The 454155-nt window shown below is 62.8% G+C and carries 409 protein-coding genes, 5 tRNA genes, 8 pseudogenes and 2 riboswitches (2 of these 424 cut by a window edge); of the genes and pseudogenes, 206 read left to right on the top strand and 216 right to left on the bottom strand.

What is annotated here, in order from left to right:
- Both FPB55_RS10540 and FPB55_RS10535 read left to right on the top strand, forming a co-directional pair.
- On the top strand, positions 1–64 hold the 3' portion of the coding sequence (locus tag FPB55_RS10540; protein WP_125854700.1) for a hypothetical protein. It extends 251 nt beyond the left edge of the window; only the last 64 of its 315 coding nucleotides appear in the window; its start codon lies off the left edge, out of view; the stop codon is at positions 62–64.
- Positions 65–126: 62 nt separating this feature from the next.
- Complete coding sequence (locus FPB55_RS10535) at positions 127–378, top strand: hypothetical protein (RefSeq protein WP_009686624.1); 252 nt, start codon at positions 127–129, stop codon at positions 376–378.
- On the opposite strand, the gene FPB55_RS10530 is transcribed toward FPB55_RS10535, so the two are convergent.
- From FPB55_RS10530 to FPB55_RS10515, 4 genes are all read right to left on the bottom strand, one after another.
- Entirely contained in the window at positions 365–673 is a 309-nt protein-coding gene (locus FPB55_RS10530) for a hypothetical protein (RefSeq protein ID WP_115294001.1), read from the bottom strand. The genes FPB55_RS10535 and FPB55_RS10530 overlap by 14 nt on opposite strands.
- Before the next feature lie 168 nt (positions 674–841).
- Positions 842–1210: a hypothetical protein gene (locus tag FPB55_RS10525; protein WP_009686622.1), complete on the bottom strand. Its 369-nt coding sequence runs from the start codon at positions 1208–1210 to the stop codon at positions 842–844.
- 126 nt (positions 1211–1336) lie between these two features.
- On the bottom strand, positions 1337–2500 hold the full coding sequence (locus tag FPB55_RS10520) for a PAS domain-containing sensor histidine kinase (protein WP_144189617.1): 1164 nt from the start codon (positions 2498–2500) through the stop codon (positions 1337–1339).
- Between the two features lie 10 nt (positions 2501–2510).
- Positions 2511–3323: an alpha/beta hydrolase gene (locus FPB55_RS10515; RefSeq protein ID WP_110678376.1), complete on the bottom strand. Its 813-nt coding sequence runs from the start codon at positions 3321–3323 to the stop codon at positions 2511–2513.
- A gap of 591 nt (positions 3324–3914) precedes the next feature.
- Here FPB55_RS10515 and FPB55_RS26235 point away from each other — a divergent pair.
- Positions 3915–4583: a DsbA family protein gene (locus tag FPB55_RS26235; RefSeq protein WP_178097486.1), complete on the top strand. Its 669-nt coding sequence runs from the start codon at positions 3915–3917 to the stop codon at positions 4581–4583.
- Positions 4584–4658: 75 nt separating this feature from the next.
- Here the strand turns inward: FPB55_RS26235 and FPB55_RS10510 are convergent.
- A pseudogene (locus FPB55_RS10510) lies at positions 4659–4970 on the bottom strand (AMP-binding protein); the annotation flags it as partial.
- A 78-nt stretch (positions 4971–5048) separates the two neighbouring features.
- Here FPB55_RS10510 and FPB55_RS10505 point away from each other — a divergent pair.
- Together FPB55_RS10505 and FPB55_RS10500 are read left to right on the top strand one after the other, a co-directional pair.
- Positions 5049–5429, top strand: coding sequence for a GNAT family N-acetyltransferase (locus tag FPB55_RS10505; RefSeq protein WP_238706639.1), 381 nt, complete (start codon positions 5049–5051; stop codon positions 5427–5429).
- Between the two features lie 303 nt (positions 5430–5732).
- Positions 5733–6245, top strand: a complete 513-nt coding sequence (locus tag FPB55_RS10500) for a GrpB family protein (RefSeq protein WP_125855629.1) — start codon at positions 5733–5735, stop codon at positions 6243–6245.
- A gap of 437 nt (positions 6246–6682) precedes the next feature.
- Here the strand turns inward: FPB55_RS10500 and FPB55_RS26225 are convergent.
- The 3 genes and pseudogenes from FPB55_RS26225 to FPB55_RS10480 all read right to left on the bottom strand — a co-directional run.
- A pseudogene (locus tag FPB55_RS26225) lies at positions 6683–7210 on the bottom strand (transposase); the annotation flags it as partial.
- Between the two features lie 115 nt (positions 7211–7325).
- On the bottom strand, positions 7326–7532 hold the full coding sequence (trbK, locus tag FPB55_RS10485; RefSeq protein ID WP_223809672.1) for an entry exclusion lipoprotein TrbK: 207 nt from the start codon (positions 7530–7532) through the stop codon (positions 7326–7328).
- Positions 7533–7888: 356 nt separating this feature from the next.
- Positions 7889–8347 (bottom strand): VOC family protein, encoded by a 459-nt coding sequence (locus FPB55_RS10480; RefSeq protein WP_125855630.1) that lies wholly within the window; start codon positions 8345–8347, stop codon positions 7889–7891.
- Positions 8348–8375: 28 nt separating this feature from the next.
- On the opposite strand from FPB55_RS10480, the pseudogene FPB55_RS26555 reads away from it, so the two are divergent.
- The 3 genes and pseudogenes from FPB55_RS26555 to FPB55_RS10465 all read left to right on the top strand — a co-directional run.
- A pseudogene (locus FPB55_RS26555) lies at positions 8376–8641 on the top strand (site-specific integrase); the annotation flags it as partial.
- Between the two features lie 20 nt (positions 8642–8661).
- Positions 8662–10248, top strand: coding sequence for an ABC-F family ATPase (locus FPB55_RS10470; protein ID WP_029885780.1), 1587 nt, complete (start codon positions 8662–8664; stop codon positions 10246–10248).
- Between the two features lie 149 nt (positions 10249–10397).
- Positions 10398–11591 (top strand): MFS transporter, encoded by a 1194-nt coding sequence (locus tag FPB55_RS10465; RefSeq protein ID WP_125854395.1) that lies wholly within the window; start codon positions 10398–10400, stop codon positions 11589–11591.
- On the opposite strand, the gene FPB55_RS10460 is transcribed toward FPB55_RS10465, so the two are convergent.
- Positions 11562–12599 carry a dienelactone hydrolase gene (locus tag FPB55_RS10460; protein WP_115293959.1) on the bottom strand — a complete coding sequence of 346 codons (1038 nt, stop codon included), beginning with the start codon at positions 12597–12599 and terminating at the stop codon, positions 11562–11564. The genes FPB55_RS10465 and FPB55_RS10460 overlap by 30 nt on opposite strands.
- Positions 12600–12800: 201 nt before the next feature.
- Between FPB55_RS10460 and yghU the strand changes: the two genes are divergently transcribed.
- The 6 genes from yghU to FPB55_RS10430 all read left to right on the top strand — a co-directional run bounded on the left by yghU (position 12801) and on the right by FPB55_RS10430 (position 19761).
- On the top strand, positions 12801–13643 hold the full coding sequence (gene yghU, locus FPB55_RS10455; protein WP_125854396.1) for a glutathione-dependent disulfide-bond oxidoreductase: 843 nt from the start codon (positions 12801–12803) through the stop codon (positions 13641–13643).
- Between the two features lie 185 nt (positions 13644–13828).
- Entirely contained in the window at positions 13829–15532 is a 1704-nt protein-coding gene (locus FPB55_RS10450) for an amidase (protein WP_125854397.1), read from the top strand.
- Positions 15533–15619: 87 nt separating this feature from the next.
- Positions 15620–16294 (top strand): PAS domain-containing protein, encoded by a 675-nt coding sequence (locus tag FPB55_RS10445; protein ID WP_125854398.1) that lies wholly within the window; start codon positions 15620–15622, stop codon positions 16292–16294.
- On the top strand, positions 16291–17208 hold the full coding sequence (locus FPB55_RS10440; protein WP_125854399.1) for a pyridoxal-phosphate dependent enzyme: 918 nt from the start codon (positions 16291–16293) through the stop codon (positions 17206–17208). Before FPB55_RS10445 ends, FPB55_RS10440 begins: the two co-directional genes overlap by 4 nt.
- A 177-nt stretch (positions 17209–17385) precedes the next feature.
- Positions 17386–18483: a carboxynorspermidine decarboxylase gene (locus tag FPB55_RS10435; protein ID WP_115293955.1), complete on the top strand. Its 1098-nt coding sequence runs from the start codon at positions 17386–17388 to the stop codon at positions 18481–18483.
- A gap of 33 nt (positions 18484–18516) precedes the next feature.
- On the top strand, positions 18517–19761 hold the full coding sequence (locus FPB55_RS10430; protein WP_125854400.1) for a saccharopine dehydrogenase family protein: 1245 nt from the start codon (positions 18517–18519) through the stop codon (positions 19759–19761).
- A 61-nt stretch (positions 19762–19822) separates the two neighbouring features.
- On the opposite strand, the gene FPB55_RS10425 is transcribed toward FPB55_RS10430, so the two are convergent.
- Positions 19823–20686 (bottom strand): type 1 glutamine amidotransferase domain-containing protein, encoded by an 864-nt coding sequence (locus FPB55_RS10425; RefSeq protein ID WP_125854401.1) that lies wholly within the window; start codon positions 20684–20686, stop codon positions 19823–19825.
- Between the two features lie 152 nt (positions 20687–20838).
- On the opposite strand from FPB55_RS10425, the gene FPB55_RS10420 reads away from it, so the two are divergent.
- The 3 genes from FPB55_RS10420 to FPB55_RS10410 all read left to right on the top strand — a co-directional run bounded on the left by FPB55_RS10420 (position 20839) and on the right by FPB55_RS10410 (position 23901).
- Positions 20839–21747 (top strand): LysR family transcriptional regulator, encoded by a 909-nt coding sequence (locus FPB55_RS10420; RefSeq protein ID WP_125854402.1) that lies wholly within the window; start codon positions 20839–20841, stop codon positions 21745–21747.
- A 100-nt stretch (positions 21748–21847) separates the two neighbouring features.
- Complete coding sequence (locus tag FPB55_RS10415) at positions 21848–23068, top strand: putative DNA modification/repair radical SAM protein (protein WP_009686599.1); 1221 nt, start codon at positions 21848–21850, stop codon at positions 23066–23068.
- Entirely contained in the window at positions 23059–23901 is an 843-nt protein-coding gene (locus FPB55_RS10410) for a TIGR03915 family putative DNA repair protein (protein WP_125854403.1), read from the top strand. The genes FPB55_RS10415 and FPB55_RS10410 overlap by 10 nt, the downstream gene beginning before the upstream one ends.
- 33 nt (positions 23902–23934) lie before the next feature.
- Here FPB55_RS10410 and FPB55_RS10405 read toward each other — a convergent pair whose 3' ends face one another.
- The 7 genes and pseudogenes from FPB55_RS10405 to FPB55_RS10375 all read right to left on the bottom strand — a co-directional run bounded on the left by FPB55_RS10405 (position 23935) and on the right by FPB55_RS10375 (position 31378).
- Complete coding sequence (locus FPB55_RS10405) at positions 23935–24192, bottom strand: PAAR domain-containing protein (RefSeq protein WP_009686597.1); 258 nt, start codon at positions 24190–24192, stop codon at positions 23935–23937.
- Complete coding sequence (locus FPB55_RS10400; protein ID WP_336848073.1) at positions 24189–25001, bottom strand: DUF6708 domain-containing protein; 813 nt, start codon at positions 24999–25001, stop codon at positions 24189–24191. The genes FPB55_RS10405 and FPB55_RS10400 overlap by 4 nt, the downstream gene beginning before the upstream one ends.
- 296 nt (positions 25002–25297) lie before the next feature.
- Positions 25298–25540: pseudogene (locus FPB55_RS10395) on the bottom strand (PAAR domain-containing protein); the annotation flags it as partial.
- Positions 25537–26352 carry a DUF6708 domain-containing protein gene (locus FPB55_RS26550; RefSeq protein ID WP_238706629.1) on the bottom strand — a complete coding sequence of 272 codons (816 nt, stop codon included), beginning with the start codon at positions 26350–26352 and terminating at the stop codon, positions 25537–25539. The pseudogene FPB55_RS10395 and the gene FPB55_RS26550, both read right to left, overlap by 4 nt.
- Positions 26353–26505: 153 nt before the next feature.
- Positions 26506–27357, bottom strand: coding sequence for a hypothetical protein (locus FPB55_RS26220; RefSeq protein ID WP_177433783.1), 852 nt, complete (start codon positions 27355–27357; stop codon positions 26506–26508).
- The gene (tssI, locus tag FPB55_RS10380) at positions 27357–29429 is read right to left on the bottom strand and encodes a type VI secretion system tip protein TssI/VgrG (RefSeq protein ID WP_125854404.1); all 2073 of its coding nucleotides are present in this window, start codon (positions 29427–29429) and stop codon (positions 27357–27359) included. The genes FPB55_RS26220 and tssI overlap by 1 nt, the downstream gene beginning before the upstream one ends.
- Before the next feature lie 323 nt (positions 29430–29752).
- Positions 29753–31378 carry a methyl-accepting chemotaxis protein gene (locus tag FPB55_RS10375; protein WP_125854405.1) on the bottom strand — a complete coding sequence of 542 codons (1626 nt, stop codon included), beginning with the start codon at positions 31376–31378 and terminating at the stop codon, positions 29753–29755.
- A 359-nt stretch (positions 31379–31737) separates the two neighbouring features.
- On the opposite strand from FPB55_RS10375, the gene FPB55_RS10370 reads away from it, so the two are divergent.
- Complete coding sequence (locus FPB55_RS10370) at positions 31738–32982, top strand: DUF1835 domain-containing protein (protein WP_125854406.1); 1245 nt, start codon at positions 31738–31740, stop codon at positions 32980–32982.
- Positions 32983–33017: 35 nt separating this feature from the next.
- On the opposite strand, the gene FPB55_RS10365 is transcribed toward FPB55_RS10370, so the two are convergent.
- Positions 33018–34151 carry an aminotransferase class V-fold PLP-dependent enzyme gene (locus FPB55_RS10365; RefSeq protein ID WP_009686588.1) on the bottom strand — a complete coding sequence of 378 codons (1134 nt, stop codon included), beginning with the start codon at positions 34149–34151 and terminating at the stop codon, positions 33018–33020.
- A gap of 154 nt (positions 34152–34305) precedes the next feature.
- Between FPB55_RS10365 and FPB55_RS10360 the strand changes: the two genes are divergently transcribed.
- Genes FPB55_RS10360 through arsH form a run of 4 tightly spaced genes read left to right on the top strand, consistent with a single transcriptional unit; the run spans position 34306 to position 37171 of the window.
- Complete coding sequence (locus FPB55_RS10360) at positions 34306–34653, top strand: metalloregulator ArsR/SmtB family transcription factor (protein ID WP_009686587.1); 348 nt, start codon at positions 34306–34308, stop codon at positions 34651–34653.
- 21 nt (positions 34654–34674) lie between these two features.
- Positions 34675–35958, top strand: coding sequence for an arsenic transporter (locus tag FPB55_RS10355; RefSeq protein ID WP_125854407.1), 1284 nt, complete (start codon positions 34675–34677; stop codon positions 35956–35958).
- 28 nt (positions 35959–35986) lie between these two features.
- A complete protein-coding gene (locus FPB55_RS10350; RefSeq protein ID WP_125854408.1) occupies positions 35987–36457 on the top strand; it encodes an arsenate reductase ArsC in 471 nt (156 codons plus the stop codon).
- Positions 36458–36469: 12 nt separating this feature from the next.
- Positions 36470–37171, top strand: coding sequence for an arsenical resistance protein ArsH (gene arsH / locus FPB55_RS10345; RefSeq protein ID WP_125854409.1), 702 nt, complete (start codon positions 36470–36472; stop codon positions 37169–37171).
- 36 nt (positions 37172–37207) lie between these two features.
- Here the strand turns inward: arsH and FPB55_RS10340 are convergent, their stop codons facing one another.
- Genes FPB55_RS10340 through FPB55_RS10330 form a run of 3 tightly spaced genes read right to left on the bottom strand, consistent with a single transcriptional unit; the run spans position 37208 to position 38842 of the window.
- Positions 37208–37657: a carboxymuconolactone decarboxylase family protein gene (locus tag FPB55_RS10340; RefSeq protein ID WP_125854410.1), complete on the bottom strand. Its 450-nt coding sequence runs from the start codon at positions 37655–37657 to the stop codon at positions 37208–37210.
- On the bottom strand, positions 37654–38328 hold the full coding sequence (locus FPB55_RS10335; protein ID WP_125854411.1) for an NAD(P)H-dependent oxidoreductase: 675 nt from the start codon (positions 38326–38328) through the stop codon (positions 37654–37656). Before FPB55_RS10335 ends, FPB55_RS10340 begins: the two co-directional genes overlap by 4 nt.
- 31 nt (positions 38329–38359) lie before the next feature.
- Positions 38360–38842, bottom strand: a complete 483-nt coding sequence (locus FPB55_RS10330; protein WP_125854412.1) for a GNAT family N-acetyltransferase — start codon at positions 38840–38842, stop codon at positions 38360–38362.
- Between the two features lie 94 nt (positions 38843–38936).
- Between FPB55_RS10330 and FPB55_RS10325 the strand changes: the two genes are divergently transcribed.
- On the top strand, positions 38937–40424 hold the full coding sequence (locus FPB55_RS10325) for a PLP-dependent aminotransferase family protein (RefSeq protein WP_177433785.1): 1488 nt from the start codon (positions 38937–38939) through the stop codon (positions 40422–40424).
- Between the two features lie 55 nt (positions 40425–40479).
- Here the strand turns inward: FPB55_RS10325 and FPB55_RS10320 are convergent, their stop codons facing one another.
- The 3 genes from FPB55_RS10320 to FPB55_RS10310 are packed head-to-tail and all read right to left on the bottom strand — an operon-like array spanning position 40480 to position 43029.
- Positions 40480–40956, bottom strand: coding sequence for a nuclear transport factor 2 family protein (locus tag FPB55_RS10320; RefSeq protein WP_029885754.1), 477 nt, complete (start codon positions 40954–40956; stop codon positions 40480–40482).
- Between the two features lie 59 nt (positions 40957–41015).
- Positions 41016–41585 (bottom strand): TetR family transcriptional regulator, encoded by a 570-nt coding sequence (locus tag FPB55_RS10315; protein WP_125854414.1) that lies wholly within the window; start codon positions 41583–41585, stop codon positions 41016–41018.
- 46 nt (positions 41586–41631) lie between these two features.
- Positions 41632–43029 (bottom strand): PLP-dependent aminotransferase family protein, encoded by a 1398-nt coding sequence (locus tag FPB55_RS10310; RefSeq protein WP_144188125.1) that lies wholly within the window; start codon positions 43027–43029, stop codon positions 41632–41634.
- Positions 43030–43151: 122 nt separating this feature from the next.
- On the opposite strand from FPB55_RS10310, the gene FPB55_RS10305 reads away from it, so the two are divergent.
- Entirely contained in the window at positions 43152–44021 is an 870-nt protein-coding gene (locus tag FPB55_RS10305; RefSeq protein ID WP_115295270.1) for a DMT family transporter, read from the top strand.
- Positions 44022–44031: 10 nt separating this feature from the next.
- Here the strand turns inward: FPB55_RS10305 and FPB55_RS10300 are convergent, their stop codons facing one another.
- A complete protein-coding gene (locus FPB55_RS10300) occupies positions 44032–44925 on the bottom strand; it encodes a LysR substrate-binding domain-containing protein (protein WP_054903957.1) in 894 nt (297 codons plus the stop codon).
- Between the two features lie 130 nt (positions 44926–45055).
- Positions 45056–45922 carry a 4-hydroxy-tetrahydrodipicolinate synthase gene (gene dapA, locus FPB55_RS10295; protein WP_144188123.1) on the bottom strand — a complete coding sequence of 289 codons (867 nt, stop codon included), beginning with the start codon at positions 45920–45922 and terminating at the stop codon, positions 45056–45058.
- A 392-nt stretch (positions 45923–46314) separates the two neighbouring features.
- Between dapA and FPB55_RS10290 the strand changes: the two genes are divergently transcribed.
- Positions 46315–48165 (top strand): ABC transporter ATP-binding protein, encoded by a 1851-nt coding sequence (locus tag FPB55_RS10290; protein ID WP_054903955.1) that lies wholly within the window; start codon positions 46315–46317, stop codon positions 48163–48165.
- A 24-nt stretch (positions 48166–48189) separates the two neighbouring features.
- Here FPB55_RS10290 and FPB55_RS10285 read toward each other — a convergent pair whose 3' ends face one another.
- Entirely contained in the window at positions 48190–48960 is a 771-nt protein-coding gene (locus FPB55_RS10285; RefSeq protein WP_144188121.1) for an IclR family transcriptional regulator C-terminal domain-containing protein, read from the bottom strand.
- Positions 48961–49113: 153 nt separating this feature from the next.
- Between FPB55_RS10285 and FPB55_RS10280 the strand changes: the two genes are divergently transcribed.
- From FPB55_RS10280 to FPB55_RS10265, 4 genes are read left to right on the top strand one after another with little or no spacing between them, the layout of a single operon-like run.
- A complete protein-coding gene (locus FPB55_RS10280) occupies positions 49114–49923 on the top strand; it encodes a shikimate dehydrogenase (protein WP_115293933.1) in 810 nt (269 codons plus the stop codon).
- A 4-nt stretch (positions 49924–49927) separates the two neighbouring features.
- The gene (locus FPB55_RS10275) at positions 49928–51661 is read left to right on the top strand and encodes an FAD-dependent oxidoreductase (RefSeq protein WP_144188119.1); all 1734 of its coding nucleotides are present in this window, start codon (positions 49928–49930) and stop codon (positions 51659–51661) included.
- Positions 51646–51966: an NIPSNAP family protein gene (locus FPB55_RS10270; protein ID WP_029887308.1), complete on the top strand. Its 321-nt coding sequence runs from the start codon at positions 51646–51648 to the stop codon at positions 51964–51966. The genes FPB55_RS10275 and FPB55_RS10270 overlap by 16 nt, the downstream gene beginning before the upstream one ends.
- A 41-nt stretch (positions 51967–52007) precedes the next feature.
- Positions 52008–53735, top strand: a complete 1728-nt coding sequence (locus FPB55_RS10265; RefSeq protein ID WP_144188117.1) for an FAD-dependent oxidoreductase — start codon at positions 52008–52010, stop codon at positions 53733–53735.
- Between the two features lie 8 nt (positions 53736–53743).
- On the opposite strand, the gene FPB55_RS10260 is transcribed toward FPB55_RS10265, so the two are convergent.
- Positions 53744–55930 carry an OsmC domain/YcaO domain-containing protein gene (locus tag FPB55_RS10260; protein WP_144188115.1) on the bottom strand — a complete coding sequence of 729 codons (2187 nt, stop codon included), beginning with the start codon at positions 55928–55930 and terminating at the stop codon, positions 53744–53746.
- 244 nt (positions 55931–56174) lie between these two features.
- On the opposite strand from FPB55_RS10260, the gene FPB55_RS10255 reads away from it, so the two are divergent.
- The 4 genes from FPB55_RS10255 to FPB55_RS10240 are packed head-to-tail and all read left to right on the top strand — an operon-like array spanning position 56175 to position 61310.
- Complete coding sequence (locus tag FPB55_RS10255) at positions 56175–56630, top strand: (2Fe-2S)-binding protein (protein ID WP_009686563.1); 456 nt, start codon at positions 56175–56177, stop codon at positions 56628–56630.
- Positions 56630–58879: a molybdopterin cofactor-binding domain-containing protein gene (locus FPB55_RS10250; RefSeq protein ID WP_144188113.1), complete on the top strand. Its 2250-nt coding sequence runs from the start codon at positions 56630–56632 to the stop codon at positions 58877–58879. Before FPB55_RS10255 ends, FPB55_RS10250 begins: the two co-directional genes overlap by 1 nt.
- Positions 58880–58896: 17 nt before the next feature.
- Positions 58897–60240, top strand: a complete 1344-nt coding sequence (locus tag FPB55_RS10245; protein WP_144188111.1) for a cytochrome c — start codon at positions 58897–58899, stop codon at positions 60238–60240.
- A gap of 50 nt (positions 60241–60290) precedes the next feature.
- A complete protein-coding gene (locus tag FPB55_RS10240) occupies positions 60291–61310 on the top strand; it encodes an XdhC family protein (protein WP_047149645.1) in 1020 nt (339 codons plus the stop codon).
- Positions 61311–61331: 21 nt separating this feature from the next.
- Here the strand turns inward: FPB55_RS10240 and FPB55_RS10235 are convergent, their stop codons facing one another.
- From FPB55_RS10235 to FPB55_RS10225, 3 genes are all read right to left on the bottom strand, one after another.
- On the bottom strand, positions 61332–62120 hold the full coding sequence (locus FPB55_RS10235) for a transporter substrate-binding domain-containing protein (protein ID WP_054903951.1): 789 nt from the start codon (positions 62118–62120) through the stop codon (positions 61332–61334).
- 242 nt (positions 62121–62362) lie between these two features.
- Entirely contained in the window at positions 62363–62560 is a 198-nt protein-coding gene (locus tag FPB55_RS10230; protein WP_029887314.1) for a DUF1289 domain-containing protein, read from the bottom strand.
- Between the two features lie 7 nt (positions 62561–62567).
- The gene (locus FPB55_RS10225; RefSeq protein ID WP_009686556.1) at positions 62568–62885 is read right to left on the bottom strand and encodes a hypothetical protein; all 318 of its coding nucleotides are present in this window, start codon (positions 62883–62885) and stop codon (positions 62568–62570) included.
- A gap of 314 nt (positions 62886–63199) precedes the next feature.
- On the opposite strand from FPB55_RS10225, the gene FPB55_RS10220 reads away from it, so the two are divergent.
- Positions 63200–64948, top strand: coding sequence for a BCCT family transporter (locus FPB55_RS10220; protein ID WP_047149647.1), 1749 nt, complete (start codon positions 63200–63202; stop codon positions 64946–64948).
- Between the two features lie 245 nt (positions 64949–65193).
- Here the strand turns inward: FPB55_RS10220 and FPB55_RS10215 are convergent, their stop codons facing one another.
- Positions 65194–66537, bottom strand: coding sequence for an OprD family porin (locus FPB55_RS10215; protein ID WP_054881132.1), 1344 nt, complete (start codon positions 66535–66537; stop codon positions 65194–65196).
- A gap of 268 nt (positions 66538–66805) precedes the next feature.
- Here FPB55_RS10215 and FPB55_RS10210 point away from each other — a divergent pair, with 268 nt between their 5' ends.
- Entirely contained in the window at positions 66806–67456 is a 651-nt protein-coding gene (locus FPB55_RS10210; protein WP_054881133.1) for a TIGR04211 family SH3 domain-containing protein, read from the top strand.
- A 6-nt stretch (positions 67457–67462) separates the two neighbouring features.
- Here FPB55_RS10210 and FPB55_RS10205 read toward each other — a convergent pair whose 3' ends face one another.
- Positions 67463–68395 (bottom strand): LysR family transcriptional regulator, encoded by a 933-nt coding sequence (locus FPB55_RS10205; protein ID WP_009686550.1) that lies wholly within the window; start codon positions 68393–68395, stop codon positions 67463–67465.
- Between the two features lie 208 nt (positions 68396–68603).
- Here FPB55_RS10205 and FPB55_RS10200 point away from each other — a divergent pair, with 208 nt between their 5' ends.
- On the top strand, positions 68604–68990 hold the full coding sequence (locus tag FPB55_RS10200) for a VOC family protein (RefSeq protein ID WP_110679633.1): 387 nt from the start codon (positions 68604–68606) through the stop codon (positions 68988–68990).
- 41 nt (positions 68991–69031) lie between these two features.
- The gene (locus FPB55_RS10195) at positions 69032–69601 is read left to right on the top strand and encodes a hypothetical protein (RefSeq protein WP_144188109.1); all 570 of its coding nucleotides are present in this window, start codon (positions 69032–69034) and stop codon (positions 69599–69601) included.
- 34 nt (positions 69602–69635) lie between these two features.
- Here the strand turns inward: FPB55_RS10195 and FPB55_RS10190 are convergent, their stop codons facing one another.
- The 3 genes from FPB55_RS10190 to FPB55_RS10180 form a co-directional block, all read right to left on the bottom strand.
- Complete coding sequence (locus tag FPB55_RS10190) at positions 69636–70076, bottom strand: VOC family protein (RefSeq protein ID WP_144188107.1); 441 nt, start codon at positions 70074–70076, stop codon at positions 69636–69638.
- A 67-nt stretch (positions 70077–70143) separates the two neighbouring features.
- Positions 70144–71070: an alpha/beta fold hydrolase gene (locus tag FPB55_RS10185; protein WP_009686546.1), complete on the bottom strand. Its 927-nt coding sequence runs from the start codon at positions 71068–71070 to the stop codon at positions 70144–70146.
- A gap of 152 nt (positions 71071–71222) precedes the next feature.
- Positions 71223–73727: a UvrD-helicase domain-containing protein gene (locus FPB55_RS10180; protein ID WP_144188105.1), complete on the bottom strand. Its 2505-nt coding sequence runs from the start codon at positions 73725–73727 to the stop codon at positions 71223–71225.
- A 184-nt stretch (positions 73728–73911) separates the two neighbouring features.
- Between FPB55_RS10180 and FPB55_RS10175 the strand changes: the two genes are divergently transcribed.
- The 4 genes from FPB55_RS10175 to FPB55_RS10160 all read left to right on the top strand — a co-directional run bounded on the left by FPB55_RS10175 (position 73912) and on the right by FPB55_RS10160 (position 77379).
- Positions 73912–74610: a pirin family protein gene (locus FPB55_RS10175; protein WP_029887325.1), complete on the top strand. Its 699-nt coding sequence runs from the start codon at positions 73912–73914 to the stop codon at positions 74608–74610.
- A 124-nt stretch (positions 74611–74734) separates the two neighbouring features.
- Positions 74735–75652 carry an AEC family transporter gene (locus FPB55_RS10170; protein ID WP_054903942.1) on the top strand — a complete coding sequence of 306 codons (918 nt, stop codon included), beginning with the start codon at positions 74735–74737 and terminating at the stop codon, positions 75650–75652.
- A 32-nt stretch (positions 75653–75684) separates the two neighbouring features.
- Entirely contained in the window at positions 75685–76296 is a 612-nt protein-coding gene (locus FPB55_RS10165) for a cell wall hydrolase (RefSeq protein ID WP_054914184.1), read from the top strand.
- Between the two features lie 231 nt (positions 76297–76527).
- Positions 76528–77379, top strand: a complete 852-nt coding sequence (locus FPB55_RS10160; protein WP_144188103.1) for a CAP domain-containing protein — start codon at positions 76528–76530, stop codon at positions 77377–77379.
- Positions 77380–77413: 34 nt separating this feature from the next.
- Here the strand turns inward: FPB55_RS10160 and FPB55_RS10155 are convergent, their stop codons facing one another.
- The gene (locus tag FPB55_RS10155; protein ID WP_144189615.1) at positions 77414–78388 is read right to left on the bottom strand and encodes a helix-turn-helix domain-containing protein; all 975 of its coding nucleotides are present in this window, start codon (positions 78386–78388) and stop codon (positions 77414–77416) included.
- Positions 78389–78493: 105 nt separating this feature from the next.
- Between FPB55_RS10155 and FPB55_RS10150 the strand changes: the two genes are divergently transcribed.
- Positions 78494–79105, top strand: a complete 612-nt coding sequence (locus FPB55_RS10150) for a LysE family transporter (RefSeq protein ID WP_144188101.1) — start codon at positions 78494–78496, stop codon at positions 79103–79105.
- A gap of 41 nt (positions 79106–79146) precedes the next feature.
- Here FPB55_RS10150 and FPB55_RS10145 read toward each other — a convergent pair whose 3' ends face one another.
- Both FPB55_RS10145 and FPB55_RS10140 read right to left on the bottom strand, forming a co-directional pair.
- Positions 79147–80349, bottom strand: a complete 1203-nt coding sequence (locus tag FPB55_RS10145; protein WP_144188099.1) for an MFS transporter — start codon at positions 80347–80349, stop codon at positions 79147–79149.
- A gap of 104 nt (positions 80350–80453) precedes the next feature.
- On the bottom strand, positions 80454–81359 hold the full coding sequence (locus FPB55_RS10140; protein WP_125854423.1) for a LysR family transcriptional regulator: 906 nt from the start codon (positions 81357–81359) through the stop codon (positions 80454–80456).
- Positions 81360–81676: 317 nt separating this feature from the next.
- Between FPB55_RS10140 and FPB55_RS10135 the strand changes: the two genes are divergently transcribed.
- Complete coding sequence (locus FPB55_RS10135) at positions 81677–84094, top strand: glucose/quinate/shikimate family membrane-bound PQQ-dependent dehydrogenase (RefSeq protein WP_144188097.1); 2418 nt, start codon at positions 81677–81679, stop codon at positions 84092–84094.
- A 128-nt stretch (positions 84095–84222) separates the two neighbouring features.
- A complete protein-coding gene (locus tag FPB55_RS10130; protein WP_009686532.1) occupies positions 84223–85491 on the top strand; it encodes a carbohydrate porin in 1269 nt (422 codons plus the stop codon).
- Between the two features lie 70 nt (positions 85492–85561).
- On the opposite strand, the gene argE is transcribed toward FPB55_RS10130, so the two are convergent.
- Both argE and FPB55_RS10120 read right to left on the bottom strand, forming a co-directional pair.
- Positions 85562–86722, bottom strand: a complete 1161-nt coding sequence (argE, locus tag FPB55_RS10125) for an acetylornithine deacetylase (RefSeq protein WP_144188095.1) — start codon at positions 86720–86722, stop codon at positions 85562–85564.
- Positions 86715–87392 (bottom strand): DUF1028 domain-containing protein, encoded by a 678-nt coding sequence (locus tag FPB55_RS10120; RefSeq protein WP_115293919.1) that lies wholly within the window; start codon positions 87390–87392, stop codon positions 86715–86717. Before FPB55_RS10120 ends, argE begins: the two co-directional genes overlap by 8 nt.
- Before the next feature lie 308 nt (positions 87393–87700).
- Here FPB55_RS10120 and FPB55_RS10115 point away from each other — a divergent pair, with 308 nt between their 5' ends.
- Positions 87701–89020 (top strand): NAD(P)/FAD-dependent oxidoreductase, encoded by a 1320-nt coding sequence (locus FPB55_RS10115; protein WP_009686529.1) that lies wholly within the window; start codon positions 87701–87703, stop codon positions 89018–89020.
- Positions 89020–89436 carry a RidA family protein gene (locus tag FPB55_RS10110; RefSeq protein ID WP_029887064.1) on the top strand — a complete coding sequence of 139 codons (417 nt, stop codon included), beginning with the start codon at positions 89020–89022 and terminating at the stop codon, positions 89434–89436. The genes FPB55_RS10115 and FPB55_RS10110 overlap by 1 nt, the downstream gene beginning before the upstream one ends.
- A gap of 170 nt (positions 89437–89606) precedes the next feature.
- Here FPB55_RS10110 and FPB55_RS10105 read toward each other — a convergent pair whose 3' ends face one another.
- The 4 genes from FPB55_RS10105 to pgm form a co-directional block, all read right to left on the bottom strand.
- Positions 89607–92012 carry a TonB-dependent receptor gene (locus tag FPB55_RS10105; protein WP_144188093.1) on the bottom strand — a complete coding sequence of 802 codons (2406 nt, stop codon included), beginning with the start codon at positions 92010–92012 and terminating at the stop codon, positions 89607–89609.
- Between the two features lie 66 nt (positions 92013–92078).
- Positions 92079–93023, bottom strand: a complete 945-nt coding sequence (locus FPB55_RS10100; RefSeq protein ID WP_144188091.1) for a FecR domain-containing protein — start codon at positions 93021–93023, stop codon at positions 92079–92081.
- The gene (locus tag FPB55_RS10095; protein ID WP_009686523.1) at positions 93020–93532 is read right to left on the bottom strand and encodes a sigma-70 family RNA polymerase sigma factor; all 513 of its coding nucleotides are present in this window, start codon (positions 93530–93532) and stop codon (positions 93020–93022) included. Before FPB55_RS10095 ends, FPB55_RS10100 begins: the two co-directional genes overlap by 4 nt.
- Positions 93533–93609: 77 nt before the next feature.
- Entirely contained in the window at positions 93610–95247 is a 1638-nt protein-coding gene (gene pgm, locus FPB55_RS10090) for a phosphoglucomutase (alpha-D-glucose-1,6-bisphosphate-dependent) (protein ID WP_009686522.1), read from the bottom strand.
- Between the two features lie 204 nt (positions 95248–95451).
- On the opposite strand from pgm, the gene FPB55_RS10085 reads away from it, so the two are divergent.
- A complete protein-coding gene (locus FPB55_RS10085; RefSeq protein ID WP_144188089.1) occupies positions 95452–96099 on the top strand; it encodes a DUF1345 domain-containing protein in 648 nt (215 codons plus the stop codon).
- A gap of 274 nt (positions 96100–96373) precedes the next feature.
- Positions 96374–96634 carry a DUF1652 domain-containing protein gene (locus FPB55_RS10080; RefSeq protein WP_009686520.1) on the top strand — a complete coding sequence of 87 codons (261 nt, stop codon included), beginning with the start codon at positions 96374–96376 and terminating at the stop codon, positions 96632–96634.
- Here the strand turns inward: FPB55_RS10080 and FPB55_RS10075 are convergent.
- The 4 genes from FPB55_RS10075 to FPB55_RS10060 all read right to left on the bottom strand — a co-directional run bounded on the left by FPB55_RS10075 (position 96631) and on the right by FPB55_RS10060 (position 101373).
- Positions 96631–98721: an EAL domain-containing protein gene (locus FPB55_RS10075; protein WP_047149652.1), complete on the bottom strand. Its 2091-nt coding sequence runs from the start codon at positions 98719–98721 to the stop codon at positions 96631–96633. The genes FPB55_RS10080 and FPB55_RS10075 overlap by 4 nt on opposite strands.
- 173 nt (positions 98722–98894) lie before the next feature.
- On the bottom strand, positions 98895–99827 hold the full coding sequence (catA, locus tag FPB55_RS10070; protein WP_144188087.1) for a catechol 1,2-dioxygenase: 933 nt from the start codon (positions 99825–99827) through the stop codon (positions 98895–98897).
- 35 nt (positions 99828–99862) lie between these two features.
- On the bottom strand, positions 99863–100153 hold the full coding sequence (catC, locus tag FPB55_RS10065) for a muconolactone Delta-isomerase (protein ID WP_115293915.1): 291 nt from the start codon (positions 100151–100153) through the stop codon (positions 99863–99865).
- 98 nt (positions 100154–100251) lie between these two features.
- Complete coding sequence (locus FPB55_RS10060) at positions 100252–101373, bottom strand: muconate cycloisomerase family protein (RefSeq protein WP_009686515.1); 1122 nt, start codon at positions 101371–101373, stop codon at positions 100252–100254.
- 135 nt (positions 101374–101508) lie between these two features.
- Here FPB55_RS10060 and FPB55_RS10055 point away from each other — a divergent pair, with 135 nt between their 5' ends.
- The 3 genes from FPB55_RS10055 to FPB55_RS10045 all read left to right on the top strand — a co-directional run bounded on the left by FPB55_RS10055 (position 101509) and on the right by FPB55_RS10045 (position 104584).
- On the top strand, positions 101509–102381 hold the full coding sequence (locus FPB55_RS10055; protein WP_144188085.1) for a LysR family transcriptional regulator: 873 nt from the start codon (positions 101509–101511) through the stop codon (positions 102379–102381).
- A 135-nt stretch (positions 102382–102516) separates the two neighbouring features.
- The gene (locus FPB55_RS10050) at positions 102517–103284 is read left to right on the top strand and encodes an SDR family NAD(P)-dependent oxidoreductase (protein WP_144188083.1); all 768 of its coding nucleotides are present in this window, start codon (positions 102517–102519) and stop codon (positions 103282–103284) included.
- A gap of 28 nt (positions 103285–103312) precedes the next feature.
- The gene (locus FPB55_RS10045) at positions 103313–104584 is read left to right on the top strand and encodes a D-arabinono-1,4-lactone oxidase (protein WP_144188081.1); all 1272 of its coding nucleotides are present in this window, start codon (positions 103313–103315) and stop codon (positions 104582–104584) included.
- Between the two features lie 92 nt (positions 104585–104676).
- On the opposite strand, the gene FPB55_RS10040 is transcribed toward FPB55_RS10045, so the two are convergent.
- From FPB55_RS10040 to FPB55_RS10020, 5 genes are all read right to left on the bottom strand, one after another.
- Complete coding sequence (locus FPB55_RS10040; RefSeq protein ID WP_009686510.1) at positions 104677–105474, bottom strand: helix-turn-helix transcriptional regulator; 798 nt, start codon at positions 105472–105474, stop codon at positions 104677–104679.
- 114 nt (positions 105475–105588) lie between these two features.
- Complete coding sequence (gene eutH / locus FPB55_RS10035) at positions 105589–106821, bottom strand: ethanolamine utilization protein EutH (protein ID WP_029887056.1); 1233 nt, start codon at positions 106819–106821, stop codon at positions 105589–105591.
- Between the two features lie 184 nt (positions 106822–107005).
- The gene (locus FPB55_RS10030; RefSeq protein WP_009686508.1) at positions 107006–108061 is read right to left on the bottom strand and encodes a lipocalin-like domain-containing protein; all 1056 of its coding nucleotides are present in this window, start codon (positions 108059–108061) and stop codon (positions 107006–107008) included.
- Positions 108051–110513, bottom strand: coding sequence for an FtsX-like permease family protein (locus FPB55_RS10025; protein ID WP_144188079.1), 2463 nt, complete (start codon positions 110511–110513; stop codon positions 108051–108053). Before FPB55_RS10025 ends, FPB55_RS10030 begins: the two co-directional genes overlap by 11 nt.
- Positions 110510–111178 carry an ABC transporter ATP-binding protein gene (locus FPB55_RS10020; protein WP_144188077.1) on the bottom strand — a complete coding sequence of 223 codons (669 nt, stop codon included), beginning with the start codon at positions 111176–111178 and terminating at the stop codon, positions 110510–110512. Before FPB55_RS10020 ends, FPB55_RS10025 begins: the two co-directional genes overlap by 4 nt.
- A gap of 201 nt (positions 111179–111379) precedes the next feature.
- On the opposite strand from FPB55_RS10020, the gene FPB55_RS10015 reads away from it, so the two are divergent.
- Both FPB55_RS10015 and FPB55_RS10010 read left to right on the top strand, forming a co-directional pair.
- Positions 111380–112447 carry an aromatic ring-hydroxylating dioxygenase subunit alpha gene (locus FPB55_RS10015; protein ID WP_054905548.1) on the top strand — a complete coding sequence of 356 codons (1068 nt, stop codon included), beginning with the start codon at positions 111380–111382 and terminating at the stop codon, positions 112445–112447.
- Positions 112448–112459: 12 nt separating this feature from the next.
- Positions 112460–113410, top strand: a complete 951-nt coding sequence (locus tag FPB55_RS10010) for a PDR/VanB family oxidoreductase (protein WP_144188075.1) — start codon at positions 112460–112462, stop codon at positions 113408–113410.
- Here the strand turns inward: FPB55_RS10010 and FPB55_RS10005 are convergent.
- Both FPB55_RS10005 and FPB55_RS10000 read right to left on the bottom strand, forming a co-directional pair.
- Positions 113390–114130, bottom strand: coding sequence for a GntR family transcriptional regulator (locus tag FPB55_RS10005; RefSeq protein ID WP_009686503.1), 741 nt, complete (start codon positions 114128–114130; stop codon positions 113390–113392). The genes FPB55_RS10010 and FPB55_RS10005 overlap by 21 nt on opposite strands.
- A 56-nt stretch (positions 114131–114186) precedes the next feature.
- Positions 114187–115524, bottom strand: a complete 1338-nt coding sequence (locus FPB55_RS10000; RefSeq protein WP_009686502.1) for an MFS transporter — start codon at positions 115522–115524, stop codon at positions 114187–114189.
- 562 nt (positions 115525–116086) lie between these two features.
- Between FPB55_RS10000 and mrdA the strand changes: the two genes are divergently transcribed.
- Complete coding sequence (mrdA, locus tag FPB55_RS09995; protein WP_144188073.1) at positions 116087–117982, top strand: penicillin-binding protein 2; 1896 nt, start codon at positions 116087–116089, stop codon at positions 117980–117982.
- A 61-nt stretch (positions 117983–118043) separates the two neighbouring features.
- Here mrdA and FPB55_RS09990 read toward each other — a convergent pair whose 3' ends face one another.
- Positions 118044–118676, bottom strand: a complete 633-nt coding sequence (locus FPB55_RS09990; RefSeq protein WP_009686498.1) for a glutathione S-transferase — start codon at positions 118674–118676, stop codon at positions 118044–118046.
- Between the two features lie 189 nt (positions 118677–118865).
- On the opposite strand from FPB55_RS09990, the gene FPB55_RS09985 reads away from it, so the two are divergent.
- A complete protein-coding gene (locus FPB55_RS09985; RefSeq protein ID WP_009686497.1) occupies positions 118866–119183 on the top strand; it encodes a DUF2388 domain-containing protein in 318 nt (105 codons plus the stop codon).
- 60 nt (positions 119184–119243) lie between these two features.
- On the opposite strand, the gene glcC is transcribed toward FPB55_RS09985, so the two are convergent.
- Positions 119244–120008 (bottom strand): transcriptional regulator GlcC, encoded by a 765-nt coding sequence (gene glcC, locus FPB55_RS09980; protein ID WP_144188071.1) that lies wholly within the window; start codon positions 120006–120008, stop codon positions 119244–119246.
- A 195-nt stretch (positions 120009–120203) separates the two neighbouring features.
- Between glcC and glcD the strand changes: the two genes are divergently transcribed.
- From glcD to FPB55_RS09950, 6 genes are all read left to right on the top strand, one after another.
- Complete coding sequence (gene glcD, locus FPB55_RS09975; RefSeq protein WP_047149655.1) at positions 120204–121703, top strand: glycolate oxidase subunit GlcD; 1500 nt, start codon at positions 120204–120206, stop codon at positions 121701–121703.
- A complete protein-coding gene (gene glcE / locus FPB55_RS09970) occupies positions 121703–122755 on the top strand; it encodes a glycolate oxidase subunit GlcE (RefSeq protein WP_115293906.1) in 1053 nt (350 codons plus the stop codon). Before glcD ends, glcE begins: the two co-directional genes overlap by 1 nt.
- 9 nt (positions 122756–122764) lie before the next feature.
- Complete coding sequence (glcF, locus tag FPB55_RS09965; RefSeq protein ID WP_009686491.1) at positions 122765–124000, top strand: glycolate oxidase subunit GlcF; 1236 nt, start codon at positions 122765–122767, stop codon at positions 123998–124000.
- Positions 123993–124391 carry a heme-binding protein gene (locus tag FPB55_RS09960; protein WP_054911741.1) on the top strand — a complete coding sequence of 133 codons (399 nt, stop codon included), beginning with the start codon at positions 123993–123995 and terminating at the stop codon, positions 124389–124391. Before glcF ends, FPB55_RS09960 begins: the two co-directional genes overlap by 8 nt.
- Positions 124392–124522: 131 nt before the next feature.
- Entirely contained in the window at positions 124523–124861 is a 339-nt protein-coding gene (locus FPB55_RS09955; protein WP_033691133.1) for a hypothetical protein, read from the top strand.
- An 84-nt stretch (positions 124862–124945) separates the two neighbouring features.
- Positions 124946–126379: a PLP-dependent aminotransferase family protein gene (locus FPB55_RS09950; protein ID WP_144188069.1), complete on the top strand. Its 1434-nt coding sequence runs from the start codon at positions 124946–124948 to the stop codon at positions 126377–126379.
- Here FPB55_RS09950 and FPB55_RS09945 read toward each other — a convergent pair.
- The gene (locus FPB55_RS09945) at positions 126372–127565 is read right to left on the bottom strand and encodes a CynX/NimT family MFS transporter (RefSeq protein ID WP_115293904.1); all 1194 of its coding nucleotides are present in this window, start codon (positions 127563–127565) and stop codon (positions 126372–126374) included. The genes FPB55_RS09950 and FPB55_RS09945 overlap by 8 nt on opposite strands.
- Positions 127566–127765: 200 nt before the next feature.
- Here FPB55_RS09945 and FPB55_RS09940 point away from each other — a divergent pair, with 200 nt between their 5' ends.
- Positions 127766–128206 (top strand): carboxymuconolactone decarboxylase family protein, encoded by a 441-nt coding sequence (locus tag FPB55_RS09940; RefSeq protein ID WP_029887041.1) that lies wholly within the window; start codon positions 127766–127768, stop codon positions 128204–128206.
- Positions 128207–128251: 45 nt separating this feature from the next.
- Here FPB55_RS09940 and FPB55_RS09935 read toward each other — a convergent pair whose 3' ends face one another.
- Positions 128252–129262: an AraC family transcriptional regulator gene (locus tag FPB55_RS09935; RefSeq protein ID WP_009686485.1), complete on the bottom strand. Its 1011-nt coding sequence runs from the start codon at positions 129260–129262 to the stop codon at positions 128252–128254.
- A gap of 170 nt (positions 129263–129432) precedes the next feature.
- Here FPB55_RS09935 and FPB55_RS09930 point away from each other — a divergent pair, with 170 nt between their 5' ends.
- From FPB55_RS09930 to FPB55_RS09920, 3 genes are read left to right on the top strand one after another with little or no spacing between them, the layout of a single operon-like run.
- Positions 129433–130617 (top strand): acetyl-CoA C-acyltransferase family protein, encoded by a 1185-nt coding sequence (locus FPB55_RS09930; RefSeq protein ID WP_144188067.1) that lies wholly within the window; start codon positions 129433–129435, stop codon positions 130615–130617.
- Positions 130618–130629: 12 nt separating this feature from the next.
- Positions 130630–131478: a 3-hydroxybutyryl-CoA dehydrogenase gene (locus FPB55_RS09925; protein WP_115293903.1), complete on the top strand. Its 849-nt coding sequence runs from the start codon at positions 130630–130632 to the stop codon at positions 131476–131478.
- 12 nt (positions 131479–131490) lie between these two features.
- Positions 131491–132072, top strand: coding sequence for a TetR/AcrR family transcriptional regulator (locus FPB55_RS09920; RefSeq protein ID WP_009686482.1), 582 nt, complete (start codon positions 131491–131493; stop codon positions 132070–132072).
- Positions 132073–132120: 48 nt separating this feature from the next.
- On the opposite strand, the gene FPB55_RS09915 is transcribed toward FPB55_RS09920, so the two are convergent.
- Genes FPB55_RS09915 through FPB55_RS09895 form a run of 5 tightly spaced genes read right to left on the bottom strand, consistent with a single transcriptional unit; the run spans position 132121 to position 138621 of the window.
- The gene (locus tag FPB55_RS09915) at positions 132121–132498 is read right to left on the bottom strand and encodes a response regulator (protein ID WP_009686481.1); all 378 of its coding nucleotides are present in this window, start codon (positions 132496–132498) and stop codon (positions 132121–132123) included.
- 45 nt (positions 132499–132543) lie between these two features.
- On the bottom strand, positions 132544–133770 hold the full coding sequence (locus FPB55_RS09910) for a hybrid sensor histidine kinase/response regulator (protein ID WP_009686480.1): 1227 nt from the start codon (positions 133768–133770) through the stop codon (positions 132544–132546).
- Entirely contained in the window at positions 133764–134339 is a 576-nt protein-coding gene (locus FPB55_RS09905; protein ID WP_029887038.1) for a chemotaxis protein CheB, read from the bottom strand. Before FPB55_RS09905 ends, FPB55_RS09910 begins: the two co-directional genes overlap by 7 nt.
- On the bottom strand, positions 134336–135157 hold the full coding sequence (locus FPB55_RS09900; RefSeq protein WP_009686478.1) for a protein-glutamate O-methyltransferase CheR: 822 nt from the start codon (positions 135155–135157) through the stop codon (positions 134336–134338). The genes FPB55_RS09905 and FPB55_RS09900 overlap by 4 nt, the downstream gene beginning before the upstream one ends.
- The gene (locus tag FPB55_RS09895) at positions 135154–138621 is read right to left on the bottom strand and encodes a response regulator (protein ID WP_144188065.1); all 3468 of its coding nucleotides are present in this window, start codon (positions 138619–138621) and stop codon (positions 135154–135156) included. The genes FPB55_RS09900 and FPB55_RS09895 overlap by 4 nt, the downstream gene beginning before the upstream one ends.
- Here FPB55_RS09895 and FPB55_RS26215 point away from each other — a divergent pair.
- Entirely contained in the window at positions 138620–138787 is a 168-nt protein-coding gene (locus FPB55_RS26215; protein WP_155273753.1) for a hypothetical protein, read from the top strand. The two genes, FPB55_RS09895 and FPB55_RS26215, sit on opposite strands and share 2 nt — an antisense overlap.
- An 82-nt stretch (positions 138788–138869) precedes the next feature.
- Positions 138870–139220, top strand: a complete 351-nt coding sequence (locus FPB55_RS09890) for a response regulator (RefSeq protein ID WP_009686475.1) — start codon at positions 138870–138872, stop codon at positions 139218–139220.
- Positions 139221–139280: 60 nt separating this feature from the next.
- On the opposite strand, the gene cobF is transcribed toward FPB55_RS09890, so the two are convergent.
- Entirely contained in the window at positions 139281–140030 is a 750-nt protein-coding gene (cobF, locus tag FPB55_RS09885; RefSeq protein WP_009686474.1) for a precorrin-6A synthase (deacetylating), read from the bottom strand.
- Between the two features lie 68 nt (positions 140031–140098).
- Positions 140099–141388, bottom strand: coding sequence for an OprD family porin (locus tag FPB55_RS09880; protein ID WP_144188063.1), 1290 nt, complete (start codon positions 141386–141388; stop codon positions 140099–140101).
- 360 nt (positions 141389–141748) lie between these two features.
- Between FPB55_RS09880 and FPB55_RS09875 the strand changes: the two genes are divergently transcribed.
- The 3 genes from FPB55_RS09875 (at position 141749) to FPB55_RS09865 (ending at position 143189) form a co-directional block, all read left to right on the top strand.
- The gene (locus FPB55_RS09875) at positions 141749–142108 is read left to right on the top strand and encodes a histone-like nucleoid-structuring protein, MvaT/MvaU family (RefSeq protein WP_144188061.1); all 360 of its coding nucleotides are present in this window, start codon (positions 141749–141751) and stop codon (positions 142106–142108) included.
- 226 nt (positions 142109–142334) lie between these two features.
- Complete coding sequence (gene gloA / locus FPB55_RS09870) at positions 142335–142862, top strand: lactoylglutathione lyase (RefSeq protein ID WP_009686470.1); 528 nt, start codon at positions 142335–142337, stop codon at positions 142860–142862.
- Between the two features lie 84 nt (positions 142863–142946).
- On the top strand, positions 142947–143189 hold the full coding sequence (locus tag FPB55_RS09865) for a hypothetical protein (RefSeq protein WP_009686469.1): 243 nt from the start codon (positions 142947–142949) through the stop codon (positions 143187–143189).
- Between the two features lie 73 nt (positions 143190–143262).
- Here FPB55_RS09865 and FPB55_RS09860 read toward each other — a convergent pair whose 3' ends face one another.
- Positions 143263–144084: a shikimate 5-dehydrogenase gene (locus tag FPB55_RS09860; RefSeq protein WP_009686468.1), complete on the bottom strand. Its 822-nt coding sequence runs from the start codon at positions 144082–144084 to the stop codon at positions 143263–143265.
- A gap of 159 nt (positions 144085–144243) precedes the next feature.
- On the opposite strand from FPB55_RS09860, the gene FPB55_RS09855 reads away from it, so the two are divergent.
- Both FPB55_RS09855 and FPB55_RS09850 read left to right on the top strand, forming a co-directional pair.
- The gene (locus tag FPB55_RS09855; protein ID WP_009686467.1) at positions 144244–144591 is read left to right on the top strand and encodes a hypothetical protein; all 348 of its coding nucleotides are present in this window, start codon (positions 144244–144246) and stop codon (positions 144589–144591) included.
- 94 nt (positions 144592–144685) lie between these two features.
- On the top strand, positions 144686–144868 hold the full coding sequence (locus FPB55_RS09850; protein WP_054905061.1) for a hypothetical protein: 183 nt from the start codon (positions 144686–144688) through the stop codon (positions 144866–144868).
- Between the two features lie 96 nt (positions 144869–144964).
- Here the strand turns inward: FPB55_RS09850 and FPB55_RS09845 are convergent, their stop codons facing one another.
- On the bottom strand, positions 144965–145276 hold the full coding sequence (locus FPB55_RS09845; RefSeq protein ID WP_009686465.1) for a hypothetical protein: 312 nt from the start codon (positions 145274–145276) through the stop codon (positions 144965–144967).
- 159 nt (positions 145277–145435) lie between these two features.
- Here FPB55_RS09845 and FPB55_RS09840 point away from each other — a divergent pair, with 159 nt between their 5' ends.
- Positions 145436–146260, top strand: a complete 825-nt coding sequence (locus FPB55_RS09840; RefSeq protein ID WP_115293900.1) for a S24 family peptidase — start codon at positions 145436–145438, stop codon at positions 146258–146260.
- Between the two features lie 38 nt (positions 146261–146298).
- Here the strand turns inward: FPB55_RS09840 and FPB55_RS09835 are convergent, their stop codons facing one another.
- Positions 146299–146619: a DUF1654 domain-containing protein gene (locus FPB55_RS09835; protein ID WP_029887030.1), complete on the bottom strand. Its 321-nt coding sequence runs from the start codon at positions 146617–146619 to the stop codon at positions 146299–146301.
- Between the two features lie 226 nt (positions 146620–146845).
- Between FPB55_RS09835 and FPB55_RS09830 the strand changes: the two genes are divergently transcribed.
- Both FPB55_RS09830 and pbpG read left to right on the top strand, forming a co-directional pair.
- Positions 146846–147520: a polysaccharide lyase family 7 protein gene (locus FPB55_RS09830; RefSeq protein WP_115293899.1), complete on the top strand. Its 675-nt coding sequence runs from the start codon at positions 146846–146848 to the stop codon at positions 147518–147520.
- A gap of 281 nt (positions 147521–147801) precedes the next feature.
- Positions 147802–148728, top strand: coding sequence for a D-alanyl-D-alanine endopeptidase (pbpG, locus tag FPB55_RS09825; protein WP_029887028.1), 927 nt, complete (start codon positions 147802–147804; stop codon positions 148726–148728).
- A gap of 30 nt (positions 148729–148758) precedes the next feature.
- Here the strand turns inward: pbpG and FPB55_RS09820 are convergent, their stop codons facing one another.
- Positions 148759–149205 carry a hypothetical protein gene (locus FPB55_RS09820; RefSeq protein ID WP_009686459.1) on the bottom strand — a complete coding sequence of 149 codons (447 nt, stop codon included), beginning with the start codon at positions 149203–149205 and terminating at the stop codon, positions 148759–148761.
- A 173-nt stretch (positions 149206–149378) separates the two neighbouring features.
- On the opposite strand from FPB55_RS09820, the gene FPB55_RS09815 reads away from it, so the two are divergent.
- From FPB55_RS09815 to FPB55_RS09775, 9 genes are all read left to right on the top strand, one after another.
- Positions 149379–150713: a SidA/IucD/PvdA family monooxygenase gene (locus FPB55_RS09815; RefSeq protein WP_144188059.1), complete on the top strand. Its 1335-nt coding sequence runs from the start codon at positions 149379–149381 to the stop codon at positions 150711–150713.
- A 176-nt stretch (positions 150714–150889) separates the two neighbouring features.
- A complete protein-coding gene (locus FPB55_RS09810; protein ID WP_054881754.1) occupies positions 150890–152083 on the top strand; it encodes a PepSY domain-containing protein in 1194 nt (397 codons plus the stop codon).
- Positions 152080–152619, top strand: a complete 540-nt coding sequence (locus FPB55_RS09805; RefSeq protein ID WP_115293898.1) for a thiamine pyrophosphate-binding protein — start codon at positions 152080–152082, stop codon at positions 152617–152619. Before FPB55_RS09810 ends, FPB55_RS09805 begins: the two co-directional genes overlap by 4 nt.
- Entirely contained in the window at positions 152616–152936 is a 321-nt protein-coding gene (locus tag FPB55_RS09800; protein ID WP_009686454.1) for a hypothetical protein, read from the top strand. Before FPB55_RS09805 ends, FPB55_RS09800 begins: the two co-directional genes overlap by 4 nt.
- Positions 152933–153502, top strand: a complete 570-nt coding sequence (locus FPB55_RS09795; protein ID WP_115293897.1) for a DUF6162 family protein — start codon at positions 152933–152935, stop codon at positions 153500–153502. Before FPB55_RS09800 ends, FPB55_RS09795 begins: the two co-directional genes overlap by 4 nt.
- A gap of 16 nt (positions 153503–153518) precedes the next feature.
- Positions 153519–154421, top strand: coding sequence for a metal ABC transporter substrate-binding protein (locus FPB55_RS09790; protein ID WP_115293896.1), 903 nt, complete (start codon positions 153519–153521; stop codon positions 154419–154421).
- The gene (locus tag FPB55_RS09785) at positions 154418–155164 is read left to right on the top strand and encodes a metal ABC transporter ATP-binding protein (protein WP_009686451.1); all 747 of its coding nucleotides are present in this window, start codon (positions 154418–154420) and stop codon (positions 155162–155164) included. Before FPB55_RS09790 ends, FPB55_RS09785 begins: the two co-directional genes overlap by 4 nt.
- A complete protein-coding gene (locus tag FPB55_RS09780; protein WP_115293895.1) occupies positions 155164–156063 on the top strand; it encodes a metal ABC transporter permease in 900 nt (299 codons plus the stop codon). The genes FPB55_RS09785 and FPB55_RS09780 overlap by 1 nt, the downstream gene beginning before the upstream one ends.
- Complete coding sequence (locus tag FPB55_RS09775; protein ID WP_047149662.1) at positions 156060–156923, top strand: zinc ABC transporter substrate-binding protein; 864 nt, start codon at positions 156060–156062, stop codon at positions 156921–156923. The genes FPB55_RS09780 and FPB55_RS09775 overlap by 4 nt, the downstream gene beginning before the upstream one ends.
- Positions 156924–157023: 100 nt before the next feature.
- Here the strand turns inward: FPB55_RS09775 and FPB55_RS09770 are convergent, their stop codons facing one another.
- From FPB55_RS09770 to FPB55_RS09745, 6 genes are all read right to left on the bottom strand, one after another.
- On the bottom strand, positions 157024–158079 hold the full coding sequence (locus FPB55_RS09770) for a DUF1615 domain-containing protein (RefSeq protein ID WP_309543885.1): 1056 nt from the start codon (positions 158077–158079) through the stop codon (positions 157024–157026).
- Between the two features lie 23 nt (positions 158080–158102).
- Entirely contained in the window at positions 158103–158654 is a 552-nt protein-coding gene (locus FPB55_RS09765; RefSeq protein ID WP_115293894.1) for a hydrolase, read from the bottom strand.
- Between the two features lie 57 nt (positions 158655–158711).
- Positions 158712–159431 carry an alpha/beta fold hydrolase gene (locus tag FPB55_RS09760; RefSeq protein WP_115293893.1) on the bottom strand — a complete coding sequence of 240 codons (720 nt, stop codon included), beginning with the start codon at positions 159429–159431 and terminating at the stop codon, positions 158712–158714.
- The gene (locus FPB55_RS09755) at positions 159428–159649 is read right to left on the bottom strand and encodes an MbtH family protein (protein ID WP_115293892.1); all 222 of its coding nucleotides are present in this window, start codon (positions 159647–159649) and stop codon (positions 159428–159430) included. The genes FPB55_RS09760 and FPB55_RS09755 overlap by 4 nt, the downstream gene beginning before the upstream one ends.
- A gap of 92 nt (positions 159650–159741) precedes the next feature.
- A complete protein-coding gene (locus FPB55_RS09750; protein ID WP_033691107.1) occupies positions 159742–160143 on the bottom strand; it encodes a hypothetical protein in 402 nt (133 codons plus the stop codon).
- A gap of 67 nt (positions 160144–160210) precedes the next feature.
- A complete protein-coding gene (locus tag FPB55_RS09745) occupies positions 160211–161095 on the bottom strand; it encodes a LysR family transcriptional regulator (RefSeq protein ID WP_144188057.1) in 885 nt (294 codons plus the stop codon).
- Between the two features lie 146 nt (positions 161096–161241).
- Here FPB55_RS09745 and FPB55_RS09740 point away from each other — a divergent pair, with 146 nt between their 5' ends.
- Positions 161242–162261: an alpha/beta hydrolase gene (locus FPB55_RS09740; RefSeq protein ID WP_115293891.1), complete on the top strand. Its 1020-nt coding sequence runs from the start codon at positions 161242–161244 to the stop codon at positions 162259–162261.
- Positions 162262–162444: 183 nt separating this feature from the next.
- On the top strand, positions 162445–163818 hold the full coding sequence (locus tag FPB55_RS09735) for a hypothetical protein (protein WP_115293890.1): 1374 nt from the start codon (positions 162445–162447) through the stop codon (positions 163816–163818).
- 64 nt (positions 163819–163882) lie between these two features.
- Here FPB55_RS09735 and FPB55_RS09730 read toward each other — a convergent pair whose 3' ends face one another.
- Complete coding sequence (locus FPB55_RS09730; RefSeq protein ID WP_115293889.1) at positions 163883–164176, bottom strand: DUF1330 domain-containing protein; 294 nt, start codon at positions 164174–164176, stop codon at positions 163883–163885.
- A 77-nt stretch (positions 164177–164253) separates the two neighbouring features.
- Between FPB55_RS09730 and ribBA the strand changes: the two genes are divergently transcribed.
- The 8 genes and pseudogenes from ribBA to FPB55_RS09695 all read left to right on the top strand — a co-directional run bounded on the left by ribBA (position 164254) and on the right by FPB55_RS09695 (position 171798).
- The gene (ribBA, locus tag FPB55_RS09725; protein ID WP_029887298.1) at positions 164254–165375 is read left to right on the top strand and encodes a bifunctional 3,4-dihydroxy-2-butanone-4-phosphate synthase/GTP cyclohydrolase II; all 1122 of its coding nucleotides are present in this window, start codon (positions 164254–164256) and stop codon (positions 165373–165375) included.
- A gap of 265 nt (positions 165376–165640) precedes the next feature.
- Positions 165641–165796, top strand: a complete 156-nt coding sequence (locus FPB55_RS26545; protein WP_238706646.1) for a hypothetical protein — start codon at positions 165641–165643, stop codon at positions 165794–165796.
- Positions 165772–166092: pseudogene (locus FPB55_RS09720) on the top strand (extracellular solute-binding protein); the annotation flags it as partial. The gene FPB55_RS26545 and the pseudogene FPB55_RS09720, both read left to right, overlap by 25 nt.
- Positions 166089–167006: an ABC transporter permease gene (locus FPB55_RS09715; protein WP_009686435.1), complete on the top strand. Its 918-nt coding sequence runs from the start codon at positions 166089–166091 to the stop codon at positions 167004–167006. The pseudogene FPB55_RS09720 and the gene FPB55_RS09715, both read left to right, overlap by 4 nt.
- Positions 167007–167012: 6 nt before the next feature.
- Complete coding sequence (locus tag FPB55_RS09710; RefSeq protein ID WP_009686434.1) at positions 167013–167819, top strand: ABC transporter permease; 807 nt, start codon at positions 167013–167015, stop codon at positions 167817–167819.
- Positions 167820–167836: 17 nt separating this feature from the next.
- Positions 167837–168985 (top strand): ABC transporter ATP-binding protein, encoded by a 1149-nt coding sequence (locus tag FPB55_RS09705; protein WP_009686433.1) that lies wholly within the window; start codon positions 167837–167839, stop codon positions 168983–168985.
- A gap of 286 nt (positions 168986–169271) precedes the next feature.
- The gene (locus tag FPB55_RS09700) at positions 169272–170579 is read left to right on the top strand and encodes a substrate-binding domain-containing protein (protein WP_115293888.1); all 1308 of its coding nucleotides are present in this window, start codon (positions 169272–169274) and stop codon (positions 170577–170579) included.
- A 178-nt stretch (positions 170580–170757) separates the two neighbouring features.
- Positions 170758–171798: a TerC family protein gene (locus tag FPB55_RS09695; RefSeq protein WP_009686431.1), complete on the top strand. Its 1041-nt coding sequence runs from the start codon at positions 170758–170760 to the stop codon at positions 171796–171798.
- A 22-nt stretch (positions 171799–171820) separates the two neighbouring features.
- Here FPB55_RS09695 and FPB55_RS09690 read toward each other — a convergent pair whose 3' ends face one another.
- Complete coding sequence (locus FPB55_RS09690) at positions 171821–173050, bottom strand: acyl-CoA dehydrogenase (RefSeq protein WP_029887303.1); 1230 nt, start codon at positions 173048–173050, stop codon at positions 171821–171823.
- 139 nt (positions 173051–173189) lie between these two features.
- Between FPB55_RS09690 and FPB55_RS09685 the strand changes: the two genes are divergently transcribed.
- Entirely contained in the window at positions 173190–174116 is a 927-nt protein-coding gene (locus FPB55_RS09685) for a LysR family transcriptional regulator (protein ID WP_115293887.1), read from the top strand.
- Positions 174117–174326: 210 nt separating this feature from the next.
- Complete coding sequence (locus FPB55_RS09680; RefSeq protein WP_009686427.1) at positions 174327–175481, top strand: aminotransferase class V-fold PLP-dependent enzyme; 1155 nt, start codon at positions 174327–174329, stop codon at positions 175479–175481.
- A gap of 817 nt (positions 175482–176298) precedes the next feature.
- On the opposite strand, the gene FPB55_RS09675 is transcribed toward FPB55_RS09680, so the two are convergent.
- The 3 genes from FPB55_RS09675 to nfsB form a co-directional block, all read right to left on the bottom strand.
- Positions 176299–177111, bottom strand: a complete 813-nt coding sequence (locus FPB55_RS09675; RefSeq protein WP_232555061.1) for an IS3 family transposase — start codon at positions 177109–177111, stop codon at positions 176299–176301.
- Between the two features lie 29 nt (positions 177112–177140).
- Positions 177141–177500 (bottom strand): transposase, encoded by a 360-nt coding sequence (locus tag FPB55_RS26540; RefSeq protein ID WP_009685034.1) that lies wholly within the window; start codon positions 177498–177500, stop codon positions 177141–177143.
- A gap of 341 nt (positions 177501–177841) precedes the next feature.
- On the bottom strand, positions 177842–178495 hold the full coding sequence (gene nfsB / locus FPB55_RS09670) for an oxygen-insensitive NAD(P)H nitroreductase (RefSeq protein ID WP_144188055.1): 654 nt from the start codon (positions 178493–178495) through the stop codon (positions 177842–177844).
- Positions 178496–178599: 104 nt separating this feature from the next.
- Between nfsB and FPB55_RS09665 the strand changes: the two genes are divergently transcribed.
- From FPB55_RS09665 to FPB55_RS09655, 3 genes are read left to right on the top strand one after another with little or no spacing between them, the layout of a single operon-like run.
- Complete coding sequence (locus FPB55_RS09665; RefSeq protein ID WP_009683964.1) at positions 178600–179523, top strand: LysR family transcriptional regulator; 924 nt, start codon at positions 178600–178602, stop codon at positions 179521–179523.
- 48 nt (positions 179524–179571) lie between these two features.
- Complete coding sequence (locus FPB55_RS09660; protein ID WP_009683965.1) at positions 179572–180402, top strand: AraC family transcriptional regulator; 831 nt, start codon at positions 179572–179574, stop codon at positions 180400–180402.
- A 49-nt stretch (positions 180403–180451) separates the two neighbouring features.
- The gene (locus FPB55_RS09655) at positions 180452–181036 is read left to right on the top strand and encodes a LysE family transporter (protein WP_115293885.1); all 585 of its coding nucleotides are present in this window, start codon (positions 180452–180454) and stop codon (positions 181034–181036) included.
- Between the two features lie 52 nt (positions 181037–181088).
- Here FPB55_RS09655 and FPB55_RS09650 read toward each other — a convergent pair whose 3' ends face one another.
- On the bottom strand, positions 181089–182288 hold the full coding sequence (locus FPB55_RS09650) for a sugar transporter (RefSeq protein WP_110679503.1): 1200 nt from the start codon (positions 182286–182288) through the stop codon (positions 181089–181091).
- 202 nt (positions 182289–182490) lie between these two features.
- On the opposite strand from FPB55_RS09650, the gene FPB55_RS09645 reads away from it, so the two are divergent.
- Positions 182491–183807 carry a hypothetical protein gene (locus tag FPB55_RS09645; RefSeq protein ID WP_115293884.1) on the top strand — a complete coding sequence of 439 codons (1317 nt, stop codon included), beginning with the start codon at positions 182491–182493 and terminating at the stop codon, positions 183805–183807.
- A gap of 70 nt (positions 183808–183877) precedes the next feature.
- Here the strand turns inward: FPB55_RS09645 and calA are convergent, their stop codons facing one another.
- The gene (gene calA / locus FPB55_RS09640; RefSeq protein WP_009683969.1) at positions 183878–184930 is read right to left on the bottom strand and encodes a vanillin reductase; all 1053 of its coding nucleotides are present in this window, start codon (positions 184928–184930) and stop codon (positions 183878–183880) included.
- A gap of 180 nt (positions 184931–185110) precedes the next feature.
- Between calA and FPB55_RS09635 the strand changes: the two genes are divergently transcribed.
- Positions 185111–186016: an AraC family transcriptional regulator gene (locus FPB55_RS09635; RefSeq protein ID WP_029884985.1), complete on the top strand. Its 906-nt coding sequence runs from the start codon at positions 185111–185113 to the stop codon at positions 186014–186016.
- 25 nt (positions 186017–186041) lie between these two features.
- On the opposite strand, the gene thpR is transcribed toward FPB55_RS09635, so the two are convergent.
- Positions 186042–186608 (bottom strand): RNA 2',3'-cyclic phosphodiesterase, encoded by a 567-nt coding sequence (gene thpR, locus FPB55_RS09630; protein WP_115293883.1) that lies wholly within the window; start codon positions 186606–186608, stop codon positions 186042–186044.
- Positions 186609–186767: 159 nt separating this feature from the next.
- Here thpR and lpxO point away from each other — a divergent pair, with 159 nt between their 5' ends.
- The 8 genes from lpxO (at position 186768) to FPB55_RS09590 (ending at position 195737) form a co-directional block, all read left to right on the top strand.
- Complete coding sequence (gene lpxO / locus FPB55_RS09625; protein ID WP_029884983.1) at positions 186768–187667, top strand: lipid A hydroxylase LpxO; 900 nt, start codon at positions 186768–186770, stop codon at positions 187665–187667.
- 137 nt (positions 187668–187804) lie between these two features.
- The gene (locus FPB55_RS09620; RefSeq protein WP_029884982.1) at positions 187805–188149 is read left to right on the top strand and encodes a carboxymuconolactone decarboxylase family protein; all 345 of its coding nucleotides are present in this window, start codon (positions 187805–187807) and stop codon (positions 188147–188149) included.
- 75 nt (positions 188150–188224) lie between these two features.
- Positions 188225–188794, top strand: coding sequence for a GNAT family N-acetyltransferase (locus FPB55_RS09615; protein WP_054905217.1), 570 nt, complete (start codon positions 188225–188227; stop codon positions 188792–188794).
- Positions 188795–188838: 44 nt separating this feature from the next.
- Positions 188839–189047: riboswitch (cobalamin riboswitch) on the top strand.
- 110 nt (positions 189048–189157) lie between these two features.
- Positions 189158–191284, top strand: coding sequence for a TonB-dependent receptor (locus FPB55_RS09610; RefSeq protein WP_115295264.1), 2127 nt, complete (start codon positions 189158–189160; stop codon positions 191282–191284).
- 138 nt (positions 191285–191422) lie between these two features.
- Positions 191423–192589 (top strand): DUF1624 domain-containing protein, encoded by a 1167-nt coding sequence (locus FPB55_RS09605; RefSeq protein WP_009683978.1) that lies wholly within the window; start codon positions 191423–191425, stop codon positions 192587–192589.
- A gap of 28 nt (positions 192590–192617) precedes the next feature.
- A riboswitch (cobalamin riboswitch) is annotated at positions 192618–192816 on the top strand.
- A 109-nt stretch (positions 192817–192925) separates the two neighbouring features.
- The gene (locus tag FPB55_RS09600) at positions 192926–193936 is read left to right on the top strand and encodes an ABC transporter substrate-binding protein (RefSeq protein WP_009683979.1); all 1011 of its coding nucleotides are present in this window, start codon (positions 192926–192928) and stop codon (positions 193934–193936) included.
- Positions 193936–194952: an iron ABC transporter permease gene (locus FPB55_RS09595; protein WP_033690610.1), complete on the top strand. Its 1017-nt coding sequence runs from the start codon at positions 193936–193938 to the stop codon at positions 194950–194952. The genes FPB55_RS09600 and FPB55_RS09595 overlap by 1 nt, the downstream gene beginning before the upstream one ends.
- On the top strand, positions 194949–195737 hold the full coding sequence (locus FPB55_RS09590; protein WP_047149873.1) for an ABC transporter ATP-binding protein: 789 nt from the start codon (positions 194949–194951) through the stop codon (positions 195735–195737). The genes FPB55_RS09595 and FPB55_RS09590 overlap by 4 nt, the downstream gene beginning before the upstream one ends.
- Positions 195738–195778: 41 nt before the next feature.
- Here FPB55_RS09590 and FPB55_RS09585 read toward each other — a convergent pair whose 3' ends face one another.
- Positions 195779–196276, bottom strand: a complete 498-nt coding sequence (locus tag FPB55_RS09585) for a GNAT family N-acetyltransferase (RefSeq protein WP_144188053.1) — start codon at positions 196274–196276, stop codon at positions 195779–195781.
- Between the two features lie 130 nt (positions 196277–196406).
- Between FPB55_RS09585 and FPB55_RS09580 the strand changes: the two genes are divergently transcribed.
- The 3 genes from FPB55_RS09580 (at position 196407) to FPB55_RS09570 (ending at position 200040) form a co-directional block, all read left to right on the top strand.
- On the top strand, positions 196407–196886 hold the full coding sequence (locus FPB55_RS09580; protein ID WP_047149872.1) for a hypothetical protein: 480 nt from the start codon (positions 196407–196409) through the stop codon (positions 196884–196886).
- A gap of 58 nt (positions 196887–196944) precedes the next feature.
- Positions 196945–198516 carry a sensor domain-containing diguanylate cyclase gene (locus tag FPB55_RS09575; RefSeq protein ID WP_047149871.1) on the top strand — a complete coding sequence of 524 codons (1572 nt, stop codon included), beginning with the start codon at positions 196945–196947 and terminating at the stop codon, positions 198514–198516.
- A gap of 186 nt (positions 198517–198702) precedes the next feature.
- On the top strand, positions 198703–200040 hold the full coding sequence (locus tag FPB55_RS09570; RefSeq protein ID WP_054882023.1) for an MFS transporter: 1338 nt from the start codon (positions 198703–198705) through the stop codon (positions 200038–200040).
- Positions 200041–200276: 236 nt separating this feature from the next.
- On the opposite strand, the gene FPB55_RS09565 is transcribed toward FPB55_RS09570, so the two are convergent.
- Genes FPB55_RS09565 through FPB55_RS09555 form a run of 3 tightly spaced genes read right to left on the bottom strand, consistent with a single transcriptional unit; the run spans position 200277 to position 205885 of the window.
- Positions 200277–203423 carry a CusA/CzcA family heavy metal efflux RND transporter gene (locus FPB55_RS09565; RefSeq protein WP_144188051.1) on the bottom strand — a complete coding sequence of 1049 codons (3147 nt, stop codon included), beginning with the start codon at positions 203421–203423 and terminating at the stop codon, positions 200277–200279.
- Positions 203424–203439: 16 nt separating this feature from the next.
- A complete protein-coding gene (locus FPB55_RS09560; RefSeq protein ID WP_115293880.1) occupies positions 203440–204639 on the bottom strand; it encodes an efflux RND transporter periplasmic adaptor subunit in 1200 nt (399 codons plus the stop codon).
- On the bottom strand, positions 204632–205885 hold the full coding sequence (locus FPB55_RS09555; protein WP_009682789.1) for a TolC family protein: 1254 nt from the start codon (positions 205883–205885) through the stop codon (positions 204632–204634). The genes FPB55_RS09560 and FPB55_RS09555 overlap by 8 nt, the downstream gene beginning before the upstream one ends.
- Positions 205886–206122: 237 nt before the next feature.
- Here FPB55_RS09555 and aroQ point away from each other — a divergent pair, with 237 nt between their 5' ends.
- Together aroQ and FPB55_RS09545 are read left to right on the top strand one after the other, a co-directional pair.
- Positions 206123–206572 (top strand): type II 3-dehydroquinate dehydratase, encoded by a 450-nt coding sequence (gene aroQ, locus FPB55_RS09550; RefSeq protein ID WP_009682787.1) that lies wholly within the window; start codon positions 206123–206125, stop codon positions 206570–206572.
- Complete coding sequence (locus tag FPB55_RS09545) at positions 206569–207417, top strand: shikimate dehydrogenase (RefSeq protein ID WP_009682786.1); 849 nt, start codon at positions 206569–206571, stop codon at positions 207415–207417. Before aroQ ends, FPB55_RS09545 begins: the two co-directional genes overlap by 4 nt.
- 54 nt (positions 207418–207471) lie before the next feature.
- Here FPB55_RS09545 and FPB55_RS09540 read toward each other — a convergent pair whose 3' ends face one another.
- From FPB55_RS09540 to FPB55_RS09525, 4 genes are all read right to left on the bottom strand, one after another.
- The gene (locus FPB55_RS09540; RefSeq protein WP_009682785.1) at positions 207472–208023 is read right to left on the bottom strand and encodes a DUF4174 domain-containing protein; all 552 of its coding nucleotides are present in this window, start codon (positions 208021–208023) and stop codon (positions 207472–207474) included.
- Between the two features lie 206 nt (positions 208024–208229).
- Positions 208230–212657 (bottom strand): NEL-type E3 ubiquitin ligase domain-containing protein, encoded by a 4428-nt coding sequence (locus tag FPB55_RS09535; protein ID WP_144188049.1) that lies wholly within the window; start codon positions 212655–212657, stop codon positions 208230–208232.
- 78 nt (positions 212658–212735) lie between these two features.
- A complete protein-coding gene (locus tag FPB55_RS09530; RefSeq protein ID WP_125855155.1) occupies positions 212736–215096 on the bottom strand; it encodes a DNA polymerase II in 2361 nt (786 codons plus the stop codon).
- Between the two features lie 107 nt (positions 215097–215203).
- On the bottom strand, positions 215204–217312 hold the full coding sequence (locus FPB55_RS09525; RefSeq protein ID WP_125855156.1) for a TonB-dependent receptor: 2109 nt from the start codon (positions 217310–217312) through the stop codon (positions 215204–215206).
- A gap of 152 nt (positions 217313–217464) precedes the next feature.
- Between FPB55_RS09525 and FPB55_RS09520 the strand changes: the two genes are divergently transcribed.
- Positions 217465–217707 carry a DUF1654 domain-containing protein gene (locus FPB55_RS09520; RefSeq protein WP_009682781.1) on the top strand — a complete coding sequence of 81 codons (243 nt, stop codon included), beginning with the start codon at positions 217465–217467 and terminating at the stop codon, positions 217705–217707.
- A 79-nt stretch (positions 217708–217786) separates the two neighbouring features.
- Here FPB55_RS09520 and FPB55_RS09515 read toward each other — a convergent pair whose 3' ends face one another.
- The 5 genes from FPB55_RS09515 to FPB55_RS09495 all read right to left on the bottom strand — a co-directional run bounded on the left by FPB55_RS09515 (position 217787) and on the right by FPB55_RS09495 (position 220190).
- The gene (locus FPB55_RS09515; RefSeq protein ID WP_009682780.1) at positions 217787–218569 is read right to left on the bottom strand and encodes an EAL domain-containing protein; all 783 of its coding nucleotides are present in this window, start codon (positions 218567–218569) and stop codon (positions 217787–217789) included.
- A gap of 87 nt (positions 218570–218656) precedes the next feature.
- Entirely contained in the window at positions 218657–219082 is a 426-nt protein-coding gene (locus FPB55_RS09510) for an HD domain-containing protein (RefSeq protein ID WP_125855157.1), read from the bottom strand.
- 97 nt (positions 219083–219179) lie between these two features.
- The gene (locus FPB55_RS09505; RefSeq protein WP_029884966.1) at positions 219180–219749 is read right to left on the bottom strand and encodes an SPOR domain-containing protein; all 570 of its coding nucleotides are present in this window, start codon (positions 219747–219749) and stop codon (positions 219180–219182) included.
- Positions 219750–219881: 132 nt separating this feature from the next.
- Positions 219882–219958, bottom strand: a tRNA-Val gene (locus FPB55_RS09500).
- A gap of 155 nt (positions 219959–220113) precedes the next feature.
- A tRNA-Val gene (locus FPB55_RS09495) sits at positions 220114–220190 on the bottom strand.
- Positions 220191–220391: 201 nt separating this feature from the next.
- On the opposite strand from FPB55_RS09495, the gene FPB55_RS09490 reads away from it, so the two are divergent.
- Positions 220392–221675: an FAD-binding oxidoreductase gene (locus tag FPB55_RS09490; protein WP_009682777.1), complete on the top strand. Its 1284-nt coding sequence runs from the start codon at positions 220392–220394 to the stop codon at positions 221673–221675.
- A 108-nt stretch (positions 221676–221783) separates the two neighbouring features.
- Here FPB55_RS09490 and FPB55_RS09485 read toward each other — a convergent pair whose 3' ends face one another.
- A complete protein-coding gene (locus tag FPB55_RS09485) occupies positions 221784–222515 on the bottom strand; it encodes a peptidase C39 family protein (RefSeq protein WP_125855158.1) in 732 nt (243 codons plus the stop codon).
- 166 nt (positions 222516–222681) lie between these two features.
- On the opposite strand from FPB55_RS09485, the gene FPB55_RS09480 reads away from it, so the two are divergent.
- Complete coding sequence (locus FPB55_RS09480; protein ID WP_009682774.1) at positions 222682–222861, top strand: hypothetical protein; 180 nt, start codon at positions 222682–222684, stop codon at positions 222859–222861.
- A gap of 52 nt (positions 222862–222913) precedes the next feature.
- Here FPB55_RS09480 and FPB55_RS09475 read toward each other — a convergent pair whose 3' ends face one another.
- Together FPB55_RS09475 and FPB55_RS09470 are read right to left on the bottom strand one after the other, a co-directional pair.
- Entirely contained in the window at positions 222914–223666 is a 753-nt protein-coding gene (locus FPB55_RS09475) for a TerC family protein (RefSeq protein ID WP_009682773.1), read from the bottom strand.
- Positions 223667–223694: 28 nt separating this feature from the next.
- The gene (locus tag FPB55_RS09470; protein WP_009682772.1) at positions 223695–223934 is read right to left on the bottom strand and encodes a hypothetical protein; all 240 of its coding nucleotides are present in this window, start codon (positions 223932–223934) and stop codon (positions 223695–223697) included.
- Positions 223935–224067: 133 nt separating this feature from the next.
- Here FPB55_RS09470 and nhaR point away from each other — a divergent pair, with 133 nt between their 5' ends.
- The 3 genes from nhaR (at position 224068) to FPB55_RS09455 (ending at position 227570) form a co-directional block, all read left to right on the top strand.
- On the top strand, positions 224068–224961 hold the full coding sequence (nhaR, locus tag FPB55_RS09465; RefSeq protein WP_009682771.1) for a transcriptional activator NhaR: 894 nt from the start codon (positions 224068–224070) through the stop codon (positions 224959–224961).
- 129 nt (positions 224962–225090) lie between these two features.
- Positions 225091–226302, top strand: a complete 1212-nt coding sequence (sstT, locus tag FPB55_RS09460) for a serine/threonine transporter SstT (RefSeq protein ID WP_009682770.1) — start codon at positions 225091–225093, stop codon at positions 226300–226302.
- A 620-nt stretch (positions 226303–226922) separates the two neighbouring features.
- Positions 226923–227570 carry a DUF480 domain-containing protein gene (locus FPB55_RS09455; RefSeq protein WP_029886311.1) on the top strand — a complete coding sequence of 216 codons (648 nt, stop codon included), beginning with the start codon at positions 226923–226925 and terminating at the stop codon, positions 227568–227570.
- Between the two features lie 4 nt (positions 227571–227574).
- Here FPB55_RS09455 and FPB55_RS09450 read toward each other — a convergent pair whose 3' ends face one another.
- From FPB55_RS09450 to FPB55_RS09415, 8 genes are all read right to left on the bottom strand, one after another.
- The gene (locus FPB55_RS09450; protein WP_029886312.1) at positions 227575–227763 is read right to left on the bottom strand and encodes a hypothetical protein; all 189 of its coding nucleotides are present in this window, start codon (positions 227761–227763) and stop codon (positions 227575–227577) included.
- Positions 227764–228050: 287 nt separating this feature from the next.
- The gene (ahpF, locus tag FPB55_RS09445; protein ID WP_009683180.1) at positions 228051–229628 is read right to left on the bottom strand and encodes an alkyl hydroperoxide reductase subunit F; all 1578 of its coding nucleotides are present in this window, start codon (positions 229626–229628) and stop codon (positions 228051–228053) included.
- Positions 229629–229755: 127 nt separating this feature from the next.
- Positions 229756–230319: an alkyl hydroperoxide reductase subunit C gene (gene ahpC, locus FPB55_RS09440; RefSeq protein ID WP_004375926.1), complete on the bottom strand. Its 564-nt coding sequence runs from the start codon at positions 230317–230319 to the stop codon at positions 229756–229758.
- Between the two features lie 180 nt (positions 230320–230499).
- Positions 230500–231855, bottom strand: a complete 1356-nt coding sequence (gene gorA, locus FPB55_RS09435) for a glutathione-disulfide reductase (protein WP_009683181.1) — start codon at positions 231853–231855, stop codon at positions 230500–230502.
- Positions 231856–232042: 187 nt separating this feature from the next.
- Positions 232043–232882 (bottom strand): UTP--glucose-1-phosphate uridylyltransferase GalU, encoded by an 840-nt coding sequence (gene galU, locus FPB55_RS09430; protein WP_009683182.1) that lies wholly within the window; start codon positions 232880–232882, stop codon positions 232043–232045.
- A gap of 272 nt (positions 232883–233154) precedes the next feature.
- Positions 233155–234069, bottom strand: coding sequence for a c-type cytochrome (locus tag FPB55_RS09425; RefSeq protein ID WP_054881495.1), 915 nt, complete (start codon positions 234067–234069; stop codon positions 233155–233157).
- Positions 234066–234716 (bottom strand): c-type cytochrome, encoded by a 651-nt coding sequence (locus FPB55_RS09420; RefSeq protein ID WP_054913447.1) that lies wholly within the window; start codon positions 234714–234716, stop codon positions 234066–234068. The genes FPB55_RS09425 and FPB55_RS09420 overlap by 4 nt, the downstream gene beginning before the upstream one ends.
- A 145-nt stretch (positions 234717–234861) precedes the next feature.
- On the bottom strand, positions 234862–235221 hold the full coding sequence (locus tag FPB55_RS09415) for a hypothetical protein (protein ID WP_054913448.1): 360 nt from the start codon (positions 235219–235221) through the stop codon (positions 234862–234864).
- A 159-nt stretch (positions 235222–235380) separates the two neighbouring features.
- Between FPB55_RS09415 and FPB55_RS09410 the strand changes: the two genes are divergently transcribed.
- From FPB55_RS09410 to csrA, 8 genes are all read left to right on the top strand, one after another.
- Positions 235381–235683 carry a DUF1883 domain-containing protein gene (locus FPB55_RS09410; protein ID WP_003250918.1) on the top strand — a complete coding sequence of 101 codons (303 nt, stop codon included), beginning with the start codon at positions 235381–235383 and terminating at the stop codon, positions 235681–235683.
- Positions 235684–235690: 7 nt separating this feature from the next.
- Positions 235691–235861: a hypothetical protein gene (locus FPB55_RS26210; RefSeq protein ID WP_165944137.1), complete on the top strand. Its 171-nt coding sequence runs from the start codon at positions 235691–235693 to the stop codon at positions 235859–235861.
- A 39-nt stretch (positions 235862–235900) separates the two neighbouring features.
- Complete coding sequence (locus tag FPB55_RS09405; RefSeq protein WP_144188047.1) at positions 235901–236977, top strand: nitronate monooxygenase; 1077 nt, start codon at positions 235901–235903, stop codon at positions 236975–236977.
- 176 nt (positions 236978–237153) lie between these two features.
- Positions 237154–237876 (top strand): molybdate ABC transporter substrate-binding protein, encoded by a 723-nt coding sequence (gene modA / locus FPB55_RS09400; protein WP_238706637.1) that lies wholly within the window; start codon positions 237154–237156, stop codon positions 237874–237876.
- The gene (modB, locus tag FPB55_RS09395; RefSeq protein ID WP_009683192.1) at positions 237876–238556 is read left to right on the top strand and encodes a molybdate ABC transporter permease subunit; all 681 of its coding nucleotides are present in this window, start codon (positions 237876–237878) and stop codon (positions 238554–238556) included. The genes modA and modB overlap by 1 nt, the downstream gene beginning before the upstream one ends.
- A gap of 1 nt (position 238557) precedes the next feature.
- A complete protein-coding gene (gene modC / locus FPB55_RS09390; RefSeq protein ID WP_009683193.1) occupies positions 238558–239649 on the top strand; it encodes a molybdenum ABC transporter ATP-binding protein in 1092 nt (363 codons plus the stop codon).
- Positions 239650–239705: 56 nt separating this feature from the next.
- A complete protein-coding gene (locus FPB55_RS09385; protein ID WP_144188045.1) occupies positions 239706–240728 on the top strand; it encodes a DNA topoisomerase IB in 1023 nt (340 codons plus the stop codon).
- A gap of 253 nt (positions 240729–240981) precedes the next feature.
- The gene (csrA, locus tag FPB55_RS09380) at positions 240982–241179 is read left to right on the top strand and encodes a carbon storage regulator CsrA (RefSeq protein ID WP_009683195.1); all 198 of its coding nucleotides are present in this window, start codon (positions 240982–240984) and stop codon (positions 241177–241179) included.
- A 42-nt stretch (positions 241180–241221) separates the two neighbouring features.
- On the opposite strand, the gene FPB55_RS09375 is transcribed toward csrA, so the two are convergent.
- The 4 genes from FPB55_RS09375 to FPB55_RS09360 all read right to left on the bottom strand — a co-directional run bounded on the left by FPB55_RS09375 (position 241222) and on the right by FPB55_RS09360 (position 245100).
- The gene (locus FPB55_RS09375; protein ID WP_009683196.1) at positions 241222–241575 is read right to left on the bottom strand and encodes a response regulator; all 354 of its coding nucleotides are present in this window, start codon (positions 241573–241575) and stop codon (positions 241222–241224) included.
- Positions 241576–241586: 11 nt separating this feature from the next.
- Complete coding sequence (locus tag FPB55_RS09370; protein WP_125855065.1) at positions 241587–243032, bottom strand: ATPase domain-containing protein; 1446 nt, start codon at positions 243030–243032, stop codon at positions 241587–241589.
- A 5-nt stretch (positions 243033–243037) separates the two neighbouring features.
- Complete coding sequence (locus FPB55_RS09365; RefSeq protein WP_144188043.1) at positions 243038–244198, bottom strand: PAS domain-containing sensor histidine kinase; 1161 nt, start codon at positions 244196–244198, stop codon at positions 243038–243040.
- A 686-nt stretch (positions 244199–244884) separates the two neighbouring features.
- The gene (locus FPB55_RS09360) at positions 244885–245100 is read right to left on the bottom strand and encodes a helix-turn-helix domain-containing protein (protein WP_080671134.1); all 216 of its coding nucleotides are present in this window, start codon (positions 245098–245100) and stop codon (positions 244885–244887) included.
- Positions 245101–246441: 1341 nt separating this feature from the next.
- On the opposite strand from FPB55_RS09360, the pseudogene FPB55_RS09355 reads away from it, so the two are divergent.
- Positions 246442–246534, top strand: a pseudogene (locus FPB55_RS09355) (amino acid synthesis family protein); the annotation flags it as partial.
- Positions 246535–246784: 250 nt separating this feature from the next.
- Here the strand turns inward: FPB55_RS09355 and FPB55_RS09350 are convergent.
- A complete protein-coding gene (locus tag FPB55_RS09350; RefSeq protein ID WP_033690481.1) occupies positions 246785–247651 on the bottom strand; it encodes a helix-turn-helix domain-containing protein in 867 nt (288 codons plus the stop codon).
- 144 nt (positions 247652–247795) lie between these two features.
- On the opposite strand from FPB55_RS09350, the gene pobA reads away from it, so the two are divergent.
- On the top strand, positions 247796–248980 hold the full coding sequence (gene pobA / locus FPB55_RS09345) for a 4-hydroxybenzoate 3-monooxygenase (protein WP_144188041.1): 1185 nt from the start codon (positions 247796–247798) through the stop codon (positions 248978–248980).
- A 286-nt stretch (positions 248981–249266) separates the two neighbouring features.
- On the opposite strand, the gene FPB55_RS09340 is transcribed toward pobA, so the two are convergent.
- A complete protein-coding gene (locus FPB55_RS09340; protein ID WP_225624692.1) occupies positions 249267–250274 on the bottom strand; it encodes a 2-dehydropantoate 2-reductase in 1008 nt (335 codons plus the stop codon).
- Between the two features lie 135 nt (positions 250275–250409).
- Here FPB55_RS09340 and FPB55_RS09335 point away from each other — a divergent pair, with 135 nt between their 5' ends.
- Together FPB55_RS09335 and FPB55_RS09330 are read left to right on the top strand one after the other, a co-directional pair.
- On the top strand, positions 250410–251426 hold the full coding sequence (locus FPB55_RS09335; RefSeq protein WP_009681591.1) for a carbon-nitrogen hydrolase family protein: 1017 nt from the start codon (positions 250410–250412) through the stop codon (positions 251424–251426).
- A gap of 178 nt (positions 251427–251604) precedes the next feature.
- Entirely contained in the window at positions 251605–252828 is a 1224-nt protein-coding gene (locus FPB55_RS09330; RefSeq protein WP_144188039.1) for an MFS transporter, read from the top strand.
- Here FPB55_RS09330 and FPB55_RS09325 read toward each other — a convergent pair.
- The 5 genes from FPB55_RS09325 to mdlC all read right to left on the bottom strand — a co-directional run bounded on the left by FPB55_RS09325 (position 252797) and on the right by mdlC (position 259822).
- Positions 252797–253822 (bottom strand): helix-turn-helix domain-containing protein, encoded by a 1026-nt coding sequence (locus tag FPB55_RS09325; RefSeq protein ID WP_009681593.1) that lies wholly within the window; start codon positions 253820–253822, stop codon positions 252797–252799. The two genes, FPB55_RS09330 and FPB55_RS09325, sit on opposite strands and share 32 nt — an antisense overlap.
- A 164-nt stretch (positions 253823–253986) precedes the next feature.
- Positions 253987–255261, bottom strand: coding sequence for an OprD family porin (locus FPB55_RS09320; protein WP_144188037.1), 1275 nt, complete (start codon positions 255259–255261; stop codon positions 253987–253989).
- 95 nt (positions 255262–255356) lie between these two features.
- Positions 255357–256835 carry an aldehyde dehydrogenase family protein gene (locus tag FPB55_RS09315; RefSeq protein WP_144188035.1) on the bottom strand — a complete coding sequence of 493 codons (1479 nt, stop codon included), beginning with the start codon at positions 256833–256835 and terminating at the stop codon, positions 255357–255359.
- A gap of 21 nt (positions 256836–256856) precedes the next feature.
- Positions 256857–258191: an aromatic acid/H+ symport family MFS transporter gene (locus FPB55_RS09310; protein ID WP_144188033.1), complete on the bottom strand. Its 1335-nt coding sequence runs from the start codon at positions 258189–258191 to the stop codon at positions 256857–256859.
- 41 nt (positions 258192–258232) lie between these two features.
- Positions 258233–259822 (bottom strand): benzoylformate decarboxylase, encoded by a 1590-nt coding sequence (gene mdlC, locus FPB55_RS09305; protein WP_033690010.1) that lies wholly within the window; start codon positions 259820–259822, stop codon positions 258233–258235.
- 111 nt (positions 259823–259933) lie between these two features.
- On the opposite strand from mdlC, the gene FPB55_RS09300 reads away from it, so the two are divergent.
- Positions 259934–260842, top strand: coding sequence for a LysR family transcriptional regulator (locus FPB55_RS09300; RefSeq protein WP_009681223.1), 909 nt, complete (start codon positions 259934–259936; stop codon positions 260840–260842).
- A gap of 47 nt (positions 260843–260889) precedes the next feature.
- On the opposite strand, the gene FPB55_RS09295 is transcribed toward FPB55_RS09300, so the two are convergent.
- The 5 genes from FPB55_RS09295 to FPB55_RS26535 form a co-directional block, all read right to left on the bottom strand.
- Complete coding sequence (locus FPB55_RS09295) at positions 260890–262191, bottom strand: carbohydrate porin (protein WP_144188031.1); 1302 nt, start codon at positions 262189–262191, stop codon at positions 260890–260892.
- A gap of 40 nt (positions 262192–262231) precedes the next feature.
- Complete coding sequence (gene iaaH, locus FPB55_RS09290) at positions 262232–263743, bottom strand: indoleacetamide hydrolase (protein ID WP_144188029.1); 1512 nt, start codon at positions 263741–263743, stop codon at positions 262232–262234.
- Positions 263744–263840: 97 nt separating this feature from the next.
- Entirely contained in the window at positions 263841–264566 is a 726-nt protein-coding gene (locus tag FPB55_RS09285) for a LuxR C-terminal-related transcriptional regulator (RefSeq protein ID WP_054881500.1), read from the bottom strand.
- A 532-nt stretch (positions 264567–265098) separates the two neighbouring features.
- The gene (locus tag FPB55_RS09280; RefSeq protein ID WP_009681228.1) at positions 265099–266154 is read right to left on the bottom strand and encodes a recombinase; all 1056 of its coding nucleotides are present in this window, start codon (positions 266152–266154) and stop codon (positions 265099–265101) included.
- 35 nt (positions 266155–266189) lie between these two features.
- Positions 266190–266456, bottom strand: a complete 267-nt coding sequence (locus tag FPB55_RS26535; protein WP_009681229.1) for a hypothetical protein — start codon at positions 266454–266456, stop codon at positions 266190–266192.
- A 73-nt stretch (positions 266457–266529) separates the two neighbouring features.
- Here FPB55_RS26535 and FPB55_RS09275 point away from each other — a divergent pair.
- Together FPB55_RS09275 and FPB55_RS09270 are read left to right on the top strand one after the other, a co-directional pair.
- Positions 266530–266614 (top strand) — tRNA-Leu (locus tag FPB55_RS09275).
- A gap of 499 nt (positions 266615–267113) precedes the next feature.
- Positions 267114–267527 carry a DoxX family protein gene (locus tag FPB55_RS09270; RefSeq protein ID WP_009681230.1) on the top strand — a complete coding sequence of 138 codons (414 nt, stop codon included), beginning with the start codon at positions 267114–267116 and terminating at the stop codon, positions 267525–267527.
- 1 nt (position 267528) lies between these two features.
- Here FPB55_RS09270 and FPB55_RS09265 read toward each other — a convergent pair whose 3' ends face one another.
- Positions 267529–267732 carry a hypothetical protein gene (locus tag FPB55_RS09265; RefSeq protein WP_029886325.1) on the bottom strand — a complete coding sequence of 68 codons (204 nt, stop codon included), beginning with the start codon at positions 267730–267732 and terminating at the stop codon, positions 267529–267531.
- A 401-nt stretch (positions 267733–268133) separates the two neighbouring features.
- On the opposite strand from FPB55_RS09265, the gene adhP reads away from it, so the two are divergent.
- The 3 genes from adhP to FPB55_RS09250 all read left to right on the top strand — a co-directional run bounded on the left by adhP (position 268134) and on the right by FPB55_RS09250 (position 270340).
- Positions 268134–269144, top strand: a complete 1011-nt coding sequence (adhP, locus tag FPB55_RS09260) for an alcohol dehydrogenase AdhP (protein WP_115293841.1) — start codon at positions 268134–268136, stop codon at positions 269142–269144.
- A gap of 510 nt (positions 269145–269654) precedes the next feature.
- Complete coding sequence (locus FPB55_RS09255) at positions 269655–269891, top strand: hypothetical protein (RefSeq protein ID WP_033690011.1); 237 nt, start codon at positions 269655–269657, stop codon at positions 269889–269891.
- A 107-nt stretch (positions 269892–269998) separates the two neighbouring features.
- A complete protein-coding gene (locus FPB55_RS09250; RefSeq protein ID WP_009681233.1) occupies positions 269999–270340 on the top strand; it encodes a hypothetical protein in 342 nt (113 codons plus the stop codon).
- 60 nt (positions 270341–270400) lie between these two features.
- Here FPB55_RS09250 and FPB55_RS09245 read toward each other — a convergent pair whose 3' ends face one another.
- Both FPB55_RS09245 and FPB55_RS09240 read right to left on the bottom strand, forming a co-directional pair.
- The gene (locus FPB55_RS09245; protein WP_110676986.1) at positions 270401–271675 is read right to left on the bottom strand and encodes a Y-family DNA polymerase; all 1275 of its coding nucleotides are present in this window, start codon (positions 271673–271675) and stop codon (positions 270401–270403) included.
- On the bottom strand, positions 271665–272093 hold the full coding sequence (locus FPB55_RS09240) for a S24 family peptidase (RefSeq protein ID WP_009682126.1): 429 nt from the start codon (positions 272091–272093) through the stop codon (positions 271665–271667). Before FPB55_RS09240 ends, FPB55_RS09245 begins: the two co-directional genes overlap by 11 nt.
- A gap of 102 nt (positions 272094–272195) precedes the next feature.
- On the opposite strand from FPB55_RS09240, the gene FPB55_RS09235 reads away from it, so the two are divergent.
- Positions 272196–272915, top strand: a complete 720-nt coding sequence (locus tag FPB55_RS09235) for an SOS response-associated peptidase family protein (protein WP_009682125.1) — start codon at positions 272196–272198, stop codon at positions 272913–272915.
- 36 nt (positions 272916–272951) lie between these two features.
- Here the strand turns inward: FPB55_RS09235 and FPB55_RS09230 are convergent, their stop codons facing one another.
- From FPB55_RS09230 to FPB55_RS09195, 8 genes are all read right to left on the bottom strand, one after another.
- The gene (locus tag FPB55_RS09230) at positions 272952–273452 is read right to left on the bottom strand and encodes a GNAT family N-acetyltransferase (RefSeq protein WP_144188027.1); all 501 of its coding nucleotides are present in this window, start codon (positions 273450–273452) and stop codon (positions 272952–272954) included.
- 405 nt (positions 273453–273857) lie between these two features.
- Positions 273858–273931 (bottom strand) — tRNA-Cys (locus FPB55_RS09225).
- 153 nt (positions 273932–274084) lie between these two features.
- Entirely contained in the window at positions 274085–275110 is a 1026-nt protein-coding gene (gene sohB, locus FPB55_RS09220) for a protease SohB (protein WP_009682123.1), read from the bottom strand.
- Between the two features lie 1069 nt (positions 275111–276179).
- A complete protein-coding gene (locus FPB55_RS09215) occupies positions 276180–277472 on the bottom strand; it encodes an Ig-like domain-containing protein (RefSeq protein ID WP_060517190.1) in 1293 nt (430 codons plus the stop codon).
- Between the two features lie 46 nt (positions 277473–277518).
- Positions 277519–277917 (bottom strand): hypothetical protein, encoded by a 399-nt coding sequence (locus FPB55_RS09210; protein WP_144188025.1) that lies wholly within the window; start codon positions 277915–277917, stop codon positions 277519–277521.
- A 661-nt stretch (positions 277918–278578) separates the two neighbouring features.
- Positions 278579–279256, bottom strand: a complete 678-nt coding sequence (locus FPB55_RS09205; RefSeq protein WP_060517184.1) for an HNH endonuclease — start codon at positions 279254–279256, stop codon at positions 278579–278581.
- Positions 279257–279597: 341 nt separating this feature from the next.
- Entirely contained in the window at positions 279598–280008 is a 411-nt protein-coding gene (locus tag FPB55_RS09200) for a hypothetical protein (protein WP_060517182.1), read from the bottom strand.
- Positions 280009–280089: 81 nt separating this feature from the next.
- On the bottom strand, positions 280090–281364 hold the full coding sequence (locus FPB55_RS09195; protein ID WP_060517180.1) for a tyrosine-type recombinase/integrase: 1275 nt from the start codon (positions 281362–281364) through the stop codon (positions 280090–280092).
- Between the two features lie 433 nt (positions 281365–281797).
- On the opposite strand from FPB55_RS09195, the gene FPB55_RS09190 reads away from it, so the two are divergent.
- The 4 genes from FPB55_RS09190 to FPB55_RS09175 all read left to right on the top strand — a co-directional run bounded on the left by FPB55_RS09190 (position 281798) and on the right by FPB55_RS09175 (position 284953).
- Positions 281798–282508, top strand: coding sequence for a histidine phosphatase family protein (locus tag FPB55_RS09190; protein ID WP_009682122.1), 711 nt, complete (start codon positions 281798–281800; stop codon positions 282506–282508).
- A gap of 56 nt (positions 282509–282564) precedes the next feature.
- Positions 282565–282882, top strand: coding sequence for an SCP2 sterol-binding domain-containing protein (locus FPB55_RS09185; RefSeq protein ID WP_009682121.1), 318 nt, complete (start codon positions 282565–282567; stop codon positions 282880–282882).
- A gap of 202 nt (positions 282883–283084) precedes the next feature.
- On the top strand, positions 283085–284152 hold the full coding sequence (locus tag FPB55_RS09180; RefSeq protein WP_009682120.1) for a phosphotransferase family protein: 1068 nt from the start codon (positions 283085–283087) through the stop codon (positions 284150–284152).
- 33 nt (positions 284153–284185) lie between these two features.
- A complete protein-coding gene (locus FPB55_RS09175; protein ID WP_047149840.1) occupies positions 284186–284953 on the top strand; it encodes an SDR family oxidoreductase in 768 nt (255 codons plus the stop codon).
- On the opposite strand, the gene FPB55_RS09170 is transcribed toward FPB55_RS09175, so the two are convergent.
- Positions 284954–285775, bottom strand: a complete 822-nt coding sequence (locus tag FPB55_RS09170; protein ID WP_009682117.1) for a class I SAM-dependent methyltransferase — start codon at positions 285773–285775, stop codon at positions 284954–284956.
- A gap of 119 nt (positions 285776–285894) precedes the next feature.
- Entirely contained in the window at positions 285895–286245 is a 351-nt protein-coding gene (locus FPB55_RS09165) for a hypothetical protein (RefSeq protein WP_009682116.1), read from the bottom strand.
- A gap of 116 nt (positions 286246–286361) precedes the next feature.
- Between FPB55_RS09165 and FPB55_RS09160 the strand changes: the two genes are divergently transcribed.
- Positions 286362–286652, top strand: coding sequence for an RcnB family protein (locus tag FPB55_RS09160; protein ID WP_144188023.1), 291 nt, complete (start codon positions 286362–286364; stop codon positions 286650–286652).
- A 1-nt stretch (position 286653) separates the two neighbouring features.
- Here FPB55_RS09160 and FPB55_RS09155 read toward each other — a convergent pair whose 3' ends face one another.
- Positions 286654–287814 (bottom strand): diguanylate cyclase, encoded by a 1161-nt coding sequence (locus tag FPB55_RS09155; RefSeq protein WP_144189613.1) that lies wholly within the window; start codon positions 287812–287814, stop codon positions 286654–286656.
- A 221-nt stretch (positions 287815–288035) separates the two neighbouring features.
- On the opposite strand from FPB55_RS09155, the gene FPB55_RS26205 reads away from it, so the two are divergent.
- From FPB55_RS26205 to FPB55_RS09140, 4 genes are all read left to right on the top strand, one after another.
- Positions 288036–288209, top strand: coding sequence for a hypothetical protein (locus FPB55_RS26205; protein WP_165944143.1), 174 nt, complete (start codon positions 288036–288038; stop codon positions 288207–288209).
- 77 nt (positions 288210–288286) lie between these two features.
- Positions 288287–288679, top strand: a complete 393-nt coding sequence (locus FPB55_RS09150; RefSeq protein WP_009682112.1) for a glycine zipper domain-containing protein — start codon at positions 288287–288289, stop codon at positions 288677–288679.
- A gap of 144 nt (positions 288680–288823) precedes the next feature.
- Entirely contained in the window at positions 288824–290656 is a 1833-nt protein-coding gene (locus FPB55_RS09145; RefSeq protein ID WP_029884999.1) for an SLC13 family permease, read from the top strand.
- Positions 290657–290790: 134 nt separating this feature from the next.
- The gene (locus FPB55_RS09140; protein WP_144188021.1) at positions 290791–292212 is read left to right on the top strand and encodes a GGDEF domain-containing protein; all 1422 of its coding nucleotides are present in this window, start codon (positions 290791–290793) and stop codon (positions 292210–292212) included.
- 1 nt (position 292213) lies between these two features.
- Here FPB55_RS09140 and FPB55_RS09135 read toward each other — a convergent pair whose 3' ends face one another.
- The gene (locus FPB55_RS09135) at positions 292214–292975 is read right to left on the bottom strand and encodes a TSUP family transporter (protein ID WP_009682109.1); all 762 of its coding nucleotides are present in this window, start codon (positions 292973–292975) and stop codon (positions 292214–292216) included.
- Positions 292976–293073: 98 nt separating this feature from the next.
- Here FPB55_RS09135 and FPB55_RS09130 point away from each other — a divergent pair, with 98 nt between their 5' ends.
- On the top strand, positions 293074–293979 hold the full coding sequence (locus tag FPB55_RS09130) for a LysR family transcriptional regulator (RefSeq protein ID WP_144188019.1): 906 nt from the start codon (positions 293074–293076) through the stop codon (positions 293977–293979).
- A gap of 130 nt (positions 293980–294109) precedes the next feature.
- Here the strand turns inward: FPB55_RS09130 and FPB55_RS09125 are convergent, their stop codons facing one another.
- Both FPB55_RS09125 and FPB55_RS09115 read right to left on the bottom strand, forming a co-directional pair.
- On the bottom strand, positions 294110–294304 hold the full coding sequence (locus FPB55_RS09125; RefSeq protein ID WP_029885002.1) for a hypothetical protein: 195 nt from the start codon (positions 294302–294304) through the stop codon (positions 294110–294112).
- A gap of 410 nt (positions 294305–294714) precedes the next feature.
- A complete protein-coding gene (locus tag FPB55_RS09115; RefSeq protein WP_009682106.1) occupies positions 294715–295068 on the bottom strand; it encodes an SH3 domain-containing protein in 354 nt (117 codons plus the stop codon).
- 495 nt (positions 295069–295563) lie between these two features.
- Here FPB55_RS09115 and FPB55_RS26530 point away from each other — a divergent pair, with 495 nt between their 5' ends.
- Positions 295564–295749: a hypothetical protein gene (locus tag FPB55_RS26530; RefSeq protein ID WP_009682105.1), complete on the top strand. Its 186-nt coding sequence runs from the start codon at positions 295564–295566 to the stop codon at positions 295747–295749.
- A gap of 206 nt (positions 295750–295955) precedes the next feature.
- A complete protein-coding gene (locus tag FPB55_RS09105) occupies positions 295956–297173 on the top strand; it encodes an amidohydrolase family protein (RefSeq protein WP_115293715.1) in 1218 nt (405 codons plus the stop codon).
- Positions 297174–297198: 25 nt separating this feature from the next.
- Here the strand turns inward: FPB55_RS09105 and FPB55_RS09100 are convergent, their stop codons facing one another.
- Positions 297199–299364 (bottom strand): methyl-accepting chemotaxis protein, encoded by a 2166-nt coding sequence (locus FPB55_RS09100; RefSeq protein WP_144188017.1) that lies wholly within the window; start codon positions 299362–299364, stop codon positions 297199–297201.
- On the opposite strand from FPB55_RS09100, the gene FPB55_RS26195 reads away from it, so the two are divergent.
- From FPB55_RS26195 to nhaA, 4 genes are all read left to right on the top strand, one after another.
- Positions 299342–299539 (top strand): hypothetical protein, encoded by a 198-nt coding sequence (locus FPB55_RS26195; protein ID WP_177433802.1) that lies wholly within the window; start codon positions 299342–299344, stop codon positions 299537–299539. The two genes, FPB55_RS09100 and FPB55_RS26195, sit on opposite strands and share 23 nt — an antisense overlap.
- Before the next feature lie 213 nt (positions 299540–299752).
- Positions 299753–300448 carry a 3-oxoacid CoA-transferase subunit A gene (locus FPB55_RS09095; protein WP_009682100.1) on the top strand — a complete coding sequence of 232 codons (696 nt, stop codon included), beginning with the start codon at positions 299753–299755 and terminating at the stop codon, positions 300446–300448.
- An 8-nt stretch (positions 300449–300456) separates the two neighbouring features.
- Entirely contained in the window at positions 300457–301098 is a 642-nt protein-coding gene (locus tag FPB55_RS09090) for a 3-oxoacid CoA-transferase subunit B (protein WP_009682099.1), read from the top strand.
- A gap of 176 nt (positions 301099–301274) precedes the next feature.
- Positions 301275–302636 (top strand): Na+/H+ antiporter NhaA, encoded by a 1362-nt coding sequence (gene nhaA, locus FPB55_RS09085; RefSeq protein ID WP_009682098.1) that lies wholly within the window; start codon positions 301275–301277, stop codon positions 302634–302636.
- Between the two features lie 183 nt (positions 302637–302819).
- Here nhaA and FPB55_RS09080 read toward each other — a convergent pair.
- Positions 302820–302907: transfer RNA gene (locus tag FPB55_RS09080), tRNA-Ser, on the bottom strand.
- 132 nt (positions 302908–303039) lie between these two features.
- On the opposite strand from FPB55_RS09080, the gene FPB55_RS09075 reads away from it, so the two are divergent.
- The 8 genes from FPB55_RS09075 to FPB55_RS09035 all read left to right on the top strand — a co-directional run bounded on the left by FPB55_RS09075 (position 303040) and on the right by FPB55_RS09035 (position 309016).
- The gene (locus FPB55_RS09075; RefSeq protein WP_003251184.1) at positions 303040–303711 is read left to right on the top strand and encodes a Bax inhibitor-1/YccA family protein; all 672 of its coding nucleotides are present in this window, start codon (positions 303040–303042) and stop codon (positions 303709–303711) included.
- Positions 303712–303958: 247 nt separating this feature from the next.
- A complete protein-coding gene (locus tag FPB55_RS09065; RefSeq protein ID WP_054881911.1) occupies positions 303959–305338 on the top strand; it encodes a uracil-xanthine permease family protein in 1380 nt (459 codons plus the stop codon).
- Positions 305339–305568: 230 nt separating this feature from the next.
- Complete coding sequence (gene tusD, locus FPB55_RS09060) at positions 305569–305961, top strand: sulfurtransferase complex subunit TusD (RefSeq protein ID WP_054881910.1); 393 nt, start codon at positions 305569–305571, stop codon at positions 305959–305961.
- A gap of 1 nt (position 305962) precedes the next feature.
- A complete protein-coding gene (gene tusC / locus FPB55_RS09055) occupies positions 305963–306322 on the top strand; it encodes a sulfurtransferase complex subunit TusC (protein WP_009682095.1) in 360 nt (119 codons plus the stop codon).
- Positions 306322–306618 carry a sulfurtransferase complex subunit TusB gene (gene tusB / locus FPB55_RS09050; protein ID WP_009682094.1) on the top strand — a complete coding sequence of 99 codons (297 nt, stop codon included), beginning with the start codon at positions 306322–306324 and terminating at the stop codon, positions 306616–306618. The genes tusC and tusB overlap by 1 nt, the downstream gene beginning before the upstream one ends.
- Positions 306615–306950, top strand: a complete 336-nt coding sequence (locus tag FPB55_RS09045) for a TusE/DsrC/DsvC family sulfur relay protein (protein WP_144188013.1) — start codon at positions 306615–306617, stop codon at positions 306948–306950. Before tusB ends, FPB55_RS09045 begins: the two co-directional genes overlap by 4 nt.
- 11 nt (positions 306951–306961) lie before the next feature.
- Positions 306962–307963: a glycosyl transferase family protein gene (locus FPB55_RS09040; RefSeq protein WP_009682092.1), complete on the top strand. Its 1002-nt coding sequence runs from the start codon at positions 306962–306964 to the stop codon at positions 307961–307963.
- Positions 307964–308056: 93 nt separating this feature from the next.
- Positions 308057–309016: a glutathione S-transferase family protein gene (locus tag FPB55_RS09035; protein ID WP_009682091.1), complete on the top strand. Its 960-nt coding sequence runs from the start codon at positions 308057–308059 to the stop codon at positions 309014–309016.
- 85 nt (positions 309017–309101) lie between these two features.
- On the opposite strand, the gene FPB55_RS09030 is transcribed toward FPB55_RS09035, so the two are convergent.
- From FPB55_RS09030 to FPB55_RS09000, 8 genes and pseudogenes are all read right to left on the bottom strand, one after another.
- Positions 309102–310190 (bottom strand): IS3 family transposase, encoded by a 1089-nt coding sequence (locus FPB55_RS09030; protein WP_237144650.1) that lies wholly within the window; start codon positions 310188–310190, stop codon positions 309102–309104.
- Positions 310187–310474 (bottom strand): annotated as a pseudogene (locus tag FPB55_RS26900) (transposase); the annotation flags it as partial. The gene FPB55_RS09030 and the pseudogene FPB55_RS26900, both read right to left, overlap by 4 nt.
- 115 nt (positions 310475–310589) lie before the next feature.
- A complete protein-coding gene (cysG, locus tag FPB55_RS09025; protein WP_009683104.1) occupies positions 310590–311981 on the bottom strand; it encodes a siroheme synthase CysG in 1392 nt (463 codons plus the stop codon).
- Positions 311982–313262, bottom strand: coding sequence for a serine--tRNA ligase (gene serS / locus FPB55_RS09020; RefSeq protein ID WP_009683105.1), 1281 nt, complete (start codon positions 313260–313262; stop codon positions 311982–311984).
- A gap of 30 nt (positions 313263–313292) precedes the next feature.
- Positions 313293–313667: a fluoride efflux transporter CrcB gene (gene crcB / locus FPB55_RS09015; RefSeq protein ID WP_009683106.1), complete on the bottom strand. Its 375-nt coding sequence runs from the start codon at positions 313665–313667 to the stop codon at positions 313293–313295.
- A complete protein-coding gene (locus FPB55_RS09010; protein WP_009683107.1) occupies positions 313664–314989 on the bottom strand; it encodes a replication-associated recombination protein A in 1326 nt (441 codons plus the stop codon). The genes crcB and FPB55_RS09010 overlap by 4 nt, the downstream gene beginning before the upstream one ends.
- 12 nt (positions 314990–315001) lie before the next feature.
- Positions 315002–315625 carry an outer membrane lipoprotein chaperone LolA gene (lolA, locus tag FPB55_RS09005; RefSeq protein WP_009683108.1) on the bottom strand — a complete coding sequence of 208 codons (624 nt, stop codon included), beginning with the start codon at positions 315623–315625 and terminating at the stop codon, positions 315002–315004.
- A gap of 62 nt (positions 315626–315687) precedes the next feature.
- Positions 315688–318198 (bottom strand): DNA translocase FtsK, encoded by a 2511-nt coding sequence (locus tag FPB55_RS09000; protein WP_178097500.1) that lies wholly within the window; start codon positions 318196–318198, stop codon positions 315688–315690.
- 374 nt (positions 318199–318572) lie between these two features.
- On the opposite strand from FPB55_RS09000, the gene aat reads away from it, so the two are divergent.
- The 3 genes from aat (at position 318573) to infA (ending at position 320340) form a co-directional block, all read left to right on the top strand.
- The gene (aat, locus tag FPB55_RS08995) at positions 318573–319256 is read left to right on the top strand and encodes a leucyl/phenylalanyl-tRNA--protein transferase (protein ID WP_144188009.1); all 684 of its coding nucleotides are present in this window, start codon (positions 318573–318575) and stop codon (positions 319254–319256) included.
- A gap of 55 nt (positions 319257–319311) precedes the next feature.
- Positions 319312–320019 (top strand): arginyltransferase, encoded by a 708-nt coding sequence (locus tag FPB55_RS08990; RefSeq protein WP_009683113.1) that lies wholly within the window; start codon positions 319312–319314, stop codon positions 320017–320019.
- A gap of 102 nt (positions 320020–320121) precedes the next feature.
- Positions 320122–320340, top strand: coding sequence for a translation initiation factor IF-1 (gene infA / locus FPB55_RS08985; protein ID WP_002553999.1), 219 nt, complete (start codon positions 320122–320124; stop codon positions 320338–320340).
- Between the two features lie 84 nt (positions 320341–320424).
- Here infA and clpA read toward each other — a convergent pair whose 3' ends face one another.
- Complete coding sequence (gene clpA / locus FPB55_RS08980; RefSeq protein ID WP_029887829.1) at positions 320425–322695, bottom strand: ATP-dependent Clp protease ATP-binding subunit ClpA; 2271 nt, start codon at positions 322693–322695, stop codon at positions 320425–320427.
- A gap of 30 nt (positions 322696–322725) precedes the next feature.
- Positions 322726–323088: an ATP-dependent Clp protease adapter ClpS gene (clpS, locus tag FPB55_RS08975; RefSeq protein ID WP_144188006.1), complete on the bottom strand. Its 363-nt coding sequence runs from the start codon at positions 323086–323088 to the stop codon at positions 322726–322728.
- A 230-nt stretch (positions 323089–323318) separates the two neighbouring features.
- Between clpS and cspD the strand changes: the two genes are divergently transcribed.
- Complete coding sequence (gene cspD, locus FPB55_RS08970) at positions 323319–323579, top strand: cold shock domain-containing protein CspD (protein WP_009683117.1); 261 nt, start codon at positions 323319–323321, stop codon at positions 323577–323579.
- Between the two features lie 72 nt (positions 323580–323651).
- Here cspD and icd read toward each other — a convergent pair whose 3' ends face one another.
- Positions 323652–324908, bottom strand: coding sequence for an NADP-dependent isocitrate dehydrogenase (icd, locus tag FPB55_RS08965; protein WP_009683118.1), 1257 nt, complete (start codon positions 324906–324908; stop codon positions 323652–323654).
- Positions 324909–325395: 487 nt separating this feature from the next.
- On the opposite strand from icd, the gene FPB55_RS08960 reads away from it, so the two are divergent.
- From FPB55_RS08960 to FPB55_RS08925, 8 genes are all read left to right on the top strand, one after another.
- Positions 325396–327621, top strand: coding sequence for an NADP-dependent isocitrate dehydrogenase (locus tag FPB55_RS08960; protein WP_144188004.1), 2226 nt, complete (start codon positions 325396–325398; stop codon positions 327619–327621).
- 174 nt (positions 327622–327795) lie between these two features.
- A complete protein-coding gene (locus FPB55_RS08955) occupies positions 327796–328236 on the top strand; it encodes an NUDIX hydrolase (protein WP_144188002.1) in 441 nt (146 codons plus the stop codon).
- Positions 328237–328295: 59 nt separating this feature from the next.
- Positions 328296–329420 carry a tRNA 2-thiouridine(34) synthase MnmA gene (mnmA, locus tag FPB55_RS08950; RefSeq protein ID WP_009683121.1) on the top strand — a complete coding sequence of 375 codons (1125 nt, stop codon included), beginning with the start codon at positions 328296–328298 and terminating at the stop codon, positions 329418–329420.
- On the top strand, positions 329417–330043 hold the full coding sequence (gene hflD, locus FPB55_RS08945; RefSeq protein WP_144188000.1) for a high frequency lysogenization protein HflD: 627 nt from the start codon (positions 329417–329419) through the stop codon (positions 330041–330043). The genes mnmA and hflD overlap by 4 nt, the downstream gene beginning before the upstream one ends.
- Before the next feature lie 215 nt (positions 330044–330258).
- On the top strand, positions 330259–331629 hold the full coding sequence (gene purB, locus FPB55_RS08940) for an adenylosuccinate lyase (protein ID WP_125854620.1): 1371 nt from the start codon (positions 330259–330261) through the stop codon (positions 331627–331629).
- 81 nt (positions 331630–331710) lie between these two features.
- Positions 331711–332877: a cupin domain-containing protein gene (locus FPB55_RS08935; RefSeq protein ID WP_144187998.1), complete on the top strand. Its 1167-nt coding sequence runs from the start codon at positions 331711–331713 to the stop codon at positions 332875–332877.
- Positions 332870–333298, top strand: coding sequence for a GNAT family N-acetyltransferase (locus tag FPB55_RS08930; protein WP_009683126.1), 429 nt, complete (start codon positions 332870–332872; stop codon positions 333296–333298). The genes FPB55_RS08935 and FPB55_RS08930 overlap by 8 nt, the downstream gene beginning before the upstream one ends.
- Positions 333299–333465: 167 nt before the next feature.
- Positions 333466–335427, top strand: coding sequence for a DNA topoisomerase III (locus FPB55_RS08925; RefSeq protein WP_144187996.1), 1962 nt, complete (start codon positions 333466–333468; stop codon positions 335425–335427).
- 44 nt (positions 335428–335471) lie between these two features.
- Here the strand turns inward: FPB55_RS08925 and FPB55_RS08920 are convergent, their stop codons facing one another.
- The 3 genes from FPB55_RS08920 to FPB55_RS08910 all read right to left on the bottom strand — a co-directional run bounded on the left by FPB55_RS08920 (position 335472) and on the right by FPB55_RS08910 (position 338659).
- Positions 335472–336569 carry an extracellular solute-binding protein gene (locus tag FPB55_RS08920; RefSeq protein WP_144187994.1) on the bottom strand — a complete coding sequence of 366 codons (1098 nt, stop codon included), beginning with the start codon at positions 336567–336569 and terminating at the stop codon, positions 335472–335474.
- Positions 336569–337678 (bottom strand): agmatine deiminase, encoded by a 1110-nt coding sequence (gene aguA, locus FPB55_RS08915; protein WP_144187992.1) that lies wholly within the window; start codon positions 337676–337678, stop codon positions 336569–336571. Before aguA ends, FPB55_RS08920 begins: the two co-directional genes overlap by 1 nt.
- A 93-nt stretch (positions 337679–337771) precedes the next feature.
- Positions 337772–338659: a LysR substrate-binding domain-containing protein gene (locus FPB55_RS08910; protein ID WP_144187990.1), complete on the bottom strand. Its 888-nt coding sequence runs from the start codon at positions 338657–338659 to the stop codon at positions 337772–337774.
- A 157-nt stretch (positions 338660–338816) separates the two neighbouring features.
- Here FPB55_RS08910 and FPB55_RS08905 point away from each other — a divergent pair, with 157 nt between their 5' ends.
- Positions 338817–340106 (top strand): FAD-binding oxidoreductase, encoded by a 1290-nt coding sequence (locus FPB55_RS08905; RefSeq protein ID WP_144187988.1) that lies wholly within the window; start codon positions 338817–338819, stop codon positions 340104–340106.
- 105 nt (positions 340107–340211) lie between these two features.
- Positions 340212–340991, top strand: a complete 780-nt coding sequence (locus tag FPB55_RS08900; RefSeq protein WP_009683133.1) for a TSUP family transporter — start codon at positions 340212–340214, stop codon at positions 340989–340991.
- Here FPB55_RS08900 and nudC read toward each other — a convergent pair.
- Both nudC and FPB55_RS08890 read right to left on the bottom strand, forming a co-directional pair.
- A complete protein-coding gene (gene nudC, locus FPB55_RS08895) occupies positions 340959–341789 on the bottom strand; it encodes an NAD(+) diphosphatase (RefSeq protein ID WP_144187987.1) in 831 nt (276 codons plus the stop codon). The two genes, FPB55_RS08900 and nudC, sit on opposite strands and share 33 nt — an antisense overlap.
- A 35-nt stretch (positions 341790–341824) precedes the next feature.
- Positions 341825–342637 (bottom strand): crotonase/enoyl-CoA hydratase family protein, encoded by an 813-nt coding sequence (locus FPB55_RS08890; protein ID WP_047149924.1) that lies wholly within the window; start codon positions 342635–342637, stop codon positions 341825–341827.
- A gap of 141 nt (positions 342638–342778) precedes the next feature.
- On the opposite strand from FPB55_RS08890, the gene FPB55_RS08885 reads away from it, so the two are divergent.
- Complete coding sequence (locus FPB55_RS08885) at positions 342779–343324, top strand: lipocalin family protein (protein ID WP_125854613.1); 546 nt, start codon at positions 342779–342781, stop codon at positions 343322–343324.
- 119 nt (positions 343325–343443) lie between these two features.
- Positions 343444–344403 (top strand): ribonuclease Z, encoded by a 960-nt coding sequence (locus FPB55_RS08880; RefSeq protein ID WP_144187985.1) that lies wholly within the window; start codon positions 343444–343446, stop codon positions 344401–344403.
- Positions 344404–344624: 221 nt separating this feature from the next.
- Here the strand turns inward: FPB55_RS08880 and FPB55_RS08875 are convergent, their stop codons facing one another.
- Positions 344625–345908: a Zn-dependent hydrolase gene (locus FPB55_RS08875; RefSeq protein ID WP_009683139.1), complete on the bottom strand. Its 1284-nt coding sequence runs from the start codon at positions 345906–345908 to the stop codon at positions 344625–344627.
- A gap of 76 nt (positions 345909–345984) precedes the next feature.
- Positions 345985–347475 carry an NCS1 family nucleobase:cation symporter-1 gene (locus FPB55_RS08870; RefSeq protein ID WP_009683140.1) on the bottom strand — a complete coding sequence of 497 codons (1491 nt, stop codon included), beginning with the start codon at positions 347473–347475 and terminating at the stop codon, positions 345985–345987.
- A gap of 338 nt (positions 347476–347813) precedes the next feature.
- Here FPB55_RS08870 and hydA point away from each other — a divergent pair, with 338 nt between their 5' ends.
- From hydA to preA, 3 genes are all read left to right on the top strand, one after another.
- Complete coding sequence (gene hydA, locus FPB55_RS08865) at positions 347814–349253, top strand: dihydropyrimidinase (protein ID WP_009683141.1); 1440 nt, start codon at positions 347814–347816, stop codon at positions 349251–349253.
- 164 nt (positions 349254–349417) lie between these two features.
- Positions 349418–350785, top strand: a complete 1368-nt coding sequence (locus tag FPB55_RS08860) for an NAD(P)-dependent oxidoreductase (protein WP_144187983.1) — start codon at positions 349418–349420, stop codon at positions 350783–350785.
- On the top strand, positions 350785–352059 hold the full coding sequence (gene preA / locus FPB55_RS08855; protein WP_054911519.1) for an NAD-dependent dihydropyrimidine dehydrogenase subunit PreA: 1275 nt from the start codon (positions 350785–350787) through the stop codon (positions 352057–352059). Before FPB55_RS08860 ends, preA begins: the two co-directional genes overlap by 1 nt.
- A 76-nt stretch (positions 352060–352135) precedes the next feature.
- Here the strand turns inward: preA and FPB55_RS08850 are convergent, their stop codons facing one another.
- The 5 genes from FPB55_RS08850 to gnd all read right to left on the bottom strand — a co-directional run bounded on the left by FPB55_RS08850 (position 352136) and on the right by gnd (position 357615).
- Positions 352136–352756, bottom strand: coding sequence for a TetR/AcrR family transcriptional regulator (locus FPB55_RS08850; protein WP_009683144.1), 621 nt, complete (start codon positions 352754–352756; stop codon positions 352136–352138).
- Positions 352756–353112, bottom strand: coding sequence for a VOC family protein (locus tag FPB55_RS08845; protein ID WP_009683145.1), 357 nt, complete (start codon positions 353110–353112; stop codon positions 352756–352758). Before FPB55_RS08845 ends, FPB55_RS08850 begins: the two co-directional genes overlap by 1 nt.
- A gap of 80 nt (positions 353113–353192) precedes the next feature.
- Positions 353193–354989: a glycoside hydrolase family 15 protein gene (locus FPB55_RS08840; protein ID WP_009683146.1), complete on the bottom strand. Its 1797-nt coding sequence runs from the start codon at positions 354987–354989 to the stop codon at positions 353193–353195.
- Between the two features lie 140 nt (positions 354990–355129).
- Positions 355130–356635: a glucose-6-phosphate dehydrogenase gene (zwf, locus tag FPB55_RS08835; protein ID WP_009683147.1), complete on the bottom strand. Its 1506-nt coding sequence runs from the start codon at positions 356633–356635 to the stop codon at positions 355130–355132.
- Complete coding sequence (gnd, locus tag FPB55_RS08830; protein ID WP_029887475.1) at positions 356632–357615, bottom strand: phosphogluconate dehydrogenase (NAD(+)-dependent, decarboxylating); 984 nt, start codon at positions 357613–357615, stop codon at positions 356632–356634. Before gnd ends, zwf begins: the two co-directional genes overlap by 4 nt.
- A 201-nt stretch (positions 357616–357816) precedes the next feature.
- Between gnd and FPB55_RS26190 the strand changes: the two genes are divergently transcribed.
- The 6 genes from FPB55_RS26190 to FPB55_RS26515 all read left to right on the top strand — a co-directional run bounded on the left by FPB55_RS26190 (position 357817) and on the right by FPB55_RS26515 (position 365051).
- Entirely contained in the window at positions 357817–357984 is a 168-nt protein-coding gene (locus FPB55_RS26190; protein WP_009683150.1) for a DUF6026 family protein, read from the top strand.
- Between the two features lie 185 nt (positions 357985–358169).
- Entirely contained in the window at positions 358170–359075 is a 906-nt protein-coding gene (locus FPB55_RS08825; protein ID WP_047149926.1) for a LysR family transcriptional regulator, read from the top strand.
- A gap of 164 nt (positions 359076–359239) precedes the next feature.
- Positions 359240–360199 carry a hypothetical protein gene (locus FPB55_RS08820; RefSeq protein ID WP_144187981.1) on the top strand — a complete coding sequence of 320 codons (960 nt, stop codon included), beginning with the start codon at positions 359240–359242 and terminating at the stop codon, positions 360197–360199.
- A complete protein-coding gene (locus FPB55_RS08815; RefSeq protein ID WP_047149928.1) occupies positions 360196–363366 on the top strand; it encodes a T6SS effector BTH_I2691 family protein in 3171 nt (1056 codons plus the stop codon). Before FPB55_RS08820 ends, FPB55_RS08815 begins: the two co-directional genes overlap by 4 nt.
- Positions 363366–364145 (top strand): DUF6708 domain-containing protein, encoded by a 780-nt coding sequence (locus FPB55_RS26520; RefSeq protein WP_232961698.1) that lies wholly within the window; start codon positions 363366–363368, stop codon positions 364143–364145. The genes FPB55_RS08815 and FPB55_RS26520 overlap by 1 nt, the downstream gene beginning before the upstream one ends.
- Before the next feature lie 135 nt (positions 364146–364280).
- On the top strand, positions 364281–365051 hold the full coding sequence (locus FPB55_RS26515; protein WP_232961700.1) for a DUF6708 domain-containing protein: 771 nt from the start codon (positions 364281–364283) through the stop codon (positions 365049–365051).
- Positions 365052–365151: 100 nt separating this feature from the next.
- Here the strand turns inward: FPB55_RS26515 and FPB55_RS08800 are convergent, their stop codons facing one another.
- The 14 genes and pseudogenes from FPB55_RS08800 to FPB55_RS08735 all read right to left on the bottom strand — a co-directional run bounded on the left by FPB55_RS08800 (position 365152) and on the right by FPB55_RS08735 (position 379166).
- Positions 365152–365847 carry a response regulator gene (locus tag FPB55_RS08800; RefSeq protein WP_009683157.1) on the bottom strand — a complete coding sequence of 232 codons (696 nt, stop codon included), beginning with the start codon at positions 365845–365847 and terminating at the stop codon, positions 365152–365154.
- Entirely contained in the window at positions 365844–368498 is a 2655-nt protein-coding gene (locus FPB55_RS08795) for a sensor histidine kinase KdpD (protein ID WP_047149929.1), read from the bottom strand. The genes FPB55_RS08800 and FPB55_RS08795 overlap by 4 nt, the downstream gene beginning before the upstream one ends.
- Positions 368499–368501: 3 nt before the next feature.
- Positions 368502–369065: a potassium-transporting ATPase subunit KdpC gene (gene kdpC / locus FPB55_RS08790; RefSeq protein ID WP_047149930.1), complete on the bottom strand. Its 564-nt coding sequence runs from the start codon at positions 369063–369065 to the stop codon at positions 368502–368504.
- A gap of 10 nt (positions 369066–369075) precedes the next feature.
- Positions 369076–371130: a potassium-transporting ATPase subunit KdpB gene (gene kdpB, locus FPB55_RS08785; RefSeq protein ID WP_144187979.1), complete on the bottom strand. Its 2055-nt coding sequence runs from the start codon at positions 371128–371130 to the stop codon at positions 369076–369078.
- 9 nt (positions 371131–371139) lie between these two features.
- Positions 371140–372834: a potassium-transporting ATPase subunit KdpA gene (gene kdpA, locus FPB55_RS08780; protein ID WP_144187977.1), complete on the bottom strand. Its 1695-nt coding sequence runs from the start codon at positions 372832–372834 to the stop codon at positions 371140–371142.
- 9 nt (positions 372835–372843) lie between these two features.
- Positions 372844–372933 (bottom strand): K(+)-transporting ATPase subunit F, encoded by a 90-nt coding sequence (gene kdpF, locus FPB55_RS08775; protein ID WP_033690477.1) that lies wholly within the window; start codon positions 372931–372933, stop codon positions 372844–372846.
- Positions 372934–373108: 175 nt separating this feature from the next.
- Complete coding sequence (locus FPB55_RS08770; RefSeq protein ID WP_047149931.1) at positions 373109–374161, bottom strand: AI-2E family transporter; 1053 nt, start codon at positions 374159–374161, stop codon at positions 373109–373111.
- Positions 374162–374173: 12 nt separating this feature from the next.
- Entirely contained in the window at positions 374174–374968 is a 795-nt protein-coding gene (locus tag FPB55_RS08765; RefSeq protein ID WP_047149932.1) for a DUF4892 domain-containing protein, read from the bottom strand.
- Between the two features lie 108 nt (positions 374969–375076).
- Positions 375077–375931, bottom strand: a complete 855-nt coding sequence (locus FPB55_RS08760) for an alpha/beta hydrolase (protein WP_009683168.1) — start codon at positions 375929–375931, stop codon at positions 375077–375079.
- A pseudogene (locus tag FPB55_RS08755) lies at positions 375928–376717 on the bottom strand (alpha/beta hydrolase). Before FPB55_RS08755 ends, FPB55_RS08760 begins: the two are co-directional and overlap by 4 nt.
- A 71-nt stretch (positions 376718–376788) precedes the next feature.
- The gene (locus tag FPB55_RS08750) at positions 376789–377184 is read right to left on the bottom strand and encodes a hypothetical protein (protein ID WP_033690479.1); all 396 of its coding nucleotides are present in this window, start codon (positions 377182–377184) and stop codon (positions 376789–376791) included.
- A 129-nt stretch (positions 377185–377313) separates the two neighbouring features.
- Positions 377314–377772, bottom strand: a complete 459-nt coding sequence (gene sixA / locus FPB55_RS08745) for a phosphohistidine phosphatase SixA (protein WP_009683171.1) — start codon at positions 377770–377772, stop codon at positions 377314–377316.
- Entirely contained in the window at positions 377769–378116 is a 348-nt protein-coding gene (locus FPB55_RS08740; protein WP_029887739.1) for a DUF4389 domain-containing protein, read from the bottom strand. The genes sixA and FPB55_RS08740 overlap by 4 nt, the downstream gene beginning before the upstream one ends.
- Before the next feature lie 24 nt (positions 378117–378140).
- Positions 378141–379166, bottom strand: a complete 1026-nt coding sequence (locus FPB55_RS08735; protein WP_009683173.1) for an NAD(P)H-dependent glycerol-3-phosphate dehydrogenase — start codon at positions 379164–379166, stop codon at positions 378141–378143.
- A gap of 157 nt (positions 379167–379323) precedes the next feature.
- On the opposite strand from FPB55_RS08735, the gene FPB55_RS08730 reads away from it, so the two are divergent.
- The 6 genes from FPB55_RS08730 (at position 379324) to fabB (ending at position 386249) form a co-directional block, all read left to right on the top strand.
- Complete coding sequence (locus FPB55_RS08730) at positions 379324–381471, top strand: TonB-dependent receptor (RefSeq protein ID WP_178097499.1); 2148 nt, start codon at positions 379324–379326, stop codon at positions 381469–381471.
- Positions 381471–382361, top strand: a complete 891-nt coding sequence (locus tag FPB55_RS08725) for an ABC transporter substrate-binding protein (RefSeq protein WP_009683175.1) — start codon at positions 381471–381473, stop codon at positions 382359–382361. Before FPB55_RS08730 ends, FPB55_RS08725 begins: the two co-directional genes overlap by 1 nt.
- Positions 382358–383788, top strand: coding sequence for a histidine kinase dimerization/phospho-acceptor domain-containing protein (locus FPB55_RS08720; RefSeq protein WP_342782923.1), 1431 nt, complete (start codon positions 382358–382360; stop codon positions 383786–383788). Before FPB55_RS08725 ends, FPB55_RS08720 begins: the two co-directional genes overlap by 4 nt.
- Entirely contained in the window at positions 383736–384293 is a 558-nt protein-coding gene (locus FPB55_RS26895; RefSeq protein WP_342782922.1) for a response regulator, read from the top strand. The genes FPB55_RS08720 and FPB55_RS26895 overlap by 53 nt, the downstream gene beginning before the upstream one ends.
- A gap of 208 nt (positions 384294–384501) precedes the next feature.
- Complete coding sequence (fabA, locus tag FPB55_RS08715; RefSeq protein WP_008089108.1) at positions 384502–385017, top strand: 3-hydroxyacyl-[acyl-carrier-protein] dehydratase FabA; 516 nt, start codon at positions 384502–384504, stop codon at positions 385015–385017.
- 11 nt (positions 385018–385028) lie between these two features.
- Positions 385029–386249 carry a beta-ketoacyl-ACP synthase I gene (gene fabB, locus FPB55_RS08710; RefSeq protein WP_009683177.1) on the top strand — a complete coding sequence of 407 codons (1221 nt, stop codon included), beginning with the start codon at positions 385029–385031 and terminating at the stop codon, positions 386247–386249.
- 504 nt (positions 386250–386753) lie between these two features.
- On the opposite strand, the gene FPB55_RS08705 is transcribed toward fabB, so the two are convergent.
- A complete protein-coding gene (locus FPB55_RS08705) occupies positions 386754–387758 on the bottom strand; it encodes an amidohydrolase family protein (protein WP_047149581.1) in 1005 nt (334 codons plus the stop codon).
- A gap of 117 nt (positions 387759–387875) precedes the next feature.
- Between FPB55_RS08705 and FPB55_RS08700 the strand changes: the two genes are divergently transcribed.
- Positions 387876–388739, top strand: coding sequence for a pirin family protein (locus FPB55_RS08700; protein WP_144187975.1), 864 nt, complete (start codon positions 387876–387878; stop codon positions 388737–388739).
- A gap of 103 nt (positions 388740–388842) precedes the next feature.
- Here FPB55_RS08700 and FPB55_RS08695 read toward each other — a convergent pair whose 3' ends face one another.
- The 4 genes from FPB55_RS08695 to FPB55_RS08680 form a co-directional block, all read right to left on the bottom strand.
- Positions 388843–389568 (bottom strand): dienelactone hydrolase family protein, encoded by a 726-nt coding sequence (locus FPB55_RS08695; protein WP_009684696.1) that lies wholly within the window; start codon positions 389566–389568, stop codon positions 388843–388845.
- Between the two features lie 63 nt (positions 389569–389631).
- Positions 389632–391536, bottom strand: coding sequence for a molecular chaperone HtpG (htpG, locus tag FPB55_RS08690; RefSeq protein ID WP_029887686.1), 1905 nt, complete (start codon positions 391534–391536; stop codon positions 389632–389634).
- Positions 391537–391605: 69 nt separating this feature from the next.
- Entirely contained in the window at positions 391606–392088 is a 483-nt protein-coding gene (locus FPB55_RS08685; protein ID WP_054911497.1) for a PaaI family thioesterase, read from the bottom strand.
- On the bottom strand, positions 392085–392561 hold the full coding sequence (locus FPB55_RS08680) for a PaaI family thioesterase (protein ID WP_029887684.1): 477 nt from the start codon (positions 392559–392561) through the stop codon (positions 392085–392087). Before FPB55_RS08680 ends, FPB55_RS08685 begins: the two co-directional genes overlap by 4 nt.
- 152 nt (positions 392562–392713) lie before the next feature.
- Here FPB55_RS08680 and FPB55_RS08675 point away from each other — a divergent pair, with 152 nt between their 5' ends.
- Positions 392714–392977 (top strand): hypothetical protein, encoded by a 264-nt coding sequence (locus FPB55_RS08675; protein WP_009684700.1) that lies wholly within the window; start codon positions 392714–392716, stop codon positions 392975–392977.
- Between the two features lie 65 nt (positions 392978–393042).
- On the opposite strand, the gene FPB55_RS08670 is transcribed toward FPB55_RS08675, so the two are convergent.
- The 11 genes from FPB55_RS08670 to sdhC form a co-directional block, all read right to left on the bottom strand.
- Positions 393043–393792, bottom strand: a complete 750-nt coding sequence (locus FPB55_RS08670; protein ID WP_009684701.1) for a DUF599 family protein — start codon at positions 393790–393792, stop codon at positions 393043–393045.
- Between the two features lie 217 nt (positions 393793–394009).
- Positions 394010–395323: a branched-chain amino acid transport system II carrier protein gene (gene brnQ / locus FPB55_RS08665; protein WP_054911494.1), complete on the bottom strand. Its 1314-nt coding sequence runs from the start codon at positions 395321–395323 to the stop codon at positions 394010–394012.
- 482 nt (positions 395324–395805) lie between these two features.
- Positions 395806–396690: a succinate--CoA ligase subunit alpha gene (gene sucD / locus FPB55_RS08655; protein ID WP_003254203.1), complete on the bottom strand. Its 885-nt coding sequence runs from the start codon at positions 396688–396690 to the stop codon at positions 395806–395808.
- Positions 396690–397856, bottom strand: a complete 1167-nt coding sequence (sucC, locus tag FPB55_RS08650) for an ADP-forming succinate--CoA ligase subunit beta (protein ID WP_003254205.1) — start codon at positions 397854–397856, stop codon at positions 396690–396692. The genes sucD and sucC overlap by 1 nt, the downstream gene beginning before the upstream one ends.
- 172 nt (positions 397857–398028) lie before the next feature.
- Positions 398029–399465 carry a dihydrolipoyl dehydrogenase gene (gene lpdA, locus FPB55_RS08645; RefSeq protein ID WP_009684703.1) on the bottom strand — a complete coding sequence of 479 codons (1437 nt, stop codon included), beginning with the start codon at positions 399463–399465 and terminating at the stop codon, positions 398029–398031.
- A gap of 96 nt (positions 399466–399561) precedes the next feature.
- Entirely contained in the window at positions 399562–400785 is a 1224-nt protein-coding gene (gene odhB / locus FPB55_RS08640; protein WP_054881175.1) for a 2-oxoglutarate dehydrogenase complex dihydrolipoyllysine-residue succinyltransferase, read from the bottom strand.
- Between the two features lie 42 nt (positions 400786–400827).
- On the bottom strand, positions 400828–403659 hold the full coding sequence (locus tag FPB55_RS08635) for a 2-oxoglutarate dehydrogenase E1 component (protein ID WP_029886713.1): 2832 nt from the start codon (positions 403657–403659) through the stop codon (positions 400828–400830).
- A 246-nt stretch (positions 403660–403905) separates the two neighbouring features.
- Positions 403906–404610 carry a succinate dehydrogenase iron-sulfur subunit gene (locus FPB55_RS08630; protein ID WP_009684708.1) on the bottom strand — a complete coding sequence of 235 codons (705 nt, stop codon included), beginning with the start codon at positions 404608–404610 and terminating at the stop codon, positions 403906–403908.
- An 11-nt stretch (positions 404611–404621) separates the two neighbouring features.
- Positions 404622–406394, bottom strand: coding sequence for a succinate dehydrogenase flavoprotein subunit (sdhA, locus tag FPB55_RS08625; RefSeq protein WP_009684709.1), 1773 nt, complete (start codon positions 406392–406394; stop codon positions 404622–404624).
- Positions 406395–406397: 3 nt separating this feature from the next.
- Positions 406398–406766, bottom strand: a complete 369-nt coding sequence (gene sdhD, locus FPB55_RS08620; protein WP_008091903.1) for a succinate dehydrogenase, hydrophobic membrane anchor protein — start codon at positions 406764–406766, stop codon at positions 406398–406400.
- Positions 406760–407146, bottom strand: a complete 387-nt coding sequence (sdhC, locus tag FPB55_RS08615; RefSeq protein ID WP_008091902.1) for a succinate dehydrogenase, cytochrome b556 subunit — start codon at positions 407144–407146, stop codon at positions 406760–406762. The genes sdhD and sdhC overlap by 7 nt, the downstream gene beginning before the upstream one ends.
- Before the next feature lie 352 nt (positions 407147–407498).
- Between sdhC and gltA the strand changes: the two genes are divergently transcribed.
- Complete coding sequence (gene gltA / locus FPB55_RS08610; protein ID WP_029886714.1) at positions 407499–408788, top strand: citrate synthase; 1290 nt, start codon at positions 407499–407501, stop codon at positions 408786–408788.
- Positions 408789–408912: 124 nt separating this feature from the next.
- On the opposite strand, the gene FPB55_RS08605 is transcribed toward gltA, so the two are convergent.
- The 13 genes from FPB55_RS08605 to FPB55_RS08545 all read right to left on the bottom strand — a co-directional run bounded on the left by FPB55_RS08605 (position 408913) and on the right by FPB55_RS08545 (position 422233).
- Positions 408913–410373, bottom strand: coding sequence for an efflux transporter outer membrane subunit (locus tag FPB55_RS08605; protein WP_144187973.1), 1461 nt, complete (start codon positions 410371–410373; stop codon positions 408913–408915).
- Positions 410374–410384: 11 nt separating this feature from the next.
- Positions 410385–412517 carry a glycosyltransferase family 2 protein gene (locus FPB55_RS08600; RefSeq protein WP_144187971.1) on the bottom strand — a complete coding sequence of 711 codons (2133 nt, stop codon included), beginning with the start codon at positions 412515–412517 and terminating at the stop codon, positions 410385–410387.
- A gap of 1 nt (position 412518) precedes the next feature.
- Positions 412519–413760, bottom strand: a complete 1242-nt coding sequence (locus FPB55_RS08595; protein ID WP_009684715.1) for a hypothetical protein — start codon at positions 413758–413760, stop codon at positions 412519–412521.
- Entirely contained in the window at positions 413757–414950 is a 1194-nt protein-coding gene (locus tag FPB55_RS08590; RefSeq protein ID WP_225785725.1) for an HlyD family efflux transporter periplasmic adaptor subunit, read from the bottom strand. The genes FPB55_RS08595 and FPB55_RS08590 overlap by 4 nt, the downstream gene beginning before the upstream one ends.
- A 329-nt stretch (positions 414951–415279) precedes the next feature.
- Positions 415280–415885, bottom strand: a complete 606-nt coding sequence (locus tag FPB55_RS08585; RefSeq protein ID WP_009684717.1) for an START domain-containing protein — start codon at positions 415883–415885, stop codon at positions 415280–415282.
- A gap of 33 nt (positions 415886–415918) precedes the next feature.
- On the bottom strand, positions 415919–416173 hold the full coding sequence (locus tag FPB55_RS08580; RefSeq protein WP_009684718.1) for a YkgJ family cysteine cluster protein: 255 nt from the start codon (positions 416171–416173) through the stop codon (positions 415919–415921).
- A gap of 132 nt (positions 416174–416305) precedes the next feature.
- Entirely contained in the window at positions 416306–416761 is a 456-nt protein-coding gene (locus tag FPB55_RS08575; protein ID WP_009684719.1) for a hypothetical protein, read from the bottom strand.
- Positions 416762–416825: 64 nt separating this feature from the next.
- On the bottom strand, positions 416826–418268 hold the full coding sequence (locus FPB55_RS08570) for a PLP-dependent aminotransferase family protein (RefSeq protein WP_009684720.1): 1443 nt from the start codon (positions 418266–418268) through the stop codon (positions 416826–416828).
- 196 nt (positions 418269–418464) lie between these two features.
- Positions 418465–419277 carry an OmpA family protein gene (locus tag FPB55_RS08565; RefSeq protein WP_125854492.1) on the bottom strand — a complete coding sequence of 271 codons (813 nt, stop codon included), beginning with the start codon at positions 419275–419277 and terminating at the stop codon, positions 418465–418467.
- Positions 419274–419627, bottom strand: a complete 354-nt coding sequence (locus FPB55_RS08560) for a DUF4398 domain-containing protein (protein WP_029886528.1) — start codon at positions 419625–419627, stop codon at positions 419274–419276. Before FPB55_RS08560 ends, FPB55_RS08565 begins: the two co-directional genes overlap by 4 nt.
- Before the next feature lie 9 nt (positions 419628–419636).
- The gene (locus FPB55_RS08555) at positions 419637–420458 is read right to left on the bottom strand and encodes a transporter substrate-binding domain-containing protein (RefSeq protein WP_029886527.1); all 822 of its coding nucleotides are present in this window, start codon (positions 420456–420458) and stop codon (positions 419637–419639) included.
- 95 nt (positions 420459–420553) lie between these two features.
- The gene (locus tag FPB55_RS08550; protein ID WP_009684724.1) at positions 420554–421483 is read right to left on the bottom strand and encodes an FAD-binding protein; all 930 of its coding nucleotides are present in this window, start codon (positions 421481–421483) and stop codon (positions 420554–420556) included.
- Positions 421484–422233, bottom strand: a complete 750-nt coding sequence (locus tag FPB55_RS08545) for an electron transfer flavoprotein subunit beta/FixA family protein (RefSeq protein WP_029886526.1) — start codon at positions 422231–422233, stop codon at positions 421484–421486.
- Positions 422234–422765: 532 nt separating this feature from the next.
- Here FPB55_RS08545 and FPB55_RS08540 point away from each other — a divergent pair.
- On the top strand, positions 422766–424448 hold the full coding sequence (locus FPB55_RS08540; protein ID WP_080709229.1) for an electron transfer flavoprotein-ubiquinone oxidoreductase: 1683 nt from the start codon (positions 422766–422768) through the stop codon (positions 424446–424448).
- A 58-nt stretch (positions 424449–424506) separates the two neighbouring features.
- Here the strand turns inward: FPB55_RS08540 and FPB55_RS08535 are convergent, their stop codons facing one another.
- Positions 424507–425832 carry an MFS transporter gene (locus tag FPB55_RS08535; RefSeq protein WP_009684727.1) on the bottom strand — a complete coding sequence of 442 codons (1326 nt, stop codon included), beginning with the start codon at positions 425830–425832 and terminating at the stop codon, positions 424507–424509.
- A 58-nt stretch (positions 425833–425890) separates the two neighbouring features.
- Positions 425891–426370, bottom strand: coding sequence for a response regulator (locus FPB55_RS08530; RefSeq protein ID WP_009684728.1), 480 nt, complete (start codon positions 426368–426370; stop codon positions 425891–425893).
- Between the two features lie 296 nt (positions 426371–426666).
- On the opposite strand from FPB55_RS08530, the gene azu reads away from it, so the two are divergent.
- From azu to FPB55_RS08510, 4 genes are all read left to right on the top strand, one after another.
- Positions 426667–427116 (top strand): azurin, encoded by a 450-nt coding sequence (gene azu / locus FPB55_RS08525; RefSeq protein WP_125854491.1) that lies wholly within the window; start codon positions 426667–426669, stop codon positions 427114–427116.
- 135 nt (positions 427117–427251) lie between these two features.
- Entirely contained in the window at positions 427252–428454 is a 1203-nt protein-coding gene (locus FPB55_RS08520) for an efflux RND transporter periplasmic adaptor subunit (RefSeq protein WP_115293689.1), read from the top strand.
- 2 nt (positions 428455–428456) lie between these two features.
- Positions 428457–430424 (top strand): MacB family efflux pump subunit, encoded by a 1968-nt coding sequence (locus FPB55_RS08515; protein WP_009684732.1) that lies wholly within the window; start codon positions 428457–428459, stop codon positions 430422–430424.
- Positions 430425–430428: 4 nt separating this feature from the next.
- Positions 430429–431832, top strand: coding sequence for an efflux transporter outer membrane subunit (locus FPB55_RS08510; RefSeq protein ID WP_047150162.1), 1404 nt, complete (start codon positions 430429–430431; stop codon positions 431830–431832).
- A 29-nt stretch (positions 431833–431861) separates the two neighbouring features.
- Here FPB55_RS08510 and FPB55_RS08505 read toward each other — a convergent pair whose 3' ends face one another.
- Complete coding sequence (locus FPB55_RS08505; RefSeq protein WP_029886520.1) at positions 431862–433469, bottom strand: hypothetical protein; 1608 nt, start codon at positions 433467–433469, stop codon at positions 431862–431864.
- 147 nt (positions 433470–433616) lie between these two features.
- Here FPB55_RS08505 and FPB55_RS08500 point away from each other — a divergent pair, with 147 nt between their 5' ends.
- The 4 genes from FPB55_RS08500 to FPB55_RS08485 are packed head-to-tail and all read left to right on the top strand — an operon-like array spanning position 433617 to position 438703.
- Entirely contained in the window at positions 433617–434993 is a 1377-nt protein-coding gene (locus FPB55_RS08500; RefSeq protein ID WP_175442614.1) for a dipeptidase, read from the top strand.
- A complete protein-coding gene (locus FPB55_RS08495; protein WP_009684738.1) occupies positions 434990–435868 on the top strand; it encodes a formylglycine-generating enzyme family protein in 879 nt (292 codons plus the stop codon). The genes FPB55_RS08500 and FPB55_RS08495 overlap by 4 nt, the downstream gene beginning before the upstream one ends.
- Positions 435869–435884: 16 nt before the next feature.
- Positions 435885–436994 carry a pyridoxal phosphate-dependent aminotransferase gene (locus tag FPB55_RS08490; RefSeq protein ID WP_047150163.1) on the top strand — a complete coding sequence of 370 codons (1110 nt, stop codon included), beginning with the start codon at positions 435885–435887 and terminating at the stop codon, positions 436992–436994.
- A 59-nt stretch (positions 436995–437053) separates the two neighbouring features.
- Entirely contained in the window at positions 437054–438703 is a 1650-nt protein-coding gene (locus FPB55_RS08485) for a cyclic peptide export ABC transporter (protein WP_029886517.1), read from the top strand.
- A 47-nt stretch (positions 438704–438750) separates the two neighbouring features.
- Here the strand turns inward: FPB55_RS08485 and FPB55_RS08480 are convergent, their stop codons facing one another.
- From FPB55_RS08480 to FPB55_RS08470, 3 genes are all read right to left on the bottom strand, one after another.
- On the bottom strand, positions 438751–439710 hold the full coding sequence (locus FPB55_RS08480; RefSeq protein WP_029886516.1) for an alpha/beta hydrolase: 960 nt from the start codon (positions 439708–439710) through the stop codon (positions 438751–438753).
- Positions 439711–439850: 140 nt separating this feature from the next.
- Positions 439851–451667, bottom strand: a complete 11817-nt coding sequence (locus tag FPB55_RS08475) for a non-ribosomal peptide synthetase (protein ID WP_144187969.1) — start codon at positions 451665–451667, stop codon at positions 439851–439853.
- Between the two features lie 190 nt (positions 451668–451857).
- Positions 451858–454155, bottom strand: the 3' portion of a protein-coding gene (locus FPB55_RS08470; RefSeq protein WP_047150165.1) for a TonB-dependent receptor. The gene runs 198 nt beyond the window's last position; only the last 2298 of its 2496 coding nucleotides appear in the window; the start codon falls outside the window, past its right edge; it ends in the stop codon at positions 451858–451860.

The raw sequence follows: 454155 nt of genomic DNA, 5'->3' as shown, positions 1-454155 counted from the left end.
AATCACCGCGGTGCTGCTGGCCTCGTTCTTCTTCGATCCGGAACTGTTGCTGGATGAGGCCTGATCACTCAGGCCTGCCTTTGCTGACCCCAGGCGCAACAGCATCAGACAATCAGGCCCCGCATTATGGAAACGCTTCGCACCATCAAGTCAGATCTGGTCAGAACAGCAGATCATCTGGACCAGCTTAGCCAGACCATGAGTGGCCATGTGCGCTTCATGCTGGCTCGCGGCAGTTCGCCAGGCGACATCGATGTCACCGCGCACGTGCGCGCTATTGATGGGGTTGCGGAGCAACTGCGCGCCGTGGCTGCGAGAATGGACGGCGGCGAGGGCGCAGGTGAAAGCTGGCCGCAGCGCCGGCCTAGCGAAACTTGAGCTTCACGACTTTACTGAGTGCCCAGCCGCTGAAAACGTAGAATGCGTCCAGATAAAAACGGCCTGCATAATTGGGCAACGGCGCGTTGTTGAGCAGCACATCAGGATCAGGCGTTGGCGGAAACAGCGCATAAATACCATTGGGCAGCACTGCCAGTGCCAGCAACAACAGGTAAGTCGATACTTGCAACAGGGTGGCCCGGCTGCCGAACCTGACCGACCATTTCAAACCGTGATAGGCTACCAGGCCGGCCACCGGCAATACCCAGAAATGCGTCGGGATTCCAATGAACATTTCGGCGACAACGCTTCTTGCTTCCACCCGCTGCTCTCCATTCAAACTGCTTTAATAGTGCGTAATGCTGTATCACCCGTTAAGGGGCTGCTGGGCAGCCCATCGCAGGTAAGCCAGCTCCCGCAGGTACCGCAGGCGCTGGTTCGTTGTTTCAAAGCGCGTGGGCAATCAAGCTTTCGAGCACAGCAGAGCGGCATCAAGCAGCCTTCCGTGGTCGTACCAGGCGTCACGCTGGTAGGCCGCGTATTGGCGCTTGGGCCCTGCCCCCTTCAACTCGACAAGGCCATCGGCCTTGTCAGGATCGGTGCTTTCAACGAACAGCCTGACCGAGTCGCTACTCTGGATCTCATAGGTTTTCACCTGGGCTGGAAGTTCGCTTCTGACGCAACCCAGGTACGTGGGTGGGCTTTTCGCGGTGGTCCCGTAAGTGTTGTCATGACTGTCGCGCACATCACCATCATGGGCACAGCCAGCCAACAACAGGGTACTCACCCCAACCATCAACACAGCGCCTGCCAGCGATTGGAATTTCATCATGCGACACGCTCCTGTTACCCCCACGAGAAACCGAGAACGTACTACCAGGTAAGCCGCCTTTTTAATTGTCCTTGCGCCATCATACTACCGAGTCTCACTCGGAAAAACTGACAGGTTCAGACGTGACTACGCCTCGGTGGCCGGGCGCTCCTTGTACAACTGAACCATGAAGGTGGTGCCGTACACGGCATTGGAGGTCATGGAGATGTGCCCGCCGTGGGCGTGGGCAACTTCCTTGACAATGAACAGACCAAGGCCGATGGACCGCAGCCCTTCCTGGCGGTCGCTGCCGCGCGTCATTGGCTCGTACAAGGTGGGTATCACTGCTTCGGCGATGGCGGGGCCGTGGTTGTGCACGCTGATCAGCACGCTGTCCGCGAAACAGTCAGTGGTCACCGTAATCGGCTGGCGCAAGTCACCGTAGGCAACGCTATTGGCGACCAGGTTGCCGATCATTTGCTGCAGCCTGTCCTGATCCACTTCGAACATGGCCTGCCCGCGGGAAAGATGGCGAATACTGGCGTGGCAGAAGGTGATCCTCAGCTCGCTGACACATTGATCCACCACCCGCAACAGGTCGACTCGCTGACGCTTGATGCTGATGCCCTGGCCTAGCCTGACCGAGGCGAAATCCAGCAGGTCGACGATCATGCGCTGCGCGCGCTCGGCCGATGTGTTGATGCTGCCCAACAGGCGCCGGGCCCGCTCGCCCTGGGCATCACGCCCCAGCAGTTCGGTGGCCATCCGGATAGCGGTCATGGGGTTTTTCAAATCATGGCTGGCAACCGCTACTATCTGCTCGGCCAGTAGCGCACGCCGCTGGGCCTCGGCGTAGGCCAGGGCCAGGTCGTCCTGTGCGCGCTGCAGGGCATGCTCGGCGCTGATTTTTTGCGCCAGCAGTTCCTCGGCCCGTTGCATGGCCTGAAACACCGTGTGCTCGTTGCGATCACGCTCGCTGGTACTGAACAAGGCCAGCTGAAAGCGAACCCCTTCAGCGGTTTCACGGCGCACGGCATTGAGCAGCATGGCCACCACGTGACCATCGCGGTGACGCAGGCCGACCTTCACCTCGGAAATCGAGCCCTGCAAGTTCAGCAAAGGCCCCCAGTGGGTAAGCTGGAAGGTACGGCCCACGGTGGTCAGCAACTGATCGAAACTGCGCTGTTTCAACTGCGCTACGTCATACCCCAGCCAGTTGCCAAAGGTGGCGTTGCAGCGCAGCAGTGTGCCGTCCGCCTCCATGACGACCAGGCCGCAAGGCGCATGCTCGAAGTAAGACGCGTCGAACATCACGGTCGGATCATTCACGGCCCAGCCCCAGGCGGGCGAAAAACCCGTCCATGGCCGCGGCGCAGGCGCTGGAGGCGCTGAGCTGCGGGTAATGGCCCATGTTGTCCACCAGTACAAGCTGGCTGCTGGGCATCACCCTTTCCAGGTACTCGCCCACGGCCACCGGAACTACCGGGTCCACTCTGCTCTGCAGGATCAGCGTCGGCACATTCAAGCCTTTCACATCCTCGCGGTGGTCGGACAAGAAGATCACGCGGGCGAAATGCCGGGCGATCTCCGCGTTGGTGCGACGGAAGCTGCTGACCAACTCTTCCTGCATCGCGGGCTCACCCGACGCACCCATCAGCACAGGCGCCATGGTGCTGGACCAGCCCAGGTAATTCTCATCGATCATCGACAGCAGCCCCAGCACATCCTCCTGGCTAAAGCCGCCGTTGTAACCGTCCGAGTCGATGTAACAAGGCGACCCCCCGATCAACACCAGCCCCGCGATTCTGCCTGGCTGCCGTAGCTCGGCCAGCACACCGATCATGGCACTGACCGAATGCCCCGCAATAATGACCGGGCCCTGGCCGAAATCATCGATGATTGCGTTCAGGTCATCGGCATAGCCCAACAGGGTCGAGTATTTCGCTCTGTCGTAGGCAGCGAGATCGGACTGCCCAGCACCGACCAAGTCGTAGGTGATGACACGCATGTGTGGAATGAAATGCGGCGACAACGCCTTCCACATCGACTGGTCGCAGCCAAAACCGTGAGACAGAATCAGGGTAGCCGGGCCGTCACCCTCGATATGTACATTATTACGCTGCTGTACAGTCATACATATCCCGATTTCGGTCGACATTGCGCTGATAAAACCAACCAGTCCATGCTGCCTGAGAGCATAGTGGACTGCAGATCAAGCTGCCTGTAGTGCTTGCTGAATGACATTGAGCGCGAAGCCAACCCACTTTCGAAGCCTTAAACCGGCACCATACAGGATGCAGATGGATAGTTCCGAAAAAACCATCGATCACGGAGCTTTTGTATGACCTAGCGCTCGGTCAGGTGAACGCCGATAGCAAAAGCCGCCACGACCAGCACCACCTCGACCACGACATAAGCAACCAGGAATTCATCGGAAAACATGACAGGGTCTCTGAGACGCCGCAGCGCACAATGCGCTGTGGGAATGGCTCAGAGCCATCAACGCCGGCAAAAGTTCAGCCACGGTGCGGCGCTGCCCAGCAGGGGGCTGGGGCGGCCGAAGCCGTGCACCGTTTCCGGGAAAAGGCTCGGCTGCGACAGGCAGGTTTTCGAACCGCATTTGCCCGGTTTTCGCAATAATCTGTGCGCTGTAATCGCCTATTTCCGCGCATACCAATCGAATAGTCTGGCGCCATCACATTCAAGGAGCCTGATGATAGCCGCTATGAAATTGCACTTTCTGTTCGACCCGCTCTGTGGTTGGTGCTATGCCAGCGCCGACACGCTGAGGCACCTGGCAGAGCGCTTCGCCGATGAGCTGGAGATGCACCCGACAGGGCTTTTCGCAGGGCCAGGTGCACGGCAGATAAACGCTGAGTTTGCCCACTTCGCCCGGGCCAACGACTTGCGAATCGCTTCACTCACCGGCCAGCCTTTCAGCGAGTTGTATTTCAAGCAGATTCTCGGTGGCCGCTCGCTGCGGTTCGACTCAATGCCGGTCAGCCGTGCGCTTACCCTGGCCCAAGGGTACGGCAAGGCGCTGGAGCCAAAGCTGTACGCGGCCCTGCAAACAGCGCGCTACGTGGATGGCCTTGATACCTCGTCGCCCGAGGTAGTGACGGCCTGCACTGCCAACTTCCTGGGCCAGGAGGGTTTCACGGCCGATACGCAGGCACTGCTCGCGGCGCTTACCCAGCAAGCGCGACTGGCCAGCCAAACCTCGGCCCGCTTCACCGAAGCGCAGGCACTGATGCGCAAAGCGGGCGCAAATGGTGTGCCGCTGTTGCTGGTCGAGCTCGACCAGCGCATGCATGCCTTCAGCGGGCCAGACCTCTACAACCAGCCAGACCGCCTGATCGCTACGATCGAGCAGTTCAGGCAGGCTGCAGTCTGAAGCCGCCAAGCACGGTGTTTGCCGCCAGGCTGCACTAGAAGTTGGCGCCCACGCTGAACGGCAAAGTGCGCATCGGGTGATCAGTGCGACAGTGCAGGAGCCTTCCAGTACCCGCACCACTTCATCCACCGACAGCCGCGCATTGATCGGCACCTTGACCATCGCCGCCTTGTACAGCGCCACTTCCGCTTCGACCAGTTCCACGCGGTTGGCGGCAAGAATCGCCACATGCTTGCCAACGCCCACGCCAAGCGTACCCAGCGCGGACGCCAGGCGGTTGCTGCGCCGTTCCAACTGCGCGTAGGTCAGGCGCGTCTGGCTGTCCGCCACGGCGATGTGGTCCGCCCAGTAGCGGGCACTTCGGGTAATGATCGATCCAAGGTTCACGTTATTGTTCTCGTCGACAGAAAGAAATCGACAAGGCTAACCAGCTGTGCGCGCGCAGATGAAATGCCAGATTCAGATGTGGCCCATACCTTTATTGGCTGGCGTACCGCGAGTGGCCGCCGACAGCTCGTTAGCTTTTCCCCTGAAGCCATCTCCAGGGAGCTTACGAAGCGTAAGGTTTTTGTAGCTTTGTTCGGCGACGACATTGTTGGCACTGCCGGTCTTGACGGCGAGGTGGTCAGGAGTGTTTTCGTTGACCCGGCCCGCCAGAAACGCGGTATCGGGCGGCATTTGATGGATGTCATTCATACAGCTGCTGTCAGTGCAGGCGTTGAGGCTGTACGTGTGCCATCGTCAATTACGGCTGAAGAGTTTTATACCGCGTTGGGGTATGAAAAAATCCGCGATGTGTTTCATGGGGCAGAACGCACCACCGTTATGGAGAAGCGGCTGGGCTGAGGGCGTTTCTCGCCATGGTTGCGCCGAATTGAAGGCATTCCTGAACGACCCAGGCCTTGAGCGGTTTTGGCCAAGAGCTCCGAGCGTCATCAACCAGGCGCTATCGACCCATTGCAGCCCTTCGCATGGGGCGGCAGTCGGCCAGAAGTACACGCTAGACAGGACGGCTACCCAACCTCGGTCAGATTCGAATTGGATCTACTAAATTGCCGAATGGCCGGGGTATCGTTATCAGTGGCTGGCGAATTCACAAGTATTGAGGGAACATTCGGAGTATCAGGTACTAGCCTCCAAGGAACGGAAATGGCACTGACCAGCAAGATCATCCCCTATGACCCCACTTGGCCCACCCGCTTTCTGGCAGACAAGCCACTCATCGCTTCGGCCTTTGGCGATGAACTGATTGCCATACAGCATATTGGAAGTACCTCCGTTCCAGGGCTCGCGGCGAAGCCTGAGATCGATGTGCTCATCGAGGTTCACGATCATAGCAACGCCTCGGCGCGGGATGAGGTGTTGATGGGCTTGGGATATGTGCGAGGAAGCGACTTATCGGAAGGGCATCATTTCTACCGACGTAATGTGAATGGGATTCGCACGCACAAGCTCCACGCTTGTGTCAGTGGACACCTTGCGATCACCCAGATGGTGGGGTTCAGAGATTTGCTTAGATGCGATGCCTCGATGCGCCAGCAGTATGAAGCACTGAAGCTCCAACTTGAGTCGAGCAATACAGGTGGGATGGCTGAGTATCTGGAGAAAAAGTCTCCGTTTATTATCGCGGCACTAGTGCATGCCGGCATCGTACCTGGATGACCGATGGGTTGCTAAGCGCCGCCGGTATCAAGTGTCTGCATTGGATCGCTAGCCGACATCGGCCAACGGCTGCAATGGGGTAGGTTAGCGACGGTCTGCCCTCGCACCGTCGCTTTAGATGCTCAGACCTCCGTCTGCTCTGCCATCTCCAAGGCATCGTCGACCTCAATTCCCAGATATCTGACGGTGCTTTCAAGCTTCGAATGGCCAAGCAAGAGTTGGACTGCCCTCAGACTCTTGGTTCTACGAAAGACTAATCAGGCCTTCGTTCGCCGCAGCGTGTGGGTGCCGTCCAGCGCTGGATCAAGGCCAATGGCTGTCACCCAGGCTTTCACTATTCGAGCGTATTGCCTGGTGGAGAGTTGATCTGAACCGAGTAGCCGACTCGGAAACAGACAGTCCTCGCTACGTAGGTGAGCCTGATGCATCCAGGCTTCCAAAGCCATACGGGTTTGCTCGGTGATCTCAAATTGCACTGGATGTTGAGTTTTCTGCTGCATCAGATTAAGTAGCGACTGAAAGTACTCGCTGCATTGAATCACCCAGCGTGCCAGGATTTGGCGCGGGATATCGATACCGCGACGCCCCAGCACTTTTTCGAAGCGGTGAAGCGGCAAGCCGTCTACGTATTTGGTGGTCAGCAGCATGGCCAGCACACACGGGCTGGCCATGCTTTTCTCGATCATCTGGGCGGGCTTGTCCGCCGTTACGGGCGCTGACTCGCAGCCACGGCAGCCATACACCTTGCGAACATGTTTGATGACGCGAATCTGCATCGGGACGATTTCAAGCTGTTCGCTGACTTGTTCACCGATGGCATGTTTACGGCAGCCACAAGCGCAGGTCAGTTCATGCTCGGGCAGTTCGTGAACAACTTCGATATGCGGCAAATCAGCTGGCAGCGGCTTGCGCTTGCCACGGCGTTTGGTTGGCGCAACGACTTCTTCGTCGTCAGCCTCATCCGAGGGCTCGGCCACGTTCGGGGAAGGCACATTGCGCCGCGCTAAGCTGTAATACTTCAAAGGAGGTGTCAGCGCTGATGAAGAGCTTTTTTCAGCAAGCACTGAATCACATCAGCGGTCAGAAATCGTCCGGTGGGCTCTTCTCGAACTTCCACTCTGTGTGTTTTCGAGCTTGGTTAAAACTCTTGCAGTTGAAAACGAATTCATTGCGATCAGAGTCTTTCGAAAGACTGGCGAGGATCTGATCGTACGTGCTACCCGAACAATTCTTCTCGTTTGGGGCAGGTACTTTCTCATCCGCCTGTGCTGACAGGCTACACGCCATAACGATGGCTGCGGAAATTCCCACTATGTGTTTCATAACGTCCTCATTCATGACTCAGGGTAATCCGGTACCCTGACCTACCTAGGCACGAGTGACAGGAGGTCCTGAATCGCCCGCGCATTGCACAGTTTGCATGGGTTGCTGACCCCGGCAGCATCATAGCGGGTGGGGCGCCTACACTCCACCCCACTTCTCTGAGTGTCTTGGCAGGGGCAGCTTCAGGTCGGGAGCAGCCGATCACCATTGCCTTCCTCGGCCCAATGCGCACGCTTATGCCCGATGGCGGCATTACCGTTGGCTAGGTTGCCCATCATCACGATCAATGGCCTGAGATACGGGAGGCTGTTCGCAGCCCGCTACTCAGCCGCCTGCATCAGCTCCAGCGTAATGTTATCTGGCCCGGTCACATACACCACCAGCGTACCCTTGCGTGGGCCTGCGGGGATCGGTTGAGGCGTACCCCTGGCCTGCCAGCCCGCTTGCTCGATGCGACCGAGTACGGCGTGCATGTCTTGCACGCCCAATGCCAGATGCGCTGAGCCAATCGCAGATGCCGTAGGCGGAGTGACACCGTGGCGGGCACCCTGCGAATATTCCAGCAACTCCACTCGGCTGCCATCCGGCCCTTTCACTATCGCCGTTCGCACCTTCGGGTCGGCGGTGCCGGTTACATCGAGAATGAATGGTCCTCCCATTTCCGACTGGCGTTCGAGCGTGAAACCAAGCCCGATTGTCCAGAAGCGAATGGCTTCTTCCAGTGAGCTGACGGCGAAGCCAATATGATCGACGGCATAGACACTGTGGTTGGAATTCATCAAGTCATCCTTCAAGGGGGGGGCGGTCACGTCGGACCGGCATCAACCATGGCGGCCGATCCTCGCAGGTTTGGGGATCAGGTACCGCCCCCGTATAACTGCCGCCATACCTATGCGACAATACGCTCAATGTCTGGTCTCAACCCCACATTTATCGCCCAACAGCTCGGGCATGGCGTGCAGATGCTCTTATCGACTTATGCGCGCTGGATTGACTCGTCCAACCACTGGTCAGAACTGGAAAAGCGCCAGACTGGCCCCAAATTGGTCCGCAGCTGCGAAGAAGCCACGTAAGTTATTGATAGGTAAGCTCCTTGATCTCCACCGCCAACATCACCATGCAGTTCGGCTCCAAGCCGCTGTTCGAAAACGTTTCTGTCAAATTCAACAACGGCAACCGCTACGGCCTGATCGGCGCCAACGGCTGCGGCAAGTCGACTTTCATGAAGATCCTCGGCGGTGACCTGGAGCCTTCGGGTGGCCAGGTCATGCTCGAACCCAACACCCGCCTGGGCAAGCTGCGCCAGGACCAGTTCGCCTACGAGGAATTCACCGTCATCGACACGGTGATCATGGGCCACGGCCAGCTGTGGAAGGTCAAGGCTGAGCGCGACCGTATCTACTCGCTGCCGGAAATGTCCGAGGAAGACGGCATGGCCGTCGCCGAACTGGAAACCGAATTCGCCGAAATGGACGGCTACACCGCCGAGTCGCGCGCCGGCGAACTGCTGCTGGGCCTGGGTATTCCGCTTGAGCAGCACTTCGGCCCGATGAGCGAAGTGGCCCCTGGCTGGAAGCTGCGTGTGCTGCTGGCCCAGGCGCTGTTCTCGGACCCGGACGTGCTGCTGCTCGACGAACCGACCAACCACCTGGACATCAACACCATCCGCTGGCTCGAAACGGTCCTCACGGCGCGTAACAGCACCATGATCATCATTTCCCACGACCGCCACTTCCTCAACAGCGTGTGCACCCACATGGCTGACCTGGACTACGGCGAGCTGCGCCTGTTCCCGGGCAACTACGACGAGTACATGACGGCGGCCACCCAGTCGCGCGAGCAATTGCTGGCGGACAACGCCAAGAAAAAAGCCCAGATCGCCGAACTGCAGACCTTCGTCAGCCGCTTCTCGGCCAACGCTTCGAAAGCCAAGCAGGCCACTTCGCGCGCCAAGCAGATCGACAAGATCCAGCTGGCCGAGGTGAAACCGTCCAGCCGCGTCAGCCCGTTCATTCGCTTCGAGCAGACCAAAAAGCTGCACCGCCAGGCCGTGGTCGTCGAGAAAATGGCCAAAGCCTTCGATGACAAGGTGCTGTTCAAGAACTTCGACCTTACCGTGGAAGCGGGTGAGCGCGTGGCGATCATCGGCCCCAACGGTATCGGCAAGACCACCCTGCTGCGCACCTTGGTCGGCGAAATGACCCCGGATGCCGGTTCGGTGAAGTGGACCGACAGCGCCGAAGTCGGCTACTACGCGCAAGACCACGCCCACGACTTCGAAGACGACATGACCCTGTTCGACTGGATGGGCCAGTGGACATCCGGGGAGCAGGTGATCCGCGGCACCCTGGGGCGCATGCTGTTCTCCAACGACGAGATCCTCAAGTCGGTGAAGGTGATTTCCGGTGGTGAACAAGGCCGCATGCTGTTCGGCAAGCTGATCCTGCAAAAGCCCAACGTGCTGGTGATGGACGAACCGACCAACCACCTGGACATGGAGTCGATCGAAGCACTCAACCTGGCGCTGGAAAACTACCCAGGCACCCTGCTGTTCGTCAGCCACGACCGCGAATTCGTTTCGTCGCTGGCTACCCGCATCATCGAGCTCTCGGCCGATGGCGTGGTGGACTTCAGCGGTACCTACGACGACTACCTGCGTAGCCAGGGTGTGTTGGTCTGATTGAGCCGCAAGGCCTGGCTGCCTTGGGCGGCTGGGCCTTGCGCCACAGCGCGAGGCCTCTCGACGAAAAATTCGTTAGCCTGCTTTCATTTCCTTCGCGCAACGGCCATGATGGGTTCACGCCCAACCGCCCGCCCGCGAACGAGCCCATGACCGCGCAACAACCTGCTCCCCCCAGCGATAGCTTGCACATAACCCTGCAAATCCTGTCGATCGTCTTCTACACGTTCATTGCCTTCCTCTGCATCGGCCTGCCGATCGCTGTACTGCCCAGCCATGTGCACGATCAGCTGGGCTTCGGCGCCGTGATCGCGGGCGTGACCATCGCCTTGCAATACCTGGCCACCCTGCTCAGCCGGCCATTAGCCGGCAAGGTGGCCGATACCTTGGGCGGCAAGCGGGCAATACGCTATGGCCTGCTGGGTATCGCCGGCTGCGGTGTGCTGACCCTGCTGTCCGCCTGGGTGCTGAACCTGCCAACCCTCAGTCTGGGCCTACTGCTTGCCGGGCGCCTGCTGCTGGGCATAGCCCAGGGGTTGATCGGCGTGGCGACCCTGAGCTGGGGAATCAGCCAGGTCGGCCCTGAACACACCGCCCGGGTCATTTCATGGAACGGCATCGCCTCTTACGGTGCCATCGCCATCGGCGCGCCGGTGGGGGTGCTGGCCGTCGACGGGCTGGGCTTCAGCGTGCTGGGCCCGGCGCTGCTGGGGTTGGCAGCCATTGCCCTGCTGGTGCTGCGCAAACGCCCCGACGTGGCGGTGACGCGCGGCGAGCGCCTGCCCTTCTGGTCGGCGTTCGGCCGGGTGGCGCCGTGTGGTGTTGGCCTGACCCTGGCTTCCATCGGGTACGGCACCCTGACCACCTTTGTCACCCTGTATTATCTTGAGCGTGGCTGGGCCGGCGCAGCCTGGTGCCTGAGCGCGTTTGGCGTGTGCTTCATCATCTCCCGGCTGCTGTTCGTCAACGCCGTCAACCGCTTTGGTGGCTACAACGTCGCGGTCGCCTGCATGGCCACCGAAGTGCTCGGCCTTGGCCTGCTGTGGCTGGCGCCCTCACCACCGTGGGCGTTGCTGGGTGCCGGGCTGACCGGCTTTGGGCTGTCGCTGGTGTACCCGGCACTGGGCGTCGAAGCCATCAGGCAGGTACCCAGCAGCAGCCGGGGTGCCGGGCTGAGCGCCTACGCGGTGTTCTTCGACATGGCCCTGGCCCTCGCCGGGCCGGTAATGGGGGCGGTTGCCGCGCACCTGGGCTATGCCTCGATCTTCTGCGTGGCCGCCCTGCTGGCACTGGCCGGCGTTGGGCTGACGCAGCTACTGGCGCGGCGTGGCCGTGGCCGCTGAGCGCTCGGCCAATTGCGGCGCCCCCAGCGCCTCGCTGAAGAACGCTGCGGTTTCACGTTGCAGTGAGTGGTGGATATGCCGACGGTCAACGCCTTCGGCATCCTTGCACAGCACCGGCATGCGCTGGTATTGCTCGGCATCGCAACGGGCCATGAACACGAAATGCCCGGCACCGGCCAACAGCCGGTAATCCGGTGTGACTGGCAGCTTGCGGGCCAGCGCTGCGGCGTTGCGGTCCACGGCCACCAACTGGTCGCTGTCGCCGCTGTAGATCAGTGCCGGCACCTGCACCCCGGCCAGGGCATGCCGCCCGAACAGCAGGCTGAGCGGCGCCATCAACATCACCGCGCCGACACGCGGGTCGGCCTTGGGGCCAAGCTCACTGCGGTCGGCTATCAATATGCCGTGGGTCTTGCAGGCGTCGGCGTCGTTCGGGCGTTCCAGGCAGTACTGGCGCAAACGCTCCAGGTCCGGGTGCGCGCCAGACAAGATCAACGCCGTTTCACCACCCGCCGAGTAGCCGATCACACCCACCTTGCCGTCCGTCAGGTACGGGCCCACCACGCTGTCTGCGCGGGCCGCGGTGATCGCGGCGCTGAGCTGCAACGGCCGGCCATACAGATTGCTCAGGGTGCCCAGGCGGCTGTGGTCGCGGGTGTTGTCCCCGGGGTGGACCACCGCCACCACCACGAACCCTGCGCGCGCCAACGCCGTAGCCAGGTAATGCAACGCCAGCGGGCTACCGGTATTGCCGTGCGACAGCACCAACAGCGGGAAGCGCCCCATGGCGATTGGGGCCTCTTCGGCCACGTCGAGCGGGTAGCCATCGATGCGGCTACTGCGGGCCTGGCCCAGCGCTGGGTAGAACGCCAGCGCCTGCATGGGCCGGTTATCGACCGGGTCGGTCAAGGTCATGTGATGCAGGCCTGCTGCCCATTGCGCAGCCTCGGCATGGGCCAGCAGGCAGGCGCACAGCGCCAGCGTCAACACGCAACGGGGGAGAGTCATCGGCCAGCGGCTCCTTGCGTGGCAATGCGATAACCCAGCATAGGCCTGGCCCCGCAGGCGCCGCATGAAAACTGGATGAAACCGGCGTTATGCCAGGCCTGCACGCGCACCCTGCATTTGCACCTGGCGGCGAACCCGTGTCATAGATGACGGTCAACGGTTTTATCTGACCGCTTCAGCGCCCTTGAAGGAGTTTCATGCATGAGCAAATCTGCCTACGTGCCACCCAAGGTCTGGCGCCCTGACGCTGCATCCGGGGGCCAGTTCGCCAGCATCAACCGCCCCGTCGCCGGCCCTACCCATGACAAGGACCTGCCCAAGAGCAAGCAACCGCTGCAGCTGTATTCCCTGGCCACACCCAACGGCGTGAAGGTCACCATTGCCCTGGAAGAGCTGCTTGAACTCGGCCACGCTGGCGCGGAGTACGATGCCTGGCTGATCCGCATCGGCGAAGGCGACCAGTTTTCCAGCGGCTTCGTCAAGGTCAACCCCAACTCCAAGATCCCCGCGCTGCTCGACTGCAGCCAGGAACCACCGGTGCGTGTATTCGAGTCCGGCTCGATCCTGTTGTACCTGGCAGAAAAGTTCGGTGCCCTGCTGCCGACAGCGCCTGCTGCCCGCACCGAGTGCCTGAACTGGCTGTTCTGGCAGATGGGGGCGGCGCCGTACCTGGGTGGCGGCTTTGGTCATTTCTATGTGTACGCGCCGGAGAAGTTCGAGTACGCCATCAACCGCTTCACCATGGAAGCCAAGCGTCAGCTGGATGTGCTTGACCGGCGCCTGGCCGAAAGCCGCTACCTGGGCGGTGAGGCATACAGCATCGCCGATATTGCCGTATGGCCCTGGTACGGCCAGTTGGTACTGGGCAACCTGTACGGCGCAGCAGAGTTCCTGGCGGTGGACGAGTACCCGCATGTGCAGCGCTGGGCGCAGGAGATTGCCGCGCGCAAGGCAGTGCAACGCGGCACCCGGGTGAACCGCACCTGGGGCGACGAAGCCAGCCAGGTGCCTGAACGGCACTCGGCTGTAGATCTGGACAACTGATACAACGCACGCCGAAGGTGGCCCTGTGGCGACACAGGGCCGCCCCTGCCAATGCCTGCCGCGTGTTCGGGCATGACAATGCCCACCTGCACAAAACCGTTTGCCCCTGCGCAAACCTGCGTCCGCGTAGCCCTTCTTGTACACTCCCCGCAATAGCCCCCACCTGTACATTGTTTGGTGAACGCATGATCGAGGTAACCGAGGTTTCCATTGCCGAGCTGCGCGACGCGCTCGAATCGGGCCGCACGACGGCGGTCGAGCTGGTCAAGGCCTACCTGGCCCGCATTGATGCCTACGACGGCGCCGACACGGCCACCGCCCTGAACGCCGTAGTGGTGCGCAACCCGCAGGCGCTGCAGGAAGCCGAGGCCTCCGATGCCCGCCGCGCCAAAGGCCAGCTTCTGAGCCCGCTGGACGGCATTCCCTACACCGCCAAGGACAGCTACCTGGTCAAAGGCCTGACTGCGGCATCGGGCAGCCCGGCCTTCAAAGACCTGGTGGCCCAGCGCGACGCTTTCACCATCGAGCGCCTGCGCGCCGCCGGGGCCATATGCCTGGGCAAGACCAACATGCCGCCCATGGCCAACGGGGGCATGCAGCGCGGTGTGTATGGCCGCGCCGAAAGCCCGTACAACGCCCATTACCTGACCGCGCCGTTCGCCTCGGGCTCTTCCAACGGCGCCGGCACGGCTACCGCCGCCAGTTTCAGCGCCTTCGGCCTGGCCGAAGAAACCTGGTCCAGTGGCCGCGGCCCCGCCTCGAACAATGGCCTGTGCGCCTACACGCCCTCGCGTGGGGTGATTTCGGTGCGCGGCAACTGGCCGCTGACCCCGACCATGGATGTGGTGGTGCCCTATGCGCGCACCATGGCCGACCTGCTGGAGGTACTCGACGTGGTGGTCGCCGATGACCCCGACAAGCGTGGCGACCTGTGGCGCCTGCAGCCCTGGGTGCCCATCCCTGCGGCCTCGGCGGTGCGCCCGGCGTCGTACCTGGACCTGGCCGCCGATGCCGGCGCCCTCAAGGGCAAGCGCTTCGGCGTGCCGCGCATGTACATCAATGCCGACGACGCAGCCGGCACTTCGCAAAAGCCCGGTATCGGGGGCCCTACCGGCCAGCGCATCCACACCCGCGCGAGCGTTATCGCCCTGTGGCAACAGGCCCGTCAGGCCCTGGAAGCGGCCGGCGCGCAAGTGGTGGAAGTCGATTTCCCGCTGGTGTCCAACTGCGAAGGGGACCGCCCCGGCGCACCCACGGTGTACAACCGCGGCATCGTCAGCAAGGAATTCCTGCACGACGAGCTGTGGGAGCTGTCGGGCTGGGGCTTCGATGATTTCCTGCGCGCCAATGGCGACCCCAAGCTCAACCGCCTGGCGGATGTCGATGGGCATCAGATTTTCCCGCACGACCCGGGCACCCTGCCCAACCGCGAAGACGACCTTGCAGCCGGCATGGACGAATACGTCAACATGGCCAAGCGTGGCCTGAAGACCTGGGACCAGATCGAGACCCTGCCCGATGGGCTGCGCGGCCTGGAGCGGACCCGCAAGCTGGACCTGGAAGACTGGATGGACGCCCAAGGCCTGGACGCCGTGCTGTTCCCCACCGTGGCCGATGTCGGCCCGGCCGATGCCGACGTCAACCCGGTATCGGCGGACATCGCCTGGAGCAACGGCGTATGGGTGGCCAATGGCAACCTGGCGATCCGCCACCTTGGCGTACCGACCGTGACCGTACCGATGGGCGTCATGGCCGACATCGGTATGCCGGTGGGCCTGACCTTCGCCGGGCGGGCCTACAGCGACAATGCCCTGCTGACCTTTGCGGCCGCCTTTGAAGCGACCGGTTCGCGCCGCATTGTGCCGCCGCGCACCCCCGCCCTGGGTTAACCTCCCCACGGCAACGCCCTTCAGACAACCGTCGCCAAAATCAACGATTCGTGTAAATATACACAAATCGTTGATTTTTGCGACTCGTTGCCCATGACACCCACTGCCGAGCGCCAGCTCACCCTCACCGTGCTCAAGGCCGCCATCCAGGCCTTGGGCAGCGTTGCCGCGCGCAACATGGAAATCCTCCTGCACGACCTCGACCACCCCGAGCACTCGGTGGTGGCTATCGTCAATGGCCACCTTTCCGGTCGCAGCATCGGCAGCCCGATCCTTGCCGCCCCGGAACAGGACCAGGGTTTCAAGGCCCTGATGCAGGCCTCGGCCGACCAGCAGGGTTGTGAGCCGGTGGTGCTGCCCGACTACCCCACTACCCTCAAGGGCCGCACGCTGCGCAGCGCCACCGCGATATTCCGCGACAGCAGCGGGCACCCGTTTGCCAGCCTGTGTGTGAACAAAGATGTTACCGGCCTGGACGCGGCCATGCAGTTCCTCCAGCACTTCCAGCCCCTGGGCGCTACGCCGACCGCCACCGAGCCTGCCGACATGGCGCTGCTGATGAGCGAAATCATCCAGGGCGCACTGCAGCGCAACGGCCAAGGGCGAATGAACAAGCAGGCCAAGCTCGAAGCTGTGCGCGTGATGCAGGAGCGTGGCCTGTTCATCGTCAAGGGCGGCGTCGAGAAGGCCGCCAGCGCACTCGGCGTGACCCGCTACACCATCTACAACTACCTCGAACAACTGCGCGGAGCCAGCCTATGACCTTGCACATCCCTACGCCCCTGATCGAATCACGCCCGCTGTCGCTGGCTGCCGGGCGCAACATCTGGCTCAAGCTTGACGCCCTGCAGCCTTGTGGCTCGTTCAAGCTGCGCGGGGTGGGCCACGCCTGCGAGGTTCACTACGCGCGGGGTGCCAGGCACCTGGTGTCGTCCTCGGGGGGCAATGCCGGCCTGGCGGTGGCCTACGCCGGGCGCAAACTGGGGGTGCCGGTGACCGTGGTGGTGCCCGAGACCACCACCGAACGGGCCAAGGAACTGCTGCGCCTGGAAAATGCCAAGGTACTGGTACACGGCAGCTCGTGGCAGGAAGCCAACGAACTGGCACTGACCCTGGTAGGCGCTGGCGATGCCTTCATTCACCCCTTCGACGACCCGCTGCTGTGGGCCGGGCATGCCAGCCTGGTCGACGAAGTGGTTGCGACCGGCTTCAAGCCCGATGCGGTGGTGCTGTCGGTGGGGGGTGGCGGGCTGCTCAGCGGCGTGGTCGAGGGGCTGCAACGCAATGGCTGGGCGGACGTGCCGGTGCTGGCCGTGGAGACGACCGGCGCTGCCTCGCTGCACGCGGCCATGCAAGCCGGGCACACCGTGGCGTTGCCGCGCATTGCCTCGATCGCCGGCTCGCTGGGTGCCAAGCGGGTGGCCGAACAGGCGCTGGCCTGTACGCGTCGGCAACCGGTACACAGCCACCTGGTCAGCGACCGTGCCGCGCTGCAGGCTTGCGAACGCTTTCTGCAAGACCATCGGCTACTGGTGGAGCCCGCCTGTGGCGCCGCGTTGGCGCTGGCCTACGACGCCAGCGCCATGGCGCGTTACCCGAACGTGCTGGTGGTGGTATGCGGGGGTGCTACCGCCACTTTGGAACAGATACAGGCGTGGCTGCGACAGGTCGACTGATACGGGCTGTCATATGTCTGTTTCCTTTGCCGTGTATCACTGAACCCGACACTGCCGGCGACTCTGCCCGGCAGTGGCAGCCACGCAAAGGAAAAATGCCCTGCGCCCTTTCGATCTGCGGCAAGGGAAGGCACAATGCGTGTCCTTTTTTTGGCCGGCCTGGCCGGGGGCCTTTAAATGATCAAGACGCCGTACTACCTCATCGATAAAACCAAGCTGCTCAGCAACATGGAGAAGATCGCCTACGTGCGCGAACACTCCGGTGCCAAGGCACTGCTCGCCCTCAAGTGCTTTGCCACCTGGTCGGTATTCGACCTGATGCAGCAGTACATGGACGGCACCACCTCGTCTTCCCTGTTCGAGCTCAAGCTCGGCCGCCAGAAGTTTGCCGGCGAGACCCACGCCTACAGCGTGGCCTGGGCCGACGACGAGGTCGAGGAAATGCTCGAGAACTGCGACAAGATCATCTTCAACTCGATCGGCCAGCTGCAACGCTTTGCCGACCAGTCCGAAGGCAAGGTGCGTGGCCTGCGCGTCAACCCGCAGGTCAGCAGCTCCGACTACCTGCTGGCCGACCCGGCCCGGCCGTTCAGCCGCCTGGGCGAATGGGACCCGGCCAAGATCGAGCAGGTGATCGGCCAGATCTCTGGCTTCATGTTCCACAACAACTGCGAGAACGGTGACTTCGGCCTGTTCGACAAGATGCTCACGCACATCGAAGAGCGCTTCGGCCACCTGCTGCACCAGGTCGAGTGGGTCAGCCTGGGTGGCGGCATCCACTTCACCGGTGAAGACTACGCAGTAGACGCTTTCTGCGCGCGCCTCAAGGCCTTCGCGCAAACCTACGGGGTGCAGGTGTACCTGGAGCCTGGCGAAGCCGCCATCACCAACAGCGCCTCGCTGGAGGTGACCGTGCTCGACACCTTGTACAACGGCAAGCACCTGGCCGTGGTCGACAGCTCGATCGAAGCGCACCTGCTCGACCTGCTGATCTACCGCCTGAACGCCAAGATGGCCCCCAACAACGGCGAGCACACCTACATGGTCTGCGGCAAATCGTGCCTGGCCGGTGACATCTTCGGTGAGTACCAGTTCGACCGCCCATTGGCCATTGGCGATCGCCTGTCGTTCGTAGACACGGCCGGTTACACCATGGTCAAGAAAAACTGGTTCAACGGTTTGAAAATGCCGTCCATCGCGGTCAAGCAACTCGACGGCAGCGTCGAGGTCGTCCGTGAGTTCGGTTTTGAAGACTACGTTTCCAGCCTGTCGTAAGGCAGGCTTCCCAAGTAAGGAGCAACAGGTAAATTGAAGAAGAACGTTCTTATCATTGGTGCAGGAGGTGTCGCCAAGGTGGTGGCCCACAAGTGCGCGCAGCATAACGACGAACTGGGTCGTATCGCTATCGCGTCACGGAACATCTCCAAATGCCAGGCCATCATCGACAGCGTCAAGGCCAAGGGTAGCCTCAAGGTTCCCGCCGACATCCAGGCCTTCTCGCTCAATGCCCTCGATGTCGAGGCCACCAAGGCGCTGATCCGCGAGACCGAGTCGCAGATCGTGATCAACGTCGGTTCCGCCTTCCTCAACATGTCGGTGCTGCGTGCCTGCATCGATACCGGTGTCGCCTACCTGGACACCGCCATCCACGAAGAGCCGGGCAAGATCTGCGAGACCCCGCCGTGGTACGGCAACTACGAGTGGAAACACCTCGAAGAGTGCCAACAAAAGAACATTACCGCCATTCTCGGGGTCGGCTTTGACCCGGGTGTGGTCAACAGCTACGCAAAACTTGCGCAGCAACAGTATTTCGACAGCATTGATTCGATCGACATTCTCGACGTCAATGCCGGCTCGCATGGCAAGTACTTCGCCACCAACTTCGACCCGGAAATCAACTTCCGCGAGTTCACCGGGCAAGTGTGGAGCTGGCAGAACAGCCAGTGGACCAGCAACACCATGTTCGAAGTCAAGCGTACCGACGACCTGCCGGTGGTTGGCTCGCAAAACCTGTACCTCACGGGCCATGACGAAGTTCACTCGATTTCGAAGAACCTCAACGTGCCGAACGTGCGCTTCTGGATGAGCTTCGGCGAGCACTACATCAATGTGTTCACGGTGCTGAAAAACCTTGGGCTGCTCAGCGAGCAACCGGTGAAAACGGCCGAAGGCCTGGAAGTGGTGCCGCTGAAAGTGGTCAAGGCCGTGCTGCCAGACCCGGCCTCGCTGGCCCCGGGCTACACCGGCAAGACCTGCATCGGCGACCTGGTCAAAGGCACCAAGAACGGTCAACCGCGCGAAGTGTTCATCTACAACGTGGCCGACCACGAAGAGGCCTATGCCGAAACCGACAGCCAGGGCATCTCCTACACCGCAGGCGTACCGCCAGTGGCTGCGGCCCTGCTGGTTGCCCGTGGCGAGTGGGATGCCAAACGCATGGTCAACGTCGAGGAGCTGCCAGCCGAGCCGTTCCTCAAGGCGCTGGACGTGATGGGCCTGCCGACCCGCGTCAAGGATGAAAAAGGTGATCGTCCTTGGGACCCTGAAGCCTAAGCAGTAAACAAGAAGGGGCGCCACTGTGGCGCCCCTTCTGCTTGGGCTGGCCGCTTGCGCTTCAGTTGGCCTCGGCCGTGAGCTTCGCGCGCTCACCGAGTTTTTTCAGCAATGCCTTGGCCAGGGCCTTGTCCGAGAACGGGTTCTGCCCGGTAATCAACTCGCGATCCACCACCACATTCGGTTGCCAGGGCTTGGCATAACCCATGTCGCCGCCGGCCATCGCCATCGCGTTCGCCGGGTAGAACAACAAGCGCTGGTCGTTGAGCGAACGCTCGAACACCTGCTCCTCCGGGTCAGAGAAGATGGTCATCTTGTAGCCCTGGTACACCCAGTCTTTGGCTGCCGCCGGCTCCCCACGCGCCAGCGCGGCCTGGTAACCGACCGGGTCCTGCTGCGCCGACAGCAAAGCGATCGGGCCGTGGCAGATAGCCGCTGTGGGTTTGCCTGCCTGGTGGAAATGCCGCAACAAGGTGCCGACATCCGGGTTATTGGCCAAGTCGATCAAAGGCGCGTGGCCGCCGGGGATGAACAGCCCGGCATAGCGGTCGAGGTCGCCAGCCAGCACTTCTTTCACCGACAGGGTATCGTCGATGTCTGGCAGGCCCTGCACCACCTTTTCAATCCGGCGCATCTCTGTGGCATCACCGGCGAAATACTGTGGGTCGACGGAGCGCGGATCCACGCGCGGGGCATTACCCTTGGGTGTCACCAGCACCAGGCGGTAGCCAGCCTTGAGCAATTGGTCGGCGGGCACACCGAACTCATTGAGATAATAGCCGGTGGCGTAGTGTTCGCCGTTCTGCAACGGCAGCTGGTGTTCGCTGGACAGCAGCACCAGTACTTCGCCTTTGGGCGCCGATTGGGCACCACCGGCAAGCAACGCGCCGGTGACTGCCAGCGCCAGTGTGGTCAGCTTCTTCATGCGTCAACTCCTGATCAGGCAAGCGCCTGCAATACCAAAGTGGCGGAGCGCAAGGTGTAATTGGCAGCTCCGGGTCAGTCATCACTGGGGGAATCCTACCGCTACGGCTATGATTCGATAATTCTAAAGTGATCATGGCTGCCATTCGGAATATGAATATCGCCAATAAGGACTTGAACCTGCTCTATCTGTTCCATGTGCTTTACCAGGAGCGCAGCGCCACGCTCGCCGCCCAACGTATGGCGCTCAGCCAGCCCGCACTCAGCCACAAGCTCGGCAAATTGCGAGACCAGCTTGGCGACCCCCTGTTCGTGCGTGCGCCCAGAGGGCTTACCCCCACACCGCGGGCGCATGAGCTGGCGCCTGAGGTAGAACGCCTGGTAGCGGGCCTGGAAGGCTTCTATGAACGCTGCGAGGGGCAAGACTTTCTCGCCCGCCCTGCCCGCGTACACCTGTACAGCACCGATTATGTGGAGCAGACACTGCTGCCCAGGCTGTTACCGGTACTGCGCAGCCAAGCGCCCAACCTGACGCTGGTTACACACAACACCCGGGGCGCGTTACCCCGAGAAGCGCTGGAAAAAGGCACCTGTGACCTGGCTGTCGCCGGCTTCTACACCGACCTGCCCGACTCCTTCCACCAGCAGCGGCTGCTCAGGGAGCAGTTCGTAGTGCTTGCCTCGCGCAGCCATCCAGGCCTGGATAGCGGCCTGGACCTGGACACCTTTCTGGCCAGTGACCATCTGCTCACCACCCTGACCGGTGACCTTGATGGGCTGGTTGATCGCGCCCTGCACAGCCAGGGCAAGCAACGCCGGGTGGTGGCTGGCCTGTCCAGCTTCATCGCACCCATGCGCTTGCTGCGGGGTACCGACCTGCTTTTGACCTGCCTGCGCTCGCTGGCCCTCGAAGCTACCGACCGTGACGAGGACCTGCGCATGTTCCCGCTACCGCTGGAGCTGCCGCCGGTGGAGGTGATGCAGATCTGGCATGCGCGTACCCATGCCGACCCCTTGCGGCGCTGGCTTCGCCAGCAGCTGTGGGCCGTGGCCCAGCAATAGGGATGTTTCTGACGAATGTAGTCGGGTATGGCGCACAACCTCTTGCAATCCGTAAGATCTCAAAATACTGTATGAATATTCAGTACAGCGAGACGCCCTCATGCAACTCATCGCCAAACTCGGTATTCTGGCCGACGCTGCCAAGTACGACGCTTCCTGCGCCAGCAGCGGCGCGCCCAAGCGCAATTCGCGCGGTGGCGATGGCCTGGGTGCTACCAATGGCATGGGTATTTGTCACAGCTATACGCCCGACGGCCGCTGCGTGTCGCTGCTGAAGGTGCTGCTGACCAATTTTTGCCTGTACGACTGCCAGTACTGTGTCAACCGCCGCTCCAGCAACGTGCCTCGGGCACGTTTCAGCCCGGAAGAGGTGGTGCGCCTGACCTTGGATTTCTATCGGCGCAACTGCATCAGCGGCCTGTTCCTCAGCTCTGGCATCATCCGTTCGGCGGACTACACCATGGAGCAGCTGATTCGCGTGGCCCGGCTGTTGCGCGAGGAACACAACTTCCGCGGCTACATCCACCTGAAGACCATCCCCGACGCCGACCCGCTGCTGATCGAAGAAGCCGGGCGCCTGGCTGACCGGCTCAGCGTCAACATCGAACTGCCGACCGACGACAGCCTCAAGCGCCTGGCGCCTGAAAAGCAGGCACACACCATTCGCCAGGCCATGGGCGTCATTCACCAGGGGCAGCAAGCCGTAGCCAATGAACCCAGGGCACCGCGCTTTACCCCGGCGGGGCAAAGTACCCAGGTCATCGTCGGTGCCGACAGCACCGATGACAGCACCTTGTTGCGCAATGCCGAATCGCTTTACCAGGGTTACGGCCTCAAGCGGGTGTACTACTCCGCGTTCAGCCCGATCCCCGACAGCCCAGGCAGCGTGCCATTGGCCGCCCCCCCACTGTTGCGCGAGCACCGCTTGTACCAGGCTGACTTCCTGCTCCGGGGCTACGGCTACAAGGCGGGTGAGCTGCTGGGTCAGCACGGTAACCTGGCACTGGACATCGACCCCAAGCTGGCCTGGGCGCTGGCCAACCGCGAGGTATTCCCCTTGGACGTGAACCGCGCCGAGCCGGCACTGCTGGCACGCATCCCCGGCATAGGCCTGCGCAGCGTGCAGCGCCTGGTGGCCTTGCGCCGGGAACGGCGTATCCGCTATGACGACCTGATTCAGCTGCGCTGCGTGCTGGACAAGGCGCGCCCGTTCATCGTCACCAGCGATTACCGCCCGGCACAGGCCGAACTGCGTAGCGGCTTGCTGCGTGCACGCCTGCGCGAACCGCAGGCACCGGTGCAAATGGGGTTGTGGGGGTGATTGCGCTCGACTGCGACGACCTGTTCGCCACATGGCGTGAACAGGCGCGGGTGTTACTGGGGCATGGCATCGACCCTTCGGAAATCACCTGGAACCAGGGTCCCATGGCGGATTTGCTGGCTGTACCCTCAGCGCTGCCTGCCGGCCCTGGCCCCTTCCGGGCCAAAGTCCCGGCCCAGTTGTTGGGGCAGTTGGAACTGGCCTCTCGCTACCGTGGCGAGCAACGCTGGAACCTGCTGTACGAAGTGCTGTGGCGTGTCGCCCACGGCGACCGCACCGCAATGCTGGCGGGGGACCGCCTGGGCAGTGAATTGCAACGGCGTATCAAGCAGGTAACGCGCGAAGCCCATCATTTGCATGCTTTTGTACGCTTCGTGCCGCTGCCCGAAGCGGTGGCTGGGCAGTTGCAACTGGACCTGGTGGCGTATCACGAGCCGGCACATGATGTTCTGCAGAGCGCCAGTGCACACTTCGCCGACCGCCTGGGCAAGTTGCGCTGGCTGATCGCTACGCCTCAGGATGGCATTCGCTTCGACGGTGCCGGGTTCAACTATCAACGGCGCTGCCCGGCGCAATGGCGGCAGTGGGCGCGCAGTGCCGAGGACCCGGGGGCCGATCTATGGCGTACCTATTACCGCCATACGTTCAACCCTGCCCGCCTCAACCCTGATGCCCTGCGCCTGCACATGCCGGGGCGGTTCTGGCGGCACTTGCCGGAAGGCATGCTGATACCCCAGCTCGAGGGCCTGGCACGCCAAGGCAAGCAGCGGGACGGCCAGGCGCTGGAAGTGGCTGCGCAGGCCGGCAAAAAGATCAGCAAGGCTGGGCGGTGATGCACGCCAGCCATGCCGTGCGCGCAAATCGCCTCACTCCAGCAACCAGCCTGCATCGCCTTCATCCAGCACGCCGCCATGATCAGTCCTGTCCCCCTTGCGCGCGACAGCAGCCCCCTCGATCAGGAAGTGCTCGGCCCCGCTTTCGATTACCGCACCGCAGGTAGTCCGGTCCCCCACCCTGGCCACTGCGCTGCCGTTGAATGTATACCCAGCACTCCCGCTCTCGACCTGGTTAGCGCCATGCAATGGGCAGAGATGTCGATGACCGACAAGCACAACAGGTTTCATCGCGCTTCGCCTGCGTGCGGTGCGGTACGTGATTCGCGATCAATCGCCACTGGCCAGTAAACCTTCGGCGCCAGGCAGTGCATGTGGCTCAGACCATCATCATCATTCCAGTCGCGCGCGGGGTGTACGAACTTCGGGAGGGCCTCGGGGCCTTGCTGCATGAACAGTCTGGCGATGGCCCAGTAGGCTTCGCCGTGGTAGAGGTCGTGGCTGAAAAACACGCGGTCAATGACTTCGTTGGTTTCGGGGTTACGGACCGATAGCATGACGTTTTCGATCAGACCGCCATGGCCGGGGGCGTAGATTCGGTAAACCTCGGCGGTAACGTCATCCCAGTTGTAGGCAACAGGTTTCACGCCCCAATGCTTTCGGCTGAAAACAAAGAATCGATTGAACCTGTATTGGTAAAGATAAATTCTTCGACGCAGCCTATTGAAACGAATGGGCTCGTCTCTTGGAAGCACAAAATCAAGCTTGATGTAGGGCGATAGCACCCACGCCACGAGTAGCGGCGCAAGCAAGATAACAATATTCGTTATCCAGTCCCCCTGCCAATTATCGAAAACCAGCCAATACGTGAACAACGTCATCCCACCACCCGCAATAAGAGCGGCAGAGCCTATCAGCGCACCTAGCCCCCGCGGACGAATAGTAGCCCTTGGCAACTCTAAATAAACATCATCATAACAATTAGGCGGGGGGTTAATTTTTTGTGGCTCATGTTTGAACGTTGGCCTTTCTTCGATACCGGGTAAATCATGACTCCAACCCAATTGTCGATATGCTAATGGTCTGTGCTTGACGCTCATGCATTCTCCACCTGCACCCGACTTTCGAGGCGTGCGCTTGAAATATTTTTATCGGGCCAATACGCAACCGTCAGTGTGGCCGATTTAATGGTGTGCGCACCAGCGGTCGGCATTAGCGCTATCACACCAGTCAATTCTAATGACGGCGCGCTCTCTGGATGCGTATGCACACTTTTCATCAATGAAACATCGGGGCGATAGTCAGGAAAGCGTGGAGCGGCGAAATTTGAAAACTTGTTTGTTTGGGTGAGAAACCCCGGACAATCAGAATTATGGCTGCCGGATGCCAGAAACCGGCCTGCATCGCCTTCATCCAGCACGCCGCCATGATCAGCCCTATCCCCCTTGCACGCGACAGCAGCCCCCTCGATCAGGAAGTGCTCGGCCCCACTTTCGATTACCGCACCGCAGGTAGTCCGGTCCCCCACCCTGGCCACTGCGCTGCCGTTGAATGTATACCCAGCACTCCCGCTCTCGACCTGGTTAGCGCCATGCAATGGGCAGAGATGTCGATGACCGACAACCAAAATACATTTCATCGCGCTTCGCCTCCGTGCGGTGCGGTACGTGATTCGCGATCAATCGCCACTGGCCAGTAAACCTTCGGCGCCAGGCAGTGCATGTGGCTCAGGCCATCATCATCATTCCAGTCGCGCGCGGGATGTACGAACTTCGGGAGGGCCTCGGGGCCTTGCTGCATGAACAGTCTGGCGATGGCCCAGTAGGCTTCGCCGTGGTAGAGGTCGTGGCTGAAAAACACGCGGTCAATGACTTCGTTGGTTTCCGGGTTACGGACCGACAGCATGACGTTTTCGATCAGACCGCCATGGCCGGGGGCGTAGATTCGGTAAACCTCGGCGGTAACGTCATCCCAGTTGTAGGCAACGGGTTTCACGCCCCAATGTCTGGGGCTGAATAAATACATGTAATGAAATCTGAATTGATAGAGGTAGATTTTTCGGCGTAACCGATTGAAGCGAATGGGCTCGTCTCTTGGAACAGCCAGATCCAACTTGATAAAGCAAAGGATCACCCACAGCGGTAGCACAGGAAATATCACAGTCAAGACATTGGTGACCCAATCATGGGTAAACCCTTCAACCAGCAACCCCCAATACAACCATAGCGCCACGCCTAAGCAGAGCAGCATCGATGGCACACCCAATAATGCTACAACGCCTCGCAAGCTGACTGACTGCCTTGGCAACTCCAGATAGATCGCATCGTAATAGTTGGGTGGAGGTTTGATCCTGTCCAGACACCCACTGACCTTGGGCTCTTCTCCAACATGAGGGAGATCATACCTCCAACCCAATTGCCGATATGCTAATGGTCTATGCTTGACGCTCATGCATTCTCCGCCTGCACCCGACTTTCGAGGCGTGCGCTTGAAATATTTTTATCTGGCCAATACGCAACCGTCAGTGTGGCCGATTTAAGGGTGTACGCACCAGCGGTCGGCATTAGCGCTATCACACCAGTCAATTCTAATGACGGCGAGCATTTAGGATGCATATGCACATTTTTCATCAATGAAATGTCGGGGGCGATAGTCCGGAAAACGTGGAGCGGCGAAATTTGAAAACTTGTTTGCTCGGGTGAGAAGCTCCGGAAAATAAGAATTATAGCTGCCGGATGCTACAAATTCTCCACTGTGGCAGTCAGGAAATTCACCATCACCTGCGCGACACACTAGTAACGCCCAATCATAACCTGAATTGACTTCGTCATACCTGGGCAACCTAATTTGAAACTTGATTTTTTGCTCAACAATCAAGCCGGCCAACCCACCGACTTTGCGCATTGCGATATCGCTGACCAAAACCGAGTCAAAATTCAGTCCAATTTGAAGCCCAAGAGTTTCAGCATTAAGCTCCGCTATGGCTATATCTGCCCACTCGACCGAATCCCAACGAACGTTAGGAACTTCGCTACCCTCGCCAAACAAGCTTCGACTGACCCATACCTCAAGAGGGTTATCGTGTAACCGGCACAAGCAACTGAGGTGAGCTGCGATGTCGGCCGCTGGCTGTTCACTGAACACCCAGCCGCATACGTAGCGCCTTGGCTGAAACAACCCACGCACGGCTGCCCGGGCGGTCAATTCCAATATTGCGCGGCTGGGCAGCGCACCGGGCACAGCCAGGCATACCAGTACAGGATGCAGGTGCGGCACATGCGCCAGGTCGGGCCTGGGTACATGCATCAAAGCGCTCGCCCCCAATGCCTCGCGAAGCTGGGCGAGCAAGGCTGGATCGACTTTGTCCTCGGGCGCGAGGGGGTCGACCAACACATAGCTGTACAGGGTGGGCGCATGCTGCTGTTCGATCACGTGGGCCAGTTCATCAGCCGTCATCAGAGCTTTCCCTCACAGGTGCTGGCAGCGTTCGGCGTCAATGTCAGCGACGTAGCGCTGCCTGCCCCCTGCGCAGTCGCCTGGGTTTGCCCCATCAGGTTCAGTATCTGGCCATTGAGGGTGATACCGCGCCGGTCCAGCACGATGCAGCCACCTGGGGTTTTCAACTCTATGCGCTCACTGGCATGCAGCTGATACACCGTAGTGCGCTGCTGCATGCCGTTGCCGACTTCGACCCGTTGAGCACCTTTGACCACCAAGGCGCTGTCCTTGCCGACGAGAACCTGCTGACAGCCCAGGGTCGCTTCACTGCGGTTGTTACCGACCTGGTGCGTCAGGTCATGCTTGATCTCGATCTGGCAGTTCTGCCCGATGAACTGGTTGTGGTTGCCCCCGGTTTCCTGGCGATAGTGGTTACCGATGCTAAGTTGCTGATCATTGCCCACCTGCTCCAGCCGATTGCGCCCGACACGCGTGGTTTCGTCGTTGCCGACCACCTTGTTGTAGTCGCGCTGGGCATGAATGAACACCTCCTCCCTGCCCAGTTCATCCTCGAAGCGCAGCTCATTGAAGCCATTGCCCTTGTGGGTCTGGCTCTTGATGGTCATGCGGGTTTTGTGCTCCGGCAGGTCATACGGCGGAAGCTGATCACCGCAGTAGGTACGCCCGATGATCAGCGGCTGGTCGGGGTCGGCATTGACGTACTGGATGATCACGTCCTGGCCAATACGCGGGATGGCCATCGAGCCCCAACTGCCGCCTGCCCAGCTTTGCGAAACCCGGACCCAGCAAGAGCTGAATTCATTGCCCTTGCTCTCCCGATCCCAGGGAAAACTGACCTTGACCCGGCCCCACTCGTCACAGTAGATCTCTTCGCCGGGCGGGCCGACCACGGTGGCCATGTGCGGGCCATCGATACGGGGTTTGGCCAGGGGTGCCGGGCGCCATTCGCGAGTGCCCGGCACCAGCATGGCACGCTGCACGTAGCGGGTGCCCTGGTCGGCGCTGCCTGCCTCTTCCTGCAGGCTGGTGAACTGCACGCCTTCATGGTGCACGCGGATCGGCCGCCAATGCACGTTCAGGTCTGCGCGCGGGTGCCCGACAAGCGTGAAACTCAGCCCTGGTTGCAGGCGCACATCATCGCCCTGCACCTCGGCAACGCGCGCGTCGTGGCGCAGCGCCGCGAGGCGCGTGGCCGTGAACGGTACGCCGACCGCGTCCCGCTTGTAGCGCCCAGGGTAGTCGAAACGCTCGTAGGCCAGCGTTTGATGGGGGATGCTGCTGTCAGCGGCCCGATGCTCCTGGCGGTAGCGCGGGTGGGTGAAGGTGTAGTCCCGCTGCACCTGCCGGGTGCTGCGGACCTGCTCGCTGTAACGCAGGCGCCGCAGGCACGGCACGGCCTGATCACCACCGCTGTTGGCGTGATACAGCACGTGGTCGGGGTCGATATCACCCTCATCTACCGCTTGCGGGTCATCGGCCCGGACCGCGCCGCGGCTGATAGTGCCAAACGCCAGCAGCCGATCGGTAATGACCAGGCGGTGCTGTTGTGGCGTGTGCTCGAAGCGGTAGACAAAGCCTTCTTCGGCTGCCAGCCGGGCGATGAAGTCGAGGTCGGTTTCACCGGCCTGAACGCAGAATTCGCGGACCTGATGCTCGCCGAGGCTCTTGATTTCGAAGCGGTTGATGCCCTGGCGCTGCAACATCAGTTCAATAATCTGCGGCACAGTCTTGTGCTGGAAGATGCGCCAGTTCGAACGCAGCCTGGCGCGGGCCAGTTGCGGCTCGACCAACGCGTGGTAGTAGGTACGAAACCTGCCGGTCTCGCCTTGGCTGAAACTGCTGACCAGGCCGTGCACATGGCGCAGCGGCTGCTCGCCACGCCAGACCGTGAACAGCCCGGGCTTGTCGAGCAGCAGGCCGAAGTCGACATCCGCGTCGAAACTGATCAGTTCCAGGTGCAGTTGGAACGGCGCGCTGATGGCCTCTTCGAGTTCGAATGAAACCACTTCGAACTCAACCCGGCCGGCCAAGGCCTCGAAGCTGAACCGCAGATCGGACTGGCTAGGCATGCGGACTCCCGACTACCACCTTGAGACAAGGCTGTCGAGCGACTGCAGCACTCCGGCGCTGCTCAGCGGCCAGGCGAAATCGGTAGCAACAGAAGGCCCCGCGGCCTTGAGGTGGGTGGTGCATGAAGAGGTCCTTGTCTTCCGGCAAACTGAAGACATGAACGCTAGCGGGGAACCGATTCTGCGAGAAGTCCAGCACTTCCCGGCGTAACGTAGGAAATGTCGGCTGAGTTTTCGATGACAGGCGCGCGCCGAGAGACCGAGCGCTGCGCGAGGGCCGCTCGATCTCTGCGAGGCTCGTAAATGTTCTGGGCCGAAGGCGTTCAAAGCTTGAACTGCCCGACCAAGGTCGTCATCTCCCCCACCAGGCCCGACAGCGCCTTGCTCGCAGCGCTGGTCTGCTGCGCCCCGGCCGCCGAATGGTTGGACAGTTCACGGATGTTCAGCAGGTTGCGGTCCACTTCGCGCGCAACTTGCGCCTGCTCTTCGGCGGCGCTGGCGATGACCAGGTTGCGTTCGTTGATTTCGCCAATCGCACTGTAGATACCCTCCAGCACCTGCCCCGAGGCCAGGGTGACGTCCAGGGTCGACTGCGCACGGTGGGTGCTGGCCTGCATCGACGCCACTGCCGCTTCGGTGCCGGCCTGCACGCGGCCGATCATCTGCTCGATTTCCTGGGTCGACTGTTGCGTGCGGTAGGCCAGCGTACGCACTTCATCGGCCACCACGGCAAAGCCGCGGCCCGCCTCCCCGGCACGCGCCGCTTCGATGGCGGCGTTCAGCGCCAGCAGGTTGGTTTGCTCGGAGACCGAGCGGATCACTTCCAGCACCTTGCCGATATCGCGCACCTGCCCCACCAACTGCTCCAGGTGGGTACTGCTGGTCTGGATCTCGCGGGTCATGGCCTCGGTGCCGTCGATATTGTCGCTGACCTGGCGGCGGCTTTGCGTGGCTAGCTGGTTGGACTCGCTGGTGGTCTGCGAGGTGCTGATCGCATTGCGTGCAACCTCCTCCACGGCGGTGGTCATTTCGGTCACGGCAGTGGCTGCCTGTTCCAGCTCCAGCCCCTGTTGGCGCAGGTTGTTGGCGCTTTGCTCGGTTACCGCGTCCAGCGCAGTGGCGGCTTCGTCCAGTTGCCGGGCACAGCGCCCGATCTGGCCCAGGGTGTCGCGCTGGCTTTGCTGCATGCGCTGCAACTCGTGGAACAGCTGGCCGATCTCGTTACTGCCTTGTGCCTGCACTGGCACGCTCAGGTCGCCCCCGGCAATACGCTGGAAGTGCTGGCCGGCCTCACGCAGGGGGTGCAGCACTCGCTGGGCGATGAAGCCCCAGCACAGGGCTGCCAGGGCCAAGGTCAGCGCCAGCAGGCCGAGGCTGAGCAACTGCGCACGGGCCAGGCGGCGATCGGATTCGAGCATGATCTGCTGGCCACGCTGGCCCAATTCGCCAACCAGTTGCTGGCGTAGCGCCTGCAACCGGCCCATGGCGTTACCGGCGTCGACGTTGACCTTGAAGTATTGCTCCAGCGAGCGCTGGCGGGTGGCCTCACGCTGCCCGGCCACCGCGGCGGCGTATTCGGCGAAGGTCGCCTGCAACTCGGTCGCCAAAGTGCGCAGGGCCGGCTCGCGGCTGTTTTCGACGAATTCGTTGACCAGCTTCTGGCTTTTTTCGTTCAACTCGAGCGACAGTGCCATGCGCTTGGCAGCACTGTCGTCGTGGCCGCCGAGTTGCTCGATGAAGCCCGACGACACGTTGGCGCTGGAACGGATGGCCATCAGCAAGGCATTGTTCAAGCGGTCCGACTGATGCGCAGTCTGGTCCAGTTCGGTGATCTGCTGGTCACTGCCAACCGCCGCTCGCCAGGCACTGAGGGTGGAAAACAGCAGGGTCAGGCTGAACAGCGACAATACCCAGAACATTCCGGTGCGGATCTTCAAGTTGGCAAGCATGCGGGCAGTACTCCTGGTTGGCACCACTTCTGATCGATGATTCGACGGTGGGTGTGCTGCTATCGGAGCGGCGCGGCGCCGGCTTGAGGGGCTCAGGCATGCTTGTGGGCGGTAACCGAACAGATGTTGCCTGCAATCGGGGCCTCGCCCAGCAACCCGCGCGGTACCTGGCAGCGCATGCGTTGGCGGGCTCGGCAGGGAAAGCCTGGGTTTGCCAGCCAAGCCGCGATGCGGGTAAAGTCGGGCCCTGGCGCTGGCTGCGCCTGCGGTCCGCGCAAAGGGGTTACCCGAGCCATGCGATAACCTGTTTCCGTACCAGCTCCAGGCTTGTCGGCGGACCGAGCCTCAAAGGAGTTGGCATGCCCACCATCCATGCATCCCGCCACCATGGCCTGCTCGATCTTGCCGCTTTGCGCAAACGCGCCAAGCGTTTGCTCAACGCCCTGAAGCACCACCAGGCCGACGACGCCCGGGAACAGTTGCGCACCCTTGGCCTGCCTGGCCCCCATTATCGCCTTGCCGATACCCAATGGCTGGTGGCCCGCGAAGCCGGCTTCGCCAGCTGGCCCAAGCTCAAGGCGCATGCCGATGCCGTGGCGTTCGCCGCACGCCAGCCTGGCTTCGCTGCCGATGACGAAGCCGCCGTGCAGCATTGGCGCTGCGGTAACGATATTGCCCACAGCTTGCGGGTTGCGGGGTTTGCCGGCGCTTTCCAGATGTTCGACGACCCCATGGTGATGGGGCCGGTGCCGGCCCTGCCAGAAGATCGGTACTGGCCGGTGCGCAGCGCGTACATACAGCAAGCGTTCAACCTCAGCGCCGAGGCTGTCGCCCCGCGCCAGGCTGCCCAACAGGCCGCATTGGCCGGTTTGAACGGCGACAGTCAGCTGGTGCTGTGGTGCGAAGCCGACGCTTACGACCAGTTGTTCCTGATCCGCGTGCTCGCCAGCCTGCCCTGTTTGCCGCGACGCCTGGAGCTGATCGAAATCGACAAGGTCCCTGGCGTAGAGCGCTTCATCGGTATCGGCCAACTGGCCCCGGATCTGCTGGCCTGGCTATGGCCACAACGTCGCGCACTGGGTGAGGATGCACTGACCTTGGCGCGCCAGGCTTGGGCTGCCTACACCGCCGCTGAACCCCAAGCCTGGGCCGCCCTTGCTGGCCGCCAGCACCGGCCTTTGCCGCTGTTGGGCCGGGCACTGGCGCGCCAGCTGCAAGAGCTGCCGGGCGCCAGCGACGGCTTGAGCCTGAGCGAACGCCTGCTGCTGCGCGTTCTGGCATCGCATGGGGAGCTGCCAGCCGGACGCGTGTTTAGCCAACTGATGCAGCAGGATGAGCCGCTCCCTTACCTGGGCGACATGATGTTCCATGCCCTGCTGCAGCCGTTGCTCCATACACCCTACCCGCTGCTGTGCGAAGGCCCGGGCGACGCCTGGGCCCATCGGCCATTACGGCTGACCGCACTCGCCGAACAGGTGCTGGTCGGTCAGCGCCACTGGCTCGACCAGCACCCTGCTCAGCGTTGGGTAGGCGGGGTGTGCATCGACGCGGCTGACAAGCCTTGGGTGGTTAGCGAGCAAGGCGAGGTCTGGCGACGACAATAGCGAAGCGGCTTGGCTGCAAGGGTGGGCGGGAACCCTTATTCCGCCAGCACCTCCTCCAGCGCCTGCTCCAGCGTGCTGACGGTGCGCTCGATATGCTGCAGTTTTTCCAGCCCGAACAGGCCAATGCGGAAAGTCTGGAAATCTGCCGGCTCATCGCACTGCAGCGGCACCCCAGCGGCGATCTGCAGCCCGTGGTCGGCAAATTTGCTGCCGTTCTTGATGGCATCATCATCGGTGTAGCTCACCACTACACCCGGGGCCTGGAAACCGCTGGCGGCCACGCTCTTGATGCCTTTGCCGGTCAACAGGGCGCGCACCCGCTTGCCGAGGGCCTGTTGCTCGGCGCGCAGTGTGTCGAAGCCGTAGGCGCGCATCTCGTTCATCACGCCGTTGAACCTTGCCAGTGCATCGCTAGGCATGGTCGCGTGGTAGGCATGCCCGCCCTGCTCATAAGCCTGCATGATCTGCAGCCACTTTTTCAGGTCGCAGGCAAAACTGCTGCTCTGTGTCTGCTCGATGCGTTGCAGGGCCAGGGCACTGAACATCACCAGGGCGCAGCATGGGGAAGCACTCCAGCCCTTCTGCGGCGCGCTGAGCAGCAGGTCGACGGCGCACGTGTGCATATCGACCCACACCGCGCCGGAGGCGATGCAGTCCAGCACGAACAAGCCGCCCACTGCGTGCACGGCCTCACCCACGGCGCGCAGGTAATCGTCGGGCAGCATGATCCCGGATGACGTTTCGACATGCGGGGCAAAGACCACCTGCGGTTTGTGCGCCGCAATCGCCGCCAGCACTTCATCCAGCGGCGGTGGCGCATAGGCCGCCTGGCGCCCGGTTTCCACCGGCCTGGCTTTCAGCACCGTGGTAGCCGCCGGAATGTTGCCCATCTCGAGAATCTGGCTCCAGCGATAACTGAACCAGCCGTTGCGGATCACCAGGCACTGCTGGCCAGTGGCGAACTGCCGCGCCACCGCTTCCATGCCAAACGTGCCACTGCCCGGCACCACGGCCACGCCCTGGGCGTTGTACACCTGTTTCAAGGTGCCGGAGATGTTCTTCATCACGCCCTGAAATGCCTGTGACATATGGTTGAGGGAGCGGTCGGTGTACACCACCGAGTACTCGATCAAACCCTCGGGGTCGACACTGGGATAAAGCTTTGACATGGGCTGGCTCCTTTGGCAGGGACGTCATTGCCCTCGACCCTGCCTCAAGCCCCGGCAAATGACAAGGTGCGGCCGCGGCGGCAGATCACAAATCCGCTTGGACACTACATATGGAAATACGTATATTCGTATTTCCATATGTAAAGACACTGCCATGATTACCCCACCTGAAGTGTTCAAATGCCTGGCCGACGAAACCCGTGCCCGCGCCACCCTGCTGATCGCCAACCTGGGTGAACTTTGCGTCTGCGAGTTGATGTGCGCGCTGAACGACAGCCAGCCGAAGATAAGCCGCCACCTGGCCCAGCTACGCAGCAGTGGCCTGTTGCTGGACCGACGCCAGGGGCAATGGGTGTATTACCGCCTCAACCCGGACCTGCCCACTTGGGTCAACGCGGTTCTGCAGGCGACGCTACAGGCCAACGAGCAATGGTTGGCACACAACACCCAACGCCTGCAGAACATGGATGGCCGCCCTGTCCGGGGCTCTGCCTGCTGCTGATCAACAACGAGAAAGAACCCTATGCTGGTCGCCATTGCAGTCTTCGTTTTCACCCTTACCCTGGTCATCTGGCAGCCCAAAGGGCTTGGCGTTGGCTGGAGCGCCGCGCTCGGCGCGGTCATCGCCCTTGCCACAGGTGCCGTTTCGCTGCACGACATCCCGGCGGTCTGGGGCATCGTCTGGAACGCCACGTTCACGTTCATCGCCGTCATCATCATCAGCCTGCTGCTGGATGAAGCCGGGTTTTTCGAATGGGCAGCCCTGCATGTGGCGCGCTGGGCGAATGGCAGCGGCTACCGCCTGTTCGCCTTCTGCATACTCCTCGGTGCTGCCGTGTCGGCCCTGTTCGCCAACGACGGTGCGGCGCTGATCCTCACCCCCATCGTCATGTCGATGCTGCTGGCACTGCGTTTCTCGCCGGCTGCGACGCTGGCTTTCGTCATGGCCGCCGGCTTTATCGCCGATACCGCCAGCCTGCCGCTGGTTGTCTCCAACCTGGTGAACATCGTTTCGGCCGATTACTTCGGGTTGGGCTTCGCCGAGTACGCTTCGGTGATGGTGCCGGTGAACCTGGCCAGCGTCGCCGCGACGCTGGTGGTACTGTCGCTGTACTTTCGCCGTGACATACCGCAGCACTACACCGTTGCAGCCCTGAAAACGCCCGGCGAAGCGATCCACGACCGTGCCACCTTCACGGTCGGGGGTTGGGTGTTGCTGGCGTTGCTGGTGGGCCTGTTCGCCCTTGAACCACTGGGCATTCCGATCAGTGCAGTGGCAGCCGTGTGTGCCGCCCTACTGTTCGCGGTCGCCGCGCGCGGGCAGCGCATTGCGACCCGCCGCGTGCTGCGCGAGGCCCCCTGGCAGGTGGTGATTTTCTCGCTCGGCATGTACCTGGTGGTCTACGGGCTGAAAAATGCCGGCCTGACCGACATGCTCACCCAACTGCTCGACCGCCTGGCGGAACAAGGGCTGTGGAGTGCCACCCTGGGCACCGGCGTGATCGCAGCGTTGCTGTCTTCGGTCATGAACAACATGCCCAGCGTGCTGGTCGGCGCGTTGTCGATCCAGGCCAGCGAAACGCAAGGCCTGGTGCGCGAGGCGATGATCTACGCCAATGTGATTGGCTGCGACCTGGGCCCGAAAATCACCCCTATCGGCAGCCTGGCAACACTGCTCTGGCTGCATGTGCTGGCGCGCAAAGGCGTGCGGATAACCTGGGGTTATTACTTCAAGGTCGGCATTTTACTGACCCTGCCCGTGCTGTTGATCACCCTTTCGGCTTTGGCACTGCGCCTTAGCCTCTGATAGTCCGCCAGCAAGCGGAGGAGCCCCTATGCGAGTTCTGTTCATGTGCACGGCCAACAGCTGCCGCAGCATCCTTTCCGAGGCCGTGTTCAATCACCTGGCGCCTGACGGCTTTGAAGCCGTCAGTTCCGGCAGTTTTCCCAAGGGCCAGGTGTTGCCTCGCAGCCTGACCACCCTGCAGCAGGCCGGCATTTCGACCCAGGGCCTGAGCAGCAAGGGTAACGAGGCATTCGAGGGGTGCCCGCCAGACATCGTGGTCACCGTGTGCGACAAAGCCGCCGGTGAAGCCTGCCCGGTGTACTTCGGCCCGGCACTGAAGGCGCACTGGGGGCTGGAGGATCCGTCCGATGTAGAGGGCGATGAAGCGGCCGTCGACGCGGCTTTCAACGCCACGCTGGCGCGGATAACTGCCCGTTGCCAGGCATTCTTCGCCCTGCCCTTCGACACGCTGCAACGCGAACAACTCCAGCAAGCGCTGGATCGAATTGGTGCGCTTTAAGCGGGAGGCTACATGAACGAGCAACTACCTAATCTTGACCTTTCGCTGTTCGATACGCCCCCAGCAGCCAAGCCGGCCAGCCAGCATGCGCCGCGTATCCTGCTGCTGTACGGGTCGACCCGCGAGCGCTCTTTCAGCCGCTTGCTGGTGGAGGAAGCCGCACGGCTGCTTGAGCACTTCGGTGCCGAAACCCGCACGTTCGACCCATCAGGCTTGCCGCTGCCAGACGATGCCCCCGTCGAGCACCCCAAGGTTCAGGAACTGCGGAACCTGGTGCAGTGGTCGGAAGGTCAGGTCTGGTGCTCACCAGAGCGTCATGGCGCGATGTCTGCGGTGTTCAAGGCACAGATCGACTGGATACCCCTGGCGCTCGGCGCCCTGCGTCCCAGCCAAGGCAAGACGTTGGCCGTGATGCAAGTGTGTGGCGGTTCGCAATCGTTCAACGTGGTCAACCAACTGCGCGTGCTGGGCCGCTGGATGAGGATGTTCACCATACCCAACCAATCGTCCGTGCCCAAGGCGTACCTGGAGTTCGACGACACTGGGCGCATGAAGCCTTCGCCCTATTACGACCGGTTGGTGGACGTGATGGAGGAGCTGGTGAAGTTCACGGTGCTGCTGCGCGATCACCAGGAATTCCTGGTGGACCGCTATTCGCAGCGCAAGGAAAGCGCGGAACAACTCGCTGCCCGGGTGAACCAGCGCGCGCTTTGAGCGCCTTGCCGATACTACTATCCCTGCCACCAACCCTCATGCTTTTGCGGCCGGTCGCAAGCGGAAGCTGACCCCCATGCGGTTGAACGCGTTCATCGCGGCAATGGCCGCGGTGAGCTCGACCAAATCTTTTTCTGTGAACGCGGCCGACGCGGCGGCGTAGGCCTCATCCGATACATGCGTCTCACTGACCCGGGTCACTTCCTCTGCCCAGGCCAGGGCCGAGCGCTCCTGCGCCGAGAACAGGTAGTGCGCTTCATGCCAGACCGGCACCAACAGCAGTTTATCCACCGACATGCCCGTCTTGAGCAGATCACGCGAATGCAGGTCAATACAGTGCGCACAACCGTTGAGTTGAGACACCCGCAGAAAAACCAGATAAATCAAGGGTGCCGGTAGATCGGTCTGCGTTGCCACGAACTGATGCAACCCAGTGAGGGCCTTGGCGGCCCCAGGCGATGCGGTAAACCAGTTCAGGCGACTCATGCGTGTTGCCCCTGCGGTAGCGGCTTGGAAGACGCGGCGAAGAACCCTTGCACTTCAGCCTGTGCAGCAGCCCTGGCCGCTTGTAGAAACTCCGCCCCTCTGGCGGTGCCCTCGAGGGTGAAGTAATTGACCTGCTTTAGGCCAATCGTGGCAAGTACGGCCGACAGGTATGGCCGGAGAAAGTCGGGTTGGCGGGCATTCGGCCCGCTGATGTAGCCCCCGGAGGCTACGGCCACATACACTGGCCGATCCACCACCGTGCCCACCTTGCCTGCCGCGGTGCTCAGGAACGTGATGCCGACCCGTACCACGTGATCGATCCAGACCTTGAGCGGTGCTGGCACACTGTAGTTATGCATTGGCGTGGCAATCAGCAGCAGGTCGCAGGCCTGCAACTGGCCAATCAATTCGTCGGAACGGTTCAATGTGCCGTCTTGCGCTGCGGCTACAGACCCTCCCAGGTTGGCCAGGGCCTGAGCATACCCGGCGTCGACCGGCGCCAGGTCATTGAGGTCGAAATCGGTGACCTGTATACCACGCCTGCCAGCCTGCACGGTCAAGCCGAGCAGTATGTGCTGGGACAGTTTGAAGCTTTCTGATGCCTGACCGTTCGGGCTGGCGATCAGGCGAAGAATGCGCAAAGGCGCCCTGGGCTGCTCTGACGACGTCATGAAGTTACCTCGATGAGAGACGTGCTGCCGCTCAAGGCGCAGCGAACTGTTTTTGGAAGCGCGTGGCACTGTTGTGCAGGCCTTCACGGGAATAGAAGTGTTGCGCGCGGGTGTTGGCCAACCCGGTATCGAGCACCAGGCGCGCACAGCCCGTGGCCTGGGCCAACCGCTGCAAGGCAGCCAGCAATCGTGCGCCCCACTGCTGGCCACGCTGCGTTTCGGCGGTGACCAGGTCGTCCACATACAGGAACCGCCCGTAGACCAGGTTTTCCTGAAGGCGGTAACCTGCCAGCGCCACAAGCTGGTCTGAGCCGAAGCCCCCGAGCAGCCGATAGCCTTCAGCGCGCATACGCTGGACGCGGCCGATGAAGTCGGCCTCGCCAGCCAGGTGCGGGCGCAGTTGCTGCATGACCGGGAACGCGAGATGCAGGTCATTCTCGCCGTCCAGATGGCGCAAGTCCGAATCAGCCAGGTCAAGCTCGCGCGGTACTGAGGGGGTCGGGGTGAACGTCATGGTGGCAAAGCTCGTTCGATGGGTGACGGGGCTATGATGAACCACGTTCAACCCATTTGAATGAGCCAAGAAAGGGTATATGAACTAGGCCATGATGACGTTTTCTTCCCGATCCTTCGCACCGCTCGATGAGCGCTCCGCCGCGCCGCTCTACCGGCAACTCTACAACCGTGTGCTCGCCGCGATAGCAGCAGGCACCTTGGCGCCGGGTGACCGCTTGCCGTCTGCGCGGGCCATGGCCAAGGAGCTGGGGGTGGCCCGTGGCACCGTCGAGCTTGCCTATTCGTTGCTCACCAGTGAGGGCTACCTGCTGGCCCTGAAGCAGAAAGGCACCGTGGTCAACCCTGAGCTGCGCCCGCCCGCAGCCGCGGCGACAGCGCAGCCCCCGGCCAGTGATGGTCCCGAGGACCCGGACGCCCTGCGGCGCCCGCCACAGCTTTTGCCATTTCAACTGGGCTTGCCGGCGATGGATGCTTTCCCGCGCAAGATCTGGGCGCGCCTGGGTGCTCGCTACCTGCGCGGGATGCAGCCGGGTGACCTGGACTACCCGCCGCCCCTCGGGCTGCCAGCACTGCGCAGCGCGATTGCCTCGTACCTACAGATGTCGCGCGGCATCGCTTGCACGACCCAGCAGGTGTTCATCACCAGCGGTTGGCGCAGCAGCCTGTCGCTGGTGGCGCAGACGTTGTTGCGCAACGGCGAGCGCGCCTGGGTTGAAGACCCGGGTTATCCCGTCACGCGCCAGGTACTGCGCCAATTCGGGCTTGAACTGGAGGGGGTGGCAGTGGATGCCGAGGGCATGAACGTCGAACAGGCTATCGCCAACGCCAGCGCGGCGCAGGTCGCCATGGTCACACCGGGCCATCAGAGCCCCCTGTCCATGGCCTTGTCGCTGCCGCGACGGCAACTGCTGCTGGACTGGGCCGCCAGCACCGGGGCCTGGATCGTGGAGGACGACTACGACAGCGAGTACCGCTATGTCGGCCGCCCGCTCCCGCCGCTTGCCAGCCTTGATCGCCATGGGCGGGTGCTGTATGCGGGCACCTTCAGCAAAATGCTGTTCCCCGGTATCCGCCTGGCCTACCTGGTGGTGCCCCTGGCTCAGGTTGCAGCGTTCGAGCGGGTCGCCCACGCACTGTTTTCCGGCGGTTCACCCTCGATGACCCAGGCCCTGGTGGCGCAGTTCATTGCCGAGGGCCATTTCACCCGTCATATCCAACGTATGCGCCGGCTCTACAACGAACGCCGGGCCTTGACCGTCGGCGCACTGGAGCGGAGCTTGCCCAAAGGTTGGCATGTCGAGCGGTCTCCAGGCGGCATGCATTTGCTGCTGCGCCTGCCGCAGGGGGTAAGTGACACCCTCCTGGCGGAGCAATTGCTGGCCAAGGGGATCGCGGTACAGGCCCTGTCGCGCTGGCATCTGGCGCTTCCCCGCCGTTCAGGGCTGCTGCTGAGCTTCACCAATTGTGCCAGCGCTGCCCAGGCTGAGCAGCTCGGCGCATTGATCAGCGAGAAGCTAAGCCTCTCGCCGCGGCCCCTCGCACCGGCTGCAAATCTTCTGGCAAACAACCGTGAGCCCTGATGCGTTCTGTGGGCAGGGCTAGCTCGCCGACGAAGACGCTCAGGCGGAAGATCACTTACAGCCCGAGCTCGCTCAGCCCAGGGTGGTCATCCGGGCGGCGGCCCAATGGCCAGTGGAACTTGCGCTCGCTTTCCTTGATAGGCATATCGTTAACGCAGGCGAAGCGACGGTGCATCAGGCCATCCGCTTCGAATTCCCAGTTCTCGTTACCGTAGGAGCGGAACCAGTTACCGGAATCATCATGCCACTCGTAGGCGTAACGCACGGCGATGCGGTTATCGGTAAACGCCCAGAGCTCTTTGATCAGGCGATAATCCAGCTCTTTTTTCCACTTGCGGGCCAGGAAACCTTTCGCTTCTTCGCGGTTGGTGGCGAACTCAACGCGGTTACGCCATTGGGTATCCAGCGTATAGGCGTGCGAGACTTTCTCCGCGTCGCGGCTGTTCCAGCCATCTTCAGCGAGTCGAACTTTCTCGATGGCTGTTTCACGGGTAAAAGGTGGAAGTGGCGGCCGAGTTTGAGCATTGGACATGATCATGACTCCAGTCGAGTTGGGCAGCAAAGTGTGATTACAACTTCAGGCATCAAACGTCAGGGCGCAAACTCTTTCAGCAAAAGTTGCGCAACTTCCATGGCATCATCAGCAGCGTGATAATCTCCCATGACACGCGCCGTGGTGATCGCGCCCTCGATCAGGACAAACAACTGCCTGGCCAAGACCGGCGGTTGCCGAACATTCAATTGCTCAGCCAGTTCAAGCGTGTAGTCCAGGAGTTTCTGCTTGTGCAACTTGGCGATCTGGCGGATGGGGTCTTCAGGGTCCCCGACCTCGCCTGCCGTGTTGATGAATGCACAACCGCGAAAACCATCCGACTCGAACCAGCCTTTCAAAACAGTGAACATGTTCAGGATGCGAGCGTATGGCGTGGCTGCTTTATCGCATTCAGTCCTGAACCACTGCATCCAGCGTACGTCGCGGGCACCCAAGGCCGCAGCGGCAATATCATCTTTGGTAGCGAAGTGGTTGTAGATGCCCTTTCTCGACACGCCTGAAGTTTTCACCAGTAAATCCATGCCCGTGGCATGAATCCCGTTTTCGTAGATGAGTTTCTCGGCGGTGGCCAGGATCTGGTTTCTGTGATCTATCGTTGGTCTGCTCATGGGCTCAATGTAGAACGACCGTTCTCCCTGATCAAGCACCTTACGGTCATTTATTCAGGGGAGCGAGCAGTAGCGCCCGCGCCAACACGTCCCAGATTCTTTCATCTGCACATTGGGCCACGTTGAAACGCAGGAAATCACCGGCAGTACCGGCTTGGCTGAATGCATTGCCAGGGGCCAGCACCACGCCTTCGCTCAAGCAGGCCTTGGCCAGCGTGGCGGCATCTTTACCGTGGGGCAACTGGCACCACACGTACATGCCTGCCTGGGGCGTTATCCAAGGCTCGATGCCCAGGGCGCGCAGCCTGGCGACCGTTGTGGTCATTGCCTGGGCCAGGCGCTGGCGAACACCCTCCATGTGTTTGCGGTAGCCACTGTCGGTAATGGCCTGGTAAATGATGTCTGCACCAAGGCGGCCACCGCCGAAGGTGGTGGCAATCTTCAGATCGACCAGGCTCTCGATCCATTCACCACGCGCAGCAATGTAGCCGCAGCGAATGGAGGCGGAGATGGTCTTGGAAAAGCTGCCGATCTGGATGACCCGCGAAAGCCCGTCGAAGGCCGCCAGGCGAGGCGCCGGTGTGGCCTCGAAATCCGCGAAAATCTCGTCTTCCACGATCACCAGGCTGGAGCTGTCGGCCAACTTCAGCAGCCGGTGTGCCGTGACCGGCGACAGGCTGGCGCCGGTCGGGTTGTGAATCCCGGCATTGGTGATGTACAACCGTGGCGCATGCTCACGCAAGGCAGCACCGAACGCCTCGATGTCCGGGCCTGCCGGCGTGTAGGGCACACTGACGATGTTCACCCTGTGTGCCTTGAGCAGGGCGTGGAAATTGAAATAGCACGGGTCGTCGACCAGCACCGTGTCACCCGGCTGCAGCAGAAAGCGGCAAATCAGGTCAATGGCATGGGTGCCGGACTCGGTGAGCATGATGTGGTCTGCCGGGGCTTCGATCCCGGTCCCCGCCAAACGCCGCGACAAGAACTGCCTGAGCGGCGGATGCCCAAGCGGTGAGGCGTAGTCGGTCAGCTTCACGGTGTCGGAACGCGCCAGGGTGCGCAACGCTTTGCGCATGCCCGCCTCGTACATCCAGGCGGCAGGCAGCCAGCCACACCCCGGTTTCATCGCGTCGCTGGCAGTTTCCAAGGACTGGCGCGAGATCCACAACGGGTCCACTTCCCGGTCCAGCCTGGGCGCCAGTTCGGTCAGCACCAATGGCGCGACCGGCCCGGCGACGTAAAAGCCAGAGCCCGGGCGGGAATTGAGCAGCCCCTCGGCCATCAAGCGTTCATAGGCTTCCAGCACGGTAGACACCGACACCTGCAGGGCCCGCGCCATGGCCCGCACCGAAGGGATTCTGGCACCAGGGGTATAGGTTCGCGAGGCTATCCGCGATTTGATTTCGCCCATCACCGCATCAATCCGCGTTCCGTTCCGGCTCATCACACCCTCGACTGTACTGGTTTCATAGGCATAACAGTTCGGTTCAACTGTACTGGATTGTACATGGCCTTCCTCGTGTTGTCGGTGCTGTACTGGGGCCTGAATGAACGAAGGGTATGGCCATGGAAAAAACAACAAGCGGGTGGATCAACGGGTTTATCGGCGTCGCCATCTTTGCTGGCTCGTTACCGGCAACGCGGGTGGCTGTGGCAGCTTTCGAGCCCACCTTCCTGACCTGCGCCAGGGCGTCCATCGCCGGCCTGCTGGGTGCGCTTGTACTGATCTTGCTGAGGCAGCCTCGCCCGCAACGTGCTGACTTGCTGCCGTTGGCCGTGACCGCACTGGGCGTGGTGATCGGGTTCCCGCTACTGACGGCATTGGCCCTGCAGCACATCAGTTCTGCCCACTCCATCGTGTTCGTGGGGCTTTTACCCCTGTGCACCGCCGGGTTTGCCGTACTGCGTGGCGGGGAGCGGCCGCGGCCGTTGTTCTGGCTGTTCTCGTTTGCAGGTGCCGGGCTGGTCGCAGGCTACGCATTGCTCAATGGCGCCGAAGCGTCGGCAAGCGGTGACCTGCTGATGTTGGCGGCGGTGCTGGTTTGCGGGTTGGGTTATGCCGAGGGCGCGCGCCTTTCCAGAAAACTGGGGGGCTGGCAGGTGATCAGCTGGGCCTTGATCGTGGCGCTGCCGCTGATGCTGCTGCTGACCATCGCCAACCTGCCAACCGCGGATGTGTTGGCCAGGGCAGGCGCCCCTGCATGGTTCAGCTTTGGCTACGTGTCCCTGTTCAGCATGCTGATCGGCTTCGTTTTCTGGTACCGGGGGCTGGTGCAGGGTGGCATTGCGGCCGTGGGCCAACTGCAACTGCTGCAACCCTTCATGGGGCTTGGCCTGGCAGCCTTGTTGCTGCACGAACACGTCAGCTGGATGATGCTGGTGGTCACGCTGGGGGCGGTGATGTGTGTGGCCGGGGCAAGGAAGTACGCACACTAGCCGAACCGGCTCAGCGAGGGCCGGCCTGGTCCTTGAGCCATTGCAGCACGGTACCAAGCGCCTTGGGTTGCTGCAGCTTGCGTGGCCATACCAGGTAGAACGACTTGTCGAGCCGCAATTCATGGTCGAACACCTGCCTCAGCCTGCCAGCGGCGATGTCCTCGTTGACAAAGGCCAGGCTGGCCAAGGCAATGCCCTGCCCGCTGAGGGCGGCGTCGATAGCCAGCGAGGTCTGGTTGAAGCGCAGATTCCGGGCGCTGGGTTGACCGTGCTGGGGGAACAACTCGGCCAGGAACCTGGGCCAGAAATCGTGGGCGTCGTGCAGCATGACGAACGCTTGCAATTGCGCGAAGCTAGTGGGCGCGTGGGCCCCCTTGAACAGGGCCGGGCTGGCTACCGCGACAATCCGCTGCTCCATCAACCGTTCACTGTTCAGCCCCGCGCCGACGTCCGGGTTGCCATAGCGCACGGCAACATCCACGCTGTCAGTGCCGAAGTGCGACAACCGATCGGTCGCCAACACCCGCAAATCGATGTCTGGGTGGAGCTGGGCAAACGCGCCGAGCCGGGGTATCAGCCATTTCGAGGCAAAGGTCGGGGTCACGCTGACCGTCAGGTGGGCAGCCTGTGGCCGGAGCAGGCGCGTGGCCTCATCGATCATGGCCAGAGCGTTGCGGATGCTGGCACTGTAGCCCAGGCCCGCATCGGTCAGCGCCAGGCCGCGGGGCAGGCGCTCGAACAGGCGCAGGCCAAGGCTCGCCTCCAGCCCGCGTACCTGTTGCGCAACAGCGGCCTGGGTCACGCCCAGCTCCTCGGCCGCCAGCCGAAAGTTCAGGTGGCGGGCGACCACTTCAAAAACACGTAGCGCGTTAAGCGAGGGCAACGCTGGAAAACCGTCTGGCATGGCTGTGGCAAGGCTACCGGGTCGAGGGGGCGTGATGCCTTCTGACACAGCCCCCAGGTCGAAAACCTGGACGCTGTGAAGGCGCATGGGGCCGATGCTACTCCCCGTGCCCCCGTGAAGATACCCTGGCTCAGGCGCCGAATGCGGCCAGCACCTCTTGCAGCTTGCCCCGGGTCGCCGCCGTGCACGCCTGCATAGGGGCGCGCACCTCATCGTCAATCAGGTTCTGCAACATCAATGCCGCCTTGACCACAGCCGGGTTGGGCTCGGCAAAGGCCATTTTCAGCCATGGCAGCAGTTGGTAGAAAGTGCCGCGCGCGGCCGCCCAGTCACCTGCGTCCACCTGGCGCAGCATGCGCACGTAAAGGTCCGCACGTACATGCGCCGAAGCCGAAATGGCCCCCGCGCCCCCCAGGCACAGGTTGTTGAAGATCTGCAGGTCTTCACCGGCCAGCACCTGCGCGTTACCGTCCTGGATCAGCGCCAGGGTGGTTTCCAGGTCGCCACTGCAGTCCTTGACCGCAGCAATGCGCGGGTGGCGCACGATACGCCGCAGGGTTTCCTGCTCGATGCGTACGCCGGTACGGTAAGGTATGTCGTAGACGATCACCGGCACGCGGGCGGCATCGGCGACGGTGCGGAAGAAGGCTTCGATACCCGCTTGCGAAGGGCGGATATAGCACGGTGCGGGAACCAGCAGCCCGCCCAGCGGCCGCTGCTGGACCTGCGCCTGGAAGGCCAGCAGTTCATCCAGGTTGTAACCCGACAACCCCATCACCACCCTGCCCGGCTCCACCCAGCCCAGCACGGCATCCAGCACCGCCAGTTGCTCGGCCTTGGACAGCGCCGCAGCCTCACCCGTAGTACCGCACACCACAAAACCGGCCACGCCCTCTTCGAGCAAATGCTTCACCAGCTTTTCCAGCCCGGCGAAGTCGATTTCATTCGCGCGCATGGGCGTGACGAGGGCGATCCAGATACCACGGAAATTCGACATGCAAAAACTCCTGATGTTGACCGAAAGTCAGCGTCAGCAGGGCGAAGAGTGGAGGGAGTCGGGGCGGGGTTGCCTGGCGCCTTCTGTCTCGTCAGCCCACCTGACGAGACAGCGCGCCTCGGTCAGATGAGCGGCTGTTTCTTGGATTTCTTGGCAACGGCAACGCACGCACCAGCCTGGGCATTGAAGCCCGAAGCGAAGATGGCGTGGTTGGTCATGGACATGCTGGCAAGCCCGTTGCATGGAGATGGCTGGATAATGGTAGGGGAAGCAGACACCTGTCAAGCCCGCCGGCTTGATCGAATGTGCGCCGCAGGTGTCTATTGGCAGGCGGATTGCGCCCAGTGCTGTATGGTTATCGGTTACGCCAAAGCAGATGCCCGGAGACAAGCATGCTTCGTATTTTTGAGCGCAGGCTCGACCCCTTCCCGCCCGACGAGGTGCCGCCGCCGCCCATGGGGCTGTTGCGCTTCATGTGGGCCTGTACGCGCGGCGCCCGTGGTTACATCCTGGTGCTGGCATTGCTCAGTGCCGGGGTATCGGTCTATGAGGCCTGGCTGTTCGCCTTCCTAGGCCAGGTAGTGGACCTGCTGGCCGCCTGGCAGGCGGGCAGCACGGTCAGCCCCGAGGAAAGCCGCGTGCTGTGGGGCATCGGTATCGTGCTGGTGGTCAGCGTCGGGCTGGTGGCCTTGCGCACCATGGTTCAGCACCAGGTGCTGGCAATCAATTTGCCGCTACGGTTGCGCTGGGACTTCCATCGGCTGATGCTGCGCCAGAGCTTGTCGTTCTTCTCCGACGAATTTTCTGGCCGGGTCACCACCAAGGTGATGCAGACAGCACTGGCAGTACGCGACGTGTTGTTCACCCTTATCGAGATCCTGCCCGGGATCGGCGTGTACTTCATCGCGATCATCGCCCTGGCCGGTGGTTTTGCCCTGAAACTGATGCTGCCCTTCATTGCCTGGGTGCTGTTGTTCGGCCTGGCCATGCTGTATTTCGTCCCCCGCCTGGGCAAGGTCGGGCAGGAACAGGCCAATGCCCGCTCGTCGATGACTGGGCGGGTTTCCGACGCCTATACCAACATCACCACTGTGAAACTGTTCTCCCATTCAAACCGTGAAGCGCATTTCGCGCGTGCCGCCATGGAGGATTTCAAGCAGACCGGCTTTCGCCAGATGCGCCTGGTCAGCCTGTTCGAAATCGTCAACCAGGCGCTGGTCGTGGCGTTGATCATGGGCGCCGGCGGTTATGCACTGTGGCTGTGGCACCAGGGCCAGGTCGGCGCCGGTGCGGTAGCCGCGATCACCGCCATGGCCCTGCGGATCAACGGCATGTCGCACTGGATCATGTGGGAGATCACTTCGCTGTTCGAGAACATCGGTACCGTACAGGACGGCATGGGGACCCTGACCCGCGGCCCCAAGGTGCAGGATGCAGCGGATGCGACCACGCTGGTGAGCAAAGGTGGCGCAGTCAGTTTTGACCAGGTCAGTTTCAACTACAACGGCGAGCGCCAGGTGCTCAACGACTTGACCCTGCACATACGCCCCGGCGAGAAAGTCGGCCTGGTGGGGCGCTCGGGTGCCGGTAAGTCCACCTTGATCAACCTGTTGCTGCGCTTCTATGACGTGGACCAAGGTGAAATCCGCATCGACGGGCAGAACATTGCCAAGGTCACCCAGGACAGCCTGCGCAGTGCGATCGGCATGGTCACCCAGGACACCTCACTGCTACACCGCTCGATTCGCGACAACATTGCCTATGGCCGCCCGGATGCGACCGACGCGCAGATCCGCGCCGCCGCCGCCAATGCCCAGGCCGACGGGTTCATCGACCAGCTCAGCGACCGCCAGGGCAACAGTGGTTACGACACGCTGGTGGGCGAGCGCGGCATCAAGCTGTCTGGTGGTCAGCGCCAGCGCATTGCCATTGCCCGGGTGATGTTGAAGAACGCACCGATCCTGCTGCTGGACGAAGCCACCAGTGCGCTTGACTCGGAAGTGGAAGTGGCGATTCAGGAGAGCCTGGATGAAATGATGCAAGGCAAGACGGTCATCGCCATTGCCCACCGCTTGTCGACGATCGCGGCCATGGACCGGCTGATCGTGATGGACGAGGGGCGCATCATCGAGCAAGGCACTCACGCCGAACTGCTGGCCAAACAAGGGACTTACGCCCGGCTGTGGCAGCACCAGAGTGGCGGCTTTCTGGGCGAAGACCAAGTTATGGCCGACGCACTGTAGACCCGGCGGCCTGCGGTGCTGGGCTCAACCCAGCACCGGCCGCAACAATGCCTGGGCCTCGTACAGGGCCGGTAGATAGCGCAAGCGGATTTCATCCATGCTCAAGCGTGAGGCGTGGGTGGTAATGGTCAGCGTCGCCTGCAACTGGCCGGCGCGGTCCAGCAACGGCACACCCAGCACGCGCATGCCGATTTCATATTCCTGGTCGACAATGCAGAACCCTTGCGCCTTCACCCGCTGCAGCTCGGCCTGCAGCAGCACAGGGTCAGTCTGCGTATACGGCGTCAACGCCTGCAACGCGTTGCGCGCAAAGTATTCAGCCTGCGCGCCCTCCCCCAGCCAGGCCAGCCACACCCGCCCCCCGGCCGTGCAATACATCGGCACCCGCGAACCTGGCCGGATCGATAACGACGCCACATGGCTGTAGCGGCTGCGCACCAGGTGGATGATTTCGTCCCCATCGCGGGTGCCTACCGACACATGCTCCTGGGTCTGCCGCGCCACCTGCTCGATGATCGGCCGCAGCATACGCGGCAATTGCGCCGAGTCCACATAGGCCTGCCCAAGGCGCAAGGCCTTGGACGTAAGCCAGTACTCACGGGTGTCGGTCTGGGCGAAACCCTCATGCACCAAGGTCAGCAGAAAACGCCGCGCAGCGCTGGGGGTGAGGCCTGACAGGCGGGCGGCTTGCGGCACACTGAGGCGCGGCTGCTCGGCACTGAACACCTGCATCAGGGCCAGGCCCTTTTGCAGGCCGGCGATAAGGTCGCGAGGATGAATGACGGGGGTGGGCATGCCTTACCTCAGTGCTGGAAGCTAATCGGGCCGATCAATGCGATAACCGGAGCATGGCTGCGATTATCGCATCAACTCGCCGCCAAGCGCATTGCTGTCTGCGTTTGACTACCTCAACCTTGGCGCCACAACAACGCCAATAATGAGGTCAGCATGATTCGTGGTTCCACTGAACTGGTCGCTATCGTCGGTGCCCCCATCGCCCAGGTGAAGTCCCCGGAAAACTTCAACACCTGGTTCGCCAACCACCACCGCGATGTCGCCATGCTGCCCATCGACTTGCACGAGGCAGCGCTGGACAGCTTTGTCGGTGCCCTGCGCGGTTGGCAAAACCTGCGCGGTTGCGTGGTCACCGTGCCGTACAAGCAGGCCCTGGCCAAGCGCCTGGATGCCCTGAGCGAACGCGCTGCGGCCCTGGGCTCGGTCAATGTGGTGCGCCGCGAGCGTGACGGCCGTTTGCTGGGTGACAACGTTGACGGCGCCGGCTTTCTCGGGGCTGCGCGCAAGCACGGCTTCCTGCCTGCGGGCAAGCGTGCATTGGTGATTGGCTGTGGTGGTGTCGGCAGCGCCATCGCCTATGCCTTGGGCGAGGCCGGCATCGCCAGTATTACCCTCAGCGACCCCAGCAGCGAGCGCCTGGGCGCACTGTGCGAACTGCTTGGCACTGCCTTCCCCGGGCTCACGGTCCACACCGCGTTCAATGGGCTCGAAGGCTTCGACCTGCTGGCCAATGCCTCTCCGGTAGGCATGGGCAGCCGTGCCGAGTTGCCATTGTCCGCCGCCTTGCTGGCCACCTTGCTGCCCGAAACCCTGGTAGCCGACGTGGTCACTGCGCCCGAGATCACCCCGCTGCTCAACCGCGCCCGGCAGGTTGGCTGCAAGATCCAGACAGGGCCGGAAATGGCCTTTGCCCAACTCGGCCATTTGGGCGCCTTCATGGGCGTGACGCCGCTGGAGATCTGAAGCCATGGCGACTCATGAAGCAGCATCACATAGCTACGACCTGGTTGTGCTGGGCAGTGGCGCCGGCGGCTTTGCCACCGCCGCTACGGCTGCCTGCCGTGGGCTGAAAGTGCTGGTGGTGGAGAAGGCCGGGCACTTCGGTGGCACTTCGGCCAGTTCTGGGGGCGCCGTGTGGCTGTACGGCACCGACCAGGGGCGCGCGGCGGGGGCCGAAGACTCCCCCGAGGCCATGCGCACCTACCTCAAACACGTAATTGGTAACGGCTACGACGCAGCCTTGGCCGACGCCTTCATCGAGCAAGGTCACCAGGCGCTGCGCTGGCTGGAGCAACACACCGAATTGCGCTATTCCGTGCGCCCGCACTCGCCGGATTACTACCCGCACGCCCCCGGCGCCACCGAGTTTGGCCGCGCGCTGGAAATGGTCGAATACGACGGCAGGCGACTCGGTGCACATTTCAAAGCGCTGCAGATGCCACCGCCGGGCATGCTGCTGTTCGGCGGCATGATGGTCAACCGCGTGGACATCCAGCACTTTCTCAGCATGCGCCGCTCGCCCCGGTCACTGTGGCACTGCCTGAAGCTGTTGGCCCGCTATGGGCGGGACAGGCTGCAGCACCCGCGCGGCACGCGGCTGACGACCGGCAACGCACTGGTCGCCCGGCTCGCCACTAGCGCCTTCGCCCATGGCACGCAACTGTGGTTGAACAGCGCCGCCGTGGAGCTGATCACCGAGTGCGGCAGGGTCACCGGCGTGGTGATACAGCGTGACGGGCGCCGCGAACGGGTAATGGCCCGTGGCGGCGTGGTGTGCGCCATGGGTGGGTTCGCCGCTGGCGCGCTGGCCGCCAGCTACCGCCCAGCGCAAGCGGGCGCGCACCTGAGCATGTCACCGCCGAGCAACGACGGTGCCGCACTGCGCCTTGGCCAGGCAGTGGCCGCCGCAGTTGGCGACGGCCTGGCGGCGAACTTCTTCTGGGCACCGGTTTCCGAACTGCGCCATGCCGACGGTCGCCGCGAACGTTTCCCGCACCTGGTGACCGACCGCGCCAAACCGGGCGTGATTGCGGTAGACGCCAGCGGCCGGCGCTTCGTCAACGAATCCGACTCGTACCACCATTTCGTGCAGACCATGTTCGCCAAAGGCATCAGCAGTTGCTGGCTGGTCTGTGATGGCCAGGCGATGCACCGCTATGGCCTGGGCCTGGCGCGGCCCAGCCCCGTGAACAACCAGGCGCTGGTCGATGCCGGCTACCTGTACCGGGCGACCACAGCGCAAGCCCTGGCCCAGGCCATCGGCGTGGACCCGGAGGGGCTTGCCCGCACCCTCGAGCAGTTCAACCGTGATGCCGCCACGGGCACCGACCGTGCGTTCGGAAAAGGCGGCAACAGCTACAACCGCTACATGGGCGACCCGCAGCACCAACCCAACCCCTGCCTGGCGCCGCTCACCCGCGCGCCGTTCTATGCCATCCGCCTCCACACCGGCGACCTCGGTTCGGCCTGCGGCCTGGTCACCAACACCGATGCCAATGTACTGAACCGCAACGGTCAGCCCATCGCCGGGTTGTACGCGGTTGGCAACGACATGAACTCACTGATGAAAGGCACCTACCCCGGGCCCGGCATCACCCTGGGCCCTGCCCTGACGTTCGGCTGGCTCGCTGCCAACCACATCGCTGCGCGCCTGCAGGCGCCCACCACCCCCACGGAGACCCCAGCATGTACTACGAACTGAGAACCTACACCCTCGACCCCCTGAAAATGGCCGACTGGCTCGCGCTGTACCAGAGCCACGCGCTGGAGGTGCAAAGCGAACATTTGGGCAACCTGGTGGGCTTTTTCACCAGCGAGTTCGGCGACGTCAACCAGGTGGTGCACATCTGGGGCTATAGCAGCCTGGACGAGCGCATGGCGCGCCGGGCGGCCATGGCGGCGGACCCACGCTGGGCGGAATTTTCGCGGCGCAACCGGGAGCTGGGGGCAGTCGTGCGCCTGCACTCACGGCTGATGCGGCCGACCGGTTTTTCGCCCTTGCAGTAAACCCTGCACACCCCTTCTCACCGCCCTTACGGAACAACGCCATGCAACCTCTGCAATGCGACGTACTGGTCATTGGCGCTGGTGCCGCGGGCCTGGCGGCCGCCGTGACTGCTGCACACCATGGCCAGCAGGTAATCATCGCCGAAAAGGCCACCCACCTGGGTGGCACCAGCGCCTGGTCGGGCGGCTGGCTGTGGATACCCCGCAACCCGCTGGCCGTTGCCGAGGGCATCGTCGAGGCAGGCGACGCCCCGGAGCGCTACCTGCGCGCGCAAACCCATGTCAGTGAACTGGATGCGCGCCAACGGGCGTTTCTGCACCACGGCCCGGAAATGGCGGCGTTTTTCCAGCGGCACACTGCCGTGCAGTTTCAAAGCGGCAGCCGCATGCCCGACATGCACGCAGGTGACGGCAGTGCGCACGGCGGCCGCTCGCTGTGCGCACTGCCCTACGACGGGCGCCGGCTGGGGCCTTGGCTGCGCAAGCTGCGCCCGCCGCTGGACATTGTCAGCCTGGCCGGCATGGGCATTGCCGGGGGCGCCGACATGACCGCCTTCTTCAACGCCACCCGCTCGCCCAAGGCGGCCATGCATGTCGGCAGGCGGCTGCTGCGCCATGGCCGCGATCTGCTGCTGCACCGTCGCGGCCAGCAGCTGGTCAATGGCAACGCGCTGGTGGCACGCCTGCTGCGCAGTGCGCTCGATCTGGGCGTGACCGTGCTGACCGGCAAAGCAGCCACGCGCCTGCTGGGCTCAGGCCGGGTCGGCGGCGCACAGTTTGCCGACGGCCAGGTGATTCATGCGCGCCGTGGCGTGGTGCTGGCTTGCGGGGGCTTCCCGCATGATCGTCAGCGTATTGCGCAACTGGTGCCGCATGCGCCGCAGGGTCACCAGCATTACTCTGCCGCGCCCCGGGAAAACACCGGGGACGGCCTGCGCCTGGGCGAACAGGCCGGTGGCCAGGTACATAGCTGCGGTGCCCATGCCGGGGCTTGGGCACCGGTGTCGCAGGTGCCACGCCGCGATGGCAGTCATGGCCACTTTCCACACCTGGTCGACCGCGCCAAACCCGGTTTCATTGCGGTACGCAGCGATGGCCGGCGCTTCGCCAACGAGGCCGATTGCTACCACGACTTCATGAATGCATTGTTCGCCGCCACGCCGCAGGGCGAGCCGGCGCAGGCCTGGCTGATCTGCGACCATGCCGCGCAACGGCGCTATGGCATTGGCTGGGCCAAACCCTTTCCGTTCCCCACCGGCATCTACCAACGCTGTGGCTACTTGCACAAGGGCGACAGCCTGGCCCAACTGGCACAGCGCTGTGGCATCGATGCGGCGCAGTTGCAGTGCACGGTGGCGGCGTTCAACCAGCATGCGGCCCAGGGCCTGGACCCCGTTTACGGCCGCGGCGTGTCAGCCTATAACCGCGCCCAAGGGGAACCCTTGCACGGGCCCAACCCCTCGCTACGGCCCCTGCTGAACGGGCCGTTCTACGCGGTCAAGCTGTTGCCCGGCAGCCTTGGCACGTTTGCCGGCCTGGCAACAGACGCGGCGGCCCGGGTGCTGAACGAGCAGGCGCAGCCTATTCCCGGGCTGTATGCGGTGGGCAACGATATGCACAGCGTGATGGGCGGGCACTACCCGAGCGGCGGTATTACCCTGGGGCCGGGCATGACCTTTGGCTATATCGCTGGCAAGGCGTTGAGCAGTTCCGGGGCGGGTTTGCCCGACCTGCTGCATCCCTTGCCAGCGCCATTCAACGCTGTCTAAAGCCGCTATCAGGCGAAGCGGGCCCGCGCCGCATGCAGCTTCTTGTAGCTCTCGATCAACCGCAGGTGCCGGTCGAGGCCTTCGAGCTTCATGCTGGTCGGGGTCAGGCCATGGAAGCGGACGCTGCCGTCAACCGAGCCCAGCACCGCGTCCATGCGCGCATCGCCGAACATGCGGCGGAAGTTGGCCTCGTAGTCGCCCAGCTCCAGTTCGTCATCGAGTTGCACCTCCAGCACCACATTCAGCGCCTGGTAGAACAGGCCACGTTCGACGGTGTTGTCGTTGAACTGCAAGAACGCCTCGACCAGCTCCTTGGCATCTTCGAAGCGCTGTACGGCCAGGCAGATCAGCAGCTTGAGTTCAAGAATGGTCAGCTGGCCCCAGGCAGTGTTCTCGTCGAACTCCACGCCGATCAGCGTGGTGATGGTGGTGTAGTCATCGACATCGCAGTTGTCCAGGCGCTTGAGCAGCAGTTTCAGCGAGCGGCTGTCGAGGCTGTGCAGGTTGAGGATGTCGGCACGGAACGCCAGGGCGCGGTTGGTGTTGTCCCAGATCAGGTCTTCGACCGGGTAGATCTCGGAATAACCCGGCACCAGGATACGGCAGGCTGTGGCGCCCAGGTTGTCGTACACCGCCATGTACACTTCCTTGCCCATGTCTTGCAGAATGCCGAACAGCGTGGCGGCCTCCTGCTGGTTGGAGTCTGCGCCGTGGCCAGAGAAGTCCCACTCGACGAACTCGAAGTCGGCCTTGGCGCTGAAGAAACGCCACGACACCACCCCGCTGGAATCGATGAAGTGTTCGACGAAGTTGTTCGGTTCGGTCAGCGCATGGCTTTCGAAGGTCGGTTGCGGCAGGTCGTTCAGGCCCTCGAAGCTGCGCCCCTGCAGCAGTTCGGTAAGGCTGCGTTCCAGCGCCACTTCCAGGCTTGGGTGGGCACCGAACGAAGCGAAAACGCCACCGGTGCGCGGGTTCATCAGGGTCACGCACATGACCGGGAACTCCCCCCCCAGCGAGGCATCCTTGACCAGTACCGGGAAGCCCTGCGCTTCCAGGCCCTGGATACCCGCGAGGATGGCCGGGTACTTGGCCAGGACCTCGTGCGGCACATCCGGCAGGCACAATTCGCCTTCGAGGATTTCACGCTTCACCGCCCGCTCGAAGATTTCCGACAGGCACTGCACCTGCGCCTCGGCCAGGGTGTTGCCAGCGCTCATGCCGTTGCTGAGGAACAGGTTTTCGATCAGGTTGGACGGGAAGTACACCACTTGCTGGTCAGACTGGCGCACGAACGGCAGCGAGCAGATCCCGCGCGCCGTGTTGCCGGAGTTGGTGTCGTACAGGTGAGAGCCGCGCAGCTCGCCGTCGGGGTTGTAGATTTCCAGGCAATGCGCATCGAGAATCTCGGCCGGCAGCGCGTCGCGCGGGCCGGGCTTGAACCACTGCTCGTCGGGGTAATGCACGAACGCGGCATTGGCCAGGTCTTCGCCCCAGAACTGGTCGTTGTAGAAGAAATTGCAGTTCAGGCGTTCGATGAACTCGCCCAGCGCCGAGGCCAGTGCGGCCTCCTTGGTAGCCCCCTTGCCGTTGGTGAAGCACATGGGCGACTGCGCGTCGCGAACATGCAGCGACCACACATTGGGGACGATATTGCGCCATGAGGCGATCTCGATCTTCATCCCCAGCCCGGCGAGAATGCCCGACATGTTGGCGATGGTCTTCTCCAGCGGCAGGTCCTTGCCAGGGATGCAGGTGCTGGTATCGGACACCGGCATCAGCAAGCCCTGCGCATCGGCGTCGAGGTTGTCGACCACCTCGATGACGAACTCCGGGCCGGTCTGCACCACTTTCTTCACCGTGCAGCGGTCGATGGAACGCAGGATACCCTGGCGGTCCTTTTCGGAAATGTCCTCGGGCAGTTCCACCTGGATCTTGAAGATCTGGTTGTAGCGGTTTTCCGGGTCGACAATGTTGTTCTGCGACAGGCGGATGTTTTCTGTCGGTATGTCACGGGTCTGGCAGTAAAGCTTGACGAAGTAAGCCGCACACAAGGCCGAAGACGCCAGGAAGTAGTCGAACGGGCCCGGGGCCGAACCATCGCCTTTGTAGCGGATCGGCTGGTCGGCGATCACCGTGAAGTCGTCGAACTTCGCTTCGAGGCGCAGATTGTCGAGAAAGTTAACCTTGATTTCCATGCGGGATTACCGTGATTTAAGCGTGCAAGACGAAATTGGCCGGCATTATCCGGGTTTTTACCGCGCACGTCCTGCCTGGCTGCCCAGTTGCGCATTCCAACGGATTACTTGCCTGATTCTCTGAACCTGCCACCCGGTTCAAACCGGGGGCCGCTGGCCTGTGCTAGCGTTTCCCCACCGGGGAACAATGTATTCCCCACCCGACATGACCCCGCGACAACAACCGATGACTGGCAGGTGAACCATGGAACTACGCATCAACCAGAAGACCTACCAGGTCGAGGCGGACGCCGACACGCCCCTCTTGTGGGTGATCCGCGATGACCTGGGGCTGACCGGCACCAAGTATGGCTGCGGCCTGGCCCAGTGCGGCGCGTGTTCGGTACTGGTCGACGGCAACGTGGTCCGTGCCTGCGTCACCCCGGTGGCCGGCGTGGTCGGCCGCGAGGTCACCACCATCGAAGCGATCGAAGCCGACCCGGTCGGCCAACGGGTGGTCACGGCGTGGGTCGACCACCAGGTGGCTCAGTGCGGCTACTGCCAGTCCGGCCAGGTGATGGCGGCCACCGCGCTGCTCAAGCACACGCCCAAACCCAGCGCCGAGCAGATCGACGCAGCCATGGTCAACCTGTGTCGCTGCGGCACCTACAACGCCATCCATGCCGCCATGCACGACTTGGCCCAAGGGGAGCAGGCCTGATGAACACACCCGTCGATACCCCTGCCGAACTGCTCGGCCTGCAGCGCGGCGAAACGGTCAACCTGTCACGCCGTCGCTTCCTCGCCGGCACTGCCGTGGGCGCACTGGTGCTGGGCTTCGGCCTGCCGGTGGGCGTGCCGCGGGTGCAAGCCGCCGCCGTGGCCACAGCAGAACGCGGCACCCAAGTGCCAGCGTTTCTGGAAATTCGCCCAGACGGTACGGTGCGCCTGCTCAGCCCGTTCATGGAAGGCGGCCAGGGCCCGTTCACCGCCATGGCCCAGATCGTCGGTGAAGAGCTGGACGTGGACCCCGCGCACTTCGTGGTCGAAAGCGCGCCACCCGGCGAAGCCTATGTGGTGATGGAAAACGGCATGCGGATTACCGGCGGCAGCATGTCGGTACGCATGAGCTACCCCACCATGCGCCGCCTGGGCGCCCTCGCCCGGGCCATGTTGCTGCAGGCTGGCGCCGAAAAACTGGGCGTGCCGGTGGCCGAACTGTCGAGCACCCCGGGTAACGTGGTACATACCACGAGCGGCCGCTCGGTGCCTTACGGCGAACTGGCCGGGCGGGCCATGGACCTGCCGGTACCCGACCCGGCCAGCGTCGAGCTGCGCGACCCTGGCCAGTTCCGCTGGATCGGCAAGCCGGTTCGGCGCCTGGATGCCTACGACAAATCCACCGGCAAAGCCCAATACTGCATCGACATCAAGGTGGACGGCATGCTCCACGCCGCGGTGCAGCATGCGCCGCGCCTGGGCATGACCGTTGGCAGCCTGCGTAACGAAGGCCAGGTCAAGGCCATGAACGGCGTGCACTCGGTGCATCAGTTGCCAGGGGCGGTAGCGGTGGTCGCTGAACGCTGGTGGCACGCCAAGCGCGCCGTCGAAGCCCTTCAAGTCGATTGGCAAGAGCCCTCCGCCGACAGCACCCTGCGGGCGATGCCGGCTGATTTTTCCAGCGACGGCTGGCGCGAGCACCTGGCCACGGTCGATGGCCCGGCGCGCGATGAAGAAAACGAAGGCGATGTAGCGGGTGCCTTGGCCAATGCCAAGACCCGGGTCGAGGCCAGCTACCACAACCAGTACCTGAACCATGCCCAGCTGGAGCCACCGTCGGCCCTTGCCCGCTTCAATGCCGATGGCACGCTGGATGTCTGGCTGCCCAACCAGGCCCCGGACATGTTCCGTGACGACATCGCCCAACGCACCGGCCTGCAAACCAGCCAGATCAACCTGCACTCGCCACTGTTGGGCGGCTTCTTCGGCCGCCATTTCCTGTACGAATCGGCCAACCCCTACCCGCAGGCCATTGCCCTGGCCAAGGCGGTGGGCCGGCCAGTCAAACTGATCTGGAGCCGCGAAGAAGAGTTTCTGCGTGATGTACTGCGCCCGGTCGCCGTGGTGAAGTTCCGCGCTGGGCTCGATGCCGACGGCCTGCCGGTGGCCATCGAAGCGGTCAGCGCCACCGAAGGCCCGACCGAGGCCCTGGCGGGCAAGCAGGGCGACAAGGTCGACCCCACCGCGCTTGAGGGGCTGTCGGGCAAGGCCTATGCCATCGCCAACAAACGCATTGCCCAGGTCTATGTCAAAGGCCCGGCCATGCTCGGCTACTGGCGCTCGGTGGGCAACTCGCTGAACGACTTCTTCTATGAGTCGTTTCTAGACGAACTGGCCGACAAAGGTGGCAAGGACCCGTTCGAACTGCGCCTGCACCTGCTGCGCGACAACCCCCGGCTGACCACCCTGCTGAACGCGGTCGCCGACTTGTCCGGGGGCTGGAAGCGCGGGCCGTTCACCGCCGAAGATGGCAGCAAGCGGGCCCGTGGCTTGGCCATGGCCTCGCCCTTCGGCTCGCACGCTGCCGTCATCGCCGAAGTGTCGATGGAGAACGGCCAGGTCAAGGTGCACGATATCTGGCAGGCCATCGACCCCGGCAGTATCGTCAACCCGGCCATCATCGAGCACCAGGTCAATGGGGCGGTGGCGTTGGGCCTGTCGCAGACGCTGGTGGAAGAAGCGGTGTACGTGGATGGCAAGCCGCGCGCGCGCAATTACGACCTGTACCCGATCCTGCCGCCTTCGCGCATGGCACGGGTACATGTGCGCATTGTCGAAAGCGGGGCGAAAATGGGCGGCATTGGCGAACCGCCACTGCCCGCAGTCGCGCCGGCAGTGGCCAACGCGGTGGCGCAACTAACCGGCCAGCGCGTACGCAGCCTGCCAATGAGCCGCCACACCTTCAGCTGACGCACGAGGATTGCCCCATGACCCATCGCTTCGCAAGAACCGCTGGTTGGCTGGCGCTGCCGTGCCTGATCGCGGCGGGCCTGCTGGCCTGGTATGTCACCCGCGAGCCCGCTTCGCCGTTCACCGACGCGCAGGCGGACACCGCCGCCGCAGCGCTGGTCAGCCGTGGCGAATACGTGGCCCGGCTCAGCGACTGCGTCGCCTGCCACAGCCTGCCAGAGGGCCAACCGTTCGCCGGCGGGCTACAAATGGCCACCCCGCTGGGGGCCATTCATGCCACCAACATCACCCCCGATCGCGACACTGGCATCGGCGCCTACAGCCTGGCGGACTTCGACCGCGCCGTGCGCCACGGCGTGGCACCCGGTGGCCGGCGCCTGTACCCGGCCATGCCCTACCCCTCGTACGCCAAACTCAGCGATGACGACGTAAAGGCGCTGTATGCGTTTTTCATGCACGGCGTGCAGCCGGCCAAGCAAGCCAACCTGCCCAGCGATATCCCGTGGCCGCTGAACCTGCGCTGGCCCATTGCGCTGTGGAACGGCCTGTTTGCCCCGACCGCGCCGTACACCGCCCAGGCGGGGCAGGACGCGCAGTGGAACCGAGGTGCCTACATCGTCCAGGGCCCTGGCCACTGCGGCAGTTGCCACACGCCGCGTGGCCTGGCGTTCAACGAAAAGGCCCTGGACGACAGCGGCACAGCGTACCTGGCCGGGGCATTGCTCGATGGCTGGTATGCACCGAGCCTGCGTGCGGACCACAACACCGGGCTGGGGCGCTGGAGCGAAGCTGAAATCGCCCAGTTCCTCAAGACCGGCCGCAACCGCCATGCCGTGGTATTCGGTTCGATGACCGAGGCATTCAACAACTCCACCCAGTTCATGACTGACGACGACCTGGCCGCCATCGCCCATTACCTGAAGTCGCTGCCCGGTGACCCTCAGCGCGATGGCGCGCCCTGGCAGTACCAGGCGGTGTCGGCTGCCGAGCGGCTGGACGCCCCCGGGGCGCACACCTACGTGACCCGCTGCGCGTCGTGCCATGGCCTGGACGGCAAGGGCCAGGCGCCATCGATGCCACCACTGGCCGGGGCTACATCGGCTTTGGCCAAAGAAGACGCGTCGGCGATCAATATCACCTTGAACGGTTCACAGCGGGTAGTGTCTGCTGGAGTGCCTGATGCTTACCGTATGCCGGCCTTTCGCGAGCAACTGGGGGACAAGGAGATCGCCGAAGTGCTGACGTTCGTGCGCTCGGCCTGGGGCAACCAGGGCGGCGCGGTGGACGCGCAGGCGGTAAGCAAGTTGCGCGGGCACACCGACCCGGCCAGCAGTAGCCCCATCATCTTGCATATGCGCTGAAGGGGGCATGCCTGAGCCAACCTTCTCGACAGTGTTGTAACGGAGTTTCCATGGAAAGCATCGACCTGCTGGTGCTGCGCACCACCCGCGACTGGCTTGCCGGCGGCCACCGCGCCCTGCTTGCCACGGTCGCCCGTACGTGGGGCTCTTCACCGCGCCCGGTCGGCTCGATGATGGCGCTGCGCAGCGATGGCCGGGTGGTTGGCAGCGTATCCGGTGGCTGTATTGAGGACGACCTGATCCACCGCTACACCAGCGCCTATGGCGGCCCCGGCATGCCCAGCGGCCAGCCGCAGGTGGTGCGCTACGGCGTCAGCGCCGACGAAGCCCACCGTTTCGGCCTGCCCTGCGGCGGCACCCTTGAACTGGTGCTGGAGTTCGCGCCCGCGTTGTCGCACCTGGAACAACTGCTGGCCAGCCTGGACAGCGGCAACCTGATGTGTCGCGAACTCGACTTGCACACGGGTGCTGCCAGCCTGGTTGCCACCGCTACCCCACAACTGTTCAGGTTTGATGGCCAGCGCCTGTGCAGCACCCTTGGGCCTGGTTACCGCCTGCTGCTGATCGGTGCTGGCGCCCTGGCCGAGTACCTCGCAACCATGGCCCTGTTCAACGGTTTCAGTGTCTCGTTGTGCGACCCGCGCCCGGAATACACGGCAGGCTGGAGCATCCCCGGCGTTACCCTGCTGCCAGGCATGCCAGACGATGTGGTCCGTGCCTTCAAGGCGGATGTGCGCAGCGCCATCGTTGCCGTCAGCCATGACCCGAAGCTGGACGACCTGGCCTTGCTCGAAGCCTTGCACAGCCCGGCCTTCTACATTGGCGCCATCGGCTCGCGACGTAACAGCCAACTGCGCCGTGAGCGGCTAATCGAGCATTTCGGCGAAAGCGAAGCGTCGCTGCAGCGTTTGCATGGGCCGATAGGCATCTATATCGGCAGCAAGACCCCGGCGGAAATCGCCGTCAGCGTGATGGCCGAGCTGCTGGCGGCAAAAAATGATGTGCATTTGCCTGGCGCGGTCAACGTCAGCAACGCCAAGGAAGCCGAGCAGCTGGCCCACGCGCTGTAGCAACGGCCTGCGCACGGCCTGTCATTGCCATTGCTCCATGTTCTGCTTCAACAACTGCTGCGGCAGGGCTCCGCCCACGATCCTGGCCATTTCCCGGGCCAGTGCTGCGCGCAGCTGTGGTTGGTTGCAGGGTGAATTATGCGAAATGGCCAGGTACAACCCTTCACTGGAGACCGGTGGCTGCAGTACCTGCACGGCACCGCCAATACCCAGTGTGCGCGCCAGGGCCATGCCTGGGTACTGTTCGTAAACCACGTAGGCACTGCGCTTGTGCACCAGTTTTTCGAACGCCTGGCGAGCAGTGGGTACCGCTTCGAGCGTGAGATGAGCCTGCGCGTACTCATCGAACTGCTGGCCATGGCTGTTGTTCACCAACGTACCGCCCTTGCGGCCCTTCAGGTCCGCCCATTGCCGGTAGGCAAAGGCGTCACCCTGGCGCACCCAGACCACGCTGGGGGTGGCCAGGAACGGTGGCTCGATGAAGTCCATGTGCTGTTGCCGCGCCTCGGTGCGAAAGTACCCGGCCAGAAGGTCGATCCGACCAGTGCGCACTTCTTCCTGCGCGCGTGACCACGGCCCCGCGTAAACCACGTCGATCTCCAGCCCGAGCTGCTTGCCCAGGTGCTTGAGCAAATCGGCATTGGCACCCATCAACTGCTGCGGGTTGCGCGGATCGCGCCACAGGTAAGGCGGGTATTCCGGGTTACCGGTGGCGGTCAGCCGCCGGCATGTGTCATCGGCTACCGCCGCCAGGGGCAGCAGCATCAGGCACAACAAGGGCAAGGCGTGGCGCAGGCAACGCTTGATCATCAACGACCCTCGGCAGTTGTAACTTCGCCGCCCCGCTGGGTGACCAATGGCTTGAGCAATGCTGGTCGGCTGCATCAGGTGTGGGGCTGCATACAGTCTGGACCATCAGAGGCCGACTAGCGGACCTTTTATGGGCAAAAAAAGGAGTGCGGCCCATCGCCGGCAAGCCGGGCTCCCACAGGAAGCAGTGCAGACCTCAAGCTTTGCGCCCCCTGTGGGGGCTGATGGGCTGCCAGCAGGGCCTAACTGACCTGCCGCTTGGCCGCCTTCTTGGCGATGGCCTTCATGCGCGTGGCCGCCCGCTGCACGGTCGCCATCTTCTCGGGGCGCTTCATGCCCCGCCATTTGCGGATTTCCTCGCGGGTACGACCGCAGCTCACGCACAGCTCACTGTTGAGCTGGCACAGCGAAACGCAGGGGTTGTCGATGTCTTTGGCCATATGCCGTTCAGCCGGGCAATTCAGCCCGCGCGCGCGCGCCAGCATCCTTGAACACTTTGCTCACTTCATCGGCCTTGACCTTGTTGACCGAGTAGGCGGCCACCAGCTCGTCGACAACGCGTAGGCCTTGCTCCAAGGCCGTCTGCAATTGGTCGGCGTCGCAAGCGTCAGCGATATCCCCAAGGTAAGGCGCGATGAGGTAAACGTAACGGTCTTGCAGCTTGAGCGCTTCCAGCGCATCGAGAGCATGCTGGAACCGCTCGGCTGCGGCAGGGCTCATGCTCAGTTTATCGAAATGAATCAGGCTCACACGGTCAGTGGCCATTATTACGAATCTCCGTTTCCTGGTACGGCCGGGCCCGCACGCGACAGCGCTTCTACGGTGCTTGATGTGCGGCCCCGGGTAATGCTCACCAGCGTACCAGAAGCCGAGACAGAAAGGGCCAATGCCCCCAGAACTAAAAGTATTTGCCAAGTCGCGCAAGGGCAGCCCCAGGACGCTATCGGGACAGGTGCCGGCGCCGACCGCGCAGGATAATCCCGCCAGCACTCCACCCGGCCGAGGCGCCAACGCCCTCGGTAGCTCACACAACTACAAGCCTGCACGAACAGGCAAGCCACACAGGGGCCTCAGCATTCATGGTAAAGGAACACATCAACGAAACACTTGACCTTGGCGTTACCGACCCCTCGAAAACCGCAGAAGCCCGCCAGGACCGGCGCTTCGAGGGCAAGCTGGACTGGGTGGTCTTCGGTTTCACCAGCATCCTGGCCATCGCTTTCGTGCTTTGGGGCTTCATCAACCAGGCCAGCCTGGCGCGCAGTGCCTCCACCGCTCAATCGTGGGTCATTCTCAACTTTGGCTGGTTCTTCGTACTGACCTCCACCCTGTTCGTGGTGTTCGTGCTGTGGCTGGCCGCCAGCCGTTACGGGCGGGTACCGCTTGGCCGTGATGGCGAACAGCCAGAGTTTCGCACGGTGTCCTGGGTGGCGATGATGTTCAGTGCCGGCATGGGTATCGGCCTGATGTTCTTCGGCGTGGCCGAGCCGCTGTCGCACTACGTGTCACCGCCGCCCGGCTCGGCCAGCGGGCAGACCAGCGAAGCGATGCAGGTCGCCATGGCGACCACCCTCTTCCACTGGACCTTGCACCCTTGGGCCATGTACGCCATCGTCGGCCTGGTCATCGCCTACGGGACCTTCCGCCGGGGCCGCTCACAGTTGATTTCCGCGGCCTTCCGGCCGTTGATCGGCAAGCACGCCAACGGCCCGCTTGGCCGGCTGATCGACATGATGGCAATCTTCGCCACGCTGTTCGGCTCGGCGGCCTCGCTGGGCCTGGGCGCCCTGCAGATCGCCGGCGGGTTGGAATACAACGGCTGGATCGAGAGCCCCGGCAAGCTGTTCTACATCTCCATCATCACCCTGCTGACCATCGCCTTCGTCTCGTCGGCGGTATCGGGCATCGGCAAGGGCATCCAGTGGTTGTCCAACATCAACATGGTGCTGGCCCTGGTGCTGGCGCTGTTCGTGTTCATGGTCGGGCCGACCCTGCTCATGCTGAACCTGCTGCCGACCTCGCTCGGCATCTACATCAAGATGCTGCCGGAAATGATGGCCCGTACCAACGCCAGCGGTGGCGAGCAGATGAACAGCTGGCTGGCCGGCTGGACAGTGTTCTATTGGGCCTGGTGGATTTCCTGGACGCCGTTCGTGGGCATGTTCATTGCCCGCATCAGCCGTGGCCGCACCATCCGCCAGTTCGTTACCGGCGTGCTGCTGGTGCCGAGCCTGGTCAGCCTGGTGTGGTTCACCATCTTCGGCGGCGCGGCCGTCGATGCCCTGCGCGAAGGTGCTTTCCAGCTGGCCAACGGGGCAGTCAACAGCAACCATGCGTTGTACCAGTTGCTGGACAGCTACCCACTGGCCTCTGCGACGTCAGTGCTGGTGATGGTGCTGGTGGGCATCTTCTTTGTCTCGGGCGCCGACGCAGCGTCGCTGGTGATGGGCACGCTGTCGGAGCACGGCACCACCGCACCTTCGCGGCGCACGGTGATCTTCTGGGGCGCGCTGACCGGGACGGTCGCGGCCATCATGTTGGCGATCGGCGACCCACGGGACCCTGGCGAAGCGCTGACCGGGCTTCAGAACCTGACGATCGTGGTGGCCCTGCCGTTTGTGGTGGTGATGGTGCTGCTTTGCCTGGCGCTGTACCGCGACCTGCGCAAGGACCCGATGATGCTGCGCCAGCTGCGCGGCAACGAGCTGATCGAAAAAGCCGTGCTGTATGGGGCGGTGAAGCATGGCGAAGAGTTCTATATCGTGGTGCAGGAGAAAAAGGCGTCGGTCAAGACGGCGCAGGCTGCGAGCGAAACCGCAGACACCTGAACCCGCGCAGCGGTAACGGCTACTGCCCAAAAAAAAGCGCCCCACAGGGTAATGCCTGTCAGTTGACCGTTACTGGGGCTGCTTTGCAGCCCTTCGCGGGCACGCCCGCTCCCACAGGTTTGGCGCTGAACTCAAGAACTGCGCGATCCCCTGGACTGCCCCAAATTACTTAACTGACTTGCATTGCCCAAGGGGCGCAAAACATTCACCCAAACCAAAGGAGCTGGAAAGCTACCAAGGTGAATTCACAGGATCGACAGTGGGTACTCGACGATCAGCCGCACTTCGTCCAGGTCCGACTCGAACGCCGTGGCGCGGGTGGTGGCCTGGCGTACGCGCAGCGCCAAGTCCTTGGCCGCACCGCTCTGCACCACGTACTTGACCTCGATATCGCGCTCCCAGCGTTTCTGATCGGTCAGCGGGTTGCCATCGGCACCCCGGCGCATATATACGGCGTTGGCGTTGCTGTAGTCCGCGTCGCTACCTTTGCCGTAGCGGGTCATGAACGACAACCCAGGCACGCCATAGGCCGCCATGTTCAGGTCATAGCGCAGCATCCACGAACGCTCCTTGGGCGAGTTGAAGTCGCTGTACTGGATGGAGTTGTCGAGGAAGATCGAGTCGGCCTGGCGCAAGTAATCGAAGTCGTCGTCGCCATTGTTGCGCTGGTGGGTGAGCGCAAGGGTGTGGGCACCGAAACGCACGCCCAGCTTGGCACTCCAGATATCGTTGTCGAAAGCACCCAGGCGCTGGCGCCCCTCGTCCACGGCCTTGTAGTAATTGAAACCGCCAATCAGCGCCAGTTGCTCGCCAAGCGGCCAACTCAGGCTGGTGCCGGCGTAGTACTGGTTCCAGACATCCTTGAGCCGGCTGCTGAACAGGCTGACACTGGCATATTCGTTGAGGGTGTAGTCGCCGCCGCCGTAGGCGATCCAGGGCGAGTCCACCGGGCCGCCGTAGAATGTGGCGAAGTTTTCCCGCATGCCGCTGGACATGGGCTGGCTCATGGCATGCAGGCGCCCCGCCTGCAAAGTCAGGTCCTTGATGCTGGTGTTCTCCAGGGTCACGCCCCGAAAGCTCTCGGGCAACAGCCGTGAGTCGCCTGCGGCGACCACCGGGTTAACCGGAAACACATCGCCCACCTTCAATACCGTATCGAAGAGGCGCACCTTGGCCGCGCCGCCAACCTTGGTGTATTCATCGCGCGCCTGGCCGTCATGGTCTACCGGCAATACATCGAACGAACTGCGCCCGCCGTTACGGCCGCCGCCGGTATCGAGCTTGAGGCCGAGCATGGCAAACGCGTCCACGCCGATACCGACCGTGCCTTCGCTAAAGCCCGACTCGAAGCGGGCGATCACGGCGTGAGCCCAGGCCTCGGAGTAGCCATTGTCAGCCGCTTTGCGCGGGTTGTGCGTGGGCGCTGCAGCGTCGCGGTTGTCACGGTTGAAGTAGAAGTTGCGGTTGAGCACATCGAGGGTGCTACCTTCGATGAAGCCGTCCGTGTTCTTTTCGGCGGCCAGTGCCTGGCCACCGACGCTGGCCAAGGCCAGGCATGCAGCCAGTTTAAGGGGGTATCTGCAAGTCATCGGATGCTCCTTGAACGTCGCATTTGTTTTTATGTCGGCGTTGCGAGATTGCCCCTCGGCAGATAACGCCAGGATGATCCCCGCATTACAATTGCGTCATCGGCGGCGCCCCGGCACGGCTTGGGCGCTGCAACATCCTGCAGACATTTCCGACGCCAGGCAGTGAACCTGCTGACAAAAAAAAGGTCATTCGCTGACGGTCAACTCACCGACCGGTTCATCGGCCCAGTCACCGGCCTACTTTTTCTCCGTTGCAGCGAAGACCAACATGCCCGATTCCCGCCCAACCGCCTCCGCCCTCCCTGCCCTGCGCGGCAGCCTGATCGCCGCCCTGCTGGCGCTTGCCGCACCCGTGCATGCCGAACAGCCCGCCAGCGACGCACGCTGGGTCAGCGACAGCCTGAGCACCTATGTGCGTAGCGGGCCGACCGACGGCCATCGCATTGTCGGCACCCTCAAGTCCGGGCAAAAGCTGACCCTGCTTGGCAGCCAGGGCAAGTACAGCCAGGTGCGCGGCCAGAATGGCGACGTGGTGTGGATCCTCAGCGATGACCTGCAGGCGGTTCCCGGCCAGAACGAACGGCTGCCGCTGCTGGATGCGCAGGTGACAGAGCTCACCGGCCAACTGAAGACCATCGACGACAGCTGGAAAAACCGCGTGCAGGGCATGCAGGAAACCCTGGACTCCCGCAAGAAGCTGATCGATGAGCTGGAGGCACGCAACAAGGCGCTCAACGAGCAATACGACCAGAGCCAGTCGGAGCTGCGCGACACCCAGGCGCGCCTGGGCGATGAGAACAAACAGGTGATGATGCGCTACATGGTCTACGGTGGCAGCATCGCCGGCGCGGGCCTGCTGGCGGGGCTGATCCTGCCGGCGCTGACCCGCGGGCGCAAGAAGAATGACCGCTGGTTCTGAACGGCGTCAGGCACCGCGCTGCGACTGCAGATCTTGGAACTTCGCCAGCTCTTCGCGGCAGAACGCCACGAACAACTGCGCCGGCTTGGTCAGCTGTACACGCTTCAACCAAGCCGCGGCCAGCCCCGACAGCGCCACCGGCTCGGTGATGTCCAGCATGACCAGGCGCTGGCCGTCGTAGGTGTAGGGCGAATGCGGCCGGGTGACCAACAGCGAAAACCCGAACCCCTGCCCGACCATGCCGCGCACCATCTCGATCGAGGGCGAACTGAAGACGATGTTCGGCGTGAGGCCCAGTTCGTTGAACAGGCTGACGAAGTAAGTACGGCTGGGCGCCACGTCCAGCAAGATCATCGGCTCCGGGCACAGGTCGCGCAGCGAGACCTGGCCCTGGCTGGCAAAACGGTGGTTCTCCGGCAGCAATACGTACGGTTTTTGCGGCGGCATCAGCGGCTCGGCCTCGATGGTGCCATCGAGGTCGTGATCATAGAGAAACGCCAGGTCGAAGCTCCCTGCGGTCAGGCCCTGGATCAGGTCCTGCTGCTCGCCGTCGCGCAGGCGGATATCCACGCCAGGGTAGCGCTGGCGGAAACCGGCAATCAGCCGTGGCAGGTACAACGGCGCCACGGTTTCGAAGCAACCGATATCGATTTGCCCGGCCACGGTGTCATTGTCGGCCAGGGCGTTTTGTTCGAACTCATGGGCCATTTGCAGCAGCGACTTGGCCTTGGCGTAAAAGCGCTTGCCGCTGGGCGTCAACGACACACCCTGAGCATGGTGGCGGATGAACAACTGCACCCCGAAGCTTTCCTCCAGGCCTTTGATGGCCGTGGAAATCGACGGCTGGGCGATGTAAAGCTGGCGCGAAGCCTCCGCCACGCTACCGGCTTCTACCGTGGTGACGAAGTACTTGAGTTGTCGCAGGGTATAGGCAGCCACGCTTACCTCTCTGGCGCCGGCCTGGGCGCACGGGAATCGGGATCATGGCTGACACTTTACCCCCGCAGGCGCCCGGGCGGTGGCTGGCGGATCAAGCATTTGCCTATGGCTTGAGCAGGTTTTCCCTGGGTAGGCTCAAGCGCACTGGTCAAATGGCCCTCAGCGTCTTTACTAATGCTTATCGACCCTAGGCATACGGTGTGCACTCATGAAGATCGTCGTCACCAGCATCCTCGTCGACAATCAAGCCAAAGCCCTTGCTTTCTACCATTACGTACTCGGTTTCGAGCCCAAGCAGGACATCCCCATGGGCGACCACCGCTGGCTGACCCTCACCTCGCCCAACGACCCCAACGGCGTTGAGTTGCTGCTGGAGGCGTACGACAGCGAACAGGCCCAGGCCAACCATGCGAGACTCAAGAAAGCCGGTACCCCTGCCACCTCCTTCGCCGTGCGTGACATTCAGGCAGAGTATGCCCGGCTCTGCGCCGCCGGCGTCCAGTTCACCCAGCACCCTACCAACAAGGGGGCGGTAACCGTCGCGGTGTTCGATGACACCTGCGGCAACCTGATCCAGATCGCACAGAAGCACTAACCCCATGCCGCTATGGCACTGCGCAACAATAAGGAAAACAGATGCGCCACGAATTCAGCGAAGTGCTCAATGACGGTGTCGACTACTTTCTGCTTGGCGATATCCAGTTGCTCGAACGGTTCAAGCAGGACCAGCAACTGCCCGATGACCTGGCCTACGCCTTCACCCATGACGACAGCGGCGACCAAGCCGTGAGTGAAGGTGTGGTGCTGCCACTGGCCGGGGTCGATAACCTGCCGTACCGCATTCTGTTCACCCTGGACAACCACACACCAGCGCTGCGCGAAGCTGGCAGCCGCCTGAAGCACCAGCGCAACGGCTATGTACTGCGCGTCGAGCACGGGGCGCTGATGCTGTATACCTGGCGGATCCTTCAGCACTTCACGCCCAAGACGCTGGGTGACTTCTTGGCGCGCTACCAGGTACCGGGGCGGCCGATCATCGAGCTGGACAATGGCTGGTATGACGTGGAGGTGCTGGCCGGCGCAGTGGTGCGCGACGCCTTGTACGAGCCAGCGTTCGAGTTCGTGTTGAAAAAGCGCTGGAACCGGGGCCGGCCGGCCACCGTGGACACTGGCTACGCGTTCGGGCTGCGCGGCTATCACGACTGATGGTTGCCTGCCCCGGTGTGCGGCGCCGCCAGGGTTAAGCCCCGAGGGGGTGCACCGCTGCCACTGGCGCTATCGGCCCCTTAAGCTCGACCTGGTTGCCATCCGGGTCGTAGCAGTACAGCGACGGCCCTTCGCCTTCGGCACCGTAGCGTTTCTCGGCAGGTTCCACCTGCACCCCCGCCGCTTGCAGGTAGGCCAGCAAGGCGGGCTCATCGAATGGCTCGATACGCAGGCAGAAATGATGCAGGTTGCGCCCCTCGGCGCCCGGCGCCGCACCACCGGTTCGCCCCAGCGGCCCGTCCAGCGTAACCAGGTCGATCATCGCCGTGCCCGTGGCCAGGTGCACCATGCCCAGGTCATCACGCACGCGGCTGACCGAACAGCCAAGCAGGTCGGTATAGAACGCCACGCTGCGCGGCAGGTCCCTGACCCGCAGTACCAGGTGGTCGATGTGCTGGATGGCGAAGGGTCGCATGGCGGGCTCCTGCTGGCCTGGGGGTGTACCACCATAGCGCAGGACACCAGGCCATCACCAGCACTCGCTACTCATTCACCAGGCGTTGCAGCATGCCCCCTTCGTGCCGCGCGATGATGCGCAGCAGTTGGTCGGCCAGCGCCCGGTCCGGCGCATCCAGGTGGAAATGATGACCGCCCGGGTGCCAGGACACCTTCGCATGGTCGGGCAAAGCTGCCTGGCGCTGGCTGAACGCATCGCCGGAAAATGCCCCCTGGCGGCCGAACATCAGGTACAACGGGCAGCGGATCTGGCTGAGCAGGTCGCACGCTTCGCGCTCGGTCAGCGGCATGGGTTCGGGCAGCACCAGCCGCGGGTCGTGGCGCCAGCAATAGCCCTCGCCCAGTTGCAACAGGTCGCGCATGGCCAACAAGCGGGCGGCGCCTTCGGACAGCTCGGTGTCCAGCCGCTCGCGGCGTTGCGCCAAGGCGGTGTCGAGGTCATCGAAGCGGGCGGCGCCCGGCTCGCCGAAGCCCGCTAGCTGGCTGCGCTGCACCATGCGCTTGAGCCGATAGGCCCGCGCCAGGTGCTGCACGCGGTCATCCTCGGCGACGGTGAACGGTGCCCCCATACCGTCGAGGAACGTCATGCTGGCGATGCCGCTGGTCATGGCCGCAAGCAGCGACGCCACCCCCGTGCCCATGCCGTGGGCCAGTACATGGAATTGGCTCAGGCCGAGGCTGTCGGCAACCGCCAGCATGTCCTCGGCGTGCTCCCACAGGTAATAGCCACTGTCGTGCCGGCGATGGTCGGAACGCCCATGGCCGACCAGGTCGGGGGCCACGACGAAACAGTGTTCGAGCAGCGGTGCCAAGCGGTCGAACGAGGCTGCATTGTCCAGCCAGCCATGCAAGGCCAAGACCGGCATGCCGTCCTCCCGGCCCCAGCAGCGCACCGCGATTTCGATGCCATTGTTGTCCAGCAAGTAATCCTTGGGTGTCGACGATGAACGCATGGGTAGCTTCCTGACTAAGGCCTGGCAAGGCCGCGACACCCCTACCTTGGCGCGATGCCGGCAGCCGCGTTGGTGCCGGGCCGACACTTGCATAGGCCAGACCGACACCCCTCAGCTGAACGGCGCCCCTTGCTCGCCGGCCACAGCGCCCTTCACTGCCCGCGCAGGTCCTCGAAGAATGCCTGCCGGCCATCGACCCGTGCAGACGCCCTTGGCGCCACTGCCGCTTCGCCGCTGGCGGCCTCGACGTGCCAATAGCAGTGCTGCACGGCTCGGGTCACTGCCACGTAGGCCAGGCGCTGCACTTCTTCCTTCTGCGCGGTATCGAACGGCTGGGCGTCTGCGGCCTTGCCCAACCCGGCCTGGCGGTAGACCTGGTTCTTGTAGGGGGAGCTGGTCAGGTACTGGCAGTCGCCGAGCATGAACACCGCGTCGGCCTGCAGCCCCTTGGCACTGTGGTAGGTCAGCTGGCGCAGCCGGCGTTGCTCGGCCGGCAGCGCGGCCTCGGCTTGCACCACGCTTTGCAGGTGCTCGCTCATCAGTGCCCGGTCGCTGCCCTTGCGGTACAGCATCATCACCGTCTCGCCGCGCTGGTAGTGCTCCATCAGTGTCTGGCCCAAGGCTGCCTCATCCCGGTCGAAGACCTTGACCGGCGAGCCCGGCAATTGCGCGGCGGGGCCGCTGGCGCGGGCCTTCTTGCCGGCAATTGCCGGGGTGCCCTTGACCAGGTGCTCGGCGGCATCGATCACCTGTTGCTGGCAACGGTAGTTATCGACCAGCATCACGCGGGTGTTGGCCGGTGCAGCAAAGGCCTTGGTGAATTCCATGAAGTACTTGGGTGAACTGCCGCGCCAGCCATAGATCGACTGCCAGTCGTCGCCCACGCACAGCAGTGACGAATGCTGGGCATGCCGCCCGGTGTGCATGGCCGGGCCGCGTCGGCGTATTTCGCGCAAACTCGCACGCAGCCAGCTGACGATCTGTGGCGACACGTCCTGGAACTCGTCGATCATCAGGTGCGCCAATGGCCGCAACAGCGGGTCGGGTAGCAGGCGCAGGTTTTCCGGGTTGTTTTCGCCGAACAGGGCGAACATGCGGTTGTAGCTCATCACCGGTGGCGACAGGCCCAGCAGGTGCGCTTCCAGGGCTTTCCAGTACAAGGCCAGGGCCTCGAAGAACAGGGCGTCGCTGTCACCGCTGGGGAAACTCATCGACGCCACGGCCGTGTTCACCTCAAGGCCAAGGTTCTCGATGAAATTGGCAGCCCCCACGAACGCATCCAGCAGTGGCGCCGCCGCCAGCTCGCCCTTGACCTTGTACTCGAAGCCAGGGCCCGCCACGGCATCACCGGCCAGCGACGCTGCCAGGCGCCGAGCCATGGCGTAGTTGTCGAGCCAGATCAGCGGCCGGTCGCAGAACGCCTGCAACAAAGTGCGTTTGACCGCCCACTCACCGCGTACCGCCAGCTTGGCGCCAGGGCGCTGGTACTGCGCGCTTTCCGTCGGGTCGAAGCCGAGCACCAACAACGGCCCGCCCCCCGCCAGGCGCCCATGCACATGAAACCGGCTGCCACGGATCTCGACGGTATCGCGGCACGGTTCGATACCTGTGATCGGCCAGGCGCCGGCAGCGAACCAGAGGTCCTCGATCACATCACACAGCTCTTCGTCGCGCTGCGCAGCCAATTGCGTAACCTGGGCGCGTTTTTGCACCTCGGGGTTGTTCGGGTCCAGGGGTTTGAGCTGCAAGGCTTCGCTTCGCAGCAAGCCGACCAGCTCGGCAAAGCGTGGGCTTTCATGCAGCACGCGGCTGTAGCACTGGTTCAGTTGCTGGCGTTGGGCGTCATTCAAGCGCAGGTCGAACGGGTTGCTGTCGGCCTCGGCTTCGCGCCCGGCTGGCATGTCGCTGCCCAGCGTTTCGAAAGCACGCAGCTGATCAAAACCCGGCAGGCTGCGCACCAGCGGCAGAATGCGTGAATGGAAGGTCCGCACCAGCTCGCGCGCCTGCGCCGGTTGCAGGTTGATCTGCCACATGGCGAACACCTGCACCAGGCGCTTGATGAAGTCTTTGCGCGACTCGCGGGTAAAGGTGACCACGGTCATCGCGTCCAGCTCGTAGCCCAGGTAATGGCGCAACAGCAGGATGCGCAGTACCAGCGACGTCGATTTGCCCGCGCCCGCGCCGGCCACCACGCAGGTAGACGGGGTGTCGCTGAAAATCAGTTTCCATTGCGCAGCGCTGGGTTGCGCTTCGGCGGGCAGGCGCAGGGCCACATCGGCCTTGAAGCGTTTTTTCAGTTCAGCCGTCAGCGGCAGGCGCCAGTCGTCGAAGAGGTTGTCGTCGCAGCCAGGCACGGCAGCATCCTCGGGGCGGCTGTCGCGGATCACCAGCACCTGGCGCCCGGCCTCGTAGCCGGCTTCCCGGCCACGCTCGAAACCATCGCGCACACCCTCGGCATGACCCCTGCGTTGCCCGCTGGCATGGCCCTGGAACCATGAGTCCCGGTGCTGCGCCTGCAGGCGGGTCAGGCAGTGCCCCAGCAGGCGCGCCGCCACACGGCGAAACCAGGGCAACTGGGCGGGCGGGGTAAGGTCGGCTGGGGCATGGGGTAGCTCTTGGGCCACGGTCACTCCTTGCTGAACAGAAACAATGGGCATGTTCGCCGCATCGACCCAAAATGGCCAGCGAATGCTTGCAGATCAGGGGATTAGGCGATGAAGCGGACAAGTGCTTGCAGGTTATAGAACCACTAATTCGATTGTTTTAAGCCAATATTTACGCTTATTTTCGATGTTTCTTTGGCGCATCATGGCCTCATCCACTGATTCAAGGAGCGCGACCATGCTGCAACTTCGTTCGTTCGATAGCCTCGGCCATGCCAACCACGGCTGGCTCGACGCCCACCACCATTTTTCCTTTGCCGAGTACTACGACCCAGCGCGCATGCACTGGGGCAACCTGCGGGTCTGGAACGATGACCTGATCGCGGCCGGCAGCGGCTTCCCACCGCACCCACACCGCGACATGGAAATCATCACCTATGTGCGCGAAGGCGCGATCACCCACCAGGACAGCCTTGGCAACAAAGGCCGGACCGAGGCCGGTGATGTCCAGGTGATGAGTGCCGGTACCGGCATCGTGCACAGCGAGTACAACCTGGAAGACGTCGATACCCGTATCTTCCAGATCTGGATCGTGCCGGAACGCACCGGTGAAGCACCGCAATGGGGTAGCCGACCATTCCCCAAAGGTGAACGTGGCGAAGGCTTCGTGACCCTGGCCAGCGGCCGCGCCGGCGATGAAGACAGCCTGCAGATCCGCACCGATGCACGCCTGGTGGCTGCCACCCTGAAAGCGGGTGAGACCGCCGAATACCGTTTCGATGCCGATCGCCGGGGGTACCTGGTACCCGCCAAGGGCCAGGTGGAAGTCAACGGCCTGCGGGTCGAGGCGCGTGATGGTGTGGCCATCGAGCAGGAGCAGCTTCTGCGCGTGACCGCCATCGAAGACAGCGAGATCGTGCTGGTGGACGTGGCCTGACCTTCACCCGGCAGGCTTGGTGGTCAGCCGGGCTGTCGTTTTCAGCAGCGAGTGCAGTCAATACCGTTTCACAAATCGTTGCGTAGCCGTAGTCTTTGCCGGTACCCGACCACGGAACGTTGATATGCTGCAGTTGCTGCTGACCACCCTGCTCCCGATCATTCTGCTGATTGCCCTGGGTACTTTCCTGCGCCTGCGGGGGTTTCTGGCCGAAACCTTCTGGCCTGGCGCTGAACGCCTGAGCTACTACGTACTGCTGCCAGCGCTGTTCCTGCATGGCCTGGCCACCGCCAACCTGGAGGGTGTGCCGGTGCTGGGCATGGTCGGCGCGCTGATGCTTTCCACCTTGGCGGGCGCGGTGATGCTGGTGCTCTACCAAGGCATGGCAGACCACGAGGGTGCCGATTTCACCTCGGTGTTCCAGGGCGGTATCCGCTTCAACAACTACATTGGTGCCACCCTGGCTGCCGGCCTCTACGGCAGCGCCGGCATAGCCCTGGCCGCGGTTGCCAACGCGGCCATCGTGCCCCTGGTCAACCTGCTCTGCGTGCTGGTGTTCGCCCGCTTCAGCGCCCGCCACAGTTCGCCAGCAACCGTGCTGAAGGCGATCTTCGCCAACCCGCTGATTGTCGGCTGCGCGGGTGGCCTGCTGCTGCGCTTGACCGGGCTGGGCCTGCCGCCGGGCATCGAGCCCACGGTCAAGGCCCTGGGCCAGGCTGCCCTGCCGCTGGGGCTGCTGTGCGTGGGGGCAGCGCTGGGCGGCGCCCGCCTCGGCCAGCAGGCGCGGCCATTACTGGCGGCTTCGGCGTTCAAGTTCCTGGTCATGCCCGTGACCACCTGGGGCCTGTGCCGGCTGCTGGGCCTGGGCGGCCAGGCCGCCGTGGTGGCGGTGCTGTTCCAGGCACTGCCGACAGCCTCGTCCTCCTACGTAATGGCGCGGCAAATGGGCGGCAATGCCCCGTTGATGGCCACCATCATCGCCCTGCAAACCGTGGCCGCCGCCGCCACCCTGCCTTTGGTATTAATGCTTACGCTTGGCTAGACTGGCATCAGCCCACCGTTCGGAGTTCGACCATGCGCTTTTCGTGGATGCTGATCGGCCTGACCACCGCCCTGCTTGCCGCCCCCTTGCACGCTGCCGACCCCGCCAAAGCCGCCGTGGCCGAGGGCAAGGCCGAGGCCCTTGAAGAAAAAGTGGTCGAGGCAGCGCCCCCGCCCAAGCCCGCCGAAAAGTTGACCCCGAGCGAAGCGCAGGCCGTGGACCCGGCTGGCAAGGCACCGCTGGATGACAGCCTTACCTGCCTGGCGCGCACCCTTTACTGGGAAGCCAAAGGGGCCGATGCCAAAGACATGGCCGCCGTGGCCAGCGTGGTGCTGAACCGCCTGGGCCAGGATGGCTTTCCGGATACCATCTGTGGTGTGGTCAAGCAGGGCGTTGAAAGCAAAGCCTGCCAGTTTTCCTGGTGGTGCGACGGGCGCCCCGACCAGGTCGAGGAGCCGCAGCGCTACGACGTTGCCAAGGAAATTGCGCGCAAAGCCCTCAACCAGCAGTTGCAGGACTCCACTGGCGGCGCGCTCTACTTCCATGACCGCAGCGTGCATCCAGCCTGGGCCAAGGCTTATCGCCGAACGGCCAAGACCACGCACTTTTTGTTCTACAAACCCAACCAGGCGTTGGCCCGCTGACAAGGCACGTGTTAGCGCGCACTGCCCTGTCACCCGACTTGTCGCCGGCTTTTAGGTTTGTTTGCCCAAGCTTCGCACTTTTGCGGCGGGCAATGGTCTACCTCCCTTCGTGTACCGCCGGCACTGTTTGCCGGCGTTTTATTTGCCTTGCACCCGCCTGGGCCAAAAGCCCCGAGCTTGTGTAGGATGAGCAGCGCCTACCACGCCGCTGCCAGTCATAGGGAGATACACATGCGCGTGCTGTCATCCGTTGCCGCCTTGTCGCTTGGCCTGTTGATTTCGACCGGGGCATTGGCCGTTACCGGCGAAGAAGCGCAACTGATCGCGTCGATCAATGCCTACCGCAGCCAGGCCCAACCTTGCGATGGCGAGGCATCGCTGGAACTGCCACCGCTGAACAGCGATACCCGCCTGGCGCTGTCGCCGGAGGGCACCCGCGATCTGCAGCAGGCCATGACCCGGGCGGCCTACCCTATGGTCAATGTGCAGGCCATCAGCCTGTCGGGGCCGCGCGATGCGCCTGCGGCCATGCATGCCATCGAGGAAAGTTTCTGCCAGGTGGTGCTGGACCCGCAGTTCGTCGACATTGGCGTCAGCCAGGAAGGCCGCGATTGGCGTATCGTGCTGGCCCGGCCACTGCTCAGTGGCCGCCTCGGTGACTGGCAAGCCGAAGGGCAGAAAGTGGTGGAGGAAATCAACGCGGCCCGCAAGGTGGCCCGGCAGTGTGGCGGGCAACCCTTCGCTGCCGCCCCGCCGTTAAGCTGGAACACGGTGCTGGCGGGGGCTGCCGCGAACCACACGCGGGCCATGGCCAACCAGAATTTCTTCGACCACATCGACAAGGATGGCCGCACCCCCGGCGACCGGGCGGAGCTGGCCGGCTACCTGTATCAGCAGATCGGCGAGAACATTGCCGCTGGGCGTGACACTGCGCACAAGGTGGTCGAAGGCTGGCTGGACAGCCCCGGGCACTGTGCCACGTTGATGAACCCCGAGTTCCGCGACCTGGGGGCTGCCTACGCAGTGGACCCGAAGAGCGATGCGGGCATCTACTGGACCGCACTGTTCGGCACACCACAGTGAATTCGAGCCCCCTTGCAACCCTGTCAGGCGCGCTTCAGCCCTGGTGTGTAGCTGCACGCAGCTCGAGCGCGGTACAGCCAAACCGCGCCCGCAGGCATTTGCCCAGGTAACTGGCATCGCCCAGGCCGACTTCATCGGCAATCTGCGCCAGGCTGTGGGTGGAGTTGAGCAAGCGCCAGCGTGCTTGCTGCAGGCGCATTTCGCGCCACCAGGCCTTGGCACTCAGGCCATGACTGGCGTGAAACTGCCGGTCCAGCTGGCGCCGGCTGATGCCCAACGCTGCCGCCAGTTGCTCCACTGCCAGCGGCGCCCCCAGGTGATGGCGCATCAGTGCCTGCGCTTTCTGCACCTGGCGCCCCGGCCCGCTGCCCGGCTCCAGAGAGCGCAAGGCATGGCGGCTGTCGCGGGTTTCATCCACCAGCATGTCGGCCAAGCCCTTGAGTGCCCGCGTGCGACCGCAGGCACGTGACAGCAGCGCGACAGCCAGGTCGATGGCCGCCGTGCCACCGGCGCAGGTAATACGGTTGCCATCGATGCAGTACAGTTGCTCAGGCAGTAGCTGCACATGCGGGAACGCCGCCCGGAATTCGGCTTCGTGGCGCCAGTGCACCACCACCTTGTGCCCGCGCAACAAGCCGCACGCCGCCAGCAGGAAAACACCATTGTCGACCCCGACCAATTTGACGCCCGCCTTGCTGGCGCGCTTGAGCAAAGCCTGGTAGCGCGGTGCAAGTGCGGCGGTGGCCATGGCATTGCGCCCGCCGAACAGCACCAGGTAGTCGAAACTGGCCAGCTCGAGGTCGCCGGCCACGGCCTCGACCTGCAGCACTGCACCGCTGCTGGAAGGCACCGGTTCACCACCCAGCCCCGCCACCGTCCAGCTGCAATAACGCTGCTGGCTGTAGTCCTCGTCATCGGCGCTGAAGCGCAACTTGTCGAGGAAGGCGCCAAACGGCAGCAAGGCAAAATCCGGTAGCGGCAAGATCAGCAAGCGAATATCGGGATGCACGGTATTCACGTCCAGAAAGTACCATCGAATGTCCGAATATTACCCTGCCAGCGCCACCATTGCGCCCTAGACTGGCGCCCTGTTCATCACATGGCGTTACCCGGCATGAACCTCGACACATGGCTCATCTACCTGCTGGCGAGCATCGGTTTGTCGCTCACCCCAGGCCCTAACAGCCTGCTGGCCTTGACCCACGGCGCCCTGTATGGGGCCCGGCGAACCCTGTTCACCATTGTCGGCGGCGTGTTCGGCTTCAGCGCGCTCATCGCCCTGGCGATGTTCGGGCTTGGTGCATTGCTCCAGGCCTCGGCGTCGGTGCTTGGCGTACTGAAATGGCTAGGGGGTGCCTATCTGGTCTGGCTAGGTGTGCAGCTGTGGCGCAGCCCAGGCCTGCAGTTGGAACTCAATGCGGGCAACGCTGGGCTGAACAACGCAGGGTTGTTTCGCCAAGGGCTGCTGTCGGCCATGGCCAACCCCAAGGTGCTGCTGTTCTACGGCGCGTTCCTGCCACAGTTCATCGACCCACAGCGCGGGCTGCTGTTGCAGTTCGTGGTCATGGCGACCACCTTCGCCAGCGTCGAGTTTCTGGTCGAATACCTGCTGGCGCGGCTGGCGTACCGCGTTCGGCCCTGGCTGAGCAAAGCAGGCAAAGGCTTCAATCGCTGCTGCGGGGGCTTGTTCGCCCTGATTGGCGTGGCCTTGCCCTTGAGCCGCTAGCCCCTGGCACAGGCAGGCCACTGCCACTGGCGTTGCAGCGCCTATCGAGCCTGGCGTGCCTGGAAAACGAAGACCAGCAGCGCCAGCCCCGGCAAGGCGGCGCCCACCAATGCCACCCCTGCCCAACCAAACTGGCTGAACAGCGCACTGGCCACTGCCGAACCCAGCGCTCCGCCAAGGAAGATGCTGGTCATGTACACCGCATTCAAACGCCCACGGCTGGCCGGGTCCAGTGCATACACTTCACGCTGGCCGATCACCATGTTCATCTGCACCGCAAAATCCAGCAGCACACCCGTCAGGCCCAGGCCGATCACGCTGTAGCCGGGCACCGTCAAACCCAGCAGCAAGGCGGCCGGCGCCAGTAACAGCGCCAGCAACGACCCCGCCCGGGCATGCCCGGCATCGGCCAGGCGGCCGGCAATGGGTGCCGCAACCGCACCCACTGCGCCGACCAACGCGAACAAGGCAATCTGGCTTTGCGACAGGCCATGCCCTGCAGACAGGGCCAGTGGCACCGCCGTCCAGTAAAGGCTGAATGCGGCGAACATCAAGGCCTGGTACAGCGAGCGCTGGCGCAGCAGTGGGTAACGGCGCAGCAAGGTGAGCAGCGACAGCATCAGCCCTGCGTAACTGGCCTTGTGCTCGGGCCGACGCTGCGGCAGGGTCGACGCCAGCAGCAGGATGATCGCCAACATCACCCCGGCAGCGCCGATGAACACCGCACGCCAGCCGAAGTGGTCGGCCACCAGGCTGGACAACGGCCGGGCCAGCAGGATGCCCAGCAGCAACCCACCCATGATGTTGCCCACTACCCGACCGCGCTGGTGCTCGGGCGCCAGGTGCGCCGCCAGCGGAATCAGCATCTGCACTGCCACTGAACTGAAGCCGATCAGCAGGGCGTAACCCAGGAACAACTGCCCCTGGCCACTGCCACTGGTACCTGCCAACAGCAGGCTGATGCAGGCCAGAACGGCGGTGGCCACCATCAGACGACGGTTTTCCAGCAAGTCGGCCAACGGTACCAGCAACAACAGGCCCAAGGCATAGCCGAGCTGGGTGAGGGAAACGATCAGGCTGGCATGTTCGGTAGACAGCCCCAGGTCCGGGGCGATCAGCCCCACGATGGGTTGGGCGTAGTAGATGTTGGCGACGATAGCGCCGCAGCAGAACGCCAGGAGTACCACCAGGGCCCGGCTCAGGCCGGCAGTGGCCGGTTGCGCTGACGCGACGGAAGGGTTCATGCGAGGTTCCTCGACAAGGTATGGGGATGACGGCCACCTTACCTGCGGGCAGCGGCGCCGAGAATTGGGCAGCTACGCAACGCGCCTTTGCGTATAGCGCAACGCTAGCGGCCAGTTTTCAGCACATTTTCGCAAAAACCGATGAAAGCGCTGACCCGTCGCGAACCCCGGTGGTTGGGCAGGTACAGGGCGTTGATACAGTCGTTGGCGGTGCCAGGGTTGGCTTGCCATTCAGGGAAGAGGCGCTGCAGCCGACCGCCTTCAACGTCTTCGCGTACCAGCCAGTCGGCCAGCAATGCAATACCGCTGCCCGCCAGCGCCGTTTCGCGCAACATGTCGGCGTTGGCACTGCGCAGCGGCCCGCTTACGTCCAGCTCCAGGCTTTCCTGGCCACAGGTCAGCCGCCAGGGCCGTGCTTTTTGCCCGTAGCGAAAACGCAGGCAGGGGTGTTCAAGCAACTGCCGGGGATGCAGGAGCGGCCCGCGCTCGGCCAGGTAGCCCGGGCTGGCGACCAGCCAGCGTTGGAAGCGGCCGAGTGGGCGGCACACCATTTCATCGCTGGGCGCTGGGTCACCCAGGCGGATCGACAGGTCATAACGCCCGTCGAGCAGGTCGTCGATGCGGTCGCTAAGGTCGATGTCCAGCTCCAGCGCCGGGTGGCGCGCCAGAAACGGCCCCAGGTGCGGGGCGATGACCCGCCTGCCGAACTCCACCGGCAAGCACAGGCGCAGCACACCGACCGGTTCCTCACCGCGGTCCGAGATGCTGGCATCGGCCTCGTCCAGCGCCTCGAAGATGCCTCGGGCGCGCTGGTAGTAGCGCGCGCCTGCCTCGGTCAGACTGACCTGGCGCGTCGAACGATTGAGCAAGGTGGCACCCAGCGCCGACTCAAGGGCATCGACCAGGCGCGTCACCGATGAGGTCGCCACCCCCAGCCGGCGTGCAGCCGCTGAAAAACCCTGGGCATCGACGGTGGCCACGAACATTTTCATCGCCAAAAGTTTGTCCATGTCAGGCCGTCCTCGAAAAATCGCAAAGGTCTAATAAACCGCCAGCCCGGTCAAGAAGCATGGCGCCAAGCAAACAGGGCCATGGCGGGCGCACGCCCAACCGGCGTTAAGCCTACAAATGAACGTAGCCGCGATAAAAAACCTTGCCCGCCATACCCGGGGTTTTCATGCATTTTTCCAGACACGATCTAGGATTTTAGACACACCGCGTTAAGTTCAGCCCTGCGACAATCAGCCTCACAAAATTATGTACCAACTTGTTAATTAGCAAGCTAAGGGCTTAAACTGCGCGCATTCCACCTGCTGAGATCCCTGGCATGAACGAAACACCGCGCGCCTCTGGCGCCTCTAAAATCATCCTGATTGGCCTGGGCGTGATCATCGCCCTGCTTGGCCTGCTCCTGGCTGCCGGCGGCGTCAAACTCGCCGGCCTGGGCGGTTCCTGGTACTTCCTGATCGGCGGCCTGGCCATGGCCATCGCCGGTGTGCTCATTGCCCGCCGTAAAAAAGCGGGCGCCTGGCTGTACGCGCTGTTCTTGGTTGGCACTGCCCTCTGGGCGCTGGTCGACGCCGGCCTGGTGTTCTGGCCGCTGTTCTCGCGCCTGTTCATGTTCGGTGTCATCGGCATGGTGGTAGCGCTGGTGTACCCACTGCTGGCCCGCGCCAATGGCGCCAGCGCCGGGCGCGGTGCCTACGGCGTTGCCGCGGTGATGGCCGTGGTGCTGGCGGTTGCCGCCGGCAACATGTTCGTCGCCCACCCAAGTGTGGCCCCTACTGGCAAAGGCCCGGGCATGACCCCGGTCGAGGCCGGCAAGGAACAGAAGGACTGGGCCCACTACGGTAATACCGAAGGTGGCAGCCGCTTCGCCGCGCTGGACCAGATAAACCGTGACAACGTGAACAAGCTGAAGGTGGCCTGGGCCTACCACACCGGCGACGTCGCCATCAGCGACGGCAACGGTGCCGAAGACCAGCTGACACCCCTGCAGATCGGCAACAAGGTGTTCATCTGCACCCCGCACAACAACCTGATCGCGCTGGATGCCGACACCGGCAAAGAGCTGTGGAAGAACGCCATCAATGCCCAGTCCAAGGTCTGGCAGCGTTGCCGTGGCCTGGCCTATTTCGATGCCACTGCGGCCGTCGCCCAGCCGACCCAGCCCAACAGCTCGCCGGTCACCGGCGGTAGCGTGCCGGCCGGCGCCAACTGCCAGCGTCGCCTGCTGACCAACACCATCGATGGCCGCCTGATTGCCGTCGATGCCGACACCGGCGAGTTCTGCCAGGGCTTCGGCAACAACGGCCAGGTCAACCTGATGGCCGGCCTGGGCGATGTGCCAGACTCTTACTACCAGCTGTCCTCGGCACCGCTGATGGCCGGCACCACCGTGGTGGTCGGCGGCCGCGTTGCCGACAACGTCCAGACCGACATGCCAGGCGGCGTGATCCGTGGCTTCGACGTGATCACCGGGGAAATGCGCTGGGCCTTCGACCCGGGCAACCCGGAAGACCGCCAGGCCCCGCAGGGCGACAACACCTACGTGCGCAGCACCCCGAACAGCTGGGCACCGATGTCCTACGACCCGGCGATGAACACCGTATTCCTGCCGATGGGCTCGTCGTCCACCGACATCTACGGTGTTGAACGCAGCAAGCTGGACCACACCTACGGCGCTTCGGTGCTGGCCCTGGACGCCACCACCGGCAACCAGAAGTGGGTGTACCAGACCGTGCACAACGACCTCTGGGACTTCGACCTGCCGATGCAGCCGAGCCTGATCGACTTCACCAAGGACGACGGCCAGACCGTACCTGCGGTAGTGATCGGCACCAAAGCCGGGCAGATCTATGTGCTCGACCGCGCCACCGGCAAACCGCTGACCCAGGTCGACGAAGTTCCGGTCAAGCCAAGTAACATTCCAAACGAGCCGTACTCGCCAACCCAGCCCAAGTCGGTGGGCATGCCGCAGATCGGCGCGCAGACCCTGACCGAGTCGGACATGTGGGGTGCTACCCCGTATGACCAGCTGCTGTGCCGCATCGACTTCAAGAAGATGCGCTATGACGGCTTGTACACAGCACCCGGCACCGACCTGTCGCTGAGCTTCCTGGGTTCGCTGGGCGGCATGAACTGGGGCAGCCTTTCCACCGACCCGGTGCACGGTTTCATCTTCGTCAACGACATGCGCCTGGGCCTGTGGATCCAGATGATTCCGTCGCAGAACAAAGGCAATGCAGCGTCCGGCGGCGAAGCCCTGAACACCGGCATGGGTGCAGTACCGCTCAAGGGCACCCCGTATGCGGTGAACAAGAACCGCTTCCTGTCGGTAGCCGGTATTCCATGCCAGGCGCCGCCGTTCGGCACCCTCACCGCGATCGACATGAAGACCCGTCAGGTGGCCTGGCAGGTACCGGTGGGCACCGTTGAAGACACCGGCCCGCTGGGTATCCGCATGCACCTGCCGATCAAGATCGGCCTGCCCACCCTGGGCGGCACCCTGTCGACCCAAGGCGGCCTGGTGTTCATTGCCGGCACCCAGGACTTCTACCTGCGCGCCTACAACAGCGGCAACGGTGACGAAATCTGGAAGGCGCGCCTGCCAGTGGGCAGCCAGGGCGGCCCTATGACCTACGTTTCGCCGAAAACCGGCAAGCAGTACGTGGTCGTGACAGCGGGCGGTGCGCGCCAGTCGACCGACCGTGGCGACTACGTGATCGCTTACGCCTTGCCGTAACACAGCGTCGCCCCGTTCGCGGGTGAACCCGCCGTCACAGGAGGATCACTGCCCCGGCAAATGGTGCAGCCCCTGTGGCAGCGGGTTCGCCCGCGAAGAGGCTCGAACAGACAACCCGAGACACAGCAATGCCATCCGTAATTCGCTTCACCCCCACCCTGCTGCTGGCGTTGGCCAGCAGCACTGCACTCGCCAACGACGACCTCCTCACCCGCAGCACCCTCACCGGTGACTGGGGCGGCCTGCGCCACCAGCTGGAACAGGACGGGGTGAAAATCACCGGCGACTACAGCGGTGAAACCGCCTACAACGCGCATGGCGGCCTGCACCGCTCGGCGCGTTACTCGCAGAACGTCAAGCTGGGCGTGCAGTTCGACCTGTCGAAGCTGTATGGCCTGGACAACGGCGGCAAAGTCCAGCTGACCATCAACGACCGTCGCGGCAACAGCGCGTCGGACGATCTGGTCGGCAACCGCCTGCCGATCCAGGAAAACTACGGCGGTCTGTACACCCGCCTGACAGAGCTGAGCTACGAACGCACCCTGTTCACCCCTGCGCTCAACGTCAAGCTGGGCTACATGGCCATGGGCAACGACGTCGGCGGCCTGGACAGCGGCATCCTGTGCAATTTCATGAACGCCGGCTTCTGTGGCCACCCGCTGAACATGTCGGGGGGCAGCGGCTGGACCAACTACCCCAACGCCCACCTCGGCGTGCGCGTGAAGTACGACCTGTCGCCCGCCTGGCAACTGCGTGTGGCAGCGTTCAATGTGGACCCCGAGAGCAACGGCAATTCCAGCCGTGCCTGGCACCTGGGGCCCAAGCACACCACTGGCACCGTGGTCCCGGTGGAGCTGGTGTACAAGCTGCAGGGCGAGCTGCCGGGCGAGTACAAGCTGGGGTACTACTACGACAGCTCCGACGTGAAGCGCATCGGCAGCGACGACGAAGTGTCGGGGCGCGGCGGGCACTACCTGCTGGTCGACCAGGCGCTGTGGAACGATCAGGCCTCGCCAGGCCGCAGCCTGCACGCTTTCGGCCAGTATTCGGCGTCGAGCAAGGCCGCTTCGCCGTTTACCAAGTGGTATGGCGCCGGGGTGGTGCTGTACAAGCCGTTCGAAGGCCGCCCGAGAGATACCGTGGCACTGGGTTATGGCCGCGCCGTACCCAACCCGCGTAGCCGCGATGTGCTGGAAGATGCTGCATTCAACGCCGGCCAGCCGTTCCCCGATATCGACAGCGCCGAGCAGTTGATCGAGCTGAGCTACGGCTACCAGGCCACGCCATGGCTGAACCTGCGCCCGGATGTGCAGTACATCATCGAGCCAGGGGCGTTCACTGGCAAAGACATCGACAACGCGCTGGTGGTGGGCCTGCAGGTAAAGGCAACCTTCTGAGTCGCCGGGGGCCGCACTGCGGCCCATTCGCGGGTTAACCTGCGCCCACAAAGCCCTGACAGTTAAACCGTCAAGCCTGCCTGAGGTGATCCACCAGCCTGAGCAGCATGGCATCGCAGCCCTGCAGCTGTTCGACACTGACGAATTCATCCGGCTTGTGCCCCTGCTCCATGCTCCCGGGCCCGCACACCACGGTGGGGATGCCCGCCTGGTCGAACAGCCCGCCTTCAGTACCAAACGCCACGGTGCCGAACTTATCCGAACCACTGAGCAGCGCCACCAGCTGCGCAGCTTCGCTGTTCTGCGGTGTAGCCAACCCCGGATAGGCACTCAGCGGCTGCAGGCGAATGGCGCTGTCGGCGTGGACCTTGCGCATGCGCGGCAGCAACTCGGTCTCGGCATAGGCCTGTAGTTGGTCCGCCACCGCCTGTGCCTCGAACCCCGGCAAGGCACGCACCTCGAAATCGAATTCGCACTCGGCCGGCACGATGTTCAGCGCCCTGCCCCCTTTGATCACCCCGGTCTGCACCGTGGAGAACGGTGGGTCAAAACGCTCGTCGTGATGCTGCGGCAAGGCCAGCGCGTCGCCGATATCACCCAGCTTGCCGATAAGCCTGGCGGCATACTCGATGGCATTCACGCCATACGGTGCATACGCTGAATGGCAAGCAGCGCCATGCACCTGGCAGCGCATCGCCAGTTTGCCCTTGTGCCCCAACACGGGTTTGAGTTCAGTGGGCTCACCGATCAGGCACAGCCGCGGTTTGTGCCGGCGTTGTTCGAGCGCTGCGAGCATCGAGCGTACACCCAGGCAGCCGACCTCTTCGTCATATGAAAATGCCAGGTGCACCGGCATGCGCAGCGGCTGGGCGAGAAATGCGGGTACCGCTGCCAGCACTGACGCGATGAAGCCTTTCATGTCGGCTGTGCCACGGCCATACAAGCGGCCATCGTGTTCGCTGAGGGCGAACGGTTCGACCGACCAGGCCTGGCCGTCTACCGGCACCACGTCGGTGTGCCCGGACAGCACCACGCCGCCAAGATCCTTGGGGCCGATGGTGGCAAACAGGTTAGCCTTGGTTCTCTCCGGGTTGTGGAACAGCTCGCATTCCACGCCCAACCCGGCCAGGTAATCGCGAATGAAGCCGATCAGCGCCAGGTTGGAATCACGGCTGACCGTGGCAAAGCCGACCAGCCTGGCCAGCAGCGTGCGGCTGGCAAACTCACTCATCGCCCGGCACCCCGTAGCTTGGCGCAGAGGTCGGGTTGAGGGCGCGGGTAACGTAGTCCTGCATTTGTGGGCGGTAGGCTTGCCACAGGCCATCGAGCGCTCCGATCGGGTCGTTGTCGGCCCAGTCGACGCGCAGGTCCACCAGTGGCCAGGTCAGCTCACCCGCAATTTTCAGCGCCGCCGAGTGTACCGGCCCTGCCTCACCGCCCGCAGCCATCGCCGCGTGCATGGCCGCCAGCAGGCGGTCGGCCAGGTGCCCACCGGCCTGTTCGAAGGCCAGCACCATCGCTTCGATCACCTGGGTGGAGGACAGCAGGTTGCCCGCCGCCGCGCATTGCTCGCCGGCCACGGCATGGTGTGTGCCAAGCGCCTCGCGCCCCGTGAACAAAGCCACCTGGCCGGTGCTGTCGATGACCGTCACCTGGCGGTACTCGCTCCAGCCATTGGCGCTCAACACCCGGTCCAGCGCTGCGGCGGGTGGCAACTGGCCCTGCTCCATGGCGTCGAGAATCTGCGGGCCCAGCGCCGGCAGGGTGATGTTCTGGGTAGCGACCGCGCCCACGCCGGCACGCACCCACGGGCAACGGGCCCCTACGGCGATGCTCGACGAGCTGATGGCGATACCGATCTGGCCGGTTTCCTGGCAGCGACCAATGATGGAGAAGGTCATGGCATGGTTCCTGTGTGCTGTGCAATGCAGGCCATTCTGGGTGGAACCTTCGGGCAGGCGAAACCACCTTTTTCCGAGGGGCTAGGCAGGAAAAAACTAGGGTCTGAGGCCCGCTCCCACAGCGAGTGCGCGAGCTTTCAACGTTCCAACACGACAGTTGCGTTCACAAGATCCGGGCCTTCGCCGTTTTATCGGCAAGCCCCAGCTAAATACTATTTTCGCCATTTGCGCAGCATCCCTAGTCTGGCCCCAGGCAACGGCGGTCCCCGAACCGACCTGACAAAAACCGCCTGAACAAGGGCTCGGACATGACACTGAACAACTTCGAAATCGACACCCTCGTGGTCGGCGCCGGCCAGGCTGGCGTGGCCATGAGCGAACACCTGAGCAAGCTGGGCGTGCCGCACCTGGTGCTGGAGCGCAACCGCATTGCCGAGGCCTGGCGCAGCGGCCGCTGGGATTCGCTGGTGGCCAATGGGCCGGCCTGGCACGACCGCTTCCCAGGGCTGGAATTCAACCTCGATGCCGACGCCTTCGCCGGCAAGGACCAGGTGGCCGACTACTTCGAGCAGTACGTACGCAAGTTCAACCTGCCGGTGCGCACCGGCATCGAAGTGAAGAAAGTACAGCGCAACAGCGACCGCCCTGGCTTCACCATCGAAACCAATGAAGGCGTGATCCGCGCCAACCGCGTGGTGGCGGCGACCGGCCCGTTCCAGAAGCCGGTGATACCGGCGATCGCGCCAAAAGACGCCAACCTGCACCAGATCCACTCGGCCGCCTACTTCAACCCCGAACAACTGCCCGAAGGTGCAGTGCTGGTGGTGGGTGCAGGCTCGTCCGGCGTGCAGATCGCCGAAGAGCTGATGCGTGCCGGCCGCCAGGTGTACCTGTCGGTCGGCGCTCATGATCGCCCGCCACGGGCTTACCGCAACCGCGACTTCTGCTGGTGGCTTGGCGTATTGGGTGAATGGGACGCAGAGATTGCCAAGCCTGGCCGCGAGCACGTGACCATTGCCGTGAGCGGCGCCCGTGGGGGCCATACGGTCGACTTCCGTGCCCTCGCCCACCAGGGCATGACCCTGGTTGGCCTGACCCGGTCGTTCGAAAACGGCGTGGCGCACTTCCAGGACAACCTGGTCGAGAACATCACGCGGGGCGATGAGAACTACCTGGCCTTGCTGGACGCCGCCGATGCCTATGTGGAGCGCAACGGCCTCGACCTGCCGCAAGAGCCTGAAGCGCGCCGGCGCCTGGCCGACCCGGCCTGCATGCTCGACCCACTGCAGCAGCTGGACCTGGCCAAGGCCGGTGTCCGCAGCATCATCTGGGCCACCGGCTACGGCGTGGACTTCAGCTGGCTGCAGGTGGACACCTTCGACGCCAACGGCAAGCCCCAGCATCAGCGCGGTGTCGCTCGCGAACCAGGTGTGTATTTCCTTGGCCTGCCGTGGCTGTCGCGCCGTGGCTCGTCGTTCATCTGGGGCGTATGGCACGACGCCAAACACGTCGCCGGCCACATTGCCACGCAACGCACCTACAGCGCCTACCGCGACCGCGACCAGCGCGCGGCCGACCGGCAGCAACCTGCCGCATTCAGCAACGTCAGCACCCTCGGAGCCCACTGATGCCTACCCATACCCGCATCCGCATGTTCAACACCAAGGCCACCTACCCCAACCAGACCCTGGACAACGACCTGTGCCAGGCGGTGCGGGCCGGTAACACCATTTATGTGCGTGGCCAGGTCGGCACCGACTTCGAAGGCAGGCTGGTGGGCCTGGGTGACCCGCGGGCGCAGGCCGAACAGGCGATGAAGAACGTCAAGCAACTGCTCGAAGAAGCCGGCTCGGACCTGTCGCATATCGTCAAGACCACCACCTACATCACCGACCCACGTTTCCGCGAGCCGGTGTACAAGGAAGTGGGCAAATGGCTCAAGGGCGTGTTCCCGATTTCCACCGGCCTGGTAGTGGCCGGCCTGGCCCAGGCCGAATGGCTGATGGAGATCGACGTGATCGCCGTGGTGCCGGACCAGGCGTGACCGGCAATTGCCAGGCGCTTGCCCTGTAGGAGCGGCCTTGTGTCGCGATGGGGCGCGAAGCGGCCCCGTTTTTTTGCGACGAAGCTGAAGTTGCGGCGAAGCTGAAAATTTAGGGCCGCTTCGCGCCCCATCGCGACACAAGGCCGCTCCTACAGGGGACGGTGCAAGGCTTAGAAGCCGACCGTGGCAGACAGCAGATAGGTGCGTGGGGTCGACAGGGTCAGGCCCGGCTCGCTGTCATCCGGGGCCCCTGTCGAGCTCCAGTAGCGGTCATCCAGCACGTTCTCGACGCTGGCACGCAATGTGACCTCGGTCTCATCCACCTTGAACGCGTAGCGCGCCCCCAGGTCATAGCGCTCCCAGCCATCGATCTTCTTGCTGTTGTTCTGGTCCAGGTACTGCGAGCTGGAGTGGATACCGCGTGCTGTCAGGGTCAAGCCTTTGACCCCCGGCACGTCCCACTCGCCCCCCAGGTTCACGTTGTACTTCGGCGTGGCCGGGGCGCGGTTGCCGTCGTAGGCGCCATCGACCGTGTCGGTCAGCTCGCTGTCGATGTACATCACCCCACCCAGTACCCGCACACCCTGCACAGGCTCACCGAACACACTCAGCTCGATGCCGCGGTTATCACGCTTGCCATTGGGGCCGAACACCCGCGAAGCCGGGTTGGTTTCGTAGGCCGGCTGGCGAATGCGGAACGCGCTGGCGGTGAAGGCCACCTGGCCAAAGTCATACTTGGCCCCGACCTCGACCTGGCGGCTGGTGAATGGCGGAAATATCTGGTCTTCGTTGACCGAGGTCGACGGGGCGATCTTGCCTTGGCTCAGGCCTTCCATGTAATTGGCGTACAGCGACAACTGCTCGGTGACCTTGAGCAGCACCCCGCCAGAGGGCGAGACCTTTTCTTCGTCATAGGCGGTGTCGCCTTTGACGCCATCACTCCAGTCATCCACTTGCACCCGCTGCCAGCGCGCGCCCAGGGTCAGCAGAAGGCGGTCGTCGAAAAAGCCCAGGGTGTCGGCCAGGGCCACGCCGGAGAAGCGGTTTTCCGTGTAGACCTTCGAATCGAAGCGGGTGGGTGTGCCCGGCGTGGGTGTGGCCACCGGGTGGTAGAGGTTGCTGGGTGCGGCGGCATAACGGGCGCCGCCGTTGGTGAAGTCCATGTAGTAATAGCTGGCGGCCAGGTTCAGTTCGTGGCTGACCGGCCCGGTCTGCAGCCACTTGCGCAGGCCAGCCATGGCAGTACGCACAGATTCATCGCGGGTAAAGTCGCGGGGCTGCACACTGAAATTGCCGGCGTCATTGATGACCGACACGTTGTGGCGCAGGAAGTCATGGTTGCTCTTGCGCGCGCCGACCGCACCATAGGCCAGCAGCGAATCACTGATATCGTATTCGGCATTCAGTGCGCCAAAGGTGTCATTGGTGCGCGCCTTGCTCCAGGCCTGGGCATAGTTGTGGCGCACGTCATCGGCATCCGGCACCTTGGCGTTGGCGCCGATCAGCACACGCTCCTGCGGCGCATCGGTATCGCGCTCGGTGTGGCCCAGGTCGGCCGAGAGGCGCAGGCGCTCGCCGCGGAAATCCAGGCCCAGCACCGCCATCTGGCGATCGACAGACTGGTGGTCCCAGGCAGTATCGCCGGCTTGCTTGACGCCGTTGAAGCGCACACCGAACTGGTCACCTTCGCCGAAGCGCCGGCCGATATCCACGGCACCCCCCACCTGGCTGTCGGAGGCATAGCTGCCGGTGAACGTGGTAATCGGCTTGTCGCCAGCGCGCTTGGGTTGCACGTTGATGCCACCGCCTACGCTGCCCCGGGGCGATATGCCGTTGAGCAACTGGTTGGGGCCTTTGATGATATCGACCCGCTCGGCCATTTCCATGTCGATCGAATAGGTCGGCAAGATCCCGTACAAGCCATTGTAGGCGACATCACTGTTGAACAGGCTGAAGCCGCGAATGGTGAATTGTTCGAAGCGCCCGCCGGCGGGGTTGGTGGCGCGTACCGAGGGGTCGCTGGCAATCAGCTCGCCCAGGGTGCGGGCCTGCTGGTTCTTGACCACCTCGCTGGTGTAACTGGTGATGCTGAAGGGGGTGTCCATGAAGTCCCGCGAGCCGAGCAGGCCTTGTGCGCCCTGGCGTGCCACCTGGCCGCCAGCGTAGGGCTGCGATTGGCCAGGGGCGACCAGCCCGCCGACGATACTGGTAGGGGCGATTTCCAGGGCGCTACCGGCCTGGGGGGCCGGCACCAGGGTGAAGGCCCCTTCACCCACCGGGAGCCATTGCAGGCCGCTGCCACGCAGCAATTGGGCAAACCCTTCGTCAACACTGTAGGCGCCAGACAGGCCAGCGCTCTGCCGGCCTTGCACCAGTGCCGGGTCCAGCGAAAGGCTGACGCCCGCCTGGTCGGCGAAGCGGGTCAACGCGGCCCCCAGGCTGGCGGGCGCTACCTGGTAAGTGCGGCGCACGGGCTCATCGGCCCAGGCCGGTGAACACAGCAACAGGCTCATGGCGAACAACGGATGCGCGGCGCGCGCCAGTGGGCGCAAGCGGCAAGACTTTACTGCAGGCATTGAACAAGGCTCCCCTTTATTTTCTCCTACCGGTAATGACCGGCGAGTGAAAAAAAGGGGACAGCCTCATGCACGATTTTCTCGCGCAGACAAACTGACCCAGTAACGGGTGCGTGACTGCACCTGCAACGGCAGGCTTGCAGCCAGCAAGGCCAGCACCCGGTCGGTGTCGTCAAGGCGGAACGTGCCGGTGACGCGCAGCCGCTCCAGCGCGGGCGCCCAGCGCAGCACCCCGGGGCGGTAGCGACGCAGCTCGTGCAACAGTTCGCCCAGCGGCCGGTCGTCCAGCCGCAGCACCCCTTCGCGCCAGCCCAGCCGCCAAAGGTCCAGCCCGCTGACCGCGCCGACGCCAGTTGCCTGCAAGCTGGCCTGCTGCCCTGCCAGCAGCGTGCGTGCCGGGCCGCGGGCCGGCTGAAGCTGGGCCCTGCCGTTGAGCACCGACACCCGGCAGGCGTCGCCCAACAGGCGCAAGCACACCTCTGCATCGCCCAGCAGCACCTGGCCCTCGGGCACGTGCAAGGTCAGTTGCAGATGCGCGGGCACCTTTATCGCAACCTCCCCGCGCAGCAAGGTCAGGCGCCGTGCACCGAGGTCGAGATCGACCGCGCTGTCGGTATTCAACTGCAGGAAGGTCCCGTCGCTCAACAGCACCTGGCGCTGCTCTCCCACCGCGGTACGCAGGTCGGCAGCCCAGGTTTCCAGGGGCAGCTCACGGCTTGCCAGCCACGCCGCCGGCAGCACCGCCGCCACGCCCAGGGCGCGCTTGAGCAGCGCCCGTCGGCCGGCATCCGGGCGGTCCAGCGTGGCCATTGCCAACGCCCCTGGCAGCCCGGAGAAGCGCGCGCGCAACAAGGCTGCCTTGTGCCACGCCTGCTCATGCAGGCTGCTGCTGGCGCGCCATTGCGCGAGCCGCCGCAGGTCCTTGTCGCTGGCGGCGCCGGAATCCAGCAGTGCCAGCCAACGGGCAGCGGCACGCACGGCCTTGCGGGTTTCGGCGCTAGGTTGGGTCATTGCAGATCGGCCAACAGGCAATGCTCGTAAGCCTGCGCCATGTAACGTTTGACCGAGCGCTCGCACACACCCAGCCGCTTGCCGATTTCGGCATAGCCCAGGCCTTCCAGCTGGCTCCAGAGAAACGCCCTGCGCACCGGCGGCTTCAGGCCGTCGAGCAGTTCATCCAGTGCTTGCAGGGTTTCCAGCACGATCCAGCGCTGCTCGGGCGACGGTACATGCTGCTCAGGCAACTGCGCCAAGGCATCCATGTAGGCCTGCTCCAGGCTGCGGCGCTGGTGGAAGTTGCTGAGCAGGCGCTTGCCCACGGTAAGCAGGTAGGCGCGTGGCTCGCGGATGTCTGCCAGCGGCTGAGCACTGGCCAGCACCCGCAGGAACGTATCCTGGCTGAGGTCGGCGGCATCCCAGGCATTGCCCATGCGCCGGCGCAGCCAGCTTTCCAGCCAGCTGCGATGCTCCCGATACAGGGCAGGCAGGCTAGGCTCTTGTGGCGGCGCGGCGTCGATCATGGGAAGGCCCTGCGGCGGCGTAAATAGGATTAATTCTAATTTACATCGCGCCGCAGTTCCAAGTGCTTTGTTGCCGGTCAGGCGATGGCAGCGTCCACCAGCACCTGCGCTTCCTGCACCAGGCGCTGCAGGTGGGCTTCGTCGATGAAGCTTTCGGCGTAGATCTTGTAGATGTCTTCGGTGCCTGACGGGCGTGCGGCGAACCAACCGTTGGCAGTCATCACCTTCAGCCCGCCAATCGCCTGGCCATTACCCGGGGCGTGGCTGAGGATCTGCACGATCGGCTCACCGGCCAGCTCGGTGGATTTCACCTGCTCCGGTGCCAGCTTGCTCAGCAGCGCCTTCTGCCGCGCATCGGCCTTGGCCTCGACGCGGGTGGCATAGGGTTTGCCCAGTGCCTCGGTCAGGTCGGCATAGGCCTGGCTAGGGTTGCGCCCGGTGCGGGCGGTCATCTCGGCAGCCAGCAGCGCGGGGATCAGGCCGTCCTTGTCGGTGGCCCACACCGAGCCATCGCGGCGCAGGAACGATGCCCCTGCACTTTCTTCGCCACCAAAACCGAGTGTGCCGTCGAACAGGCCTTGGGCAAAGAACTTGAAGCCCACCGGCACTTCATACAGCTCGCGGCCCAGGCGCTGGGTAACCCGATCGATCAGGCCGCTGGACACCACGGTCTTGCCAACCGCGGCATCGCTGCGCCATTGCGGGCGATGGCGGTACAGGTAATCGATGGCCACGGCCAGGTAGTTGTTCGGCTGCAGCAGGCCATCGGCCGTGACGATGCCATGGCGATCGTGGTCCGGGTCGCAGGCGAACGCCACGTCGAAGCGGTCGCGCAGGCCGATCAGGCCCTGCATCGCATACGGCGAGGATGGGTCCATGCGGATCTGGCCATCCCAGTCGACGGTCATGAAGCGGAAGGTCGGGTCGACCTCGGTATTCACCACTTCCAGGTCGAGTTGGTAATGCTTGGCGATCGCCGACCAGTAACGCACCCCTGCCCCACCCAGGGGGTCTACGCCCAGGCGCAGCTTGGCAGCACGGATGACGTCGAAGTCGATGACGTTTTCCAGGTCGGCCACATAGTGGCTGACGTAGTCATGGCGCTGGGTGGTGGCCGCCTGCAGGGCCTGGGCATGGTCCATGCGCTTGACGCCGGCCAGGTTGGCCGCCAGTAGGTCGTTGGCCTTGGCTTCGATCCACTTGGTCACGTCGCTGTCGGCCGGGCCGCCATTGGGCGGGTTGTACTTGAAGCCACCGCTTTGCGGCGGGTTGTGCGACGGGGTGATGACGATGCCGTCGGCCAGGCCCTGGGTACGGCCACGGTTATGGCAGAGGATGGCGTGCGATACGGCCGGGGTTGGCGTGTATTCGTCATCCTTGGACAGCATGACCTGCACGCCGTTGGCGGCCAGCACTTCCAGGGCGCTGGCGGCGGCAGGGGCCGACAGGGCGTGAGTGTCGGCGCCGATGAACAGCGGGCCATCGATGCCCTTTTCCTTGCGGTACAGGCAGATCGCCTGGGTGATGGCCAGGACGTGGTACTCGTTGAAACTCAATTCAAGCGAAGTGCCGCGGTGCCCCGAGGTGCCGAAGGCCACCCGCTGGGCCGCCACGGCGGCGTCTGGGCGGCCGGTGTAGTAGGCGGTGAGCAGCCGGGGAATATCGACCAGCACGCTGGCTGGTGCCGGCTTGCCTGCCAAAGGACTGAGCTTCATGCAAAAACCTCGAGTTCAACAGATGTTGGTGTTGGAACGTGCAGTGTACTGAGAGTTGCAAGGGTGTGCGATGGGCGCCAGCAAACAACACCGGCGTTGCCGCCGGCCACCCTGCCGCTGCCGGCCTGAAGCGCCAGGTGACCTGCCACCGGGTTGGCCACGACAGGCTAGAGTGATAGCCATATCGACCGAGAAATTGGCCCCATGGCTTTCCACCGCCTGACCCGTACACATCCCCGCCTGAGCATCGCCGCCGTGGTCGGCCTGCTCGGCGGCTGGCTGATACCCGCTGGCGACAGCGTGCAGCATATCCTCGCTGGCTGGAACCTGGGGGTCTGGCTGTATCTGCTGCTCGTGCTGTACCTGAGCTGCAGCGCCAACCCGGAGAAAGTCCGCCAGGTGGCCCGCATCGAAGATGAAAATGCCGGCCTGGTGCTGCTGACGGTGTGCATTGCCGCCATCGCCAGCCTGGCCGCAGTGACGCTGCAACTGGTGTCCAGCCGCGGCCTGCAGGGCAGCGCCCAGGCCCTGCACTACCTGTACACCGGCCTGACGGTGGCGGGGTCCTGGTTGATGATCGGTTGCATCTTCAGCCTGCACTATGCGCGGTTGTTCTACACCGGGCGGCAGCATGACCCCCCCCTGCGATTTGCCGATGGTGAACGCAACCCCGACTACTGGGACTTCCACTACTTCTCGTTCACCATCAGCGTGGCCGTGCAGACCTCCGACGTGGGGGTGGCCGGGCGTGGCTTGCGCCGGGTAGTGCTGGCGCATTCCCTGGTGGGGTTCGTGTTCAACACGGCAATCCTGGGGTTCACCATCAACATCGCGGCCGGTTTGCTGGGTTGAGCACGCCGTTCGTCTGAAAGCGAGGGGCCAGGGCCGACAGTGCAACCCGCAGAAAACCTGCGCCGGGGCGCACATCCAACAGGCGAAAACGTTTGCCCCGAGGGCTTTGGCACTGCGCCGGCGGGGCCGCAGATGTGACCGTTGTCATGCATCAATACATTTGTCATGTTCGCCGCTGAGAATCGCGCATTGCAGGTGCTATGTTTACTTACCCGGCGGCCGCATCGATGTGGCCACCCGCCCACTACGTCCAGGCACGGACCAGGAGGCTGGCATGAACAAGATGACGTTCCCCAACGCCTGCCAGGTGATGCGCTGGCATTTCCACCCGCTGGGCTTCGAGGCCAGCATGGATGCGCCACGCAGCATGGTCGCGCGGTTGTTCGACCGGGCCACCGGAGAAACCGTGCTGGCGATTGCCGGCATCCCGTGTGCGGCAATCATGGCCGCTGCCGATGTCGAACGCATCATCGAGGCCGTCGAGGCCGAGATGGATGCCTTCGCCCCCGCCTTTACCTTGCGCGACGCCGGTTAACCGGCAGACTTGGCCCCCGGGCCCATCGCTTGCAGCTTGCTCAGAAATTGCTCGGCCGGTACGGGTTGCCCCAACAGGTAGCCCTGCAGCGAGTCACAGCCCAGGCGGGTCAGAAACGCCTGCTGCCGGTCAGTTTCTACCCCTTCGGCGACGATTCGCAGCCCCAGTGCCTGGCCTAGCGCGACAATCGCCGACACGATCGCGGCGTCATCGCTGTCCTGTTCCAGTTCGCGCACGAAGCCGCGGTCGATCTTCAGTTCGTTGGCGGGCAGGCGCTTGAGGTACATCAGGCTGGAATAACCGGTACCGAAATCATCAATGGACAGGTCCACGCCCATATCGGACAAGCGCTGCAGCACTGTGAGGCTGGCATCGGCGTCATGCATGGCGGTGGTTTCGGTAATTTCCAGGGTCAGGCAGTTGGCTGGCAGGCCATTGTGCTGCAAGGCCTGGGCCACGCTGTCGACCAGCCCGCAATGGCTGAACTGGATAGCCGACAGGTTGACCGCCATGCGCCACTGATGATGGCCTTGGTCCAGCCAGAGACGCATCTGCCGGCAGGCTTCGTTGAGCACCCATTCGCCAATCGGGATGATCAGGCCGGTTTTTTCTGCCAGCGCGATGAAGCGGTCAGGCATCAGCAACCCCTGCTGCGGGTGCTCCCAGCGCAACAAGGCTTCGGCACCGATGGGCTGGCAAGCCTGGGCGTCGAACTTGGGCTGGTAGTGCAAGCGGAACTGGCGCTGCGCCACGGCCTGGCGCAAGTCCTGCAGCAGCTGCAACTGCTGGCGGGCGTTGCTGTTCATCGACACGTCGAAGAACCTGTAGCCATTCTTGCCGGCGCTCTTGGCGTGGTACATGGCCGCGTCGGCATTGCGCAGCAGCTCGTGCTGGTCCTGGCCATTGCCCGGGTAAAGGACGATACCCAGGCTGGCCGACAACTGCAGGTCGTGCTCGGCCACCCGGAATGGCCGTGACACCAGGTTGACCTGCTTGACCGCCACGTCCATGGCATCGTCGGGTTCCTGCAACTGCACCAGGAGCACGAACTCATCGCCACCGATCCGTGCCAGGGTGTCCTGGCTGTGCAGGTGGCCGCGCAGGCGGGCGGCCACGGCCTTGAGCAGCAGGTCGCCAATGTGGTGGCCAAACGCATCGTTGACCGGTTTGAAACCGTCCAGGTCGATGAACATCAGGGCAAAACAGCCGCCCTGCTCCGCCACCCTGGCAATCGCCTGCTCGATGCGGTCAGCCAGCAAGGTGCGGTTGGGCAGGCCTGTCAGGGTGTCGTGCAGGGCCAGCTGGGTCAGTTCCTGGTTGGCCAAGGTCAGCGAACGGGCCAGCTCTGCGGTGCGCACCTCCAGGCGCGCGTCCAGCACCGAGGTCAACAAGGCTACCGCCAACACTGACAAGGTGGTGATGAGCACCAGGTAGACCAGGCCATCGCCTTGCAGGCCACCGCCCGCCAGCGCCCCGCAGAAGCTGCCATCCGGGAAGTTCGCCGCTGCCATGCCGGTGTAGTGCATGCCCACGATGGCCAAGCCCATTACCACTGCTGCCAGGCCGCGAATCTGCCGCACATAGGGTGTGTGCGCACGCAGGCGGAAGGCGATCCACAATGCCGCCGCCGAGGCACCGACAGCGATCAGCAGCGAGGCGCCGAACAGTGTCGGGTCATAATCGATGCCTGGCAGCATGCGCATCGCCGCCATGCCGGTGTAGTGCATGCAGGCAATGCCTGCACCCATGATCAGCGCGCCAAACGCCAATTGCAGACTTGGCAGGCTTGGCTGGCTGACCAGCCACAAGGCAAAGCCCGATGAAAGCACGGCGATCAACAGCGAGAACGCGGTCAGGCCCAGGTCATACCCCAGGTCGATGGGCAGGCTGAAGGCGAGCATGCCCACGAAGTGCATGGACCAGACGCCCATCCCCATGGCCAGTGCGCCACCGAACATCCACAAGTGGGCAGCCCGGCCCTTGGCCGTGGCGATGCGGCCGGCCAGGTCAAGGGCGGTATAGGACGCCAGGATCGCCACGCACAGCGAAATCAACACCAGCGAAGAGGAGTAGCTACCGGTCAGCATGGGGGTTTCCAGCACTGGGACGGGAGTCCCGGAAAAAGCTGACGATTGTACTCAAGCTTAGGCGAAACGCACGGGGTTTTTGCGAATGGGAATGGATCCAAAAAAGCCTGTGGCGGGTTTGCCAACGGAGCCGGTGCCGCGGCGGATCGCACCGGCTTTGCGGGTGTGTGCGGCTAACCTTGCAAGGCCCGCGGGCGGCGGCTGCGTTCCTCGGCTTGCGGCGCCGTGGCCGCCTGCAGATGGAAGTCGAAGGCCAGCTCGGCAAAGCGCCCACCCTGCACGCCACGGTCATGCGCTGCCGCGGCATCCTCGACAAAGCGCAGCTCGCCGATCAACCCGTCGCGGGTGGCATAGGCGAAGTCATCCCACAGGTACCGGTCGCCGGCAAAATTGATCTGGGTGGTCAGGTGCCGGTGCCCAGGTGCCGAAATGAAGAAGTGCACGTGCGCCGGGCGCTGGCCGTGACGACCGAGCTGGTCCAGGCACTCCTGGGTAGGCCCCTGTGGGTCGCAGCCGTAGCCCGACGGCACGATCGAGCGCGCCCGGTAGCGGCCCTCGGCATCGGTGACGATGCGGCGGCGCAGGTTGTACGCGGACTGGCTCGAATCGAAGTACGAGTACGTGCCTTGGGTGTTGGCGTGCCACAGGTCGACGGTCGCGCCCGCCAACGGCCGGCCGTCGGCAGCAAAGACCTGGCCGTACAGGAACATCACCACCCCGGGGTCGGTGCCGTCATCCATGCGCGCCTCCCCTTCTGCCAGCGGGGCACCGGCAACGTACAGCGGCCCTTCGATGGTGCGCGGGGTGCCCCCGCCCAGGCCGGCCTCGGCATCCTTGGCATCCTGCAGCAAGTCGAGGAAGTGCTCGATGCCCAGGCCGGCGGCCAACAGCCCTGCCTCGTTACGGCCGCCCAGGCGGTTGAGGTAGTCGATGGCGTGCCAGAACTCATCCTCGCTGACCTCCAGGTCTTCGATCAGGCGTGCAGTGTCCTGCAGCACGCGGCGGATGATCTTCTTGAAACGCGGGTTGCCTTCGGCATGGTCCAGCCCGGCGACCTTGTCGAAGAACGCCTGGATGTCAGCAGTGTGGGAAATGTTCACGGTCATCGTACTCACCTCGTATTGTTCTTGTTCAGCAGCAATCAGCGGTCGTCGCTGTGGACCGACGAGGGGTGCCGGCACAAGCCGTCAATCTCGATGTCCATGTACGGGAACAGCGGCAACTGCATCAGGGTGTCGTGCAGGGCCTCGACGCTAGGCACATCGAACACGCTGTAGTTGGCGTAGTGCCCGGCAATGCGCCACAAGTGGCGCCAGGTGCCTTCGCGCTGCAGCCGCTGGGCCAACGCCTTTTCATCGGCCTTGAGCTGGGCAGCGGTGGCCGGGTTCATGTCGACCGGCAGTTTCACCGTCATCTTCACGTGGAACAGCATGCAGGTTTCTCCTTTCTTGCGTCAGCTTCAAAAGCTGGCAGGGCTTTGCCCAAGTGGGCTCCCCGCCGTGGTGTGCGCGTGCGCCTGCAGCCTGCAGTTCAGCGCCTGGCGAAGCGCGCCAGGCGCGTTTCGTCCAGGGTCAGCCCCAGCCCGGGGGTGCGCGCAATGTGCAAGTGGAAATCGCGATACTGCGGCGGCTCGTTGACGATTTCCTCGGTCAGCAGCAATGGCCCGAACAATTCCGTACCCCAGGTCAGCTGGCGCAGGGTGAGGAAGGCATGGGCCGAGGCCAGCGTGCCTATCGAGCCTTCCAGCATGGTGCCGCCGTACAGGGCGATACCGGCAGCCTCGGCGATCTGCGCGGTGCGCAGCACAGCGCGGGGGCCACCGTTCTTGGCGATTTTCAAGGCGAAGATGCTGGCGGCGCCGTCGGCAGCCAGGCTGAAGGCGTCTTCGACGCTTTCGATCGACTCATCGGCCATGATCGGGGCCGGGCTGCGCTGGTTCAGGCGCACCTGGCCAGCGCGGTTGATGCGCGAAATCGGCTGCTCGATCAGGTCGATGCCGTTGTCGCCCAGCACCTGGCATGCCCGCAGCGCCTGGGACTCGTCCCAGTACTGGTTGACGTCGACCCGCACGCTGGCGCTGTCGCCCAGTTCGCGCTTGATCGCCACCACATGCCTGAGGTCCTGGTCCACCGGGTTGGCACCGATCTTCAGCTTGAACACCCGGTGGCGGCGTATTTCCAGCATGTGCTGGGCTTCGGCGATATCACGCGCGGTGTCGCCGCTGGCCAGGGTCCAGGCCACCTCCAGGCTGTCGCGTACACGGCCACCCAGCAGTTCGCTGACCGGCAGGCCCAGGCGCTTGCCCTGGGCGTCGAGCAACGCGCTTTCGAGCCCGGACTTGGCAAAGGTGTTGCCTTTGGCCAATTTGTCCAGCTTGAGCATGGCCGCGTTGATGTTGTCTGCCGGCAGGCCGAGCAGCGCCGGGGCCAGGTACGCGTCGATGTTGGCCTTGATACCCTCGGGGCTTTCGTAGCCATAGGCCAGGCCGCCAATGGTGGTGGCCTCGCCCAGGCCTTCCACGCCATCGCTGCAGCGCACGCGCAATACCACCAGGGTCTGCTGCTGCAGGGTGTGCATTGCCAGCTTGTGCGGGCGAATGGTGGGCAGGTCGACGATGACTGCCTCGATACGTTCAATCAGCGCGCTTGTCATTGTTGCCAGGTCTCGTCAGGTCGGGCGGGCGAAGGCCAGCCCGAATGGTGCATGTGCTTGCTTGTGCGAAGATTGCGCGAGACCCTGCGCAGCGTCCAATATCATATGAATCTCTCACCATACCCTGGAGGTCTGATGGAGCTACGCCACCTGCGCTACTTCAAGGTCCTGGCAGAAACCTTGAACTTCACCCGCGCCGCTGAGCTGCTGCACATTGCCCAGCCACCGCTGAGCCGGCAGATCAGCCAGCTCGAAGACGAGCTCGGCACCCTGTTGGTCGCGCGCGAACGCCCGCTGCGGCTGACCGATGCAGGCCGTTATTTCTATGAGCAAACCTGCACCGTGCTGCAGCAGTTGCAGAGCATCAACGACAACACCCGGCGTATCGGCCAGGGCCAGCGCCAGTGGCTGGGCATCGGTTTTGCCCCCTCCACCCTGTACACCGTGCTGCCCGACTTGATCCGCGAGCTGCGCCAGGACAGCGACCTGGAGCTGGGCCTGAGCGAAATGACCACGCTGCAGCAGGTGCAAGCCCTGAAAAGCGGGCGTATCGACATTGCCTTTGGCCGCATCCGCATCGACGACCCGGCCATTGAGCAGCAGGTACTGTGCGAGGACCCGCTGGTAGCGGTGCTACCCAAGGGCCACCCGCTGTCTGCCAGCCCATTGAGCCTGGCGCAACTGGCGGCGGAGGCGTTCATCCTTTACCCGGCCAACCCCCGGCCCAGTTATGCCGACCATGTGCTGGCGCTGTTTGCCCAGCACGGTATGAGCATCCGGGTCAGCCAGTGGGCCAATGAGTTGCAGACAGCGATCGGCCTGGTGGCAGTAGGTGTCGGTATCACCCTGGTGCCGGCATCGGTGCAGCAGCAGCACCGCACCGACATTGAATACGTGGGCCTGCTGGACAGCAGCGCGGTCAGCCCGATCATTCTGAGCCACCGCCAGGGGGATATCAGCCCGATGGTGCAGCGTTGCCTGGCCTTGCTGGCACGGCAGGCTGGCTGAGCCCACTGCGTGCAGCCCGCCCCCGTATACCCATCGGTATATGGATGTTCCCGTTGATCTGTTTCATGCTCGGCCACGCGAATCGCGAAACGCCCGGGCAACAAACACTTCAACAAAGATCTTCGGGAGTCGAACATGGCGGGACGTCTAAACGGCAAGGTAGCGCTGATCACGGGTGGCGCGGGTGGCTGCGGGCTGGCCGCCTCGCAACTGTTCGCGGCAGAGGGGGCGCAGGTCGGCATTGTCGACCTGCCCGGCAGCGACGGCGCAGCGGTTGCGCGACAACTGCGCGAAGCCGGCCACCAAGCGGTTTTCGCCGCAGCCGATGTGTCGGACGCACAGCAGGTCAAGGCCGCTGTCGCCACCGTGGAGGCAGCCTTCGGCCACATCACCGTATTGATGAACCACGCCGGCATCCTTTCGGCTGTCCCCTTCCTCGACACCAGCGAAGAAGAATGGGACCGGATCATGGCCGTGAACGTGAAAAGCATGTTCCTGATCACCCGTGCGGTGCTGCCGGGCATGCTCGCAGCCGGCGGCGGCAGCATCGTGTGTACCTCCTCCATATCGGCCGTGGTGGGCACGCCAATGGAAGTCCTGTATTGCACCAGCAAGGGCGCCACCCATATGTTCGCCCGGGCCATTGCCGTGGAGTTCCGTGACCGCGGTATCCGCGCCAATGCCATTTGCCCGGGTTTCATTGCCACAGCCCACGGCCTGCGGGAAATCGACATGCTGCGCAAGCACGGTGTGGACGTCAGCGAACAGGCCATCGCGACCGCCCAGGGGCGCCTGTGCCAACCCGCCGAGGTAGCCAGCGCCGCCTTGTTCCTGGCCAGTGACGACGCCAGTTTCGTCAACGGCGCGCACCTGTTCGCGGATAACGGCTACACCGCGGTCTGACCTCAAGCACGCCAAGCAGGAGAATGACGTGAGCACTTCCTCCAACAACATGCACATCAACGAATTCGGCCTGGACCACGCGCACTGGCGCAACTGGGCCGGTAACCAGTCCTGCATTCGCGCGGCACGCGGGGCGCCGGCCAGCGAAGACGAACTGTGCACGCTGGTCAACCAGGCCAGCCGCAACGGCATGAACGTTCGGGTGGCCGGGTCCGGGCATTCGTTCACCCCGGTAGCGCTGACCAATGGCCTGCACCTGACGCTGGCCAACATGAGCGGCATACGCCATGTCGACCACGCCAGAAAGCGCGTCACCGCCGCAGCCGGCACCACCATCAATGCCTTCGGCAAGGCCCTGCGGGCGGCTGGCCTGTCGATGGTCAACCAGGGCGACATCGACAGCCAGTCGATTGCCGGGGCACTCACCACCGGTACTCACGGCACAGGCCTTACCCTGGGCAACCTGGCCTCGTCGATAGTGGGCATGAAGCTGGTGCAACCCAACGGCGACATTCTCGTCGTCGATGAAAGCACCCCTGACCTGCTGCAGGCGGGCCGCGTTTCCCTGGGTGTGCTGGGCATCGTCAGCGAACTGACCTTGCAGGTGACCGACAGCTTCAACCTGCACGAGCGCATTTGGCGCGAAGACTTCGAGAGCGTGATGGACAGACACGACGAACTGGCGCGCAAGCATCGCCATTTCAGTTTCTTCTGGTGCCCCACCGAGCAGAGCCGGCACTGCTATTGCCTGCCCGACACCGCGGCCACCAGTAGCAGCGGGCGCACCACCGACGTGTGCGAAGTCAAGGTCATGGACATTACGGATCGCCCCGCCTGGGAAAGCGCATTCGAGAAGGTCGCGTACAGCTCGGATGTGTACCCGATCGAGTACCTGCCCAATTTCCATGAACTGGAGTACGCCGTGCCGCTGCGCCACAGCAAGGAAGCCCTGCGGGCAGTGCGCAAGCTGATGCTGGAAGACTTCCCGCAAGCCATCTACCCCATCGAGTACCGGTTCACGGCAGGTGACGGCGCCTGGATGAGCCCGTTCTTCGAACAGGACAGCGTGACCATTTCGGTATCCGGCGAGCCGGGCACCGATTACTGGGACTACTTGCGCGCGGTGGACCAGATCCTGCGGTCGTATGGCGCCCGGCCGCATTGGGGCAAGTTGCACTTCCTGAAGGGCGAGGATGTAAGCGCCATCTACCCGCGTGCCGAGGACTTCCGCAAGCTGCGCCGGCAGCTGGACCCGCAGGGCACCTACCTGAGCGAACATCTCAGCCCGCTGTTCAAATAAGCACCCCGCTCCTGGCGCACCTGGCAACGTGCCGGGGCGGGCTTGCAACGCGTACGGGCCGCGCAGCGGCCCACTGCCGGCAACGCGCGGTGCTATGCCTTGGCCAGATAATCGATGAACAGGCGAAACAGTTCGGCGTTGGTGGAAATGTCCAGCCGCTGGTAGATGTTGTGCTTGTGCACCTTCACCGTCCCCTCCGAGATATTCAACTGCCGGGCAATCGAGGCGTTGCTGTGCCCTTGCAGCAACAGCTTGGCGATCAAACGCTGGGTCTCGGTCAACTGCCCCTGCAGGATTTCCACGAAGGCATCCTCCAGCACGGCGCCTTCCGGCGAAGCCCGCAGGCACTCGGCAAAACGCAGCCGACAGTGCTGGCCGAACAGCGCGGCCAGCAATGGCGCCAGGTCCGCCAGCAGCGCCATTTCCGCCGCGCTGAAGTCCCCACTGCGCTGATGGCGCATCAGCGAATAGACCATGGCCACCTGGGGCTGCAGCGGCATGATGAACCCCACCTCTTCCACTGCCGTGCCGTAGCCGGAGGCCACGCAAGGGTGGATATCACGGGAGATGGCGAAACCTGAAGAGAAGAAGCAGTCGGGCGCCAGTTCACTCATGCGCCACAGCCCGGCTGGGTGCTCGTTGACGCAGGCCACATAAAACGGGTCCAGCAAGTAACCGCCGCGCACATAGGCGTTCAGGGTGCGCTCGCTGACGCTGTGGTTGTAGCCGTTATGCACCAGCACGGCCGGCTGGTTGAACTGGAACAGGTACGCGCAGCTCATGTCGAACGCCAGCTTGTCGCCTATCACCTTGTCCAGCGCCGGCCCGAAGTGTTCGCTGCCGATCGCTTCGATCAGCGCCGCCAGCCCGTTCGCTTCGTCTTTTGTCATTGTTCACCACGCTCTCATGCACCAAAGCCTCATGACCTTACCGCCTTGGCCAGCCAAAAGCACAAAATCCGGGGCGCCCTGGGCGCTCCGGATCAAATGCACGACGCTTTGCGCTCAGGACGGCTCGGGCGCCACCGCGAAGGCGCCTGCGGCGTCGTCCTGGCGCCCCATTTCCTGCGCCTTGGGCACGGCCAGCCAACTGGCCAGCAGCATGGCAATCAGGCCGCCACTGAGCTTGCCAATCATCAGCGGCAGGATCAGCGAGGGCTGGAAGTTTGCCGAGAAGGCCATGTGGTCGCCGAAGGTGAAGGCCGCGCACACCGAAAAGGCTATCACCAACACCTTGTCCTTGGGCGGCATCTCGCTGACCAGGCGGAACATGGCGAGGATATTGGCCGAAGCCGCCAGCACACCCGCAGCCCCGACCCCAGACATGCCGAAGCGCGATGCCACGCGCTCGATCGGCCGCGCCAGAAAGCGCTTGAGCAAATGCACCATGGGGAATGCCCCGCACAGCATCAGGCCGACGTAGCCGGCAATCTCCAGGGCGCGGAACTGGTCATCGGCATCGGCGATGATCGGCGCGAAGCCCCAACTGCCGAATACATGGCTGAACAGCCCGGTGAAGTACTGCACGATCGACGCCACCAGTACCAGCACCACGGCGATGTACATGAACTGCCCGAGCTTGAGGAACAGGTACACCATCAGTGCCGGGCAGTAACGCAGCGCCGCCGCCAGGGCAATGCAGAACAGGATCAAGGGCATCAGGTTGCGCAGCAGCATCGCCCAGGAAAAATGCAAGGCCTGGGTGGCGGCACCGGTGGTTGCGATATCCGGGCGCACCCCCAGGTCCAGTCCCTGCATGGCCATGGCGATGATCATGATGCTCAAGGGAATGGCCAGCAGCCCAGCCATGATGCCCAGTGCCATGTACTTGTGATCGACCTTGCGCAGCATGGCCAACCCGACCGGGATGACGAAAATGATCGTCGAACCACTCTGGAACCCGGTGATCAGGCCGAGGATCCAGCCTTCCGGGCTTTGCGCCAAAGCCTTGGCCAACTGGTAGCCGCCCATGTCCGAGGCGATGAAGATAGGCCCCGCGGTGCCAGGGTCGGCGCCCATCAACTGGAACAGCGGCGCGATCACCTGGCTGATGCCGGCTGAAATGTACGGGATCGCGGCCATGATGCCAGCGACCGGGATGAAGATCGGGCCGATGCTGTGCAGCCCGGCGATGAACTCCTGGCCCAGCTCGCCTTCGGGGTTATAGATGGATGCCAATGCACCCAGTACCGCACACACCATGATCACGTAGATGACATAGGTACCGATGCTTTCCATTTGCCGCCTCATTTTTAGAGTTGTGGGGTTGGCAGGTCTGAAAGGTCACAGGGGCATCGTTGTTTTTATGCTGAGCAAGGCGTGCCCCGTTGAGCATTCAAGCTAAGCGGCGGGGGGTGGGCTGTCCATATACCGGGAGGTATATGCCCCTGCAAAAGAGAGTGCCGTGCCCGGTTCGAAATGCTTAATACCCGGTCATTTCCAGGTACCCACGGCCACCGGCACTGCCGCTCAAACGCACCGGCCCTTCCCAATACGGGAAGCGCGTCTGCATCCACGCCTGCGGCTGAACAGCATCGACCTGCACATCCACCCCGTGCTCAGGCACCTGCACCCGCCAGCGGGTCGGCAGCTGCTTGCCATTGCCCTGTCGGGCCCAGGCCAGCGGCTGCAAGCGGATCTGTGCCGGCAACAGCGCTACCCCCTGGCCCTGCGGGTCGATCCAGGTGCCGGCGCGATACGCCTCCCCGTGCGCTTCGCGCACCTGAAACAGCATCAGCTTGGCGCCGCTGTCCAGGTGCAGCGAGAACCAGTCCCAGCCCGTTTGCCCGGCATCCAGCGGCTGGCTGCTCCATTCCCGGTCCAGCCAGGCCTGGCCAGCCACCGCGATGCACAGGCCGTCGCGCTCGACCTCGCCGCGCACCCGGTAGAACGGCTGGCTGTAGTAGTAAGAAGCCTGGCCCTTGCCCGACTTTTCGCTGTAGCCCTGCTGGCCGTGCAGCACCAGAGGCCGCTCGCTGCGCAACTGCAGGTCGTAGCGAAAACCTTTGCCAGCGGCCGTCATGCGCAGGTTGTCGATACCGCCCGGCCCCTGCAGCGACCAATCGTCGATCCACGCCCGAAACGGCTGGGCCTGCACACCCGCCTGGCCAATCCCGCCACGGGCCAGGGTTTCAGCTGACCGATGGCCGCCGGGGCCGGTCAACGCGGCGTGGCCCATCCACAGGTTCGGGCTCTGCCAATCGCCGGTCTCCGGGCCGGGGCGCAGGGCTGAGCGGAACAGCGTCCACTGCGCGCCCCAGTCACGCCCTTGGGTGTCTTTGAGGTTGGCGGTGACGTACCACCACTCGATGCGGAAACCATCGTGGGCCGCATGGTCCCGTGGGAATTCCAGGCGATGGCCGCGGGTGACCTGGCTGAACCCGCCTGCCGGCTGGCCGAGGCCGGCATAGCTTTGCGGTGCCGGCTGATCACAACCGCACAACAGGCTGCAGAGCAACAGCCAGGCTTTACGTTTCATCGGCAAACGGCCTCAACAGTTCGCGCGGCTGACGCCGGGCCAGTTGCCAGAGTGGCCAGGCGCTGGCCAACAGGCTGGTGAGCAGGCCCAGCAGGGCCAGTTGCAGCAACTGGGCGGGAAATACATGCAGCGGCAAACGCCAACCGAATGCCTGAACATTCACCACCGCGACCAGGCACCAGGCCAGCAACAGGCCCAACGGCAGCGCCAACAGCACGGTCAGGCTGCTGAGCAGCAGTGCCTGGCCAAGGCTCAGCCACACCAGCTGGGTACGCCGTACCCCCAGGGCCCATAGCGGCGCCAGCTGGCGCAGACGGGACTGGCCCAAGGTCAGCAGGTTGATGAACAGCGCCACGCCGGCCACGCCCAGGGTCAGGCTGTTGAGCGCGGCGGTGGCGGCGAAGGTGCGGTTGAATACCTCGGTCGACCACCGCTTCAACTGCGCCTGCTGCACGACCCGGCTGTCGTCGAGGTGAAAGCGCTGTTGCAACGCGGCTTTCAAGGCGGCCCCCTGGGGGTCGAGCAGGTCGACGCTCAAGCCTGTCAACGCAGCATCCGGCCAATGCGCGCGCAGCGATTGGGCATTCACCAGCATTTGGCCCTTGGGGTTGCCATAGTCGGCGTACAGGCCAACGACGAGCAAGCCGCGAGACGGGTCCGTGGGCAGCTTCAGGTGGTCCCCCAAGTGCAAACGCAACCGCCGCGCCAGCTGCTCACTGAGCATCACGGCCTGCCCCTCGGCCAATAGCTGCCAGGCCTGCGGCTGCTGTTCCAGCAACGGCCACCGGCTGTGATAAACGGGATGGTCGACAATGCCCTGCACCTGGACCGGCCAGCCTTGCACCTGCGTTTCGACGCGCCAGCCAGGCAGAACCACCCGCACGGCAGGTTGCTGCCCCAGCCACTGGGCTATCTGCAGGCCTTGCGCGGTATCGCTTGGGCTCACGTACAGGTCGGCGGACAAGCGCTGGTCCAGCCAGCCGACAAAGGTCTTGCGAAAACCCTCGGTCATGCTGCCCACACCTACGCTGGCAGCCAGCGCCAGCAGCAAGGCCATCAGCGCCAGGCTCAAGGCAGGCAACTGCTGGCGGCTGTCGGCAACGAACCACTGGGCCAACGGCCGCTGACAACGGCGCGCCAACCAGGCCAGCACCCTGTCGAGCCAGGCTGGCAACGCCAATGCCGCCCCCAGCAACAGCGCCGCCAGCATACCGAAGGCGCCGGGCAGGCTGTCACCGAACACCCCGCAAGCTGACGCCAGCACCAGCAACAGGCCCGCTACCCAAGCCTGACGGCTCAGCCACGGCCCCTGTGCCAGGCGCCATGCTTGCGGCTGCGCCAACGCCAGCAAGGGCAAGCGTGCGGCGCGCAGGATGCTGCCCAGCCCGGCCAGCAGTGCACCGAGTACGCTCACCATCACGCCCCACAACCACCACTGCGCAGGCAGGTTCAGCGTGCCTGCGACCTGCGCGCCATACAGCCCGCGCAGACTGGCGGCGACATCGGGCAGCAACCAGGCCGCCACCGCGTAGCCACTGGCTACCCCGGCCAGCCCGCCAAGCACTGCGAACAGCCCCAGCTCCAGACCCAGGGCACACAGCAGGGTAGCCAGGCTGACACCACAGGCGCGCAGGTTGCGAATCAGCCCGCGCCGCTGTTCCAATGCCAGGCCAATCGCGGCATGGGCGATGAACAGGCCGACGACGAAGGCCAACAGGCCTAGCGCAGTGAGGTTGAGGTGGAAGCTGTCGGTCAGGCGCTGCAAACCGCCATCATCCTGCCGGGGTTGCACGACAAGGTCAGCCGCAATGTCGGCAGGCAAAGGCCCCGGGCTTGCCGCTACCAGCAGGCGTGACAACTGCCGCGGTGCCTGCAGCAAGGCCTGCGCATGGCCGATATCGACCACGATCACCCCGGGGGCCAGCTCGGCTTGCACCAGCAACGGCGGCAGCGGTTGCCCATCGCGGTCGTGGGCCACCTGCCCTGCGGTCATGTTCAACAGGCGCAAGGTGTCTGGCCCGACCCAGGCCTGCCCGGGCACGCCGATGAACGCCTGCAGGTCGAACGCCTGGGGCTGCACCCCGGCGATACTGCTGGCCGCCGGCAGGCTCAATGGCTCGATGCCGATCAGGCGCACACTGCGCCCGGGCTCGCCTGGCAGGCGCAGGCGCCCCTCCAGCACCGGCGACACCGCCCAACCCAGCCTGCGCAGTTGCACGTACAGCGCCTGGTCAAAGCGTTCGCCGTGGCGTGGCAGCAGTTGCGTCTGCAGCGGCCCGGCCAGTACCGCACTGGCCCTGGCGTAGTCGCTGCGTGCCTGGCTGTTCAAGGCCTGCACCCCGGTCCATAGCGCCGTGGCCAGCCACAGCCCGGTGAAGATGCTGAAAAACTGCACGCGGTGGCGCCGCCAGTGGCTGAGCAAAGCCAACAGGGCCAGCGACAGCAGCCTCATGCGCCCTGCCCGCTGCGCACACGGCCACCCTGCAGGTAGCAACGTTGCTGCAGCCGCGCCGCCAGCCGGGGGCTGTGGGTGACCATCAGCAGGCCGCTGCCAGCCTCGCTGACCAGTTGCAGCAACAGGCTCAGCACTTCGTCGCTGGTGGCTTCGTCAAGGCTGCCGGTGGGTTCGTCAGCCAATAACCAGGCCGGGCGCCCAGCCAATGCGCGGCCGATGGCCACGCGTTGCTGCTGGCCGCCCGACAGTTGTTCAGGGTAACGCCCGAGCAGGTCAGCCAGGCCCAGGCGTTGAGCCAGGTGGGCGCCCCATTCGGGGTCGTGCCGGTTGGCCAGCCGGGCCTGGAATGCCAGGTTGCTGCCCACGTCCAGGCTGCTGATCAGGTTGTACTGCTGGAACACCAGGCCAATCCCCTGTCGCCGCCACAGTGCCAGGGACGTCTCCGAGCGGCTGTCCAGGGCACTGCCGTCAATCAGGATGCGCCCGCTGTCGGCACGGTCCAGGCCGGCCACCAGGTGCAGCAAGGTGCTCTTGCCACTGCCAGACTCGCCCATCAAGGCCAGGCTGCTGCCGCGCGCCAGGCACAGGTCGACGCCCTGCAACACCGGCAACGGCCCTTGGGGGGTGGCAAATGATTTGTGCAGGTTTTCGATGGCCAGCATCGGGGGGGCCTTGGGGTCTCGGGTGACTATCCAGTAATAGCAGGTCACGGACACATAGGAGAGACGCGCCCATCAATGGATCCACAGACGATTCGATAATCGCACAAATAGCGCTATTCATTGCGTAAATGCAGATTGACCACGCACGCGCATATGGCTCTAATGGATCCATTAAACAAAAACAAAACTTGGAGAGCCTTCATGTACCCGAAAAACACCTGGTACGTTGCCTGCACCCCTGACGAAATTGCCGACAAGCCCTTGGGCCGACAGATCTGCGGCGAAAAAATCGTCTTTTACCGTGGCCAGCAGAACCGTGTAGCCGCTGTCGAGGACTTCTGCCCGCACCGAGGCGCGCCGTTATCCCTGGGCTACGTGGAAGACGGCAACCTGGTCTGCGGCTATCACGGCCTGGTCATGGGCTGCGACGGCAAGACGGTGTCGATGCCTGGCCAGCGGGTTCGCGGCTTTCCGTGCAACAAGGCGTTTGCCGTCGTGGAGCGCCATGGCTTCATCTGGGTCTGGCCTGGCGACCAGGCGCAGGCCGACCCAGCGCTTATCCCGCATTTGGAATGGGCAGACAATGAAGAGTGGGCGTACGGCGGAGGGCTGTTCCACATTGGCTGCGACTATCGCCTGATGATTGACAACCTCATGGACCTGACCCACGAAACCTACGTGCATGCCTCCAGCATCGGCCAGAAGGAAATCGACGAAGCCCCGCCCGTCACCACCGTCACCGGCGACGAAGTGGTCACCGCCCGGCACATGGAAAACATCATGGCCCCGCCCTTCTGGCGCATGGCCCTGCGCGGCAACGGCCTGGCCGACGATGTGCCGGTGGACCGCTGGCAGATCTGCCGCTTCACCCCACCCAGCCACGTCCTGATCGAAGTGGGTGTGGCACATGCCGGCAAGGGTGGCTACCACGCTGCAGCGCAGCACAAGGCCGCGAGCATCGTGGTCGACTTCATCACCCCGGAAAGCGACACCTCGATCTGGTACTTCTGGGGCATGGCGCGCAATTTTGCCGCGCACGACCAGAACCTGACCGCCGACATCCGCGAGGGCCAGGGCAAGATTTTCAGCGAAGACCTGGAAATGCTCGAGCGCCAGCAACAGAACCTGCTGGCCAACCCTGGGCGCAACCTGCTGAAGCTGAACATCGATGCCGGTGGCGTGCAATCGCGCAAGGTGCTGGAGCGGGTCATCGCCAAAGAGCGTGCAGCACAGCCGCAACTGATCGCCACCAGCGCCACCCCTGCCTGAGGAGCCACCGACATGATCGATGCCATCGTGGTATCCCGTAACGATGAAGCGCAGGGTATCTGCAGTTTCGAACTGGCCTCGGCAGATGGCAGCCTGCTGCCGGCATTCAGCGCCGGGGCCCACATTGACGTGCACCTGCCCGATGGCCTGGTGCGCCAGTATTCGCTGTGCAACCACCCGCAAGAGCGCCACCGCTACCTGATCGGCGTACTCCATGACCCGGCTTCGCGGGGCGGCTCACGCAGCCTGCACGAGCAGGTGCAGGTCGGCGCGCGGCTGCAGATCAGTGCGCCGCGCAACCTGTTCCCGCTGGCCGATGGGGCGCGGCACAGCCTGCTGTTTGCCGGCGGCATCGGCATTACCCCGATCCTGTGCATGGCCGAGCAGTTGGCCCACAGTGGCCACGATTTCGAGCTGCACTACTGCGCCCGCTCCAGTGAGCGTGCCGCATTCGTCGAGCGTATCCGCAACGCGCCCTTTGCCGACCGCTTGTTCGTGCATTTTGACCAGCAGCCGGAAACGGCGCTGGACGCTCGCCAGGTGCTGGGCAACCCGCAAGCTGACGTGCACCTGTATGTGTGCGGGCCGGGCGGGTTCATGCAGCATGTGCTGGGCAGCGCCAGGGAGCTGGGCTGGCAGGAGGCCAACCTGCACCGCGAGTATTTCGCGGCCGCACCCGTGGACGCCAGCAACGACGGCAGCTTCTCGGTACAGGTCAACAGCACCGGCCAAGTGTTCGAGGTGCCAGCCGACCAGACCGTGGTACAGGTACTGGAGCAAAACGGCATCGAGATCGCCATGTCGTGCGAGCAAGGTATTTGCGGCACGTGCCTGACCCGCGTACTGCAGGGCACGCCAGACCACCGCGACCTGTTCCTGACCGAAGAGGAACAAGCCCTCAACGATCAGTTCACGCCTTGCTGCTCGCGCGCGAAAACACCGTTACTGGTGCTGGATATCTGAAGCGGCCAGCGCGCTAGGGAGGATCACCTGCATGCCGGTGCCCGAGGCGTTTGCGCCGAAGGTTTCGGCATAGCGCAAGGTTGCATTGGCATGCTCGCGCATGATCGCTTCGGCGCGGGCACCCTGGCGGTTGACCAGGGCATCGAACACGGCATGGTGCTGCATGTGGGCGAAGTTGAAGCGCCGGTATTCACGGGCCAGGTCGTGGCGGTCTACCGCCAGCGCCGTGACCGAGGCGAATGGCAGGTGGTCGTTGCGCGCCAGCGCCACGGTAATGGCCGGGTTGTGGCTGGCTTCGATGATCACTTGGTGAAAGCGCATGTTCAGATCGTGGTAGGCCTGCAGGTCTTCTTCGGTCACGAAGCCCTTGTCGAACAGCTGGTCGCCCTCTATCAGGCACTGCTGCAGTGCCGCACGGGCTGGCGCGGCCAAGCCGCGCTCGGCAGCCTGGCGGGCGGCCAGGCCTTCGAGCACACCGCGCACCTCGACTGCACCGGCAATGTCATCGGCACTCACCGAACGCACTTGAAAGCCCCGGCCGCCGAAGCGGACCAGCAGGCCTTCCTGTTCGAGCGTGCGAAAGGCCATGCGCACCGGCATGCGTGAAACGCCGAACAGTTCGGCAGTGGGAACTTCCATCAGGCGCTCGCCGGCCGCCAGCTCGCCTGAGGCGATCATCTTGCGCAACGCGACCAGCACCATTTGACCGGGCTTGCTCATCCAGGCAACTTCCAGGGAAACGAGCCGGCATCTTAGCGCAAGCCGGGCTCGAGTAGTCAGTGGCTCAGCGCATCGCTGACCGCCACTGGGGCCGGCCTGGGTGAGCGCAGCAGTAGCAGGCACCCCGCCGCCAGCATGAACACACTGGCAAACACCCCATACAAGTGCAGCGGCTGCCAGCCGCCATCGAGCAGCACACCCGCCACGGTGGGCGACACAATGGCGCCCATACGCCCGATGCCGATGCCCCACCCCACGCCGGTGGCGCGCACCGATGCGTCGTAGACCACCGGCGACAAGGCATACAAGCCGGCCACGCAGCCGTTGGCGAACAGCCCGATCAACAGGCCCAGGGCCAATGCCGCGCTAGCCGAGCCCCCGTTGGCCACGAACAGCACCAGCAGCGCCGCAGTGGTCAGCATGAACAGCGCCAGCACGCGGGTAAGCGGCCAGCGCGAGGCCAGCCCGCCGATCAGCGCCGCACCGAGGATGCCGCCCACGCTCAACAGAACACCGCCCGTAATGCCTTGCTGCGCGGACAGCCCGGCAGCCACCAGCAGCTTCGGGGTCCAGCTCATGACGAAGTAGAAACCGAACATGACCAGGAAGAACAGCAGCCAGATCACCAGCGTGGTCCGGCGCATGGCCGGCACCAACAGTTGCCGGAAACCGCTGGCACTGCCCGGCACCCTGGCCGCAAGCGCTGGCAGCTGCGCCAGTGCCGGGTGGCCTAGCCTTACCGCCAAGCGATTGACCCGCACCAGGGCGTTGGCTGGCCGGCGTGCCAGCAGAAAGTCCAGCGACTCCGGCAACCACAACCAGACCAGCGGTAACACGCAGACGGTGACGATACCGCCGAACAGAAACACCGACCGCCAACCCCACTGCCCCAGCAGCCACACCGCCAGCAAACCGCCCAGGGTTGCCCCCAAGGCATAGCCGGTGGACTGCAGGCTGACCGCCAGGCCGCGCCAGCGTTTGCTGGCATATTCGCTGGCAATGACGTTGCTGCTGGCCAGGATGCCGCCAATGCCCAGGCCCGTCAGCCCACGCAACAGGGCCAGTTGCATCGGGCTCTGGCTCAACGCCGAGAGCAGCATGCCGACCCCCGACAGCACCAGGCATAGCAGGATCAGCGGGCGCCGCCCGAAACGGTCAGCCCAGGGTGCGATGAACAGCGAGCCCGCCGCCATGCCGAACAGGCCGGCACTGAGCAGCAAGCCCACCTGCGCCCCGTTGAGGTTCCACTCGGCAGACACCGAGGCAGCGGTAAAGGCCATGACCAGCACGTCGAAGCCGTCGATCATGTTGAGCAGGATGCATATGCCGATGGCCAGGCACTGAAAGCGCCCCATCGGGTCGTTGTCCAGGCGCTGCTTGAGGTCGTTATTCATAGCGCCACCTGCCGCTTTGCAGGTGGCACAACGGCAACGCACGCGCAGGCAAAGCGCAAGGAACCCTGACGGTTCCATACCCTGGAAAAGCCATTCATGACTGAACCCTTCTTGTAGTTGTCGGCGCATCAGGCTGGAGGGCTCCAGCCGATGTCAGGCGCTAATCAAACAAATAATGGATCCACAAACAATCCATGGGGCTAAAGCAAGCACGGCTCAGGCCGGTGATGACATTCTGATCAGCCCAAAAACCAAAAATTTAAATCTTAATTATCAGTACTTTACATATTCATGATTACCGTTAATTCGCGTTCGTTTATCGAACAGATTCATTGCATGGATCCATATCGATCACGGCATTACCGCATAGGCCTGTCATCGCACCCGGCGCCATGAACAAATCTTCATATAGCGCCCCAGCGCCCTGACCATGCGGCGCACAGCGCAAGCCAGGCTACCGCCAGCCACCACCCGGCTTGAGGCTGCCGGGTGGGTTGCGTAGCATCCCCCGCCCGTTCGCGCGCCTGCACATCGGCGCGAAACCCGCACAAAAGAGCCCAGAATGCCGCAACCTATCCCCCTCAAGGACCACGAAAAGGAAAAGCAACTGGTCAACCGCCGGCTTCTGGCCTGCGCCGCCCTGGTCTTCAGCCTGTGTGCCGTGCTGGTGGGTCGGCTCTATGTGCTGCAGGTGCTGCAGCACGACCAGCAGAGCGCCGTGTCGGAAAACAACCGCGTGCATGTGCTGCCCATCGCCCCTGAGCGCGGGCTTATCTACGACCGCAACGGCGTGGTGCTGGCCGACAACAAGCCCAGCTTCGACCTGACCATTACCCGCGAGCGGACCGGCGGCAATTCGGCCAAGGTGCTCGATACCCTGACCCAGGTACTGGGGCTGAACGAGGACGACCGCAAGCAGTTCGACAAGGACCTGCGCCGGGGCCGCAAGCCGTTCGAGCCGGTCACCCTGATAGTGGGGCTGAGCGAAGAGCAGATCGCCCTGGTGGCGGTCAACCAGTTCCGCCTGCCGGGCCTGGAGGTCGAACCACAGTTCATCCGCGAGTACCCGCTGGGCGCGCATTTCGCCCATTCGGTTGGCTACGTGGGGCGCATCAACGAGAAGGAGGCCAAAGTACTCGACAGCACCGAATACCGGGGCACCCAGTCGATTGGCAAGACCGGCATCGAGCGCTTCTACGAAAGCCAGCTGCATGGCCATGTGGGCTATGAGGAAGTCGAGACCAACGCCCAGGGCCGGGTGATGCGCGTGCTCAACCACAAGGCCCCGACACCCGGGCAGGACATCGTGCTGACACTGGACGCCCGCCTGCAAGTCGCTGCCGAAAAGGCCCTGGGCGACCGCCGTGGCTCGGTGGTGGTGCTGGACCCGGCCAATGGTGACGTGCTGGCCATGGTCAGCAACCCCAGCTTCGACCCCAACCTGTTCGTCAAGGGCATCAGCTTCAAGCAGTACGCACAATTGCGCGATTCGATCGACCGCCCACTGTTCAACCGCGTGCTGCGCGGCCTGTACGCGCCCGGCTCGACGGTGAAGCCGGAAGTGGCCATCGCCGGCCTCGACAGCGGCGTGATCACCCCCGGCAGCCGGGTGTTCGACCCGGGCTACTACGAGCTGCCCAACTACGCCCACAAATACCGCAACTGGAACCGCAGCGGTGACGGCTGGGTAGACATGTACACAGCCATCATGCGCTCCAACGACACTTACTTCTACGACCTGGCGCACAAACTGGGCATCGATCGCCTGCACGACTACATGGCGGAGTTCGGCCTGGGCCAGAAGGTGTCGCTGGACATGTTCGAAGAGGCCGCCGGCCTGATGCCTTCGGCCCAATGGAAACGGGCCACCCGGCGCCAGGCCTGGTTCCCTGGCGAAACACTGATCCTTGGCATCGGCCAGGGCTACATGCAGGTCACCCCATTGCAGCTGGCCCAGGCCACCAGCCTGCTGGCCAGCAAGGGCGTGTGGCACCGCCCGCACCTGGCCATGACCGTAGGCGGCGATGCACCGGTCGACCCCCACCCGATGCCCGACATCGTGCTGCATGACAAGCACGCCTGGGACCAGGTCAGCCAGGGCATGCAGATGGTCATGCACGACCCGCGGGGTATCGCCCGTGCGGCCGCGGCCGGCGCGCAGTACCGGATTGCCGGCAAAAGCGGCACCGCACAGGTGGTGGCGATCAAGCAGGGTGAACGCTACAACCGTGACAAGACACTGGAACGGCACCGCGACAATGCCCTGTTCGTCGGCTTTGCCCCGGCTGACCACCCGGCCGTGGTGGTGGCGGTGATGATCGAGAACGGCGAAGCCGGTGGCCGGGTGGCGGGGCCTGTGGTGCGTGAAGTGATGGACGCCTACCTGCTGGACGAACAGGGGCACCTGAAGCCCGAGTATGCGGGTGCCGTGCCACCGCGCACTACGCCGCATACCTGATGCTGCGCGGGCCTGCTGGCTGAGCGGGCCCGTGCTTCAAGCCCAGAGCAGCCCCGTGCCCTCAGTGCTGCCCACCGGTACGAGGCATCAGCTCGTAGGGGTGCTTCCACCCTGGCATGGCTTGGATGCGTGCCTTCCATGCCTCGATGTGGGTGAACTCGGCCAACGCCATACCGGTGTCCTCCGGCATGAACACATACCCCGCCAGCGACAGGTCGGCGATGGTCAACCGCCCGCCCACCATGAACGGGGCCTTCGCCAGATGGGCATCGACAATGCGGTACGCGGCGGTGGCACGCTCGCGCAAGAACTGCGTCACGTCGGTTTCGCCCGTGTTCTTCAGGCAGAACAGGAAACGCAGCGCCGCGTAATAGCTGGTGAACTTATGGTTGTCGAACAGCATCCAGCGCCAGATTTCGCGCTTTTCGTCCGCGTCGCGGGGGCCGAATTGCCCGGTCTGCTGCGCAAGGTACTCCAGAATCAGCGCAGACTGGGTCAAGGACTTGCCAGCGTGCTCCAGCACCGGCACCTCACCCTGTTCATTGACCTCATCGCGCCAGGCTTGCTCGCGGGTCTGGCCGTTGAAGAAATCGACGAACACCGGCTGCCAGTTCTGGCCAGTCAATTGCAGCATCAGCGCGGCCTTGTAGGCGTTGCCGGATTCGGCGAAGCAATGCAGCTTGTAGTCAGGCATGGGCGAACCTTGCGGTGGCTGTGATGAGCGAATGGCAGAGCAGACCACGCGCACCGCGAGGCGGTCAATGCCCGGTACCACCTGCGGGCATGCATTCTGCCAACGAACAACGGAACTACTTTCACACTGATGCTTTCTTAACCTCTGAGTGGTTTATTCCTTGGGCTTCACCCTTCTGGAGAACACGACATGCGCCACCTACTCATCGCCCCTGCGCTGCTGCTCCTGCTGCCTGCCGGTGCCGCACTGGCCCGCGTCGATGCGGGCGACGTCGCCACCTCGGCCGGTGTTTCCGCTTCGCTGTATTCCACCTTCAAGGATGACAAACGGATCATTCCTGCCCGCGACGAGCTTTCGGCGTTCGTTGCCAGTGGTGGTGCAATCCGCGGCGCTTATGTCGAAGCCGCACTGGAACAGGCCCGCAAGGACCACCCAGGGCTCCAGGCCGACGACGAAGAGCTGGCCAGGGCCATTCTGTCGCAGGATGACCGCATCGCTGATCGTTGAATCAGACTTGCACCCGCCTCTGCGTGAATCTACCCACGCAGTGGTCGGTGCAGGTTCGGCTCACCCCCAACCATCCATACGCATGGTCGCCCTGACCAGGCGCTGGTCCTCCTGTTCGATCTCCCGCAAACTGTCGCGAATGCCATTGATGTGCTCGCGGGCAGCGCGGCGGGCCTGTTCCGGCAACTGCTCCATCACCGCGTGATACAAGCGTGCATGCTGGCGATCGATCTGGCGTTTCTGCGCCGGCCGGCAGTACAGGTTGTTGACCGACGCAAACACTGTGTTCAGGGTCAGATCGCTCAGCGATTGCAGGGTATGTACCAGCACGGGGTTGTGCGAGGCCTCGCTGATCGCCCGATGGAACGCATGATCGCGGTGGGCGTGCTCACGGGCATCAATGGCCTCGACGGCCTGATGCGCGGCCAGCATCTCCTCATAGCGGCGGCGGATCAGCAAGCGGTCCACGTCGGTGGCGCGCAACGCTGCCAGCCGGGCAGATTCGGCCTCGAGCAAGGCGCGCACTTCCAGCAAGTCAAACAATGTGCGCGGCTGTGAGCTGAACAGATGCATCAACGGCGTGTAGCCCGCGTGCCCGGTGAGGTCGGCGACAAAGGAGCCGCGGCCGTGCTCGGTGTCGATGATGCCGCGCCCGCGCAGCACCCGCAGCCCCTCACGCAGTGCAGAGCGCGAACACCCCAGCTTCTCGACCAGCCGCCGCTCCGAAGGTAATGCCTCGCCCACCTTGAGCACGCCTTCGACAATCAGCCGCTCGACCCGCCCGGCCACCTGGTCGGCCACCTTCGCCCTGCCCTCGTTCGCCATAGCGCACCCTCCTGCTGGTAGGACCACTTGCACACCCGCCTGCAATCTAGCCAAGCCAGGCCACCAACGGCCAGTACCCAGCGGAAAAACTGGTAGGACCAGTGGCGAGCCCACTCGACCCAGACTAGCACCGCGCGCAGGCTGCAAGCGTGACCGCTTTGCCAACAACAATAAAAACCGTTGCCGAGTGAGCCAATGACCATTCTCTACGACGAACGCGTCGATGGTGCGCTGCCCAGCAGTGACCGCGAGGCGCTGTTGCGGGCATTGCAGGCTGCCCTGCCCGACCTGCACGTTTTGCACCGCGAAGAAGACCTCAAGCCCTACGAGTGCGACGGCCTGTCGGCCTACCGCACCGTACCGTTGCTGGTCGTGCTGCCCGAACGCCTGGAGCAGGTGCAGACGCTGCTCAAGCTGTGCCATCAACGCGGCGTACCGGTAGTGGCGCGTGGCGCCGGTACCGGCCTGTCCGGTGGCGCCCTGCCACTGGCCAAGGGCATTCTGCTGGTCATGGCGCGCTTCAACCGCATCCTGGAGGTCAACCCGCAGGGTCGCTTCGCCCGGGTGCAGCCCGGGGTACGCAACCTGGCCATTTCCCAGGCCGCAGCCCCCCATGGCCTGTACTACGCACCTGACCCCTCTTCGCAAATAGCCTGCTCCATCGGCGGCAACGTGGCTGAAAACGCCGGCGGCGTGCACTGTTTGAAGTACGGCCTGACCGTGCACAACCTGCTCAAGGTCGAAATACTCACCGTCGAGGGTGAACGCCTGACCCTCGGCAGCGATGCCCTCGACTGCCCTGGCTTCGACCTGCTGGCGTTGTTCACCGGCTCCGAAGGCATGCTCGGCATCGTCACCGAAGTGACCGTCAAGCTGCTGCCCAAGCCGCAAGTCGCACGGGTACTGCTGGCGAGCTTCGACAGTGTCGAGGACGCCGGCCGCGCCGTGGCCCAGATCATTGCTGCCGGGATCATCCCCGGCGGCCTGGAGATGATGGACAACCTGGCAATCCGCGCCGCCGAGGACTTCATCCACGCGGGCTACCCGGTGGAGGCGGCGGCCATCCTGCTGTGCGAGCTGGACGGTGTCGAGGCCGATGTGCACGCTGACTGCGAACGGGTCGCGGCCGTGCTGGCGCAAGCCGGCGCCCGCGACGTGCGGCTGGCCTGCGACGAGGCCGAGCGGGTGCGTTTCTGGGCCGGGCGCAAGAATGCCTTCCCGGCCGTGGGGCGCATTTCACCCGACTACTACTGCATGGACGGCACCATCCCACGCCGCGAGCTGCCGCGCGTGCTGAAAGGCATCAGCGACTTGTCCAGCGAATACGGCCTGCGCGTGGCCAATGTGTTCCATGCCGGCGACGGCAACATGCACCCGCTGATCCTGTTCGATGCCAACCTGCCGGGTGAACTGGAGCGCGCCGAGGCCATCGGCGGCAAGATTCTCGAACTGTGCGTGGCCGTGGGCGGCAGCATCACGGGTGAACACGGGGTCGGCCGGGAAAAGATCAACCAGATGTGCGCACAGTTCAACAGCGACGAAATCACCTTGTTCCATGCGGTGAAGGCTGCGTTCGACCCACAAGGCCTGCTCAACCCCGGCAAGAACATCCCCACCTTGCACCGCTGCGCCGAATTCGGCGCGTTGCACGTGCACCACGGGCAACTGCCTTTTCCCGAGCTGGAGCGTTTCTAATGAGCATGGACCACGACGACAGCCAGGCCCTGCTCGAACAGGTGAACCAGGCGCTGAACCAAGGGACGGCACTGCGCATTCAGGGTAGCGGCAGCAAGGCCATGCTCGGCAACCCGGTGGTGGCTGAAGTGCTGGACACCCGCCGCCACCGGGGCATCGTCAGCTATGACCCGACCGAACTGGTGCTGACCGCCCGCGCTGGCACACCGCTGCGCGAAATCGAGGCAGCGCTGCACCAGGCCGGCCAGATGCTGCCGTGCGAACCGCCCCACCTGGGGCCTGATGCGACGTTGGGCGGCATGGTCGCGGCCGGGTTGTCCGGCCCCAGGCGGCCCTGGGCGGGGTCGGTGCGCGATTACCTACTGGGTACACGCGTGATTACCGGCCACGGCAAGCTGCTGCGCTTTGGCGGCGAGGTCATGAAGAATGTCGCTGGCTACGATGTGTCGCGCCTGATGGCGGGCAGCTTCGGTTGCCTGGGCTTGTTGACCGAGGTGTCGCTGAAGGTGCTGCCACGCCCGCGCCAGTGCCTGAGCCTGCGGCTGCCGATGGGCCGCCACGAGGCGTTGGCCGAACTGGCCGAATGGGGCCAGCAGCCGCTGCCGATCAGCGCCGCCTGCCACCACGGCGATGCCCTGTACCTGCGCCTGGAAGGCGGCGAGGGTTCGGTGCAATCAGCGCGCCTGCGGCTGGGCGGTGAGGCGCTGGACAGCCGGTTCTGGAACGACCTGCGCGAACAGCGCATGGCCTTTTTCAACGGCCCCGCCCCGCTGTGGCGGCTATCCGTACCCATTGCCTGCGGCGAGCTGGCATTGCCCGGCGAGCAATTGATCGACTGGGGCGGGGCCCAGCGCTGGCTCAAGTCTGACGCAGAGGCGCACAGCATTCGCGAGGCGGTTGCCAGGGTGGGCGGCCACGCGACCGCCTACACCCCCGGTGCGGCCAGCAGCCCGCCACTGCCCGCTGCGCTGATGCGCTACCACCAGGCGCTCAAGCAACAGCTCGACCCCCAGGGGGTATTCAACCCCGGCCGCCTGTACCCGGACCTGTGAGGCCAGACCATGCAAACCAACCTCAGCGAAAGCGCCCGCCGCCTGCCCCGCGCCGACGAAGCCGAAAGCATCCTGCGCGCCTGTGTGCACTGTGGTTTCTGCACCGCCACCTGCCCCACCTACCAGTTGCTGGGTGACGAACTGGATGGGCCGCGCGGCCGCATTTACCTGATCAAGCAGATGCTCGAAGGCGAGCCGGTCAGCGCCAGCACCCAACTGCACCTGGACCGTTGCCTGAGCTGCCGTAACTGCGAGTCAACCTGCCCGTCCGGGGTGCGCTACCACGACCTGCTGGACATTGGCCGCGCCGTGGCCGAGCAGCAGGTGCCGCGACCACTCGGCCAGCGCCTGCTGCGCCAGGGCCTGCGCGCGGTGGTCCCGCGCCCGGCACTGTTCAAGGCGCTGACCCGCAGCGGCCAGGCCCTCCGAGCGCTGCTACCGGCCACGCTCAAGGGCAAAGTGCCGGCATCAGTGACACCGCCCGGCGTGCGCCCGTCGCCGCGCCATGCCCGCCGGTTGCTGATGCTCGAAGGCTGCGTGCAGGCGGCGTTCTCGCCCAATACCAACGCCGCTGCCACGCGGCTGCTCGACCGGCTGGGGATCAGTGTGCAGCCGATCCGCCAGGCCGGCTGCTGTGGCGCCGTGGACTACCACCTCAACGCCCAGGCGCAGGGCCTGCAGCGTGCAAGGCGCAACATCGACGCCTGGTGGCCCGCCATCGAGGCGGGTGCCGAGGCCATCGTGCAAACGGCCAGTGGCTGCGGCGCGTTCGTGCGCGACTACGGCCACCTGCTGGCACAAGACCGCCAGTACGCAGCCAAGGCGGCGCGCGTCAGCGCGCTGGCCCGCGACCTGGTGGAGGTGCTGGCTGCCGAGCCCGTCGAGCAGTTAGGCCTGTGCGCTGAACAGCGCCTGGCCTTTCACTGCCCATGCACCCTGCAACATGCCCTGAAACTGGGCGGGGCGGTGGAGGCATTGCTGACCCGCCTGGGCTTCACCCTGACCGCCGTGCCCGATGGCCACCTGTGTTGCGGGTCGGCGGGCACCTATTCGCTGACCCAGCCGGACCTGGCCCTGCAACTGCGCGACAACCGCCTGAACGCGCTGGAAAGCGGCAAGCCGCACATCATCGCTACGGCCAACATCGGCTGCCAGACCCACCTCGCCGGTGCAGGGCGCACCCCCGTCAGGCACTGGGTGGAAATCGTCGAAGCCGCCTTGCGGCCGGAGAACGCCCATGCATAGCAAACCCGTGATCGGCCTGGCCGAGGTTACCCGTGTACTTGAGGCTGCGCGCCAGCATGCGTTGGCCGAACAGTGGCCTGTGACCATCGTGGTGGTCGACGACGGCGGGCACCCTCTGGCCCTGCAGCGTCTGGATGGGTGTGCGCCAGCCGGTGCCTACATTGCCATGGAAAAGGCCCGCACCTCGGCGCTGGGGCGCAAGGAAACCCGGGACTACGAAGACATGGTCAATCGCGGGCGCACCGCGTTCGTCACCGCACCGCTGCTGACCTGCCTGGAGGGCGGTGTACCGCTGCAGGTGCAGGGCCAGGTGGTGGGTGCCATTGGCGTGTCGGGGGTCAAGCCCGACCAGGACGCACAAGTGGCCAAGGCGGGCGCAGCAGCCTTGTGAAGGCTGCACAGAGGGTTGCCACTCGGGCAGACTCAGAATTCCCCTACAAAATGTTCGGACGCGTCTTACTTGCCGCCTCAGCGTTGAGAAAACAAGATCGGCGCAGCATGACCAGCCAGGGGAAACGCCGCATGCACCCGTACGCACGCTCCATTGCCGAACTGCGCAGCAGCCTGCGCGAAATGCTCGCCCATGACATCAGCAACCCTGATGACGACCCGCACCTGTCAGGGGTGATGTTCTTCTGCGCTACAGACGAACAGACCCGTTTGCTGATCGAGCGCATCGAGCTGCTGGCCAGCGAGGTGCTTTTCGACCCGAACGGGCGCGCCATTGCCGAGCACATGCGCGCGGCGGCAATCGACGGCGTATGCATCAAACGCAACCGCAAGGCAGCCACAGACGAAACCCAGATACGCATTGCGCTGGCGGGCAAAGGCTACATCACCATCAGCACCGCCCGGCTCTGACAGCCGTAGCGCAAGGCTCGCGGCCCGGCGCACACGGCGCAGCCAATCCGCTATCCTGTGGGCACCCCCGCTCCGGACCGTTCCATGGAACTGCACATTCGCCTGGATGGCCGCAAAGGCCTCACCGACCAGCTTTACCAGCAATTGCGCGCTGGCATCGACAGTGGCCACCTGGCAGCTGGTACCCAGCTGCCACCCACCCGTCTGCTGGCCGAACAACTGGGTGTGTCGCGCAAGACGGTAGCCGAAGCCTACTCACGCCTGACCTATGACAACCTGCTCAGCGGTGTGGTGGGCCGTGGCACATTCGTCACACCGCGCCAGCCGCTGCGCAGCAGCGAACCTGGCGCCATCACCCTGGCCGCCAGTGCATCGCTCGAACGCTGGCAAGCGCGCGCCACGGTGCTCAGCCAACGCCAGGCGCAGGCCCCTTCACGCTACGATTTCATCGGCGGCGTATCGAGCAAGGCCCAATTCCCCTTCGACCAGTGGCGCAGTTGCCTGAACTACGCCCTGCGGCGCAGCCAGCGCCACCCCGACCGGCATTTTACGGCCCAGGGTTTGCCTGAACTACGCCAGGCCATCGCCCACCACATCGCCTACACCCGTGGCGTGCACTGCAGCGCAGCCGACCTGCTCGTGTGCAACGGCGCCCAGCAGGCCCTGGACCTGATCGCCCGCGTGCTGGTCGAGCCAGGTTGCCAGGTGGCCATGGAAGACCCCGGTTACCCACCGGCACGGCAGCTGTTCCTGGCCCTGGGCGCGCATCTGCAGTCGGTACCGGTCGACGACCAGGGCCTGTGCGTCGAGCACATCGCCGACGGCACCCGGCTGATCTACGTCACGCCATCGCACCAGTTCCCGCTGGGCATGCCGATGAGCGAGGCGCGCCGGCACGCGCTGCTGGCGCGGGCTGCGCAGCTGGGGGCGCTGATCATCGAAGACGACTACGACTGTGAATTCCGCTACCAGGGGCCCGCTGCGGATGCCTTGCAGCGCCTGGACCGACAGGGGCTGGTGGCCTACGTGGGCACGTTTTCCAAGACCCTTTTGCCTGAGCTGCGCCTGGGCTACGCCGTGCTGCCGCCTGCCGTACTGCAGGCTGCCTGCGTGGCCAAGCACCTCAGTGACTGGCACAGCCCGAGCTTGCTGCAGTGGGCCTTGGCGCGTTTCCTTGCCGAGGGCCACCTGCACAAGCACATTCGCCGTTGCCATGAGGTCTACAGCGCGCGCCGCGAACGCATTCTGGCGCGCCTGCAGGGCGACCTGGCCCCTTGGTTCAGCGCGGTTCCGGCCAGCGCCGGCTTTCATCTGAGCGCGTTGGCCAGACCAGGGGTCGACGTGGAATTGCTGGCCAACCTGGCGCGCAAGGTCGAGGTCGGCCTGTACCCACTGGCGCCATTCTTCAGCGAAGCGCCTGCGCGGCAGGGCTTGCTGATGGGTTTCGGTGCCATTGAACTGCTGGATATCGACCCCGCACTGGATCGCGTGCGCGACACCCTGCAGCACCTCAACTGACCGGTGCCGCCTTGCCGGTTGCCGGGCGGGCGATGGCGGCCGAGTAACCGCGCGGGTTGAAAAACGCGGTGACCCACAGCATGGCCAGCACGGTGACCGTCAACAGTGTCCACGACGCCTGGAAGTCACCACTGACATCCCGCAGCCAACCGGTGATGTAGGGCACGATCCCGGTAATGATGAAGCCGATGCCCTGCACAAATGCCGCCAGGCTGCCCGCCTCGGCTGGCGTTTGCAAATGCTCCAGGGTCAGCGTAAGGCACTGGCTGAAGCAAGCGCCCAGGCCGAAACCGATCAGCGCCACCCACAGCCCCGGGGCCACGGTGGGGGCCAGTAACAGGCCGAGAAAGCCGACCAGCTGGATTGCCAGCGCCAGCCACAAACCGGGGCGCCGGTCAGCATAGCGCCGCAGCAACAGCGGCAAACCGAGCGCGCCGGCCACCTGGAAAAAGGTCATCAGGCCCACCAGGTCGGCGCCACCCTGGGCGCTGCCGCCGTGCTCGGTGTGGTAGGCCGGCAACCACGCCACCATGCTGGTGTAACCGCCATTGATCAAGCCGAAGTACAGGGCCAGCAACCAGGCCCGGCGCGTGCCGAACCAGTGTCCACCGGATGCCCCTGCCAGCTTCGCTGTGCCATGGCGTGGCCGCAGCACGGCCCAGGCCAGCAACGCCAGCACGGCCGGCACCGCCCACAGGCCCAGGCCGGCCTGCCAGTGGCCGAAGTGCGCACTGATGTGCGGGCCCAGCACTGCCGCCAGGCCACCGCCACTCATCAGCGCCGCCGAATACAGGCCCATGGCCGCCGCCAGGCGGCGGGGGAACCAGCGGTTCACCAGCCCCGGCATCATGCCCTGTACCACCGCTACGCCCAGGCCAGCGACCACCGCACTGGCGATCAATGCCCAGGCACTGTCCAGTTGCAGGCGCCACAGGCAAGCCATGGCAATCGCCGCCAGGCCGCCCAGCATACCGCCGTGCTCGCTGAGCCAGCGCCGCAGCCACGGCTGCAGCAACGGCACCAGGCCCATGCAGAGCACCGGCAAAGCGGTCAGCAGGGCGGCCTGCTGGTAGCCCAGCCCGGTAGTGGCGCGCATGGGCTCGAGCAAGGGGCCGATACTGGTCAGGATCGGCCGCAGGTTCAGGGCCAACAAAATCACCAGCAACAGGTTCAGCGCAGGTCTCATGGTCGTTCGTTTCTCTTCGTGCAAGATCGACCATTATCCCGGCTTGGCTGGCTGCGCAGAAATGAAGAGATTGGATGCCTGTCAGTGGCCAGCTGAATGGACATTGGCCTCCTGCGCAAGCGTGCAATTGGCTATCGGGGTGGCCAATCAACGGCGCTACAGTAGCGCCATCACCCCCCACATCCGCATTGGAGACAGCCATGCACAACCGTATCGAATGGGCCAAGCACGCGCCCGAAGCCTACAAAGCCATGGTCGGCCTGGAACAGGCGCTGGCCAGGTGCGGCCTGGAAAACTCGCTGCTGGAACTGGTGCGCCTGCGCGCCTCGCAGATCAACGGCTGCGCCTATTGCGTCAACCTGCATGCCAACGATGCGCGCAAGGCCGGTGAGACCGAGGCACGCCTGCAAACACTGTGCGTGTGGCAGGAAACCGCGTACTTCACCCCGCGTGAACGGGCAGCACTGGCCTGGCTCGAGAGCCTTACCCGCCTGCCTGAACGGGGTGCGCCGCAGGGCGAATACGAAGCCCTGCTGCAGCACTTCGAGCCGGCCGAAGTGGTCAACCTGACCTTGGCGATCGCCACCATCAATGCCTGGAACCGCTTCGGGGTGGGCTTCGCCATGGTGCCGGCGGGCTGAGTGTTGGCGCGGTGGCACCCGCGCAAGGGTCGGCACTGGCCAAGATCAGCGCCCGGCCAACCGTGCGCGGTAGCTACCGGGGCTCTGCCCGGTCCATTTCTTGAACGCCCGGTGGAACGCGCTGGGCTCCTGAAAGCCGGCCTGCTCGGCGATCTCGGCAATGCTCAGCACGCCTTCGCGCAAGCGCTCGAAAGCCATCGCCCGGCGTACCTCGTCCTTGATCTGCTGGTAGGAGCGCCCCTCGCGCTCCAACTGCCGGCGGAAGGTGCTGGCACTGATACCCTGCTGCTGTGCCAGCGACGCCAACGTGGGCCACTGCCCATAGCCACGCGCCCGTAAATGCCGGTACACCTCGGCCACCAGGCCGTTCTGGTTGCGAAAGCGAATGACCAGCCCCTGCGGCGCGCTGCGCAGGAAGGTTTTCAGCGCCGCCACGTCCTGGACCACCGGCCGGCGCAGGCAGGCACTGTCGAACTCCACCTCGGTACGCCCGCTGCCCAGGCGCAGGTCCGGCCCCCACAACAGCAGGTCATCCTCCTGGGCTGGGCGGGCCACTGCCAGTTCGGTCCGGTCAATCGCCACCCTGCGCCCGCCCAGCCAACACAGCAGGCCGACCATCAGCACCAGGTAGGTTTCCTCGGCGTATACCCGGGTCAACGGGTCGGCGATGCTCGACTGCACGCTGATCAGCGCCCGGCTACCGCGCACGGTCAGGCTGCCGCGCAGATCGTGCAGGAACAGACCAAAGCCTGCCAGGCACTGGCGTAGAGCCTTTTCCAGGTTGGGTTCCAGGATCAGGCCCCGACAGATCAGGGCGAAACTGCCCAACGGCATGCCATGGCTGTCGAGGCGGAAGAACTCATCGTCCAGGCGCCGGATCATTGCCAGCCACAGCTCGGCGAAGGCCCGGGCCGGCACCCGCGCCTGCGGCTGGTCGAGCAGGTGCGGGTCGATGCCCACCGCACGCAAATGCGCGTCACGCTCGGCGGGGCAATCGCGCAGGGCATGCAGCATGGCGTTGAGGAAGTACACGGCGACCGAATCGCTATCGCGCATGGCGGTGTTCGCTGTCTATGCTGAGTGGCAAAAAGTGCCAGGTTGTTTGAACAGTTCCGGCATAGGCTGCGACAGAGCCTTTGCCTAGACTCGGACCCACTTCGGGACCTCGCCGGCCATTCTCGCAGAGCCTGGCCCAGTCCCGCCATGCCTATGCAATCGGAGCCTCTATGAGCAGCGCAGAAATCTACGTCGTCAGTGCCGTCCGTTCAGCCATCGGTGGCTTTGGCGGCTCCCTCAAGGACCTGCCGCTGGCCGACCTGGCCAGCGCCATCACCCGCGCCGCCATCGAGCGCTCGGGGCTGGCCGCCGAACAGATCGGCCATGTGGTAATGGGCACGGTGATCCCTACCGAACCCCGTGATGCCTACCTGGCGCGGGTTGCGGCCATGAACGCCGGCATCCCCAAGGAAACGCCGGCGTTCAATGTCAACCGCCTGTGTGGCTCGGGCCTGCAGGCCATTGTTTCGGCCGCCCAAGGGCTGCTGCTGGGCGACACCGACGTGGCCATTGCCGCTGGCGCCGAGTCCATGAGCCGCGGCCCTTACCTGCTGCCACAGGCACGCTGGGGCGCGCGCATGGGTGACCTGCAAGGCATCGACTACACCGTCGGGGTACTGCACGACCCCTTCCAGCACTTCCACATGGGCATCACCGCCGAGAACGTCTCGGCCAGCCAGGGCATTACCCGCGAAATGCAGGACGAGCTGGCCCTGACCAGCCAGCGCCGGGCCGCTCGCGCCATTGCCGAGGGCCGCTTCACCAGCCAGATCGTGCCGCTGGAACTCAAAACCCGCAGAGGCAGCGTGCAGTTCAGTGTCGATGAACATGTGCGCGGTGAGGTCACCGCCGAGCAACTGGCCGGCATGAAGCCGGTGTTCAAGAAAGACGGCACCGTGACTGCCGGTAACGCCAGTGGCATCAACGACGGCGCCGCTGGCCTGGTGCTGGCCAGCGGTGACGCGGTGCGGCGCCTGGGCCTCAAGCCACTGGCCCGGCTGGTGAGCTACGCACATGCCGGGGTGGAACCCGAGTTGATGGGCCTGGGGCCGATCCCCGCCACCCGCAAGGTGCTGGAGAAGACCGGCCTGAAGGTGCAGGACCTGGATGTGATCGAGTCCAACGAAGCCTTCGCCGCCCAGGCTTGCGCGGTGGCCCGCGAACTGGGCTTCGACCCGGAAAAGGTCAACCCCAACGGTTCGGGCATTTCCCTGGGCCACCCGGTGGGTGCCACCGGCGCGATCATCGCCACCAAGGCCATCCATGAATTGCAGCGCATTCAGGGGCGCTACGCCCTGGCCACCATGTGCATCGGTGGCGGCCAAGGCATCGCCGTGGTCTTCGAGCGGGTTTGAGGAAACTGAAAGATGAACATTGAACAGATCGCCGTGATCGGCGCCGGCACCATGGGCAACGGCATCGCCCAAGTGTGCGCGGTGGCAGGCTACCAGGTGCTGCTGGTGGACGTGGCCGACGCCGCCCTGGAGCGCGGGCTGGCAACGCTGGGCAAGAACCTCGAACGCCAGGTCAGCAAAGGGACCCTCGCCGCCGAGCAGGCAGCGGCAGCCAAAACCCGGATCCGCACCAGCACCGACTACGGCCAGCTGGCCACGATGCAGATGGTGATCGAAGCGGCCACCGAGAACCTGCAGCTCAAGCAACGCATCCTGCAGCAGGTGGCAGGCAACGTCGCCGCCGATTGCCTGATCGCGACCAATACCTCGTCGCTGTCGGTGACCCAGTTGGCCGCCAGCATCGACCACCCCGAGCGCTTCATTGGCGTGCACTTTTTCAACCCGGTGCCGATGATGGCGCTGGTCGAGATCATTCGTGGCCTGCAGACCAGCGACGGTACCTACGCCCAGGCATTGCTGGTGACAGAGAAGCTGGGCAAGACCCCGATCGCTGCTGGCAACCGGCCGGGCTTCGTGGTCAATCGCATCCTGGTGCCGATGATCAACGAAGCGATATTCGTACGCCAGGAAGGCCTGGCCAGCGCCGAGGACATCGACACCGGCATGCGCCTTGGCTGCAACCAGCCGATCGGCCCACTGGCGCTGGCCGACCTGATCGGCCTGGACACCTTGCTGGCGATCATGGAGGCCTTCCATGAGGGCTTCAACGACAGCAAGTACCGCCCTGCCCCGCTGCTCAAGGAGATGGTGGCGGCCGGCTGGCTGGGGCGCAAGAGCGGCCGCGGCTTCTTCATCTACTGAGGCCCAGGCGCCATGCCCCCGATCAATGCCGCGATGCGTTGTGCCAATTTCGAAGAGCGACGTGAACAGGCCATGGCGCTGTTTGCCGAAAAAGGCTTTGGCCAGGTCAGCATGCGCGAATTGGCCGCACATGTCGGGCTGACGGCCGGCTCGCTGTACCACCACTTTCCCAGCAAGCAGGACCTGCTGTTCGACTTGATCGAGGAACTGTACGAGGAGTTGCAGGCCCTGCTGGACCAGGGGCGGCGGGCCATGGCCCGCGGCGCTTCAGCCTTGAATTGCCTGATCGCGGCGCATTGGCAGTTGCATGCCGAGCGGCCGCTGCAGTTTCGTTTGGCTGAGCGTGATTTCTGTTGCCTGAGCGAGGCCCAGCAGGCACGCCTGACGCAGTTGCGCGGGCGTTATGAGGCCGGGCTGTTGCGGCTGATCGCACCGCAGGCGAAGCTGCAGGGGCCAGCTTTGGTGGCCACCGCCCAGGTGGTTGCAACGCTGCTGAACCGATTGCCCGGCGCGCTGCAGGCATTGCCTGAAGCGCAAGCGCTGGTGTTGATGGAGAGCATGTTGCTGGGTGGGCTGGAGCGGACCTTGCGTTGATCAGCACCGGCCCGTCAGCGCGCGCCGGTGACAGGGCCTTGACGGGTATCAGCGCAGCAGTGCCTGAATCTGCTCGTGCAAGGTGTCCAGGTCGAACGGCTTGGCCAGGATCGGCGCCTTGCGGGTGATCGGGCTTCCGGACTCGAGGATCTCGGCGGGGTAGCCGCTGATGAAGATCACTTTCAGGTCGGGCCGCAACTTCACCGCCGGCTCGGCGATTTCTACCCCGGAGATCCCGCCCGGCAGGCGGAAGTCGGTCACCATCAGGTCCAGGTGCGGCTTGCTGGCCAGAATGGCGAACGCCTGTTCACCGTCCTCGGCGACCAGCACGTGGTAGCCCTCGCCCGCCAGGTAGTCCCGCAGAATCATGCGTATCGCTGGTTCGTCCTCGACCACCAGCACTACGTCTTGTGCATCTTCACTCATGTTAACGCCTTGAAAATTCTTCCAGTTGGCCATCAGACCCCAGGCTTATGCAGAGGTTGCCCACGCCTGGTCGTTTAGTTGTTCCACTGCAGCCAGGGGCAGTTGCAGGGTGAAGGTCGCACCTTTGCCCACCTCGCTTTGCACCACAATCCGCCCGCCATGCGCTTGCACGATCTGGTCGGAAATATACAGGCCCAAGCCCAGGCCACCCGTAGCTTGCTGAGTTGCGACGCGCTCGAACTGCTGAAAGATACGTTGCTGGTTAGCCATGTCGATACCAATGCCTTGGTCCTGCACCTGCACGCACGCCAGGCCGTCCTGCTCGTACAGCCTTACCTGCACCGGTTTGCGTTCACCATAACGCAAGGCATTGGACAACAGGTTGGCCAGTACTTGTTCAATCCGAAATTCGTCCCACTCACCCTGCAGTGGCTGGCAATGCTGCAACTCGATGAACGTATCCAGTGCCGTGGCCTGGGCGGTGAAATTTTCCACCAACCGCTGCACCAGCTCGCTCAGGTCGAACGCTTTGGGCCGCAGCGACAGCTTGCCGGTACGAATGCGCGAAACATCGAGCATGTCTTCGATCAGGCGGATCAGGCTGTTGATCTGGCGCTCGTCGCGCTCGACCATGGCCTGCAGCTTGTCGGCGCTGAACGCCGCCAGGTTGCCCCGCGCCAGGTGCAGCTTGCGCAGTTGGGTTTCCAGGATCAGCCCGTTGAGCGGTGTACGCACCTCGTGGGACACGATCGACATGAAGTCATCGCGCATGCGCACCGCATGCTCCAGCTCACCGCGCGCCGCCTGCAGCTGGCCCAGCAGCACTTCCTGCTCCTGGCGGCTGCGCTCCAGCGCCTGCAACTGGCGGTCAAGCACCTTGCGCTGGCGGTAAAGGTCGACGAACACCGACACCTTGCTCTTCACCGCCGCGGTATCCAGCGGTTTGTGCAGGAAGTCCACGGCGCCACTTTCGTAGCCCTTGAAGGCGTAATTCATTTCACGCCCGGCTGCGGTGACGAAAACGATAGGGATGTGGCGGGTTTTTTCCGTACCGCGCATCAGTTCGGCCAGTTCGAAGCCGTTCATGCCCGGCATCTGCACATCGAGAATGGCCAGCGCGAACTCGTGTTCGAGCAACAGCGACAAGGCGGCTTCGGCAGACTGGGCCTGGTGCACCTCACGGTCCTCGCCCTGTATCAGGGCATCGAGGGCCAACAGGTTCTCTGGCAGGTCGTCGACGATCAGCAGTTTGGCGATAGTGTTGCTTAGCATGCGCTGGGTTCCAGGGCGGCGAGCAACTGCTCGATCCCACTCAAGGTAAGAATATGGTCGGGCTGATGGAGGGCCAGGGCGGCCTCGGGCATCAGCGCCACCTGTGCGTCGCGAGGGTCCTGGACGATGGTCCGGCCGCCGCTGTTCTTGATGTAAGCCAACCCCTGGGCACCGTCTTCATTGGCACCGGTGAGCAGCACGCCAAGCAGGCCGGCACCGTAGGCATCGGCCGCGGAAATGAACAGGTAGTCGATGGCCGGCCGGGAAAAATGCACCGGTGGTTCCTGGCTCAACGACAGGGTGAAGTCGCGTTCTACCGATAAATGATAGCCCGGCCCGGCCACGTAGATCTGACCAGGGCGCAGCGGTTGCTTGTCACGTGCCTCACACACGGGACGAAGCAGGCGGCGTTGCAGCACCTCGGCCAGTTGGCTGTGGCGGTCATCCGGCAGGTGCAACACACAGACTACCGGAATGGCGAACCCCGACGGCAACCCGCCCAGCACGGTGAACAGCGCGGACACCCCGCCGGCCGAGGCGCCGATCACCACCGCTTGTACGCCTTTCATGATTTGCGATAGATCCGTTCAGGCTTGACCAGCGGCTCGAAACCGTCGCTGTAAGCGGAAAAGTCGACCGACTCCTTGCTGCCCAGCACCAGAAAACCGCGATGGCACAGCGATTCATGGAACAGGCCCAGGGCGCGGTCCTGCAGCTCCTTGTTGAAGTAGATCAGCACATTGCGGCAAGACACCAACTGCGTCTCGGAGAACACGCTGTCGGTGGCCAGGCTATGGTCGGCGAAGGTCACGTTTTCACGCAGGGTGCTGTCCATGATCGCGTTGCCATAGGCTGCCGTGTAGTACTCGGCGAAATCCCGGCGGCCACCGGCGATGCGGTAGTTCTCGGCGTAGTCGAGCATGTTCTGCATCGAGTAGATGCCCTGCTTGGCTTTGTCCAGCGAGTGCGGGTTGATGTCGGTGGCGTAGATGATGGTGCGCTCGAGCAGGCCTTCTTCGCGCAGCAGGATGGCCATCGAATACACCTCCTCGCCCGTGCTGCAGCCGGCGATCCACACCTTGATCGATGGCCAGGTACGCAACAGCGGCACCACCTCGGTCCGCAGCGCCAGGAAATGGCCCGGGTCGCGGAACATCGCGCTGACCGGAATCGTCAGGTACTGCAGCAACTGCATGAACATGCCAGGGTCGTGCAGCACGCGCTCCTGCAAGGCCGATACCGTCTGGCAACCGAACTGGCGCAGCGCGTGCAGGATCCGGCGCTTGATCGAAGCGCCGGAATAATTGCGGAAATCATAGCTGTACTTGAGGTAGATGGCCTCGATCAGCAAGCGGATCTCGATATCGGTGTTACGTTCGCTAGTCAAATTCGCTCCAGTTGCGGCAGCCATACGCGGATCAGCGAGAACAGGCGGTCCAGGTCGATCGGTTTGGCCAGGTAATCGTTGGCGCCGGCCTGCAGGCAACGGTGCTGGTCATCTTTCATGGCCTTGGCAGTCACCGCAATGATCGGCAGCTTGCGCCAGCGCGGTTGCTGGCGGATCAGCCGGGTGGCTTCGAAGCCGTCCATTTCCGGCATCATCACATCCATCAGCACCAGGTCGATGTCGTCATGCTGCTCCAGGCGCTCGATGGCCTCGCGGCCGTTACGGCCGATTTCGACGATCGCGCCCTTGTGCTCCAGTGCACTGGTCAGGGCGAAGATATTACGCACATCGTCATCTACCAGCAGCACCTTGCGCCCCTCGAACACTTTGTCGCGGCTGCGCGCCGTCTTCAGCATACGCTGGCGTTCGTTGGACAACTGCGATTCGACCTTGTGCAGGAACAGCGTCACTTCGTCGAGCAGCCGCTCGGGTGAGCGGGCGCCCTTGATGATGATCGAGCGCGAGTACTTGAGCAGGTCGGCTTCTTCTTCGCGGGTCAGGTTGCGGCCGGTATACACGATCACCGGCGGGAAGGCGCGGATATCTTCGGCAGTCATGCGCTTGAGCAGTTCGTTACCGAGCATGTCTGGCAGCTTGAGGTCGATGATCATGCAGTCGTAGATGTTTTCCCGCAGCAGTGCCAAGGCCTCCTGCGCCATGCCTACGGCGGTGATCTCGACGTCGTCGTCACCGATCAGGCGGGCGATGCTTTCGCGCTGCAGGTCGTCATCTTCCACCAGCAGAATGTGCTTTAGCTTCTGCGTCAGCTTGGCCTCCAGGCGCGCGAAAACTTCCTTGAGCTCTTCGCGGCTGGTGGGTTTAACGGCGTAGCCCACTGCCCCCATGTGCATGGCGGCCTCGACACGGTCCTCGACGGAAATGATATGCACCGGAATGTGCCGGGTATCGGCCTGTTCCTTCAGGCGTTGCAGCACGGTCAGGCCGGAATGGTCAGGCAGGCGCATGTCCAGCAGGATCGCATCGGGTATGAACCGGGCGGCCAGCTCGAAACCTTCGTCGGCCGCATGCGCCACCAGGCAGCTGTAACCCAGCTCGTGGGCCAGGTCGAAGAGAATGCGGGCGAAGTTCGGCTCGTCTTCGATCACCAGGATGCAGCGGTTACTGAAAGGCGCCCGGTCACGGTCGTCGGTGAAGGCCAGTTGCGGCAGCTTCGGCGCCTGGGCAGTGGCGAGTTGCGGTACTGGCGGCAGGGTATCGACAGCCGGGCGCAGGCTGAGGGGCTCGACCTCCTGCTCCAGGTTCTCGTAGCGTTCGGGTAATACCAGGCTGAACACACTGCCCTGCCCGGGGCTGCTCTCGACACTGATCTGCCCGCCAAGCAGATGGGCAAGGTCGCGGGAAATCGACAGCCCCAGCCCAGTCCCGCCATACCGGCGGTTGCTGGTGCCATCGACCTGGTGGAACGCACCGAAGATTGCCTGCTGCTGGTCGGCAGCAATGCCGATGCCGCTATCGCGCACGGAAAACACGATGCCGCTGTCTGGCTGGTAGCCGATGTTCAGGCTGACCTGGCCGCGTTCGGTGAACTTGATGGCGTTGGACAGCAGGTTCTTGAGGATCTGCTCCAGTCGCTGGCGGTCGGTGAACAGGGTGGCAGGCACCTGAGCCTGGGCGGTGACCTCGAAGGCCAGCCCCTTTTGCCCGGCCAACGGCTCGAACATGTCGCGCAGGCCTTCGACCAGGCGGTCCAGGTGGGTGGTTTCAGGTCGCACTTCAAGCTTGCCGGCCTCGACCTTGGCGATGTCGAGGATATCGTTGATCAGGTTGAGCAGGTCGTTGCCGGCCGAGTAGATCGACTCGGCGAACTTGACCTGCTCACCGCTGAGGTTGCCTTCAACGTTCTCGGCCAGCAGCTTGGCCAGAATCAGCGAACTGTTCAGCGGCGTGCGCAATTCGTGGGACATGTTGGCGAGGAACTCGGACTTGTACTTGCTCGAACGCAGCAGCTCATCGGCGCGCGCCTGCAGCTCTTCCTGGGCCTGGGTCAGCTCCTCGTTCTTGCGGTCCAGCGCTTCGGTGCGGTCGGACAACTGCTCGTTGGTCTGCTCCAGTTCCGCTTGCTGGGTTTCCAGGTGGGCCTGGGACTCCTTGAGCACGCGGGACTGTTCCTCCAGCTCTTCGTTGGCCGTTTTCAGCTCTTCCTGCTGCACCTGCAATTCTTCGTTCAATTGCTGGGTTTCGGCCAGGACTTCCTGCAAGCGCTGGCGGTAACGGGCGCTTTCGATGGACATACCCAGGTTGCCCTCCACGCGCTGCAACAGTTCGTCGTCACGCGCCTGCAGCGGCCGCAGGAAGCCCAGTTCGAGCACGCCGTTGATCTGCCCGCCGTCGCTGGCCGGCATCAGCAGTGCACTGCGCGGCAAGCCCTTGCCCAGGCCGGAGCTGAGCTGGAAGAAGTCTCGCGGCAGGTCGTCCAGGCGCAGCAGCCGCCCTTCACGCACGGCCTGGGCCAGCAGACCCTCACCATCACCCAGCACCTGCTCGCGCGCCTGCTCTTCGGCATCCAGCCCATAGCAGGCAACGCGTACCAGGCGGCCATGCTCGTCGCGCACGTACAACGCCCCGACCACACTGCCCAGGTAAGAGGCAAAGAACCGCAGAATGTTGTCGCCGAGCATGTTCAGGGTCAGCTGCCCAAGCACTTGTTGAGCCAGCTGGGTCTGGCCGTTGCGCAGCCAGGCCTGGTGCTCCAGGCGCTCGGCAGAACGTTGCTGGGCCTTGAGGTTGTCGTCGTAACTGCTGGACAACGCCAACAGATCGCGGCGCCCCAGGTACGCCAGCAAGGCGCTGAGGCCAACGATCAGCAGCACGAACGCCGAAATGGAGGTTACGGTGACGGTGCTGACCTTCTCGTTGCGTGCCATGCGCAACTGCTGCTCGGTGGCAATGAGGTCGGCGAATTCCTTGCGAATCTCGTCTGTCAGGCGCTTGCCGCGGCCGTTACCGATCAGCTCCCGGTAGGGGCCATCATTGCGGCGCAGGGTGATCATGCCGCTGCCGAAGTCATTCCAGGCTTGCTGCAAGGCGATCAGCCGGTCGATACGGTCAACTTGCTGCGGGTTGTCCTCGACCATGCCTTTCAGGCCCTGCAAGCTGCTGAGAATGCGCGGCTTGGCCACCTCATAGGGGTCGAGGAAGCGCTCGTCACCCGTCAGCAGAAAGCCGCGCATGCCGGTTTCCATGTCGATCGACAGCTTCACCGCTTCGTTGGCATTGCCAATGACCCGGTCGGTGTGTTCGACCCATTGCATGGCCGACAGCAGGTAGTTGATCACCGCGACGAAGGCCACGGCACCTAGCAGGCCCACACCCAGAGGAAGGCCGATGTTGCGGCTCAACAACTTGCGGAAGCTGCGCTGGTCCATCGAGGCTGCTTGAATCATGAGAAAACGCCCGAGCAAGAAAATCCATGGAAAAGAATGGCGGAACAATCGTTATGGTTATGTGCCGCTGCGCCGTGCCGACAAGCGAAGTCTAACCAGCTTTGACGGCTCTGGCAGGGCATTTAGCCAGTATTTGAAAGTGCTGTGTGCCAATCGTTCCATCTGATTGCAAGTATCGGTATCCTCGGGAACTTCTGCTGTCGCCTTGTGCACAGATCATAGACATTCACTTGCACAGGACCCGAACCATGCACCTTTTGGTAGTCGAAGACGACGACATCGTACGTATGCTGATGGTCGAAGTGCTCGATGAGTTGGGCTACTCGGTGATCGAGGCGGAAGATGCCAGCGCGGCGCTCAAGGTGTTGGAAGACCCGAACCAGCCGTTGGCGCTGATGATGACGGATGTGGGCCTGCCGGACATGCGCGGTGAGGCGCTGGCAGCCAAGGCACGCAAGCTGCGGCCACTGTTGCCGGTACTGTTCGCCAGTGGCTACGCCGAAAACATTACTGTGCCGGAGGGCATGCACATGATCGGCAAGCCGTTCAGCATCGACCAGCTGCGCGACAAGGTGCAGGCGATTCTCGGCACCGCCTGAATTCGGCGGCACCCGCTTACTAAGCGCGCAGGGAGCGCAGGGGCCAAGGAACGGTGCCTGCTACACCTCCCTGCGCAACAGGTAGGTGTCCATGATCCACCCTTTGCGCGCCCTTTCCCGCGCACGCACTTCAAGAATCTGCGCCTTCACCGCCTGCAGCGGCCCGGCGATCAGCCGTTCGTCAGCCGTGCCCAGGTAAGCGCCCCAGTAAATCGTCAAGGCCGGGTCATCGATAGCTGCGAACGCGCACTGCCCATCGAGCATCACCACCACATTGTCGATACTCCCCTGCCCGGCCAGACGCCGACCAGGCAGCACGGTCAGCGGTTCGCCAATGCGGTTGAGCGCAACACGGTGGCGCGCCGCCAGTGCCTGCACGCTGCTGATGCCCGGAATGACCTGCAGGTGCAGCGCGCCAACTCGCTCGCAGACCAGGTCGAGGATGCGCAAGGTGCTGTCATAGAGCGTGGGCTCGCCCCACAGCAGAAAGGCGCCGGTTTCGCCGTCGCCGAGTTCCTGTTCGATCAGTTGCGCATACAGCGCTGCACGTTGGACGTGCCAGTCCTGTACCGCCTGCACATACGCGTCGGCCTGCCCATCGCGCAGCGGGTCGGCGACCTCAACCAGCCGATAGCCGCCCTCGGGCCGGTACCGCTGCAGGATGGCCTTGCGCAGCTGCACCAGCTCGTTCTTGACGCTGCCTTTGTCGAGCACGAAGAACACGTGGGCCTGGCGCAACCCGTCGACGGCTTCGTACGTGACCTGGCGTGGGTCACCCGGGCCGATGCCGATCAACAACAGCTGTTTCATTGTGCTGCCCTCCGGTGCTGTTCAGCAGCCATTGTCGGGCGCCACCAGGCCGCTGGCAAAGCACCCGTTCAGAGCAGCGAGAAGTTGTAGCTGACGATCACCCGCGTTTCGTCCATATCCCGCGCCCACCGCTCATAGTTGCTGCGGTAGGTGGAATTACGCAAACGCACGCTGACGTCCTTGAACGTGCCACTTTGCACTTGATACTTGAGCTCGCTGTCGCGCTCCCACTCCTTGCCTTCGGCATGGCTGCCTGGCACCTGGATATGGTCACCGTTGATGTACCGGGTGAAGAACGTAAGGCCAGGCACACCCAACGCCTTGAAGTCATAGTCATAGCGCACTTGCCAGGAGCGCTCCTGGGCGGCGGCAAAATCATTGACCTGTGCATAGTTGACCAGGTACGGGTTGCTGCCATCCAGGTAGGGCATGGCGCTGTCGCCATACATGCGCTGCCAGCCAGCACTGAGCTTGTGATCACCCAGGCTGTAGCCGAGCATGCCGCTGACGGCGCGGTGGTCGATAGCGCCAGCGCGGGCGTTGCCGATGTCGTCGCTTTTGATCAGCCGCAGGTCGGCAGCAAGGCTACCCACCGGCAGCGGTTGGCTGGCCACCAGGCCGAAATACTGCTGGCGATAGATGTTCTCCAGCCTGGCCACTTGATACTGGGCACCGAAACGCTCGTTGACCCGGTAATCGACCCCGGCGAGGTCGAAGTGGTCGGCTTCGATGTCGCAGGCGTAACGCTTGTTCTTGCAATGCACGCGAATGTTTTGGCGGTCGGTTGAATCCCTTGCGGTGTACCGATCCAGGCGTGCCAGGGTGAACTTCAGATCGCGGCGTTCCTCGGAGGTCAGCATGGCGCCCTGGAACATCGTCGGCAGCAGGCGGCCATCGTTGTACTTGAGCACGGGCACATCCGGCATCATCGAACCGTATTTGAGCACCGTGTTGGAAACTTTGACCTTGGCCGCCAGGCCCATCTTTGCATACTGGTCGGCGGAGTGCCGAGGGTTGTGCCCGGAAGACGGCAGCAAGCCGCTGTTACTGTCGGCGGGGCTGGAGTCCAACTTCACACCGAACATGCCCAGCGCATCCACACCGAACCCTACCAAGCCTTCGGTGTAACCCGACTGTACATTGAGGATAAAGCCCTGGGCCCACTCTTCTCGCTTGGACGCCCCTTGGCCGGAACTGCTGTGGCCGTCACGGAAATCCCGGTTGAAGTAGACAGTGCGTGCTTCAACCTTGGCACTGCTGTCTTCAAGAAAACCGCCAGCCTGGGCGTTGGCACCGGCACATAACAGGAACAGGCTGGCGACACGACGCCCGGGGGCGAGAGGATAGGGGGAAAACATGCAGGGAAACATCCAGATTCAAAGCGGGTTAACAACCGGTGGCAACGACTTGCCACGGTAATGGGACATGACCGCGCAACAGCCAGCCATACTTTGAAATGATCGCGTAACGGCTCTGGCGCGGGCCATTGGACCATGGTCTAAGCGCCCTGCCAGGCCGCTTCGGCGAGTCGCCTGTATCGCGCGTGGGCAACTAGGAAAGTTCCCCGCTTATTTGCAATAAGTTAGCAGTTTACCCCGCCCCAATGTGTGACTACACTCGCTATCAACGAACAGTAAAACCCACCTGCGTGGCCGGCGTATTCATGCGTTCCAATGTTCGTCACGCCCCGCCACAGCCGACGTACAGGAGTGATTACAGTGTCCAGACTTGCAGAGTTTCGTGCTGCGGAAAAAGCGCTCCAAGAACAGATGGCCCAACTGGAAGCGTTGAAAAAAGATGCCGGGTTAAAGCGCGAAATCGAGTTCGAGCAGAAACTCGTCAACCTGATGAAAAGCTACGACAAAAGCCTGCGCGATGTCATAGCCATACTTGACCCCAAAGCCGGGGGGCGCACCACCGGCCCTGTCCTCAAACAGCACCGTCGCCCGCGGGTGGTGAAGGTTTACACACACCCCGAGACCGGCGAGCGGATCGAGACCAAAGGCGGCAACCACCGCGGCCTCAAAGCCTGGAAAGAGCAGTATGGCGCCGCCGAGGTGGAAAGCTGGGCTCGCTGATGAAACATCAACACGTGCTTCACACTTTTTTCACAAGGGCTGGCTCAGTATCGAGGCAGCTAAAGGACTAGCGACCCCATCACGCGCCCGCACATGCGGGCCTCTAATTCCAGCGCCCTGCACTCGTGCAGGGCGCTTTCATTTGCGCAATCGGCGCACTGACGTATCATGGCCAGCCTGTCTGTTTTGCCGGCGCCCCGTGCCCGGCCCTGCCTCAGGAGTTCCCATGAGCCTGCACGATCTGCAAACCTTGCCTGGTGTCACCGCACAACCTGACGCCGCCACCGCCCAATTCGTCTTCAACCACACCATGCTGCGGGTCAAGGACATCGAAAAGTCCCTGGACTTCTACACCCGTGTGCTGGGCTTTCGCGTGGTAGATAAGCGTGATTTCCCCGAAGCCGCTTTCAGCCTGTACTTCCTGGCCCTGGTCGACCCGGCGCAGATCCCCGCCGATGATGCCGCCCGTCACCAGTGGATGAAATCGATCCCTGGCGTGCTGGAGCTCACCCACAACCACGGCACCGAAAACGATGCCGATTTCGCCTATCACGATGGCAATACCGACCCACGCGGCTTCGGTCACATCTGCGTGTCGGTACCCGATGTACGCGTCGCCTGTGCGCGCTTCGAAGCGCTAGGTGTACCGTTCCAGAAGCGCCTGCAGGACGGGCGCATGAACCACCTGGCGTTCATCAAGGACCCGGATGGCTATTGGGTCGAAGTGATTCAGCCGGCCGACCTCGCAGGCTAAGCGTTCGTCGGGGGCGGGAACCACCGCCCCCTTGCTGTGGTATATGAAGGTAATTGCTTCCCATGCCACAGCGAGGTAAGAATCATGCAATCCCTTCACTGTGAATACCGCAAGCACACCATCACCGCCAGCGTGATGCCCCATCCTGACTCGCCCCTGCCCTACGCCGCCGGTTGCCTGATCACCGCTCCTGATGGCCATACCAGCAGGCGCCTGTCGATGCCGATGAAGTTCTTCTCCGACCTGGAACGTGCCCAGCATGTGTCACTGGCCCACGGTCGAGCGCTGGTCGACCAGCAACTGGACGCCGGCACCAAGGTATTCTGATTGCCCCCTTGGCCTGTAGCGGCCTCTTCGCCAGCACCGCTGCCATACCGCGAAGGGGCCGCTGCTGGTGCAATCAGATATCGCGAGCGTACGCCACGGCGGCATCGACTTGCGCCGGCGTCGGCCTCACACCTGTGTACAGCACGAACTGCTCCAGCGCCTGCAGCGCAATCACCTCAAGCCCGGTAATCACGGGCTTGCCCAGCGCTTGGGCGCGGCGAATCAACGGTGTTTGCGCGGGCATGGCCACCACATCGAATACCCGCTCTGCAGCAGCGATGGCGATGTCCGAAAACGCCAGCTCTTCAGCTTCTGCGCCCCCCGCCATGCCGATCGGCGTCACATTCACCAGCATCGGCGGGCAGATATCGCCGAGTTCTGGCAGCCAGCGGTAGCCGCACATATCCGCCAGCTGCTGCCCCGCCTGGGCATTACGCGCGACGATGGTGCCTTCGGCAAAGCCGGCATCGCGCAAGGCGCTGGCAACGGCCTTGGCCATACCGCCGCTGCCGCGCAGGGCGAAAGCGGTTGCCGGGTCGACCTGGTGCCGGGTCAACAACTGGCGTACGGCCAGATAGTCGGTGTTGTAGGCTGTGAGGCGACCGTTGGTGTTCACCAAAGTGTTGACCGACTCGATGGCCGCTGCCGACGGGTCGATCTCGTCTACCAGCGCCATGCACGCTTCCTTGTATGGCATCGATACCCCACACCCGCGTATGCCCAAGGCTCGAATTCCCGCTACCGCGGCCGGGAGGTCGTCGGTGCGCATGGCCTTGTAGTAAAAGTCCAGGCCCAACTGTTGGTACAGGTGGTTGTGAAAGCGCACGCCGAATGTACCGGGGCGGCCTGCCAGGGAAATGCACAGCACGGTATCCCTGCCGGGAGTTGTCGACATAGCCTGCTCCTGAGTCATGACTGAAACGTTTGTGCAGCGTACCAGAGGCAACCGCTGGTCGTCCCTTACACAACCTTTACCATTGCCCTGCGCGCAATTGACAAATACCGGAGTCATATTAGTGACACCCCACTTTGGGGGTTTACTCGCGAGGTTGATATGAACCGTCTCATTCCCGGAATCGCCTTGCTGGTCGGCGCTTTGGCCATCAGCGGGCCTGCAGCTGCCCACGGTGGTTACGGCCATGGCGGCGGTTGGTATGGGCCGGGCCCGCTATTGGGCGCTGCCGTGGTTGGCGCGGTGGTTGGCGCTACGGTTTCTGGCGGGCACGACCGTACGGTGTACGTGGAACGCCAGCCGGTGTACTACCCGCCGCAACCGGTGTACGTGCAGCCGCCGCCGCAGCCCGTCTATTACCAGCCCTATTATGCGCCGGCCCCGCCACCGCCGGGCTACCGGGCCTACTACGGCCCGCCACGGGTGTATTACGGCCCGCCACGCTGGTAAGGGTTGATAGAAGTAATGACCACTATCGACAACGTTGATTTCAAACCCTGGTAGCGGCTACGTATGGTAGGCCCATGTTTCACAGGAGGTCCCCATGGCCACTATCCAGATCATGTCCGTTGTCGGCAGCGCTGTTCCGGTTTCACTGCGTGAACAAGGCCTGTTGGCCTGCTGGTACCTGGTGCGCAACGGCGAGGCTGTGAGTGGGCCGGTGCCGACCCTCGCCCAAGCCCGCGCATTGGCTGAACTGTTGCAACCAGGCACTTTGGCAGCCTGACCCGAATTTGTTGTGCGTTGCTCCCTACGCCCTTGTGCCCGCCGAAATGGCGGGCTTTTTTTGTCTGGCCATGGTGGGTGCGGGTCGTCGGTCGTTTCACGCCTTGGCCCGGGCCAGTTGACTGGTCAGGGCCACGACCCTGCCTTGCAAGCGGCCGACGGTGACCACCAGTTCATTGCGCTCCTTGGCGAACTGGTCAGCCTTGGCCTCCGCCTCACGGCGGGCATCGCGCTCGCTATCCAGCAGCTCGGTCAGGCGGCGAATCACGGCAATGTCTGCATTGTCCAGCGCGCGGTCTGCCGCATCTCTGGACAGCCATTTGCGCAGCCATAGAAAGGCCCCGAACAACACGGTGCCTGTACCACCCAGCCACGTAAGGGTGCCTGGGCCGAGGTCGGTGGGATCCATGTAAACCTCTTTACTGACGAGATGGGCAATCCACGGCATTGCATCGCCGTGGCTTTTATTATTTGGAGGTTTAATTTAGCCTAGGGGTAAATTTACCTCAAGGGAAATTTAGCCATGCGCACATTTAGCAGAGAGCTAAACACTGGCATGCTTCGCCTTATGGACATCTATGAAATCCGCAAGCAGAACCTGGTAAATCTGATAGCCGACCAGAAAAAGGGGGCCTGCGCCGAGCGCTGGGGCATGGCGCCTGCGCACCTGAGCCAGATTCTCTCCAACAGGACCGCCAAGAACCTGGGCGACGACGTGGCGCGGCGGATCGAGGGTATCGAAGGCTTGCCACGCGGCTGGTTCGACGCGCTGGCGCCCGGCGATCACCCGCAGGCCTCGGGCGGGCCTGCCGACGGCGCGGTGTGCGCCGCCGACCTGGTCAAGCAGATGCTGGCAAAAAGTGGCAAAGGCATCCCCGAAGAAACCCGCCAGAGGCTGCTGGCCGCGGCTGCCGAGCCCGCGGAAAGCGTATTGCTGCAGGCCGACCACGGCCGGCCCGGCCTGGTGGGCGATGAGGTATGGATTGCCCACTATGATGTGCGCGCGGCCATGGGCGGCGGCCAGATCCCCCATGACTACCCGGAAATGTTCAAGGATGTGCGGGTCAGCCCCAGCCACCTGCGGGAACTGGGTGTGGAATTCAGCGAGCACCACCACCTGAAGATGGTCACTGGCTGGGGCCAATCGATGGAGCCCACCATCAGGCACCGTGACCCACTGATCGTCGATGTCAGCATTCGCGAGTTCGTGGGCGACGGGATCTACTTTTTCGCGTGGGGTGACCATATCTACATCAAGCGCCTGCAGATTGCCGATGACGATCATTTCGAGATGATTTCCGACAACTCACGGCACAAGGACCGCCTGATTCGCCGCGAAGAAACCTATATCCAGGCCAGGGTCCTGCTGGTGTGGAATGCCCACCTCGTGTAAGGCGCCACCTGCCCCGGCAGCGGCCTGGCGCCGGTATTTCAGAACGGCGCAGCAGGCATCAGTGACCCACAGCCCTGCTCGACGCTCACTTCGTCAAACTGCTGGCCGGCGTGGCGCTGCCAGCGCACCAGCACGCTGCCATCAGGGTTGAAGGTCAGGTCCAACTCGGGTGTTTCCAGCAGCAGCCCCATCACCTCTTCCCATTCCGCGTCGCCATCGCTGTGCAGGCGATGCACCAGTACCCAGCGCTGGGTCTGGGCCACAGGGTGGTTGATCATCGACGATACCCGCAGGCTCAGGCGCTCTACACCCGACATTCCCGGGGGCTGAAGGGTGGTCGACGCTGTTTGCATAGGCATATTGTCATCCTGATATATGTATATTTGTACAGTACCCGGCGAAAGCTTATCGCACAGCCAAATCCAGCGTAAAGGCCTTGCCCTGAAAATTTTCGCCAACAGGTAATTTCACCCACAGCGCAATTTTTAGCTTTAAGCTATTGACATTTAATTTAGCCATTGGCTAACTCTCAACCAGGCAGCATTCAGTCTGCGCTTCAAACCTGGCTGTTCATGAGGAGTTACCATGGCCGTAGACATCAGCAACCTGTTGATCGCCACCCCGGTGGCAGTATCCGCAACCAACCCCGTTGCCCTGGAACTTGACGGTGACGAAGCCATTGCCCGCCTCCCAGAGGTGGTCACGTTACTCAGTGACGGCTCGATCCAGTTTTCTGCGCCAACCAAAGGGGCGTCGAGCAAGAGTACCCACCGCACCCGCTGTGAATGGACCGAGACCCGTTCCTGGACGCTGGCCAGTGCCGCGGATCATTGGAGCCGTCAAAGCATGACGTTGACCAAGGTCAACGCCGCGCAGAAGGTGGTCATTGCCCAGATGCACGTGCGCGGCGACGACGGCCCGCCCGTCAAGGTGTTCTGGAAGAAAGGTGATATCACCTTGGGCTTTCGCCAAACCTATGACCAGGCTGACCCAGTGAATTCGACGGTGCTCAAGGGCGTACCGCTGGGCGCGCAGTTCGGCATCAGCCTGCACGTCACGGCACAGGGCCTGGTCACGGTCACCGCAACCTGCAAGGGAGCAACCGGTACTTCAGGTGGTTTGCAACTCGACGGCAGTTGGGCTTCGCGCCTGTTCGAATTCCACGGCGGCGTTTACAACCAGGTCGACTACAACGACCAAACGCCGGTCGACGATGGCTCGATCTGCATTATCAGCGACCTGACGTTGATACATGGCTGAGGCGACAACGCCCTTTGCGTGCCGGCCCTCCTGTTCACGGGACGGTACCGGACCTGATCAGAACTGAGCGCTCAGTTTGCCCCCGCCCCTATCACCGTTCGGCGCACTTCATGAACAGCACATGAAGGGTACACAATGGGTACGGGATTAAATTTCGTTCACGTTGCGCCCTTTAGATATAAGGCATTCGACAGCCGTTCAGCCATACTCCAGAATGCAGCGGTTTTTGGGGGAAAACCCTTGCACAGCCAACGACATACCAACCTTTAGTGAGCCTCAACGTGAAAACATCCCTGTCCATTCTCAGCCTGCTGCTGTTGCTCACAGGTACCGCGACGCTGCCGTCGACCGCTGCTGCACAACCCCCGGCCAAGGTGCAACGCGACCCCTCCAAACTGCACCTGGCTTCGGGCAGCGCGCTGCTGATCGACCTCAATACCAACCAGGAGCTGTACTCGAACCACGCCGACCGCGTGGTGCCGATCGCTTCGGTGACCAAACTGATGACCGCGATGGTGGTGCTGGACGCCAAGCTGCCCATGGATGAGATGCTCACCATGACCATCGCCAACAACCCGGAGATGAAGGGCGTGTATTCACGGGTACGCCCCGGCAGCCAGCTCAATCGCCGCGAGACCCTGCTGATTACCTTGATGTCTTCGGAAAACCGTGCAGCCAATAGCTTGGCCAATGCCTACCCCGGTGGCTACCCGGCATTCATCAAAGCGATGAACGCCAAAGCCCGTAGCCTGGGCATGGCCCATACCCGCTACGTTGAGCCTACCGGGCTTTCGACGCAGAACGTATCGACTGCCCGCGACCTGTCCAAGCTGCTGATGGCCTCGCGCAAGTACCCGATGCTGAGCGAGCTGTCGACCACCCGCGAGAAGACCGTGGCCTTCCGCAAGCCCAATTACACCCTGGGGTTCCGTAACACCGACCACCTGGTGAACAAGAGCAACTGGGACATCAAGCTGACCAAGACCGGTTTTACCAACGAAGCCGGGCATTGCCTGGTGCTGTTGACCCGAATGGATAACCGCCCTGTGGCGATGGTCATCCTGGATGCCTTCGGCAAGTACACCCATTTCGCCGATGCCAGCCGCTTGCGCCAATGGCTGGAAACCGGTGCAGCCAAGCCAGCGCCGGCCGTGGCCATGCAGTACAAGGCGGATCGCCAAGGCAAAGGGCGGGTGGCGGCCGAGTAAGCAGGCCCGAAGCAACAGGCCATGGCGCCGTCAGGCCGTGGCGCTGACCATCCCGCCGGAGCTGCTGCCACCCTCTTGCTGCAGCAGCTCCAGCAACTGCGCGGTGGCGGCCATGATCTGACCGTTGAGGGTAGCGATGCTTGCCTGCTTGGCACCGACCGCAGCCGCCTTGGACGTCTCATCCATCTTGCTGTTCTGCAACGCGGCAAGCTGCTTCTGCTCCTCGGCCAGTTGCTTCTGCAAGTCCTTGATCAACTGCCGCAGCTCGCTTACCGCCTCCGACTCACCGCTGTCCGCTGTATCCGCTGACTGTGCCTGGCTACCCGCGGACACCTTAAGGCTGTCGCTGCTGATTTGCAGCGGGCCCACCGCTTCGCCGGCCTGCTTGGCCTGGTCGCGTTCAGCGGCGGCATTAGCGCTGAGCGCCTGCGCCGATACGCCATTGATCATGAGGTTGCCAGCTGTGATGACGGCCATGTCGGTCCCTGTATGAAAGATCGGGCTTTGCGTTAACCACCCTATCGGCCAATTCGCGCCGCGCTTTAGCCCAATTAAATTCCCGGTCGGCTGGCTCGTTCCACCTCATGTACTGGCACAGCGGCCGAAGCCCCGGCGGCCGTGCCTATTCGAGCATTCAGGGAATCACCATCATGAGCCAGCCCATACAGCAGGACACCATCAAAGATCTGATCGGCGTGGGCTTCGGCCCTTCCAACCTGGCCTTGGCCATTGCCCTGGAGGAACTGGCAGAGTCACAAGGCCATGCCCTGGACGCGCTGTTCATCGACAAGCAACAGGACTACCGCTGGCACGGTGAAACCCTGGCGACACAGAGCGAGCTGCAGATCTCGTTCCTCAAAGACCTGGTGTCGCTGCGCAACCCCACCAGCCCCTACAGCTTCGTCAATTACCTGCACCAGAAACAACGCCTGGCGGACTTCATCAACCTGGGCACTTTCTACCCCTGCCGCCTGGAGTACAACGACTACCTGCGCTGGGCCGCCGAACACTTCGCCGGCCAGGCCGTCTATGGCCAGCAGGTGCTGCGGATCGAGCCGCAGGTACAGGGCGGCCGGGTGGAGCACCTGCGCCTGGTGTCGCGTGATGCGCAAGGCCGCGAATACAGCCGCCGCACCCGCTCGGTAGTGGTCGGCAGCGGCGGCACACCGAAAATTCCGGCGAAGTTCGGTGCTTTCAAGGATGACCCGCGGGTGTTCCACCATTCTCAGTACCTGAGCAGCCTGAACAAACTGCCGTGCACGCAGGGCGCCCCGATGCGCATCGCCGTGATCGGCTCGGGGCAGAGCGCCGCCGAGGCGTTCATCGACCTCAACGACAGCTACCCTTCGGTCAAAGTCGACATGATCCTGCGCGGCTCGGCCCTCAAGCCCGCCGACGACAGCCCGTTCGTCAACGAGATCTTCTCGCCGGACTACACAGACCTGGTCTTCAACGAGCCAGCCGAGCAGCGCAGCAAGCTGCTGGGCGAGTACCACAACACCAACTACTCGGTGGTCGACCTCAACCTGATCGAGCGCATATACGGCATCCTCTACCGGCAAAAAGTCGCCCACCAGTATCGCCACAACGTCTTGTGCCGCCGCCAGGTCGATGCCGTGGTCGCCACCCGCGAGGGCCTGGAGCTGACCCTGCGTGACCTTGCCACCGACCAGCAGCAAACGCACCGCTACGATGCCGTGATTCTCGCCACCGGCTACGAACGCCGCTCGCACCGCGACCTGCTGGCACCCCTGGCCGGGTACCTGGGCGACTTCAGCGTCGACCGCAACTACCGCGTGCTGGCCAGCCCCGACCTGCAAGCCTCGGTCTACCTGCAGGGCTTCTGCGAAAACAGCCACGGGCTTAGCGACACCCTGCTCTCGGTGCTGCCGACACGTGCCGCGGAGATAGCCAGGGCCCTATACCAGGACCTCGCACAGCTGCACGGCAAACCTTCTGCGGCAGTGGCACTGACCAGCGCCTGACCGCCAGAACACGAGCCGCCCTGGCCGACCTGACGCCCCCTGCGCAGGTCGGCTTTGTCGTTTGAAACATTTGCTTTCATTTTAATCGGCAGGATTTCGATTCTCATTCGTCCTTATCAGTACAGCCCTCTTTGGTTGGGCGCACGCTCGACCACCCATAGCAGAAGACCCGTCTGATGGCCAAATCGTTGAAAAAATCCAAATCCAGGCTGTGGTTCCTGGTGCACAGCTGGCTCGCCTTGCCGATCTGGTTCTTTGTATTGATCGTCTGCTTCACGGGCATGCTCGCGGTGGTCAGCCAGGAAATCGTCTGGCTGGCCAACCCCGATGTACGTGCCAGCAAGCCGGACACCGACGCCGAACGCCTGAGCTTCCAACAGGTGCTGAACGCCCTGCATGAAGCAGAGCCGGATATGGTCGTGCGCTCCATCATTCAGCCTGAGGGCTCACACTTCGCCCTCACGGCCAATGTGACCTTCCCGGACGGCACCACCCCGACCTTGTACGTCAATCCTTACACCGGTGCGATTCAGGGCAAATCCCCCGACTTCAACTTCCAAGCCTTCACCCGCGCCCTGCACGGCTGGTGGCTGGTGCCCTTCACCAACGGTTTCAGCTGGGGCTGGTACCTGGTGTCGATCCTCGGCCTGCCCATGTTCGCTTCGCTGGTAACCGGGCTGGTGGTGTACAAAAAGTTCTGGAAAGGCTTCTTCAAGCCGGTACGCACAGGGCACGGTTCGCGCATCTTCTGGGGCGACCTGCACCGCCTGGCCGGTGTCTGGTCGATCTGGTTCATCGCGGTCATTTCCATCACCGGTACCTGGTTCCTGATCCAGGCGATTCTGTTCGACAACCACATCAGCATTTCCAGCGAGCCGATCGTGCCGGTCATCGCTCGCGAAGAAGTGCCCCAGACCGCCGATGGCAGCCCAGCCCCACGGATCGACCTCGATGAAGCGGCACGCATCGCTGGCCTGGCGATTCCAGGGCTGGAAATCAACTTCATTGCGTTGCCTGCCACCGCTTACAGCCATATTTCCATGGGCGGGCGGAGCTGGTATCCGCTGATGGCCCAAAGCGCCGAGGTCAACCCCTACACGCGCAAGGTGGACAGCCAGTTCCTGCTGGGCGACCGCTCCGCCCTGGAGTTCGTCACCGAGTCCATGCGCCCCTTGCACACCGGTGACTTTGGCGGCCTGCCGATCAAGCTGATCTGGTTCTTCTTCGGCCTGGTGCTCACCCTGATGGTGTTCAGCGGCTTGCTGATCTGGACCAAACGTACGGCGCAAGCCACCGCTGCCGCGCTGAAGCGTAGCGAACGCGCACCCCATACTGCGCCCACTCGGACCTCGCTGGAGATGCAACGATGAGCCACACCCAGGCCGTGCCCGTCAGCCCGCTGAAACAGTGGTGGTTGAAGTGGCGTTTCCACTTGAACATCCTGCTGATCCTGATCCCGCTGGGTTTCATGCCCAAGTATTTCAGCGACGCAAAGCTGTTCCGCGGCGAGGCAGGGCTGGGGGCGAATGTGATCACCGGCATCCAGGCCGGCCCCTACACCCTGGACGTGGCGGAACTGCGTGACGAAGCCCCCCGCAGAGACGGCCCGGCAGGCGACTTCAAGGTATTCAGGGCAGCGCTGTGCAAGGCGTGCGTCAACGACGTGAAGGCCGTTTACCTGCGCATCGGCAAACCGCGCAGCCTGCGGGCGGCTGGCACGATCTTCTTCGGCGCGCCCTACGCTATGGCCACCAATCTGCCGATCCCCCCACGCACCAAACCCGACGCCCAGATCTGGATCACCGTGGAAGGCTGGGACGGCAGCATGCACCAAGCGTCTGTCCCGCTGGCCAAGGCATCGCCAGCCACCGTGGCCTGGCTCGAGAAAAAAGGAGGCATGAAATGAAATACCTGCTGCGCACCCTCGCCCTGCCCTTGCTGGCACTGGCCGCAAGCCCGGCACTGGCCCACAACCCCATGTGCGAATGCGAAGAACTGGCCAGCGGCCAAGTCAAGTGCACCGGTGGTTTCTCGGACGGCAGTGGCGCCCCCGGGGTAACCCTAGATGTGATCGGCTATGACGAGCAAGTGCTGGTCGGCGGCAAGCTTGGCGACGATTCGACCCTGACCTTCAAGCGCCCAGACGGCGAATTCTACGTGCTGTTCGACGCCGGCCCCGGGCACGTGGTGGAAGTCGACTACGCCGACATCGCCCAGCCATGAGCCGCGCTCACGTGATTCGCCCGGCCGGGGCCGGGCACGAAACCCTGTACGTGCTGTTGGCCAGCTTGCTGATAGTGGCGTTGGCGGCTGGCGTGGTGTGGCTGCGCGGCGAGCGCGAGGACGAACAGGCCATCGCCGCCCACCAGATCGACGCCCGCCGCGACCTCACTGCGGCCGAGCAAGGCCTCTACACCGACCTGCGGGTGGCATTCGACGAGATCCAGTTGCTGCGTGAAGAAAACGCTGCTGCACCTGGGGTACAGGCCCTGGCCGATGAAGGCCTGCCACCATTCGTGGTCGACGCCGGCAGCCAGAGCCGGGGCAGTCACCAGTGGACCTGGCTGGTGCCCGGCGCCTACCTGGGCCGCAGCCAGGCACCCGAAATTGCCGGCAGCCTGCTGCTGATCCTGCCACCCGACAGCACCGGCCAGGCTGATATCTGGTTGCGCCGCGACAGCGCCGCAATCATCCCGGATGACCTCGGCCAGGCGGCACTGATCGCCGCTGGCTGGCAACAGGTGGTCAGCCACTACGACGCCGGGGTTACCCGCGAACACCGCCACTGAACCGAAGGACTCGCCCATGTTTCGCTCCGCCCTCGCCCTGCTCCTGGCCCTGGCCCTGCCGGCAATGGCCCTGGCCGATAACGACAAGCCGCTGCGTATCGGCATCACCTTGCACCCCTACTACAGCTACGTGAGCAACATCGTTGGCGACAAGGCCGAGGTGGTGCCGCTGATTCCGGCGGGCTTCAACCCGCACGCCTACGAGCCCCGGGCCGAAGACATCAAGCGCATCGGCACCCTGGACGTGGTGGTGCTCAATGGCGTTGGCCATGACGACTTTGCCGACCGCATGATCGCTGCCAGTGAGAAACCTGATATCGCCACGATCGAGGCCAACCAGAACGTACCGCTGCTGGCAGCTACCGGCATTGCCGCACGCGGTGCCGGCAAGGTGGTCAACCCGCACACTTTCCTGTCGATCAGCACGACCATTGCCCAGGTCAACAACATTGCCCGCGAGCTGGGCAGGCTCGACCCGGACAATGCCCGGTTCTACACGCAGAACGCCCGGGCCTACGCCAAACGCCTGCGTGGCTTGCGTGCCCAGGCACTGGCCAAGGTCACCGAGGCCCCCAGCGCTACCTTCCGCGTGGCCACCATCCACGCTGCCTACGACTACCTGGTCCGCGACTTCGGCCTGGAAGTGACCGCCGTGGTCGAACCCGCCCATGGTATCGAGCCGAGCCCGGCGCAGCTGAAGAAGACCATCGACCAGCTCAAGGCACTGGACGTGAGGGTGATCTTCTCGGAAATGGACTTCCCCTCAGCCTATGTCGAAACCATCCAGCGTGAGTCTGGTGTGCGCCTTTACCCCCTCACCCACATTTCCTATGGCGAATACACCAAGGACAAGTACGAAGTGGAAATGAAGCGCAACCTCGACACCGTGGTCCGCGCCATTCAGGAGAACCGCGCATGACCGCCGCTGCCAACCTGGCAACCGCCTGCGGGCCGCGCATCACCTTTGCCGGTATCGACCTGACCCTGGGCCGCACCCGTATCCTCGAACAGGTCAGCTTCACCGTCGCCCCGGGCAGCGTGCACGCCATCGTCGGCCCCAACGGCGGCGGCAAGAGTTCGCTGATCAAGACCCTGCTCGGGCAAATGCCCCACCATGGTGAACTGACCCTGCACTGGCCAGGGCAAGGCGAGGTGATCGGCTACGTCCCGCAGGCCCTGGAGTTCGACCGCGGGCTGCCAATGACCGTGGATGATTTCATGGCTGCCATGTGCCAGCGGCGCCCGGCCTTCCTGGGTTTGTCGCGCAGGGTGCAGCCTGCCATCGATGCTGCGTTGGCGCGGGTTGGCATGCTGGAAAAGCGCAAGCGGCGCATGGGGGCCTTGTCGGGCGGTGAGCGCCAGCGGGTGCTGCTGGCCCAGGGGCTCATCCCCGAACCACAACTGCTGGTGCTGGACGAGCCGATGTCGGCGCTCGATGAAGCCGGCATTCAGGTGTTCGAACAACTGCTGCTGGCCTGGCGCCAGGCGGGAACCACTGTGTTGTGGATCGAACACGACCTGGAAGCGGTGCTGCGCCTGGCCGACCGGGTTACCGGGCTGAGCCGCCAGGTACTGTTCGACGCCCCGCCAGCCCAGGCCCTGACGCCGGAGCGCCTGTTGGGCCTGTTTTCCGTCCACCCGCGTAGCGAGAGCATTGCCTGATGAGTTTCGAAACCTTTCGCCAAACGATCCAGGACTGGGCCATTGCCGGCTACCTGCCCGAGGCGCTGGCCTATGGCTTCGTGGTCAATGCCTTGCTCGCCGGCCTGATGATTGGCCCGGTGCTGGGTGGCCTGGGCACCCTGGTGGTGGTCAAGCGCTTTGCGTTCTTTTCCGAAGCGGTCGGCCATGCCGCACTGACCGGCGTGGCTATCGGCATCCTGCTGGGCGAGCCCTATACCGGGCCTTATGGCAGCCTGTTCGGTTACTGCCTGCTGTTCGGCATCCTGCTGAACTTCCTGCGTAACCGCACCGGGTTGTCACCGGACACACTGATTGGCGTATTCCTCTCGGTGTCGCTGGCGCTGGGCGCCAGCCTGCTGCTGATGCTGGCGGGCAAGATCAATGTGCACATCCTCGAGAACGTGCTGTTCGGTTCGGTGCTGACCGTGAGCGGGCAGGACCTGGTGGTACTGGGTATTGTCGCCATACTGGTGCTGGCCTTGGCGCTGCCGCTGTACAACCGCATCATGCTGGCCAGCTTCAACCCGCAGTTGGCTGCTGTACGCGGCGTGGCGGTGAAAACCCTGGACTACCTGTTCGTGGTGCTGGTGACCCTGGTCACCGTGGCTGCAGTGAAGGTGATCGGGGCCATTCTGGTCGGTGCGTTGCTGGTGATCCCGGCTGCCGCCGCGCGCCTGGTCAGCCAGTCACTGAAGGGCTTTTTCTTCCTCTCGGTGCTCATCGCCACCATCAGCACGTTGTTCGGCATCCTGCTACCGATCGTGTTCGACCTGCCGGTGCCGTCGGGTGCCGCGATCATCCTGGTTGCCGGTCTCTGCTTCGCCCTCGCTGCGCTCGCCCGCGCCCTCGTTCCCCGCCTGCAAGGAAACCCGGCATGAACCTGAAACACCTGACCCTGGCACTGGCCCTGGCCAGCCTGCCGTCGCTGTCTTTCGCCACGCAGGTGCTGACCACCTTGCCGATCACCCACAGCCTGGCCAGCGCCCTGCTCGAGGGGACCGGCGTACAACTCAAGCGCGCAGCCCCGGCCAACCTGCCGGCCAGTCGCCAGCCGTCGTACTTCAGCGGCCGTGGTGGCGCCAGCCTGGACAAGGCTGCGCAACAGGCCGATGCGGTGATCGGCGTACGTTCGATCTGGCGCGACGACCCGTTATACCCGATGGCCCGGCGCAGCAATATCCGCATTGTCGAGATCGATGCCGCACGACCGGTGGACGGCGCCTTGCCAGGTATTGCGGTGAGTGGCGACGATGCCTACAACGCCTACCCGTGGCTGAACCCGACCAATCTGGGGCGCATGGCCGACGTCGTGGCCAACGACCTGGAACGCCTGGCGCCGAGCGAAAAAACGAAAATCCAGGGCAACCTGGCCGCGCTCAAGCGCCAGCTGTTGGAACTTGCCGCCAGCAGCCAGACGCAGTTGGCCAAGGTCGACAACCTCACAGTGGTCAGCCTGTCGCCGCGGTTGGGTTACCTGGCCAGCGGCCTGAACCTGGATGTGGTGCAGCAGCCGCTGCCAACGGCGTGGGATGCTGCCGCGCTGAAGGCGCTGGAGGCCAACCTGAAGGCACAGGATGTAGCGTTGGTGCTGGACCATCGCCAACCGGAGCCGGCGCTGGCCGCAGCGATCCAGGCGGCCGGCGCGAAGCTGGTGGTGGTGGACAGCGACCCGGATGATGCGTTTGCCGGGTTGAAGGCCAGTGTCGAACAAGTCGTCGGGGCACTTGGCGAAAGCTGATCAACAGTCCGTCGCAAATCCTGGGGCCGCTTTGCGGCCCTTTCGCGCTGCAAGACCGCGCCCGCCTCGGCAGTGGCGACATTGACAGTGCACCTGGGCGCTAGCGCTTCATGCACCGTTGGTAACGCTCGTCCACCCGCCCTGCAAACCACGCCGTGGTCAGCTTGCGGGTAATCTTCGGGCTCTTCAGTTCGATCCCCGGCAGCACCGCTCGCGGGAGCGGCTTGCCAGCGGCCGCGTCGGCCAGGGCAAATACCCCGGCGTACAGCTTGCTGTCCTCGAACGCCAGGCTGTCGCCGTCCTCCAGTTGGCGGCGAATCTGCGGGTTGCGCAGCCCCAGCTTCCCGCCCACTTTGCGCGCCGCCGTTTCGGTCGCGCCCGGCATGATCGCCCCCGGTGCGATCAGGTCGCCGTCCAGCGCCAGGCGCACACCCGTGACCTTGCTCAGCGCCGCTTGAAACGCCGCATTGCGGCTGGCGTACCAGCCCGCATTGAAATCGGCGAAACGATAGAGCGGGCGTTCGTAGCTGGCTGGGTAACCCAACAAGTGGGCGATACCGAAGTACATGCCACCGCGCCGGGTGAACACCTCCTGGCGAATGCTGCCGTCATGGCTGTAGGGGTACCCCTGTGCATGCTGTTCGGCAAAGTCGATGCTGACCTGCATCGGCCCGCCGGTGTGCACCGGGTTCAGCCCGCCAAGCAAGGTCCTGCCCAACGGGAGCCGGGCAATGACCTCGTCGTACAATTCGCTCAACTGTTTCTCGCTGCGCACTGCCTGTAGCCGCTGCTGGTAGCTTTGGCCGTTGCCAGACGGCGTTTTCAACGCACCATCGATCAGCAGCCTGGGGATGTGCAGGCGCGCGGCGCGGCGGTCGATTTCTTCACGGGCGATACGCCCCAGGTTGGGCACCTGTGGATCGGCGGTGAAGGTCGACTCCTGCTCGGTGACCGCCAACACGGCACACAGGTTGCTCTTGCTGGGGGGGATGCGCTGGGCCTCGAAGGCCACCTGGATGTCCTTGGCCCAGCCCTCGCGGTCGCGGGCTTGCGTGGGCAGCAACCGCAGCAGTTGGGCGCGAACCTCGGCCGGGTCCGCTGCGGGCACTTCTTCGCGGCGCCCGGCGCAACCTTGCAGCAGTGCAAGGGCCATCATGCCTGCCGCCCATAACCGGCCGTTCAGGGCTGTTCACCGACCAGGTAGGTCTTGCTGATGTGGCGGAACAACGGATGCGCCGCACTCCCCATCAGCTCGAACAGCACCATTTCCCGGGTCACTACCTGCGCACCGGCTTCGCGCATGCGCGCCAGGCCCGCCGCCTTGCTGGCCGCCGTGCGGCTGTCACAGGCATCTTCGACCACGAACACCTGCTTGCCTAGCGCCAGCAGGCCGAGCACGGTCTGCAGCACGCAGACATGGGTTTCCATGCCACACACGATCACCTGTTCACGGGCCATCAGGCTGTCGGGCAAGCATTGGGCGGCAACGCAGGAAAAATGGCTTTTCTCCACCACCTGGGCGGCCGGTGCCGCCGCCAGCAACTCGGCCAGGGTGTGGCCCAGACCCTTGGGGTACTGTTCGGAAATCACCACCGGCAGCTCCAGCTCGGCGGTCGCCGCCAGCAGCCAGCGGGCCCGCGCCCGGGTGCCTTCGGCGTCGCTCATGGCGCCGATGAGCTTTTCCTGGATGTCGACGACCAGCAGCGTGGCCTTGTGCGGTTCGATCAGCATGCTCTGCCCCTTGCCTGGGAAAAGGCCTAGCCTCCCCCAGGCAAGCGGTGACGTCAATCAGGCGGACAGGCGCAACGGTTGCAGCGAGGCAGTGAGGGCGTCGAGCACACGGTCTTCATGCTCGTGGATGAAGAAGTGCCCGCCGGGGAACATCTGCAGCGAAAACTCGCCGTGGGTTTCTTTGCCCCAGGCCCGCAGTTGCTCGTCATTGGCCCGGTCATCAGTGCCGGCCAGCACATGCAGCGGGCAGCTCAGGGCCGGCCGCTGACGGTAGGCGTAGGTGCCGCACAGCAGGAAATCGGCGCGCAGTGTCGGCAAGGTCAGGCTCATCAACTCGGCATTGGCCAGCACTTCCTCGGGCGTGCCTTGCAGCTCACGCAGCTCGCTGATCAGCTCGGCGTCGGTTTTGGGCTCGCGCCAGCGCCTGCCATCGTAATCTTCGCGCCGGGTCGGGGCCGCCGTGCCGCAGGCAAACAACGCCAGCGGCGCCGGGCAGCCCAGCGCTTGCAGCTCATGCGCCAGCTCGAAGGCCAGCAAGGCACCCAGGCTGTGGCCCAGCAACGCATAGGGTGCATTGGCGGCCAGGCGCTGCTCGCTGGCCAGTTGCCGGGCCAGCGCCTGCATGTCGGTGTGCAGCGGCTCGGCCATGCGTGCGCCGCGCCCGGGCAGCTCCACCGGGCGTACCTGCACCCACGACGGCAGCTTGCGCCGCCAGCGGCTGTAGACCATGGCGCTGGCGCCCGAGTAAGGCAGGCACAGCAAGTTCAGTGCGGTCACTGGGCGGCGGCTTCGGCCATTTTCTGGCGCAGGCTGAGGGGGCGCATGTCGGTCCACACCTCGTCGATGTACGCCAGGCATTCCTTTTTCAGGCCGCTTTTGCCCACTGCACGCCAGCCGTTGGGGATGGCTTTGTAGTCGGGCCAGATCGAGTATTGCTCTTCGTGGTTGACCACTACCTGGAACTGGATATCTTCGCGGTCGAATACAGAAGTCATTGCCTGTCTCCTTGAATGATGAGTACCGCTGCGCGCTTGGCGCAGGAGGCTTTCAAGTAGACGTAGCAAGCCGGCGGAAAATTAACTTCATCTCATGCATCGCGCAGCAGGTCGTGGGTATCGAGCAGGCGGAACGCAACCTCGGGATTGCGTTCCAGCCCGCGGCGGATCGCCGCCGGGATCGCCTGCCGGGTCTTGCGGCACAGCCCGGGCTGGTTATCCAGTTCGATGACGATGCCGCGCATGGTCCGCACTTCATTGAAGCCCGGGGCGATGTGCACGCGAATGCCAAGATTGTCGAACAGGCGCTGCTGCAGGCGCTGCAGGTCTTCAAGGTCTTTCAGGTTTTCCAGGCGCTCGAGCAGGCGCTTTTCTTCCTGGCGGGTCAGCAGGAGTATGCGCTGGGCGGTCTGCGGGTGGTCGGCCAGTTGTTCGCGGCCACAAATGCAGGCGCCAGGGGGGCAAGGCTGGCGCAACGGTGGAGAGCTGGTCATGGGCCAAGCATAGCCAGTTTTTGCGGGTGCTTGTAGAAGCGGTCTTTATATCGCCCGTGCCCTGGCTTTACAACTGCAGCAAGCGCTCGCGCAGGAAGTTCACGAACCCTTGCACCGGCCGCGCCACCTGCCGGTGCTGCGGGTACACTGCCGACAGCTGCAAAGCTGGCGGCCGCCAGTCATCCAGCACCGTGACCAGGCGCCCATCGGCCAGCGCTTGCCCTACGATGAAGGTCGGCAGGTAAGTCACCCCCATGCCGGCAATCGCCGCGTCCCTCAGGATTTCACCATTGTTCGCGCGCATGCGCCCGGCCACCTGAATCGCCTGGACCTTGCCAGCCTGCCGAAACTGCCACTGCACCTGCCGCGAATGCCCATACGGCAGGCAGTCATGCCCGGCCAGGTCCTCCGGCCTGGCCGGCACACCGCGCGCCGCCAGGTAGGCCGGGCTCGCGCAGTACACCCGCTGCACATCGGCGATGCGCCGGGCGATCAGGCTGGAGTCCTCCAGCGCGCCAATCCGCAACGCCAGGTCATAGCCTTCGCCGATCAGGTCCACCGCCCGGTCACTGAGGTCCACCTCCACATCCACCTGCGCATGCAACTGCAGGAACTCGGTCAGCAAACAGCCCAGGTGCGCCATGGCGAACGACAATGGCGCGCTCAGGCGCAAGGTGCCGCGCAAGGCCTGGGCCTGGCCGCTGATGTCGTGCTCCACCTGCTGCACTTCACCCAGCAGGCGCATGGCCGACTGGTAGTACTGCTGGCCCAGCGGCGTGGCGTCCAGGCGCCGGGTGGAGCGGTTGAGCAGGCGCACGCCCAGGCGCGCTTCGAGTTGCATCAGGCGCCGGCTCACCGATTGCTTGGACATCCCCAGGCGGTCGGCGGCGGCAGTGAAACTGCCGGCCTCCATCACCTGGGCAAAGATTCGCATGTCTTCGTAGGGGTTCATTGTCTCGCTCTTGGTGACAGTAAAACGCTTTATAGCGGCTTTTTCCCACGAGCGCACCTGCCTAATCTACGCACAGGTCGCAGCGATGGCCCAGCAGGCCAGGCAAGACGCCCACCCCCGACACTTGCACAGAAAAGGATTCGCCCATGAACATTGTCCACAAAACACTCACCGCCTCGCTTCTGGCGCTGTCCGTTTCCAGCGCGTTCGCAGCGGGAAGCCCAGGGGTGGAGCAACGCACCCAGGCCTTCCTCGAAGCCCTGGAGCAAGGCGGCGGCAAGCCACTGGAGCAACTCAGCCCGAAAGATGCGCGCGCGGTGCTGACCGGCGCCCAGGCCTCGGTCAAGGTTGACCTCTCCGGGATCGAGGTGAAGGAACGCACCATCGAGGCCGACGGCCAGTCGATCAAGCTGCAGGTGGTTCGCCCGGCCAATGTCAAAGGGGCGTTGCCGGTATTCATGTTCTTCCATGGCGGTGGCTGGGTGCTCGGCGACTTCCCGACCCACCAGCGGCTGATCCGTGACCTGGTGGTGGGCTCTGGGGCAGTGGCGGTGTATGTCGACTACACCCCGTCGCCGGAGGCGCACTACCCGACCGCGATCAACCAGGCCTATGCCGCGACCCGCTGGGTGGCCGAGCACGGCGAGCAGATCGGCGTGGATGGCAAGCGCCTGGGCGTGGCTGGCAACAGCGTCGGTGGCAACATGGCGGCGGTCGTGGCGCTGAAGGCCAAAGAAGCTGGCACCCCGGCCCTGCGCTTCCAGCTGTTGCTGTGGCCGGTGACGGACGCCAGCTTCGAAACCGCTTCGTACAAACAGTTTGCCGAAGGGCACTTCCTGACCACCGGCATGATGAAGTGGTTCTGGGACAACTACACCACGGATGCCAAGGCGCGGGAACAGATCTACGCTGCGCCGCTGCGGGCCACCACCGAACAGTTGCAAGGCTTGCCGCCAGCGCTGGTGCAAACCGCCGAGTTCGACGTGCTGCGTGATGAAGGTGAGGCCTATGCCCGCAAGCTGAATGCCGCCGGCGTGCCGGTGACCTCGGTGCGCTACAACGGCATGATCCATGACTATGGGCTGCTCAACCCGCTGAGCCAGGTACCGGCGGTCAAGGCGGCAATGCGCCAGGCTGGCGCCGAACTCAAAGCGCACCTGAACTGAGCCCATGACCGGAAGACCTGCCCAGGCCCAATCGAGATGTTGGCGCTCGGTCACCTGGGCTTGGACCGAATGCTGATAGAACTGCCAGTAGCCGCCACTTTTTTCCTGTGCGCAAATTGCACCAAAGCCCACGATAGCTATGCGTGCGGCTGTGCTACTCCACTCAGAAAAAGGTGCTCGCCAATGTGGACACGAATAGCCCTGTCGCTTCTAACCCTGGCAAGTTTGATCGGTTGCGTGTCGCACACGTCCCCTGTGCTGCCTGCCCGTCCGCCCGCGCAGACTCAGGCACTCACAAGCGCAACAGCCAAGTCACAGCAGTTGATCGAATTGAACAAGCGGGGTGAACAGGCGGTTACGCAACTGAAAGTCTGGTACGACTCGGTCACCGAAGACTGCGGTGGGCCTGACAAACCCAGCTACCTGTGCAGCGGTTTTGAAATGCGTGCCACCGGTTTCAGCCCAGAATCGCTACCTTGGGACCCGAGCCGCAAGCACTTGGATAAAGGCGCCATAGCGTTTTCCTGGGTGCGCCGTGACACCAACTTCGGCAGGGCGGCGGAACGCTTCAATGGTTATTTGTTCCCGCCGCTGCAGGCCATCCCGCACGGCAAGCTGCGCGAGCTCGAAGTACTGTGCACCTTCCCCATCGATGGTGGCACGGACAACCGCGAAACCGCGCAGGGGTGCGGCCCGCATGATGGGTTTGAGAGCACCACGGATGCGTGCCAGAAGGTCGGCGTGAAGGATGCCGAAGCGTGGTTGGCAACGTACAGCGAAGATGACATCAGAAAATCAAGAGTCTGCGGATGGGACCTTCGCGAAGCACCCGCGAACATGAAGGCCCGGTGGTTCGAGATGCCGTTAAAAGTCAGGGCAGGTTTGAGCGCCGATGCGTGGATGGGCTACAACGAGATTTTGCTCCCAGCCTGGCAAGTCGGCGTGGGCGCCGACTTGCCTGTTTTCGCATTTTTCTATGTCGAGGGTCAGACGCAGGCTGGCTTGCTGGCGCAGTTCGACCAGTTCCGGTATCACGCAGCGTATGGCCAGGCGGTGCCTGTAATCCGAATCAAGCTGCCCACGGCGAAGGATCAGGTTATGCAGCTAACCTACGATGAGCAAGACCAAGCGGTAGGTCGCCCCATCGTGACTTCGGAGGTCGATTTCGAGTCCGAGCAGGTCGGTGACCGCAAGGAATTCAAGGTTGACCAGACGACATTCAAACTACATGGCACGGGTGGGATCAGCGACGATTCGCACAGCGGCGATGGAAGCGCCATAAAGGCAAAACATCTTACGTTCGACGGTTCAACCGAAATTCTGCTGCCTGGCACAGGTACCCGCCGCGTAAGTTACGACTGGGGGTGCAGTGATCTATGTACCAGAGATCTCACCTTTACGGACAACCACAAACGGCTGAGTGACCGTGAAGGTATGCATTATGGGTCCGATGAGCTAACGGTGAACGGCCCTGAAATCCTGCACCTTCACATGGTTGAAGACGGCGAAAACCCGCGCATGGTCATCGACAACGTGCACGTTACGCAAGCGCCTTGAGCTTCTGTTTTGCCAGTAGTGGCCCTATCGCCGGCTCGCCGGCGTCAGGGGCATCAACCAACACTCACGGCCCCACCCCTTCAACGATGATCACGTCGGCCTTCGCTACCCCTTGGCGATGGCTGCACGCCTCCTGGTACAGCTCAGACCGGTAACACGCCACCGCCTGCGCGTAGGAATCGAATTCGATTACCACGCTACGCTGAGGTGTGGGCCGCCCTTCCAGCGCCTCGCTGCGCCCGCCACGGGCCAGAAAGCGGCCACCGAATGCCTGGAAGGCAGCCGGGGCGCGTTGGGTGTATTGCAGGTACTGCTCGGGGTTGGTCACGTCCACATGGGCGATCCAATAGGCCTTCATGCACTTTCTCCTGATTCGTCGATTTTTGTGTATGATGGTATACCATAAAAATGACACCACCACAGCGAGCGTGCAACATGGCTTTCAACACCATCGAGGAACTTCTCGAGGACTACCGGCAAGGCAAGATGGTCCTGCTTGTGGATGACGAGGATCGCGAAAACGAAGGCGACCTGCTGATCGCCGCCGAGCGTTGCGACGCCCAGGCCATCAACTTCATGGCCCGCGAAGCGCGGGGCCTGATCTGCCTGACCCTGACCGACGACCACTGCCAACGCCTGGGGCTGGAGCAGATGGTACCGGCCAACGGCAGTGTGTTCAGCACCGCGTTCACCGTGTCGATCGAAGCTGCCACGGGCGTCACTACGGGCATCTCTGCCGCCGACCGGGCACGTACCGTGGCCGCCGCCATGGCCCCCACGGCCCGCCCCGAAGACCTGGTCCAACCCGGCCATATATTTCCCCTGCGTGCCCGCGAAGGCGGCGTACTGACCCGCGCCGGCCACACCGAAGCGGGTTGCGACCTTGCGCGCCTGGCCGGCTTCAGCCCGGCCTCGGTGATCGTCGAAGTGCTCAACGACGACGGCACCATGGCGCGTCGCCCGGACCTTGAGGTGTTCGCTGCACGGCATGGCATCAAGATCGGCACCATCGCCGACCTGATCCACTACCGCCTGAGCACCGAGCAGACCATCAAGCGCATCGGCGAACGTGAACTGCCGACCGTGCATGGCACCTTCCGCCTGGTCACCTATGAAGACCGCATCGAAGGTGGCGTGCACATGGCCATGGTAATGGGCGACATCCGCCGCGAGCAGCCAACCCTGGTCAGGGTGCATGTGATCGACCCCCTGCGCGACCTGGTTGGTGCCGAGTACGCCGGCCCCGCCAACTGGACCCTGTGGGCGGCACTGCAGAAGGTGGCCGAGGAAGGCAGCGGCGTGGTGGTGGTCCTGGCCAACCATGAATCCTCGCAGGCATTGCTGGAGCGGGTACCACAGCTGACCCAACCGGTGCGGCCTTACCAGCGCGGGCAGTCCAAGGTGTACTCGGAAGTGGGCACCGGAGCACAGATTCTGCAGGACCTGGGGGTGGGCAAGCTGCGCCACCTGGGGCCGCCGCTGAAATATGCGGGGCTGGCGGGTTATGAGCTGGAGGTGGTGCAGAGCATTCCCTTTGAGCCAGGCCTGGTGGGCTGACGCAGTGCCTTTTAGGCGCGGCCTTGCGTCGCGCCTACAGAGGTTCGCGCAAGCATGCAGAGGACAGAGTGATGGCCGGTCGCCTCATACCTCTTGCCAAAAGTTTGGAATACCATAATATGATATCCCGTAGACCTTAAATCTGCTGGCCGGCATCCACAACGCCAGATGGCCATCGACACTTTGTTTTAGCTGCTCCCCGAACACTATTGGCGGGCGCACCACAAGCCCAGCCTCGAATAACAAAAGCAACGAGGGCGTAACCATGCTGTTGAGCAAACGTGTAACCGCAGTGCTGTCTGCCAGCCTGCTGACCCTGGCATGTCAGGCCGCCCAAGCCGCCGACAGCCTCAACTTCGTCAGCTGGGGCGGGACCACCCAGGACGCCCAGAAAGGCAAGACGGTGCCCCGGTGGGTGTGAGCTGGAAGCAGAACCTGGTCATGGCCGATTTCCTGGTCATCCCCAAGGGCGCCAAGAACAAGGACGCGGCCATGAAGTTCCTGGCCAACGCCAGCAGCGCCGAAGGCCAGGCCGAGTTCGCCAACAAGACCGCCTACGCGCCGGTCAACGTCGACAGCGTGGCCAAGCTGGACAAGGACCTTGCACCCAACCTGCCTACCGCCCATGCCCAGGACCAGGTCACCCTCGACTTCGCCTACTGGGCCAAGAACGGCCAGGCCATCGCCGCGCGCTGGAATGAGTGGTTGGTCAAATGAAAGTCGCCATCAACGCCCTGCATAACGCGCAAGGTGCCCCCACGGGGGCCGGCGCTCCGGGCACCGTACCGCGGCGCGTGGGCCTGAGCCAGCGCTGGAAAGGCAGCCGCAACCTGCTGCCGGCCTTGCTGTTCCTGGGTCTGTTCTTCTTCGCCCCGCTGATCGGCCTGTTGCTGCGCGGGGTACTGGAGCCAACGCCCGGGCTGGGCAACTACGAGCAGCTGTTCGCCAACTCGGCTTACGCACGGGTGCTGTTCAACACCTTCTCGGTGGCCGGTGTGGTCACCCTGATCAGCGTGCTGCTGGGCTTCCCGCTGGCGTGGGCCATCACCCTGGTGCCCAAAGGCTGGGGCCGCTGGCTGCTGAACATCGTGCTGCTGTCGATGTGGACCAGCCTGCTGGCACGCACCTACTCGTGGCTGGTGCTGCTGCAGAGTTCGGGGGTAATCAACAAGGCGTTGATGGCCATGGGCATCATCGATGCCCCGCTGGAGATGGTGCATAACCTGACCGGTGTAGTGATCGGCATGAGCTACATCATGATCCCGTTCATCGTGCTGCCGCTGCAGGCGACCATGCACGCCATCGACCCGATGGTGCTGCAGGCAGGCTCGATCTGTGGCGCCAGCCCGTGGACCAACTTCTGGAAGGTGTTCCTGCCACTGTGCCGCTCGGGGCTGTTTTCCGGGGCGCTGATGGTGTTCGTGATGTCGCTCGGTTACTACGTCACTCCGGCACTGCTGGGCGGGGCGCAGAACATGATGCTGCCGGAATTCATCATCCAGCAGGTGCAGTCGTTCCTCAACTGGGGCCTGGCCAGCGCCGCCGCCGCACTGCTGGTGTTGATCACCCTGGTGCTCTTCTACCTGTACCTGAAGCTGCAGCCGGAGTCCCCGGTTGGCAACCCGAGGTAAACCGCCATGCTCCTTTCACCCAATGCCATGGGCCGCCCGCTGCGCACAGGCCTGTACCTGACCACCGGGGTGATCGCAGCCTTCCTGCTGCTGCCGGTAGTGTTCATCGTGTTGCTGTCGTTCGGGTCGTCGCAGTGGCTGGTCTTCCCGCCGCCCGGCTGGACCCTCAAGTGGTACGGCCAGTTCTTTTCCAACCCCGAGTGGATGGAGGCTGCACTGGCCAGCTTCAAGGTGGCCGTGCTGACCACCGTTGCGGCGGTGCTGCTGGGGTTACCCAGCGCGTTCGCCCTGGTGCGTGGCCGCTTCCCGGGCCGTGAACTGCTGTACGGGCTGTTCACCATGCCAATGATCGTGCCGCTGGTGATCATTGCGGTGGCGGTGTACGCGCTGTTCCTCAAGCTGGGCTATACCGGCACGCTGTTCGCGTTCGTGGTCAGCCATGTGATCGTCGCCCTGCCCTTCACCATCATTTCGATCATCAACTCGCTGAAGCTGTTCGACCAGTCGATCGAGGATGCCGCCGTGATCTGCGGCGCGTCGCGCCTGCAGGCAATCTTCAAGGTCACCTTCCCGGCCATTCGCCCGGGGATGATTGCCGGGGGCCTGTTCGCCTTCCTGGTGTCCTGGGATGAAGTGGTACTGAGCGTGATGATGGCCAGCCCCGACCTGCAGACCTTGCCAGTGAAGATGTGGACCACCCTGCGCCAGGACCTGAGCCCGGTGATCGCCGTGGCCTCGACCTTGCTGATCGGCCTTTCGCTGCTGGTCATGTTCATTGCCGCCGCCTTGCGCCGGCGCACCGAAAACGCCTGAGCGCGGAGATAACAACAATGAGTGCAGTGATCAAAGACAACGCGCACGGCAAGACCCTGGTCAGCCTGCGTGGCCTGAACAAGCACTACGGCGACTTCACCGCCGTGGACAACCTCGACCTGGAGATCCAGGACGGCGAGTTTCTGACCTTTCTCGGCTCCAGCGGCTCGGGCAAGTCCACCACCCTGTCGATGCTGGCCGGTTTCGAAACGCCGAGCAGCGGCGAGATCCTGGTCGACGGCCAGTCGCTGGTCAACGTGCCGCCGCACAAGCGTGATATCGGCATGGTGTTCCAGCGTTACTCGTTGTTCCCGCACCTGAACGTGCGCGACAACATCGCCTTTCCGCTGGCCATTCGCAAACTCAATGCGGGCGAAACCAGCAAGCGCGTCGATGCCATGCTCAAGCTGGTGCAACTGGAACAGTTCGCCCACCGCAAGCCGTCGCAGATGTCCGGCGGCCAGCAGCAACGTGTGGCGATTGCCCGCGCGTTGGTGTACGAGCCACGCATTCTGCTGATGGACGAGCCGCTCGGGGCCTTGGACAAGAAGCTGCGTGAAGACCTGCAGGACGAGCTGCGTCAGCTGCACCGCCGCCTCGGCATCACCATTGTCTACGTGACCCACGACCAGGAAGAGGCCATGCGCCTGTCGCAGCGCATTGCCATTTTCAGCCACGGCAAGATCGTTGGCCTGGGCACCGGCTACGACCTGTACCAGAACCCGCCGAATGCGTTTGTGGCATCGTTCCTGGGCAACTCCAACTTCCTGCGGATCAAGGCCAGCAGTAACGGCGCAGCCAGCTTCGAAGGCCAGCCGGTGGCCATCCGCCTGACCCCGGGGCTGGCAGCCTCGCAGGATGCGCTGATCATGGTCCGCCCGGAAAAAGCCCTGGCCCTGACTGCCGAGCAAGCCGCGCGCCAGCCGCTGCCGGCAGGCTGGAACGAGGTCAGCGCCAAGGTTGGCGAGGTACTGTTCCTGGGGGAAAGCCAAACCTGCCATGTGGTCACTGCTGGTGGTACCGAACTGACGGTCAAGGCACTGTCTGCAGCGGGTATGCCGATGCAGCCAGGGGACAGCGTGAAGGTGCGCTGGGCAGTGGCAGATGCCTGCATCTACACCGAATGGGCCGAGAGCGACCTGAGCAAATCGGCCGGCGCGCATTGAGACCGCCAGGGCCGGCTTGCGGCCCATCGCCGGCAAGCCGGCTCCCACAGGGATCGCATCAGGGCTGACAGGCGCTGAAGATGCTGCGGCCACCTTTGCCAGAAACCATAGAATCTCCCACAACGTACAGCACAGGTCTTGAGAACATTGCTATCGGTGTGGGAGCCGGCTTGCCGGCGATGGGCTGCACAGCAGCCTCGACAGCCTCAAGCCCATTGACTGTCACATTATCATCACGCCCCTGTCGTAATCTGCCGGCCAACTCTATGCCACAGGGCCACCCGGCATGCCACGCCTGCTTGTGCTACTGCTCACCGTGCTACCGCTGGCCACCGTGGCCGAACCGGTTCATTTGCGTGTGCAAGGCTCCAATACCATCGGCGCAGCCCTGCTGCCGGCGCTGGTGGAGGGCCAGCTCCGTGCGCAGCAAGCCAGCGCGATCCAACGGCAAGCCGGCAAGCTGCCCAACGAAACCGTGATCACGGCCCGCGACACGCAGGGCCAACCGGTACGCATCGACATCGCTGCCCACGGTTCCAGCACCGGCTTCACCGCCCTGGTTGAGGGCGAGGCCGACCTGGCCGCCGCCTCACGGCCGATCAACGACAACGAAGTACTCCAGTTGCGAGCGTTGGGCGACCTCCGTGCTGCCGCTTCCGAGCAAGTCATTGCCCTGGATGGCGTGGCGGTCATTGTCCACCCCGACAACCCGCTGCCGCAGCTCAGCACAGGGCAACTGGCGCAAGTTTTCTCTGGTCAGATCCAGCGTTGGGAAGAATTGGGCATTTCCGGCGGGGCCATTCACCTGTACGCCCGTGACGACCGCTCCGGCACCTTTGAAACCTTCAAGGCACTGGTACTGGCGCCACAGCACGCGGCACTGTCAGCCCAGGCCCGGCGCTTCGAATCCAGTGACGAACTGGCCGCAGGGGTGAGCACCGACCGCCAGGCCATTGGCTTCAGTAGCCTGGCCGCCATTCACGGGGCCAAGGTGCTGGCGGTGGCTGAAGGGGACGCCCCGGCCATGCTGCCAGCGCGCGCCCTGGTGGCCAGCGAGGACTACCCCCTGTCACGGCGCTTGTACTTCTATCTGCCGGCCAACCCCAAACCACCCGCCAAAGCCCTCGCGGACTTCGCCCAAAGCCCGGCAGGCCAGGCCATCGTCGCCCAGCAAGGGTTCGTTTCGCAGCAGATACAGGCCCTGCCAGTGCCACCACAGGCAGGCATGCCGCCGCGCTACCGCAACCTGGCCAAGCAGGCACAACGGCTGAGCGTGAACTTTCGCTTTCAGGCAGGCAGCGCCAACCTCGACAACAAGGCCCTGCGTGATGTGCGAAGGGTCGCCGATTACCTGCACCAGGCCGGCAAGCTACAAGGCAAGACAGTGCTGGTTGGCTTCGGCGACCCCAAGCTGACCCCAGGCCGCGCTGCGCTGCTGTCGCGCTTGCGGGCGCAGGCGGTGCGCCGACAGTTGGCACGTAACGGCGTCGCAGTGCTGCAGGTGACCGGCATGGGCGCTGAATTGCCTGTGGCCGGCAACGAACGTGAACAAGGGCGGCTGCACAACCAGCGTGTGGAGGTGTGGGTGTACTGAGCAACAGGGTGATGCTGTTCACGGCCGTCTGGCAAACAAATGTAACAGCTCCGGATTCGGCAGCGCAGGCAAACAGGTCTAGCCTTAACCCTATGTGATACCGGGCCCCTCTGACGGCTGCCACGCCGTGATGTCGGATCACTGTTGCCACGCAACGTCGACATTCAAGGAGGGGCTCATGACAGCTCTACAGGCGTTTCTCACCACCCCGTTCCTCGGTACCAGCACCTGGTTGTGGCTGGTGTTCATGGCCATCGTCATCGGCCTGCTGGTACTCGACCTCGGCATACTGCACCGTCACGAACGTGAAATCGGCATGCGCGAAAGCCTGCTGTTGTACTCCGGCTACTTCAGCATCGGCGTGCTGTTCGGCGGTTGGGTCTGGTTCCAGCTAGGCGCGCAATCGGCGCTGGAGTTCTACACCGGCTTCCTGGTCGAGCAATCGCTGTCGATGGACAACGTGTTCGTCATGGCCATGATTTTCAGCTATTTCGCCATCCCCCGCCGTTACCAGCACCGCGTGCTGTTCTGGGGCATCCTCGGGGTGGTGATCCTGCGCGCGATCATGATCGGGGTGGGCGCAGCACTGGTGCAGAACTTCGCCTGGGTGCTGTACCTCTTCGGGGCCTTCCTGCTGTTCACCGGGGTGAAGATGGCGCTGGCCAAAGAAGACAGCCATCCAGACCTGGCCAACAACCCAATCCTCAAGTTCGTGCGCCGGCACCTGCGGGTGACCGACGAGATCCATGGCTCGCACTTCTTTGTCCGCCAGACACCCCCGGGGCAGAACAAGGCCCTGCGCCATGCAACGCCGCTGTTCCTGGCACTGGTGCTGATCGAGCTGGCCGACCTGGTGTTCGCAGTGGACAGCGTACCCGCGATCTTCGCCATCACCCAGGACCCGTTCATTGTCTACACCTCGAACATCTTTGCCATTCTTGGCCTGCGCTCGCTGTACTTTGCGTTGTCGGCGCTGATGCACCGGTTCGTATACCTCAAGTACGCACTGGCGCTGGTGTTGATCTTCATCGGCTGCAAGATCTTCTACCATGGCATGGTCGGCAAGGTGCCGGCGTTGCTGTCGTTGGGTGTGACGTTCGGGCTGTTGCTGGGTGGGGTGGTGATTTCGCTGCTCAAGACGCGGGGGCAGCAGCCGGCTGTGGTGGATCAGCCGCCGGCACATGGTACCCCCCAAGCCAATGCCGGCCACAAAGAGTAGGCCTGACGAGAATCAGCCTGCCTCACCGCCCGCTGCGCAACATCTCTGCCGGCACATACTTGCCAATCTCATACTTGCCGATCGCCGCCCGGTGCACTTCATCGGGCCCGTCGGCCAGGCGCAGGGTGCGTTGCATGGCGTACATGTACGCCAGCGGGAAATCGCCGCTCACCCCTGCCCCGCCATGCAGCTGGATCGCCCGGTCGATCACCTTCAGCGCCACGTTCGGCGCCACCACCTTGATCTGCGCGATCTCGCTGCGCGCGACCTTGTTGCCGACCGTGTCCATCATGTACGCCGCTTTGAGCGTGAGTAGCCGGGCCATGTCGATTTCCATGCGCGAATCGGCAATCTTGTCGACGTTGCCCCCCAGGCGTGCCAGAGGCTTGCCGAAGGCGGTGCGCGCAACCGAGCGCTTGCACATCAGCTCCAGCGCCCGTTCGGCCATGCCGACAGAACGCATGCAGTGGTGGATACGCCCAGGGCCCAGGCGCCCCTGGGCGATCTCGAAGCCGCGGCCCTCGCCGAGGATCACGTTTTCGTAAGGCACCCTTACGTTCTCGAACAGCACCTCGGCGTGGCCATGCGGGGCATCGTCGTAGCCGAATACCGGCAGCGGGCGAACAATCTTCACACCAGGCGTATCGGTTGGCACCAATACCATCGAGTGCTGCTGGTGACGCGGGCTTTCCGGATTGGAGAGGCCCATGAAGATCATCACCTTGCAGCGCGGGTCGCACGCACCAGACGTCCACCATTTGCGCCCATTGATCACCCACTCGTCACCGTCACGCACCGCGGTCGCGACCATGTTGGTCGCGTCCGAGGAAGCCACATCCGGTTCGGTCATGGCGAAGGAGGAACGAATCTCGCCCCGCAGTAGCGGCTCCAGCCACTGGCGTTTTTGCGCCTGGCTGCCGTAGCGCACCAGCACCTCCATGTTGCCGGTATCCGGGGCCGAACAGTTGAACGGCTCCGGGCCGAGCAGTGAGCGGCCCATGATTTCGGCCAGCGGCGCGTACTCCAGGTTGCTCAGGCCAGCGCCGTACTCCGACTCGGGCAGGAACAGGTTCCATAGCCCCTCGGCGCGGGCCTTGGCCTTGAGCTCTTCCATGATCGCGGTGGGCTGCCAGCGGTCACCCTCGGCGACCTGGCGGTCAAACACCGCCTCGGCGGGGTAGACATAAGCATCCATGAACGCGGTGACACGTTCGCGCAGTGCCTGGACCTTGGGCGAATAGGCGAAATCCATCGGGGTTACCTTCACGGTTCGAAGAACATGGCCAGAGCCTAGAGCAGCGCAACCCGATCCACCTAGTCTATTTTCCGCGTGTATGAACATTCATAACCGATATATGATCGGCAGATAACTCCAACAAAGAGCGGCGCCCATGAACCTCAGCAAGGTCGACCTCAACCTGTTCATCGTGTTCGATGCGATCTACACCGAAGCCAACCTCACCCGCGCCGGGCAGATCGTCGGCATCACCCAGCCGGCAGTGTCCAACGCCCTGTCGCGCCTGCGCGAAACCTTCAACGACCCGCTGTTCGTGCGCACTGCGCAAGGCATGGTGCCCACGCCCATGGCGCAGAACATCATCGGCCCGGTGCGCAACGCCCTGGCGCTGCTGCGCACGTCAGTACAGGAAAGCCGCATTTTCAACCCGCAACAGGCCAACAAAACCTTCCGTATCAGCATGACCGACCTGACCGAAGCGGTCATTCTGCCGCCCCTGTTCCAGCGGCTGCGCCGCCTGGCGCCTACGGTGCTGATCGAGAGTTTCCTGTGCAAGCGCCGTGAAACCACCAAGGAGCTGGCCGCCGGCCGCCTGGATTTTGCCATCGACGCACCGTTGAACACCGACCCCCAGGTCCGCCACGTGAAGCTGATGCAAGACCGCTATGTCTGTGCCCTGCGCCAGGGCCACCCGCTGTCGGACAGCAAACTGACCCTCGACAGCTACCTGGGCATGACCCATATCCACATTTCCAGCCGCCGCAACGGCCTGGGGTATGTCGACCTGGCCTTGGGCAAGATGGGCGTGCAACGCAAGGTCGCCCTGCGCTCGCAGCACTACCTGATGGCCTCGCAAGTGTTGCAGCAGACCGACATGGCAATGACCGTCCCGGAGCGTTTCGCTCGCCGTCATCAGCTGCGCTACCACCCGTTGCCGGTGGAGGTCCCGGCCCTGGAAACCCACCTGTACTGGCACGAAAGCACCGACCAGGACCCGGCCAACCGTTGGATGCGCGAGCAGATCACCGAGCTGTGCCAACGTGTGGTAGCCGACGAAGAAAAAGCGCTTGAACCTGCCTAAAATACGCGCTGAAACCGGTCGATGCGTATCACGGTGTGCTGTGCGAAAGAATGAATTGAGAAAAATATTCTCCAAAAAGGCAATCAAATAGAACAAGCATGCAAATACGCCACAAATAGCCCAGCGGGAAGCGAAAAGCATCTTTCGACCGCACGATAGGCTGATGCCAACGATCGCCGACCCCACGGCGACAGACATGGACATGCCCCGATGCCTAACGCCCCGCTGTACTTCGATTACGCCGCCACTACCCCGGTCGATGACCGGGTGGTCGAAACCATGCTCGCCTGCCTTGGCCGCCAGGCCAACTTCGGCAACCCGGCCTCCAGTGGCCATGCCTACGGCCAGGCCGCCCGCAGTGCGGTGGACCAGGCCCGCCAGCAAGTGGCCGAGCGCATTGGCGCCCCGGCGGAAGCGCTGGTATGGACCTCTGGTGCCACCGAGTCGAACAACCTTGCGCTCAAAGGCGTTGCCAACGGCATCGACCACCCCGGGCACCTGGTCACCAGCCTGCTGGAACACAAAGCCGTACTCGACACCGTGGCCGAACTGGAGCGCCAAGGCTGGGCGGTCACGCGCCTGGCACCTGATGCCCGTGGCCTGATCCAGCCCGCGGCGGTACAAGCCGCGTTGCGCGCCGATACCCGCCTGGTATCGCTGATGGCCGTCAACAATGAACTGGGCACGGTCACCGACGTTGCCGCCATTGGCGAGTGCGTTCGCGCGCATGGCGCCCTGTTGCACGTGGACGCCGCACAGGCAGTGGGCAAACTGGCGATCGACCTGCGCGCGATGGCTGTCGACCTGATGTCGTTCTCGGCGCACAAGGTCTATGGGCCCAAAGGCATCGGCGCCCTGTACGTCGGGCCTCGCGCGCGCCCGGTACTGCGCGCACAGATCCACGGCGGTGGCCATGAACAGGGCCTGCGTTCCGGGACCTTGGCCACCCACCAGATTGCCGGCATGGGCAGTGCGTTCGCCCTGGCCGGGCAGCCTGGCGACAGCGAGTACCTGCGCCTTGCGCAGCTGGCCACGCGGCTGCAGGAAGGCTTGCTGAAGTTGCCCGGGGTCAGCCTCAATGGCTGCGCCACGCAACGCATCCCGCACACCCTGAACCTGTGCATCGACAGCCCGGGCTTCAACAGTGCGGCGCTGGCCAGCGAACTGGCGTTGTCCACCACCTCGGCGTGCAACTCGGGCAGCAACATGGCGTCCCACGTGCTGCTGGCGCTGGGGCTGAATGAGCACCAGGCGCGCAACAGCGTGCGCCTTAGCATCGGCCGTTTCAGCACCGACGCCGAAGTCGACAAGGCGCTGGAGGTGTTTGCCAGGGTACTGGCTGCGGCGTCGGCAGCCTTGTGGTAACCCGCCTCTTGCGCGGGCCCTGTGGGAAATTCTATGGTTTCTGGCAAGGGTAGCCGCTGCATCTTCAGTGCCTGTGAGATCGAGCGCCGCCCGCGCGGCGCATCGCGAGCTACGCTCGCTCCTACGTTTGTTTCGGGCCAGTAACCCCTGTGCCAGATGCGCGCGGCCGCCTTGTTCGTACGACGCGATTTTGAGGCATGCGCCAAGGCGTTCGCGCGCAAATCCCACAGGAATAATTGGCCCGAAACAAACGTAGGAGCGAGCGCAGCTCGCGATGCGCCGCGCGGGCGGCGCTCGATCTCACAGGCGCTGCATATCTTGTGACAACCACCTAGCAGCCCTGATGCGACCCCTGTGGGAGATTCTATGGTTCCTGGCAAGGGTAGCCGCTGCATCTTCAGTGCCTGTGAGATCGAGCGCCGCCCGCGCGGCGCATCGCGAGCTACGCTCGCTCCTACGTTTGTTTCGGGCCAGTAACCCCTGTGCCAGATGCGCGCGGCCGCCTTGTTCGTACGACGCGATTTTGAGGCATGCGCCAAGGCGTTCGCGCGCAAATCCCACAGGAATAATTGGCCCGAAACAAACGTAGGAGCGAGCGCAGCTCGCGATGCGCCGCGCGGGCGGCGCTCGATCTCACAAGCGCTGCATATCTTGTGACAAACACCTATCAGCCCTGATGCGACCCCTGTGGGAGATTCTATGGTTCCTGGCAAGGGTAGCCGCTGCATCTTCAGTGCCTGTGAGATCGAGCGCCGCCCGCGCGGCGCATCGCGAGCTACGCTGAACTGGTCAAGTAATTTTGGACACCGGTTAAGGTTCATACCGCTATCTTGAGCTTTTCCTCCATGGCTACCGGCGTTTCATAGCCGTTGTAGCTGTGGAGACGCTTGAGGTTGTAGCGCATCAGATAAGCCTGGATATCTACTCGTGCCTGCGCTTCGGTCTCGTAGCCCCCTGCGGGCATCCACTCTGACTTCAACGCTCCGAAGAACCGCTCCATGGCAGCGTTATCCCAGCATTGGCCTCGATGGCTCATGCTCTGGTTCAAGTTGTACTCATCGAGCGTGGCTCTGAATTTATGGCTGGCGTACTGACAGCCCTGGTCTGAATGAAACATTACACCCGCTGGCCTACCTCGCGACTCAGCTGCCATGCGCAAGGCGTTACAAGCCAAATTGGCATCTGCAATCATCGAGAACGCCCAACCCACTACTCGGCGGGCATAAAGATCAATCACGGCGGCCAGGTACAACCAGCGCCTGCCAACCTGAATGTAAGTCACATCGCCACACCAAACCTCATTGATTGTCGAAACTTTGAAATTACGCTTCAGCTGATTCTCCGCGATCAGTGCTTCCGCGCCCGATGACCGATACCGGTGCGGCCTGCGCTGCTTGCATTTCAGGCCAGCTTCTCGCATCAACGCGCGCACCTTGAATCGCCCGACTTCATGGCCCTCACGCCGCAATTCCTGCACCAGCGTTCGCGAGCCAGAGGCACTTCGTGACGCGTTGAAGTGCTTAACCGCAAGCAGACGCAGAGCATCCCTGGCCGGGTTTTCACGCCCTTGGCGTTTGCGCCACGCGTAGAAGCTGCTGCGCTTGACCCCAAGCACGCGGCAGCAGTCGATAACAGGGTATTGCTCACTCAGCTCGTTGATCAGCGAGAACGATCTTTGGAGTCCCGAAGCAGAAGAGCACTGGCCTTTTTTAGGATTTCGATATCCCGATCTTTTTGCCGAACCAGCGCTTCGAGTTCTTCAATTCGTTGCTGCTCGGGAGTGATCGCTTTGGCTCCAGCTGGAACCTTGCCGGCTCGCTCTTCACGCACCTGCTCAACCCAACGACGCAACGCCGTAGGCCCAAGCCCAAGGGCCGCGCAGACTTCGGGGACTGACTGGCCACCGTCCAGCACCATTTCGGCAGCTTGGACTTTGTATTCTCTTGAGTAAGATTTACGCACTGATTTTGCCTCCAATTGGGCGCCATCATAGCGCCCGATGAAGATGTCCAAAATCATTAGGCCAGTTCACGCTCGCTCCTACGTTTGTTTCGGGCCAGTAACCCCTGTGCCAGATGCGCGCGGCCGCCTTGTTCGTACGACGCGATTTTGAGGCATGCGCCAAGGCGTTCGCGCGCAAATCCCACAGGAATAATTGGCCCGAAACAAACGTAGGAGCGAGCGCAGCTCGCGATGCGCCGCGCGGGCGGCGCTCGATCTCACAGGCGCTGCATATCTTGTGACAAACACCTATCAGCCCTGATGCGCCCCCTGTGGGCTGGCTTGCCGGCGATGAGCTGCAAAGCAGCCCAATGGCTGCCACCAGGGCTTGACTGCCTGGCATTACCCGGCTGCCACGCTTACAGGAAGGTGAATACCTGCGCTGCCGGCAAGCGCGACTTGCCCAGGCCGGCATTGAAGTCGGCCTCACTGCGATAGCCCAGGCAGAGCATCACCACGCTGGTGAACCCCTGCTCGCGCAAGCCCAGTTCGGCATCCAGCAGCTTGCTGTCGAAACCTTCAATGGGCGTGGCATCCAGCCCCAGCGCCGCAGCACCCAGCAACGCCGTGCCCAGGGCCAGGTAGGTCTGTTTCTCCATCCAGTGCTGCACGTCCTTCAGATCGAAGCGGTGCAGGTCAACGTAGTGACGGCGGCTCTGGTTTTGCGCCGCGCGCGCCTGGTCGTCCCGGAAGCGCCCGTCGGCGGCCTCCTGGTCCAGCACGCTGTCCAGGTGCGCTTCCGTCATTTCGGTACGGGTGCAGAACACGATCACGTGCGAAGCATCGAGCAGCTTCGGCGTGTTGTAGGCGTAGCCCTGCGAGGTGCTCTTGGCCAGGCGGGCCTTGCCTTCGGCGCTGTCGGCGACGATGAAGTGCCAGGGCTGGGAATTGACCGAGGACGGGCTGTGGCGCAGTTGCTCGAGCAAGGCATCGACCGTGGCCTGGGAAATACGGCGTGAGGCATCGTAGGCTTTGGTGGTGTAACGGCGCTTGGCCAGCGAGACGGTATCCATGCAACGACTCCAAGTATGAGCAGTGAATTTGCCGCTCATCTTATCTTTCCTGCAGAAAAGAAAAACCGGCACAATGCAGCAACACTTTCGGCCCTGGAGTGAAAATGCTGCGCATCGCAGACCTTGAGCTGTTCGCCCGTAGCAGCGTGCTGGGCAGCTTCACCGCCGCTGCCCACGAAGCGGGCTTGCTGCCTGGCCAGGTGGCTGCGGCCATCAAGCGCCTGGAGCGCGACCTGGACGTGCGTCTGTTCGCCCGCACTACCCGCAGCCTGCGCCTGACCGCAGAGGGCGAGCGCTACCTGCCGACCGCACTGAATGTGCTGGAGAGCCTGCGCCAGGGCCACGAGGACCTGCATGGCAACCCTGACACCCTGCGCGGTACGCTGCAGGTGTCGGCGCCCTCCGACATGGGCCGCAACATGCTGTTGCCATGGCTCAGCGCCTTCCGCCGCGAGCACCCGGCGTTGCAGGTGCGCTTCTTTCTCTCAGACCAGATCGCCGACCTCAACCGTGACCCGGTAGACGTGGCCATCCGCTATGGCCACAACCAGGACGCCAACTACATCGCCCTGCCGCTGGCTGCCTGGAACCGCCGGGTGCTGGTCGCCTCGCCCGACTACCTGGCCCGCCACGGCCGCCCACTCACCCCCGATGCGCTGCAGCAGCATGCATGCCTGTTGTACATGCAGCACAACCGGGTGTACGACAAATGGCAACTGGGCAACCGCACCGTGCAGGTGCGCGGGCCGCTGGTCAGCGACGACGCCGATGTCATCCGCCGTTTGGCCGTACAGGGTGAAGGCATCGTGTACAAGTCGTGGCTGGACGTCAGCGCCAACATAGCCACCGGCGAACTGGAGGTCGTTCTCCCCGGACTGCTCGGCGAATCGACCCCGGTCACGCTGGTTTGCCCGCATCGCAAACAGCTCACCCCAGCGGTAACCCAACTGCACCTGTGGCTACGCGAGCGCTTCGAGGCGCTGCGTGAACCGGCACTGGCCAGCGGCTGCACAATTGTTCCAGACTGAACTCAACCGTTACGCTAGGTTGGCGTTTTGAATCGGCGGCATGCCCCCATGAGCAACTGGATAGACTTCAAGCAGGACGCCGACACCGGCATCGAGTCGGTGCGGGCGCATTTTGTCGGGCATGCCTACGACCCGCACTGGCACGACAGCTTTCTGGTGGGCGTCACCGAACAGGGGGTGCAGCAGTTCAATTGCCGCCGGGTGCGCCACCGCAGCACACCCGGGCAGGTGTTCTTGCTCGAGCCTGGCGATATTCACGATGGCCTGGCCCCTACCGAGGAAGGCTTCACCTACTCCACGTTGTACCTCGACCCGCTCTGGCTCGACCAGCAATTGCGGTCGCTGTTCGAACACGCGCCGGGCGGCAGCCTGCCGAGCTTTGCCGACACCCTTTGCCATGACCAACGTTTGGCAAGCGCCACCGCCCTCGCCTTCCGCGCGGTTCACGACCAGGACTTGCGCATCGTCCGGCAAACCGCCACCGACGAACTGCTTGCCCGCCTGACCTGCCACCTGCACTGGCGCCGGCGCATCAACCCCGACCCGCGCCTGCCGCTGAGCGCGCAGCGCGCGCGGGACTACCTGCATGCCAACCTGGAACGTGACATTGGCCTCGACGACCTGGCCCAGGCCTGCGGCATCGACCGTTTTCGCCTCACCCGGGCGTTCAAGGCCGCCTTCGGCATTGCCCCGCATGCCTACCTCATCCAACTGCGCCTGACCCGGGCGCGGCGGCTGCTCGCCCAAGGCCAGAGCTCGGCGCAAGTGGCCGTGGCCTTGGGCTTTGCCGACCAGAGCCACCTGGGCCGCTGGTTTCGCCGCGCCTACCAGCTGACACCGGCCGACTACCGCAGGCGCTGCTCAAATCTTCCAGACTGAACCGCTTGGCAACAGCGAGCATGGGGCTTTGATGCTCTGGAGCGTTCCCATGTCTCAGTCGATGCTGCCCTTCATCCTGTTTGCTTTGGTCGCCAGCCTCAGCCCGGGGCCAACAAACCTGTTGATCCTGGCGCACGGCGCCCGCCTGGGCGTACGGGCCAGCCTGTTGCCGGTCCTGGCGGCCTGCTGCACGGCAGCGACGATTGTGCTGCTGGTGGGCCTGGGGCTGGGCGAGCTGTTGCTGCGCCACCCACTGGCACAACAACTGATGAGCTGGGCCGGAGCGCTGTGGTTGAGCGGGCTGGCGTGGAAAATGCTGCGCAGTGCCGGGGCACCGCTGCACGCGGGTACGGCGCAAGGCTTCAGCGCCCTCAGCGCCGCCTTGCTGCAGGCGGTCAACCCCAAAGTGTGGTTGATGGCCGTGGCGGTTGTGGGGGTGTTTGCCGCCCCCAGGTTACCGGTATGGCAGCTGGCGTTGGTGTTCTGCCTGGTTGCCCTGCCGTGCATGGGGGCATGGGCGGTACTGGGGGCAGGCAGCGCCCGCTGGTTGCAGGCGCCGCAGCGGTTACGGGTGTTCAACCAACTGTTGGCGGGGCTTTTGCTGATTTCAGCATGGGCGGCTGTGCTGGCCTGACGCCCTCCCGCCGGTTTGGGCTGCCGCGCAGCCCATTGCAGGGCCTGACCGGTCAGTGCGGTAATGCCTCTCGCAAGCGCCGGGCGCTGGCCACGGCCAGCAACAACCCGACCACCGCCACACTGCCACCCACCAGGCCAATGTACGCCACATCCAGCCGGCTGCTCACAATGCTGCCCAGCAGGGCCCCACCCCCGATGCCGATGTTGTAGATACCCGAGAACAGCGCCATGGCCACGTCGGTCGCATCAGACGCCAGCTTCAAGGTCCTGGACTGCAACGCCAGGCTGAAGCTGAGGATCGCTACCCCCCACAACATGCTCAGCACCGCGAACACATAAAAGTTGCCTGACAGTGGCAACAGCAACAGCAGGCACGCCGCCAACACCCCCATCGAGCCCAGCAGGAAACCCTGCGGGAAGCGCTCGCTGTAGCGGCTGAACAACACTGAACCCAGTACCCCTGCGCCACCGAACAGCAACAGCAACAGCGTGGTGCGCTCGCCGCCGATCTGCGCCACGTGCAGAGCGAATGGCTCGATATAGCTGTACGCGGTGAATTGCGCAGTAATCACCAGGGTCACCAGCAGATAGGTGATGACCAGCGCCGGGCGCCTGAACAGGACCGGCAGGCTGCGTAGCGACCCGGAGTTCTGGCTGGGCAGCAGCGGCAACGACTTCATCAGGCACACCATGGTCGCCAGCGCTACCACGGCAATGCTCAGGAAGGTGATGCGCCAGCCCAGTGCCTCGCCCACCACACGCCCGAGCGGGATGCCAAGCACCATGGCCAGGGTGGTGCCGGTGGCCAGCAGGCCCAACGCCTTGGCCTGCTGCCCGGGCGGCGCCACGCGCACCGCCAGCGAAGCGGTAATGGCCCAGAACACTGCATGCGCCAGGGCAATGCCGATGCGACTGACCAACAGCATGGCGAAGCTTTGCGACAGCCAGGACAACAAGTGGCTGACGATGAACACCATGAACACCAACAACAGCAAGCGCCGCCGTTCGATGTTGCGGGTCAGCAGCATCATCGGCAGAGACGCCAGCGCCACCACCCAGGCATAGATGGTCAGCATCAGGCCGACCTGGGCAGTGCTCATGTCGAAGCTGCCGCCAATGTCACTGAGCAGCGCCACTGGAACGAATTCGGTGGTATTGAAAATGAAGGCCGCCAGGGCCAAGGCGATGACGCTAAGCCAACTGCCGCTGCCCGTGCCGGGTGGCAGGTGGCTGGGTACAGGTCCGTTCATTGTAGAAAGAGAGTCTCCGTGAAAAAGCAACAGGTCGCGCGCCAGGGCCCCCGTCTACGGGGTTGCCGACGTACGCATTGTCATGAATAGGAATGCCGGCATGGTACGCGTCACACCCGGGGCCAACAACCGCAAGTCGGGCATAAGGAGTACCATGCCCACTTGAAGTGAAACACGTTGCAGCAAGGAGCCCGATCCACTCATGGACAAGCAGTACCCCCAGCAGCAATGGCAGCAGGCGGTCATCGCCTATGCCCAGGCCGTCAACGACTACGTCGCACAAGGCCGCGCCCAAGGCTGGGACAATCTTCAAGAGCCACAAGTGCCCGCCACCGACCACCTGCTCGACGCCTGGCTGGCAGCCTTGCAGGCAGCCAACCGCCCGGGCTGCAGTGAGCAGCAACGCCAAGCCTTCCGCCAAGCCTGGCCGCCTGCCCACCAACCGCTGGTACCGTTGCTCGATGAGCATGGCCAGGGCATCAGCAATGTCCTGCTGCTGGGCGACGGTAGCCTGCTGGCGCGCATCGGCATGCCGCACGAAAAAGGCCAGGTGCTGCGTATCGATCGCCATGGGGTCACCCCGGTGATCGGCGTCGAGTGCTTCGGCCGCTGCCCGGCCCGTCGCTACTTTGCCCTGGGCAATGCCGAAGGCGTCCGGGTAACCGCTGGCTGGGGCGGCCCGCAGGTACAGCGCCTGGCCTGGCCGACCGGCCTGGAAGGGTTGCCGGCCGGCTACCCGTTCGAGCCGTTCGACCTGCCACCCGCGCCCACCGCATTGATCCCTTTCCCGGACGGCCAACGCGTGCTGCTGGTCAGTGCCGATGGCACCTTCGTGTTGGCCAGCGACGGCGCAACCCGCCTGCTGCCGCACCAGGCGCGGGTACTCGACGCCCTGGCCGAAGGCACCGAGCCGGAGGACATCAGCCTCGGGCTGAGCATGGAGCACGGCGCGGTGTCGGCGGATGGCCGCTGGGTCGTGGTGGGTGAGCAAGGCAGCCGGCACCTGGTGCTGGACGACCGGCTCAGGTTGGTGGCCGAGATTGGTCCCGGCAGCGAATACCCGCATTTCGCGCTGTTCAACCAGCGGGGTGACCAGTTGCTCCTCAACGCCTGCCACTTCTACAGCGGTGCCACGCTGGCGGTACGGGTAGCCGACCTGCCGGGGCTGCGCACCGATTACTACAGCCAGGACCCGCGCACCCCACTGGTGCAGGATGGCGCGCGTGTCTATGCCGGGGTGGCTCGCGCTGGCGAATACATCATCGGTGATGCCTACGGCTACCTGCGGGCCTTTGGCGAAGATGGCCAGGAGCATTGGCAGCACTACCTGGGCTCGACCATCAGCGCCATGGACATCAGCGCCGACGGGCGTACCCTGGTGGCCGCCAGCCATGCCGGGATTGTGGCGGAGATTGCCCTCGACAGCGGCCGGCCGGCGTGGCAGATCGGTACCGGCGCACATGGGGAGGTGCGCCGGTGGCTGTTCTGGAAGGGCTGGGACAAACCGCTGGCCTGGTAGCCAGGCCTGCCCCGGCCTGCCAGCCGGCCGCTTCGCGGCTTGCCCGCATAGCGGCCGGCGCTGGCCTCGATCAGGCCTGCAGCGTGGCCATGTCGATCACGAACCGGTATTTTACGTCACCGGCGATCATGCGCTCGTACGCCTGGTTGATATTGCGGATGTCCAGCATCTCGATATCGCAACGGATATCGTGTTCGGCGCAGAAGTCCAGCACTTCCTGGGTCTCGGCGATACCACCAATCAACGACCCCGCCAGCACCCGACGCTTCATGACCAGGTTGGCCGCATGCACGGCCGGGTCGATCGGCTCGATCAGGCCGACCAGAATGTGCACCCCGTCGAACTTCAGCGTTTCCAGGTACGGGTTCAGGTCGTGCTGCACCGGAATGGTATCGAGCAGGAAATCGAAACGGTCGGCCGCAGCGCGCATCTGCTCGGCATCGGTGGACACGATCACATGGTCGGCACCCTGGCGCCGCGCTTCTTCGGCCTTGGCCTGGGAGCGGGTGAACAAGGTCACTTCTGCGCCCAGCGCCTTGGCCAGCTTGATGCCCATGTGGCCCAGCCCGCCCATGCCCAGGATGCCGACCTTGTGCCCCGGGCCGACACCGTGGTGCTTGAGCGGCGAATAGGTGGTGATACCGGCGCACAGGATCGGCGCGGCGCTGGGCAGGTCCATGCCGGCCGGAATGCGCAGCACGAAATGCTCGCTGACCACGATGCTGCTGGAGTAGCCGCCCATGGTGTTGCTGCCGTCGACCCGGTCCGGGGTGGCGTAGGTCATGGTCGGCCCTTGCTGGCAGTATTGCTCCAGGTCCTTGGCGCACGCCTCGCAGTGGCGGCAGGAGTCGACCATGCAACCCACGCCTACCAGGTCACCTACCTTGTAGGCGGTGACCTGTTCGCCCGTGGCGGTGACGCGGCCGATGATTTCGTGGCCAGGCATCAGCGGGTATACGGCAATGCCCCATTCGTTGCGCGCCTGGTGGATGTCGGAGTGGCACACGCCACAGTACAGGATCTCGATGGCGACATCGTCCGGGCGCGGGCTGCGGCGCTCGAAGGTCATGGGCGCCAGGGGGCTGGTAGGGGTTTGGGCGGCGTAACCGATGGCGGTATACATGCTGGACCTCGCTGTAGAATGAAACGATTCAGTGGGGCAATTGTGCCCACCATTCGCCCTCGCGCCCACGGCTGATTCTCCGGCATGCATGCCTGATTCTCCGAACCTGCCTTTGTGCCACTGGCGCGATGCCGTCAATCTGCGATCATTAGGCTGTCTGATCCTCTGCCCTGGTTCATCATGCAACTGACCCGCCACGTCGATGCCAACGCGCCCCTCTGCGCCCTGATCCGCTGCCTGGCCACGCGCCCGGGCTTCGTGCCTACGCACCTGCCACAGGTGCAAGTACTGAGCTGGGACCACTATGTCGCCAGCAGCCCGCAGATCTACGAGCCCAGCCTGATGATCCTGGCCCAGGGCAGCAAGCTGGCGCGCCTGGGGCCACGCACCCTTGAGTACGGCGCCGGCCACTACCTGGTACAGGCGTTGTCGGTGCCCTTCATGTGTGAAACCTTCGCCACCCGCGAGGCGCCGTTGTTGGGCGTGGCGGTGGACATCGACCGTGGGGTGTTGGGTGAACTGGTACAAAGCATGGACCTGGCGCCAGACCCTGCCGTGCAGGCGCAAACACCGCAATCGATGACTTCCGCAGCACTGGATGCGCCCATGCGCGACAGTGTGGAGCGCCTGCTGCAGTGCCTGCAGGACCCACTGGATGCCAAAGTTCTGGGTCCGGCGAGGGTGCGTGAAGTACTCTACACCGCGCTGCGCGGCCCGCAGGCTGGGGTGTTGCGGGCGCTGGTGGAACAACAAGGGCACTTTGCCCGTATCGGCGCCGCCCTCGCCCACTTGCGCGAGCACTATAGCGAGCCCCTGAGCGTGGAGGCGCTCGCGGCGCGGGCCAACATGAGTGTTTCGACCTTTCACGAACACTTCAAGCGCTGCACCGACATGGCGCCCATGCAATACCTCAAACGCCTGCGGTTGCTCAAGGCCCAGCAAATGCTGATCGGCGAAGGCCTGGGTGTAGCCCAGACGGCGCACCGGGTGGGCTACCAGAGCACGTCGCAGTTCAGCCGCGAATACAAGCGCCAGTTCGAACGCAGCCCAGGGGATGAACTGCCTTACCAGAGCTTGCCGGTTTGACTGAAGGGCGGCGGGCAATCACCCGTCAGTCACCAGGCGTGGCACTTGAGGGCGCCAGTGGCCATTGCGCCAACGGCCAGTAGGCGCCCTTGCGCGATTCATACAACGTGAAGTGCGGGGCGCCGAGGAAAAACGCCGGCGCACTGCCGGCCTCTGGCAAATCGCCGCGATAATCCCTGGCAAGCGTCAGGTGCGGGCGGTAGTCGCGCTTGTCAGCTTGCCCGGCAAAAGGCAGCAGCGCCTGCTGCAGACCGTACACCAGGCGCATCAGCGCTGCTGGTACCTGCTGCGCCTCCAGTACCAGGGCGCTGGAGCGCTGCCACACCTGCAAGCGGTCAAGTGTCAACCGGGGTACCCTGCCCGGCAGCGCCAGTTGATCGACCGCCGCACAGATCGCCGGCACCAGGGCGGCATCCACATCGCCCAGGAACAGCAACGTGACATGAAAGTTGGCGGCCGGCACCGGTTTGCCGCTGCGCAGGTTCAGGCCGCGACGGAACTGGGCCAGAGCGCGGCGCTGGACATCGCTGACCGGCAAGGCGAAAAACAGCCGTTTGAACGGGCTGCCGCTGGGGCGTACATCATGGACCATGGTGACTCCTGGGCATGAAACGTTTGCGCACGACTGTAGGGCATTACACCAATGTCGGCCCACGGTTTCGTAACAATAAGTACAAACTGCCCACATGATTGTTTATGCTGGCGGGCTTATGCCATGGCGCATGGCCTTATTTTCGACAAGTAACCGTCCATGAAAATTGCACTCGTCCTCCTCTTCGTTCTCTCGATCGCGTACGTTCACCTGCGCGGTCGGGTCCGTCACAAGCTGACCCGCCAACTGGGCGATCACTCCAGCTTTCTGGCCCCGATCAACAGTTTTCTGTACCTGTTTTCCAAACACCCGGCTAAGCCATACCTGCCGGTCGAGGCCTTTCCCGAACTGAAACCGCTGCAGGAGCACTGGCAGGAAATTCGCGAAGAAGGGCGGCAACTGCTGCAGGTAGGCGAAATCAAGAAGTCCGACAACTACGACGACGTGGGCTTCAACTCGTTCTTCAAAACCGGCTGGAAGCGCTTTTACCTGAAGTGGTACGGCGAAAGCCACCCGTCGGCAATGGCCCTGTGCCCACGCACCACCGAACTGCTGCAAGGCATTGGCACGGTCAAGGCGGCCATGTTCGCCACCCTGCCACCGGGGGCCAAGCTGGTGCGCCACCGTGACCCGTATGCCGGCTCCTACCGCTATCACCTGGGCCTGGACACACCGAACGACGACGCCTGCTACATCGATGTAGACGGCGAGAAATACTCATGGCGCGACGGTGAAGGGGTGGTTTTCGATGAAACCTACATCCACTACGCGGCCAACAATACCGAGCACAACCGCATCATTCTGTTCTGCGATGTCGAACGCCCGCTCAAGTACCGCTGGGCCAGCGCGTTCAACCGCTGGTTCAGCCGCAATGTCATGGCGGCTGCCGCAGCACCCAACACCGCCGGAGACAAGACCGGCGGCATCAACCGGTTGTTCACCCGGATCTACAAGATCCGGGAACGCGGCAAGGCGCTGAAAAAGCGCAATCGCACGCGCTACTACCTGGAGAAGTGGGCGGTGGTGGCAGCGTTGCTGCTGGTGTTCATCTACATCTGAGTCCGTGTGTTGCCAGCGGCCTGTGCAGATGGTGTAGCCAAAGGCATGACTGGGCATGCACCAAAGTACAAGCCGCACGTTCGCCACGCTTCGACTAGCCTGAAAGCTCCATTCGCAACCACCCCAAGGTGACGACGATGAGCATGATGGACTGGGATGCCTACCGAAAGCAGTTGATGGCCGGCATCGGCGATCTGAAACAACTTTCCCCCGACACCGTGGCCGGCTACATGACCGCCAGCGGCGCCGGGGCCAAAACCGGTCATCTGGACGCCAAGACCCGCGAACTGATCTCCCTGGCCGTGGCGGTAACCACCCGTTGCGACGGCTGTATCGCCGTGCATTCGCAGCAAGCGGTGAAGCATGGCGCTACCCGTGAGGAGATTGCCGAGGCGTTGGGTGTGGCGGTGGCGATGAACGCGGGTGCCGCGCTGGTCTACTCGGCCAGGGCCCTGGATGCAGTGGGCAAGGCCAACGGTTGAGCCCGAACGGCGCCGCCCTTGCGCGACGGCGCCGTGCCCCGCAGACTGGGCGGCTAAACCCGCGCAGGAACCCGCATGATCCACATCCGCCCCATGACGGCCGAAGACTTCGAGCGCTTCTGGCCCACTTTCCAGGCCACTGTCCAGGCCTGCGAAACCTATGCCTACGACCCGTCCCTGAGCTTCGAACAGGCCCGCCACCTGTGGCTGGAGCTGCCTTTGCGCACCTTGCTGGCCGAAGAAGAGGGTCAACTGCTGGGCTCGTACTACCTTAAGCCCAATGCGGCAGGGCCCGGTGCGCATGTCGGCAATTGCGGCTACATGGTCTGCGCCCAAGCGCGCGGGCGCGGCGTGGCCAGGTTGATGTGCGAGCACTCGCAGAAACTGGCGCGCCAGGAAGGCTTTCTGGCCCTGCAGTTCAACTCGGTGGTGGCCACCAATGAAGTGGCAGTCGCCCTGTGGCACAAGCTGGGGTTCGAAACGGTTGGCCGGCTGCCCAAGGCCTATCGCCATGCCCGGCTTGGGCTGGTGGACTGCCTGGTGATGTACAAGTGGCTGGCCGATGAGCCAGTGGCAGAGAAGCCGCCGCTGCTGATCGGGCGCAAGAATATCGAAGCCCGGGTTTCGCGGCGGCGTGGGCGCTGATCGTTCTTCACGATCTGCCTTGACGAAGGCACCGCCAGGTGCTCAGATGCGCGCCAGTTTCAGGTGCCCTACGCCGCCGCGCGCAGGGTGAAACGGGAAGCCGGTGCGTCGTGTTGATCACGACAAGTCCGGCGCTGCCCCCGCAACGGTAAGTGAGCGAACCCTTCGAGATACCACTGTGCTCAGGCATGGGAAGGTGAAGGTTTCATGCCCCTCGCAAGCCCGGAGACCGGCCTGAGGCTTCACTTGGCACCCCGCGGTGGGCGGGCGCAGGCCGGTATCCGTGCGCGCGCCTGCCTGTACGGAGCCCTCCTTTGCGTGTTTTCCACCGGGATCCATTCATTCCTGCAGCAGTGGAACGACATGTCCCGTATGTTCAAGCTTCACCCCCTGGCGGCCTGCCTGGCCGTCACGCTCCCGGCCCTGGCCGATGACCGCGGCCCGCAGCCCCTGGCATTGCCCTCCACGGCCATCACCGACACCCTCGACAGCCATGCCAGCGACTTGGCCACGCCGACCCAGGCCGGCTCGCGCCTGGGGCTCAGCGCCCTGGAAACGCCAGCCAGTACCAGCAGCATCAGTGCCGAGCAGATCCAGCAGCGCAACAACCTGACCGTGCAGGATGCCGTAACCCGCTCACCGGGCATTACCTTCATCGGCTCCCCCGGCGACGGTGGCACCGGCCTGTCCGCCCGCGGCTTTGCCGGGCACGGCTCGGTCATGACCTTGTTCGATGGGGCCCGCCTGTTCACCGGAGCCGGCACCCAGACCTTCCCGGTCGACCCGTGGATGGTCGAACGTATCGATGTGCTTCGCGGCCCGGCATCGGTGCTCTACGGCGAAGGCGCCACCGGCGCGGTGGTCAACGTCATCCCGAAAAAACCGGTTGCCGGTACGGTGCGCAACCAGCTGCGGCTTGGGTATGGCAGCTGGGACCGCCAGCAACTCGGCCTGGACAGCGGTGGCAGCCTCAGCGAGCGCCTGAGCTATCGCCTGACGCTGAACCAGCAAGCCGGCAATGGCTGGGTGGACCGCACCCCCTCACGCAGCCTGGCGCTCAGCGCGGCCCTGCGCTTCGATGCCAGTGACGACCTCAGCTTTACCCTGGCCCATGAGCGCGGTGCGGCGCAGCCTGCCAACTACTACGGCACGCCGCTGATCGACGGCCATTACCGCAGCAGCCTGCGCAAGAAAAACTACAACCTGCAGAACGACGTGCAGCGCTACGACGACCAGTGGACCCGCCTGACCACCGACTGGGCACTCAACGACCACCTCAGCGCCAGCAACCAGCTGTACTACATCAGTAGCCGCCGCCATTGGCGCAACGCCGAGCAGTATGAATGGGACGCCGGGCGCCAGCAGTTGCTGCGCGGCAGCTACCTGGAAATCAAGCACGACCAGGAGCAATTCGGCGACCGCCAGACCTTCACCCTCGACCATTCGCTGTTCGGCCTGGCCAGCAGAACCGTGCTCGGCGCCGAGTACAACAAGGTGCGCTTCAACGTCGACAGCAACAGCCCCTACAACGACGTAGGCGGTGACTACATCGACCCGTGGCAGCCGCAGCCGGGCGTATTCCACAGCGGGTCGCCGCTGCGCCCGCAAAGTCTGTCCACCACCCATACCTTTGCCCTGTTCGGCGAAAACCGCTTGCAACTCACTGAGCGCCTGTCGCTGGTGACCGGGGTGCGCCGCGACCAGCACCACATCGACCGCGACGACCTGACCAATGCCAGCCGCAGCGACCGCAGCCTGCAAGGTGGCAACTGGCGTGCGGGGCTGGTGTATGCACTCAGTGACGCGCTGTCGCTGTATGGCCAGTACTCCACCAGCGAGGATGGGGTCAACAACCTGATAAGCCTCAGCCCCAACCAGATGCACTACGACCTCACCCAGGCGAAACAGACCGAGGTGGGCCTCAAGCAAAGTTTCTGGGACGGGGATGGCGAATGGACCTTGGCGGCCTACCACATCGTCAAGCAGAAGCTGCTGGTAGACGACCCCCTCACGCACCAGCCCCAACAGGCTGGCCAGCAGACGTCGGATGGGCTGGAGGCAACCGTGGAACTGGCGCTGGCCCACCAGTGGCGGGTGTCTGCCAACGCAGCGCTGCTGCGCGCCCGGTATGACGCGTTTGACGAACAGGTGGGCGCAGCGGTGCAGGACCGTGCCGGCAACCGCCCGGCCAACGTGCCTCGGCGCACCGCCAACCTGTGGCTGAGCAAAGGTATTGGCCAGCAGATCGAGGTGGGGGTGGGCGCGCGCTATATGGATGAACGTTACGCCGATAACGCCAATACCCAGAGCGCCCCAGGCTATACCGTGGTCGACGCCACGATCGGCTGGCAGGTTCTGCCGCAGGTGAAACTGGGGTTGCAGGTGAACAACCTGTTCGACCGCGAATATGTGCAGGCGGCGTTCAGCGGCCAGCAATGGCTGATGGGAACGCCACGCTCCTACTTTGCCACGGCGGACTACAGCTTCTGAGCGGAGCAGCCCAGGTTGGCTTTGCGCAGCTTCACCGCGAAAAAGCCAACACGGCGCTGAGCAAAAAGCCTACCCGCCCATGGCCATATGGATATAACATAACATTTCACTCACACCTGTTCTCATCAGCGACCTTCCATGACAAGCGCCAGCGCCACCCCCACCCAACTCAACCAGCGCCTGCAGAGCATCGACGCACTGCGCGGTCTGGTAATCCTGTTCATGCTCCTGGACCACGTGCGCGAAACCTTCTTCCTGCACCGCCAGGTCAGCGACCCGATGGCCATCGATACCACCGAGCCGGCACTGTTCGCCAGCCGTACCCTGGCGCACCTGTGCGCGCCGGTATTCGTGCTGCTGACCGGGCTCTCGGCCTGGCTGTATGGCGAAAAGCACCAGGGCCGTGGCGATGTCGCGGCGTTCCTGTTCAAGCGCGGGCTGTTTCTGGTGGCGCTGGAGTTCACCCTGGTCAACTTTGCCTGGACGTTCCAGCTGCCGCCCACGGTGATCTACCTGCAGGTGATCTGGGCCATCGGCATCAGCATGCTCGCCCTGTCGTTGCTGGTGTGGCTGCCACGCCCGGCGCTGCTCGGCCTGAGTGCCGTCATCATTGCCGGGCATAACCTGCTCGACAGCCTGCACTTTGCCCCGGGGTCTGCCCTGCACGTGCCCTGGGCGATTCTGCATGACCGCGGCTGGCTGACGTTGTCCGACACGCTGCGGCTGCGCACGTCCTACCCGGTACTGCCGTGGATCGGGGTGATCGCCCTGGGCTACTGCCTTGGGCCATGGTTTGCCCGCGGCAGCCAGGCCGGGCCACGTCAGCGCTGCCTGCTGCTTGGCGGGCTGCTGGCGCTGCTGGGCTTTTTCGTGCTGCGCGTATTCAACGGCTATGGCGAAGCCGCGTGGAGCAGCTACCCCACGCTCACACACACCCTGATGAGCTTCTTCAACCTCACCAAGTACCCGCCTTCGCTGTTGTTCCTGGCGCTGACCCTGGGCTGCGGCCTGCTGTTGCTGCGCGCATTCGAGCGCGCCGGCCAGGCCCGCTGGATCAGCGCCCTGGCGGTGTTCGGTGCAGCGCCGATGTTCCTCTACCTGCTGCACCTGTATGTGCTGAAGCTGCTGTACCTGGCCTGCGTGGCGCTGTTCGGCAGCAACCACGGCAGCTATTTCGGCTTCGACGGCGTCGCGGCGGTATGGTGCGTGGCGCTGTTGCTGGCGGCTTCGCTGTACCGGCCGGTGCACTGGTTCGCCCGGCTGAAACAGCGGCGGCGCGACATCCGCTGGCTGAAGTACTTCTGAAAAGCGTTTTCACCCGGCGGCGCGATGGTCTACCATGCGGGCCGCCGGTTTCCATCACGGAATCAATAGGGAATCCCCGGCCCGCCAACACGGGCCAAACGGAACTGCCCCCGCAACTGTAAGTGCCGAGCCTGCTCCATCGACGCCACTGGGTGTACTACCCGGGAAGGCCGGAGCCGGGCCGTGACGCACCAGTCAGGAGACCTGCCGGCCAACATTCACCAACCGGCGGGGTGCCCGGGATTGGCCATTGTGTTGCCTTTGCCGCTGGCAAAGGCGCGGCGATGTCTGTCCGTGCGTTCATTCCGTGAACTGTCCGATAGGAGATCGCCCAGCATGCTGCCCCGCTTCGCCACCCTGCTTGCCGGCCTCAGCCTCAGCGGCCTGGCCCAGGCCGCCGCCACCCAATACCCGCTGACGGTGGACAACTGCGGTAAGCCGCAGACCTTTGCCCAGGCGCCACAGCGCGCCGTGACCATCGGCCAGGCCGGCACCGAGATGCTCTATGCCCTGGGCCTGGGTGACAAGCTCGCGGCGAGCTCGCTGTGGTTCAACAATGTGTTGCCCGAATACCAGGCCATGAACGCCACGGTACCGCGCCTGGCCGACAACGAACCCAGTTTCGAGGCGGTGGTTGGCCAACGCCCGCAACTGGTGGCCGTGCAGTTCGAGTGGATGGTCGGGCCGCAGGGTGTGGTCGGTACGCGCGAACAGTTCGCCGAACTGAACATCCCCACCTACCTGTTGCCCTCGGACTGTGAGGGCAAGGACAACCTGATCGGTGCCGACGGCACCCGCCTGCAGGCGTTCCAGGTCGACAGTATCTACAAGAGCGTCAGCCAGTTGGCGGAGATCTTCGATGTACAGGCGCGCGGCGTGGCCCTGAACGCCGAGCTCAAAGGCCGCCTGGACAGCGCCCGCGCGCAATTGGCGGGCAAGGACCTGTCGGGCACCTCGGCACTGTTCTGGTTCTCCAGCGCCAACCTGGTCATTGACCCTTACGTCGCGGGCCGCCAAGGGGTCGCCGACTTCATGCTGCGCACCCTGGGGGTGCGCAATGTGGTCGAGTCCAGCGAGGAGTGGCCCACCGTAGGTTGGGAAACCCTGGCCAGGGCCAACCCCACCTGGCTGATCATCGCCCGCATGGACCGCCGGCGTTTCCCCGCCGACGACTACCAGAAGAAGCTGGCATTCCTGCGCAGCGACCCGGTAACCCGCAACATGGACGCGGTGAAACACGACCGCATCATCATCCTCGACGCCGACGCCATGCAGGCGGGTATCCGCCTGTTCCGTGGCGTGCAAACGTTGGCGGCCGCTTTTGCCAGCGGTAAAGCCAGCCAGTGATCAGTCGACTGTCAGCCTGTATCGGCCTGGCCGTGGCCGCACTGCTGGCGGCCCTGCTCGCCGGCACAGCCATTGGCGAAACCGGCCTGGCACCGCGCGTGGTCGGCCAGGTGCTGGCCAACCAGCTGTGGCAAGCCGGTTATCCGGTCGACCCGATCGATGCCGGGATCATCTGGAACTATCGCCTGACCCGCACACTGGTTGCGGCGGCCTGCGGTGCCGGCCTGGCCACCTGCGGCGTGATCCTCCAGGCGCTGCTGCGCAATCCCCTGGCCGAGCCCTACCTGCTGGGGCTGTCCGCCGGCGCTTCGACCGGTGCCGTACTGGTTGGCCTGCTGGGCCTGGGCAGCCTGGCTTTGAGCATGTCGGCCGGCGCCTTCATCGGTGCCCTGGCGGCCTTTGCCCTGGTGCTGGTGCTGGCCCGCGCGGCAGGCCCTGGCAGCAATAACGCCCAGGTGATTCTAGCTGGTATAGCCGGGTCGCAACTGTTCAATGCCCTGACGGCATTCCTGATCACCAAGTCGGCCACCGCCGAGCAGGCACGGGGCATCCTGTTCTGGCTGCTGGGCAACCTCAGTGGGGTGCGCTGGCCCGCAGTATGGCTAGCCGTGCCAGTGGCACTGTTCGGCTTGCTGGTGTGCCTGTGGCATCGCCGCGCGCTGGATGCCTTCACCTTCGGCGCCGACTCGGCAGCTTCGCTGGGCATACCGGTGCGGCGCAGCCAGTTACTGCTGATCAGTTGCGCGGCGCTGGTAACGGCCGTGATGGTGTCCATCGTCGGCGCCATCGGTTTCGTCGGGCTTGTCATTCCACACGCCCTGCGCCTGCTGCTCGGCCCCGGACACAGCCGCCTGCTGCCTGCCAGTGCATTGGGCGGGGCACTGTTTCTGATTGCCGCCGACATCCTCTCGCGCACGCTGATCAGCGGCCAGGTCATACCGGTGGGCGTGGTCACCGCGCTGCTTGGCGCGCCTGTCTTCGCGCTGATACTGGTCAGCCGCCGGGGGCGCCCATGACGGTCATGGCTGCATTCCAACTGGCGCCGCTGAGCTGCCAGGATCTCGGCCTGCAACTGGCCGGCAAACGGGTGCTGCACGACATCCACCTCAACCTGGTGGCGGGTGAAACACTCGCGATCGTCGGCCCCAACGGCTCAGGCAAGTCTTCGCTGCTGAAGGTGCTGGCCGGCCTGCGCCCGCCGGCCTGCGGCAGCGTGCAGTTGATGGGCGAGCCACTGGCAGGCATGCCTCGCCGGCGTGTGGCCCAGTGCCTGGCACTGGTTGAACAGCAGGCCGACACCCTCGATGCAATCAATGTGTTCGACGCGGTCGCCTTGGGCCGCACGCCGTGGCTGTCAGCCATTGCGCCGTTCTCCAGCGCGGACCGGGCGATTGTCGAGCAGGCACTGGCCGACCTCGACGCCTTGCACCTGCGCGCTCGCCTTTGGGGGTCGTTGTCCGGTGGCGAGCGCCAGCGCGTGCATATCGCCCGCGCCCTGGCCCAACGGCCGCAGGTGCTGCTGCTCGACGAACCGACCAACCACCTGGACATCCAGCACCAACTGAGCCTGCTGCAACAGGTACAAGCCCTGCAGGTGACCACCCTGGTGGCCCTGCACGACCTCAACCAGGCGCTGACCTGCGACCGCGTTGCAGTGCTCGACAAAGGCCGGCTGGTCGCGCTCGGCACGCCGTTCGAGGTACTGACCCCCGAGTGCCTGCTGCACACCTTTGGTGTTCATGGCCATTACCTCACCGACCCCTGGGACGGCACACGCATCCTGCGCTTTCGCACCCCCTGAGCAACCGGCAGAAGCCTGGGTAGCCCAGGCGCCTGGCCTGCTCAGCCCAAGCGCAGCTGCATGTGCGTGGTTTGCCAGACCGGGTCTGGCTCCACGTCCACGACAGCGAAGCCTTGCCGCTCCCAGAACGTAATGGCCCCCGGCAGGAATGGGTGGGTATGCAGGTAGAGGCATCCGATGCCGGCCTGCAGCGCCTGCTGGCGCAAGGCGCCGAACAACGCGGCGGCAAGCCCGCGCCTGCGGTACGCCGGCAGCACGAACAGGCGCACCACTTCAACTACCCGCTCGCCAGCATAATCAAGCTGGCTGAAACGGTGGTCGTAGGGGAGGTAGGCGATCACCCCGACCAGGCGCTCATCAACCCGGGCTTCCAGGAAGCAGCCCTCGCCTTCAAGGTAGGTTTCGCTGAAATACGCCAGGTCCCGGGGCAACGGTGCATTGGCCAGCGCCGGAAACAGCTCGCGGCGCGCGCTGTCGACAAACGCCAGCACTTGGCCAATGGCATCGCGGGTAACAGGTTGCAACGTCCAGTTCGGCATAAGGTTCAAGCCTGAGTGTTGGGTGCACGGTTCTAACCCAGCCGGCCGTACAAGGCAAATCGCAGGGCTCGTCGCGGCAGGGCTGACCTCGCTATAATCGGCAGCCTTCACTGCCCGACCAGGCCACGCCATGCCTCGCATCCAGAAGTTGCTGTTGCCGCTGTTGCTGATTGCTGTCGTTACCGCCTGCGACCAGAAGCCCTCCCGTGAAGAGCAGATTCTTGCCCAGCTGCCGCTGCAGGATGCCTACGACCACAACATCGAACGCATGGCCGGGCTGCTGGCCCGCCAGCACCCACGGCTGGCGCGTACCACCATCGAAGATGTGCTGCGCAAGCACCTGACGGTAGAAGACCAGCGCCAGGACCTGTTCCGCCTCTACAGCAAAGAGCATTTCAGTGACGCCGAGTTCGCCACCATTGTCGCGGCCACCCAGGACCCGGCCAAAGCCCGTGCCCTGGAAAACACCGATGCTGGCCGGCAACTGAGCGACAAACTCACCGGCCTGATGCGTGAAACCGCCCGCGACCCCAAGGTGCAAGCATTGGCCGAGCAGCGCATGCAGCAGGTGCAAGACGAACTGAACGCCTTGGAAAAGGCAGGTTCATGAGCGCGACCGGCACGGTCGCTTCCGTTTCGTAGCCCTATTCGAACACTCGAGGTCAGGATTGCCACACGCCAAGCACGGACTGCGCCTGGATCTACGCACACTCATTCTGGTGCTGTGCGCCCTTACTGCCGTGGTCATGCTGTGCGCCAGCTATTTCGCCAGCTACCGGGTACAGCGCCAATTGCTGATCGACCACGCGCTGGAAGCCAACCGGGTGTATGCGGCCAAGCTGGCCAGCATCACCGATGCATTCATCGGTAGTGCCTTGCAGCAACTGGCGTTCAGCGCCAGCGAGCAAGGCCGGCAACTGGACGATCCCGCCGCCTTGCAGCGCGAGACCGACCGGGTGCTGGGCCAGAGCATGGCTTTCAATTCCACGTTCGTGATCGATGCCAATGGCGTGCTGCTGGCGATATCCCCCGCCCAGCTACGCCACATGGTCGGCACCCGGATGCAATCGCCCGGTGTGCAGGAGGCATTGCAGGAGCGCCGCGCGCTGGTGTCGACACCCTATCTGTCGGCGGCCAACAACCTGGTGGTGGCGCTGACGCAACCGGTCGTCGACGCCAACGGCCGCTACCTGGGGTATGTCGGTGGCAGCCTTTACCTGCGGGAACGCAACATCCTCAACCGCCTGCTCGGCGAGCACTTCTACAAGGACGGTTCATACCTGTATGTGGTCGACCGCAATCGCCGGCTGCTCTACCACCCCGACAGCCAGCGGGTGGGTACCGTCGTGCAGGGCAATGAGCTGATCGACCAACTGACCAACCTGGGCAACGGCACCCGCCAGCTGACCAACAGCCAAGGTGTGGAGATGGTCGCCGGCTTCGCCACCGTGCCCAGCGCCGGCTGGGGCGTGGTGGCACAGCAGCCACTGGCACAAACCATGATGCCGCTCAGCCGCCTGGTGCTGAACGTGGTCGGTATTTCCGCGCCGCTGGCCCTGATAGGCTGCTTGCTGCTGTGGTGGCTGGCCCTGACCATCGCCCGCCCACTGTGGCAACTGGCTGCAGGTGCCCGCTCGATGGACCGCCCCGGCACCGCTGAGCGCTTGCATCGCGTGCGGGCCTGGTACTTCGAGGCCGCAGAGCTCAAGCGCGCCTTGCTGTTCGGCTTGAACTTGCTGCAGGCGCGCATCGGCAGGCTCAACCGCGATGCCCAGACCGACCCCCTGACAGGCCTGGGCAACCGCCGCAGCCTGGAGCTCAACCTGTCGCTGCTGGAAGCCGAAGGCCGGGCATTTGCAGCCATCGTGCTGGATATCGACCACTTCAAGCAGGTCAACGACAAGCATGGGCATGTGGTCGGTGACCAGGTGCTGCAGCGGCTGGCCGAGCTGATGCGCCGCTGTTGCCGCGAGGGTGACCTGCTTTGCCGCACCGGCGGTGAAGAGTTTCTCATGCTGCTGCCTGGGGCCAGCCTGGAGGTGGCCGCCGCGGTCGCTGAGCGCCTGCGGGTGACGGTGCAGGAAACGCCGATCCAGCCGGTGGGCGCGGTGACCCTGTCACTGGGGGTGGCCCACTGGAACGGCGAGCCGGGGCGCGAGCCGGAAACCGTGCTGAGCGAGGCTGACCTGGCGGTGTACCGGGCCAAGCAGGACGGGCGCAATCGCGTCGCTGTCGCCTGATTGCCTGGCGCCCGCTGCGCTGCCGGGCACACGCCGTGTCGATGGCGGTTGATTCAGGTATCCCGAGGTCGTCCTCGACAAAGCGCCTTGCGCTGCCCGGTTATCTACTGGCAGGCATAACAATGATGGCGCGGCCAGACCGCACCACGTTCATCATGCCTGCCAATGGAATCGGAGAGCACCCGCATGTCCGCACCTCATGAGGTATCCCCCGCCACCCTGCGCAGGGTGATCGCCGCCTCGGCCATCGGCAACTTCGTCGAATGGTTCGACTTTGCCGTGTACGGCTTTCTCGCCACGCTGATCGCCAGCCAGTTCTTTGCCAGCGAAGATTCCAGCGTCGCCTTGCTCAAGACCTTTGCCGTGTTCGCGGTGGCCTTCGCCTTGCGCCCCCTGGGCGGTATCGTGTTCGGCGCCCTCGGCGATCGGCTGGGGCGCAAGCGCATCCTCTCGCTGACCATCTTGCTGATGGCCGGCTCCACCACCCTGATCGGCCTGCTGCCGACCTACGCCAGCATCGGCCTGGCCGCGCCGGTATTGCTGACCTTGGCGCGCTGCCTTCAGGGGTTTTCTGCCGGTGGCGAATACGCCGGGGCCTGCGCCTACCTGATGGAACACGCGCCCAACGACAAGCGGGCTTTCTACGGCAGCTTCGTACCGGTTTCGACCTTTTCCGCGTTCGCCTGTGCGGCGGTGATCGCCTATAGCCTGGAAGCCAGCCTGTCCAGCGAAGCCATGGCTGCCTGGGGCTGGCGCATTCCGTTCCTGATCGCCGCGCCACTGGGCCTGGTCGGCCTGTACCTGCGCTGGCGCATGGAAGAAACCCCGGCATTCCGGGAAGCCGTGGCCCAGGGCAAGGAGCACGAGCATTCGCCACTCAAGGAAACCCTGCGCCACCACGGCCGGGCCATTCGCAACCTGGGGGCGTTCATTTCGCTGACGGCGTTGTCGTTCTACATGTTCACCACCTACTTCGCCACCTACCTGCAACTGGTCGGCAACCTGACCCGGGCGCAGTCGCTGCTGGTCACCACCGTGGCCCTGCTGTTCGCCGCCATCGGCTGCCCGCTGGCGGGGGCGCTGTCGGACCGGTTCGGGCGGCGCAAGACCATCGGCTTCACCTGCCTGTGGGTGATGCTGTGCGTGTTCCCGGCCTACTGGCTGGCCAGCTCCGGCTCGATGCCGGGGGCCCTGCTGGGGGTGATTCTGCTGGCGGTCGGGGCACTGTGCAGCGGGGTGGTGACAGCGGCATTGCTGTCGGAGAGCTTCCCGACCCGGACCCGCTACACCGCTTCGGCCATTACCTACAACGTGGCCTATACGCTGTTCGGTGGCACCGCGCCGCTGGTCGCGACCTGGCTGATCGGGCAGACCGGCAGCAGCCTGGCGCCGGCGTTCTACCTGGTGGTGATTGCGTTGGTGGCTTTGCTCGGCGGGCTGGCGTTGCCGGAAACGTCCCGTATATCGCTGCATGATGAACCCAACGCCGAGGGTGTAGGCCAAGGCGTTCAAGGCTCGGTTTGAGATCCTGGGGCTGCCGTGCAGCCCATCGCGACACAAGGCCGCGTGTGTCTTGAGAGGGGATTAGAGTCTGGAGTGAGAGCGGTGAATGACAAGCTGAATGCCGCAGGTGCCTAGAGCCCGCTCCCACAACGAATCGCGCAGGCTTTTCAAATTTTGAGAAAGACAGTTACTCCAATTAGGCACACCCTGCAGGGTGGAGGTGTGCCGCGATGGGCCGCCCCAGCGGCCCCAGGGCTTTACCCCTCCTGCGCCTCTTCGCGTCGATAAGCCCATTGGTACAACGCCGGCAATACCAGCAAGGTCAAGGCGGTCGAAGACAGGATTCCGCCAATCACCACGGTCGCCAACGGCCGCTGCACCTCAGCCCCGGTGCCCGTCGCCAAGGCCATGGGAATGAAGCCCAGTGACGCCACCAGCGCGGTCATCAGTACCGGCCGCAAACGGGTCAGCGCGCCCTCCTCGACCGCCGCACGCAGCGTTCGCCCCTGCTCACGCAAGCCGCGGATGAAGGCAATCATCACCAGGCCATTGAGCACGGCCACCCCCGACAGGGCAATGAAGCCCACGCCAGCGGAAATCGACAAGGGAATGTCGCGCAACCACAGGGCCAGGACGCCCCCTGTGAGGGCGAACGGAATTCCAGTGAACACCAGCAGGCCATCCCTGAGGTTGTTGAACATCATCAACAGCAACGCCATGACCAGCAGCAAGGCCACTGGCACCACCACTTGCAGGCGCTCGGCCGCCGATTGCAGCTGTTCGAACTGGCCACCCCAGCGTGTCCAGTACCCAGGCGGTATCGGCACCTGGCCACGCAATACCTGCTCGGCCTCCTGCACGAACGAGCCCAGGTCGCGCCCCCGCACGTTGGCGCTGACCACCACCACCCGCTTGCCGTCTTCGCGGCTGACCTGGTTCGGCCCCAGTTGCAGGTCAAGGGTGGCCACCTGCGACAGCGGGATGAAGCCGATCTGCCCGATGCCCGCAGCCCCACTGGCCGGCACCGGGATCAGCAGGCTGGCCAGCCCATCCACGTCGGTACGCAAGGTTTCCGACAGGCGCACCACCATATCGAACCGCCGGTCACCTTCATACAAGGTGCCCGCCTTGCGGCCGCCCACCGCGGTGGCGATGGCATCCTGCACATCGCCCACGTTCAGGCCATGGCGGGCGGCCTTGTCGCGGTCGATGTCGATGGTCAGCACCGGCAGGCCCGTGGTTTGCTCGACCTTCACCTCGGACGCACCGGGTACGCCCTGCAGGCTGCCGGCGATCTTTGCGGCAGTACGGTTAAGCACCTGCATGTCGTCACCGAACAGCTTCACCGCCACATCACTGCGCACACCGGAAATCAGCTCGTTGAAACGCAACTGGATCGGCTGCGACAACTCATAATTGCTGCCGGGAACACTGGCGGCGGCACGTTGCACGTCGGCGATCAGCGCCTCGCGTGACTTACCGGGGTCGACCCATTGCTCGCGCGGGCGCAACATCACATAGGCATCGGAAATATTCGGCGGCATCGGGTCGGCAGCGATCTCGGCGGTACCGGTACGGGCAAACACCCGCTCCACCTCGGGCACCTGGGCGATGATGGCCTGCTCCAGGCGCTGCTGCATGTCCACCGATTGCGACAGGCTGGTGCCCGGCACACGCAGGGCCTGCAGGGCAAAATCACCCTCGCTGAGGCTGGGGATGAATTCACTGCCCATGCGGCTGGCCATTACCCCGGACAACAGCACCAAGGCCGCTGCCCCGGCAAATGCACGCCGGCGCCGGCCCAGCACCCAGGCCAGCACCGGCGCATAACGCTGCCGCGCGGTGCGCATTACCAGGCCCTCTTCTTCCTTGACCTTGCCGGTGACGAACAGGGCGATCGCAGCGGGTACGAAGGTCACCGAAAGGAGCATCGCGCCAAGTAGGGCGATGACCACGGTGAAGGCCATGGGGTGGAACATCTTGCCTTCGACCCCGGTCAGGGCAAAGATCGGCAGGTACACCACCATGATGATCAACTGCCCGTAGATCAGTGGCCGCCGTGCTTCACGGGCGGCGGCAAACACCTCGTGCAAGCGCTCGCTGCGCGTCAGCATGCGGCCATGCCGTTGCTGGGCATGCGCCAGTCGGCGGATGGCGTTTTCCACGATCACCACCGCGCCGTCGACAATGATGCCGAAATCCAGCGCGCCCAGGCTCATCAGGTTGGCGCTGACCTTGTTGGCGAACATGCCCGTGAAGGTGAACAGCATCGACAACGGAATGACCATGGCGGTGATCAGTGCCGCGCGAATGTTCCCCAGGAACAGGAACAGCACGGCGATCACCAGAATGGCCCCCTCGACCAGGTTCTTCTTCACCGTGGCGATGGCCCTTTCCACCAGGTTGGTGCGGTCGTACACGGTCACCGCCGACACCCCTTCGGGCAGGCTGCGGTTGATCTCCACCAGCTTGGCAGCCACTGCCTGGGATACCGTGCGGCTGTTTTCGCCGATCAACATGAATACCGTGCCCAGCACCACCTCGCGGCCGTTTTCGGTCGCCGCCCCCGAGCGCAACGCTTCGCCAAGGCCTACCTGGGCAACGTGGCTGACGCGGATCGGGGTGCTGTCCACGCTGGAGATGACGATGTTGGCGATATCATCGGCCGAGGCCACCTGGCCAGGCGCGCGGATCAGCAACTGCTCGCCGTTACGTTCGATGTAACCCGCGCCGACGTTGGCGTTGTTACGCTCCAGCGCCGCGACCAGGTCGTTGAGGGTGAGCTTGTAGGCCGCCAGGCGCTTGGGGTCCGGCGCAATCAGGTACTGCTTGGCGTGCCCGCCAATGCTGTTGACCTCTGCCACCCCGGGCACGTTGCGCAACTGCGGCTTGATGATCCAGTCCTGGATCACGCGCAGGTCGGTTGCGCTGTAGGGGGTGCCGTCTTCCTTCAGGGCCCCCTCTTCGGCTTCCACCGTCCACAGAAAAATCTCCCCCAGCCCGGTGGAGATCGGCCCCATGCCAGCCTCGATGCCCTCGGGCAGTTGCTCGCGCGCCACTTGCAGGCGCTCGTTGACCAACTGGCGGGCGAAGAACAGGTCGGTGCCGTCCTCGAAGATCACCGTGACCTGTGACAACCCCGAGCGCGACAGCGAGCGCGTCTGCTTGAGCCCGGGCAGGCCGGCCATGGCGGTTTCGATGGCGAAGGTGATGCGCTGCTCGGTCTCCAGGGGCGAGTAACCGGGTGCGGCCGTGTTGATTTGCACCTGGACGTTGGTGATATCCGGTACGGCGTCGATCGGCAACTGCCGGTAGCTGTGAATACCCACCGCGGCCATCAGGACCACAGCCAGCATCACCACCAGGCGCTGCTCGATGGCAAATTGGATCAGGCGTTCGAACATGCAGGCGTACCCCTGGTCAATGGCTGTGCTCGGCCGAGCCTTTGCCCAGCTCCGACTTGAGAACGAAGCTGCCGGCGGCAGCCACCTGGGTTCCGGCGGCCAGGCCGCTGGTGATTTCCACCTGCCCGGCATCGCGACGGCCGGTGGTTACGGGTCGGGCCTCGAAGCCCTGCTCGGTACGGGCAAATACCACGGTCTGCGCGTCCAGGCTTTGCAGGGCGATTTCAGGCACCACTACCGCAGCCTCGAAACGTTCGATGCTGACCGCAACATTGACGAACAAACCGGGGCGCCAGGCGCCGTCAGGGTTGGCCAGGCTGGCACGGACGGTGGCGGCGCGGTTCTGCTCGCCGAGCAGGCTGCCAACGTAATTGACCTTGCCTTCGACCTGGGCCCCCAGGTCTGGCGCGCTGACCATGACCGTACGGCCGGTGCGTACCTTGTCCAACTCACGCGGTGCCACGGCGAAAGTCGCCCACACCCGGCTCAGGTCAGACAGGGTGAAGGCGTTGCTGGTCGCGTCGACCACCTCACCCACGCTCAGGTGTTTCTCCACGACCACGGCGTCGAACGGTGCGCGCAGTTCATAGCGGTTGCCGGCACCTGCCGGCCCCACCGCCGCGACCTTCTGCCGGGCATTGACCAAGGCTATTTCGGCCTCCTGCAGCGCCTGGCGCGCCTGCAGGTAATCCTGCTCGGCGCTGATGCGCTCCTGCCACAGCTGTTGTTCGCGGCGCAAGGTCAGGCGCGCCAGCTCAAGGCGGCGTTGGGCAGCCTGCTGCTCGCTGCGCAGGTCAGAGATCTGCTGGCTGGCGATTACCGCCAGCACCTGCCCGCGCTTGACCGCCTGGCCCAATTCGGCCTGGACTGCCTCGACCACACCCGGCACCCGCGGTACCACGTGGGCGGTGCGGTCCTCGTCAAAACGGATTTCACCGGGGAAGTTTATGGCTGTACCCAGCGCGCGCGGCCCGGCAGCAACCAACTGCACCCCGGCAGCTTCGATCTGGGCGATGGACAGGTGCACCTGCCCTTGTTCATCGTCGTGCTCTGTTTCTGCATGGCCTTCGGCGGCGTCCGCCTCGCCATGCTCATGGCTGTCTTCAGCTGGCTGGGCAGTGGCTGCCTGGCCGAGCGTACCGGTCCAGGCCAGGCCACCGAGGCCTAACGCGGCCAGGGTGGCTGCCAGAAGGGCCAACTTGCGTGGGTTAGTCATTGCTGCTCCTGCTGATCATTGGGTTGCCCAGGTCATCGAGGTCGCCGTAGATACGCTCGACCCGCGCGCGTGCATCGGCCGCCGTCGCCAGGGCCTCGAGGTACAGGCCACGGGCCTCGATCAGCGTGCGCTGGGCATCGAGTACATCGAGAAAAGCGAACTTGCCCATTTCGAAACCACGGGTGGCGGTGTCCACGGCTTGCTGTGCAGCCGGCAGGATGGTGCGGTCGTAGGCCGCCACCTCCTGCATGGCCGTGGCCCATTGGTCGACGGCGCTGCGGGTTTCGCTGCGCAAGCGCAGGGCCACGGCATTGCGCAAGTCACGCGCCTGGTCGGCACGGCGCGCAGCCGCCAGCACGTTGCCCTGGTTACGGTCGAACAACGGCAGCGGCATGGAGAGGCCAACCACGTTCACCCGCTCGCGCTCTTCGCGGCTGTACTGGCTGCCAAGGCTGACGGTGAGGTTGGGAATGCGCTGAGCCTTTTCCGTGCCCAACGCCGCATCGCCACGCTCGACCTGGGCGGCGGCCAGGCGCCACTCGACCGTTTGCTCGACGCGGGCGAGCAAGATGTCAGTACTGGGCGCGACCCCAGGCGAAAGGTTGGCCGCCTGCAAGCTGTCGAAGCTGGCCAGCGGGCTGCCGGTCAAACGCGCCAGGGCCTGGTAGGCCACGCTACGCTGGGTTTGCGCGCGGCGCAGTTGGGCCTCGGCCTGGGCCAGTTGCACCTGGGCGCGGGTGGCCTCCACGGGCGATGACTGGCCGGCAGTGACCCGCCCCTGCACCACCCGCAAGCCGCGGGCGGTCAAGGCCTGGGATTGCTGCGCCAGCTCCAGCGCGGTCTGTGCCCGCAAGGCGGCATGGAACGCCTGGACCACATCGGCACGCAGGCCATTGCGCTGGCGTTCCAGGTCAAGCTGGGCGATCGCCTGACCGACGCCGGCCGCGGCGATGCGTGCAGCACGCTTGCCGCCCAATTCCAGCGGCTGGCTGAGGGTGATGGTAGTGGTGCTGGTGTCCCGGCGCGTGTCCTCCACCTCCCACGCCAGCTCGGGGTTGGGCAGTAACCCGGCCTGGCGCCGCTCGCCGTCGGCAATGCCGATTTCGCGGCTGGTGGCAGCCAGTTCCGGGTTCTGGGCAAAAGCGGCGGCCAGCGCCTGGGGCAAGCTCAGGCGCTGGCTGGCGTGGGCGCTCGTAGCGCCAACCAGCAGCAGGCAGAGCAAGGCGAACTTGCGGGGGATGAGCACGGAACAGGTCCTCGTCGACGAAGGGTGGCGAGGGACTGTAGAGAAGGCTGGTTATCTGGGTGGTGGCATGAAAATTACAATTCTGTAAGGCGTGCAGCCTGTGCGCCAGCGCGCCTTGGCGGCGAACGCGGTTCGATAATCGCCCACTTTCCCAGCAGGGCGGCTCCCCTCAATTGACGGAACTAACCAGTCAGTACAAAACTAGGCACATCCAACAACAACAAAGCGAAGCCCGTCATGACGCCCCTGATTCTCGTGCTCAACGGCCCCAACCTGAACATGCTGGGCACCCGAGAGCCGGCCCAGTATGGTTACGAAACCCTTGCCGACCTTGGTCAACACTGCGCCGACACTGCCAATGCCCACGGCCTGGAAGTCGAATTCCGGCAAACCAACCATGAAGGTGAACTGATCGACTGGATCCACGCCGCGCGCAATCGCTGCGCCGGTATCGTGATCAATCCAGGTGCCTGGACCCACACCTCGGTAGCCATTCGCGATGCGCTGGTGGCCAGCGAAGTACCGGTCATCGAAGTGCACCTGTCCAACGTGCACAAACGTGAACCGTTCCGCCACGTGTCGTTCGTTTCGTCGATCGCGGTCGGCGTCATCTGCGGCCTGGGAAGCCACGGCTACCGCATGGCCATCAGCTACTTCGCCGAACTGCTCAAGGAGCGTGCAGCATGAGCCAGCCTGCCATTCTTGCCGGCCTGATCGGCCGGGGTATCCAACTGTCGCGCACCCCGGCCCTGCACGAGCACGAAGGCGATGCCCAGGCCCTGCGCTATCTGTACCGGCTGATCGACGCAGACCAGTTGCAACTGGACGACAGCGCCCTGCCCGGCCTGCTCGACGCTGCGCAGCACACGGGTTTTACCGGCCTGAACATCACCTACCCGTTCAAGCAGGCGATCCTGCCGTTGCTCGACGAGCTGTCGGATGAAGCGCGCGGCATCGGCGCGGTCAACACCGTGGTACTCAAGGACGGCAAGCGGGTTGGCCACAACACCGATTGCCTGGGCTTTGCCGAAGGTTTGCGCCGCGGCCTGCCCGATGTGGCCCGCCGCAAGGTGGTGCAGATGGGGGCTGGCGGCGCGGGCTCGGCGGTGGCGCATGCCTTGCTGGGCGAAGGGGTTGAACAGCTGGTGTTGTTCGAAGTGGATACCGCCCGCGCTCAGGCACTGGTCGACAACCTGAATGCGCATTTCGGTGCGGGGCGGGCAATGCTTGGCGGTGACTTGGCCACGGCACTGGCCGATGCGGACGGGCTGGTCAACACCACCCCGGTCGGCATGGCCAAGCTACCCGGCACGCCGCTGCCAGTGGCGCTGCTGCATGCACGGCTGTGGGTGGCGGAGATCATCTACTTCCCGCTGGAAACCGAACTGCTGCGCGCTGCACGGGCGCTGGGCTGCCGCACACTGGACGGTAGCAACATGGCGGTGTTCCAGGCTGTGAAAGCATTCGAACTGTTCAGCGGCCGGCAGGCTGACGCCGCGCGGATGCAGGCACATTTCGCCAGCTTCTCCTGACTGAGCCAGGCCTGCGTGGCAACGGCCCTGAGCAAGCTCAGGGCCGCCACGCGTTCAGTCTTCCAGCGGCTTGGGCGGGGCGGCAGGCTTGGCCGGTTTGGCAGGTTTGCTGTCCTTGGCCTTGGTTTGCGGTGCGGCCGCCACCGGCTCTGGTGCGGTTACCGCCTTCTCGCTCGCGGGCAGCGCATCGACTGCCTCGAAGATCACCTGGGGATCGAGGGCGGTGTTGTCTTCGTCATCCTTGAGCACATGCCGCTCACCATCCTTGCCCACCAGAATCACCTTGGTGCCTTTGCTCGCCCCCAGCTTCAGCTCGCGGATCAGCGCCATGGTGGTTTGCTGCTCGAGGTTCTTGTCCTCCCGTTTGCCCATCATTTGCGCCACGCTGTACAGCACCAGGCTGCGCTCCTTGAATTTTGCCTGGGTAGCCGGGTCTTCGAGCGCTTTGTTGAGCCCACGCAGGGTGGGGTCGGCGCTGCTCGGCGCAATGACCACCAATGGCCGCGCCTTGCCCAGTTCCTTGGCCAACGGTGCGTCACTGTCAGCGGCATGCAAAGGGCCGGCAAGCGCGAGCAGGGTGGCGAGGGTCAGTGAGCGGACGAGCATGCATATCTCCTTATTCTCTCGATAAACCAAAGACTACAGATCATGGAGAAAGATCCGACGCGGGAGCCTAAACCAACAGCCCATGGCGTGCTTGCCACAAAGGTAACTTCCGATTTCCGTGACCGGGCGGCGATGCCTGTGCAAACATCGCCGCCTGCTCTGAGCATAGCGCATAGCCACCGGCCGGCAGCGCTGCGCTGGCCGTTTTACCCCGTCGTGCTGTCGCCGGGCGCGTTTCTGTCCAGGGCTTCGAGGGTCAGTTGCAACAGCAGGGCATGCTCACGCTGCTGATTCCGAATCTGCAGCCGCTCGACCTGCGCTTCCTGGTTGCCCAGCGCCATCAGCCGCTCCAGTTCATCATGCATGTCCTGCGGCACTTGCAGGCGATCGGGGAAACTGCCCCGCAGGTAGTCCTGCCAGAAGCGTTGCCTGGAAAGGTATTCAGCCATGCCGTCGCGGGTCTGCGCTGCCAGCACGAAGGCACGCGCCGAACGAAGGTCGGTGTCCTGCAGCCGGGCAATATCGGTATACAACATCTCCCCGGGCTGGGCGGGCAAATCCAGGGCCGTGCGCAAGGCAACACGGTAAGCCAGGGCGAATTCGAGTGACTCACTGCCGGCCCCCAACCGGCGGGCATGTTCTGCCGCGAACTGATCGAGCAACGCCAAGCGCCATAACTGCCCGCCGAGCCACAACAAGCCCTGCTCCGGGGGGCGCCCACCCTGCTGGCGGCGCGTACGCCATATCATCAAGCGCACTTCCAGGTCAGCGAAACGGGCAGTGGCGTTGTCCTGGCAATCCGTCGCCGCGGCGTGCCTGAACAGCTCCAGCCGCAGCGCAGTGTCTTCACTCATTGCTTCGAACATTTCCAGTATCCGGGCTGCCAGCGCGCAGGCGGTGGAGGAAAACTTGAATGCGCCGGAGGTGGTCAGTACGGACAACGTCTTGAAGAAGTCGTCCGATACCTCATCGGCTTCCAGATGAACCCACAACGCGGCCATTTCATCGCGACGTTCTGCCGCCACCAGGTCCAGATAACGGAACCGATACGGCACGCGACTCGCCTCGAGCCAATGCCAGCTGGAAGACGCCTGCGATGCAGCCGCCAGCAGGTTGCCCGACAGTTCGACCCGGCCCGCGCGCCACAGGTGTGACTGATGCAGGTCGTCAGGCAGCACTGAAATACTGTTGCCACTGAGGTCCAGCGTGTGCAGTTGCGGCGCGTCCAGCGTGCCGTAGGGAAACTCCGGCAGTTGCGTGCGTGACAGGTGCAAGGCGTTGAGCTCGGTCATGGCGAACACGGAAAATGCCCGGCGCAACGGGTTGTCCGAAAGGTTCAGGTACACCAGGGAGCGGCAACCGGCCAGGACCAGCGCCTGGCTTTCGTCGAGCGCGATCTGATTGCCTGACAGGTCGAGCACCTCCAGCCTTTGTGCCAGCATCTGAGGCAGCGGCAGGCGCCTGAGCCGGCAATTGGTGATTTCCAGGTTGCGCAAGTTGGGAAACGCCTGCAGGAAATCGTCGGGCACCTGCTCCAGCCGCATGGCGCGCAAGGCCAGTATGGACACGTGCGCGAAACTCACTTGGGCCGGCAGGCCAGGCAGTTGGCGCAAACGGCTGCGGGTCTGGGTCAGCATGAAGCGCCCGCCCTGCACAGATGCCTGGTCCTGCAACTCGGGGACGAGCAAGCGCCAGCAGTCGATCAAGCCTTTTCTGAATTCACGTCGGGCAGTCAGTTCGGGTGTGGCAACTGCATTGAATACCCACCTGTCGAGGTGGCTATTGAGCTGTCGGTATTGCGCCTCCAGGCCGCTCAACCTGGCTCGGGCATCGGCTGACGCCAACCATTGGCCAACCTGCTCGTCGCTGAAGGCCGGGTACAGGTCGCGCAGGCGTGCCTGCAGCGCCCGCGGCCTGAGCCGCCCGAACGCAGCCCATAACCTGCCGCCGGCCATGGGGTAGCCAATGCGGCCGTCAGCGAGCCGCAGCGGTGCCACGAAGGCGCCACGGCGCTGGCCCATGCCAAGGGCGCCCAGCACGGCTGGCCGCTGGTTGAAGGCGAGGTCTGCCACCGCCTGGCGCAGGGCGGGTGCGAACACAGCAGGCTGCCGGCTGGCCGCTCGTACCTCGGCGTCGTACGCCGCCGCCAGTGTTTCGAACAGCTCCCCGGCAGCACCGGCGTTGGCCTGGGCACGGTCGTGCAAGCGAAACACCCCATGCTGGTGCAGCAGATCGAAGGTTGGGCCCGCGCCTTCGATCGTCAGCAGCGGCTCGCTGGCCTCACCGTCGAACAATCGCCAGCCTGGCCCTCCGGCCCCCGGCACCTGCCCCAGCAGGTTCAGCACAACCCGCGCCAGGTCGAGATTCTGTGGGGTATCGATGCGCAGCGCCTCGAAGACCCGCGCGGTTCGAATCCGCGTAACCTGCAGCCTGGCCGCCTCGGCCATGAACAGCGGCACGCGCCCGGTCTCTTGCAGGTGCTGCAGGTCGTCCTCGCTGGCATTGCGCATCACTTCCCTGGCCGCCAGGCGGTGCAGGCTGGCGAAGGCCCGTTGCAACGGGCAAGGGGTTTGCGGGCCGGTGTTGTGCTCCTCGTACATGGCTTGCAGCAGCTCCCGGCGCCCGGCCCAGGCCACTTCGGCCAGCGCGCGCCCGTGCAGGCCTGCCGCCTGGGGAAGGCTCAACACCCGCGCCAGCAATTGCTGATCGGCGGTGGCGGCACCTTCGCGCAGTTGACCGACCAACGTGTGGATCCGCCCGGCGAACAGCAGCCGCTGCACCGTGTCAGCCAGCGCTGCCTCAGGTGCTCGGCCATACACATGCCATGCCCGCAAGTGCTGGTCGTCCAGCCCGTGGATGGCCAGCGCCTGGTCGATCTGCAGGTCATCGAGGTCGCTGTAGGGCTTGCCCAGGCGGCGGAACAGCTGGCGCGCGTCTGCCCATTCGGCGGGCTGCTCGCACCACAGCCGCCACGCACCGGCGCCATTGTGGCGGAGCAAGGGGGCATAGCCCTGGTAAGGGAGCAACTGCCATTGTTCATCGTTCTTGCGCCACGCCACTTCATACCAGTGACCGTCCATGCTGATCCAGCAGCGCTCGGCCAGGCGATACACCCCCTGCTCGTCCCGCACCGCGGTAGCCGGCGGGGTGCCACAACGGTAGGGTTCCAGGTCGGTGTTCCACAGTTTTTCCTCGCCACCTGGCAGCTGCGCCGGCACCAGTGGGTCTACCACGCTCCAGGCACGTCGCGCCGCCGCGACAACAGCAACGGTTGCACCGACGGTCAACAACCCTTTGCCCACATTCAGCAGGTGGGCCAGCGCAGCATTGCGTTCGTTCTGTTGCCAGTCACTGACCGCCTGGAAGCTTTGCTCAAGCAGTTCCCAGGCCATCACACCCAGCATCACCGCGCCAATTGCGGGCACGAAAAGCCCTGCGATGCCGAGCAGGGTTTGCCCTTCAGCCTGTAAACGGCGGGCATGCTCGGCCTGAGCCTGGCGATCGAGCATCGCCACTGGCGGGGCGATGATCGCCGCGTCATCCTTGACCTGGCCAATCCAGTCATCAGCCAGGGCATCGAACAGCGGTAAACCATAGGCATGCGTCTGTTCATCAAGGCTGCGGGTCGCCCAGTGGGTGACATCGTCGAGCCGTTCACCCACGGCAGAGAAAAACCGCTGGCTGTCGCGACGGCGCACGAAGCGGCTGAAGAAACGCCGGTAGTCGTTCTTGCGCAAACGCTTGCCAAGCACCCGGCGGGCGTAGTGTTCCAGGTCGTTGCACACGCTCCAGGGGCCTGCGGGGTCGCCAGGTACATACACCAGGACGTACTTGCTGGTGTTGTAGAACGTCCCCTCGGCAATGACATCCAGCACCACGATCTGCTGCATGCGGCAACCAAACAGTTCCAGCCGGCGGACGCTGACCGGCGATCCCGCGAGGGTGCCAAGCGTGTCATGCATGCACAGTTGCACCACCCAGTGCAGCTGGGCCGCGCTCAACACGCCCTGTGCGCTGGCTGCAAGCGCATCGGCCAGCATGCCATAGCGTTGGCGGCTAACCAGCAGCTCGCGCACGCTTGGCTGAAAAACACCCGCCAGGTGCGCCTGGTACTGCTGGCCAAGGTCCAGCGTGCGGCACAGCTTGACGAAAGCCGTTGCCGATAGCTCAGTACGCGTGGCGCCCAGCGCATCCACCAGGCAATTCTTGCGGGGCTGATCATGCTGCTCGGCCTCGGTGAAGTTGCCCAGCGCTGCCTCCAACAGCGGCGTATCGTAGTAATCGCTGTCGGCGACCGGCAGCCGACCGGTCACATAACTGATGGTCGGCGACGTGAAGTAATACCACTGCCGCAGGCACACGCGGTCGACATCCAGGGTGCCAAACCGGGCCAGCGCCTGCTGCAGCAAAGGCCGGCTGAAATCATCCAGGTTGCGCACCTGTGCCAGGGCTTGCGTCAGCCCTTCCCGGCAAGCCAGCAACTGCGACAGTGCCTGGCTCAGCAGCCGGTAGTCGGCCACCGTCAGCTTCGCCATCCATGCCGGCAGCCGCTGTGCAATGTAATGGTCCTGGCAGGCTTGCGCGATGGCAAGCGCGTCGACCGCATTCGAAGGTGAAGTGGATTTGCCCTGCATCTGTGCCTCCGCGATGGCGTTGAGGCTAGAGTTTGTGCAGGTTCAGGGCATGCCGACGGCTAGCTATCTACTACCCGTTCAGAACAGCAGCAGTTGATGGTCGATCAGCCGCGCGAAGTCGTCGCCGACAAAAGGCAGGATGGCATCAGCCACCGGCTGCAACTGCCGGCTGATGTAATGATCATGGTCGATGGGGGCTTGCAGGTTTTCCAGCGGCTCTGGGCCTGCGGTGGTGATCACATAGCTGATCCAGCCGCCGCGCTGGTATTGCAGCGGGCGGCCCAGGCGCTTGTTGTAGTCGTCGGCCAGGCGTGCGGCACGCACATGGGGCGGGACATTGCGCTGATAGTCGGCCAGGGGTCGCCGCAAGCGCTTGCGATAGACCAGCAGCTCGTCGTTCTCACCCGCCAGCGTGCGCTGTACATAGTCACACAGGTAATCACGGTACGGCTCACCACGAAACACGCGTGCGTAGAGTTCCTGCTGAAACTGCCGGGCCAGCGGTGACCAGTCGGTGCGCACCGATTCCAGGCCCTTGAACACCATTTCTTCTGTGCCATCAGCCCGCTGCCTGAGCCCGGCGTAGCGTTTCTTGCTGCCCTCGTCGGTACCACGGATGGTGGGCATCAGGAAACGCCGGTAATGCACCTCGAACTGAAGCTCGAGGGCGCAATCCAGGTCCATGCTTTCGCGCAGGTGCGTTTGCCACCACTGGTTGACCTCGGCCACCAGCTCGCGACCGATGCGCACCGCGTCTTCCTCGGCATGGGCACCCTTGAGCCAGACGAAGGTGGAGTCGGTATCGCCATAGATCACGTCGAAACCCCGGGCCTCGATCAGCGCCCGGGTCTGGTGCATGATCTGGTGCCCACGCAAGGTGATGGACGAGGCCAGCCGGGGGTCGAAGAAGCGGCAACCGCTGGAACCCAGCACACCGTAGAACGCGTTCATGATGATCTTCAGTGCCTGGGACAACGGCGAGTTACCCTCGCGTTTGGCCGCCTCCCTGCCCTGCCACACACGCTCGACGATGGCCGGCAGGCAATGCTGGCTGCGGGAAAAGCGCCCGCCACGGAAACCCTCCACCGAGTGCTCATCGTCAGGACGGTGCAAACCTTCCACCAGGCCCACCGGATCGATCAGGAAGGTGCGAATGATCGAGGGGTACAGGCTTTTGTAATCCAGGACCAGTACCGAGTCGTACAAACCTGGGCGCGAGTCCATGACGAAGCCGCCGGGGCTGGCTTCGTCCGGCCGGCTGCCCAGGTTGGGCGCCACGTACCCCAGGCGGTGCATATGCGGAATGTACAAGTGGCAAAACGCGGCGACCGACCCGCCGCTGCGGTCCACCGCCAGGCCGGTAACCGATGAGCGTTCCAGCAGGAACTCGAGCAGGCGGGTGTGGGCGAAGATCCGCGTCACCAGCTCACAGTCCTTCAGGTTGTACCGCGCCAGGGCCGGTTTGTCTTCGGCGAAGCGCCGGTTGATTTCGTCCATGCGCTGGTAGGGTGTGTCGATGGCTTTGCCTTCGCCGAGCAGCGTCTGGGCGACGTTTTCGAGGCTGAACGATGGGAAACTCCAGGTGGCCGAGCGCAGCGCCTCGATGCCATCGATCAACAAGCGCCCCGGGGCGTCGGCGAATACGTGGCCACCGCCGCCCTGGCTTCGCAAGGTCATGGCTGCGCCTCTGCGCCCCAAGGCCAGCGCTACCTGCAACGCCTTGGCGTGCTCATGCAGCACGCGCAGGTCGAACTGGATCAGGTTCCAGCCAATAATCGCGTCGGGGTCGTGCAGCGCCATCCACTGGTTCAGGCACACCAGCAGCTCGGCGCGGTCGGCGCAGTAGTGCAGATCGAAGTCCACCCCCGCCGGGTCGCCGTTGGGTTTGCCAAGCATGTACACCTGACGCTGGCCACAGCCCTCCAGGGCAATGCTGTACAACTCCCCACGCTCGCTGGTTTCGATGTCCAGCGACACCAGGCGCAGCGGTGGGCGGTAACCTGCCAGCGGCCTGAGCTGAGCTTCGCAGAGCACGCCCTGTGCATCAGGCTTGCCAGTGAACTGCACGGGGGCGGTGATGAAGCGCTCCATCAGGTAGCGTTCGGGCGGGCGAATGTCGGCTTCGAAAACGTCGATGCCGGCGTTGCGCAGGCGTTGCTCCAGTTGCATCAGCTGCCGGTGCTGGCGGCAATACAGCCCCATGACCGGGCGCTGCTCGAAGTCCTTCAACTGCAAGAGCTTGAGCTGTACACCTGGCTCTTTGGCCAACAACACCCGGGCATGTTCAGCCTGCGCCAGCGGGATGAAAGCCACCGAGTCCTGAGGGGCAAGGCGTAATTGCCGGGGCCCCTGATCGGTAGCCAGCCAGAATTCCACGCAGGTCCCTTCGGGCGTGTCATGCCAATGCCGGGTCAGGACGAAGCCCTGCTGCAATTCCACCGCATCTCCCTCTGAAGCGTATGATCAGGTGCTGATTCTATCGCTACCGGCACTGCCAGCGGTGGCTGGGCAGCCGCTGCAGGCGCCACCCGGCCCCTTGTAGCCCGTCACTGGAACCGGTACGCCAAACCCGCCCCCGCGTACCATGAGCGCCCAGGCGCGGCCTCGTAGTAACGCCCATTGCTGTCGCCGACGATCACCGACCCTACATATTGCCGGTCGAACAGGTTGTCCAAGCGCACCAGCTGGTGGAATGTCCACGGGCCGACATGCTGCTCGAAGCGCGTACGCCAATTGAACACGGCATAGGCCGGCGCCGCCTTGGCAGCGTTGCTGTCGTCGACATACACCTTGCTGCGGTACTGCCCTTCCAGGCCCATGCTGACCGCCGCCACCGGCTTCCACAGCACCTCGCCATACAGGTTGTCCTGGGGCACACCTGGCAGGCGGTTGCCACGTGCGATGGCCTGGCTGACGTTTTCGGCATAGCGCGCGTCGGTGCGGGTGTACACCACAGTGGCCTGCCACTGGTCGTTCCAATCCTGCTGCAGGCGGGCCTCGAAGCCACGCCGAAGGGTACGCCCGGCATTGCGATAGCTGGTTCGGCCGTCCGTCGCACGGTCCACGACAATTTCGTCTTCGGTCTGGATCTGGTAGACGGCGGCGTCCAGCCGCGTGCGCTCGCTCAGCCGGTACTTCAGGCCCGTTTCATACTGCATGCTGGTGGCAGGCTCGAGCCCGAAGTTGAAGCGTTCGTCCGCTCCCGGTGCATAGGCCATCTCGGCCTGCGTGGGGGTTTCGAAGCCTTTGCCGACACTCACGTAACCACGCAAATCAGGGGTGAAGGCGTACATCACAGACAGCGAAGGGGTGGCTTGCTGATACCGTTTGGAGCCGCTGGCGTCACCGTTGGCCAGGTAATGGTCATCGACGCGCATGTTCATGCTGCTGTAGCGCAAGCCCAGCTCGCTGGTCCAGTTACCGATTTCCCAGTGCGCCTGAAGGTAAGGGTCCAGGCTGGTGGCGGTGTCCTGCTCGTCACGTCGCAACTCGCCTTTCACACCCAACTGGTCAGCGCTGAAGTTCTGGTAGCCACGGCGGTCATCCTTGCTCTGGTCGTAATCGGCGCCAAGGGTCAGGGTGAGATTGCCGGGCACCTGGGCAACCGGCTGGATCCAGCGCAGCGTACCGCCCTGGAACTGCCGATCGAAGTCGACCACGCCACCCCCGCGCTGGCTGTTCGAGACCACCGTCTTGGGAATGGACAGGTACTGCACCACCCGGCGCTGCCCGGCGTACAGGTTCAGCTGCAACGTGGCGTCACCTACGTAGCGCTCATAGTTCATGCCCAACTGCTGGTGGTCGATGCTCTTGCGCGTGTCATAGGTTTGCGCCACTGCCGCGCTGGAGCGCGGGTCGTGCTTGTAGGCTTCCCAGGTCTGCCCCAGAGGGTCCTGGGTGCCGTTCTGTTCCAGGCTGCTGTAGATCAGTGCCAGGCGCGATTCGCTATCCGGCTTGAAATGGACCTTGGCGAAGGTCTGGTCACGGCGCGCCGCGCTGTGGTCACGGTAGCCGTCGGTGTCCATGCGCGACGCATCCAGCAGGAAACCGGCCGTGTCGTTACCGCCCTCGGCGCTCAGGTGGTTCTTGTTGAAACCGTCGCTGCCGAAGGTGGTTTCGGCACCTATCTGGGCAGGGCCCTGGCCGTCGCGGCTGAACATCTGGATAACCCCACCGGCGTTGCTGCCGTACAGGGTGGCGGCCGGGCCGCGCAACACCTCGATGCGCTCGGCCACATCCAGGTTGAGCGTGGCCGCTTGCCCTTGACCGTCGGGAGTACTGGCCGGGATCCCATCGCTGATCAGCTTGATGCCCCGCACCCCGAAGGCCGAGCGGGCGCCGTAGCCTCGCGAAGAAACCTGCAGGTCCTGGGCGTAGTTTTGGCGGTTCTGCACCACCAGCCCTGGCACCTTGCCCAGCACTTCCGACAGGTTGACGCCCAACTGGCCGTCAGTGCCACGGGACAAGTCGATAGTATCGACCGAGAACGGCAGGTCGAACGTACGGGTGGGCAGGTAGGCACCGCTCACCACCAGCGGCTCGATCACCACGGCGGTGGGGGCATCGGCCCAGGCATCGTCAAGCGCACCAAAGTCGCCGGCAATCAGCAGGACCAGGCCTGTAGAGGTAGGAAAACGAGAAAGAAATCGATACATGCGCAGCTTCCGAAAATGGCCGCCATTACACCAGACCCGCACCGACAGTGCGAACCCTCTGGCCAGCCTCGCCGGATTTTCCCTGACAAGCTGTTGCGAAATTGCTTACGCTGAAATACTGTACGCACATACAGCACAACAAGGATATTCCTGTGTCCAGCACCGCCTCCGCCACCCCAAGCAGCTACGTTCAGCTGGGTGTTCGCATCCAGAAGATAATCAACAGCCCCACCGCCCAACGCAGCCGCGCCGCGCTGATCTTCCGCCTGGAACAGGAAAGCCCGGACGACTGGGAAACCCTGCTCGGGGAAATTGCCGAGAACGACAACGTCACCCTTGCCCACCGTGACGATGGCGGCGTGCAGATTTTCTGGACGGTGCCGAAGGAAGACTGACCAGGCATGAGCGCTGCGCTTTTCGCTGCTACCGGCCTGCGCCTGCTGTGCCGCCCAGGGGAGCACCATCAGGTCAAGGTCAAGACAGCCGCTCAAACAACGGCAAACCATTCACCTGCGGCCGAGCGAATAGATACCCTTGCATCAAATCAATTCCCAGCGCCGCCAGTGCTTGGCACTCTTCGTCAGTCTCGATCCCCTCGGCAATCAGCGTAATGCCCAACCGCTCGGCCACCAATACGATACCGGCGACGATGGCTTGGCGAACCACATCCTGGTTGACTCCCCGAGTGAGAGCCATATCCAGCTTGAGCACAGCCGGCTGAAATTCTGCGAGCAGATTCAGCCCTGAGTAACCCGAGCCAAAATCATCTATTGCAGTGGTGAAGCCCTGTCGCTCGTACTCCTTGAAGATCGACTTCAAGTGCTCGGTGTCCTCGATCCGCTCGCCTTCGGTCACTTCGAACATCAGCAGATTGGCGGGGAAGTCGAATGTGACTGTGGCCTCCAAGGTAGCCCGGATGCAGGTGCTGGCACGGTAGACGGCATTGGGCAGAAAATTGATGCTCAATTTACAGTCTTTCTGGCGCCCCAAGCCCAGACCAGCCGCTTGCTCGATGGCCTTCACGCGGCAGGCCTGATCAAAGCGGTACAGGTTGTCGGGAGTTACCTTGGCCAAAATTTGCGCAGCGCTTTCACCGTTCACACCGCGAACCAGTGCCTCGTAGGCGAACGGCCTGCCTGAAGGCACATGGATTATGGGCTGGAACGCCATGGTAATGTCGAAACCCAGGCTAGCGAGGTCACGACATTGGGAGCAGCCAATCGCTAGAAAGGGCTGGGGGAACACTGGCTTGCTCATGGGCTATGTCGAGGTCACGGAGTATGGCGGTTCAGAATGCTTGAATCTGCATCTTATGCCAAGTCAACCTCAAGGCTTGCGGCTGAACTAACGAAGTGCCTGCAGGTAAGCGCTGGCCTCGCGATAGCGCGCCAGCCGCGCCAGGTCGGCAGGGCCTGGGCAGGGAATACGCGAAAGGTCACTGTTGTCGGCCAGGTCAGCCAGTTTGACCGTGCGCGCCAGCGGGTCGTCGCCCAGGCGCACGACAAAGTCCTGATAAGCTTCGCCTTCACGCCGGCTGAGCGCCAGCAGGGCTGCGAGAATTTTCAGCGCGAAGTCCTCCCGCGCCAGGTCGGAGAGGGTCAGCGGGGTATCCTCGATCACATCGTGGAGCACCGCAACAATGCGCTGTTCCGGTGTGGCAACCCGCAGCATCACACGTAAAGGGTGAAGGATATACGCCGCCCCACCCTTGTCGTATTGCCCTTCATGCGCCCTGGCGGCCACGGCTATGGCCCGCTCCAGTGTCGACATCAGGCGCCCCCCATTTCAGCCTCTCCCTACCCAAGCATAGCCAATACTGTGCGCAAGGTGCCTATCATGCGCCTTGGGAGCGGGTTGGCCGCGCAGGTCAGCGCGCTGCGCCGTGCTGGATGACCACCGAGTCGGTGCCCAATTTGGCCATGACTTCGTCGCGGCGGGCCTGCGCCTCTTCGCGAGTAGGGAACGGCCCCATCAGCACCACCGGCTTGCCATCGCGGTATTCCACCGACGACGGGATGCCCTTTTCGATCAGGCGGGCCGTCATGTCGCTGAGCGCGCCCATGTTGGCGCCCTGCACCACCTCCACATCCCAGCCTTCGGGTGCCGGCTGGTCGGCCAGCGCTTCGGCGCGACGCTGCAGGTCGGCACCGCCGCACAGTTCGCGGATACGCAGGTTGTTGCCGGTCTCGTCCACGATAATGTCGTACTGGCCATCGCGCTTGAACGCCACGTAGCTGCGGTAGGCCTCGTACTGCCCGGCATCGTCCTTGCCACGGACCTGGCCGCAGATGGTGCCCTGGGTGTCGATCCGCACGTTGCCGAACTTGGCCGTTTTGGGGTTGTGCAAGTGTTCAGCCACCTGCTTGTGCACGCCCTCGACCTCGTTCTCACAGCCCGCCAGGGCGAGCACTGCCATTACTACAGCCAGTTTACGCACGCATGTACCTCCCGTTTCGAAGGGGCGGATTCTAGCATGCTGCGCGCTGGCCGAAGCGTGACCAAAGGTTACAGGCTGCTTCACGCGCACATGCAAAAAGGGCGATCATTGCTGATCGCCCTTTCTGGAATTTGGTAGGCACAATTGGACTCGAACCAACGACCCCCACCATGTCAAGGTGGTGCTCTAACCAACTGAGCTATGTGCCTGTCGTGTGGTGCGCATCTTAGTGATCAAGTGCGCGCCTGTAAAGCGTTTTTTTCAGAAAAATCAAAAACTTTCGCAGTTTCCCGGTGTTGCAGCCAACCGCCGGAAAAACCAATGAAAAAAGGGGTGACCCTTGCGGATCACCCCTTCTTCGATTTGGTAGGCACAATTGGACTCGAACCAACGACCCCCACCATGTCAAGGTGGTGCTCTAACCAACTGAGCTATGTGCCTGTCGTGTGGTGCGCATTCTACGCAATTGGAAAAGCCTGTCAACACTTTTTTTCGCGCTAAGCTACTGAATCTAAACCTCTTTATAGAGAAGGGTCGCTTGCGACTGTGTGAGGGATTTTCAACAGACGACTAGCGGGTGTTTATTATTATTGATAGCATCGCTACATTCGTTAAAAATATAAAACACGAGGTTCCTGCAGCATGGCTAACACCCCCTACCCCCAGTCCTACTACGCCGCCTCGGCCAACCCGGTGCCGCCACGTCCGGCGCTGCAGGGTGAGGTGGAAACCGATGTATGCATCATCGGCGCCGGCTACACCGGCCTGTCCAGCGCCCTGTTCCTGCTGGAGAACGGCTTCAAGGTGAGCATCGTCGAAGCCGCCAAGGTCGGCTTCGGTGCCTCGGGCCGCAACGGTGGCCAGATCGTCAACAGCTACAGCCGCGACATCGACGTGATCGAACGCACTGTGGGCCCTAAACAGGCCCAGCTGCTGGGCCACATGGCCTTCGAGGGCGGGCGTATCATTCGCGAGCGCGTGGCCAAGTACAACATCCAGTGCGACCTGAAGGACGGCGGCGTTTTCGCCGCGCTCACCAGCAAGCAGATGGGCCACCTGGAATCGCAAAAGCGCCTTTGGGAGCGTTTCGGCCACAACCAGCTGGAACTGATGGACCAGAAGCGCATCCGCGAGGTCGTGGCCTGCGACAGCTACGTCGGCGGCATGCTCGACATGAGCGGCGGTCACATCCACCCGCTGAACCTGGCCCTGGGCGAAGCTGCAGCGGTCGAGTCGCTGGGCGGCATCATCTATGAGCAAACCCCGGCCGTGCGCATCGAGCGCGGCGCCAACCCTGTGGTGCATACCCCACAAGGCAAGGTCCGCGCCAAATTCATCATCGTCGCTGGCAACGCCTACCTGGGCAACCTGGTGCCAGAGCTGGCCGCCAAATCCATGCCATGCGGCACCCAGGTGATCACCACCGAACCCCTGGGCGAAGAGCTGGCGCGCACCCTGCTGCCGCAGGACTACTGCGTGGAAGATTGCAACTACCTGCTCGACTATTACCGCCTGACCAGCGACAAGCGCCTGATCTTCGGCGGTGGCGTGGTGTACGGCGCACGTGACCCGGCCAACATCGAAGCAATCATCCGCCCGAAGATGCTCAAGGCCTTCCCGCAACTGAAGAACGTGAAAATCGACTACGCCTGGACCGGCAACTTCCTGCTGACCCTGTCGCGCCTGCCACAGGTAGGTCGCATCGGCGACAACATCTATTACTCCCAGGGGTGCTCGGGCCACGGCGTGACCTATACCCACCTGGCGGGCAAGGTGCTGGCCGAAGCCCTGCGCGGCCAGGCCGAGCGTTTCGACGCTTTCGCCGGCCTGCCGCACTACCCGTTCCCAGGCGGCCAGATGCTGCGCGTGCCGTTCAGCGCTATCGGTGCCTGGTACTACAGCCTGCGCGACCGCCTGGGCTTCTGATGTAGCGGGCCTCCTCGGGGCGGGACCCGCTCCTCCATGGGGCTGTGCGGTGCGCACACGCTCCGTGGAGGGTCGGGTCTGCCTGCGAAAAGGCCATGATGGGAACGATCATTTGTTCAGGCTGTTCACCGCCTGCTTCGCCGCGATTTCCTGCCCCGCCCGCGACAACTCTTCCGCCGCCTGCAACCAGCGCTGCCTATCCACTTCAGCCGGCAATTGCCGTGGCGGCTGCACCAGCACTGCCCAACTGCCCTGCTCGGCCCACGCCGAAGCGAACGCGTCGAATGCCATCATGTGCCGGCGGTGCATGCCCGAGCGCAGCAGTACCCGCTGCTTGTAGCGGTCATAACCGATCAGCACCGCATAGCGCGGCTCGCCCCACCAGGCGGAACCGTCTTCGTAGCGCAAGAGTACCGGGTTGCCCGCCGCCACTTGGGTCAACAGCGCATCCAGTTGCTTGTCCAGGCGGTACACCACCATGCCGTAATCCCGCGCCACGCTAGGGATGGCGGTACCCAGTGCGTCGGCACCCTGTGGCAGGTTCAGGGGCTTGTCCAGCAGCCCCGGGGTAATCGGTGCCCCCTGTTGCGACAACACTGCTGCCAGGGCCATGGCGCCGCTATGGTTGGCGTTGCCCCGGTAGAACGGCACGCTGCTGATTTCGACCCGTTGCGGCAGGCCTTTGAGATTGGCGGGCGGCGCGCTGGCACAGCCCGCCAGGCTGGCTGCCACGATGAAGGCCGACAGCAGCCGCCGGGCGCTCTTGAAGGAGGATTGCTGCATGGACACTCGCTTGTTCCAACGCCAGGCAGGCAGCGCCCAGCTCTGGCCACTGATCATAGGTCCGACGACGGCGCGGGTATAGTCCGACAGCGGCTTGGAGCGAATCGGACTCAGAGATAGACCTTTGTTCGATGGAACGTCCCAGGCGAAAGGCTAGACTAAATCAGTGTCTGGAACGCAAACGCCGGTCAATCTGGCGTTTGCCGCAGCGATGGAGGCACAGATGAGCCTGACCCTGGCAATCCTCATGCTGGTCGGCATGTGGCTGAGCGTCGCAGCCGCCATGCTATGGGGTGTACTACGTATCGTGCGGCGTCATGCACAGCCCAATCAACAACCGCCGCAGGTGCCGGCCAAAACCCGGCACGTACAGCGAGCACGGCGGCCTGCGGGCGTGCACTGACCGTGCAGCATTCAGCAGCCAAACGGGGCGCAAAGCGCCCCGCTGCCCACCGTCAATGCTCAGCTGCCTCACGCTTGAGCCGCGCCCTGCGTGCGAGAATGTTGAGGATCTCGATCGCGGTGGAGAACGCCATCGCAGCGTACACGTAGCCTTTGGGCACATGGGCACCAAACCCTTCGGCAATCAGCGTCATACCGATCATGATCAGGAAGCCCAGGGCCAGCATCACGACTGTCGGGTTGTCGTTGATGAAGTTGGCCAGTGGGTCGGCCGCGACCATCATCACGATCACGGCAGTGATGACGGCGATGATCATGATCGGCAGGTGCTCGGTCATGCCCACGGCGGTGATGATGCTGTCTACCGAGAACACGATATCCAGCAGCAGGATCTGGAAGATCGCCGCAGCGAAGCCCAAGGTCACCGTGGAGCCCACCTTGGCCTCTTCCTTGGCACCGTGCGGGTCGACGTTTTCGTGAATTTCCTTGGTAGCCTTCCACAACAGGAACAGGCCACCCGCAATCAGGATCATGTCTTTCCACGAGAACGCATTGCCGAACACTTCGAATACAGGGTCGGTCAGCTGGACGATCCAGGCCACCGTGCTGAGCAACGCCAGGCGCATGATCAGGGCCATGCTGATGCCAATGCGTCGCGCCTTGGAACGGTACGCCACCGGCAACTTGTTGGTCAGGATCGAGATGAAGATCAGGTTGTCGATGCCCAGTACGATTTCCATGGCCACCAGCGTAGCCAGGGCAATCCAGGCGGTAGGGCTAGCGGCGAGTTCCAGCAGATATTCCATTGTTCACATCCTGCAACGGCGGTTGGGGTCAGATTTCCTGGCTTTTTTCGTTCTTTTCAGCTTGCACGGGCTTCTGCCCTTCACTGCCAATGGCTTCGCTCAGCGCCCGCTGGGCGGCCTTGTTGGTGTCGTCGATGGCCTGCTTGGCCGATTGAGCAGCTTGGTCGAGCATCTGCTGGGCGGACTTCTCGGCCTGGTCGCAACCAGCCAGGGCAAACAGCGCCAGGGCCAGTACCAGCGGCGTGCCGATGGATTTCAAGTGCAGCATGGGTTCCTCGCTTGTGGTGACTTCAGCAGCGCACGAGGCGCCTGATAACGAAGGATTCTAGACACGCCGATACATCAGGAAAATTCGTATTTTCAACGGTTATACTTCGGGTTTTACGAATCGGGAAAACAGCGTGCTCAACTACCGCCAGTTGCACTACTTCTGGGCAGTGGCCAGGACCGGCAGCATCGCCCGCGCCAGCGAACAGCTGAACCTGACCCCGCAAACCATCAGCGGGCAAATCAGCCTGTTCGAACACACCTACGGCCTGGAGTTGTTCCAGCGCGTGGGGCGGCAGCTGGAGCTGACCGAAACCGGCCGCCAGACGCTGGCTTATGCCGAACAGATGTTCCAGCTTGGTGGCGAACTGGAGGCCATGCTGCGTGCCGGGCCACAGGAGCAGATCCTGTTCCGCGTGGGCGTAGCCGATGTGGTACCCAAGTCCATCGTCTATCGCCTGCTGGCCCCGACCATGGAGCTGGACGACGTGCTGCGCATCAATTGCCGCGAAGACAAGCTCGAACGGCTGCTCGGCGACCTGGCCATCCAGCGCCTGGACCTGGTGATTTCCGACAGCCCCATGCCGAACAACCTGGATATCAAGGGCTACAGCCAGAAGCTTGGCGAATGCGGCCTGAGTTTTTTTGCCACCCCTGCATTGGCCAAGCGCTACCCGGGTGCCTTTCCTGCCTGCTTGCAGGACGCCCCCCTGCTGATTCCCGGCCAGGAAACCGTGGTGCGCAGCCGCTTGCTGCGGTGGCTGGGCGAGCAGCAGGTGCAGCCCCGCATTGTCGGCGAGTTCGATGACAGCGCATTGATGCAGGCCTTCGGCCAGTCGGGCAGCGGCATCTTCGTTGCACCCAGTGTGATCGCCGAGGAAGTGTGCCGACAGTACGGCGTGCAACTGATCGGGCAGACCGAGGCTGTGCATGAGTCGTTCTATGCCATTTCGGTGGAGCGCAAGGTCAAGCACCCGGGGATCGTGGCGATTACCGAGGGGGCACGGCGAGAGCTGTTCCACTGGTGACCGGGCTGGTTCGCACGGCCTCGCCTGCATTCGCTTGCGGGGCGGCACTGGCCGCGAAACGTGCCGGGCCGCTCGGCAAGGCTCTGTGCTAAAGTCCCGCCCTTTACAGAATCCGAGATAACGCTGCACATGACCTCTGTTTTCCGCCTCCTCAACCGTACCAGCCTGGTGACGCAGATCGTCATCGGCTTGCTCGCCGGTATCGCCCTGGCCCTGCTGGCCCCCAGCGTGGCCGGCGACCTGGCCTTCCTCGGCAAGGTCTTCGTCAGTGCCCTCAAGGCAGTGGCACCTGTACTGGTATTCATTCTGGTCATGGCTTCGATCGCCAACCACCGGCATGGCCAGGAAACCCACATTCGCCCGATCCTGTGGCTTTACCTGCTGGGCACTTTCGCCGCGGCATTGGTGGCCGTGATCGCCAGCACGCTGTTCCCCTCATCATTGGTGCTCAGCACCGGCGAAGCCACGCTCAGCGCACCGGGCGGCATTACCGAGGTACTGCAGAACCTGTTGCTGAGCGCGGTCGACAACCCGATCAACGCCCTGCTCAACGCCAATTTCATCGGCGTGCTGACCTGGGCCGTGGGCCTGGGCGTGGCCTTGCGCCATGCGGGCGACACCACGCGCACCGTGGTCGAGGACCTGTCCAACGGTGTCACCCTGATCGTGCGTGTAGTCATCCGCTTTGCCCCGCTGGGCATCTTCGGCCTGGTCAGCGCGACCTTGGCTCAATCCGGCCTGAACGCCTTGCTCGGCTACCTGCACCTGCTGGCAGTGCTGATCGGCAGCATGCTGTTCGTGGCGCTGGTGATGAACCCGCTGATCGTGTACTGGAAAATCCGCCGCAACCCGTTCCCGCTGACCTTGCTGTGCCTGCGCGAAAGCGGCATCACCGCGTTCTTCACCCGTAGTTCGGCGGCCAATATCCCGGTCAACCTGGCACTGTCAGAGCGCCTTGGCTTGCATGAAGACACCTATTCGGTGTCGATCCCGCTGGGTGCCACCATCAACATGGCCGGTGCGGCGATCACCATCACCGTGCTGACGCTGGCCGCAGTGCATACCCTGGGTATCCCGGTCGACCTGCCGACAGCGTTGCTGCTCAGCGTGGTGGCAGCCGTCTGTGCCTGCGGTGCCTCCGGCGTGGCAGGGGGGTCGCTGCTGCTGATTCCGCTGGCGTGCAGCCTGTTCGGCATCCCCAGCGAAATTGCCATGCAGGTGGTTGCGGTGGGCTTCATCATCGGGGTGTTGCAGGATTCGGCGGAGACCGCGCTGAACTCCTCCACCGATGTGCTGTTCACGGCCGCGGCGTGCCTGGCTGAAGAGCGGCGTAGCGTCTAATGTCGGTCAGTCAAGCGATTGGGGCCGCTTTGCGGCCCATCGCCGGCAAGCCGGGCTCCCACAGGAGCAACGCAGACCTCAAGCTTAGCGCGGTCCTGTGGGAGATTCTATGGTTCCTGGCAAGGGTAGCCGGAGCATCTTCAGCGCCTGTGAGATCGAGCGCCGCCCGCGCGGCGCAATCGCGAGCTGCGCTCGCTCCTACGTTTGTTTCGGGCCAGTAACGCCTGTGACAGGCGCGCGCGGCCGCCTTGTTTGTACGGCGCGATATTGAGGCATGCACCAAGGCGTTCGCGCGCGAATCCCACAGGAATAATTGGCCCGAAACAAACGTAGGAGCGAGCGCAGCTCGCGATTGCGCCGCGCGGGCGGCGCTCGATCTCACAGGCGCTGCCATACCTTGTGGCAAACACCTGTCAGCCCTAAGGCGATCCCTGTGGGAGCTGGCTTGCCGGCGATGGGCTGCATCCCCGCGTCTTGACTGACCGGCATTCGGCGTAGCGCCTGATTTTCTTCGGGCTGCTGGCCGGAGGCGGCTCACCCGCTCTCACCAGCAGCCGCAATTGCCTTACACGATGGCATTACCTACCCTAGTGGCCTTTCCCCAGTAATGAGACAGGGCCATGTCAGAATACGAAACCGCCGGTGAAGGCCGCTTGAGCAGCACCGAGATCCGTGTCCTCGGCGCGTTGATTGAAAAGCAGGCCACCAGCCCGGAGAGCTACCCGCTGACCCTCAACGCCCTGGTCCTGGCCTGCAACCAGAAGACCAGCCGCGAGCCCGTCATGAACCTTACCCCAGGCCAGGTCGGCCAGGCCTTGCGCAACCTTGAAGCGCAGGGCATGACCCGCCTGCAGATGGGCAGCCGCGCCGATCGCTGGGAGCAGCGGGTGGACAAGGCCCTGGAGCTGGTACCGGCGCAACTGGTGCTGATGGGCCTGATGTTCCTGCGCGGCCCGCAGACCCTCAACGAACTGCTGACCCGCAGCAACCGCCTGCATGATTTCGACGACACCGAGCAGATCCAGCACCAGCTGGAGCGCCTGATCTCGCGCGACCTGGCCTTGCACCTGCCACGCCAGGCGGGCCAGCGCGAAGACCGTTATACCCATGCGTTGGGCGACCCGGCGGAGATCGAGGCGATTCTTGCTGCACGTCAGCAGGAGGGCGGCCAGCGCAGCAGTGGCAGCAGCGTGTCGGAGGAGCGTATTGAAGCGCTTGAAGCCCGCATCGCAGCGCTGGAAGCGCGCCTGGCAGACTTGGAAGGCTAGGCGGTCACGGCTCGGGGTCGGGGAAGTTGCGGCAGCTTTTGCGCTCGGCCAGCTCCCGGTCGCTGGGGCGCTGGTCGACGAATACGGTGCGACCGTCGGCGTAGATTTCCAGGTAACCCCAATGCAGGTCCTGCTCCGTCTGGCCGGGCTTGGGCGGGACTAGCCACCAGGGTTCGCGGCTGATCAGCGTCATGATACGGCTTCCTGAGGGTGGATGCCGTAAGCATAGACAGCCTGGGTTTGATGCCTTGCGAGTGCTGGCCTTTTCGCGGCTAGAGCCGCTCCTGCAAGTACGGCGGCAACTCCAACCCAGCGCAGGCCCTGTGGGAGCGGGCATGCCCGCGAACACCGGCGCAGCCGGTGCCAGACACCGCGTCGCCTGCTTCGCGGGCTTGCCCGCTCCCACAGGTGAATCGCGCAGGCTTTTCAAATTTTGAGAAAGACAGTTGCTTCGCCTTCGAAGGCAGGGCCAGCCCAGGCTTACGCCGGTGCCGAGGTCCGGATCAGGTGGTCGAAGGCCGCCAGCGAAGCCTTGGCCCCCTCACCCACCGCAATCACGATCTGCTTGTACGGCACGGTGGTCACGTCCCCCGCAGCGAACACCCCTGGAATGCTGGTCTGGCCCTTGGCATCGACAATGATCTCGCCGCGCGGTGACAGCTCGACGGTACCTTTGAGCCAGTCGGTGTTCGGCAACAGGCCAATCTGCACGAAGATGCCTTCCAGCGCGACTTCATGCTGCTCGTCCGTGGCGCGATCCTTGTAGCGCAGGCCAGTGACTTTCTCGCCGTCGCCAAGCACCTCGGTAGTCAGCGCACTGGTGATCACTTTCACGTTAGGCAAACTGTGCAGCTTGCGCTGCAACACCGCGTCGGCGCGCAGTTGGCTGTCGAATTCGATCAGCGTCACCTGGGCAACAATACCGGCCAGGTCAATGGCGGCCTCGACACCCGAGTTGCCACCACCAATCACCGCCACGCGCTTGCCTTTGAACAACGGGCCGTCGCAGTGCGGGCAGTAAGCCACGCCACGCGCGCGGTATTCCTGCTCACCCGGCACGTTCATTTCACGCCAGCGGGCACCGGTGGCCAGGATCACGGTCTTGGCCTTGAGCGATGCGCCGCCCGCCAGGCGCACTTCATGCAAGCCGCCGTCGGTGGCCGGAACCAATGCTTCGCCGCGCTGCAGGTTCATGATGTCGACGTCGTACTGCTTGACGTGCTCTTCGAGTGCAGTCGCCAGTTTTGGCCCTTCGGTTTCCTGCACCGAGATGAAGTTCTCGATGGCGAGGGTGTCGAGTACCTGGCCACCGAAGCGCTCGGCAGCCACGCCGGTACGAATGCCCTTGCGCGCTGCGTAGATGGCAGCCGCCGCGCCAGCCGGGCCACCGCCCACAACCAGCACATCGAAAGCGTCCTTGGCGTTGATCTTCTCGGCCTGGCGCGCACCGGCGCTGGTGTCGATCTTGCCGAGGATTTCCTCCAGGCCCATGCGCCCCTGGCCAAACAACTCACCGTTCAGGTAGATGCTCGGTACTGCCATGATCTTGCGCGCTTCCACTTCAGCCTGGAACAGCGCGCCGTCGATGGCCACGTGGCGCACGTTGGGGTTGAGCACGGCCATCAGGTTCAACGCCTGGACCACGTCCGGGCAGTTCTGGCACGACAGCGAGAAATAGGTTTCGAAGGTGAATTCGCCTTCCAATGCCTGGATCTGTTCGATCACTTCGGCACTGGCCTTGGAAGGGTGGCCGCCGACTTGCAGCAGTGCCAGCACCAGCGAGGTGAATTCGTGGCCCATGGGTATGCCGGCGAAGCGCAGGCTGATACCTTTGCCATCGGCGCCAGCACCCGGGCGGCTCAACGAGAACGAAGGTCGACGCGCATCGGTGCCGTCCGCGCTGAGGGTAATGAGTGTGGACAAGCTGGCGATCTCCACCAGCAGGTCATGCAATTCACGGGACTTCGCGCCGTCGTCGAGGGAGGCAACGATCTCGATCGGCTGGGTGACCCGCTCCAGGTAGGTTTTCAGTTGCGATTTAAGCGTGGCGTCCAACATACGGGCGATTCCTTCTTCAATACTCGGATACAAAAACGCCCAGGCGAGGTCGCCCGGGCGTTTGACGGGGCGGTAGCTTGTTCAGCTTTGGCGGCTGCCTACCGCCCGCGTTGTTGCGCGCATGGCCTTAGATCTTGCCGACCAGGTCCAGCGATGGCGCCAGGGTGGCTTCGCCTTCTTTCCACTTGGCCGGGCAAACTTCGCCTGGGTGGGCAGCAACGTACTGGGCAGCTTTCACTTTGCGCAGCAGCTCAGCTGCATCGCGGCCTACACCACCGTCGTTCAGTTCGACGATCTTGATCTGGCCTTCCGGGTTGATCACGAAGGTACCGCGATCAGCCAGGCCAGCTTCTTCGATCAGCACGTCGAAGTTGCGCGAGATGACGTGGGTTGGGTCACCGATCAGCGGGTACTGGATCTTGCCGATGGTGTCCGACGTGTCGTGCCAGGCTTTGTGGGTGAAGTGGGTGTCGGTGGACACGCCGTAGATTTCCACGCCCAGCTTCTGGAACTCGGCGTAATTGTCGGCGAGGTCACCCAGCTCGGTCGGGCAAACGAAGGTGAAGTCGGCCGGGTAGAAGAACACGACGGACCACTTGCCTTTCAGGTCGGCTTCGCTGACCTGCACGAACTCGCCTTTGTGGTAGGCGGTAGCGTTGAACGGTTTGACCTGGCTGTTGATGATTGGCATGAGAGACGCTCCTTCATGGGGTTGGAATCAGTTGATGGATAGAATCCTAACTAATCATCCCGCTGAAGGCTCATTGGCAAAGCTCATGCTGGTGATTGGTTTTGGCTATAGCCAGAGGTACTTGATAGAAGACTCGGTTGTAGGAGCGGGCTGCCCCGCCCCTTCAACGTAACGCATAGATCAACGGCTAGCCGTACGCAGGGTGACGAACTCTTCGGCGGCCGTCGGGTGCACACCGATGGTTTCGTCGAATTGCTGCTTGGTGGCACCGGCCTTCAAAGCAATACCCAGGCCCTGGATGATCTCGCCGGCATCAGGGCCGACCATGTGGCAGCCCAGCACCTTGTCGGTGTCGGCATCGACCACCAGCTTCATCAGGGTCTTTTCCTGGATGTCGGTCAGGGTCAGTTTCATGGCGCGGAAGCGGCTTTCGAATATCTGCACCTTGTGCCCTGCCGCCAGCGCCTGTTCTTCCGTCAGCCCCACGGTACCGATTGGCGGCTGGCTGAACACGGCTGTGGGGATGTTCTGGTAGTCCACCGGGCGGTACTGCTCGGGCTTGAACAGGCGCCGTGCCACCGCCATGCCTTCGGCCAGCGCCACCGGGGTCAGTTGCACCCGGCCAATCACGTCACCAATGGCCAGGATCGACGGCGCGGTCGTCTGGTATTGTTCATCGACCCGGATATAGCCACGCTCGTCCAGCTCGACGCCGGTGTTTTCCAGGCCCAGGTTGTCCAGCATCGGGCGTCGGCCGGTGGCATAGAACACGCAGTCGGCCTGCAACTCGCGACCATCCTTGAGCGTGGCCTTCAGGCTACCGTCTTCAAGCTTGTCGATGCGCTGGATATCGGCATTGAACTGCAGGTCGAGGCCGCGTTTTTCCAGCTCTTCCTTCAGGTGGGTACGTACCGAACCATCGAAACCGCGCAGGAACAGGTCGCCACGGTACAGCAACGAAGTAGCCGCCCCCAGGCCCTGGAAGATACCGGCGAACTCGACCGCGATGTAGCCACCGCCGACCACCAGCACCCGGCGTGGCAGGCTCTTGAGGTAGAAGGCTTCGTTGGAGGTGATTGCCAGTTCCTTGCCTGGAATGTCCGGCACCTGCGGCCAGCCGCCGGTGGCGATCAGGATGTGCCTGGCACTGTAGCGTTGGCCCTCCACTTCCACTTCATTGGCCCCGGTCAGGCGCGCGTGCCCCTGCAGCAGGGTCACCCCGCTGTTCACCAGCAGGTTACGGTAGATGCCGTTCAGGCGCTCGATCTCACGGTTCTTGTTGGCAATCAGGGTGCCCCAGTCGAAGTGCCCTTCTTCCAGGGACCAGCCGTAACCGGCAGCCTGTTCCAGTTCATCGGCCACATGCGCACCGTAGACCAGCAGCTTTTTCGGCACGCAGCCGACGTTGACACAGGTGCCGCCCAGGTAACGGCTTTCAGCCACTGCCACTTTTGCACCAAAACCAGCGGCGAAGCGCGCAGCGCGCACCCCGCCGGAGCCAGCGCCAATCACGAACAGATCAAAATCGTAGGCCATGTGTTCTCTCTCCTAGCAGGCGCCCAGCATAACGCACTGAGGCCGCTTTGCAGCCCTTCGTGGCAAACCCGCCCCATCAGGTGGGCGCACGCCAAAGGCATGCGCGGTAACTGTAGGAGCGGGCCTGCCCGCGAAGGGCCGCGCAGCGGCCCCAGTCATCGCAATGTTGCTACAAGCAGCGGCTGTATCAGTAAGCCTTGCCAGTCTTGTAGTAGTTCTCGAAGCAGAAGTTGGTCGCGTCGATGTAGCCCTCGGCGCCACCGCAGTCGAAGCGCTTGCCCTTGAACTTGTAGGCGATCACGCAGCCGTTCTGCGCCTGTTGCATCAGCGCGTCGGTGATCTGGATTTCGCCGCCCTTGCCTGGCTCGGTGTTTTTGATGATGTCGAAGATATCCGGCGTCAGGATGTAACGGCCAATGATCGCCAGGTTCGACGGCGCATCTTCCGGTGCAGGCTTCTCGACCATGTTGGTAACGCGGAAGATGTCGTCACGGATCATGTCACCGGCGATGACACCGTACTTGTTGGTTTCCTGAGGGTCGACTTCCTGGATGGCGATGATCGAGCAGCGGAACTGGTTGTACAGCTTGACCATCTGGGTCAGCACGCCGTCACCTTCCGGGTTGACGCACAGGTCGTCCGCCAGCACCACTGCAAACGGCTCGTCGCCGATCAGCGGGCGCCCGGTGAGAATGGCATGGCCCAGGCCTTTCATTTCGGTCTGGCGGGTGTACGAGAACGAGCACTCGTCCAGCAGGCGGCGGATACCGACCAGGTATTTCTCCTTGTCGGTGCCCTTGATCTGGTTTTCCAGCTCGTAGCTGATGTCGAAGTGGTCTTCCAGGGCGCGCTTGCCGCGGCCGGTCACGATGGAGATTTCGCTCAGGCCGGCATCCAATGCCTCTTCAACGCCATACTGGATCAGTGGCTTGTTGACCACCGGCAGCATTTCCTTGGGCATGGCTTTGGTAGCAGGCAGGAAGCGCGTACCGTAGCCGGCTGCCGGGAACAAGCATTTCTTGATCATATACGTCCTTACAAAAGGCTAGGCCTGTGGAATTCGGCGCAGTCTAATCAGGCGGCACAAACCTTACAATGCCTGACCTGCGGCCGACCGATGGGTAGATAGAGATAAGCAAGTGTAGATAGTTCCGAGGGATCGCAAATATCGCCAGCAGACATGCAAGTGAAATGCCACAGCTCACGCATGCCTGTGGTGGCCTCCTGGCGAGCAAACCTGCTTCCACAACCACCGTTGCAGGCCAGGTTTACCCGCCAAGCGTTCGCTACAGGCACCCGTCAGCTACCGGTCCCCTGCCCGACCAGCACGCCATCGACCTTCTGCCCATACAGGTTCACGCCGTCATTGGCATGGAATTTCACCCGCGTCTTCTCGACAGAACCCTCTACCAGGCGGGGATCCTGCGGCCGTTCATGCCGGTTGATCCATGCCGCAACATCCCAGGCCTGCTGGTCGCTGAGGCTGCCCGGCTTGCCCAGTGGCATGTTGTACTTGATGAAGGATGCCGCCGTGTTGATACGGTGCATACCGGCGCCCCAGTTGTAGCTGTCCTTGCCCCACAGCGGCGGCATCACATATTCGCCCGCCACTTTCTGCCCTTCACCGTTGTCACCATGGCAAATCGCGCATTGCTCGCGGTACACCCGCTGGCCACGCGTGAAGTCGTACCCGCCTGCAGGCTGCGCGACTTCCGGGTAACCGCGCCCGGCAATTTCGACGCCGGTCGGCGCCTTGGTCGACAGCCAGTACGCGTACACCGACAGCGCCGTCATCTGCGGGCTGTCCGCGGCCGGCGGCTTGCCATTCATGCTGAACTGGAAGCAGCCCTGGATGCGCTCGGCAAAGGTGTTGACCTTGTCGTTTTTCTTGCGATAGGCGGGGTACATGGGGTACGCGCCCCACAGTGGCGCCGAATGGGCCATACGCCCCTGGTCGAGGTGGCAGTTGCTGCAGTTCATGCCGTTGCCCACCGCCTCGGGCATCAGCCGGCGGGTATCGACGAACAAGGCATGGCCTTCACGCACCATCTTGCCGAAGGCATTGGCGGGCAGCTCGTCTTCCGCCGGGGGCGTGAACTGCAGGGCGGCCTGCTTGCCGGGGACCTTCAGTTGCGACTGATCTTCCATGGCGATAGGCGCGGCCTGGGCACTGCCCACAACCAGCAGCAACAGAGCGGGGATCAGCGGTTTCATGGTTTGACCTCCTGGCTGGCGGGGCGGGCGAAGAACTCGGCAACAGCCTTGATCTCGTCATCGGTCATGGCCTTGGCCACGCCGACCATCAGCTGGTTCGGGTCATTGCTGCGGCTGCCGTCGCGCCAGGCATTGAGCTGCGCCACCAGGTAACTGGCAGGCTGCCCGGCCAAAGGCGGGAAGTGCTCGCCAACGCCACCGCCACCCGGACCGTGGCATTGCACGCAACCAGGGATATGCCGGTTCCAGTCGCCGTACAGGGCCAGGCGGGTGGTAGGGTCGCCGGCAATCTGCTGGCGGCGCCCATCGACGACCTCGACTGCCGGCAGGCTGGCCAGGTAGCTGCTGACGGCGGTGATTTCCTCTTCGCTCAGGGCCTTGGCCAACGGCTCCATCACCGCCTGCTTGCGGCTGCCACTGCGCCAATCATGCAATTGCTTGCTGAGGTAAGCAGCCGGCAGGCCGGCCAGCCGCGGAAAGCCCGCCGCAGCGATGCCCTTGGCGTCCGGGCCATGGCAACCCAGGCAGGCCAGGGCGGCGGGGTTGGCCCCGCCCTGGGTGAAAATTTTCTGGCCATCGGCGGCATGCGCCCCGGGCCAGGCCAGGATCAGCAGGCTGCCGATCACGACGCGACTCAACGGTGTCATCACGAATCTCCATTTCTTTTGTTATAAGCTTAGGCTTAAAAAACATAAGCAAATGGATACTAGCCCCGTCGGGGAAATCGCAACAACGTCAGGCCGGCCGATCTGATGGCCAATAGCCCATTAACCGCCCTTTACTTGCCTCAGATCAACTCCCCGAGATGCAGTGGGTAGCTGCCGTGCGCACATCGCCCAGGCGCAGCGGGAAGTTGCTCAGCCGCTCATGCAGCTTGATGCTGCTGCCGCCGCCACGCTCATCGATATCCAGCAGGGCGGCCGGGCCAGCACCTGCTGTCAGCTTCTGCGGCACCGTCAGGCGCAGGCCGTCACCGCGCCGCTCTTCCACCAGTGGGTCACGGCTGTCGGCAAGCTGCGCCTTGACGCAATCGGCATACTCGCGGGGCGTCTTGCCAGAAATCACATCCAGGGTCGCATGCGATTGCTCCAGCTCGGAAACACTGACACAGCCACCCAGGGCCAGTGTCAACGCGGCCACCATCCACTTCATCTGTCATACCTCAACTTGTACGAACCCCGTTCGACCACCGTCAGGCAGTTTTGCTCCGTGCTTTGGCAGAATTATCCAAGCCCGGCGAACAGCGCGGCAGTATAACGGCACATCGTGGTATCTTTTGCCTTTGCTGAACCAAACCTTGCGGAGCATCACATGAAATTCGTACACCAGCGCGAGCACCTCAATGAGGACGACATCGTCGTCATCGAGTGTTCCCAGCGCTGCAATATCCGCCTGATGAACGACGCCAACTTCCGCAGCTTCAAGAACGGCGGCCGTCATACCTACCACGGCGGCCACTTCGAGAAGTTTCCGGCGAAGATCACCGTGCCCAGCACCGGGTTCTGGAATATCACCATCGATACCGTGACCACCCGCCCGATCTCGGTTACCCGCAAGCCCACCCTGACCCACAAGATCAAGATCATCCGTCGCTCGTCGTCGAAACTCAGATAAGGCCACCATGACCCAGACCATCAAGTACGTGATCAAATACAAACTCGACGGCCAGCGTCGCTGGGACTTCGCGCTGATGCCCGACGCCTCGCAGGCGCAAGCCCTCGAAGCCTTGCGCAAAATCCATGGTGAAGACGCCGACAAGATCAGCGACATTCAGGTCAGCAAGGCCCTGTAATAGCCGCCGCACCATTCGCCCAGCGCAAGGAGACCTCGCATGCGCCACTGGCCCGACCGCCGCATCCTCGACCTGCTGGGCATCGAGTTGCCCATTCTGCAGGCCCCCATGGCGGGGGCAACCGGCTCGGCCATGGCCATTGCGGTGGGCTCGGCCGGCGGCCTGGGCGCCCTGCCCTGCGCCATGCTCAACGGTGAGCAGGTGCGCGCCGAAATTGCTGCATTCCGCGCCGGCTGCCCGGGGCGCCCCTTGAACCTGAACTTTTTCTGCCACCAGCCACCCGCGCCCGACGCCGAGCGCGACGCGCGCTGGAAGCAGGCGCTCGCCCCCTACTACAGCGAAGTGGGGGCGGATTTCGCGGCGCCCACCCCGGTCTCGAACCGTGCGCCTTTCGATGAGGCGAGTTGCCAACTGGTCGAACAACTGCGGCCGGAAGTGGTGAGTTTCCACTTTGGCTTGCCCCAGGCCGACCTGCTGCAACGGGTACAGGCCAGCGGTGCCAAGGTGCTCTGCACCGCCACTACCGTGCAAGAGGCCGTCTGGCTGGAGCGCAACGGCTGTGACGCCATCATCGCCATGGGTTATGAAGCCGGCGGCCATCGCGGCATGTTTCTCAGCGACGCCATCACCAGCCAGATCGGCACCTTTGCCCTGGTACCGCAGGTGGCCGACGCGGTCCGCCTGCCGGTCATCGCCGCCGGTGGCATCGCTGACCATCGCGGCCTGGTGGCGGCCCTGGCCCTGGGCGCATCTGCCGTGCAGATCGGCACGGCGTACCTGTTCTGCCCCGAGGCCAAGGTTTCGCCAGCACATCGGCAGGCGCTGGACAGTGCGCCTGCCAGTGACACGGCGCTGACCAACCTGTTTACCGGCCGCCCGGCCCGCGGCATCAACAACCGTATCATGCGCGAGCTGGGGCCGATGAGCGCGCTGGCACCAGCGTTTCCGCTGGCGGGCGGGGCATTGATGCCGTTAAGGGCAATCACCGAGCCGCAGGGCAACAGCGACTTCAGCAACTTGTGGTCAGGGCAGGCGTTGCGGTTGGGGCGGCGTATGCCGGCCGAGGCGCTGACCCGGGACATCGCGGCCAAGGCACTGGCCAGGATTGCCGGGTAGCCCGCGCCTGCGCGGCCTGCGGCAACCTTTCGTTAGCCCGTAATCACACCATCCTTGCGAATGCACCCAGCAGCCCTTCCCGACAACTGGCCTATCGCTATATAGTTGTGAATATAACGATAACCCAAGGAGCTGCCTGCATGCGTATCCGCCCGTCTCACCTGGCCTTCACTGCCATGGCCAGTCTGTTTGCCTTCAACACCGCCTGGGCCGACGAGGTTCAAGTGGCCGTCGCGGCGAACTTCACGGCGCCCATCCAGGCCATTGCCAAGGACTTCGAACACGACACCGGCCATACACTGGTCGCGGCTTACGGCGCCACGGGGCAGTTTTACGCCCAGATAAAGAACGGCGCGCCCTTCGAGGTGTTCCTTGCCGCCGATGACACAACCCCGAAAAAGCTCGAGGAAGAAAAGCAGATCGTCCCCGGTTCGCGCTTCACCTACGCCATCGGCACCCTGGCGCTGTGGTCGGCGAAAGAAGGCTACGTCGACGCCAAGGGCGAGGTGCTGAAACAAAACGCATTCAGCCACCTGGCCATCGCCAACCCCAAGGCCGCGCCATACGGCCTGGCCGCCACCCAGGTACTGGACAAACTGCAGCTTACCGCGGCCACCAAAGGCAAGATCGTCGAAGGCCAGAACATCACCCAGGCTTTCCAGTTCGTCTCCACCGGCAATGCCGAACTGGGTTTTGTCGCGCTGTCACAAATCTTCAAGGACGGTAAAGTGACCCAAGGCTCGGCCTGGATCGTACCGGCCAACCTGCACGACCCGATCCGCCAGGACGCCGTATTGCTCGACAAAGGCAAGGACAATGCCGCCGCCAAGGCCCTGATCGAATACCTGAAGGGGCCAAAGGCCGCCGCCCTGATCAAGTCCTACGGTTATGAAATCTGATGCCGCTGGATGCCAGTGACCTGGGTGCCATCTGGCTGACCGTCAAACTGGCCAGCCTGACCACGGTGATCCTGCTGATCATCGGCACGCCGGTCGCCTGGTGGCTGGCGCGCACGCGCTCCTGGCTACGCGGGCCGGTGGGCGCGGTGGTGGCGCTGCCGCTGGTGCTGCCACCGACCGTCATCGGCTTCTACCTGCTGATCGCCCTCGGCCCGCACGGCTGGCTCGGCCAGGCCACCCAGGCCATGGGCCTGGGCACCGTGGTGTTCAGCTTCACCGGCCTGGTCATTGGTTCGACCGTCTATTCCATGCCCTTCGTGGTCCAGCCGTTGCAGAACGCCTTTGCCGCCATCGGCCAGCGCCCGCTGGAGGTCGCGGCCACCCTGCGCGCCAGCCCGTGGGACTGTTTCCTCCATGTGGTGCTGCCGCTGGCGCGCCCCGGTTTCGTCACCGCCAGCATTCTCGGTTTCGCCCACACCGTGGGTGAATTCGGTGTGGTGTTGATGATCGGTGGCAACATCCCCGACAAGACGCGCGTGGTTTCGGTACAGATCTTCGATCACGTCGAGGCCATGGAATATTCACAAGCACACTGGCTGGCCGGCGCCATGCTGGTGTTCTCGTTCCTGGTGCTGCTGTTGCTGTACACCGGGCGCCGCAGTAAAGCCGGCTGGAGCTGAGATGACTGCATCGATAGTGGCGCGCCTGAACCTGCCACGTGACGACTTTACCCTGGACGTAGACCTGCGCCTGCCCGGCCGCGGCATCAGCGCCCTGTTCGGTCAGTCCGGCTCTGGCAAGACCACTTGCCTGCGCTGCCTGGCGGGGCTGGAGCGGGCTGCCAACGCCTATGTCGAGGTCAACGGCGAGGTCTGGCAGGACAGCAGCCGTGGTTATTTCCGCCCTCCCCACCTACGCCCGGTGGGCTATGTATTCCAGGAGGCCAGCCTGTTCCCACACCTGTCGGTGCGCGCCAACCTGGAATTCGGCTGGCGCCGCCTTGCGGCCGCCGAACGCAAAGTCAGCCTGGGCCAGGCCAGCCAGCTGTTGGGTATCGGCCATTTGCTGGAGCGCCGCCCGGCGACTTTGTCGGGTGGTGAGGCGCAGCGGGTTGGCATCGCCCGCGCCCTGCTCAGCAGCCCGCAGCTGCTATTGATGGATGAGCCGCTGGCCGCCCTCGACGGCCCACGCAAGCGCGAGATACTGCCGTACCTGGAACGCCTGCACGGTGAGCTGGACATCCCGCTGGTGTATGTCAGCCACGCACAAGACGAGGTGGCACGCCTGGCCGACCACCTGGTGCTGCTGGAACACGGCCGAGCCGTGGCCAGCGGCCCCATTGGCGAAACCCTCGCCCGCCTCGATCTGCCGCTGGCCCAGGACGATGACGCCGGGGTGGTGTTCGAAGGCCGGGTGGTGGGGCACGACCCGCACTACGATCTGCTCGACCTGCGCCTGCCCGGCGAACATGGGCCCTTGCTACGCATCGCCCATGCCGCCCGGGCCATGGGCGACACCTTGCGGGTCAAGGTGCAGGCGCGTGACGTAAGCCTGGCACTGACAGCTGACAGTACCTCGAGCATCCTCAACCGTTTGCCGGTCCAGGTGCGCGAAACCCGCCCCGCGGCCAACCCGGCGCATGTACTGGTCAGCCTGGACGCTGGCGGCAACCTGCTGCTCGCGCGCATTACCCGGTTTTCGGCAGAGCAGCTCGCCCTGCACGCGGGGCAGGTCGTGTACGCCCAGATCAAATCGGTGGCGCTACTGGGCTGAGCATACCTGGCACGCGTGTTGTCCATTGATCAGTGATCTGATCGAGGCCAAACACCATGCTCGACTGCCCTCTGCCGCGCAGTTTGCACTATGTCGAAGACAGCCAGCCAGGCCTGACCCGGCGCCGTTGGCACGACCGCTTCATCTACCTGGACGCCGATGGCGAACGGGTCCGCGACAAGGACACCCTGGCGCGCATTGCCGCCCTGGTGATCCCCCCGGCCTACACCGACGTGTGGATCTGTGCCGACCCGCAGGGCCACCTGCAGGCCACCGGCCGTGATGCGCGTGGCCGCAAGCAATACCGCTACCATGTGCAATGGCGCGAACTGCGCGACCAGCACAAGTACGGCCGCATGCTGGCCTTCGCCCAGGTTTTGCCGAAACTGCGCGCACAACTGGAAACCTACCTGGCACGCCCAGGGCTGGACCGGGAAAAGGTCATGGCACTGGTGGTAAGCCTGCTGGACCACACGCTGATCCGCATTGGCAACCAGCGCTACCTGCGCGACAACCAGTCGTACGGCCTGACCACCCTGCGCAACCGCCACGTAGAGGTCAAAGGCAGCAGCATTCGCTTCCAGTTCCGCGGCAAGCGCGGTGTCGAGCACAACGTCACCCTCAATGACCGGCGCCTGGCCAACCTGCTCAAGCGCTGCATGGAACTGCCCGGGCAGGCGCTGTTCCAGTACCTGGATGCCGACGGCCAGCGCCATAGCGTCGGCTCGGCCGAGGTCAACCAGTTCCTGCAGCAACTCACAGGTGCCGACTTCACCGCCAAGGACTACCGCACCTGGGCTGGCAGCAGCCTGGCGCTGGACCTGCTCAGGCCATTGGCCTGGGAACCGGAGGCCGAGGCCAAACGCCAGGTGGCCGCCATCGTTCGCCAGGTGGCCACGCGCCTGGGCAATACCCCGGCGGTCTGCCGCCGCTGTTACATCCACCCCGCCGTACTCGAACACTACGCCCTGGGCCGCCTGGCGGATTTGCCAAAGCACCGCATACGCAAAGGCCTGGACCCTGAAGAGGTGGCTTTGCTGGTATTTCTTCAAGCCCTAGAGGAACAGGACGGTCATTAAGCCTGTCTATTTAATCCATGATGCGAAGAAATTTCCCATTGGCCGCCAACGGCCCTATTCTTGCCACCGAGCACCTTGGCCGACAAATCGCTGACGGTTTGCTTTGGCACCTGCAAGTGAAGGTACGCAACAGAATTTTTCTGTCGGGGAATTACTATCCGCCGAAAGCGTCTTTAATGAGAAGGAACAGGGACCCGCTCCCGCCGCCGCGGCAGTTAGCCATGCGGACTTTATTATCACCAAGGAGAACTACATGCTGATACTCACCCGTAAGGTTGGCGAAAGTATCGTCATCAATGATGACATCAAAGTCACCATTCTGGGCGTCAAAGGGATGCAGGTGAGGATCGGTATCGATGCACCGAAAGATGTACAGGTCCATCGGGAAGAGATCTTCAAGCGTATCCAGGCCGGCAGCCCAGCCCCGGAAAAGCACGACGATTCACAGTGAACCCCGGCTGACCAAGCGCATGGATGCGCTCGGCCGCAGGCCTCAGGCTTTCAGTAGCTCACGCACCTTCGCAATCATCTTGTCCATATCGAATGGCTTGTCGAAAATGGCCTTGAACAGGGCAGGACAGACCTGGCTGGCCTGTGCTCCACTCATGAGAATGACTGGCACCTCGCGCAGCGCCGAGCAGTCACGCATGGCGCGCACCAGCTCCTCGCCATTGAGCACCGGCATCATGTAGTCGGTGATCACCAACTGCACGCTCTCGGCCACAAGCATTTCCAGCGCCTTCTTGCCGTTGATGGCCTTTTTCACCTCGTAACCTTCCTCCTCCAGGGCGAAGGCCAGGATATCGGCGATCAGGTATTCGTCATCGACGATCAGAATGGTATTCATTGCCCCGCCTGTCACCCGCCGTCCTGCGGCACCGGCGTACCCGAAAGCACCCCGCTGTTGCCGGCGAATGCCTTATGTAGCGTTATGCCCTGGGGCCCGATCAGCAGCTCGTGCAAGGCCGGGTCATGGTGGCTGTCACGCACCTTGAGGATCGACAGCATACGCCGCAGCTGCGAGTCCAGTTCCACAAAGCGCATCAGCATCAGGTTGTCGACGATGCTCGACAGGTCCGGCGCCGGTGCGCTGATCTCGGCGCCGAAAATATCGCGCATTTCCCAGGTCAGCATCACGCTGACGCCGCGCGCGCGCAGCTCACCGGTCAACGCGCGAAAGAACGCATTGAGGCGGGCCGGGTCGGTGGCCAGGCGGCTGAATGCCCCCAGGCTGTCGATCACCACGCGCTTGCTGCCCACTGCGGCGACCCGCTCCAGCAGCCGCGCGCCCACTTGGTCGAGCAACCCCTCTGTGGTGGGTTGCCAACACAATTGCAAACTGCCGCTTTGCTCCATCGCGGCAAAGTCGTACCCCAGCGATGCGGCCTTGCTGCGCAGGCGCTCGGGCGTTTCATAGAAGCCGAAATGCAAGCCTGGCGCTTGCGCGGTACTGGCGCCAAGAAATGCCAGGCACAACGAGCTCTTGCCAATACCGGACGGGCCGATCAACAAGCTGACCGAACCGTTCGCCAGCCCGCCGCCGAGCATTTCATCGAACGTGGGTACCCCGCTGGTGACGCGCCCCACATTGCCGCCGGCGACCTGGCTGGGGTGGCTGAACAGCGCTTCCAGGCGCGGAAACACGTGCATGCCGGCTTCGTCGATCAGGCACTCGTGGCGCCCCGACAACGCCCCACTGCCGCGGGTTTTGCGTAACTGGACATGGCGCACGGCACGGCTGCCCAGTAACTGCTCACCCAGCTCGATGACCCCATCGACCATGGTGTGCTCAGGGCTCCCCTCCTCCAGCCGGGCGCTGGTCAGCAGCAACACGGTACAACCCGCGAACGCCGCGTGGCCTTGCAGTTCGGAGACGAACTTCTTGGTGTCGAGCGTGGTGTGTGCACGGGCGCGGGCATTGAGCACACCGTCGACGATCAGCAGGCTGGCCTTTTGCCGGGCGATTTCCTGGCGCAGCAAGCGCACCACAGCCTCCAGCCCTTCCTGCTCCAGGGTGTCGAAAGCGCTGACGAACTGGATCTGGTCACCAATCAACCCCGGGTCGAAGAACGCGAGCGTCGACAGGTACTGGAACAAGCGTTCATGTGACTCGCTGAGCAAGGTAGCCACCAGCACCCGACCACCGTCACGCACGTGGTTATGGGCCAGCTGGTTGGCAAGAATGGTCTTGCCGGCACCCGGTGGCCCTTGAACGATGTAGGAGGCGCCAGCCACCAGGCCACCCCTGAGCAACGCATCGAGCCCGTCGATGCCCGTTATCAGCCGCCTGAGTGCCTGTGCCATGTTGTCTACCTGTCGAGTGGGCTGAGTGCCTGATTCTGATACATTGGCAGATAAAGTTGCATGCAAGTTCCACGACCCGGCGCGCTATCGACACAAATAGCGCCACCGCTCTGCCTGGCGAAGCCGTACACCTGGCTAAGGCCCAGGCCAGTACCCTTGCCAAAGGGCTTGGTGGTGAAAAATGGCTCGAAGATGCGTGGCAGCACTTCGGGCGCGATACCCTCGCCACTGTCCTCCACCCCAAAGCACACAAAGCGGCCGTGCAGCCCTTCCACCTCGCCGGCCAAGTCGACCAGCTCCACCCTCAGGTCGATATGGCCATTGCCGGTGATGGCGTCGCGGGCATTGAACAACAGGTTGAGCAAGACCATTTGCAGCTGCCCGGCATCGACTTCGATCAGCGGCAGGTCCGGTTGCAGCACCACCGTCAGCGTGATCGCACTGGGTAACGCATGCTCCAGCAGGCCACGGGTGGCGGCAACCAGGGCAGCCGGTGCAACACTGGCCACATCGAGCTGGCGGTGGCGGGCGAAGCTGAGCAATTGCTGAGTCAGCTCGGTGCCGCGCTGCCCGGCATCGATGATGTGCTGCAGCATGCGCTGCGCCCGCACCGGGTCCTGGGTAGTCTGCGCCAGGCGTGCCGAGCTGAGAATGATGGTCAGCATGTTGTTGAAGTCGTGCGCCAGGCCACCGGTCAACTGGCCAAGCGCCTCAAGCTTCTGCGCCTGGAACAGCTGGGCGCGCATGGCATCCAGTTGCATGGCAGACTCACGACGGTCGGTAATGTCACGGGTGACCTTGGCAAGGCCGACGATCTGGCCGTCTTCGTCGCGAATCACATCCAGCGCGGCCAACGCCCAGAACTGCGTGCCATCCTTGCGTACCCGCCAGCCTTCATCCTGTGCCACACCCTGCTCGAGCGCCTGGCGCAGCAGGCACTCAGGGCGGCCGTCAGCGCAGTCCTGCGGGGTAAAAAACAGCGAAAAGTGCCGGCCGACCACTTCGTCGGCGCGGTAACCCTTGATCCGTTGCGCGCCTGCATTCCACGACACCACATGCCCAGAAGGGTCGAGCATGTAGATGGCATAGTCCACCACCGACTGAACCAGCTGTTCATAACGGTGGGCGGGCATGTCGGGGGGGGCGATGCTATCAGCTGAAACCATGCATACTCCACTGGCACAGCAGGAAGGACAAAATGAACGTAACCCGGTGTGCCCAGCCTTGAGCCATCCCTTGACACTCTTGGATCCAACCAATCTGTAACAGTGGCTTAATGACTGCAACGTGTCAATTGCCCATTACAACTGCCCTCTCATCTGTAGATCATAGGTGCTGCGGTTGACTCAACTATAACAATGGGTTATAAAGCGCGCTTGATTGCAAAGCCCTTCTGCTTAGAAGCGAGCCGGTCGTTCACGACCCCTTCAAGCGTGCGAGTGTGGTGGAATTGGTATACACAGCAGACTTAAAATCTGCTGACTGTCAACACCTTTTATGTCATGCCATTGCACCTACATAAAGGGCTGTAGACCACGTACAACCAAGCTTCTAGCGTTTGCCCTCGTCCTCTATATCCTTCATTATTTTTGGTCTTTTTGAGAGCTTGGTAGCCATTTGGTAGCCGGCACTTAAAATTAAGCTCAGCTCTCGTAAGCTTTCCTCAGCGCTCGTAAGCCCAAAGTGCCTCCTCCTCGAACAATCTTATATTTTCTAAAATTTTTTCCATCATTAAATCGGCTACCAAACCCGCCCTCCAAGCACAAAAAAACCCAGATCGATCTGGGCTTCTTGCTAGCCAGAGCATCGTGCCGTGGCCTGTATGAGCATCATGCTCGCGGCTCGGTAGCGGTCAGCAACCAGATGGGCAATACATAATTTTGGAAAATGCCACAACATCTTGAGTGCGGTAATAAATACGACGAGAAACATGCTTTAACGCAGGAATTTCTTTCGCGTGCTTATTAGTATACCGCCAAAACCTCAAGGTTTCTTTTGACACACCAAGGACGTCTGCAGTCTCATGCACGTCGAGAAACTCTTTAGCCAATTTATCAGCCGCGATCATTAAAACCCTCTCAAATATTCACTTACACTAAAGCACCCCTCCCTAGGCGTCAATTAAAGCTAAATATTTGCACAGCCAACCGTCAAGGCACGAGAGACACATTTTCAAAGGGTGTGTCAGCAGCATACTCACTGACTGGCCTGAAGCCCTAGCAAACACAGATGGGTATGCCAGACGCATACCTTTATAGAAGTAATTGAAAACCCACTGAACTGTGAATGAGAGGTGCGGGGGGCTGGGTACTCGAGGATTGATCATCCCCGCAATGGATCACCCCGCGCTGACTCTACGATAAAAACTTTCCACCGCACACAATCTGTATGAAGCAAATACAGCGAAGCTGCCTTTACCAGCATTAGCTACTCCCCGAATGCTTGCGACCTCTACGGGTATGCGCCAAGCACTATAAAGCCAACAATTTAACGGTATGTTTTTCGCGTACTTTATTTAAAAAATGGCACTTTTTTTGTTTGAGGTCAAAATCAAGCCAGCGCCTACGGCGCTGAAAAAAAGCGATGCGCCTGCGGCGCTAAAAGCAAGCCACGCTCACGCGCATGCGCGTGAGGTGAAGTAGCGAGCAATGGGGCGAGGCAAGGGTGGCATGCAGACCTGAGCTATCAACATCCACCTAAAACAGCAGAATTTATGATCTCAAAATGGCATCAAAAAAATCTGCAAAATAAGAGATCTCTGCTTTTTTGTGCTAACAAAATAATAGAGCTCCGTTTTTTAAAAAATTTCAAGGGGGGCATGAAAAAAATTTCATGAGAGCTTCAGAACGAGCAGATCACAGCACATCCATACACCGTCGAAAAATATACTAGCGGTTTATGCCAAACTATACTGATGGTTTATTTATTACGCGAAATCGGACTCACTTTCCAAGAAACCAATATTGACACCTTTTTTTCCTGATTTTCTGTGCTAAAGTCACGCCTTCTTGAAACCCTATCAACGCATCATTAACTCAACGACAAGTGATTTCTGTGTAATTTAAAAACTCTTATCATCCTCGAGATCCATAAATCAGATCAGCCTTTCAGATAGCCATGCCGATCAATGTGATGCATACCACTGTGCACCTGCATGACATAGATCATTTATATAGAAGTCACCAAAGCTATTCAGCATCTGAATTGGTCTATTAGGCGGATTACCCGTGGGCCAGTAGCTTTGCGATGGTCACCCTATCGTTGCATGGCATTGCAGGCCTGATTGGAGCAATGAGCAAAAAAAAGACGCTTTATTAGTGATGCGTGGAGAGGGGGTTACCTGGGAACTTATATAGTAAATTCTTGGCACCAGGTTGTTGATGGGAGCTATGAGCCTTACAGCAACCTCGTGGTATTGGGTGCTGCAGATGGCGGGCGAGCTCATCCACGTATCGGTAACCGCTACATGGATCAGAAAGAGCTGGATGCTGAAAAGGCATAACTTGAATGCGCTGCAGTGGCTCCCATACCACTGCAGCCTATCTACCCTGTCGGCGCTGAGCGATTGCGGCTGAAAATCCAGAAGTTAGGAATCACCATACGCAACTCCGACAAGGGATCTGCAGACGATCAGTTTGTTGACAAGCCTCGGCGACTGTACGACAGCTGCATTGTGTGCTTGAAAGGATGCGACGGAGTCATGACGCCGCCACGGAAATATGAGATTGCCCGAGCGATTTGAGGGCAACTTCTCAGTGTTTCGCGTCCCTAAAATCACGCGGTGATGCGCCCACGGCCTTTTTGAAGAATCGTGAGAAATAGGCAGGGTCAGAGAATCCCAGACTATCGGACACCTGAGTGATCGTCATTTCCGTGTAGACCAGGCACCGCTTGGATTCGAGCAGCAATCGATCATTGATCATCTGGAGCGCTGACTGACCGGCCCTACGCCTGCAGATTGCATTCAGATGGTTGGTGCTGATGCCGAGCAGTTTTGCGTAATGGGAGATGGGCCAGTGCTGCCGATAATTTTCATCCAGCAAAGTGGTAAATGCTTGGAGATGCTCCAGGCCACGCTCATGGCCGCCCTGGTTATTGCGCTCCCTTATCGCAGCATGACGTGTGATCCAAACGATCAAGAGATTGATCAACGAATGCAGGGCGAGCTCACGACCTGACCTACCTTGCTGATGCTCCGCATTGATTTCCCCAAAGAGCCAATCGAGGTGATCGACCTCGTTTTGGGCGGGAAGACATAGTGGCCGGGAAAACTCTGATTCTAATGAAGGTGGCAGGCTCTGCAGGATGGGCGAGGCAAAGGTCAGGATGTATCCCTCAACGTCGCTGGAGAAGCTGAAAGTGTGGATGCTCAACGCTGGTACGACTTGGACAATCGGCACCTGAGAATGGACGTTGTTGTCCTCGACCTGCAGCTCCGCGATACCTTTTCTGACGTACAGGATCTGGAACAAATCGACATGGCGGTGCGGCTTAATTTCCCAGTCATGGAGGCTGCTACGCTCCGCGATAGATTCGCAGTGCATGAGATCTGCTGCGGGCCAGGCAGCTGATTCTCCGTACAGTTTGAAGGCGGGAACTGAGATGGACGGCTTAGCCAAGCGATTACCTACTATCGTTCAAAAGTCCAAGTAATTAGTCGAATAGTGCCTTCTTCCGAGGGAAAAAGTCACCAATTATACAGGGGACAAAAACAACCCAGCCCCAGATGCCCAGGAATCTGAGGGTGAAGAGAGGCAAAAAAAATGAAAACTCGAGTCGCTATTATTGGTTCCGGCCCCTCCGGAATGCTGCTGGGTCAACTGCTGTTGAACGCTGGCATCGACAACATCATCATCGAACGCAAAGACCCCGATTACATCCTCTCCCGCATTCGCGCAGGCGTTCTTGAACAGGGCACTGTTGACCTGCTTCGGGAGGCAGGCGTAGGTGCTCGAATGGATGAAGAAGGCCTCATTCACGACGGGTTCAAAGTGGCGTTCGACGGTCGGAGCGAACATATCGACCTGAAAGCTCTGACCGGTGGCAAAACCGTGATGGTGTACGGTCAGACTGAGGTCACACGCGACCTCCTGCAGACTCGCAAGGGTGCTGGCGGACTTAGCATTTACGATGCTGATGACGTGCAGCCACATGGCCTGCAGAGTGACAAGCCCTATGTCACCTTCGTGAAGAACGGTGAGACGGTCAGGGTTGACTGCGACTACGTGGCTGGCTGTGACGGTTTCCACGGTGTATCTCGCCAGTCGATCCCGGCAGATAAAATCAAGGTCTTTGAGCGAGTGTATCCCTTCGGCTGGTTGGGTGTTCTTGCCGATACCCCGCCAGTGGATGAAGAACTGATCTACGCCCGGCATGAGCGTGGGTTTGCGCTGTGCAGCATGCGCTCCCCAACCCGTACCCGCTATTACGTCCAGGTAGATGCTCAGGAAAAGGTCGAGGACTGGTCAGACGAGCGATTCTGGGGTGAGCTGAAAAGTCGTCTGCCGGAGGATGTGGCCAACCGCCTGGTCACTGGCCCATCGATTGAAAAGAGCATTGCCCCGCTGCGAAGCTTTGTCGTAGAGCCAATGCAATACGGGCGCATGTTCCTTCTGGGTGATGCCGCACACATTGTTCCTCCGACCGGAGCCAAAGGCCTGAATCTGGCAGCGAGTGATGTGAATACGTTGTATCGCATCATGGTCAAGGTCTACAAGGATGGTCGTACCGATCTGCTGAGCAAATACTCAGAGATATGCCTGCGTCGTGTATGGAAGGCAGAACGCTTTTCCTGGTGGGTGACCTCCATGCTTCACAACTTCGCAGGTACGGATTCGTTCAGCCAGCGAATTCACGAAACTGAGCTGGATTACTTCGTGTCGTCTGAAACAGGTCGGAAGAGCGTGGCTGAGAACTACGTTGGATTGCCTTACGAATCTATTGACTGAGTCTGAGAAATCTCCAGCAACGCCATTGGTATCGAGAGATGCCGGTGGCGTATTGCGTGGCAGCCTACGAATTCACTTGCAGTATGTAATATTTATGCTGTGAGAAAGGAAAGGTGGGAGCAGCAGGTGTCGAGATCGTGTTCGCAGTGTTAGCCGGACAAAATCGGTATGTGACAGATCAGTTTGGTTGGGTAGCCACCAGGGCATTGCATCTTACTTTTTCAGCATGATGCAACACCCTGATTCAGTAACGTTGCACTTGGCCTCGGAGCCAAGCGTCTTTCAATCAATAGCCGCTTTCGATCAGCTTGACCAAGTCACCAAGCGTTCTCAGCACAGGGGTATCAACACCCGCATTCCGGCCACGATCAGCGACGGCACCGTTTATGAAGTCGATCTCCGTCCGGCGACGTGCTTCTACGTCTTGAAGCATGGATGGCTTGTGGCTTACATGATTATCAAACGCGTGTTGGATGGCGGTTGCTACGTTACTTTGCTGAGCAGCAATTCCACTGGCATTCGCGACTGCAACCGTTTCCTTGATGATCTGGCTAGCCAAGCTTCTGCCTTGCTCCGATTTTCCGACACCGCCTACAGTCAGGCCACTCACTGCGCAGAGAGAATTCAGTGCCGCATTGAAAGCGACCTTCTCCCAAATTGCCACTTGCACGTCTGGGTTGGCAATGCACTCCAATCCAGCTGCAGTAAAGGCTTCGGCAATGTGATGGACGTTGGCATCATCCTCGCCACTGGCAGTCCAGATGTTGATATGCCCCTCACCGTGGCTACTGACTACACCCGGCTCAATCAAGTCTGCGGGGAAATTGGTCATACCGACAATGATGCGCTCATTTGGTACGACTGCAGCGATTCGCTCAGCGTTTCCCAGGCCATTTTGAACAGACATTGCCCAGGTATTAGGGCCGACCAGGTGCTTTACCGACTCAATCGCCGCTGAGGTGTGAAAGCCTTTGGTGAAAATGATGAGTAGATCGAATGGGTTTTGGAAGTCATCCGCGCGCCCGACAGGCAACATCACGGTATTGGAGCCACCATGTGATTTGAGGATCAGGCCCTGGCGCTTGATTGCCTGGATGGTTGGCTCGGATGCATCAATCAGGGATACCTCTTGCCCGCCAAGCGCCAAGCGCGCTCCAAAAAGTCCACCCATAGCCCCGGCGCCAATGACTGCAATTCTCATGATATCTCCACAGTATTTAGATTCGTCGCACCTCATGAAATCACGCAACGCCGCATCAGACAAATAAATGATTTTCGATGTGAAAATAGACAAAGCTTATATTTCTTCGGATAGGAACTGGTCGATTGTAGACTGGGATATTGGAGCAATTTCCCTGACATGGATGATCAAAAGGCGGATTCAACTGGCGATTAGACTGAGGCCGACCCAGGCCAAGAGGACACCGCCATGCCAGTCTCACACCCCTCTTTTAGGGTAGCAGCCGTCCAGGCAGCTCCCGTTTTTCTCAACCTTGACGCGACTATCGACAAAGCTATTGGCCTTATCGGGCAAGCGGCCCAAGAAGGCGTTGAGCTCATCGCTTTCCCGGAAAATTTCTTCCCAGGCTACCCCTTCTTTCTGTGGCTGGGCACGCCCGCCTGGTCGATGCAGTTCGTCCAGCGTTACCACGATAATTCGATGATGGTCGACAGCGTCGAATACAGGCGACTTGAGGAGGCGGCCAAGCGTCACAATATTCACCTTTCTATTGGATTCAGCGAAAGATCAGGGGGCAGCCTGTATATGGCTCAGGCCTTGATCAGCAATAAAGGCGTCACGTTAAGCACACGCAGAAAGCTCAAGCCCACGCTAGTGGAGCGCTGTTTGTTTGGTGAAGGGGATGGCAGCGACCTGACAGTCGTTGACACCAGTCTCGGAAAGATCGGATCACTGTGTTGCTGGGAGCATGTCCAGCCACTTACCAAATATGCAATGTATGCGCAGCACGAGCAGATACATATCGCAGCCTGGCCCAGCTTCTCACTGTATAGGGACGTTGCCTACTCGCTTGGGCCTGAGGTGAACACGGCTGTCACCCAGACGTATGCAGTTGAAGGTCAGTGCTTCGTCATCGCACCCAGCTCCGTTGTCAGCCCGGAGATGATTGAAATCCTGTGCATGAACGATGACGCTCGAAAGCTTTTGCCTGAGGGTGGTGGGCACGCCCGAATTTTTGGCCCAGATGGTTCGCCTTTAGCTTCTCCAATCGATGAGCATTCTGAAGGGCTACTACTTGCAGATTTGGATCTGGGAGTGCTCAGTCTCGCTAAGCTCGCTGCTGATCCCGCCGGTCATTACTCGAGACCTGATGTTACTCAACTTTTGTTAAACAAGTCTCCACGCCGACCCGTTGTGGTCATCAATGAAGGTCAAATAAACGAAACCAACATTATCCAGTCGGAGGAAGTGCCCGAAATAAATTGAGAGTGGTGAGATTCAACACGAAGATGTTGACCTCTCTGCAATTCAGCTCACTGCCTAATAACAATACTTGTGGAGCTCCTATGAAAAATTTCGCCGCGTGCGCCTGGTGTCCGGTGTAGCTTACGGCTTTGGTTTTTAAATAACATTAAAATTTGAATTCAAAGGTCACAAGCACATCATGAAATCGATGACGTATGAGTTTAAGATTGTACTTTTGCCTGCCTTGCTTTTCGGTATAGTAGGGCTTGACCGATTTGTGGTTCTATACCTGTTCCCGGTTATTATTCCGGAGCTTGGTTTGAACAACATGCAGGCAGGAGCTGTAGCATCTGTGTTGGCGTTCACTTGGGCGATATCAACTTGGGTGCTGGGGAGTTTGTCCGATAAATATGGACGAAAAAGAGTCCTTATTTATTCTAGCGTCTTTTTCTCCCTGATGACTTGGATGACTGCATTGGCAAAAAGCTTCACCAGTATGCTCGTGGTTCGAGGCTTACTGGGCGTAGGAGAAGGTGGCGTATTCAGCACCAGCGTAGCTGCAATCGCCATGGCATCACGGCCCGAAAAAAAGGGGATGAACTTAGGGATCCATCAGGCATTTTTCCCCCTGCTTGGAATCGGTCTGGGCCCCATCATCGCCACTCAACTTAATAACTACATGCCATGGGAGATGGTGTTTGTTGTGGTTGGCATTCCTGGTTTGATCTTAGCGTTTTGTATTGCCAAGGTTATGAAGGAGCCGAATGCGCCACTTGAACAAAATTCACCACACGAGAATGCTGGAGCGTTTGCAGCCCTGCGTTACCGAAATATATGGGTAGCAACGGTTGCCGGATGTTTCTTCCAGACTGGACTATTCGTATTCTCCACTTTCGTCGCGCTCTACCTAACAAAGGTCGTTGGGCTTGAGCTTGATACAGTCGGAATCATCATCTCCGGCTGGGGCTTTGGTGGTTTCATCGGCATGATCGCGATGCCCGCCATCTCAGACCGTTTGGGCAGGAAGCCAATCATGGTCGCCTGCGCCGCTGTGTACAGCGTTTTGATGCTGATATTTGCTTTGTACCCATTACCACCGGCGGCCATGTTCGGGCTGCTGTTCGTTGCGGGGATTTTTGGGTTTGGTACTGCACCTATTTTCCTGGCAATCATTCCCGCAGAAACGGTACCAAGCCGCATTGTAGGCAGTGCAGTAGGTATTCCAACCTGTGTCGGAGAAATGCTCGGTGGCGTTGTCATGCCCATTGTTGCAGGTGGGTTGGCTGACCAGTTTGGATTGCAATATCCAATGATAATGGTGGGGGTGGCGTTCGCAGCTATCGCTGTCGTCTCAATCGCTTTTGTGGAGACAGCTCCACTCGCGTTAAAGGCTAAAGGTGCTCCCTTGGCAACACAGGCTTGAGGGGAGTTTTCTTACCCGCCTCTTGGGTTCCTTGTGAGTGCAGCGACCGGTACTCACGAGGGCTCAGGCCAGTATATTTTTTGAACGCTCGACTAAAGTGCGCGTTACTTGAAAAACCCCAGTCATAGGCGATGTCGCTAATCAAGCGGTTGGCTGTGACTGGGCTAATCAAATCTTGCTGGCATGCTTCAATTCGCCGCCTAACAATAAACTCACCTACGGACAATGGCTGATGCACGAATGCTCTATGCACCGAGCTCAAAGACATTTTCAGGGCAGTAGCTACAGCATCTACAGTCAAACCAGGATCATAAAGATTATCCTCAATGAATTGCCTTACCCTTCCAGCGTGATAATTAGATAAACGTGAATTTGGCTTCTCATTGACTCCGCAGACGCCATCAAGGCCTATGCTTAACATTTCCAACAAAGGTTTTGCCAGATCGTCCATTTTAATATCTGGACTGCTCTCTTTCTCTTCAAATATATTAAGCATCAAATTTGAAATAATTCTGCCGATGCCGGTCATGGTATCGATAGGCAGGGCCACGGCATTGCTTGCCGCAGGAGAATATAGCCGCATTGTGTCCACTGGAATCCTAATGGAGCACATTCTGAAAGTTTCGAGAAGCTCGACCTTGTATTCGCTTCTTGTGTCATACAGCACCAACTGCCCGGGGTAGACTCGGCACATTCTGTCATTTTGAGAAAGATCACAAACACCCTCAGTTAGAAGGCTGAGTATGAAAAATTCCTCGGACTGAGTGTGATTGTTTGCTCTCTGTACCGCGTGCGGGGTAGCACGGAGGTCGATGAGATCGAGATTTCCGAGTGCATTGTGGGAGAGCGAGGCCTGAAAAGAAGTGCTAGCGCTGTGAGCCAACCTGGAACCAAGGCTACATTTGAGCTCCACGAAGTATTTTTTACTGATCTCGTTCCAGAAGCTAGGCACATCCGATCCGGGGACGGCTGCAGTGGTGATGAATGTACCCATTTCGAAAGCCCCACCTACAAATAAGAGTGAGTCAAGCAAGTTTTGTACCGAAGATGCCGTCTTGGTGACATGGAGTGTTCGGCGGCCTGTAGATTAACAAATTGCAGAGCGCCTATGCTCACTCATGTGCAAGACGCCCCGGAATGGAGCGCCTTGGGAGGATTTCAAAACTTGTAGGTATAGGTGGTGATCAGGCGGTTCTCGTCGTAATCTGCTCCTGCCAAGGTGGCAGAACCATATCGAGTCTTGACATCAATGTGCCGCCATTCAAAGCCAAGGCCGGCGAGTGGGCCACTCTGGATCACATAGTTTAGAACCAGGTTGAGTTCGCTCTCCACGTTCTTATCAAGGTTGTCGCCACGATCAATACCCGTACCTCTCATGTATCGAGTCATGAAACGCAGCCCGGGAATACCGGAAGCGGCGAAGTCATAGTCGTAACGGGCTTGCCATGAGCTTTCGTTTGGCTTGAAGAAGCCTAACGTCGACCAGTTAACCAAGTAGGGTTGCGGAGCATAGCCATTGAAAACGGGGAACCCATCGTCACCAAGCATGCGCTGGTAGGCAATTGTGAATGTATGACCTCCTTTTTTCAGGGCAGTCATGACGCCATATGCCTGGTTGTCGATATCCCCGTAAAGCGCCGCGCCATCTTCGGTGTTATGGTAATAGCGAAGATCAGTCTTCAGGCTATATCCATCCCCGAATGGAAGAACATGAGCTAATCCGAGATAATTTTGCTTATAGATGTCTTCCAGCTGGCCGTAAAAGTATGTTGCGGAAAGCGATTTACTTAGCTCGTAAGTTCCGCCCGCAAAATTTAGGCCGTCACTGCGGGCTACCCGACCACTCCCGGTCATTAAGTAAATCTTTTCTCTGTTAGATGACTCGCGTGATGCGATCTCAGTGATCCTGCCTGCGGTAACACTAAGACCGTCAATCTCTTTAGATTCAATGAGAGCGCCTTGGTAGGTGGTCACTAATTGGCGCGAGTCATCAATGTAGGCTACTGGTAACATCGGGCGAAGCTCGCCGACCTTGAGCTCAGTTTTTGAGAACCGGGCTTTACCTGTTACACCTGTACGCCCGTAAACTCGAGCTTGTGACTGGCTTGAAGCGTGATAGGGCAAGACGCTATCCGGGCCTCTGCCGCCGCCTCCGTCAAGCCTGTAGGCCCACTGGGAATCGACATCCAGGCCGAACTGAACGGGCCCTTCCGTGTAACCTGAGTTTATACGCAGATCGAAGCCTTGGCTCCAGCTGCCAACACGGGATTTTGGTGCATCGGACTGATGAAAGTCGCGGTCAATATAGGCATTGCGCATTCCTAAACTGACGGAAGTATCATCTAGAAAGTCAGCGTGCGCGACTGAAAAAGGTATTGAAATAGAAATACCCAGGACGAGCGCCCCATACAACCCTTGAGGGAAGTTATGCATTACTTCTCACCTTTATTATTTTTGGATGGTGAATCACAGCTGGCTCCCATCATGGGAGCCAGCTGGAACAGCTTTAAATTATCGAGCTTTTTCGATCAGAACGGATACTTGCGAGGAACGCTTTGAACACTGATCCAATGATCAGTTGTGAACTCTTCAATCGCCCACTCACCATTGAATCGGCCAAGCCCCGAGTTTTTCTCCCCCCCGAATGGAGCATGAGCTTCATCATTCACCGGGATATCGTTCACATGAGTCATCCCGGCTTTGATCTTGCGAGCGAAACGTGCACCACGTTCCAGGTCGCCAGTGAACACGGCGCTCGACAGTCCGAATTCACTGTCGTTTGCCAGCTCGAGAGCATGTGCTTCGCTGTCAGCCTTCTGAATGCCTACGAGCGGCCCAAAGATTTCGTCCCTGGCAATCTCCATGTTCGCTGTGACGTCAACAAACACATGCGGCGGTAGTACCTGACCATTAGGCTCTCCGCCTACTACCAGCTTGGCCCCTTCTTCATGGGCGCGATGGATCTTCTCAACCAGGCCCTGAAGCTGCTTTTGGTTGATCACTGGGCCGATCACGGTGTCAGGCAGGCTTGGATCACCCACCTCCAAGGCTTTGACCCGCGCTACATATTTGTCGACGAACGCATCGTACAGAGGGTTTTCCACAATGATCCGGTTGATGGCCATGCAAATCTGCCCTTGGTGCAGGAATTTGCCCATGACCGCAGCCGCTACCGCTTGATCGAGATCGGCATCAGCCAAGACCACGAACGGGCTGTTACCGCCCAGCTCAAGTGCCACATGTTTCAGGTGCTTCCCGCCACTGGCAATACGGCCAATGTTCGCTCCAACCGGGGTCGACCCTGTGAAGGAAATGAATTTGGGAACCGGGTGCTCAACGAAGGCGTCGCCGATCTCTGCGCCAGGGCCGACCAGAACACTGATTACTCCAGCCGGTACGCCTGCTTCTTCAAAAATACGAGCGCTGAGAAGACCACCAGTCACGGGTGTATCGCTCGCAGGCTTGATGACGACTGCGTTACCCAAAGCCAGTGCAGGTGCTACAGAGCGCTGTGTCAGGTGGAATGGGAAATTCCACGGGCTGATTACGCCGACAACGCCCAGTGGTTCGCGGTAAACGCGGTTCTCTTTACCTGGAACATTGGAGGGCAGAATGCGGCCATGGACACGTGCAGGGAACGAAGCCGATTCCAGGGTGATGCTACGCGCAGCCCCCCATTCAATTTGAGCTTTGATGCGGGTCGAGCCTGATTCTTTGATGATCCACTCGATGATTTCTTCCTTGCGTTCATCGAAGATCTGAACCGCACGCAACATAATCCCAGACCGTTGAGCAGGGCCCATTTCTTTCCAGGCTACTTGTGCCTCTTGGGCCGCAGCATAGGCTTCATTGAGATCTTCACGGTTTGCCTGCTCGATCTGGAGCAAGGTTTCACCGCTATAAGGGTTAGTGTCTTGAAGGGCCTTGCCGGCGCGACCCTCGCGCCATTTGCCTGCAATTGGCAAAAGATTCAAATCGGCGTAACGATCGGTTTTTTGCTCGCTCATGATGTACTCCTAGTCTCGAATTCAGGAATGCGCGTCGATGGCGCAGGTACGGATGTCTGAACGCTCTTTCGCTGCATTCTTGATGAGGACGATAGCGAAAATCGCGATCACTCCTGGTGCTGCACACAGTAGGAAATTGAGCTGAGTTGGCAGGTTCAGACTGAGCATCAAGCCGCCCAAGGCCGGGCCTGCCACACCACCGAACCGACCGATTGCTGAGCACCAGCTGACGCCCGTGCCACGGATCGTGCTTGGGTACTGCTGGGCTGCAAAAGCATGGATGACAGCCAAAGTACCGATGGTGGTGGCTCCCGCAATCAACAGCATGACGTTCAACACAAACGGGCCGGGCTTGATGCCTAGGATGCTGAGGGAAACCACCGCCAAGGCGAAGAAAAGGATCAGGGTAGCTTTGCACCCCCACTTGTCAGCGAGCCAACCTCCACCTAGGGCGCCGATAGTCGCACCGAGGTTCAGAATCACCAGGAACATCAGGCTCGATCCAAGGGGATAACCTGCAGCGACCATGATCTTGGGCAACCAGGTGTTCAAGCCATAAACCATCAGCATGCACATCCCGAAGCCGAGCCAGAGGAATACCGTACCAACCGCTCGGCCTTCGCTGAAAAGACGAGACAGAGGGGTGCTTGTCGAGGATTTCTCTACGGACTCAACGTGAACGTTGGCGATGTCTACGTGCGGATTAAGGCGTTGCAGCAGCTCTGCAGCCTTGGCCTTATCTTTGCTCAGCAAGAATGCCAAGGACTCAGGCAGTTGGCGGTACATCCAAGGCATCGCGAGCAGGGGCAGACCACCTACCAGAAACGTTGCTTCCCATCCAAATCTAGGGATGATCCAGATCGCTATCATCGCGGATGCCATAGCTCCTACGGAATAGAAGCTCAACATGATGGTGGTGAGACTGCTGCGACGAGCCGCAGGGGCCAAATCGTTCATCAAAGCCACGATATTGGGAATCGCGGCTCCCAGCCCCACGCCAGTGACAAATCGCAGGACTGCGAAGCTTGGTGCGTCCCAGGCAACAGCTGTAGCCAGAGCACAGCAGCTTGCTAGGCTCATCGAGCCCAAGATGATTTTTCGTCGACCTAACCGGTCGGCCAGGGGGCCGATAAGCACAGCGCCGAACATCATCCCGAACAGCGCGGCGCTGCCCATCCAACCTGCGTGAATTGGTGAAATTGCCCACTCTTCCATGAGACGGGGTACAACAGATCCGTAGATGACCAGATCGTACCCATCGAACAGCATGATAAACGAACACCAAAAAAGGAGCCCGTAGTGCAAACGCCCGAGTGGGGCGTTCGCGGCAGCTGATAGCGCACTTTGATTAGACATAGTAAGCACTTCTCTTGTTGTTATAATGTATGACAGATTTCTTAGTGAGGCTGGATAGTTACAGTTGGAACCTCAATGACAGTTGGTTCCGTGGAGTCCAGGGCTGCACGCAATGCTGCTTCAAACTTCTCTCGGGTATCCGCATTAACCGCTTTAACGCCATAGCCTTTGGCAATCGCACAGAAGTCCAAGCCAGGAACGTCGAGGCCTGGTGCGTTATCTACTTCCAATACGCCGGCAAACCATCTGAGGGCACCGTAGGTTCCATTTTTCAAAATCACGAAAACTACTGGGATTTTGTATTGGGCAGCAGTCCAAAGAGCGGTGATCCCGTAATTAGCGGAACCATCACCAATCAGTGCTACTACGCGGCGATTTGGCTCTGCCAACTGGACACCTACTGCGGCAGGCAAGCCGAAGCCCAAACCACCAGCTGCCGGGAAGTAATAGCTGCCAGGGTTTTGAAGGTTCATGCGCTGCCAGAAAGCAGTGGTCGTCGAAGTAGATTCCTTCACATAGATGGCGTCTGACGGGGCAACTGCGTCGAGAACCTCGAACAGCGAATCGGGGTGCAAGCGATTGGGTTCGTCTGCGGCGGCAGGGGCGATTTCACGCTGTGCTGGATAAGCGATGTCACGCTGCCGAACGGCTTCAGCCACAGCGCTTAGGGTGGCCCGGATGTTACCGATTAGAGAATCGCCCATTGGCGCGCGCGCGGCTTCTTGGGGGTCGGAGGTGATCTGAATCAGGCGGGCACCTGCCGGCAGGTAATCACCTGGAGCGAACTGGTGGTAGCGGAATACTGGAGCACCTACGACCAAAATCAGGTCATGACCATCAAGCGTTTTGCTAATCCCAGCGATAGCAGCTGGCAGTACGCCACGGAAGCTAGGGTGGCGGGTCGGGAACGGGCAACGTGAAGCGGATGGAGCCACCCAGACAGGCAGGCGAAGCTTATCCGCCAGCATCACTGCAGCGTGGTTCGCACGCGTGGCATCAACATCCGGGCCCAGAACCAAAACCGGGTTCTTGGCTGCGTCGAGGCGCTGAGCGAGCACCGCCAATTGCCGGGTATCTGGCAGGCCGGCAACTTGCACTTCGCGATCTACCAGATGCTCAACACCTGCAGGAGAGTCCTGCTCCCAATCATCGTAGGGAATCGAAAGGTAAACGGGAGCCTTGGGCTCTGTGTTGGCGATGTGGATGGCCTGGCTCAGCGCACGTGGTACGTCCTGGGCGTTGGCGGGCTCGTAGCTCCACTTCACAAGGGGCTTGGGAAGTTGTGGCGCATCCACGTTTGCCAGCATCGCTTCGACGCCGATCATCGAACGAACCTGTTGGCCTGCAGTGATCACCAAAGGGCTGTGGGAGTACACGGAGTTGGTGAGCGCTCCCATGCCGTTTCCGGTGCCTGCGGCAGCGTGGAGGTTTACGAAAGCAGGCTTGCCGCTCGCCAGCGCATAGCCATCCGCCATACCCACCACTGCGCCCTCGTGCAAGCCGAGGATGTACTGGAAGTCCTCCGGGAAGTCTTTCAGGAAGGGCAATTCGTTGGAGCCAGGGTTGCCGAACATGGTGGTCATGCCATGACGGCGAAGCAGGGCGTAGGAGGCGGAATGTATTGTTTTCACTTAGAGAATTCCCGTTTGTACGTGACAGGACTATCGTAAAAAGCGCTTAAGAATCGAGCAAATCAATGTTTTGTGTGTACTATATAGACAGCCTTTATTTTGGTGCCTGTTATGCCCCAGTTCGATTTCAACCTCATCACGGCCTTCATTACGCTATATGAAACCGGCAGCGTGACCGTTTCAGCTGAGCGCCTTTGCGTCACTCAGCCGTCCGTCAGCTACTCGCTGGCTAAGCTTCGGGAGCAGTTTGACGATGCTCTTTTCGTGCGAAGTAGCCAGGGGATGCAACCCACCAGGCTGGCTGCTCAGCTGTACCCAGGCTTTAAGGAAGCCTCGAGGTGCATTGATACCGTGGTGGCAGATGCGAAGCGCTTTGAGCCAAGCCACTCCACTAGACGATTCAAACTTGCACTGTCTGACCTGGGAGAAATGGCCTTTCTGCCGGGCTTGATGCATAACTTCAATGTGACAGCTCCAAACATAGAGCTGGAAATTGTTCCTCTAGAAATTGAGTCTGTTGGCACTTGGCTGAGTGAGGGTCATGTTGACGCCGCAATCTGCAGCCGGACTCTTACCGCAGCTGGTATCTCATCAAAAACGTTACTTTCTGAACGTTACGTCTGCCTGCTTGATGGTGCTCACCCTCGTATTGGATCTGACCTATCCATGGAGCAGTTCAAGATCGAACCCCATGTGTTAGTCACCAGAACCTCAGGACACGGGATGGCAGAGGATGTCCTGCAGCGGCTTGGTATCAAGCGGAGAATTAAACTGAAGCTTCCCCACTTCTCAGTCCTGCCGAAAGTAATTCCAGGCACTGAGCTTCTTGTCATTCTGCCAAGCAGGATTGCCAAGAGCTTCTGCGAGATGCCGCTGCCTTCCAAGTTGAAAACAATGGAGTTACCGTTTGAGGTTCCATGCTTTGAAGTGACGTTGCATTGGCACTCACGCAGTGAGCAATCTACTGCGCTTACTTGGTTTATCAACCAAGTCCAGGCAGCAATTGGCGAAAACGAGTGATTCAACGGAGGTTGCCCACCTTTAGTGGTAGGCAACCATCGATTTATCTACAGTCCAATCTGCGAGCCCAGGTCGTAGACGACTTGAAGGCCGAGCACCGTGCCATTTCCGCTCACCTCAGCGCTTGGGTTGTAAAAGTTGCTCGGATTGAAGGTGTACTGAACGCTCGGCTCAAATGACAGGTACTTGGTTGCCTGCCAATGCATGTTCAGCTCGACCCGAGACTCTCCCTTTGACATATGCTGATCTCGGCCAGTTGCAGCGAAGCGCTGCTGATTCTGGAAATCAACTTGCTTGTCGGACAGGCGCAGGTAGCTAGCCTTGAGGCTTACAGAATCCTGAGGTCGACCGAATGGCCCCACTCGGGTAACACCAGCCTCTAGGAAATGCTCGAACGGCTGCGAGTTGTCAGCATTGTATGACCATGCCCCGAACACCTGCCAGGCCTGGCCAAGCGACTTGGGATCTGAGAGGTCATCACGAGCCACGGTCTGACTGAACCGGAAGATGGCCCCGCTGCTGCCTCGATGTTTCGAGCCATCAGAAATATCTATCTGCTCAGCGCTGTTGTGGAAGGCATTAAGCTCATAGCGGTATGGATAGGGGTTCTGGGCAATTGTCTGCTCAAGGCCCACCCCGGCGAGGCTGGTTGCTCCGCTGGCATTGCCCGGATCCCAGTGAACCCCCTTAGTTTTTTTAAGATAGTCTTCGGGGTTGGATTCGAATACACCACCGTGAACATACATATTGTCATTCACAGTGTATTTGGCATAGCCACCCCAGCTGCCATATGGGTAAGGCAGAATGCCGGTTGTGTACTCAATCAGTGGGTCGTTGCATGCTACGATAGTCCCACAGTTGGACACATAGAAGTAACGCTTGGCGTTAGTCCGACCAGCTGTAATTTGCAAACGATCATCCAGGAAATTCTGGCTGTACGCAAAGAGCGACAAATAGCCTGCATCGATGTCATTGTGCATCACCGAACCGGCCAGAGCACTGCCCACTGCACCTTGCCATTTATCGGCAGTAGGTACGCCCTCATTCCTCATCCAAGGGAAGAAAGTGTACTCGAAGTGAAAAGTACCCAGGTTGTTATCAAGTAGCTTGCCGAGGTCTAAATCGGCTCCTGCAAAGATCGCCCCCGCATTCGCAAAGCTGTGGGGGCGTGGCCCCGTGTCCAGATTTTTAAGAGATTGGTTCGTGACGACATAATGCAGTTTGAATGCGCTGTCATCTCCCAACGCAACGCTGGATAATAAGACTCCAGTGATTGCGGTGATGGTCAATACCGCTTTAAAACTTAATTCACGCACAGGGGTGCCCGCAAAGCTTTTATACTTATTCATACGTCTACCCAGAACTCAAAAATAGCTATTGACTTGCTTTTCAGTGAGCGATGCTTGGAATCGGGCCAGGGCCCCAAATCGACTCAAGGGTTCGGCTAATGGCGAGAAGCTCGTCATCTTGGCCAGGTAGGGAGTCAATCTCCATTCCTACGGGAAGCTTGGATTTTTCACCTAGGCCAATTGGAATGCTCAAGCCGGGCATTTTTACATTACTGCTCGGATCGGAGTTCCGGATGATGCGTAGGAAGTTCTCAGGGGTTCCGGCTTCTGGGCCAGTTTTGATTGCCACCTCAGGAACAGCAGGGAACAGAAGTGCGTCAATTTTGTTCTCTGCGAAAGTGCGCTTATAGAGTTCTTCCAGTCTAGGAAGGCTTTCTTTGATGGCTTGGTCATAGATAGGCTGACCCGCGACCATCTTTCCATCAGCACCAGGAACGAGTACCGGAACAACCATGTCGTTGAAAATGGCCTTGACGTCAGGGCTTGCTACCTGTGAAGCCAACTGGTCGAACGAGACACCAGTATTTTGCTCCTTCAGATATGCTGAGAGTGCTTTCTTGGCCTCAACAATCGCTACGGGAGTGGCTACTGCCGCAGCAAGCTCTTTGAGCTTAGGCATCTGAACTGGCACGACCTGCACGCCTGCTGCCTGGAGTTTTTCAAGTGCTTGACTTGCAGCTTTCCCTACGTCGCTATCCAGATCTGCCCAAAAGAAATCCGGTAGTCCGAGGCGGATTCCATTTGCTGGTTTTGCGGGCAATGGGTTTTTCCCGCTTAGAATTGAGTCGAGTAACACCACATCCCCGACTGTATTCGCCATGGGCCCTGCTGTATCACGGGTAGGGGAAATGGGGGTGATACCCTGACCGCTGTAGCGACCAACCGTGGGGCGGAAACCTAAGCAGCCATTCAACGCACAAGGTTCTCGAGTTGACCCACCTGTGTCAGTACCCAGTGCTATAGGCACCATTCTCGCTCCAAGAGCAACTGCGCTGCCAGATGACGAGCCACCTGAGATCCGAGATTGGTCGAAAGCGTTACGAATGCCGATCACATCTTTGGTGTGATAACCCAGGTTGTACCCCGTCACGCCAAACGCCAACTCATGCATGTTGGTTTTGCCGAGGATGATTGCCCCAGCGGCCTCGAGCTTGTCGATGATAGGGGCGTTCGCCTTAGGCATGAAATGGCGCAAGGCTGGAGTGCCAGCAGTATTTGCGAAACCTACAACTTGAATGTTGTCTTTGATGGCAATCGGGACGCCATCGAGTGGCCTGCATTCCCTACCGCTTGAAAGCCGAGCATCGACCTTTTTAGCTTCCGCCAAGGCACGTCGGTGATCTACAGCGATGAACGCGTTGAGCTGGGGGCGTGCATCAATCCGCTGTAACCAGTATTTGACTACTTCCTGGCTGGTGACCTGCTTGCTGCAGATTGCCTGAGCGGTCTGCTCAGCGCTGAGGGTGTAGAGAGGGCTCAGAGCTTCCGCAGCGTAGCTGTTTGAAATTCCGGATGTGATGGCCAAAGCCAGCAGTGCTGTTTTTTTATTCACGTTAGGTTTCCGAGGTTTGGCCGATACCCCTCCGGCACCGGTGCCTCATTTACCCATACGGAAAACTACTCAAAAATCCTCATAATTGAGGATGTGTTCAGTGGGGCCGGCCCCGAACCGCCAGTTCGGTACGATTGCTTGCACCAGTTTTGTGCATCGCATTCTTGAGGTGCGTTCTGACTGTGGTAAATCCAATACCCATCAAACGTGCGATCTCCTTGTCGCTGCAACCTGCTGCGACGTGTTCGATCACCGATACCTCCCGCCTGGTAAGGCCCACGCCAGGGGGCGGAGAGACGCACGACAACGACTGTTCGAAATAGGGCGTTAGGGCGTTCAGCATGGCCACATCGCGATAGTTGAATGATGGCTGGTCGGCGCTACGCCATATCCTCAGGTCTCCGATGTCGCGCCCTTGATCAAAGAAGAAGACGTTGATCCCGTGGTGCATACCGCATGGCTTCAGAAAATCAACGTAATGCTCACTGGCCTCGAGCGATTTCCGGTCGATCACATCATCTACACAGGTCGCTGTCCTCAATGACCGCATTTTCCAGGTGACGATGTCATTCACATGCCTGTGGCTGTCGTATTCGATGAGCTTGCGGGAATCGATGTTCAGCGATACACAACGCGTGGAAACTGCGCGCCTATCGTCGCAAACGTATGAAGCCCCGAAGTCGGATTTGAGAAGCTTGGTAACATCCACCAGGATTTGACGCCTCACATCCTCCTGGTCACCACCAGAGGCTTTGAGCCTCCAGATGACCTGTGTGAAGAGGTCAAGCTCGTCAGTGGTCATGTCCACTTGATTATTTTTCATGATCGACCTCCTACAAGAAACGCATTTCCTTAGCAAAAAGCGTACCTCGACTGTGTGCGGCTGACCCTTTCCGAGAATTTTTGGGGACAAACCATTCAAGCCCACTCGTGCATCCTGCTCGGTCTGCATTGCGGCTGGCAGGTAAAGCGGATTCTGGAGTGAGGTTGCTGCTGGGCCGCTTGTGCCTTAGATTGCGGCCACTTATAGGCAGCACCCCACACCCAAGGATACGTCCAGATGCAGCCCCTCCATGAATGGGAAGTTCAGCTTGCTGGCGGCAACTCCATGCTGCTGCACAACATTGCTTCGCACAACGAAACGACCGGTCACTTCTAGTGCCTCAACAATTAATTCGAGAAAGTTGAATATATAACCAAACCCTCGCAAGGTGTGAATGCGAAATCGCAGTACCAGAGTGCAAAACCGCAGGAACACAAAGCGAAATCACAGTAATCAAGTGCGAAACCACAAGACAATACTGCGACGTCGCAAGCAACTATTGCGATTTCGCTTACAGGTAGTCGAATCGCTGCTAGAGCGATACTGACTTTGCGTCAAGTATTTGAGTGTCGAGAGGTCTCAAGGTGTGCAGAAAGCCACGACAAACGTATCCTTTATCAACCTGGGCGTTGGAATAAATCTCATCTTCGACCCTAATTGCAGCTCGCCGAATCTCTGAGAGATATGCAGTTTTATAGCCATCGGTAACGTCCACGGACTGCCCCTCCCCGTCATGATCGCAGAGGACTTTAATATAAAACGCTCCAACCTCAGCACGCTCAGCAATAGAAATGAAAATGGCTCGAAGAATTTTCCGTGGGAGATGCTTCCTATCGATAAGACTTTCAGAAACTTTAGTCAAAAAGTCCCTGACATTCGACTCACTAATTTTGGGTTGATCGACACCAGCAAATACGTAATCACCGCTAGTTTGCCTCATCGCATATAGCAATTGACAATACGCAGAGTCATTGAGTACCAAGTGGAATTCCTCGGAGTTTTTTAGCGAATCAGACTCATCAGCTTTGTCACGAAGAGGTAATACAATATACCTGGTTTCATGACAAACATAGTCTTTCCTGATCTTCTCAATTTCGCCAGGACGAACACCCGAAAAAAGCATAAAGAGAACAGCTGCTGATGCAGTTTTAAATGAGGTTGGGACTTCGCGCCGTGGCTGAGCATCACCAATTTCAATTGCACTTGAGATAACAGCTCCAAGCTCGTTTGGATTTACCCGAATCTTGTCGCGCTTGTTGTCATGCCAATTGCCAAGCGCAGTCATGATATCCACCGGATTGTAAGTATAAATACGCACCCCTGCCTCATCCTTAAAAAAAACGATGACATAAGAGAAAACCGAGCCCAATAACGAAACCGCTTTATTAGCCGAACGGTTGCGCGGCTGACTCATTTCCCCACTAGCCCTCATCACTGGCGCAGTTGTTTTAGCATGCAGTTCAAGCACAATGTCATTCGTCACAGCGATCAACGCTAGATCACCGTACACAGGTCTGATGTAGTTATCGTAGGTTTTCGTATAATCGCCAATAGTGCTTTTAGCAAGTTTAGTTTTATTAGCAATCATCGATTCAAAGGCTTCATTAACAGTAATGCTTTCCCTCAGGCTCTTTTATGCTCCTCAACCAAAATCACATCAAGGTTAGCGTAGATCTTTTCAGCAACCTCCCTGATAACTGGTAGTTTCGTAGACTTGTAGTCGAAGACGTCAATCTTGCGCCGCTGATCTTTAAAGGTTTTTCCACCGGCTTTGGTGACGCGTAAAGCCAAGCCTTTTGTATGAGTGTCATACACATAAATCTCAGACTTACCCTCAGGGCAAACCAGGTCTCTAAGCGCATCTTTAGTGAAATTGATCTTCAATGCCACGCCCACACTCCTTCCTGGCTCTAAACCGTTGATTTCCGCAAGATTTTCGTGTCTAATCGCCAGCTCACATCGCGCCCCGATGGTGAAATTGGTAGACACATCGCACTTAAAATGCGCCGCCGAAAGGTGTGCCGGTTCGAGTCCGGCTCGGGGCACCACTAAACACCCCTTCCTTCGCAAGACCCGGCCATCAGCACCACATTCCTGCTGATCTATCTCTCGTGCCTAAGCTATGTGAGCCTTCACATGCCTTAAAGCTGTCTAAAAAACGATCAATTCATTCGACTCGATAGCTTAGTAGCTCTTGGTAGCGGGCTTGGTAGCTGCGCCGGCAGCTCAACTCAGCACCCAACAGCCCTGCTCAGCTCTCACAAGCCCTCGGCAGCGGTGCAATACTCACTTCAAGGCTTTGATTCTCAAACCTTTTAAGCTCAAGTAAGCCGAGTTCAGCTCTCGTAAGCTTTCAACAGCTCTCGTAAGCGGAATGAGGGGCAGAATGACTTAAAATCTGTCGGCGTGAGCCTTGCGGGTTCGAGTCCCGCCACTCGCACCAAATTCCCCTGAAAAGGCGCCTGCATGGCACCTTTTTAGCGTCTGGCAGCAATGTTTTGCGCAGCTGCTAAAGTGGAGCATACATTCGCCCACTGGAACGCCGCCATGCGCTACTCCCTATTCGATGGTCAACGCGACATCATCATCCTGCTTGCCCGCGTGCTGTTGATGATCCTGTTCGTCTTGTCAGGCTGGGCCAAACTGACCGGTTTCGACGGGACCGTCGCCTACATGACCTCCCTGGGTGCCCCCGCCCCCATGCTGGCGGCCGCAATTGCGGTACTGATGGAGTTCGTGGTCGCCATCCTGCTGATCGTTGGCTTCTATACCCGGCCACTGGCAGCGCTGTTCGCGCTGTTCGTGCTGGGCACCGCGCTGATCGGCCACCCTTTCTGGAACATGGTCGACCCCGAACGCAGTGCCAACATGACCCAGTTCCTGAAGAACATGGCCATTATGGGTGGCCTGCTGCTATTGGCCGTGAGCGGCCCTGGGCGCTTCTCCGTAGACGGGCGCTGAGTCAGTCGTCGCAGTCATCGAACCACGCCGGGTGCTCGAGCCGCTCTTCATCAAGGTCATCGAAGTCACCCGGCGTTTCGTCTTCCTCCAGCTCATCTTCGGCGCCCTGGGCGTCCGCCTCGTGTTCCACGTCGTCGCCATAGAGGAATTCGTGATCGAGCAGATGATCGTGCTCCGGCTCGTGAAGGTCGTCTTGGTCGCGCATGCTGGCTCCTGAAGTGTTTGGCAGGCCTGTATAGGCCGATCGAGGTGCCGGGTCAATGGGGGCTATTAATGCACCGTTAATGCCACCAGCCCAATCTGCAGGCTCTCCCTTCAAACGTTGCTTGCCCGCCTTCATGGCGGGCTTTTTTTCGCCCCGCCAATGACTCCGCCCCAAATGACAGGCTGATCACCTGCGCTTCACGAAATACCGACATCTGCTTGCGCACACTGACCCCGCTCCGTACGTTCTTGCAGCCCGCCGCACATTTGCCGCGGGCTTTTCTTTGTTCGACAGCCTGTGGCTGCTCACCCTCATGATCTGGAGCAGTTTTCCCCTCCCGCGCAAGGTCTATGCTGATCCGGCCATCACCCAAGCTCATTCGGATAGACACGGAGGCTCCTATGAAAGCTGCTGTTGTTGCGCCAGGCCGTCGCGTGGACGTTGTCGAGAAAACCCTGCGCCCACTGGAACACGGCGAAGCGCTGCTGAAGATGCAATGCTGCGGGGTATGCCATACCGACCTGCATGTCAAAAATGGCGACTTCGGTGACAAGACCGGTGTCGTGCTGGGTCACGAAGGCATTGGAGTGGTTCAGGAGGTAGGCCCTGGTGTCACTTCGCTCAAGCCCGGCGACCGCGCCAGCGTTGCCTGGTTTTACCAGGGCTGTGGGCACTGCGAATACTGCACCAGTGGCAACGAAACACTGTGCCGCGAAGTGAAGAATTCCGGCTACACCGTCGACGGCGGCATGGCCGAGGCCTGTATCGTCAAGGCCGACTACTCGGTCAAGGTGCCTGATGGACTCGACTCTGCAGCGGCCAGCAGCGTCACCTGCGCCGGCGTCACCACCTACAAGGCCGTGAAAAGCTCCAACATTCGCCCCGGCCAGTGGATCGCCGTCTATGGCCTCGGTGGCTTGGGCAATCTGGCCCTGCAATATGCGAAGAATGTGTTCAACGCCAAAGTGATTGCCATCGACGTCAACGACGAGCAACTGCGCTTCGCCAGCGAGATGGGCGCCGACATGGTGGTCAACCCCCGCACCGAGGATGCAGCGAAAGTCATTCAGGCCAAGACCGGTGGTGCCCATGCAGCCGTGGTTACGGCAGTAGCCAAAGCCGCATTCGACTCGGCGGTAGACGCCCTGCGTGCCGGTGGCCGCCTAGTTGCGGTCGGCCTGCCCTCCGAAGCCATGAACCTGAACATCCCCCGCCTGGTACTGGACGGCATCGAAGTAATCGGCTCGCTGGTGGGCACGCGCCAGGACTTGCAGGAGGCCTTCCAGTTTGCCGCAGAAGGCAAAGTCGTGCCGAAGGTGACACTCCGGCCGATCGAAGACATCAACCAGATCTTCGACGAGATGCTGGAAGGCAAGATCAAAGGCCGCATGGTGATCCAGTTCGAAGGTTGACCTGCTGACTACGCGCCGAAGATTACCACTGCACAGCCCGCAGACAATCCGTTGCGGGCTTCGCTTCCACCGGTCAATTTCTGCCCATTGGGGCAACGCTCAAGTTCGACCGCGCGTTCATGCCCTGTAGCAAAGGGGTCACCCCGTCCACGAGTGGCGACGTTGCGCACGCATGGCTACGAATACATTGATGATTGCCAGCACCGGCAAACACTTGGCCGGCCGGCCTACCCTCATGCGGGCAATCGGCAGCCGCTTCTTTGAGAATCTTGTCCAACGATTCAACCATGCTGGAATAATCCATTCCTGACTCCGTCGTTGGTGAACATCGCTTACGTTCAACCATAGCTGAGAAACATTTCAACAGTACGCTGGGAAATACCCTGATACAGACCACTCCCTTCAGTGAAGCTGACCGATCACCGGCATACCAGGTTCAAAGAAAAATCTCGCACTGTTCGACGTGAGGGTTTTAATGGTCTGTACGGCTTGTACTTGCAGGAGACAGCAATGACCATTCGCAGCCTGGCCAGAATTCTTCCCCAAGACCCCAGCCGTCCAGGCTGGGTGCTTGGATGGGGTGTACTAAGAGACCGCTACCCCTGGCATTTTGTCGATGTCTATGCCGACCAGCAAACAGCACAGGCAGAGGCGCGGCGGCGCGGCGCGGGCTATGTGGTCGAGCATGGGTCACACCGGCTGGGGTCGAAGGAATTCATCTGTGGAACGAGCCTGCCGGAAGGCTAGCGCTGCGTTACTCGCTGCTGCGCACAAAAATCCGACAGAGTGACCAGGGCATCACCGCCGCGTGAGCTAAAGTTCTTGATGAACACACGCAACGTGAGATACCCATCATGATAAAAAGTGAAGCAGAAGAGGTGATCGAGCGTATCAGGCAGGATCTCGAGAAGCATGGTGTGAATATCGGCTTTGTACAAGAAGTTACCATACCGTATTTCGGTTGTGATCTTGACCACTACGTTGCGCAGGTCAGCGAGGCGCCAGGAAACTTGGTCAAACGCATCCTGATACACGATGAGGCCTTATGGAGGGTGTTCAGGCGAGGTGATGTGCCTCGCTGCAAGATCAGTGAATGCCAATGCCGAGGCGAGCTGTTCGGCATGCCCATCATGATAGAGCCAAGAACCGATGACTCTTACACCATCCTGTACAACAACGGTCAAACAGGGTTTTGAGCTAACCGACGTACCCTCCGCAGGCTTTTAGCCTGCGGAGAACTCTAGCCGAGGCGCGACTCAGCATTTTACCTTCCACAACTGGTCAATTCGCGTCGTGTAGGATTGGCTCATCATCTCCCTCTTCATGCCCCAATCCGGCACCGCGGGCACACTGGCAGTGCGCACTGTACCCCTCCCCCAGCGCCCATTGATGTCGTCCATGACCGCCATCAATCGGTCGCACGCCACCGACTGCTTCAGGGCAAAAAGATCTTCTGAAAATTCGCCCGGTTGTCGAAGGTCCATCAACAGCACCTCGGCCTTGCTGTAGCGAAACCCGGGGCGGAAGATTTGCTCGACCGCTGCCGTAGCCAGCCCGGTCATGAGCAGTGTGTCGCAGGTCGGATAGGGCAGCTCCACCAATGCTCCCTGGGCGTGGTGTGGCTCCTGCGGGTTGAACATGCCGGTGCGGATGCTGACGCGCATGCGCTTGCACAGCGAACCCTGGGCACGCAATTTTTCCGCCGCACGGCCAACGTAGGTGGCCACTGCCTGCTTGATCGGCGCCAGGTCAGCAAGCCGCCTGCCGAACATGCGGCTGCAGCATATTTCCTGCTTCGGCGGCTCGACCTCATCCAGCTCAAGGCAGGGCGTACCGGCCAGCTCCCGGGCCGTTTTCTCCACGACCACGCTGAACTTGCGTCGCAGCGTCCAGGCATCGGCCCTGGCCAGGTCCATCGCCGTATGGATGCCCATTGCCTCGAAGTGGGCGGCCATGCGCCGGCCAACACCCCACACCTCCTTCACCTTGGTATTGCGGAGCACCCAGTCGCGCTTGAACGCATCGGTAATGTCCACAACCCCGCCCGTCTGGGCCTGTATGCGCTTGGCCGTATGGTTGGCCAGCTTGGCGAGCGTCTTCGTACCGGCGATGCCAACGCCAACCGGGATGCCCGTGCATTGAAAGACTCTTGAACGCACATTTCGCCCAAACAGGGTCAGGTCGCCCTGAATTCCGGACAGGTCAGCGAAGCACTCATCGATACTGTAGACCTCGGCGGCAGGCACCATCGACTCGATCAGCGACATGACGCGCTCGCTCATGTCGCCATACAGCGCGTAATTGCTACTGAAAGCCTTGATGCCGTGGCGGCGTAATTTGTCCTTGGCCTGGAAATACGGTTCGCCCATCTTCACGAAGGGTTTTGCGTCGTATGACCTGGCAATCACGCAGCCGTCATTGTTGCTCAGCACCACGATCGGGGTCTTGGCCAGGTCGGGCCTGAACACACGCTCGCAGCTCGCGTAGAACGCATTGCAGTCGATGAGCGCGAAAACCGGGTCACTGCGCATGGTCACGAACGCTGTAACGCACAACGCCCCATACCACGAAGTCATCCCCTTCCATGATGTACCGCGCCGGGTAAGCGGGGTTTTCAGACTTGAGGATCACCACCCCGTCGCGGCGGTGCAGGCGCTTGCACACCGGCTCGCAGTTGACCGCGGCAATGACGATGTCGCCGTGCTCCGCCTCACGGCCACGGTCTACGATGACCAGATCACCTGAGTAGATGCCAGCGCCTTGCATGCTGTCGCCTTCAACTTTCACCAGATACACATGGGGTGCGCGGATGTCGAACAGCTCATCCAGGGAAATATGGCCTTCCAGGTGGTCTGCGGCAGGCGAAGGGAAACCGGCCGGAACGTGGAACGAGTACTGCGGGAAGGATTCGGTGCCGCCAGTCGGCGGACCGAGATAGGTGATGGTCATGACGGAAGGTCCAATGCAAACTGTATGCATATACAGTAAATCCGGCATTGGGCATGCGGTCAATCACGCACGGCGAAAATTCTGACGGACGAGAGGTGGATTATGTGCGGGCGCTACTCGATCTACGAGTCGATGGATCACTACCTGCGCCAGCTCGCGCTGGACCTGGTGGTGATCAATGGCTACGACCACGAGCCGATCAACCGCTACAACGTTGCGCCGTCCACGCGCGTGGAACTCGTTCGCCAGCGTGGTGACGGTTTGTACGTGGACCGGGTCAAGTGGGGTTGGTCGCCTGCCTGGGCCAAAGGCAAGCGCCCGGATCCGATCAATGCTCGAGCCGAGACGGCAGTGACAGGTAAATTCTTCAAGGCGCTTTGGCCGAACGGCAGAGCCCTGGCGCCTGCCAATGGTTGGTTTGAGTGGCTCGCGGACCCAGCGGACCCAAAGCGCAAGCAGCCCTGCTACATCACCAGTGCCGACGGCGGCCCGCTTTTCTTTGCGGCGCTGGCAGAGGTGCACCACGGCGTGGCACCGGATGAGCGCGATGGCTTCGTGATCATCACTGCAGCCGCAGACCAGGGGCTTATCGACATCCACGACCGAAAGCCTCTGGTGCTGACGCCGCAATTGGCAAGGGAATGGCTGGACCCCGCCACATCGGCGCAACGTGCGGCGACGATCATCGAAAAAGGCTGCCGCCCCGCACAGGATTTCCGCTGGTTTCCGGTTGGAAAAGCAGTGGGCAATGTTCGCAACGAGGGGGCGGAGTTGATAGAACCTGCCAATGATCGGGACCGTCAGGGGGACCTGGGGTTTTGAAGCGGGTAGCCGGGCTTCCCGCTTCGCAGGCGCTCATTAGCCTGCTTCCTCCACCTGCTTGTAAATGCGGAATCCCCGTGCTTGATAGTTTTGAAGGGCAGCAGGATGGTCAAGTGTGCACGTGTGCACCCATACCCGCTCTGTGCCAGGCCACTCCCATGCAGATAGGGCGGCGTGGCTCAACAGCGCCCCGCCGAACCCGCTCCCTATGAACTGCGGCGCCAGCCCGAAATATCGGATCTCAGTGTTACGGCCATCGGGACGATAAAGCTCGTAGTAGCCGGCAATTGCACCTCGGTGGTAGGCAACCCACGTTCGATGGCAATCCTGCTCAACGAGTGCCCGCCAATCGGCGTCACGCCAGGTATCAAGATCGCCCCATTCCCAGGGCGCGCCTACGAGTTGGTAGAGGAATTTGTTGAATAGCGCCTGAGGCACTTCGCACTCGATAATCTGTAGGTCATGCCGCTGGGGCTTCGCCTGCAGGTCTGAAGCCGAAGTCATTTCCAAGTAGTAGGTAGTGCAAGAACGATTCATTACGGGCACCCTTTGCTCCCTTTCGTGCGCGGACAAGCATGCCAGCAACAGCTTGATTTCGGCCAGCCCGCACGTGCGCCTCGTAAGGGGCGCAAGACAGCGTCGTGGCCGGGGCTCAGCAGTACGCAATCAGGCGTAGGGCTAATGCCTGTCAGTTACGTAATTTGGGGCCGCTTTGCGGCCCTTCGCGGGCACGCCCGCTCCCACAGGGGATCGCGCATTTCCTGAGTTCAGCGCTTGAAACGTGTGGGAGCGGGCGTGCCCGCGAAGGGCTGCAAAGCAGCCCCAGTAACGCTTAACTGACAGGCATCAGGCGTAGGGCTGCCTTTAGTTTAGGAACGTTTGGCATTTTTTGACGCGCAAATAAAAACCCCGCAGACGTTAATCTGCGGGGCTTTCGAATGGTGGAGGCCGAGGTCGGAATCGAACCGGCGTAGACGGATTTGCAATCCGGAGCATAACCACTTTGCTACTCGGCCTCAAAGTCGGACATAGCAGCTTGCGCTTTGCTATCCCCTTGAAACACTGAACCTTTTTCAAAGTTCGCTGCGTTTCGATGGGCGCCATTATGTCTTCATTCTTTTAACCTTGCAACCCCCTCGACGAAAAAAAATTTCAACGGGTTCAAGGTGTTAGCGCAGGCGGCCGAGTTTACTCCACAAACCCACCAAGGTGTTCTCCACCGCGCCACTGGCTGCCACGCCGATTCGCTCCTGCAGGCTTTTACGCTCGGCATAGTGCAGGTGGAACAGGTTGGCGTTGCGGGCACGTTCGCTCAGGTACTCGTCGCTGGTCTGCAAGGTATCCACCAACTGGCGGTTCAGGGCCGCCACACCTAGCCACACTTCACCGGTAGCCACTTCGTCAATGTGCAATTGCGGGCGATAGCGGGCAACGAAGTCCTTGAACAACTGGTGGGTGATGTCGAGGTCTTCCTGGAACTTCTCCCGGCCTTTCTCGGTGTTTTCGCCGAATACGGTCAAGGTGCGCTTGTATTCGCCAGCGGTCAGCACCTCGAAATCGATGTCGTGTTTCTTCAGCAAGCGATTGACGTTGGGCAGTTGCGCCACCACGCCGATCGAACCCAGTACGGCGAATGGCGCACTGACGATCTTGTCGCCGATACAGGCCATCATATAACCACCGCTGGCAGCCACCTTGTCGATGCACACGGTCAGCGGGATGCCTGCCTGGCGAATGCGCGCCAGCTGGGAGGCGGCCAGGCCGTAGCTGTGCACCAGACCACCGCCGCTTTCCAGGCGCAGTACCACTTCATCGCGTGCGGTAGCGAGGGTCAGCAGGGCAGTGATTTCATTGCGCAGGCTTTCAGTGGCCGAGGCCTTGATGTCGCCATCGAAGTCCAGGACGAACACGCGGCCCTGCTCGTCAGCCTTGCCTTTGCCCTTCTTCTGTTGTTTCTCCGCCTTGGCCTGCTGCTTGCGCAGCGCCTTTAGCTGGGCCTTGTCGAGCAAACCGGATTCCAGGCGCTCGCGCAGGTCCTTGTAGAACTCGTTCAGACGGGTGACCTGCAACTGCCCACCCGATTTGCGCCGCCCTTTGCCACGCAGCCCGGCGATGGCCGATAAAACCACCAGAATGGCGATGACCAGGGTGGCGGTTTTGGCGAGAAAGCTTGCGTATTCGGCAAGAAACTCCACAGTTGTCCTCAATGCCCGGAATTAAAGGGCTACGCTACCATGGCTTGTGACACTTTGGTACGGTCTTGTGACATTCCGAAGCATTTGAGGCAGGCTCAGCGGCGGACCTTTTGGGCACCCTTCTGGGGCCTTTTCGCCTGCGCACGAGGGGCCTTATCGCCCCAGAGCGAGCCCATGAGGGCCACACGGGGGAACCTCGGTGAGTAGAAGCAATGAGGTGGTCTCTCAGATTTTTCTATCAGATTTTCATCAGGGGCCCTTGAAGCGAGCGTATAGCCAGAAGGCCACATGAACAGCCACGCAGACCCAGTAGGCAGCGTGTAGCGTGTCCATGAGGTTCTCCGGGTGATTAAGAAAGGGATCTGTGGAACCGAATGTCAGTGAGGCCATGCTGTTTAGCTACTTCAAGCAGGCCCTCATAATCCTTTGGCCATCCTTCATCTGGCGATTCACTGCATGCTCCAGATTGAAGCAACGCAAAGCACAATGCTGCATGAGGGGTCAGAGACTGAACCGCTATCTTGGTCACGACACGCTTATTTTTGAAGGTGTAACACAGTGTGCAACTCATTGGCGGCCCTGCGTTGCTCAAGAAGCAGATCCCAGATCTTAGCCCCCCAAAGCATTGCAATAAAGAATTTTATTAGATGGTCTTCAAGCCCAGCTCAGCGGCTCTCTGCGGGGTCAGGTTGCCCTTCTTTACGGCAGCACGTAGTCCCTTCTGGGTGTTCTTGTGGGGCGCCTTGGCCTTATTGGTGTCTACCCACTTACCCGGTTGTTTGCCTTTGGGTAGCTTCAACTGTCCAGCGCAGAGACCCGACAAAGGTTCTGGACGGTGGCATGAAGGAACAAACAGGAAGACTCTACGATTGATTGGGTGATGCCAGTATCAAGCTGGCGCTTGCCCAGCGACGGGCGAATAGGACAGCCCAAATCTGGACCGTCCTCTTTACGGAGTATCTTCACGAAATTTCGGGGAGATGGAACGAATGCAATTTCTGCATCCGTAAGCCGTGCCCCTGCCGGTCCCTCTTTAGGTCCGGTCTTACGGGGCTTCTTTCAGTTGCTCTTAGGCAGCCGTAACGTTCAACACATAGGAGTCTGAGAAACCACCGTCAACGGTTGTCACAGTAATGATTGCCTTGCCTGCCTTGAGAGCCTTAACGGTCCCGGTAGCAGACACAGAGGCCACAGGCTCACCAGCATCATCGGAGTCATCAGAGATGGTCCATACGACATCCTTGTTGGCGGCATTGCTTGGGGCAACGGTCAGGACGTTGGTGTACGAATCACCTACAGCGAGGTTCTTAGAGGCGTCCTTGAAGAACACGACTCTCACCTTCACGGGTGAATTATCGAAGCTGATGCGAGTGATCATCGGAAAGTCCACCATCTCGGTCTGGAGACCATCGGCGGTCAGCTTCACCTTGACCTTGCCGTTAGCCACGATGTCCACCACGGTGCCGATCTCAAAATCCCAACCTTGAGCATTTGCGTTGCGGGTCGCTTGGATCTTCCAGATGTCACCCTCACGGTTCTCACGGTAGCTCAGCGAGGTGAAGTACTTGGGCAGCAAGAACAGGCCATAGTCAGCACCGCTATAAAGCTGCACAGAGGCGCCAATGAGGTCCTCAATGTCACCCACGCCAGCACGCTGGGCAGCACGCTCAAGAACGGCCACGAGGCTCACAGGCAACAGGACCACGAAGTCAGACAACGAGGTGCCTACGGTCTGGTTGATGTGGGTCGTCAAGAGGTCGATAAGATCCTCAGCGATCTCTACGGGCTTGCCGGTTGGCTTGGCCTCAGAGAACATTTCGGTACTTGGAGCGTCCGAGAGGATCTTAGCGATGCTCCCAGCGGCACTAAGCTCGATGTCACGAAGCATCTTGTCAGCGGTCTGAGCCAAGGACCCTACAGTCCAACCGGCCTGAATGTGGTGATCGAGGATGGTTGCACGATGGCTGATGACCAGAGCGGTATCGGTTCGCTCCGTGAAGATCACAGACCCGGCCAGGACTTCGCCTTTGCTGATGGTTTGGTTATCCCAGTTCTTGCGAGGGTCGAAGGTGACGGTACGGTCAGCCATGGCGATGATTTGTTGACCAGTGGCCTCAGAGCCAGCCGGACGGAACTCACAAGGGGTTGCCTCCATGGCAGCCTCTCGCCACTCATCACCGTTCAAATAGTCCTCAGCGGCCTCCACGAGGGCCTGCACATAGACAGACGGATCGGTGGCCGCTTCGGTCTCGCTTCGGATGTCACCAGCGTTGAAGCGGATCGACCCAGCCTCATGGCCCGGAGTGTCGTTGAAAACGGCAGTGGTGTAGGTGGACGGCTTGACGTATTGATTAGGTTTCATGGGAATTGGTCTCCTGAATTAGATTGAATGAAGGTGTGTGCGTGGATTACCAGCCAGCGTTGCCACGGGAGGCAGCGCGCATACGCATACCGTGCTCCTTGATGGCAGCGGCTCGGGCTTCGCGCTGGGCCTTCGCTTCGGCAATCTCACGGGGGGTGTCTTCGCGGCAACGCTCAGCAGCTTCACGCACTTCTTGTAGGCGCTTCTCATGTTCGGCTTTGTTTTCCCGCTTGGTCTCGAAGTAAGTCAGAGCGTCCTCTTGGATGGCCTTGAGGGACAGACCGGCTTCGTCGAAAGCCTTGATCACTCCGAACTTAGCGCCGTTGTTCCGGCCACATTGGGCCATCAGCAAGGGCAGCATTACGTTCTCGACGTACTCACGGCTGAGGGTCTGGCCCGACACAGTTACTTCGTTCTTCAGGACTTTGGTGATGGTGATGTTCATGGGTTTGGATCTCCTATAGGCGACCCTTTGATTCGACCTTGGCGCCATAGACGCGCACGACCAGACGGCCAAGGAGGGAGCCTCATGGGCATCTTCCAAGGTCGATCAAAAGGTTCTGGGGTTTGGGTAGTTATTGCTGATGCGGGATCACAGGACATGGCAAGCCTGAGAGGGCATCTGAAAGGACAACCGTGGCGACGGTCGCTGTGTTACTTGTGGCGAGCTGTGAGGACCACAGGGACGCCTTTGACTACATGGTAGAAGTCGATCAGGTCGAGACTGGTAGCAGTCAGTAGATCCTCAAAGGCCTCCATGTGGAAAGCTCCCAGCCTGTCCGAGACAAACGCCTTGGCTTTCTCTGGGGTTCGATTGATGAAAACATCAAGGGTCTTTAGGTTGAACACAGCGGTTGCTGATCGGCCAGTCATGGCTGACTCGATAGACAGTAACGAATTGGCCTACTCATGACAGAGACCATCGAGTACAAAGTGGAATCGCATAGTGCCTCCTGTATTGGGAAGCCAAGGCAATAGTCATTAATGAATAACAACTATTGACAATGGACTCAAAGGTGATCTTAAAGAGGGATCTTTAGGTATATCTCACAGGGGTCTGGGGATTGCTCTTAGCAATAGTGAGGGTGTCTATAGGTGTAGGGCTATTAACCCTGCTTTGCCTTCATGACCTTCCACTGAGGTGCTCCAATGATTACCCCGTGGGTATCCTTTCGGGCAGCATCGCCAAGGTGACTTTCCCTGATGGTAGCGAGCCAGTGTTGGGCAGCCCGTGCGTTCTCAAAGAAGGCCCGATGGGTAACTCCCCGGATGGTCGTCTTCCCAATGAATCGCTCGCCTTTGGTGTGATGCTTGTCTCTGGTCACGCCAACGGGAAGGTCAGTATCTTTCTTTGGCATCTTGCGACCCTGAAGACCCACCACACGATTGCCCATATTCTCGTGATAGGTCAGCGGTCGCAGATTGTTTGGATGATTGTTGTTCGGATTACCGTCGATATGGTCAATCACAAGCGACTCATCAAACGAGCCGTGAGCCATTCGATAAACGATGCGGGCCTTCTGGACACGGATCTTGTGCTTGGTCTCGCCGTCCATCCAAGTGACTTCTACCTGCTGTCGTAGTGAGCCATTGGTGTAGGAGCCCACAGGGGCACCCTCTACGGTCCCTCTGCGGGTCTTGCCGGGAATGAGTTTAAAGTCACGAGCTACGATCCCTTCGTGGTCGTTGGATAGCTTGTAGCGTGCCTCAAGGACTTCTATCGGTGGTAGCACGCAGGCCATCACGTTGGTGCCTTGAAGGCGAATCTTGGTTGGTGTCGTCATTGGTGGTCTCCCGTGTTGGTGGATTGGTGACTGGGTGTAGTGGCAATAGTGAGGGTTTTAAATCCTACGGCTATGGTCACAGTCAGCTCGACCAACAAATACGGGACCTACAGGGCATCTTGAAGTTTTCTACGGGCACGCTCGTGCGCTCCCGAAGCAAGGCCAGGACTCAACGAGTCGATTAGATTTCACGTAGGAACGCGGTAGAGATGAAGCCGGTCTTGCGGATGGAAGTTAAAAATGGCGTTGCTTGAGTTCTTCAAGCCAGCCACAGCCGCTCGGGCCACCTGAGTCGCCACGAGCAGCAGGTCATGCTCAGGGCGGCCCGCAAGGACTCCAGCTTACAGACTTTTACCGCTTGCCTTTTTAATACTATCGTCAGCCACGGCGCAAATAAACTCAGCAATACTGGAAGAGACGTTCCCACTCCCAAACATGAAATCGCTATCAAACTCGTACTCACCACCAACACTCAAACTTACAAGCTTTCCCATATTATTATTGCAATCCGCAACCGACACATACCACTTATACAATTGTATGTCAGAAGTCTTTGAGTTAACCACTCGCCCTGCTATGAGCGCAACGGCAGCTTTATTTTTAGTCGTAGTAAACTCAAATGAGCCGGGCTTTCCTTCCCATTTAAGACCATCATTGGTTGATCCAAGACTAATCCAATTGGTCCCAGCAGCAGCCGAAAAACTGAGGAAAAGAGAGATAGCACTCACCAATCCGATTGTTCCATTACGCATCTGCAATCTCCTTAAAAACCACAGAACAGTATCATTAAGACATCACTCTGGCGAGAGGAAGACCTCGGTTACTCGCCGAATCTATGAACATCCTCGCGCCAGCCTCAAGGCATCCGTCATGAGCGCCATTGAGGCCGCCGCATTGCCGCCGTAGAGATCGAACGCAAGAGTCCCCGAGCTATGCCCCAAGATGGCCTGAGCTATGCCCACAGACACGCCAGCGGCCTTCAGATCGGACGCCATCGAGTGCCTCAGCGAGTGGAACGACAACCCTTCCCCGGTATTGGTCCCCAATAAGTCACGGATGATCTGATTGGTGAGCTGATCGAAGCCACTTTTAGACTGGGAGAACAACCGCCCTTGGGTCTGCGAGAGCCTCTCAAGGTGATCCTCGGGGATGCCAAGCAACGGCACTGTGCGACGACTGAAAGAGTTCTTCAGGGTCTTCCCGTCCTTGTCATTGATGTCCATAACCCAATGGCCATTAGCCTTATAGATGTCACTGCCCGTGAGCTGGTGAATCTCCCCAATGCGGGCCCCAGTGGCGACCCCAAGAGCAATAACAGATGCCTTCCAGTCCTCCCCGAGGCTGCTCACAGCCCAGTCACGGAGAGCCTTCAGGTGGTCCTTGATGAAGGCTATGCGGTCGCTCTCGGAACCTTTGGCAATGAGCAGCTTCTTGGAGTAGTCACGCTCAATGAGACCCGTAGCCACTGCCCAGCCAACGACAGAGGAAGCATGGGTCATGATCTTGTTAACAGAGGATGGCTTACGTCCATCAGCTAACAGAGCGTCACGAAGGCCCACGAAGGTGGCCCTTGAGTGCTTCGCCATATCGGCGTCCTTGAGATGCCCTGCGATGGTCTTGGTGCAGCTCTCCCAGTTCTTCAAGGTGTTGGCCGACAGGTCCCCGCCCCGCTCAGCCTTGAAGGCGTCATAGAGAGACTGGAAGGTGGCCTTGGTGTCATCAGTAATACAGATAGGGACGGGGACAGGCTCATGCCTATCGACAGGATCGAACTGATAGTCCTTTCCTATAGAAGTCTTAAGGTCTCCCTCAAGTAGCCCCACCAGCTCACGGAGATCCCCTGAGTGGCGCCCCTCAGCAGCCCTCAGAACCCGCTGAGCCATCAAGACAGCCTTCGCCTGGGCTAACCCCATCGGCGTAGTATGAGCGATCTCAGCGAGGTTCTCAGAGACCTCCGACAAGACCAGTCCGTAGGCGTCCCCTTGAGGATTGCCTAAGGCTTCCTCAGCGATGTCCCGAAGGTTGTCCCGTAGTTCCTCCCACGATGCCTCAGGGTTGTCGAGGTGGAACGCCTTGAGGGTCTGTAGGAGGTGCTTGGCAGTAGTCATGGCAGCGGGTCGATTAGCGGTCTTGAGCGAGATCGTACAGGAAGTGTGGCAGCCCTTGAGGCGGACTCGGAGGTGATATCGACCCGAGGCTCTACGGTAGACGTAGGGCACTGCGATTTGTGACACGTTGGGACGATTTGTGACGCTGGATTCAACGGTGTGGATGGTCATTTTGGGTGGAAGCCCCGTGTTGCTTGGCTTTACCCGAGATCAAGGACAGTTGGCAAGAAACTCCACGTTGACTCCTTAAATACCAGCGCCATCACGGCGCGTAACTGTTGCAAGCATACCGGTGCATCTGGCGTGCTGCCAGCGTACGCAAACGCTGGCAACATCTTTCAAACAACCTTTTCAAACGCTTGTATGTTTTTCGTTGACAGCCTCTGTGCCGCGTCCTAACCTCGCAGCAACCTCCTACAGGCCGGAACCTTCCGTGGGCAACCTTTACCTGATCCGACACGGCCAAGCCTCTTTCGGTGCCGCTGACTACGACGTACTTTCGCCAGTGGGCGAACGTCAGAGCCTGGCGCTGGGCGAACACCTGGCCCGACTCGGCGTGCGGCTGGACCGCTGCGTAGCTGGGGACCTGCGCCGCCAGCAGGACACCGCGCGCCTGGCGCTGCAGGCCTTGCACGCCACGGGTTGCCCGGTACCCGCTGTAGAGACCGACGTGGCATTCAACGAGTTCGATGCCGACGGTGTTATCCGGGCCATGCTGCCTGGGCTGCTGCCGGCAGAGCCCGATGCGCTGCAGGTGCTGCGCAACGGTGCCGAGCACCGCAGCGAGTTCCAGCGCCTGTTCGCACTGATGGTGCAGCGCTGGCACGATGGCGAGCACGGCGACGATGACCTGGAAACCTGGCAGGCCTTCACCGGCCGTGTGCACGCCGGCCTGCAACGCGTGCTGGATGCAGCCGGCAGCGGCGACAACATCGCTATCTTCACCTCGGGGGGCACCATTGCTGCCCTGCTCCACCTGGTGACCCGTATCACCCCCAGCCAGGCGTTCGCGCTGAACTGGCAGATCATCAACACGTCGCTCAGCCAGCTGAAGTTTCGCGGCCGCGACGTGGCGTTGGCTTCCTTCAACAGCCAGGCCCATGTGCAGCTGTTGAGGGCGCCGGAGCTTGTCACTTACCGATAGATCCGGCTAGTTATGTCCCTGCGGGGACGTGTAAATCACTCAATAAGGAATGCGCCATGACCTCCGTAGCTGATGCCGTCAAAAAGATGCAAGAGAAGTTCAACCCATCCGCTGCCGCCGGCCTGGACCTGGTGTTCGGCTTCAACATCACCGATGAAGACAAGCACTACGCACTGATCGTCAAGGACGGCACCTGCGAACTGCAGGAAGGTGAAAACCCGGATGCCAACTGCACCCTGGTGATGGACAGCGAAACCCTGAAGGGCATCGTCAGTGGCGAAACCGACGGCATGCAGGCCTTCATGGGCGGCAAGCTGCGCGTAGAAGGCGACATGATGTTGTCGATGAAGTTGAGCGAACTGTTCCCATCCTGAAGGCCGGGAACAGCGCATGATCGAAAACCGAAGCCTGACCGGCTTCGGTTTTTTTTTGCCTGCCCAACCCATCAATGACTGCATCAAGGCAGCTGATCGTACAGCAACACCCCCACCTATTACGCACCTGGGACGCTTGTTCCATAACGGGCAGGCCATTAGATTAGCCAATAGTTCCTGCGATCGAGAATAAGGAAAACGCATGACGCTCACCGACCAGTCCACCCAGGCACGCCCCGGCGAAGAGCTCGACGCGGGCGTCATCGATCCTTATCTGAAGGCCAACATCGCCGGCCTTGATGGCCAGCCCAGCATCAGCCAGTTTCCGGGCGGCGCTTCGAACCTCACCTACCTGGTCAGCTACCCTGGTCGCGACCTGGTGCTGCGCCGCCCGCCGTTCGGCCAGAAGGCCAAGTCCGCCCACGACATGGGCCGCGAGTTCCGCATCCTCAACCAACTGAACAGCGGCTTCCCATACTGCCCAAAGGCCTACGTACACTGCACCGACACCAGCCTGATCGGCAGCGAATTCTATGTGATGGAACGGGTCAAGGGCGTCATCCTGCGCTCGGACATTCCGGCTGAACTCAAGCTGGATGCCGAGCGCACCGAAACCTTGTGCAAAAGCTTCATCGATCGGCTGGTCGAACTGCACCAGGTGGACTACAGCGCCTGCGGCCTGGCCGACCTGGGCAAGCCGGAAGGCTACGTGCAGCGCCAGGTAGAAGGCTGGACCAACCGTTACGAGAAGGCCCTGACACCGGATGCGCCGCACTGGCAACACGTGACCGCCTGGCTGCACGAAAAAATGCCCGCCGACCACCCGCGGCCCGGCATCGTGCACAACGATTACCGCTTCGACAACGTGATCCTCGACGCGGACAACCCTATGCGCATCATCGGCGTACTGGACTGGGAAATGGCCACCCTGGGTGACCCTTTGATGGACCTGGGCAACAGCCTCGCCTACTGGATCGAAGCCGGTGACCCGGCCCCAGTGCAACTCATGCGCCGCCAACCCAGCAATGCACCAGGGATGCTCAGCCGTCGGCAGTTCGTTGACTACTATGCCGAGCGGGCCGGAATTCGCCTGGAAAACTTCGATTTCTACTACTGCTACGGCCTGTTCCGCCTGGCCGGCATCGTCCAGCAGATCTACTACCGCTACTACCACGGCCAGACCCAGGACAAGCGCTTCGCCCAGTTCATCCACATGAACCGCTTGCTGGAACAGATGACCCTGCAGGTCATCGCCAAGTCCAGCCTTTGAGCCCCGCCCACCACGGATCACAAGGAAAACAGCATGCCCAAGACCCACCTGTTCGACCTCGATGGCAAGATTGCCTTCGTTTCCGGCGCTAGCCGTGGCATTGGCGAGGCCATTGCGCACTTGCTGGCGCAGCAAGGCGCCCACGTGATCGTTTCCAGCCGCAAGCTGGAGGGCTGCCAGCAAGTGGCGGACGCCATCACCGCTGCAGGTGGCAAGGCTACGGCGGTGGCCTGCCACATCGGTGAACTGGAGCAGATCCAGCACGTGTTTGCCGGCATCCGCGAGCAGTTCGGGCGCCTGGACGTGCTGGTCAACAACGCCGCCACCAACCCGCAATTCTGCAACGTGCTGGACACCGACGCGGGCGCCTTTCAGAAAACCGTGGACGTCAACATCCGCGGTTACTTCTTCATGTCGGTCGAGGCCGGCAAGCTGATGCGCGAACATGGCGGCGGCAGCATCATCAACGTGGCCTCGATCAACGGGGTTTCGCCAGGCCTGTTTCAGGGTATCTATTCGGTAACCAAGGCAGCGGTCATCAACATGACCAAAGTGTTCGCCAAGGAATGCGCCCAGTTCGGTATCCGCTGCAACGCCCTGCTGCCGGGCCTCACGGACACCAAGTTCGCCTCGGCGCTGGTGAAGAACGATGCCATTCTCAACACGGCCTTGCAGCAGATCCCCCTCAAACGCGTGGCCGACCCCAAGGAGATGGCCGGCGCGGTGCTCTACCTGGCCAGCGATGCCTCCAGCTATACCACCGGCACCGCGCTGAACGTCGACGGTGGTTTTCTGTCCTGATCAGGTTTTGACCGCCACCAGGGTATAGCTCAGGGGCAGGCGTGCGGGCTGTTCGCGAAGGCGATACTCGCCGTCGTCGCCCTTGATCATCTGCCCTGGCAGCGCCTCCCAGGGAATGCTCTGGTGCTCGACCAGCGTGGTCAGGTGCAGGCCGTGGCTCAGCAAGGCACTGATCACCTCGCCAAGACCGTGGTTCCATTCGTGGGTTTCGCTGTGAGCCAGCCGCTGATCGGCTTCGACGTAAGTCTGGTCGCTATGCCACACCGTTGGCTCCTGCTGCTCGAAATAGGGGTATTCGAGCTGCAAGCGGTCCTGGTGGTCCTCGTTGACAGCCATCAGCATGGGGTGGCCATCGCGCAGGAACAGCCGCCCGCCCGGTTTCAGCAAGGCCGCGACGGTACGGGCCCAGGGCTCGATGCGAGGCAGCCAGCAGAGCGCGCCAATACCGGTGTAGACCAGATCGAAGGTGCGCCCTGGCAGCGCCTTGTCAGCCGCGTAAACATCAGACTCGACATACTCGATAGACGTTCTGCAGCGTGCTGCCAACACCCTGGCCTCGGCCAACGAAGCGGCAGAATAGTCCAACCCGCACACCTGTGCGCCAAGGCGGGCCAGGGAGAGGGTGTCGGTGCCGATGTGGCACTGCAGGTGGATCACATCAAGGCCGTCGATATCGCCCAACAATGGCAAATCAAAACGCACGGTGTCGGACAGCCGGTCGCGGTCGCGGACGAGCTGTTCGATTGCGTAGTCCTTCGAGGCAGCATGCAGCGGGGCGCGTTCATCCCAACTGGCACGGTTGAGTTGCAGGGAATGGTCCATGGTGTCTTCCTTGAATGCGAGCAATTGATGCTAGACGCCGCACTCACTGGCCGACAGAACTACCTTGCAAAAAAATGTAAACCAGCTGTCTCTGTCCGCCAAAGGGTAGCCAAATACCCTTACAAGCAGGTCGCTGCCGCTGCCCGGCGCTGCAGCGCCACGCCGTCGTGCTTCTGCGCGTAGTAGTCGACCCGCGTGCCACCGGCCTGCGGGTACACGTCCACGAACGCTTCGGCTTCACGGGTATATACCGTCAACCCACCCTGCTTGCGCGGTTGCAGGTAGCCACTGGCATCGTCACCGAACACCCTCTCTTCCTGCCAGCTGTACTGAATGCACTGGGCCACCAGCTCTGGCGCCTTCCGCGAGTCGAGCTGCGCCGTCGGCTTGCCGCCGCGGGCAGTGTCCATGGTCGCAGCAGCACAACCAACCAGCATCAGCGCCGCAGCCATCGGCAGAATCGCACGCATGTTCCATCCTCGGGGGTTTGAAAAAGAAGCGACTCTAGCATTGGCACGCAGCGCGAGTGAATTGTCACGCGTATTCCGCTGTCGCAGACAATACAAGCCGTCATAAGGACATTGCCATGAAACTGCACTATCTACTGTTCGCCGCCCTGCCCTGCCTGCCATTGGCTGCCACCGCTGCCCCCTCGAGCGAAGAAAGCGTCACCGCCCCGGAAACCCACAACCGCGAGCTGAAGGTCGGTGACAAAGCGCCAGACCAGTACAAGCGTGACGAGGAAGCCATCAAGAACTGGAAAGCCAAGGGCCTGCCACAGCCTGAGAAGGAAAGCCACTGGGTGCGCATGGGCGATCACTATGTGCTGATACAGATTACCAACGGCGTGGTGCTGGCCATTCAGCCTGCGCCCTGATTCAACCCGCTGCGTCCAGCGCCACCATGTGCACGCTGTCGCGCCCGGCGGCCTTGGCCTGGTAAAGCGCCGCATCGGCCTGCGCCAGCAGGCTGGCGGTGCTGTCTTTGTTCCCCGGCACACCGCACCACAGGCCAACGCTGAAACGTAGCTCGATGTGGTCACCGGCAAACCGGGCCGGGCTGCGCGCAATGGCCTCGCGCAGCCCTTGCACGGCAGTCAGCGCCCCGGCGCGGTCGGTAGCAGGCAGCAGCAACAGAAACTCCTCTCCACCGTAACGCCCGAGGCTATCGCCCTGGCGCAGGCGTTGCTGCAACTGGCGTACGCAATGGCACAACACTTCGTCACCGGCCAAGTGCCCATACAAGTCGTTGATGCGCTTGAAATGGTCGATATCGATCATCGCCACCGCAAGGCTCGCCTGCTGCCCGCGTGCGCGGTCCAGTTCGCTGGCAAAGCGCTCGAGAATCGCCCGACGGTTGAGGGTACCGGTGAGCACATCATGCAAGGCCAGGTGCTGCAGGCGCGATTCACTGCGCTCCTTGGCCATCAGCACCAGCCCGATCGAATACATCATTACCGTCACGGTGCCAATGGCTACCGAGATGCTCTGTTTCAGGTTGCTGGTGTCATAGCGCATTTCCACAGCCGTGCCATTGGCCACCGCAACCACCCGCATGCCCAGGCCCACCAGGCTGATCAGCGCACCGATCTCCAGCAGCAGGTGCGCTTTGCCCGGTCGTTCGCCATGGCGCCATGCCCAATAAAGGATCAGCGCACATTGCAACATCAGCACCAGGGTCGCCAGCAACATGCGCGGCTCCAGGGTATCGAGCAGCAGCATCAACCCCACCAGCATGAACGCCGGGATGATGAAAATGACCCGCCAGGGCACTACCCGCTCGCGCACACGGAACAAGCTGGCCGTATAGAAGGCCAGCGCCAGCGAAAGCAGGCTGTTGCCCAGCCCGTAGCTGAGCCACAGGGGGGCCTGGGCGTAAAGGGTGTAGCAGACGTAAGCCAGCGCGTGCACCAGCAACCCGCAACCGGTGAGCATCAGGTTGTCACGGCGGTTGCCGTGCCCGACCAGCAACAGGCAGAACGCCAGGATGGTGGCAACCAAAGCAACAGCGGCGAACAAGGTAGGGGTATGCGCGATCATCATGATTCACTGAATGGCAGAATGCCGTCTTGGCTGCGGCTTACCGTGCAGTCTAGAGCCGCCACGGGCGCCCGGCCATGACCGTACGGGACAGAACAGCAACCGAGAAGCACGTGGAAGATCGTGGATAGCACAAATTTTTGTCCGCCCAGGAAACCAAATGGATCGATCCGGGTCTCACAGAGTGTGCGGTAAACCTTTGTGGATCAAGGACCTATCTCGTGACAAACCGTCTTGCAAGCCTTTCGCTGGTTGCTGTTGTACTGCTGACTGCAGGATGCCACAGCCATCGCTACCATGACGACGATGGCTGGCGTGATCGCGACCGTGACCATCGCCACCACCGGCATGACCGCGACGATGACGACCGTCAATACCGCGGCGACCGCTACTAACGCTGAAGCGGCTACAGCCCCGGCTCGCCGCCGTTCAGGCGGCACCTTAACCTGGTGAAATTTTCGAGGTTCATATCATGCGTCTGACTCTGCCTTCCGTTGCCCTTGGCCTGCTGCTGTGCCAAGGCGCTTTCGCCGGTGATGGTACTGCCGCCATCGGCGGTGGCCTGGGTGGCGTACTGGGTAATGTGGTTGGTCAGCAACTGGGCGGCAAGACCGGCGCAGCCATTGGTGCTGGCGTTGGCGGCGCAGCAGGCAGTGCGGTAGGGGCTCGCAAGGGCAACCGTACCGAAGCGGCGCTGGGCGGCGGCCTGGGCTCGGCGGGCGGCTCATTGCTGGGCGGTGCCGTTGGCGGGCAGACCGGCTCGACTGTAGGCGCAGGCCTGGGTGGCGCCGCCGGGGGCGCCTTGGGCAACCATCTAGGCGACGACGACCGTGGCGGCAAGAAGCACCGCCGGCACCGTCACTGACCAGCCGAGCTGGACGGGGCCGCTGACGCCGATCGGCAGCAGCGGCCTTAAACCCTGCAGTACATCAACACCCCCTTCACCGCAAGGTGGCACACTGGCTGCTACTGTCTAACGTGCCCCTGCGTGAAGGAACACCCCCTCCCCATGAACCAAGAGTTGCTTTGGGTGCTTGGCCTGCTGGCCATCGTCATTGTCCTGTTCGTCATCAACCGCCCACGCATGGACGTGGTTGCGCTGATGGTGATCCTTGCCCTGCCGCTGCTGGGCATCCTCAGCGTGGAGCAGGCACTGGCCGGCTTCAGCGACCCCAATGTGGTGCTGATCGCCGCCTTGTTCGTGATCGGCGAGGGCTTGGTCCGCACCGGCATTGCCTACCGCATTGGCGAGTGGATGAGCGAGCGGGCCGGCAACAGCGAGGCGCGCCTGCTGGTGCTGCTGATGGTGGCGGTAGCCGGCCTGGGCTCGATCATGAGTTCCACAGGCGTGGTCGCCATTTTCATCCCGGTGGTGCTGAGCATTGCCGCGCGCCTGCAGCTCTCGCCCAGCCGCCTGATGATGCCGCTGGCCTTCGCCGGCCTGATCAGCGGCATGCTCAGCCTGGTCGCCACGCCACCCAACGTAGTGGTGCACAGCGAGCTGGTACGCCATGGCCACGCCGGCTTCAGCTTCTTCAGTTTCACCCCCTTCGGCCTGGTGGTGCTGGTGCTGGGTGTCGGCTACATGCTACTGACCCGCAACTGGCTCAATGGCGAAGTGCGCAAGGACGGCCGCGTGGAAAGCCGCCGCACCCTGCTGGACCTGGTACTGGACTACAAGCTCAATGGGCGCGAGCGGCGCTTGCGCATCCGCCCCCACTCGCCGCTGATCGGCCATACCCTTGGCGAACTGGAACTGCGTACGCGGCATGGCGCCAACGTGATCGGTATCGAGCGCCAGCACAAGTTCACCACCCGGGTCATCACCGCCGATTCCAACACGGTGCTGCACCAGGGCGACGTGCTGCTGCTCGACCTGTTCGCCAACCATGACAACCTGCGTAGCCTGTGCCAGACCATGCAACTGGAGCCCCTGCACTTCAAGGCGGCTTATTTCATCGACCAATCCCAGGAACTGGGCATGGCCGAGGTGTCGCTGCCGCCTGGCTCGCAGCTGATCGGTAAAAGCATCCTTGAACTGGCGTTCCGTACCCGCTATGACCTCAACGTGGTCGGCCTGCGCCGCGAGCAAGCGGCGATTGAAGACCAGTTGGTAGAAGAAAAGCTGCGCCTTGGCGACACCCTGCTGGTAGTCGGCCCGTGGAAGGCTGTGCGCCTGCTGCAGGGCAAACCCAAGGACTTCCTGGTACTGAGCCTGCCTGCAGAGATCGACCAGGTAGCACCAGCCCGCACTCGCGCACCGCAGGCGTTGCTGAGCCTGGCAGTCATGGTGGGGCTGATGGTCAGCGGCGTGGTACCCAATGTCATCGCCGCGCTGATCGGCTGCCTGCTGATGGGCGCAGGCCGTTGCATCGACATGAACAGCGCCTACCGCGCCATCCACTGGCAGAGCCTGGTGCTGATCGTGGGCATGCTGCCATTTGCCCAGGCACTGCAGAAAACCGGCGGCATCGACCTGGCCGTGGGCGGCCTGGTCAGCGTGCTGGGCGGAGCCGGCCCCAGTGCCATTCTGGCCTGCCTGTTTGCGGTTACCGCGGTGATCGGCCTGTTCATCTCCAACACCGCCACGGCCGTGCTGATGGCACCCGTTGCGGTCAGCACGGCGGCGCAGCTGGGCATGTCGCCCTACCCGTTTGCCATGACCGTGGCGCTGGCTGCATCGGCGGCGTTCATGACGCCGGTGTCTTCGCCGGTCAACACGTTGGTGCTGGGCCCGGGCCAATACCGCTTCGCCGATTTCGTCAAGATCGGTGTGCCGTTCACCGTGCTGGTGATGCTGGTCACCGTGCTGATGGTGCCGTGGTTCTTCGGCCTGCAGTAAAAACGCCAAGCAGTAGCGGCAATTTGGCATTATTACGACCGGCCGCGGCAGATTGACATCAACTGCCATGACGAAACACACTGCCGAGCAAAGTCCCAGGTGCTACAAGGCGTTGTCCTGGATTTCGTCTCCGCTTGCCGGTCGAGCCCATGGTTTTCCCAGCCCCATCGCGCCTGTTGCCCTACGTTGCTCTGCTATGCCTGACCTTCGGCCTTACCTTGGGCGGCATTCTTGCGCGCCCGATCGAATCCCTGTCATTGTTCTGGCCTGTGAATGCGGTACTGGCCGGCGTGTTGCTGCGGCACCCGCGCCAAGCCACGCTGGCCGGCTTCAGCCTGGTGTGGCTGGCCATGGTCGGCGCCGACCTGCTGTGCGGCAGCGCCTGGCTGCCCGCACTGTGGTTCAACCTGTGCAATCTAGGTGTCGTGGTCACTCTCTGGCTGCTACTGTCGCGCCTGCCCCGTGTGCACCGGCGCTTGCGCACCCCCCAGGGTGTACTCAGCGTGTTCGCCGCCTGTGCCGCCGGCGCCGTGGTCGCGGCCAGCATGGCAGCAGCCATGGCCGCGCCCTGGTTTGAACAGTCCCTTGGCGCCACTTGGCGGGCGTGGTTCAGCGAACAGTTCTCGACCAGTGTGCTGATCCTGCCCGTACTGCTCACTGCACCCTCGATGCGAGCCCTTATACGCGGTGGCGCGCAGCCTGTACGGCTGGCACCACTGCTGGGGCTGCTGGCCTCACTGGCGTTCAGCATTGCCTTCGGCGGCCCTGGCGCCATCGCCTTCCCCATCGCCGCACTGCTGTGGTGTGCCTGGACCTACTCGCCGTTTCTGGTGTCGCTGCTGGCGCTTACCGCTGGGAGTACGCTGATCGTGGCCGTGGCACAAAACCTCATGCATTTCAGCGTGCCGCAAAGTGCGCCGGGGGTGACGACACTGTTGTCCGCGCGCCTGGGCATTGCCATGCTGGTGCTCGGGCCGCTGGTGGTGGCCTGCGTCAGCCACGCCAACCGCAGCCTTATGGCCCGCTTGGCCCACCAGGCTACCATCGACCACCTCACCGGCGCGCTCTCCCGCAGCGCCTTCACCCGCCGCGCCAACGCGCTGCTGGACAGCCGGCAACACGCCCAGGCACTGCCACTGACCCTGATGATGCTGGATATCGACCATTTCAAGTCGATCAACGACGCCCATGGCCATGCCGTGGGCGACCAGGTGTTGCGCCAGTTCGCCGGCGCCCTGCAAGACCAGTTGCACAACAATGAACTGTTTGCCCGCCTGGGCGGCGAGGAGTTCGTTGTGGTGATGCCAGGCCTTGCGCCCGAGCGGGCCACGTTCACCGCCGAACGGCTGCGTCGTGCCGTGCAGGACCTGCACGTGGTCCAGGACGACAAATGCCTGCAAATTACGGTCAGCATTGGCGTGGCCGGCTGCGAAGCGCACATGCCGTCACCCAGCCTGGACCTGCTGCTGGCCAGCGCCGACCAGGCACTGTACCGGGCCAAGGCCCACGGCCGCAACTGTGTGGAGCATGCCGACCCGCAGCGCCAGGTGGTGTGAGTCAGCCGACGAACACATCCCACGACAGCTTGGCGATCAGCACGCACAACAGCACCAGGAACAGCCCGCGAACGAAGCCCGCGCCCTTGCGCACGGCCAGCCAGGTGCCGGTCAACGCGCCAAGGATATTGCACAGGGCCATGGGCAGGGCGATGGCGTACAGCACGTTGCCCGACGGCACGAAAAACACCAGCGCCGCCAGGTTGGTGGCAATGTTCACGACCTTGGCCGAGGCCGATGCGTGCAGGAAATCCAGGGCGAAGAAGCGGATGAACAGGAAGATCAGGAAGCTGCCGGTGCCAGGGCCGAACAGGCCATCGTAGAAACCGATCGCCCCACCGATCAGCACTGCCAGGCATTGCTCCTTGCGGCCGATCCGGGCCGGTTTGTGCAGGGTGCCGAAGTCTTTCTTGCAGAACGTGTACACCGCCATCAGCACGATCAGCACCAACACCGCCGGGCGCATTACCCCCGGCGGCAGCAGCGACACCGTGGCAGCACCGGCGAACGACATGACAAAGGCGCTGACCGCCGCGGGCACGATCAAGCCCCAGTCCAACGTGACCTTGCGGATGAACGAACGCGCTGCGAAGGCCGTGCCACACACCGAAGCCAGCTTGTTGCTGCCTAGCAATGCCGCCGGTTGCGCGGTGGGTAGCACGTTGAACAACGCGGGAATCTGGATCAAGCCGCCGCCGCCCACGGCCGCATCGATCAGGCCGGCGGCGAAGGCGAATACAGAAAGTACAGCGATATCCATCATGACGCGGTTCCAGGCAGTGGGTACAGGTGCAAGGCTAACCAAAAGGGCGTGGCTGTGTTGAAATGCCATATTGCGAAAACTGCAACAAGGAGCAGGGCATGGCATTGGACATGCTGCGGGAAATTCAGGCGTTCGTCAGCGTCGCGCACAAGCGCAGCTTTGTCGCCGCGGCCCGGGCGTTAGGGCGTTCGCCCAGCGCGGTTACACGCGCGGTACAAACCCTGGAAGACAACGCCGGGAGCAAGTTGCTGAACCGCAACGCCAATGCGGTCACCCTGACGGCAGCGGGCGAACGCTTGCTGCCGCACGCCGAGCGCTTGCTGGATGTGCAACGCGATGCAGCCGACGAACTGGCTGCGCTCAGCGGGAACGCACAAGGCTGGATCCGCTTCGCCGTGCCGCAACTGGTGGCCGAACACCTGTTGCCCCAGGTGCTCGCAGATTTTTCCCGTCGCCACCCCCAAGTCACGCTGGATGTGCAGTACAGCGACGAAGCGCTCGACCCACTGCTGGGCAAGTTGGATTTCGCAGTACGCGGCGCCTTCCCGCAGTCCAGCGAACTGATCGGCTATCCGCTTTGGCCCTACCAGCGGCACTTGTATGCGAGCCCGGCGTACCTGGCCTTGGCCGGTACGCCGGCGCATCCCGAACAGCTGGAAGGCCACTCGCTGATCCTGCATACCGCACCGCGCATCCTCAAAGCCTGGCACTTTTGCCGCGATGGCCAGATCACCAGCGTGCGGCCCAGGCCGCGGTTGCGCCTGGCCTCGGGCACTGCGGTGTACCACGGCGCCCTGGCGGGTGCCGGTATCGCGCGCCTGGCAGCCTGGGTAGGCGAGGCGCAGGTCAAGGCCGGGCGCCTGGTGCGGGTATGCGCGCCATACCGCCTGACCTCCAGCACTGGCCAGGACCCGCAGATGCACGCGGTATACCCGGCTGGCGACCTGCCCGCCCGGGTGCGCGACTTGCTGATAGCCCTGCGCCAGGCCGGCCGGGCGCCATGAACAGCCCTTCGAAAAGGCTGTTCAATTTCTGCTCAATTTAACAGAGCCCGCCACCGGCATGGCTTACAGCACTTTATCCACAGACCTACCCACGTTTTTTGTGGACAGATTTCCCAACGCAAAGAATGACTTATCCCACACCCAGCAATGCCGCATTGGCCAGCTTTACCAGCTCGATCCACTCTGACGTGCTGATATCCCCAGCCTGCTCCAGCGCTTGTGCATTACGCAGCGCCTGCTCGTAACCCTGCTCATCCAACGTGCCCTCGGCGAGGAAACGGCTACGCCACTCCAGGGCGGCGCAGGCGCCTTTCTTGCATTCCATTAATGTGTCGACTCCCAGCGGAAAAGGCCGACCCGAATGAGCGGCGGCGGGAGACTACACGAGGTATTAATGCTTGAAAATGCCATGCAGCGACCGCTGGTCCAGCGATGCTGAGGAAGGGAATAGTGGCTATTTGCCAGGAAATTGGGCCCGAACTTGAAGTAGACGGGCCGCGCAGAAAAAACCGATCACCCTCAGCTTGGCGGAATGGTGCCAAGCAGACCGATCAGAATAGTGAGTAGCAGAAAACCCCCCAGGAACAGCGCCAGCTTGCCCATTGGAACCTCGACAGTTGTGAAGCGGGAATGGGCGTATTGTCGGGCCTGGGCTGATACGGTTACAGATTCAGGTTGGCGCAAAAAAAGCGTATCAGATGCAGCGCACGGCACGTGGCAGCGTTGGGGCGCCCCTCAGCCCAATTGCTGAAGCTTCTCTGCCGGTAACCAGCCCAGCTCGCCGTTGCCATGGCGCCGACACCACAGCCACCCATTGAGCGGCCGCACCATCTCCACCAGTTGCCCCGGGTCGGCGTCCAGTTCGTGCGCACAGTAATGATCGAGCGCCCGCCCCTGGCAAACGCTGAGCCGTTCAATCAGCTGCGCGGGCACCCAGCCGGGCTCCTGGCCGGTGCAACTGCACAAATACCAGTCCTGCCAGCCAGGCTCGCCTTCATAGCGCGGGCCAATCTCCAGCAAAGTGCCTTTGGCAAAGCGGATAGGCCGCGGGTACTCACTGCGGTGGGATTCGATCACAACGTAGTGCATGGGCCTCTCCTTGGCCGGAAAACCTTCGCGCCAAGCTCAGGCGGCAGATACCGCCCGTCATCGGCGCATGTATGGGGCGACAACGGCAATGATACATACCAAATGCCACGGTGTTTCCTGCGGCATGCAGAGCATTGTGACAGCCCCTGTTTTGCAGAAGTTGCACCGGCTCTGGGTAGGTCCCGCGCAGGTCGCTGAAGGCCCGGCACCTGCTGGGTGTGCAAGGTAAGTGCAACATAACATTTCCAAAGCTGATCGAGCCCTGCGCAGTGGGCCTGCCGAGGGAGAACCGGCCCAACCCAGCGGATACTGGATGCCAGACGGCACGTGGCGACATATACAGAAATGCATCTTGTAGGAAACTTTACCGCTCAATGTAGGAAATACCGCGAACACCAGATTTTCCTGTATGAAACATCAGTTTCTAGAGGTAATTCGAGCTGCTACGGTCCATGTTTCCTACAACGGCACGGAAGCCCACAGTGTGAGAAGCCCATGGACCCTTTCAACGCTTCAGCCCTGAAACTGCAGAAAAACCTGCTGAACCTGCGCATTGAGCGGGACCGCCTGAGAAGTGCGGGCAAACACCAGGAAGCTGATCAACTTGCCCAGTCTGTCGCGCAACTGGAGGCGGCTCTGCAGCAGTTGCCAGATGACCTCAAACCAAAAACCTTGCAGTAAGAATACCCACGCGGTGCCCCCAGCCGGTGAAGCCTGCCGGGCTGAAAAGCGCCGCCTGGGGGCCCGCACAACGATCCCCTGCGGCCGGCTGACGCTGCCCCGCATCCACAATTCCACTGGCCTTGATCCTGATAATTAATTGGAGGCAAGCGCTCATCCGCCTTACCGTGGCAAGCCACCAAGCCCCAGTAGAAAAGGCCAGTTCCATGAACGACCGTGAGTTCATCAATGCCATCGATGCCGATGGCCTGCCCCTGCACATTGCTGTCAGCAACGGCCGCATCAGCCACATTGGCGCGCAGCGCGCCAGCACCCCGGCCCGCGAAACGATCGACCTGGAAGGCTTGCTGGTATTGCCGGGTTTCGTTGATGGCCACATTCACCTGGACAAGAGCTTCGTGGGTGATCGCTGGCGCCCGCACCAACCTGTCGCCAGCCTGCGCGAGCGCCTGGCCGTGGAAAAACGTGAGCTGGCGAGCGCACCGCCCATCATCGAGCGCGCCGACGCGCTGATGCGTCAGGCAGCTGCGTACGGCACCTTGGCCATGCGTTGCCATGTGGACGTGGACGCCACCACCGGCCTGAGTCACCTGCACGCCATGCTCGAAGCCCGGGACAACTGGAAACACCTGCTCGACATCGAGCTGGTGGCCTTCCCCCAGGCCGGCGTGGTCACCTGCCCTGGCACCGCCCAGGTCATGGAGGCCGCTATCGGCGAAGGGGCTCAGGTGGTTGGCGGCATCGACCCCACCACCTTGGACGGCGACGCTGACGCCCAGCTGGATATCGTCTTCGGCATCGCTGAGCGGCATGGCGTTAAAGTCGATATCCACCTGCATGAACCCGGCGATATCTGCATCGCCCAACTTCAGCGCATTGCCGCGCGCACCCAGGCCCTGGGCATGCAAGGCCTGGTTGCGGTCAGCCACGCCTACGGCCTGGGCGACGTCACCGACGCGGTGGTCGACCACACCGCCGAGGCGTTGGCGGGCGCAGGTATCTCGATCATGACCAATGCCCCGGGCGACCGGGCCTTTCCGCCAGTGCTGCGCTTGCGCGCCGGGGGTGTGCAGGTGTTCACCGGCAACGACAACATCCAGGATGCCTGGTGGCCGTATGGCAATGGCGACATGCTGCAGCGGGCGATGCTGGTCGGTTACCGCTCGGGGTTCAACACCGACGAAGAGCTGCGGGTGGCGCTGCAGATGGCGACCGAGGCCAGTGCCGCGGTCATGGGCAAGCAGGATTACGGCCTGCACCTAGGTAACGAGGCCAGCTTCGTGTTGTTGAGGGCGCCCAATGCGGCGGCCGCGGTGGCGGCTGCCATTCATGAACGGGTGATCGTCCGCCACGGCGCGTTCTGGGGCGGGCCTGCACAGGTGCACCTGCAGGCTGGCCAGTTCGCTGCCGAACTGCGGCGCTGACAACAGCCCTGGCCAGCTTCGGCACTCAAGCGGCAGCCGCCCGTTTGCCCTCTTCGCTGGTCTCGAACTGCCCGACCAGCTTCTGCAACTTGCCGGCATCCACCCGCACCTTCTGCGCACTGCTCTGCAACACCACCGCAGTCTGGCGCATCTCTTGGGAAGACTGGTTGACCTGCTCGATGGTCTTGCCATATTCCAGGCTGCGCCGGTTGAGCTGCTGGATGATCGCGAACATACCCTCCACCGCCTGGTGCAGTTGCACGTTTTCGGACGAGGCGTCCTCGGCCAGGCGCAGGCTGCTGTCCACGTCCTGCACGCCCCGCTCCATGAAACTCACGGCCTGACGGGTCTCACCCTGCAGGCTCTCGACCATGGTGCGTATGTCATCGGCAGCCCGCGCCGTTCGCGCCGCCAGGCTGCGCACCTCGTCGGCCACCACGGCAAAGCCACGGCCGTGCTCGCCAGCGCGCGCCGCCTCGATCGCAGCATTGAGCGCCAACAGGTTGGTCTGGTTGGTAATGTCACTGATCAACCCGGTGATGTTGTCGATCTCGACCATGCGGCTGTCAAGGCGTTGCACACTGGAGGACGAGCGCGCCACCACGTCGCGGATCGACTGCGTACCGGCCTGCACCGCCTGGAACTGCTCGCGGGCGCGGGTGACCACTTCGTCCATGGCCTGCTTCATCTGCTCGGCGCTGACCGAGGCCTGCTGCAATTCGCCCAACTGCTCTTCCATGATGATCATCATCTGATGCACGGCCTCGGCCACGTCAGCCGAAGTGACGCTGGCATCCTGGCTACGGCCCAGCATCATCTGGTTGGTGACGCCCACCGTGTGGCTGGCCTTGACCACCTGCCCTACCACTGCATCCAGGCGGTCGATGAAGCTGTTGATCCAGCGGGCCATGTCGCCGCTTTCATCGTTGCCCACCGTGTGGTTATCCAACCGCTGGCGCAGGTTGCCCTCACCCTCGGCGATGGTCCGCAGCACATTGCTCATGCCATTGAGGCGCGCCGCCACACGGCGCGGCCCGAGCATGCCGAACAGCACCGCGGCGGCGAGCATGGCCAAGGCTTCGACCACCTCGTTCAGGCCCTGCGGCAGGCCCGCGTAGTGCTGCACCAGGTAGTTGCAACCGAACAGGCCGACCATCGTCGCAAGGTAGGGCTTCATCAAGCCATAACTGAGCGAGCGGCGCCGGTAGACTTCCTCGAGGTCTGCCTCGCACATCATTCCCCAGCGGTCCGGCGAGCCCGGCAGCTGGAAGGTCACGCCCTTGCCCACCACTGGCACATGACGGTAGTCGGAATACCCGGGGTAGGTAACGAACACATTGGCACCGCAACGGATGGTTTCGCGTACCCCCGGGTGCAGCTCGCGGGTGGATGGGTCGGTAAAACGCAGCTCCAGCTCGGTATGGCGCTGCACCTGCACGGTGCCCCACGCCGTGTGAACGCCGTTTTTCAGGTTCTCGCCGTGGGTGAAGGTGGCATCCTCGAAACGCGAGCGCGACAACGCCGTACCCGGCTGGATCGTCGGGTCGAAGCGCGACTGCGCCATGAACAGGTAGTTGTCACCCGATTCGGCGTAAATATGCCCAGCCTCGCGCTGGATCAAATCGCCCAGCACATCGTTGGGTACGCGACCACAGAGGCAACCCACGACGTTGCCGGTAACCTTCACAGGCTGGTAGAACATCAGGGTTACCTCATCGTGAAAGCGCGAAGAGGACGGGCCGATGCTCAAGGTCAGCGGGTCGCAATAGGGGCCGTGCAAAAATGGCGCCTTCAGCCCCTGCGCCAGCGCACGGGTGTGCCCGACTGGCGCTGTTGCCCGTTGCGGCCAGGTCGAGGCAAGCACCTTGCCAGTGGGGTCGACGACGAACAGCTCGGAGAAGTCCTCGGCCTGGGCCAGCTTGTCCTGCAATTGCGCGCTGCCCAGCCGGTCAAAGCCGGGGGCCAGTTGCTCGGCCAGCTCGGCCAGGTGCTCCCATTGTTCGTGCGCCCACTCCTGCAGCAAACGGACGCGGGTCTGGGCAATGGCCTCGAAGGTTTGCTCGATTTGCGGATAATTTGCCCGGTTCAAGTGACATGCCCAGCCCATGCTGAACTTGCCTGTTCTGCCAAACCAGGGCAGCCAGCCCTTCTCTTGGGATGACAACTGCATGGAAGCACTGGAAAGCGACATTATCTTCACCATACGCGACATCGAATGGCAATTTGATAGCAAGTCGCAGGCCAATAGAGGCATCGGGGTAGAATCACGGTCTACCACCGCATCCCGCCCGCTAACGGTGCAAAAACACACCATTCGGGTGGCGGGTAGCACCATTCAGGTGCAAAGTGAGGCGCCAAGCCCCTGAGCGCACGGGACTGCGCCGCCGTTCGGGATGCTCGCAGATCGCACAACAGTTCGATAATCGCACGAATTCCGCCAAACCCCCTCTACTGTAGCCCTGTCTTGCGGCACGCTATGGCCAAAGTCAGCAAGCGATTGCACATGCTGACAGGCCCACCGCTTTAAAGGCGCCGGCCAGCCCGACAACTCCAACTCCAGGAACAACCAGGAGCTCGCCTTGATCAATAAAACGTACGAGTCCATCGCCAGCGCGGTGGAAGGGATCACCGACGGATCGACCATCATGGTCGGTGGCTTCGGCACTGCCGGCATGCCGTCCGAGCTGATCGATGGCCTGATCGCCACCGGCGCCCGCGACCTCACCATCATCAGCAACAACGCCGGTAACGGCGAGATCGGCCTGGCAGCCTTGCTGATGGCCGGCTGCGTGCGCAAGGTGATCTGCTCGTTCCCGCGCCAGTCCGACTCGTACGTGTTCGACGAACTGTACCGCGCCGGCAAGATCGAACTGGAGGTGGTACCTCAGGGCAACCTGGCCGAGCGTATCCGCGCAGCGGGCTCGGGCATTGGTGCGTTCTTCTCGCCGACCGGCTACGGCACGCTGCTGGCCGAAGGCAAGGAAACCCGTGAAATCGACGGCCGCATGTACGTGCTGGAAATGCCGCTGCACGCCGACTTTGCGCTGATCAAGGCGCACAAAGGCGACCGTTGGGGCAACCTGGTCTACCGCAAGGCGGCGCGCAACTTCGGCCCGATCATGGCCATGGCCGCCAAGACGGCCATCGCCCAGGTCGACCAGGTTGTCGAACTGGGTGAACTGGACCCGGAACACATCATCACCCCGGGTATCTTCGTCCAGCGCGTCGTCGCCGTCACCGGCACCAGCGCTGCTTCGCTTGCCACCGCTGAATGAGGCCTGCCATGACCATCACCAAAAAGCTCTCCCGTACCGAGATGGCCAAGCGCGTGGCCGCAGACATTCAGGAAGGTGCCTACGTAAACCTCGGCATCGGCGCACCAACCCTGGTGGCCAATTACCTGGGTGACAAGGAAGTATTCCTGCACAGCGAAAACGGCCTGCTGGGCATGGGCCCTAGCCCGGCCCCGGGCGAAGAAGACGATGACCTGATCAATGCCGGCAAGCAGCACGTGACGCTGTTGACCGGTGGCGCTTTCTTCCACCATGCCGACTCGTTCTCGATGATGCGCGGTGGCCACCTGGACATCGCGGTACTGGGTGCCTTCCAGGTTTCGGTCAAGGGCGACCTGGCCAACTGGCACACCGGCGCCGAGGGTTCGATCCCGGCGGTGGGCGGCGCGATGGACCTGGCCACCGGCGCGCGCCAGGTGTTCGTGATGATGGACCACCTGACCAAGACAGGCGAAAGCAAGCTGGTGCCTGAATGCACCTACCCGCTGACCGGTATTGGCTGCGTCAGCCGTATCTACACCGACCTGGCAGTGCTGGAAGTTACGGCTGATGGGTTGAAAGTGATCGAAATATGCGCAGACATCGACTTCGATGAACTGCAGAAACTCAGCGGTGTGCCACTGATCCAGTGATCGAGCGCAGGCGCCCGCTGTACAGGCAACCCCGCGGAGTATGATCGATAACCGCATTCGGGTTCATCTGAATGCGGTTATTCGGTAGACTAGCGCCCGGGTGTCTGCTGCATGGTGCAGTGAGGCAGGTTAAAGAACAGCGCAGGTCGGGCCGCCATGCGGGAGTACTTGCGCCTATGCCTAAAACAGATTTGCCTCGCGCCCAGAAAGTGGCCGAGCGCGCCTTGGCCAGCCTTCAACGCTTTTTGCATATTGAAGCAGTCAGTGGCATCGTCCTGTTGGTTGCCGCTGTCGCCGCCCTGATCTGGGCAAATTCCCCTGCCGCACACAGTTATGAGGCCCTGTGGCATGCCCCGATAACGTTCGGCGTGGGCTCGTATGTGTATTCGCAGTCCCTGCATTTCTGGGTCAATGATGGGCTGATGACCATCTTTTTCCTGGTGGTGGGCATGGAGATCCGCCGCGAAATCCACGAGGGCGCCCTGGCCAGCCTGCGCCAGGCCATGCTGCCCATGGCCGCTGCTGTCGGCGGGGTAATCGCACCGGCACTTCTCTACCTCGGTATCGTTCATTCGCCAGCCGACCATCAGGGTTGGGCAGTGCCAACGGCCACCGATATCGCTTTTGCGGTAGGCGTACTGGCCCTGCTGGGCAAGTCGATTCCGTCCAACGTACGTGTGTTTCTGCTTGCCCTGGCGATCATCGATGACATTATCGCTGTGCTGATCATCGCGGTCTTCTACTCGGGTGGCCTCGACTACAGCGGTTTCGGCGTCGCGGCGATCGGCCTGCTGATGGTAATCGCGCTGCAGAAGATTGGTGTGGGATCGGCCTACGCCTATATCGTGCCCGGTGCGATCGTTTGGCTAGGCATCCTGTTGACCGGTGCCCACCCGACCCTCGCCGGCGTTGTGCTCGGGCTGATGACCCCGGTAGCCGCCATGCCGATGCGTGAGCGCCCTCTGGACGCCATTAGCCGCTTCACCAACGAGTTGCTGGGCCGCGCCAAAGCACCAGAGCGCGATGCCAGCGAACTCATCGACCCGTTGAAACGCCTGCGCCTGGCACAGCGCGAACTGCTGCCGCCGGTGGTGCGGATGCAAGGCACGCTGCACCCTTGGGTAGCCTACGGCATCATGCCAGTGTTTGCCCTGGCCAATGCCGGGGTCAGCCTGGCTGGGGTCGACCTGTCTGCGGCGGGCCCACAATGGGTCATGATCGCCGTGATAGTCGCTTTGGTCGCAGGCAAGCCCTTGGGCATCATCAGCGTCAGCTGGTTGATGGTACGCCTGGGCTGGTGCGCGCTTCCCGCCGGGGTGAACTGGCGCAGCATCACGCTGGTGGGCCTGTTGGCCGGTATCGGTTTCACCATGTCGATCTTCATCGCCAACCTGGCGTTCGTCGACCCCGGCTCACTGGGGGCAGCCAAACTTGGCGTGCTATCGGCCTCGGTGATCGCGGCGGTGTTGGGGCTGACCTGGGGCGTATGTAGCGTGCGCCGTGCAGCCCCTGCAGGCAACCTGGGTTCGTCAACCTAGCAGCGCCTGCACTGGGCCGCTTTGCCGGGCTGGCCGGGGCTGAAATGCCCTGGCCAGGACAGGTTCGACGGCCCCTCTTAATACACAGGAGCAGCCGACGCCGCTGATGCTGGCATGAGCATGAGGCGAAAAACCATCAGCCACAAAAAAGCCCTGAAAAATCAGGGCTTTGATGAAAAATAGTGGCGGAAGCGTAGAGATTCGAACTCTAGGATAGTTGCCCATCGACGGTTTTCAAGACCGTTGCCTTAAACCACTCGGCCACGCTTCCAGCTCGTTTGCGGCCGCCATAATACCGTAATGAAACAAGCTGTCAAACTCTCTGTGTCGCGGGTTGCAATGGCTCTGGTAGACTCCCAGCATCTGAACGTTCGAAACCACAGGTTTACCAAGGAGTGTCGCCATGCGCGAACAGGATTATGCCGTACATCACGGCCAGCAGGTCGAGCAGCAGGAGATCAGCAAGGTCCTGCGCAACACGTACAGTCTGCTGGCGCTCACCCTCGCCTTCAGCGGCGTCATGGCCTTCGTTGCCCAGCAAATGCGTGTCGGCTATCCGAACGTGTTCGTGGTGCTGATCGGCTTTTACGGGCTGTTCTTCCTGACCAACAAGCTGCGTGATTCGGCCTGGGGCCTCGTCTCCACCTTCGCCCTCACCGGCTTCATGGGCTTCATTCTCGGCCCAATACTCAACCGCTACCTGGGCATGGCCGGTGGTGCCGAGGTCGTCAGCTCGGCATTTGCCATGACTGCCCTGGTGTTCGGTGGTCTGTCGGCTTATGTACTGATTACCCGCAAGGACATGAGCTTCCTCAGTGGCTTCATCACTGCCGGCTTCTTCGTGCTGCTGGGTGCGGTCGTGGCCAGCTTCTTCTTCCAGATCAGCGGCCTGCAACTGGCGATCAGCGCCGGCTTCGTGCTGTTCTCGTCGGTGTGCATCCTGTTCCAGACCAGCGCGATCATTCACGGTGGTGAGCGGAACTACATCATGGCCACCATCAGCCTGTATGTGTCCATCTACAACCTGTTCGTTAGCCTGCTCCAGCTGTTTGGCATCATGGGGCGTGATGACTGATTGTTGTTTGTTAGAAAGCCCGCTTCGGCGGGCTTTTTTATGGGTGTGGGAAAGGCATGCCTGTGTTCGCCTTTAGCATGGGTTAACCGGCGCAGCAGTGCACATTCGCGGCGGGCGGTTTTTGACTGAAAAGTCAGGTAATTAAGCGTAGGGTCGCCGATCATGTCGGCATCGTGCTTTGCTCTACCGCAATCTGCCTTCACCCCGTAGAATGCGCTCCTTTTTTCTTCAGGGGCAGCTTTCAGCCATGAGCACACATGAACACAGCCCAGCAGCATCGGCCCCCGCCAATGAGCTGGTGCTTGGCCTCGAGGACAAGCCTCGGCTGCTGATCGGCCTGCTGGCGGCGCTGCAACACCTGCTGGCGATCATCGTGCCGATCGTGACGCCCGGTCTATTGATCTGCCAGGCGCTGGGGGTGTCCGCGCGGGACACCAACCTGATCGTCTCCATGTCGCTGGTAATCTCCGGTATCGCCACATTCGTGCAGTGCAAGCGCTTCGGGCCGTTTGGCGCCGGGTTGCTGATCGTGCAGGGCACCAGCTTCAACTTCGTGGGCCCGCTGATTGCCGGGGGTGCGCTGATGGTCAAGCAAGGCACGCCGGTCGAAGGTGTGATGGCCGCCATCTTTGGCGTGGTCATCGCTGGCTCGTTCGTCGAAATGGGCGTTTCGCGCATCCTGCCCTTCGTCAAACGCCTGATCACCCCGCTGGTCACCGGCATTGTCGTGCTGATGATCGGCCTGACGCTGATCAAGGTCGGCCTGATCAGTATGGGTGGCGGCTTCGGCGCCATGGCCAATGGCACCTTCGCCAATGGCGAGAACCTGCTGTTGTCGGGTGTGGTGCTGGCCATTATCGTGATCCTCAACCGTATTCCGGTGGTGTGGATGCGCAGCTGTGCCATCGTTATTGCCCTGGCGGTCGGCTATGCGTTGGCGGGCTATATGGGCCGCCTGGACTTCACCGGTATGCATGAGGCCGCGCTGTTTCAGGTGCCGACGCCGCTGCACTTCGGCCTGAGCTTCTCGTGGGCGCTGTTCATTCCGATGCTGGTGATCTACCTGGTGACGTCGCTGGAAGCCATTGGTGACGTGACCGCCACCAGCAAGGTGTCGCGCCAGCCAGTCGAAGGCCCGGTGTGGATGCAGCGGATCAAGGGTGGTGTGCTGGTCAACGGCGCCAACTCGTTGTTGGCGGGCTTGTTCAACACGTTCCCGAGTTCGATCTTTGCGCAGAATAACGGCGTGATTCAGCTAACCGGTATTGCCAGCCGCCATATCGGCATGTGGATTGCCGTAATGCTGGTGATATTGGGGCTGTTCCCCAGTGTTGCCGGGGTGATTCAGGCGGTGCCAGAACCGGTGCTGGGGGGTGCGGCAATGGTCATGTTTGGCGCGGTTGCAGCCTCGGGCATCAATATTCTGGCCAGCACCCGCCTGGACCGGCGTGCGCTGCTGATCATCGCCGTGTCGTTGGCGCTGGGCCTGGGTGTGGCGCAGGTGCCGGAGTTCCTGGCGCATATGCCGGCGGCGGTGCGCAATGTGCTGGAGTCGGGGGTGGCGACCGGTGGCATCTGTGCCCTGGTGCTGAACTGGTTCCTGCCGGAGAGCAAGGAACAGGCTTGAGGCCTGCTCCCTTCTGACAGGGCCTTGCGCAAGCCCTGTAGGAGCGGCCTTGTGTCGCGAATGGGCTGCAAAGCAGCCCCGGGGCTTCAGCGTAAATGCACTAATTGCTGGGCTGCTTCGCAGCCCATTCGCGACACAAGGCCGCTCCTACCAAAGCCCGCGCCCGCATGCACAAGCGGGCGCGGGCTTTTTTGCTTTATCATGGCGGTATTCCTTTGCATGAGTTACCCATGAAATTCGCTATCGCGGTGTTCTCCCCGGCCCATGCGCCCTCCTCGCGGCGCGCCTTGCGCTATGCCGAGGCGGTGCTGGCCGGCGGGCATGATATTGCCCGGCTGTTCTTCTATCAGGACGGGGTACACAGTGCCTCGGCCAACGTGGTCGCGCCCCAGGATGAAGTGGACGTGGCCGCGCAGTGGCGTGCCTTTATCGAGACCCACCAGCTGGATGCCGTGGTGTGCATCGCCGCCGCCTTGCGCCGTGGCGTGCTCGACGAGGCCGAGGCCAACCGCTATCAGCGCCCGGCCGTGAACCTGCCCAGGCCATGGGAGTTGTCCGGCCTGGGGCAACTGCACGAGGCCGCGCAAGTCGCCGACCGCCTTGTCTGTTTTGGAGGCGACTGAAATGGCCAAATCCTTGTTGATCATCAGCCGCCAGGCGCCGTGGAACGGCCCATCTGCCCGCGAGGCGCTGGACATCGCCCTGGCCGGTGGCGCGTTCGACCTGCCGCTGGGCATGCTGTTCCTCGACGATGGCGTGTTCCAGCTGGCGCCAAACCAGCAACCTGCCGCCGTGCAACATAAGAACCTGGCCGCCAACCTGCAGGCGTTGCCGATGTTCGGCGTCGAAGAACTGTTCGCCTGCAACCACAGCCTCACCCGCCGTGGCCTGGCCGCCGACAGCCTGGCACTGCCAGTGCAAGTGCTGGATGACGCGGCACTGACCGCACTGATCGCCCGTTTCGACCAGGTGGTAACGCTCTGATGACGACCCTGCACGTAATTGCCCACTCCCCGTTCGGCGACGAGCGCCTGGCCAGTTGCCTGCGCCTGCTGGGCGCCAACGACGCCCTGCTGCTGTGCGGCGATGCGGTATACGCCCTGCGCAGCGGCAGCGAAGCGTACCGCCAGTTGCAAGCCGCCAGCCTGGCCCAGCGCCTGTTCGCCCTGGACGAAGACCTGCAAGCCCGCGCGGTCGGCAACGACCTGGCCAAGGCCGTGGACTACGCCGGGTTCGTCGAACTGTCGCTGCACTACGACAAGGTCAACAGCTGGCTATGAATACCCTCACCGTTTCCGATCAGGCGATCGCCCTGGACAAGGACGGCTTCCTGGTCGACCTGCAAGACTGGTCCCATGCAGCCGCCGAGGCCCTTGCCGAGCGCGAGGGCATTGCCCTGACCGCGGACCACTGGGAAATTCTCGAACTGCTGCGACAGTTCTACCAGGAGTACCAGTTGTCCCCGGCCACCCGCCCACTGATCAAGTACACCGCCCTGAAGCTGGGCGCGGACAAGGGCAATAGTCCGCACCTGAACCGCCTGTTCAATGGCACCCCCGCCAAACTTGCCGCCAAGCTGGCGGGCCTGCCCAAGCCGACCAATTGCATATGACCCTGCCACCCTTGAATCAAGCCCGCCCGCTGACCCTGGAAACTCCGGCTGAACACCCGTTCGCTGAATTCGTGCGCATTCTTGGCAAAGGCAAGCGCGGCGCGCGCGGCCTTACCCGCGAGGAAGCCAGGGCTGCCATGACCCTGCTGCTGGAAGGCAAGGTCGAGGACACCCAGCTGGGCGCCTTCCTGATGCTGCTGCGGCACAAGGAAGAAAGCGCCGAAGAGCTGGCCGGCTTCACCGAAGCGCTACGCGGCCACCTGCAAGCCCCGCGCATTGCCGTGGACCTGGACTGGCCAACCTACGCTGGCAAGAAGCGCCACTTACCCTGGTACCTGCTGGCCGCCAAATGCCTGGCCGGCAATGGTATTCGCATCCTGATGCATGGCGGCGGTGCACACACAGCCGGGCGCCTGTATACCGAGCAGCTGCTCGGCCTGTTGCATATCCCCCTGTGCCGCGACTGGGCAGCGGTCGACACCGCGCTGGGCCAGCATCAGCTGGCGTTTTTCCCCTTGCACGACTGGGCGCCGCAACTGCAGCGCATGATCGACCTGCGCAACACCCTGGGCCTGCGCTCACCCATCCACTCCCTGGCGCGGGTGCTCAACCCGCTGGGCGCGCGTTGCGGCCTGCAAAGCATCTTCCACCCCGGTTACCAGGCGGTGCACCGCGAGGCCAGCCGCCTGCTGGGCGACCATGCCGTGGTGATCAAGGGCGATGGCGGCGAGATCGAGGTCAACCCGGACGTCATCAGCCACCTCTACGGCACCACTGCCGGCGTAGCCTGGGATGAGGAATGGCCGGCGCTCAGCGAGCGCCGTCACGTCAAACCCGCCACGCTGCAACCGGAGCATTTGCTCGCCTTCTGGCGTGGTGAAGTGCAAGACAGCTACGGCGAGAAAGCGCTGATCGCGACCATGGCCTTGGCACTGCGTGGCCTGGAGCAGACCCGGGAACAGGCCTTCACCAATGCGCAGGCCTATTGGGACAACCGTGATAGATCGATTTAGTCGATAACACTACCCCGATCTTTGCGCTATTTCTTCGAACGATCTGGCCTAGACTGGGCTCCAACGACAAACCCTTTGTTCCAGGAGCTCACCATGGGCCTTTTGATCGACGGCCGCTGGCATGATCAGTGGTATGAAAACGGCAAGGACGGCACCTTCAAACGCGAAAACGCCCAGCGCCGCCATTCGTTGCCCGCCCCCGAAGCCGGCCGTTACCACCTGTACGTGTCGCTGGCCTGCCCTTGGGCCCACCGCACGTTGATCTTCCGCGCCATCAAAGGCCTGGCGCCGTTGATCGACGTTTCGGTAGTGAGCTGGCTGATGCAAGACCATGGCTGGACCTTCGACCAGCAGCAAGGCTCCAGCGGCGATCACCTCGATGCGCTGCAGTACCTGCACCAGCGTTACACCCAGGACGACCCGCACTACACCGGCCGGGTGACAGTACCCGTGCTGTGGGACAAGAAAGAGAAACGCATCGTCAACAATGAGTCGGCTGAGATCATTCGCATTTTCAACAGCGCGTTCAACGCGTTGACCGGCAACACCCTCGACCTGTACCCAGCGCCGCTGCGCCCGGCCATCGAGGCGCTGAATGAACGTATCTATCCGGCGGTGAACAACGGCGTCTATCGCGCCGGCTTCGCGACCACGCAGGAGGCCTACGAGGCGGCGTTCGATGACGTGTTCAACGAGCTGGATCATCTGGAAGATCTGTTAGGCCGCAATCGCTACCTGGCGGGCGAATACCTGACTGAAGCCGATGTGCGCCTGTTCACCACGCTGGTGCGCTTCGACGCCGTGTATCACGGGCACTTCAAGTGCAACCTGCGGCGCCTCAACGATTATCACAACCTGTCGAACTGGCTGCGTGAGCTGTACCAGTGGCCGGGGGTGGCGGGGACGGTGGATATGGAGCATATCCAGAAGCACTATTACATGAGCCACAAGACCATCAACCCGAACGGGATCGTGCCTAAGGGGCCGTTGCAGGATTTCAACCAGCCGCATGATCGGGAGCGGTTGGTGGGTAAAGGGATTTGGCAGGGTTGAGGCACTGGGGCTGCTTTGCAGCCCATCGCGACACAAGGCCGCTCCTACAGCGTGAGGTGCGCCCCATTTGTTGGACAATCTTTGATTAGGCTGCTGCGGCCTGATTCCTGTATGCCACGGGACTCAGGCCGGCCAGCCCCATCTTGATTCGGTCATGGTTGTAGTAATCGATGTATTCATCGATTGCAGCGCTCAGATCCTCGATGCTGGCGAAACGCTGAGCATGATACATCTCGGTCTTCAGTGTGCCGAAGAAACTCTCCATTCGCGCATTGTCAAGGCAGTTGCCTTTGCGTGACATGCTCTGCTCCAGTCCCATCTCCTCTAGTCGATTCCGGTAGCGGTAGTACTGATACTGCCAGCCCTGGTCAGAGTGCAGCATAGGCCTGGCCCCTTCCGGTAGCCGTGACAACGCCTGCTTGAGCATCTGACCGACCAATGGATAGTGCGGCGAGGTGTCGATCTGGTGCGCCACGATCTCACCATTGAACAGGTCCAGCACCGGAGAGAGATACAGCTTTTCACCCGCCACCTTGAATTCGGTCACGTCCGTTACCCACCTCCTGTTTGGCTCCTCTGCCGTAAACTTGCGCTCCATCTTGTTGGGAGCGATGCGTCCGGGCTCGCCACGATAGGACTTGTACTTCTTCACGCGCACCGTGCATTTGAGGTCGAGTTCGGCCATCAGTCGCCGCACGACCTTACTGTTAACTGCGTGGCCGACGCTGTGCAATGTCGCTGTCATGCGCCGATAGCCGTAGCGACCTTTATGCCGCTGCTGAATCTCACGGATACGGTCCTTGAGCGCAGCCAGCTTGTCACCGGCGGCCATCAACTTGCGCTGGTAGTAATACGTACTGCGCGCCAGTCCGGCCGGCTTGAGCAGGCCGTCGAGCGGGAAGCGGGTGCGTAGGGCCGAGATGATCAGGACTTTTTCTTCTCGGCCCTCTTCTGTCTCGCCTTCTCCTCGCGCAGTTCTTTTAACTTTTTTAGGTAGGCGATCTCCATCTCGGCGTGACGCAGCTTGGCCAGCAGTTCGGCGTACGAGAGTTCTTCCTCGGACTTGGGCGAGGTGCTGGCGGGTGGGGTGGATGGTTTGATCATGACGTTTCGCGGTCCCTTGTTCCCTGCTATCAGAGCTTTGATACCGCCACTGTAGTACTGCGCTTCCCATATGCCTATCTGGCTGGAATGCGTCAGGTTGAAAACAGCCGCCGTTTCGCGCAACGACAACTTGTCGCGCCATTTTCGCTCAAGCACCGAGAGCTTGAACTCAGGGCTGAAAGTCTGCGCGTGTCTGGACAGGCTGGCCTCGCCATGGATGCGGTAGGCCTGTACCCAGCGGCGCAGTAAGGAGGGATCCATCTGGAACTGTGCGGCTATGAAACGGTAGCCAATGCCACGTTGCAGAAAAGCCTGGATGGCGGAAAGCTTGAACTGTCTGGTGTACTTGCTCATATGAAAGGCCCCTGAGGTTGGATTTTTGTCCAACGTCAGGGGCGCAGTTCAGCGCAGTGCCTTGGTGTAGGAGCGGCCTTGTGTCGCGATGGGCCGCAAAGCGGCCTCGGCGGGTTCAGCTGTTCTGCGAACCTTCAAACCAGGCCAGCTTGTCGCGCAACTGCACCACTTCCCCAACAATCACCAGGGTCGGCGCATGCACTTCATGCTGGGCCACCAGCTCCGGCAAATCCGCCAAGGTACCGGTGAACACCCGCTGGTTACGCGTAGTGCCCTGCTGCACCAGGGCCGCCGGGGTACTGGCCGCACGCCCATGGCGAATCAGCTCTGCGCAGATCGTAGGCAAGCCCACCAAACCCATGTAGAACACCAGGGTCTGCGACGGCGCTACCAGGTCGTTCCATGGCAGGTTGCTGGTGCCATCCTTGAGGTGCCCGGTCACGAAGCGCACCGACTGGGCATGGTCGCGATGGGTCAATGGAATGCCGCCATAGGCGGAACAGCCACTGGCCGCCGTAATACCCGGAACCACCTGGAAGGGGATGCCATGCTCGGCCAGCTCTTCGATCTCTTCGCCACCGCGCCCAAAGATGAACGGGTCGCCGCCCTTCAGGCGCAGCACGCGTTTGCCTTGCTGGGCCAGGTCAACCAACAGGCGGTTGATCTGGTCCTGCGGTACGGCGTGGTCAGCGCGGCGCTTGCCAACGTAGATACGCTCGGCATCACGCCGGCACATATCGATGATCGCCGGGGCCACCAGGCGGTCATACAGCACCACGTCGGCCTGCTGCATGAGGCGCAAGGCGCGAAAGGTGAGCAGGTCCGGGTCGCCTGGGCCCGCACCAACCAGGTACACCTCGCCCCCCTGCTGCACCGGTGCGCCCTCCACCATCGCCTGCAACAGGCGTTCGGCTTCGGCGCCCTGCCCGGCCAGCTGGCGCTCGGCGATCGGGCCCTGGAACACGGTCTCCCAGAAGCCACGGCGCTGGTTCACATCCGGATACAAGGACTTGACCTTGTGCCGGAACCGCGCCGCCAGCCCGGCCAGCTCACCGTAGGCAGCCGGGATCCAGGCTTCCAGCTTGGCGCGAATCAGACGCGCCAGCACCGGAGCGTCCCCGCCACTGGACACCGCAATCACCAACGGTGAACGGTCGACAATCGCCGGGAAGATCACCGTGCACAAGGCCGGCGCGTCCACCACGTTGACTGGCAGGCTGACGGCCTGCGCATCAGCCGACACCTGCGCGTTCAGCCCAGGGTCGTCAGTGGCGGCGATCACCAGCCGGCACCCGACCAGGTCGGCGGCCTGGTAGCCACGCACCAGCACCTCACCGCCACCTTCCCGGGCCAACGCAGCCAACTGGCCGTCGACGTCCGGCGCCACCACGCGCAGCACACTCCCGGCATCCGCCAGCAAGCGCGCTTTGCGCAAGGCGATCTCACCGCCGCCGACGACCAGAACACGGCCGCCCTGCAGCTTGTGGAACAGCGGCAGATAATCCATTTAGCGGATGACCTCGACGCCGCCCATGTAAGGCTTCAGCACCTCTGGTACGCGGATCGAGCCGTCGGCCTGCTGGTAGTTTTCCAGCACCGCAACCAAGGTACGGCCAACCGCCAGGCCGGACCCGTTGAGGGTGTGTACCAGTTCCGGCTTGCCGGTTTCCGGGTTGCGCCAGCGGGCCTGCATGCGGCGCGCCTGGAAGTCGCCGCAGTTGGAGCACGAGCTGATTTCACGGTACTTGTCCTGGCTCGGCACCCACACTTCCAGGTCATAGGTTTTCACCGCGCCGAAACCCATGTCGCCGGTGCACAGGGCCAGCACGCGGTACGGCAGCTCCAGGAGCTGCAGCACGCGCTCGGCGTTGGCCGTCAGCCCTTCCAGGGCTTCCATCGACTTCGCCGGCTCCACCACCTGCACCATCTCGACCTTGTCGAACTGGTGCTGGCGGATCATGCCGCGGGTATCCCGGCCAGAAGCGCCCGCTTCACTGCGGAAGCACGGGGTGTGGGCAACCAGCTTCAGCGGCAGTTGCTTGGCATCCAGAATCGCGCCTGCCACCAGGTTGGTCAGCGACACCTCGGCAGTCGGGATCAGGTAGAAGTCAGCCTCGCCTTCGCGGGTAATCTTGAACAGGTCTTCTTCGAACTTCGGCAACTGGCCAGTGCCCTGCAGCGCTGGGGCCTGCACCAGGTACGGGGTGTAGTGTTCCTCGTAACCGTGCTCGCCGGTGTGCAGGTTGATCATGAACTGCGCCAGGGCGCGGTGCAGGCGGGCAATCGGCCCGCGCAGCACGGCAAAGCGTGCGCCGGACAGCTTGGCGGCGGCTTCGAAGTCCAGGCCACCGCTGAGTTCACCCAGGGCAACGTGGTCCTTGATGTCGAAATCGAAGGTTTGCGGGGTGCCCCAACGGCGCACTTCAACGTTGTCGTCTTCGCTGGCACCGACCGGTACGCTGGCATCCGGCAAGTTGGGGATGGTCAGCAGGATGCCGTCCAGCTCGGCCTGGATCTCGTCCAGCTCGGCCTTGCCGGCCGCCAGCTCATTGGCCATGCGCTCGACATCGGCCATCAGTGGGGCGATGTCCTCGCCTTTGGCTTTGGCCTGGCCGATGGACTTGGAACGGGCGTTACGCTCGGCCTGCAGTTGCTCGGTACGGGTCTGCACCGCCTTGCGGCGTTCTTCCAGTGATTCGATGCGCGCGACATCCAGGCTGAAGCCACGGGAGGCCAGGCGATCCGCCACTTCCTGAAGTTGGCCGCGTAACAGTTTGGAATCGAGCATATCGTTCTCTCGTTATAGGTAGGTGTTGGTTCAGAAACGGGTCAGGGACAGGCCGGCCCAGGTCGCGAGCAGCCCGCCCACTACGCTGATACTGGTATAGCCCAAGGCCAGCGGCACTTGCCCGCTTTCCATCAGGCGCACGGTATCGAGCGAAAAAGAGGAAAAAGTTGTTAGGCCACCAAGGAAGCCGACGATCAAGCCGGCGCGCAACTCGACCGGCGCCAGTGGCTTGTGCAGGAACAAGCCGTAGAGCAGGCCGATCAGCAGGCAGCCAACCAGGTTGACCGCCAGCGTACCGGCATAGAAGTGCCGTGGCCAGTGGGCGGTGACCCAATTGGCGGTGGCGAAGCGCAGCAACGTACCGGCCACGCCCCCGGCACTCACGGCAGCGATCAAGGCAATCATGGTTTTCTCCGCTGACGGGGGCTGTTGCGGTCCAGGTCGGCCAGGTGGCGCAGCTTCTCGCCGATTTTCAGTTCCAGGCCGCGCGGCACCGGCTGGTAGTACTGGCGCGGCTCGAGTGCATCGGGGAAGTAGTCCTCACCGGCCGCATAGGCGTCGGGCTCGTCATGGGCGTAGCGGTACTCGTCGCCATAACCCAGTTGCTTCATGAGCTTGGTGGGCGCATTGCGCAAGTGCAGTGGCACTTCCAGCGAGCCATGCTCGGCGGCTTCGCGCAGGGCGGTCTTGAAGCCCATGTACACCGCGTTGCTCTTCGGCGCACAGGCCAGGTAGGTGATGGCCTGGGCCACCGCCAGCTCGCCTTCGGGGCTGCCCAGGCGCTCTTGTACATCCCAGGCGGCCAGGCACAAGCCGAGCGCCCGCGGGTCGGCGTTGCCAATGTCTTCGCTGGCCATGCGCACCACACGGCGGGCGATGTACAGCGGGTCGCAGCCGCCGTCGAGCATGCGCGCGAACCAGTACAGGGCGCCGTCCGGGTTGGAGCCGCGTACCGATTTGTGCAGCGCGGAAATCTGGTCGTAGAACGCTTCGCCGCCCTTGTCGAAACGGCGACGGCTGTCGCCCAACAGGCTCTGCAGCATCTCGACGTCGATTTCACTGCCGTCTTCGGCCAGGTCCGAGGCATTTTCGAGAAAATTGAGCATGCGCCGGCCATCGCCGTCTGCGGCGGCCATCAGCATCTTGAAGGCATCGTCGCCCACCCGCAGGTTGCGCTTGCCCAGGCCACGATCCTCGGTGAGGGCACGGTCGACCAGCTTGCGCAACGCCGCCTCGTCCAGGCTCTTGAGCACGTACACCCGCGCCCGCGACAACAGTGCGTTGTTAAGCTCGAACGAGGGGTTTTCGGTGGTGGCGCCAATGAACAGCAGGGTGCCGTCTTCCACGTAGGGCAAGAAGGCATCCTGCTGCGACTTGTTGAAGCGGTGCACCTCGTCGACGAACAGAATGGTGCGGCGGCCGTATTGCCCTGCCTGCTGCTTGGCAACCTCCACCGCCTGGCGAATTTCCTTGACCCCGGCCAGTACCGCCGACACGGTTTCGAAATGGGCATCACAGAACTGCGCCAGCAGCCGCGCCAGGGTGGTCTTGCCTACCCCTGGCGGGCCCCAGAAGATCATCGAGTGCAGCGCGCCTTGCTCCAATGCCTCGCGCAGCGGTTTGCCGCGCGCCAGCAGGTGCTCCTGGCCTACGTACTCGTCCAGGTTGGACGGGCGCAGGCGGGCCGCCAGGGGCTGGGCGACAGGTTCGCTTCGAAACAGGTCCATGGCGAGCTCTGGTTACTCCTTGATCACGTCCGCGCCTTTGGGAATGTCGAACTTGAACCTGCTGTCCGGCACCGCCTGGTTGGCCTTGACGCCATTGAACAGGATGTTGGTGCGCTGGCCGACGCTGTCGATCAGCTGCATGTCATTGATCAGGCCCTTGCGGAACGACACGCGCAGCGAGTCGAACAAGGTGTCCTTGGTTTTCGGCTTGAGGGTGAAGTCCATCACTTCGCCCTGCTCCTTCGAGGTGATGTCGAAGCTCTGGCTGATTTTCGACACATCACCCGACAGCAGCAGCGCCGGAGTCTGGTTCAGGCGCACGTCGAGCTTCTTGATGGTGGCCTGTTCCAGGTCCGGGTCCCACAGGGTGACGTTCTTGCCGTCCGACACCACCACTTGCTCCTGCGGTGCGTCAGTATGCCAGTAGAACAGGCCCGGACGCTTGACGGTCATCTTGCCCGAGGTTTCCTGCAGGCTGGTGCCATCGGCGCCCAAGGTCAGCTGGGAGAAATTGGCCTCGATGGTCTGTGACTTTTCCAGCAACTGGGTCAGGCGTTGTACATCCTGCTCACCGGCATAAGCGGTAACCGAGCCCAGGGTCAGGGCAGAAACCAACAGCATGCGAATCGCGCGCATGGGAATCCTCATTGAGCATTGAAAAGGCCGGGCACCAACACTGGCGCCCGGCAGGGTGTTCATCAGTCGCGCGGGCCGCCTGGGGCAATTACTTCCCGCGAGCCGTTGCTGTTCATCGGGGTAACGACGCCGGCCATTTCCATCGACTCGATCATGCGGGCGGCACGGTTGTAGCCAATCTTCAGCTTGCGCTGCACAGCAGAAATGGAAGCACGACGGCTCTCGAGCACGAACTGCACCGCTTCATCATACAGCGCATCGGTTTCGGCATCGTCACCATCACCTCCACCGCCGCCGCCGTCGAAGCCGCTGCCGGCTTCTTCCACGCCATTGAGAATGTCGTCGTTGTAGTCTGGGGCGCCGCGCAGCTTCCACGCCTCGACCGTGCGGTGCACCTCGTCGTCGGAAACGAACGCGCCATGGACCCGGATCGGCAGGCTGGTGCCCGGCGGCATGTACAGCATGTCACCGTGGCCCAGCAGCTGTTCGGCACCGCCCTGGTCGATGATGGTCCGCGAGTCGATCTTGCTCGACACCTGGAAGGCCATGCGGGTCGGGATGTTGGCCTTGATCAGACCGGTGATCACGTCCACCGACGGGCGCTGGGTGGCGAGGATAAGGTGAATGCCCGCCGCACGCGCTTTCTGCGCGATACGGGCGATCAGTTCTTCGACCTTCTTGCCGACAATCATCATCATGTCGGCGAATTCATCGACCACCACCACGATGGTCGGCAGGGTTTTCAGCGCCGGCGGCTCGTCGTCCATGCTTTCGCGGCGGTACAGCGGGTCGTGGATGATTTCCCCGGCTTCCTGGGCGTCCTTGATCTTGCGGTTGAAGCCGGCCAGGTTACGCACCCCCATGGCCGCCATCAGTTTGTAGCGGCGCTCCATCTCGGCCACGCTCCAGCGCAGGGCGTTGGCGGCGTCCTTCATGTCGGTGACCACCGGGCACAACAGGTGCGGAATGCCTTCGTAGATCGACAGCTCGAGCATTTTCGGGTCGATCATGATCAGCCGCGCGTCTTCCGGGCTGGACTTGAACAGGATCGACAGGATCATCGCGTTGACCCCCACCGACTTACCGGAACCCGTGGTACCGGCCACCAACAGGTGGGGCATCTTGGCCAGGTCGGTAATCACCGGCTTGCCGCCAATGTCGTGGCCCAGGGCCAGGGTGACAGGGGACTTCTGCTCGTCGTACTGCGGCGTGGCCAGCACTTCGGAGAAACGCACCATCTGGCGGTTTTCGTTGGGGATCTCGATACCCACGGTGGTCTTGCCGGGGATGACCTCGACCACACGCACGCTGGTCACCGCCAGCGACCGTGCCAGGTCCTTGGCCAGGTTGGCGATACGGCTGACCTTGACGCCAGCGGCAGGCTGGATTTCGTAACGGGTGATCACCGGGCCTGGGTGGATGGAGTCCACCGAGACCTCAACGCCGAACTCCTTGAGCTTGATTTCCAGCAGCTGACCGACACCGGCCAGGGATTCTGGCGAGTACTCGATCTTCTTCTGTTCTGCCGGGTCGAGGATGGATATCGACGGCAGCGTGCCCTCCACGGCGCTGTCGATGAACAGCGGCGTATGCTTCTCTTTCATCACCCGCTTGCTTGGCTCTGGCGCCTTGTCTGCGGCCGGGGGCACGATGGTTGGCGTGGACGACGGCACACGGGCAAGGCTTGGCTCGCGGGGCGGCACCACCGGCTCGCGGGCCAGGGCCGGTTCGCGCACCGGGGCAACGGGCTCGCGCCCGAGGGTCGGCTCGCGGGGCTCGACCACCGCTGCCGGCGCCTCTTCACGCTTGAAGATGCGCTCACGCAGCGCCGGTTTGGCGGGTTCGCGTTTCTCGGCGACCGTTGGCGCGGCCTTCACTACAGGCTCATCCTCACGCAACTGCGCTTCAAGGCGCTTGCGTTCGTTGCGGGCTTCCCACCAGCGATTGGCGGCGCCCTGCACCAGTTCAAACAGGTCGAGGGTGATCTTGCCCGTCAGGTCCATCACCTTGAACCACGACAGGTCGGTGAACACGGTCAGGCCGAACAGGAACAGGGCGATGAACATCAGCGTACTGCCCTGCACGTTCAGCAGGTTGCGCGCCAGGTCGCCAAGGCTCTCGCCCAGGGCGCCGCCGGCAGAAAACGGCAAGCTCGCAGGCGAATGGAAGTGGATGTGCGCCAGCGCGGCCCCCGACAGCACCAGGAACACCAGACCGATCAGCCGCCAGGAAAACAGCCAGCCGCTCCAGTCCCAGGGCTGATGGCGCTGGCGGAAGATCTGCCAGGTTTTCACCGCCAGCAGCAGCGGGAAGATATAGGCGAAGTAACCCAACACCATGAACAGTATGTCGGCAAAGTAGGCACCGGCACGCCCGGCGGCGTTCTGCACCTGGTCGACGGTGGCGGTGTGGCTGAAGCCCGGATCCGAGGTGTCGTAGGTCAGCAGCGCCATCCACAGGTACAGGCACAGAGCGCCAACGGCGATCAACGCACCTTCCTTGAGGCGATAATGCAGCTGCTGCCGCCACAGGGGCACGGGCAAGGGAGCTGGGGTTGCGGTGGATTTCTTCAAAACACGTCTATTCCTGCGCGTGTTGCGCGTCCAATAGTGCTCGGCCGGCAGTGCGGCCAATGAACCACTACTTTTAACATTACTGCCCGCCCACTGCCATGACGGCGCGCCATAAGGCGCTCAAGCGGGGGCGACTTTCACATGCCTGCAATTTGAGCACGCATTTTCTTTCGTGACAAAGGCTTATGCTGTGTTTTTGCACAGGTATGACAGCAAATGTAGCGGATGGTGCCTGTGGTTTCATCAATGTGCAGGAAATTGCCCGAATTCCGCGGCCGTGCCGGCCCTGGCCGCCGCTGCCGGCGCTCAGCCATTGACCCTGCCGGGCGCGCACGCCATGCTGCCCGCTCCCCTCCCCCACCGCACGATAGACCATGCTCACCTGGCTGACCCGCGACTCGCTGACCTTCCCGCCCCTGGAAAAGGCCCTGCACGAACCCAACGGCCTGCTCGCCGCCGGCGGCGACCTGAGCCCCGAACGGCTGGTGCAGGCCTACCGCCATGGCTGCTTCCCCTGGTACCAGGACGGCCAGCCGATCCTGTGGTGGTCACCCGACCCGCGCACGGTGTTGCTGCCCGACCAGCTTCACGTATCGCGCTCGCTGGCCAAGCTGATGCGCCAGGGGCGCTATCAGGTCAGTTTCGACAGCGACTTCCCGGCGGTGATCGACGCCTGCGCCGCCCCCCGCGATTACGCCGACGGCACCTGGATCACCGATACCATGCGCAACGCCTACTGCGAACTGCACCGTCGCGGCATTGCCCACTCGGTCGAAGTACGCCAGCACGGCGAACTGGTCGGCGGCCTGTACGGCCTGGCCATGGGCCAGTTGTTCTTCGGCGAATCGATGTTCAGCCGCGCCGACAACGCCTCCAAGGTCGGTTTCGTGACCCTGGTCGAGCACCTGCGCCAGGCCGGCGTCGTACTGATCGATTGCCAGATGCCTACCAACCACCTGCACAGCCTCGGCGCCCATGCCATCAGCCGCGCCGAGTTCGCCCGCTACCTGGCCCGCCACCTCGACCAGCCCAACAGCGCGACCTGGGTGGTTGCCTAGGCGGTTTTCCCTGGCTGGCTTACACTTAGAACAAAGTCTCACCGAGGGGTTGATCATGACAGAGTTGGCGCGGTTGAAGTTCTATGCCACTCAACCCCACTCCTGCAGTTACCTGCCCGACGAGCAGGCAACCACGCTGTTCCTCGACCCCAGCCAGCCGATGGACGTAAACGTCTATGCCGACTTGTCGGACATGGGTTTTCGCCGCAGTGGCGACCACTTGTATCGCCCCCACTGCCAGAACTGCAACGCCTGCGTACCGGCGCGCATTCCCGCGGCCCGCTTCATTCCCAACCGCCAGCAGCGGCGCATTCTCAAGCGCAATGCCGACCTCAGCGTGAGCGCAGCGCGGCCGGCGTTCAAGGAAGAGTACTTCGAGCTGTACCGGCGTTACATCGAAACCCGCCATGCCGACGGTGACATGTACCCACCCAGCCGCGACCAGTTTTCCACCTTCCTGGTGCGGGACCTGCCCTTCTGCTGGTTCTACGAATTTCGCCTGGCCGGTCGGCTGATGGCAGTGGCCGTGTGCGACGTGCTGCCCAATGGCCTGTCAGCGGTCTACACCTTCTACGAGCCCGACGAAGAGCGCCGCAGCCTGGGCCGTTTCGCCATTCTCTGGCAAATCGGCGAAGCCCTGCGCAAGGATCTGGAGGCGGTGTACCTGGGCTACTGGATCAAGAACTGCAAGAAGATGAACTACAAGACACAGTATCGACCCATCGAATTGTTGATAAACCAGCGCTGGGTCACCCTCAACTGAAAGCATTGGCTTGACACACAGTTTTCCGGCATAATCCACGCCACTTTTTTGCCCGGTGCGGATATGCGTCGGGCCAACACTGGACACCGAGGGCTCAACTGCATGTCGAAAGAAGACAGCTTCGAAATGGAAGGTACTGTCGTCGACACCCTGCCCAACACCATGTTCCGCGTGGAGTTGGAAAACGGGCACGTCGTAACCGCGCACATCTCCGGAAAGATGCGCAAAAACTACATCCGTATTCTCACTGGCGACAAGGTTCGCGTCGAGCTGACGCCTTATGACCTGAGCAAGGGCCGCATCACCTACCGTGCGCGCTAAGCTCCAGCCATGAAAAAGCCCGGCCAAGTGCCGGGCTTTTTCATGCCTTCAAGTTTGTAAGGGGCTGCGTTGCAGCCCCATGTATCACGCTACTTCAGCCGTGGTCTCGAAGTCGAACACCAACTCGCCATCGCGCAAGTCGACGTGCACCACACCGCCATGCTCGGCCAGCTCACCAAACAGGATCTCCTCGGCCAGCGGCCGCTTGATCTTGTCCTGAATCAACCGCGCCATCGGCCGCGCGCCCATCTGCGCGTCATACCCCGAGGCCGCCAGCCAGCCGCGGGCCTCGTCGCTGACCTCAAGCAGCACGCGCTTGTCTTCAAGCTGCGCCTGCAGTTCGATAAGGAACTTGTCAACGATGCTCTTGATGGTTTCGGTGCTCAGGCGGCCAAACTGGATGATGGTATCCAGGCGGTTGCGGAACTCTGGCGTAAAGCTCTTGCGGATCACTTCCATCGCATCGGACGCATGGTCCTGATGGGTGAAGCCGATCGAGGCCCGCGACGCGGTTTCCGCGCCGGCGTTGGTGGTCATGATCAGGATCACGTTACGGAAGTCGGCCTTGCGCCCGTTGTTGTCGGTAAGGGTACCGTGGTCCATCACCTGCAGCAGCAGGTTGAAGACTTCCGGGTGCGCCTTCTCGATTTCGTCGAGCAGCAACACGCAGTGCGGCTGCTTGGTAATCGCCTCGGTCAGCAGACCACCCTGGTCGAACCCGACATAGCCGGGCGGTGCACCGATCAACCGCGAAACCGTGTGGCGCTCCATGTACTCGGACATATCGAAGCGCACCAGCTCCACACCCAGCGCCTTGGCCAATTGCCGGGCCGCTTCGGTCTTGCCGACGCCGGTAGGGCCGGCAAACAGGAACGAACCCACTGGCTTGTCAGGTGCCTTGAGGCCGGCACGCGACAGCTTGATGGCCGTGGACAGCGAATCGATGGCCTGGTCCTGACCGAAAACGGTCAGCTTCAGGTCGCGCTCCAGGTTACGCAGCAGTTCCTTGTCGGAGCTGCTGACATGCTTCGGCGGAATTCGCGCAATCTTGGCGACGATATCCTCCACCTGCGGCACGTCGATGCGCTTGACGCGGCTGGCTTCCGGCTGCAGGCGCTGGTAGGCGCCAGCCTCGTCGATCACGTCGATGGCCTTGTCCGGCATGTGCCGGTCATTGATGTAGCGCGAGGCCAGCTCGGCGGCGGCGCGCAGGGCTTCGTCGCTGTACTCGATGTTGTGGTGGCTTTCGAACCGCCCTTTCAGGCCACGCAGGATGCCCACGGTGTCTTCAACCGAGGGTTCGCTGACGTCTACCTTCTGGAAACGCCGCGCCAAGGCACGGTCCTTCTCGAAGATGCCACGGAATTCCTGGAAGGTCGTGGAGCCGATGCAGCGGATTTCACCCGAAGACAACAGCGGCTTGAGCAGGTTGGACGCATCCATTACCCCACCCGACGCCGCACCGGCACCGATGATGGTGTGGATCTCATCGATGAACAGAATGGCCTGCGGGCGCTTGCGCAGCTCGCCAAGCAGCGCCTTGAAGCGCTTCTCGAAGTCGCCGCGGTACTTGGTACCGGCCAGCAGCGCGCCCAGGTCGAGCGAGTACACCACGCTCTGCGCCAGCAGGTCAGGCACCTGGCCATCGACAATACGCTTGGCCAGCCCTTCGGCAATCGCCGTTTTGCCCACCCCGGCCTCACCCACCAGCAGCGGGTTGTTCTTGCGGCGGCGGGCAAGGATCTGCGCAACGCGCTCCACTTCCTGCTCGCGGCCAACCAGCGGGTCGATGCGGCCAGCACGCGCCAGCTCGTTGAGGTTGCTGGCATAGGCGTCCAGCGGGTTGCTGGAAGAAGAGGTTTCACCACCCTCTTCGTCCTGCATGTCCTGGTCGCTCTCGGATTGCGAGCCATGCCCCGGCACCTTGGAGATGCCATGGGCGATGTAGTTGACCACATCGATGCGGGCCACGCTCTGCTGCTTGAGCAGGAACACGGCCTGGCTTTCCTGTTCGCTGAAGATCGCCACCAGTACGTTGGCGCCGGTCACTTCACGCTTGCCAGAGCTTTGTACGTGGAACACGGCGCGTTGCAGCACACGCTGGAAGCCCAGGGTTGGCTGGGTTTCCCTGTCTTCATCGTTGACAGGAATCAGCGGCGTGGTCGAATCGATGAACTCTTGCAGGTCGTGCTTGAGCTTGTCGAGATTGGCGCCACAGGCGCGCAGAACGGTCGCGGCAGCCTCATTGTCCAGGAGTGCCAGCAGCAGATGTTCGACGGTCATGAATTCATGACGCTTCGAACGGGCCTCCTTGAAGGCAAGATTGAGGGTGACTTCGAGCTCGCGGTTTAACATAGCTTCACCTCATACCCAAGTGGTCGGCGATTAACCGTCCTTCTCGATTTCACAGAGTAGCGGATGCTGGCTTTCCCTGGCGTATTGGTTGACCTGCATAGCCTTCGTTTCGGCGATGTCACGGGTAAACAATCCGCACACTGCCCGCCCCTCGGTATGGACGGTCAGCATGATCTTGGTCGCCAGCTCGCGGTTCAGACTGAAGAACGTCTCGAGCACTTCGACGACGAAATCCATCGGTGTGTAGTCATCGTTGAACAAAACCACCTTGTACATCGGTGGCGCCTGCAGGATCGGCTTGGCTTCCTGAACCGCCAGACCGGAGCCATCGTCCTCATTCGATTGAGGACGATCCTGATTGAATATTAGTCGAATCTGGCTGTGTGCATGCATGGAAAGAATTTCATCACATCGACAGGTTAAGGTTGTGGGTTGACCCTGCGAACGGCCATTGGTGCAGCCGCTGCATGACCTTGACTATCGGCAAAACGGTGTTACAACCAATAGGAACCCACCGTGGTCGATAAAGATCCGCGCAGTCAACCAGATTTTTTCGCAAGGTTCGTATGCGGATGAAGTGGATGATACTCCAGTGATGGAGTCCTTTGCAGAGGGACATAGGGATGGCAAGCGGTAAAGTCAAGTGGTTCAACAATGCCAAGGGCTATGGATTCGTCAATGAAGAGGGCAAGAACGACGACTTGTTCGCTCATTATTCAGCCATCCAGATGGACGGGTACAAGACGCTCAAGGCCGGCCAAGCCGTGACCTTCGATGTCATCCAAGGCCCGAAAGGTCTACACGCCGTCAACATCAGCAGTGCATCCACGGCTGCGCCCGCGCCGGCCAGTGCACAGCCCGCGGGCAGCACGGCCGACGCCTGACCGACTGCCCTGCCAGCGGGTAAACGAAAAGAAAGGCCGCTTCTTTACCAGAAGCGGCCGTTTCACATTCGCTTACATATGTTTGATCATGGCATCGCCGAAGCCCGAACTTCCCACCAGCGTGGCACCGTCCATCAGGCGCTCGAAGTCGTAAGTCACGGTCTTGGCCGCAATCGCGCCATTGGTGCCTTTGATGATCAGGTCGGCGGCCTCGGTCCAGCCCATGTGGCGCAGCATCATTTCTGCCGAAAGAATCACCGAACCCGGGTTGACCTTGTCCTGCCCGGCATACTTGGGCGCCGTGCCGTGGGTAGCCTCGAACATGGCCACGGTGTCGGACAGGTTGGCCCCCGGGGCGATACCGATGCCGCCCACCTCCGCCGCCAGGGCGTCAGACAAATAGTCGCCGTTGAGGTTGAGCGTGGCGATAACATCGTAGTCGGCCGGGCGTAGCAGGATCTGCTGGAGCATGGCGTCGGCAATGGCGTCCTTGACGATCACTTCGCGGCCGGTCTTGGGGTTGTTGAACTTCATCCACGGCCCGCCGTCGAGCAACTCGGCACCGAACTCGTCACGCGCCACTTCGTAGCCCCAGTCCTTGAAGGCACCTTCGGTGAACTTCATGATGTTGCCCTTGTGCACCAGCGTCAGCGACTCGCGGTCGTTATCCACCACATATTGCAGGGCTTTGCGTACCAGACGCTTGGTCCCTTCGCGGGAAACCGGCTTGATACCAATGCCGCAGTCCTGGTCGAAACGGATCTTGGTAACGCCCATTTCCTCCTTGAGGAACTTGATCACCTTGTCTGCTTCCGGCGAACCGGCCTTCCATTCGATGCCGGCATAGATGTCTTCGGAGTTCTCCCGGAAGATCACCATGTCGACATCCCCCGGTTTTTTCACCGGGCTTGGCACGCCCTGGAACCACAGCACAGGGCGCAGGCACACATACAGGTCCAGCTGCTGGCGCAAAGCCACGTTCAGCGAACGGATGCCGCCACCCACCGGGGTGGTCAGCGGGCCCTTGATCGACACCACATAGTCACGCACGGCGTCGAGGGTTTCCTGCGGCAGCCAGGTGTCCTGGTCGTAGACCTGGGTGGCCTTTTCGCCGGCGTACACCTCCATCCAGGCGATCTTGCGCTTGCCGCCATAGGCTTTCTGCACAGCGGCATCGACCACCTTGATCATCACCGGTGAGACGTCAACGCCGATCCCGTCGCCTTCGATGTAGGGAATGATCGGCTGGTCGGGCACGTTGAGCGAATGGTCTGCATTGACGGTGATCTTGGCGCCGTCGGTCGGAACCTTGATTTTCTGGTATGCCATGCTTGCACTACTCCGCTATCGGGTGTGGGTTGGACATCAAGCGTAGCAATGAGCCTAAACCACATCTGCCGACCTGCAAGCTGACGGCGTGGGCGCGGGCGCGCCCGCGCAGAACACCCCGCCAGCACTGCGGCATTACGCCACATTGCCCCTCAGTCTTTGGTCTTATAAATGGGCCGATATCACTTGGCCTTGCTGATTAGGCCAAATGGTTTGGTATACTCCGCCGCGACCGTTGGGTCATCGGGGCGAATCCCAGGAAAATGCGGACCGCCCTGGGCCGTGATCGGCCGAAAAGCCGGGCCTTTTCCGCCTGGCTGCCAAAGCCTGGGCTGTTACCGCAGTTCAGCACTTGACGCTCGACTGATGCATCCACCATCACCGCTCGCAGCTTCTCGACTTTCCGCTCATGGCTTGCCAGGGCGATGCGCCTTACCCTGCGCACCACGAGACTCGAGCACGCTCAGCACACAGAGAGTTAACCCGCATGCCCACCCGTTCCAAGATCATCTATACCTTCACCGACGAAGCCCCTGCCCTCGCCACCTACTCGCTGCTGCCGATCATCGAAGCGTTCACCGCTTCGGCTGACATCGCTGTCGAAACTCGCGACATCTCCCTGGCTGGCCGTATCCTTGCCGCCTTCCCGGAGCAACTGGGCGCAGAGAAGCAAGTAGGCGATCACCTGGCGGAACTGGGCCAGCTGGCTACCACCCCTGAAGCCAACATCATCAAGCTGCCGAACATCAGCGCCTCGGTACCGCAGCTCAAAGCCGCGATCAAGGAGCTGCAAGGCAAGGGCTACAACATCCCTGACTACGCCGACGAGCCGGCCACCGAGCAAGAGAAAGAATCCCGCGCCCGCTACGACCGCATCAAAGGTTCGGCCGTGAACCCGGTCCTGCGTGAAGGCAACTCCGACCGCCGCGCACCGCTGTCGGTCAAGAACTACGCGCGCAAGCACCCGCACAAGATGGGCGCCTGGGCCGCCGACTCCAAGTCGCACGTCGCCCACATGACCCAAGGCGACTTCTACGGTAGCGAAAAAGCTGCACTGATCGAAGCTGACGACAGCGTACGTATCGAACTGGTCGGCAAAGACGGCAGCACCACCGTGCTGAAGGAAAAGACCGCGGTCAAGGCTGCTGAAGTCATCGACTGCGCAACCATGAGCCGCAAGGCCCTGAAGGCCTTCATCGCCGAGCAGATCGCCGATGCCAAGGCCACCGGCGTGCTGCTGTCGGTACACCTGAAAGCCACCATGATGAAGGTCTCCGACCCGATCATGTTCGGCGTCATCGTCGAAGAGTTCTACAACGACGTGCTGGCCAAGCACGCCGCCGCCCTGGCCGAAGTCGGCTTCAACGCCAACAACGGCATCGGCGACCTGTACGCCCGCATCAAGGACCTGCCAGCTGACAAGCAGGCCGAGATCGAAGCCGATATCCAGGCCCTGTACACCCAGCGCCCGGCCCTGGCCATGGTCAACTCCGACAAGGGCATCACCAACCTGCACGTACCGAGCGACGTGATCGTCGACGCCTCGATGCCGGCCATGATCCGTGACTCGGGCAAGATGTGGAACACCGCTGGCGAGCTGCAAGACGCCAAGGCAGTGATCCCGGACCGTTGCTACGCCGGCATCTACCAGGCCACCATCGAAGACTGCAAGGCCAACGGCGCCTTCGACCCGACCACCATGGGCAGCGTGCCGAACGTTGGCCTGATGGCGCAGAAAGCCGAAGAGTACGGCTCCCACGACAAGACCTTCCAGGTCAAGGCCGACGGCGTGGTTCGCGTGGTCGACAGCAAGGGCAACGTGGTTCTGGAGCAGAACGTCGAGGCCGGTGACATCTTCCGCATGTGCCAGACCAAGGACGCGCCGATCCAGGACTGGGTCAAGCTGGCCGTCAACCGTGCCCGCCTGAGCAACACCCCAGCGGTGTTCTGGCTGGACCCGGCCCGTGCCCACGACGGCGTGATGATCGAGAAGGTGCAAAAGTACCTGAAGGATCACGACACCACCGGCCTGGACATTCGTGTCATGGCCCCGGTCGACGCCATCAAGTTCTCCCTGGCCCGCATTCGCGAAGGCAAGGACACCATCTCGGTTACCGGTAACGTACTGCGCGACTACCTGACCGACCTGTTCCCGATCATGGAACTGGGCACCAGCGCCAAGATGCTGTCGATCGTGCCGCTGATGAGCGGCGGCGGCCTGTTCGAAACCGGCGCCGGCGGTTCGGCACCCAAGCACGTGCAGCAGTTGGTCGAAGAGAACTTCCTGCGTTGGGACTCGCTGGGTGAATTCCTGGCCCTGGCCGCTTCCCTGGAGCACCTGGGCAACACCTACGACAACCCGCGCGCCAAGGTTCTGGCCAGCACCCTGGACCAGGCAACCGGCAAGTTCCTCGACACCAACAAGTCGCCATCGCGCAAAGTTGGCGGTATCGACAACCGCGGCAGCCACTTCTACCTGACCCTGTACTGGGCCCAGGCCCTGGCTGCACAGAGCGACGACGCCGCCCTGCAGGCACGCTTCGCCCCACTGGCCAAGACCCTGACCGAGAACGAGGAGACCATCGTCGCCCAGCTCAACGCCGTTCAGGGCAAGCCAGCCGACATCGGTGGCTACTACGCCCCGGATGCCGAGCTGACCGCCAAGGTGATGCGCCCAAGCCAAACCCTGAACAGCGCCATCGCCGCCCTGTAAGGTCCGCTTGACGTAACAGCACAAACCCCGGCCACGCACCGGGGTTTGTGCTTTTTCAGCTGCAAGTTTCAAGCTACAAGCTACAAGCCACAAGTCGAAGCGGTACGCGGATTGCTTCAACTTGCTACTTGCCACTTGCTACTTGCTACTTGCTACTTAGGGAGAGCATCGACCGTGTCTTGGCAACCCCACATCACCGTCGCCACCATCATCGAGCAGGACGGCAAATTCCTGTTCGTCGAGGAATTCAAAGCCGACCGGCACGTCTTCAACCAGCCCGCCGGGCACCTGGAAGCCAACGAGACCCTACCCCAGGCCGCCCTGCGCGAAACCCTGGAAGAAACCGCCTGGGAAGTCGAGCTCACCGGCGTGGTCGGCATCTACCTGTACACCGCGCCCAGCAACGGCGTGACCTACCAGCGCATCTGCTTTGCCGCCCGCCCCGTGCGCCACCATGCCGACCTGGCCCTGGACAGCGACATCGTCCGCGCTGTCTGGCTGACCCGCGAAGAGTTGCTGGCCGACCCCACCCGCTGGCGCAGCGAGCTGGTGCCGCGCTGCCTGGACGACTACCTTGCAGGCCCGCTGCACAGCCTTGCGCTGCTGCGCGACTGACGTAGCGCCGCGGCTTTGATAGAATCGGCGTTTTTCCCCCTTGATACACACCGGTACCCATGACCAGCCCAGCACTCAAAGACCCCGCCAAGACCCGCGTCATCGTCGGCATGTCCGGCGGCGTGGACTCTTCCGTCTCCGCCCTTCTGCTCATCGAGCAGGGCTACCAGGTGGAAGGGCTGTTCATGAAGAACTGGGAAGAAGACGACGGCACCGAATACTGCACCGCCCGTGAAGACCTGGCCGACGCCCAGGCCGTGTGCGACCGCATCGGTATCAAGCTGCACACCGCCAACTTCGCCGCCGAGTACTGGGACAACGTGTTCGAGCACTTCCTCGAAGAGTACAAGGCCGGCCGCACGCCCAACCCGGACATCCTCTGCAACCGCGAAATCAAGTTCAAGGCGTTCCTCGACTACGCCCTGTCGCTGGGTGCAGACCTGATTGCCACCGGCCACTATGTACGCCGCCGCGACACCGGCGCCGTTACCGAACTGCTCAAAGGCCTGGACCCGAACAAGGACCAGAGCTATTTCCTGCACGCCGTTGGCGGCAAGGAAATCGCCCGCACGCTGTTCCCGGTGGGCGAACTGGAAAAACCCGAGGTCCGCGCCATTGCCGAAAAACACGGCCTGGCCACCGCCAAGAAAAAGGACTCCACCGGCATCTGCTTCATTGGTGAACGCCGCTTCAGCGACTTCCTCAAGCAGTACCTGCCCGCCCAGCCAGGTAATATCGAAACCACCGAAGGCGAGGTGATCGGCCGCCACCATGGCCTGATGTACCACACCATCGGCCAGCGCCAGGGCCTGGGTATCGGCGGCCTGAAGGACGCCGGTGACGAGCCCTGGTACGTGCTGCACAAAGACCTGACCCGCAACGTGCTGGTGGTCGGCCAGGGCAACGAACACCCATGGTTGTTCTCCCGCGCCCTGCTCGCGTCGGAAATCTTCTGGGTCAACTCGGTAGACCTGAGCAGCCCGCGCCAGCTCACCGCCAAGGTACGCTACCGGCAGAGCGACCAGCGCTGCACCCTGGCGCTGACCGACGGCGGCTACCGCGCCGTGTTCGACGAGCCCCAGCGCGCCGTGACGCCGGGCCAGTCGGTGGTGTTCTATGATGGCGAGGTGTGCCTGGGTGGCGGCGTGATCGAGGCGGCCGAGCCGTGGAGCCCGCGGGCATGAGCACACTGCGCGAGCAATTGATTGCCCTGGGCGGCGTCTTCCAGGCAGCCGTACTGGTTGACCGCATCGCCCGCACCGGCCAGGCCAGCGAGGCCAACATCGGGTGCATGCTGGGCAGCTTGCTGGTACGCGACCCCAAAGACACCCTGGAAGTGTTCGGCGGCGACGACCTGAACCTGCGCGATGGCTATCGCGCGCTGGTCGGCGCCCTGGAGCGCGACCCCAGCAGCCTGCAGCGCGAGCCCCTGCGCTACGCCCTGTCGATGCTGGGCCTGGAGCGCCAGTTGAACAAGCGCGGCGACCTGCTCGACACCATCGGCAACCGCTTGCCACAAATCCAGTCGCAGGCCGATCACTTCGGCCTGGTCCACGAAAATGTCATCGCTTCCAGCGGAGCCTTGTACCAGGACACCCTGAGCACCCTGCGCCAGCGCATCCAGGTACACGGCGACATGCGCTTCCTGCAGCAGGCCAGCAACGCCTCGAAAATCCGCGCCCTGCTGCTCGCCGGCATCCGCGCTGCGCGCCTGTGGCGCCAGCTGGGCGGGCACCGCTGGCAACTGGTGTTCAGCCGGCGCAAACTGCTGAACGAGCTGTACGACATGATGCGCAGCCCCAACTGACGGGCTGGGCAGCCCCTTGTGGGAGCGGGCATGCCCGCGAAGCAGGCGACGCGGTATATGGCACCGGCTACGCCGGTGTTCGCGGGCATGCCCGCTCCCACAGGGCCTGCCACCAGATCCAAATTGGGCCGACCTTTGGTCAGCCACCCGACCCAGGCGTATTTTTCATGTATGATATGCCCCCTTCCAAAAGCCTGACTGTCCGAGAACACCCCATGCAGCTTTCTTCGCTCACTGCGGTTTCCCCTGTAGACGGCCGTTACGCCGGCAAAACCCAGGCCTTGCGCCCCATCTTCAGCGAATTCGGCCTGATCCGTTTCCGCGCCCTGGTCGAAGTGCGCTGGTTGCAGCGCCTGGCCGCCCACCCGCAAATTGGCGAAGTGCCGGCGTTCTCCGCCGAGGCCAACGCCCTGCTGGACACCCTGGCCAGCGATTTCAAGCTTGAGCACGCCGAGCGCGTCAAGGAAATCGAGCGCACCACCAACCACGACGTCAAGGCGATCGAATACCTGCTCAAGGAGCAGGCCGCCCAGCTGCCTGAGCTGGCCAAGGTCAGCGAGTTCATCCACTTCGCCTGCACCAGCGAGGACATCAACAACCTGTCCCACGCCCTGATGCTGCGTGCTGGCCGTGACGACGTGCTGCTGCCGCTGATGCGCCAGATCGCCGAGGCCATTCGTGCCCTGGCCCACGCTCACGCCGACGTGCCGATGCTGTCGCGCACCCACGGCCAGCCGGCTTCGCCGACCACCCTGGGCAAGGAACTGGCCAACGTCGTGTACCGCCTGGAGCGCCAGATCGCCCAGGTTGCCGCCGTACCGCTGCTGGGCAAGATCAACGGCGCCGTGGGCAACTACAACGCCCACCTGTCGGCCTACTCGCAGATCGACTGGGAGGCCAACGCCCGCGCCTTCATCGAAGACGAGCTGGGCCTGCAGTTCAACCCGTACACCACCCAGATCGAGCCACACGACTACATCGCCGAACTGTTCGACGCCATCGCCCGCTTCAACACCATCCTGATCGACTTCGACCGTGACGTATGGGGTTACATTTCGCTGGGCTACTTCAAGCAGAAGACCGTCGCCGGCGAAATCGGCTCGTCGACCATGCCGCACAAGGTCAACCCGATCGACTTCGAAAACTCCGAAGGCAACCTGGGTATCGCCAACGCCCTGTTCCAGCACCTGGCCAGCAAACTGCCAATCTCGCGCTGGCAGCGTGACCTGACCGACTCCACCGTGCTGCGCAACCTGGGCGTGGGCTTCGCCCACAGCGTCATTGCCTACGAAGCCAGCCTAAAAGGCATCGGCAAGCTGGAAGTGAACGAAGCCCGCATCGCCGCCGACCTGGACGCCTGCTGGGAAGTGCTGGCCGAACCGATCCAGACCGTGATGCGCCGCTTCAACATCGAAAACCCCTACGAAAAGCTCAAAGAGCTGACCCGTGGCAAGGGCATCACCCCACAAGCGCTGCTGACCTTCATCGACGGCCTGGACATGCCATCCGAAGCCAAGGCCGAGCTCAAGCTGCTGACCCCTGCTACCTACATCGGTAACGCGGCAGCCCAGGCCAAACGCGTCTAAGCGGACCGTCGCATACAACGCCCGGCCTGGCCGGGCGTTTTTATTCCCGTACGAAAATTACGTTTTTTCAATAGGTTGAACATGAATCCTGATACTCCACTGCAGCTGCTCGGCGGCATCTCGGCCCGCGAATTCATGCGCGACTACTGGCAGAAAAAGCCGCTGCTGGTGCGCCAGGCCTTCCCGGACTTCATCAGCCCAATCGACCCCGACGAGCTGGCTGGCCTGGCCCTGGAGGAAGAAGTCGAGTCGCGTATCGTGCTGGAGCATGGCGCCCACCCGTGGGAACTGCGCCGTGGCCCGTTCACCGAAGACACCTTCGCCGAGCTGCCGGAAAAAGACTGGACCCTGCTGGTACAGGCCGTCGACCAGTTCGTTCCGGAAGTCGCCGAGCTGCTTGAGAACTTCCGCTTCCTGCCCAGCTGGCGCATCGATGATGTGATGATCAGCTTCGCTGCCCCTGGTGGCAGCGTTGGCCCGCACTTCGATAACTACGACGTGTTCCTGTTGCAGGGCCACGGCCAGCGCAACTGGAAGGTCGGCCAGATGTGCAGCAGCGACAGTGCGCTGCTGGAGCATGCCGACCTGCGTATCCTGGCCGAGTTCGAGCAGGGCGAAGAATGGACCCTGGAGCCAGGTGACATGCTGTACCTGCCACCACGCCTGGCCCACTACGGCGTTGCCGTGGACGAGTGCCTGACCTACTCGGTTGGCTTCCGTGCCCCTAGCGCCGCCGAAGTACTCACCCACTTCACCGACTTCCTCGGCCAGTTCCTGCCCGACGAAGAGCGCTACAGCGACGCCGACGCCCAGCCTGCCAGCGACCCGCACCAGATCCAGCATGACGCCCTCGACCGCCTCAAGGCGCTGCTCGACAAGCACATGAACGACAAGGACCTGCTGCTGACCTGGTTTGGCCAGTTCATGACCGAACCGCGCTACCCGGAACAGATCGTCGGTGAAGAGCTGAGCGAAGAGGAGCTGGTCGATGCGCTGGAGCAAGGCGCCATCCTGATCCGCAACCCGAGTGCCCGCCTGGCCTGGTCGGAATTCGAAGACGACCTGCTGCTGTTCGCCAGCGGCCGCAGCTGCCCATTGCCTGGCAAGCTGCGCGAGCTTCTGAAACTGGTGTGCGCGGCCGACGCACTGCACATCGACAACCTCAGCGAATGGCTGCAGGATGAAGATGGCCTTATGCTGGTACAGCAACTGGTGAAACAAGGAAGCCTGGGATTCGCCAATGAATAAGATTCGTGTGCGCCTCGCCGACTGGCACAAGGACAACGCCGACATCCGCCGTATCCGTGAAGCGGTGTTCATCGCCGAACAGCACGTGCCGCCGGAGCTGGAATGGGACTCGGAAGATCCGACCGCCGTGCACTTCCTGGCCCTGGAAGGGGACTATCCGATCGGCACCGCCCGCCTGCTGCCCGATGGCACCATCGGCCGGGTTTCGGTATTGAAGGACTGGCGCGGGCTGAAGGTGGGTGACGCACTGATGAATGCGGTGATCGTCGAAGCGCAGAACCGTGATCTGAAGCAGCAGATGCTCAGCGCCCAAGTCCATGCCACGCCGTTCTACGAGCGGCTGGGCTTCCGCGTAGTCAGCGAAGAGTTCCTCGAAGCCGGCATCCCGCACGTAGACATGGTGCGCGACTCGCGCCCCTGACCCATAGCCTTTACCGGCCTCTTCGCGGGTAACCCGCGAAGAGGCCGGTAAAGGCAGGTGACATGCTCACTCACAAAAAGCTGTACATCCATCCAGATAAAACTTGCCTCCGCGCCCCTGCTTGCGCATCCTAGTGCTCATCATTCCCCGATGAAGCGTTCCCGGCCATGCGCCTGTTCCTCTGCGAAAAACCCTCCCAGGCAAAAGACATCGCCAAAGTGCTCGGCGCCACCCGCAAGGGCGACGGCTGCTGGCAAGGCACCGACGTCTGCGTAACCTGGTGCATCGGCCACCTGCTGGAAACCGCCCCGCCCGACAGCTACGACGAACGCTACAAGCGCTGGAACCTGGCCGACCTGCCGATCATTCCAGACAAATGGAAGATGCTGGTCAAACCCAAGACCGCCAGCCAGTTCAAGGCGGTCAAGCGCCTGCTTGGCGAAGCGCGCGAGCTGGTAATTGCCACCGACGCCGACCGTGAAGGGGAAATGATCGCCCGTGAGCTGGTCGAGCATTGTCGCTACCGTGGCCCGGTGCAGCGCCTGTGGCTGTCGGCGCTGGACGACGCCTCCATTCGCAAGGCCCTGGCGCGCCTGCTGCCGGGGCACGAAACCTTCAACCTGTACCATTCCGCCTTGGGCCGCTCGCGCGCCGACTGGCTGATCGGCATGAACATGAGCCGGCTGTTCACCCTGCTGGGCCGGCAATCCGGCTACCAGGGCGTGCTACCCGTGGGTCGGGTGCAAACGCCCACCTTGCGCCTGGTGGTTGACCGCGACCGCAGCATCGCGAACTTTGTGCCGGTGCCGTTCTGGGCTATCGACGTGCAACTGGAACACGCCGGCCAGGGTTTCAACGCGCAATGGCGGGCGCCGGAAGACGCCTGTGACGACCAGGGGCGCTGCCTGAACGAGGCACTGGCGCAACGAGCGGCTGCCGATATCGGCCAGGCCGCCACCGCAAGGGCCATGAAGGTGGCCACCGAGCGCGTGCGCGAAGCAGCGCCATTGCCCTTCGACCTCGGTACCCTGCAAGAGCTGTGCTCGAAAAAATTCGGCCTCGGCGCCCAGGAAACCCTCGACATCGCCCAGGCGCTGTACGAAACCCACAAGCTGATCACCTACCCGCGCAGCGACTGTGGCTATCTGCCGCAAAGCCAGCACGCCGAAGCAGCAGGCATCCTCGCCGCCCTGCAACGGGCCGATGCCAGCCTGGCGCCCCTGCAGCCCTACCTCGAGCCGCAACGCCGCTCGCGGGCCTGGAACGACGCCAAGGTCAGCGCCCACCACGGCATCATCCCCACTGCCGCTGCCAGCGACCCGGCGCGCCTGCCAGCCAAGTACAAGGCGGTGTACACCCTGATCCGCGCCCGCTACCTGGCGCAGTTCCTGCCCAACCACGAGTTCGACCGCACCCAGGCCGACTTCGACTGCGCGGGCCATGCCCTGCGCGCGGTGGGCAAGCAGATCGTCGAGCCCGGCTGGCGCCGCGCCCTGCCCGAAGCCCTGACCCCGAGCAAAGGCCGCGAGGCGCCCCCCGCCCAAGTGCTGCCAGCATTACGCGAAGGCCAGGACTGCAGCGTGCAAGGCCTGCAACTCCAAGACCTGTGGACCCAGCCACCCAAGCCCTTCACCGAGGGCGACCTGATCAAGGCAATGAAGAACGTCGCCAAGCTGGTGGACGACCCGCGGCTGAAACAAAAGCTCAAGGAAACCACCGGCATCGGCACCGAGGCCACTCGGGCGAGCATCATCCAGGGGCTGCTAGACCGCGGCTACCTGGTGAAGAACGGCAAGGCATTGTCGGCCACGCCTGCCGCGTTCAGCCTGATCGACGCCGTGCCCCGTGCCATCGCCGACCCAGGCACGACGGCCATCTGGGAGCAGGCCCTGGACATGGTGCAGAGTGGCGAGATGAGCCTGCAAGACTTCGTCGCCCGGCAGTCGGCATGGATGGGCAAGTTGGTGGAGCGTTGCCAGGGTATGCGCATGACCATCAGCGGGCCGGCAGCCGGGGCGGCGCCGCCGTGGAAGAAGAAGCGGCGTAGCGGTGCTGGAAAAAGCAAACCGACTGGGAGCAAGCCGGCGGCTGGCAAACCGCGTCAGCCTCGGAGGAAGGCAGCAACCTGACACTTAATCGCGAAGAGGCGAGTACGGTGACTGCAAATCACCCATCAGGTACCGCTTTTCAACCGGCTGAACGCCCGGGTGAGCTCGCGGTTGAATGCCTTGCCATTGTCATTCTTGCTATACAACCGCGCCCTCACCTCAGCCGGTGGGTAGGTTCCTGGGGCATTGCGAATATCTGCATCCACCAGGCCATCAGCCGCGGTGATCGCATTGGCGTAGTGAATGGTATCGGTAATCGGCGCGATCACTTCCGGGCGCATCAGGTAGTCCAGCAGCTTCCAGGCCGCCTCGGGGTGCGGCGCATCCTTGGGCACCACCAGCGCATCGAGCCAGATCAACGTGCCTTCCTGCGGAATGCTGTAATCCAGCACGAACGCCTTGCCCGCCTGCTGCGCCTGCCCCTGGGCGATAGCCACATTGCCGTTCCACGACATCGCCACGCAGGTTTCGCCATTGGCCAGGTCGTTGATGTTGCGATCGTTGTCGAAGTAACGAATGTACGGGCGGACCTTGCGCAACTGTGCTTCTGCCGCCTTCAGGTCTTCAAGGCGCTGCTGGTTGATGTCCAGGCCCATGTAGCGCATCACCGCGGCGAACACTTCATTGGGGTCGTTGAGCAGGCTGACCCCGCAGTCGGCGAATTTCGCCACCACTTGCGGGTCGAACAGCATAGCCCAACTGCCCAGCGGTGCGTCGGCCATGCGCATGGTCACGGCCTGCTGCTGGTAACCCACGCCGGTGGTGCCCCAGGCATAGGTCCCGGCGTAGCGGTTGCCTGGGTCGAACACAGCCATGTGCTGGCGAAACTCCTCGCCGATGCCCGCCAGGTGCGGCACCTTGGCTTTGTCCAGCGGCTGCAAGGCGCCGCTGGCGATCGCGCGGCTCAGGTGCTGGCCGGCACTGAGCACAACATCGTACCCGCTACCCCCGGTCAGCAGCTTGGTCTCAGCGGTTTCCAGCGAGTCGAAATGGTCGGCGACCACCCGGATGCCGGTTTCCTTCTCGAAATTGCGCAGGGTATCCGGGGCGAGGTATTCGCCCCAGATATACAGATTGACGCTGGGCTGTTGTGCGTCGGCCGCCAGGGCCACCGATGCCGTGCAGCCCAGGGCGGCCGCAGCCGCCAGCGTGGTCAGTTTCATCAGCGGCGGCCTCCGGCGTATTGCGGCATGGTGATACAGGCGACGTTGCCGCCACCGAGCAGGATTTCGCGGGAGTTGTCGATGCCGATGATGCGGCGCTCGGGGAACAGTTCGGCAAGGGTCGCCTGGGCGACGCTGTCGTTGCGGTCACCGAACAACGGCACGACGATAGCCGAGTTGCCGGCGTAGTAGTTGATGTACGACGCGCAGATGCGGGTCCCGGCCTCGCGCAGGTGAGTCCCTTCGACCTGGTCCAAGCCTGCCGCCTCCTCGGCAGTCCACTGCAATACGTCGGGCTGGGGCAGCTTGTGTACCTTCAGCTCTCGACCGCGGGCATCGCGGGTGCTGCGCAGGATGTCGTAGGCCTCCTGATAGATCTCCCACTGCGGGTCATCACGGTTATCGGTCCACTGCAGCACCACTTCGCCTGGGCGCACGAAGCACGCCAGGTCGTCGACATGGCCATCGGTCTCGTCGAACTTGCAGCCACGGGGCAACCAGATCACCTGGTCCGCGCCCAGGTAATCCTCCAGGCGGCGGGTGACCTCGGCTTTGCCCAGGTGCGCGTTGCGATTACGGTTGAGCAGGCACTGCTCGGTGGTCAACAGGCTGCCCTGGCCGTCACTCTGAATACCGCCAAGCTCGGCGATCAATGGGGCGCGGTAACGGTCCAGGCCTTCGATTTCGAGCATTTTCTGGGCGATCTGGTCGTCCTTGTCCCACGGATAGTAGAGGCCACCGTCGAGCCCACCGTAGGCGTTGAACTCGAAGTCGACGCCGCGCACCTCACCGCTGCTGTCGTTCACCACGAAGCAAGCACCGCTGTCGCGAAACCAGGTGTCGTTGCAGGTCATTTCCACCACCCGCACCTGCGGCGGCAGCATGCGCCGGGCGTTGGCGTACTGGGCAGCAGAGGCGCAGACCGTGACGGGCTCACTGGACGCGATTGCGCTGACGATATCGACCCAGACTTTCTGCGCAGGCTTGGCACCATTGCGCCATACGTCCGGGCGCTCGGGCCAACCGAGCCAGCATCGCGCCTTGCGCTCGAATTCGCCAGGCAAGCGGAAACCATCGGCTTTGGGGGTGGTGGTGAGCGAACGTGCCATGGGTCAACCTCGTGTCGGTGAGCGATGACTGCACGCTACGCCGCCCCGCGCTGGGCATCCAACGATGAAAACTCAGCGATAGCTGAATTCAATTCAACTGTCACCCAGCTGTTCAATGAACCAGTCGATGAATTCGGCCACCGGCGCCCGTTCCAGGCGCAGCCGCTCGCACACCAGCGCGTACTGCCCCTGTGCCGTCACACTGGCACTGAACGGACGTACCAGCCGGCCGCTCTGCAAATCAGCCTGACAGGTCAGGTTGTCCCCCATCGCAATGCCTTGCCCCAGCGATGCGGCCTCCAGGGCCAGGGCGGCATGGGGGAAATACAACTGGCGGGTGGGCAAGGCGTCTTCGGCGTGGGTGGCTAACCAGGTGGTCCAGGTGCGGCCGTCCTGGTCATCATGCAGCAGGCAGTGGCGCACCAGATCGCGCGGGCGCTTGAGGCCGCCCTGGTTGAACAGCCCCGGGCTGCACACCGGGAAGAACTGCAGCAGCGGCAAGGGCCGGACGAAGTGCGTGCTGGCGTCCAGGGCGCTGGTACCGTAGGTGATGGCCAGGTCGACATCCAGTGCCGGAGCGCCGGCATCGATCGGCTGATCGTGCAGGTGCAAAGTGATGTGCGGGTAACGGCTGCTGAAGTCAGCCAGGCGCGTCACCAGCCATTTTTGTGCCAATTCAGCGGTCACCGCCACCCGCAACACCGCCTGGGAGCCAGGGTCACGCAGTTCGTCGCAGGCCTTGCCGATCAGTTCGAAGGCTTGTTGCAGGTGATGCAGCAGGCGCCCGGCTTCGGCACTGGGGCGTACCTGGCGGCCGACACGCTCGAACAGGACAACACCGAGTTGCTCCTCGAGTTGGCGAATCTGGTGGCTGACAGCGCTGTCGGTGACACACAATTCGGCGGCGGCGCGGCCGAAGTGGCCGTGGCGGGCAGCACACTCGAAGGTGCGCAAGGCAGTCAATGAAGGCAGGCGGCGCATGGTGTTTTCCTGATAGGGCCTTGTGTCGCGCATGGGCCGCAAAGCGGCATCCGATCATATATCCAACCACGGTGGAAAAACGAACAGGTTGGCTTCATGAAAATACGATGCTAGATTTTCATGAAAATAATCATAATAAATTTCATAAGGCCCACGCATGTTCAAGCAATCCGCTCAGCACGTCGCCAGCTACTACGCCCAGACCTACCCCGCCAGCATCCCTCTGCGCCCTACCCTGCAAGGTCGCCACGACACCGAGGTGCTGATCATCGGCGCCGGTTTCAGCGGCCTGCACACCGCCCTGCGCCTGACCCAGGCAGGCAAGCGCGTGACGCTGCTGGAAGCCAGCCGCGTGGCCTGGGCCGCGTCCGGTCGCAACGGTGGCCAGGCGCTACTGGGCTGGTCCTGCGATATGGCGCCGCTGGAAAAGGCCCTGGGCGTCGAACGCACCCGGCGGCTGTGGACCAGCATGCGCTGGGCCGCCGACGAAATGCGCGAACTGCCCGAACGCCATGGCTTCGACATCGATTACCGGCAGGGCAGCCTGTGGACCGCCGTGCTGCCGCGCCGTGTGAAGATACTCGCAGAAGCCCTGCACGACGCCGAGCACAAATGGGGCTACGACGCCCTGCGCCTGATCGGTCGCGACGAGCTGCCGCAATGGATCCACAGCTCACGCTACCAAGCCGCGCTGTACGACGCCAAAGGTGCTCACCTCAACCCGCTGAAGCTGGCCCAGGGCCTGGCCAGCACCATCGAGGCCGCTGGCGGGGGCATCTACGAGCAGAGCCAGGTGCTCGACTACCAGCAGGCCGGCAGCGGCTACGTCGCCCGTACCGAGCAAGGCGAAGTACGCTGCGACGTGCTGGTGCTGGCCTGCAACGCCTATATCGACCGCCTCGACCGCGGCCTGGCGCGCCGCCTGTTGCCGGTTGGTTCCTATCAGGTAGCCACGGCACCGCTGGACGCCGACCTCGCCCGCTCGCTGCTGCCGCGCAACAGCTGCGTGATCGACAACCAGTTCGTCCCCGACTACTTCCGCCTGACCCCGGACCGCCGCCTGCTGTTCGGCGGCGGCTGCACCTACCTGGGCGGTATTCCCAAGGATGTCGCCAGCGCCACCCGCCCACACCTGGAGCGGGTGTTCCCGCAACTGGCCGGGGTGGCCATCGATTATGCCTGGGGCGGCCACATCGACTGCAGCATCCAGCGCACCCCGGACGTCGGCCGCGCGGACCAACGCTACTGGCTGCAGGGTTTCTCCGGCCACGGCGTGCTGCCGACCCTGGCAGCGGCACGGGCAGTCAGCGACGCCATCCTTGGCGATGACGACCTGCTGACGCTGTACCAAGGCATCGACAATGGCCACTTCCCCGGCGGTAACCTGCTGGCGGCACCGCTGGAGGCCGCCGCCAAGGCCTGGTACCGGGTGCGGGACCGCGTCTGAAGGGCAAAACTGATGCTGGCAACCTTGGCCTGCGAGGATTACCATCCCGGACCTCGGAGCAGCCATTCCCGCTCCGGCCTTTTTTCCTGCACCTGCCAAAAACCCATGCCCTTCGAACTCACCGTAGAACCCCTCACCCTGCTGATTCTGGCCCTGGTCGCCTTCGTCGCCGGTTTCATCGATGCCATCGCCGGCGGCGGCGGCCTGCTCACCACCCCGGCGCTGCTCACCGCCGGCATGCCGCCGCACCTGGTACTGGGTACCAACAAGCTCAGTTCCACCTTCGGCTCGGCCACCGCCAGCTTCACCTACTACAAACGCAAGCTGTTCCACCCGGCGCAGTGGCGCCCGGCGCTGTTCGCCACGCTGGTGGGCGCGTTGATCGGGGCGATCGTGGCCCATTACATGCCAGCCGAATGGCTGAACAAGATGCTGCCGGTCATCGTCTTCGCCTGTGGCCTCTACCTGCTGTTCGGCGGCACGCCCAAGGCACCGCTGGACGCCGATGCCCCGATCAGAAAAAAATGGCAGGCGCCGCAGGGCTTTACCCTGGGTTTCTATGACGGCGTGGCCGGTCCGGGCACCGGGGCGTTCTGGACGGTCAGCACCCTGCTGCTGTACCCCATCGACCTGGTTCGCGCCAGCGGCGTGGCGCGCAGCATGAACTTCGTCAGCAACATCGCGGCGCTGACGGTGTTCATCATTTCCGGGCAGGTCGACTATATCGTCGGCCTGTGCATGGGCTTGTCGGTGATGGTCGGTGCCTTCTTTGGCGCACGCACGGCGATCAGCGGCGGCAGCAAGTTCATCCGCCCGGTGTTTATCACCGTGGTGCTGGCATTGACCGTGCGCCTAGCGTGGCAGCACTGGTTCGGGCAGGCCTAAGCGGCGAGCGACATAGAGGTCGATCAGGTAGCGCGCAATAGAGCGCCCAGCCGGCAGCGGCGGCAAGTCGTGCACGCTGAACCACTGGGCGTCCTCGATCTCGTCCGGCTGCATGACGATCTCGCCACCCGCGTATTCGGCATGGAAGCCCAGCATCATCGAGTGCGGGAACGGCCAGCACTGGCTGCCGACGTACTGGATGTTCTGCACCTCTACCGCCACCTCTTCACGCACTTCGCGCACCAGGCAGTCCTCGGCCGACTCGCCCGGCTCGGCAAAGCCTGCCAGGGTGCTGTACACCCCCGTGACGAAGCGCGGCGAGCGTGCCAGCAGGATTTCGTCGCCACGGGTCACCAGCACGATCATGCTCGGCGAAATACGCGGGTAGCTGCGCAGGTCGCAAGGCTGGCAGTACATCGCACGCTCCCAGCGGATTTGTGTCGTCGCCTGCCCGCAGCTGCCGCAGAATCGGTGCTCGCGAGCCCAGGTGCCGATCTGCGCGGCATAACCCAGAACCTTGTAGGTGTCGAAGTCACCCTCCAGCATGAACGCGCGCAGGCCGCGCCAGTTGCAACCGGGCACGTCGCTGGCAGCGCGCAGTTCCAGCAGGAACACAGGCTGGCCGTCGAAGTGGCCAATGCCGTGTTCGCACAGCACATCCAGGCCCTGGCGCTTGAGCCAGTCACGAGCGAACAGCGCGCCGTTGGCGTCGTGCAGAAACCCTTCCGGGCTGCGCGCCACGGCCAGCCCGCCGGTGATCTGAGGGTCGAGTACTGCGGTAGTCCAGCGTGCTGACATCTCGGGTTTCCTTTACTGCGCGTGCGCCGGCCCGATCAGTCGGCGAACGTCGGTTTCTGTTTGCTCATGTGCGCGGCCACAGCCACGCGCAGGTCTTCGGACTGCAGCATCGCGGCGTTCCACGTGGCGATGTAGTCCAGGCCATCGTCGATGCGGTGGTCGCGCATGTAGCTGAGCATTTCCTTGGTGCCCGCCACCGCGATCGGCGATTTTGCAGCAATCTGGCGGGCGATGGCAAAAACCCCGTCCAGCAGCGCGGCGTGGTCATCATAGACCCGGTTCACCAGGCCGATGCGCAGCGCCTCGTCCGCCGCGACATTGCGCCCGGTGAACGCCAGCTCACGCATCATGCCGTCGCCGATGATACGTGGCAAACGTTGCAGCGTGCCGACATCGGCGGCCATGCCCATGTCGATTTCCTTGATCGAGAATTGCGCGTCACTGCTGCAGTAACGCATGTCACAGGCCGAGATCAGGTCGATGGCGCCACCGATGCAATAGCCCTGCACCGCGGCCAGCACCGGTTTGCGGCAGCTGTCCACGGCGGTGAACGAGGCTTGCAGGCGCTGTATGGTCTTGCGCAGGAAGCGCGCATTGCGGCCCACGTCCTTGCCCATCTCCCCGGCCAGCGAGGCCAGCATCATCAGGTCGATACCGGCCGAGAAGTGCTTGCCGGCACCGCTGATGACCACCGCACGCACGGCGTCGGTGTCGTCGATCCACTGGAAGATATCGACGATCTCTTCCCAGAAGGCCGCGTTCATCGCGTTGACCTTCTCCGGGCGGTTGATCTGAACGTGGGCGATGCTATCGGTCAGCTCGACCTTGAATGCGGTGTATTCAGTCACGAACGGAACTCCTAGGGTTGGATGGTTCACCATCGTGGATGGTAACCCAGCTGGAGCAGACAATGGTTTGCGCATACAACTTTTGCCCCGCCGCGGGATCGAACCCAGGGTAAGCACTCATCCGTTTCAAGGAGATCAACCATGGCGCTACGCACCACGCTGCTGCTTTCCTGCATGACCCTTGCCTTGCTCGGCTGCGCCGGCAACGACCACCCTGCACCGCCGCGCACCCAGCAGGTGGACCTGCAACGCTACCAGGGCACCTGGTACGAACTGGCGCGGCTGCCGATGTTCTTCCAGCGTAATTGCGTACAGTCCGAGGCTCATTATGGGCTACGCGCCGATGGCCGTATCGACGTGATCAACCGCTGCAAGGAAAAGGACGGTGAGGTGAACGAAGCCAAAGGCATTGCTGAAGCCCAGCAGCCGGGCAGGACTGACAAATTGTGGGTACGCTTCGACAACTGGTTCAGCCGCCTGGCCCCTGGCCTGACCAAGGGTGAGTACTGGGTGCTGTACCACGACAAGGATTACCGCGTGGCACTGGTCGGCCACCCCAACCGTGAGTACCTGTGGCTGCTGTCGCGCACCCCTGCGGTCACCGACCAGCAGCGCGAACAGTTGCTGAACATTGCCCGTGAGCAAGGCTACGACACCAGCAAGCTGGTCTGGCGGCAGGCTGACTAGCGGGCAATCGACGGCCTGCGGCAATCCGGCTAAGGTGTGCGGCGTTGTTCGTCTCGAAGGAACGAGGCCCTGCGTATTGCGCGATTTTGCGCGACTGGACTGGCACAAGGAGCCGCAACATGGACCTGCTGTTTCTCGGTACCTCCGCCGGGGTGCCGACCAAAGCCCGCAACGTCAGCGCCACCGCCGTAGTCGAAGCCAGTGGTAGCCACTGGTACCTGGTCGACTGCGGCGAGGGCACCCAGCACCAACTGTTGCACACGCCGCTGTCGGTTCGCGACCTGCAGGCGGTCTTCATTACCCACGTCCATGGTGACCATTGTTTTGGCCTGCCCGGGCTGCTTGCCAGTGCCGGCATGAGTGGCCGTAACCAACCGCTGGATATTGTCTTGCCTGCCGCGCTGCATGGTTGGCTACGCCAAGGCCTGGCCGCCAGTGATACCTTCCTGCCGTTCGAGCTGCGCCTGCTGGCCGTGGAGGATTGGCAGGGCTGGCGCAACCAGACCCTGCAGGTGACAGCGGTGCGCTTGTCGCACCGGGTGCCGAGCGTAGGTTTCGTGTTTACCGAACTCAACCCCGAACCCCGCCTCGACACCCTGCGCCTGGAGGCTGAGGGCATACCGCGTGGCCCGATGTGGGGCGAGCTGGCCAAGGGGCGTACCGTGCAATTCGGCGAGCAACTGTTGCATGGCAATGAATACCTGCGTGGCTCGCGCCCGCCCCGGCGAGTTATCGTGTGTGGTGACAATGACAACCCGCAATTGCTCGCCGACGCCGCCCGAGGCGCCGATGTGCTGGTGCATGAGGCAACCTTCACGCAGGCGGTGGTGGAGCGGACCGGGGTCACCTTTGGGCACAGCACTGCGGCGGCAGTGGCGCGCTTTGCCGAGGCGGCAGGCGTGCGCAACCTGGTGCTGACGCACTTCAGTGCCCGCTATCAGAGCGACCCAAGGCGCAGCCCGAGCATCAACGACGTGCGTGATGAGGCACTGGCCCACTACCGCGGCCGGCTGGTGCTGGCGCAGGACCTGCAGCGCTATCACATCGGCCGTGACGGCTACCTGGAACCAGCCCTGTAGGAGATAACACAGCACTACGGGCTGCGCTGTCGCGCAGAGAACTGAATTCGTAAGCGCGACGCGGCCTGTGTGGGAGCGGGCGCGCCCGCGAAGAATCCAGCGCGGTGGCTGGCACCGGCTACGCCGGTGTTCGCGGGTGAGCCCGCTCCTACAAACGGACGGTGTGGCTCCGCCGATCTATGGCCAAACACGACCAGTGAAGGAGTGGCCCTTACGCCTGATCAGGCTGCCAGGCGGCCGCTGGCAATGGCCTGCGAAGCAGCCAGCATCGCCCGCAACAACACCGCGCAACCCGCCGCCAGGTCATCGGGTGCGGCGTTTTCGATTTCGTTGTGGCTGATGCCGTTCTCGCACGGTACGAAAATCATCCCCGCCGGCCCCAGCTCGGCAAGGAAGATCGCGTCATGCCCTGCCCCGCTGACGATGTCCATGTGCGGCAACCCCAGGGCCTTGGCCGAATCGCGCACGGCATCGACACAGCCCTTGTCAAAGTACAATGCCGGGAAGTCCGCGGTGGGCACCAGTTCGTGGCTCAGGCCATGCTTGGCGCAGGTCGCCTCGATGACCCCTCGTACCTCGGCGATCATCGCATTCAGTTGTTCGCCCTCAAGGTGGCGGAAGTCCAGGGTCATGCGCACTTCGCCAGGGATTACGTTGCGTGAGCCCGGGTAGGCCTGCAAGCAACCCACCGTGCCGCAGGCATGCGGCTGGTGGCCGAGGGCTGTGCGGTTGACCGCTTCGACCACCGCTGCGGCACCCACCAGGGCATCCTTGCGCAGGTGCATGGGGGTGGGGCCGGCATGGGCTTCGACGCCGCGCAGGGTCAGGTCGAACCACTTCTGGCCAAGGGCACCGAGGACCACCCCAATGGTCTTGGCCTGGTCCTCGAGTATCGGCCCTTGCTCGATATGCGCTTCGAAATATGCCCCCACCGGGTGCCCGAGCACCGCACGTGGGCCGGCGTAGCCAATGGCGTTCAACGCCTCGCCCACACTGGTGCCCTGGGCATCGCGCTTGGCCAGGGTTTCTTCCAGGGTGAACTTGCCGGCGAACACACCCGACCCCATCATGCAGGGGGCAAAGCGCGAACCTTCTTCGTTGGTCCACACCACCACCTCCAGCGGTGCTTCGGTTTCCACGCCCAGGTCGTTGAGGGTCCGGAGCACTTCCAGCCCGGCCATCACGCCGAAACAGCCGTCGAACTTGCCGCCAGTGGGCTGGGTATCGATATGGCTGCCGGTCATCACCGGTGGCAGCTTGGGGTTACGCCCAGGGCGACGGGCGAAGATATTGCCCACGGCATCGACGCTGACCGTGCAACCAGCCGCCTCGCACCACTGCACGAACAAGTCGCGGGCCTGGCGGTCGAGGTCGGTCAGGGCCAGGCGGCAGACCCCCCCCTTGGGCGTGGCGCCGAGGCGGGCCAGGTCCATCAGCGATTGCCAGAGGCGGGCACTGTCGATGTGGTGGGCGGTGGTCTTGAGGATGTCTTGGAAAGGGGTCACGGGTTTCTCCTTCAGGCTTTTTTGTTGTCTGTTCGGGCCTCTTCGCGGGCATGCCCGCGAAGAAGCAGACACGGTCTCAGGGCAAGGGCTTGACCAGCCGCGCCGGGCTGCGCGCCGCCAAGCCGGCGAACACGTAGTACAACGCCGCCCCCAGCAGCGAGCCGGTGAACCAGCCATAGTCGTAGAACCAGCTGAAACTGCTGTTGCCGATCGCCAGCACCGTCAACCCCACGGGCAGCACGAAGGCGGCGAAGCCAGCCCAGTTCCACGCCGGGTACACGTCGTCGCGGTACAGCCCGGCGAGGTCCAGCTTTTGCCGGCGGATCAGGAAGTAATCCACCACCATGATCCCGGCTATCGGCCCGAGCAGGCTGGAGTAGCCCAGCAACCAATTGGAGTACACGCTTTCCAGGCTCAGGTCGGACACGATCCAGCCCAGTTTCTTCAGCAACTCGTGGCCCATCAGCGCCAGGCCGATGAAGCCGGTCAGCCACACCGCACGGCTGCGCCCGATCAGGCGCGGGGCGATGTTCTGGAAGTCGTTGGTCGGCGACACGATGTTCGCCGCAGTGTTGGTCGACAGGGTGGCGATCACGATCAGCGCCATGGCCAGGGCGACCCAGAACGGGCTGTGGATCTTGCCGATCAGGCTGACCGGGTCGGACACCGTTTCGCCCACCAGCGACGCCGAGGCCGCAGTCAGCACCACGCCCAAGGCCGCGAACAGGAACATGGTCAGCGGCAGGCCAAAGATTTGCCCGAGGATCTGGTCCTTCTGGCTGCGGGCATAGCGGCTGAAATCGGGAATGTTCAGCGACAGCGTGGCCCAGAAGCCGACCATGGCCGTGAGCCCAGCGCAGAAGTAGCTGACCACGCTGGCGCCTTCAGGGCGTTTGGGCGGTTGCGCCAGCAGTTCGGTCATCGACATGTGTGGCAAGGCCCACACCAGCAGGCCCAGCCCAACGGCCACCAGCAGCGGCGCCGAAAGCGTCTCCAGCCACTTGATCGACTCGGCGCCCCGCAGTACCACCCACAGGTTCAGGCACCAGAAGATCATAAACCCGATCACCTCGCCGACACCGCCCAGGGCCTTCCAGCCGTCGAACACCGAACCCAGGAACAGATGGATGGCCAGCCCGCCGAACAGGGTCTGGATCCCGAACCAGCCGCAGGCCACCACGGCGCGAATCAGGCACGGCACGTTGGAGCCCAGAATGCCGAACGACGAGCGCAGCAGCACCGGAAACGGGATGCCGTACTTGGTGCCGGGGAACGCGTTGAGGGTCAGCGGGATCAGCACAATGATGTTGGCCAGCAGGATCGCCAGCAGCGCCTCGCCAACGCTCAGGCCAAAGTAGGCTGTGAGCACGCCGCCGAGGGTGTAGGTTGGCACGCAGATGGACATGCCTACCCACAGGGCCGTGATGTGCCATTTGTTCCAGGTGCGCTGGTGCACCTTGGTCGGTGCGATGTCGTGGTTGTAGCGCGGGCTGTCGAGAACATCACTGCCCTCGGCCAGCTCGAACAGGCCATCCTGCTCGACCACTTGCGATCTGCTCTGTTGCATGGGCCTTTCTCCAGACTTTTTCGAGTTGTCTGCTCATCGGGCTAATTCGATGGCCGGAGTACACACGCGTATGAGTGCCTTAGAAATCTCGACCAATTTTCTATCTTGTCAAGTTAGTCAAAAACCCTGGAGGCCCCGAATTCAGCGGGCTCTAAATATTTAATTCATGTAAATCAATGATTTAAAAACCACAAAATAAATAGGAAATTTTCTTGCCGAATTCAGGATCAGCATCTAGCCTCGAATCTTGTCAGGTATGACAGGATTAACACCTGCCCGCCCTGCTTCCGAAAATTCCAAGAACCGGCCAAGACCGGTCAGCCTGCGAGGAAAACGGCATGTCCCTGTTGATCCGTGGCGCCACCGTTGTTACCCACGAAGAGAGTTACCCCGCCGATGTGCTGTGTGCCGATGGCCTGATCCGTGCAGTCGGGCCTGGCCTGGAAGCGCCGACCGATTGCGAGATCCTCGACGGCAGCGGGCAATACCTGATGCCGGGCGGCATCGACCCGCACACCCATATGCAATTGCCGTTCATGGGCACCGTGGCCAGTGAAGACTTCTTCAGCGGTACCGCGGCCGGCCTGGCGGGCGGCACCACATCGATCATCGACTTCGTCATTCCCAACCCGCAGCAGTCACTGCTGGAGGCGTTTCACACCTGGCGCGGCTGGGCCCAGAAAAGTGCCAGCGACTATGGCTTCCACGTCGCCGTCACCTGGTGGAGCGAGCAGGTGGCCGAAGAGATGGGCGAACTGGTGGCCAAGCATGGGGTGAACAGCTTCAAGCACTTCATGGCCTACAAGAACGCCATCATGGCGGCCGACGACACCTTGGTGGCCAGCTTCGAGCGCTGCCTGCAGCTAGGTGCAGTGCCCACCGTGCATGCCGAAAATGGCGAGCTGGTGTTCCACCTGCAGAAAAAGCTGCTGGCACAGGGCCTGACCGGGCCGGAAGCGCACCCCCTGTCGCGCCCTTCGCAGGTTGAAGGCGAGGCGGCCAGCCGCGCCATCCGCATTGCCGAAACCCTCGGTACACCGCTGTACCTGGTGCACATTTCCAGCCGCGAGGCGCTGGATGAAATCGCCTATGCGCGGGCCAAGGGCCAACCGGTTTACGGCGAAGTGCTGCCTGGCCACTTGCTGCTGGACGACAGCGTCTACCGTGACCCGGACTGGGCCACAGCCGCCGGCTACGTCATGAGCCCGCCGTTCCGCCCGCGCGAGCACCAGGAGGCGCTGTGGCGCGGCCTGCAGGCGGGCAACCTGCACACCACCGCCACCGACCACTGCTGCTTCTGTGCCGAACAGAAAGCCATGGGCCGGGATGACTTCAGCCGCATCCCCAATGGCACCGCCGGCATCGAAGACCGCATGGCGGTGCTGTGGGATGCCGGGGTCAACAGCGGGCGCCTGTCGATGCACGAGTTCGTGGCACTGACCTCTACCAACACGGCGAAGATCTTCAACCTGTTCCCACGCAAGGGCGCCATCCGCGTAGGGGCCGATGCCGATCTGGTGCTATGGGACCCGCAAGGCACGCGCACCATCTCGGCGCAGACCCACCACCAACGGGTGGACTTCAACATCTTCGAAGGCCGCACTGTACGTGGCGTCCCCAGCCATACCATCAGCCAGGGCAAAGTGGTCTGGGCTGATGGTGACCTGCGCGCCGAGGCGGGCGCGGGGCGCTATGTGGAGCGGCCGGCGTATCCGTCGGTGTATGAGGTGCTGGAGCGTCGGGCCGACCAGCAGCGGCCGACGCCCGTTCAGCGCTGAAGCCATTGGGGCTGCTGCGCAGCCCATCGCGACAAAGGCCGCTCCAACAGGAATGCGCGGTCCCTTGTAGGAGCGGCCTTGCGTCGCGATGGGCCGCACAGCGGCCCCCGATCCCACCACAACAGCTGTCGCCTGAACCCTAAAAAAATAGAGAGGCTACAACCGTGATCGACGCCCTGAACCATTTGCCGCGCCCCCGGGCCGGCGCCGACCAATTGGCCGAGTGCTTCAGCGACCTGGCCCCACCCCTCACCGCACGCCAGGCCGCCGTGGAAAGCGCCCGCTGCCTGTATTGCTACGACGCGCCCTGCGTCAACGCGTGCCCCAGCGAAATCGACATCCCGTCATTCATCCACCGCATCAGCGACGAGAACCTGCAAGGCGCTGCCGAACGGATTCTGTCGGCCAACATTCTCGGCGGCAGCTGTGCCCGCGTCTGCCCGACCGAAATCCTGTGCCAGCAAGCGTGTGTGCGCAACAACGCGCAGGAATGCGCCCCGGTACTGATCGGCCAGTTGCAACGCTACGCCCTGGACAATGCCCAGTTCAGCGAACACCCGTTCCAGCGTTCACCGGCCACGGGCAAGCGCATTGCGGTGGTCGGCGCTGGCCCTGCGGGGCTGGCCTGCGCGCATCGGCTGGCCATGCATGGCCATGACGTGGTGGTGTTCGAAGCCTCTGACAAGCCGGGTGGCCTCAATGAATACGGCATCGCCCGCTACAAGCTGGTTGACGATTATGCCCAGCGGGAAGTGGCATTCCTGCTGGGCATCGGCGGTATCGAGCTGCGCCTTGGCCAGCGCCTGGGGGGCAACCTCAGCCTGGGCGAACTGCGCGAACAATACGATGCGGTGTTCCTTGGCCTGGGCCTGAATGCCGTGCGCCAGCTGGGGCTGGCCGATGAAGAGGCCCCCGGCCTGCTCGCCGCCACCGCTTACATCCGCGAGTTGCGCCAGGCAGACGACCTCAGCCAACTGCCGCTGGCCGAGCGCTGCCTGGTGATCGGTGCTGGCAACACCGCCATCGACATGGCAGTGCAAATGAGCCGCCTGGGTGCACGCGACGTCAACTTGGTGTACCGCCGTGGCCACGCCGACATGGGGGCCACCGGGCACGAGCAGGACATCGCCAAGGCCAACCAGGTGCGCTTGCACACTTGGGCCCGCCCCGACAGCGTGCTGCTGGATGACACCGGCAACGTACGCGGCATGCGCTTTGCCCGTACCGAATTGGCCGACGGCCGCCTGCGCGACACCGGCGAAACCTTCGAACTGGCCGCCGACGCGATCTTCAAGGCCATCGGCCAGCGTTTCGACGACAGCAGCCTCGCCGACCCAGTGGCCGCGCAACTGGCCCGTGACAGTGAGCGTATTCGCGTTGACGTGAACATGCAGACCAGCCTGCCAGGGGTATACGCCGGTGGCGACTGCACCGCGCTGGGCCAGGACCTCACCGTTCAGGCCGTACAACACGGCAAAGTGGCCGCCGAAGCCATCCATGCCCAACTCATGCTCAACGTGGAGGCAGCGTAATGGCCGACTTGTCTATCGTGTTCGCCGGGATCAAGGCCCCCAACCCGTTCTGGCTGGCGTCCGCGCCGCCCACCGACAAAGCCTACAACGTGGTCCGCGCCTTTGAAGCCGGCTGGGGTGGCGTGGTGTGGAAGACCCTTGGCGAAGACCCGGCCGCGGTCAACGTCTCGTCGCGCTACTCGGCCCATTACGGCGCCAACCGCCAGGTGCAGGGCATCAACAACATCGAACTGATCACCGACCGTTCACTGGAAATCAACCTGCGCGAAATCACCCAGGTGAAGAAGGACTGGCCCGACCGCGCGTTGATCGTGTCGCTGATGGTGCCGTGCGAGGAAGCGTCGTGGAAGTTCATCCTGCCGCTGGTGGAAGCCACCGGCGCCGATGGCATCGAGCTGAACTTCGGCTGCCCGCACGGCATGCCCGAGCGCGGCATGGGCGCGGCGGTCGGCCAGGTGCCGGAGTACGTGGAAATGGTCACCCGCTGGTGCAAGCAGCACTGCTCGCTGCCGGTGATCGTCAAGCTGACGCCGAACATCACCGACATCCGCCAATCGGCACGGGCTGCGCATCGCGGCGGGGCCGATGCAGTGTCGCTGATCAACACCATCAACTCGATCACCAGCGTCGACCTTGACCGCATGGTCGCCCACCCTATCGTCGGTGACCAGAGCACCCATGGCGGTTACTGCGGCTCGGCGGTGAAGCCGATCGCCCTGAACATGGTGGCGGAGATTGCCCGTGACCCGGCCACCCATGGCCTGCCGATTTGCGGCATCGGCGGCATCGGCAACTGGCGCGACGCGGCCGAATTCATGGCGCTGGGCAGCGGCGCGGTGCAGGTGTGCACGGCGGCCATGCTGCATGGCTTTCGCATCGTCGAAGACATGAAAGACGGCCTGGCCCGCTGGATGGACCAGCACGGCCACGCCAACATCGAGGCGTTCCGTGGCCAGGCGGTAGGGCATACCACCGACTGGAAGTACCTGGACATCAACTACAAGTCGGTGGCGCATATCGACCAGCAGGCGTGCATCGGTTGCGGTCGCTGCCACATCGCCTGCGAGGACACCTCGCACCAGGCCATCGCCAGTACGCTGAAGGCAGACGGTACGCATGCCTACAGCGTGATCGAGGAAGAATGTGTGGGCTGCAACCTGTGCCAGATCACCTGCCCGGTGGAGAACTGCATCGACATGCAGGCGCAGGACACTGGCAAGCCTTACCTGAACTGGACCCAGGACCCGCGCAACCCCTACCGCGAAGCGAGCTGATGTAGGCCGGCGCCCGCCGCACTGGCACGGCCTTTTTGTGGGCAGCAAAAAGACCGTGCGCGGCAGGCATGGCCGGTCACGGCTCCAGGCCAATCCCCCGCAGGATCACACTGGTCACCGTTTGCACCGCACTTTCGAACGCCAGGTCCGACAGTTCATCGCCGCCGTTGAGCAACTGCACCTGGTAACCGAAGTCGGCGTAATGCTGGGTCGAGGCCCAGATCATGTACAGCAGCGCCGAGGGCTCGACCGGCAGAATGCGCCCCTCCTCCACCCAGCGGCGGATCTTAGCCTCCTTCAGCTTTGCCCACGGCACCAGGCTGTCATCCAGGTTGCCCCCCAGCACCGGTGCCCCATGCAGCATTTCCTCGGCCCAGATCTTCGAGCCTAGCGGCCGTGACCGCGAATGCCCCATTTTCGCGCGGATGTAGCTGGTCAGCACCACCCTTGGGTCGTCGAAATTCTCGAAACACAGCGCGTCCTGCTTCCACACATCCAGCAGGTCCTGCAGCACCGCACGGAACAGATCGTCCTTGGTGCTGAAGTAGTAATGCAGGTTGGAACGCGGCAGTTCGGCCTGCTCGGCGATATCGCCCATGGAGGTCGCGCCGTAGCCTTTTTCGGCGAACACCTTTTCCGCCGCGTGCAGGATCTTGCCAACGTTGCGCCGGCGAATTTCGATCTTGTGATTGGCCATCAGGCTTGAGCCGTCCACACCGCCAGTTCATGACCGTCCAGGTCAATGAAATGGAAACGCCGCCCACCGGGGAAGGCAAAGGTCGCGCGGCTGATACTGCCCCCCGCCGCGGTCACGCGCTGCTGCGTGGCTTGCAGGTCATCGGCGTAAAGGATGATCAGCGGCCCCCCCGGGCGCACCGGCTCCCCCGTGGTAAAGCCGCCCGTCAGGCGGCCGTCGCTGAATTCGCTGTAGGTTGGCCCGTAGTCGGTGAAGCGCCAGCCGAAAACATGCCCATAGAACGCCTTGCTGCGTGCGATATCGCTGACATTGAACTCGATGTTGTCGATCTGCCGATCCGAACCGCGGATACCCATGGACGCTCCTTGCCGAATGAGATTTGACCTAGTCTACCCCGCTCGCTTGCCGGAGCGTGCACAAATTCGGTGCAGCCGGCTCAACCGCAACTGGCCCGGTCGCGGGCCGGACAGCGGGCCTGCTGGAGGTTCAGGGCGGTGTTGATGATGCCGATATGGCTGAACGCCTGCGGGTAGTTGCCAAGCATGCGCTGGCAGGCCGGGTCGTATTGCTCGGCCAGCAGGCCCACGTCGTTGCACAGGCCGGTCAAACGCTCGTACAACGCCTGCGCTTGCGCCATCCGGCCCAGCAGGATGTAGACGTCGGCCAGCCAGAACGAGCAGACCAGGAACGTACCTTCGCCCGGGGCCAGGCCATCCCCGGCACTGTCACTGTCGTAGCGCATCAGCAAACCGTTTTTCAGCAAGCGTTGCTCGATCTGTTCCAGTGTGCGCAGAAAGCGCGGGTCATCGGCAGGCAGGAAGCCGGTCAGGGCGATCTGCAACAGGCTGGCGTCCATCTCGTGCGAACCATAGGCCTGAACGAAGAAACTGCCGCTGCTGTCGAGCCCTTGCTCACACACTTCACGGCGGATCTGGTCGGCCACCTGGCGGTAATGCTGGCCATGCTCACGGCCTTCTTCGGTGGTGTCTGCCAAGCCGGCAGCGCGTTCGAACGCCACCCAGGCCATCACCTTGGAGTGCACGAACTGCTGGCGGCCGCCGCGCACCTCCCAGATACCTTCGTCCGGCTCGCGCCAGATACGCTCCACATAGGGCAGGATCAGCCGAGAGATGGCGGCGCTACGTGGATGGCGCGGCAAGCCGCCCTTGATTGCCTGGCTCATGGCATCGGCCAGTTCGCCATAGATATCCAACTGCGCCTGAGCCGACGCGGCATTGCCCACCCGCACCGGTTGCGAGTGCTCGTACCCCGGCAACCAGGGCAAGGTGTATTCCTGCAGGTCGCGCTCGCCACCCAATCCGTACATGATCTGCATCTGTTCGGGGTTGCCGGCCACCGAGCGCAGCAGCCATTCGCGCCAGGCCTGGGCCTCGTCGAAATAGCCCAGGTTCATGAATGCCAGCAAGGTCATGGTGGCGTCGCGCAGCCAGCAGAAACGGTAATCCCAGTTGCGCTCGCCGCCGAGTTGTTCCGGCAACGACGTGGTGACGGCCGCAACGATGCCGCCAGTAGGCGCATATGTCATGGCTTTCAGGGTGAGCAACGAGCGACGGACCAGTGCGCTGTAGGGGCCTACCTGAGGGCAGCGGTCGGCGAACGCCTGCCAGTGCTCGCAGGTATGGGCCAGGGCCGCGTCGGCATCGCAGCCGGGCTGCACCGGCAGGTGCGAGGGCTGGTGGCGCAGGCTGAACACCTGGCGCTGGCCGGCCGCCACGCGAAAGCGCGCGCCGGTGTGGTGGTCGCGGGCATGGGGCGGTACGGTGCTGCACAGGATCAGGCGGTCGGGGCCGGCCACCGCGCTTAGGGTGAGCGGGTCCAGGCGTTCGACCCATGGCACGCTGCGCCCGTAATCGAAGCGCATGACCAGGTCCATTTCGAAATTGGTTTCGCCCGAGAGGCCTTCGACGATGCGCACCACGGCGTTGACGTCACCCAGCGGCATGAAATCGAGTACGCGGGCCCGGCCAGTGGCGGTGACCCACGTGGTTTCCAGCACCAGGGTATCGTTCAGGTACTGCCGGCTGCAGTGCTCGACCGGGTCGCAAGGGGCCAGGCGCCAGCGGCCGTTTTCTTCGTTGCCCAGCAAGGCGGCGAACACCGCCGGGGCGTCGAAGCGTGGCAGGCATAGCCAGTCGAGCGAGCCATCCCGGCTGACCAGGGCGGCGCTGCGGCAATTGCCCAACAGGGCGTAATCTTCTATGTGGGCGGGCATCGCGTTTCCTTAAAGTGGTTGCCTGTGCTGGCCCTTTCGCTTGTCAACCCGCCCCACAGGGCCGCACCGCCCAAGGGGTTGTGCAGCACCTGTCAGAGGGGGTTCACTCGCGACGCGGCCGGCACACGCCGAAAAACCTGTTACCCCAATCGGTGCCATTCCCGCTTGTCCCGGCTCAGCAGGTCATTGCCCGCCTCGGGGCCATCTTCACCCGCCGGGTACTCGTGCACCTCGCCCCCCTGGGCCCAGGCATCGAGGAACGGCTGCACGGCACGCCAGCCGTTCTCGATGTTGTCGGCCCGCTGGAACAAGGTCTGGTCACCGGTCAGGCAGTCATAGATCAAGGTCTCGTAGCCGGTCGCCGGGGTCATCTTGAAGAAGTCCTTGTAGGCAAAGCCCAGCTCGACGTTCTCCATTACCAACTCCGGCCCGGGGCGCTTGGCCTGCAGGTCGAACCACATGCCTTCGTTGGGCTGAATCTGGATTTTCAGGTAGTTGGGTTTGGGGCGCTCCAGCTCCGACTCGCGGAACTGCGCGTACGGTGCCGGCTTGAAACAGATGGCAATCTCGGTGTCACGCACGCTCATGCGCTTGCCGGTACGCAAGTAGAACGGCACCCCCGCCCAGCGCCAGTTGTCGATCATCACCTTCAGCGCCACGTAGGTTTCGGTCTGGCTGTCGGGCGCGACATTGGCCTCCTCGCGGTAGCCGGGCAGGTGCTTGCGCCCCTGCTTGCCGGCGCTGTACTGGCCCCGCACGGAATGCTTCAGCGCCATCTTCGCCGACCACGGGCGGATGGCGCCGATCACCTTGGCCTTTTCGCCGCGCACGGCGTCGGCGCCGAACGCTGCCGGCGGTTCCATGGCAACCATGGCCAGCAGCTGGAACAGGTGGTTGGGCACCATGTCGCGCAAGGCGCCGGTGGCGTCGTAGAAGCCACCCCGCGTCTCGACACCGACGGTTTCCGCGGCGGTGATCTGCACATGGTCGATGTAGTGGTTGTTCCAGAACGACTCGAACAACCCATTGGAGAACCGGCTGACCAGAATGTTCTGCACCGTTTCTTTGCCCAAGTAGTGGTCAATACGGTAGATCTGCCGCTCGCCCATCACCTTCAGCAGGCAGGCGTTCAACGCCTCGGCACTGGCCAGGTCGGTGCCGAACGGCTTCTCCACCACGACCCGCCGAAAGCCGCCGGCAGACTCGTCGAGCAAGCCGGCCTCGCCAAGGCGCTGGGCCACTTCAGGGAAGAAACGCGGCGAGGTGGCCAGGTAAAAGATGGCGTTGCCGTGGCTGGTCTTGTCGATGCGCTTGCCCAGGGCCTGGTAGGTGGCCGGGTCGAGGAAATCGCCCGTCTGATAGTCCAGGCGCTTGGCCAGCCGCGCCCAGAGTTTTTCGTCCAGGCACTGGGCGGCGCCTTCGCCGCCCTTGTCACGCTCGGCCATGAACGCATGCAGGCGTGCGGCAAATTCCTCGGCCGTGGCAGGGTTGTGGTCAACGCCAACGATGCGCAGGTTGCGGTCGAGCAAACCGTCGCGGCTGAGGTTGTACAGCGCAGGCATGAGCAAGCGCTTGACCAGGTCGCCATTGGCGCCGAACAGAAACAGCGTGCAGGGGGGTGCGGCCGGAGTGCTCTTTTTAGTCATTCGTCTTTTTTCTCGACATGGCCACCGAAGCCCAGGCGCATGGCCGAGAGCACTTTGTCACCGTAGGTGCCCTGCTGCTGACGCGAGCGGAAACGGGCAAACAATGCGCTGGACAGGACCGGTACCGGCACTGCCTGCTCAACGGCGGCATCGATGGTCCAGCGGCCCTCGCCACTGTCGGATACCGAGCCACTGAACTGCGACAGCTGCGGATCGGCCACCAGCGCATCGGCGGTGAGGTCGAGCAGCCACGAGGTAACCACACTGCCCCGGCGCCATACCTCGGCGATTTCGGCCACATCGAGGTCGAAGCGCTGGTCTTCCGGCAGTTCGTTGCCGCCTTTGCTGCGCAGCAGGTCGAAGCCTTCGGCATAGGCCTGCATCAGGCCGTATTCGATGCCGTTGTGCACCATTTTCACGTAGTGGCCGGCGCCCGGTGGGCCAGCGTGGATATAACCATGCTCGGCGCGCTGGTGTTCGCCGCTGCGGCCATGGGTGCGCGGAATGTCGCCTACACCCGGTGCCAATGCCTTGAACAGCGGCTCCAGGCGCTCGAACACGTCCTTCTCGCCACCGATCATCATGCAGTAGCCGCGGTCCAGGCCCCATACCCCGCCAGAGGTACCTACGTCCAGGTAATGCAGGCCACGCTTGGCCAGCTCGGCGGCGCGGCGCATGTCGTCCTTGTAGAAGGTGTTGCCGCCGTCGATGATGGCATCGCCCGGCTCCAGCAGCTCGGCCAGTTGCGCGATGGTCTGCTCGGTCGGCTCGCCAGCCGGCAGCATCACCCATACCGCGCGTGGCGCTTTCAGTTTTTGCACCAGCGCGCCAAGGTCGTGTGCGCCCTGGGCGCCCTCGCCTTCAAGGCCGGTAACCGCCTCGCGGTTGCGGTCGTGCACCACGGTGCGGTGGCCAGCGCGCATCAGGCGCCTTGCGATATTGCCGCCCATGCGGCCCAGCCCGACGATTCCCAGTTGCATGAGCCGATGCTCCCCTTTCGAAATAGATGACAACAGTCCAGCTGTTCAGGTTAGTCCAGCATGCCGCCCGAGGGTTCAGCGACGAACGGCAAGACCACGATAAACAAAAAAGTTCCCAAGGCTTGTGAAAGAATTCAAAATGCGGCCGCCAGAAGCGTCTACGCTTTGAATTGTCACCAGCCAAAACCGCGAGGTGTGCTCATGGGTACCTTGATGCCTGCAACCCCAACCCAGACCCTCTATGTCTCCGTGCGCCGTGATGAGCTGCGTAAACTCAAAGACGAACGTGACCAACTGCGCCAACAGGTCGCCGAGCTGAACGTGTTGCTGGACCAGGCACGCATCGCCGCTAAAGCCATCGACCTCTGATTCCCCCCGCCCTCGGTGGGAGTCCTGCGCTCCCACGCTGCAGCCCTGCCCCGCGGTAAAAGTTGAATTGTGAAGGGTTCGCCTTCAAGGCGCGCGATTTCAGGCCTCGAAAAACTCGAACCCTGCACCGGCCACCCCATCCAGTACCATCGGCTACCAACGCCCCCACATCAGGTTCAGCGAACATGGCCTTCTCCAGCGAATCCCTGGCAATCTTCCTCGCAGTGCTGGATGCCGGCTCGTTCTCCGCCGCCGCCCGCAAGCTGGGGCGGGTGCCGTCCGCGGTGAGCATGGCAATCGCTCAACTCGAGGCCGAACTGGACCTGCCGCTGTTCGACCGGGCAACGCGCAAGGCCCTGCCCACCAGCGCCGCCCTGGCCCTGGAGCCTCAAGCCAGGCAAGTGATCTGCCAGCTCAACCTGCTCGACGCCCAGGCCCTGCAATTGCACCAGGGCCTGGAGAAACGCCTGACCATCGCCATGGCGCCCGAACTGCAGACCGGGCGCTGGAGCCAGCCACTGGAAACCCTCGCCCAGGCGTTTCCCAGCCTGGAAGTGGAAGTGCGCTCGGCCACCCAGACCGAGGCCATTCGCCTGCTGCACGAAGGCAGCGTGCAACTGGCACTGGTGTTCGAGCGGCCAGGCATCGATGAGCGCGAGTCATTCCTCGAAGCCGGTAGCCAGCTGCTGGTTGCGGTGGCCTCGCCGCGCCATCCGGCCGGGCAGAACAGCGGCACGCCGCTGCCCGAAGAAGCCTTCGCCGAGCAACGGCAAATCATCGTGGCTTCGGGCAAGCCCACCGGCTCGGACCCGCGCATGGTGCTGTCGCGGCGCATCTGGCTGACCGACAGCTACCTGGCCACCCTGGATCTGGTGCAGTCCGGGCTGGGTTGGGCATACCTGCCACAACCCCTGGTGGAACCGCTGATTGCATCCGGCGCGCTGGCCGAAGTGCGCTTCGACAACATGGCCAGCCGCTTGCGCTTGTGGGTGGACATCATCTGGCTCAAGGCACGCCCCTTGGGCCTGGGCGCCCGCCGTTATCTGGACGTCATGCGCCAGTGCTTCGAGGCAGAGCCGCCCAGGGCCTGAACGGCGGGCGCCCAGCGCCGGGCAGGCCAAGGGGTGCCGGCGGCACGCTGCGGCCTGATTCAAAAAAAGAAAATTCCTACCGCGCACTAAGACTCCAGTAACTGCCCACTGAAGCGATTCCTCGCTAGATTCGCGCTCGCCATCCAGAAGAAAAGGAACTTCTCATGTCGAGCCAAGCCGCACGCGGCTACCAGCAGTCGGTGGATGACTTCGCGCACCGGCACCGCCACCCCGATGAAGCCTTTTACCTGCTGCTGGCCCCCTTCGCTAGCTGCCCGGGCGGGCACCCGCTGGACATCGCCAGGCTGGCCGAGGCGCTGGGCAGTGACGCCGTAACGCGCATCGACAGCAGCGGCCTGGTGCAGGCCCCTGAACGCTGGCCTGCGCTGGTGCGGCTGGCCCGCCCCGGCCAGGCGTGCGGCGCGCTGGCCGCATTGAGCGCAACCTACGCCGCCCGAGAGGCTACGGCCACCTGGCACTACGTGTGTGCCTGGCTGCTCAGCGATCAACCCGCCGATGCCATTGCCCGGTATATCAGCCAGCAGTGCCATGTGCTGCATCAGCCCGCCCCGCATGGCATCACGGCCTGGTACGAACCCGTGAGGCTGGCGTTGCTGCGCGTCACCCTGAACAATGCTGGCGCAGTACTCGGGCCGATTCGCAGCTGGCTGCATCCCGATGGTTGCGGCAGTTGCACGGTGCTCGAACGGCCATCGCCGGCTGGCGAGCTGCGCATCACCCGGGAAGTCCGCGCAACCCAGAGCGTCGCGCCACAGATCATTCAGTTGCTCAGTGCCTGGCATCGCCTGGCGACCGCGCAAACTGGCGCCACCCGTGGCCAATGCCCAGGCTCATCCGGCTTGCCGGCCAACGCGCCCGTCCATGTCATGAACCTGATGATCAGGGCCTTCAAGCAGGGCCTGCGCGACCGTGGCGATATCCAGTGCATGTGCCTGCACCTGCTCATGGTCCACCCCTTGCTGCTGGAGCACCCGACCATCCAGCGCGATGTGGCACGGGCGGTGGCTGGCCAGCAACGCCTGGCAGCCTGCTTCGCCCGCTACGGCGACAGTGCCTGGGCACGCATCGTCGCCGACCTGCCGCAGGCAGGAGGCTACTCATGAGCATCAGTGCAACCATCCATGCCGCCATGCAGGAAGAAATCCCCAACAGCCACGGCGGCTGCAACGCCTGCGGGCGTATTGGCCTGCCCATCCTGCTGCTGCGCGAGGCCTATGCCCCGCGCCCCGATGCCGGGCACCTGTTTCGCTGGGCCAGTGACAGCGAAATCACCTACCACCCGATGCACACCGACCAGCTCCGCCTGTTGCGCCAAGGCTACGTTTACGTACTGCTCGACCAGGCCACCTGGCAGGCCTACGCAGTGGCGGCCGATGCCACCTTGCAGCGGTTTCCGGTATCGCAGATGCCGCTGGGGCCGCCCAGGCCATTGCCCAAATGGTGTGCCACCGCAGGCCATGACGTCATCGCCTCGTTCATCAACATCGACACGTCGCTGTACCGCACCGCTTGGGTTGCCTTCGCCAACGATCCGTGGCCGCGCACCGTGCTCGACCGCTACCGCAAAGCCATCGCCCAGTCAGACCCGGCTACCCTCGCCCGCTTCGTCGAAGTCGACCTGCACCGTGCACGCAACGACCCCGCCAGCCTCGGCATCGCCATGACCGACAGTTTCCGCTTCGGCATGGAGGGCGTGCTCGAGTTCTCCACCTTTTCATCGGCCCGGTTCACGAGTGCTCACGGCTTCTACAGCCGTTTGGGTCGGTGGTCCGAAACCCACAACTATCTGCGTACCGTCATTGCCCGGGAACAATTGCCAAACGGTGTGCTGGCGCTGACCTTGCCCGACCCCGTCGGCATGGTGGTGGAACTGAACGCTCAGCGCACAGGTTGGGTCCAGGCCATGCAGGCATGGCGCGCGCAGCCGCAGCGGCACTTCGAGTACTTCACCTCCCAGGCGTTGCTGGGCATCCAGCAACTGCATGCTGCCACGGCCGCCGCACAGGGCGCCGAGGCAGCTGAGCGTAAGGCACGCCAGGTCGAGCAGTGGAACGACAGCCCCGTCGGCATCAAGGCGCACCTGCCGCCAGTGGATATCGCAAGGCAGACCCGCCGCAACACCGCCCGCAACCAGGAGCAGGCCCGGGACCGCTTGCAAGCGCGCTACGACGAAAGCGCCCGCGCGGCGTTCCAGGCTGGCTACGACCGTGAACTGAACCACTGGCAGTCGATGATCGACCAGGTTGGCCAGCTGTACGCGCTGCACTACGCCCAGCCGGCGTTTCACCAGATCGCTCGCTTCGACTACGACGCTGCCGACCCGGTCTCGGTCGAGTACTTCATCCAGATGATCGCCGACTGCCTGGCCGGGGGCCCTAGCGAACTGATGCCCGAGGAAGGTCAGCCGCTGGGTATGACGCAGCTCGTCTGGCAGCAACTGCTGGAAGACGAGCACAGCTTGTTGTACCAGGCGCTGATGGCCAGGAACCAGACGCTGCTGCAGCACGTGATCGGCGGCTTGGCAGGCGACGACTTCGGCAAGGTCTACGACATCATCAAAGCCATCGCTGGCACCCCCGAGGGCCAGTTGCTGATGGTCAAGCCGCTGCGGGATGCCATCGGTCAACTGCTGGCCGCGACCACCAGCGCAGGGAATACGCTCGCCCAGCACCTCAGCGAACGCAGCCGCACCCTGGTCGGCCATGTGCACCGGGCGGCTTTCGCGCTGTATGCCGGGCAGCACGTAACCCCGCTGCGCGTTTCATTGACCGTCGGCGAGTACCTGAGCGTGCTCGACGAGGCCCTGCAAATCCGTACCGATGCATTTCTGCAGCAGGTCGACCAGCAGTTCCGCGACCCCGTGGGGCGCAAGGTCCGCGCCATGGTGCTGAGCGGCGCAATCAATATCGCCGCGGTCGGTAACCGCAACCAGATGATCGACGTGGTGCTGTGGACCTTCGAGGGCGCCGAGCAATTACAGGCACGGTTGGTCCAGCTGAAAACGTCGACGGCCGAAGGTTTCGGCGCGCTGGTGCGCAATGTGGCGATCGGTGCAGCCTCGGTAAAGGCACAGGTGTCTGCCGGGCTGCAGATCAGTTCGGTGGCGGCGCAAAGCGTGGCCAGCGATGCAATGCGTAGCCTGCGGGATGCGGCGACCGGTACGGGCAGCGTCGGCCTGCTGCTTGCGCTGGGCGGGCTGTGGTTTCAGCAGGACAGCCTGCGTAGAAACTACCGGGCGTTACAGCAGACCCATCAGCACAACCCCGAGGCGCAGGCGGCGGTCTGGTCTTCATCGCTGGGGGTGCTGGGTGCCAGTGTTGAGGCCGCAGGACTGGTTGTTGCGCAGGTATTCGCACGTACACAGCGCCCTGGGCAGATACTAACGGCGGGTTTGGGCATCAGTATTGCGCGGTACGGCGGCGGCATCGCGGCGATGGCTGGTGTTATGGATGCCGTGCAGTACTGGAATGCCGGCCTTCGAACTGGCCGTGAAGGTGATGAGTCAGCGAACTTCCTATACAAAGGCGCTGCCTGGGTATCAGTAGCCTCTGCGGGCTTTGGCATTGCTTTCTTGGGAGCATCGCTCATAGCGCTAGGCTTTATCGTTTTTTTGGGACTGGCGGCCTACACGCTGGCGACGATCGCCAACAACCATGAGTCCTCATTGCTGGAGTTGTGGGCCCGACATAGTAGATGGGGAAAGCCAGAGGGGCATCGACGCTGGATCGACGAACAGGACCTTAGCAACGCGGTAAGTGCATTCAATGCAGCAGTCATTGGTCTACATGCTTACGTGTCGATCAGAACGAGGTTCCAATCCTCTCACACCGCACAAACGCCACATTCAGTAGGGGCACTGCTCAATGACGGAAATTCTGTTGCAACGGGTTTTTATCTCGACGTAGATCTTAGGCTGCCGAGTGCCACCTCCGAACTTACCAAGTACGAATGGCATCTCGCAATTATCCCAGCAGGTGTTGATCGACAACGCTGTACCGCTGCTTATAGCTCGGATACTGGTAAAATCGAACACATCCCAAGTGATTTGGGCGGCGTTCTCGCTGACTTAGGAAGCCTTGAAAAATACTTTACTCTCAAATCCCTCGACAGAACAATTCACATTACTGGTTCACTCCCGCTCCTGGACAACCACAACATAGAGAAAGTTGAGTTGACGCTCGCCTACTGGCCTAACAGAAACGATAAATCGAGCCACGCTAAAGTGGTGATAATCGAGAACATAATGAATTCAGTCTGGAGCATATTTTAATGTCTCGCCCGCTGCTGAACCCTCCTTGCAAAGGTTGGAAGGAAGACCTTCCATTGCCAGATACCTCAAACACAACTGCGCCTGGTTTAGGTTATCAATCTCCTAACCACCAAGATATGATCTATCTCGAAATAGCTAGGCCTTTGGGCGGAGCCAGGGAATTGATGTTATTTTTTTCATTTCCTATGATTATCTTCACTGCCACCTTACCTCTTAATATAATACAGATTTCTGAACTTCTTGATTCTGAGCTCATACTTATTAGCGTCTTGCTGCTAGCCGGCGGAATATGGGCATCTGCCTTCTTCATTCGCATTAGCCTATCCCCCCCTCGCGACGAGCCTATTCGCTTTAACCGTAAACGAAAAAAGATCTATGCCTACAACTTCAAACACTGTTGGTGGAATCCCTTCGGAACTTGGAAGGTCGAGACAGTCTGCTACGACTGGTCGCAAGTCCGTGCCGAGCGATGGTTTCAGCGCGGCATGCTGCCAAACGGTGTCCCCATTTTCAAATGGGGGGTCATGCTGTCCATCGTCGCACCCGGAACGAACAACGTCATCGACCGGTTTCCCCTGAGCACCATGGGGGCGGATCAACATGCCTGGGCTTACATCTGCACTTACATGCAGCATGGCCCCAGCGCCTTGCCCCCACCTGGGGAGCCCAAGAATCACAACGACGTACTCTGGTGTGAACTCGCTTTGCGGCTAGCCCCTAAAGTCGAGTGGCCGGCCGAAATGGATCGGGAGTCGAGAACAGCATCTCTAGGTAATTAGGCAGTGAGTTAACTCGATGCTGGGACAACAACCTGGAGGGCATTGAGCGCTTGCTTGTGTATTCACCCTGCAGATACGACCAATCGAGCTTTGTAAAAATCGATACAAAATTAATCGCTTCTGGAGCATCTTTCAATGTCTCGCCCGCTGCTTAATCCTCCCTGCACTTTCTGGAAGGAGGACCTCCCTCTTCCTGATGACCCGTGTACAACTGAGCCAAGCTTAGGCTACAAATCTCCAAATCATCAAGATTCAATCTATCTTGAAGTATCTAGAGCTATAAGCTGGGCTAGGGAACTAGTAATCCTCTTTACATTACCTGCAATTTTCATCATTGCAACAATTCCTTTCGACATGATAAAAAGTTTTGCATATCTCGATTCTGAGCAAGTATTCATTGGCACTCTTTCGCTGATCCTCGAAACATGGGTGTGTGTATTTTTAATTCGAAGGTGCATATGCCCCCCTCGCGACGAACCCATTCGTTTCAACCGGAAACGAAAAAAAATCTATGCCTACAACTTCAAAGACTGTTGGTGGAAGCCTTTCGGAACCTGGAAAGTCGAGCCAGTCTGCTACGACTGGTCGCAAGTGCGCGCCGAGCGCTGGCTTTACCGTGGCGTGCCGGGAAACGGTGCGCCCAGTTTCAAATGTGGGGTGGTGCTGTCCATCGTCGCACCCGGAACAAACAACGTCATCGACCGGTTTCCCCTGAGTACCATGGGGGCGGATCAGCATGCATGGGCTTACATCTGCACTTACATGCAGCATGGCCCCAGCGCCTTACCCCCACCTGGGGAGCCGAAGGATCACAACGACGTACTCTGGTGTGAGTTCGCCTTGCGCCTGGCCCCTAAAGTGGAATGGCCGGCCGAAATGGACCTGGAGTCTAGAACAGCACCATGAAGTCACCCGATGCTCAATTCACCGGGCGAAGAACCTGTTCCCCCCAGGCAGCCGCGTGGTCGGCGCTGCGTGATCCAGCCGCAACCAGCGCGATTTTCCGCTAGGCAACAGGCGCCACCAGCCTGTAACCCACCCCCGCCTCGGTGATGATGAAGCGTGGCGCCGTAGGGTCATCGCCTAGTTTCTGGCGCAGGTGCCCGACCACGATGCGCAGGTAATGGGTATCCTCCACATGGCTGGGCCCCCAGATATCCTTGAGCAGTTGCTGCTGGGTCATCACTCGCCCCGGGTGCCCGGCCAATAACGCCAGCAGCGCGTACTCCTTGCGTGTCAGCGCCACCTCCACGCCCTCCAGGGTTACCCGGCGAAAGGCGAAGTCCACCGTCAACGGCCCGAAGCTGGCCTTCACTTCAGAGCCCCCGGCTTGCGGCACCTGGCGCAATAACGCACGGACCCGGGCGAGAAATTCCTGGATACCGAACGGCTTGGTCACATAGTCGTTGGCCCCACCATCCAGCGCATCGACCTTCTGCAGCTCACTGGCACGCACTGACAGCACCAACACCGGGACCGAGCTCCATTCCCGCAGCTCCCGCAACACCTGCTGGCCGTCCATGTCAGGCAGGCCCAGGTCCAGCACGACCAGGTCCGGCTTGCCCAAGGCCGCCTGGGCCAAGCCTTCGGCACCGGTAGCCGCCTCGAGCACCTTGTAGCCTTGCGAGGCCAGGCTGATACGCAGGAATTTGCGGATCTGCGGTTCATCGTCGATAACCAACAGGGTGGCGGGCTGGCTCATGGGCTTTCACTTTCGGCTGCAGGTTGCGGGGGCAGCGGCAAGCATAAAGTGATGCCGGTGCCCTGGCCATCAATGCCTTCGCCCACCAGGATCTGCCCGCCATGGGCACCGATCATGCCCTGGCAGATGGCCAGGCCCAGGCCAGTCCCCTGCCCGCCGCGATCGCCACGGGCGGCGGTGTAGAACATGTCGAAGATCTTTTCGCGCTCGGCCACGGGAATGCCCGGCCCCTGGTCGCTCACGGTCAGGCACAGCCGCTCGTCCTGCACCGCCACCCGCAATTCCAGCCGACCATTGGCCGGCGAGAAGCGCGCAGAGTTCTCCAGCACATTGACCAATGCCTGCTCGATCAATGCCGCATGCACGAACAGCAGCGGCAGATCGCCGGGCACGTCGGTGTGCACGCGAAGCGGCGCCAGCACCACGCGCAGGCGGTTGAGCGCACTGCCGACGATATCGGCTGGCGCCACCCAGTCGCGGGCCAGCTTGAGGCCACCGTGCCCCAGGCGTGTCATGTCCAACAGGTTCTGGATGTAGCGGTCCAGGCGCTCGGCCTCGTCGCGGGTGCCCTCCAACAGCTCGCGGCGGTCGTCGAGCGGAATCGCTTCGCCCAGCGCCAGCAAGCTGTCGATGCTGCCGCGCATGGCCGTCAATGGGGTGCGCAGGTCGTGGGATACCGAAGCCAGCAAGGCACTGCGCAGCTGCTCGGTCTCGCCATGCAAGCGCGCGGCTTCCAGTTGTTCGGCAAGGCGGGCACGGGCCAGGGCCTGGGCCAGCGGCTGGCCAAGGGCGATCAGCAGGCGCCGACGCGGGTCGCTCAGCGGCTGGCCTGAGCGTGGGCGCACGCCCAACAGCGCCAGCGGTTGCTCATCCACCGCCAGTGGCCACCACCACCAGCGCCCCTCCGGCAGGGTGTCGCTGCCGTGCCCGGCGGCCTGCCCGTGTTGCCAGGCCCAATCGGCGGCGGCCCGCTCGGTGGCGCTGAAGCCCTGGTGCTCGCCGCTGGCCACCTGCAGTTGGCCATCGGCAGTGCGCTGCAGCAGGCACACTTGCAGGTCGCGCCAGCCGCCCAGGTGCTGCCCGGCGGCGTTGAACACGGCCTGGCGGTCAGTGGCCACCGTCAGCCTGCGCGACAGGTCGAGCAATTGGCTGGTCTGCGCCTGGGTTTCGCGCAGCGCCTGCAACTGGCGGCGCTGGCGGGCGGCCAGGTTGCCGGTAAGGGCGGCCATCAGCAGGAAGAACACCAGCGTCAGCACATCTTCTTCGCGCTGGATGCTGAACGAGAAATTGGGCGGAATGAACAGAAAGTCATACGCCAGGAACGACAGTGCCGAGCAGGCCAGGGCCGGCCCCAGGCTGCTGCGTACCGCCACCAGCAGCACCGCGGCCAGAAACACCAGCGAGATGTTCGGCAGTGCCAGCACGCTCGACACGGCCCAAGCCAGGCCTGCGGCCATCCCGGTGGCCAGCAACGCCAGCAGGTAGTGCCGCCAGACCCACACCCGGCGCACCGCCGAACGCGGCGCCGAGGGCTGTACATCGCGGTCTAGCACGTTGATTTCCAGCCCATGGCTTTCACGCAACAGCCGGGCAGCCACCCCTGCACCGAACCAGCGCCGGTGCACACGGTCGCGCGACTGGCCGACCAGTACCAGGCTGGCGCGCCGCTCGGCCGCATGCTGGATCAGCGTGCGCGCCACTTCACCGGCACGCAGCAACACCACTTCGCCTCCCAGGCGCTCGGCCAGTTGCTGGGCCGCCTGCAGGCGCTGGCGGGCTGCCTCGTCACGCAAACGGCCGTTGTCCACGTGCACCAGGCTCCACGGCAAGTGGCGGCGCTGGGCCACGCGGCTGGCGTGACGCACCAGGCGCTCGGCCTGGTCATCGCCATCCACACCGACCAGCAGCCGGCCGCGCAACGCGGGGGCTGCCTGCCCGCGCTGGCGGTAGCCATGGGCCAGGTCGGCATCGACCTGGGCGGCGGCCGTCTGCATGGCCAGTTCGCGCAGAGCGGTGAGGTTGGTTTGCGAGAAAAACGCATCGATGGCGGCCCGCGCCTGCTCGGGCACGTACACCTTGCCTTCACGCAAGCGCTCCAGCAGCTCACGCGGTGGCAGGTCGATCAGCACCAGCTCGAAGGCTTCCTGCAGCACCCAGTCAGGCAAGGTTTCGCGCACGTGCACGCCGGTGATGTCGCGCACCTTGTCGTTGAGGCTTTCCAGGTGCTGCACATTGACCGTGGTGTACACGTCGATGCCCGCGGCCAGCAGCTCCTGCACGTCCTGCCAGCGCTTGGCGTGGCGGCTGCCGGGGGCGTTGGTGTGCGCCAGCTCATCGACCAGTGCCAAGGCTGGCGCACACGCGAGCAGGCCGTCGAGGTCCATTTCCTCAAGGGTGACCCCCCGATACTGGCTGCGCAGCATGGGCTGCTGCAACAAGCCGGCAAGCAGCGCCTCGGTTTCGCCACGGCCATGGGTTTCGACCACCCCGGCCACTACCTGCACGCCCTGGCGTTGCTGGGCATGCGCGGCTTGCAGCATGGCGAAGGTCTTGCCCACCCCCGGCGCAGCACCGAGGAACACCTTCAGCCGGCCACGGCCGGTGCGCGGCAGGGTAGCCAACAACGCGTCTGCACGCGCGGAATCACTCATGTTTCATCCTTTGCTCTTGCTGGCGAGTTTTTCCAGGGCCCGGTTCAACGCCAGCACATTGACCACCGGCGGGCCGATCAATGGCCTGAGGGTGGCCTCTTCCTGCAAGGCTTGCAAGCGCGCCACGGGCAACTGCCGCGCCGCTGCGACCCGGGGAATCTGATAGGCCACCGCCGCCGGTGGCAGGTGCGGGTCCAGGCCGCTGCCCGAGGTGGTCAGCAGCGCCTGCGGTACCGGCCCTTGCTGGGCCTGGTACAGCAGCGCCGCATCGCCCTGGACCCGCGCCACCAGCGCCGGGTTGCTCGGCGCAAGGTTGCTGGCGCTGCTGGCCACGGTGGCGTAGGCGCCTGCCGAAGGCCGTGAATGGAACCAGCCATCGCCCTGGAAGTTCTGGGCAATCAGGGCCGAACCCCGCACCTGGCCCTGGTCATCGCGCACCAGGCTGCCGTTGGCCTGTACCGGGAAAGCCACCTGGGCGACTCCGGTCACCACCAGGGGGTATAGCGCGCCAGTGATCAAGGTCATCGTCAAGGCCAGGCTCAAGGCAGGGCGTAGATAAGCGTTCATGGTGGCCTCCTCAGACCAGGTGCAGGGCGTTGAGCAACAGATCGATCAGCTTGATGCCGGCAAACGGCACCACGATGCCGCCCAGCCCGTAGATCAACAGGTTGCGCCGCAACAAGTGGGCAGCGCTGGCCGCCTGGACCCGCACACCCCGTAGCGCCAAAGGAATCAGCACGACGATGATCAGGGCATTGAACACGATGGCCGAAAGGATCGCGCTTTGCGGGCTGGCCAGGTGCATCAGGTTGAGCACCCCTAACTGCGGGTAGATTGCAGCGAACAGCGCCGGCAGGATGGCGAAGTACTTGGCCACGTCATTGGCGATGGAAAAGGTGGTCAGCGCCCCCCGGGTCACCAGCAACTGCTTGCCGACCTGCACCACGTCCAGCAGCTTGGTCGGGTCGCTGTCCAGGTCGACCATGTTGGCCGCCTCGCGCGCCGCCTGGGTGCCGTCATTCATGGCCATGCCTACGTCGGCCTGGGCCAGCGCCGGGGCGTCGTTGGCACCGTCGCCGCACATGGCCACCAGGCGGCCGTCGTTCTGCTCCTGGCGAATGCGCGCCAGCTTTTTCTCCGGCGTGGCCTCGGCCAGCACATCATCCACCCCGGCCTCCGCTGCGATGGCAGCAGCCGTCAACGGGTTGTCACCGGTCACCATCACGGTGCGGATACCCAGCTTGCGCAATTCGGCGAAGCGTTCGCGGATGCCAGGCTTGACCACGTCCTTGAGGTGGATCACCCCAAGCAGGCGCTTGTCCAGGCACACCAGCAAGGGCGTGCCACCGCTCTGGGCGATGCGTTCAACCTCACGGGCCAGCGCTGGCGGCATGTCCAGGCGCTGCATGCCGACGAATGCCAGCACCGCATCGACGGCCCCCTTGCGGTAGCGGCGCTGCTGGAAGTCGATGCCCGACAGGCGCGTTTCGGCACTGAATGCCACGGCTTCGTAGTGCCCGGCAGGGGGCTCGACAACGTCATGCAACTGACGCAGGTACTCGACGATCGACTTGCCTTCTGCGGTGTCGTCGGCCAGCGAGGCCAGCAGGGCGCCCTCCCCCAGTTCCCGCGCGGTTACCCCCGGTGCAGCGTGCAGCGCGCTGCAACGGCGGTTGCCGAAGGTAATGGTGCCGGTCTTGTCGAGCATCAGGGTATGCACGTCCCCGGCCGCTTCCACGGCACGGCCCGAGCGGGCGATCACGTTCAACCGTACCAACCGGTCCATACCGGCAATGCCGATGGCCGACAACAGGCCACCGATGGTGGTGGGGATCAACGTCACCAGCAAGGCAGCGAGAAAGATCAGCGGCAGGCTGCCGCCGACGAAGTGGGCGAATGGCTGCAAGGTCACCACCACGATCAGGAAGATCAGCGTCAGCCCGATCAGCAGGATGTCGAGGGCGACTTCATTGGGGGTTTTCTGCCGCTTGGCACCTTCGACCAGGGCAATCATGCGGTCCAGGGTGGACTCGCCCGGGTTGCTGGTGATGCGGATCAGCAGCCAGTCGGAAACCAGCCGGGTGTTACCGGTGACGGCCGAGCGGTCGCCACCGGATTCACGAATGACCGGCGCCGACTCACCCGTGATCGCTGCCTCGTTGACCGCTGCGATCCCTTCGAGCACCTCACCATCGGCGGGGATCATTTCACCGGCCACCACACGCACCACATCGTCTTTGCGCAAGGCGCCGGCAGCTACCGTTTCATAGTGGCCGTCACGCTGATGGCGCTGGGCGGTCAAGCCTTGGCTGCCGGCCTTGAGGCTGTCGGCGCGGGCTTTACCGCGCCCTTCGGCAAGGGCTTCGGCAAAGTTGGCGAACAACACGGTGAACCACAGCCACAGGGCAATCTGCACGGCCACGCCGCGGCTGACGCCACTGCCAGGGGCAAAACACAGTACCGTGGTCAGCAGCGCCGTCACCGCCACCACCAGCATGACCGGCGAGCGCTGCAACTGGCGTGGGTCGAGCTTGACCAAGGCCTGTACCAGCGCTGGGCGCCACAGCGCCGCAAACCGGGTCTGGTCTTTGGCACTGTGCCGGGCTTTCATTTCAGGAATGGGCATATTCATGGTCGATCCTCAAAAACCCAGGCTCAAATGTTCGGCGATCGGCCCAAGGGCCAAGGTCGGCAAAAATGTCAGGCCACCGACCAGCAGGATGGTCACCAGCAGCAGGCCGGTGAACAGCGGGCCGTGGGTGGGGAAGCTGTTGACTCCAAGGGGCGCGGTCTTCTTGGCCGCCAGGCTGCCGGCCAAGGCCAGTACCGGCAGGATGTAGCCGAAGCGGCCGATCAGCATGGCCAGGCCGATCATCAGGTTGTGGTACACCGTGTTGGCACTGAACCCGGCGAACGCCGAGCCGTTGTTGGCGGCACCCGAGGTGTAGGCGTACAGCAGTTGGCTGAAACCATGCGCCCCCGGGTTGCTGACCGCCCCTGCCGGGCCCGGCAGGCTGGCAGCGATGGCGCCAAGCACCAGCACACCCAGCGGCATCACCAGCAGCGTGGCCACCAGCAACTGCACCTCACGGGCCTGCAGCTTCTTGCCCAGGTACTCCGGCGTACGACCAATCATCAGCCCGGCCAGGAACACGGCGATCAACACGAACAGCAACATGCCGTACAGCCCTGCGCCGACACCGCCAAAAATCACCTCACCGACCATCATGTTGACCATCGCCACCATGCCAGTCAGCGGGTTGAGGCTGTCGTGCATGGCATTGACCGAGCCATTGGATGCGGCAGTGGTGGTCACGGTCCACAGTACCGAAGCGGTAGTCCCGAAGCGGCTTTCCTTGCCTTCCATGGGGCCGCTCTGCTGGACCTGTTCGCCTGCAAGCGCCGGGTTGGGCTGGTGCTCGGCCCACAGCGCCGTGCTGCCGCCAATCAGGAACAATGCGAGCATGCAGGCAAGGATGGCGCGGCTCTGGCGCAGGTCCTTGACGTAGTGGCCGAAGGTGAACACCAGGGCCGCCGGAATAAGGATGATCGATGCCACCTCGAACAGGTTGCTCCAGGCCGTGGGGTTCTCGAACGGGTGCGCCGAGTTCACGCCGAAAAAACCGCCGCCGTTGGTCCCCAGCTGCTTGATGGCGATCTGGCTGGCGGCCGGGCCCAACGGGATACTCTGGTCGGCACCTTGCAGGGTCAACGCGTGGGCATAGTCGGCAAAGGTCTGCGGCACGCCCTGCCATACCAGCAGCAGCGCCAGCAACAGGCACAACGGCAGCAAACCGTAAAGGGTGGCGCGGGTCATGTCGGCCCAGAAGTTGCCCAGCGTTGCGCTGCTACGCCGGGCAATACCGCGGCACAGCGCGACCAGCACGGCCAGGCCCGTGGCGGCGCTGACGAAGTTCTGCACCGTCAGGCCAAGCATCTGGCTCAGGTAGCTGACCGACGCCTCGCCGCTGTAAGCCTGCCAGTTGGTATTGGTGACGAAGCTGACGGCGGTGTTGAATGCCAGCGACCATTCCTGGCCAGGCAGGTGCTGCGGGTTGAGGGGCAGGTAGCCCTGCAGCAGCAATACCGTGAACAAAAGCAGGAAGCCGGCCAGGTTGAAGCTCAGCAACGCCAGGGTGTACTGGCGCCAGTTCTGCTCTTGGCGGGCATCCACCCCCGCCAGCCGATAGCAAGCCTGCTCGACCGGGCCGAGTACGGGTGACAGCCAGGTGCGCTGGCCTTCCATGACCTTGAAATAGAAACGCCCTAGCCAGGGTGCCGGCAGTAGCACCAGGGCGAAGAATGCCAGGAGCAAGGCGTAGTCGTAACTGTGCATGGCCGCTCCTTAGCCGCGATCGGCGCGCAAAAGCGCCACCAGCAGATAAAACGCCAAGGCCACTGCCAGTAGCAGTGACAGCCCGTCGAGCATGTTCATGTGTGGTTCTCCCCGAGATGCGGCTTGGGCCGCTTTGGGGAATTGTCCGAGGAAGGGGTGTAAAGGAACGAGATGGAGGGGCAGCGAGGGGTATAAAGAATGCGTAAAGATCAGGGTGTCGAGGCGGCGGCGCGGCCCGCTTCGCGCACGCCTGCGCGAAGCGGGCCCGTACAGGCTAGTGCTGGGGCGGTTGCTCTACGGCGTTACGGCTCCAGTCCAGCAACAGGCTGTAGCCGACCGCCAGCAAGGTAGGCCCGATGAACAGGCCAATGAAGCCGAACGCCAGCAGGCCGCCGAACACGCCCAGCAGTACGATGACCAGCGGCAGGTTGCCGCCCCGGCTGATCAGGTAGGGCTTGAGCACGTTGTCCACGCCACTGATGACGAACGTGCCCCAGATACCGAGGAACACCGCCATGCCGTACTCGCCCTTCCACACCAGCCAGGCGGTGGCCGGGATCCAGGCCAGTGGCGGCCCCATGGGAATCAGGCTGAGCATGAAGGTCACCAGGCCGAGCACAATGGCCCCCGGCACGCCGGCGATCAGAAAACCGATCAACGCCAACAGCGCTTGCGCCGCGGCGGTACCAATCACCCCGTTGACCACACGCTGCACGGTGGCGGCCACCAGCTCCAGGTAGTACGCGGCACGGTCGCCCATCAAGCGGTGCAGCAGGCGCAGCACGAACGCCGACAAACGCGGCCCGTCACGGTAGAAAAAGAACACGAACACCAGGCTGAGTGTGAGTTCCAGCACGCCGCTGCCGATTTGCGCGCTGCGCGCCAGCAACCAGTTGCCAACCTGCCCCAGGTGCGGTTTGACCGAGGCCAGCAAGGCTGCCCCCTGCTGGTCCAGCGACTGCCACCAGCTGACCAGGCGCTCGCCCACGAACGGCAGGCCCCCCAGCCAGGCCGGGGCATCTGGCAGGCCGTCGACCTGCACGTCACGGACGAACGCGGTGGCATCACGGATGTGGTCGGCCAGGTTGAAACCCAGCCACACCAGCGGTAGCGCCACGATCAGGATCCAGGCCATGGTCAGCAGGCTGGCCGCCAGGGTCTCGCGCCCCCCCAGTACCCGTGTGAGCAGGCGCATCAACGGCCAGCTGGCAAAGGCCAGGATAGCGCCCCACAGCAATGCCGATATGAACGGTGCCATCACCCAAAGGCCGGCCCCCAGCAACGCCAGCAACAGAATCTGGACCAGCAGGCGATCATTGTTGACCATCGCAGCACCCGCTCAACGAATCAGTTCAAGGTGCAAGCCAGTGGTAGGCGCAGTGCCCACTTCAAGGCGACCGTTGCGCACCCCGGCCTTGATCAGCGCCTCGCGCCAGGCTTCGGCCTGAACGCCGCTGAGGCTGGCACGCAGGGTACTGTCGAGGTTCAGGCTGCGTGCCAGCAGGTTGGCCCAGGCAGGCTGGGGTGCCGCCAGGTCCGGGTAGTCGAGCTTGCCGGTATCGCGCATTTCGCGCAGCACCGTGGCCGCCGTGGGCAGCAAGTCGCCCAACGGGCTGTCGGCGACGAACTCTTCCACATGCAAATAGGCGCGGCGGTTGCCGCGGGTAACGCTGTACAACGCAACCAGAGTGTCGGCCTGTTCTGCCGAACGGCGCAGCAGAATGAACGCCTGTTGTTCGTCCCCCCCGTTGAGGCGGGCATTGGCAAACACCTCGTTGGCCCACAGGCTGGCCTCGCCGCAATCGCGGCCCTGGCACCAGAACAGCGGGTAACCACCGTCGCGCTGCAGCGCCTCGCGGGCGCTGGTGAAGGCTTCGCGGGCGGTGCGTTCGACCGGCAGCTCGTAGGTGACCGAGCTGACCTGGCCACGGCTTTCGACCTTGTCGTCAACCCGCAGGCGGCCGCTGATCTTGCGCAATGGGCCCAGCGGGTAGACCCGCTCCTGCTCCACGGCCGGGCGCTGGTCGACCACGTTGGCGTCTGCAGGCACCGGCAGGCTGCCAGCCCACAGCAGCGGGCTGGCCAATGCCAGGCAGGCAGCTGCAACGGTGCGGATGGACAGGGGCGCGCTCATCGGCGACCCAGGCGGCGCCGTGCGCCGAGGTGAAGCTCCAGGTTGTCTGGCAATTGCATGGTTGTCTCCCTTTCAACCCGCCAAGCCTCGACACTTGTCCGGTGCAAGTCAAGCAAAGCCAAAGAAGCGATTGAAACAGTCTGCGACAAGGGCCGCGCCCTGCTCATCGTTCAAGTGCAGGTGGTGGCCACCCGGCAGTGTCATTTGCTCAAAGGGTAGCTGCTCCAGCAATGCGGTATGGCGCACCAGCATCCCGTCGGCGGCAATCACCAGTTGCGCCGGGCAATTCACCCGGCGCACGTAGGCCATGGCCTGGGCGTCGCTCAGGCGCAACGGCGAAGGCAGGGTCAGGCGGCTGTCGCTGCGCCAGCTGTAGCCCCCGGGCACCGGCATCAGCCCGCGCTGCGCCAGCAGTTCGGCCGCTTCCCGGCTTACCGCGACCATGCCCTTCATGCGCGCCTGCACACCTTGCTCGAGGGTGGTGTACACCGATTTGCGCTTGCCATCCAGGCGCAGCTGCGCCAGCAACGCCATGCCCAGGCGCTCACCGGCATCCTGCTCGGCGCCGGTGGGTGGGATAACGCCGTCGATCAAGGCCAGGTGGCTGACGCGCTCCGGCAACGCACCGGCCACTTGCACCGCAATGATGGCGCCGAGCGAATGGCCCAGCAGGGCGAAACGCTGCCAGCCCAGTTGCTCGGCAACCCGCAGTACATCGTGGGCGTAGTCGGCCAGGGCATAGCTGGCCCCTGGCGGGCGGTGCTCCGAATAGCCATGCCCAGCCAGGTCCAGGGCAACGATGCGCAAGCCGCGCAACAGCGGCGCCAGGCGGGCGAAGCTGTTGGCGTTGTCCAGCCAGCCATGCAGGGCGATCACCGGCAGACCGTCCACAGGCCCGAACAGGTGTGCGGCCAGTTCGATGTGGCCCAAACTCAGGCGAACTTCCTCGACCTGCGCGCTCATGCCTGGCCCCAGCGGTCGAACAGGCCCTTGAGCAGGCTGGCGGTATCGGCAGGCCGCTCCAACGGGAACATATGCCCCCCCTGGCACACTGTGATACTCCCCTTGCGGCATGCCACGCACCGCCAGGGCATGGTGGCGCCGGATGACCTTGCTGCGGTCACCGCGCACCATGGCCAGCGGCACCTGCAATTGTCGCGCCGGGGCGGGGCTGGTATGCGGGATACTGCGGTAGATGCTGATCTCGGTGGCCGGGTCGAAGCGCAGTTGCAGGCCCTGCTCCATCGCCTGCAGGCCATGCTCTAAGTAAGCGTCCAGGCAGTCGGGGTCGAACTGGCGAAACAGGGACTTGCCGGCGAAGTACTCACGGGCACTGTCGCGGTCCGTGAAAAGCTGACGGCGCCCCAAGGTGCGCCCGGCCGGGGTGATGCGGTCGATGAAGCCGAAGCGCTTGGCGGTGCGCAGCAACCATTGGTCTGCACGGGTCAGCACCGGAGAGTCGAGCATGACCACCCCACGGTAGTACTCGGGGCAGCGCAACGCCGCGTGCAGGTGCAAAACCCCACCCAGCGAATGGCCTACGCCCCACACCGGCTGCTCCTGCTGCGCCAGGTGGTGCAGCAATTCATCGACCAGGCTCTGCCAATTGTCATCCACCGGAAAGCGCGGGTCATGGCCGTGCTGAGCCAGGTGTTGGACCTGATAGTCCGGCGCCAACGCGGCGAACAGCTTGCCGTAGGTGGCCGAGGGAAAACCGTTGGCATGGGCGAAAAAGATCTGCTGCGACATGGCGCCTGATCCGGACGGGAATGATGGCCCATTGTCGGCATGGCGAGCCGGTTCGGCAATGCCCGGAAAGGTCATCGGCGGCGGCTATCAGGCCATGAAGCGTGGTCGAAACTCTCCAGTGAACGGCGAAGGCAGGCCTGCATGTAGGCCAGTTGGCTCTGCAGCGCCTCACGGGCCAGGCGCTGGTCCTGGTGATCCAGCTGCAGCCGGCGCAGGGCCAGGCAGCTGGACTGCAGCAGATGGGATACCCGCAGGCAGGCATCCTGCAGGGTCTGCAGGTCGTGCTCGCTCTGTTGCCGGGCGATCGGCCCCGGCACCCCATAACCCTCGACCTTGCGCATCAGCTGGTAGAACTTGGCGTCGGCAGCCTCGCGCAGCAGGCTGTACTGGGCGAAGTCCAGCGAAACGCCTTGGTCAACCTGGTCTATGGTGGGTTGCAGGTCCAGGGAGCACAGCAGCTCCCACATCGCACCGCTCATGCATCGCTCCCTGACTGCTGGTTTTCGGGCAACGCTATCAAGCAGTCGACGCGAGGGACAACTGGCAAAAATGTCAGTTGCCATCTCGGTGTATGGGGGCCCCAGGCCCCCGCAAGCTCAGGCAGGGGCGTTGAGCGCCTTCAGGGTCATCAGCCCGGCCAGGGGCCACTCCCCTTCCAGCTCGGCCAGGCTGGCCGTGCTCATGGCCGCTGGCTGTTGCAGGTGGCCATGTTGCAACAGCCCGACCAGGTTGCCCACCAGCGGCTGATGGCTGACCAGCAGCACATGCTCCAGCCCCAGCCGCTCGATTTCGCCGATGACCTGCTGCACATCGGCCTCTGGTGTGAGCCAAGGCACGGTGCGCAGCGGCTCGGCAAACCCCAGGGTCTCGTGCACCAGCGCCGCAGTCTGCTGGGCCCGCACATAAGGGCTGGCGATGATCGCCTGCAATGGCTGCCCCAGCAGATGGGCAGCGCTGCGCACCACCTGCTCGCGACCATGCGCAGTCAGGCGCCGTTCGGCATCGCTGTTGGCCCGCAGTTCGGCCTCACCGTGGCGCAGTACCCACAGTTTCACAGCTTGGGCTCCTCGTCACGCACAGGGTGCGGGGCCGGGGCTACGGCGTGCGGCGCCTCGCCTTCCGGCGCACGCGCTGCTGGCCAATCGGCGAACGGCCAGGGTTTCTGGTCGGTATGGAAGGTGCCGAAACGGCCGATCTGCGCCAGGTACTGGCTCAGGCTGTCGCCGAAATTCATCAGGCTGGCGCTGGGTGCGCCATACACCAGGCGGTAGACCAGTTGCACCAGCACCAGGCCGCCCAACAGCAATTCAGCCAGTTGCCAAACCACCAGGAACACCAGCATCCACAGCACCCGCAGGATGATCGACTCGCGCTGGGCGCGCTCCGGGGTATCGTTCATGTACCGCTCCTTGCTCTGTTCGGCTCAGTTGAAGCCGCTGATGGAAATGAAATCGACGTCGGTCTTGGGCTCGGCACGCATCAGGTGCTCGATGACCTGGTTCAGCGTGCGGCCCTCGAACAGAATGGCATGCAGGCCCGCCACCAGCGGCATGTACACCTGCACCTCCTGGGCCTTGGCCTTGAGCACCTTGAGCGTGTTGACGCCTTCGGCCACTTCGCCCAGGCGGGTAACGGCCTCCTCCAGGCTCTGGCCCTGCCCCAGTGCGAAACCCACCTGGTAGTTGCGGCTTTTGGGGGACGAACAGGTGACGATCAGGTCACCGACCCCGGCCAGGCCCAGGAAGGTCATGGGGTTGGCGCCCAGGCTGACGGCAAAGCGGGTCATTTCGGCCAGGGCACGGGTAATCAGCATGCTCTTGGTGTTTTCGCCCATGCCCAAGGCCACGGCCATGCCGGCGATGATCGCATAAACGTTCTTCAGCGCCCCGCCCAGTTCCACGCCAAATCGGTCGGCACTGGCGTAAACGCGGAAGGTACGCCCGTGCAACACCGTTTGCACCTGCTGGCACAGCGCTTCGTGTTCGCTGGCCACTACCGTGGCAGTCAACGCGTGCTCGGCAATTTCGCGGGCCAGGTTGGGCCCGGACAACACGCCGATGCGTGCCTGGGGGGCGATCTCTTCGAGGATCTGGCTCATCAGCTTGAAGCTCTGCGCCTCGATGCCCTTGGTCAGGCTGACCAGGCCCTTGCCGCGCAACAGCTCGGCATGCGGCGCCAGCACGCTGCGCAATGCGCTGGATGGCAGGGCCACGAACACCAGCTCGCTGGCTTGCAAGGTGGCCAGCAGGTCATTGACCGGTTCCACCCCGTCGTGCAGGCGAATGCCCTTGAGGTAGCGCGGGTTTTCACGATTGACACGCATGGCCTCGGCCTGGGCCGGGTCGCGCATCCATTGGCGCACCGGCACACCGTTTTCCGCCAGCAGGTTCGCCACGGCGGTGCCGAAGCTGCCGCCGCCCAGAACTGCAACAGGTTGCTGTTCAGTCATATTCAATCCGTTAAAGCCATAAATTAAGTGGCGACCGGCGCATTATAAAGCCAAGCTGCAAGCTTCGAGCTACCGGCAGCGAGAAAAGCCTGGCACGGTGTGCTGGCAGCCAGAAGCTTGAGGCGGGTCACTGGCAATTGCGCCAAGGTCGGTTACCATGCCTGTTTCCATCCTGAGACAAGGCTGCTCTGTGTTCCCTGGCACGCCCCCTTTCCCGCGTCTGCTCATATTGACCGCCCTGCTCGGTAGCCCGGCCGTGGCCGAGGATCTGTTCATCGACAACACCGACCTGCCCCAGGTTCTGACCGCCACGCGCCTGAAACAGTCGCCGGCAGCGGTGCCGGGCAGCATGACCGTCATCGACAGCGAACTGATCCGCGCCAGCGGTGCCCGTGACATCCCCGAGCTGCTGCGCCTGGTACCGGGCATGATGATCGGCTACGGCGCCGGCAACCAGCCTACGGTCAACTACCATGGCAGCAACGCCAACGACGCGCGGCGCATGCAGGTGCTGATCGATGGCCGCTCGGTGTACCGTGCCGGCCTGGCCACGGTGGACTGGAGCGACATTCCCCTGGCCATGGAGGATATCGAGCGTATCGAGGTGTTCCGTGGCCCGAACACGGTCAGCTATGGCGCCAACGCGCTGATGGCCGTGGTCAACATCCTGACCCGCAACCCGGCCGACAGCCATGGCACGCGGATGAGACTGACCCGCGGCCAGGATGGCATCAACGACTATTACCTCAGCCACGGCTTCGGCTGGGAGGGCGGCGACATGCGCCTGTCGGTATCGGGCCAGCGCGACGACGGCTTCGACGAGAACCAGTTCGGCCAGGACTACCGCGACAGCCGCCGCTTGAACCGCTTCAACCTCAGCGCCAGTCATACCCTGGCCATCGACCAGACCCTGGAATGGCAACTTGCGGCCAAAGAAGGCAGCAATCAACGGCCCTACACCTACCAGCCGGTTTTCCAGCAGTACGAAGCCGGCAACAACGCCGACGTCAACGCCAAGGACTACGCCGGTTCGCTGCGCTGGACCAAGGAATTCAGCGCTGAACACAGCCTTTATGTTCAGGGCTCGGCGCAACATTTTGACCGCCAGCAAGTGTGGCGTGCCTGTGATGCGGTGCAGTCATTCAGCCCCGAGCTGACCCAGCTCTGGCAACTGAACCCGGACTTCGCTGAAAGCGTGGCGCGCGGCATTGCCACAGGTGCCCCCCTGGCCACGAACGACCCGGCCCTGCAAGGGCTTTTGCAGAAAGTGCAGGAGCAATGGCAGAACGGCGGCAAGCAACAGGTATGCGGCGATGTTGACCAGAGTACCCGCGAAACCCGCTACGACCTGGAAATCCAGGACACCCTGAGCCTGACCGACAGCCTGCGCCTGCTCAGCGGTATGAACTACCGCTATGACCGGGCCGATTCGCAGACCTACTTCAACGGCAGCGTCGACGACCAGACCTGGCGCCTGTTCGGGCAACTGGAATGGCGCGCCGACGAGCACTGGATCCTGCAGGGCGGCGCCATGTTCGAGGACTCGCAGCTGTCCGGCAACTCGCTGACCCCGCGTGTGGCGGTCAACTACCTGATCACCCCGCGCCATGGCCTGCGTGCGGTGTATTCCGAGGCCGTGCGCTCGCCCGACATGTTCGAGAACAACGTCAACTGGAGCTACACGGTCAAGAACCTCACGCCCAATGCATTCGGCCTGCAAAACGGCGAATACTTCGTCAAGACCCGCGGCCCCGGCGACCTCGAGCAAGAGCGCATGCGCTCGCGCGAACTGGGCTACAACGGCTATTTCAGCGACATCGACCTGAGCATGGACGTGAAGCTGTTCTACGACGAGATCACCGGCATGATCAGCGAGCCGCTGCGCAACAACCAGTACATCGCCAGCAACGCCAACAAGGCCCGCTTCAGCGGCAGCGAGGCACAACTGGACTGGCGCCCTACCCTGCGCGACCGTCTGCGCCTGACCTACGCCTATGTCGATGCCTGGGCCAGCAACCCCGACGATCGCCGCCTCAGCGCCCGCAACAGCGGCTCGGCCGGGTGGATGCGCGACTGGGGTGCTGGCTGGTCGAGCGCGCTGTTCTACTACGGCGACGATGCCCTCAACGCGTACCGCTACGAGCGCTTGGACCTGCGCCTGGCCAAGCGTTTCCGGGTATATGGCAGCAACCTGGAGCTGGCGGCGTTGTGGCAACAGCGCCTGGACGATGAACCGACCACGGCAGCCCAGAACCGCTACGACAGCCGCCACCGCCTGAGCGTCAGCGCGGAGCTGGAGTTCTGATGAGCCTGCTGTTGCGCCTGCTGGTACTGTGCCTGTGGCCGCTGGGCCCATTGTCGGCCAGCGAGATCCTGCTGATCGGCGCCGAGGACCAGCCCGGCATCCGCAGCTTCGTGGCGGCGCTGGAAAACCGCAGGCCGCACGACCATGTGCACTTCCAGACCACCGCCGACTTGCCATCACCAGGCAAACTCAAGGCCGACCAGCGCCTGATCCTGCTCGACAACCCTGCCCTCGATTGGCGCCTGAGCGAAACCGCCGGGCCACCGGCCCTGGTCATGCGCGTCAGCCGCGTTCAGGCTGAGCAGCGCCTGGGAAAGTCGCGCCCGGCGTTTCTCACCTTCCTGTGGAATGACGCGCCACCGGCCCGTCAGTTGCGCCTGGCGCGTTACTTGCTGCCCCAGGCACGGCGTATCGGCGTGCTGTACGGCCAGCACAGCGGGTTTCTGCTCGAGGAACTGCGCCATGCGGCACGGCCGCTGGGCCTGGAAATCGTAGCCCAGGACTGGTCCGACCCACGCGACAACCGGCCATTGCAGCACCTGCTGGGCAACAGCGATGTCCTGCTGGGGCTGGACGACCCTGACCTGTACAACTCCAAGACGGCGAAGAACCTGCTGCTGAGCAGCTATGGCCGGCAGATGGCGCTGATCGGCCCCAACGCCGGTTTTGTCCGCGCCGGCGCACTGGCCAGCACCTACAGCGACCAGGACGACTGGCTGGCGGAACTCGACCAATTGCTCGACCAGCCCCCGGCGCGCTGGCCGCGCAGCCTCTACCCCAAGCGCTACAGCGTCAGCGGCAACCAGCAAGTGGCCCGGGCCCTGGGCCTTGAACCGATCGATCCGAACGCCGCCGCCCAGGTACTGGCCGAAGGAGAACCCACCCCATGAGCAGCAAACGCCTGAGTTGGGACATTCACACCCGCACCCAGATCATCAGCCTTGGCCCCGCGCTGCTGCTGACCTTGCTGCTGATCAGCTTCTTTACCTTCGTTCGTATCCAGGACCTGCGCCAGGAACTCAACCACACCGGGCAATTGATCGCCAACCAGCTGGCACCCGCGTCGGAGTACGGGGTGATTTCCGGTAACAACGAAGTGCTCGAGGGGCTCATGCGGGCCACCCTCAGCATCCCGCACGTCCGCTTCCTGGAGGTACAGGACAGCCGCAACCACATCCTGGTCTACGTGGAGCAGTCCGACGAAAGCGCCAACCGCGCGCAGCAGGTCGAAGTGTTCCAGGCGCCCATCCGCCTGCAGCAGATACGCCTGGACAACGATTTTCTGCAACAGGGCAAAGCCAACACCCCGGCCATCGGGGACGACTACCTGGGCCGGGTGATCGTCGGCATGTCCGATGACGCGTTCAGCCAGCGCCAGCAGGAAATCGTGATCAAGGCGGGCATCCTCGCGCTGTTCGCCCTGCTGTTCACCTTCTTGCTGGCTCGCCGCCTGGCCCTGAGCCTGGCCAAGCCGATCAGCGACATGGGCCACGCGGTCAAGGCCATCCAGCAAGGCAAGTACAACACCCCCTTGCCGGTGGTAGACGACAGCGAGCTGGGCCACCTGGCGCGCCACATCAACAACCTGGCCAGCGCCCTGGAGCAGGCCAGCGCTGAACAGCAACAAACCATTGCCGAGCTGATCCAGGCCCGCGAAGAGGCTGAACAGGCCAACCGTGCCAAGTCCGATTTCCTGGCGATGATGAGCCACGAGCTGCGCACTCCGATGAACGGCGTGATGGGCATGCTGCAGTTGCTGGAAACCACCCCGCTCAGCAACGAACAGGCCGATTACACCGCCGTGGCCAGCGAGTCCACCGGGCACCTGCTGAAAGTCATCAACGATATTCTGGACTTCTCGCGCATCGAACGCGCCGCGCTGCAATTGGAACACATCGACTTCAACCTCGGCGAGCTGATCACCAGCAGCGTCCAGTCCTTCCAGCACAGCGCCCAGCAACGCGGCCTTGGGCTGCACCTGCAATTGCCGGCCGACATCGGCCAGTTGCAGGTGAACGGCGACCCTACGCGCATCCGCCAGATCCTGCTGAACCTGGTGGGCAACGCGCTGAAGTTCACCGAACGCGGCCAGGTGCAGGTCGAGGCCCGCTGGCAAGTGGTCGATCGGCAGTTGATCTGGCTGACCTGCAGCGTGCGTGATACCGGCATCGGTATCGACAGCGACCGCCTGGAAATGATGTTCGTCGCGTTCCAGCAAGCGGACAGCTCGATTTCCCGCCGCTATGGCGGCACCGGGCTGGGGGTTGTCGATCGCCCGCACCCTGGCCGAGCGCATGGGTGGCAAGCTGCGCGGTGAGAGCCATGTGGGCCAGGGTTCAACGTTCACCCTGGAGATGCCGTTGGCCTTGGCCAGCCAGGCGCCAGCGCCACTGCCGCACCCACTCGACCCGCCAGCGGCCGCTGCGGAGCAGAAAAAGGTGCTGTTGGTCGAGGATAATCCGGTCAACCAGAGTGTCATAGAAGCCATGCTGCGCAGCCTGGGGCTGGCGGTGTGCACCGCTGCAGACGGCCTCGAGGCGGTCGACCTGGTGGGCCGCCAGCGCTTTGCCGCGGTGCTGATGGACTGCCGGTTGCCGCACATGGACGGCTATGAAGCCACCCGCCGCATTCGCCAACTGGACAACGGCACAGGGCTGCCGATCATCGCCCTGACCGCCAACGCGCTCGACGGCGACCGCGAGCGATGCATGGCCGCCGGCATGGATGACTACCTGAGCAAACCCTTGCGCCGCAGCGAACTGCAGCGCGTGCTGCAACGCTGGTTACCCGGCCAGACAACCGCGACTGGCGATAAATGCTAAAGTGCGGCAGTCTTAAACACTGGACAGGACCTTCATCGGCCCTGAAAATAGACGTTTGAGTGCACACCTGTACTTCTTTCACCAGGTGCGCTGTGACTTTCACCACAACGCAATAGTCTACCTGTAGGCTACCGCCCCGAAGCCGTTGGTTATTCGGGTCGGTCGGGAAGATTCATCCCCTGCCACAGGGGGTTATTGAGGAGCTCGCATGACCAAACAACACGCCTTTACTCGGGAAGACCTGCTGCGCTGCAGTCGCGGTGAGCTGTTCGGCCCAGGTAATGCGCAACTGCCCGCGCCGAACATGCTGATGGTCGATCGCATCACCCACATCAGCGAAGAAGGCGGCAAGTACGGCAAAGGTGAGTTGGTCGCCGAGCTGGATATCACCCCGGACCTGTGGTTCTTCGCCTGCCATTTCGAAGGCGACCCGGTCATGCCGGGCTGCCTGGGCCTCGACGCCATGTGGCAGCTGGTCGGTTTCTTCCTCGGCTGGCAGGGCCTGCCAGGCCGCGGCCGCGCCCTGGGTTCGGGCGAAGTGAAGTTCTTCGGCCAGGTTTTGCCTACCGCCAAGAAAGTCACCTACAACATCCACATCAAACGCGTCCTGAAGGGCAAGCTGAACATGGCCATCGCCGATGGCTCGGTCAGCGTTGACGGCCGCGAGATCTACACCGCCGAAGGCCTGCGGGTCGGCGTGTTCACCTCCACTGACAATTTCTAAGGGTTATTCGCATGCGCCGCGTCGTTATCACTGGTCTGGGCATCGTTTCGTGCCTGGGCAATGACAAAGCTACCGTCACCGAAAACCTGCGCAACAGCCGTCCGGGTATCCGTTACAACCCGGAATACAAGGAAATGGGGCTGCGTAGCCAGGTTTCCGGGTCCATCGACCTCAACCTCGAAGAATTGATCGACCGCAAGGTCTACCGCTTCGTGGGCCACGCGGCTGCCTACGCCTACCTGGCCATGCAGGACGCGATCAAGGATTCCGGCCTGACCGAAGAGCAGGTGTCCAACCCGCGTACCGGCCTGGTGGCTGGCTCCGGCGGCGCCTCGACCCTGAACCAGATGGAAGCGCTGGACACCCTGCGCGAGAAAGGCGTCAAGCGTGTCGGCCCTTACCGCGTCACGCGCACCATGGGCAGCACCGTTTCGGCGTGCCTGGCTACGCCGTTCAAGATCAAGGGCATCAACTACTCGATCTCGTCGGCCTGCGCCACTTCGGCTCACTGCATCGGTACCGCACTGGAGCAGATCCAGTGGGGCAAGCAGGACATCGTCTTTGCCGGCGGCGGTGAAGAAGAGCACTGGAGCCAGTCGTTCCTGTTCGATGCCATGGGCGCCCTGTCGACCAAGCGCAACGAAACCCCGGAACTGGCCTCGCGCGCCTACGACGCAGACCGTGATGGCTTCGTCATCGCTGGCGGCGGCGGCATGGTGGTGGTCGAGGAGCTGGAACACGCCCTGGCCCGTGGCGCCAAGATCTACGCCGAAATCGTTGGTTACGGTGCGACCTCCGACGGTTACGACATGGTTGCCCCGAGTGGCGAAGGCGCTATCCGCTGCATGCAGCAGGCGCTGTCCACCGTCGACACCCCGATCGATTACCTGAACACCCACGGCACCTCGACCCCGGTCGGTGACGTTGCCGAGATGAAAGGCGTTCGCGAGGTATTCAAGGACAAGGCGCCGAAGATCAGCTCGACCAAGAGCCTGTCGGGCCACTCGCTGGGCGCCGCGGGCGTGCACGAGGCGATCTACTGCCTGCTGATGATGGAAAACAACTTCATCGCCGGCTCTGCCAACATCGACGAGCTGGACGCGGAAGTGGCCGACCTGCCGATCCTGCGCAAAACCGAAGAAAACGCCAAGATCGACACGGTCATGAGCAACAGCTTCGGCTTCGGCGGCACCAACGCCACCCTGGTGCTCAAGCGCTGGGAAGGCAAGTAACGCGCCCTGGCAGTAATCAAAAACGCCCCGACTGGTTCGGGGCGTTTTCTTTTGTGTCGCCTGTACTGGCCCTGTCGCAGCAAGCCAGCTCCCACAGGTACTGCGCAAGGTTTGGAACCTGCGCAACCCTGTGGGAGATTCTATGGTTCCTGGCAAGGGTAGCCGCTGCATCTTCAGTGCCTGTGAGATTGAGCGCCGCCCGCGCGGCGCATCGCGAGCTGCGCTCGCTCCTACGTTTGTTTCGGGCCAGTAACCCCTGTGCCAGATGCGCGCGGCCGCCTTGTTCGTACGACGCGATTTTGAGGCATGCGCCAAGGCGTTCGCGCGCAAATCCCACAGGAATAATTGGCCCGAAACAAACGTAGGAGCGAGCGCAGCTCGCGATGCGCCGCGCGGGCGGCGCTCGCTCTAACAGGCGCTGCATACCTTGTGGCAAACACCTGTCAGCCCTGATGCGATCCCTGTGAGCTGGCTTGCCTGCGATAGGTCAGTACTGGTAAACCCTTACTTCTGCCTGGGCAACACAGCCAGGAAGTTCTCCTTGGCTACCTTGTTCGCCACCCCCTCCGGCAACGCATCCAGAAACGGCTTGAACCCGTGCATCTGCTCGCCCAGGCTGCCAAACTGCCCCACCACATCCGACCCCAGCATGAACCGCTCCGGGTACTTCTCGACCAACGCCAGCCATTCCTTGCGCGGCACACCCTTGTCATCCAGCAGATACGGCTGCAGCACACTCCACGACAGATCGACATACAGGTTCGGGTAATCCTCAAGCAACCGCGTCAGCACTGGCAGTAAAAAGTCCATCTGCGTCTGATGCCGGTGTATCTCCATGCTGCTGCCAGCATGGGCCCAGATGAACCGGGTGTGCGGGTGATTGCGTAGCGGCTCTTCGATTTCTGCCAGGTACAGCGGGTTGCGCTCGCGCTTGGAGGTGATGTTGGAGTGCAGCAGCACTGGCAGGTCGCGCTCAGCGGCCAGGTGATAGATCCGGGTCATGGCTTCGTTGTTGGCGCGCGGCGTTTCGCCACTGGTCAACGCAGTCAGGTCATCATGGCGGGTAAACACCTCCCCGATGCCCTGCCATAGCCCCGGGTACAGATCGAGCATACGCTCGATATGGCTGACGGCGTTCTTGTCCACCGGGTTGAACCCGCTCAGGAACGGGTGGAAGCGTTTACGCTGCTGCGGTGGCAACTGCTGGAGCGCGGCCGCCACATAGGTGTCGGTGGCGCTGTACCAGTAAGCATCGGCATCATCACCGGCGTAGTAACGCGGGCGCTTGGGCTCGTCTTCGTGCCACTTCTTGGCCACCGGAATGCCGGAAATCATCGACTGGTCAACGCCTGCCGCATCCATCGCCTTGAGCAATGCCGGCATCCCTTCGCTTTCCTGGAAGAAATCCACATAGTGCAGGTGGGCGTCACTGTAGCGGTAGTCACGCGCCTGTACCGCTTGGCACAAGCAAGCGGACAGTAACGCGCAGGCCAGCGCTTTGGCATTCATGGGCAGCTCCCTTCTCCTGGTATCAGACAAGGTAGACCGGCCGGTGCAGAAGACGGTTCAGGCACAGCAGGCAAACCGTTATGCTTGGGCATTGCCCCCTTGCCTGGAGCCCTTCTCATGAGCAGCACGCTGATCATTCGCCCCCGTGCAGAGTCGGTCGAGGGCCAGCCGATTCTGCGCCCGCTGCCAGCGGCGCAGCGCCGCAGTGTCGGCCCGTTCGTATTCTTCGATCACATGCTGAAAACCGCCTACGCCCCCGGGCGCGGCATGGACATCCGCCAACACCCGCACATCGGCCTTTCAACCCTGACTTACCTGTTCGAAGGGGCAATTCAGCACAAGGACAGCCTGGGCTCGGACCAGTTGGTGCTGCCCGGCGACGTCAGCTGGATGACGGCCGGTCGCGGCGTGGCGCACGTCGAGCGCACCCCTGCTGACGCCTTGGCCAAAGGGTCAAGCCTGCACGGCTTGCAGGTTTGGCTGGCCTCGCCACGTGAGCATGAACAAGGCGCGCCCAGCTACAGCCATCATCCTGCGGCCAGCCTGCCGGTCAGCGACAGCCTGGGGGTGCGCATCTGCATGATTGCCGGCACCGGGTTCTGCCTGGCGTCACCGGTGCCGGTGCTGTCCCCTACCCTCTATGCCCAGGTACAGATGCAAACGGCGACTACCTTGCAGGTGCCGAACGAGCACGTGGAGCGGGCGCTGTACCTGTTGGAGGGCGAACTGCAGATGAACGGCGAGGATGTGGCGCCGTGCAGCCTGGTGGTGCTGCCGGAGGGCGAAGAGGTGACGCTGTGTGCGCAAGGTGAATGCCAGCTGGTACTGATTGGCGGCGCGCCGCTGGATGGGCCGCGGCGGATGAACTGGAACTTTGTCGCCAGTGACCCGGCGCTGATCGAGCAGGCCAGGGCCAGATGGGCTGCGGGGGATTGGCCGGTCGTGCCGGGGGAGAGCTCGAGGATCGAGTTGCCTCGCTGATTGGGGCCACTTTGCGCCCCTTCGCGGGCTTGCCCGCTCCCAGAGGGTGAGAGTTGGGAACGGGCAAGCCCGCGAAGGGCTGCACAGCAGCCCCACTATGCGATCAGCGCTGGAACACTTCAGTCAGCAGGTTATGCATCGAACGGAACGCCCGCTCCGAGGTGCGCCGGTCATACTGCATCTTGCCCGGCACATTGGCGCCAGGGTCGGTGAACGAATGCACGGCCCCGCCATAGCTGAGCAACTGCCAGTCGACCTTGGCCGCATTCATCTCGTCCTCGAATGCCGGCAGCTGCTCTTTCGGCACCAATGGGTCCGATGCACCGTGCAGCACCAGCACCGAGCCCTTGATGCGCTTGGCATCCTCGGGGTTCGGCGTGTCCAATGTGCCGTGGAACGACACTGCCGCACGCAAGTCGGCGCCGCTGCGCGCCAGCTCCAGCGCACAGCAACCCCCGAAGCAGAAGCCGAAGGTGGCAACTTTGCCAGGCTCCAGCAGCGCCTTGGACTGCCCCAGCAACTGGGCCAGGGCCTCCTGCATGCGCTTGCGAAGTTCGCCGCGGTCGTTCTTGAGCGGCATCATCGCTGCGCCCGCTTCGTCCGCATTGGACGGGCGCACCGACTGCCCATACAGGTCGGCGAGCAACACCACATAGCCCTTTTCGGCCACTTCCTTGGCGATGCGTTCGGCACCTTCGCCAATCCCCATCCAGTTCGGTGCCATGACCAGGCCCGGGCGCCCCAGCGCCCCGGGCTCGTAGACCAGGCGGCTTTCGTAGGTTCGGCCGGACAGGTGATACACCAGCGATTCGACGATTACTTTGCTCATCAGGCACTCCATTGGCACTCGTCATAAAAAAGCCCGCCGAAGCGGGCTTTCCTCTGCATCAACTCAAGCAGACAGCTCGACCAGCAGCTTGTTCAGGCGACGAACGTACGCTGCCGGGTCTTTCAGGCTGTCCCCGGCCGCCAGGGCCGCCTGATCGAAGAGGATATGCGACAGCTCGGCGAAACGGTCTTCGCTCTGCTCGTTGTCCAGCTTGTCGATCAGCGGGTGGCTTGGGTTGAACTCGAAGATCGGCTTGGACTCCGGCACTTTCTGCCCACTGGCCTCGAGGATCTGGCGCATCTGCAGGCCAAGGTCCTGCTCGCCAATGGCCAGGATCGCTGGCGAGTCTGTCAGGCGGTGTGACACACGGACTTCGGCCACGCTGTCACCCAATGCACCTTTCAGGCGCTCGACCAGGCCTTCCTTGTCCTTGGCGACTTCTTCCTGGGCTTTCTTGTCCTCTTCGGAGTCCAGTTTGCCCAGGTCCAGGTCGCCGCGGGCGACGTCGACGAAGGCCTTGCCGTCGAATTCGTTGAGATAGCTCATCAGCCACTCGTCGATGCGGTCGGTCAGCAGCAACACTTCGATGCCTTTCTTGCGGAAGACCTCCAGGTGCGGGCTGTTCTTGACCTGCGCGTAGGACTCACCGGTGAGGTAGTAGATCTTGTCCTGGCCTTCCTTGGCGCGCGCCAGGTAGTCGGCCAGGGCAACGCTCTGCTCGCCGCTGTCGTCGTGGGTGGAGGCAAAACGCAGCAGGCTGGCGATCTTCTCTTTGTTGGCGAAGTCTTCGGCCGGGCCTTCCTTCAGCACCTGGCCGAAGTTTTTCCAGAAGCCCTTGTACTGCTCAGGCTCGTTCTTCGCCAACTTCTCCAGCATGTCCAGCACGCGCTTGGTCAGCGCGGTCTTCATCGAGTCGATGATCGGGTCTTTCTGCAGGATTTCACGCGACACGTTCAGCGACAGGTCGTTGGAGTCGACCACACCTTTGATGAAGCGCAGGTACAGCGGCAGGAACGACTCGGCCTGGTCCATGATGAACACGCGCTGTACATACAGCTTCAGGCCGCGTGGCGCTTCGCGCTGGTACAGGTCGAACGGCGCGCGGGCCGGCACATACAGCAGCGAGTTGTATTCAAGCTTACCCTCGACCTTGTTGTGGCTCCAGGCCAGCGGGTTCTCGAAGTCGTGGCCGATGTGCTTGTAGAACTCCTGGTATTCCTCGTCCTTCACGTCGCTGCGCGAACGGGTCCACAGGGCGCTGGCACGGTTGACGGTTTCCCACTCTTCGGCCGGCTGCTCTTCACCTTCGGCAGCCGCCTGCTCTTTCGGCAACTGGATAGGCAAGGCGATATGGTCGGAGTACTTCTTGACCACGTTGCGCAAACGCCAGCCATCGGCGAACTCCTGCTCGTCCTTCTTCAGGTGCAGGACGATGCGGGTACCGCGCTGGGGCTTGTCGACAGTGGCGACTTCGAACTCACCCTCGCCACGGGACGACCAATGCACGCCTTCGGCAGCCGGCTGGCCGGCGCGACGGCTGTACACGTCAACCTTGTCGGCAACGATGAACGCGGAATAGAAGCCCACGCCGAACTGGCCGATCAGGTGCGAGTCCTTCTTCTGGTCACCGGTGAGGTTCTTCATGAAGTCGGCAGTGCCGGACTTGGCGATGGTGCCCAGGTGGGTGATGACGTCTTCGCGGCTCATGCCGATACCGTTGTCCTCGAGGGTCACGGTACCCGCCTCCTTGTCGAAGCTCAGGCGAATCTTCAGGTCGGCGTCGCCTTCCAGCAACTCTGGCTTGGCCAGCGCCTCGAAGCGCAGCTTGTCGGCGGCGTCGGAGGCGTTGGAGATCAGTTCACGCAGGAAGATCTCCTTGTTCGAATACAAGGAATGGATCATGAGGTGCAGCAGTTGCTTTACCTCGGTCTGGAAGCCAAGCGTTTCTTTTTGAGTCTCCACACTCATGGTCTTCAAAACTCCGATCTGATTGCAATGGCGCCTGGCGGGCGGTACAGCCTGCTTTAACGGCGGATGTCATGCAGATGGGGGCTGCCCGGATGATTTCAAGGGCTTTTGCGGTTCGATCTTGAAATGCGCGCGGGCCGTGGCAATCGGCGACTGGCGGTCGCCCTGCCAGGCGGTAATGGCCACGTTGGTCACCCGTCGCCCCTGGCGCCACAATTGGCACTGGGCGTAGGTATCGCGCAACAGCCCGGCGCGCAGGTAATCGATGGAGAAATCGATGATCTTCGGAATGCTGGCGCTGTCGCTGTAGATCAGCAGGTACAGCGCTGCCGACAGCTCCATGAAGCCGGCAATCACCCCGCCATGGATAGCGGGCAAGAGGGGGTTGCCGATAGTGTCCGGATTGGCCGGCAGGCGGAACAGCAGGTCATCCCCCTCGCGCTCGCATTCGATGCCGATCAACCCCGCGTAGGGAATCAATGCCAGCAAGGGGCGGTAGTCACCTTGCGCGTGTGCTGCATTGAGTTGCTGGCGAATGGCCGGCGGAATCATGACCCGCCCTCCTTCAGGCTGCTGCCGAAGCGGATGCCGCCTTTGACCTGCGGGCCCAACCGCATGAACGTACCCACCACCTGGCAGATCGGCCGCTCGGGGTCGTCCTGGTAGGCGCTGCCACGGGTGAAGATCACGTCGCGGGTCACCCGGTAACACTGGGCATGCCCATGGATGTCCTTGCCCGGTACCGACGGGTGCATGTAGTCGATGCGCAGATCCAGGGTCGGGCATACCTCGAAGTGCGGCAGTACGCATAGCGTGGCCATGCCGCAGGTGGTGTCCATCAGCGTTGTCAGCGCCCCACCGTGTACGGCACCGGTTTGCGGGTTGCCGACAATGGCCGGCGACCAGGGCAGGACCAGCGTCATGCCAGTTTCATCCGCCTGTGCCACACGCATCTGCAACAACTGGCAGTGTTTCAATGCCGAAAGAAAACGCTCGGCCATGGACATCAAGGTCGCATCACTCATAGGCTGTTACCACGTCCCTTCCAAACGGCATAGGTGGGTTCAAAAGTCCATGTAGAACGGGGCGTTATATATCTGAAACCTTCGTTGAACTTATTCCAAGTGGCTGCACTCGAAGGAACAAGTCACTTATCACACCAAGGAGAAACACCCCCATGCGTAAACCATTTGCTTTTGCTCTGATGCTGGCTGCTGCCATGGGCCTGGCTGCTTGCGATAAAGCGAGCGAAGACAAAGCCCAAGATGCGCAGGAACATGCCGAGCAAGCCCAGGAAAAGATGGGCGAAGCTCAGGATAAAATGAACGACGCCGCCAAGGAAAACGCCGAAGCTGCCAAAGATCAGGCTGAAGCCGAGCAAAAGGCTGCCGAAGAAGCCGCCCCGGCTACTCCGGCGCCGGCAGAACCTGCCAAGCAATAATCAGCCCGATAAAAAAACCCGACGTTGTCGGGTTTTTTTTTGCGTTGAATTCACGGTTAATCGTTTCAGTTCACTGCTACACCACCCTCTTTCAATGGCTCGCTGCTGACACTATCCGTGGGGGTAAAGACCATCACCTCCAGCACATCGGAATGGAACTCCCGCCGGTACAAGATCAATACAACACCCACACTCATGCCCATGAACAACCACGGGCTGATGAACCAGCTCAACATGGCCATGCCGAAGTAATAGGAACGTAAACCAAGGTTGAACTGGTTGGCCGCCAGCGACAACACCCGTGCTGCCCGCGAGGCGAACGCCTTGCGTTCCAGTTCGTTGACCTGCCGTTCGCCAATCATCGGTGCCGAGCCAACCAGTACGGCAGCAAAGTTGTATTGGCGCATGCACCAGCTGAAAGTGAAGAAGGCGTACACGAAGACCATGGCCAGGCACAACAACTTGATCTCCGACATGCCCTGCGAAGTCTGCTGCACCAGCGGCAGGTCGGCCAGCAGCGACAGCGCCCTGTCGGAGGCCCCCAGCACGGTGAGGATACCGGCCAGGATGATCAAGGTGCTGGAGGCGAAGAACGACGCGTTGCGCTCCAGGTTGCCGATCACGCTGGCATCGGCAATACGGTTATCGCGCAGCAACATGCGCCGCATCCAGTCTTCACGGTACAGGTGCAGCACGCTGGCCAGGCACGCGGTGTCGCGCCCTTTCCAGATCGCATACCGGGTATAGCCACCCCAGCACAGGGCGAACCAGGCGACGGCCAGCAGGTTGTTGAGGTTGCTTTGGATGAAATTCATGCAGGATTCCCGAAAAGGCCAGGTGCCTGAAGGATAGGGACCGGGTTTCGACGCTGGCAAGCGGCAAAAGGCACACATTCCTGCTGAAATTCGTACTGCCGGTGTGGGCCAGAAAAAAGCCCCGCATCGTTGCCGATACGGGGCTCTGCAGCTTGCACCTTGGGCGGGCACCCTTCGGCTTGTGGCCGGTGCCGCCCCCAAGGCTTGGCCCGGCGCGTCAGGCCAGCGCTTCGCGCGGCTTGCCCAGCATGCGGTCGCAGGCGACGGCGCCCATCAGGGTCACCACCGATGGCACCAGCCAGGCCATGCCGGCATCGCTCAACGGCAGGTGCGCCATGAAGTCCGGGAGCATATGGGCAAGGCTGCTGCCCTTGATCGCATCGACCATGCCGAACACCAGCGACACCAGCATGACCGGCGCCAGGATACGGGTCGGCGAATGCCACAGGTCTTTCACGAAACTCAGGCCGACTACCACGATGCAGGGCGGGTAGATGGCGGTAAGTACCGGGATCGAGAACATGATCAACTTGGTCAGGCCAAGGTTGGAAATCAACAGCGAGAAGCCAGCCAGGATCACCACCAGGGCGCGGTACGACAGCGGCAGGATCTGGCTGAAGTACTCGGCGCATGCGCAGGTCAGGCCCACCGCAGTCACCAGGCAGGCCAGCGCGATCAGCACCGCAAGGAAGCCGCTGCCCAACGAACCGAAGGTGTGCTGTACGTAGGCATGCAGAACGGCCGCGCCATTGGTGGCATCTGCCGCGATATCGTGGCTGGTGGCGCCCAGACGGAACAGGCTGATGTAGACCAGGGCCAGGCCGACACCGGCGATCAGGCCGGCGATGATGGCATAACGGGTAATCAGCTTCGGCGACTCGACACCGCGCGAGCGGATGGCGTTGACGATGACGATACCGAACACCAGGGCCCCCAGGGTATCCATGGTCAGGTAGCCATCGGAGAAGCCTTTGGAGAAGGCCGCTGCCGCATAAGCCGGCTGCGCGTCACCCATGCCCCCTGCCGGCAGGGCAAAGGCGGCAATGCCCAGTACGGCCAGGGCGATGATCTTCAGCGGCGCCAGGAAGCGGCCCACGGTATCGAGCAACTTGCCGGGGTACATCGACACGGCCAGCACCACAGCGAAATACACCAGGCTGTAGATGAACAGCGCCAGCGGGCTTTCCCCGGTCAGCGGAGCAACACCCACTTCGAACGAAACGGTCGCCGTACGCGGGGTAGCGAACAGTGGGCCGACCGACAGGTAGCAGACAGCCGCCAGCAAGCCGCCGAAGAATTTGCCGATCGGGCTGCTCAGGGCATCCATGCCACCACCGACCTTGGCCAGGGCGACCACGGTGATGACCGGCAGGCCTACGGCCGTGACCAGGAAGCCCAGCGCCGCCATCCACACATGGGGGCCGGACTGCAGGCCGACGATAGGCGGGAAGATGATGTTGCCTGCACCCACAAAAAGCGCAAACGTCATAAAGCCAAGCGCCAGGATATCCTGGCCTTTGAGAACTTTCATTTTAAGGTAGTACCACACTGCTGAAATCGGGATTCGAGAGGGGATTTCCCTTTGGATGAGGGGAAATGCTGCCCGGCTTGATAGGCCAGACCCGTTTAGCGTGTCGTTCCCTTTTGGGGTACGGGCACAGAGTGAGCGCGTAATGTAACCGTTTTGTCAGTCAAACGCACTGGAACAGTGCTGCTTGTCCGATGTGCGTACATGTTTGTCGTCTGTGCGACCGAAGACAGAAGGAATTATCCTCGGTTTAAACGCTGCGTCTGTGTGAAAATTCCTATCAAACCCATCGAAAAATCTACAGTGCCTGTTCTGGCCTCTTCGCGGGCTTGCCCGCTCCCACAGGGATCACCACAGGTTCTGAATGTGGTGATCCCTGTGGGAGCGGGCAAGCCCGCGAAGAGTTCGGCACAGGAATACAGAACCCCACAAACGACAAAGGCCACCCGAAGGTGGCCTCTGTGCGCGTGGGGGGTGTAGCGGTATTACTTCTTGGCTTCCCAACCGGTCAGCTCGGCCAGGGCCTTGCCTATGTCGGCCAGGGAACGCACGGTTTTCACACCCGCGTCCTGCAGGGCTGCAAACTTCTCGTCTGCAGTGCCTTTGCCGCCAGAAATGATGGCGCCAGCGTGGCCCATGCGCTTGCCGGCAGGTGCGGTAACACCAGCGATGTAGGAAACGACAGGCTTGGTCACGTGGGCCTTGATGTAGGCCGCTGCTTCTTCTTCAGCCGAACCGCCGATCTCGCCGATCATGACGATCGCTTCGGTCTTCGGGTCTTCCTGGAACAGCTTCAGGATATCGATGAAGTTGGAGCCCGGGATCGGGTCACCACCGATACCGACACAGGTCGACTGGCCGAAGCCGGCGTCGGTGGTCTGCTTCACAGCTTCGTAGGTCAGGGTGCCGGAGCGCGACACGATACCGACCTTGCCTGGCAGGTGGATGTGGCCTGGCATGATGCCGATCTTGCACTCGCCCGGGGTGATGACACCTGGGCAGTTAGGGCCGATCAGGGTCACGCCCAGCTCGTCGCACTTGACCTTGGCATCCAGCATGTCCAGGGTTGGAATGCCTTCGGTGATGCAGACGATCAGCTTGATGCCGCCGAAGGCTGCTTCCAGGATCGAGTCCTTGCAGAAAGGAGCCGGTACGTAGATGACCGAAGCATCAGCGCCGGTAGCTTCCACGGCTTCCTTGACGGTGTTGAACACCGGCAGGCCCAGGTGGGTGGTGCCACCCTTGCCTGGGGTTACGCCGCCGACCATCTTGGTGCCGTAGGCGATGGCCTGTTCGGAGTGGAAAGTACCCTGCGAGCCGGTGAAGCCCTGGCAGATGACTTTGGTGTCTTTATTGATCAGGACGCTCATTACTTGCCCTCCGCAGCTTTGACAACTTGTTGAGCAGCGTCGGTCAGGCTGGTTGCCGCAATGATGTTCAAACCGCTTTCTGCCAGTACTTTAGCGCCGAGTTCGGCGTTGTTGCCTTCAAGGCGAACGACGACCGGAACCTTGACGCCGACTTCTTTCACTGCACCGATGATGCCTTCGGCAATCATGTCGCAGCGAACGATGCCGCCGAAGATGTTGACCAGAACGGCCGCGACATTGCTGTCGGACAGAATGATCTTGAACGCTTCGGTAACGCGCTCTTTGGTAGCACCGCCGCCAACGTCGAGGAAGTTGGCCGGCTTGCCGCCGTGCAGGTTGACGATGTCCATGGTACCCATGGCCAGGCCGGCACCGTTGACCATGCAGCCGATGTTGCCTTCGAGGGCAACGTAGTTCAGTTCGAACTTGGCAGCGTGGGCTTCACGGGCGTCGTCCTGCGACGGGTCGTGGAAGGTTTTCAGCTTAGGCTGACGGTACATGGCGTTGGCGTCGATGTTGATCTTGGCATCGAGGCAGTGCAGGTCGCCATCGGCCTTGATCACCAGCGGGTTCACTTCCAGCAGTGCCAGGTCGTGATCCTTGAACAGCTTGGCCAGGCCTACGAAGATCTTGGCGAACTGTTGAACTTGCTTGCCTTCCAGGCCCAGCTGGAATGCCAGCTCGCGACCCTGGAATGGCTGTGCGCCGACCAGTGGGTCGATGGTGGCCTTGAGGATTTTCTCAGGCGTTTCGTGAGCGACTTTCTCGATGTCCACGCCACCTTCGGTGGAGGCCATGAACACGATGCGGCGGCTCGAACGATCGACTACAGCGCCCAGGTACAGCTCTTTGGCGATGTCAGTGCAGGATTCGACCAGAATCTTGGAGACGGGTTGACCGTTGGCATCGGTCTGGTAGGTAACCAGATTCTTGCCCAACCACTGTGCAGCGAACGCCTTGGCGTCTTCCTTGCTGCGAACCAGCTTGACGCCGCCCGCTTTACCGCGACCACCCGCGTGAACCTGGGCTTTGACTACCCACTCGTTCCCGCCGATCTTGTCGCAGGCTTCTGCAGCTTGCTCAGGGGTATCGACTGCGAAACCCTTGGAAACTGGCAGGCCGTACTCAGCGAACAGCTGCTTACCCTGATACTCGTGAAGATTCATGCTTTTTACCGTCTTCGTTAGGTACTGCGCTTCGGCGCTGCGCCATTACTGGCGCCGCGCCACCTGTGACCGTTGACCCCGGGTTATCCCATGTGATCCGGTCCGGCGGACGTTCCGCGGTGAGTCATGCACGCAAGACTCACGACGGGCTGCCCGCCGTGGTTTCTTATGATTAACGCTTCTTACGGTTGGCCACGTGAATGGCGCCGCCATTCACAGCCAGCGCTGCTTCATGCAGCGCTTCGGACAGGGTTGGATGGCTGAAGACCATCATGCCCAGGTCCTCGGCACTGGTGCCGAATTCCATTGCGATTGCGCCCTGCTGCACCAGTTCGGCAGCCGATGGGCCAATCACGTGTACACCCAGCACGCGGTCGGTCTTGGCGTCGGCGATGACCTTGACGAAACCACCGGTGTCGTTGGCCGCCATCGCACGGCCGCTGGCCGCGAACGGGAAGGTGCCTACGTTAACCTCAACACCCTCGGCCTTCAAGGATTGTTCGGTCTTGCCGACCCACGCGATTTCCGGGTGGGTGTAGATCACCGAAGGGATCAGGTCGTAGTTCATCTGGGCCTTGTGGCCCTTGATGCGCTCAACCACCATGATGCCCTCTTCCGAGGCCTTGTGCGCCAGCATCAGGCCACGCACCACGTCACCAATGGCATAGACGCCCGGCACGCTGGTCGCGCAGTGGTCGTCGACGTAGATGTAGCCACGCTCGTCGATGGTCACGCCGCTGTCGGAAGCCAGCAGGTCGGTGGTCACCGGACGGCGGCCGACCGCAACGATCAGCTTGTCGAAGGTGATCTTCTGCTCGCCTTCGGCGTTGGTGTAGGTGACTTCGACTTCGTCGCCGTTGACTTTCGAGCCGGTCACGCGCGCGCCGAGCTTGATGTCCAGGCCTTGTTTGGTCAGGGTCTTCTGGGCTTCTTTCGACACGGCAGTGTCGGCAGCCATCAGGAAGGTGTCCAGGGCTTCCAGCACGGTGACTTCAGCACCCAGGCGAGCCCATACCGAGCCCAGCTCCAGGCCGATGACGCCAGCACCGATCACGCCCAGGCGCTTGGGTACGGCCTGGAATTCCAGGGCGCCGGTGGAGTCGACGATGACGTTCTGGTCGACAGGCGCTGGCGGAATGTCGATCGGACGCGAGCCGGAGGCCAGGATCACGTTCTCGGCTTCGATCACTTCGGTGGTGCCGTCAGCCTTGGTGACTTCGACCTTCTTGCCCGCCAGCAGCTTGCCGTGGCCCTGGATCGAAGTAACACCGTTGGCCTTGAACAGGGTGGCCACGCCACCGGTCAGGTTCTTGACGATGCCAGCCTTGCGGCCAACCATCGCGGCAACGTCCATCTTCACTTCACCGGTGGAGATGCCATGCACGTTGAAGCTTTCTTTGGCTTCCTTGTACTTCCAGGAGCTGTCCAGCAGGGCCTTGGAAGGAATGCAACCGACGTTCAGGCAGGTGCCGCCCAGGGCCAGCTTGCCCTCGGCGTCGGTGTACTTCTCGATGCAGGCAGTCTTCAGACCGAGTTGTGCGGCCTTGATGGCAGCGACATAACCGCCAGGACCTGCACCGATTACCACTACGTCGAATTTCTGGGTCATAAAAGATTCCTTTTGAGCTTCAAGCAGCAAGCTGCAAGCTGCGAGACAGACAGGCTTCGACTTGAAGCTTGCCGCTCGCAGCTTACAGCCGCGCGATTAGATGTCCAGCAGCAGGCGAGACGGATCTTCCAGCAGGTTCTTGATGGTGACCAGGAAGGTTACCGCTTCCTTGCCATCGATCAGGCGGTGATCGTAGGACAGCGCCAGGTACATCATCGGGCGAATCACCACTTGGCCGTTAACGGCCATCGGGCGCTGGATGATGTTGTGCATGCCGAGGATCGCGGCCTGCGGCGGGTTGACGATCGGGGTCGACATCATCGAACCGAAAGTACCGCCGTTGGTGATGGTGAAGGTGCCACCGGTCATCTCTTCGATCGACAGCTTGCCGTCACGGGCCTTCTTGCCGAAGGTGGCGATGCCGTTTTCGATTTCGGCCAGGCTCATCGATTCGGCGTTACGCAGTACCGGTACCACCAGGCCACGGTCGCTGGACACCGCGACGCCGACGTCGGCATAGCCGTGGTAGACGATGTCGTTGCCGTCGATCGAGGCGTTGACCGCCGGGAAGCGCTTCAGCGCCTCGGTGGCAGCCTTGACGAAGAACGACATGAAGCCCAGGCGCACGCCGTTGTGGGTCTTCTCGAACAGGTCCTTGTACTTCGAACGCAGGGCCATGACTTCGGTCATGTCCACTTCGTTGAAGGTGGTCAGCATGGCCATGCTCGACTGGGCTTCTACCAGGCGCTCGGCGATCTTGGCACGCAGGCGGGTCATCGGGACGCGCTTCTCGGTGCGGTCGCCAGCAGCGGTGACCACCGGGGCAGCAGCAGCGGCAGCAGGCTTTGCAGCCGGCGCAGCGGCAGGTGCAGACTTCTTGTTGGCAACCGCTGCAACCACGTCTTCCTTGGTGACGCGACCACCTTTGCCGGTACCGGCAACGCTGGCCAGGTCGATGCCGTTTTCTTCGGCCAGCTTGCGCGCAGCCGGGGCGGCGACCGGGTCGTCTTCGCCAGCATCGGCAGCTGCCGCAGCGGGTGCAGCGGCAGGTGCAGCGGCGGCGGCAGGTGCGGCAGCAGCGCCGCCTTCAACAATCGAACCCAGCACCTCGTCGGACAGGACGGTGTCGCCCTCGCCCTTGACGATGTCGCCCAGCACGCCGTCAGCGGTAGCCAGCACTTCCAGGACGACCTTGTCGGTCTCGATGTCGACGATCAGCTCGTCACGCTTGACGGCTTCGCCCGGCTTCTTGTGCCAGGTGGCAACGGTGCCATCGGCAACCGATTCCGGGAAGGTTGGGGCTTTGATCTCGATAGCCATTATCTGTATTTCCTTAAATTCGGTTTCAGGTGCGCGAAGGCGTTAGACAGTGAAGGCGTCTTGCAGCAGTTTTTCCTGCTGTTCGGCGTGCTTCGAAGCGTAACCACAAGCTGGTGCGGCGGAAGCGTCGCGGCCGGCGTATTCCAGGACCAGCGCCTTGTTGTGGCGGCCCAGGATACGGCGCATGTGGTGCTGGCTGCTGTACCAGGCACCCTGGTTCATCGGCTCTTCCTGACACCACACGGCATGCTTGAGGTTGGTGTACGGCGCCAGGATTTCGACCAGGTCGTCCTCCGGGAACGGATACAGCTGCTCGATACGCACGATGGCGATGTCTTCGCGGCCCTCGGCACGGCGTTTCTCCAGCAGGTCGTAGTAGACCTTGCCGCCGCACAGGACCAGGCGTTCGACCTTGGCCGGATCGAGGTTGTCGATTTCCGGGATCACGGTCTGGAACGAGCCTTCTGCCAGGTCTTCCAGGGTCGAAACGGCCAGCTTGTGACGCAGCAGCGACTTCGGTGTCAGCACGATCAGCGGCTTGCGCAGCGGGCGAATGACCTGACGACGCAGCAGGTGGTAGATCTGCGCCGGCGTGGTTGGCACGCAGACCTGGATGTTGTGCTCGGCACACAGCTGCAGGTAACGCTCCAGGCGCGCGGAGGAGTGCTCCGGGCCCTGCCCTTCATAGCCGTGCGGCAGCAGCATGGTCAGGCCACACAGGCGACCCCACTTGTGCTCGCCGCTGGTGATGAACTGGTCGATGACCACTTGCGCACCGTTGGCGAAGTCGCCGAACTGGGCTTCCCAGATCACCAGCGCGTTCGGCGTGGTGGTCGAGTAGCCATATTCGAAGGCCAGCACGGCTTCTTCCGACAGGAAGGAGTCGTACAGCTCGAACATCGGCTGGCCCGGGAACAGGTTCTTCAGCGGTACATAGGTGCCGGCATCCTTCTGGTTGTGCAGCACTGCATGGCGGTGCGAGAAGGTGCCACGGCCGATGTCCTGGCCGGTCATGCGGATCGGGTGACCTTCGAACTGCAGGGTGGCGTAGGCCATGGTTTCTGCATAGCCCCAGTTGATCGGCAAGCCACCGGCCTGCATCTTCTGGCGGTCTTCGTAGATCTTCGCCACCTGGCGCTGGACGACGAAGCCTTCCGGGATTTCCAGCAGCTTGGCCGACAGGTCCTGCAAGGTCTTGAGGTCGAAGCGGGTGTCGTGACGCGCAGTCCAGGCATGGCCCAGGTAGGGGCGCCAGTCGACGAACAGCTCGCGGTTCGGCTCCTTGACCAGGCTTTTCACCACGTGCAGACCGTTGTCCAGCGCGTTGCGGTACTCGTCGATCTTCGCCTGGGCACGCTCGGCATCGATACGGCCAGCCTGGATCAGCGACTCGGCGTACAGCTCGCGGGTGGTACGCTGCTTGGTGATCTGCTGGTACATCAGCGGCTGGGTGCCGCTCGGCTCGTCGGCCTCGTTGTGGCCGCGACGGCGGTAGCAGACCAGGTCGATGACCACGTCACGCTTGAACTGCATGCGGTAGTCGATGGCCAGCTGGGTGACGAACAGCACTGCTTCCGGGTCATCGCCGTTCACGTGCAGGATCGGCGCCTGGATCATCTTGGCCACGTCGGTGGCGTACTCGGTGGAGCGCGCGTCCAGCGGGTTGCTGATGGTGAAACCAACCTGGTTGTTGATCACGATGTGCACGGTGCCGCCGGTCTTGAAACCGCGGGTCTGCGACATCTGGAAGGTTTCCATGACCACACCCTGGCCGGCGAATGCAGCGTCGCCGTGGATCGAGATCGGCAGCACCTTGTCGCCAACGGTGTCGTTGCGGCGGTCCTGACGGGCGCGCACCGAACCCTCGACCACCGGCGAAACGATTTCCAGGTGGGACGGGTTGAACGCCATGGCCAGGTGCACTTCGCCACCGGAGGTCATCACGTTCGAGGAGAAGCCCTGGTGATATTTCACGTCACCGGAGCCCAGCTCGTTCATCTTCTTGCCTTCGAACTCGTCGAACAGCTCGCGCGGGCTCTTGCCGAAGGTGTTCACCAGCACGTTCAGACGGCCACGGTGGGCCATGCCGATGACGACTTCCTTGGTGCCGTAGGAGCCGGAACGCTGGATCATTTCGTCCAGCATCGGGATCAGGCTCTCGCCACCTTCCAGGCCGAAGCGCTTGGTGCCTGGGTACTTGGTGCCCAGGTATTTTTCCAGGCCTTCACCGGCGGTAACGCGCTCGAGCAGGTGGGCCTGCACGTCAGCGGAGTATTCCGGACGGCCGCGCACGCTTTCCAGGCGCTGCTGGAACCAGCTGCGCTGCTCGGAATCGACGATGTGGGTGAACTCGGCGCCAATGGTGCGACAATATGTCTTCTGGAGTGCATCCAGGATGTCGCGTAGGCTCGCCTCCTCTTTGCCGATGAACAGGTCGCCGGCACGGAAGGTCGTATCAAGATCGGCATTGGTCAAGCCGTAGTGATTGATCGACAGGTCTACGGGCGCAGGGCGCTGCCACAACCCCAACGGGTCGAGCTTGGCAGCCTGATGGCCGCGCATACGATAGGCCTGGATCAGTCGCAGAACTTCAACCTGCTTCTTCTCGTGTTCACTGCTCACGCTCCCGGCAGATACCGGTTGGGCGCGGCGCTGGTTCTTTGCCAGCAGTACGAAATGGTCGCGGATTGTCGAGTGCGATACATCAGTAGCGGTGCTGCCGTCGGCTGGCAACTTCTGGAAGTAAGTGCGCCACTCTTCTGGCACAGCGTTAGGGTCGTGCAGGTAGAGCTCGTAGAGCTCTTCCACATATGCAGCGTTACCACCTGAAAGGTGGGCGCTATCCCACATGCGCTGCATCACGCTTTCTTGCATGCTTGGTCACCCTCGATTAGGGGACTGATCGGCGAGAGCCGAAGCAAACCTGGAAAAGTCCGAAAACAGCGACTGAACCACGCCACCTGGATCCTGCTGATTTTCCGGGTACCAGCCCGGAAAGCCCCTGCTGGTCTCATATCTTCATAGGTAATGAGCGCGGGCTTTTTGGGCCCTTGCTCGGGTTTTACCTCAGTGCGGGCTCACCGCCCGCACCTCGGCTTACTGCAGGTACAACACTGTGTATCAGGTGCCGCTTTGCAGCAGCATGTTACGTACGTGGCCGATTGCCTTGGTCGGGTTGAGACCTTTCGGGCAAACGTTCACGCAGTTCATGATCCCGCGGCAGCGGAATACGCTGAACGGGTCATCCAGGGACGCCAGGCGCTCCTGAGTCTTGGTGTCGCGGCTGTCGGCCAGGAAACGGTAGGCCTGCAGCAGCGCGGCCGGGCCCAGGAACTTGTCCGGGTTCCACCAGAACGACGGGCAGGAAGTCGAGCAGCAAGCGCACAGGATGCACTCGTACAGGCCGTCCAGCTTTTCGCGGTCTTCCGGCGACTGCAGGCGCTCGATGGCCGGGGCCGGCGTGTCGTTCTGCAGGAACGGCTTCACCTTCTCGTACTGCTTGTAGAAGATGCTCATGTCGACCACCAGGTCACGAATGACCGGCAGGCCTGGCAGAGGGCGCAGAACCAGCTTGTTGCCCTTGACCACCGCCGACAGCGGGGTGATGCAGGCCAGGCCGTTCTTGCCGTTCATGTTCATGCCATCGGAACCGCACACGCCTTCACGGCAGGAACGACGGTACGAGAAACCTTCGTCCTTTTCCTTGATCAGGGCCAGTACGTCCAGCACCATCAAGTCCTTGCCGCCGGTATCGACGTCGAACGACTCCATTTTTGGCGCCGAATCGGTATCCGGGTTGTAACGATAAACTTCGACTTTCAACATAGCAGCCACCCTTAGTAAGTCCGGACTTTTGGTTCGAAGGCTGGAACAGTCTTCGGCGCAAAGTTGACGCCACGCTTGGCAACGCGCTTCTCACCCGGGTAGTACAGGGTGTGGCACAGCCAGTTTTCGTCGTCACGGTCTTCGAAGTCTTCACGGGCGTGAGCGCCACGGGACTCTTTACGGGCTTCGGCCGCGATGGCGGTAGCTTCGGCGACTTCCAGCAGGTTCTGCAGCTCCAGCGCTTCGATACGCGCGGTGTTGAAGGCCTGGGACTTGTCGTTGATCTTGACGTTGGCGATGCGCTCACGCAGGCCGGCCAGTTGCTCGATACCCTTCTGCATGTATTCGCCGGTACGGAACACACCGAAGTAGTTCTGCATGCAGCTCTGCAGCTCGCGCTTCAGGCTGGCTACGTCTTCACCGGAAGTACGCTCGTTGAGCTTGTTCAGGCGGTTCAGGGCAACATCGATATCGGTGTCGCTGGCGTCGAGGTGCTCGATACCGTCGCTCAGTGCCTTCTCCAGGTGCAGGCCGGCAGCACGGCCGAATACCACCAGGTCGAGCAGCGAGTTGCCGCCCAGGCGGTTGGCACCGTGTACCGATACGCACGCAACTTCACCTACGGCGAACAGGCCAGGGATGATGTGATCCTTGCCTTCTTCGTCCATGGTGATGGCCTGGCCATGAATGTTGGTGGCAACACCACCCATCATGTAGTGGCAGGTCGGAACCACCGGCACCGGCGCGACAACCGGGTCGACGTGGGCGAAGGTCTTGGACAGCTCGCAGATACCTGGCAGGCGGCTGTGCAGCACTTCTTCGCCCAGGTGGTCCAGCTTCAGCAGCACGTGGTCCTTGTTCGGGCCCACGCCGTTGCCGGCGATGATTTCCTTGACCATGGAACGGGCGACCACGTCGCGGCCGGCCAGGTCTTTGGCGTTCGGCGCGTAACGCTCCATGAAGCGCTCGCCGTGGGCGTTGATCAGGTAGCCACCCTCACCACGGCAACCTTCGGTGACCAGTACACCGGCGCCGGCGATGCCGGTCGGGTGGAACTGCCACATTTCGATGTCCTGCACCGGAACGCCTGCACGCAGGGCCATGCCGATACCGTCACCGGTGTTGATCAGGGCGTTGGTGGTGGAGGCGTAGATACGACCGGCACCGCCAGTGGCCAACACGGTAGCCTTGGACTTGATGTACATGGTTTCGCCGGTTTCGATGCAGATCGCGATCACACCAACGAAAGCGCCTTCCTTGTTTTTCACCAGGTCAACGGCGTAGTACTCGTTGAGGAAGGTGGTGCCGGCCTTCAGGTTACCCTGGTACAGGGTGTGCAGCAGCGCATGACCGGTACGGTCGGACGCCGCGCAGGTGCGGGCGGCCTGGCCACCTTTACCGAAGTCCTTGGACTGGCCACCGAACGGGCGCTGGTAGATACGGCCGGTCTCGGTACGCGAGAACGGCAGGCCCATGTGGTCCAGCTCGAACACGGCAGCCGGGCCTTCCTGACACATGTATTCGATAGCGTCCTGGTCACCGATGTAGTCGGAACCCTTGACGGTATCGTACATGTGCCAGCGCCAGTCGTCGTTCGGGTCGGCCGAAGCGATGGCGCAGGTGATGCCACCCTGGGCGGATACAGTGTGCGAACGGGTCGGGAAGACCTTGGTGACTACGGCAGTCTTGTGGCCGCCTTGAGCCAGTTGCAGCGCAGCGCGCATGCCGGCGCCGCCGCCACCGATGATGATGGCGTCGAAAGAAATGGTTGGAATGCTAGCCATGAATCAGATACCCCAGAGAATCTGCACACCCCAGACGAAGTAAGCGAACATCGCAACGCCGCATACCGCCTGGAACAGGAAACGAATCGCAGTTGCCGACTTGCCGAACGACATAGGCGTCAGGTAGTCGGTAGCAATGGTCCACATGCCGACCCAGGCGTGAGCGCCGAGGGCAACGAGGGCCAGCAAGCTGAAGATTCGCATCGCGTTGTTGGAGAACAGACCATGCCACTGGGTGTAGTCGATGCCTGGGTGGGCGACCACGTAGCCGATCAGGAAGATGAAATAAGCCGCGAGAACGACCGCAGATACGCGCTGCGCCATCCAGTCATAGAGGCCCGAACGCGACAGGTTCGTGACATTGGTTACCATACCCAAACTCCCACCAGAACGATCAGCACCACGGAGATGACGATCACGATTTTCGAGCCCAGCTTGCCGCCTTCCAGCGTCTCGCCGATGCCCATGTCCATGATCAGGTGACGAACACCTGCCACGAGGTGATAAAGCAGGGCAGACAACAGCCCCCAGGTCACGAACTTGGCCAGCGGGCTGGTCAGACACGCCTTCACCTCGCCGAAGCCTTCCTCGGAACCCAGCGATTTGCCCAGTGCATAAAGCATGATGGCAAGGCCGATGAACAGGATGACGCCGGAGATACGGTGCAGGATGGACGTGTACGCAGTGACAGGGAGCTTGATGGTCCTTAGGTCTAGGTTTACAGGTCGTTGGCTTTTCACGGCTTTTTTCACACTGAAGAGCCCCTAGCGAATCAGGGCAAAGTTGTTGGTAAGTGTACTGGTCAGGTACCCACCACCCAGGGAACGGCGACCCCCAGCAGTTCGGGCTTGCAAGCCCCTGGCGGTCGGGTGCCGAGTATAGACAGTTAGGCTGCTTATGACAACGTGACGGGGTAGCCCAAATAGCGCATTGCCTTTAATGAGCAAAAGGCGTAAATGGGCGAGAATTTCGGGAAAAATCAGGCTTGAATGCCTGATTCAACAAGCCTTTAGGCAAATTGACATCTGAATTTATCCCTCTATAGTGGTGCGGGCCCTGCGTGGGGGGTCTGTCTGATGATTTCAAGCATTAATAGGAGGCCACATGGCTGACAAAAAAGCGCAGTTGGTCATCGAGGGCGCTGCCCCCGTCGAGCTGCCCATTTTAACCGGCACCGTTGGTCCTGATGTAATCGACGTCCGCGGGTTAGGGGCCACTGGTCACTTCACCTTCGACCCTGGTTTCATGGCGACCGCCTCGTGCGAGTCGAAGATCACCTACATTGACGGCGACAAAGGGATCCTGCTGCACCGCGGCTACCCGATCGAACAGCTCGCCGAGCAATCCGACTACCTCGAAACCTGCTACCTGCTGCTCAACGGCGAACTGCCGAATGCCGAGCAGAAGGCGCAGTTCGTCAGCACCGTGAAAAACCACACCATGGTTCACGAGCAGCTGAAGTCGTTCTTCAACGGTTTCCGCCGCGACGCCCACCCGATGGCGGTCATGTGCGGTGTGGTCGGTGCCCTGTCGGCGTTCTACCACGACTCCCTGGACATCAATAACCCGCAACACCGCGAAATCTCCGCGGTGCGCCTGGTCGCGAAGATGCCGACCCTGGCGGCGATGGTTTACAAGTACTCCATGGGCCAGCCGATGATGTACCCGCGCAACGACCTGTCGTACGCGGAAAACTTCCTGCACATGATGTTCAACACCCCGTGCGAGATCAAACCGATCAGCCCGGTACTGGCCAAGGCAATGGACCGGATCTTCATCCTCCATGCCGACCATGAGCAGAACGCCTCCACCTCCACCGTGCGCCTGGCCGGCTCGTCGGGTGCCAACCCGTTCGCCTGTATCGCCGCGGGCATCGCTGCCCTGTGGGGCCCGGCGCACGGCGGTGCGAACGAAGCCGTACTGACCATGCTCGATGAAATCGGCGATGTCTCGAACATCGACACCTTCATCGCCAAGGCCAAGGACAAGAACGACCCGTTCAAGCTGATGGGCTTCGGTCACCGCGTCTACAAGAACCGTGACCCGCGCGCCACCGTGATGAAACAGACCTGCGATGAAGTACTGCGCGAGCTGGGCATCAAGAACGACCCGCAGCTCGAACTGGCCATGCGCCTGGAAGAGATCGCACTGACCGATCCGTACTTCATCGAGCGCTCGCTGTACCCGAACGTCGACTTCTACTCGGGGATCATCCTCAAGGCGATCGGCATTCCAACCAGCATGTTCACCGTGATCTTCGCCCTGGCACGTACCGTGGGCTGGATTTCGCACTGGAAGGAAATGCTCTCCAGCCCGTACAAGATCGGCCGTCCGCGCCAGCTGTACACCGGCGAGCAGAAGCGCGACATCGTTGCCCTCGGCGACCGCAAGTAAGGCTTGATCGGGTAACGCTTCAGCCCCCCGGCCAGCCCTTGGGCCGCGCGCACGCCTGGTGTCGCGCGGCCCAAGGGCTGGCTCATGCCCTCCCCCGGCGATACGCATCAGCCACCCAGGCCAACTAGCGTGCGACTTGCGCAGCACTGCCCACGATTGCCGTCGGCCCTGGTGACCAGCCACCCCCGAGCGCCTTGAACAGGTTAACCTGGTTGATCTCGCGCGCCAGCTCCAGCTCCAGCCAACGCTGCTGCGCACCGAACAGCGAGCGCTGGGCGTCCATGGTCGAGAAGTAGCTGTCCAGACCTGCCTCGAAACGCAGCCGCGACTGCCGGTAGGCTTGTTCATAGTCCTCGACCAGCTGCCGCTGGGCCGCGACCTGCGGCAGCATCTCCTGCCGCGCATTCAACGCATTGGCCGCTTCACGGAAGGCGTTGAGCACGGTCTGCTCGTAAGCAGCCACACGCTGGTCGTATTGGGCCCAAGTGGCATCCACCCCTGCCCTGCGCTGGCCGGCATCGAGCAATGTCAGCGAACCGAGCGCCGCCAGATTCCAGAACTGAGCCGGGCTTGTCAGCAGCCGCGAAAAGTCCCCACTCAGGCTACCCAGCGCGCCTGTCAACGAAAAGCTGGGGAAATAGGCGGCCCGCGCACTGCCGATTTCTGCATTGGCAGCGCGCAGCTGAGCCTGCGCCGCCCGGATATCGGGCCGCCGCTCAAGCAGGCTTGAAGGCACCCCGGCGGGTACATCGGCTGTCGCCATCTGCGCCCCAAGCTGGCCCTCCGGCAACAGCCCGGCCGGTACCGTTTGCCCTACCAGCACCCGCAAAGCATTGAGGTTCTGCGCCACTTGCATCCGGTAGGTACTGACTTGCACGGCAGCAGTGTTGGTGATGGCATCGGCTTGGTGGACATCGATGCGTGCGGTCGAACCCAGGTTGAAACTGGAACGCAGCATTTGCCCGTAATGCTGCTGGGATTCGAATGTGCGCTCTGCCAGCCCAAGCAAGCTCTGGTTGGCCTTGAGCGTCAGCCAGGTCCCGGCCACTTCGCCGATCAAGGCCATGCGTGCAGCCTGGTAGTCGGCCAGCGAGGCATGAAAGCGCGCCTCGGCCGCATGGGCCTGGCTTCGTGCCCGGCCGAAGAAGTCCAGCTCATAGGCCGTGAACCCCACGGTGGCCTGGAAGGTGTTGGCCACACTGCCGGCGCTGGAGCCGCCCCCGGGGGTTTGCTCCAGCGCCGGCAACTTTGCGCGCCCGGCATAGGTGTCGACGCCCAGGCTGGGGTACAGCGCTGCCGCGGCGCCCTGATAGCCTGCCCTGGCCTGCGCCACGCTGGCTGCGGCTTGCTGCAAGTCACGGTTGTCGACCAGGGCCAACTCGATCAACCGGCGCAAGCGGCTGTCACTGACGAACGCTCGCCAATCCGGGTCGAAAGCGTTTCGCGGATCACAGCAGCCCGCCTCGACGCTATCCGGCCAGCCGGTGTCCATGGGGGACGCCGGTGTCTCGTAGGCAGGCTCGAGCGAACAGCCGGCCAAAGACAGTTGAGCGGCAAACATCACACACTGCAGGGGTCTAGTCATGGGCCCTTCCCTCACCAAACGCTGTTCATCAAGGCACGCAGTTGAGCCAGCACGCCGAGAGGGCCGCTGGAAGCCTGCAGGGCGGCCGGCTGGGCGCTGCGGCGCTTCACAGCCACCCGCGCGCTGGCGATGGGCGCCTGCCGCGGCCGGCGCACCAGCCGCAGGCGCCAGTCGCCTTCGCCCAGCAGCGCCCGTCGCAGCAAGGTGAAGAACGCAGTGGCGGGTTGCGCCGTGCTGGCCACATTGGGATTGGCCTGGCTGAACAACCTGGTGATCAGCGCGCGCCGCTGCGCCTCATGCACCGCCACGAAGCGCAGCCCCAGCCGTTGGCTGCCATCCCGGCGTACCACCTCTGCCCCCAGCCAGCCCACCTTGTCCACCCATACCTGGCCACGCCTGCCGCACGGCACCTCGCCGGCCATGGCGCCTTCGAACGCCGCCCCGCTGATCGAGATATCGACCAGTTGCCCACCCAGCGTACCGGTACCCAGGCGCAGCTGGGTGGGCCGAGCAAACGGAAAGCGCTCCTCGCCGTGCAGCCGTGGCCGATCAACGCAGGCCACCAGTGTCGCCAGGTTGTACAGCAGCACCAGTACCGTCCAGCTCAGGTTGAACACCATATTGCCGTCCAGTCGGCTGGCAGTGCTGATCGCCGTGATTGCGCCGACCTGCGCCAACACACTCAAGGCCAGGAAAAACCCGAACAGCTTCCAGTGCACCTGGGTCTGGGAGCGGTCCAGGCCTTTGGCCGTCACCTTGAAAGGCCGCCCGAACGGGCGAATCGCAGCACTGATCAGGGTCGCGGTCACCGCCAATGCGCAAACGATCTGCGTCACCTCGGTGAAGATCGGCAGTGAACGCCGCCCGGTCACCCAGGTGCTGTAACCCCAATAGGCGATCAGCGCCGGCATGCCGAAGGCCAGAAACGCTGCCGGCGTTGCATAGAAACCGGCAATGCCGAAATACCAATACAGCACCGGCGACACCAGCATCATCAGGATGAAAGGCTTGGAGCACCAATGCAGCAGGCCGTGCAGGTAATGCAGGCGATCGTTCAGGGCATAGCCGCGACCGAACAGCGGCCCCTGGCGCAGCAAGGCCACCTGGATCGTCCCCAGGCACCAGCGGCCGCGCTGGTTGATGTACTCGGTCAGGCCCTCGGCAGACAGCCCGATGGACAAACGCTCGTTCAGCCAGCGGGTGATGTAGCCCATCTGCATCAGGCGGTAGGACGTGTAGATGTCCTCACAGACCGACCCCGTGGGAAAACCACCCATGCGCTCGACCAGATCACGCCGCACCACGAACGAAGTGCCCACGCAGAACGCTGCGTTCCAGGCATCCTTGGCAGGCTGGAACACATCGAAGAATACCCGTTGCTCATCCACCCAGCTGTTTGCCGACCCCAGGTTATGCTGGATAGGGTCCGGGTTGTAGTAGAACTGCGGGGTCTGCACCAACCCGACCTCAGGGTCCTGGAACAGCCCCAAGGTCCGCAGCAGAATCGGCCGCTGCGGGGCGAAGTCTGCATCCAGCACCAGTATGTACGGCGCGTTGGTACTGGCTGCCGACTGGCGCAGGCCGTTGTTCAGGTTGCCCGCCTTGGCGTGCAGGTTGTCATCGCGCCGCGTGTAACGCACCCCCATGCTCGCGCAGTAGTCGCGCAGCCAGTCCCGCCGCGTGTCATCCAGCACCCAGAGGGTGAAGTTGGGGTAGTCAATGGCCTGCGCGGCAATGATGGTCTTCTCCAGAACCTCGAGCCCTTCGTTGTAGGTGCAGATGAACACATCGACCGCCGGCGCCTCGGCCCCCATCGCGCGCAAGCGCTGCTCGCCAGCGTCCGCGGCGTGGCGGTGATCGCTGCGCCGGCACATCACCACGATCGAAAACAAGGTATAGGCAATGCCCAACAACTCGAAGAACAGGAAGCCATAAGCCCATACCGTGGCGAACCCCGCGCGGCTGTCAGGCAAGGTGTCGGCGAAGCGCCAGGCCACGTACCTGACCAGCAGTGCCGCGGTCAGCGCGCCGAACAGCAGGCGCGCCAGCCATTGCTCGCGGTGGGCCATGCAACTCAGCAGGACCACGATGGCCAGCGTCCACAGGTTGATTTGCAGCAGTTGTGTCGAGTCCAGTGCTTGCATGTCAGTGGGCCTTGTAATCGCCAGTGAAAGGGTTGACGCCGGTGGCAGCGATCGCCGCCCATGCCGTGGCGCCCAAATGGGGCAGGTGGAAGTACAGGAAATCGTCATGGGTCGAGTCCGGCCCCACGCTCAGCCCCGTGCTGACCTGTGCCTCCGGGGTGGCGTACAGCCAGCCATCGCCAGCCTGTTGCGCCAGCAACAACGGCCACAATGGCTGCGCCAGGGGTGCCAGGCCGCGAAGGCTGGCAACGGCCGCCACCTGCGCCGTGCCTTCGGTCCAGATACCGTCAGGGTCCTGCTTGAAGCCATAGCCCTGAGCGAAACCATGGGCCCGCTCCACGAACGTCAGTGCCTGCAGCCACTGCTGCGGTGCGTCGGCAATGGCAATCAGCGGCCAGATCTGCGCATCCAGGCCCGACTGCTGCGTCTGCGGTGTTCGGCCATCGGGCAAGGTACCGATCAGGAACCGGCCTTGGCCGGCATCCCAGTGGGCCTCGACGAAGCCGCGGGCAATGCGCGCCTGCCGGCCAGCTTCGCTATCGTTGTCCAGCCGCGCCAACGAGGCCCAGGCTGCCGCCAGATCGACGTTATGCTCGGTGGACTTCCAGGTTTGCACCTGCGGGGCAGCGGCGAACCCGTAAATGCCCCCGTTGAAGCCTGCCGGTGGCCCCTTGTCGAAGGTGGTGCGCCGGGCCCAGTCGAGCACCTTTCTGCTCGCCTGCAAATAACGCGCTTCACCGCTGTGCCGATAAGCCTCCAGCAACGCCAGCGCTGCCCACGCCTGATTACCGGTCGCACTGCCCACCTGGTACGCATCCTGGCTCCATGCAGCACGCTCATCGCTCCAGTAGCCCGGCAGCCGCACAGGCGCGGCCTGCAGCGGGCCAGCGGCGTAGGCATTGCGCACCCGGCCATCGCGGTACTCAGGGTCGTGATCGATGGCATAGGCCAAAGCGTCGGCAATTTGTCGGGCAGCTGGCGCATTGCCGCAGGCAAACAAGGCGATGCTGGCCAACGCGTTGTCGTAGGTGAATGCCACGCCTTGCAGCACGCCAGGCACGGCAGGCTGCCCCGGTTGCTGCGGATAGCTGGCCAGCAGCAACGGCCCTTGGCCTTGAGCCGCCACCGCCTGCCCGATGCCTGCGCAGGTCATGTGCTGCAGGCGGGCCCGAGGCTCCAGGGCCATGGCCTGGCTGCCCAGCACCAGCCCGAGCACACCGGCAAAAAGCACCCAGCCGTTCATCGCGATACCGTCGCGGTCACCCAGTTGCCAGGGTTGCAGGTCAACAGGCGTTCATCGGCCGGCAAGTTGTTGTCGAACGTACCTACCACATAGACCGAGTTCTGCTCGGCATAAGGAAACGGCACACTGTAATTGCTGCTTTGTACATCGGTCGGGCTGGACAGTAACTGCACGACTTTGGCTTTCAGCGGTTGCGCGACACCGCGGATAGATACTTGCAGTTCGCTATCCCGGTCGATCCGGCTGGCCATTCGCTCCGGGAATACCGCAATAACATAACTTTGACTGCAATTGGTAGCGCGCAATAGCGTTGCACCCGCCCGTACTTGCGTGCCTTGCGGGGCGATCAACTCTTGCACGGTGCCGGATGCATACGCCACCACATTATAAGCCGCCATCATCTGCACCCGGTTTTGCTCACTTTCTATCAACTGGTCGAGGTGGGAAAGTTCCTCTTCGAGGGTTACCCGGTTGCGCTCCAGATTATCCAGGCTAAGTTTCAGCGTGGTCATCTGCGACTTGAGGTCGAACATGCGCAATTGCTCGGGGTCCAGGTACACCTGGTCCTTGGCCGCATTAAGATCACCATCGTTGATGTGCACCCGCGAGCGAATGGTCTCGGCATCGGCCTGCAACGAGGCCAGTTGCGCCCGGGAACTGGCCACGACGGCCTCGCTCACCGCGCCCTGGCGAAACAGCTCAAGGTTACGTGCCAGTGTTTCCCGGGCATCGGCCAGGCGTGCGCCAGCCGCCCCGCTCTCAGCCTTCAGGGCCTTCTGCGCGTAGCGCTTGCGCACCTCATAGGCATCCTGGTACTGCTGGCTGGTGATCTCCAGTGCGTTGTAGTACTTGCGGTCGTGTTCGGCCTGGCTGGCCATGGCCGCCAATTGCTGCTGCAAGGTGAGCCGGCGTGTCTGCAAGCCCAGCAGCGTTTCCTGTTCCGCCCGGGGGTTCTCGATGGTTGCGATATCCTGGCCCGTGGTGAACGTGGTGCCTGGCTGAATGTTCAAGGTACGCACCACGCCATCGATGGGCGTGGTCAGCAGAATGACCGGTGCATTGAGAATGGCCCGGGTTGCCGATGACGACAATAACGGCATGAACAATGTCGAAAACAGCAACCAGCCCATGAAAGCCAATACACCGTACCCGGCGATCCGGGGCAATAACGAAAGTCGATTAGCATGCACGATGATATCTCCCACACACGCGGCGGATGAAAATCAATAGGCAAGTGCTCGCCCTTGCACTGACCGAGGACAAAACGGCCCGCAAGCGCAGAGGTACAAGTGGGTAAGGCGTAGGTCTTGAAGTTATAAAGCAGAAGAAAAACGCAGCACGTTTTTTATAGTTGGCGTGAGCACGAGAGGGGGCAGGAAATGGCTCACTGAGTTTGAATCTAAGCCCAAAAATTTATGCTGTCAAACTTCCAGCAACGCTCAAATAATGGCGTTCTTTTATTGACGCCGGTGCCACCTGTAGCGCCATCACCTGAAGGCGCTACAGGCAGTGCGAGGCCTCAGTTTTTCTCAGCCCGTTCACGCAGCTGTTTGAGGGTATTGAACGGCGAATCCACCACGAACTTGTTGGCGACCATCGCCGGCACGCTACCACCCGGCTCGGTATGCACCTGGTAGGTCACTTCGGTGGTGTCGCCCTTGGGCACCAGCTTCCAGAACCCTTCGACTTTAGCCACCCGCACGAAGCCCTTCTCTTCCGGCAGGTAGGTCGGCTCTTCTTTCAGGTTGCGGGTGACGCTGCCATCAGCCTCCTTGACAGTGGTGATATGCAGCACCGAATCGCGCGGCGTCACCGGCCATGGCGTATTGAACTGGGTGTAGGTCCAGCTCTGGTTACCTTCATGCTTGAGCAGCTTCTGCGATTTGCATTCGTGGATCCATGCACATGCCCCGGCCGCGTCTTCCTGCAGTGCCTCGACCTTGGCCAGCGGCGCCTTGATCACGGTCACCCCGCGATAGGCCTTGTACTTGGAGCCAGCGACTTCGCTGAGGGACACCTTGATGCCTTCCTCGTCCTTGGCCACTTGCCAGTTCTCGGCCCAGGCCGCCGGCGAAAGCAGAACACCCACGCCACACAGCAGTGCAATACGCTTTAACGATCTCATCATGTTTATCCTTGTTGTCGAAGATCCAGCCTTTCACGCCGCCGTCATCTGCTCCCACCAGCCAAGAATCCTGATCGCTTCGTCACGGTCACTGCCACACACCTCGACATCTGCCTTGAACCCGCCACACACTGCTGGCCGCTCAGGCTTGCCGAACAGGTCGCAGAGGTTGGCCGCCGTCAGGTGCAGGCAGCGCTCGCCAGCTGGCTTGCCATTGGGCATGCGCGGCATGGCAGAGGTGATGGACGGGGCAATGCAGCAGGCACCGCAGCCCTCACGGCAGTTCATGGCGATTCACCAAACTCAGGACTCCCTGAAACAAGTAACGGGACGAACGCCCCTGGATAGTACCCGCCCAAACAGGTGTTTGAAATTGCTGGCACGATGAAAAATGACATGACCCGGCAGTCAGTTTGCCCCTTACTGCCGGAACTCGAAATCGATGGCCGCACCTTCCACTTCACGGCGGCTGTCATTGCGCAATTGCAGCTGCATTTCATTGTTGATCAAGCGGCCATTGAGCTGGAACGGGCTGTCGTCGGCTTCCGGCTTGTCCCGGAACATAGGGGGCAGCAGCGGTTTGCGGCGCTGGATCGGCGAAGGTGTCCCTATGTCTGGCTCAAGGTTGTCGACCAGGTCGGTGGGCAGGCTCAAGTCCAACTTTGCTTTGGGCAAAGGCTTGGCAACTGCCTTGCTTCGCGGTTTTGCTTTCTTGGCAGGGGCTTTGCGGACTACCGGCTTCTGCGCAGGCTTGGCGGCGTTTTTTGTCTGTGCCTGCTGGGCCTGCGCCGGCTGCGCAGCGAAGGCCAGGCCCGCGGCGGCGCAGCACGGGGCCGCAAGGCACAGAATCAGAACAAAACGACGTAATGCATTCATGGCAAATGGACAGACCCGCTGTAAAGGCTCGTATGCTCCCTGTTCCGCGGGCTGCTGGCAACCCTCACAAAAGTGTGAGCGCAGGCTCGCGGCACAGCTGCTGCGCCAGCAAGCCCAAGGTCATGACCGCCCGCTCGGCCTCCTTGTTCCACGGAATACCGCAGTTGAGGCGGATGCAGTGGTTGAATTGTTCCGTGTTACTGAATATCAACCCCGGAGCAATACTGATGCCCTGCTCCAACGCACGCACATGCAGCTCTTGCGTATTCACCCGCCCAGGCAGGCTCACCCAGAGGATGAACCCCCCGGTAGGCCGGGTCATCTGGGTACCTTCGGGGAAGTGCTGCTGCACCGCCAGCTGGTAGGCACTGAGGTTCTTGCGGTACTCCTGGCGGATATAGCGCAGCTGCCGGTCGTAGCCGCCATTTTCCAGGTACGCTGCCACACCCATCTGGGTCACGCTGCAGGCTGAATGGGTGGTGAAAGTTTGCAGGCGCTGTATCTCGTCCTGGTAACGCCCGGCGATCATCCAGCCAACCCTCACCCCGGGAGACAAGGTTTTGGAGAAGCTCGAACAGTAGATCACCCGGTCCAGCCGATCGAAGGCTTTCAGTGCCTTGCTCTTGCCCTGCTCGAACATCAACTCGCCATAGATGTCGTCCTCGATGATCTGGATATCGAAGTCCGACGCCAGGCGCAGCAGTTGCTTTTGCCGCTCTTCCGGCACCGTACCGCCCAGCGGGTTGCTCAGCCGCGCAGTCAACACCAAGGCCTTGATCGACCACTGGTTTGCCGCCAGTTGCAAGGCTTCGAGGCTGATCCCCGTGGACGGGTCGCTGGGGATCTCGATCACTTTCAAACCCAGCAGGTCCGCCAGCTGCAGCAAACCGTAATAGGTCGGCGACTCGGCGGCGATCAGGTCCCCGGGGCGGGTCAGCACGCGTAACGACATCTGCAGGGCATCGACACAGCCGTGGGTCACGATCACCTCACGCGGGTCGACGATCACACCGGCATCGCGCATGCGAATGGCAATTTGCCGGCGCAGCGGCTCGAACCCTGGGCTGAACATGTAGCTGAATGCGCGCGGGCTGTGGAAGCGTGTCACTTTGGCGATTTGCTGGTGCAGTGCGCGCACAGGCAGATAATCCACATGCGGCACGGCAGCACCGAACGGGAACACACCGTCGCGGCGGGCCTCGGTCAGTACCTGCTGGATGATGCTGGCACGTGTGACCAGGCCTGGGCGTTCGACCCTGGCGATATCCGGGGTCGGGGCGGTCAGGGCCGGGGTCTGGTGCACATAGTAGCCGGACTGCGGCCGCGCACGGATCAGGCCCTGGTCTTCGAGGTTGGCGTAGGCCTGCAGCACCGTGGCATGGCTGACGTTGAGCTGCGCGCTCATCTTGCGTACGGAGGGTACCCGCTCGCCTGGCTGGTAGACGCCGCGACGAATGTCATCGGCCAGTTGCTGGGCGATACGCTGGTACAGCAGCAGGTTGGTCATGGCGGGATCTCGACGCGCGGACGGGCTCGTTGTTCTTGTGCGACTCACTGACAGTAGAGGATACCGTAACAGTCAAGAAGTGTACCGGGACAGATGGTTGGGCCGCCACTGCATCTTCAGCGCCTGTGAGATCCAGCGCCGCGCGGGCGGCGCGCGATCTGATCGGCGCCGACCGCACCGAGCCGAACACTCACGCTCAACGCGCCGGCGCGAGCCTGCCCTTGTCGTCGGAAAACACAATCTCGACCCGGCGGTTCTGCGCCCTACCCCGCTCCGAGGCATTGGCCTCGATCGGGTACTGGTCGCCGTAGCCTTCGACCTGCAGGCGCTTTTCGTCGACACCAAGGTCCACCAGCATGTCGGCAACGGACTGAGCCCGGTCGTGCGACAGCTTGAGGTTTTCTTCAGGTGTACCCGTGCTGTCGGTATAGCCCTCGATGCGTACCACCCGGTGTGGGTTGAGCTGCAGGAACTGCACCAGCTTGAGCACGGTTCGGCTGGCGGTGTTTTTCAGGTTGGCACTGCCGGTGTCGAACAGCACGTCACCCAAGGTCATTACCAGGCCGCGATCGGCTTGCTCCGAGGCCAGCGCGGCAATTTGCGCCTCGACCCATTTGCCTTGCTGCTGCACGCTGGCCAGCTTGGCCTCGCGCAAAGCCAGCTGCAAACGCTGGCGCTCCAGGTCCAGCTTGGCCTGGCGCTCCTGGTTCAGCGCCAGCTTGGCATGCTCACCGGCAATCTCGCTGTAACGCTGGCTGAGGTAAGCGTAATGGCGCACATCGGAGCCGGTGCCGATGTAGCTGGACAAGCGTTCGGCGCGCGCCAGCGACTCGCCTGCACGAATCACGTCACGCGGCGCGCTGCGCAGCACGTCGGAATCGTCCTTGACCTTCTGGAAGGCGGCGCTGGCTTGCTCAAGCGCCGCGCTGCTGCGCTGGCTGGCGCAACCCTGCAGGCCTACCGCCAGGGCCAGCACTGCCAGTACGGCGAAGGGTGCGTGACGGTTCATGGCTGCACCTCCAGCTGCTTGCGCAGGCGCTGCACCCGCGACTGCAACAACTGCAACTGCTCTTCACTCTTCTGGTTCAGCACCTGGGCCTCGGCAAAACGCGCGTCCAGTTCCGCCTGCTCGGCGCGCATGCGCGCATCGCGGTAGTCTTCGGTCAGCATGTTGGTCCTGGCCCGCGCCAGCTTGTCTTCGGCCAGTTTCAGCGATTCGACCTGGTCGGTTGCACCGACGGCCCTGGCCTGCTCCAGCGCCTGTTCGGAAATACGCATCTGCTCGTTAGGGGCCGGGTCATTGGCGCAGCCCGCCAGGCCAAGCACGGCCAGGGCAAGGATCAGTGGTTGGGTTCTCACGCAATCTTCCTAGTGTTTGGGGGCGTCCGCCGGTACTTGCAGCTGCGCTTTCCAGCGCTCGACATTACGTTGCAGTACCGCTTCGGATGCACCGGAGATCGGCAATTCTGTCAGTTTTTTCGCCAATTGCCCACGCAACCAACTGTCATTGCACGCGGAATTGTGCGACAGCGCCAAGTACAAGCCTGGGCGGTCGACCGGCAAACCCCGCGCAATCAGGTCATTGCTCATGCCCAGGCTCTGAGCCATGGCCATACCGGCATAACGGCCAGCCAGCACGTAATCCACCTGGCCGAGCACCAGCTTCTGGAACGCTTGAGTAAGGTTCTGCGCAGGCACCAGCTTCAGTTGCGCCTTGGCGAACGCAGTAAAGGCCGGCGTCAGGCGCGCCCGCTCGGACAAACTACCCTGGTAGCGGGCCAGGTCGGCCGGGCCATCGATGGTCAGTTGCGCATCGTGCCGCGTCCACACCAGGTACTCGTTCAACTGCAACGGGGGGTGGATATAGTCCAGCGCAGTCAGTTGCTCCACCTGCATCGGCGTGTCGATCAGCAGGTCCATGCGGCCGCTGCGAACCTCTTGCAGTGCCTGTTCGCGACGCCCGGCACTGAGCACCTCCACCTTCACCCCCAGCTCGCCAGCCACCTGACGCAGCAGGTCGACGTTGGCACCGATCAGGTGCTGCGGGTTTTTCGGGTCCTGCCACGAATAGGGCGGCGCATCAGGGCTGCCGGTTGCTACCAGGCGTTCGCACTTGCCTGCCGCCATGGCCGGTGGCGCAACCAAGACCGCCATGCATGCCAGCACCCTGCCTGCTTTACGCAGCACCATTGCTCACTCCTTGTATCGCGATTGACCCGTAACCGGCCATAAAAAAACCCGGCCCCTGTAACGGGGCCGGGTTCTTTATAAGTGAAGCAGGCGGATCAGACCAGCTTTTCCAGCTCTGGCACCGCTTCGAACAGGTCCGCGACCAGCCCGTAGTCAGCCACCTGGAAGATCGGCGCTTCTTCGTCCTTGTTGATCGCAACGATCACCTTGGAGTCCTTCATGCCGGCCAGGTGCTGGATCGCACCGGAAATGCCCACGGCGATGTACAGCTGCGGCGCGACGATCTTGCCGGTCTGGCCGACCTGCATGTCGTTGGGCACGAAGCCGGCGTCGACGGCGGCGCGCGAGGCACCCACGGCAGCACCGAGCTTGTCGGCCAGGCTGTACAGGTGGCTGAAGTTGTCACCGTTACCCATGCCACGGCCGCCGGAAACGACGATTTTGGCGGCAGTCAACTCTGGGCGGTCGGACTTGGCCAACTCTTCGCCAACGAATGCCGAGATACCAGCATCGTGCGCGGCACCGACCGCCTCGATGGCAGCCGAACCACCTTCGGCGGCCACGGCGTCAAAGCCGGTGGTACGCACGGTGATCACCTTGATGGCCGCGCTCGATTGCACGGTGGCAATGGCGTTACCGGCGTAGATCGGGCGCTTGAAGGTGTCGGCGGACTCGACCGAGATGATCTCGGAGATCTGGTCGACGTCCAGCAGCGCAGCAACCCGCGGCAGGACGTTCTTGCCATTGGTGGTGGCCGGGGCCAGCACGTGGCTGTAACCCTTGGCCAGCTCGACGATCAGCGGCGCCACGTTCTCTGGCAGCACGTGGGCATAAGCTGCGTTATCGGCAACCAGGACCTTGGCCACGCCAGCGATCTTGGCAGCGGCTTCGGCAACGCCGCCAATGTTCTGGCCAGCGACCAGTACATGCACATCGCCACCGATCTTGGCGGCAGCGGCAACGGTGTTCAGGGTGGCCGGGGCTACGGCACCGTTTTCGTATTCAGCGACAACCAGGATAGTCATTTAGATTACCTTCGCTTCGTTCTTCAGCTTCTCGACCAGTTCGGCCACCGACTTGACCTTGATACCCGCGCTGCGGGCAGCCGGGGCTTCAACTTTCACGGTTTTGTTGGTGGAGGCGAGGGAAACGCCCAGCGCGTCTGGCGCAAGGGTTTCCAGCGGCTTTTTCTTGGCCTTCATGATGTTCGGCAGCGACGCGTAGCGTGGCTCGTTCAGGCGCAGGTCGGTGGTGACGATCGCAGGCAGGTTCAGTGCAACCGTCTGCAGGCCACCGTCGATTTCACGGGTGACATTCAGCTTGTCGCCGGCCACTTCCACCTTGGAGGCGAAGGTGCCCTGGGCGTAGCCGGTCAGCGCAGCCAGCATCTGGCCGGTCTGGTTGTTGTCGCTGTCGATGGCTTGTTTGCCGAGGATGATCAGCTGTGGCTGCTCCTTGTCGACAACCGCCTTGAGCGCCTTGGCCACGGCCAGGGAGTTCAGTTCATCAGCGGCTTCGACCAGGATGGCGCGGTCGGCGCCAAGGGCCAGGGCGGTGCGCAGTTGTTCCTGGGCAGTGGTCGGGCCGACCGAAACGACCACGATCTCGCTGGCAACGCCCTTCTCTTTCAGGCGTACGGCTTCTTCCACGGCGATTTCGCAGAAGGGGTTCATGGACATCTTGACGTTAGCAAGGTCGACGCCGGAGTTGTCCGCTTTGACGCGAACCTTGACGTTGTAGTCGACCACTCGTTTGACAGCTACAAGAACCTTCATGGATTCCTCGTTACTCTCCGGTGAATAGATAGTCGCCTGGGGCAAAGCCCTGCGATGCGCGTGGGTACAAGGGCACCTCTAAAAACGTACCGGGAAGCGGCATCTTCACAGTGACCGAACAGTCTTGTTCGGACCATTGCGACAAATACTCACGGGTCATTTCCTGTCGTGGCGTGTAAACTCCACTACAAACCGGCCTAAGCCCGCAAAACCCTGCTCCACACCTGGTCTTTAGAGGTGTACCTGCGCCCGGCTGCAAGCCTACGGCGAACGTAAAACCGCTCGTATCTTGACCGTAACACCCAATCCGGTCAATACGGCAAATCGGTCACCCTCCAGCCGCACGCCTGTGATTTTACTGGCCTGCGGCAAATTCAAACAAACGTTTGTATTGGACCCGCCAAGTGGTGTAGATATAATGCGCGGCCAAGACAAAACGGTGTAGTCCGTCAGTTGCGCAGCTACAGTTTCGCTCCCGTGACGAGCCACTGCGCGCATGCACCCATAAGACCCAGCAACAGCACGAGCCTTGATGAGTAGGAGAGAACCTGTGGAACGCGAATACATGGAATTCGACGTGGTCATCGTCGGCGCCGGCCCGGCGGGCCTGTCCGCCGCCTGCCGCCTGAAGCAGAAGGCCGCCGAAACCGGTAGCGAAATCAGCGTCTGCGTGGTGGAAAAAGGCTCCGAAGTCGGTGCTCACATCCTCTCCGGTGCGGTGTTCGAGCCCCGCGCGCTGAACGAGCTGTTCCCCGACTGGAAGGCACTGGGCGCGCCACTGAACACCGAAGTGAAGCGCGACGATATCTACGTGCTCAAAGACGCCGGCAGCTCGACCAAAGTGCCCGACCTGTTCGTGCCCAAAACCATGCACAACCAGGGCAACTACATCATTTCGCTGGGCAACCTGTGCCGCTGGCTGGCCCAGCAGGCCGAGAACCTGGGCGTGGAAATCTACCCCGGCTTCGCCGCCCAGGAAGCCCTGTTCGATGAAAACGGCGTGGTCCGCGGCATTGTCACCGGCGACCTGGGTGTCGACCGCGAAGGCAAGCCAAAGGACGGCCTGTATACCCCCGGCATGGAACTGCGCGCCAAGTACACCCTGTTCGCCGAAGGCTGCCGTGGCCATATCGGCAAGCAGCTGATCAAGCGCTTCAACCTCGACAGCGAAGCCGACGTGCAGCACTACGGCATCGGCCTGAAGGAAATCTGGGAAATCGACCCGGCCAAGCACGAGCAAGGCCTGGTGGTGCATACCGCTGGCTGGCCGCTGGACGTGATGGCCAAGGACAACACCGGTGGCTCGTTCCTTTACCACCTGGAAAACAACCAGGTGGTGGTCGGCCTGATCGTCGACCTGTCCTATGCCAACCCGTACCTGTCGCCCTTCGACGAATTCCAGCGCCTGAAGCACCACCCGGTGATGAGCCAATACCTCGAAGGTGGCAAGCGTATCAGCTACGGCGCCCGCGCCATCTGCAAGGGCGGCCTGAACTCGCTGCCGAAGATGGTCTTCAACGGCGGCGCGCTGATCGGTTGCGACCTCGGCACCCTGAACTTCTCGAAGATCAAGGGCAGCCATACCGCGATGAAGTCCGGCATGCTGGCCGCCGAAGCGGTGGCTGACGCCCTGGCTGCCGGGCGTGAAGGTGGCGACCTGCTCGACGGCTACGTCAGCGCGTTCAAGGCCAGCTGGCTGTACGAAGAGCTGTTCGCCAGCCGCAACTTCGGCCCGGCACTGCACAAGTTCGGCCCGCTGCTGGGGGGGGCTTTCAACTATGTCGACCAGAACTGGTTTGGCGGCAAGCTGCCGTTTACCCTGCACGACACCAAGCCGGACTACGCCTGCCTGAAGCTGGCGGCCGACTCGCAGAAAATCGACTACCCGAAACCGGACGGCAAGCTCAGCTTCGACAAGCTCAGCTCGGTATTCCTCTCCAGCACCAACCATGAAGAGGAACAACCCTGCCACCTGAAGCTGACCGACCCGAGCATCCCGATCGCCAGCAACCTGCCGCTGTACGATGAGCCCGCCCAGCGTTACTGCCCGGCCGGCGTGTACGAAGTGGTCACCCAGGAAGACGGCAACAAGCGGTTCCAGATCAACGCGCAGAACTGCGTGCACTGCAAGACCTGCGACATCAAGGACCCGGCCCAGAACATCACCTGGGTCACCCCTGAAGGCGCTGGCGGGCCGAACTACCCGAACATGTAAGCCCGCCCCTGCAGCAAGAAAAAGCCCCCTGGCCTCGCGGCCCGGGGGCTTTTTTCGTTCATTTGTCGACGCACATGATCGGCATCGGCTCCGCCGCGAACGCGGAAGGTTGCCGGCGGCCAAAGTAGCGGGCAGTGAGCAGCCCCACCGCGCCCATGACCAGACAGAAGCCAACGCACACCCATGGGCTCCACGGCATCAAGGCTATCAACGCCAGGGGCGTAGTGCTGGCCCACAAGGCGTAGGCCACGTTGTAGGTGAAGGAAATACCCGATACCCGGATCTGTGCCGGAAACAGCCCGACCATGACCGACGGCACCACACCCACCACCCCACAGCAGAGCCCGGCCAACGCGTAAGCCAGCCACGTCATGCCCCACTGCCCCACCAGGCTCGCATACAACGCAGCGATGCCCAGCGGCAGCAGCGCGCTGTAGATCATCAACGCCCGCCAGGCGCCCAGGCGGTCGACCAGCAGGCCGGCAAGCACACAACCGATGTTGAGAAAGACGATGCCTACGCTGCTCAGCGCGAACGTGTGCGCGGCAGACATGCCGAAGCGCTGCTGCATGACCGTCGGCGTAATCACCACCAGCACCACCACCGCCGAGGTCAGCACGCAGGTCAGGAGCGCAGCCGGAATCAACGCCCCACGATGCGCGCCCAGCACCTGGCGCAACGGGAATTTCACCGGCTGCTCCTTGCGCTCGCGCAGGGCCAGAAATACCGGCGTTTCACTCAGCCAACGGCGCAACCACACCCCGATCACGCCAAACACGCCCCCGAGCAGGAACGGGTAACGCCAGGCGTAGTCGAGAATTTCCTCGGCGCTGAAAGCCTGGGCCAACAGCGTCGCGGTCAGTGCCCCCAGCAAATAGCCAAAGGTCAACCCGGCCTGCAGGAAACCCAGGGCATACCCCCGCCGCCCCGGCGGTGCGTGTTCGGCAACGAATGTCCAGGCACTGGGTACCTCGCCGCCGACCGCAGCCCCCTGCAATATCCGCAACGCCAGCAAGATCAGCGGCGCGGCGTAACCAATCTCGGCATAGGTCGGCATTACCCCGATCAGCAGGCACGGCAGCGCCATCATCAAAATGCTCAGGCTGAACACCCGCTTGCGGCCCAGGTGGTCGGCGAAGTGAGCCATGACGATGCCGCCCAGCGGCCGCGCCAGGTAACCGGTGACGAAAATCCCGAAGCTTTGCAGCAGGCGCAACCACTCCGGCATTTCCGGCGGGAAGAACAGCTGGCTGAGGGTCAGCGCGAAGAACACGAAAATGATGAAATCGTAGATTTCCAGCGCGCCGCCCAGCGCCGCCAGGCCCAGGGTCCGGTGATCGCCGCGGCTGAACCGGGGCGGGCGAGCGGTATCGATGGCAGTCATGGCAGGGTCCGCAAGATCGGCAAAGCGCAAGAGGATAGCAAATACCCGCCGGCCGCCCCTAACGGCTGAACACCGTTTGGCCGAAGTTGCGGTGCCTGCGGGTATGTGCGGTGTTGCCCGACAGGCCCGGCGGCAGTGCCAGGGTGCCGATCAGCAGTGGGCTGTCGATGAGCGCCATGAAGGTCTGCAAGGCCTCGTTGTCCGGCACCTGGGGCAGGCTCACGTTGACCGCCTGGCGTTCGCTCGGCGGCACGCTGGGGACCTTGAGGTGCGGGGTGTGGTACAGCAGGGCATGCTGGATCTGCGTGCTGACCCCACAGAAACGCGCCAGGTCGACGCCGACATGGCTGGCCAGTTCGATATTGCCCAGCAGCAGGTTGAACGGCTGCAACGCACTCTGCACCAGACGCTGCAGCTCTTCAAAGCTCTCCACCGGGGCGATCCGGTAATAGCCCAGGCCATTAAGCAGCCGTTCCAACTGCAGGCGCTGGTACGGGTGCTCGTCGGCGATCAGGATGCGCAGCGACTTGTTGATCATGTTGTGGCCCGGGCAAGGGTAGAGATATAGGGCACGCTCCCTGACCATACTGCGCCAGCAACAGGCGTCCACCAGGGCTGCTCTTGGAGGGGTCTTTCTAGATAGTTGTCGGGAACCGGCGAGAAATCAAGTGGCCAGCTCGCAGAATTTTCACGCGCAAAGCGCAATCGTTCCCAACAACTTGGTGGTAAGGCAGCACCCAGGTTAAATCCGGCGACTTCGCATTCGTCTTTGGGTGAACCCTTGGACGCCGGTATTCAAGGCCGGCGTCGTCCGTACCTCGATGGAGATAGCCCATGTTTCGCACTGCCGTAGCCCTGGCTGCACTGACGCTGTCAGGCTTTGTTTTCGCCGACGAGCAATGCTCGGTGACCATCCAAGGCACCGACCAGATGACCTACGACCTCAAGACCATCCACGTGCCGGCCAGCTGCAAACAGTTCACCGTTACCCTGAAGCACCCCGGCAACCTGCCCAGGAACGTAATGGGGCACAACTGGGTGCTGACCCGCAAAGATGACCTCAAGGGCGTGGCCGACGACGGTGCCAAGGCCGGTGAGGGCCATGACTACATCGAGCCAGGTGATGCCCGGGTGCTGGCGCACACCAAGCTGATCGGCGGCAACGAGCAAGCGTCCGTCACGCTGGATACCAAGGCACTGAAACCGGGTGACAACTATGTGTACTTCTGCTCCTATCCCTTCCACGCCACGGTCATGAAGGGCACCCTGACCTTTGGCGGCTGAACCCCGTTGACCAGGCCGGAGCAGCACCGTAGCGGGCTGCGCCCGGCCCCTTGGCCCCGCCCCGCGCAGGGTCCTAAATTTCGCCCCACCACCCTCGTCTAACCGGCAGCCTTCCCTCACTGGCCGGACTTTCGCATGAGTTACTTTCGCAAGAGTTACCTTCGCCTGACCCGCCGCGCTGCAATCGTCATGCTCTGCCTCATACCCCTGGCTGCAGCGGCGGCCTGGCAGCTGCTGCCCAATGACGCCGAGCAGCGCCCCTTCGTGCGCGTCGCGCGCGGCAACATCGAATCCAGCGTCACCGCCTTGGGCACCCTGCAGCCTCGCCAGTATGTGGACGTCGGCGCCCAGGCCTCCGGGCAGATCCGCACCCTGCACGTGGAAGTGGGCGACACGGTCAAACAGGGCCAACTGCTGGTCGAAATCGACCCCTCCACCCAGCAGGCGCAACTGGACGCCGAGCGCTACGCCATCCAGACCCTCGAAGCCCAGGTCAAGGAACAGCAGGCCGAACACCTGTTGGCCAGGCAGCAACTGCAACGCCAGCAGCGCATGGCCGCCGATGGCGCCACCCGCGACGAAGACGTGCAAACCGCCCAGGCCAAGGTGCTGACCACCCAGGCGCGCATTCACAGGTACCAGGCGCAGATCCTCCAGGCCCGGGCCAGCCTGCGCAGCGCCGAGGCTCAACTGGGCTACACGCGCATCTACGCCCCCATGAGCGGCACCGTGGTGGCGGTCGACGCCCGTGCAGGCCAGACGCTCAACGCCCAGCAGCGCACGCCGTTGATCCTGCGCATCGCACGGCTGTCGCCGATGACCGTCTGGGCCGAGGTGTCGGAAGCCGACATCGGCCAGGTCAAGCCAGGTATGCAAGCCTACTTCACCACCCTCAGTGGCGGTGGCCGGCGCTGGACCAGCACCGTGCGGCAGATCCTGCCGATCCCACCCAAGCCTCTGGACCAGCTCAGCCAGGGCGGTGGCAGCCCAGCACCGGCCGCGCCCAGCGGCGGCACCAGCAGCGGCGCCGGGCGCGTGGTGCTCTACACCGTGCTGCTGGACGTCGACAACGCCGACAATGCACTGATGGCCGACATGACCGCCCAGGTCTTCTTCGTCGCCGGCAGTGCCCAGAACGTGCTCACCGCCCCGGTCGCCGCCCTGGCAGGCAAGCCAGACCAACCCGACCAGCGCACCGCCCAGGTACTCGCCGACAACGGCCAGGTCCAGCAACGCGCCGTGCGCATCGGGCTCAGCGATCGCCTGCGGGTTCAGATCCTCGATGGCCTGAAGGAAGGCGACCGCCTGCTGATCGGCCCAACCGGCAACGGAAGTTGAGCATGCCTACACCGCTGATCCAGCTGAGCGGCATCCGCAAGGCCTATGGCGGCGGCGACAGCCCCACCGTGGAGGTGCTGCGCGGCATCGACCTGAGCATCCATGCCGGGGAATTCATCGCCATCATCGGCACCTCGGGGTCCGGCAAGTCGACCCTGATGAACATTCTCGGCTGCCTGGACCGGCCCAGCGCCGGCCAGTACCGCTTCGCTGGCCAGGACGTGGCCGAGCTCGATGACGACCAACTGGCCTGGCTGCGCCGTGAAGCCTTCGGCTTCGTGTTCCAGGGCTACCACCTCATCCCGTCGGCCTCGGCCCAGGAAAACGTCGAAATGCCGGCCATCTACGCCGGCACCCCCGCCGCCGCGCGCGCCGCACGCGCCCAGGTGTTGCTGCGGCGCCTGGGGCTGGGCGAACGCACCGGCAACCGCCCGCGGCAATTGTCCGGTGGCCAGCAGCAGCGAGTGTCGATTGCCCGTGCGCTGATGAACGGCGGGCACATCATCCTCGCCGACGAGCCCACCGGTGCGCTGGACAGCCACAGCGGCACGGAGGTCATGGCCCTGCTCGACGAGCTGGCGCAGCAAGGCCACGTGGTGATCCTGATCACCCACGATCGCAACGTCGCTGCCCGCGCACAGCGCATCATCGAGGTGCGCGACGGCGCGGTGGTCAGTGACAGCGCCGTCGGCCAGCCGCCCCCTGCAGCCAAACCCGGCGCCCTGCAGGCCGACGCCCTGCGCCAGCGCCTGGCCCACGCCAACCAGGCGCGCAGCCCCTGGCTCGGCGAAACCCGCGACGCCCTGGTGGCCGCCTGGCGGATGATGTGGACCAACCGCACGCGCACCGCCTTGACCCTGCTGGGCATCATCATCGGCGTGGCCTCGGTGGTGGTAATGCTGGCCGTGGGCGAAGGTAGCAAGCGCCAGGTGATGGCGCAGATCGGCGCCTTCGGGTCCAACATCATGTTCATGAACGGCGCCCCGGCCACCCCGCGCGCGCCACCAGGCCATATCCGCCTGAGCGACGTGCAGGCCCTGGCCGAGCTGCCCCAGGTCAAGTCGATCATGGCCGCGACCACCTTGCAGGCCCAGGTACGCTACGGCAACGGCGAGATGACCTCGACCATCGGCGGCTACAGCCCGGCGTTTCCATCGATCCTCAACTGGCCGGTGGCCGAGGGCAGCTTTTTCGACGAAACCGACATGGCCACGGGTGCTGCCGTCGCGGTCATCGGCTCCGAAGTCAAAAAGAAGCTCTTCGCCGACGGCCAGGACCCGATCGGCCGTTACATCCTGGTGGAGAACGTGCCCTTCCAGGTCATCGGCGTGCTGGCCAGCAAAGGTTCCAGCGGCGCCAACCAGCGCAACGACCTGCGCATCGCCATTCCCTATTCGGCTGCGCGCATCCGCCTGTCCGGCGTCGAGTACCCCGAATATGTGATCATCGCCGCCACCGACAGCACCCTGGTGCATGAGGCGGAACAGGCGATCCGCAGCTTGATGACCAGCCTGCACGGTGGCATCCAGGACTTCGAGATCGACAACAGCGCCGCCCTTATTCAGGCCGAAGCACAGACCCGCAACGGCCTGTCGCTGATGCTTGGGGCCATCGCCGCCATCTCGCTGCTGGTGGGCGGTATCGGGGTGATGAACGTGATGCTGATGACCGTGCGCGAGCGCACCCGCGAGATCGGCATCCGCGTGGCCACCGGGGCCCGCCAGCGCGACATCCTGCGCCAGTTCCTCACCGAAGCCGTGGTGCTGTCGCTGGTCGGTGGCGTCACCGGCGTGGCCCTGGCCCTGCTGATCGGGGCAGGCCTGAACCTGGCCAAGGTGGCCGTGGCGTTTTCCGCCCTGGCCATGTTCGGTGCCTTTGCCTGCTCGGTCGCCACCGGTGTGATCTTTGGCTTCATGCCAGCCCGCAAGGCCGCCGGGCTCGACCCGGTGGCCGCCCTGTCCAGTGAATGAACCCATGACCAAAGCCCCGTTTGCCTTGATCCCCCTGCTGGCGCTACTCGGCGCCTGCAGCCAGACCACCCCGGTGGACAACGCGGTTGCCCCACCGCCCGGCTGGCAAAGCCCGGCCGTGCCCCAGGCGCAGGCCGTGGACATCGAGCGCTGGTGGGCGAGCTTCAACAGCCCGCAGCTGGCGCGCCTGATCGACCAGAGCCGGCAAGGCAGCCACGACCTGAAGGCGGCCATGGCCAGGGTGCGCCAGGCCGGCGCCGATGTGCGCATCGCCGGCGGCACACTGCTGCCGCGGCTCGATGCCAGCGCCAACGCCTATCGCCAGCGCCTGCTCAAGGGCCAGGGCTACAGCGAACTGGACGCTTCCAGCAGGGAGCGCACCTACCATTACTTCAACACGGCACTCACGGCCAGCTATGAAGTGGACTTCTGGGGGCGCAACGCGGCCACGCGCGACAGCGCCGGCCACAGCCTGCAGGCCAGCGAATTGGACCGCGACACCCTTGAGCTGAGCCTGGCCGGCCAGGTCGCGGACACCTACCTGGCAGCCCTGGCGGCGCAGGAGCAGACCCGTATCGCCACGTTGAACCTGGGCAATGCGCAGAAAATCCTCGACGTGGTCCGCACCCGCTACCAAGCCGGCTCCGCCACCGCGCTGGAGCTGGCCCGGCAGCAGAGCCTGGTGGCCGGCCAGCAGCGCCAGTTGCCGCTGTACCGGCAGCAGGCCCGCGACGCGCTGATCACCCTGGCCACCTTGCTCGGCGAGCCGGTGCAGAACCTACAGTTGGAGGCACTGCCCTTCGAGCAGCTGCAAGGCCCCGCCATCGATGCCGGCATCCCCAGCCAATTGCTCACGCGCCGCCCCGACATCGCCGCAGCCGAAGCGCGCCTGGCCGCGGCCCAGGCCGACGTGCGCGTGGCCCGCGCGGCCCTGTTCCCCACGCTGACCCTGAGCGCCAGCCTGGCCACCGGCGACCGTCAGGCCGCCGACCTGTTGCGCAACCCGGTGCTCAACCTGGGCGCGGGTTTGACCGCACCGATCTTCAACAACGGCCAATTGCGCGCCGAGCGCGACAAGGCCTTGGCGCGTCACGAAGAACTGCTGGAAACGTACCGCGGGGTGCTGGTCACCAGCTTCGGCGAAGTGGAGAAGGCGCTCAACAGTGTCGACGGCCTGGACCGCCAGGCCCGCTGGCAACAGCAAGCGCTGCAACAGGCGCAGCGCGCCTTCGACCTGGCCGAAAGCCGCTACCGCGCCGGGGCAGAAGACCTGCTCAGCGTGCTGCAGGCGCAAAGCAGCCTGTTCGACGCCCAGGCCGAGCGCGTGCAGCTGCGCAGGGACCGCCTGCAAGCCAGCGTGGCCCTGTACAAGGCCCTGGGCGGCGGCTGGGCGACACAGCAACGGTGAGGCCCGGGCGGTGGCCGCGCCAGCCGCGGCTACAGCCCATCCTTGCGCGGCCCCGGCGCCAGGTACCGGGCGAACCACGGCCGGCTTGGCGGCACACGCTTCATCAGCCGCTCGGCCTCCTGGTCCGGGCTGAAGATCACTTGCAGCGCCAGTTTCATGGTCTCGATGTCCAGCTGGCTGCCACCACCATTGCCTTTGCCCCAGGCACCGCAGCCTTCGCTGGACGGCCCCAGCCACGGCTCGGCCACGCGTACCCAGCGCCCCGGCGCGAACCAGGGAATGCCGTTGACGGTCAAGCGCCGCACTTCCCCTGGGTGTGCCTGTTCATGGGCCAGGAACCAGTCCTCGAGGCGGTCGTCGAGCCAGCCATGGAAGGCCCAGAACACCGGGTTCACATGGGACGAGAACGGGTCGCCGAGAAAATCGTTGCTCGCCCCGAACCAGCGCTCGGAAAAGTCATGGTTGCGCCGCGCATAGGCCATCGGCCAGCCGGTGTTCGGGTCCTGGGCCATGGCCGCCCAGCGCATGTGCAGCCAGTCGTGGATGCCCAGTTCGATGCGCGAGCCCAGCTCCCCCAGGCACAGCGTGCTGAGGTACTCGGGGTCGTGCAGTTGCGCTTCCCACAGCTGGAAGTTGGCGTACAGGCCTTCGCGGCTCTTGATGTAGTACAGCCACTGGTTGAAGTGGTCATCGTCGTCGGCCTGCCAGCAAGGCGGCACGCTGTAGCCGGTGACGTTGTTCATGTAGTCGGCGAACGCCTGCCGGTTCTCGCCCACAAAAGGGCGCGGCGCCGGCAGGCACGGCCACGAACGCAGGTCCTGCACCTGGCGCACGCCATGCAGCATGTGCCGGTGCATGAACAGGAAGTCCTCGCCCGAACCGTTGAGGTGGCGGTCATGGCCACGGGCATTGCGCTCCTTGCCCAGCGGCCCGGCCTGCCAGCCCAGGCCACGCACGGCCTGGCGCCGGGATTCGTCAATGCGGTGCCAGCGGTCACGGGTGGCATGCCAGAGCTGGTGAAAGTAGCGCCAGCCCGGCGAAATCAGTTGCTCGTGCAGCGCCGGAACGAAGGCCAGCCGCTCTCGCGCCGGCACGAAAGGCCGACGACGGGCGACGAAGCGGCCCTGGGGCCCGGAAAACCCCGCCTGGACACCGGCCAGGCGTACCTGGCCGCTGAGGGTGGCACCGCCACCGCCTTGGCTCCAGTCCCCCCAGATCTCATCGAGCACCGCTTCGCAGTCGTAACCCTGGCCGCTCGTCGAGATCAGCTTGAGGCGCAGGTGCGGCAGGCGCTCGGCGGCCAGCGGCGCATACACCTGCATGCCGTCGGCATAGGGCGGCAGGCCCAGGTAGCCGCGCACGGCCCGGGCCCCCTGCCCCACGTCCAGCAGCAGTTCCAGCGGCCGCGCCAGCTCGGGCAGCGCCGCATCGCCCGCCACCAGGTGCCACTCCCAGATACCCGTCAGGCGCTCGCCCAGCAGCGCATTAGGCACATCGTCCACCGGCACCGCCGGTTCGTCGGAGGCCAGCTCCGCCTCCTGGGCTTCGTCCCATTTCTGCCAGGCGAAATAACCCGTGGGCAGCACTGCGCCGGCGGCCACAAGCCCTGCCAGCATTCCTCGGCGTGACACCTTCATCCACTGTACTCATGACGTGACTACTCCAGCGAAAACGAATGGTCACAAAGGCGATTTAGGCGTTTGGTAAATTCTTCCGCCATCGACTCGTATCACCCAACAAGTTCGAACGGCATGGGGCCGTCGTCCAGGCGGGTCGAAATGGCAATGACGAAACACCTCCTTTTCTCGCGCAAGTGGCCGTGGCTGCTGGCCCTGGTCCTGCTGCTGGCCGCTGCGGGCAGCGGCGCCTGGTGGTACTGGGTGTACCTGCCGGCACACCCCTATAGCCGCGCCATCGTGCAGCGCGCCAACGCCCTGCAGGAACGCATCCTGGCGCTGGACGGGCACCTGGACGTTCCCCTGAACTATGGCACCGATGGCCGTGAGGCCAACCGCGACGGCCCAACCCAGTTCGACCTGGTCAAGGCCGGCAAGGCACGCCTGCGCGGCGCCTCGATCGCCATCTGGTCCTGGCCCGAGTTCTGGAGCGGGCCGAACTGGCCGCACCGCCCCACTGCCGGCTTCCAGGCCGCCATGGCCAACGAGCTGGAGGTGCGCTACAAGATCATCACCGGCATCGCCCGCGACTTCCCCAACCAGGCCGGCATCGCCTACACCCCGGCAGACTTCCGCCGCCTGGCCGACGAGGGCAAGTTCGCCATCGTCATCAGCATGCTCAACGCCGCCCCGCTGGGCGACGACGTCGACAAGCTCGACCTGTGGGCCGCGCGCGGCGTGCGGGTGTTCGGCCCCGGCTACGTGGGCAACAACAGCTGGGTGGACTCGGCACGCCCGCTGCCCTTCCTGGGCGATTCGACCGACCCGCTGGGCGGCCTGTCACCGTTGGGCCGCCGCGCCGTGGCCAAGCTCAACGACCTGGGCGTGGTGATCGACGTATCGCAGATGTCCAGCCAGGCCCTGACCCAGGTCACCCAGCTCAGCCACGCCCCGGTGATCGCCTCGCACACGGGTGTGCAGGGCATGATGGACATCCGCCGCAACCTCAGCGACGCCGACCTGGCCCACATCAAGGCCACCGGCGGCCTGGTCAACATCGTCGCCTACTCCAAGTACCTCAAGCCGTTCTCGCGCGAAACCATCGCCCGGATGAACGCCCTGCGCGAACGCTACGGTCTGCCCGACGTGCAGAACCAGACGCAGATGGGCACCACCACGGACCCGGTGTTCTCGATCTGGCCAGAGAAGAAGTTCGGCGAATTCCTCACCCCCTTCTACGACATCCTCGGCCAGGAACCCGAGGCCACCCTGGCCGAGTACGTCGATTCCATCGACTACGCGGTGAAGAAGATCGGCATCGACCACGTCGGCATCAGCTCGGACTTCAACGACGGCGGCGGCGTGATCGGTTACCAGAACGTCGGCGAAAGCCGCAACGTCACCGCCGAGCTGATCCAGCGCGGCTATTCCGACGAAGACATCGCCAAGCTCTGGGGCGGCAACTTCCTGCGTGTGTGGGACACCGTCCAGAGGGCCGCCAAGCCGGCCAACACGCCTGTCACTCAACTACAAGGACACCCATGAAACGCCTTGACCTGCTGCTCGCCCTAGGATGCCTTTCGCTGTCGGCGCATGCGCTGGCCGCCGACCCGACCGAACCCGGCAAAGTCTTCACCGACTGCAAAAAGAACTGCCCGGAAATGGTCGTGCTGCCCGCCGGCAGCTTCGTCATGGGTACCCCCGATGACGAAGTCGGCAAGCAGGACGACGAAAATCCCCTGCACACGGTGACCTTCGCCCGCCCCTTCGCGGTCAGCCGCTTCACCATCACCGCCGCGCAGTGGCAAGCCTATGCCAAGGCCACCAAGACCGTGCTGCCCGATGGTGACCTGCGCCCCGGCCGCCTGTGCCAGAACGGCAAGCCCCGCTATGCCCAGGGCCCGCGCCAACCGGCCGTGTGCATGACCTGGTTCGAGGCCCGCGACTACATCGCCTGGCTGGCCAAGACCACCGGCAAGCCCTACCGCATGCTCAGCGAAGCGGAACGCGAATACGCCGCCCGTGCCGGCTCCACGGGCTCGTTCCCTTTCCCGTTCGACAAGGAAGGCGAGTACACCATCAGCAAGCACGCCAACGTCTACGGCCCGGCCGACGGCTTCTCGTTCACCTCGCCGGTCGGCAGCTTCCCGCCCAACGCCTTCGGCATGTACGACATGCACGGCAACGTCTACGAATGGCTGGAAGACTGCTGGCACACCGACTATGTCGGCGCACCCACCGATGGCAGCGCCTGGACCACCGGCGGCAACTGCGGGCATCGGCAGATCCGCGGCAACGACTATAGCGAGCCGGCGATTTTCTCGCGCTCCGGCAACCGCAACGAACGCGAACCTCAGGTGCGCGGTGACTGGCTGGGCTTTCGCGTAGCCCGCGACCTGGACGTTGACCACCAGGACTGACCCGAGGAGCAACCCCATGAGTGCTTTGAGCCGACGACGCTTCGTCACCACCGCTGCGCTGGCCAGTGCCGCCCCCGCCTTGCCTGCCTGGGCCGCGCAACTGCCTGCCGGCCCCGTGCCGGACCCGGTCTTTGGCGACGACATCGTGCGCCTGGACTACAACGAAAGCCCGTACGGCCCGAGCCCTTTGGCGGTCAAGGCCCTGGAACAGGGCGGCCGCCAGAGCGGGCGTTACTATTACGAACAACAGGTCCGCCTGATCGAACTGTTCGCCCGGCAGAACGGCATCCCCGAGGATCACGTGGCGGTGTTCTGCGGCTCGCGCCCCCCCCTGCAATACGCGCTGGCCCAATACGCAGGCCCGCGCAGCGTGGTCACCGCCGCGCCGACCTACGACTCGGTGGCGGCCGGCGCCAGCAGCGTCGGCGCCGCCGTGCACGAGGTGCCCCTCGATGCCCGCCACGCCCACGATGCACGCGCCATGCTGGCCGCCGACCGCAATGCCGGGGTGATCTACCTGTGCAACCCCAACAACCCCACGGGCACCCTGACCCCACGCGCCGACATCGAGCAGGTGGTCACGCACAAGCCCGCCGGCTGCCTGGCAATCATCGACGAGGCCTATATCCACTTCAGCGATGCCCCGCCCTGCCTGGACCTGGCCGTGCAGCACGACGACGTGATGGTCCTGCGCACCTTCTCAAAGCTGTATGGCATGGCCGGCGCACGCCTGGGCCTGGCCATCGCCAGGCCTGCCGTGCTGACCGCGCTGCAGCGCTTCAACGGGCGCAATTTCATTTCCCTGGCAGCCTCCCTGGGCGGCATCGCCAGCCTGGAGCAGGCCGACCTGGTCAGCGAACGCAAACGCACCAACCAGCAGATCCTGCACAGCACCACCGAGCACCTGCGCGCCGCCGGCTACCGCTGCACGGACGCCCAGGCGAACTGCTTCATGGTGCAGCTCGGGCGCCCTGCGCAACCGGTCATCGAAGCCCTGGCCCGGCGCAAGGTCCGGGTCGGGCGAGTGTTCCAGGCATGGCCCGACTGGATGCGCGTGACCGTGGGTACACCGCAGCAGATGCAGGCGTTTCTGGCGGCCTTCGAGCAGGTCATGACCGCGGCCTGACGCCTGATCCGACACTTATGCACGCTAACCAGCGTTTGATGCGTCACAAGGAGTACACCATGTCACCGCAACCTAAAAGCGCGCTACGGGAGTTGTTCACCCTGCTGCGCCCGTTCAAATACACCGTACTGGGTTCCGTGCTGCTGGGCGTGGTCGGTGGCTTGAGCATCACCGTCCTGCTGGCGACCATCAACCGCGCGCTGCATGCCCAGGGCGGCCTGGGCCAGGGGGTGGTGTGGCTATTTGCCGGGCTGTGCCTGGTAGCGCTGGCCAGCTCGATCTTCTCCGACCTTGGCACCAACCGCGTCGGCCAGTCGATCATCGCCTCGCTGCGCAAGGAACTGGGCGAGAAGGTGCTGTCTGCGCCCATCGAGCAGATCGAGCGTTACCGCAGTCACCGCCTGATACCGGTACTGACCCATGACGTGGACACCATCAGCGACTTCGCCTTCGCCTTCGCCCCCCTGGCCATATCCATGACCGTTACCCTGGGCTGCCTGGGCTACCTCGCCTTGCTGTCATGGCCGATGTTCCTGCTGATGCTGGTGGCCATCGCCCTGGGCACAGGCGCCCAGTATCTGGCCCGGGCCAAAGGCATGAAAGGCTTCCTGGCCGCGCGCGATGCCGAGGACGAGCTGCAGAAGCACTACCACGCCATCGCCGCCGGCGCCAAGGAGCTGCGCATCCACCGGCCACGCCGCCAGCGCATGTTCAGCAGCCACATCCAGGGCACCGCCGACCGCATCCGCGACACCCAGATCCGCTCGATCAACACCTTCGTCGTGGCCAAGAGCTTCGGCTCCATGCTGTTCTTCGCGGTGATCGGCGTGGCGCTGGTGCTGCAGTCGCTGTGGCCGGCCGCGGACGCCTCGGTGATGAGTGGCTTCGTGCTGGTGCTGTTGTACATGAAGGGCCCGCTGGAGCACCTGGTCGGCACCCTGCCGATCGTCAGCCGGGCACAGATCGCCTTCCGCCGCATCGCCGAGCTGTCCGAGCAGTTTTCCTCGCCCGAGCCGCACCTGCTGCTGCAGGACCGCAAGAGCCAGATGACCGGCCTCGCCACCCTGGAACTGCGCGACGTGCGCTACGCATTCCCACCGGTTGAAGGCAGCGCACCGTTCGCCCTGGGCCCGGTGAACCTGGAAATCAAACAGGGCGACATCGTCTTTATCGTCGGTGAGAACGGCTGCGGCAAGACCACCCTGATCAAGCTGCTGCTGGGGCTGTATGCGCCGCAGCAAGGGGAGATCCGCGTCGACGGCCAGGCCATCGACGCGCAGCACCGCGACGACTATCGTCAGCTGTTCACCACCATCTTCGCCGACTACTACCTGTTCGAAGACCCGGCCATGGGCCCACAGCAGGTCCCCGACAGCGCCCAGACCTACCTCAAGCGCCTGGAGATCGCGCACAAGGTGAGCGTGCGCGACGGCGTGTTCAGCACCACCGACCTGTCCACCGGGCAACGCAAGCGCCTGGCGCTGATCAATGCCTGGCTGGAGGAGCGCCCGGTGCTGGTGTTCGATGAATGGGCCGCAGACCAGGACCCGACGTTCCGCCGGGTGTTCTACACCGAGCTGCTGCCGGAGCTCAAGAAGCTGGGCAAGACCATCATCGTCATCAGCCACGACGACCGATACTTCGATGTCGCCGACCAGCTGGTGCGCATGCAAGCCGGCCAGGTGCTCTGCGAGCTGAACGTTGCCTGAGTGAACCAACGCACCGCCGGCAGCCCTGCGCTGCCGGCGGTCACGCTTCAGGCCTGCTGCCGCAACCAGTCGGCGGCAGCCTGGTACAGCCCCTCCACCCCGCCATTGAGGACCCCGGACATCCGCAGGAAGTCGTGGGTCAACCCTTCCTCCAGCCGCAACGTCACCGGCGTGCCGCCACGCTTTAGAAACTCGGCATAGGCCAGCCCTTCATCGCGCAACGGGTCGTACTGCGCCACGCTGACGTAAGCGGGGGCCAATGGCCGCCCATGGTCGGCCAGCAACGGCGACACCCGCCAGTCGTCACGCCTGCCCGCTTCGCCCAGGTAGTGCTGGTAGAACCAGCCCATCGTCTGGTGCTCCAGCAGGTACCCCTCGGCGTAGGCACGGCTTGATTCATAGGTCACCGAGGCATCGCAGACCGGGTAGAACAGCATCTGCGCCGCCAGGGCGAAACCGGCGTCAGGGCCTTGCGTGGCCGCGGTGTGTGCCAGCAAGGTAGCCAGGGTGGCGCCGGCGCTGTCCCCCGCCACCACCAGGCGCGACGCGTCCAGGCCCAGCGACGCTGCATTGGCCGCCAGCCAGCAGGCGCTGTCGAGGGCATCGTCCAGCGCCACCGGAAAGCGATGCTCAGGGGCCAGGCGGTAGGCCGGGGCCAGCACGGCATGCCCCGTAGCTTGCGCCAGGCGACGGCAGACCACGTCGTGGGAGTCGAGGCTGCCGACCACGTAACCGCCACCATGGAAGTACAGCATCACCGGGCCCTGGGCCTTGCAGGCCGGTGCGCGGTAGAGCCGGGCTGACAGCCGCGCGCCGTCGCGCGCGGGAATGTGCAGCGCGGTGACCGCGATATCCTGCGGCGGGGCCGGGTCCAGCAACAGGGCGCTCAGCTCGAATTCCGCGCGCGCCTGTTCGACGCTCTGCTCATGCATGGGCAGGCTTTTACCGGTAGCCCTGCCGAACTCCACCAGTTCCAGAAACGCTTCCAGATCGGGATGCAGCGACATCTTGGTTCTCCTTGAAAAGAACTTCATAGCGGTGAAAAACAAAACCCCCACGCAGCGACGCCGGGTGGGGGCACAGTCGGATCAATGGGCCCGCGCAGCCAGGGCAGCGCCCGGGGGCAGCTGCCCTGTGCGCGCCTCGGTCAGGCGGACACCTTGCGCGCCAGTGCGCCGCCCAGCCCCGCCAGCAAGCTCGGGTGCCTGAGGATGCCGTAATGGTCACTGTCCAGAGCAAACCGGGCCACCTGGACCGCCACGTGCCGTTCGAAGCCGGCCTGCGCCGCGCCAGGCACGGCGTGCGCCCACCAGAAACTCACCGGGCCAGCCAGTTTCGGCAAGGCCAGGGCCTGCAATGACAAGTCGCGCAGGCGCAACCCGACAATGAACCCCTGGGCCAGGTCCTCGGCATCGAAGCCGGTGCCGCCGGCAATGCCGCTGGCGAAGTAGGCGGTGAGCTGTGGCAACGAAGGCAAGGCTGTCGCCTCGAAGTTCGAGGGCAGCGAACCCGCTGGCTGGGCGACGTTCATCACCTGGCAGAAGCCGGCCAGTTCCTCGCGCCAGTCGAAGGCCTCGGCTGACGCCTGCTGTGCAGGTTCCAGCGGGATGAAGCTGTCCACCAGCGAGACGTGCTCGACAACCTGCCCTTGCTGGCGCAGCTCGGCCGCCACCAGCACCGCCAGTACCCCACCCAGCGACCAACCGAGCAAACGGTACGGGCCGTCGGGCTGCTTCTGACGAATGTACTGGGCATAGTCGATGGCCATGCTCGCCAAAGATTCGTCCTGCCAGTCCGGGTCCAGCAGCATGCGGCACTGCACGCCGTAGACACTGCACTCGCCCTTCAGGTGGCGGGCCAGGGGTTCGTAGTCGAACACCGTGCCGTAGCCTGCATGCAGGCAGAACAGCGGTGGCACGTCGCTCACCGGGTCGTTGAGCAACAGCAGCGGGTCGAGTTCACCCGCCGCCGGCTCGCTGTAACCGGACAGCTCGGCAATCGTCGGCCGGCTCATCAGGTCGCGCAGCTTGAGCTCGAACCCTTCGCGCTGCAGGCTGCGCACCCGCGAGATCACCTTGAGGCTGCGCAGCGAGTCGCCGCCGCGTTCGAAGAAGTTGTCCGTCACCCCCACCCGTTCGACGCCCAGCACATCGGCCCAGATCTGCGCCAGCTGCTCCTCGAACAGGTTGCGCGGTGCCACATATAGCGCTTCAGGTTCACTGCAGCCCGGATCAGGCAGCGCCTTGCGGTCGACCTTGCCGTTCGGGTTGAGCGGCAGGGCATCCAGCAGCAGGATGCGGGCGGGCACCATGTAGTCGGGCAGTACCGCACGCAGCTGCTCGCGCAGCGCCTCGCCGATGTCCGGGCTGGCGGCGGTGCTGGTCACGTAGCCGACCAGGCGCTTGTCGGAACCCTCCCCTTGCACGCTCACCACCGCATCGCGCACGCTTTCGCAATCGCGCAGGCGCGCCTCGATTTCGCCAAGCTCGATACGGAAACCGCGGATCTTCACCTGTTGGTCCAGGCGGCCCAGGTAATCGTATATCCCATCGGCGCGTCGGCGCACCAAGTCACCACTGCGGTACAGTCGCCCGCCGGCCTGGAACGGGCTGGCCACGAAGCGCTCGGCGGTAAGCCCGGGGCGTTGGTGATAACCGCGGGCCAGGCCCTCGCCACCGATGTACAGCTCACCGGCCACGCCATCTGGCAGCAGGTTCAGCTGATCGTCCAGCACATACAGCTCACGGGCGCCCACGGCTTCGCCGATCGGCGCGATAGGGCCGCCGCAAGGCTGATCGCCAGCGACCTTCCACAGCAGCGGCGTTACCACGGTTTCGGTTGGGCCATAGCCGTTGGTCAGGTAACGCGGCTGCAAGCTGGCCTTGACTTGCTCGAAGGTGGCCTGGGCCACCGCGTCGCCGCCGAAGCAGTAGGTGTGTACCGCAGGTGGCGCCACCGTTTCCAGGGCGGCCTGCTCGGCCAGTTGCTGCAGGTAGGCCGGCGGGAAGCAGGCAATGCTGATCGCCTGCTCGCGCAGGGTGCGCAGGGTCTGCTCGGCGGTCCACAGCTGGTTGTCACGCATCACCAGCCGCCCACCGGCCAGCAGCGTCGACAGCCAACGCTCCTGGGCACCGTCGAAGGCGAACGACATGAACAGCAGCTCGCGGGTGTCGCGGTCCATGCCGTAACGGGCGATGATCGCCTGGCAGTGCATGCTCAACGGGCCATGGCTCACCGCCACGCCCTTGGGCTGGCCGGTGGAGCCCGAGGTGTAGATCATGTAGGCCAGGTTGTGCGCCTGCACCGGTACTTGCAGCGCGCGGGCAGGCTGCGCCGCCAGGTCCAGTTCGTCCAGCGCCAGGCACTCGGAGCCGGGCGTCACCGGCAGGCTTGGCAACAGCGCAGAGTGGCTCAGGAGCAGGGCCATGCCCGAATCCTGAATGATCCATTCCAGGCGCTCGCGGGGGTAGTCGATGTCCAGCGGCACGTAGGCCGCACCGGCCTTGAGCACGGCATAGAACGCCACGATGCTCTGCACCGACCGTTCCAGGGCCACGCCCACCCGGCTCTCAGGCCCGATGCCCCGGGCCACCAGCACCTGCGCCAGCTGGTTGGCACGGCGCTCCAGGGCATCGAAGCTCAGCTGCTGCCCGCCACACACCACAGCGATGGCATCGCCCCGGCGCTGGGCCTGGGCCGCGATCAGCTCGGCGACCGACGTGCGCTGCGGCGTCGCGGGCGCAACGTCTGGCGTTGCCGCGGCGCACATGGGCAGGTTGCCCAGGCAGGCCTCGGGGTTGGCCAGGATGGCGTCAAGCAGGGTTTCGAAGGAGGCGACGATGTTCGCCACCACCGGCTCGCTGAAGCGGCTGCGCAGGTAGAGGAACTCGATGCTCAAAGTGTTGCCCAGGTTCACCGCCAGGTCCATGGCGTAGTTGGTCACATCCCGCGACTGCACCTCGCCGAAGCTCAGGGGGCCACCCACGCCTTGCTGCAGGCGGTCGTCGATCGGGTAGTTCTCGAACACCACGATGCTGTCGAACAGCGGCAGGCCGCTGCGGCCGCTCCAGCGCTGGATATCGGCCAGCGAGGTGTGCTCGAAGTCACGGGCCTCCAGGTTGTAGGTCTGCAGCGCCTGCAACCACTGCGCCACCGGCTGGGTGGCGAGCGGGCGCTGGATGACCGGGATGGTGTTGATGAACAGGCCCAGCAGCTTGTCGGCACCGGCCACGTCGGCGGGCCGGCCTGCAACGGTTGCACCGAAGCACACCCGCGCCTGCCCGGTGTAGCGCTGCAACAGCAAAAGCCACACAGCCTGGATCAGGGTGTTGGGGGTGACCCGCTGGCGTTGGGCGAAGTCTTGCAGGCCCTGGGTGCGTGCCTGGTCCCACTTCAGGTACAGCGCGGCATGCCCGGGCAGCGGCGTTTCTGGCTGTGGCAGAACGCTGGCGAGCAAGGTCGCGGCACCCTCGCCGTCCAGTTTTTCCTCCCAGAAGCGCTGGGCGGCCTGCAAGTCCTGGCGCTGCAACCAGTCGATATAGTCGCGGTAGCGGCAGGCCTGGGGCTCGGGGGCGTGGCCGGCGTAACTGGCCAGCACGTCGGCGATCAGCCGCGAGGCGCTCCAACCGTCCATCAGCAGGTGGTGGCTGGTCCAGATCAGGTGGTGGCGATCCGCCAGGCGGATCAAGGTCAGGCGCATCAGCGGCGCCTGGGCCAGGTCGAAGCCGCGACGCCGATCCTCCAGCACCTGCTGCGCCAGGTCATCCTCGCTCACCGCCCTGGTCGACCAGTCCAGCAGGCGGATGTCCAGCTGCGCCTGGCGCTGCACCAGTTGCACCGGCTCCGCCAGCGACGCGCCTTGGTGGAAGCTGGTGCGCAGTATCGGGTGATGGGCGACCACCTGTTGCCAGGCGGCGACGAAGCGCTCGGCCTCAAGCCCGGTGACAGGCACGCTGGTCTGGTTGATGTACAGGTCCGCCTGGTCGTCTTCGCTGGCGTGGAACAGCATGCCTTGCTGCATGGGCGACAGCGGGTAGATGTCCTCGATGTGCGCGGCCGGGACCGGCAGGTTGTCCAGTTGCGCCTGGTCGAGGCCCGACAGCGGCACGTCCGATGGCGTGATACCCGCCGCCTCGCCGCTGACGCAATGGGCGATCAGGGCCTTGAGCTCGGCGGCGTATTCATCCGCCAGGCGCTGCACCGACGCCGGCTTGAACATCTCGCGGCTGAAGCTCCAGCCCAAGCTCAGCTCGCCACCGTAGACCCGGCCATTGATCGACAGCCAGTTACCCAGCGGGGCTGCTTCGCTCAGGCTGGCACCGCTGCTTTCCACCGCCGGCGTCAGCAGCCCGGCGCCGGAGGCTTCGGCGAAGCTGCCGTCGAACTGCCCCAGGTAGTTGAACGTGATGCGCGGCACCGGCAAGGCGGCCAGCGCCTCACGGGCCGGCTGATCGGCCAGGTAGCGCAACGCACCAAAGCCGACCCCCTTGTCGGGGATTGCCCGCAGCTGTTCCTTGATGCGCTTGAGCGACTGCGCCAGCGACGGCGCCGGGCTGAGCTTGACCGGGAACAGGCTGGTGAACCAACCCACGGTACGGGTCAGGTCGACATTGTCGAACAGGTCTTCGCGGCCATGCCCCTCCAACTGCACCAGCACGTGCTCCTGCTCGGTCCAGCGTGCTATCACCCGGGCCAGGGCGGTCAGCAGCAGGTCGTTGACCTGGGTGCGATAGGCCGCCGGCGCGTGTTGCAACAGGGCACGGGTGTCTTCGGCGCCCAGGCGGGTATGGGCAACTGCCTGGTGTACCCCTTGCAGCGAGCCTGACGGGTTGTCGCACGGCAGGTCGGCCTGCACATCGGTCAACAGGGCCTGCCAGTACGGCAACTGCTCGCGGCCGCTGCCCTGGGCGTAACCGCGCAGGCTTTCGGCCCAGGCACGGGTGGAGCTGGTCTTGGCCGGCAGGCTGACTGGCTGCCCTGCGCGCAATTGGCCATAGGCGTTCTGCAGGTCTTCCAGGAGGATGCGCCAGGACACCCCGTCCACCGCCAAGTGGTGAATCGCCAGCAACAGCCGTTGGTCGCCGTCGGGCAAGGTGGCGAATACTGCGCGCAGCAACGGCCCCTGGGCCAGGTCAAGGCTGCGCTGGGCGCGCTCGCACACGGCCTCCAGGGCCGGAACATCGGCCACGGCCTCGTGCCAGAAGCACGAAGGCTGCTGCGCAACCTCCCGATACCGGCCCGCCCAACGGCCGTCATCGGCCTGGGCGAAGCTCAGGCGCAGGGCATCGTGGTGGGCGATCAGGGCCAGCAGCGCCTGTTCCAGCAATTGCCCGTCCAGCGCCTCGACCGGGCGCAACAGCAACGCCTGGTTCCAGTGATGCCGCGCGGGAATCGGCTCATCGAAGAAGTAGTGGTGAATCGGCAGCAGCACGGCCTGGCCGGTGACCGGGCCCTGGTCGATCTGCACGTCGCCCGCTGCGCCCTGGGTGGCCACGGCGGCCAGCCCCTGCACGGTCTGGTGCTGGAACAACTGCTTGGGGGTGATGCGGATACCGGCCTGACGCGCCCGGCTGACCACCTGGATCGAGATGATCGAGTCGCCGCCCAGTTCGAAGAAGTTGTCTGCCAGGCCGACCTGGTCCAGTTTCAGCACATCGGCCCAGATCGCCGCGATCTGCTGTTGCAGGGGCGTTTCAGGGGCGACGAAGGTTTGCCGCACCTGGTTGGCATCGGGTGCCGGCAGTGCCTTGCGGTCGAGCTTGCCGTTGGCGGTGAGTGGCCAGGCGGCCAGGAACACCTGGTGCGCCGGGACCATGTGGTCCGGCAGGCTCGCCAGCAGATAGTCACGCAATTCGCCGCGCAAGGCATGCTGCGCAGCCAGGTCCAGCGCCTGCGCCTGATCGGCGATCAGGTAGGCCACCAGCTGCTTGCCGGCAGCGCCGTCGACGTCCAGCACCACCGCCTCCGCGACCCGAGGGTGAGCCTGCAGGCGTGCTTCGATTTCACCCAGCTCGATGCGGAAACCGCGGATCTTCACTTGGTGGTCGATACGGCCCACGTAGTCGATGCTGCCCTCGGCCCGGTAGCGTGCCAGGTCGCCGGTGCGGTACAGCCGGCCACCGCCCTGGGGGCTGGTGTCGAACGGGTCGGGGATGAAGCGTTCGGCCGTCAGCGCCGGGCGCTGGTGGTAGCCACGCGCGAGCCCTGCCTGCCCAATGTGCAGCTCGCCCTGGCTGCCGGCCACAGCCAGCTCCAGGTTGGCGTCCAGCAGGTACCAGGACAGGTCGGGGATGACCTCGCCGATGGGGCTGAGCCCTTCGCGGTGCACATCGGCCAGGCACAGCGGGCGGTAGCTGACGTGCACCGTGGTCTCGGTGATGCCGTACATGTTGACCAACTGCGGGCGCTGGTCGCCAAAACGCTCGAACCAGGGCCTGAGGCTGGCGACGTTCAGCGCCTCGCCGCCGAACACCACGTAGCGCAAGGCCAGGGCCGCCGGGTCCTGGTTCGGCTGGCAGGCGATGGCCACCAGCTCCTTGAACGCCGAGGGCGTCTGGTTGAGCACGGTGACCTGTTCGCGCACCAGCAGGGCGTGGAAGTCTTCCGGCGAGCGGGCCACGTCGCGCGGGACGATGACCGCCCGGGCGCCATGCAGCAGCGCGCCAAACACTTCCCACACGGAGAAGTCGAAGGCGTAGGAGTGGAAGACGCTCCAGACGTCCTCGGCAGTGAAGCCGAACCAGTCCTGGGTGGCCTGGAACAGGCGCATCACGTTGGCATGCGGCAGTAGCGTACCCTTGGGCCTGCCAGTGGAGCCCGAGGTATAGATCACATACGCCAGGTTCTGCGGCGAGGTCTGGTTGCCAAGGTCAGGCTGGTCATCGCCCGGTGCCGGCTCGTCCTGCTCCAGCACCAGGCTCTGCACACCGGGGGCCAGGGGCAATTGCGCCAGCAATTCGGGCTGGGTCAGCAACAGGGTGATGCCACTGTCCTCGATCATGTAGGCCAGGCGGTCCTGCGGGTATTCCGGGTCCAGCGGCACATAGGCGCCCCCGGCCTTGAGGATCCCCAGTAGCCCGACCACCATGTCCAGGCTGCGGGCCATGGCCAGGCCCACGCGCACGTCGGCGCCAACGCCAAGGTGGCGCAGCCGGCGCGCCAGGCGGTTGGCGCGCTGGTTAAGTTGCCGGTAGGTCAGGTGCCGACCTTCGCAGGTCACGGCCACGGCCTGCGGCGCACGCGCAGCTTGGGCCTCGATGGCCTGGTGCACGCACAGCTCGACCGGGTGCTGAACCGGTGCCGGGTTCCAGGCCTGGATCACCTGCTGGCGGCTGTAGGCATCGAGCAGCGGCAAGTCGGCGATGCGCGCTTCAGGTTGCTCGACGATGCCATGCAGCAGCACCCGCCAGTTGTCGGCCAGGGCCTGCACCGTCTGCCGGTCGAACAGCGCAGTGGCGTAGCTCAGCGAAGCGCCCAGGCCATCGGCGTGCTCGAAGGTGTTCAAGGTCAGGTCGAACTGCGCGCTGTGGCGCTCCCAGGACAGTCGCTGCAAGCTCAGGCCCGGCAGTTCGCGGGTCTCGCCACGCACCTGGGTCTGGTGGTTGAGCATCACTTGGAACAACGGGCTGTGGCTGAGGCTGCGTTCCGGCTGCAGGGCATCCACCAGTTGCTCGAACGGCAGGTCCTGATGGGCCTGCGCCGCCAGGGCGGTATCCCTGACCTGCCCCAGCAGCGCCTTGAACGACAGCTGCGGATCACAATCCGCGCGCAGCACCTGGGTGTTGACGAAGAAGCCGATCAGCCGCTCGATCTGCGCCCGGTTACGGTTGGCGATCGGCACGCCGACGCGAATGTCGCGCTGCCCGGTATAACGGTGCAGCAGCGCCTGGAAGCTGGCCAGCAGGACCATGAACAGGGTTGCATTGTGCTGCTTGGCCAATTGCTTGAGCGCCACGGCCAGCCCGTCGTCGAGGACGATGTCGTGGTTGGCCCCGGCCAGGCTCTGCACCGCCGGGCGCGGGCGGTCGGTGGGCAGTTCCAGCACCGGCTGGTCGCCGCCCAGCTGTTGCTGCCAGTAGGCCAGCTGGCGTTGCTGCTCACCCGCCTGCATCCACTGGCGCTGCCAGGCCGCGTAGTCGGCGTACTGTACCGCCAGCGCCGGCAAGGCCACTGGCTGGCCGCTGCACAGGCCGGCATAGTGCTGTTCGAGCTCTTCCACCAGGATCGGCATCGACCAGCCATCGGTGACGATGTGGTGCAGGGTGAGGACCAGCACGTGGTCGTCATCGGCCAGGCGCAGCAGTTTCACGCGCAGCAGCGGGCCTTGCGCCAGGTCGAAGGGGCGCTGTGTTTCCGCTTCGATCAGGCCCTGGAGCCAGGCTTGCAGCGCATCGCCGGCAGGCGCGGTGACGGGCTCGGCCTGGAGGCAGAACGCCTGGTGCGGATGAATCACCTGCACCGCCTGGCCATCCTCGACCCGGAAGGTGGTGCGCAAGGTTTCGTGACGCAGCGTCAGCGCCTCGAAACTGCGGCCCAGGGCGCTGACGTTCAGTTGCCCGCGCAGGCGCAGCGCCGCGGGGATGTTGTAGGCACTGCTGTCGGGGTCCAGTTGCCACAGGAACCACTGGCGATGCTGGGCGTAGGATAGGCTCAGCGGCTGGCTGCGGTCCACGGCTACGATGGGCGGCGCACCGTCGTCACTGCCCTGCCCGGCCAGCGCCGCGAAATCGGCCAGCACCGGCGTCTCGAACAAGGCGCGCAACGGCAGGTCGAGGCCCAGGGCCTGGCGCAGGCGCGAGATCACCTGGGTCGCCAGCAGCGAATGCCCACCCAGCTCGAAGAAATTGTCGTGTCGCCCCACACGCTCGAGCTTCAGCACCTGAGCCCAGAGCCTGGCGATCTGTTGCTCATGGTCACCCTCGGGCGCCACGTAGCCGGCCCCGAAGCTGGCCTCTGGTTGGGGCAGTGCCTTGCGGTCCAGCTTGCCATTGACGGTCAGGGGCAGCGCCTGCAGGAACATCAGGTGCGCAGGCACCATGTGCTCCGGCAGCAGCCCGCGCAGGTAGTCGCGCAGCTGGCTGCGCAGGGTGTCCTGTTGCGCAGCGCTGACCGCGTGCTGGTCGCCGATCAGCAGGTAGGCGACCAGTTGCTTGCCACCCGGCCCGTCCCGGTCGAGCACCACCGCCTTGGCGATGGCGTGATGATCTTGCAGCCGGGCTTCGATCTCGCCCAGCTCGATGCGAAAACCGCGAATCTTCACCTGGTGATCGATGCGGCCCCGGTAGTCGATAATGCCATCGGTGCGATAACCGGCAAGATCGCCCGTACGGTACAGGCGCCCACCACCCGCGGGGCTGTCATCGAAGGGGTCGGGCACGAAGCGCTCGGCCGTCAGCCCCGGGCGCCCATGATAACCACGGGCCAGGCCGGCACGGCCGACATGCAGTTCCCCCTGGCACCCCGGTGCGACCAGGTTGAAGTCGCGGTCCAGCAAGTACCAGGAGAGGTCCTCGATGACCGTGCCGATCGGGCTTGCGCCTTGCAACGCCAGGTCGGCGCGGCTCAGCGGGCGATAGGTGACATGCACCGTGGTCTCGGTGATGCCATACATGTTGATCAATTGTGGCTGGCGGTCGCCAAAACGCTCGAACCAAGGCTTGAGGCTGGCGACGTCCAGGGCCTCGCCGCCGAACACCACGTAGCGCAGCGCCAGGGCCTGGTCGGCATTGGCCGCCGCGCAGGCGACCGGGATCAGCTGGCCGAACGCCGACGGTGTCTGGTTGAGCACGGTCACCCGTTCGCGCACCAGCAAGGCATGGAAGTCCGCGGCCGAGCGCGCCACCTCCCGCGCCACGATCACCGCGGTGGCGCCATGCAGCAAGGCACCGAACAGCTCCCACACGGAGAAGTCGAAGGCGTAGGAGTGGAACACGCTCCACACATCGTGCTCGTCAAACCGGAAATCCGCCTGGGTCGCCTGGAACAGCCGGGCCACGTTGCGGTGCGCCAGCAAGGTGCCCTTGGGCTTGCCGGTGGAGCCCGAGGTGTAGATGACGTACGCCAGGTTGTCGGGGTCGGTGGTATTGGCAGGGTTGCTGTCAGGGTAATCGTTCAGCAGCGCCGGCTGGTCGAGCTCGATGCAGCTCACGCCTTCGACCTCGGGCAACTGGCCACGCGACTGGCTGTGGGTCACCAGCAAAGCGATGGCACTGTCGGCCAGCATGTAGGCCAGCCGCTCGGCCGGGTACTCGGGGTCCATTGGCACGTAGGCGCCACCTGCCTTCAGGATCGCCAGCAGGCCGACCACCATGTCCACGCCCCGCTCCAACGCGACCCCCACCCGCACGTCAGGCCCTACACCCGCTGCCCGCAGCAGGTGCGCCAGGCGGTTGGCCCGTCGGTTGAGCTCGTCATAGGTCACCCGCTGCTCGCCCGCCACCACGGCGATAGCCTGCGGCACCCTGGCCGCTTGCGCCTCGATGGCCACATGCAGGCATGGCGCGGCCGGGTATTCGGTGAGCGCCGGGTTCCACTGGGCGATGACCCGATGCTGCTCGTCGGGCGCCAGCAGCGCGAGCTCCGCGAGGGGCCGCTCGGGTGCCTCGGCCAGCCCTGCCAGCAGGTGCAGCCAATGCCGCCCAAGGCGCTCGATGGTTGCGCCGGTGAACTGACCTGCGTCGTACTCCAACACCGCGCTCATGGCCTCGGGGGCGTAGTCGACATCCAGCGACAGGGCGAACTTGGCCTGCTGCGGGCCGGTCGCGAGGAAATCGACGGCCACCTCCCCCAGGCGCAGCGCTGCCGGCCGGTCGCCATCCACCCGCCAGTTGAACAAGGTCTCGAACGTGGCGCCAGCCTGCCCCTGCTGCTCAAGCAGCTCGATCGGCCAGTCGGCGTGCTCCAGCAACGCCAGGGAATGAAGCCGGATACCCTGCAGGAACGCCTGCCCCGTGGTTGCGCCGTCAACCTGCACGCGATACAGCTGGGCGTTGACGAAGTAACCGACCAGGTCCTGGATCTGTGCGCGGTTGCGCGCAGCATTGGGCACGCCGACGCAGAAATCGGCCTGGCCACTGTAGCGCGCCAGCAGCAGCTGCCAGGCGCCCAGCACGAAGGCGAACGGCGTCAGCCCGAGGCGCTCGCACTGGGTGTGCAGGCGGGCCATCAGCGCCGCGGGCACGCTTACCCGGTGCAGCGCCGCAATGCCAGACTGCGCGGCATGGGGCGCGCGATCGACCGGCAAGCTCAGTGGGGCGATGTCCCCTGCCAGGTAGTCTTTCCAGTAGGCCTGGGCCCGCTCGTATTCCACTGTGCCGGGGTATACGTGGCGTTGCCAGTGGGCGTAGTCCGCATATTGCACCGGCAAGGCCGGCAAGGGCGTGGTGTCGCCTTGCAGGGCCTGGGTGTAGGCCAGGGTCAGGTCACGCAGCAGGATCGGGTTGGACCAGGCGTCGGAGACGATGTGGTGCATGTTCAGGAACAGCACATGCTCCTGCGGGCCAAGCTCGAACAGCACGCAACGCAGCAGCGGCGCCTGCCCCAGGTCGAACGGTTGCAGGGTCAGCGCTTGCAGGCGCGCGGCCAGCAGCTGCCGGCGCTCGGCACCGTCCGCCGCGGCCAGGCGTTCGACCTGCAGCAGCGGGCGCGTCGCGTTGTCCACCACTTGCATGGGCTGGCCATCGACCGCTTCGAAGCCGGTGCGCAGGATCTCGTGGCGTGCCACCACCTGCTGCAGCGCCGCCTCCAGCACCGCCACTTGCAAGGGGCCGACAAGGTGCAGCGCGCGCGCCAGGTGGTAGGCAGAACTGCTCGGGTCCAGTTGCTGCAGCACCCACAGACGCTGCTGGGCGAACGAAGCCTGACACGTGAATGGCCGCCCCATGGGGCAAATGACGCCGGGATCGTCGCTGTCGTCAGCCATCAACAGCGCCAGCAGGTCATCGTCGGTCAAGGGGGTGGAAGACATCAGTGTCGGCCTCGTGTCGAAGGGTGCGGGAAGTGCGTCGTCCTCAGTTGACGAAAGGCTTGCGGCGAAATTTACACGGCTGGGCGGCCCGCAGCGGGCGCCCTGGCGGCCTGCCCGGCGAAACGAAACCGGCCGGTCCCTGGGCAGGGATCGGCCGGTTTCAGGTGCCTGTCGGCAGGTGCTGGCGGGCTTAGAACTCGCCGCGCAGGGTCAGCATGTAGTTGCGAGGGTCGCCGTAGAAGTTGCCGTTCGCCGCACTGGAGACCGTCTGATAGTAGGTCTTGTCGAACAGGTTGTTGGCGTTGAGCGACACCGTCCAGTGGTCATCCACGCGGTAGCGCACCAGGGCATTCCAGACGGCGTAGCCGCTTTGCTTGTAATCGAACGGAATGTTCGACTCGACCACATTGCCATTGCCGTCCACGCGCACGGTGGTACCGCTGACGTAAGTGGCGCTCTGGACATCGACGCCACCGCCGACGGTCCAGTCCTTGAACGCGTCAGGTAGCTGGTAGGTGGTCCACACCTTGAACTGATGCTTGGGCGTGATGGTGCTCAAGGCCGTGCTGTCGGTTTCGTTCTTGTTGTAGTTGTACACGTAGCTGGCCATCAGGTTCCAATCCGGGAGGATCTCGCCCGTCGCTTCCAGCTCGATGCCCTTGCTGACGACCTCGCCCTGGTTCACGTAGCAGCAGCTGCCGCCATACAGCACCGACGCCTGCGGGTAGTTGGTGTCTTGCACCGCGCCGTTCTTGCGCTTGGTGTAGAACACCGCCAGGCTGGTATTCAGGCGGCCGTCGAACAGCTCGCCCTTGATGCCCAGCTCGGTGGTCTTGCCCTCGAGCGGCTCGAGCACATCGTTGCTGCCCAACGGCCCGCGCAGGTAGCTCTGCTGCGGCTTGTAGATCTTCGAGTAGCTGCCGTACAGCGACCATTGATCGTCGAGGTCATAGATGGCGCCGAAGTACGGCACGAAGCGCGTCGGTTCGCGCATGTCGATGTCGCTCTGCACCACGCCTGCGTTGGTGTAGACCTGCTGGAAGTGGTAACGGGCCGCGCGCCCACCGAGGATGACCTTGAGCGGGTCGCTCACCTGCAGGGTCAGGCGCCCGTACAGGCCGTACTGCTCCTGGGTGTTGGGGCTGTAGTCGCGCGGGGTCACTAGCGAGGTGGTGGTCGGCTTCCAGTAGCCTGGGTCGAACACGTCGATCGGCACGCCGGTGCCGGTAAACACCCCCGAGCCCTGCCAGCGGCTGGTGACGCGCTGGTAGTCGGCGCCCAGCACGAACTGGTGCTCACGGCCAAAGGCGTCGAAGCTGCCGGACAGGTTGCTGTCGACCAGGTCCTGGCTGGTGGAATAAACGTTGTAGCTGGCCCGCCAGACTGGCCCCGCCAGGGTCACCGGGTTGACCGCGTTGCCCGACACCGCCGCCAGCGCCTTGCCGGCGTCACGGGTATTGGTGTACGAGACGTTCAGCTTCCAGTCGTTGTCGAAGTAGTGGTCGATCTTGGTGAAAATTTCCTGGGAGATATTGTCCATGTAGGACCAGTTCTGCCCCAGGTTGGTGTGCCGCGCCAGGCCGATGTCGGCACCGGTGGTGTAGCGCGGCAAGCCCAGCGACGAGTTGGAGTGGGTGCTTTCGTACATGCCGCCCAGGGTGAAGATGGTCTGCGGGCCGAGGTCGACCTCGAACACCCCGTAGACCGTGGGCTTCTGCGTGGCCAGTTTGTCGGTGAAGTACTGGCGGTCGTTGTAGGCCGTGACCAGCCGGCCACGCACGTTGCCGCTGTCGGTCAGCGGGCCGGTCAGGTCGACCTGGGTGCGGTAGTTGTCCCACGAACCGGCGGCGGCCTCGAGCTTGAGCTGGAAGTCCGACAGCGGGCGCTTGCGCACCAGGTTGATGACGCCACCCGGGTCGCCGACGCCGCCGAACAGTGCGCCCGAACCGCGCAGCACCTCGACATGGTCGAATTCAGCCAGGTTGTACAGGCGGCGCGAATAGAAGCTGGTGGCCACCGACGACAACGCCATGGGCGCGGCACCGTCGATCTGGATGCTGTCGATGTTAAAGCCGCGCGAGTAGAACTCGTAGGTGTCGCTGGTGGTTTTCTGCACCGTGACGCCCGGGGCCATTTTCAGCGCGTCCTGCAGGCTGGTGATACTGCGGTCTTCGATCAGCTGGCTGGACAGCACCGACACCGACTGTGGCGTGTCGCGCAGGCTGGTCGGCGTCTTGGAACCGACGCTTACCGCACCGGTGGTGTACGAGCCACTGTTCTCGGTCATTTCGCCCATGCCCTGGCTGGTGATGGCCGTGGACTGCAGGGTGATGCCGTTGGTGCTGCTGGTGGCCGGCAGCAGGATCACCGCGCCGTTCTCGATCTGGAAGTTGTAGCCGGTGCCGTCGAGCAGCATGTGCAGGGCGGTTTCCGATTCCATGTTGCCAGACACGCGCGACGATTGCGCATCGCCGATCATCTCGGGCGA

This window comes from Pseudomonas sp. BJP69, from assembly GCF_007633355.1.
Taxonomy (GTDB): domain Bacteria; phylum Pseudomonadota; class Gammaproteobacteria; order Pseudomonadales; family Pseudomonadaceae; genus Aquipseudomonas; species Aquipseudomonas juntendi.
This window is presented reverse-complemented; position numbering and strand designations above follow the sequence as displayed.

What these genes read in the sequence shown, in the direction of transcription:
- FPB55_RS10535 (WP_009686624.1), top strand. Translation starts at nt 127, where the DNA reads ATGGAAACGCTTCGCACCATCAAGTCAGATCTGGTCAGAACAGCAGAT.
- FPB55_RS10530 (WP_115294001.1), bottom strand. Translation starts at nt 673, where the DNA reads ATGTTCATTGGAATCCCGACGCATTTCTGGGTATTGCCGGTGGCCGGC.
- FPB55_RS10525 (WP_009686622.1), bottom strand. Translation starts at nt 1,210, where the DNA reads ATGATGAAATTCCAATCGCTGGCAGGCGCTGTGTTGATGGTTGGGGTG.
- FPB55_RS10520 (WP_144189617.1), bottom strand. Translation starts at nt 2,500, where the DNA reads ATGTTCGACGCGTCTTACTTCGAGCATGCGCCTTGCGGCCTGGTCGTC.
- FPB55_RS10515 (WP_110678376.1), bottom strand. Translation starts at nt 3,323, where the DNA reads ATGACTGTACAGCAGCGTAATAATGTACATATCGAGGGTGACGGCCCG.
- FPB55_RS26235 (WP_178097486.1), top strand. Translation starts at nt 3,915, where the DNA reads ATGAAATTGCACTTTCTGTTCGACCCGCTCTGTGGTTGGTGCTATGCC.
- FPB55_RS10500 (WP_125855629.1), top strand. Translation starts at nt 5,733, where the DNA reads ATGGCACTGACCAGCAAGATCATCCCCTATGACCCCACTTGGCCCACC.
- trbK (WP_223809672.1), bottom strand. Translation starts at nt 7,532, where the DNA reads ATGGCGTGTAGCCTGTCAGCACAGGCGGATGAGAAAGTACCTGCCCCA.
- FPB55_RS10480 (WP_125855630.1), bottom strand. Translation starts at nt 8,347, where the DNA reads ATGAATTCCAACCACAGTGTCTATGCCGTCGATCATATTGGCTTCGCC.
- FPB55_RS10465 (WP_125854395.1), top strand. Translation starts at nt 10,398, where the DNA reads ATGACCGCGCAACAACCTGCTCCCCCCAGCGATAGCTTGCACATAACC.
- FPB55_RS10460 (WP_115293959.1), bottom strand. Translation starts at nt 12,599, where the DNA reads ATGACTCTCCCCCGTTGCGTGTTGACGCTGGCGCTGTGCGCCTGCCTG.
- yghU (WP_125854396.1), top strand. Translation starts at nt 12,801, where the DNA reads ATGAGCAAATCTGCCTACGTGCCACCCAAGGTCTGGCGCCCTGACGCT.
- FPB55_RS10450 (WP_125854397.1), top strand. Translation starts at nt 13,829, where the DNA reads ATGATCGAGGTAACCGAGGTTTCCATTGCCGAGCTGCGCGACGCGCTC.
- FPB55_RS10440 (WP_125854399.1), top strand. Translation starts at nt 16,291, where the DNA reads ATGACCTTGCACATCCCTACGCCCCTGATCGAATCACGCCCGCTGTCG.
- FPB55_RS10435 (WP_115293955.1), top strand. Translation starts at nt 17,386, where the DNA reads ATGATCAAGACGCCGTACTACCTCATCGATAAAACCAAGCTGCTCAGC.
- FPB55_RS10425 (WP_125854401.1), bottom strand. Translation starts at nt 20,686, where the DNA reads ATGAAGAAGCTGACCACACTGGCGCTGGCAGTCACCGGCGCGTTGCTT.
- FPB55_RS10420 (WP_125854402.1), top strand. Translation starts at nt 20,839, where the DNA reads ATGAATATCGCCAATAAGGACTTGAACCTGCTCTATCTGTTCCATGTG.
- FPB55_RS10415 (WP_009686599.1), top strand. Translation starts at nt 21,848, where the DNA reads ATGCAACTCATCGCCAAACTCGGTATTCTGGCCGACGCTGCCAAGTAC.
- FPB55_RS10405 (WP_009686597.1), bottom strand. Translation starts at nt 24,192, where the DNA reads ATGAAACCTGTTGTGCTTGTCGGTCATCGACATCTCTGCCCATTGCAT.
- FPB55_RS10400 (WP_336848073.1), bottom strand. Translation starts at nt 25,001, where the DNA reads ATGAGCGTCAAGCACAGACCATTAGCATATCGACAATTGGGTTGGAGT.
- FPB55_RS26550 (WP_238706629.1), bottom strand. Translation starts at nt 26,352, where the DNA reads ATGAGCGTCAAGCATAGACCATTAGCATATCGGCAATTGGGTTGGAGG.
- FPB55_RS26220 (WP_177433783.1), bottom strand. Translation starts at nt 27,357, where the DNA reads ATGACGGCTGATGAACTGGCCCACGTGATCGAACAGCAGCATGCGCCC.
- tssI (WP_125854404.1), bottom strand. Translation starts at nt 29,429, where the DNA reads ATGCCTAGCCAGTCCGATCTGCGGTTCAGCTTCGAGGCCTTGGCCGGC.
- FPB55_RS10375 (WP_125854405.1), bottom strand. Translation starts at nt 31,378, where the DNA reads ATGCTTGCCAACTTGAAGATCCGCACCGGAATGTTCTGGGTATTGTCG.
- FPB55_RS10370 (WP_125854406.1), top strand. Translation starts at nt 31,738, where the DNA reads ATGCCCACCATCCATGCATCCCGCCACCATGGCCTGCTCGATCTTGCC.
- FPB55_RS10365 (WP_009686588.1), bottom strand. Translation starts at nt 34,151, where the DNA reads ATGTCAAAGCTTTATCCCAGTGTCGACCCCGAGGGTTTGATCGAGTAC.
- FPB55_RS10360 (WP_009686587.1), top strand. Translation starts at nt 34,306, where the DNA reads ATGATTACCCCACCTGAAGTGTTCAAATGCCTGGCCGACGAAACCCGT.
- FPB55_RS10355 (WP_125854407.1), top strand. Translation starts at nt 34,675, where the DNA reads ATGCTGGTCGCCATTGCAGTCTTCGTTTTCACCCTTACCCTGGTCATC.
- FPB55_RS10350 (WP_125854408.1), top strand. Translation starts at nt 35,987, where the DNA reads ATGCGAGTTCTGTTCATGTGCACGGCCAACAGCTGCCGCAGCATCCTT.
- arsH (WP_125854409.1), top strand. Translation starts at nt 36,470, where the DNA reads ATGAACGAGCAACTACCTAATCTTGACCTTTCGCTGTTCGATACGCCC.
- FPB55_RS10340 (WP_125854410.1), bottom strand. Translation starts at nt 37,657, where the DNA reads ATGAGTCGCCTGAACTGGTTTACCGCATCGCCTGGGGCCGCCAAGGCC.
- FPB55_RS10335 (WP_125854411.1), bottom strand. Translation starts at nt 38,328, where the DNA reads ATGACGTCGTCAGAGCAGCCCAGGGCGCCTTTGCGCATTCTTCGCCTG.
- FPB55_RS10330 (WP_125854412.1), bottom strand. Translation starts at nt 38,842, where the DNA reads ATGACGTTCACCCCGACCCCCTCAGTACCGCGCGAGCTTGACCTGGCT.
- FPB55_RS10325 (WP_177433785.1), top strand. Translation starts at nt 38,937, where the DNA reads ATGACGTTTTCTTCCCGATCCTTCGCACCGCTCGATGAGCGCTCCGCC.
- FPB55_RS10320 (WP_029885754.1), bottom strand. Translation starts at nt 40,956, where the DNA reads ATGTCCAATGCTCAAACTCGGCCGCCACTTCCACCTTTTACCCGTGAA.
- FPB55_RS10315 (WP_125854414.1), bottom strand. Translation starts at nt 41,585, where the DNA reads ATGAGCAGACCAACGATAGATCACAGAAACCAGATCCTGGCCACCGCC.
- FPB55_RS10310 (WP_144188125.1), bottom strand. Translation starts at nt 43,029, where the DNA reads ATGAGCCGGAACGGAACGCGGATTGATGCGGTGATGGGCGAAATCAAA.
- FPB55_RS10305 (WP_115295270.1), top strand. Translation starts at nt 43,152, where the DNA reads ATGGAAAAAACAACAAGCGGGTGGATCAACGGGTTTATCGGCGTCGCC.
- FPB55_RS10300 (WP_054903957.1), bottom strand. Translation starts at nt 44,925, where the DNA reads ATGCCAGACGGTTTTCCAGCGTTGCCCTCGCTTAACGCGCTACGTGTT.
- dapA (WP_144188123.1), bottom strand. Translation starts at nt 45,922, where the DNA reads ATGTCGAATTTCCGTGGTATCTGGATCGCCCTCGTCACGCCCATGCGC.
- FPB55_RS10290 (WP_054903955.1), top strand. Translation starts at nt 46,315, where the DNA reads ATGCTTCGTATTTTTGAGCGCAGGCTCGACCCCTTCCCGCCCGACGAG.
- FPB55_RS10285 (WP_144188121.1), bottom strand. Translation starts at nt 48,960, where the DNA reads ATGCCCACCCCCGTCATTCATCCTCGCGACCTTATCGCCGGCCTGCAA.
- FPB55_RS10280 (WP_115293933.1), top strand. Translation starts at nt 49,114, where the DNA reads ATGATTCGTGGTTCCACTGAACTGGTCGCTATCGTCGGTGCCCCCATC.
- FPB55_RS10275 (WP_144188119.1), top strand. Translation starts at nt 49,928, where the DNA reads ATGGCGACTCATGAAGCAGCATCACATAGCTACGACCTGGTTGTGCTG.
- FPB55_RS10270 (WP_029887308.1), top strand. Translation starts at nt 51,646, where the DNA reads ATGTACTACGAACTGAGAACCTACACCCTCGACCCCCTGAAAATGGCC.
- FPB55_RS10265 (WP_144188117.1), top strand. Translation starts at nt 52,008, where the DNA reads ATGCAACCTCTGCAATGCGACGTACTGGTCATTGGCGCTGGTGCCGCG.
- FPB55_RS10260 (WP_144188115.1), bottom strand. Translation starts at nt 55,930, where the DNA reads ATGGAAATCAAGGTTAACTTTCTCGACAATCTGCGCCTCGAAGCGAAG.
- FPB55_RS10255 (WP_009686563.1), top strand. Translation starts at nt 56,175, where the DNA reads ATGGAACTACGCATCAACCAGAAGACCTACCAGGTCGAGGCGGACGCC.
- FPB55_RS10250 (WP_144188113.1), top strand. Translation starts at nt 56,630, where the DNA reads ATGAACACACCCGTCGATACCCCTGCCGAACTGCTCGGCCTGCAGCGC.
- FPB55_RS10245 (WP_144188111.1), top strand. Translation starts at nt 58,897, where the DNA reads ATGACCCATCGCTTCGCAAGAACCGCTGGTTGGCTGGCGCTGCCGTGC.
- FPB55_RS10240 (WP_047149645.1), top strand. Translation starts at nt 60,291, where the DNA reads ATGGAAAGCATCGACCTGCTGGTGCTGCGCACCACCCGCGACTGGCTT.
- FPB55_RS10235 (WP_054903951.1), bottom strand. Translation starts at nt 62,120, where the DNA reads ATGATCAAGCGTTGCCTGCGCCACGCCTTGCCCTTGTTGTGCCTGATG.
- FPB55_RS10230 (WP_029887314.1), bottom strand. Translation starts at nt 62,560, where the DNA reads ATGGCCAAAGACATCGACAACCCCTGCGTTTCGCTGTGCCAGCTCAAC.
- FPB55_RS10225 (WP_009686556.1), bottom strand. Translation starts at nt 62,885, where the DNA reads ATGGCCACTGACCGTGTGAGCCTGATTCATTTCGATAAACTGAGCATG.
- FPB55_RS10220 (WP_047149647.1), top strand. Translation starts at nt 63,200, where the DNA reads ATGGTAAAGGAACACATCAACGAAACACTTGACCTTGGCGTTACCGAC.
- FPB55_RS10215 (WP_054881132.1), bottom strand. Translation starts at nt 66,537, where the DNA reads ATGACTTGCAGATACCCCCTTAAACTGGCTGCATGCCTGGCCTTGGCC.
- FPB55_RS10210 (WP_054881133.1), top strand. Translation starts at nt 66,806, where the DNA reads ATGCCCGATTCCCGCCCAACCGCCTCCGCCCTCCCTGCCCTGCGCGGC.
- FPB55_RS10200 (WP_110679633.1), top strand. Translation starts at nt 68,604, where the DNA reads ATGAAGATCGTCGTCACCAGCATCCTCGTCGACAATCAAGCCAAAGCC.
- FPB55_RS10195 (WP_144188109.1), top strand. Translation starts at nt 69,032, where the DNA reads ATGCGCCACGAATTCAGCGAAGTGCTCAATGACGGTGTCGACTACTTT.
- FPB55_RS10190 (WP_144188107.1), bottom strand. Translation starts at nt 70,076, where the DNA reads ATGCGACCCTTCGCCATCCAGCACATCGACCACCTGGTACTGCGGGTC.
- FPB55_RS10185 (WP_009686546.1), bottom strand. Translation starts at nt 71,070, where the DNA reads ATGCGTTCATCGTCGACACCCAAGGATTACTTGCTGGACAACAATGGC.
- FPB55_RS10180 (WP_144188105.1), bottom strand. Translation starts at nt 73,727, where the DNA reads ATGCCCATTGTTTCTGTTCAGCAAGGAGTGACCGTGGCCCAAGAGCTA.
- FPB55_RS10175 (WP_029887325.1), top strand. Translation starts at nt 73,912, where the DNA reads ATGCTGCAACTTCGTTCGTTCGATAGCCTCGGCCATGCCAACCACGGC.
- FPB55_RS10170 (WP_054903942.1), top strand. Translation starts at nt 74,735, where the DNA reads ATGCTGCAGTTGCTGCTGACCACCCTGCTCCCGATCATTCTGCTGATT.
- FPB55_RS10165 (WP_054914184.1), top strand. Translation starts at nt 75,685, where the DNA reads ATGCGCTTTTCGTGGATGCTGATCGGCCTGACCACCGCCCTGCTTGCC.
- FPB55_RS10160 (WP_144188103.1), top strand. Translation starts at nt 76,528, where the DNA reads ATGCGCGTGCTGTCATCCGTTGCCGCCTTGTCGCTTGGCCTGTTGATT.
- FPB55_RS10150 (WP_144188101.1), top strand. Translation starts at nt 78,494, where the DNA reads ATGAACCTCGACACATGGCTCATCTACCTGCTGGCGAGCATCGGTTTG.
- FPB55_RS10145 (WP_144188099.1), bottom strand. Translation starts at nt 80,349, where the DNA reads ATGAACCCTTCCGTCGCGTCAGCGCAACCGGCCACTGCCGGCCTGAGC.
- FPB55_RS10140 (WP_125854423.1), bottom strand. Translation starts at nt 81,359, where the DNA reads ATGGACAAACTTTTGGCGATGAAAATGTTCGTGGCCACCGTCGATGCC.
- FPB55_RS10135 (WP_144188097.1), top strand. Translation starts at nt 81,677, where the DNA reads ATGAACGAAACACCGCGCGCCTCTGGCGCCTCTAAAATCATCCTGATT.
- FPB55_RS10130 (WP_009686532.1), top strand. Translation starts at nt 84,223, where the DNA reads ATGCCATCCGTAATTCGCTTCACCCCCACCCTGCTGCTGGCGTTGGCC.
- argE (WP_144188095.1), bottom strand. Translation starts at nt 86,722, where the DNA reads ATGAGTGAGTTTGCCAGCCGCACGCTGCTGGCCAGGCTGGTCGGCTTT.
- FPB55_RS10120 (WP_115293919.1), bottom strand. Translation starts at nt 87,392, where the DNA reads ATGACCTTCTCCATCATTGGTCGCTGCCAGGAAACCGGCCAGATCGGT.
- FPB55_RS10115 (WP_009686529.1), top strand. Translation starts at nt 87,701, where the DNA reads ATGACACTGAACAACTTCGAAATCGACACCCTCGTGGTCGGCGCCGGC.
- FPB55_RS10110 (WP_029887064.1), top strand. Translation starts at nt 89,020, where the DNA reads ATGCCTACCCATACCCGCATCCGCATGTTCAACACCAAGGCCACCTAC.
- FPB55_RS10105 (WP_144188093.1), bottom strand. Translation starts at nt 92,012, where the DNA reads ATGCCTGCAGTAAAGTCTTGCCGCTTGCGCCCACTGGCGCGCGCCGCG.
- FPB55_RS10100 (WP_144188091.1), bottom strand. Translation starts at nt 93,023, where the DNA reads ATGACCCAACCTAGCGCCGAAACCCGCAAGGCCGTGCGTGCCGCTGCC.
- FPB55_RS10095 (WP_009686523.1), bottom strand. Translation starts at nt 93,532, where the DNA reads ATGATCGACGCCGCGCCGCCACAAGAGCCTAGCCTGCCTGCCCTGTAT.
- pgm (WP_009686522.1), bottom strand. Translation starts at nt 95,247, where the DNA reads ATGAAGCTCAGTCCTTTGGCAGGCAAGCCGGCACCAGCCAGCGTGCTG.
- FPB55_RS10085 (WP_144188089.1), top strand. Translation starts at nt 95,452, where the DNA reads ATGGCTTTCCACCGCCTGACCCGTACACATCCCCGCCTGAGCATCGCC.
- FPB55_RS10080 (WP_009686520.1), top strand. Translation starts at nt 96,374, where the DNA reads ATGAACAAGATGACGTTCCCCAACGCCTGCCAGGTGATGCGCTGGCAT.
- FPB55_RS10075 (WP_047149652.1), bottom strand. Translation starts at nt 98,721, where the DNA reads ATGCTGACCGGTAGCTACTCCTCTTCGCTGGTGTTGATTTCGCTGTGC.
- catA (WP_144188087.1), bottom strand. Translation starts at nt 99,827, where the DNA reads ATGACCGTGAACATTTCCCACACTGCTGACATCCAGGCGTTCTTCGAC.
- catC (WP_115293915.1), bottom strand. Translation starts at nt 100,153, where the DNA reads ATGCTGTTCCACGTGAAGATGACGGTGAAACTGCCGGTCGACATGAAC.
- FPB55_RS10060 (WP_009686515.1), bottom strand. Translation starts at nt 101,373, where the DNA reads ATGACAAGCGCGCTGATTGAACGTATCGAGGCAGTCATCGTCGACCTG.
- FPB55_RS10055 (WP_144188085.1), top strand. Translation starts at nt 101,509, where the DNA reads ATGGAGCTACGCCACCTGCGCTACTTCAAGGTCCTGGCAGAAACCTTG.
- FPB55_RS10050 (WP_144188083.1), top strand. Translation starts at nt 102,517, where the DNA reads ATGGCGGGACGTCTAAACGGCAAGGTAGCGCTGATCACGGGTGGCGCG.
- FPB55_RS10040 (WP_009686510.1), bottom strand. Translation starts at nt 105,474, where the DNA reads ATGACAAAAGACGAAGCGAACGGGCTGGCGGCGCTGATCGAAGCGATC.
- eutH (WP_029887056.1), bottom strand. Translation starts at nt 106,821, where the DNA reads ATGGAAAGCATCGGTACCTATGTCATCTACGTGATCATGGTGTGTGCG.
- FPB55_RS10030 (WP_009686508.1), bottom strand. Translation starts at nt 108,061, where the DNA reads ATGAAACGTAAAGCCTGGCTGTTGCTCTGCAGCCTGTTGTGCGGTTGT.
- FPB55_RS10025 (WP_144188079.1), bottom strand. Translation starts at nt 110,513, where the DNA reads ATGAGGCTGCTGTCGCTGGCCCTGTTGGCTTTGCTCAGCCACTGGCGG.
- FPB55_RS10020 (WP_144188077.1), bottom strand. Translation starts at nt 111,178, where the DNA reads ATGCTGGCCATCGAAAACCTGCACAAATCATTTGCCACCCCCCAAGGG.
- FPB55_RS10015 (WP_054905548.1), top strand. Translation starts at nt 111,380, where the DNA reads ATGTACCCGAAAAACACCTGGTACGTTGCCTGCACCCCTGACGAAATT.
- FPB55_RS10010 (WP_144188075.1), top strand. Translation starts at nt 112,460, where the DNA reads ATGATCGATGCCATCGTGGTATCCCGTAACGATGAAGCGCAGGGTATC.
- FPB55_RS10005 (WP_009686503.1), bottom strand. Translation starts at nt 114,130, where the DNA reads ATGAGCAAGCCCGGTCAAATGGTGCTGGTCGCGTTGCGCAAGATGATC.
- FPB55_RS10000 (WP_009686502.1), bottom strand. Translation starts at nt 115,524, where the DNA reads ATGAATAACGACCTCAAGCAGCGCCTGGACAACGACCCGATGGGGCGC.
- mrdA (WP_144188073.1), top strand. Translation starts at nt 116,087, where the DNA reads ATGCCGCAACCTATCCCCCTCAAGGACCACGAAAAGGAAAAGCAACTG.
- FPB55_RS09990 (WP_009686498.1), bottom strand. Translation starts at nt 118,676, where the DNA reads ATGCCTGACTACAAGCTGCATTGCTTCGCCGAATCCGGCAACGCCTAC.
- FPB55_RS09985 (WP_009686497.1), top strand. Translation starts at nt 118,866, where the DNA reads ATGCGCCACCTACTCATCGCCCCTGCGCTGCTGCTCCTGCTGCCTGCC.
- glcC (WP_144188071.1), bottom strand. Translation starts at nt 120,008, where the DNA reads ATGGCGAACGAGGGCAGGGCGAAGGTGGCCGACCAGGTGGCCGGGCGG.
- glcD (WP_047149655.1), top strand. Translation starts at nt 120,204, where the DNA reads ATGACCATTCTCTACGACGAACGCGTCGATGGTGCGCTGCCCAGCAGT.
- glcE (WP_115293906.1), top strand. Translation starts at nt 121,703, where the DNA reads ATGAGCATGGACCACGACGACAGCCAGGCCCTGCTCGAACAGGTGAAC.
- glcF (WP_009686491.1), top strand. Translation starts at nt 122,765, where the DNA reads ATGCAAACCAACCTCAGCGAAAGCGCCCGCCGCCTGCCCCGCGCCGAC.
- FPB55_RS09960 (WP_054911741.1), top strand. Translation starts at nt 123,993, where the DNA reads ATGCATAGCAAACCCGTGATCGGCCTGGCCGAGGTTACCCGTGTACTT.
- FPB55_RS09955 (WP_033691133.1), top strand. Translation starts at nt 124,523, where the DNA reads ATGCACCCGTACGCACGCTCCATTGCCGAACTGCGCAGCAGCCTGCGC.
- FPB55_RS09950 (WP_144188069.1), top strand. Translation starts at nt 124,946, where the DNA reads ATGGAACTGCACATTCGCCTGGATGGCCGCAAAGGCCTCACCGACCAG.
- FPB55_RS09945 (WP_115293904.1), bottom strand. Translation starts at nt 127,565, where the DNA reads ATGAGACCTGCGCTGAACCTGTTGCTGGTGATTTTGTTGGCCCTGAAC.
- FPB55_RS09940 (WP_029887041.1), top strand. Translation starts at nt 127,766, where the DNA reads ATGCACAACCGTATCGAATGGGCCAAGCACGCGCCCGAAGCCTACAAA.
- FPB55_RS09935 (WP_009686485.1), bottom strand. Translation starts at nt 129,262, where the DNA reads ATGCGCGATAGCGATTCGGTCGCCGTGTACTTCCTCAACGCCATGCTG.
- FPB55_RS09930 (WP_144188067.1), top strand. Translation starts at nt 129,433, where the DNA reads ATGAGCAGCGCAGAAATCTACGTCGTCAGTGCCGTCCGTTCAGCCATC.
- FPB55_RS09925 (WP_115293903.1), top strand. Translation starts at nt 130,630, where the DNA reads ATGAACATTGAACAGATCGCCGTGATCGGCGCCGGCACCATGGGCAAC.
- FPB55_RS09920 (WP_009686482.1), top strand. Translation starts at nt 131,491, where the DNA reads ATGCCCCCGATCAATGCCGCGATGCGTTGTGCCAATTTCGAAGAGCGA.
- FPB55_RS09915 (WP_009686481.1), bottom strand. Translation starts at nt 132,498, where the DNA reads ATGAGTGAAGATGCACAAGACGTAGTGCTGGTGGTCGAGGACGAACCA.
- FPB55_RS09910 (WP_009686480.1), bottom strand. Translation starts at nt 133,770, where the DNA reads ATGCTAAGCAACACTATCGCCAAACTGCTGATCGTCGACGACCTGCCA.
- FPB55_RS09905 (WP_029887038.1), bottom strand. Translation starts at nt 134,339, where the DNA reads ATGAAAGGCGTACAAGCGGTGGTGATCGGCGCCTCGGCCGGCGGGGTG.
- FPB55_RS26215 (WP_155273753.1), top strand. Translation starts at nt 138,620, where the DNA reads ATGAGAAAACGCCCGAGCAAGAAAATCCATGGAAAAGAATGGCGGAAC.
- FPB55_RS09895 (WP_144188065.1), bottom strand. Translation starts at nt 138,621, where the DNA reads ATGATTCAAGCAGCCTCGATGGACCAGCGCAGCTTCCGCAAGTTGTTG.
- FPB55_RS09890 (WP_009686475.1), top strand. Translation starts at nt 138,870, where the DNA reads ATGCACCTTTTGGTAGTCGAAGACGACGACATCGTACGTATGCTGATG.
- cobF (WP_009686474.1), bottom strand. Translation starts at nt 140,030, where the DNA reads ATGAAACAGCTGTTGTTGATCGGCATCGGCCCGGGTGACCCACGCCAG.
- FPB55_RS09880 (WP_144188063.1), bottom strand. Translation starts at nt 141,388, where the DNA reads ATGTTTTCCCCCTATCCTCTCGCCCCCGGGCGTCGTGTCGCCAGCCTG.
- gloA (WP_009686470.1), top strand. Translation starts at nt 142,335, where the DNA reads ATGAGCCTGCACGATCTGCAAACCTTGCCTGGTGTCACCGCACAACCT.
- FPB55_RS09865 (WP_009686469.1), top strand. Translation starts at nt 142,947, where the DNA reads ATGCAATCCCTTCACTGTGAATACCGCAAGCACACCATCACCGCCAGC.
- FPB55_RS09860 (WP_009686468.1), bottom strand. Translation starts at nt 144,084, where the DNA reads ATGTCGACAACTCCCGGCAGGGATACCGTGCTGTGCATTTCCCTGGCA.
- FPB55_RS09855 (WP_009686467.1), top strand. Translation starts at nt 144,244, where the DNA reads ATGAACCGTCTCATTCCCGGAATCGCCTTGCTGGTCGGCGCTTTGGCC.
- FPB55_RS09850 (WP_054905061.1), top strand. Translation starts at nt 144,686, where the DNA reads ATGGCCACTATCCAGATCATGTCCGTTGTCGGCAGCGCTGTTCCGGTT.
- FPB55_RS09845 (WP_009686465.1), bottom strand. Translation starts at nt 145,276, where the DNA reads ATGGATCCCACCGACCTCGGCCCAGGCACCCTTACGTGGCTGGGTGGT.
- FPB55_RS09840 (WP_115293900.1), top strand. Translation starts at nt 145,436, where the DNA reads ATGGACATCTATGAAATCCGCAAGCAGAACCTGGTAAATCTGATAGCC.
- FPB55_RS09835 (WP_029887030.1), bottom strand. Translation starts at nt 146,619, where the DNA reads ATGCCTATGCAAACAGCGTCGACCACCCTTCAGCCCCCGGGAATGTCG.
- FPB55_RS09830 (WP_115293899.1), top strand. Translation starts at nt 146,846, where the DNA reads ATGGCCGTAGACATCAGCAACCTGTTGATCGCCACCCCGGTGGCAGTA.
- FPB55_RS09820 (WP_009686459.1), bottom strand. Translation starts at nt 149,205, where the DNA reads ATGGCCGTCATCACAGCTGGCAACCTCATGATCAATGGCGTATCGGCG.
- FPB55_RS09815 (WP_144188059.1), top strand. Translation starts at nt 149,379, where the DNA reads ATGAGCCAGCCCATACAGCAGGACACCATCAAAGATCTGATCGGCGTG.
- FPB55_RS09810 (WP_054881754.1), top strand. Translation starts at nt 150,890, where the DNA reads ATGGCCAAATCGTTGAAAAAATCCAAATCCAGGCTGTGGTTCCTGGTG.
- FPB55_RS09805 (WP_115293898.1), top strand. Translation starts at nt 152,080, where the DNA reads ATGAGCCACACCCAGGCCGTGCCCGTCAGCCCGCTGAAACAGTGGTGG.
- FPB55_RS09800 (WP_009686454.1), top strand. Translation starts at nt 152,616, where the DNA reads ATGAAATACCTGCTGCGCACCCTCGCCCTGCCCTTGCTGGCACTGGCC.
- FPB55_RS09795 (WP_115293897.1), top strand. Translation starts at nt 152,933, where the DNA reads ATGAGCCGCGCTCACGTGATTCGCCCGGCCGGGGCCGGGCACGAAACC.
- FPB55_RS09790 (WP_115293896.1), top strand. Translation starts at nt 153,519, where the DNA reads ATGTTTCGCTCCGCCCTCGCCCTGCTCCTGGCCCTGGCCCTGCCGGCA.
- FPB55_RS09785 (WP_009686451.1), top strand. Translation starts at nt 154,418, where the DNA reads ATGACCGCCGCTGCCAACCTGGCAACCGCCTGCGGGCCGCGCATCACC.
- FPB55_RS09780 (WP_115293895.1), top strand. Translation starts at nt 155,164, where the DNA reads ATGAGTTTCGAAACCTTTCGCCAAACGATCCAGGACTGGGCCATTGCC.
- FPB55_RS09775 (WP_047149662.1), top strand. Translation starts at nt 156,060, where the DNA reads ATGAACCTGAAACACCTGACCCTGGCACTGGCCCTGGCCAGCCTGCCG.
- FPB55_RS09770 (WP_309543885.1), bottom strand. Translation starts at nt 158,079, where the DNA reads ATGATGGCCCTTGCACTGCTGCAAGGTTGCGCCGGGCGCCGCGAAGAA.
- FPB55_RS09765 (WP_115293894.1), bottom strand. Translation starts at nt 158,654, where the DNA reads ATGCTGATCGAACCGCACAAGGCCACGCTGCTGGTCGTCGACATCCAG.
- FPB55_RS09755 (WP_115293892.1), bottom strand. Translation starts at nt 159,649, where the DNA reads ATGACTTCTGTATTCGACCGCGAAGATATCCAGTTCCAGGTAGTGGTC.
- FPB55_RS09750 (WP_033691107.1), bottom strand. Translation starts at nt 160,143, where the DNA reads ATGACCAGCTCTCCACCGTTGCGCCAGCCTTGCCCCCCTGGCGCCTGC.
- FPB55_RS09745 (WP_144188057.1), bottom strand. Translation starts at nt 161,095, where the DNA reads ATGAACCCCTACGAAGACATGCGAATCTTTGCCCAGGTGATGGAGGCC.
- FPB55_RS09740 (WP_115293891.1), top strand. Translation starts at nt 161,242, where the DNA reads ATGAACATTGTCCACAAAACACTCACCGCCTCGCTTCTGGCGCTGTCC.
- FPB55_RS09735 (WP_115293890.1), top strand. Translation starts at nt 162,445, where the DNA reads ATGTGGACACGAATAGCCCTGTCGCTTCTAACCCTGGCAAGTTTGATC.
- FPB55_RS09730 (WP_115293889.1), bottom strand. Translation starts at nt 164,176, where the DNA reads ATGAAGGCCTATTGGATCGCCCATGTGGACGTGACCAACCCCGAGCAG.
- ribBA (WP_029887298.1), top strand. Translation starts at nt 164,254, where the DNA reads ATGGCTTTCAACACCATCGAGGAACTTCTCGAGGACTACCGGCAAGGC.
- FPB55_RS26545 (WP_238706646.1), top strand. Translation starts at nt 165,641, where the DNA reads ATGCTGTTGAGCAAACGTGTAACCGCAGTGCTGTCTGCCAGCCTGCTG.
- FPB55_RS09715 (WP_009686435.1), top strand. Translation starts at nt 166,089, where the DNA reads ATGAAAGTCGCCATCAACGCCCTGCATAACGCGCAAGGTGCCCCCACG.
- FPB55_RS09710 (WP_009686434.1), top strand. Translation starts at nt 167,013, where the DNA reads ATGCTCCTTTCACCCAATGCCATGGGCCGCCCGCTGCGCACAGGCCTG.
- FPB55_RS09705 (WP_009686433.1), top strand. Translation starts at nt 167,837, where the DNA reads ATGAGTGCAGTGATCAAAGACAACGCGCACGGCAAGACCCTGGTCAGC.
- FPB55_RS09700 (WP_115293888.1), top strand. Translation starts at nt 169,272, where the DNA reads ATGCCACGCCTGCTTGTGCTACTGCTCACCGTGCTACCGCTGGCCACC.
- FPB55_RS09695 (WP_009686431.1), top strand. Translation starts at nt 170,758, where the DNA reads ATGACAGCTCTACAGGCGTTTCTCACCACCCCGTTCCTCGGTACCAGC.
- FPB55_RS09690 (WP_029887303.1), bottom strand. Translation starts at nt 173,050, where the DNA reads ATGGATTTCGCCTATTCGCCCAAGGTCCAGGCACTGCGCGAACGTGTC.
- FPB55_RS09685 (WP_115293887.1), top strand. Translation starts at nt 173,190, where the DNA reads ATGAACCTCAGCAAGGTCGACCTCAACCTGTTCATCGTGTTCGATGCG.
- FPB55_RS09680 (WP_009686427.1), top strand. Translation starts at nt 174,327, where the DNA reads ATGCCTAACGCCCCGCTGTACTTCGATTACGCCGCCACTACCCCGGTC.
- FPB55_RS26540 (WP_009685034.1), bottom strand. Translation starts at nt 177,500, where the DNA reads ATGATTTTGGACATCTTCATCGGGCGCTATGATGGCGCCCAATTGGAG.
- nfsB (WP_144188055.1), bottom strand. Translation starts at nt 178,495, where the DNA reads ATGGATACCGTCTCGCTGGCCAAGCGCCGTTACACCACCAAAGCCTAC.
- FPB55_RS09665 (WP_009683964.1), top strand. Translation starts at nt 178,600, where the DNA reads ATGCTGCGCATCGCAGACCTTGAGCTGTTCGCCCGTAGCAGCGTGCTG.
- FPB55_RS09660 (WP_009683965.1), top strand. Translation starts at nt 179,572, where the DNA reads ATGAGCAACTGGATAGACTTCAAGCAGGACGCCGACACCGGCATCGAG.
- FPB55_RS09655 (WP_115293885.1), top strand. Translation starts at nt 180,452, where the DNA reads ATGTCTCAGTCGATGCTGCCCTTCATCCTGTTTGCTTTGGTCGCCAGC.
- FPB55_RS09650 (WP_110679503.1), bottom strand. Translation starts at nt 182,288, where the DNA reads ATGAACGGACCTGTACCCAGCCACCTGCCACCCGGCACGGGCAGCGGC.
- FPB55_RS09645 (WP_115293884.1), top strand. Translation starts at nt 182,491, where the DNA reads ATGGACAAGCAGTACCCCCAGCAGCAATGGCAGCAGGCGGTCATCGCC.
- calA (WP_009683969.1), bottom strand. Translation starts at nt 184,930, where the DNA reads ATGTATACCGCCATCGGTTACGCCGCCCAAACCCCTACCAGCCCCCTG.
- FPB55_RS09635 (WP_029884985.1), top strand. Translation starts at nt 185,111, where the DNA reads ATGCAACTGACCCGCCACGTCGATGCCAACGCGCCCCTCTGCGCCCTG.
- thpR (WP_115293883.1), bottom strand. Translation starts at nt 186,608, where the DNA reads ATGGTCCATGATGTACGCCCCAGCGGCAGCCCGTTCAAACGGCTGTTT.
- lpxO (WP_029884983.1), top strand. Translation starts at nt 186,768, where the DNA reads ATGAAAATTGCACTCGTCCTCCTCTTCGTTCTCTCGATCGCGTACGTT.
- FPB55_RS09620 (WP_029884982.1), top strand. Translation starts at nt 187,805, where the DNA reads ATGAGCATGATGGACTGGGATGCCTACCGAAAGCAGTTGATGGCCGGC.
- FPB55_RS09615 (WP_054905217.1), top strand. Translation starts at nt 188,225, where the DNA reads ATGATCCACATCCGCCCCATGACGGCCGAAGACTTCGAGCGCTTCTGG.
- FPB55_RS09610 (WP_115295264.1), top strand. Translation starts at nt 189,158, where the DNA reads ATGTCCCGTATGTTCAAGCTTCACCCCCTGGCGGCCTGCCTGGCCGTC.
- FPB55_RS09605 (WP_009683978.1), top strand. Translation starts at nt 191,423, where the DNA reads ATGACAAGCGCCAGCGCCACCCCCACCCAACTCAACCAGCGCCTGCAG.
- FPB55_RS09600 (WP_009683979.1), top strand. Translation starts at nt 192,926, where the DNA reads ATGCTGCCCCGCTTCGCCACCCTGCTTGCCGGCCTCAGCCTCAGCGGC.
- FPB55_RS09590 (WP_047149873.1), top strand. Translation starts at nt 194,949, where the DNA reads ATGACGGTCATGGCTGCATTCCAACTGGCGCCGCTGAGCTGCCAGGAT.
- FPB55_RS09585 (WP_144188053.1), bottom strand. Translation starts at nt 196,276, where the DNA reads ATGCCGAACTGGACGTTGCAACCTGTTACCCGCGATGCCATTGGCCAA.
- FPB55_RS09580 (WP_047149872.1), top strand. Translation starts at nt 196,407, where the DNA reads ATGCCTCGCATCCAGAAGTTGCTGTTGCCGCTGTTGCTGATTGCTGTC.
- FPB55_RS09570 (WP_054882023.1), top strand. Translation starts at nt 198,703, where the DNA reads ATGTCCGCACCTCATGAGGTATCCCCCGCCACCCTGCGCAGGGTGATC.
- FPB55_RS09565 (WP_144188051.1), bottom strand. Translation starts at nt 203,423, where the DNA reads ATGTTCGAACGCCTGATCCAATTTGCCATCGAGCAGCGCCTGGTGGTG.
- FPB55_RS09560 (WP_115293880.1), bottom strand. Translation starts at nt 204,639, where the DNA reads ATGACTAACCCACGCAAGTTGGCCCTTCTGGCAGCCACCCTGGCCGCG.
- aroQ (WP_009682787.1), top strand. Translation starts at nt 206,123, where the DNA reads ATGACGCCCCTGATTCTCGTGCTCAACGGCCCCAACCTGAACATGCTG.
- FPB55_RS09545 (WP_009682786.1), top strand. Translation starts at nt 206,569, where the DNA reads ATGAGCCAGCCTGCCATTCTTGCCGGCCTGATCGGCCGGGGTATCCAA.
- FPB55_RS09540 (WP_009682785.1), bottom strand. Translation starts at nt 208,023, where the DNA reads ATGCTCGTCCGCTCACTGACCCTCGCCACCCTGCTCGCGCTTGCCGGC.
- FPB55_RS09535 (WP_144188049.1), bottom strand. Translation starts at nt 212,657, where the DNA reads ATGCAGGGCAAATCCACTTCACCTTCGAATGCGGTCGACGCGCTTGCC.
- FPB55_RS09525 (WP_125855156.1), bottom strand. Translation starts at nt 217,312, where the DNA reads ATGTATCGATTTCTTTCTCGTTTTCCTACCTCTACAGGCCTGGTCCTG.
- FPB55_RS09515 (WP_009682780.1), bottom strand. Translation starts at nt 218,569, where the DNA reads ATGAGCAAGCCAGTGTTCCCCCAGCCCTTTCTAGCGATTGGCTGCTCC.
- FPB55_RS09510 (WP_125855157.1), bottom strand. Translation starts at nt 219,082, where the DNA reads ATGTCGACACTGGAGCGGGCCATAGCCGTGGCCGCCAGGGCGCATGAA.
- FPB55_RS09490 (WP_009682777.1), top strand. Translation starts at nt 220,392, where the DNA reads ATGGCTAACACCCCCTACCCCCAGTCCTACTACGCCGCCTCGGCCAAC.
- FPB55_RS09485 (WP_125855158.1), bottom strand. Translation starts at nt 222,515, where the DNA reads ATGATCAGTGGCCAGAGCTGGGCGCTGCCTGCCTGGCGTTGGAACAAG.
- FPB55_RS09480 (WP_009682774.1), top strand. Translation starts at nt 222,682, where the DNA reads ATGAGCCTGACCCTGGCAATCCTCATGCTGGTCGGCATGTGGCTGAGC.
- FPB55_RS09475 (WP_009682773.1), bottom strand. Translation starts at nt 223,666, where the DNA reads ATGGAATATCTGCTGGAACTCGCCGCTAGCCCTACCGCCTGGATTGCC.
- FPB55_RS09470 (WP_009682772.1), bottom strand. Translation starts at nt 223,934, where the DNA reads ATGCTGCACTTGAAATCCATCGGCACGCCGCTGGTACTGGCCCTGGCG.
- sstT (WP_009682770.1), top strand. Translation starts at nt 225,091, where the DNA reads ATGACCTCTGTTTTCCGCCTCCTCAACCGTACCAGCCTGGTGACGCAG.
- FPB55_RS09455 (WP_029886311.1), top strand. Translation starts at nt 226,923, where the DNA reads ATGTCAGAATACGAAACCGCCGGTGAAGGCCGCTTGAGCAGCACCGAG.
- FPB55_RS09450 (WP_029886312.1), bottom strand. Translation starts at nt 227,763, where the DNA reads ATGACGCTGATCAGCCGCGAACCCTGGTGGCTAGTCCCGCCCAAGCCC.
- ahpF (WP_009683180.1), bottom strand. Translation starts at nt 229,628, where the DNA reads ATGTTGGACGCCACGCTTAAATCGCAACTGAAAACCTACCTGGAGCGG.
- ahpC (WP_004375926.1), bottom strand. Translation starts at nt 230,319, where the DNA reads ATGCCAATCATCAACAGCCAGGTCAAACCGTTCAACGCTACCGCCTAC.
- gorA (WP_009683181.1), bottom strand. Translation starts at nt 231,855, where the DNA reads ATGGCCTACGATTTTGATCTGTTCGTGATTGGCGCTGGCTCCGGCGGG.
- galU (WP_009683182.1), bottom strand. Translation starts at nt 232,882, where the DNA reads ATGATCAAGAAATGCTTGTTCCCGGCAGCCGGCTACGGTACGCGCTTC.
- FPB55_RS09425 (WP_054881495.1), bottom strand. Translation starts at nt 234,069, where the DNA reads ATGAAACCGCTGATCCCCGCTCTGTTGCTGCTGGTTGTGGGCAGTGCC.
- FPB55_RS09420 (WP_054913447.1), bottom strand. Translation starts at nt 234,716, where the DNA reads ATGACACCGTTGAGTCGCGTCGTGATCGGCAGCCTGCTGATCCTGGCC.
- FPB55_RS09415 (WP_054913448.1), bottom strand. Translation starts at nt 235,221, where the DNA reads ATGAAGTGGATGGTGGCCGCGTTGACACTGGCCCTGGGTGGCTGTGTC.
- FPB55_RS09410 (WP_003250918.1), top strand. Translation starts at nt 235,381, where the DNA reads ATGAAATTCGTACACCAGCGCGAGCACCTCAATGAGGACGACATCGTC.
- FPB55_RS26210 (WP_165944137.1), top strand. Translation starts at nt 235,691, where the DNA reads ATGACCCAGACCATCAAGTACGTGATCAAATACAAACTCGACGGCCAG.
- FPB55_RS09405 (WP_144188047.1), top strand. Translation starts at nt 235,901, where the DNA reads ATGCGCCACTGGCCCGACCGCCGCATCCTCGACCTGCTGGGCATCGAG.
- modA (WP_238706637.1), top strand. Translation starts at nt 237,154, where the DNA reads ATGGCCAGTCTGTTTGCCTTCAACACCGCCTGGGCCGACGAGGTTCAA.
- modB (WP_009683192.1), top strand. Translation starts at nt 237,876, where the DNA reads ATGCCGCTGGATGCCAGTGACCTGGGTGCCATCTGGCTGACCGTCAAA.
- modC (WP_009683193.1), top strand. Translation starts at nt 238,558, where the DNA reads ATGACTGCATCGATAGTGGCGCGCCTGAACCTGCCACGTGACGACTTT.
- FPB55_RS09385 (WP_144188045.1), top strand. Translation starts at nt 239,706, where the DNA reads ATGCTCGACTGCCCTCTGCCGCGCAGTTTGCACTATGTCGAAGACAGC.
- csrA (WP_009683195.1), top strand. Translation starts at nt 240,982, where the DNA reads ATGCTGATACTCACCCGTAAGGTTGGCGAAAGTATCGTCATCAATGAT.
- FPB55_RS09375 (WP_009683196.1), bottom strand. Translation starts at nt 241,575, where the DNA reads ATGAATACCATTCTGATCGTCGATGACGAATACCTGATCGCCGATATC.
- FPB55_RS09370 (WP_125855065.1), bottom strand. Translation starts at nt 243,032, where the DNA reads ATGGCACAGGCACTCAGGCGGCTGATAACGGGCATCGACGGGCTCGAT.
- FPB55_RS09365 (WP_144188043.1), bottom strand. Translation starts at nt 244,198, where the DNA reads ATGGTTTCAGCTGATAGCATCGCCCCCCCCGACATGCCCGCCCACCGT.
- FPB55_RS09360 (WP_080671134.1), bottom strand. Translation starts at nt 245,100, where the DNA reads ATGATCGCGGCTGATAAATTGGCTAAAGAGTTTCTCGACGTGCATGAG.
- pobA (WP_144188041.1), top strand. Translation starts at nt 247,796, where the DNA reads ATGAAAACTCGAGTCGCTATTATTGGTTCCGGCCCCTCCGGAATGCTG.
- FPB55_RS09335 (WP_009681591.1), top strand. Translation starts at nt 250,410, where the DNA reads ATGCCAGTCTCACACCCCTCTTTTAGGGTAGCAGCCGTCCAGGCAGCT.
- FPB55_RS09330 (WP_144188039.1), top strand. Translation starts at nt 251,605, where the DNA reads ATGAAATCGATGACGTATGAGTTTAAGATTGTACTTTTGCCTGCCTTG.
- FPB55_RS09325 (WP_009681593.1), bottom strand. Translation starts at nt 253,822, where the DNA reads ATGGGTACATTCATCACCACTGCAGCCGTCCCCGGATCGGATGTGCCT.
- FPB55_RS09320 (WP_144188037.1), bottom strand. Translation starts at nt 255,261, where the DNA reads ATGCATAACTTCCCTCAAGGGTTGTATGGGGCGCTCGTCCTGGGTATT.
- FPB55_RS09315 (WP_144188035.1), bottom strand. Translation starts at nt 256,835, where the DNA reads ATGAGCGAGCAAAAAACCGATCGTTACGCCGATTTGAATCTTTTGCCA.
- FPB55_RS09310 (WP_144188033.1), bottom strand. Translation starts at nt 258,191, where the DNA reads ATGTCTAATCAAAGTGCGCTATCAGCTGCCGCGAACGCCCCACTCGGG.
- FPB55_RS09300 (WP_009681223.1), top strand. Translation starts at nt 259,934, where the DNA reads ATGCCCCAGTTCGATTTCAACCTCATCACGGCCTTCATTACGCTATAT.
- FPB55_RS09295 (WP_144188031.1), bottom strand. Translation starts at nt 262,191, where the DNA reads ATGAATAAGTATAAAAGCTTTGCGGGCACCCCTGTGCGTGAATTAAGT.
- FPB55_RS09285 (WP_054881500.1), bottom strand. Translation starts at nt 264,566, where the DNA reads ATGAAAAATAATCAAGTGGACATGACCACTGACGAGCTTGACCTCTTC.
- FPB55_RS09280 (WP_009681228.1), bottom strand. Translation starts at nt 266,154, where the DNA reads ATGATTGCTAATAAAACTAAACTTGCTAAAAGCACTATTGGCGATTAT.
- FPB55_RS09270 (WP_009681230.1), top strand. Translation starts at nt 267,114, where the DNA reads ATGCGCTACTCCCTATTCGATGGTCAACGCGACATCATCATCCTGCTT.
- FPB55_RS09265 (WP_029886325.1), bottom strand. Translation starts at nt 267,732, where the DNA reads ATGCGCGACCAAGACGACCTTCACGAGCCGGAGCACGATCATCTGCTC.
- adhP (WP_115293841.1), top strand. Translation starts at nt 268,134, where the DNA reads ATGAAAGCTGCTGTTGTTGCGCCAGGCCGTCGCGTGGACGTTGTCGAG.
- FPB55_RS09255 (WP_033690011.1), top strand. Translation starts at nt 269,655, where the DNA reads ATGACCATTCGCAGCCTGGCCAGAATTCTTCCCCAAGACCCCAGCCGT.
- FPB55_RS09250 (WP_009681233.1), top strand. Translation starts at nt 269,999, where the DNA reads ATGATAAAAAGTGAAGCAGAAGAGGTGATCGAGCGTATCAGGCAGGAT.
- FPB55_RS09245 (WP_110676986.1), bottom strand. Translation starts at nt 271,675, where the DNA reads ATGCGCAGTGACCCGGTTTTCGCGCTCATCGACTGCAATGCGTTCTAC.
- FPB55_RS09240 (WP_009682126.1), bottom strand. Translation starts at nt 272,093, where the DNA reads ATGACCATCACCTATCTCGGTCCGCCGACTGGCGGCACCGAATCCTTC.
- FPB55_RS09235 (WP_009682125.1), top strand. Translation starts at nt 272,196, where the DNA reads ATGTGCGGGCGCTACTCGATCTACGAGTCGATGGATCACTACCTGCGC.
- FPB55_RS09230 (WP_144188027.1), bottom strand. Translation starts at nt 273,452, where the DNA reads ATGAATCGTTCTTGCACTACCTACTACTTGGAAATGACTTCGGCTTCA.
- FPB55_RS09215 (WP_060517190.1), bottom strand. Translation starts at nt 277,472, where the DNA reads ATGAAACCTAATCAATACGTCAAGCCGTCCACCTACACCACTGCCGTT.
- FPB55_RS09210 (WP_144188025.1), bottom strand. Translation starts at nt 277,917, where the DNA reads ATGAACATCACCATCACCAAAGTCCTGAAGAACGAAGTAACTGTGTCG.
- FPB55_RS09205 (WP_060517184.1), bottom strand. Translation starts at nt 279,256, where the DNA reads ATGACGACACCAACCAAGATTCGCCTTCAAGGCACCAACGTGATGGCC.
- FPB55_RS09200 (WP_060517182.1), bottom strand. Translation starts at nt 280,008, where the DNA reads ATGCGTAATGGAACAATCGGATTGGTGAGTGCTATCTCTCTTTTCCTC.
- FPB55_RS09195 (WP_060517180.1), bottom strand. Translation starts at nt 281,364, where the DNA reads ATGACTACTGCCAAGCACCTCCTACAGACCCTCAAGGCGTTCCACCTC.
- FPB55_RS09185 (WP_009682121.1), top strand. Translation starts at nt 282,565, where the DNA reads ATGACCTCCGTAGCTGATGCCGTCAAAAAGATGCAAGAGAAGTTCAAC.
- FPB55_RS09180 (WP_009682120.1), top strand. Translation starts at nt 283,085, where the DNA reads ATGACGCTCACCGACCAGTCCACCCAGGCACGCCCCGGCGAAGAGCTC.
- FPB55_RS09175 (WP_047149840.1), top strand. Translation starts at nt 284,186, where the DNA reads ATGCCCAAGACCCACCTGTTCGACCTCGATGGCAAGATTGCCTTCGTT.
- FPB55_RS09170 (WP_009682117.1), bottom strand. Translation starts at nt 285,775, where the DNA reads ATGGACCATTCCCTGCAACTCAACCGTGCCAGTTGGGATGAACGCGCC.
- FPB55_RS09165 (WP_009682116.1), bottom strand. Translation starts at nt 286,245, where the DNA reads ATGCGTGCGATTCTGCCGATGGCTGCGGCGCTGATGCTGGTTGGTTGT.
- FPB55_RS09160 (WP_144188023.1), top strand. Translation starts at nt 286,362, where the DNA reads ATGAAACTGCACTATCTACTGTTCGCCGCCCTGCCCTGCCTGCCATTG.
- FPB55_RS09155 (WP_144189613.1), bottom strand. Translation starts at nt 287,814, where the DNA reads ATGATCGCGCATACCCCTACCTTGTTCGCCGCTGTTGCTTTGGTTGCC.
- FPB55_RS09150 (WP_009682112.1), top strand. Translation starts at nt 288,287, where the DNA reads ATGCGTCTGACTCTGCCTTCCGTTGCCCTTGGCCTGCTGCTGTGCCAA.
- FPB55_RS09145 (WP_029884999.1), top strand. Translation starts at nt 288,824, where the DNA reads ATGAACCAAGAGTTGCTTTGGGTGCTTGGCCTGCTGGCCATCGTCATT.
- FPB55_RS09135 (WP_009682109.1), bottom strand. Translation starts at nt 292,975, where the DNA reads ATGATGGATATCGCTGTACTTTCTGTATTCGCCTTCGCCGCCGGCCTG.
- FPB55_RS09130 (WP_144188019.1), top strand. Translation starts at nt 293,074, where the DNA reads ATGGCATTGGACATGCTGCGGGAAATTCAGGCGTTCGTCAGCGTCGCG.
- FPB55_RS09125 (WP_029885002.1), bottom strand. Translation starts at nt 294,304, where the DNA reads ATGGAATGCAAGAAAGGCGCCTGCGCCGCCCTGGAGTGGCGTAGCCGT.
- FPB55_RS09115 (WP_009682106.1), bottom strand. Translation starts at nt 295,068, where the DNA reads ATGCACTACGTTGTGATCGAATCCCACCGCAGTGAGTACCCGCGGCCT.
- FPB55_RS26530 (WP_009682105.1), top strand. Translation starts at nt 295,564, where the DNA reads ATGGACCCTTTCAACGCTTCAGCCCTGAAACTGCAGAAAAACCTGCTG.
- FPB55_RS09105 (WP_115293715.1), top strand. Translation starts at nt 295,956, where the DNA reads ATGAACGACCGTGAGTTCATCAATGCCATCGATGCCGATGGCCTGCCC.
- FPB55_RS26195 (WP_177433802.1), top strand. Translation starts at nt 299,342, where the DNA reads ATGGAAGCACTGGAAAGCGACATTATCTTCACCATACGCGACATCGAA.
- FPB55_RS09100 (WP_144188017.1), bottom strand. Translation starts at nt 299,364, where the DNA reads ATGTCGCTTTCCAGTGCTTCCATGCAGTTGTCATCCCAAGAGAAGGGC.
- FPB55_RS09090 (WP_009682099.1), top strand. Translation starts at nt 300,457, where the DNA reads ATGACCATCACCAAAAAGCTCTCCCGTACCGAGATGGCCAAGCGCGTG.
- nhaA (WP_009682098.1), top strand. Translation starts at nt 301,275, where the DNA reads ATGCCTAAAACAGATTTGCCTCGCGCCCAGAAAGTGGCCGAGCGCGCC.
- FPB55_RS09075 (WP_003251184.1), top strand. Translation starts at nt 303,040, where the DNA reads ATGCGCGAACAGGATTATGCCGTACATCACGGCCAGCAGGTCGAGCAG.
- FPB55_RS09065 (WP_054881911.1), top strand. Translation starts at nt 303,959, where the DNA reads ATGAGCACACATGAACACAGCCCAGCAGCATCGGCCCCCGCCAATGAG.
- tusD (WP_054881910.1), top strand. Translation starts at nt 305,569, where the DNA reads ATGAAATTCGCTATCGCGGTGTTCTCCCCGGCCCATGCGCCCTCCTCG.
- tusC (WP_009682095.1), top strand. Translation starts at nt 305,963, where the DNA reads ATGGCCAAATCCTTGTTGATCATCAGCCGCCAGGCGCCGTGGAACGGC.
- tusB (WP_009682094.1), top strand. Translation starts at nt 306,322, where the DNA reads ATGACGACCCTGCACGTAATTGCCCACTCCCCGTTCGGCGACGAGCGC.
- FPB55_RS09045 (WP_144188013.1), top strand. Translation starts at nt 306,615, where the DNA reads ATGAATACCCTCACCGTTTCCGATCAGGCGATCGCCCTGGACAAGGAC.
- FPB55_RS09035 (WP_009682091.1), top strand. Translation starts at nt 308,057, where the DNA reads ATGGGCCTTTTGATCGACGGCCGCTGGCATGATCAGTGGTATGAAAAC.
- FPB55_RS09030 (WP_237144650.1), bottom strand. Translation starts at nt 310,190, where the DNA reads ATGGGAAGCGCAGTACTACAGTGGCGGTATCAAAGCTCTGATAGCAGG.
- cysG (WP_009683104.1), bottom strand. Translation starts at nt 311,981, where the DNA reads ATGGATTATCTGCCGCTGTTCCACAAGCTGCAGGGCGGCCGTGTTCTG.
- serS (WP_009683105.1), bottom strand. Translation starts at nt 313,262, where the DNA reads ATGCTCGATTCCAAACTGTTACGCGGCCAACTTCAGGAAGTGGCGGAT.
- crcB (WP_009683106.1), bottom strand. Translation starts at nt 313,667, where the DNA reads ATGATTGCCTTGATCGCTGCCGTGAGTGCCGGGGGCGTGGCCGGTACG.
- FPB55_RS09010 (WP_009683107.1), bottom strand. Translation starts at nt 314,989, where the DNA reads ATGGACCTGTTTCGAAGCGAACCTGTCGCCCAGCCCCTGGCGGCCCGC.
- lolA (WP_009683108.1), bottom strand. Translation starts at nt 315,625, where the DNA reads ATGCGCGCGATTCGCATGCTGTTGGTTTCTGCCCTGACCCTGGGCTCG.
- aat (WP_144188009.1), top strand. Translation starts at nt 318,573, where the DNA reads ATGCTCACCTGGCTGACCCGCGACTCGCTGACCTTCCCGCCCCTGGAA.
- FPB55_RS08990 (WP_009683113.1), top strand. Translation starts at nt 319,312, where the DNA reads ATGACAGAGTTGGCGCGGTTGAAGTTCTATGCCACTCAACCCCACTCC.
- infA (WP_002553999.1), top strand. Translation starts at nt 320,122, where the DNA reads ATGTCGAAAGAAGACAGCTTCGAAATGGAAGGTACTGTCGTCGACACC.
- clpA (WP_029887829.1), bottom strand. Translation starts at nt 322,695, where the DNA reads ATGTTAAACCGCGAGCTCGAAGTCACCCTCAATCTTGCCTTCAAGGAG.
- clpS (WP_144188006.1), bottom strand. Translation starts at nt 323,088, where the DNA reads ATGCATGCACACAGCCAGATTCGACTAATATTCAATCAGGATCGTCCT.
- cspD (WP_009683117.1), top strand. Translation starts at nt 323,319, where the DNA reads ATGGCAAGCGGTAAAGTCAAGTGGTTCAACAATGCCAAGGGCTATGGA.
- icd (WP_009683118.1), bottom strand. Translation starts at nt 324,908, where the DNA reads ATGGCATACCAGAAAATCAAGGTTCCGACCGACGGCGCCAAGATCACC.
- FPB55_RS08960 (WP_144188004.1), top strand. Translation starts at nt 325,396, where the DNA reads ATGCCCACCCGTTCCAAGATCATCTATACCTTCACCGACGAAGCCCCT.
- mnmA (WP_009683121.1), top strand. Translation starts at nt 328,296, where the DNA reads ATGACCAGCCCAGCACTCAAAGACCCCGCCAAGACCCGCGTCATCGTC.
- hflD (WP_144188000.1), top strand. Translation starts at nt 329,417, where the DNA reads ATGAGCACACTGCGCGAGCAATTGATTGCCCTGGGCGGCGTCTTCCAG.
- purB (WP_125854620.1), top strand. Translation starts at nt 330,259, where the DNA reads ATGCAGCTTTCTTCGCTCACTGCGGTTTCCCCTGTAGACGGCCGTTAC.
- FPB55_RS08935 (WP_144187998.1), top strand. Translation starts at nt 331,711, where the DNA reads ATGAATCCTGATACTCCACTGCAGCTGCTCGGCGGCATCTCGGCCCGC.
- FPB55_RS08930 (WP_009683126.1), top strand. Translation starts at nt 332,870, where the DNA reads ATGAATAAGATTCGTGTGCGCCTCGCCGACTGGCACAAGGACAACGCC.
- FPB55_RS08925 (WP_144187996.1), top strand. Translation starts at nt 333,466, where the DNA reads ATGCGCCTGTTCCTCTGCGAAAAACCCTCCCAGGCAAAAGACATCGCC.
- FPB55_RS08920 (WP_144187994.1), bottom strand. Translation starts at nt 336,569, where the DNA reads ATGAAACTGACCACGCTGGCGGCTGCGGCCGCCCTGGGCTGCACGGCA.
- aguA (WP_144187992.1), bottom strand. Translation starts at nt 337,678, where the DNA reads ATGGCACGTTCGCTCACCACCACCCCCAAAGCCGATGGTTTCCGCTTG.
- FPB55_RS08910 (WP_144187990.1), bottom strand. Translation starts at nt 338,659, where the DNA reads ATGCGCCGCCTGCCTTCATTGACTGCCTTGCGCACCTTCGAGTGTGCT.
- FPB55_RS08905 (WP_144187988.1), top strand. Translation starts at nt 338,817, where the DNA reads ATGTTCAAGCAATCCGCTCAGCACGTCGCCAGCTACTACGCCCAGACC.
- FPB55_RS08900 (WP_009683133.1), top strand. Translation starts at nt 340,212, where the DNA reads ATGCCCTTCGAACTCACCGTAGAACCCCTCACCCTGCTGATTCTGGCC.
- nudC (WP_144187987.1), bottom strand. Translation starts at nt 341,789, where the DNA reads ATGTCAGCACGCTGGACTACCGCAGTACTCGACCCTCAGATCACCGGC.
- FPB55_RS08885 (WP_125854613.1), top strand. Translation starts at nt 342,779, where the DNA reads ATGGCGCTACGCACCACGCTGCTGCTTTCCTGCATGACCCTTGCCTTG.
- FPB55_RS08880 (WP_144187985.1), top strand. Translation starts at nt 343,444, where the DNA reads ATGGACCTGCTGTTTCTCGGTACCTCCGCCGGGGTGCCGACCAAAGCC.
- FPB55_RS08870 (WP_009683140.1), bottom strand. Translation starts at nt 347,475, where the DNA reads ATGCAACAGAGCAGATCGCAAGTGGTCGAGCAGGATGGCCTGTTCGAG.
- hydA (WP_009683141.1), top strand. Translation starts at nt 347,814, where the DNA reads ATGTCCCTGTTGATCCGTGGCGCCACCGTTGTTACCCACGAAGAGAGT.
- preA (WP_054911519.1), top strand. Translation starts at nt 350,785, where the DNA reads ATGGCCGACTTGTCTATCGTGTTCGCCGGGATCAAGGCCCCCAACCCG.
- FPB55_RS08850 (WP_009683144.1), bottom strand. Translation starts at nt 352,756, where the DNA reads ATGGCCAATCACAAGATCGAAATTCGCCGGCGCAACGTTGGCAAGATC.
- FPB55_RS08845 (WP_009683145.1), bottom strand. Translation starts at nt 353,112, where the DNA reads ATGGGTATCCGCGGTTCGGATCGGCAGATCGACAACATCGAGTTCAAT.
- FPB55_RS08840 (WP_009683146.1), bottom strand. Translation starts at nt 354,989, where the DNA reads ATGCCCGCCCACATAGAAGATTACGCCCTGTTGGGCAATTGCCGCAGC.
- zwf (WP_009683147.1), bottom strand. Translation starts at nt 356,635, where the DNA reads ATGACTAAAAAGAGCACTCCGGCCGCACCCCCCTGCACGCTGTTTCTG.
- gnd (WP_029887475.1), bottom strand. Translation starts at nt 357,615, where the DNA reads ATGCAACTGGGAATCGTCGGGCTGGGCCGCATGGGCGGCAATATCGCA.
- FPB55_RS26190 (WP_009683150.1), top strand. Translation starts at nt 357,817, where the DNA reads ATGGGTACCTTGATGCCTGCAACCCCAACCCAGACCCTCTATGTCTCC.
- FPB55_RS08825 (WP_047149926.1), top strand. Translation starts at nt 358,170, where the DNA reads ATGGCCTTCTCCAGCGAATCCCTGGCAATCTTCCTCGCAGTGCTGGAT.
- FPB55_RS08820 (WP_144187981.1), top strand. Translation starts at nt 359,240, where the DNA reads ATGTCGAGCCAAGCCGCACGCGGCTACCAGCAGTCGGTGGATGACTTC.
- FPB55_RS08815 (WP_047149928.1), top strand. Translation starts at nt 360,196, where the DNA reads ATGAGCATCAGTGCAACCATCCATGCCGCCATGCAGGAAGAAATCCCC.
- FPB55_RS26520 (WP_232961698.1), top strand. Translation starts at nt 363,366, where the DNA reads ATGTCTCGCCCGCTGCTGAACCCTCCTTGCAAAGGTTGGAAGGAAGAC.
- FPB55_RS26515 (WP_232961700.1), top strand. Translation starts at nt 364,281, where the DNA reads ATGTCTCGCCCGCTGCTTAATCCTCCCTGCACTTTCTGGAAGGAGGAC.
- FPB55_RS08800 (WP_009683157.1), bottom strand. Translation starts at nt 365,847, where the DNA reads ATGAGCCAGCCCGCCACCCTGTTGGTTATCGACGATGAACCGCAGATC.
- FPB55_RS08795 (WP_047149929.1), bottom strand. Translation starts at nt 368,498, where the DNA reads ATGAGTGATTCCGCGCGTGCAGACGCGTTGTTGGCTACCCTGCCGCGC.
- kdpC (WP_047149930.1), bottom strand. Translation starts at nt 369,065, where the DNA reads ATGAACGCTTATCTACGCCCTGCCTTGAGCCTGGCCTTGACGATGACC.
- kdpB (WP_144187979.1), bottom strand. Translation starts at nt 371,130, where the DNA reads ATGAATATGCCCATTCCTGAAATGAAAGCCCGGCACAGTGCCAAAGAC.
- kdpA (WP_144187977.1), bottom strand. Translation starts at nt 372,834, where the DNA reads ATGCACAGTTACGACTACGCCTTGCTCCTGGCATTCTTCGCCCTGGTG.
- kdpF (WP_033690477.1), bottom strand. Translation starts at nt 372,933, where the DNA reads ATGAACATGCTCGACGGGCTGTCACTGCTACTGGCAGTGGCCTTGGCG.
- FPB55_RS08770 (WP_047149931.1), bottom strand. Translation starts at nt 374,161, where the DNA reads ATGGTCAACAATGATCGCCTGCTGGTCCAGATTCTGTTGCTGGCGTTG.
- FPB55_RS08765 (WP_047149932.1), bottom strand. Translation starts at nt 374,968, where the DNA reads ATGAGCGCGCCCCTGTCCATCCGCACCGTTGCAGCTGCCTGCCTGGCA.
- FPB55_RS08760 (WP_009683168.1), bottom strand. Translation starts at nt 375,931, where the DNA reads ATGAGCGCGCAGGTCGAGGAAGTTCGCCTGAGTTTGGGCCACATCGAA.
- FPB55_RS08750 (WP_033690479.1), bottom strand. Translation starts at nt 377,184, where the DNA reads ATGTGGGAGCTGCTGTGCTCCCTGGACCTGCAACCCACCATAGACCAG.
- FPB55_RS08740 (WP_029887739.1), bottom strand. Translation starts at nt 378,116, where the DNA reads ATGAACGATACCCCGGAGCGCGCCCAGCGCGAGTCGATCATCCTGCGG.
- FPB55_RS08735 (WP_009683173.1), bottom strand. Translation starts at nt 379,166, where the DNA reads ATGACTGAACAGCAACCTGTTGCAGTTCTGGGCGGCGGCAGCTTCGGC.
- FPB55_RS08730 (WP_178097499.1), top strand. Translation starts at nt 379,324, where the DNA reads ATGCCTGTTTCCATCCTGAGACAAGGCTGCTCTGTGTTCCCTGGCACG.
- FPB55_RS08725 (WP_009683175.1), top strand. Translation starts at nt 381,471, where the DNA reads ATGAGCCTGCTGTTGCGCCTGCTGGTACTGTGCCTGTGGCCGCTGGGC.
- FPB55_RS08720 (WP_342782923.1), top strand. Translation starts at nt 382,358, where the DNA reads ATGAGCAGCAAACGCCTGAGTTGGGACATTCACACCCGCACCCAGATC.
- fabA (WP_008089108.1), top strand. Translation starts at nt 384,502, where the DNA reads ATGACCAAACAACACGCCTTTACTCGGGAAGACCTGCTGCGCTGCAGT.
- fabB (WP_009683177.1), top strand. Translation starts at nt 385,029, where the DNA reads ATGCGCCGCGTCGTTATCACTGGTCTGGGCATCGTTTCGTGCCTGGGC.
- FPB55_RS08705 (WP_047149581.1), bottom strand. Translation starts at nt 387,758, where the DNA reads ATGAATGCCAAAGCGCTGGCCTGCGCGTTACTGTCCGCTTGCTTGTGC.
- FPB55_RS08700 (WP_144187975.1), top strand. Translation starts at nt 387,876, where the DNA reads ATGAGCAGCACGCTGATCATTCGCCCCCGTGCAGAGTCGGTCGAGGGC.
- FPB55_RS08695 (WP_009684696.1), bottom strand. Translation starts at nt 389,568, where the DNA reads ATGAGCAAAGTAATCGTCGAATCGCTGGTGTATCACCTGTCCGGCCGA.
- htpG (WP_029887686.1), bottom strand. Translation starts at nt 391,536, where the DNA reads ATGAGTGTGGAGACTCAAAAAGAAACGCTTGGCTTCCAGACCGAGGTA.
- FPB55_RS08685 (WP_054911497.1), bottom strand. Translation starts at nt 392,088, where the DNA reads ATGATTCCGCCGGCCATTCGCCAGCAACTCAATGCAGCACACGCGCAA.
- FPB55_RS08680 (WP_029887684.1), bottom strand. Translation starts at nt 392,561, where the DNA reads ATGAGTGATGCGACCTTGATGTCCATGGCCGAGCGTTTTCTTTCGGCA.
- FPB55_RS08675 (WP_009684700.1), top strand. Translation starts at nt 392,714, where the DNA reads ATGCGTAAACCATTTGCTTTTGCTCTGATGCTGGCTGCTGCCATGGGC.
- FPB55_RS08670 (WP_009684701.1), bottom strand. Translation starts at nt 393,792, where the DNA reads ATGAATTTCATCCAAAGCAACCTCAACAACCTGCTGGCCGTCGCCTGG.
- brnQ (WP_054911494.1), bottom strand. Translation starts at nt 395,323, where the DNA reads ATGAAAGTTCTCAAAGGCCAGGATATCCTGGCGCTTGGCTTTATGACG.
- sucD (WP_003254203.1), bottom strand. Translation starts at nt 396,690, where the DNA reads ATGAGCGTCCTGATCAATAAAGACACCAAAGTCATCTGCCAGGGCTTC.
- sucC (WP_003254205.1), bottom strand. Translation starts at nt 397,856, where the DNA reads ATGAATCTTCACGAGTATCAGGGTAAGCAGCTGTTCGCTGAGTACGGC.
- lpdA (WP_009684703.1), bottom strand. Translation starts at nt 399,465, where the DNA reads ATGACCCAGAAATTCGACGTAGTGGTAATCGGTGCAGGTCCTGGCGGT.
- odhB (WP_054881175.1), bottom strand. Translation starts at nt 400,785, where the DNA reads ATGGCTATCGAGATCAAAGCCCCAACCTTCCCGGAATCGGTTGCCGAT.
- FPB55_RS08635 (WP_029886713.1), bottom strand. Translation starts at nt 403,659, where the DNA reads ATGCAAGAAAGCGTGATGCAGCGCATGTGGGATAGCGCCCACCTTTCA.
- FPB55_RS08630 (WP_009684708.1), bottom strand. Translation starts at nt 404,610, where the DNA reads ATGTTGAAAGTCGAAGTTTATCGTTACAACCCGGATACCGATTCGGCG.
- sdhA (WP_009684709.1), bottom strand. Translation starts at nt 406,394, where the DNA reads ATGGCTAGCATTCCAACCATTTCTTTCGACGCCATCATCATCGGTGGC.
- sdhD (WP_008091903.1), bottom strand. Translation starts at nt 406,766, where the DNA reads ATGGTAACCAATGTCACGAACCTGTCGCGTTCGGGCCTCTATGACTGG.
- gltA (WP_029886714.1), top strand. Translation starts at nt 407,499, where the DNA reads ATGGCTGACAAAAAAGCGCAGTTGGTCATCGAGGGCGCTGCCCCCGTC.
- FPB55_RS08605 (WP_144187973.1), bottom strand. Translation starts at nt 410,373, where the DNA reads ATGACTAGACCCCTGCAGTGTGTGATGTTTGCCGCTCAACTGTCTTTG.
- FPB55_RS08600 (WP_144187971.1), bottom strand. Translation starts at nt 412,517, where the DNA reads ATGCAAGCACTGGACTCGACACAACTGCTGCAAATCAACCTGTGGACG.
- FPB55_RS08595 (WP_009684715.1), bottom strand. Translation starts at nt 413,760, where the DNA reads ATGAACGGCTGGGTGCTTTTTGCCGGTGTGCTCGGGCTGGTGCTGGGC.
- FPB55_RS08585 (WP_009684717.1), bottom strand. Translation starts at nt 415,885, where the DNA reads ATGAGATCGTTAAAGCGTATTGCACTGCTGTGTGGCGTGGGTGTTCTG.
- FPB55_RS08580 (WP_009684718.1), bottom strand. Translation starts at nt 416,173, where the DNA reads ATGAACTGCCGTGAGGGCTGCGGTGCCTGCTGCATTGCCCCGTCCATC.
- FPB55_RS08575 (WP_009684719.1), bottom strand. Translation starts at nt 416,761, where the DNA reads ATGAATGCATTACGTCGTTTTGTTCTGATTCTGTGCCTTGCGGCCCCG.
- FPB55_RS08570 (WP_009684720.1), bottom strand. Translation starts at nt 418,268, where the DNA reads ATGACCAACCTGCTGCTGTACCAGCGTATCGCCCAGCAACTGGCCGAT.
- FPB55_RS08565 (WP_125854492.1), bottom strand. Translation starts at nt 419,277, where the DNA reads ATGAACCGTCACGCACCCTTCGCCGTACTGGCAGTGCTGGCCCTGGCG.
- FPB55_RS08555 (WP_029886527.1), bottom strand. Translation starts at nt 420,458, where the DNA reads ATGGTGCTGCGTAAAGCAGGCAGGGTGCTGGCATGCATGGCGGTCTTG.
- FPB55_RS08550 (WP_009684724.1), bottom strand. Translation starts at nt 421,483, where the DNA reads ATGACTATCCTGGTTGTCGCTGAATACGAAAACGGTGCCGTAGCCCCG.
- FPB55_RS08545 (WP_029886526.1), bottom strand. Translation starts at nt 422,233, where the DNA reads ATGAAGGTTCTTGTAGCTGTCAAACGAGTGGTCGACTACAACGTCAAG.
- FPB55_RS08540 (WP_080709229.1), top strand. Translation starts at nt 422,766, where the DNA reads ATGAGTAGGAGAGAACCTGTGGAACGCGAATACATGGAATTCGACGTG.
- FPB55_RS08535 (WP_009684727.1), bottom strand. Translation starts at nt 425,832, where the DNA reads ATGACTGCCATCGATACCGCTCGCCCGCCCCGGTTCAGCCGCGGCGAT.
- FPB55_RS08530 (WP_009684728.1), bottom strand. Translation starts at nt 426,370, where the DNA reads ATGATCAACAAGTCGCTGCGCATCCTGATCGCCGACGAGCACCCGTAC.
- azu (WP_125854491.1), top strand. Translation starts at nt 426,667, where the DNA reads ATGTTTCGCACTGCCGTAGCCCTGGCTGCACTGACGCTGTCAGGCTTT.
- FPB55_RS08520 (WP_115293689.1), top strand. Translation starts at nt 427,252, where the DNA reads ATGAGTTACTTTCGCAAGAGTTACCTTCGCCTGACCCGCCGCGCTGCA.
- FPB55_RS08515 (WP_009684732.1), top strand. Translation starts at nt 428,457, where the DNA reads ATGCCTACACCGCTGATCCAGCTGAGCGGCATCCGCAAGGCCTATGGC.
- FPB55_RS08510 (WP_047150162.1), top strand. Translation starts at nt 430,429, where the DNA reads ATGACCAAAGCCCCGTTTGCCTTGATCCCCCTGCTGGCGCTACTCGGC.
- FPB55_RS08505 (WP_029886520.1), bottom strand. Translation starts at nt 433,469, where the DNA reads ATGAAGGTGTCACGCCGAGGAATGCTGGCAGGGCTTGTGGCCGCCGGC.
- FPB55_RS08500 (WP_175442614.1), top strand. Translation starts at nt 433,617, where the DNA reads ATGACGAAACACCTCCTTTTCTCGCGCAAGTGGCCGTGGCTGCTGGCC.
- FPB55_RS08495 (WP_009684738.1), top strand. Translation starts at nt 434,990, where the DNA reads ATGAAACGCCTTGACCTGCTGCTCGCCCTAGGATGCCTTTCGCTGTCG.
- FPB55_RS08490 (WP_047150163.1), top strand. Translation starts at nt 435,885, where the DNA reads ATGAGTGCTTTGAGCCGACGACGCTTCGTCACCACCGCTGCGCTGGCC.
- FPB55_RS08485 (WP_029886517.1), top strand. Translation starts at nt 437,054, where the DNA reads ATGTCACCGCAACCTAAAAGCGCGCTACGGGAGTTGTTCACCCTGCTG.
- FPB55_RS08480 (WP_029886516.1), bottom strand. Translation starts at nt 439,710, where the DNA reads ATGTCGCTGCATCCCGATCTGGAAGCGTTTCTGGAACTGGTGGAGTTC.
- FPB55_RS08475 (WP_144187969.1), bottom strand. Translation starts at nt 451,667, where the DNA reads ATGTCTTCCACCCCCTTGACCGACGATGACCTGCTGGCGCTGTTGATG.